We start from the raw sequence: 447929 nt of genomic DNA, 5'->3' as shown, positions 1-447929 counted from the left end.
CGTCTGCATGGCATCGCGGGCGGGCGCGTTGTTTCGTTAAAATTTACGATTTGGCAACGCTTCACGCTCTAATGATTAGTGTGGCCCGCCCTCTGCGCCGTTTTTCGACGACAGGTGGGTGGACCGTGTTCCTGCCACACTCGTGTAGGAAGAAGGCTCGATCCTTAAATCGTGCAGCGTCAGGGTTGATTCTTGCTCAGGCCTCTCATCGTTGTCAGCCTATTGTCAGGGGCGACCGCCGCGTTTGCGGAGCCGGTCCCCGTTGGCGGCGACGGTCTCAAGGCCCTTGCGGGTTCGCTTGTCGAAATCGACACGCCGCTGGGCACCAAGCTTCCCATTCTTTTCGGCGCTGACGGTCTCGTTTCGGCCGAAGCCGGCGATCTGGCGCCCATCCTCGGATCCAAGAAGGATCGCGGGCGCTGGTGGGTCGAAGGCGACCGCTTATGCTCAAAGTGGTTCCGCTGGTTCGATGCCGAAGTGCGCTGTCTCTCGGTTTCGCGCGACGGATCGCGCCTCTTCTGGAAGAAGGACGACGGCGAGACGGGTACGGCCACGCTCGTCGAGGCGCCGAAGTCTGATGCGCCGAGCCAGAAGCCTGCCGCACCGCAGCAGGTCGCCGTTTCGACTGAGGAGCCTGCGAAGCCTGCCAAGAAGACCACGCCCGCCGAGCGCGCGCCTGTCTCCGTTGCGTCCGCCGAAGCGGCCTCCGCCTCCGCCGACGAGGGCATTCCCGAGCCGGTGCGCAAGCCGCTTGTCGAGACCGTAGCCGTCACGGCGCCTACCCCGATTGCCGTTGCGGATGCGTCCGGTTCGGCCCCTGAATTTTCCACGGAGCCGATGATGCGTTTCGGCGGCTCGGGCCTGCTCGAAGCCTCAGGGCGCATCGGCCTCGAGAACGGCGCCGCCCCCGACTCCGCGCGGGAGCCGACGGCTGCCGCGAAGGCCGCATCCCGCACAGTTCCGGCCACGGCGGCCGCGGTGAAGGTTGCGACGGCTCCGCCTGCGATTGAAAAGCGCGCGCCTGTTCAACATCGATCCTTGGCTGCAGCCGAGAAGGTCGCAGCTCTGCCCCAGCCGAAGTCCAAGCCGGCCGCGCCGGCGCGGCAAGCGGCTCAGCAGGCGGCTCGTGACGTCATGCTCTACAGGGTGCGCGGCGTGAGCGACGACGACGTGCTCAATGTTCGTCGCGGGCCCTCCGAAGACCAGGCTTTGGTCGCGACCATTCCCCCCACTGGGCGTCGCCTCGAGGTGACGGGGCAGTGCCAGAAGGACTGGTGCCCTATTCGCTATGGTTCCTCGCGCGGCTGGGTTCACAAGTATTATCTTGCCGAAGAGAACCCGCGACAGGCGTCGTCCAGCAGCGTCTATCTCGCGAAGCCCTGATCTTCCAATCGGGTCTCGATTGCCTGTGGCGCGGGATTGCGCGCCCGTCTCCCCGCATCGCCGCGTACACCACCGCCGCACCGCCGTTGTCTTATCGACCGGCTCTCTGTTCGATTGCGCTCGTGCACGAACGCCCTTGCGGGAGGCTCAGTTGCCCGCCAATCTGCGCGGACAGAACGAGAGCCCTGAGGCGCTGGAACTTTGCCAGTGCCGGGAAGTTTTGTGGCAATGGCGGATTTCATGAAATATCTGGGAGGTGCGCTACACCGTGTCTATGACGCGGTCGTGCAGCGCCCGATGCCGTGGCGCATGATCGACAAGCTCAGCAGCCTCGAGGAAGCCGAAGAGGCGCAGCAGGAGCGGCGGAAGCAAAGCGGGGTCGATCCGTTGCGTGCTGCGGGGCATGTGGGTTCTGGAAATGTGATGAGCCCGGACCAGCATCCGCCTCAGCAGGAGCCGGGCGGCGAGGGCCGTTCGTAGGCCCCCGCGGCCGAGCTTCCCGCCACCAAGTTTGCCTCCCTTGATTTGCCTTCTATTCAGTGCTCGCTCGTCCACGCTCGGGGGGCTGCTCATTAAGGCCACATTTCCTTGGTCCTTGGGTCCCTTCCGCACGAACAAGAAGAAGGGGGAGCAATGCCAAAAGCGCGATTTCAGCTCGTGATGGCGTTTGCGATGGTGGGTACGGCGGGGGCCGTTCAAGCCGCAGGTTCGCTCGAGCGATCGCTCATGAAGCTCGAACCTGAGGAGCGCGCTCATCAGGTGTGCGTCGTGAGGGGGCTCGATGCGGTGCGCCGCGACAAGCGCCTCTCCAAGGCGGACCGGCTGATGCCGGACATTTTCAAGCGCTCGAAATTCGAAGGCAGCTCGGTCTCGGCCAAGGGGGCGGCGGTTCGCGCCGGCGGCCATTGGTATGCGCTTTCGTTCAACTGCACTGTTTCGCAGGATCAGCTCAAGGCGGTGGAATTCACCTTCGAGCTCGGCAAGGAGATTCCGCCGGACACTTGGGAAGAGGTGGGGCTTTGGCGCTAGGCGGCTAGAGCGCTGCTATCGGCGCACAACCGAGCTACGCTCTCGATGCGCAACCGAGCTACGCTCGGGGGGCGCGATCCAGCAGATCGCGGAGCATCTTGACGACGCGGGAGGCCGGACCCTGGCCTCCGCATTGGATGCTGATGCGGGCGCCTTCGAACAGCAGGAACACTTCGTCCGCGAGGGTTTCCGGATCCCGGTAGCGTGCGTCGCTGAACAGCCGCACGAGGTTTTCGCGCTTGCGCTGCTTGTAGTCCTCTATGACGGCGCGGGCGGGATGGCCCGGCTGAAGCTCGACGGCAGCGTTGGCCATCGCGCAGCCCCGCTCAAAGCGGTTGGTCAGAATCTCTTCGACGTGATCGACCCAGCCTTGGAGACGGCGGCAGGGATCATCGGGGTAGTTTGCCGCGAGTGTGATCCACAGCGCGTCGCCTTCGGCCGCAAGCTCCCGGGCGTAGGCCGCGACCAGGTCGTCCTTGGAACGGAAATGACGGTAGAGCGTCATTTTGTTGGTCTGGGCGGCTTCCGCGATCGTCTCGACCCCGACCGAATGCACGCCGTGGCGATAAAAAAGGTCACGGGCCGCGGCCAGGATGCGCTCCCGCGGAGGTGGCAAGGGACTGTCCGTCCCCTCAGTGGTGCGACCAAATTGAACCAATTGACTGCTCATCCGCTCTTGACTGGATTGTTACCGATCGGTACCTAGTGGGGTGTTACCGGTCAGTAACGTCCTAACACAAGTGATTCCACTTTGTCATCGGATCAAATTCGCTTTGCAAGGTTCGTAGTCTGATTCTCGGAATTCCGGCGCAGGCATCCCTTTTTTGCCCGCTCATTCTGCTTCAGGTCCGAGACGAGAATTGCTTCGCGCTGGAGGATTTATGTCGCCTCGTGCATCGCGTTTTTTTTATGTGATTCCGCTCGTTACCTCGCTCGCGCTGACGGCGTGCGGCGACGGTAAGCCGGCCGGCCAGGCCGGCGGGCCTCCTCCGGCGCCCAAGGTGACGGTGGCCAAGCCGATCAAGAAGCTCGTCGGCGACTACGACGAATACGTCGGCCGCTTCGTCGCGTTCGACTTCGTCGAGGTTCGCGCGCGCGTGTCCGGCTATCTGGACCAGATCGCGTTCAAGGACGGCCAGCTCGTCAAGGCGGGCGATCCGCTGTTCACCATCGACCGCCGGCCGTTCCTGGCCGCGCTCGATCAGGCGAAGGCCGCGCATGAGCAGGCCGAGGCCAATCTCGCGTTCGCCGAATCCGACCTCAGGCGCGGCGAAAGCCTCGTCCGCGGCACGACCATCACGCAACAGACTCTCGATCAGAGAACGCAGGCCAAGCGCGTGGCGGAAGCGTCCGTCACGGCGCAGAAGGCGGCCGTGCGGCAGGCGGAGCTCGATCTCCAGTTCACCGAACTCAAGTCTCCCATTTCGGGGCGCATCGGCGACCGGCGCGTTTCGATCGGCAACCTCGTGACGACGGATTCGACGCTGCTGGCCACGGTCGCGTCCATCGATCCCATCCGGTTCGAATTCACCATGGATGAGGCGTCCTATCTCCGGTACGTGGGCGCCGCCACCGCCGCGACCTCGCGCGATGCCAATCGCGGCATGTCGCTGCCGGTCAAGCTCAAGCTGATCGACGAGAAGGATTTCGTGCACGAGGGCAAGATCGACTTCGTGGACAACGCGATCGATCGCTCATCGGGCACGATCCGCGGCCGCGCCGAGTTCAACAACCCGGACGGAAAGCTTACGCCCGGCATGTTCGGGCGCATCCAGATCGCCATCGCCAAGCCGGCCGTGGCGCTGCTGGTTCCCGATAGCGCCATCGGCACCGAACAGGTGCGCAAGTTCGTCTATTCCGTTTCCAAGGACGACGTAGCAACGCCGAAGTACGTCACGCTTGGGCCTGTCGTCGACGGCATGCGCGTCATCACGGCAGGCCTGGACGCGAACGATCAGGTTGTCGTCAACGGCCTGATGCGCGTGCGGCCCGGCATCAAGGTGACGCCCGAACAGGCGACCGCCGAAAATCACTCGGGCGACGCGGTCGTCGGCACGAACTGATCCATTCTCGCCGCGGGCGTGGTTGCGTGACCGGTCCAGGCTTTCGAACTCGCTCACAGCGGCAGGCAGATCATGCGCCTTTCACACTTCTTCATCGACCGACCGATTTTCGCCAGCGTCATCTCGATCGTGTTCGTGATCGTCGGTGCGGTGGCGCTCGGCCGGCTGCCTGTCGCGCAATATCCCGAGATCGCGCCGCCCGTCGTCAATATCTCCGGCCAATATCCGGGTGCCAGCGCCGAGGTGGTGGCCTCGACCGTCGTCGCACCGCTCGAACAGCAGATCAACGGCGTCGAGCGGATGCTGTACATTTCGTCGAACTCGACGGGTGACGGACGCTTCACGATCTCGGTGACGTTCGACCTCGGCACCGATCTCGATACGGCGCAGGTTCAGGTGCAGAACCGCGTTGCGATCGCTCAGCCGCGCCTGCCGGCCGACGTGCGCAACATCGGCGTTACGGTGGCGAAGGCGTCGCCCGACATGCTGATGGTCGTGCATCTGTTCTCGCCCAACCAGTCGCGCGACACCCTGTTCATCTCGAATTTCGCAAGCGTCAACGTGGTCGACGTTTTGAGCCGCATCGAGGGCGTGGGCTCGATCACCGTGTTCGGCAGCCGCGATTATTCGATGCGGGTTTGGCTCGATCCGGACCGCTTGCAATCGCTGGCGATGACGGCCAACGACGTCACCACGGCGCTGCAGCGACAGAACGTGCAGGTGGCGGCGGGTGTTCTCAATCAGCCGCCCGTCGACCAGCCCGGCGCGTTCCAGGTGGCCGTGCAGACGCAGGGCCGCCTCGCCGATCCGGGCGAGTTTTCCGAAATCATCGTGAAGCAGGTCGGCTCGTCGGTGGTGCGGCTCAAGGATGTGGCGCGCGTCGAGCTTGCGGCGCTCGACTACGGCCTCAACTCGTATCTCGACAAGAATCCCGCCGTGGGCCTTGGCGTGTTCCAGCTGCCGGGATCGAACGCGCTCGACACCGCGGAGCGGATCAAGGCGACGATGGCGGACTTGTCCCACTCGTTTCCCGATGGCCTCAAGTATGACATCGTCTACAACCCGACCGAGTTCATCCAGCAGTCCGTCGACGCGGTGATCACGACCATCCTCGAGGCGGTTGTGCTCGTCGTGCTCGTGGTGATCCTGTTCCTGCAGACGTGGCGGGCGGCGATCATTCCGATCGTGGCCATTCCGGTTTCGCTGATTGGCACGTTCTTCCTGCTCGCGGCCTTCGGGTTTTCGCTCAACAATCTGTCGCTGTTCGGGCTTGTGTTGGCCATCGGCATCGTCGTCGACGATGCGATCGTCGTAGTCGAGAACGTCGAGCGAAACATGGCGCTGGGCATGGATCCGCGCGAGGCCTCGTATCGCACGATGGAGGAAGTGGGCGGAGCGCTGATCGCCATCGCGCTCGTGCTCTCGGCCGTGTTCGTGCCGTCCGCATTCATTACCGGCATTTCCGGGCAGTTCTATCGCCAGTTCGCGCTGACGATCGCGGGCGCGACCGTGATCTCGCTGATTGTGTCGCTGACGCTCTCTCCGGCGCTCTGCGCGATGCTGCTCAAGCCACATGCGGAAGGGCATCAGAAGCAGAATTGGCTGATGCTGCCGCTCAATGCCTTCTTCCGCATGTTCAACTGGAGCTTCGACAAGCTCGCGGGCGGATATTCGTGGCTGGTGGCGCGCATGGTCCGCTTCGCGGTCGTGATGCTGGTGCTCTATGCCGGTCTGCTCGCCTTCGGCATGAACGAATTCCGCAAGACGCCGATCGGGTTCATTCCGGCCGTCGACGGCGGCTATCTCATCACGGTGACCCAGCTTCCGCCCGCGGCGTCGCTCGCGCGCACCAACGAGGTCAACAAGCGCGCCGTGGAACTGGCGCTCGACGTGCCCGGCGTGGCGCATGCGGTGAACATCGTTGGCTTCTCCGGTGCGACGCGCACCAACGCCTCGAATTCAGGCGCGGTGTTCGTCACGCTGAAGCCGTTCGAAGAGCGCGCCGGCAAGCCGGAGCTTTCGGCGCAGGCGATCCAGAAGGCGCTGCTGGCCAAGTTCTCGACCATCCAGGACGCGATGGTGCTCGTCGTCGCGCCGCCGCCCGTGCGCGGCATCGGCAGCGCCGGCGGTTTTCGCATGATGATTCAGGATCGGGCCGGGGCCGGACCGGCGGCGCTGCAGCAGGCGGTCGGCGCGATGATGGCGAAGGCGGCGCAAACGCCCGGTCTCAGCCAGGTGTTCTCGATGTTCGAGACCTCCACGCCGCAGCTCTATCTCGACATTGACCGCGTCAAGGCGCAGATGCTCGGCGTCAATGTCACGGATGTGTTTACGGCGCTGCAGACGTATCTCGGCTCGGCGTATGTCAACGACTTCAACCTGCTCGGACGCACATTTCGCGTGACCGCGCAGGCGGACAGCGACTTCCGCAACAACAGCAAGGACGTGCTCAAAATCCGGGTGCGAAATTCGGCGGGCGATGCGGTGCCGCTCGGCACGTTCACGACGGTGCAGGATATCTCGGGCCCGTCGCGCGTTCCGCGCTACAACCTCTATCCGGCGGCCGAACTCGACGGCGCAGCCGCGCCCGGCTACTCGCAAGGTCAGGCCATCGACCTGATGCAGAAGCTCGCGGCTGAAACGCTGCCGCAGGGCTTCAGCTACGAGTGGACGGAATTCGCCTATCAGCAGATCCGGGCGGGCGACACGGCCGTGTTCGCGTTCGCGCTCGGCGTGGTGTTCGTGTTCCTGGTGCTGGCGGCGCAGTTCGAGAGCTTGACGTTGCCGCTCGCGGTCATCCTGATCGTGCCGATGAGCTTGATCGCGTCGATTACGGGCGTGATCATGCGCGGGCAGGACAACAACATTCTGACCCAGGTCGGGTTCATCGTCTTGATCGGCCTCGCGGCCAAGAACGCGATCCTCATCGTCGAGTTCGCAGCCCAGCTCGAAGCGCAGGGTAAGAGCCGGTTCGCCGCGGCGACGGAAGCGTCTCGCCTGCGCATGCGGCCGATCATCATGACGTCGCTGGCGTTCATTCTGGGCGTGGTTCCGCTCGTGTGGGCGACAGGCGCCGGCGCCGAGTTGCGTCAGGTGCTCGGTACGGCGGTGTTTGCGGGCATGATCGGCGTTACGGTGTTCGGCCTCATCTTCACGCCGGTTTTCTACGTGGTCTGCCGCTGGCTCGGCGGGGCGTTCTCCCGCAAGCCGAAACCAGTCGAAGCGACGGCTGCCCCTTCTCCTGCTGAATAGACAAAACCCGCCGGACATGTCCGGCGGGTTTTTTCATTGGTGCACGTCTGCTCGCCATCGCCGTTCTCGGGATGAGCCCAACACGTCTAGGGCGCGGCGATGCCAAGCACGGCGCGCACGCGATCGAGGGTGTCAGCGGCTGTCCCGTTCGAGCAGATGCGCGTCCACGTCATGGGGCCGACGTCGCGTTCGAACTGGGCGCGAACGACGGCCGCGTCAGAGTCAGAGGCGTCGTCGTGGCGAGCTTCGACGCGCGCGATCTGCGTATCGAGCGACGCTTCGAGCCAGAGGCCATGGAACGTGGCACCGGCTTCGCTCGCAATTTCGGCGATGCGCTCCCGCTCGGCGGGCTTGGACGAGACGCCGTCGAAGATAACTCCGTGGCCGGCGGCCAGCGCGCGAGCCGTCTTCGCATACATCACGGCGTAGACGTCGTCGGAAAGTTCTTCCGAGTAGTGGTCGGATGTCAGGCGTTGCGTTTCCGGAACCTCGAACATGCGCTTGCGCTCGATGTCCGTGCGCAAGCTGAGAGCTCCCGGCGCGGGGCCGATCTGCGGCGCGAGGCTGGCGGCGAGGGTCGACTTCCCCGTGCCCGAGAGGCCGCCTATGGCCACGAGCACGGGCGGACGCGGCTCAAGGTAGGCATTGGCGGCCGCGATGTAGGAGCGGGCGACGGCGATCAGGTGGGCATCGCGCCCTTCGGCCCGTTGCAGTGCGCCCTCCAGAGCCACGAGACCGCGCACGGCGGCGCGCGTTGCGAGAAACAGCGGCAGGGCCCGCAGTCCATCGATTTCGCCGCCTGTCGGCGCGGCTGCGACATAGGCATTGAGCACGACGTTGGCCGCGGGGCGATCGAGGCGCACGTCGAGGTCCATGAGCAGGAACGCCAAGTCGTAGAGCACATCTATCGTGGCGAGCCGCTCGTCGAATTCGAGGGCGTCGAAGGCGGTCGGATGGCCGCCGATCAGCACGATGTTGCCGAGATGGAGATCGCCATGGCAGCGCCGAACGAGGCCTGTCTCGCTGCGTTCGTCGAGCAGAGGCGCGAGGCGGGCGGTCTCGTCGCGGCTCATGTCTGAAAACCGTTCGACGACGCGGGCGATGGAGCGCGGAGCGGCCCCCGTCAGCGCGTCGGCGAGCTGATGGACGGTGTCGCGCATGACCTTTGCGCCGGAAAGATCGGGCACCGGCGCGATGCTGCGATGATAACGCGCCACCATATCGGCGAGCGCCTTGGCCAGCGGGGGCTGGAGGGGGGCGGTGTCGGCCCGATGCGCCAGGAGATCGTTCTGGTCGAAGCGGTTCATGACGAGCGCGTAGTCGATAATGCTTTCGCCGCCGAACGCGATCCGTCCGTCCGCATTGCGGCCGATGTGGATGAGGTGGCCGTAGATGTCGGGTGCGTGGGAGGCGTTCAAGTCCAGTTCGCGCTTCAGGGCCGCGTGGCGCAGTGCGAGCGTCGTGAAGTCGAGAAAGGGAAGGCGGATGCGCTTCTTGATCTTGATCGCTTTGCGGCCGGCCAGGAACACGCGGGCCGCATGCGTTTCGATCAGCGATACGTTGTCGACGCCTTCGGGATAGGAATACGGGTTGAACAGGAAGCCGATCAGCTCGGCCTCTTCGTTCGAAGTCTCGGCGAATTTATGGACCAGACGTTCCCGTGCCATGGCGTTCTTTCAAGTGAGGCGGGGTCGAGGAGCGGCCGGCGGCGTATCCCCGGCCCCCGGGCATCGTCCAGAACCGGACATATGACAAGAGGGATCTGGCAAGGGGCGATCTCTGCGGACAACGTCAGCGATCGGCCTCGCTTCCGTGAGCGGTGGGGGCTAGACTTCGGCACCAGACATTGCTCACAGATCTATTCGACCTCCCGATGGCAAAAAAAATCTCCTCCGCGACGGCGTCCCGCAAGCAACTCGCTCGGAAGGGGCCGCTGTCGCGCGCCACGCTCCGGCTTCGGATCGTGTTTTCTTCGGATCGGCAGATCGGGCCGGGCAAGGCGGACCTGCTGGATGCCATCGCGCGGTCGGGATCGATTTCATCGGCGGCGCGCGATCTCGGGATGAGCTACCGGCGCGCGTGGATCCTGGCGGACGAGCTGGGACGGCTGTTCAAGACGCCGATCCTGACGACGGCGGCGGGCGGCGCTCACGGCGGCGGGGCGCAGCTCACGGAATTCGGGCAGGCGCTGCTGGCTGCGTACAGACGCATCGAAGACCGCGCAGCCGCCGCGGCGTGCGCGGAGCTGGCGGCCTTCGAGCAAGATTTTCACGACGTCTGAGGCGCGCGGCGCCTTACTTGACGACGGTGAAGCCCTGTCCTTCGAAGATCTTCGTTGCTTCGGCAGACGAGAGATAGTCGAGGAAGGCCTTGGCGTCGGCGTTCGCCGACGAGGCCGTCAGCGCGGCGGGATATACGATCGGCGGATGGCTGTCGGCGGGGAAGGTGTCGAGCACCTTCACTCCGGGCTCGCTGTTGGCGTCGGTGCCGTAGACGATGCCGAGCGGAGTTTCGCCGCGGGCCACGTAAGTCAGGGCCACGCGCACGTTCTCGGCTCCGGCGACCTTTTCCGCGACCTTGTCCCAGACGCCGAGCGCCTCGAGCGCGGCCTTGCCATACGTACCGGCCGGAACCGATTTCGGATCGCCCATGGCAAGACGGCCGTCGCCCAGAGCTTCGGCAAGTGCGAACCCCTTCTCGATCTTGAGCGTCTTGGTGCTGTCCTTCGGTGCGATCAGCACGAGGGTGTTGGCGAGAAGGGTCTTGCGCGATCCCGCGTCGATCAGCTTGCGCTCGGCGAGCCAGTCCATCCATTTGAGGTCGGCGGAGATGAACAGGTCGGCCGGTGCGCCGGATTCGATCTGCTTGGCGATCGCGGACGAGGCGGCGAACGACAGCGTCACCTTCTTCGACGTGCTCGCCTCCCACGACTTGGCGATGCCGTCGAGCGCGTTCTTGAGGCTTGCGGCGGCGAAGACGACGACGGGCTTCGTCGCGGTGGCAGCTTCCGCGGCGGGGCGGGCGTCCTGGGCGCGCGCGAGTGGGGCGCCCACGAAAGCGAGGGCGAGCAGTGCGATCGTCAATCGAAGCGTCCGGCTCATGGAGCATGTCCTGTCTGGCTGTATCTGCGGCGATACAGCGATGGGCCGGGCGGCTTGTCAAGGATGTGCTCGCCTGAGGGCGCGCGCGCCGCCAAACGCGGGTTCAGGTGGCGAAGATATTGGAACGTGCGCGTGTCTTTGCAGAGGGCGCGGGCAAAAAAAGAAGCTCGCGGAGGCTGAGCCGCCCGCGAGCTTCCGTCAGAATGTCACGTGCGTGTCGATCAGTGCGTCGCGTAAGCCTTCTCGCCCTTCGTCAGAGCGAACTCTTCTTCCGGCGACAGGATCAGCTTGTGCCGGCCGATGAGCGCGAAGTAGAGCACGCCGATGGCGAACCAGGCGGCAACCCAGTAGACGCCGACGCGGTACACGGGATCCTGCAACTGCATGTAGATCGTCACCAAGGCGATGATCACCGTGGCGGCTGCGCCCGCAATGCCCACCGGGCTCTTGTAAGGACGCTCCAGGGTCGGGAAGTCGCGCTTCAGCTTGATGTAGGTCAGGCCTTGCATGACGTAGGAGAACATGGCGCCAAAGACGGCCATGTTGAGCAGCGTGCCGCCGATGAGCTGAGCACCCTTGTCGGCGCCTTCCGCGAACCACACGATCAGCATGACGGCCAGGCCCAAGATTGCGCCGGCAAACAATGCGATGTGTGGGGTCTTGCGCTCGCCGTGGGTGATGGACAGAGCGCGCGGGAAGTAGCCGGCGCGCGACAGCGAGTAGATCTGGCGGCCGTAGGCATAGATGATGGTGTGGAAGCTCGCGATTAGGCCGGTGAGGGCGACGATGGCGAGCAGGGTTGCGATTTCCGTGCCGTAGAGAGCGCGGAAGCCGTCAAGGAGCGGTTCGCCCGAAGCGCCGAGCTTGTGCGAGCCGACGCCGTTCACCGACGGATTGAGCGTCAGGATGAGGAACGCCGAGACCAGCAGCGTGAACATGCCGGCGAGAATGCCCTTCGGCATGTCGCGCTTCGGATCGACGGATTCCTCGGCGGCGAGCGGCAACTGCTCGATGGCAAGGAACAGCCAGACCGCAAACGGCAGGGCGGCAAGAACGCCGTAGCTGCCGAACGGCAGGAACGGACCGTTGCCTTCCGGCAGCTCGGTGCCATCGGGCGCGATGTTCAGGGCCCAGCGGCTGAAGTCGATGTGCCCAATCGCGCTCAAGTGAAACACGGCAAGGCAAAGCAGCGCCAGGATCGTGATGATCAACGAAAAGCGGAACGACAATTCCACTCCGACGTAATTCAGCGTCACGAAAATTATGTAAAACGCGATCCAAAACAGCGGTTGCGTTTCGGCCGGCGCGCCGAGAATGGCGGCGGCATAGCTGCCGATGAAGAACACGATGACGGCGGGAGTGATGACGTACTCGACGTTTTCCGCCAAGCCGGTCAGGAAGCCCCCCCAGGGACCGAAGGCGGTACGTGCGAACGAGTAGGCGCCGCCGGTGTGCGGCATGGCCGGGCTCATTTCAGCGAGGCTGAACGTGAGGCCGAGGTACATAGTGGCGATGACGATGGTGGCGATGAACATGCCACCCCAACCGCCTTGCGCGAGACCGAGATTCCAGCCCGAAAAGTGGCCCGAGATCACCGCGCCGACGCCGAGCGCCCACAACGACCACACGCCGGCATGACGCCGTAATCCACGCGCTTTGAAGTAGGCGTCGTCAACTTTCTCGTAGGTGACGCCTTGTGAATGTCCTTCCATCTTACGCTCCCCTTAAGGTTAGATCGCTCTGGGAGAGTAGGTCAGGCGCGGGACAATTTCATTCATTCGCTTCGCAAAGACGAACAATCGCTTTGTAAAAAAGATAATTGCGGCTTTGCAGCAATCATTTGTTGGAGTGCACAAAAAACGATCAAGCCGCCGAAATTCGCACCGGTTCAATCGTCGCAAAGTCGGCAACGATCACTTGATTGCGTCCGCTGGACTTCGCGAGCATCAGCGCTTTGTCAGCCTGCTTCAACGCGTTGCGAAGCGTCTCTCCGGCCGGCCATTCGGCGACGCCGAAACTGCACGTGATGTGGAAGGGGCCGTTCGATCCGATGAATTCGGTCTCTGAAATGGCGCGGCGGATGACATCGCACCAATGTGCAGCCTGCGGAGCATCTAGCACCGGAAACGCGAGTGCGAACTCTTCGCCGCCGAAACGCGCGACGATGGGAGCTTCTTCGCCGGCGATTCGCGCGACCGCCGAGATGACTTCGTCGCCGACGTCGTGGCCGTGCTGATCGTTGATGCTCTTGAAGCGATCGATGTCGAGGAGCGCGAGCGCGAGGTTGTCGCCCTCGTCCAGTTCGCTGCGCCGTTGCTCGACCGTTGCCATGTAGGCGCGGCGGTTGAGAGCGCCGGTGAGGTAGTCGGTGCTCGCCTGCTCAACGAGCTGGCGCTGCATGGTGATGATGCGGTTGGCGGCGCGCAGGCGTGCCGTCAGTTCCTCGTGGCGCACCGGCTTGACGGTGAAGTCGTCGGCGCCGCAATCGAGCGCCTCGGCGAGTGCGCGCTCGCTCGTGTTCGAGGACATGACGATGATGTGGAGGGGGCGTGCTGCGCCCACAAATGTTCTGAGGTTCCAGCAGAGCTCGAGGCCGGGGATCGGTTCGATTTCGAGGCTCGTCAGCACGACGTCGACGCTGCGCGTCGTCTCGATGTACTGGAGCGCAAGATCCGACGCCGAGAAGCAGTCGACGTAGCAGCCGGCTGCCTGAAGCTCGATGGCCAGCTTCTGTTGCACGACACGGCTCGGGTCGACGATCACGACATGCATGCTTTACTGCTTTTTCTGGATTGTCAGCAGTGGGAGTATGCGGGCAGTTCGTGAAAATGTGATTACCGGAGGCTTACGGCCGTCCGGCATACACGCACAACGGAGCCAACGGTTTGTGTTTTGGCCCGCGCGCAAGACATTGTAGAACTTAGGGAAAGCCCGGAGGGAGTGGTGCCGACAGCAGGATCGGGAGGGAGCTGTCTGCCGGCACCACGAAGCGAGACGCCACTCGTGCTCTAGGGTCGGGGAGGGGGTGCGAGTGGCGCCCGCAATCCAAAGCGGTTTGCGCTTCGGGCTCCAGGTGCCTGACGGCGAGCCTGGGAGCATGGGGTTAACGTGGGGCCTTGAGGGCGGTTCCATTGTCCGTGGGTGGCAAGATGGTCGCAGCCGTCTCGCCCATGCAACCGAACCCGGATCACTCGTCGATCACTCGTCCAACAGTCCCCCTGGAACTTTCTGGCCGGATATCCGTTTTGGCGGATCATGCTGGTGGGCGGGTACTACCCTGAATAGAGTGGATTTGATACGGCAAGACGGCGCCCGTGCGGGTCCGCCGATTGTCGGTGGGTATAGGAATTCCCGCGAATACAAAGCGCTAACACGTCCGGTGGGTCCGCCGGGCGCGTTCGGGAGGTGTGTGACGCTGACAGGTTCCGAGGGAATGAATGCCAATGACGACGTCTAAATCGGTCGGACCGGCTCAGAGTGCCACGGCCGAAGACCACGAAAGCACTGAAACCGCGGGCGTCGACGCCGCCATTCAGGGTGCTTTGGGTCGCAAACTGCGCGAGAGCTACGACCAAGTGGTCAAGGAGACCGTGCCCGATAAATTTCTGCAGCTTCTCGACCAGCTCAAGCAGTCGGAAGGCTCAGGAAAGACGGGCAAGAGCTAGATGGCAGGACCTGAATTCGAAGAAGCTCTCGTCGGCGCCATTTCGCATCTGCGCGCCTTCGCGCGATCGTTCGCCAACGATCCGCAGCGCGCCGACGACCTCGTGCAGGAAACGCTGGTCAAGGCGTGGAACAGCCGGGATTCGTTCACGCCCGGCACCAACTTCCGGGCCTGGCTCTTTACCATTCTTCGCAACGTCTACTTCTCGCAGCATCGCAAGCTTCGCCGCGAGGTCGACGACCCGGACGAGCAGTATCAGAATTCGCTCGCCGTGCAGCCGGAGCAGTACGGCCATCTCGACATGGCGGACTTCCGGTCCGCGCTGGGTACGCTCCCGCCGGATCAGCGTGAAGCGCTGGTGCTTGTCGGTGCCGAGGGCTTCTCCTATGAGGAGGCGGCCCAAATCTGCGGATGCGCGGTGGGCACGATCAAGAGCCGTGTCAACCGGGCGCGCAACCGCCTCGTGGAACTGCTCGGAGACGACGATCAGAAGGGTGGCGCGGCGCAGGCGCGCTCCGCTGTTGAGGCCGACCCGGAGGGCGCGACTACCGCAGAGGAGCCGGCCCACGAAAAAGGCACGGCGCGCGGCCGCTAGGTCGTCTATCCTGCGCCAGCGGAGTTTCACGCTCTTGTGGAACTTTTGCCGGCGCTTTGCGTTAAGCTGGGGGCCGCGGGCCTCGGCCAATCCAACACGTCTGCCATGTAGGGAGAGAACTTCCATGTCGCTTGCTGAGACCATCGCGCCGCAACTTCCGTATCTGCGGAGATTTGCCCGCGCGCTCACCGGCAGCCAGGAAAGCGGTGATGCCTACGTGGTGGCGGTGCTCGAGACGCTCGTCGCCGATCCCGCGAGCTTCCCGGAAGGGCACTTGAAGCGCGTCGGCCTCTACAAGTGCTTCCTCAAGGTATGGAACTCGGTCAGCCTCAATCGCGAGCCTGTCGAACCGAAGACCCAGGCCGACAAGAGCCTCGAGGCCATCACGCCGCTGCCGCGTCAGGCGTTTCTGCTCGCCTCCGTTGAGGGCTTCACGACGCAGCAGATCTCCGAAATTCTCGGCACCTCCGCCGATGAGGTTACGCGGCTGATCGAGGAAGCCGGCGAGCAGATCGCCGAGCAGACCGCGACGGACGTGCTGATCATCGAGGACGAGCCGCTCATTTCCATGGACCTCGAGGCGCTGGTGAAGGGGCTGGGGCATCGCGTGTCCGGCGTCGCCAGAACGCATCGCGAGGCGCTGGCGGAAGTGCGCAAGAAGAGGCCGGGTCTCGTTCTCGCCGACATCCATCTCGCCGACGGAAGCTCCGGACTTGATGCTGTCAACGAGATCCTGCTCGGGTTCACCGTGCCGGTGATCTTCATCACTGCGTTCCCTGAGCGGCTGTTGACGGGTGAACGCCCCGAGCCGACGTTCCTGATCACGAAGCCGTTCGAGCCCAATACGGTGCGGGCGCTCGTCAGCCAGGCGCTGTTCTTCGGCACGAGTGCGCATTTCCCGGATGCGACGGGGGACAGCGATAGCGGCGGGCGCTATGCGGCTGCCGGAGGGCGGGCGAGGACGTAGGTTCGTCGTCGCTCGTTCTGAACGCAGGGCAGAATGGTGGTTTCTTTCCAAATAGGTGGTATACTGCGCTTGTCAGCCTTGGGTACGGCAAGCGTATGCAATTTCATGCTTGGACAGATTGATCCTCCTAAGGTCGATTAAGTCTGGTTCTCGCTAAGTTGGTTGTTGCCAGCCGGGAAATTGCGTTCCCCGAATTCCAGCCGTTTCGCCTCCTAGCCTTTCGCCGCTAAGAATTGGAACCTGAATGGCGCGTGTTCTTGTTGTCGATGACGAGGCGCTCATCGCCATGATGCTCGGCGATCTTCTTTCTGAATATGGGCATGAGACCGTCGGTCCCGCCCACTCGGAAAGCCAGGCGCTGGAGCTTGTCGCGTCGACCGATATCGACGCGGCGATCTTGGATGTGACGCTCGGAGATCACGATTGCTTCACTGTCGCGCGCGCGCTGCAGGGGCAGGGGATTCCTTTTGCTTTCGCAACTGGCCACGGCTCGCACGCGGTGCCGGATGATTTCCGTGACCACGTGACGGTTTCTAAGCCGTTCGATTTCGAAGCCGTGCGGAAGCTGGTTACGGATCTGCTTCAGCCGGGGCAGTGACAGGGCTCTGCCTGCCTGATCGGCATCTCTCGATATCTTTGGAGGACATGGTCGCGCTGGCGCATTTTGTGCCATGTGCGTGCGATCGCGCAGAGCGTCTGCCGTCACGCGTCGAGGCGGCGCGGCGTCGTAAAGTGCTCGAGGTTTCCGGTCGACCCTGCGATGTCCGCCCAGGCGGCGGCCTGGAAATTCAGAACCGCGAGGGCGCCGGTCGGAAACTCCTGCGCGAGGGCTGAGAGCAGCTTGCGCTCTCCGTGGCCGACGAGCTCCAGCGCCAGTGCATGAAGCCCCGGGTTGTGTCCGACGACAAGAACGTGCGGTTCGCTGGTCGCTGACGCCGCGATGACGCCGCGGATCACGGAGGGCGGCGCCAGATATAGAGCGTCGTCGTAGATCACGCGCGGGGTGGGTGCGCCCAGCTCCGCCAATAGCAAGGAGAGCGTTGCGCGGGTGCGCATCGCGTCCGAGCACAGGATCAGATCGGGGCGGAGCTTTTCGTGCCGGATGAACTTGGCAACCAGCGGAATGGCCTTCGCGCCGCGCTTGGCCAGCGGGCGGTCATGGTCGTCGAGTTGGGGATCGGCCCAGCTCGATTTGGCGTGGCGAAGAAGGGAAAGCGTCAGCATTTGAACAGCATGGCGGTTCGCTGCGGTTCGTCAAGCTGATCTTTGGCGGGCGCAGGACAGTAATCCTGCGCCCGCCAGTTTGGGCCCGCGTCGTTTGGCGCGCGGGAGCGATTAGAGTTCGCCCTTGAGGCCCTTTTCAAAGTACTTGTGCACGATCTTGTCCTGGTTCTCGAGCAGCCAGTCGATGGACGGCTCGTTCGACATCGCCTTGTGGATGGCGCGCGACGTGGCCTCGCGATGAATGTCGAACAGGGCTTTGTGATCGAGCTTTTCGACGGTCACGATGGACGGGTTGAGCCACAGCGACACGATGATGCCGAGGTCGTTGGCCTTGTCCTTGGGGATGTCGCCGTTGCGCACGGCGTCGAGCACGCCCATGGCGGTGGCATACTGCACCGTGCCCATCAGGATGTTCGTGTAGCGCTCGCTGGTGACCGTGACCTTGCTCACGCAGAGCGTGGCCGGGCGGACCATGACGTCGGTGTTGAGCAGGGCCAGAACGCGGCTGTGGCCGACAACCTGGTTGCCGAGAAGGTTCGCGAAGGCGGTGCCGAGGGGCCCGTCCATTTCACCGATGGCAACTTCCGGCTCTGCGGCCGTGAACGGAGGGCCACCGGCCACAAGTGCTTCGCCCGTTCTAATTCCAATTCGTCCACTCATGTGCGGCTCCTGTGTGCTGACGCGGCCTGTTCGCCCGCGAAAGGGTTACGGTTCGAATGTGAAAAATCGTCCGGCCGATCGCGCGGGGCGCGATCGTGGTGCCGGCGGCGGTGGTTAGTCGCGTGCCGATACGAACTCGGCGGCGGCTTCTTCGATCCAATGGGCGAAGCTGTCGGCATAGCTGCGGAACAGCGCGACCTCATACGTGGGTGCGTTGTCGAGCTGCCAGAGAATAACGCCGATGTGGCTCGCGTGCGTGATGGCGACGTCACCTGGGCGGAACGCGCGCGGGTCGAGATCGATCGGCACGCCCTTGGCGAGTACGTCGCGGGCGCGGGGGCCCGATATGCGCATGACGACGCGGCCGTCGGAATGATCGACGATGGAGGCGAGGCCCGGCAGCGCGGCCTTGAGCTCGACTTCCAGGTCACGCGACGGCCCGCGTTCGGCTACGGCGAGCCATTGGCCGGGGCCGGCCCAGACGAAAGCAATGCCATTGCCTTCGACGCGGCCCGGCTTGTCGGGGAGCGCGACGCCGTAGGCGCTCTGGATCGCCGCCTTCAGCGCGTCCAGCTTGCCGGAGGTTGCGCCGATGCTCGCCATCGTCAGCGTTTCGCGCGCGGCGACGGTGAGGCTCTTGTGGTTGATCGGCGGCGAGTGCAGAAGCGCCGAGCTTGCGACGAGTGCTGGTTCAGCCACGGACGCGACCTCCTTCAGGATCAACAAAGACCGGAGAGACGACCTCGACCAGCGTGTCGCCATTGCGCACCGGGTCGTAGGCCCGCACGATTTCGCCCATGCGGTTGGCGCCATTCTTCAAGAAGCCGAGGCCGATCCAGTGTCCGTTGGACGGCGAGTAGGCGGTGGACGTCATGTGGCCTTCGCTGACAGTCGCGGAGGCCATTGCGTTGCGCGGGATGAAATGAGCTCCCGAGCGAAGGCGGTCTGAGCGGTCGACGGGGCGGAAGCCGACAAGCGCGGGGCGCTGCGGATCCACGAGGCCCGGGCGCTTGCCCAGCACGCTGCCGATGAAGTCCTTCTTCGACGACACCATGCCGCCGAGGCCGACGTCCCGTGGGGTGGTGGTGCCGTTCAGCTCCGGTCCGCTGATGTGGCCCTTCTCGATGCGCATGACGCCGAGTGCTTCAGTGCCGTAGGCGCAGACGCCGAGATCCTTGCCCGCTTCCATGAGGCGGCGCATGAGGGCGTCGCCGAAGCGCGCCGGGACGCCGAGTTCATAGGCCCGCTCACCCGAGAACGAGAGACGGAACAGGCGCGCCTTGATGCCGCCGCAGACCGTGATCGCTCCGACACCCATGTAGGGGAACCCGGCGTCGGAGACGTCGAACTCGGCATCGACAACGCGGCGGATGAGATCGCGCGACTTGGGTCCGGCGATGGCGTACTGCGCCCACTGCTCCGTCGCGGACGTGATCTGCACGTCCATCTCGGGCCACAGCCACTGGTGGCAGTATTCCATGTGCTGGACCACCTTGACGGCGTTGGCGGTGGTCGTGGTGATGAAGAAGTGGTTTTCGCCGAGACGGGCACACGTGCCGTCGTCGAGCAGCATGCCGTCTTCGCGCAGCATGCAGCCGTAGCGGGCCTTGCCGACGCCGAGTGTCTTGAAGCCGTTGCAGTAGAGCTTCTCGATGAACGCCAGCGCGTCGGTGCCTTGGACGTCGACCTTGCCGAGCGTGGACACGTCGCAGATACCGACGGCGTTGCGGACCGTGTTGACCTCGCGCTTGACGGTGTCGAGCCAGTCGCCCTCGCCGGGACGCGGGAAGCTGCTCGGACGCAACCAGAGACCGGTTTCGACGAAGACGGCGCCCTGCTCCTTGGCCCACTTGTAGGAGGGCGGCAGGCGCGTCGGTTTGAACGTCTTGCCGCGATGATGACCGGCGAGCGCGCCGACGGCCACGGGCGTGTACGGCGGGCGCGCCATCGTGATGCCGGTCTCCGGGATGGAGCGGCCGGTGATTTCCGCCATGATGGCGATGGCGTTGACGTTGGCCGTGCGGCCCTGGTCGGTCGCCATGCCGAGCGTGGTGTAGCGCTTCAGATGCTCGACGGCGCGGAAGCCTTCCCGCTCCGCCAGGACGATGTCGGAGGTGGCGACGTCGTTCTGCTGATCGACGAAGGCCTTGCCGCGCGGGTTATCCACGCGCCACAGCGGGGTGATGGCTTCGCTTTCGGCGCGCGCATCCGGAACGGAGACGGGCACGGTTGCGAACCCTGCTTCGGAGGCCGCGGCGGAACCTGCGGCCGCGCCCGAGGCGAGCGCCTTGTCGAGGCTGAGCGCGCCAGACGCGGCGCCTGCGCTCGACATGCCGTGAGGCAGCACGCCCGCCAGGAACGAATGGCAGGTCGTGTTCCAGACGGGCTTTGCGCCCTGGTGGGTCGCGAGCTGGATGTTCGGGTTCCAGCCGCCGGAGGCTGCGATCAGATCGCAGTCGAGTTTGACCTCGTCGCCGGAGTTGGTGCGGATCACGGCACCCGTGACGCCGTGACGGCCGAGCGCGCCAACGATCACGCCGCCGGAAATCAGGCGCGTCTGCGCTTCGCCGGCCAGGCGCTTGGTCATCTCGGAAGGCTGCGGCCGCGTGTCGACCAGGGCCACGACCTCGGCGCCTGCGCGCTTGAGGTCGGTGACGGTTGTTGCGCCGTAGTCGTTGTTCGTGAAGACGATGACGCGCTTGCCCGGCAGAACGCCGAAGCGATTGATGTAGGTGCGCACAGCGCCCGCCAGCATGACGCCGGGCCGGTCGTTGTTGCCGAACACGAGCGGGCGTTCGGTGGCGCCGGAGGCCAGCACGGTCTTCTTTGCGACGATCCTCCACACGCGCTGGCGGGGAACGCCCGCAGGCGCGGCGGCCAAGTGGTCGCTGACGCGCTCGATGGCGCCGAAGGTGCCGCCGTCGTAGCTGCCGAAAGCCGTGGTGCGGCGAAGGATGCGGACGTTCTCGAGGCCCGAAAGCTCGCGCTCGGCGGCGTCCACCCATTCCCGGGCGGGCTTGCCGTCGATCTCGGAAGCGTCGTCGACGGCGCGGCCGCCGAGGGATGCGTTCTCGTCGACGAGGACGACGCGAGCCTTGGAGCGCGCGGCCGCCAGGGCCGCGATCAGGCCGGCAGGACCGCCGCCAATGACGAGCACGTCGGCGAATGCGGTCGCCTTCTCGTAGATGTCGGGATCGTGCGTCTCTGCAGCGCGGCCGAGACCCGCGGCGCGGCGGATGGCCGGCTCATAGAGCTTTTCCCAAAGCGCCGACGGCCACATGAACGTCTTGTAGTAGAAGCCCGCAACGAAGACCGGCGACAGCAGCGAGTTGATCGACATGACGTCGAACGACAGCGACGGCCAGCGGTTCTGGCTGCGTGCCGAGAGGCCGCCGTAGAGCTCAGCCATCGTGGCCTTGGTGTTCGGCTCGCGACGCGCGCCCTCGCGCAGTTCGACCAGCGCGTTCGGCTCTTCGGAGCCGGCCGTCAGGATGCCGCGCGGGCGGTGATACTTGAACGAGCGGCCCGTCAGCATCACGCCGTTGGCGATGAGAGCGGAAGCGAGCGTATCGCCGGGATGGCCGGTGTACGTCTTGCCGTCGAACGTGAACGACAGCGTGCGCGTGCGGTCAACGAGGCCGCCCGAGGACAGCCGGTTGGGTTGGGTCGGATGCGCCATTATGCAGGGTCCTTGGCTGGAGCCGCAGGGTCGCTTGAGGTGCGAGACGCCGCGCGGGCGACATCGCGAGCCACTTCGACGGAAGCAATAGTGTGCGTGGCGACGCCGCGGGTCACGACCAGCCAGGCGTGGCAGCCGGCGGAGTGATACCAGAGCTCGCGGTGCATGCCGGGCGGGTTCGTGCGCTCGAAGCTGTAGCGGACGAAGTCCTCCATCGCCGTCGGACTGGCGGCGTCGGGACGCGTTACGGTTGCGTCGCCGGAGTAGACGAACTCATCGAGGCTGCGTTCACCGCAGTAGGGACAAGCGATTCTCATCGCAGATGCCTTCCTTGCCGATTTGCATCAGTGCAGGTTTGGTTGCGGGCCCATGCCCTTTTCGTCGATGGCGTGACCGGTTGCGAAGCGGTCGAGGCGATAGGCGCTGGCGACGGGATGCGGTTCTCCGCGTGCGATCAGGTGCGCGAAGCAGAAGCCGGATGCCGGGGTGGCTTTGAAGCCGCCGTAGCACCAGCCGGCGTTGAGGTAGAGGCCGTCCACCGGCGTCTTGTCGATGAACGGGCTGCCGTCCATCGACATGTCCATGATGCCGCCCCAGTGGCGCAGCAGGCGGACGCGGCCGATGCGCGGCATGATCGCCATGCCGCCTTCGCAGACGTCCTCGACGACGGGCAGGTTGCCGCGCTGGGCGTAGCTGTTGTAGCCGTCCAGGTCGCCGCCGAACACGAGGCCGCCCTTGTCCGACTGGCTAATGTAGAAGTGGCCTGCGCCGAACGTCACGACGCCGTCGATGAACGGCTTGATGGATTCGGTGACGAAGGCCTGCAGCACGTGGCTTTCGATCGGGAGGCGCAGGCCCGCCATGGCGGCGACGCGCGAGGAGCTGCCTGCAACCGCCACGCCGATCTTCTTGGCGCCGATGTCGCCGCGCGAGGTTTCGACGCCGACGATGCGGCCGCCCTCGCGCTTGAAGCCCTTGACCTCGCAGTTCTGGATGATGTCGACGCCGAGGCGGTCGGCAGCGCGAGCGTAGCCCCAGGCGACGGCGTCGTGGCGGACGGTGCCGCCGCGGCGCTGCAGAAGGCCGCCCTGGACGGGGAAGCGCCCGTTGTCGAAGTCGAGGAACGGCACCATTTTGCGGACCGCTTCCTTGTCGAGCAGCTCGGAATCGACGCCATGCAGGCGCATGGCGTTGCCGCGCCGGGCGAAGGCGTCGCGCTGGCCGTCGGAGTGATAGAGGTTGAGCACGCCGCGCTGGCTCACCATCGCGTTATAGTTGAGCTCGTGCTCCAGCCCTTCCCAGAGCTTCATGGACATCTCGTAGAACGGGATGTTGCCCGGGAGCAGGTAGTTCGAGCGCACGATGGTGGTGTTGCGGCCGACGTTGCCGCCGCCGATCCAGCCCTTTTCGAGCACTGCGATGCGCAGCGGCCCGTGGTTCTTGGCGAGGTAGAACGCGGTCGCGAGGCCGTGGCCGCCGCCGCCAACGATGATGACGTCATAGTCGCGCTGAGGATTGGGTTCGCGCCAAGCCGGGCGCCAGCCCGTGTGGCCGCGCAAAGACTCGCGCAGAACGGAAAAAATAGAATAGCGGTCGCTCATGGCCGGACTGCTCCCTGCCGCGAAGGCCATTGTCCGGCGTCACACCGGGGCTGCCTTGCGCTTTCGAATAGGGTGTTAGGGATACGGCCGAAAGGCATTGTAGGCCATATAAGGCATACTTATACTGAGCCGATGAGAGACACACAGCCCGCCCTTCCGTTCGATCTTAGATCGCTCGAAATCTTCCTGTCCGTCTGCGATACGGGGGCCATGTCGTCGGCTGCCCGGGCGCTCGGGCTGACGCAGCCGGCGGTCTCGCTTGCGGTCGGCGACCTCGAGCGCAAGCTCGGGTTTGCGCTCTTCGACCGCACGGTGCGGCCGCTCGCTGTGACGCCTGCTGGGAGCCTCTTGCGGCAGCGGGCCAGCGCGCTCGTGGCCGACGCGCGCGAGATCGGGCCGCTCTTGCGCGAGACCCAGCATGGGCGCGCGCCGCTGATCCGCGTCGGGCTCGTCGATTCACTGGCGCGCGTGCTCACGTATCCACTCGCCGCCTATCTTGCGACGGCCGCCGACGAGGTCGCCATCCTGTCGGGGCTGACGGCGGCGCACGCGAGCGATCTCCTGACGCGGCGGCTCGACCTGTTTCTCGGCGTCGACGATCTCGAAACGTGGGCGGGGCTCGAGCGCTGGCCGCTGGCCAAGGAGCCCTACGTGCTGCTGCTGCCGGCGGGCACGGAGGCGCCGCGGAGCATCGGTGCGCTGCGCAAGCTGGTCGAAAAGCTGCCGCTGATCCGCTTCAGCGCACGCTCCCAGACGGGTATCGATATCGAAGGCCATCTCCGGCGCGTCGGCCTCGACATTCCGGGCTCGTTCGAGTTCGACACGCCCTTCGGCGTTGCGTCGATGGTGGCGGCGGCGCGCGGGTTTGCCATCACGACGCCGCTCTGCATTAGGGAGGCGGGGCTTCCGGAAACGCAGTTCATCACCGCGCCGTTGCCGGGGGCGCAGTTCACGCGCAAGCTGACGCTGGTCGCCCGGCATCGCGAGCTCGGGCGGATTCCGCGCGAGCTGGCCGATGTGGCGCGGCGGGCCCTGCTGGAGCAGGGGGCGTTGCAGTAGCGCGGGGCGGGAAGTGGGCTTTCCGGGCCGCTCTTGTGGGGCGCATTACCCGGCCAAGCGGCCCTCGGCGAACTGGCGCTCGTGTCGCGCTGGGGTTGCGACAAATGGATGTGAAATTGTCGCCCGGCTCATGTATTGAGAACGGGCGGGGGCCCCGTAGCTCAGTGGATAGAGCATCAGATTCCTAATCTGAGGGTCGCAGGTTCAAATCCTGCCGGGGTCGCCAGCAAATCAAACTCGTGTCCGGTCGCGCCTACGCGCCAATGAGGATTCAGAGGCCTCTCGGGCATTCTCAAGCGTCTCAACGGGCGTGTCTTTGGTCCCGAACACACGACGGGTGGGCGGGCACGTGCGTGCGGGCGCAGGTGCAACTTCTATTCCGCGATGATCTTCTCCGTCACCGCCTGGTAGGCGTCGGCATGCGCGAGCGCTGGCTTGCCAGCCTTCGTGCCCGGCATGATTTCAAACCGTGGGTCGAAGTCCACCATGGTGGCGGCGAGTTTTCCCAGGATCGAGATGTCGCCCTCGAACGTCGCGTTGCCCTCCGCGATCTGCATCTCCAGCGTTTTGACGCCCATCATCGTCTGTTCGAGATCTGACCTGTTGATGGTCAACGTCAGATCGGGCTTTTCGGCCTGATAGCCCTTGATGTTGGTCAGGGTGGCGTTCTCCAGCTCGACGATGAACTTTTCGCCGTTGTCCGGCGTGATCAGGTTCATCGTGAACCGTAGGTCTTCGGCCTTGCGGCTGTCCATGCGGATGCCGAGGAAGTTCAAGAACAGTTCCGTCGACATGGCCCGTATCACGTCCGGGCTGGTCGTGTCCGCGATCTCGCCCTGCGGGATGCCGGAGCGCAATTCATAGGTCGCGGCGAGGAAGCTGTTTCTGAGCCCCACGTTCTCCTGCTGGTATCCGATCTGCTCGAAGATGTCGGCCAAGAGGTCCTTTGCATCGGTGTTTCCGGGCTCCGCCTGCACAAGCTTGTTCAGGATCTCGGACGCGAGCGGATATTGCCCGCTGTCATACAGCTCCCGCCCCTTGGCGATGATCTTGGCCGATCCGCCCATCATCTCGACATAGAGCGGGGCGGAGGCTTCCGGCGACAGCGGAATGAGGGTCGCGGGGTTGCAGTCCCAGTATCCGAGAAAGCGCTGGATCACGCCGCGCGCGTTGTTCTCCGCCGAACCGTGATATCCGCGGCAATACCATTGCTGCAGAAGGCTGTTCGGCAAGCGATAGACGTTGTGGATCTGGTTGATCGTCACGCCCTGATTGGCGAAGTGCAGCACCTGGTTGTTCATGTGCGCATAGAGGTCGCGTTGAGCGCGCAGCACCTGCTGGATCCGGCTGTTGCCCCACCGCGGCCAGTGGTGTGAGGCGAAAATCACCTCTGCCTCCTGGCCGAACAATTGCAGCGTTCGGGCGATGTACTTCGACCAGTTCAGGGGATCGCGAACCGGCGCGCCGCGCAGCGTGTAAATGTTGTGGAGCAAGGCCGTGACGTTCTCGGCCATCCAGAGCGCCTTCAGCGCGGGAATGTAGGTGTTCATTTCCCGCGGCGCTTCGGTGTTCGGCGTGTTCTGGAAGACCATCTTCACGCCGTCGACGTCGATCTCCTCGATTGCGTCAGAGACGTAGCGGTTCGGCGCGATCAGGCCCGTCGCGCCCGCCGACACGCCCTTGCCGAGCGCCATGTCCACGAACCCGTGCGGACTGGCCGGCAGCAGCAGGCCGTACTGGTAGAACAGCCGGCGGTTCATGGCGTTGCCGGCGTACACGTTCTCCGAAATCGTGTGGTCCATGAAGCCTTCGGGGGCGATGAGGAGCACCTTCCCCGAGCGCACATCCTCTTCCTTGACGATGCCGCGAACGCCACCCCAATGGTCGCCGTGCGTGTGCGAGTAGATCACCGCCGTGACCGGCAGCCCCTCTCCGACGTGCTTCTGGAAGAGCTGCCAGGCCGCGCGCGCCGGCTCCGCCGTGACGAGGGGATCGAACACGATCCAACCCGTCTTGCCGCGCACGAACGTGATGTTGGACAGATCGAAGCCGCGGACCTGATAAATGCCCGGCACAACTTCATAGAGACCATAGTTGTTGTTGAGCTTCGCTTGGCGCAGCAGCGAGGGGTGGATGCTGTCGAAGTCATCTTGCTTGTCGAGAAACTGAAAGCGCTTCATGTCCCAAGCGACATGGCCCGCATCGGCCTTGATTTCCATCTCCGTCATGGGGGCGATCAGCCCCTTTTTCTGCTCCTCCAGGTCTTTGGTATCGCTGAATGGAAGATCCGCTTTTGTTTTCTCAAGGATCTCGCGCGTGAACTTCGAGGGCCCTTTTCCTTTGGGATGGAAGTGGCCGGCGAGAGGGGCGGCGGTCTCGCCGTGCGCTGGGGGGGATTCGAGCAGGAAACTCGATCCAACTGCGAAAGCTGCGCTTGCTGCGGGAATAGCTTCAAGGAACTCGCGACGCGTCGTCATCAGGCACTCCTCGATCAGGAAACCCAAATCCTTCGCCCGTCAGCCATAAGCGCGGTTATTGACCTACGCCGGCGGCGAAGTCAGAAAATCCACATGGTGGTTGCGGCGTCATCGGCCCGCTGCATGCCGACGGCTGGAGCGCAGAGTTGGCTCCCTAAAAAATATGATGGAGTACACGTCCAATTATATCGAGCAGCATACGGTAGAATATCACGCAATGTGCTTTTGAGAAACTGCTATTCCGCAGTCGATAAGGTCGGGTTTGTTTTATGGTTGTTCGGTTGGGGTAAATTTGAAATGCCTGTGGGACGTGCCTGCGCCGCAACAACGCGAATGCCCGAAGTCGCGTAAGGTAGTTGGATTGCGGATGGCGAGGCTCGCGATATGAGACAACGCGCTTCAACCTTGATGGGGCTTATCGTTTTTCTGGGCTGCACTGCTCCGGCATCGGCGGGCGACAGTGTTGGCGGTGTTGCGCCGGTCGCATCCGCGAACCCATGGTCGTTCTCGTTCACGACCTATAGCTGGCTTCCTTGGATTTCAGGTGATCTCGTCGTCAAGGGCCGATCCTTCGACGTCGATGTCAGCGCAGGGCAGGTTCTCGACGCGCTGGACTGGTCTCAGTTGCCTGCATGGTTCAGCTATGCCGAGGCGAGGAACGGGCGCTTGTTCCTCTTCAACGACATCCTCTACTCCAAGCTCACCGGCTCGCAAGACTTCGCGAAAACGGGACCGGCGGGCGTCGTGACGCTGACCGGGAATCTCGGTGCCGACTATGAGCAGACGATCGTGGAGCTGGGTGGCGCCTACGAGGTCTGGTCGGCCGGTTCGTCTTCGGTCGATGTTCTGGCGGGCGGCCGGTACTGGCACCAGAGCGCGGTGGTTTCGGCCGATCTTTCTGCGACAATCAACTTCGATGGCCTGACCGTGGAAGGCAATCGCGTGTTCGCCAGGTCGGGATCGGTGGACTGGATCGATCCCTTTGTCGGAGCGCGGCTTCGCCAGCCGATTGCGCCGGGTCATAACCTCACGCTCCGCGGCGACGTCGGCGGCTTCGGTGCCGGAAGCGAGTTTACGTGGCAGGTGATCGCGACCTACGATTTCGAGATCTGCGCGTCGGATAGCTACACCATCGACGGCTATGTCGGCTACCGCGCCTTGTCCGTTGACTACGCGCAAGGCTCGGGCACGAACCGGTACGAGCTCGACGCGCTGATGCAAGGTCCCGTCATGGGCGCGACGCTTCGTTTCTAGTCCGGCGGAGATGATCTGCGCCTGGCGCGGCCGCGTTCAGCGCCTAAGCGGCCGTCGACGCGCTCCATGTCACGGGCCGGTGTGCTAACTCGCGCCGTTGACGATGGTGAGAAAACCCTGATCTTCAATGGGCCGGAGCGCGCCTGGAATTTGCGCACCGCGCATGGATTTGCGTTTCACAAAACAGAAGAAAAATCATGCTTCGCAGTCTTGGGTTTTCCGACGTCGTTGCCTTCGTCACGTTCCTGGTGTGCTGGCCCGTCTATCATATCGCGGCGGGGTATGTGGACACGCACCGCGCGAGCCTCGTGTCGCTCGTCAAGAAATTCCGGCTGCGCTGGTTCGAGCGGATGGCGGAGCGGGATAGCCATATCGCGGATGCGCAGCTTCTCGGCAATCTTCTGCGTGGCGCGCTGTTTTTCGCGTCGACCACCGTGTTCATTCTCGGCGCCCTGGTCGCGTTGCTCGGCACGGCGCCGAAGGTGGCTGAGCTGATCGGGCAGCTTCCGTTCGCGACGGCCGGCGACCCGAAGCTGGCGGAGCTGAAAGCGATCGCGCTCATTCTCGTGTTCGTCTACGCGTTCTTCAAGTTCACCTGGTCGGCCTGGCAGTACAACGTGCTCTCTATTCTCATCGGGGCGATGCCCGCGCGGGGAACGGATGACGGCGCCCGCGCGGCCTACGCGAGGTCGGCCGGTCACGTGGCGGCGCTGGCGGGTGAAAGCTACAACAACGGGGTGCGCGCCTATTACTTCTCCATTCCGCTGATCGCGTGGTTCGCAAGTGCGCACGCGTTCCTTGCGGCGACGCTGGTCATCACGATCGTGCTTTACCGGCGCGAGTTCTACTCGCCGATCATGGAAGCGCTGAAATCAATTCCCGACTGAGCGCGGGGTGCTCCGGGATCGCGGCGTCACACGGCCAGCGCGTGGCCCAGATCCCGCGCCAACCGCCAGCACCACAAGGGAGCAAGAAAGCTTCAAGGAGATCTGTTCTACTTCTTGGGCCGCATCGTCGGCGAATCGGGCAGGCCGAACTAGAGGATCACGATTTTGCGGCTTCATTTCCATCGCCCCATCATCGGCGTTCTTTTTCTTCTGGCCCATTCTGCGCCCGTGAGCGCCGCCGGAGGCGCTTATGCTGTCGATGACGCCGCCATCGGCGCTGTGGGAGACTGCCAAGTCGAAACATGGGTGTCGTCTGCGGACAACGGCAATCGCATCCTTGTCTCGCAACCTGCCTGCGTGGCGAACTTCGGCATTCCTGTTGAAATCACGGTGTCGCCGCAGGCCGTGCGCACGGATGGAGACTGGGCCGCAATCGGCGGCCTTCAGGCCAAATCCGTCTTGATCCCGGTCGAGCACCATCAGGTGGGGATGGCGCTGTCCGTTGGCACTCTGGTCGATTTCTCCTCCGGACAGGGTGTGCAGACCTATGTCAACGTGCCGGTCTCAGTGCACCTCGGCGCGCAACTCCGGATCAATCTAAACGGCGGCTGGTCCCTCGACGAATTGACGGATGTCCATCACGCGACGTGGGGTGGCGGCTTCGAATGGGACTTTGCGACGGCCTTGAGCCTGATCGGAGAGGTCTACGGACAAGTCGGCAACGATGGCGATCACGACCCGCGCGCACAGGTGGGCGTGCGCTATTCGCCATCCGATACCATCGACTGCGATGTCATCTATGGCGACAACGTCACCGGCGAACGTGCTCAATGGCTGACCGCGGGTCTTGCGCTCCGCTTTTAGACTGTGACCAGCCCTTTTAGGCCGTGGCAAGTCTTGGCCGCTGGCGCGCCCGGGGTGGCGCTCCGCACGTGGTTGCTTCTTTGCGACGGTTTCGCGATCGTTTGGCTCAACTGGCCAACGAATGCCCCAGATACCCCGCTGTAAGCACCAGGACGACAAAGACCGCGACGAGGAAAAGCCCGGCGGCCATGGGGAGATTGACGATCGTGCGGGGAAGCTGATCTGGCGCCACTTACGGTTCCTTGCCGGTGCTCGCACCGAACGGGATACCCGGCGCGTGCGGCGACCCTAGTCAGCGCAGCCTGTCTCGGGCTGACCAGTCCATCTCCCTTTCGCCGTCCAACTCCCGCGTGCCTCCCTCGTGCGGCCGTCAGTGGCCCGAAAGCACCAGCGTCTTGATAGGCAGCAGCAAGGCTTGTGCGCGCAGTATGATCGCGTGCACGACGCCAACCGCGTCCACGCCGTGCAGATAGATCCGGGTGAAGAAACCCAGGTCTTCCTTCTCCATGCGGTCGTGATTGTTGGAATAGGCATTGGCGATGCAGCTGCTGCCCGGCGTCACGCCATCGAGCCCGTCTTCATAGAGGGGCTCCAAAAACACCAGGAGCTTGCCGTTGCGGGCCGCCAGCGGGACATCGAGCAACTGCTCTCCGGCGCGGATCTGACCGGCGGCGATGAAGTCCTGCACCCCGGTCACCACCATCGGGATGATGGTGAGCGGTTTCGAAACGCAGGTCGCTTCGGCGGCCATGCCGACCTTCATCACCTGCGCCTCGATTTGTCCAAAACCGGCCTGGAGCTGGGTGCGCCCGGCTTCCCTCGGGATCAAGATCCCGGCGGGGCGCATGAACGGATTGACGATGTCGCCGACCCTGAGGATGAACTGCTCCACGTGTCCGGAGACGCCCGCGTAGACGACCGTTTTGTCGAGATCGACCTGAGCTTTCTGAAGCGCCGCGCTGGCGCTGGCCTTCTGGGCCGGCAGAAGCGTTGACATGCGCGTTACGGCGGCCTGCTTGGCGGCCTCGGCGGCGACGACTGCGCCCTTGCGGCCGTCGACAATGTTTCTCAGGCGCTCGATTTCGCGAACCGTCACCACATCGGCGTTGCGCAGCCGCAGTTCCTCTTTGGTGGCAAGCTCGTCCAAGGACTGCTGGTAGGCGCCCTTCGCCTGCTGGATCTGGCCTTCGGCGGCGGCAAGATCGGCTTCGCCCATCACCATCGCGGCGTCGACTTCCTCGATGCGTCGCTTGGCGACCTCGAGTTCGGCTTCCTGCTTGGCGCTATCGAGCTTGAAGATGCGCTGGCCCTTTTCAACTTCATCGCGCCACTTGACGAAGATCTCGCTCACCCGCCCGCCTTCTTCAGGCAGGATCGGGACGGTGCGGAAGAGGGGCGTCACGCTGGTCGATGACGGGTGATAGTAGAAGATGATGGTGATCAGCAGCACCGTCAGCATCAGACAGGTGGTGATGCCCCAGCGGAGCTCGAACCATACGGAGTAGAGCGTAATGTCCCGGCCGATCTGCTTATTCTGCGCATAGCGCCGATAGAGATAATCGGGAAGGATCGTGACGAGCGAGCAGAGCGCGATCTCCAGCATGACCTAGGCTCCCGGCTCAGGCTGCGGGGGCGCCGGCAGGGGGACCGGGGCGATCTCCGGCGGCGCCTTCTCCTCCGACAGCTTCTCCAGCGATGACGCCATGCGCTTCAGCGGGGTCTGGAAATCCGGCAGGTCGATGAGCGCCAGCAGCAGCCCTGCCACCCAGAATGCGTGCACGTGCGTAAAGAGCGAGAGCAAGCCAAGCACGGCTACGATTTCAAACTGGAGCTTCTTGTGGCCAAGGCGCTCGGGGAGCGAATGCAGACGAAAGAAGATGAGACCGAGGGCAAGGACCGCCGCAAACACGACGATGGCCGTGAATGCCATCAATGTGTCCGATTGGCCGGGCGCGGTGAGGAACCAGGGCAGGTGTTGTGTCGACGCCGAATGCTGCGCAGGTTCCACCAGTGCCTCCCCCGTCAGTCGGGCTGATGAGCAGATAACTGACGGTATGCCTGCTTTGGGGCATTGGCAATGTGGAAGGTGCAGCCGGCCGTCGGTAAGCGCGAAGCTTTGCGCGGCGCTGCCCGCGTCAGGCGGTTAGCCGCACTGGGCGCGATGGCGCAGCAGGTGATCGGCCAGCACGAGCGCCATCATGGCTTCGCCGACGGGGACGGCGCGAATGCCGACGCACGGGTCGTGGCGGCCCTTGGTGACGATCTCGGTCTCGTGGCCTTCGGCGTCGATGGTCTGGCGCGGGGTGAGGATCGAGGACGTCGGCTTGACCGCGAAACGGCAGACAATGGCCTGGCCCGTCGAGATGCCGCCCAGAATTCCGCCGGCGTGGTTGGAGAGGTAGCGCGGCTTGCCGTCGGTGCCCATGCGGATCTCGTCCGCGTTGGCTTCTCCGGTCAGCTCGGCGGCACCCATGCCGTCGCCGATCTCGACGCCCTTGACCGCGTTGATGCTCATCATGGCGGAGGCGAGGTCCTGGTCGAGCTTGCCATAGATCGGTGCGCCGAGGCCCGCGGGAACGTTTTCAGCCACGACCTCGATCACGGCGCCGACCGAGGAGCCGCTCTTGCGCACGCTGTCGAGGTAGGCCGTCCATTCGGGCACGATGCAGGGATCCGGCGCGAAGAAGGGATTGGTGTCGATGACGTCCCAGTCCCACCGCGAGCGGTCGACCTTGTGCGTGCCGACCTGGACGAGCGCGCCGCGGATGACGACGCCTTCGCCCAGTACCTTGCGGGCAATAGCGCCTGCGGCCACGCGCATCGCCGTTTCGCGCGCCGACGAGCGGCCGCCGCCGCGGAAATCGCGGATGCCGTACTTGGTCCAGTACGTGATGTCGGCGTGGCCAGGGCGGAACGCGTTTTTGATCTCGCCGTAGTCCTTGCTGCGCTGGTCGGTGTTGGCGATGTGGAGCGCGATCGGCGTGCCGGTCGTGACCTGGCGGCCCTGGGCATCGTTGAAGACGCCGGACAGGATCTCGACGGCGTCCGCCTCGCGGCGCTGGGTGGTGAAGCGGGACTGGCCGGGCTTGCGGCGGTCGAGGTGGACCTGGATCTCCTCGGCGGTCAGCGGGATGCCGGGCGGGCAGCCGTCGACCACGCAGCCGATGGCGGGCCCGTGGCTTTCGCCCCAGGTGGTCATGCGGAAGAGATGGCCGAAGGTATTGTGTGACATGCAATCCGATTTTTGCCGGGGGTTCGAATTGCCTGTTCGAGGCGCGAACCGAAACGTCTTGACCTGTCATAAGTGCCGCGCGCGCCTACAGCAAGGGCACAGCGCCCCGGTGCGGCCGCGGGGAGGCGGCTCTGCCCAAGGGGTCAGTACGAGCCAATGCGCGGCATGTACAAGTAGAAGAGCCTCCGCGCGGATTTGTTTTGCAGGAGCGCGCGACGCAGGTAAGCAGGCAGGTGCCCTGCGTGTTGTGCGCTCTTTGGAAGGAGGCAGCATGAGGCGTGCCGGGTGACCGCAACCCAATTGCGGCGCCTTGATGGGCTTATAGGTAGTAGACGCGTCTGCGTTTCAGCGGATCACTCTATCCGGTCTGAGCAACCGGCCCGAGCGATCTGCCCCATGTATCGTTTGCATCGAGGGAGCTGGAGCGCCGCTGCTCTGGCTCCCTTTGCTTTTTGGTGGTCTGGGGGGGAGCGACCCGGTTCGGCGGCTACACCCACCGCATGGTGCCGTTTTCGAGCACGAGCACGCGGTTCTGAGGGCTTTCCAGGCTCGGAATCAGGCCAGGGTCGAGGCCAAGGACGTCGGCGCGCAGGCAGCGGGACACGCCGCCGTGAGAGACGACCACGCAATCGCCCGTCTGCGCGCCCGCCCACCCCTTCACGCGCGCAAAGAGATCGGCATAGCTTTCGCCGCCGGACGGGCGCCAGCGAAACGGATCGACGCGACGGGCGGCGGTGCCGTCAGGATCCTGGGTTGCGACGTCGTCCTGCAACGTGCCTTCCCAGGCGCCATAGGACAGCTCGATGAGGCGCGGGTCGATGTCGTAGTCCGCCTCGGCGAGGCCGAGCTCGCGGCGCACGATCTCCATCGTCTCGCGCGTGCGCCCGAGCGGGCTCGCAACGAAACGGGTGCGCGAGGGATCGGGCAGGAGGGTGCGCAGAACATCGCCATTGCGGCGCGCCTGGGCGCGACCGGTCTCGTTCAGCGGGATGTCGCGCTGGCCCTGATAGCGCCGGTCACGGTTCCAGTCCGTCTCGCCGTGGCGGATGAAGTAGATCGTCGGGTGGTCACGCATGAGGCGATCGTCACCCGCGCGGCTCGAAACGCGCGGCCTGGCTCCCTGGTCAGTCGCCCTTGACGACGGAAATGTCCGGGGCGTCCTCGTTCTTCATGCCCTGGACGTGGTAGCCCGCGTCGACATGATGAACTTCGCCGGTCACGCCCCGCGACAGGTCCGACAAGAGGTAGATGCCCGCGCCGCCGACATCCTCGATGGTGACGGTGCGGCGGAGCGGAGAATTGTACTCGTTCCACTTCAGAATGTAGCGGAAGTCCGAGATGCCGGCCGCGGCGAGCGTCTTGATCGGACCGGCGGAGATGGCGTTGACACGGATGTTGTTCTTGCCGAGGTCGGAGGCGAGGTAGCGCACGGACGCCTCGAGCGCGGCCTTGGCGACGCCCATGACGTTGTAGTGCGGCATCACCTTCTCGGCGCCGTAGTAGGTGAGGGTGACGATCGAGCCGCCCGAGGTCATCAGCTTTTCGGCGCGCTGGGCGAGGGCCGTCAGCGAGAAGCACGAAATCAGCATGGTCTGCGTGAAGTTGGCTTCGGTCGTGTCGACGTAGCGGCCGTCGAGCTCGTTCTTGTCGGAGAAGGCGATGGCGTGCACGAGGAAGTCGAGACGGCCCCAGACGCGGCTGATCTCGGCAAACAGGGCATCAACCGAGGCGGCGTCGGAGACGTCGCAGGGCAGCACGACCTTGGATCCGAGTTCGGCGGCGAGCGGCTCGACGCGCTTTTTCAGGGCGTCACCCTGATAGGTCAGGGCCACTTCGGCGCCTTGCGCGGTCACGGCTTTGGCGATGCCCCAGGCAATCGAGCGATTGTTGGCCACCCCCATGATGAGGCCGCGCTTGCCGGCCATGAGCGTGCCGCCAAGTTGCTGTGCGCCTGGCGCCATTTCAGTCATCTTGCCGCAATCCCCATTCTTTTGAAATTTGGCCGCATCCTACACAAAAGGGCATTCGGGTCCAGATACCGATTGGACATGCTTCTGCTGTGCCGGCACAAGGCTATACCGAGTACCTGGGTGACGGCGCCGACATGACGAAAAAATTATTAACGCCAACGCCTTAGTGGCAGGACGGCCGGCCGGGCTTGCGTGGGGTCAGGCTCAGCCTTCGAGCACCCAGCGACGGTTCGCCGCCCGACAGGCAACCCCTTCGAGGGTACGCGTTTTGAAGCCGGTCGTCAGTAGAACGACGACGTGGCGGCAAATGTCGTGCTTGGCGTTGCGGAAGGAGACCGTCGGGCGGACGATGCCGGAGAGCTTCCCGTTGGACCGGCGCCAGACGAATGGTTCGCCGTCGTTCATGCTGGAGAGGCCCATCTGGATGCTCTCCAGGGCCGCGATCTCGTCGGCTTCGTCGAGGCGGCGGTCGGTGAGTTCGGCGAAACTCGGGCGGGTTTCTTTCCGCTGTTCGCTGGAGCACGAGCATTCGGGGCGGGCAGAGGGCGCTGCTTCGGCGCTAAAAGCCTGGTTGTCGAAGAGCAGGATCGTAGCGGCGAGGGCCACGCCCATGGCGGCCACGAGGACGTAGGTGTCCATCCAATCGACTTGACGCATGACGAACAACTCCAAACACATGACGCGCCAGGGCGACACACTGGCCCCAGCCTCGCTATTGTGGTCCGTCGTGGTTAAAAGGTGCTAAATCAGCGTCCCATTGATCGAAAACGCTGTATTGGAAACGCAAAATCGGCAGGCCTGCGTGACGGACGAACCTCATATTTCCGGGACCCCGGCTGCGGAAGACGGCTCGGACAATTTCACGTCGTCGGACGATCCGTTCGCGCTGTTCGAGGCCTGGCTGCAGGACGCGACGGCGTCCGAGATCAACGACCCGAACGGCATGGCGCTGGCGACCGTGGACGGATCCGGCCTTCCGAACGTGCGCATGGTGCTTCTCAAGGGGCTCGACGAGGCGGAGCATCCCGCGCGCGGGTTCGTGTTCTACACCAATCTCGAAAGCGCCAAGGGCCTTGAGCTCACGGGCTCGGGCCGCGCGGCGCTGCTGTTTCATTGGAAGAGCCTGCGCCGGCAGGTCCGGGTGCGCGGACTGGTGAGCCCGGTTTCGCCCGAGGAAGCGGATGCCTACTTCGCGACGCGGCCGCGCCTGTCACAAATCGGCGCCTGGGCGTCGGATCAGTCGCGTGCGGTCGAGAGCCGGCTCGCGTTTGAGAAGCGCATTGCTCTTTACACAGCAAAATATGCGCTCGGGACCGTTCCGCGTCCCCCTCATTGGTCGGGCTTCCGGCTGACGCCCGTCGAGATTGAACTCTGGCACGACCGTCCCTTCCGGCTGCATGACAGGATTGTGTTCCGGCGCGCCAACCTCTCGGAGTCATGGACGAAAGAGCGACTCTATCCGTAGCCGCGTCAACGCAGCCTCGCCGCGAGGTTGCGGCCTCATAAGCTCGCGTGCAGTGCGGCACGCGGCGAGGCGGCCGGCGCCATGCGGCGCATTTGTGTACCGCAGCAGTGAGAATATGTGGCCCCCCACTTGCGGAAAGGATGGCGGCCTGCAAGTGTGCCCCGGCAACCAGGGGGAGTCGCCTCGGCGGGCGCGCTCGACCGCGAATTCCACGGGGGAATCACTTGGCAAACGTTATCGCGTCCGGCGCCGTCGCGCCCGACACGGCGCAGCCTCAGAAGGCGCGCGACTGGATCGAAATCCTGCAACGCTACCGACATCCCGATCCGGCGCGGAGCTTCTTCGAAGTCGTCGTTTCACTTGTTCCTTATGTCGCCCTGTGGGCGGCTGCCTGGGCAGCACTGTATGTCGGCTATTGGCTGACGCTGCTCATCGCCATTCCGGCGGCGTTCTTCCTCGTCCGCCTGTTTCTCATCCAACATGACTGCGGCCATGGCGCACTGTTCAAGAAGCGCCTGACCAACGACTGGGTCGGACGCGCGATGGGCGTTCTGACGTTCACGCCCTACGACGCCTGGAAGCGCAGCCACGCCATCCATCACGCCACCCACGGCAACCTCGACGACCGCGGCACGGGCGACATCGATACGCTGACCGTGCGCGAGTATAAGGCGCTCTCGCCGTTCCGCCGCTTCATCTATCGCGTGTACCGCAACCCCATCGTTCTGTTCGGCATCGGGCCGACGCTGCTGTTCGTGGTGCAGCACCGTCTGCCGTTCAGCATGCTGCGTGGCGCGGACTGGCGGAGCTGGGCCAGCGTGATCGGCACCAACATCGGTCTGGTCGTGCTCGGGGGAGCGATGATCTGGCTCGTTGGCTGGAAGGCGTTCCTGGCCGTGCAGCTTCCGATCGTCGCCATCGGCTCGTCGATCGGCGTCTGGCTGTTCTACATCCAGCACCAGTTCGAAGACACGTTCTGGGCAGAGAATCCGCAGTGGAACGTGCACGAGGCCGCGCTGCACGGCAGCTCGCACTACGATCTCCCCGGCTTCCTGCCCTGGCTGACCGCCAACATCGGCGTGCACCACGTGCATCATCTCTACAGCCGCATCCCGTACTACCGGCTGCCGCACGTGCTGCGCGATTTCCCCGAACTCGCGGACGTGCATCGCATCACGCTGTGGGAGAGCTTCAAATGCGTGAAGCTCAGGCTGTGGGACGAGAACGAGCGGCGCATGGTGCCGCTGTCGGAAGTCCAGGCGTACGCCTGAGGCCACTCTCATCACCAAATGCAAAAACGGCCGCTGTCACCAGCGGCCGTTTTTTTATGTGTCGATCGTCGTTGTTCAAGAAGCAGCTCATTTTCCAGAAGTGACTCAGGCGCGCTCGATCGATTTGATCGGTGCGCGCGGGCGGCCGGACCGCTCGGCGATCTCGCGGTCCTGAGCTTCGATTGCCGCGCGTGCGGGCTCGTCGCCGTCGAAGCCGCCGAGAACATCGCTGGGCACCTTGCGGTTTGAGGTCTGCGAGCCGTCCTCATAGACGACGTTGAAGAACACGAATTCGGCCTTCGGGTTGGGTTTCTTCCGTGCCATCGGGAACTCCTCTCTCAATTGCCAACCCAACGACGACGCGAGCGGTGCCTGCGTCCGAGCGTCCTGCCGGGTTCGGGTCCTTGCGGGAGCGGCCGCACGTCTCGCGCGGCCGCTTGCGATCAGGTGGTTTGCTTACACCGCGTCGCGGCCGCGGCTTGCCGAGCCGGGGCGGGCGGGGCGTGCAAAGCCGCCCTGGTCGCGCCGGTCGCCATGTCCGCGCGAGGGGCCGCCGCGATGACCGTTCCCCTTCGCAGATGCCTCTCCGTCGCGCCGCGTGGGGCGGGCGAGGAAGCCGACATCGCGCAGGCTGCCCGTGCTCTCACCACCAGGGGCGCGATCCGATGCGTGGCTGGCACGGTGGGGACGGCGATCGCCGTGGTGATCGTTGCGCGATTGAGTTGCGCGCGGAGCGTGCCCGTGGTCGCGGCGTGCGGGGCCACCTTCGTGGCGCTCGGCGCGATTTTCGTGACGCTCAGGGCGGCTCTCGTGACGCTCGGAGCGGTTCTCGTGACGCGATGCGCCCGCGCTCTCAGGCCGTCCTTCGGGCCGTCCGTGTCCGCGGTCGCCGCGGGCCTGGTGCTGGCCGCCGCGGCGTGCGCCGCGCTCGTCGCGCCCTTCACCCCGGCCGCGTCCGTCGCCCCGGCCGTGCCCGTCACCGCGGCCACGGCGATGGCCCGAAGCGGGCTGGCCGTCGTTGCGATGGGCGGGAGTTTTGTCGGCGACGATCGACGGATCGTTGCGGCGGTCTTCGTGCGGGATCTGCTGGCGCGTCAGGCGCTCGATGGCGCGAAGCTGATCGCGCTCCTCGACGTCGCAGAGCGAGATGGCGATGCCCGATGCGCCGGCGCGCGCGGTGCGGCCGATGCGGTGGACGTAGGCTTCCGGAACTTCCGGCAGCTCGTAGTTGATGACGTGCGAGACGAGATCGATGTCGATGCCGCGCGCGGCGATGTCGGTGGCGACCAGAACGTTGATGCGCGACTGCTTGAAATCTTCGAGCGCGATTTCGCGCTGGCGCTGGCTCTTGTTGCCGTGGATCGCGGCGGCCTTCATGCCGGCGGTTTCGAGATGACGTGCCACGCGGTCGGCGCCGCGCTTGGTGCGCGTGAAGACGAGCGTGCGGGTCATTTCAGGGTTGGCCAGCAATTCGACCAGGATCGTGCGCTTTTTGCCGGCTTCGATGTGGATGACGCGCTGGCGGACGCGGTCGGCCGTGGCCGCGACGGGCGTCACGGATACCTTGACCGGGTTGTTCAGAAGCTCATCGGCGAGGCCCGAGATCTCGGTCGGCATGGTGGCCGAGAAGAACAGGTTCTGGCGGCGATGAGAGAGCGTCGAGACGATGCGGCGGATCGGCTTCACGAAACCGAGGTCGAGCATCTGGTCAGCTTCGTCGAGGACGAAGATCTCGGTGCCGGACAGCTCGCAGCAGCGCTGGTCCATCAGGTCGAGCAGGCGGCCGGGAGCGGCGACGAGCACGTCGACGCCACGCGAGAGGGCCTGGATCTGCGGGCGATGGGCGACGCCGCCGAACACGACGGCGACGGTGACGCCGAGGTGCCGGCCGTAGGCGCGGAAGCTCTCGGCAATCTGCGAGGCGAGCTCGCGGGTCGGCGAGAGGACAAGCACACGGCAGCCCTTGCGGGGAGCCGGACGGGGGTCGGCTGCCAGCCTGTTGAGGATCGGAAGGGCGAACGCGGCGGTCTTGCCGGTGCCCGTCTGCGCGATGCCGAGCAGGTCGCGGCCCTCCATGACAGGAGGAATGGCCTTGGCCTGGATCGGGGTCGGCGTCGTATAGCCTTCGTCCGCGAGGGCCTTGAGGATGGGCTCGGCAAGGCGAAGATCGTTAAAGGATGTCACTTGAGAATTCTTTCGGTTGGCCGCGCGTCAACGCGGCGGAGCGGCCGCGGGCCATCGCAATGGCGCTCACGGGCTCGTTGCATGTGACGCCCCGCGTGGCCTGGGCTGTCGGTTTTGGAAGATTCAGGGCGCTCAACAGGGGGACGAATTGGACCTCTATAAGGTCCCCTACATGTCCCTTCACGCGGCTGGAGCGCCGGAAGACGCTCGACCTTTTCGAGCGATGGCGGCTTTTCTCATGTTGCGGGTGCGAAGTCAAGGTGAAGCCGGGTGGCGCGGGGCGCTGCGGAGTCGCAGGCGGGACCAGTGTGGCTTCTGGGCGACCCGGTTGCTTCTCGGCGAGGTGTGGCGCCGAAGGCGTTGCGCGGGCGGCTGGCTTTGGGGAAAGTCTGCCCATGCATCCAGCCGCATCAGAAATCACCGGTCTCTACGAACGTCATGCCGAAGCCTGGTCTCGCGACCGCGGCAACGTGCTGTACGAGCAGAACTGGATCGATCGCTTCCTCGCCATTGCCACGCCCGCCGGTTCGCTGCTCGACATCGGCTGCGGATCGGGAGAGCCCATCGCGCGCTACCTGATCTCCGCGGGGCACGCCGTGACGGGCGTCGATTCCTCCCAGACAATGATCGAGACCTGCCGCGCCCGTTTTCCGGATCACACCTGGGCGGTTGCGGACATGCGCCGCCTTGCGCTCGGGCGTCGCTTCGATGGGCTGATCGCATGGGACAGCTTCTTCCATCTCTCGCACGACGACCAGCGGGCGATGTTTGCGATTTTCGCAGCTCACGCAGCGCCTCAGGCCGCGCTGATGTTCACGAGCGGACCAGCGCACGGCGAGGCAATCGGCAGCTTAAAGGGTGAGGCGCTCTATCACGCCAGCCTTGCACCGGACGAGTACAGGGCGCTCCTGTCGGAGCACGGCTTTGATGTGGTGGCGCATGTCGCGGAGGATAAAACCTGCGGCGGCCATACGGTGTGGCTCGCCGAGTCGCGCTAGCGACACGCCTATTGGGTGTCGCGAGCAAAAGAAAAAGCCGCCGGCTGTGGCCGGCGGCTTCGGTGCCCCATCGGGCCTGATTTTGCGGATCCGCCGCTAATTAAGCGACCTGGACCTGACCGGCCTGCTTGCCACGACCCTTGCGGTCATCTTCGAGCACGAACGAAAGCTTGTCGCCTTCGTAGACGCCGTTGATGCCAGCCCGCTCGAGAGCGGAAACGTGGATGAACACGTCCTTCGAGCCATCTTCAGGCTGGATGAATCCAAAGCCCTTGGCGGTGTTGAAGAACTTCACGGTTCCGGTGATGCGTTCCATTTGTAGTCTTCCTTCAATCAATTCGCGCGCAAAGATCAGCCAGTCCCGAACGGCGCGCCGTCATTCGAGGTCCCAGTCATCAGGAATAAGGCAAACGGCCGGTGGCACGCTATCTCATTCAACTTCTTGAGGGTACGATCCACCTCGGAGCGCACCGGCAGCGTGTATATGCGGGCAGTCTGTGGCGAAAGCAAGGATCATGTTCCGGTGTTTTTCCGGCACCAACTTGCACTCACTTCGTCGTTAAGTGTACTCCGCGGGTATTAATACCACCGCAGTAGTGCTAAGGGGGAATCCGCAAAAGACGAGCCAGCGGCAGCTCTATCTGCAACGCAAGCCAGTCCATACAACGCGCGGTGACCATCGTGTTTGCCGCCGAATTTGTTGATGGGGGACACATGGCTAACGGGACGTTGCGCGCGGTTTCACAGAGGTCTTCGAAGAGAACTTCGACTGTTCTGGGGGGCATCGCGGCGCTCAGCGTCTCGTTCACCGTGCCGGGTGCGCTCGCGCAGGAGCCGGCGCCACCTGCCGCAGAGACCGTCGAGCTGCCACCCGTTAACGTCGAAGCGCCCGCGATCAAGAAATCCACGGCCAAGAAGGCGGTGCCCGCCAAGCAAGCGCCCGTCGCAAGCCCCGTGGCGCAGGCGCCGTCCGCGACCGAGGCGCCGTCAGGTGAGGGGCAGGCGGAGACAGGAACGGGGCCGATCAAGAACGGCTACGTGGCGACCCAGACGACGACGGGTTCGAAATCCGATACGCCGCTGCGTGAAATTCCGCAGTCCGTTTCCGTGGTGGGCGCCGAGCAGATCCGCGATCAGGGTTCCAAGACCTGGCAGGAGACGCTGCGTTATGTGCCCGGCGTCATCGCTGATGGGTACGGCCTGGATAGCCGCGCCGACACGGCGTTCGTGCGCGGCACGGAGGCGTCGGAGTTCCTCGACGGCCTGAAGCGGACGTTCAACTATTACACCTACTCCTACAAGATCGACCCATACTTCATGGAGCGCATCGAGGTGCTGCGCGGCCCGCCTTCGGTTCTCTATGGCCAGGCGCCGGTTGGCGGCATCGTCAACTCCGTCTCGAAGCGGCCGCAAGAGGAGGAGTATCGCGAGGTCACCGTCGAGTACGGCACGTTCGACTACAAGCAGGTCAAGACAGACCTAACCGGAAAGCTGACGGACGACGGGAAGTGGAGCTACCGGCTCGTTGGCGCGCTGCGCGATGCGGACACGCAGGTCGATTACGTCCCTGACGACCACATGGCGCTGTCTCCGTCGATCACCTACAAGCCGGTCGCCGGCACGAGCATCACGCTGCTCGGGCACTTCCAGAACGATGACAGCGGTTCGACCCAACAGTTCCTGCCGCATGTCGGCACGCGGTATCCCGGCCCGAGCGGCTTCATTCCTTTCGATCGCTTTATCGGCGAGCCGGGGTACGACCGCTACGACACGGATGTGAAGAGCGGCTCGCTGTTCGTCGATCACAAGTTCGACGACACGTTCCGGCTGCGCAGCAACGTGCGCTATACCGACATTCACAACGTCTACGACACTTACTATCCCGCCTTCTTCTTCGGCTCTGAGCCCACGGACACCGGCTCGTACTCCGATCCTCAGCAGGAGACGATGCGGCGCGTCAAATCGGCAGGTTTTTCGAACACGCAGACCTGGAGCACGGATACCAACCTCGAAGCCAAGGTGCAGACGGGGCTGCTGAGCCACAAGATCATCGGCGGTATCGATTACAGCAACTTCCAATCGAACCAGAAGTCCGGCGAGGCGATCGCGCGCACTCCGTTTAATGTCTACCATCCGGTCTACGGTCAGCCGGACAATCTCGGCCTTCCGATCTATGATCCTGTGACGGGGGAGATCATTGGCTACGACCCGGTGTCTGAGATCCCGGTCACGTTCGACGACAGGCAGACCATCACGCAGACGGGGCTCTACGTGCAGGACCAGATGCGGCTCGGGAACTGGATTGCCGTACTCGGCGCGCGCCAGGACTGGCTGCAGCAGGACAGCATTACGAACCTCGATCCGACCAACCAGAAGAACGAGGCGACCACCTACCGCGCAGGGCTCATGTACGAGTTTGCGTTCGGTCTCACGCCCTACTTCAGCTATGCGGAATCCTTCGTTCCTGTCATTGGCCGCAAGCAAGGGGGCGGCGTGTTCGATCCTCAGCTCGGCACGATGTACGAGGTCGGCTTCAAGTATCAGCCGCCGGGCGCCAACTTCGTCATCAACAGCGCCGTCTACGATATTTCGGAGAGCAACCGGCTGGCCGAGGGACCTAACCCAAATTTCTCGGTTCAGACGGGCGAAGTGAGCATCCGCGGTTTTGAGATCGAGGCAATCGGCAACGTCACCAAAAACGTTAAAATTGTCGGCGCGTACTCGTTTACGGATGCCAAGTATGTCGGCGGCGATCAGGCCGGTTTCCGGATCGAATCCGTGCCCGAGCACCTGGCATCGCTCTGGGCCATGTACAGCTTCGACACTCCGATGCTCCAGGGCTGGTCTGTTGGCGCGGGCGTACGCTATATCGGGTCTTCGATGGACGGCTACGACACGATTAAGACGCCGCCGGTGGGCCTCGTCGATGCGACCTTGGCTTACGACGCTGGAGACTGGCGCTGGCAGTTGAGCGCCACTAACCTCGAAGACAAAGAGTATCTGACGACCTGTCTGTATCGCGGCGATTGCTTCAACGGCACCCGGCGCACGGTCACGACGGGGCTGACGTACAGGTTCTAACCTTGCAGACCGCCGCGACTGCCCCTCTGCGTTGGGGCACCCGGTGGATCGCCACTCACACCAAGGGGCACGATGCGCGCCGCATTTACAGTCATTCATCGATGGGCAGGGTTGTTCATCGCCGTGTTCCTCTTCATTGCGGGACTGACTGGCGCGGTGATCTCATGGGATCATGAGCTCGACGAGTGGCTCAATCCGCATCTCTTCGATGCGAAGACGACGGGCCCCACGCTGCCGCCCATGGAGCTGAAGCGCCGCGTCGAGGAAGCCGATCCCAAGATCCGCGTGTCGTTCTTCCCGCTGTCATTCGAGGAGGGGCACAACGCGGATCTGTTTGTCGAGCCGCGCGTGGATCCGAAGACGGGTGAGCTTTACTCCGTTCCCTACAACCAAGTGTTCATCGATCCCGTCAGCGGCGAGGTGGCGGGCCGGCGTTTCTGGGGGGCAATCTCGCTCAACAGCGAAGACATTCTGCCGTTCCTCTACAAACTCCACTACTCGATGCACATCCCGGACTTCTGGGGCATCGACCGGTGGGGCATGTGGTTCATGGGGCTCGTCGGCATCGTCTGGATGTTCGATTGTTTCGTCGGCTTCTATCTGACGCTTCCAAGGCGGACGAAGCGAGCCGCGGATGAGCCGGACGACGGCATGGGCGCGGCCAGCGCTGCATCGGTCGCGTCATCCGCGATCGCGCGCCGGACGTGGTGGCAGCGGTGGAAGCCCGCCTGGACAATCAAGCGCGGCGCGAGCGCCTATCGCCTCAACCTCGATCTGCATCGCGCGTTCGGGCTCTGGCTGTGGGTCATGCTGTTCATTCTCGCCTTCACGTCCATCTCGATGAACCTCAACAACGAGGTGGTGCGGCCGATCCTGAGCCGTCTCTCGACGTTGACGCCCGATGCGTTCGACGACCGCACGCCGGCGGCGCTGAACAAGCCGATCGAGCCGAAACTCACCTTTCCGCAGGCGATCGACATCGCGAGCGCCGAAGCCCGCAAGCGCGGATGGGAAGAGCCCGCGGGGACTGCGTTCTACGGCTCGTTGCACGGGCTTTACTCGATCAGCTTCTTTCATCCGGGCGACGATCATGGATCGGGCGGCATGGGCGTGAAGATGCTGTTCCTCGACGGAAATAGCGGTGCGCTGCAAGGCGGCCGCGTGCCGTGGGAAGGCACGGCGGCCGACATTTTCATGCAGCTTCAGTTCCCGCTGCATTCGGGCCGTATTGCGGGGCTACCCGGGCGGGTGTTCCTGTCCTTCATGGGGCTGGTCGTTGCGCTGCTGTCGGCGACGGGCATCGTCATCTGGTTCAAGAAGCGGGCCGGACGCATGGGGAGGAAGGCTGCTGAGGCGGGCCTCGGCGGTGCGCCTGTCCGAGGCTCAATGCGCTAGCGCGGCACGGAAAATTCCGTTTCGGGTGCGGATCAATTGTTGCCGCGCGTCTGCCGCGCGGAGGCTAGCTGCCGCAATGTGCGCTGCGCGTGTAACACCTCGGCTATGAAAGTGATGAATGCCGACGATGTCCACACGGAGCGCGGCTCAATCGGCTTGCGCGCCATTGTTGGTGTGCGGAGGGGCTGGTACCACTCCTTCCATCGACTGCGCTGAGGCGCGGCCACTGGGACGGAGAGCTGCAACATGCGGACGGTCTTACGCGGAGCGCGTTTGCGGGCCTTGCACGGTGTGCTGGTATTTGGCTTGCGCGGCGCGCGTGTGCTGGGGCTTTGCGGCGTGGCCGCGCTTGCCTCCGGTTGCGGCGAGACGATCTCGGGCATGGACACGGCCTCGATCAAGCCCTCAGCCGACAGCGTGACGAGCCAATTCGTGCCCGGCGTGCCGAAGGGCTATCAGTGTCCGCTGGTTCCGAACGGGTTCGATCCCGCAGGCTCGATCTACCGCCTCGAAAAAGACGGCACCTACTATCGCGTCAAGGATTTCACGACCGATCCCGCCATCCAGGCGCTGGGCGCTTTCAAGCGCGAGGTCGCGATCTCGAACTACGCGCTTTCCGATACGCAGAACGCGAGCGCGGGGCTGTCGTTCGATTTGCTCAAGAAGGTCATGCCCGGTCTCACGGCGTCGGGCTCGGCCGACTACAAGAAGGCCATGACGGTCGACATCACGGTCGAGGACATGGTGGGGGAGGTGATCGACGACAGCGTCGCCGACAAGATCGTCGATCTGTTCCAGGCGAACATGAAGCCGAAGCCCGGCAGCAAATACTTCCTCGTGCGTGAGACCGTGCGGGCGGGAGCGGTCAGATACAGGCTCAAGCAAGCGGATCTGGCGCGGCTCGGCGGCAAGGCCGAAGTGGAGAAGCTGGCTCAAGGGCAGGCCAACGTGACCGTGAAGGACGACGCGGGTCAGTTCGAAATCAAGCAGACGTTCAAGCCCGAGCGGATGGCGATCTGCATCAAGTCTGCGGAAATCCAGGTCGAAGCCGGGCGCGGGGCCGCCGCCGCAACGGTTGCGCTCAAAAGCGCGGACGAAACGCCGGTGCCGCAGATCAGGCGCGTGGGCGGCAACTGATCGTCGCCGCTTAGGAGCCGCCGGCGCCGCGCTCACGGCAATCGCATGCGGAAACCCATGATGTTGCAGCGCGAAATTGGCCTTGCCAATCTTGCCCGCCTTTCGATGCGGGTCTATCGTCATTGCACCTTCTCATTGAGGAAACGCAAAAAAACACGAGAGTGGCTATGGAAGATACGCTGACCCGCGATATCACTAAAGCCGACGTCGACCGGTTTCTCTTCGGCAAGCACCTGACGAGTTGTGCGGTGTGTGGGCGCTTCCGGTCGCAATGCGATCTCGACGTTCATACGTTGAGCTGTCAGCGCGGCGCGACGCAGGACTGCTCGTCAAGCTCGACGCTCAACGTGCTGATGATTGTGTGCCAAAACTGCGGAGCAATCGAATTCCACGACCGGACCATCATCGCCAAATGGCTCGACGGGCAGCGCGCTGTGCCGCTGAGGTGAGACGGTTGCCGCTTCGCATTTTCGCGTCGCGCCGTGCTTCGAGCATCGAGGGACGATGAGCGATCCGACTTCGCGCGACGCGTCGCCAGCCCATACGGCTGTGGCCAATGCGGCGCCCTATGCTTCTTATCTTACGCGCTGGAACCTCGAAGCGGACGGCGAGGAGATCGTCACGCGTGCCGCGCGGCTGCTGCCGGTGCGGCAGGCTGACGAACCGGCCATGCTGCGCATCGCGACCCACGCCGAGGCCAAAGACGGTGGCGTGCTGCTCGCGTGGTGGGACGGCGAGGGGGCAGCGCGCGTGCACGAAGCGGAGGGCGATGCGCTGCTGATCGAGCGCGCGGAGGGCGGCAGGTCGCTTGCGGCCATGGCGCGCTCGGGCCAGGACGACGAGGCGACACAGATCATCTGCGATGTCATTGCCGAGCTACATGCCCCGCGCAGGACGCCGCTGCCCGACCTCATTTCCCTGAACGATTGGTTCGCCGCGCTCTGGCCGGCGGCGGCGAAACACGGCGGCTTGCTCGCGCAGTCGGCTGATGCTGCGCAGAGGCTGCTCAGTGCGCAGTGTGAGATCGGCGCCCTGCACGGGGACATCCATCACGACAACATTCTCGATTTCGGCCCCGAACGCGGGTGGCTGGCGATCGATCCCAACCGGCTCTGCGGCGACCGGGCGTTCGACTACGCCAACCTGTTCTGCAATCCGGATATGGACGATCCCTCCCAGCCGGTAGCCGTCAACCCGGAGCGCTTCAGGCAGCGCCTCGACATTGTGGTCGCCAAAGCCGGGCTCGAGCGTCAGCGGCTGCTGAGCTGGATCCTGGCGTACAGCGGTCTTTCGGCGGCCTGGCTGATCGGCGACGGGGATGAAGCGAGCGTCGATTTCCAAATCGCCGCATTGGCTGCAGCCGAACTCGCGCGCTAGGACGATTCCCGGCACCCACGCGGCCCCGACACGGCGTTCAGGTTCAGTTCATCGACAATCGCCGATGGTGGCCTGATCGGGGACTCGTAGCCTCCGACGGCATTAACCTCACGAACCCCGGCGGCGCCCTTTTTCATTCCGAATCAAATGAAACAAGCGCTGTCCAGGTCACTTAGCCCTTCTGGGGTCCGCGTATCGACCCGGCACTTATGTCCTTTTGAAACCAATGGGCTTCAATCGGGTTTAGATGGCGGACCGCGGAAACCAGCGATCCTTTCAGCAGCTCCAGCAACCGGACCATTGCGCTGCCATGCGTGAGATCGTCAAAAAAGATCGTGATCTGCGGATCGATTTTTTCCGCGGGTTGGCGCTCATCTTCATTTTTGTCGATCATATCCCCGACAACAGCTGGGCCATGGTGACGCTCAAGAATTTCGGCTTCGCCGACGCGAGCGAGGTGTTCGTTCTGCTGGCCGGCTATTCAGCCGGTCTTGCCTACTGGTCGACCGCCGATAAGGGCGGGTTCGCCGCTACGTTCCAGCGCGCCAGCAAGCGGGCCGGTGAGATCTACGTCTGGCATCTCGGCGTGCTCGTGGTCTCGGCGCTGATGCTCTATTCGGCGGCGCGCCTGTTCAACAACGCGTCCTACATCAACAACATCGCCATTGCCGAGCTTGCGCTCGACCCGGTCCGCACGCTCGCGTCCTCGCTCGCGCTCTTCTACCAGCCCAACATGATGAACATCCTGCCGATGTACGTCGTGTTGATGCTCTGGCTGCCCGTCATCATCATGCTGCTTCGCCGCAGCGTGGCGCTCGCGCTCGGCATCTCGGTCGCGATCTGGTTCCTGTCGACGTCCACGGGGCTGAACTTCCCGACCCATCATCGCACCACGGGCTGGTTCTTCAATCCGTTCGCCTGGCAGCTTCTGTTCACGACCGGCGCGGCCGTCTCGGTGCTCGTGCGCCGCATGGAGGCACGCCCCCGCGCCGAGTTCCTGATCCCGGCCAGCGCCTATCTCGTGTTCGCCTTCATCGTCGCAGCGCCGTGGGTCATGGTGTCCTGGCTGCCGAACGACCGGATCATTCCGCGCGAGCTGCTGGGCTCCATCAGCAAGCACGACCTCTCTGCGTGGCGCTTCGTCCATGTTCTTGCCCTGGCCTACGTCGTTGCGGCCGTCGTGCCCAAGAATGCGGCGTGGCTCAAACACCAGTGGGCCGAGGTGATTCAGCTCTGCGGCCGTAAGTCCCTCGAAATCTTTGCATTAGGCACACTTCTGTCATTTTTTGGTTGGATATGCCTCACAGAATTGGGCTCCAATCAAATGACGATGTGGGCGGTGAATATCGCTGGCATCGCGATCATGGGTTTGACCGCATGGCAGATGGCACGACGCACGTCCTCTCGCGGGGCACATTGGCTGCGCCCGCAGAGCTCCGCTCTCGCAACTTCGTAGGGCTGCTGCTCTCGCTTTTCGCTGTCTGTGTTCTTGGTGCTCCGCCGGTCTCCGCCGGCGGTTGCACTGCGCCTGTGGAGCTCATCAAGCTTCAAGCGCCGCTTCCGAAGCTGCTCGCGGCCGTCCGCACCGATGCTCCGCTCACCATCGTCGCGCTCGGATCCTCAAGCACGTCGGGGGCGGGCGCATCCAGCTCCGCGCACAGCTATCCCGCCCGGCTCGAGAAGGAGCTGCGGACAGTCTGGCCGAAGAACTCGGTGCGCGTGATCAACGCCGGTGTCGGCGGCCAGCTTGCGCGCCATATGATCGTGCGGATCGACCGGGACGTGCTGTCGCGCAATCCGCAGCTCGTGATCTGGCAGACCGGCGTCAACGACGCCATCAAGGGCGTGCCGCTCGACAAGTTCAAGGAGCAGCTGCGCAACGGCATGGACCAGTTCCGCAAGGCGGGTGTGGATGTGGTGCTGATCGACCAGCAGTACTATCCGAGGTTCAAGAAGCTCAAGGACGGCCCGCTCTATATGGCCGCCATTCGCGATGTCGCCGCCCAGTATGGCGCGCCGGTCGTGCAGCGGTTCCGCATCATGCAGCACCTGATTGACAGCGCGCAGTTCACGACGGCGACGCTGCTATCGTCCGATCAGTTCCATCTCAACGACCGCTCCTACGATTGCCTCGGCCACCTGCTGGCCCAGTCGTTGCGCTCGGCTGAGACGTTTGTTGCGACGCCGGTTCCGGCACCTCCGGGTGCCGCCAACAAGCCCCAACCGGTGGTCGCGACGCCTCCGAAGGCGCTGCCGTCGGCCGAGATAGCAATCACCAAATCGCAGGCGAACATGTGAGAGACGCGGGGGCGCCGTCGGTCGACGCACCGCCGTCTACAGGTGTGTGTTAAGCTGACGCGGCCACTTTGCGCGTGCGTTCGGCTACTGGAACACTCCGCTCAGAACCCCGCCGATGACGTTGGGTACCATATTGCCCACTCCGCCGGTCGAGGCTTTCGCAGCATCTTGCGGGGTACATTTCGCCTGTCCGGCGAGCCCGGCGAGTGCGTCGATGACACCGCCGCACACCTTGTATTGCTCATCGACGTTCTGGCCAGACCAAGCCCCGCTGCAGCTCTTCACGAGTTCATCGTCGCCCGATGCCCTGCACCTTTGCATCAACAGATCGATCTCCTGGACGATTTGTGGATGTGCGGGGTGTTGGCCTGATCCCTTCATGCGCAGCAACGCGATCCTGTCTGGGAGCATTTTGTCGCCGTAGAATTTCTCGCCGACGGCGGCAGCCTCTTCAGCTTTGGCCCAGTTGCCTCGTATCCCGTGGGCGTCGATCAGGTTCTGGTAAAAGGTCAATGTGCCCGGCTGGCGCAGATCAGCCGATGCCAGAACGCGATATGAAATTTCTGCTGCATCGGGTGTGTTGAGCGTCCTGTACGCGAGCGCCATGACCATTCGCGTTTCGGGGTGGTTCGAGTCCGCCTGCTTCTCGATTTTGCGCATGATCGCGACCGCCTCCGGCGCTCGTCCCTTCTTGATCAAATCGTGGGCGGTGTTGACGTCGCGCCAAAGCTGCCGTTTGCGTTCGAAGGCTTTACTGCCGACGGCTTTTTTGTAGGGCTCTGTCGAAGGTGGGATCGGCGGTGCGTTGGCGAACGTCGTTTGCAGTGATGTTGCGACGTATTCGCTGCGATCCGCGGCACTCGGGTGTGTGCCGGTGATGCTGGCAGCCATTTCTCCGATGCCCTGCATGATCCCGGGCACGAGACCAGCATTTTGCATCAGTTCCTTTTTCTCGAGCCGCTTTGCCTCCTCGGCATCGTGCCACTTTTGGGTCAGGTTCAACATCGCGCGTGGTTCCCAACCGGCGCGTCCCGCCAGCGTCGAGCCGAAGACGTCGGCGGCGTATTCCTGCTCGCGGGAGTAAGCGGTCAGAATTATATCCTGGGTGAGCGTGACCATTGCCGTTTGGACGGCGAAAGCGCGAAGAGTGTCGTCTTGCACGGCGCCCGGCCTCGTCACGCGAAACTCGCGCGTGTTGCCGTACTTGGTCACCTCTCCGTTGTTTATGGCGCTTACCGCGAATGCGGCCATTACCGCGAATTCTCCGAGCTTCGCGAGTTCACGTGCCTGCTTCTCGTCCTCGTGATGTTTGAGCACGATGTGGCCAAGCTCGTGTCCGATGAGGGCGGCGAGCTGATCCTCGTTTTCGATGCCATCGAAAGCGCCGATCGGGATCAGGATGTCGCCGGACGGCGTGGCGAGGCCCCCGATGGTGGCGCCGGAGTCGAGGAATACGCCGACGCGTGTGGGCTTTTCGCCATGCCAGTGATCGAGAAGCCGCCCCACAATGCCCTGCATGTAGGCTTCCACCTTCGGATCGCGAACGATTGCGAACCCGTTGGCGGACTTCATGGTCGTGCCGTTGGCCGGATCGGGAGCCGCTGCGAAGACGCGGCCGCTTTTCTGGGGTTTGATGTGGTCGAGGTGGGGAACGATTGACCCGGTCGAGAAGCCCCCGCCGGAATTGAGGCCGCATGCACTGAGCACCAAGCTCAGCGTCACGACCGCCAGCACGCCTGACCCGCTACGAACTCCCCGCACCTTTGCCCCCTTACGCCCCCCGCTGAGGCGCGCTTTAGCCGTTCTTTTTCTTCTCCACGCAGCTCACGTCAGTAGCGCCCGCGCCGATCGGGCCCTGAGATGCCCGAACGTTGTGATCGGACAGCTCGCACGGCCTGGCCGATATGCGGCCAGAGTCGATGGTGATCCACCCCGCGCTTCCGTCGGCCAAGCGGATCTTCGCGTATGCGTCTTTGCTGTCGTAGATCGGCACGCCTTGTCTGCCATCGTCTGTGCGCATCGCCTCCCGCGGCAGCGACTTCTCGGGGATGCGTTTCTGGATGTGGCCGTAGGGCCGGTCGTACACGGCGACCTCGGGCGTGAAGAACGAAGTGAAATGCTGGATTGCTGGCGCCGGTGGGCTCATGGCGACCGGAGCCGCGCGCGCGGCAACCCTTTCTGGAGTAGGAGCGTCTGCGCCCTGCGATTTCGTAACGACGGGGGAAGCTGCCGCGGCTGGTCCATTTTCAGGAACAAAGGCGGTGTTTGAGGTGGGCTGTGCGGTGGCCGGCGCCGGAACGGAGCCGACGGTCTCGGGCATTGCGCCGTCGTTGCCGGCGCAGCCTCCCAGCATCGCCGCGACGGCAAGCGTGGACAAAGGCGAAAAGCGCCTACTGCATCTCTGGTTCCGAAACCCGGAAAATGGGCGATGGAAAACGCTCATAAAAAATGCACCCGCACATCAGCACACGTCAGATCATCATGCGGATTGTGAATTGTAAAGCGGGCAGCCTTCCAAACTTGTGAGAATGGTAGAGGTGGTGATTTAGAGGATCACGGCTCTGCCGGTAGCTGAGCCAGCAAAACGATGCTCGCTATGACGTTAGCGGGCGGGAAGTTCAGGAGCATCGTCATGACGATCGCCATCGGCACGACGATGACGGCGCCAACAGCCATGGCGGCGATGCGCCGGCCGGCGCGAAATCCGAACGCGCGCTTTTGATCGAGCCGGAACACGAAAGTGGTGGTCATCAGGTAGCAGTACGCAGCGATGCCGATGAGTGCGGCGACGGCTGTCAGGGTTGGTAGCCCGGCACTGTAAGCAAGTGCCAGGCTGACAGCCGCGGCGACACCGATGAGCGTCAGCATTCCGCAGATGATGCAGTTTGCGACGTAGCGACCCTTGCTGCCTCCTCCTCTCAGCCTGAAGATGAGAGTCACGAAGCCAGCGGCAGCGGCGAAGATCACGATCTCGAAAATCTTATCGTAGGCGATGACGCCACCCAGAGCGTCCGGCTGGCGATGGTAGCTCTTGCCGTAGTTCAAAAGCGTCTCTGCCGCCGCTGCATGGTATGCGGCACCAGGTATCAAACCGACGACAGGTGTCCGAACGAGGTCGTTGATGCCGGTTACGTCGATGCCGTAGAAAACCATCCGCCCTGAAAAGAACTTGGCAACGCGTTCGCGGCACGCGCTTTCGGAACCGCCGCAGTAGCCGGCCATCTCGTGTAGATCATTCAATGATATCGTATCGGCTGGAAGGCAGGGCTTTTGTTCGAATGCGCTGGTCTTGTCGAATATAAAAATGCTTTGCCAGAATTCGCGGGAGATCAGCTCGATTTTCTCCATCAGCCCGACGTCGCGGCGCATTTGCAGTTTGCATGTCGAGAACACCGAGCGGTCTGCGGTTTCGGTATCACCTGAAGCGTTTTCGCGGCGGTCATTCATGTACGTCGGCGTCTTGAAGAAAGACCAGACGGGGTAGAGCGTGTGACGTGGCTCGACCGTCTTGCTGACGAGGAGATCGCGCAAAGCTTCTTTATCGCGGCAGCCCGGCAGATCGGCGCGCGGCGTTCCCTTTGCTGCCTCACAGAATGCGAAGACCATTGCAAGAGCAGGGCTCGGTTCGAGTCCTGCAGATGCACTTGCGTCGTCTCTGTCTCGTACATTCACCAACTGGTAAGCGCCGTTTTCGAGGACACTGCCGACCGATATCGGGGTGCTGACGGTCGCCAACTGGTCTATGACGCGACCGATCCTGCATTCGTCTGCGAGCGTTTTGCCGTAAAGGGGATCGCAGTCGTCGGGTGGGTGCGATCGCGTGCGCGCCATGAAGACCTGAGGGGCGGTCGACGGGTGGAAGCGGCCGACGTCGGGCAGGCGGCAATATTCATCGTCGGCTGACGGGCGGATAGCGAGCGCCTTCAGCAACGGATCGATGGGTGTCTCTTGCTGACCTTCGGCGGGGTCGACTGATGCAGCCGACGGCTCTCCCCTCAATCCGCGGAACGTGATGTCGATGAAGAGGGCCGCAGGCCCGGTGCAAAGCGTGTGCTTGAGCGCCGTGGCATGCTGCGAGAACGTGATCGGATAGCCGTTTTCGCCGTTGATCTTGCGCGCCGAGGCGTCGTTGACCAGCAGGACAGAGATGTGCTCAGCAGCGTCGCGCTGCCAAAGCGACATTAGCCGGTAGACGAATTGTTCGGAGAGGTGGTTGGTCGAGGACTGGAGGCCGAATGGGTTGATGAATGTGAAGGCCGCATAGGTCGCCACGATGAGGCCGAGCTTCACCGGCCGGCTTTTTTGAGCGCGCGCGCACAGGTCCCGGAGCCTCGTGCGGAACTCGGATACCATGCAGTGCCCCCGTCATCCCCGAGCAATTCGGGCATGACACGACGGGGGCTGTCAATTGGTCTGATGAGCGACGCGGTTCATGTCCGGATCAGGACAGATGCGCCGGGTAGCTCAGGGCGGCTTCGGCGTAGCGGGCTTCGTGGCCGTCGGGGTGGTGCACGACAAGCGCCACCTTGTTGCGATGAGCCAGCGCCCGGCCAAAGGCTTCCGCGTGCTCGCGGATCCGGAAGCCGTAGGATTTCAACTCGCCAGAGCGCTGCTTCACGGTCCAGCCGGCGCCGTTCTGATGGATGACGTGTACGTCGTACAGGGCCATAGCGACCTCCAAACTGGGTTGGCGGAAGCGGCAGGGATACCGCTTCGCTCCGCGGTTCGTGGGAGCAATCGTATTCAGATGGCTTGCTTTTGGTGTTCGAAGACGTCGACGGAAGACGTTGGCATTCAATGGTGCGTGACGGCGTTCGCTTCGAAGTGGCCATGATAGCCAAGCGGCCGCACACATCAAGCATTCATCGCGTATTTGCTTATCAACCCTTTGATTGATGTGCCGAACGATGTTTTTTCTTGTGCGAGTATTTCGATTGCGGCTTGCCGCCGGGAGCGGACGCGGGACGCGGTTTGTGGCCGTTCTCCCGCGGGCTATGCGGCTTTGCTGAGTCCGCTTTGCGGAAGCCTTGGTTCGGCTTGTCGGCGCGATCGCGCCAGCGGGACTTGTCGCGCTCGCGCGGCGCGGCGTCTGGTGCGCGGTCGGAGTGGGTCCGATCTGAGTGGGTGCGGTCCGAGTGAGTGCGCTCGGACTTTGGGCGGTCCGAGTGAGAGCGCTCTGACTTTGCGCGATCCGAGGGGCCGCGATCAGAGTGAGCGCGTTCGGTGAACTTTGCGCGCGGCGGTGTCGCGCGCGGGGCGCGTGCAGGCGCGTCGGCCGGCGGTGCTTCGTCGCCTGCGCCCTGAGGAGCGCCAACGCGTGCGATGCGGCCTTCCTTCGGCCGATTGGCGCGCACCGTCTCGGCGTAGGTGTCGGCGATCTCGGCCACGACCTGGAAGCGCGTCTCATTGTCCTGGATGCGGATGGCGCCGATCTCGGACTTCGTCACGTTGCCTGCGCGGCAGATGATCGGCAACAGCCAGCGCGGATCCGCATTGCGTTCGCGGCCGATGCTGAGCGTGAACCAGACCATCTCGCGGCCATCATCGCGCAGGGGGCGGGGGCTGCGCGGCTCACGCGGGGCGGCGCTGTCGAAACCTTCGGCGGAGCGCGGGCGTGCGCGCCGGTCGTCGCGCTCGTGGCTCGGGCGGTCGTAGCTCGGGCGCTCGCGGCTTGCTGAGCGGTCGCGATCGGGGCGCTCGCCGGGACGAGAAAAGCGGTCGCGGCCAGACGGGGCGCGGTCGTCGCGACGCGGCGGTCCGCGATCTTCCGCGAGGTCTTCCGGTGCGGGCAGGCGCGAGCGGTGGATGCGCACGAGAGCCAATGCAATTTCGTCCGTGCTCCGTGCCGCCTTCAGGGCCTCGACGAGCGGTGTCTCGTCGGGCGTTACGGCATCGGTGAAGATGCTTTCGAGGAGAAAGCGCTCCTGGTCGCGTGCGCGGATTTCCTCGGCGGTGGGGGCGGCGCCCCAACTGACCTTAAGCTTTGCGCCCGCAAGCAGCGTGTCCGCCTTGCGGCGGCGGTTGAAGGGCACGATCAGCACGCACTGGCCCTTCTTGCCGGCGCGGCCAGTGCGGCCGGAGCGATGCAGCAGGGTTTCGGCGTCGTTCGGCAGGTCGGCATGGATCACCAGCGCGAGGGCCGGCAGATCGAGCCCGCGGGCGGCGACGTCGGTTGCGACGAGGACGCGGGCGCGGCCGTCGCGCACGGCCTGGAGCGCGTGGGTGCGTTCGTTCTGGGTCAGCTCGCCCGACAGCGCCACGGCGGCAAAGCCGCGCTCGACGAGGCGGGCGTGCATGCGCTTGACGGATTCACGGGTGGCGCAGAACACGATCGCGGCGGGGGCTTCATTGAAACGCAGCACGTTGACGACAGCGTTCTCGATGTCGAACGGCGCAACGCGGATGGCGCGATACTCGATGTCGACGTGCTGCTCGTGGCCACGCGTGGTGGCGATGCGGATGGCGTCGCGCTGGTAGCGGCGGGCGAGGTTTTCGATCTCGTGCGGCATGGTCGCGGAGAACAGCAGCGTCTGGCGCGTCGGCGGAGTCGCCTCGAGGATGAACTCCAGGTCCTCGCGGAAGCCGAGGTCGAGCATCTCGTCGGCTTCGTCGAGAACGATCGTCTTCAACGTCGCGAGGTCGAGGCGCTGGCGCTCGAGGTGGTCGCGCAGGCGGCCGGGCGTGCCGACGACGATGTGCGCGCCGGACGCGAGGTTGCGGGCCTCGGCGCGGGCATCCATGCCGCCGACGCACGTGACGACGCGGGCGCCCGTTTCACGGTAGAGCCAGATCAGCTCGCGCTGGACCTGCATGGCCAACTCGCGCGTCGGGGCGATGATCAGCGCCATGGGTGCGCCCGCCTGCGGAAGCCGCTCCTCCGACCCCAGCAGCGTGGGCGCGATCGCGAGCCCGAAGGCCACGGTCTTGCCGGAGCCGGTCTGAGCCGAAACGACCATGTCGCGGCCGGCCGCGTCCGCTTCCAGCACGGCCGTCTGCACCGCCGTTGCGGAGGTGTAGCCGCGCGCGGCGATGGCGCGTGCAAGCGCGGGGTGAGTGGGCGGGAATGTCATGGAGCAGGTTGCTTTTCAAATGGAACAGCGCGCCCCGCTCCCAGTATGGGGCGCGGGTGGAGAACGGCTGCAGGCGCTTGATGGGGCGTGCATATATGGTTTTGCGTGGCGCCGCCAGCGGGCAGCACCGCGCAGTCTTGCTTGTCGGTTAAGGCCGCGGGGCGCGCCCTTGCCTCAGACCAGACCTCAGGCGAGGCGCTGGAATCCGATGGCGCCGGCCATCGGCCGGTCCGTTCTCGGGCGCGCGGACTGGAAGGCGCGGCGGGCGTGGAACTCGCAGTAGGGACTGCCATCGCGCTGGCGCTTTCCGCAGAAATGGAAGTCGTGCTGCGTGGGATCGCCAAACGGCCAGCGGCAGTCGGTGGACAAGAGCGTAGCAACCGTCTTGCGCTCGTTCAGCGGAATGTGGAGATCGTCTTCTGGCCGAAGGGGCGTCGGCGCGCTTCTGATTTCGCTCATCTTCGCAACGTAGCACGAAACCGCTGCTGTTTACGTGCGGCTCTTAATCGCGCGATCGCAAAAGGATTTCGTCGGCATTTTTTGGGGTGCCGGCGCACGTCTGAGTGTGTGCAGATCAATTTATCTTAAGGCACTGCAATTCATAAGGGTTTGCTTCGTGCAAAGGTGCTGCGCTGTTAACTGAGGAAAGTGCTTCGGCTATACTTGGTGTCGAAGTTATTTCATAGAATTCGTACTTACGGCTTGGGTAACGCATTGAGAATCTGTAGAACTATCAGGGCATCAAGGAGGACAGACATGCGAGCGACAATATTTGCTGTCTTTGTGATCGCGTTCTCAGCCAACCATGCGTATGCCGTCAGTCACGCCGTGAAAATGGCGTGCCGCGACGACTATTTTGCTCACTGCAGCATGCACTCACCGGGTAGCCAAGAGGTGAGGCAATGCATGCGGGCGGTGGGACCCAGGCTCTCACAACGCTGCCTCGGCGCTCTTGCCGATGCTGGTGAAATCAAGAAGTCCAAAGTTGCTTCCAAGACGACGTTGCACGCTCAAAAGCGGTACGCAGCCAAGAAGGCCGTCGCGAAGAAAACCTTCGCCAAGGCCAACAACGGCAAGAAGAAATTTGCCAAGATGCAAGGCGGCAAGAAAAAGCTCGCAAAAGCTGTTTCTCCTAACGAGATCAAGGCCTCGCCCAGCAAGGGCATGGCCAAGAACCGTTACGCGAAGCAGAAGTTTGCGAAGAAGTATGTCGTCGCGCGGAGCTAAGGTTTCTCGTGCACCTGCGTGGGATCCTTACGCAGGTGCTCTTCTTGTTCAACTTGATGTTTTTCGATATTCTCGCAGTCTTCATTTTGCGAAGACTTTGACCGCTCGGGCCCGTATTTTGGGCTGATCTTCCCGGTGGTGGCGGCCGGTTCACGACATATCTCGGACTTTTTCGACTGCTCTAAGGGTTCCTTAGACGCCTTACCGTATCATGATCCGGTGGGCGCCTTGGCGCGGTGGCGCCCTTTTCGAGATGGCGACGGATCGGTCGTGATACGAAGAGAAGAACCCATTCCGGCCCTTTCGGCGGGCATGTCGTACGTGGTGATGACAGGTCTCCTGTTGTCGTTCGCGTTGCCGCCGCTTGCGCAGATGCCATCCCCCGGTGGATCGCCGGGCGCTCCGGCTCCTGGCCGCGAGGCGCTTGCGCGTCCTTCTCCGTCTGTTTCTCCTGCACCCGCGGCCCAGTCGCCCGCGGCCGCGTCGCCGTCGGCCGTGCCGGCGTCGGGCGGGGCGGGCGCCGTTGCGCCGTCGTCGCCGAGCGAGCCGTCCACGCCGGCTGAGGTCACGCCGATCAAGGAGGAGTGGCCCGCCGAGGATGTCGCGCGGGCGCGCGAGCAGTGCATGCACCTGCTGTCGAGCACGCCTGCGGACGTCGAATGGATGGAGCCGGTGAAGAAGGGCTCTTGCGGGCTGCCTGCGCCGATCCGGCTCAAGAGCGTTGGCTCGGATCCGAAGATCGTGTTCGATCCTCCCGTTCAGGTGAACTGCCGCATGGCCGCCGCGCTCGGCACGTGGGCGAAGTCCTCGCTTCAGCCCGAGGCCAAGCAGCGCTTCAGCAGCCAGGTGGTGCGCATCGTCGGCGCATCCGGCTACTCGTGCCGCAACATCTACAATCTCCCGAATGCGCGTCTCAGCCAGCATGCGCTCGCCAACGCGATCGATATCGGCGGTTTCGGCCTCGCGAATGGGCGCGTCGTCGGCGTGCTCAAGGGCTGGGGGCTGACGGAGCGCGACATCAAGGCGCAAGCCAAGGCGAAGGCGGTCGCGGCGGCGAAATCCAAGGCGGAGCGAGCCAAAGCCGGAGGCAAGGACGTGCAGACTGCCGTGCCGGAAGCAGCCGCGTCAAAGGAGGCTCGCGCGGCGAAGACGACCGTCGCTGCAAAAGCGGATCTGGCCGAAAAGGCTGGGAAAAACGTGACGCGCGCGTCGCTTTCGCCGCCGGCTGCGGGCACGTCGAAAGCGACCGCCTCGCCAGTCGCGGAGACCGCAAAAGAGGCTGCGCCGGCAAAGCCGACCAAGGAGGCGCTGTTCCTGCGCGCCATTCACAGCGGGGCGTGCGGTCCGTTCGGCACTGTGCTAGGTCCCGAGGCGAACGATCCCCATCGCAACCATTTTCATCTCGATCTGATCCCGCGTCGCAATCGCGGGTATTGCGAGTAGCCAGTCGCTCTTAAGCGGCACGGAACGGACACCGCCTTTCGCGCGTTCCTGATCCTGGCAAGGAGCCCGCTTGTGCACGTGCGTTTTACAAAGTTCGATCGCTGTATCGCGTATGTTGCGTTCGTCGCTGGGTTGGGCGGCGTTCTCGTGCAGCTTGCGGGGCTGATCGTGGCTCAGGCGGTCGCGGCGGCGTCGCCGCATCTGGTGCAGCTCGCCAGCTCGCCGCCATCGCGGGCCGAGCAACGGCAGGCCGAGATCGCAGCCATCGTCGAGCGCGAGCCCAAGGCGGAACGCGCGGCGACTTTCGTCCCCGACGCACCGCTTCTCCCGCTGCATGTGCTGGCGGCGCAGATGGATCTGGCTGAGGTGGCAGACCGGGGCGTGAAGCGTGGCCGCCGCGCGCGCCTGGCATCGGCGGCTTCGACGCGGGCGCAGGGCCGGTCGGCGGCCGATGTGTTCGGCCGCAACTTCGGCGTGCTGCTGGTGGCATCCCGCTAGGGCGCTAATTTCCCCGCTGGGCGCTATGACCCGCCGGGGCGCTTCAGACTTCCAACAGACGTGGATGGTGGCGCGAGCCCTGTCGTCCGCATGCCGGACGATCAGGGTCAGAACGGTCCGTGCGAGGCGAGCCGCGTGCGGCTCAGTTCGCGGCCTTCTTGTTGCGGTCGCGCTTGGCGATCTTGGCGACGCGCTTTTCGGCGTTGGCTGACTTGCGCTGCTTGGCCTGGATGCGCTTACGGCGCTGATCGGACATGGTCGGCATGGGTTTTCTCCTTGTTGAGGGGGCCTTGTAGACCGACTTGCGCAGAAATTCAAAGCGCTGCTGCCGGGACCTGCCGGGTGGCCGAAATCGCGTGCGCTCAGATCACTTAAACAGGGACGTCAGGGAGAACGAGGAGGCAACGATCACCGGGGGGGCTTCGGCGATCTGCGGGTGGGGCTCGTCGATGTAGACGGTCAGGCCGGTGGCCCGGCCGTCCTTGATCAGCGAGGCGACATAGGCCCAGCCCTTCGGCTCGAGCCCGATGCAGGCCTCCGACATCTCGCCCTTGAGGCGGACGTGGATCGCGATATTGCCGCGCTTCTTGATGGCGGCGATGTGCGCCGGGCTGAAGCGCTCCTTGTTCGAGAGCGTCTTGAGGTAGATCGCGGCCACTTGGCGCTTGGTCTTCGGCCCCCAGCTCACGCGGTGCTTCTTCTCGGCGGCGAAGGCGTACTCGCCCGGCGGGAGCGGGCCCACGGCGCGCGCGGCGAAGCAATCGGGATCCGGATTGTTGCGGCAGACGTCGCGCCCTGACAGACCCCAGGAGATGGTCTGCCCGTTGATGGCGGGATTGTCCGAGATGACGAACAGACGTCCGTTGGTGATGGAATAGCCGAGACGGAAGTTTCCGGCCGAGGCGGGGACTTCGCGCGCGACATCCTCGAAGGGATTGCAGATTTCTCCGCCCGTCAGCTTGCGCCGATAGCCGTTGAGCGTGATGGTGACGTAGTCGACGCCGTCGGCGCAGTCCCACTGCGCGGGGACCTGTTTGCCTGTCAGAGCAATGACGGGCGGGGGAAGCTCCGGCACGGGCACTTTCGGTGCGGCGGCGACGACTGGCTTCGGAGGCTTGGCGGCCGTGGGCGCCGGGGCTTCCGGCGGCCGTTCCTGCGCTTCGGTGGTGGTGGTCCAGTCGGCCGGCGGCGGGGGCGCACGGCGCATCTGCTCGCACTTTGCCGAGAGCTTCGGCGCCTGGATCTGGATGGCGGCGAGCCTGCGGGCGACGGCGCTCTCGGCGCCCTGGTCCATGTAGGCCAGAATGAGCGCGGCCTGGACGTTGATCTGCTCTTCGGAGAGATCGAAGATGCAATCCTCGTAGATCTGGTCGCCGAGCTTGGAGAAAATATCGGCGATGTCGTCGGCGGACGCAGGCGTGTCCGCGGCGCCGCTGCCTTCGGCGGGCGCATCTCCGGCATGCGGTTCGCTGGCGGGCGCGAGCGCTTCGACGGCGGGTGACTTCGGCGCTGCGTCGGCGGGTGCTGACGGCGCAGGCTCCTCTTCGGCGGGACGCGCGCGCGCGGTTTCAGCGCTGATGGCGGGATGAGAGAGCGCTGGGCGCGTCGCATCGAGCGCAGAGGGATCGGGTATGGCCGTGTCCTGCGCCGCTCCGACGTGCGCAAGCGCCAACGCCGCGGCCGCAAAAGCGGCCATCGCGGTCGCGCCTGTTCTCGTCAGGAGCGTCAGTTGGAGCACGCGTTGCCCTCGCCAGTTCCCTCGCCAGTTTCCAGGCCGGGTTGCGGCCAAGCTCGGGCCGAACCGGAATCAGGCCCAGCCACCGGCCACTGTTCCGTGGCCATGTGCCCATTCTATGACCCGACTCGGGGTGAGAGTGTGGCTTCGTTTGTGCGCTTAACCCGATTTGTGGGCGAGCACTTTGGCGCGGGGCCGGCCGAGGTAGTCGGAAAACGGGATGACACGGCCTTCGGTCGAACCGCTCTCGTCGCGCAACAGCGGGCGCACCGCGAACACCTTCTCGCCGGGCTCGGCATCCTCGCGGCTGCGCACTGCAGCGAGCGCCTGCTCGCGATCGGCGATGCGCACGTTGATGAAGACCGACGTGGTGAGGTCGGAATCGCAGAACTGGGGACGCACTTGAATGCGCCATCCGGTGATAGCACTCATGATCGATCTCGCGTCTGAGGGGTGGCTTTGACCTAACCCTCCCAGGTTCTGGACCGCCGCGCCAGCCCATCCGCTGCTAACCGTGAACGTGAGCGGGCGGCTGCAACCTTTTGGTTGGGTTGATCCTCGAAAAGCCGGGCCGTGGAGGTCCGAATGACGGGACTTTCCGGCGTTAAGGATGTTTGGTCCGCCCAAAAACCGTTCGTGCGGTGGGTCGTTTGGTCGCCGCAGGGTTAACCAAGGTGGGGCAGTCGTCCGACGGCTGATTGTGTGAATTTGCGTGGAACGCGCGGATGGGTGAAGCGTTCCCTCCAGCGACGGAACGCGTCGCTGGAGCCAATCAGGGAGATCGAACGATGACACTGAGATCCGCATTCGCGCCAATCATTGGAAGCCTCGCCATCGTGCTGGGAAGCGGCGCGGCACTCGCGGATGCCGACTGCCCGGCGGCACCGAAGGACACGTGGATGGCGGAAGCGCAGATGAAACAGAAGATTGCCGACATGGGCTACACGCACGACGTCTTCAAAGTTTCCGGCAACTGCTACGAGATCTACGGCAAGAACAAAGACGGCAAGGAGGTCGAGGTCTACTTCAATCCGGTGGACGGCTCGATCGTGAAGGAAGAGGTCGAAGACAAGCACTGACGCGGTCTCTCGACGACGTGGCGTATCTGAGTGGTGAATCGGACCCCCGGCTGCAGAGCCGGGGGTCTTTCGTTGGTGTTGGGCAAAGGTGTCACGCGAAGAACTGCGGAGCCGTGCGAGCGCCCCTAGAGTCCCGTGCGGTCCGCGGTCACGGTGACTGCCGGCGCTCAAGAGGACGACTGCGATGGGGTTTCAATTTGCAAGGCTGCTGGCCGGGCTCGCGGTGGGCCTGCTCACCGTGTTTCTGGTCGATCGCTTCCTGTTGCCCGGCACGCTGATGCACGGGATCGTCGGTGTCGTCGTGGCGATCGCCGTTCTTGCGGTCACGACACGCAGGACTTGACCGGAGAGACATGCGTTTCCGCGACGGTGAAACGCGCTCCGCGGCGGTGTGTGGCCGGTGTTTCCGTTCGGCGCGCGGCATTTGTTGGGCCAGAAGATCTGCAATTCGAAAGTTTCGCCAATCCCGGTTTGCTTAAAAAACTATAATGCGCCGTTTCAAAATCTGACTTCTACAATTTGATTGAAATGCCACCCGTTTTTTTAAGTCGTCGCGCGTATCTTTGGCAGCGTGCGGCGTGGGGGCGGCGATGGCAAAGGCGGTTTGGTCGAACGAAAAGATCGTGAAACAGCTCGATTCGGGCGTTCACTGGTCCGGCGGCTCGCTCACCTACAGCTTTCCGACCAGCGCCAGCGGTTTTCCCGGGGGCGAAGCTGCCGGGTTTTCGCAGTTGAATGCTGCTCAGCAGGCCGCCGCAACGCTGACCATGGAGCTGTGGGACAGCCTCATCGCGCCGAACTTCAACCTGGCTGCAGGCAATTCGGCCAACATCAAGTTCGCCAATACGACGACGAACATCCAGTACGCGCACGCCTATTTCCCCGGTCAGTCGACGACGGCGGGATCGGTCTGGTTCAATTCGAACTACGGCGCCAATTCGGGCCAGAATAACGTCGTCGATCCGAAAGTCGGCGAGTATGGATTTCAAACTTTCGTGCATGAGGCGGGGCATGCGCTGGGGCTCAATCATCCCGGCAACTACAACGGCGGGGCGCCGACTTACGAAAAGAACGCGCTCTTCCGGCAGGATTCCCATCAGTACACCGTGATGTCGTATTTCGGCGCGGACAAGACCGGCGCCGACTGGGTCGCGAGCGACGGCAAGCGCTACTTCGCGCAGACGCCGATGGTGCTCGACATCATGGCGCTGCAGAGCATGTACGGCGTGGACACCACGACGCGGACCGGCGACACGACATACGGATACAACTCGAACGCGGGGACTTCCGTGTTCGATTTCACGCTCAATCCGCACCCGATCGTGTGCCTCTTCGACAGCTCCGGCAACGATACGATCGATCTGTCCGGATCGAGCTATGCGTGCGTCATCGATCTCAATCCGGGTGCGTTCTCGAACTCGGACATGATGACGTCGAACATCTCGATTGCGTTCAGCGCCTGGATCGAGAACGCCGTCGGCACGGCACAGAACGACACATTGAGGGGCAATGCGCTCAACAACGTGCTTTCGGGCGGTGCGGGCAGCGATACGCTGATCGGCGGCGCGGGCGCGGATACGCTCTATGGTGGCGCCAACGATGACACGCTCGACGGCGGCACAGGCGCCGATCTCCTCGTTGGCGGATCCGGCAACGACACCTATACGGTGGACGACGCGGGGGACATCGTTACCGAAGCGGCGAACGGCGGGACGGACGCGGTTCGGACTTCGCTTTCCTCCTACACGCTCACCGGCAATGTCGAGACGCTGACCTATACCGGAAAAGGTGCCTTCACCGCCTACGGCAACGCCAGCGACAACTTCATCACGGGCGGCACGAGCAATCAACTTTTCGGCCTGGGTGGCGCCGATACGCTGATCGGCGGCAAGGGCAACGATCTGCTCGATGGCGGCAGCGGCGCGGACGTGATGCAGGGCGATTTGGGGAACGACACCTATGTCGTCGACAACGCGGCCGACGTCGTCAACGAGGGCGCCAAAGGCGGCACGGATACGATCCAGACGGACCTGTCCACGTTCCAGCTCGGGACCAATCTCGAGCATCTGACCTACACCGGTATCGGCGCCTTCGACGGCACCGGCAACGCGGTTGCGAATACGATGATCGGTGGCGCGCTGGGCGATATCCTGCGCGGGTTGGCGGGCAACGACGTGCTGCACGGTAATGCGGGCAACGATCTGCTCGATGGCGGCGCGGGAAGCGACAAGATGTTCGGCGGCGCGGGCGACGATACGTATGTCGTCGATGTGGCGGGCGACTCTGTCACGGAGTTGGCCAATGCGGGCATCGACACCGTGCAGACCTCTCTCAAGACCTACACGCTCGGAAGCAACGTCGAGAACGTGACGTACATTGGAGCGGCAGCCTTCAAGGGCACAGGCAACGCGCTCAACAACACGATTGTAGGTGGTGCCGGGAACGACGTTCTCGATGGCAAGGCCGGCAACGACGTGCTGGTGGGTGGCGACGGAAACGACATCCTGATCGGCGGCTTGGGTGCCGACGTGATCACGTGTGGCGCGGGCGCGGACATCGTTCGCTTTTCGGTGCTCAACGACAGCAACACGTTTTCGTACGACACCATCACGGATTTCGATGCGAGCGTCGATATCATCGATCTCAAGCTTCTGGATGCGAGCACCAAGCAGGCCGGCAACCAGGCTTTCAAATATCTCGGCGACACGAACTTCACGGGTGTCGCGGGCCAGTTGATTTTCTCGAACGGTTTTCTCAGCGCGGACGTCAACGGCGACGCGACTGCCGACTTCTGCGTCTATCTGCAGAACGTCGCGAGCCTTGCTTCGGCACAGTTTTATTTGTGATCTGAGCTGATTTCCGAGGGCGCAACCTCGGATTTTCCTAGGCCGGCGCAGAAATTAGCGCGGTGTATGGCCTTCCGCCGACGCTTAAGAGTTCTTTCGTGAACGCTGTGTATTTTCTTCGTGATCCAGTATTGGAGCGAGAAATATGTATCGCGTTCTCTCCTGCCTGGCGACGGAGCACGACTATTGGCTTGTTGCCCTGGCGGCGGTGGTTTGCGTTAGCACGGCGCTGACGACGTTCATGACTTACTCCGTGGCGACCACCAGCCGCGGGCTCCGCAGAACCAGTTGGTCGATCCTCACCGGGGTGTCCGCCGGAACGGGGATCTGGGCGACGCACTTCGTTGCCATGCTTGCCTACGACGGCGGATTTCCTACCGAATTCGACCTCAACCCGACCTTGGCGTCACTTCTGATTGCTGTCGCGCTCGCTGCGGCGGGGTTCATGTTGGCCGGGCGCGGGGGACAATGGTGGCCGCGCGCGGGCGGGGTCGTGATCGGCCTTGCCATCGGCACGATGCACTACGTCGGAATGACAGCGCTCAAGGCTCCCGGTACGCTCGAGTGGGATGCTTCGCTCGTCGTCGCCTCATGGATCTTCGGTATCGCGGTGGCGTGTGCGGCGCTGCATGTGTTCCATCGCAAGCAGGGTCTCGCGGCGATCGTTTCCGCGGCTGCCTTCCTGGCGCTCGCCATCTGCAGCATGCATTTTACATCGATGGGTGCGGTCAGCATCCTGCCGGATCCAACCGTGGATTTTCAGGCTTCGACTCTGGACCGCCCGCTGCTCGCGATGATGACGGCGGCCATTACGTTCGTCGTGCTGCTGTCCGCGGCCACGGCGGTCGTCATCCAGCGTGCGAACATTCGCTGTGAGACCGCGTTGCGCGAACAGAACAGCCGCTTCGATGCCGCTGTGCGCCATCTGCCCGTCGGCTTGTCCATGTTCGACGGGCAGCACCGCCTCATCATGTGCAACGATTTCTACCGGACCATGTATGGCCTGACGGAAGAGCTCACCCAGCCGGGTACGCCGTTTGGCGATATCATTCGCTACCACGCAGAAATGAGCTGCGATGCGGACGCCGGCCCGGTGACTGCCGAGGCGGACGAGTGGATCGAAGGGCTGAAGAAGCGATTGAGCGTCGGCAAGGCGTTCACTGGTCCTTTTCATCTCAAGGACGGGCGGACAATATTCGTGCGCGTCGGGCCAATGGCGGGCGGCGGCTGGGTCGACGTCCATGAAGACGTGACCGAACGCAGCCAGCAGGAAGCGAAGATCGCGCACATGGCGCGTCACGACATGCTGACCGGCTTGCCCAATCGCGCGTATCTGCACGAGCGGCTTCAGCAGTCGCTTCATGGCCAGAGTGCGACGGAGAAGACGGCTCTTCTGTTCCTCGATCTCGACCGCTTCAAGGACGTGAACGATACGCTCGGACATAGCGTCGGCGATGCTCTGCTCAAGGCGGTCGCGGAGCGGTTGCGCGAGTGCGTGCGGAAGTCGGACATCGTTGCGCGGGTCGGTGGCGACGAGTTCGTCGTGATGATTTGCACGACCGAGCCTGCCAGCGAGCCTGCAAGCCTTGCTGCGCGCATTATCGAAACCGTGCGCCAGCCCTATGACATCGAAGGGCATGAATGCTCGATCGGAACGAGTGTCGGCATCGCGTTCTCCAATGGAGACGTCGATGGGGAAGCGCTTGTCGCGCAAGCCGACCTGGCTTTGTACCGCTCGAAGAGCGATGGACGCGGCACGTACCGTTTCTTCGAAGAAGAGATGAATACAAACGCGCGACACCGCCGCAGGGTCGAGCACGACTTGCGGCTGGCGCTGGTCAATGGCGAGTTTGAGCTCGACTATCAGCCGCTGGTCAATCTTGAGCGCGATGAAATTTCCGGTTTCGAAGCGCTTCTGCGCTGGCGCCATCCGGAGCGCGGGACAGTCCCGCCGGCGGATTTCATCCCCGTTGCGGAGGAAAGCGGACTGATCATCCCCATCGGCGAATGGGTTCTCCGGCAGGCGTGCGCCGATGCGGCGAACTGGCCGGACCATATCAGGGTGGCGGTCAATCTTTCGCCCGTGCAGTTCAGGGGGCGGACACTCGTACAGTCGGTCTTCAACGCTGTTGCGGCGTCGGGAATTGCGCCCGGCCGGCTCGAGCTCGAAATCACGGAGTCCGCGCTGCTCAGCGACAGCGAAGAAACGCTGGAGATCCTGCGGAAGCTGAGCGATTTCGGCGTGCGGATCGCGATGGACGATTTCGGCACGGGGTATTCTTCGCTTCGCTATCTGCGCAGCTTCCCGTTCGACAAAATCAAGATCGACAGGAGCTTCATCTCGGGGCTTGCGGACGGCGATAGCAGTCTGGCCATCGTGCGCGCCATCAGCGGATTGGGCCGCGCGCTCGATCTCTCGATTACGGCTGAGGGTGTCGAAACTCAGGAACAGCTCGACATGATCCGCCACGAAGGCTGCACTGAGATGCAGGGCTTTCTCTACAGCAAGCCCAAGCCGGCCTCAGAGCTTCGTGCGTATTTTTCGGACCACGTAGAGCGTGCTGCGCCGGTCGAGCCGCCTGCGCCGGCGGCGCGCGCCCGGAAGCAATACGCTTAAGAAGAGGAGCGGGCGGGCGTGGCCGTTGCGGTGCTCGTCACCACAAGGGCGCGACGCCGAAGTGCACGGCGAGAATGCCTGCAATGAGGACGCCGTGGACAACGAGCGCCGTGACGGGATCCACCCTTGGCGGGGCGGCGTTCCGTTCGAGATCCTGCCTTCGCGGGTCATGGAGCATGGCCGCGCCTCCTGTTTTTTTGTTCGTGTGCGGCCCGCTATGAGGCGCGCGCCTGTTTTGCATTCGCCGCATCCGCTTTGGACGCCGCGTCGAGCGCGCTTTCCAGGTCTTCGATCAGGTCTCTTTCCGCTTCGAGGCCCACTGAAATCCGCAGGAGCCCATCGGTGATGCCAGCGGCGCGGCGCGCATCGGGGTCCATGCCGACATGCGTCATCGTGGCGGGATGCGCGACGAGGCTTTCCACCCCGCCGAGCGACTCGGCGAGCGTGAACACTTGGACCGCCTCCACGAAGCGGCGGACCGCGTCCGTGCCGCCGGTAAGCTCGAAGCTCAGCATTGCGCCGAAGCCGCTCTGCTGAGTCTTGGCGATCGCGTGGCCGGCATGGGAGGGCAGACCCGGGTAGTGGACCTTGGAGACCATCGGAGAGCCTTCGAGGTGCTTTGCGATGGCGAGCGCCGTCTGCTGCTGCTGGGCGACGCGCGGAAAAAGCGTCCGGATGCCGCGAAGTGTGAGATAGGAATCGAAGGCGGAGCCCGTGACGCCGACGATGTTGGCCCAGGCCGCCAGGGTATCAGCATCCGCCTTGTCCGCGCAGACGACCGCGCCTCCCACCACGTCCGAGTGTCCGTTGAGGTACTTGGTCGTCGAATGGATCACGTAGTGCGCGCCGAGTTCGAGGGGACGCTGCAGGGCGGGTGAGAGAAACGTGTTGTCCACCGCGACCTTTGCGCCGGCCTTCTTGGCGCGCTCGGTAATGGCGCGGATGTCGACGACGCGCATCAACGGATTGCTGGGTGTCTCGATCAGCACCATCGCCGGAGAGGCCGCGAAGGCCGCGTCCAATTGGCGGGGATCTCCCATGTCGACGAACATGACATCGAACTGCTTGAGGTCGCGGCGTGCCGACAGAAGGCGATGTGTTCCGCCGTAGCAATCGTGCGGCGCAATGAGGAGATTGTGGGATCTGAGCTGGCTGAACGTCAGGTCGACCGCCGCCATTCCAGACGACACGACGACGGCTCCCTGGCCGCCTTCCAGATCCGCCAGCGTTTCGGCGAGAAGCGCGCGCGTGGGGTTCGAGGTGCGCGAGTAATCGTGGGCGCGCGCGCGTTCAAAGCCTTCGAACGAATAGGTCGTGGAGAGGTAGATCGGCGGCACCACCGCGCCGAAGGCCGTATCGGATGCGATGCCGGTTCGCGCCGCCACCGTTTGTGGATCTTTTCGGTTTGTCATAAGTGTCGCGTCCCGCGTCAGCCGCAAATGAAGCCGCCGCCAGTGGCGAGCATCTGTGGGTTAGGATACTATATCGTATCACGATATATCAAGAGGGCATCATGCCGAGCGCCGCGCCGCCATCGAAGTTTGCCAAGACCAAATACGAAGCCCTGGCGGACTTTCGCTATGCGCTGCGGCGCTTCTTCGCGTTCAGCGAGCAGGCGGCCGATGCGGCAGGGCTCAGTCCGAGACAGTATCAGGCGCTGCTCGCCATCATGGGGGCGCGCGACCATCTCGGGATCGGGGACGTGGCCGAGCGGCTGATGATCCGGCATCATACCGCAGTCGAGCTCGTCAACCGGCTGGAGGCGAACGGCTTCGTCAGCCGGGTCAAGGATCGGGAGGATGCGCGGCGGGTTTGCGTTCTGCCGACCGCCAAGGCCGAACGGCTCATGGACGGGCTCGCATCGGCGCACCTTCTGGAGCTGAAAGGGATACGCCCCGTGCTGGAACAACTTCTCGATCAGTTTGATGCGCCGTTGGCTGCATCGGGCAGCCGGACGGGACGTGGCGGCCGTTCCGCGCAACGCGTGCGGAGGTCCCATGATTGAGACGCGTGCTCAGCCCAATCCCGAGCCGCGTCCGGCGCGTGCAGGTGCACACGCTTTGCGGTGCCTCATTCTCGGGGCTGGCGCGGTTGGCGGTTACATCGGGGCGAAGCTGCTGGCGGCGGGAGCGGATGTCGTGTTTCTCGCGCGCGGGCAACGGCTGGCCAGCTTGGCCTCGCGCGGGCTGATCGTCGAAAGTTCGCTCGGCAATTTCTCGACGCCCGCGCGCGCAACAAGCGCGCTGGATCCGGCTTTCGCGCCGGACGTCATTGTCATCGCGTGTAAGGCTCCGGCGCTGGACAGCGCTATCGAGGCGATCGCGCCGGCGGTCGGCCCTGCAACCCGTATTCTCTCGCTTCTGAACGGTGTCGTGCAGCTCGAAATTCTGGCGCGTAAGTTTCCGCACACGGTGGTGCTGGGCGGGGTCGTGCACGGCGCCCTCACGCTTCGCGACGACGGCGTGATCGCGCATCTCTCACCTTTTTTTTCGACGACCGTCGGGCCGGTGTCGGGACAGCCGGATCCGGTTGCGGAGGATTTCATCAGGCTGCTCGGCGAGGCGCGGGTCGATGCCGTGCTGAGCGCTGACGTCCAGCGGGATTTGTGGAGCAAGTTCGTGTTCCTCACCACGCTTGCGGGCGCGACCTGCCTGATGCGGGCCAGCATCGGCACGATCATGGCCTGCGCTGATGGGCGCGGCCTGATCCTTCAGCTTCTCGACGAATGCCTCGCGGTTGCGCGCGCGGAAGGCATCACGCCCGACAAGGCGGCGATGGTCGCTTACCGCAGAACGCTGACGGAGCGGGAATCGTCGCTCACGTCCTCGATGCTCCGCGATGTCCGGGGCGGCCGGCACACGGAGGCGGACCACATTCTGGGTGACATGGTGCGCCGGGCCGACCGCCATGGACTTGCGACTCCGCTGCTCAGGATCGCCAATACGCATCTTCAATGCTACGAAGCGGGTTTGGTGTAAGAGCGTCCGAAGCGCACGCACGAGACGTATCGTGGGGTCAGGGGGCCGCGAGCCTTAGGAACTCTTGGCGCGTCTGTGGGTCGTCGCGGAAGCGTCCCAGCAGTCTGCTCGTTACGAGTTCCGTTCCTGGCTTGTGTACACCGCGCGTCGTCATGCACTCGTGAGTCGCCCGTATCACGACACCTACGCCTTTCGGCTGCAGCGCTCCGTCGATCGCATTGGCGATCTGCGCCGTCATTTTTTCCTGGATCTGCAGGCGTTTTGAAAATGCATCGACGACCCGTGCAAGTTTGCTGATGCCGACAACGCGGCCATCCGGAATATAGCCGACCCACGCGCGTCCGATGATTGGCGCCAGGTGGTGCTCGCAGTGACTTTCAAAGGAAATGGCCCGCAAGATGACCATCTCGTCGTAGTTCTCGATCTCGTCGAACGTCTTGCGCAAGAGGGCCTCGGGATCGAGCGCGTATCCCGAGAAGTATTCCTCGAATGCCCGCGTGACGCGGGCCGGCGTTTCGAGCAAGCCAGGGCGTACGGGATCGTCGCCCGCCCATCGGATAAGCGTGCGCACGGCAGCTTCCGCCTCGTGCCGATTTGGCTTGGAGAGGTTTGCTGCGACTGGCGGGGACTTTACTGCTGCTTGTCTGCTATTTGGCGATGACATGAACCGTCCCCTTCATTCCCGGGTGGATGCGACAGTAGTAAGAGAACGTCCCTGCCCGCGTGAGCTTGAGCTCGGCCGATTTCTCGGCGGGAATGGGGACGTCCCATTCTTCAGATGTTTCCGTTGCCGTGTGATCGATGAAATCCTCGTTGACCCATTCGACCGTCTCGCCGGCCTGGACCGTTATTTCCGCAGGTAGGAAGGCGAGGTTCGTGATTTTCACACGAACGGGTTCGCCTCCCTGAGACGGGAAAGTCAGCGCCAGTTGAAATATCCCGGCGAATGTCGCGCCTGATATTTTTCGCATGTGACCCCCACTAATGATGCGTGTGCGCCAGCATCTCGGCGTGGTGGAGGTGTCCCTCGAAAATCTTCAGGCCGGTTTCCAAGAGGCTCTTGAGTTCCGCATTGCTGGACGATGGGATGAGTGTCGTCCTCAGCGCGTCGTTGACCATCTTGTGATAGGCGACCTCGTTGTCGACGTAGGCTTTCTCGAACGCTGAGCCCGAAAGCGATGCGAGTTCGGCCTGCTTTTTTTCGGCTTGCGCAATCAGGGCCTTGCTCGTTTCGTTGTCCACCGGAGTGACGCCGAGCTTCTTGACCAGGGTCAGCGCTTTGTCGTTCACGGCCTGATGGTCGCGCACCATGTCGTTGGCGAATGCGCGGACTGTCTCGTTTTTTGACTTTTCGAGTGCGAGCTTCGCGGCCTTGATATCGAGATCGCCGGCTGTATAGGCGATGTGGGCGATCTGCGGATCGGATGGCTTGTCGGCTGCGATGGCGATTGCCGTCGACAGAACAAGACCGGCAACCATGCCGATCATCGAGTTTCTCATCATGTTGGTCTCCGTGCGTGGGGCCTGCGGCCCTGTTGCAGTCACGGAGCATTGGATGGGCGTTTCGGCGGAAGGTTCCCGCCTAGAAGCCGAGGCGGCTGACAACCGCATCCGTAATTCGCTCGCAGCGCTTGCCGTCGAACGGGAAGACGTCGGCGAACTGCGGTCCAAGGTGTTCCGCGAGTGCGTCCTTGAGAAGCTTGCGTGCGCGGTGCAGGCGGGTCTTTACGGTTTCAGGCAAGAGATCGAAGGCCGCGGCCGTTTCCTCGACGCTCATCCCTTCGATCATTCGTGCCACGAGCACGGCGCGGAAGTCGCGCGGTAGCGCGTCGATGGCGCTTTCAACAATGCGGCAAAGCTCTGATTGCGCCATGGCGCGCTCCGGATCCAAAGCGGTGCGGGACGAAGCCGGAAACGGAATGATGTCCGCTACCTGCATAGGCCCGCTCTCGCGGCCAATGGCTGAAATCGGCACGTCTACGTGGTGCCTCAAGCGCTGGAATGCCTCGTTGAGTACGATACGGGTCAGCCACGTCGACAACGTCGACTCGGCGCGAAAGCTGCCGAGCGCCGCGAAGGCGCGCAGGTAAGCCTCCTGCAGCACGTCCTCGGCCTCGCCGTCGTCGCCCAAGATACTGCGCGCCACGCGATAGAGGCGCCTGTTGTACCGCTGGATGAGGGCCCGCACGGCCGCTTCGTCGCGCGCAAGCACGCGGGCGACAAGTTCCGTGTCGGGTGCCTCTTGAAGCGCATCGTGTTTTAGCTTGTGCATCGGGTGGGTTCCGGACGATTACTCTGGCCTTCATTGGATGCTGGCTGGCTGGAAAGGTTCCCGGGTAACGAACATCGCACGCTGGCGCTAAAAACGAGGCTCGCATGATCGTCCGACTGTCCAAGGTTCTGCTGGTCGCTTCGGTCGGCGCTTTTGCGCTGCTGGTCGGCATCGACAACCTTCTCGACTATGGCACCAATCTCCGGTTCGTCGAGCATGTGCTCTCGATGGACACGACGTTTCCCGATTCCGCGCTGCGCTGGCGGGCGATCACCGCGCCCTGGCTGCAGCATGTCGCTTACTGGCTGATCATCGCGGCGGAGCTTGCGTGCGGTGCGCTGTGCCTTGCCGGCGCGTGGCGGCTGTTCAGGCTGAGGGGTGCGTCGGCGGCGCGCTTCAACGCGGCCAAGGGGCTGGCGGTCGCGGGCCTCACGTTCGGTTTCCTGCTCTACTACGGCGGCTTCCTCGTCGTCGGCGGCGAGTGGTTCAAGATGTGGCAATCGCAGACGTGGAACGCGCAGGCGGCGGCCTTCCGCTTCGCCGCATGCTTTGCGCTGGTGCTGATCATTGTTTTGATGCGTGACGAGGAGCTGGAGTAGGCAGACTGCCTGTAGCTGGAGTGCAACGCGGTCGCTCCATCCGGTTGAATACCTACGTATTTTGTTGACGCCCAAAGTAGAGTTTGCAAGCTGAGCGCGATGCAACTCGGGTGTTCAAACGATGCGGCTGTCCAACAGAGCCTTCCGGTCTCGGCTTCTCCGAGGCTCTTTCTGCCTCGCGACGACGATTGTTGCTCATCCGGCCTTGGCGCAGACGGCAAGCGAACAGCCGCAGCCTTCATCGCAGCTTCCCCCGATTGAGGTGGAAGCGACTGCGACGAAGACGCCAGCCAAGAAAAAGGCCGCGCCTTCCAAGCCTAAGCAGCAAACATCGGTTCAGGCCGCGCCTGCGCCCGAGCCTGCTGCGCGCGCACAAGACCGCCCGGAAACCGCTGTGAGCCCCGTGCAGGGGTTCGTCGCCAAAGTCAGCGGCACGGCGACGAAGTCCGACACGCCCTTGATCGAGACACCGCAAGCCGTCTCGGTCGTCACGCGCGATCAGATGGACCAGCAAAGCGCCACCAGCGTGAAAGAGGCGCTTCAATACACGTCCGGCGTTGCCGCGGGCACGCGGTCGGCGTTCGGCGGCTATGACATCGTCTACTCAAGAGGCTTCGTTCTCGACCGCTACCTCGACGGTCTCAAGTATCTCGGTGGCGCCAACTACACGACACCGCAGATCGAACTCTACGGTCTCGAGCGGCTTGAGGTTCTGCATGGGCCGGCCTCGATGCTCTACGGCTCGGCATCGCCGGGCGGTATCGTCAACGCCATCAGCAAACGGCCAACCGACGAGCCCTTTCACGAGATCCAGCTTTCATTTGGAAACTTCGACCGCGTTCAGGCCGCATTCGATTTCAGCGGCCCCGTCGATTCCGACAAAAGGTGGTCCTATCGGTTGAGCGGGCTCGCGAGCGGCGTCGACTCGCAGGTCGACTTCAACGAGCAGGAACGCTACTGGATCGCGCCGGCACTCACCTGGCGTCCCGTGACCGGTACGACATTGACGTTCCTCGCCAACCTGCAGCACGATCCCGACGTCGGCCTTTACAATAACATTCCGTCTTACGGTTCGGTCACGCCAAGCCCGTTCGGCGAAATCCCGCGCCACCGGTTCCTTGGCGAGCCCTCCTACAACGTCAACAACCGCGACCAGCAGTCGGTCGGCTACGCTTTCGAGAGCCACCTCAACGACAGCTGGACGATGCGCCAGAACCTTCGCTACATGCACACCGACGGCGCCGTGCACCAGTTCCTGCCGTTTCCGGACGGCATGCTCGATCCCACTACGATGCTTCGCTTCGTCGTCGATCAAACGGCCGACATCGACGCGTTCTCCGTCGACACCAATGCAGAGGCGAAGTTCCGCACGGGGCCGCTCGCGCATACGTTGCTGTTCGGCGTGGACTATCAGCATCTCAACGAACGGTCGTTCGTCAATCTGTCGCTTGGCGCGCCCATCGACATCTTCAATCCCGTTTACGGCGACACCTCGATCCTGGTGCCGGGCGCACCTGAAATCACCGATCAGGTGCTCGATCAGACGGGCATCTATGTGCAGGATCAGGTGAAGTGGGACCGGGCGGTCTTCACTCTCGGTCTGCGCCAGGACTATGCCTCCACGAGCACCGACGATTTGCTGGGCGTGGCGCTCGACAACAGCCAGGATGACGAAGAGTTCACGCAACGGTACGGCATCACTTATCTGCTGGACGGTGGATTTGCGCCGTACGTCAGCTATTCGACGTCGTTCCAGCCGACGCTGGGCTCCTCAGGAGGGCGTGCTTTCGAGCCCACGACGGGCGAGCAGTACGAGGTCGGCATCAAATACGAGCCGACGGGATACAAGGCGCTCTTTACGCTCGCCGCTTATGACCTCACGCAGCAGAATGTTGTCACGGCTGATCCGGTCTTGCCGGCCACTCGCGTGCAGATTGGCGAGGTCCACTCGCGAGGGTTTGAGGCGGAAGGAAAGGTCAGCCTCACGGATCAGCTTGACCTGATCGGGTCCTATACGCTCGTCGATGCCGAGATTACCGAAAGCCTCAACCCGACAATCCTCGGCAAGCATCCCCTGAACATCCCAGATCAGCTCGCCGCACTTTGGGCGTTCTATCGCATCGAAGATGGGCCGCTGGCGGGGCTCGGGTTCGGCGGCGGCGTGCGCTACGTGGGCGAATCCGCGGGCAACGAGGACAACACTCTGGAGGTGCCGGACTTCACGCTTTTCGACGCGGCGGCGCAGTACGATTTCGGGGCGCTGTCACCGCGCATGGCCGGCACGAAGCTGCAGCTCAACGTCTCGAATATCTTCGACGAGAAGTATGTGTCGCAATGCACCAATCGTGAGACCTGCCTGTATGGCAACGGCCGCACAGTGATCACGTCGATCAAGTATCAGTGGTGAGGTTGCGTGCAGCCTGCGGGCTGCGGACGCTTCTCCTGGTGAAGTCCCGTCATTCGTAAGAGCGCCCGTTCGTCGAGGTAGAGTCCGTGCGCCGCTCGCGACGCGCGCACGCCTTCGGCATGCACGTTCACGCCGTCACTGAGCGGCGGGAATGGACTTGTGGCGAGTGTGCCACGCAGCATTGTGGATTCAGCCAGTTGCGGACGTTCCGATGGCTGTACACGCGGAGCGCGCAGGGGCATTGTGCTCGCCATTGCCATTTGTATGTAATGCGGGGAGTTGGTGGTGTGGCGGGGTTCTTAGAGGTCGGTCTCAATCTTCCTTACGTCAAAGAGTTTGTCGCGGCCATCGTCGGCGTCGGTGGGTTCGCATACACCTTTTACAAAATAGGGAGGCGCGCCGGTAACGGCGGTGATCTAGCTCAGATCGCGTCTCTCAAACAAGAATCTCAATCGCTTCGCGAACGGTTTCAAGATCTCGAACGCACTGTCAAAGATCCAAAGGATTTTTGGCTTCGCTCACCGTCCACCGTCGATTTGGTGGAGCACCAGAACGCGCAGGCTTCAAGCATTCCGGTGATATGCGTTGTGAACTTCAAAGGTGGGGTGGGAAAGACGACGATTTCCGCCAACCTCGCGGGTCATTTTGCTGCGCTTGGTAAGCGCGTTCTTCTCATCGACAGCGACTATCAGGGAAGCCTTTCTGAAACTGTCATGGCCCACGCGAACGTCGCGGACTATGTCGGCAGTTCCTACATGCTTATCGAAGGGGAACGCGATCCTGAAGCTGTGCGCGGCAAAGCTGAGCGCCTTCTTTCAATCAACAGTGGGATGTGGATTTACCCCGCGTTTTACGACTACAGCCGCTCCGAAGTGAAGATGATGTTCCGCTGGCTTGTGGGGCGCGACAATGAGGTTAGGTACAATCTCAGTCGCTACCTCCGATCAGCGCCGTTCAGCTTCGACAATCCTGATACTGGATTCGACCTCGTAATTATTGACGCGCCGCCCCGGTTGTTGACTGGCGTCGTCAATGCCCTCGTGGCGAGCACCCATGTGCTGGTCCCAACCATTTTGGATGGACAGTCGCAGAGAGCGACCGTCAACACCGTGATGGCGATCCAGCAATTCAGACAGAAGCTCAATCCGAGCCTTAAGTTTCTCGGTATTGTGCCTTCGATGGTGTCGACCGCGGCGGGATACAATGATCGGGAACTGGAAGCTATCGGCGATCTCGAGCGATCGCTTGGGGAGAGTGGTGAGCTTGTGCCGGTGTTGAAGAGCTGTCCGATCTGGCGGCGTGAAGAGTTGGCAAAAGCTGGCGGGAGCGAGATTGTCTATAGCCGGACTTCCAACAATGCGTCGACGAGGGAAGTGCGAGAGATGTTTGGGCATCTAGGTCAGCATGTCGAGCGGAACGTACGTTGGCGCACATCACGGTCTCTTGAAGAAATGTTTTCCGTTCCCGGTGCAAAAGTTAGGGTTTCCCAATGAACGTTAAGTCGTTGCGCGAAGGGCTCGGCGGCATTGGCTTGTCTTCTGACGAACTCGCTTCGCTTGACGCTGCTCTCCGCCCACTCGACGACATGACGATGGAGCAATTCTGTTCACAGCTTGCAAAAATCAAAGTTCCGAAACGGAAGTCTGTGCCGACGCCTGATGGTTCGCTGGTTTCTAAATACCTTGAGGAACTCAAAGGCTCTCGCGGTGAATTTGGGGCATTCACGGCCGTTCTTGATAGGGTGCGGGCGGATCGAACTGTGAAAGCCCGCGAGGCTATTCTTCTAGCCCAGGCGTTTCTCGGAGACCAACGCGAGTACAAGTCAAAACCGTTGGCGCTGAAAGCGATTGCTACACGCCAGTTTAATGACGAACGCCTCGCGTCGAGAAAGGGAAAGGTCTCTGGAATTTTCTAATACTACGCCCGCTGGGCGCTCGGTGGCAGCCGCGCGCCGATCCATCTAAGTCCGTGTCGCATTTATGACAATTCGGCGTCGGCGACGGGCGACGTGCGTGCTCGCGCGGGTCTCCGGCGATGGCGCGAAGGGGGTGGCGCGGCTGGGTGCGGCGTGTTTCGATGGTCGCGACGCCAACAGCCGACGGGTGCTCGATGGACGACGACAGGCCCGCTGCGCAGGAAACCCCCGCTGCGAAGGAAACCATCGTTCTCGTGCACGGCACCTTCGCGGGGCCTCGCGGTGAAGACGCGCGGTGGTGGAAGCCGGACGCCCTCAATCCCTTCATCAAGCGGCTACATGACAGGCTCGGTGAGGCCGCTCCGCGCTGCTGGGCGCATTGCGACGAAGTGGCCCCGTACTTTTTCTGGACGGGCGCCAACCATTGGGTCGATCGCTTCTGGGCCATCCAGCACCTGCGCGAGCACATCACCGAGCTTCATCGGAAGGGCTGGGCTTGTCATATCGTGGGCCATAGCCACGGCGGCAACGTCATCGCGGAGGCGATGTACCTGTTGCGCGGCACGCCGGCGGAAAAGTCGGTGCGCAGTGTCGTCACGCTCGGTACGCCATTCCTCGACGTTTATGGACCGATCCAGCGACGCAATTTCAAACGGCTTGGCTGGATTACGGCGGCCGGCTTGCTGCCCGCGTTGGCGCTGATCGGCCTCATGATCGAGGAACGCGTCCGCGCCGGACATTGGACGGATGCTGCCAGCGCCTACGCCATCGCGGCCGCTGCTATCGCCGTTGCGTTCTGCTTCGTGTGGATGATCGTGCTGCCGCGGATCATGCCGCATCTATTCCGCAAGAGCGCTGATCCAGTTCCCGCGTTGGGCATCAACAGCCGGTACGATGAGGCCTGGCAGCTTCTTCATCACGTCCGCAGCACGCCGAACCCGCTGGCCGTGAAAGAAAGTTTGCCGGCGTACGTGCTTGGCAGGCTGAAGGCCGCGGCCCTGCTCAGGTACGAGGCTGCGAAAACACTGGTGATCCGCCAGGCGCTCGACAGGTCGCCGTCGGGGCCCGCGATGACGTGGGTTTTCCGGTTTTTCTACGTGCTCATCCTCGCGTGCATTCTGGCCGTTCCGTATCATTTCGGGCTTTCGCCGCAGTCTCTTTTGCTGACCGTGTTCGTGGGGTGCCTCGCAATTATCGGCGCGGTGCTGCTGATCGCGCTCCTTTCGCTCGGGTCTGGCCGGCACGTCGCCAACTTCTCAAAGCCGATCGAGCTTACGTTCACCTCGCTGCTCGCCTTGCCCATCATTCCGAGCGAGTGCGTCACCTATCTCGTGCGCAAGCAGTCGTGGACGCTGCTGCAAAGGTGGGCGCTCGGTCTCGACGGCTACCGGTATCCGCTTCCGGAGGTCACGACCGTGCCGCAGCGCGCCGGGGGCACGCAGTTCACGTTCGAGGCGCTGCCTGCCGCAGTGGAGACGCGCGCCATGGCGGCCAGGTCGGGCTGGATCAATAGCCATCTTGGTTCGGCTGCGGACCTGTTTTCGAATCTTGTGCTCACCGCTTCGGATGTCGCTGACCTGCTGCAGCACATCGAACGCGACCAGAGCCTTGTGCACGCCGCCTACTACACCGACGACGACTGCGTTGAGCGTATTGCGCGCTGGATCGAGCAGCATTCAACGCGTCAGCAAGCGTAAATCTCGCTCGCTCCCAAGCCCGCTGTAATGCCCTCCACTTCGTCAGGAGTTGGCGCGTAAGCACGACCGTGCAACGCCGTATCCGATGGCACGGCGTGGCTCTGGGCTTCGCAAGTGATATCGCTGCTACCAGCGGCGCCAGTGACGGTGATGGAGGCGGAAGGGGCGATAGCCGTAAAAGCGGATATGCCGGCGCGGGTAGTAGTAGCGCGGGGCGTAATAGTAATCGTCGTAATAGCCGCCGCCGTAGGCATAAGCGGGATAGCGGTAGTAGCGGCGGTGATACCGGTGATGGTGGATGCCGCCGAGGATGACGGCTGCGGCGATGCCCCCGCCGATCCATCCCCATCCGCGCCGGGCTTCGGCGCGCTCGGCCGAGCTTGCGACAAGGAGCATTGCGAGTGCCAGGGACGCGAGGATCGCGGCAGGCGTTCGAACTGTCATTGTGACCTCCCGGGTTTGCTTGTCTCTCCATTTTGCGGTGCGTTCGAAAGCGAGCGCGAGCCGCCGAAAAGGTCAGGCCGGGCGTGTGCGGGGCGACTTCGAAATTGAGGGTCGCGGCGCGTGGGGTGGCCTGCGCGTGGGAACGTCGAGGCTTCTACGGGGGCAATGCTACGCCCGTGCGCGCGCTCGCAATCGGTCGCAGTATTGAGGTCACGCGCTCGTGTCCGCGCCTATCGAATTGCCCAGGGTGTGTGGAAGACAGGGTGGACGGGATGGCGTTCAATCGGTCGTGGACCCGGTTCCTGCGTTCCTTCGGGCAGGACGTCAGGGTCGTGCGGCCCGACGTTTCCGCCGCCAGTTCCAGCAAAGAACCAAAAACCAAAGTGGGGCTGCAATTCCTACGACGGCCATAAACGGCAGGAACAGGAGCAACGCGTAAACGTCCGTTCTGAGGTTGTGCTCGGCGACGGAGTTCGAGGGGTTGCGGGTGTCATAGTAGACGCCCGCTCGATCGCCAGGTTGGAGAGATGGCGGTTCGCGCACGTCGCCTCGCACGGTCGAGCCTGGATGCTCGACGCCATCGGACGCCGTGAATCGATAGTCGATGGTGAGCTCGTATTTGGGGTCGCCGCCCTTGAACCTTCCGACTTCCACGATCTTGACGTTCTGCACGACGCCGTCCGTCCTCGTTCCGAACCAGAGCAAGGCTCCTTCACGCGCCAGTCGGGGGCCCATGATCGTGATGGCGGCCGAGCACGCCAAGGCCATCATCAGCATCAAGGCGCCGATGCCGAAAAGGGTGCGCGATCTGGTGGCGTGCGCCCAGGCGTCGAAGCTGTCCTGGCTGATGAAGATCTTCGACGCCGAGCTCATGCGGTCTCTTGTTCCAATCCGTGAGACCCAGGCCGCCTAACTAGACCAAGCGGCTCTGCTCCACGGCTGCGTGGATGAAGCTCTTGAACAGCGGATGCGGGTCGAAGGGCCGGCTTTTCAGTTCGGGATGGAACTGCACGCCGATGAACCACGGGTGGTCCGCATATTCGACCGTCTCGGGCAGCAGGCCGTCCGGCGAGAGGCCGGCGAAGCGCAGGCCTGCCTTTTCGAGGCGCTCGCGGTAGGCGGTGTTGACCTCGTAGCGATGGCGGTGACGCTCGGAGATGTCGTTTGCGCCGTAGATATCGGCGATGCGCGTGCCCTTGCCGAGCGACGCCGCGAAGGCACCGAGCCGCATGGTGCCGCCGAGATCGCCACCCTGGCGGCGCTGTTCCAGCTCGTTGCCGCGCATCCATTCGGTCATGAGGCCGACGACGGGCTCCTCGCTGCCGCCGAACTCGGTCGAGCCCGCGTGCGTGATGCCGCACAGATTGCGCGCCGCCTCGATGGTTGCCATCTGCATGCCGAAGCAAATGCCGAAATAGGGCACTTTGCGTTCGCGCGCGAATTTGACGGCGAGGATCTTGCCTTCAGAGCCGCGCTCGCCGAAGCCGCCGGGCACGAGAATGCCGTGCACGCCTTCGAGATAGGGGGCGGGGTCCTCGCGCTCGAAGATCTCGCTCTCGATCCATTCGAGGCGGACCTTCACCCTGTTGGCGATGCCGCCGTGCACCAGCGCTTCGATGAGGGATTTGTAGGCGTCCTTGAGGCCGGTGTACTTGCCGACGATGGCGATGGTGACTTCGCCTTCCGGGGACGCGATGGCGCGCGAGATGGTTTCCCAGCGTGTGAGGTCGGGTGTGGGGGCGCCGTTGATGCCGAACGCTTCCAGCACCTGCTGGTCGAGGCCTTCGCGGTGGTAGGCGAGGGGCACGTCGTAGATGGAGGGTGCGTCGAGCGCCTGGATGACGGCGTCCTCGCGCACGTTGCAGAACAGCGCGATCTTCTTGCGCTCGGATTTCGGCACCTCGCGGTCGGCGCGGCACATCAGGATGTCGGGCTGGATGCCGATCGAGCGCAGCTCCTTCACGGAGTGCTGCGTGGGTTTGGTCTTGAGCTCGCCGGCGGATGGAATGTAGGGCACGAGCGTCAGGTGGACGAAGATGGACGCGCCGCGCGGAAGCTCGTTGCCGAGCTGGCGGATGGCTTCGAAGAACGGCAGGCCTTCGATGTCGCCGACCGTGCCGCCGATCTCGACCAGCACGAAGTCGATGCCCTCGTTGCCGGTGAGCACGAACTGCTTGATGGCGTCGGTGACGTGCGGGATCACCTGTACCGTGCCGCCCAGGTAGTCGCCGCGCCGCTCGCGGGCGAGGATGTCCTGGTAGATGCGGCCGGTGGTGATGTTGTCGGACTTCTTGGCCGGAACGCCGGTGAAGCGTTCGTAGTGGCCGAGGTCGAGGTCCGTTTCGGCGCCGTCGTCGGTGACGAACACCTCGCCGTGCTGATAGGGGCTCATCGTTCCGGGATCGACGTTGAGATACGGGTCGAGCTTGCGGAGACGTACGGAATACCCACGCGCTTGCAGAAGCGCGCCGAGTGCGGCTGACGTCAGGCCTTTTCCAAGGGAGGAGACCACGCCACCGGTGATGAAGATGTACCGTTGCATGGGCTTTAACAGTAGAGCGCTAGCGGCGTGATTCGAAGAGGATTTCTTGTCTCATCCACGACCGGTGTGGGAAGGGCCGGAGGAGCGAGGATTATCCGCACTGGGCTGTGGACGGATCAACGGGTGGGGATGAGGTCTGGTCCTGGTCCAGCTCGGCGCGATAGCGCTCGAAGGCGCCCCGGGTTTCGACAAAGGAGGGGTCGGCGGGCGCCGGGGCGAACGTGACGTCGGCGGTCAGGATGGTGTGCGCGCTGACCTTGGTCTTGCCGGCGCCCATGCTGCCCGGCTTGCCGCCGGTGACGTAGGATTTGCAGGAGTTCGAGACCTGCACGCCTTCGACCTTGAAGTATTTGTGCTTTGCGTCCTTGCCGATTTCGGCGGCGCGCGTAAGGGCGATTTTTTCCATGCGTTCACGCGGCGAACCGAGCGGGCCCTTGACCTCGATGCGGTAGCGGTCCTGGCCGATCAGGCTTTCGGAAAAGCCGACCGGCATGAAGGCGCTGGCGTGCTGATAGGGAACGGGACCCACCCCCGCGAACGCGCCAATGCCTGTGGCGCCGATGCCGGACTGGGAGCAGCCTGCCACGAGGAGCGCGCCGCCCATGCCGCTCAAGACTGCCAATGTTGCCGTCGCGCGTCTGCGCATCGCCTGTGCCCACCCTGTCGATCTCGAGGAGGACGCTAGCAACAGGAGGTGTCCGTGGCCAGTTGCGGGAGGGCCACATCACCAGGGAAGACGCGGCGCGAGGGAAAATGCGGGGCGAAGGAACCGGACGCGCCAAACGAAAAGGGGAGGGAGCCGCGTGCGGCTCGCCTCCCGATCGTCTCGCTACGAACCAGCGTTGCCAGTGCGCTACTTGATCTTGTCGAGGATGCCGCCGCGCGGAGCGTCCGCCGCCGGTGCCGCGCCGGGGGCAGCAGGCGCCGCAGGTGCGCCCGGATCGGCCGGGACCATCGTGGATGCGGGTGCGTCGAAGGCCGAACCCTTCGGAGCGGAGTGCTGCGAGATCAGCGTCAGGAGGATGCTGGTCAGGAAGAAGCAGGCGGCCAGGATGGCCGTGGTGCGGGTGAGCAGGTTCGCCGTGCCGCGGCCGGTCAGGAAGCCGCCGCCACCGCCGCCGCCGATGCCGAGGGCGCCGCCTTCGGACTTCTGCCAGAGCACCACCGCGACGAGAGCGGCTGCAACCATGATGTGAACTACGAGAAGAACCGTGGTCATCGAACGAAAGCTCCGGGCGCCCGATCCGGGACGCCAAAAAGGGGGGGATTTTGGCGGGCTTCTACACCACTTGCGGGCCTGCGGCTAGATGGCATTGCGCAGCAGGGTACCGAGATGTCGATGAGCCAGCCGACGATCTCATGGTGTGTGTGGTCCTATCTCATGCGGTGGCCTTAGAGGTCTCGCGATCCGTTCGCGACGGCGGGAGTGCTACGAGGGAGCGGCGGGCATCAGGTTTTCCACCGCTGAAACGCTCGCCGCCCGAACGCTAGGGGGTCTTCTTGGGCTTGCGCTTGGGGGCCGGGAGGTCGCCGAAGCCGAGACCGCTGAAGACTTCTTCAGCCGGCTTGTCACCCGCGGCGGCGGCCTTTTCCTCGGGGGGCTTGGGCGGCTCTTTTATTTGAGGGCTCGCGGTCACGAGCTGGCCGCAGCGGAAGCTGAGCTGCTCTTCGACGGAGATCAGGCGCTCGATCTTCTTGAGGCGATCTTCGGGGAGGTTTGCTTTTGCCCAGACCGGACCGCGGTCCATGTCGGCTTTGAGGCCGGCGCCGATCATCGCATCGTGCTCGGTGTTCAGGACCTTGCAGGCCTCAGGATCGAGCGGAGCCGCTGCCGCAGGAGCTGCGGACAGGACCAAAGCGAGAAGCGGTGCAAAGCTGCGATTCATGCGTCCACTCATTGCGGATCGTCCGTCCGCCTGCAACAGGGTGATGATACTTATGCGGCGCGGATGATGGCCAGGAAATCGTCGGCCTTGAGGCTCGCGCCGCCGACGAGCGCGCCATTGACGTGCGGCAGCGACAGGAGCTCGCGCGCGTTGTCCGGCTTGACCGAGCCGCCATAGAGAATTCGCACGCCGTGAGCCGTCTCGCCGAGCTGGCCGATGAGGCTCTTGCGAATGGTGTCGTGCACCTCGGCCACGTCGGCCGGTTTCGGCGTGAGGCCCGTGCCGATGGCCCAGACGGGCTCGTAAGCGACGACCAGGTTGGCGGCGGTGGATGCGGGCGGGATGGAGGCCCGGAGCTGCCGGCGGACGACATCCAGCGTAAGCCCTGCCAGGCGCTCGCCCTTGGTTTCGCCGATGCAGACGATCGCGGTCAGGCCCGCCCGGTGCGCGGCCGCGGCCTTGTCGCGGACGATGCGATCCAGCTCGCCGTGGTCGGCGCGGCGTTCCGAATGGCCGACGATGACGGCGCTGGCGCCCGTGTCCTTTACCATCTCGGCCGAAATGTCGCCGGTGTGGGCGCCCGAGGCCGCGGTGTGGCAATCCTGAGCACCGACGGCCAGGGTGGACCCGGCGGCGACGGCCGCGAGGGCGGTCAGCAGGGTTGCCGGAGGGCAGATCATGACGTCGGGGGCGCTCGCGCCAAGCCCCGGGAGGGCGTCGCGTACGGCCGCGGCAGCGTTCAAGGACGCCTCGAGGCCGTTCATTTTCCAGTTTCCGGCTACCAGGGAGCGGACCCTGATCGGTTCGTCGGTCATCGGCGTCGCGTCTCCCACGGGCTCATCAACGGCTGGTTCGAGGGCTGCCGCCAGCCAACTGCCCGTCTACGTCCGGAGATTCGCCGTCCAACGACGCCGAAAATCCGCCCCCAGCTCGGTCTTGCATTCAGCGGCGCGCTGGGCTTCATATCAGCCCGTGCTCCCGTCATGGACGGGATAGTCCTTTTCTGCAAGCGGTGGCGGCGAGCTCAAGGCATTTGGGCGCGCGCGGGCCGTATCTAACAGGAAGATCACTCGCGATGCTCGACGCCCTCCGACGCGGCGCCCAAGGCTGGCTGGCCAAGATTCTGTTCGCGATTCTGATCGTGAGCTTTGGTGTGTTCTGGAACGTTTCTGATGTGTTCCGGGGGGCGGGCCGCGGTTCGGTCGCGCACGTCGGCAGCGAGGAAATTTCCGTCACGGATTTCCAGCGCGCTTTCCAGAACCAGATTCAGTCGGTGCAGCTTGAAGGCGGCGGGCGGTTGTCCACCGAGCAGGCGCTGATGCTGCGCTTCGATCGCCAGACGCTGGATCAGTTGATCGCGCAGGCGGCGGTGAAATCGCATGCGGACCTGCTCGGGCTGTCGCTCTCAGATGAAGTGCTCGCGGAGGGCGTGCGCAAGGATCCCGATTTCGCGGGGCCCGACGGCAAGTTCTCGCGCATGGGTTTCGACGGCCTGCTGCGCCAGATGAACGTCACCGAGCACGGCTTCCTGGCTTTGCGCCGCGAGGACGAGGTGCGCCGGCAGATCTCGGATGCACTGGCCTCCTCCGTGGCCGTGCCGAAGACGATGATCGACGATCTCAACGCGTGGCGCGACGAGACGCGCACGATCGAGTTCGTGCAGATCGACCCGATGAAGGCCGTCGTGGCCGATCCGGATGACGCGAAGATCACCGAGACCTATGAAGCCAACAAGGCCGACTTCATGACGCCCGAGTATCGCAAGGTGGCGATGCTGGTGCTTTCGGCCGAAGCGCTCAAGTCGACGGTGACGCTCACCGACGACGAGCTCAAGACGTTCTATCAGGAAAACAAGGCGACCTACGACACGCCGGAACGCCGCCGCCTGCAGCAGATCGCCTTCAAGGACAAGGCTGCGGCGGAGGCCGCGCGGGCCGATATCGAAGCCGGCAAGAAGAACTTCCTCGACGTCGCCAAGGCCAACGGCGCGACCGAAAGCGACGTCAACCTCGGCCTGGTCGCAAAGGACGACCTGATCGACAAGAAAATCGCGGAGGCCGCGTTTGCGCTCCCGCGTGACAAGCTGTCCGAAGTCATCGACGGCCGCTTTGCGACCGTGCTCGTGCGCGCCATCGAAATTCAAGAAGGCAAGATCAGCACATTCGACGAGGTCCGCGAGAAGGTTCGCGACAAGCTCGCCGGGCAGCGTGCGGAAGGCCTGCTGCAGGAGCGCTTCGATCTCATCGAAGAAGGCCGCAATGCGGGCAAGACGCTGAAAGAGATCAGCGAGGAGCAGAAGGTCAAGTTCTTCGACATCGAGGCCGTCGATGCCAAGAACCTCACGCCGGACGGCAAGACGGCCATCGACATGCCGGATGCGGCCATCGCGCTGAAGCAGGTGTTCGCGACGGGCATCGGCACGCAGCCGGCCGCCGTCGAGCTGCCGAACTCGGCGTTCGCCTGGTTCGACGTTCTCGGCGTGACCGAACCCAAGCAGAAGCTGCTGGCCGACGTCAAAGCCGACGTGAAGGCCCTCTATCTCGACAAGGAGAAGACGCGCCTGTTGAACGAGCTTGCGGGCAAGCTCGCCGAGCGCCTCCGGTCGGGTGAGGCGTTCGCGGCCGTCGCTGCGGATGCAGGCGGAAAGGCCGAGGTCAGCGATCCGATCAAGCGGCAGATGTCGCCGCCGGGCCTGACGACCGAAGCCGTCAAGCAGGCCTTCGCGCTGCCCAAGGGCGGGGCGGGCTATGCCGCGACCAGCGATCGGGCGAGCCGCATCGTGTTCCAGGTCAAGGACGTCATCGCGGCGCCCGCAGTCACGAAGGAGCACGCGGCAACGCTCAACAAGGAGCTGTCCGATCAACTCGCCAACGAGGAGCTGATCGCCTACGTCACGGGGATCCGGAACAAGCTCAAGGTGTCGATCAACGAGGCGGAGCTGGCGCGCGCGACGGGCGCCAACGTCGAGACCGAGACCGGACAGTAAGGGAGCGCCAACACGTGAGCACGCTCTCGCAACGAGGGGCGACCATCGAGGCGCTGCCGACGCGCGACGCGTTCGCGAAGCGCTATCGCGCCGGCGATCCGCAAGTGGTGTGGACGCGGCTGGTCGCGGACCTCGAGACCCCCGTTTCGGTCTATCTGAAGCTCGCCTTCGGCAAGCCGTTCTCGTTCCTGCTCGAGTCCGTCGAGGGCGGCGCCTCGCGCGGGCGCTACTCCGTCATCGGGCTCGAACCGGATGCCGTGTGGCGTGCCAACGGCGAAGCGGCCGAGATCAACCGCGCGCCGATTGCCAAGCCGAAAAAGTTTACGGCCGAAGCAAAACCGACGCTGGCGTCGTTGCGGGAGTTTCTCGCTGAATCGCGTCTCGACCTGCCGGCCGATCTGCCGCCGATGGCCGCCGGCGTGTTCGGCTACATGGGCTACGATACCGTACGCCTGATCGAGAAGCTGCCCGAGGCCAATCCGGACGAGCTCGGCGTGCCCGATGCCGTCATGATGCGCCCGACCGTGATCGTGATCTTCGATTCCGTGAAGGACGAGATCAGTATCGTCACGCCGGTGCGGCCCGACGCCAAGGCGGATGCGGACAAGGCCTACAAGGCGGCGCTGAAGCGCATCAAGGGCGTGGTGGCGGCGCTCGACAATCAGTTGCCGCATGCGGGCGCGCTCACGTCCAAGAAGCTCGCGCAGCCGGAGCCGCGCTCCAACACGACGGCGCGCGAGTTCATGGGCATGGTCGACAAGGCCAAGGAGTTCATTCGCGCCGGCGACATCTTCCAGGTGGTGCTGTCGCAGCGCTTCACGGCGCCGTTCACTCTGCCGCCGTTCGCGCTCTACCGGGCGCTCAGGCGCACGAACCCGTCGCCGTTCCTGTTTCATCTCGATCTCGGGTCATTCGCGCTGGTGGGATCGAGCCCGGAAATTCTCGTGCGCCTGCGCGACGGCGAGGTGACGATCCGGCCGATCGCGGGCACGGCGCCGCGCGGGGCGACGGAGGCCGAGGACAAGGCGCTGGGCGAAGCGCTGCTGGCCGATCCCAAGGAGCGGTCCGAGCATCTCATGCTGCTCGACCTCGGGCGCAACGACGTGGGGCGCGTGGCGGAGGTGGGATCCGTCAACGTGACGGCGCGGTTCGTCATCGAGCGCTACAGCCACGTCATGCACATCGTCTCGAACGTGGTCGGCAAGCTCGCGGGCAAGAGCGATGCGATCGACGCGCTGATGGCGGGCTTTCCGGCCGGCACGGTTTCGGGTGCGCCCAAGGTGCGGGCGATGGAGATCATCGACGGGCTGGAGAAGGCCAAGCGCGGGCCGTACGCGGGCTGCGTCGGCTATTTCACGGCGGACGGCGAGATGGACACGTGCATCGTGCTGCGCACCGCGCTCGTCAAGGACGGCAAGCTCATCGTGCAGGCGGGCGCCGGCATCGTGTTCGACAGCGTGCCGGAAAAAGAGCAGCAGGAATGCATCAATAAGGCCAAGGCGATCGTGCGCGCAGCCGAGGAGGCCGTGCGGTTCGCCTCGCGCGGGAGCAAGGGCGGCGCTGGGAAGGGCCGTTGAGGCGACAGCGCGTCATTGCGCGCGAGGCGTGGTGTGGCTTCGGGCCTCCACTGTCGTCCTCGGGCTTGTCCCGAGGATCCAGTCTTCCATTCGGGAGAAGGGATGAAGGTTCCTGGAGGTCAGCTATTCCCTCGCTGTTCGTCCAGGCGGCGACATGGATCCTAGGCACAAGGCCTAGGATGACAGGAGCAAGTAGCGGCGCTCTTGTTGTTGGCGTGATTTTCTTGATCAGCGTTTGATGCACGTCCACGATGCTAGCGTGATCGCTCGCATCTCGAACGATCAGACTCTACAGCGCCAGCAGCGGCGTGAGCGCTTTGGTGATGTAGTTGTTGCCGGCGAGGACATTGCCGCGGGTCAACACGTCGTCGCCGCCCGTGACGTCGGTCACGAGGCCGCCCGCTTCACGCACCAGCACGATGCCGGCCGCGAGATCCCACGCCTTGAGATTGCGCTCCCAGTAGCCGTCGTAACGGCCGGCCGCGACGTAGGCCATGTCGAGCGCTGCCGAGCCCGAGCGGCGCAGGCCCGCCACTTCCATCATGACGGACTTCATCTCGTCCAGGAACTTCGGATGGCCGGGACGGCCGCGATGGGGAATGCCTGTGACCACGACGGCGTCGGCCAGCGTCTTGCGGCCCGCAACGCGCAGGCGGCGGCGATCGTTCAGAAACGCGCCTTTGCCCTTCTCGGCGGTGAATAGCTCGTCGGTCGCGGGATTGTAGACGACGCCCGCCACCATGACGCCCTCGCGTTCGAGGCCGATCGAGATCGCGAAATGCGGGATGCCGTGCAGGAAGTTGGTCGTGCCGTCGAGCGGATCGACGATCCAGCGGTGGGTCTCGTCGTCGCCCCTGAGCTCGCCGCGCTCTTCCATCAGGAAGCCGTAGCCGGGGCGCGCCTTGGCGAGCTCCTTGTAGATGATGTCCTCGGCCTTGTGGTCGGCGGCGCTGACGAAGTTGGCCGGGCCCTTGATGGACACCTGAAGCTGCTCGACCTCGCCGAAATCGCGCGCGAGGGAGCGGCCAGCCTTGCGGGCGGCCGAAATCATGACGTTCATCAATGCGGAGGCTGGCATGAGCGGCGGGATCTCAACGACAATCGGCTGCGGGGAACATCGCCAAGGCGGGATGGCGGCCAGGGTCGGGTGGCCATGCCGGGTTCAGGCGTGTCCGTCAACTCTTTTCAAGCTCTGCGTGGTTACTGCCGCAGGCGAGGGGGCCCCGGCCGAGGTATCACGGCCAAAGATCTACGGCATCACTTGCTTCTTCTCGCGCCACTCGAAGGCGGCTGCTTCGGCCTTGGTGCGGTCGGCGTCGGGGAGGGCCGCGACAAACACGTCGAGCTTGTCGTCGGTGACGCCCGCGGCCTTGGCGATCAAGCGCCATTTGGCGGCTTCGATGGGGCTCGCCTCGACGCCGACGCCTTCCATGTAAACGTGCGCCAGGCGGTTCTGGGCGCCCGCGACGCCCTTTTCGGCCGAGGAGCGCAAGTAGGGAATCGCCTTGTCCTTGTCGCTGGTCAGGCCGCGGCCGCGCAGCAGCATCACGGCATAGTCGTATTCGGCGGCGGGTAGCCCCTGGGCGGCAGCCTTGGAACTCCAGCGGGCGGCTTCGAGGGCGTCGTTGGGGACGCCGCGGCCGTCGAGATAGAGGGCTGCGAGATCGTACTGCGCGGCGGCGATGCCTTTTTCGGCTGCGTACCGGAGGTGCATGGCCGCGCGGTAAGGGTTCTCAGGTTTGCCGCTGCCGCGCAGGAACATGAGGCCGAGATTGTAATTGGCGAGCGGATCGCCGGTCGCGGCCGCCTTCTCGAACATCTCGGCAGCGAGGTTCATATCCTTTGCGACACCGCGGCCTTCGGCGAGCATGGTGCCGAGGGCCAGCATGCCCGGCATATCGCCAAGCTCGGCGGCGCGGGCGTACCAGCGCGCGGCCGTGGCGTCGTCCTTGGGCACGCCGAGGCCATCGGCGTAGATGCGTCCGATCAGAGTGTGGGCCTGGGGGTCGTTGCGTGCCGCGTCCTTCTCGGCCAGTTCGAGGGCCGTGAGATAGCGGCCCTGGTCGAAGGCGATGTAGGCCGTTTCGTCGGACTGCGGCAGATCCTTGGGCTCGCTCGCGAGCTCGGGGGACTTAGAGGGCGCAGGCTGCGACAGAAATTTCGGAAGATAAGGCGTCAGCATACCGGTGGCGGCCAGTCCGCCCGCCACGCCGAGCAGGAGCCCGACGCCGCCCAGAATGGCCAGATGAAGCTGCTTCACGCGGGCGCTCCTGCGGCGGAGACCGGAGCGGAAGAGATCGCGCTCAGGATTTCGGCGGCCCACTCCGAGACGGGCTTTGCGTCGCCGGGATGGGGCAGGCGGATGGCGATGAAGTCCGGCGCTTCGGCGGCCATGTCTGCGGCGTCCTCGGCGGTTTCAATGCCGACGGCGACGACGGGCACGACAAACAACTCGGACCACCAGCCAACGAGGGCTGCCTGCGAATCTTCTCCTTCGCTGTCCGTCGGCCCGAAGGCGACGTAGTCGGCGCCGGCTTCACCGAGCATCATTGCGTCGTGGCGCGAGGTGCCTCCATCGGCGCCGACGATGGATCCCTCATCGAGACCGGCGCGCGCGGCGCGGTAGGCTTCGTCGATGTTGGCGCGGGGCGTGAGGTGAACACCATCTGCGCCGACGGCACGCGCGGTGCGCCAGTCGTCCACGACGAGGGCGGCGACGTTCCTGCGCTGGGCCATCTGTACGAGGGGGCGTGCGGCATCCGCATCGACTGCGGCGCCGTCCACGCCGTCGAGAATGAGGGTTGCGGCGTGGGTGGCCTCGAGCGCGGCCTCGACGCGGGCCAGCCATTCAGGTCCGGCGTGGACTTCAGCCGCGAGGCACAGGCCTGGGGAGGTCGGATGTCTTGTCATGGTTCGATTTTTTCAATCTCTGGCGGTCGCGCGAGCGTATCGGTCCCAATTCGGGCGGAAAAGAGTTCCGGTGCCGCGGTCCACATTGCACGGGAGAGGATTGCCTACGAGGTCTTACGCCTATCCCGATAGGCGCATTCTAGGTATTGTCGTGGGCGAATCTAGAGTTAACGGGCGGCGGCGCAGATGCGCCGCGGCGATCCGTTGCTGTTTGCCGATGGGCGCCGCAGATGCGCCACCGGCTGAAAGGCGATCACACCTTCGGGGTTTGCCACGACGGAAGCGGGGCGGGATCCGGAGTATCGGTCGCGATAAGCTTATGACCGGGCATGAAATAGCCATGCTCTGTCTTCACGTGTTTCTTGAGTCGTCACGCGTCTGGCTGGTTTGACTTGCTCGATGTCCGAGACAGGGGTGCGCGTTTTGCTTTGACGGAGCCGATTTGATGCTCAGAATTGCCTTCCCGCATACGAGTAAGATTTCAGCGGCGTGTCTGATGTTGGCGCTGGGCGCGGCCCAGGCGGGCGCGGAAACACCGTCCGGTGCGGCTCCTTCCGGCACGACGCCAACGGAGCCTTCGGCGCAGTCTGCTGCGACGACGGCCGCTGCGACGACAGCCCCGACCACAACAACCGCGACGACAACGGGTACTCTGCCGCCGCAACAGACGAACGCGTCGCCATCCGCCTCTCCGAGCACGCCTGCCGCTGCCGCGCCTTCCTCTCAGGCGACACCGCCGAGCGCCGCGCCCGCGGTCGCAAACGCAGTGACGCCTACATCGCCCGCGACCGCAGCGCCTGCTGCGCCGAGCGCGACAACACCTCCGGCTGCGACGCCTCCGGCGGCGCAGGCCGCTCCCGCAGCGTCCGAGGCGCAGACCGCTCCGCCCGCCGCTGCAGCCACTCCTGCACCGGACGCTGCGACGCCTCCGGCGGCTGCAGCCTCTACGCCTCCTCCGGCGGCGGCAGCGACGACGCCGCCCGCGACGCCGCCGGCCGCCGCGCAAGCTGCTCCTGCCGCTCCCGCCGCCGCGGCGGCACCGGCTGCGCCGATTGTCGATCCCGTCGTTCTGGCAACGCGGACCTGGCTCGGAAGCAACGCGCAGGGCGTCAACAAGGATGACGTAGCGGCTGCCGTCGCGTTCTACACGGCGCGCACGGGAGGCCCGGTCTGGGTCGACAGCACCGGCTTCAACGCCCGCGCCAAGAGCGCCATGGACGAAGTGCGCCGGGCCGACGAGTGGGGCCTTTCAGCGGCCGCGTTCGATCTTCCCTCGGCCGGCGGTACGACGCCGGAAGCGCTCGCGGAAGCCGAAGGCAAGCTGACGCTGCAATTTTTGAAGTATGCGCGTTTCGCGCGCGGCGGGCGGGTCAATCCGCAGTCGCTGAGCCGCATTCTCGACATGACGCCGACGATCAAGGATCCGAACGTCGTGCTCACCGATCTCGCGGCGTCCTCGTCGCCGGATACCTATCTGCAGGGCCTGCATCCGCAGCACGCAGGGTTCAAGAACCTGCGTAAGGCGCTGCTGGCCGCGCGCGGACCGTCGAAGCCCGAAGTGGAAGTCGATCCGGCGCTGAAGATCAATCTTCCTTCCACCAAGGTGACGCTGAAGAAGGGCGTGGACGCGCCGGAAGTGGCGTTGCTGCGTCAGCGTCTCAAGGTGACGGCTGAAGCCGGAACGCCGGACACGATGTTCGACGAAAAGCTGGAGCTTGCGCTCAAGGCGTTCCAGGTCGAGCGCGGCATCAAGGCGACGGGCCAGCTTTCAGGCGCGACGCGCGTGTCGCTCAACCGCGAGGTGGATTCGCACAAGGCGCCCGATCCCGAGACCAACACCTTGCGCCTCGTGCTCAACATGGAGCGCTGGCGCTGGCTGCCCGAGGACATGGGCAAGGTCTACGTGCAGAACAACATTCCGGAGTTCATGACGCGCGTCTACAAGGGCAACGAAATCATCTTCAAGGAGCGCATCATCGTCGGCCTGCCTGCGTGGGCGACGCCGGTGTTCTCTGCGGACATGGAATTCGTCGGCTTCAATCCGTCGTGGGGCATGCCGGACGGAATCAAGATGCGCGAGCTGCAGCCGCGCCTTCGGGCGGCCGGTGGCGGCGACTTCTTCTCCTCGCTGTTCGGCGGCGGCGGCGGCGGTGGCGCGGCCATCCGCGCGCACGGTCTCGACGTCTACCGCGGCGGCAAGAAGATCGATCCGGACAGCGTCAACTGGTCTACCGCCGACGTGCGCAACTACAGCTTCGTGCAGCCGCCGGGCGGCAAGAACCCGCTGGGCATCGTGAAGTTCCGCTTCCCGAACAAGCACGACGTCTACATGCACGACACCATCGAGCGGCCGCTGTTCGCGCAGGCCAACCGCGCGCTGTCGCACGGCTGCATCCGCGTGCAGAACCCGAAAGGGTTTGCAGCGGTCATGCTCGCCGAGGGCAACGGCTACAACGACCAGCAGGTGGCCAACGCGATCGCGGGCGGGGGCGAGGTCCATCTCGACCACAAGATCCCGGTTCACATGACCTACTTCACGGCTGTTGCCGATGAGAGCGGGAAGGTTTCGTCGTATGCCGACATCTACGGCCATGACGGAAAGCTTTCGGCCGCGCTGACGGGGCGGACGCTGCGGCTCGATCCGGTCGTCGAGATGTCGTCGTCGACAGGGGCGGAGGAGTACACTCCGGTCGCTGAAAACGGCAAGCAGCAGCCGGCCTCCAACAAGCGCAAGAAGAAGGTCAATCAGGCGCCGGATACGCTCGCCGATGCCATCTCGGGCTTCTGGCTGAACTGATCGTCCGACAATCGTTCGACAGGGCGCGCGCGAGCATTTCGGTTCGCGCGCGCTTTCTTTTGCGCCGTGTGGAGCGAGGGCGTGCTCAAGCCGTCATGGCCAAGCGGGCATGCCTTCACGCAGTCAAGGCGCAACGAGGGGGGCTCGTCGCGCCTTGCCGCTCACCTTCGACCGCAGCGGGCCGAAGGCTAACCGATTGGATTTCCGAGATAACGGCGTCGGCTTGGGTTTGTTCCGTGTGGGGCGCTGAATTCGAAAGCGTCACGCCTCGCGTGTTGCTTTGCGCGCACAAAAAAGACGGCGGGCCTTGCGACCCGCCGTCCTCAATTCTCAGTGTGCGATGGCGGCGATCAGGCCGCCTTTTCCTGCTTCTGATCCCACTTGCCGAGCGCGGCGAGGCTGTTCATGCGGGCGCGGTGGGCGAAGGCGCGCTGGCCGGCGGCGACGTTCTCAGTCTTGCCGCTCCAGGCGCTGAGGGCTGCGGCCTGCAGCGCGCGGCCGTAGGAGAACGTAAGCGCCCACGGCAGAGGGCCTGAGGCGTTCATCAGGGACAGATGCTGGGTAGCCGCCTCGTCGGACTGGCCGCCGGAGAGGAAGGCGATGCCGGGCACCGACGCGGGGACGGTTGCCTTGAGGCAGCGCAGCGTCTTGTCGGCGACTTCCTCAGGCGACGCCTGGCGGGCGCTCTTCTGGCCGGCGATGACCATGTTCGGCTTCAGCACCATGCCTTCGAGGGAGACGCGGGCGTCATAGAGCTCGCGGAACACGGTGCGGAGCGTCCATTCCGTGACGCGGTAGCATTCGTCGATGTCGTGCGATGCGTGTGCGCCGTCCATCAGCACTTCGGGCTCGACGATGGGGACGATGCCGGCTTCCTGGCAGAGGCTGGCGTAGCGGGCGAGGGCGTGGGCGTTGGCCTTGACGCAGTTCCAGGTCGGCAGGCCATCGGCGATGGTGATGACGCCGCGCCATTTGGCGAAGCGCGCGCCGAGCTTGTAATACTCGGCCAGGCGCTCGCGCAGGCCGTCGAGACCCTCGGTGACGGTTTCGATCTTGGAGGTCGGGCCCGAGAGCGGCTTGGCGCCCGTGTCGACCTTGATGCCGGGGATGGAGCCGGCGGCGCGCATCACGTCCACGAGGCTCGTGCCGTCCTTGGCCTTCTGGCGGATCGTCTCGTCATAGAGGATGACGCCGGAGATGTAGTTCTTCATGGCGTCCGACGAGCGGAACAGCATCTCGCGATAGTCGCGGCGGGTGTCCTCGGTCGACGTCACCGAGATCGAGTCGAAGCGCTTCTTGATGGTGGCCGAGCTTTCGTCGGCGGCCAGGATGCCCTTGCCGGGTGCGACCATGGCTTGGGCGATGTCTTCGAGCTTCTCGGTCATGGGTCTCTCGCTTCGGTTACAGGGTTCAGGATCGGGCCGGGCAGCTCTGCCTCAGGCGGCCGTAAGTTTTTTCAGGACGTCTTCCGAGACCTCGAAGTTGGCGAACACGTTCTGGACGTCGTCGTCGTCTTCGAGGGCTGCGATCAGCTTCATGATGCTCTGGGCGTTGTCCTCGTCGACCTCAGTCGAAAGGTTGGGCTTCCAGATGGCGCGGACGCTCTCGGGCTCGCCGAGTTTTTCTTCCAGCACGGCGGCGATGGTGCCGAGGCTGTCGAAGGCGCACATGACGACGTGGCCCGTGGCATCGGAAGACGCGTCGTCGGCGCCTGCGTCGATGGCGGCTTCCAATACCGCGTCGGGTGTGCCGGCGGCGGCCTTGAAGCGGATCTCGCCGACGTGCTCGAACATGTGAGCAACGGCGCCGGTGGCAGCAAGGTTTCCGCCGTTTTTCGTGAAGGCCGCGCGTACGGCGCCGCCGGTGCGGTTGCGATTGTCGGTGAGGGCTTCGGCGATGACGGCGACGCCGCCCGGCGCATAGCCTTCGTAGCGGATCGCTTCATACGCTTCGCTGTCGCCGCCCTGGGCCTTCTTGATGGCGCGCTCGATGTTGTCCTTCGGCATGTTCTCGGCGCGCGCGCTCTGGATGGCGAGGCGGAGGCGCGGGTTCATGGAAGGATCGGGAGAGCCGGATTTGGCGGCAACGGTGATTTCGCGCGCGATCTTGGTGAACACCTTGGCGCGGGCCGCATCCTTGCGGCCCTTCTTGTGCATGATGTTCTTGAATGCTGAATGGCCAGCCATGTGCGGTCCCGGACTTAGGGCCCAGGGGTGCCCCGGGCGTGGTGCGTCCGACTTAATGATCGGCCGTCCGGCCCCGGTCAACCCCCCTGGAGCCGTTCTGGTTTTGCTGGACCCTGTGGAACGGCTCCAGACTTTTGATTGGTCGTGCTTCTTCTCGAAAAACCGGGTCCCACTTTTCCGGAAGCACTCCTGGGGCCGCAAACAGGCGTTATTTCGCGCCCGCTCTCGATGGACGGGGCAGAATCAACTAGCCTTGCGTCCGACGCCGCTTCTGCCCAATCGCGGTCCAGGGTGAGCAAGCTCACCGATGCACTGAGGGCGGGTCCCGCCCCTCCTCACGTGGTTGCCACAATCTCTCTCTCTCTCACTCGACCCAAAATAGCGGCTCGGTCGGCTCCAAAACGCCACCGAGCCGCAAACTTTTGACGCGCACGGCGAGGCCCGTGCGGTCGTCCGTTTCGACGGCGAGGCCGGAGACGGTGGCGGGACCGACGGCGGGCTCGAAGCGCTCGCGCGGCAGGCGGGTCAGGAAGCGGTTGATCGGCTCGTCGGTCTCCATGCCGAGCACGGAATTGTAATCGCCGCACATGCCGGCGTCCGACATGTAGGCCGTGCCGCCGTTCAGGATGCGCTCGTCGCTGGTGGGCGTGTGCGTGTGGGTGCCCACGACGACGCTCACGCGGCCGTCGACGAAGTGGCCGAGGGCCTGCTTCTCGCTCGTCGCTTCGGCGTGGAAGTCGACCAGGATGGCGTCGGCGCCGGATTTCAGCCCGCAGGCGGTGATTTCGCGGTCGATGGCGCGGAACGGGCAGTCGATCTCGGTCATGAACACGCGGCCCATGGCGTTGATGACGAGCACGTCGGCGCCGTTGCGCGCCTTGAGGAGGGCTGCGCCGCGGCCGGGCGTGCCGGGCGGGAAATTGATCGGGCGGATCAGGCGCTCCTGGCGCTGGATGTAGACCAGCGTGTCCTTCTGGTCGAAGGCGTGATTGCCGAGGGTGACGGCGTCGGCGCCCGCGTCGATCAGCTCAAGGTGGATGCTTTCGGTGATGCCGAAGCCGCCGGCGGCGTTCTCGCCGTTGATGACCAGGAAGTCGAGATTGTAGCGCTTGCGCAGGCGCGGGATCGCCTCAATGGCTGCCTTGCGGCCCGCGCGCCCCACGATGTCGCCCAGAAAAAGCAGGCGCATCAGATGGCCTCACTCTGAGGCGCTGAACGGCGGCCTTCGGTAACCCCTCCCCACAAGGGGGAGGGGAACGGCATACCGTTCGTGGGGGGGCGTTTTGCGACCTGAGAGATCATTCTTGCTTTCGTCATGCCGGGCACTTCATCGCGCCCGACGGCGTCAGGATCCAGTCGAGCGGTTCGTCATAATCCGCATGGGGGACGGCGTCGACCCTCTGCTCGTCGAAGGCGATGCCGATCGAGACGATGGGCTTGATGGCCCTGAGGCGCGCCAGCGTGCGGTCGTAGAAGCCGCCGCCATAGCCGAGCCGGTAGCCCGCGCCGTCGAACGCGAGCAGCGGGCCGAGCACGATGTCCGGGTCGAGCACCTCGGCCGAGGGGAGCGCTTCGCGGATGCTCCAGGTCGTCTCGGCCAGCGGATCGCCCGGCGACCACGCGCGGAAAACGAGTGATTTGCCTTTGCCTTCCATGACGGGGAGGCACAGGCGATAGCCTTCGTCGATCAACCGCTGCATCAGCGGTGTAGCGTCGATCTCGTCGCCGATGGAGAGGAAGCCCGAGACGATCAGCGGCGGGGGGCGGCCCGCGAAGGCGATGCCGTGGCCGGCGATCTCGCGGGAGGCGGCTGCTCCGCGTGTCTCGAACGCTGCGCGGCGCGCCGTTTTCGCTGCCCGGCGCATCTCTTTTTTGAGGTCGTCGATGACTGTCAACGGAACGGCTTCACTCGCGGGACATGCGTTTGCGGATCGTCAGATGAGAGATTGCGCCAACGGCTGTCGAGCGAGTTGGGCATGAAAGAAAGTGCCGCGGTGGCCGTTGGAACGGTTGATCTCGCCGGGTCCCTACAAATGTAAGGTGGGCGCCATATGTCCGGGACCACGGTCCCGGCCAGGGACAGCTCCCAGGCAGATCTTATAGGCCCTGGAGATTCAGTTGTTCCTGACGAACCCCGCAGCGCGGCTAACATAGGCGCTCGGGGGCGGAAAAGCGAGGGCTCAGCCCGGCTTATCGACCACGCCGTTGAGTGACTCGATGACCCAGTCGATGCGTTGGGCGACGACGTTGCGGCTTTCCTCGAGGGCGGCGATGCGCTGTTTGGCGGCGTCGAGCTCAGACTTGAGTGAGTCGCGCTCTTTTTCGACCGCCTTGAGCCGTGCGTCCGCCCGTTCCGGGAGGCCGGTTACCGAGGGCGACGGCTCTTTCACGCGTCCTGAGGGACGTTTCGCCTTCTCTCTCGTCCGCTGGGCCATCGGTTGAATTGCATCCTCCTTGCGGACGTGTCGTGGGGTATGAGCGCACAATATGTAATCTCATCTATCAGCGCAAGAAATCACCCGAGCGGAGCGAAATAAAACGAGGAATACCTGTGGGGTTATGGCCGTTCCTGCCTGAGCCTGCGGCAGGGTGTGGCCGGACGGAGGATTGACAGGCGATGGCGTGCTCAACTTAATGGCGCCGCTCCGCGGCTACGGCACTTTGTCTTTCCGGCCGCCGATCCAAAGAAAACCCCATCTTTTCCGTCTGGAGGACGTTTATGGCACTCAAGGTCGCGATCAACGGATTTGGCCGCATCGGCCGCAACGTGCTGCGCGCGATCTATGAGTCGGGCCGGACCGACATCGAGGTCGTGGCCATCAACGATCTCGGTCCTGTCGAAACGAACGCGCATCTGTTGCGCTTCGACAGCGTGCACGGTCGCTTTCCGGGCGATGTGATCGTCAAGGGCGACACCATCGATCTCGGACGCGGTCCGATCAAGGTGACGGCCGTCAAGAATCCGGCCGAGCTGCCGCACAAGGAACTCGGCGTCGAGATCGCGCTCGAGTGCACCGGCATCTTCACGAGCAAGGAGAAGGCCTCGGCGCATCTCACGGCGGGCGCCAAGCGCGTGCTCGTCTCGGCGCCGGCCGACAACGCCGACCTGACGGTGGTCTACGGCGTCAACCACGACAAGCTGACGAAGGATCATATCGTCGTCTCGAACGCCTCGTGCACGACCAACTGCCTCGCGCCGGTTGCCAAGGTGCTGCACGAGCTGGTCGGCATCGAAAAGGGCTTCATGACGACCATTCACAGCTACACCGGCGACCAGCCGACGCTCGACACGATGCACAAGGATCTTTATCGCGGGCGCGCCGCTGCGCTGTCGATGATCCCGACCTCGACGGGCGCGGCGAAGGCGGTCGGCCTCGTGCTGCCGGAGCTGAACGGCAAGCTCGACGGCTCGGCCATCCGCGTGCCGACGCCGAACGTTTCCGTTGTCGATCTCAAGTTCGTCGCCAAGCACGAGACGACGAAGGACGAGATCAACGCAGCGATCAAGGCTGCGTCCGAGCAGCAGCTCAAGGGCATTCTCGGCGTGACCGATCAGGCGAACGTGTCGATCGACTTCAACCACGATGCCCGCTCTTCGATCTTCCACCTCGATCAGACCAAGGTGATGGACGGCACGCTGGTGCGCGTTCTCTCCTGGTACGACAACGAGTGGGGTTTCTCGAACCGCATGGCCGACACGGCTGTTGCGATGGGCAAGCTGCTCTAAGCGACGCGGCCCAGGTTTCTCTGACGATCCGGCCCAGCCTTGCGACAAGGCTGGGCTTTTTCTTATCGACAGCGCGCTTGCTGCGGCGTGCCGGCGGCGGCGCATGAGACCGCTTTTGGCCCTGCGCCCAGTAACTTCATTTTAACGCGCTCGAATGATTGTTTTCCGAGGCTTGTTTGCGTCCACGCTCGCTTTTTTGCAGAGCATCCTTGGGGACCAACATGCGCAAAGCACTCGCCATCGCGTTCATGATCGCCGCATCTGCAGGCGACGTTCGTGGGTCTGACCTTCTCAAAGGAGGCATCTACGACTGGAACGGGGCGTACGTCGGCGCGCACGCAGGGTCGGCCTCGGGCGAGACCAAAAACTCGTGGCGCAACATTAATTTTCCCGAATGGCGGCGCGACGGCGATATCTCCTATGACAGCGCAGCGGGAGGTGTTTATGCCGGGTATCTGTGGCAGCGTGGGCCGCTCGCCTACGGCATCGAGGGCGATCTGACCTGGGCCTCGTTGTCGGGCAACGACAGCAAGTTTGCGGGCCTCGTCAACGAGCTTGAGATGGCCCACTTCGGCACCGTCAGGGCGCGGCTGGGCTATGCCTACGGGAGCGCGCTTCTGTTCGCGACTGCGGGTCTGGCCGTGGGTGAGATCGAGAAGAAGGATCTGACGCTGAAGTTGGCCAACTCGAACGCCCTCGTCGGATGGACGGTGGGCGGCGGCATCGAATACGCCGTCTTCGGGGATTGGCGGGCGCGCGCGGAATATCAGTTCATCGATTTCGGCAGCGTCGTCTCCAGCCTCGGTTACGATCACCGTGCTGACAACGTTGAGATTCACACGGTGCGCGGCGGTATCAGCTACGGATTCTGACCGCTCCACGAACGGTGCGCGTTGGCCGCGTCCGGCGCTGTAGCTCGCGCGTTCTCGCCGTTTTGGGCGTCCACTGATTGATTTCGGGCGGTGCCGTCCGGTGACGCCGGCGGCAAGGGCGGCCGCGCCGGGCTGGGCTAAAAATCTTCGGCGATGCCGGAATAATTCGATTTCCCCTCATCGAGTTGCGGGCCGACCTTTCGACACATTCTTCGACCTACTTTTCCGGCTGTATCTGCGTCGCGGAAGAGGTCCCGCTCATGAGCACGACACTTTCGATCCCCCGTCAGGCGGCCATCGAAGGGGCCATCACCTTTCCCGGCAGCGTTGTGGTGGACGGCACGATCGTCGGCGACGTGAGCTGCAAGGAGATCCTGATTTCCGAGCGTGGCGCGGTCGAAGGGACCGTCATCGCCGAGACCGTGACCGTGATGGGCGAAGCGTCGGGCGCCATCTATGCGGATCACGTGACGCTCAAGGCCGCATGCCTCGTTACAGCGGAAGTGTTCCATAGCGGCTTCAGCCTCGAGAACGGGTGCTTCTTCGAGGGCAAATCGCGGCGTGTGGCGAACCCGCGCGCGCTTGCAGATCGCGTGATGATGGAGGCGGTGGAAGCCGATCGGCTTATCCGATAGGGGAGGCGGACCATGGTTCATGGGCAAAGCCGCTGGGCGGAGACCGTGTATGACACGCGGCCCAGCGATTTCAGCTTGGATATCGGTCCGGATGAGAGGATCGGTGCGGGCGTGCCGCGCGCATCCGCGTCCCGGGTTGCGTTTCGCTTCGTGCTTGCGGTTGGCCTGAGTGCAGCGTGGGCCGCGGCCGTGACCACCGCGGATCTTAAGAGCGTTCTTTCCACGGCGGAGCCCGTCGTCACGGCGGTGATCGATAAGGCTCGAGACATCGCCGCCAACGTGCGCGCGGCGAGCCCGCAGCCGGAGGCGGTCGCTATGGGATCGTCGGACGGAAGCTCGGGAGTGGCCTCGGGGCCGCTGCCCGGCGAGGCGGCCAGCAATCTTCCGCCGATCCTTTCCGTCCTGCCGGTGCAGGAAGAGAAGGGCGGTGGCGCGGGCGCGCCGGAGGCCACTGCATCGGTGGCGGCCGGTACGGATTATACGGAGACCGCCGAAGCGGCCGAAGAGCCCGCAGACAAAAAGGAGCGGCGCACACAGGCAGCTTCCGCAGGTCTCAGCCCCGATCTTCCGAACGTGCTCCTCTCGCGGCTCAGCCAAGAGGATTTCAAGAACGCGGCCTATGCCATCAAGACGGCGATCGCCAAAACCGCGGACGACGGCAAATTCGCGTGGCCGCCGTCGCCCTCGCGCCAGCAAGCGAAATTCGAGGTCCACTTCGTGACGGGCGCGGAGGCCGGCTGCCGAAGGTACGTCGTGACGGTGACGAAGGACCGCTGGTCATCGACGTCGGCGGCGCTGGAACGATGCGGTGCCGCCACGGCGCGCGCGGGCTAGGGCAATTTCCGATCTGACGGCTTCGCGTTAGTCCGCTTAATGAGCATAGCTTGAAGCGTGGCTGGGCCCTGACCTTCGTCAGGGTGACGGATTTATTGGTCGCTACGGACCGCTCATTTCCAACGTCATCCTGGCGGAGGCCAGGATCCAGTCACCTAGCTCCTCTTGCCGATTCCGTCAGATCGGAAAATGTTCTAGCGGAGCGGTCAGCTAGCGCCAGTAGACGCCGAGCGCGATCAGCACGGCGCCCGCGAGCAGCATCAGCATTGCGATCAGGTTGAACACCTTGGCCGCGAAGTGCCCGATGACGGTGCCGGCCGTGCGCTTCGCCTTGCCGGTGAGGGAGGCTTCGCGCGCGATCTCGTTGTACTTTTCCTCGAGCGCCGTGGGCGTCTCGGCCGAGCGCTTGCCGCGGGCCACCTGCCAGGCGCTGTCGAAGGCGGCACCCGCCAGATCGTAACGCGAGACGCGCCACATGATGATGACGCCGAGAAGGGCCAGTCCCGCGCCCCAGATCATCATCCATTCGTTGGCGCCGAGCTCTGCTGGAAACGTCATGGCGTGCCCTCCGATGGCCTGGCGTCCCCCCTCATCGGGCGGCGCGATTTGCTGCTGCGAAACCGGATCCGTGAACCGGCCGGTAGGATTAACGGAACGTTGGTTACGGATTTTACGGAGGCCGCGCAACCGATGGTGTAGACTTGAGGGCGATCCATACCGTCCACATCATCGGGAGATCGACCATGCAAGCTTCGCCTCATGCCGCGCCTCCGGGCAGCGTTCGTATGCGCCCCATGCTCGACGATCTCGCCAGGAACTGGTGGCTCATCCTGCTGCGTGGTGTTCTCGCCATCATCTTTGGTGTGCTGACGTTCGTCTGGCCTGGGATTACTCTTTTCACGCTGGTGATCATGTACGGCGTGTTCGCGCTCATGGATGGCGTGCTGGCGATTGTCGCGGCGATCCGGGGAGGGCTGCCCGCGCCGCGCTGGTGGCTGGCGCTGGTCGGCATTTTCGGCATTGCGGCGGGCGTGCTGACGATCGGGTATCCGCAGATCACGGCGCTGGTGCTGCTGCTGTTCATCGCCGGCTGGGCCATTGCGACGGGCGTGATGCAGATCTACGGTGCGATCAAGATGCGCCACGAGATCGAAGGCGAGTGGCTGCTCATCGCGAGCGGCGCGCTGTCGGTGATCTTCGGCCTCATGCTCGCCGCTTGGCCGGGCGCGGGCGCGCTGGCCATGGTGCTGGTGATCGGCTCGTTCGCCATCCTGTACGGCATTCTCCTGATCGGGTTCAGCCTCAGGCTGCGCCGGCATGCCGAGGTGCGGATCTAGGCGGGCGTTAAACCCGCGACCGGTTCGCAGTCCTTGCCTGTCCCACGCTCCGCCTTCATCCCATGATCATGGGGAGAGGGCGCTGCCTGTTGGCGACGACGAATCATCTCCGCCCGTGATATGCGGTCGGGATGCGGGGAGAGAGCAAAGTTCGCATCATCGGCATCGATCCGGGGCTCAGGCGCACCGGATGGGGCGTCATCGAGACCGATGGCGTGCGGCTGAGCTACGTCTCGTCGGGCCTCATCACGTCGACAGCGGACGAGGATCTCGCCTACCGGCTGCGCGAGCTGTTCGAAGGGCTGATGTGCGTGATCGCAGCGTCCGAAGCGCGCGAGGCGGCCGTCGAAGAGACCTTCGTGAACGAGAACCCGCGCTCCACCCTCAAGCTCGGGCAGGCGCGCGGCATGGCGCTGCTGGCGCCGGCCATGCGGGGGCTTAGCGTGGCCGAGTATCAGCCGAACCTGATCAAGAAGTCGGTGGTCGGCGCGGGGCACGCCGAGAAGAAGCAGATCCAGGCGATGGTCGGTTTTCTGCTGCCGAAAGCGCGCTTCGAGAGCGCCGACGAGGCGGACGCGCTCGCCATTGCGATCTGTCATGCGAACCATCGCGGTGCGGCGGCGCTGGCGCGGCGGCTCGTCAAGGAAGAGGCAGTGAGATGATCGGGCAGCTCAAGGGCGTGGTGGATGCCATCGGGGAAGCGCACGCCATCATCGATGTCGGCGGCGTCGGCTATGAGGTGCAACTCTCGTCGCGGACGCTGCGCAATCTCAAGCATGGCGAGACGGTGGTTCTGACCATCGATACGCATGTTCGCGAGGACGCCATCCGGCTCTACGGGTTCCAGAGCGAGGTCGAGCGGAGCTGGTTCCGCACGCTGCAGGGCGTGCAGGGCGTCGGCTCCAAGGTGGCGCTGGGCGTGCTCGGCGTGCTGTCGACGCACGACCTCGCCAACGCCATCGCGCTCGGCAACTGGGCGGCGGTGGAGCAGGCGCAGGGCGTGGGCAAGAAGCTCGCGCAGCGCATCGTCACGGAGCTCAAGGACAAGGCGCCGGGGCTGTCGGTGGCGGGGCTCAATCCGGCGTCGGGCGAAGCTCCGGATGCGGGCGGCGCGAGCGTGCCGGCGGCAGGCATGGCGGCGGCGGAGGCCATCTCTGCCCTGACCAATCTCGGCTACAATCCGTCCCAGGCGGCGGCGGCGGTGGCTGCTGCCATGAAAGAGCTTGGTGCGGAGGCCGACACCGCTAAACTGATCCGGCGCGGGCTCAAGGAGCTGGCGCGGTAGGGCCGCCAAGCGCAGAGGGCAGGTCCGGCGCTTGCGATCCGATCAGGGGGGGGCACTCAACCCAAAGGCGCGATCCTCAATAGCGAATGGGCATTCTACCATTGTCGGGCGCAATCATGACTAAGCTTTGTGCCTTTGGTTGCTCAGTTAGAAGAGCGAAAGATATAACAAAAGAGCACTTCTGGGGGAAATGGCTTCGCCGAGCATTCCCGGACTTATCTCGAGGTAGTCATACACAACATACCGTAACGACTGATCTGCGGAACAAGCGAGGTGATCGTATCGGGATACGCCCGCGTGGGAAGGGTAGACTAGCGCGACCGGGCGCTCCGATTTCCCAAACGCTACGTGTCGTTTGCGAGAACTGCAACAACGGCTGGATGGGTGACCTTCAGAGAAACGCCAAGCCCCTCATAAGTGATATGGTGCACGGCAAATGGCCCATCCTTGACTGTGCGAGCCGACTGCACGTCGCCAGATGGGCCATCATGTTTACGATGGTTTATGAGTTTGCGGACCCTGAAACAATGGCGCTTACTCCGAATGAGCGGCTAGATTTCAAAAAATCGCTTATACCTAGAGACGGTTGGATAGTAGCCGCAGGCAATTACGTTGGTTGTAATCACGGCGCTGCTTGGCATCGAGGTGGTTCTTTTTTAGAGGTTCTCGATCCTAATCACGTAGCTGCGGAAAACAACAACGCGCAAACAACTATCTTTGCGATTGGGCGAGTTGTGTTTTTCACGCTTCGGTATCCACCGCGGCTCAGGATAGACTGCGCGGAATTCACTTCGAGTGTCGGATTGTTCCCCGTCTGGCCACTCAACGCGCACGCCTTGCCCGGCAGGACGTTCAAAGTCTCTGACGAGGATGTGCCGAACATTCAATATGCATTCTGGAACGCCTTCGACACGGCAGTAGGCAGTAGGCAGTAGGGCGAGAGGAACGGCGCAGATGTGCAAACTGTTTTCGTTTCCGGTGTGGCTGGTGCTGTCGCTGATCTGGACGGGGGCGGTGGCCTATTTCGGCTACGTCAACGCACCCTACGCGCCGCTCGATGTTTCGGCGACGGACCCGGCAACCGTCGAGGCGCTGCGGGCTGCAACCGGCCGCCACGCCCTGATGTACGGACTGCTGGCCGCGGGGCCGCCGGCGATCGCGCTGATTTTCGGTCGCATGATCTGCCGGCGCGGCTAGCTCAGTCGCGCTTGACGGCGCGCGCAAACACGGCCACGAACAAAACATGACCGACCGCCTCATTAGCGGAGCGAAACGCGAGGCGGACGCCTACGAAGCGTCCATCAGGCCGCGCTCGCTCGACGAATTCGTGGGCCAGGAGCAGGCCCGCGCGAATCTGCGCGTCTTCATCGAGGCGGCGCGGGCGCGCGGCGATGCGCTCGACCATGTGCTGTTCGCCGGCCCGCCGGGCCTCGGCAAGACGACGCTCGCGCAGATCATGGCGAAGGAGCTCGGCGTCGGGTTTCGCGCCACCTCGGGGCCGGTGATTTCGAAGGCGGGCGATCTCGCGGCGCTGCTCACCAATCTCGAAGAGCGCGACGTGCTGTTCATCGATGAAATCCATCGCCTCAATCCGGCAATCGAGGAAATCCTCTATCCGGCGATGGAGGACTTCCAGCTCGACCTCATCATCGGCGAGGGGCCGGCGGCGCGGTCGGTGCGGATTGATCTCGCGAAATTCACGCTGGTCGGCGCGACGACGCGGGCGGGTCTGCTGACGACGCCGCTGCGCGATCGCTTCGGCATTCCGATCCGCCTCAACTTCTACACGGTGGCCGAGCTTGAAAGCGTCGTGACGCGTGGGGCGCGGGTGCTCGGTGCGCCGATCGCGCCGGACGGGGCTGCGGAAATCGCGCGGCGCGCGCGGGGTACGCCGCGTATCGCGGGGCGCCTGTTGCGGCGGGTGCGGGATTTCGCAGCGGTGGCGGGTGCGCCCGTGATCGACGCGGGCGTGGCGGACGTGGCGCTGAGGGCGCTCGAAGTCGATCACGCGGGGCTGGATGCGCTCGACCATCGCTATCTCACCTGCATCGCGGGCACGTATGAAGGCGGACCTGTCGGCATCGAGACGATTGCGGCGGCGCTGTCGGAGCCGCGCGATGCGGTCGAGGAAATCGTCGAGCCTTATCTTCTGCAACAAGGGTTCATCGGGCGGACGCCGCGGGGGCGTGTGCTGACGATGAAGGCGTTCCGCCATCTCGGGCTTTCGGGGCCGCCGCGCGCTTCGACGCCGGAGCTGCCGATGTTCGAAGGCGGCGAGGACGACTAGGCTGCCGCCGGGCGGACGTCATGACGCAACCTTCCGGTCATGATTTGGTGCTTCGGTAGAGCGAACGGCGAGCCCGTTTAGGGACGTGAGACCGCTCCGGCGGGCGCCGGTCAGCCGTCGTTTCAGCCTTTTTTGCAGCCCCATTTGCATTCCACGAGGCCCATTTGATCACGCGCCGACAACTGCTCAAGGGCCTCGCGCTATCGGGTGTCGCTTCGATGTCGTTCGGCGGCTATGCGCTGGCCGAACCGTTCCGGCTCGGCGTGACGCGGTATGCGGTGTCGCCGCCGGACTGGCCGGCCGGGCTGACGCTGCGCATCGCCATTCTGACGGACCTGCACATCTGCGAGCCTTGGCTCGGCATGGATCGCCTGCGCAAGATCGTGGCGCGCACGAATGCGCTGATGCCCGATCTCGTGTTTCTGCTCGGCGATTTCGTGCCGGGCGGGAAGATGGCGACCTTCGGGCGTCTCATCCCGCATGCGGAGTGGGCTGGCGCGCTGGCCGGGCTCAGGGCGCCGCTCGGCGTGCATGCCGTGCTGGGCAATCACGACTGGTGGGAAGACATCGAAACGCAGCGGCGGCGCGGCGGTCCCATCAAGGCCGGGGAGGCGCTCACGGCGGCCGGAATTCCCGTCTACGAAAACGACGCGGTGCGCCTCGAGAAGGATGGCCTGCCGTTCTGGGTCGCGGGGCTGGGCGACCAATGGGCGTTCTGGCCGACGAAGCGGGACCGCTCCCAGAATCGCGGCGCTACCTACGAGGGCGTGGACGACCTCGACGGCACGCTCGCCAAGGTGACGGACGATGCGCCGGTCGTGCTGATGGTGCATGAGCCGGACATCTTCCCGAAGGTGCCCGATCGCGTGGCGCTGACGGTGGCCGGCCATACACATGGCGGGCAGGTGCGCGTGCTCGGCTATGCGCCAGTGGTTCCCTCCCGCTATGGTCAGCGTTATCTGTTCGGGCACATCATCGAGGATAACCGCAATCTCGTGGTTTCGGCCGGGATAGGGTGCTCCAGTCTGCCGATCCGGTTCGGCTCGCCGCCGGAGATCGTGCTCGTCACGGTGGGCTCGGGGCGCACGTTTGCCTGACGTCAGTTTTGCCGCGCTTCCGAAGCGCACCAGCATTCAACAGAGACCTCATGAGCGATACATCACATAGCGATTCCGCTGCGCTACTGGGCGATGCAGCAGCGGGCTGGCCGGATCTGGCCGGGCGCATCATCGACGACGCAAGCGGGCGGCGCCACGTGCTGCCGGTGCGCGTCTACTTCGAGGATACGGACGCGGGCGGCATCGCCTATCACGCCTCCTACATCCGCTGGTGCGAGCGGGGTCGGACGGATTTTCTGCGTCTGCTGGGCACGGATTCGCGCCGCCTCATCGACGGGTCGGCCAGCCGGGAGCCGGCTGCGTTCGTCGTGCGGCGCATGAATTGCGATTTCCTGCGGCCCTCGCGCATGGACGACGTGCTGATCGTCGAGACGCGCGTCAAGGAAATCGGGGGCGCGAGCGTGACGCTGCTGCAAGCCGTGCTCAACCAGGACCGTCGGGTATTCGAAGCCGAGGTGACAGTTGTGCTGGTGGCCGTGTCGGGCAAGCCGTTGCGCGTTTCGGCGGAAGTTCGTGACGCGTTCCGCGCGCACTCGGAGGGCGGTGCTGCCTAAAAGCAAGGCGCATAGACAAGTCGTGGATGTACGACGATGATGCGCCGCGCCGCAGGGGTGGCAATCCGGGGGAAACCATGACGACCGCGAAAGATGCCGAAGGCATCGACCTCGATATCAAGGATGCGATCGAGGGCTACGAGCGCTTCCGCATGGAGTTCGATCGCGACAAGGCGTTCTACAAGAGCCTCGCGACCAAGAAGCAGAAACCGCGGCTGCTCTGGATCGGCTGTTGCGACAGCCGCGTCGTGCCTTCGCAGATCACGTCCGCCGATCCGGGAGAGCTGTTCGAGGTGCGCAACATCGCCAACTGCGTGCCGCCTTCGTTTGCCGGTGACGAAGCCGTGGGTGCGGCGATCGAGTATGCGCTGGGGGCGCTCGGCGTCGACGATATCGTGGTGTGCGGACATACGGGCTGCGGCGGCATCCAGGCGCTTGCCGAGCCGCTGCCGCCGGAAACGGATGCTCACCTTGGCCGCTGGGTCGAATATACGCGGCCCGCGCACCAACTCGTGGCGGCCGCGCGCGTGCCCGAGGACGAGCGCAGTCTCGCGACCATCCGCGCGCATATTCAGTTCCAGCTCGACAATCTCATGACCTATGACATCGTTGCGCGCGGCGTTGCCGAAGGGCGCATCGGAATTCACGGCTGGCTCTACGACATGGAGGCGGGTGAAATCCGGGCCTACGATCCCAAGACGGGGGCGTGGCGGTGCCTGTTGGACGAGGGGGCCGGGGCATGACATCGTTCGCGATCTTCTCGGTAACGGCGCTGCTCGAAATTGCAGGGTGCTTTGCGGTCTGGGCCTGGGCGCGGCAGGGCGCCCCGGCGTATTGGCTCGTGCCGGGGATTGCCGCGCTCGTTGCGTTCGCGTGGCTGCTAACGCGGATCGACACTGAATTTGCGGGGCGCGCGTATGCCGCCTACGGCGGGATCTACATCGCCGCGTCGCTGATCTGGCTCTGGGCGTTCGAAGGCGCGCGGCCCGACCGCTGGGACGTGGTGGGCGGCGCCATTTGCGTCGCGGGCGCGCTCCTCATCCTGCACGGTCCCCGGCCGGTTTAGGGCGCGCGGCTTCGGCAGCGAACGTCGTGCGGTGCGATGGCGTTTCCAGGCCGCCTTTTTCCGTCGAATGCCGCCGTCGCCAATTTGCGTCCGCTCCACAACCGCCCTCATTTGGGCATATTGCGCGGCAACATGGGCCTTGATGCTCCGTGCGCGCCGGTGCACGTTCGATCCGCGGGGGCTGGGGAGCGGATTGTCGATTCGGCACACTCATTTCCTCATGGCGCCTCGGCCGCCCGCTCGAAGCCTCGAAAGACGGTTGACGCAATGAATCCGCAAGACGTGACGCAAACCGCCCTTGCGCCTGCCGCGCATGGCGTATCCTTCATCGAGCTGTTTCTCCAAGCCTCGCCAACCGTGCAGGTCGTCATGTCGGGCCTCGGGCTCGCATCGATCTGGTCGTGGGCGATCATCATCGAAAAGCTGATCGCGTTCCGGCGCGCGCGCATCGAGGCAGACCGCTTCGAGCAGACGTTCTGGTCCGGCCAGTCGCTCGACGAGCTCTACAACGGCCTCTCGCGCGGGCCGACGATCACCATGGCGGCGCTGTTCGTGGCGGCCATGCGGGAATGGAAACGCTCCGTCGAGGGCAACATCCGCGCGCTCGGCGGCATCCAGTTGCGCGTCGAGAAGGTGATGGACGTGACCATCAGCCGTGAGATGGAGCGGCTCGACCGGCGGCTCCTGTTTCTTGCCACCGTGGGCTCGACCGCGCCGTTTGTCGGCCTGTTCGGCACGGTCTGGGGCATCATGCAGAGCTTCCAGGCGATCGCGATCTCCAAGAACACGAGCCTCGCAGTCGTCGCGCCCGGCATCGCGGAAGCGCTGTTCGCGACGGCGCTCGGCCTGATGGCGGCCATTCCGGCGGTCGTGTTCTACAACAAGTTTTCAGCGGATTCGGCCCAGATCTCGCAGCGGCTCGAAGCCTTCGCGGATGAGTTTGCGGCAATTGTTTCGCGCCAGATCGACGTGAGGAGCTGACCATCGGACACGGGACACTAAGATGGGAATGAGCATCAACGCTGCGGGTGGCGGCGGCCGGCGCAGAAGCCGGCGCGGCCGGCGTGCGCCCATGAGCGAAATCAACGTCACGCCGATGGTCGACGTGATGCTCGTGCTGCTGATCATCTTCATGGTATCGGCGCCGCTGCTCACGGTCGGCGTGCCGATCGAGCTGCCGCAGTCGCAAGGAAAGCAGCTCGAAAGCAATCACGAGCCGCTCACCATCTCGGTTTCGACCAATGGCGATGTTTTCATCGGTGAGACGAAGGTGACGATCGACGAGGTGGCCGAGAAGCTCAAGGCCATCGCCAAGAACGGCGTCGACGAGCAGATCTTCGTGCGCGGTGACAAGGGTACGAACTACGGCCAGATCATGCGCGTCATGGGCCGGATCAGCGCCGGCGGCTTCAAGAAAGTTTCGCTGGTGACGGAAGTGGAGGACGGGGCAGCCGCCCCGCAGTGATCGAGTACGGAGGGCTGAGGGTCCTCCGCAGGGCTCGTGCGAGGACGATGGGATGATGCAGTTCAGGCGAGGGAGCGCGGCGCGGGATCGCGCCAGCCCGCCGACATCATACCGGCCGGAGCAAGGCTCCGCGCGCCGCGTCGTGCGCTTGGTGCGGAACCAGGACGTCTGCGTTGGAGTGGAAAGCCGTCGCGACCCGGCCGGATCACAAGACGCGCTCGCATTCTCAGCAGGGGGACTGCCGTGCCGTTCGGCTTGACCCTGTCGATCCTTTTGCATGGCGGCGCGCTGGCGTGGATGTATCTCGCCATGCTCTCGACGCCGCCGCTCAAGGCGCCGGAACCCGCGCCGATCGAGGTCGCGCTCATCACGCCGTCGGACCTGCTTGCGCTCAAAAAAGGCAGCACAACTGCGACGGAACTCGAGGCGAAAGCCAAGGACGAGCCGAAGCCCGACATGTCGAAGGTTGAGGCCGAAAAGCCGAAGCCCATTCTCGCGCCCGAGCTTCCCGTCGAACCAACGCCGCCCGAACCCGAGAAGAAGGTCGAAGAGGCGCCCGCGCCGCCGCCGGAGCCCGCCAAGACGGAGCCGCCGAAGCCAGATGCGATCGCCGAAAAGCTCGCCGCCATGCCGCCCGATCCGCCGCCGGGGCCGACGCCCGACGAGTTGAAAAAGGCGGAAGAGGAAAAGAAAGCGGAAGAACTCAAGCAGGCGGAAGAGAAACAAAAGGCCGAGGACGAGAAGAAAAAAGCCGAGGAAGAAAAAAAGAAGGCCGAGGAGAAGAAGAAGGCCGAGGAGCGCGAAAAGGCGCGCAAGAAGAAGCTCGCCGAGCAGAAGAAAAAGGAACAGGAAAAGAAGAAAAAGCAGGAGCAGGCCGACCGCCTTGCGGCCCTGCTCGACAAGGATCCGACCCGCAAGGGCGCGCCCAACTCAGCGACGCAGCCGGAGAACCCGACCGACTACACCGGGCCGACGGCAGGTGCGGCCGAGGGCGATGCGCCGCGCCTTTCCGTGCGCGAACAGGATTTGCTGCGCGCCCAGATCAGCCAGCAATTGCGGGCGTGCTGGAAACTTCCGGGCGGCGGCGGCGGCATCGAGACGATGGTCGTGACGGTGCGCTGGCGGTTGCGGCCGGACGGAACGCTGGAGGGGGAGCCCGCTGTCGAGGCTCCGCAGGCCGGCCCGGTGTTCCAGATCGCGGCCGAGGCGGCGGTGCGCGCGGTCAAGGCGTGCTCTCCGTTCACGCTGCCCGAGGACCGCTATTGGGCCTGGAAGTCGATCATCTGGGATTTTGATCCGCGCGAAATGCTGTAAGCGTTATGCCAACGACGCCGCGCTCACGCCCGATTTTTGGGGTTTTGGCCTTCATGAGCACGCTTGTTGCCACGATCATATCGAAGATGAGGACCATGACCGAACCAAGCCTCCGCCCCGCGCATGCGCTGCGCGCGCTGTCCAAGCACGTCGTCCGGGTCCTTGCCGTTCTCCTTGCCGCCGCTGCGATCGGCACACTGCCGGTCCCGCAAGCGCTGGCGCAGGTGGACGATGCCTATCGCCCGCCGGCAGGTGGCGGCGGGGGCGGAAGTTTCGGCGACCAGTTGCGCCAGCAGGGCTACGAGGTGCCGCCGCCCGCTCAGCAAGGCCCGCCGGGTCCGCCGACCAGCGGCGGGAGCGGCGACTCGCGCCCGGGTGCAGGCGTGGATGGGTTCTCGTCCGATGGCCTGCGCGGCACGCAGCGCCAGGGCACGGTGGCGCCCATCCCCATCGCGATCCCGGTGTTTACGGGCGACGATCCCAAGCTCGCGGCCGATGTGGCGCAGGTGCTGATGGCCGACCTCGAGCGTTCGGGCCTGTTCCAGCCTCTGGATCCGGCGTCATTTCTTGAAAACATTCGCGATGTCAACGCATTGCCCCGTTTCCCCGACTGGCGCCAGATCGGTGCCGAAGCGTTGGCCGTGGGTCGCGTGACGCGCGGGCCGGACGGCAAGCTGATGAGCGAATTCCGGCTCTGGGACGTGACCAGCGGCAAGCAGCTCGCGGGACAGCGGTTCACGACGGGGTCGCAGAACTGGCGGCGCGTCGGCCACCTCGTGGCGGACCAGGTTTACGAGCGCCTGACGGGCGAAAAGGGATACTTCGACACGCGGGTCGTGTTCGTCGACGAGACGGGATCGAAGGCGAAGCGGGTGAAGCGACTCGCGATCATGGATCAGGACGGGGCCAACGTGCGCCTGCTGACACAGGGCCAGGAGCTGGTGCTGACGCCGCGATTCAATCCGATCGCGAGCGAGATCGCCTACATGGCCTACACCAAGGATCAGCCGCACGTGTTCCTGATGAACCTCGAAACCGGCAAGCGCGAGGCTGTCGGCGAGTTTCCGGGCATGACGTTTGCCCCTAGATTCTCACCCGACGGGCAAAGCGTGATCATGAGCCTGCAGAACGGCGCCGACTCGAACATTTTCGAGATGAACCTGCGGACGCGCCAGACGCGCCAGCTCACCAGCTCGGGGGCGCTCGACACCAGCCCGTCCTACGCGCCGGACGGCCGCCAGATCGTGTTCGAATCCGACCGCGACGGCACCCAGCAGCTCTTCGTGATGGGTGGGGACGGGAGCAATGCGCGCCGCATCAGCATGGGGGAGGGGCGCTATTCGACGCCGGTCTGGTCGCCGCGCGGCGACTACATCGCCTTCACCAAGCAGCTCGCAGGCCGATTCCTGATTGGCGTCATGCGTCCTGACGGGTCGGGAGAGCGCGTTTTGACCGAGGGCTACCACAACGAGGGGCCGACCTGGGCCCCCAATGGGCGTGTTCTGATGTTCTTCCGCGAGAGCCAGGGGGAGACGGGCGGGTCGCGAATCTACTCCGTCGATCTGACCGGCTACAACGAACGAGTCGTCAACACGCCCTCGTTCGGGTCGGACCCTGCCTGGTCGCCCCTCCTGAACTGAGACAGCGATTAACGCGGTCTTAACCGCCAGCTCTCTATCTTGCATGTGCGCGTCATGCGCGCCGTGATGGAATTAGCGCCGGAAAATCAGCCACTTCCGGAGTGCCGGCTTTTCGTTGCGAGTTGTTTAGAGCGTGTGGATATCGAGTTGCATTTTCGCATCAACGAGGGGGGAAAACAGTGACTTGGCACCCTCAGTTCTTGATCAAATCATGCAGCGCCGGTACCCAGATATTCGGCTCGTTGCCGAACAAGCATCAGGAGATAAGACCATGCAGGGTGTGAAGGGGCTGATCATTCTCTCGGCTGCCGTCGTCGCTGTTGCTCTCGGCGCTTGCCGTCGTGAAGAGGCGGCGCCGTTGAAACTCGGCGCCGAGGTTCCGACTGCCACGGAAGTGGCTCGCTAACGTCCGAAAATTTTTTGGGACACAACAGGAGAACTACCATGAAGGGCGCTATCGTTCTTGCCGCTGCTATCGTTGCTGTCGCTCTCGGCGCTTGCCGTCGTGAAGAGGCTGCTCCTCTCAAGCTCGGCGCAGACGTTCCGGCTGTTGCCGACGTTCGCTAAGGCGAATTCAAAATCGGCTTGGATGTAAAGTCCAGGTAGATTTGAAAATTAGAGCTGTCGTAGCGAACGCTGCGGCAGCTCTGTTTTTTTGTAGCGTGCTTTCCCAATGCGCGTGACGAGGCCGGTGGGCCCATGGAGCCGGCTGGAGCCCGGCGAATCCGACGCCCTGACAACTCGTTCCTGCCGACGAATCCGAGGCTGCGGATCGTGGGAAAATTTCACCGCCTACCGGACCTCTGCGTCGGTGTGCGCCCTTCCAGCCTCTTTCCCCAGACGATTTAATCCGCGTCACATTCGCTGCTTGCTGCATCGGGTGATATCGCTCATTTTCGGCTTGCGTCTCTCAGACGGCCATTTTGGCGGCTTCGCGCCGCCACGCTCATGGAGCGTCAGGCTCGTCTTCAAAGCCCATCAGAGGCAAGGGAGGCGCTCGCGGGAAACGCCGATGGAACGACCCGGGTTTGGACGATGAGATCATTTTCGGGGGATCTCAGCTTGGCATGGGACGTGGCCACATTTTCGTACTTTGGCTCGGGTAATTGGGTCGGTTAGGGGACAGTTTTGGCTCCGGTGCGCGGGCGTGCCGCCGTTGAGCCCACGAAAGGAAGATTTATGGCGCCTGTTTTTCGGGCCTCGGGCTTTATGTGTGCGGTAATGCTCGCGCTGACGGCAGCGACCCTCGGCGGGTGCGCCAACAATCAAAACGATCCGAACTCGCAGCTCGGGCCGGACGGCAAAGGTCCGATCACGCCGGGCACGCAGCGCGACTTCAGCGTGAACGTCGGTGATCTCGTGTATTTCTCGTCCGACAGCACGGACCTCACGCCGGAAGCCCAGGCGATCCTGCAGAAGCAGTCGCAGTGGCTGAGGCAGTATCCGCAGTTCACGATCACGATCGAAGGACATGCCGACGAGCGCGGCACGCGCGAATACAACATCGCGCTTGGCGCGCGGCGCGCGACTTCGGTTCGCAATTATCTCGCCCAGAACGGTGTGGCGGCGAATCGCGTTCGCACCATCTCGTACGGCAAGGAGCGGCCGGTTGCGGTATGCAACGACATCTCCTGCTGGTCGCAGAACCGGCGCGCCCAGACGGTGCTGAACAACCGAGTCGCGTCGTAAGATCGGCGCGGGCCCACAATTCGGTTTCTCCGATCGGCGGCATTCGAAATCAAAGCGCATGAGCTTCTCGCTCGTGCGCTTTTTTCGTTTCCGGGACGACGACCCGGCTTTACGTGGCGCGGTGTGGCGGCCGAGTGTGGCTATTCCGTTTGCGGCGGGTTCCGGCTCAACCGCTTTGGTGTGAACCAGGGCGTAAGTGTTGCCATTCTGCCTTGTTTCCAGGCTCCGGCGGCAAAGTTTAGCCGTATTGGAAGCGCACACGTGAGCAGGTTCCGGTGGCGGGTTCCGGCTGGTATTCCGCGCGTTTCCAACGGCCGGTGAAGTGAGGGTGCCTCCATGCGCGCGCACGGTGCGGCCGCAGGTCAGAAATCGATCATCCGCGACGCTTGTCGCCCCGCCCGTCATTCGATGGGCCATCGCTTCGCCCATCGGGCTGGAGGCACTGCTCTCTCTGTCGTCTGCCTTGCGGCTCTTCTTGCGCTTCCGCTCGCCACATCGATCCCGGCGCGATCTCAAACGTCCGATACGTCGAGCGGCGAAGTCCCGCTCGGGACGTTCAACATCCGAAATCCACACAGCGGCTTTTCCGTCGTCGAGCCGCCCGCGGGCGTGCCCGAGGCGAAGAGCGAGCAGAGCGAAGACGGCAGCAACCGCTGGTTCTTCGAGAGCTGGCAGAAGACGGCGCCTGCCGATACGGCCGAGGAGCTCTACGGCCAGGCCATGGCCGCGCTTGAAGACGGCCGCGCGGACAAGGCGCAGCCGTTGTTCGAACGCCTGATCGCCGAAGCGCCGCGGAGTGTGCAGGCGACAGAGGCCCGCCGCCATCTCGGGCGAATCTACAGCACCACGACCGGATCGACGACGCCGGGACCCGCGACGCCCGGATCGACGATGCCGGCAAAGGATCCCACAGCGGCGGCGGCCCTCCCGGCTGCGCATGCTCCCGGGCGTGCGCCTACGGCGGCCGCGGTCGATGCGGCCTCGTCGTGGACGCAAACCGAAAAGCGTGTCGCGCTCGACGTCGACCGGCCGCTCAGCCGGAGCGCGCTCGTACAGGCGCGCGTGTCCGCCGATATCGACGGGCGTTTTCTTTCAGCGGCCGGTGATCGCGTCTTCTTCAGCGCCAACAGCGCAAGCCTCGGCACGCGCGCCCAGAGCGTCATTCAGGCGCAAGCGCGATTCCTCATCCAGAATCCGTGGCTGTCGGCGGCCGTGGAAGGTCATGCCGATGACGGCGCTCTTCCCGACACTCAAACATTGGAGCTCTCCGAGCAGCGGGCCGCAGTCGTTCGCGACCGGCTGATCGCGGAAGGCGTGCCGGCGGCGCGGCTGACGGCATACGGGCGCGGCCGCGAAGAACGGGTGTCGGACTGCCCTGAAGCGGCGTGCCAGGCCCAGAATCGGCGCACCATCACGATCCTGCTGCAAGGCCGGATCACGGATGGTGAGCGTGGGTCGGATTCGGCCGACATCACGCAGTCACCGGCGTCCCAGTAAGGTCCACCCCCGGGGGCCGACCCGGTTGACAAGCGCCGGGGAAGGACGGAGAGCAAGTGAAGCCATCAGTTCGTCGGCGAGAGCTTGTCCGTGCGCCCTGGCCCGCGTGCTCTAAGCCCTCGCATTCGTTTCGTGCCGCACGCTGCGTTCACACGAGGCCGCGCGCAGTGACGTTGACCGCTCAATAAAGGAGGGCTCGTTGCCCATGTATTCCACCTCGCCCGTTCTTCGACGGCCTTTCGGTTGGTCCGCCGCGGGCCTTGCGATGGCTCTCGTGATGGGGGCCGGGCTGATGGGTTCCGGGGCTGCGCTGGCGCAGAGTTTCGAAACCGAGCAGCTTCCTGCCGTCAAGGGCGCCGGGACGAAGGCGCCGTCGCAAAAAGGGGCGGCGGGTGGTGCGGGTGCGGCGCCTGCCGCAGGTGGCGGTGGTGGCGACAGCGCGGGCTTGCGCCAGCGCGTCGAGCAGCTCGAAGGCCAGCTCGTGGATCTGCAGGTGGTGATCGGTACGCTCGAATCGCTGGCGCGGACGGGTGGGACGCAATCGGCGCCGGTGCGCAGTGAGCAGGGCGGTGGCATGTCGGCCGGCGACAGCGTGCGGCTCGACAGCCTCGAAACGCAAATTCGCGCTCTTACGGCGCAGGTCGAACAGCTCTCGAACGAGATGAGAGCCCAGGGGGCCGCCGGTGGCCGCCGCTCGGATGCGTCCGGGCCGTCGGGCCAGGGTTTCGGCGATGACGGCACGCAAACCAGCCGGTTCGGCTCGACTGAAGTGACCTCCGACAGCGGCTTCGAACAGCGCTCGCCGGGGCCTGCTGCCGGTCCAGGCCCGAGCGCGGGTGGGTCCGCATTCCCGCCGGTCGATCCGCAGCAGCCGTCTGCGCCGTCGACGTACGGCACCGAATCCTTGCCGCCGCCGCCGGGCGGCGAGCAGCACGCGGCCGCCGATCCGATGGGTGGGGGAAGCGCCAAGGAAGTCTACGAGAACGCCTACGGCCACCTGCTGCAGCAGGACTACGGCGCGGCGCAGGCCGGCTTCCGCGACTTCCTGAAAACCTATCCGAAGGATCCGCTGGCCCCGAACGCGCTCTACTGGCTCGGCGAGTCGCACTACGTGCAACGCAACTTCGCGGATGCCGCCGAGGCCTTCGACCTCGTGATCCAGGCTTACGGCACGAGCGGCAAGGCGCCGGACGCGCAATTGAAGCGCGGTATGTCGCTGGCGCAGCTCGGCAAGCGGCAGGATGCGTGCGCGTCGCTGCGGGCCGTGTCGTCGAAGTATCCGAATGCGCCGCCGCTTCTCAAGTCGAAGGCCGACACCGAGCGGCAGCGGATTGGCTGCCCGTGACGCGCCGGCCGCAGGCTCGATACGTCTGCCTGTTAGGCGCATGACGCGGCACGGCGTGCGGGCTGCGACCGATCGAGCCTCTCGCGATCGAGACGCTCCATGACGGACCCGCACCCTTTCCAGGATCTCGCATCAGTCGATGCGTTGCTGAAGGACGCGCTGGGGCCCTACCGGCGCGTCGTGCTGGCTGTTTCCGGCGGCGTCGACAGCATGGCGCTGATGGCGCTCGTGGCGCGCTGGGTCAAAGCGGGCCTTGCTCCAAACGGTCTGATCATCGACGTGGCGACGGTTGATCATGGCCTGCGCGCTGAGGCCGCGCGCGAGGCGGACTGGGTTGCGGAGCAGGCGCGTGCGGCAGGGTTTGCGCACGCGACCCTTGTGTGGCGGGCGGAGAAGCCTCTAGCGAGTGTGCAGGAGCGGGCGCGTGAGGCGCGCTATGCCCTGCTCGTGGCGCATGCGCGCGCCGTGGGGGCGGGCGCTGTGGTCACCGCGCACACCTCCGACGACCAGGCCGAAACCTTTCTGATGCGGCTCGGGCGGGGCAGCGGCCTCGACGGACTTGCCGGCATGGCGTCCGTGCGTGCGCTGCTGCCGGATGGATCCGTCGAGCTGGTGCGGCCGCTGCTCGGTGTGCCGAAGGCTGCGGCTGCAGCGGTTCTCAGGGAGAGCGGCGGCACGTGGCTCGAGGACCCCAGCAACGACCGGAGTGAATTCGAGCGCGTGCGCCTGCGCCAGGCGGCTGCGCATCTCTCCGCGCTCGGCCTCTCGAATGACAAGCTCGCGCTCAGCGCGCGGCGTCTTGCGCGGGCCCGTGTCGCGCTCGACACGATGACCGAGGAGCGGATCGAGACGCTCGTTGCTCTCAACAGCGGAGTGTTCGCCTCGTTTTCGCGCGAGGCGTGGCGGGGCGAGCCTGCGGAAGTGCGCATCCGCATACTGGCGCGGCTGCTCGGTGCGTTCGGTGGCGCGGCGAAGCCCGCGCGCCTGTCGCAGGTGGAAGCACTCGAAGCGGCGATGACGCGCGACGACCGGCCGATGGCGCAGACGCTCGGCGGGTGCATCGTCTCGCAGGGGCGCACGACGCTGCGGCTCTATCGCGAGCCGCCGCCGGTCGCTGCGCCGCCCGTGCCGTTGGAGGTCGGGCAGGAGATCCTGTGGGATTGGCGCTTCCGTATTCGCTACGAGCCGGGAGTTGGGGAAGGCGACGGAGAAGGCGATGCGCCCGATGCGCCGGTCGTGGTGCGGGCGCTCGGGCTCGCCGCGTATGCAACCTTGCGGGACAAATTTCGCCTTAACGACCGCCCCCCGGCTCGCGCCGCGGCCGGATTGCCCGCGATCTGGTCGGCTGACCGCATCATCGCGGTGCCCCCTTTGGCCGACAGGCTGCCCAGCGACGCCCGCTTCAGCGCCGAATTCATTGGGCTCAAGCGCAAGGTGAGGTGATCGGAGGCAGACCTTTCACCAAAAGCGAACGATGCGGCGTCTTCGCCGGAAAAGGCGGGGGCATTCAACTTGGCAAACACCCCCCCGCCCCCTATCTTAGCCGGTAATTGGCGTGGATCGTGCCGGTGTCCGTCCTGGGCGCCGGTTGGCACGGGAAAACAGATGAATCCAAACTTTCAGAAGCTTGCGATCTGGGTGGCGGTTTTTGTGCTGCTCGCCGCGCTCTTCAATCTCTTCAACAGCCCGACGCAGGGCCGTCGCGGGTCCGAGATCAGCTACTCGGATTTCCTGAATGCGGTCGAATCCGGCTCGGTCCAGGAAGTGACGCTGGCGGGCAATCGCATCCACGGCACCATGCGTGAAAACGCGACGCCGTTCACGAGCTACGCGCCGTCCGACCCGGGACTGGTTGAACGCCTCAAGGCGAAGGACGTGAAGTTCAACGCGCGCCCCTCCGACGAGGACGTGCCGTCGATCCTGTCCGTCATTCTCAACTGGTTCCCGATGCTGCTGCTGATCGCGGTGTGGGTGTTCTTCATGCGCCAGATGCAGTCCGGTTCGGGACGCGCCATGGGCTTCGGCAAGAGCCGGGCGAAGCTGCTCACGGAGCGGCAGGGCCGGGTGACGTTCGAGGACGTGGCGGGCGTGGACGAAGCCAAGGCCGATCTCGAAGAGATCGTCGAGTTCCTTCGCGATCCGCAGAAGTTCCAGCGGCTCGGCGGGCGAATCCCACGCGGCGCGCTGCTCGTCGGCCCTCCCGGTACCGGCAAGACGCTGATCGCGCGTGCGGTCGCGGGTGAAGCGAACGTGCCGTTCTTCACGATCTCGGGCTCCGACTTCGTCGAGATGTTCGTCGGTGTCGGCGCGTCGCGCGTGCGCGACATGTTCGAGCAGGCGAAGAAGAACGCGCCGTGCATCATCTTCATCGACGAAATCGACGCCGTTGGCCGTCACCGCGGTGCGGGTCTCGGCGGCGGCAACGACGAGCGCGAGCAGACGCTCAACCAGTTGCTCGTCGAGATGGACGGCTTCGAGGCCAACGAGGGCATCATCATCATCGCGGCCACCAACCGGCCGGACGTTCTCGATCCCGCGTTGCTGCGTCCGGGCCGCTTCGATCGCCAGATCGTGGTGCCGAACCCCGACATCGCGGGCCGCGAGAAGATCCTCAAGGTCCACATGCGCAAGAGCCCGGTCGCTCCGGACGTCGACGCGAAGACGATCGCGCGCGGCACGCCGGGCTTCTCGGGCGCGGATCTCGCCAACCTCGTCAATGAGGCAGCGCTGCTGGCTGCGCGCCGCAACAAGCGGCTCGTGACGCAGAGCGAGTTCGAGGACGCCAAGGACAAGGTCATGATGGGCGCCGAGCGGCGGTCCATGGTGATGAGCGAGGAAGAGAAGCGCAACACGGCCTATCACGAGGCGGGTCACGCCATCGTCGGCCTCGTCGTGCCCTACGATCCGCTGCACAAGGTGACGATCATTCCGCGCGGTCGCGCCCTCGGCGTGACCATGAACCTGCCGGAAGGCGACCGCTACAGCCGCACGCGCCAGTGGTGCGAAGCGCGGCTTGCGGTGCTGTTCGGCGGCCGTGAAGCGGAGATCATCCTGGGCGGTCCGGACAACGTGACGAACGGTGCGACCGGCGACATCCAGATGGCGACGCAGCTCGCGCGCGCGATGGTCATGGAGTGGGGCATGTCCGATACGCTCGGCCGCGTGCGCTACAACGGTAACGAGCAGGAGGTGTTCCTCGGCCACTCGGTGACGCAGACCAAGTTCATCTCGGACGAGACGGCGAAGCTCATCGACGAGGAGATCCGCAGGCTCATCCACGATGGCGAGGCGAAGGCCAAGAAGATCCTGACCGAGAACCTCGACAAGCTGCATGCCGTGGCGAAGGCGTTGCTCGACTTGGAGACGATCTCGGGCGACGAGGTCAAGGCGATCATGGCGGGCGACAAGATCGTGCGCCGCGACGACGACGGCTCGAAGGGGAGTGCCGGTCCGGCCGTGCCGAACGCCGGGCGCACGCGCCCGCGCGAGGAGCCGGGTACGGGCGGCATGGAGCCCCAGCCGGGTTGATGCGTCCGGTCGGGGGAGAGGGTCCGCGCACCATCTTTCCTTGCTGAGCAAGTTTGGTTTCGTTTAAGTGCTGGAGCGGCCGCGAGATGATCGCGGCCGTTTCCGTTTGCCGATGACCGATCCAGCCCGCTTCGGGGTCCATCCGACGAAGCGGCCATGGTCCGAGGATTGCCATGCAGCGCTCCATCTATGTCCGCCCGCTCGGGATCTATCCGAGCCAGATCGGGGACGATCCGCAGGAAGTCTGGGGCGGGTTGCCGCTGGCCGGCGGGCCGCTCGCGTTCTCGGCGCTCGAAGTGCTCGAACGAAGCCCGCGCGGCACGCAGCGCCGGACCATCGGTCTCGGTGAGCTGTTCGAACGCGACTGGGGGCGGAGCACGCTCGATGCGGCCGATCTCGTTGAGGCGATCCGCAGCCCGCGCGCGCGCATTGCGGGGCTGTCGCTGGATCGCCCGCGCCTCATGGGGATCGTCAACGTGACGCCGGACAGCTTTTCGGACGGAGGGCGGCACAACTCGGTGGACGCAGCCATCGCGCATGCTCTCGCACTCGCCGAGGAAGGCGCCGACATTCTCGACGTGGGCGGCGAGTCGACCCGGCCGGGTTCGGATCTCGTCGCGGTGGAAGACGAGCTGCGGCGCGTGATCCCCGTGATCGAGGGACTGCGGGCGAAGACGGACAAGCTCATTTCCATCGATACGCGCAAGGCCGAGGTGATGCGGCGCGCGGCGCAGGCGGGCGCCGATATTCTCAACGATGTCTCGGCGCTGACATACGATCCGGATGCGCTCGAGGTTGCCGCCGAAAGCGGGCTGCCCGTCATGCTCATGCATGCGCAGGGCGACCCCAAGACCATGAACGACAACCCGCAGTACAGCGACGTGGTGCTCGACGTGTTCGATTTTCTCGAGCAGCGCATCCGGGCGTGCGTGAACGCGGGCATTCCGAAGTCGCGGCTGATAGCCGACCCGGGCATCGGCTTCGGCAAGCACCTGCATCACAACGTGGCGGTGCTGGGGGCGATGAGCCTTTATCACGGGCTCGGCGTGCCGGTGCTGCTCGGGGCCAGCCGCAAGAAGCTGATCGGCCAGATCTGCAATGTGGAGGATCCGGCCCGTCGCGTGCCGGGCTCGATCGCGGCGGCGCTGCATGGGCTCTCGCAGGGTGTGCAGATCGTCCGCGTGCACGACGTGGCTGACACGCGCCAGGCGGTGGCGGTCTGGGAGGCGGCGCAGGCGGGCTCGGAATCGCGTCTGGTCTAGGGCCCCCCGAGGGGGCGTTTGCCTGCACCCGTCCGGCGGCGGGGCGACAGGCGAAGGCGGCATGAGGGTTGCGCTTCGCCGGCTGGGCGGGTAAGTGCGCGTTAACGATGATCGTACGATCCGCCGACCAATCGACCTGCGAAGCCCGGATTCTACACGCGCATGTGATTCCGTAGGACTTTCGGCGCCCGCGCGCGGGCGCGGCGGCCCCAGCACCTTTTGGGCCCGATAGGGATCGGGCAAAATGGGTATATGCACTCTTGGCTGGCGGTCGCGAGGGACATAAGATTCGCCCGTGGGGCATCTGACCGGTGAGGGGAACTGATGACACGCCGCTATTTCGGAACCGACGGCATTCGCGGGCTCGCCAACAAGCACCCGATGACGTCCGAAATCGCCCTCAAGGTGGGCATGGCGGCCGGCAAGCTGTTTCAGAACGGCTCGCATCGCCACCGCGTCGTGATCGGCAAGGACACGCGCCTCTCCGGCTACATGCTCGAAGCGGCGCTGATGAGCGGCTTCACGGCGGTCGGCATGGACGTGTTCCTGCTCGGGCCGATGCCGACACCGGCCGTCGCGATGCTGACGCGCAGCCTGCGCGCCGATCTCGGCGTGATGATCTCAGCTTCGCACAACCGCTATGACGACAACGGCATCAAGCTGTTCGATCCCGACGGCTACAAGCTATCAGACGAGGTCGAGCTCGAGATTGAGCGTCTGATCGAAGGGCCGAGCGAGCCGCTGCTCGCATCCGCAGACAGCATCGGGCGGGCGACGCGCGTCGAGAGCGCGCAGGAACGTTACATCGAATTCGCCAAGCGGACGCTGCCCAAGAACCTGCGTCTCAACGGCCTGCGGATCGTGATCGATTGCGCCAACGGCGCGGCCTACAAGGTGGCGCCCGAAGCGCTCTGGGAGCTCGGCGCGGAAGTCATCAAGATCGGCGTCGATCCGAACGGTCGCAACATCAACTACAAGTGCGGCTCGACGGCGCCTGAGGCGCTCATCGACAAGGTGCGTGAAGTGCGCGCCGATATCGGCATCGCTCTCGACGGCGACGCGGACCGCGTGGTCATCGTCGACGAGAAGGGCGCGATCGTCGATGGCGATCAGCTCATGGCCGTGATTGCAGAGAGCTGGAACCGCAGGGGCAAGCTCAGCGCGGGCGGGATCGTGGCGACTGTCATGAGCAACCTCGGTCTTGAGCGTTATCTCAAGGGCCAGGGGCTGTCGCTGGCGCGCACGCCTGTGGGCGATCGCTATGTCGTCGAGCACATGCGCCGGCACGGCTACAACGTCGGCGGCGAGCAGTCTGGGCATATCGTTCTGTCCGACTTCACGACGACGGGTGACGGACTAGTTTCTTCGCTGCAGGTGCTGGCCTGCGTGGTGGCAACCGGAAAGCCCGTTTCGGAAGTGTGCGCGCGGTTCACGCCGTTGCCGCAGGTGCTGCAGAACGTGCGTTACGTCAACGGCAAGCCGCTGGAAGACAGCCGCGTGCAGCGCGCCATCGAGGGCGCAAAGCAGAAGCTCGGCGATGGGGGACGACTCGTCATTCGTCCTTCCGGCACAGAGCCCGTCATCCGCGTGATGGCGGAGGGCGACGACGAGGGTCTCGTCAACACTGTTGTCGGCGATATCGTCGAGGCGGTGAGGACTGCCGCCAAGGCCGCGTAGAACATCTTAACGAAACGTTTTCGTCGAAGCGCGCACGGTGATCGCGACTGCGATATCGCCTGCGTGCGCGATGCTGCGCGTGTGCCACGCGATGGGTCAAAGCGGGACGCCGCTTAAGTGTATATTAAACGTTCTCCGACAGTGTCCCCTAGAGATTAGTGCTGCGTCTGTTTTCAGAATTCGAAAGGGACAGTCGATGAGAACGTCACGCGTTTGCGTCCTGGCGGGCGCAGCCGTCAGCGCAGCTTTGCTTTTTGCCACCACGGCGCCGGTACAGGCAGCCGACCTCGGGTACGGCAGCATCAAGGACATTCCGCCTCCGGCGCCGTCGGGCCGCGCGTGGTACCTCAAGGGCACCATCGGCATGAAGAACCCGGAGCCGGGTGGGATTTTCGTCAACGAGCCTGAGTTCGTGAATCACACTGTCCATCATGAGGACATCAAGAGCACGGCGCTTTACGGCTTCGGCATCGGTATCGAGCACAGCCGCTGGCTGCGCTTCGACGTGACGGGTGAATATCGCGGCAAGCAGCTCTTCGTGGCGCAGGATTCGTACAGCTACGGTCCTTGCGGCGTTGCCGGAAACTGCGGCACCAACGAATACACGGCCGACCTCGAAAGCTGGCTCGGTCTGTTCAACGCCTACATCGATCTCGGTACGTTCCGCGGCATCACGCCTTACGTCGGCGCAGGTATCGGCATCGCCGGCATCGACGTGCAGGGCTTCAAGGACGTCAACGTTCCGAACAACAGCGTGTTCTACGGCGACAAGGACACCTACTCGACGAACTTCGCCTGGGCGCTCTACGCGGGCCTGAGCTACGACGTGACGCCGCAGCTCACTCTCGACTTTGCCTATCGCTACACGGATCTCGGCTCCGTCGAGACCGGTCGCGCAACGGCTTACGACGGATCGAGCTCCTACTCCGGCCTCGAAATCCAGGACATCACTTCGCATGACCTTCTGCTGAGCGCGCGCTATCGCCTCGACAGCCCGCAGCCGATGTATCCGGTCGCGATGAAGTAAGGAATTGAAGGCGCGGCCCGACGTATTTTGTCCCGGGCTGCGTCTTCGTGGGATTGGTAAATGAGCGGAGCTGCCTTCGGGCGGCTCCGTTTTTTTTTGCGTTCGGGCCAGCGCACGTCGCGGGTGCTGCCGGCCATAATTTCGTCGCGAAACGGCCGCACAGGTGCCATCACCGCTTCGCGAGTTCCTGCGAGGTGATTTCAGCGCGTCGCGCATGCCGATCCGCGCGTCTCTCGTAGTAACGTCTCAACTTCCGTGACTTCCCAACGCCATCCGAAAGGTGCCCTTCCCGTGAAGCAGATCGTTGTCGTGTCGCTTCTGTTTGCCGTGCTCGGCGTTCGCGCCGGCCACGCGGCCGAGGTTGAAGCCGTGTCTCGCATCGATGCCGTGACGGTGTATCCCATGGGTGCGGAGGTGATGCGCGTCGCCAAGGTGCAGCTCGAAAAGGGCGAGCACACCATTCTGTTTCAGGATCTCCCGGCGGGCGCCGTCGAGGGTTCGATCCGGGTCGAGGGCAGCGCGACGGGCAAGCTCGAGATCGGCTCCGTCGATACGCGCCGGATGTTCGTGCCGCGCGCGGATGCGCAGGCGGCGGCGACCGAGCAGCGTCAGGTCGAACTGGAAATCGAACAGTTGCGCGACGAGCGCTCCGTGCTGGAGGCGCAGGTGGCAGCCGCAGAAACGCAGAAGCAACTGATCACCAATCTCACGCAATTGCCGACGCGGCCCGCGCCGGCCGCCGGCGCCGACAAGGGTGAAGACTGGGCGGCCGTGCTGGCGCTGATCTCGGCGGGGTCGGCCGAGGCGCAGCGCTCGCTGCGGGATGCGCAATCCAAGATGCGCGACGTGGACCGCAAGATTGCCGATCTCGAAAACAAGCTCGGCTCGCTCGCGCCGGAACGGACGGAGCGCACGGAAGCCAAGGTTTTCGTCGTCACGCAGTCCGCACTCGAAGCAGACATCACCTTGCGCTATCAGGTGGTGAACGCCTCCTGGACGCCGCTCTATGACGTGCGCCTCGCCACCGGAGGCAAGACCGTTGCGCCCAAGATCGACATCAGCCGTCGCGCGGCCATCAACCAGAAGACTGGCGAGAGCTGGGACAACATCGCGCTCACGCTTTCTACGACGCGGCCGACGGCCGGCGCGGCGGCGCCGGAGCTTCGTCCGCTTATCGTCGATTTCGAGCCGGAGCCGCGTGCGCCGGTGCCGCCGCCGGCGACGGCGCCTGCCCCGATGGGTGGTGCGTTCTTGCCTGAGGACGGACTGTCGGCGGCCGCGCCGCAGGCGGAAATGGCCGAGGAAGCAGACGGCCGCGTGGAAATGCGGGCGCGCGTGAAGAAGGCCGTGATCGAAGAGCGTCCGGCAGACGTCGTGCAGGCGCCGTTCCATGCGCTCTATGCGGTGCCCGGGCGCCTGACGATCCCCGATACGGGTGAATCGAAGCGTGTGCAGCTCGGCTCCGACACGATGGAGCCGCAGCTCACCGTGCGCGCCGTGCCGAAGGTGGATGCGAAAGCCTTCCTCTATGCCAAGTTCAACGTGCCGAAGGGCACGCCGCTGCTGCCGGGTACGGCGTCGCTCTTTCGCGACGGCACGTTCGTCGGCACGGGGCGGCTGCCGATCCTCTCGCCAGGCGAAGAGCATGAGCTTGGCTTCGGCATCGACGATCTTGTGCGCGTCCGCTATGCGGTGGCCGCCGAGACGCGCGGCGAGACCGGCCTGATCTCGACGTCGCGCACCGACAACCGCAACTATCTGCTGTCGATCAAGAGCATGCATGAGCGCGCCATCGCGCTCGCGGTCTTCGACCAGATCCCAGTGTCGGCGAACCAGGACATCAAGGTCGATCTGACCGGCAACACGAGCCCGACGAAGCAGAACGTCGACGACAAGCGGGGCGTGCTGATGTGGGAGGGCAAGCTTGAGCCCGACCAGGAGCGGACGATCGAGTTCGGTTACCGAGTCTCGTGGCCGTCGGCGCGTTCGATCCAATACCGTCAGTAACCATGCCGTCGCGAGCGGGCTCCGTGCCCCTCGTGGCCTCTGAAAAGCTGGCAAAATTCGCCCGCGGCGGAAAAGCGCTTTCACTTTTCGGCTAGCGCTTTAAACCTAGCAGCGATGGTTCTGGCCCCGGCCCATCAGCCGGGGCCATTTCATGACATGTGGGCAATGCAACATGGCTAACGTGGTGGTCGTCGGCGCGCAGTGGGGCGACGAAGGTAAAGGCAAGATCGTCGACTGGCTGTCGGAACGCGCGGATGTCGTCGTGCGCTTCCAGGGCGGCCACAACGCGGGCCATACGCTCGTCATCGGCGAGAAGACCTACAAACTTTCGCTGCTGCCTTCGGGCGTCGTGCGTCCGGGCAAGCTCGGCGTGATCGGCAACGGCGTCGTCGTAGACCCGTGGGCGCTGATCGCAGAGATCGAGCGGCTGACGGCGCAGGGCGTCGCGATCAATCGCGACAATCTCCGCATCGCTGAGAATGCAACGCTGATCCTGCCGTTCCATCGTGAGCTCGACGTCGTGCGTGAAGACGCGGCGGGTGACGGCAAGATCGGCACGACCGGTCGCGGCATCGGCCCGGCCTATGAAGACAAGGTCGGGCGTCGTGCCATCCGGATTCAGGATCTGCGCAATCTCGATACGCTCGGGCCCAAGGTCGACCGCCTGCTGGCGCATCACAATGCGCTGCGCCGCGGCCTCGGACGCGAAGAGATCAGCAAAGCTTCGCTGATGGCCGAGCTTGCCGAGATCGCGCCCAAGGTGATCCCGTACGTCGATGTGACGTGGGACCTGCTGGACCAGGCGCGCAAGGCCGGCCGGCGCATTTTGTTCGAGGGCGCGCAGGGCGCGCTGCTCGACGTCGATCACGGCACGTATCCGTTCGTGACGTCGTCGAACACCGTGGCCGGGCAGGCCGCCAGCGGATCGGGCGTCGGGCCGGGAGCGCTGGGCTTCATTCTCGGCATCGCCAAGGCGTACACGACGCGCGTCGGCGCCGGGCCGTTCCCGACCGAGCTTACGGACGAGATCGGCGAGACGATCGGCCAGCGCGGTCACGAGTTTGGAACCGTCACCGGCCGTAAGCGCCGCTGCGGTTGGTTCGACGCGGTGCTGGTGCGGCAGGTGGCCAAGGTTTCCGGCATCAGCGGCATCGCGCTCACGAAGCTCGACGTGCTCGACGGGTTCTCGGAAATCAAGGTGTGCGTCGGCTACAAGCTCGACGGGGAGAAGCTCAACCGCTTGCCGGCGTGCGCGCATGCGCAGAGCCGCGTGGAGCCGATTTTCGAGACGTTCGAAGGCTGGTCGCAGTCGACGCGCGGGGCGCGCCGCTGGGCGGACCTGCCGGCGCAGGCTGTGAAGTACGTGCGCCACATCGAGGAACTGATCGAGTGCCCGGTGACGCTGCTGTCGACGAGCCCGGAGCGCGACGACACCATACTGATGCGCGATCCGTTCGAAGATTGACCCGTATCGACGGCTGCGGCGAGACGGAGAGCACTCCGCTTCAAGCGCCAGAGACGCAGCCGTGGAAGTCGTTCAATGCGCCCGGCTTGAGTTCGGCTGCGAGAATGCGCGCGATGTTGACCGGGCCCGGAAATGTGATGTGCCCCGGCTTCACCGGCTTGAAGCCGAAACGCCCGTAGTAGGGTTCGTCGCCGACGAGCACGATGAGGGGAATGCCGGCCGCGCGCGCCTCTTCCATCACGTCGCCGATCAGGGCGCGGCCGTAGCCCTGGTTGGTGTAGGCCGGATCGACGACGATGGGGCCGAGCAGCAGCGGGCCCTTGGCGCCGCCGATCGTCACCTCGGACATCCGAATTGCCGCGATCATGCGGCCGTCCTTCTCCGCGATGCGGCAGAAGCGGGAGATCTCGGCGCGGGGGCCCATCTGCTCGCGTACGCGATAGGCCGTGCGCGCGAACCGGCCGGGGCCGAAAACGCGGTTGTGAAGATCGGAGATGACAGGGATGTCTTCCGGCGTGACCGGCCGGTGGACGACGTTTTGGAGCATGGTCGGGATCCTGGACAGGTTCAGACAGACGTTGAGGCGCGCGCGTGGTGCGTGCGCTCTCGTCGCGTCGTCGGTCTCAAGCTGGCGGGCCGGTTGCTCATGGGCGGCGCTTTAGCATGACGCCCGGGGTGGGTCTAGGGCGACGCTTTGGCGGTCGTTCAGCAGGCTTTTTGGCGGGTGTTGTCGCAAATCCTTCATGTCGAAGGCGGGCGGGGGACGCTTTCGGAGCGTGCATTCGACCAGTTCTGGGAGCGCGGTTCGCCGGTCATGATCTCGAGCAGGCGACGGCGAACCGGGGCGGTCGTGCCGTCCGGCAGGGCATCCCACGGCACGAGGCGGTGCTCGGCGATTTCGGCATTCGGCTTGGGTACCACTTTCTGGATCCAGGACCGGACGACGAAGAGCGCGATGTGATCGCCCGGGAAGAGGTGATGGTTGGCATAGAGGCCGAACAGCTCGGGCAGGCCCGTGACCTCGACGCCCGCTTCCTCGTAAAGCTCGCGGTGCAGCGCATCCTCGACCGTCTCGCCCTTCTCGACGCCGCCGCCGGGGAAATGCCATCCTGGCCGATAGGTATGGCGGATCAGGAGCACCTTGTTGTCGGCGTCGAGCACGACGCCTTGCGCGCCCAACGTCAAACCGCGAGAGTACCGCCAGTAGCGCTGCAGGGTTTTGCTGATCAGCTTTTCAGGCAGCACGTGGCAGTCCTCGGCGAGGCCATGGAGCGCGCTCCGGCGCGGGGCATACGCGGGCTTCAGACACGATCACGGCTCGAGGGCAGATGACCCAGACATTCACGTTGATCCACATGTCGGACGTTCACCTCGGGCCGATCGAAGGATTTCACTGGCGTTACTGGAACATCAAACGGGGCGTCGGCTATCTCAACTGGCATCGCGGGCGGGTGCGTATTCACCGGCGTGAGGTCGCGAACCTGATCGCGGCCGATGCGCTCGCGCAGGGCGCCGATCATATCGCCGTCACCGGCGATTTGGCCAACATTGGTTTGCCGGGAGAGTACGGTGCGGCGACGGCGTGGCTCGCTTCGCTCGGCGAGCCGGACCGCGTGTCGGTCGTGCCGGGCAACCACGACATCTATACGGCGCGGCTGCATGGCGCGTCGTGCCTCGACACGTGGGCGCCGTACATGCGTTCGGGCGGGGATTGGAGCGCGAGCGAGCCGGTGCGGTTTCCGTTCGTGAAGATCCTAGGGCCGGTGGCGCTGATCGGGCTCAACTCCGCAATTCCAACGCCGTTGTTTTCCGCCATCGGCCGTCTCGGCGAGGCGCAGCTCGCGGATCTCGCGACGTGTCTCGGCCGGCTCAAGGCGCAGAACCTCATCCGCGTCGTTCTCATCCATCATCCGCCGCTGCCGGGGCAGGCGCCGCCGCGGCGGGCGCTGTCGGATGCGGCTGCGTTCGGAGATGTGCTCGACCGTTGCGGGGCCGAGCTCGTGCTGCACGGACACAATCATCGTGACACGCTGCTGTGGCGCAGCGGCGTGCCGGTGCTGGGCATATCGGCGGCCTCGGCGGGCCGGCCGCGTCACGACGAGCCGTTGGCGCGCTATCGCGTGCTGCGCCTCAGCCGCGACGAAGGGGGCACCCGGATCGTCAGCATCACGCGCGGATTGGCTGTGGAGGGAGGCGAGGTGGTGGCGCTCGACGAGCGCGAGCTTGTTGCGCCAAAGTCATGAACGCATGAAACAAATGCGTTTGTGCTCACTTTTAGGCAGGTGCAATTAAGTCATGCGGCCTATTGCGGGGCGGACGTAAGGCTCCATCGTGCTAGGGTTAACCAATCCGCGCGTGGGCCAGGAGCATTCCTTTTTGCTGCGCTTCAGAAGACATTTCCGGATCAATCTGGCTCTCCAAGGTGGCGGCGCGCACGGCGCTTTCACGTGGGGTGTGCTCGACCGGCTGCTCGAGGAAGACGCGCTGACGTTCGGCTGCGTGTCGGGCACCAGCGCGGGGGCGGTCAATGCGGTCGCGCTGGCATCGGGGCTCGCCACGGGCGGGCGGGCTGGTGCGCGTGCTAAGCTGCGCGAGGTGTGGGAGGGCGTGCACAAGGCGGGCGTGCCGGATCTCCTCAGGCTCAATCCGTTCCTGTTCGGGCTCACGCACTCCTCGACGTTCGCGCAGGTGGCGGGGCTGTTGTCGCCCTATGAGTTCAATCCGCTCGGGTTCGATCCCTTGCGCAACCTCTTGGCCGAGACGATCGATTTCGAGGCCATTCGCGAGAAGTCGCCGGTTGGATTGCTGATCGCGGCGACCGAGGTTGCCACGGGGCGGTCGCGGCTGTTTCGCCAGAAAGAGATGACGGTGGACGCGGTGCTGGCGTCGGCGTGCCTGCCGACGCTGCATCGCACGGTTGAAATCGATGGCGTCGGATACTGGGACGGCGGGTTTTCCAAGAACCCCGATCTCGTGACGCTGGCGAGCGACAGCCCGGTCGCGGATACGCTGATCGTGCAGATCAATCCGCTGCTGCGGCCGGTTCTGCCGAAGGGCGCGCGCGAGATCGCGAGCACGACGAACCGGCTGACGTTCAATGCGCCGCTGCTGCGGGATGTGGAGTTCATTCTGGCCGTGCGCGAAGCGATGCGCGGCCGCTTCGGCGCCGTGCGGCGTGGCCGGCAAGCAGCGCTCGCGGCGCATCGCTTCCATCTGATCGAGGCGGGGCGCTACACGGCGAGCCTCTCGGACGACAGCAAGATGAAGCCCGATCTCGGGCTGTTCACCTATCTTCACGGGGCGGGTCGCACGCAGGCCCACAAGTGGATCGGGCAGCACCTGAAATCGGTCGGACGGAGGGAGACGGTGGATCTCGCCTTGCGCTTCCAGGGCGATCTGTCGAACGTCGTCGAGGACGAGCCCGCAGCCGATGCCGAAGCGGGCGCCGAGCCGTTGCGCTCGCGGGCGTAAGGGACGGCGGCGTCGCTAGGGGCCGATGAGCTTGGCGTAGCCTTCCTCGACGGATGTCTCGAGCAGCGCCTTGTAGATCTTGTAGTCCGGCGTCTTGGGCAGGATCTCGCCGAGCGCCAGCGATTTGAATTCCTGCCGCTTCAAATAGACGATCGGCGCCGAGACGGGCACGTACGATGCGCGCTGCTTGTTGAGGGTGGTGATCAGGCCGCGCATCTCGCCGTTCTGGTCGATCTGCGAGATCAGCACCATGCGCATGGCGCCCTTGGTCAGCGACACCAGGTGGATGTACATGGACGACGCCGGCACGTAGAGGCGGCCGCGGTGGGAAAACGGCGCGTCCGGGCGCTCGCGTTCCTCGAACAGCAGGCTCGGCCACTCGGGATCCCAGACGATGTCGGTGCGGTAGGCGACGATTGCGTCGGGCTTGGCGAAGGCGGGGCGGATGGTGAGGTAGCTGCCGATGTAGTGGTCGACGGCGGCGTGAGTGTAGGCGCCCATGTAGACCGGGGCCACGACGCCGCCCTCGCCCTTGAGCTCCATGGGCTGGGCCGTGGACATGGAGCCGAACCAGGACTCCTTGAGGCGCTGATAGTCGAGACCCAGCACCATCGCGACGTCGAACAGGGTTTGCTCGCGCACAGGCTTGCCGTGCAGAAGGTTCTGGATGGTCTTCTCATGGCAGTCGGCGGCGTCGGCCAGCTCGGCCTGGGTGAGCTTCTTCTCGACCATCGCCGTCCGGACGGTCTGGACGGCGGCCGCGCGCTCCTTGCTGCTCGGTGATGCTTTCATCGTGCGGGAACGCTCACGCTGGGGATAGTAACTTTCCGTAATATACCGATAATTGCCGCCAGCCCAAGCCCAAATGGGCAGTGTGGTGAAGAGGGGCATCGCCAATAAAAAAGGCGAGCCGCGCGGGGCGGCTCGCCTTCGATGTCGTTCGTGCGTCCGAGCTTAGCCGCGGCCGACGACGGTGTACGAGACGCGGGCGAGGCCCTGGCCCGTCATGCCGATGGCGCTGGCGGCGCCGCGCGACAGGTCGATCACGCGACCCTTGATGAAGGGACCGCGGTCATTGATCGTGACCGTGACCGAGCGACCGTTCGAGTGGTTGGTCACGTGAACGCGCGTGCCGAAGGGCAGCGTGCGGTGAGCAGCCGTGAGGCCGTTCGGGTTGAAGCGTGCGCCCGAAGCGGTCTGCTGGCCCTGCCAGTAGTAGGAGGCAATGCCCGAGCCGCCGCCCGAGTGGGAAACAGCGCTGTACGACGAGCCGGAGGTCTTCTTGGCGACCCGCTTCTGGTGTGCAGCGGCGCGGCGAGCAGCGTGGCTGCCCTTCTTGTGCGCGACGGCGTGCTGCTTCTTGTAGCTGGCCTTCTTATAGCTGGCTTTCTTGTAGCTCGCCTTCTTGTAGCTGGCTTTCGATGCCGAACCGGCCGACTTGCAAGCGACTTCGGTGCCGACGCACTTCCGGGGGGCTGCGCTCGCGGTGCGAGCGTCAAACGTGCCAACCGTCAAAAGTGCGAGCGTCGCCAATGCAATATACCGCATAGTCATTCTCCATTCGTCCCTGTGGCAGTGCCGTGGTTCGAAAAGGCCCAACGCGGTCGAGGTCCCCTCCTGGGTGTCACTCGCCGTCCGCCTTGGCGGATCCAACTTCTTCAAGCCGTCGGGCCACCGGTGCGACGAGAGGATCTCGGTGCACCACCAGAATTTGTGTCCTGCCACTATGAAATGCGGGGTCGTGCATGACCCCCCGTTCTGGTGAGCGGCACCTGACCAGCCGAATTGGGCGGAAGCAATGCCCGTTACTGAACATTGTTTTTAACGATTGGATGCAGCGTTGATTCTGCATCGTTTTTTATTGTGCGCTGCAATAAGTGCGACGGCAGGTCGCAGAACAAAACGGGTTATCTAAGGCTTGCAAGGCTCTGGAAATGCGTCGTCTTTGTGGCGTCCGTTTGTGGGCTTTGTGATCGCGCCGCGTGGTCTGTCCGGGCTGTGGCCGATCGTTGCCGCACTATCGAGCGTCATGCAGAGCCGTTAATGAGAGAGCCCCGCCCAAGGACAGGTCATGCCCCAGCCCGCAATGCCTTCGACCTCGCAGCCGCCCTCATTCCGGGAGGCGTTGGGGGTGTGGACGCGGATCGGGCTGCTCTCGTTCGGCGGGCCGGCGGGGCAGATCGCGCTGCTGCACCAGGAGCTGGTCGAGAAGCGCGGCTGGCTCGATGAGAAGCGATTTCTGTCGGCGTTGAACTTCTGCATGCTGCTGCCCGGCCCTGAGGCGATGCAACTGGCGACCTATGCCGGCTGGCGGCTGCACGGGGTTGCGGGCGGGCTGGCGGCCGGATTGCTGTTCGTGCTGCCCGGCGCGGCGATCATGCTCGCGCTCGCGCTGCTCTACGCCGCGTTCGGGTCGCTGCCTGTGGTCGAAGCGCTGTTCGTCGGCGTCAAGGCGGCGGTGCTCGCGATTGTCGTCGAGGCGCTCGTGCGCGTTGCGCGCCGGGCCTTGAAGGGGCCGATGGACTGGCTGATTGCGGCGGCCGCCTTCGTGGCGCTGTTCGCGTTCCATGTGCCGTTTCCGCTCATCGTCGCGGCTGCGCTTGCTGTGGGCTACCTGTCGGCCAATGCGCATGAGGTGACGGAGGGGGCCGCGCCGTCGCCCGTTCGCACGAGCGCGACGCTCAAGACGATTGCGGTCTGGCTCGTGATCTGGATCGCGCCGCTGCTGCTCGTCGGCGCGCTCTTCGGGCCGTCGCATGTGCTCTCGCAACTGGCGGTGTTCTATTCGAAGCTCGCGGTCGTGACGTTCGGCGGTGCCTATGCCGTGCTGACCTACATGGCCCAGCAGGTCGTCGACGGCTTCGGCTGGCTTTCGCCCGGCGAGATGCTCGATGCGCTTGGTCTGGCCGAGACGACGCCCGGTCCGCTGATCCTGGTCACGGAGTTCGTGGGTGTGCTGGCGGCCTGGCGTCACGGCGGAGACTGGCCGCTGCTGATGGGCGTGCTCGGCGGGCTCGTAACGCTATGGGCCACGTTCGCGCCGTGCTTCCTCTGGATTTTCGCGGGCGCGCCTTACATCGACTGGCTGACGCGGGAGCCGCGCCTGTCGGGTGCGCTCAGGGCGGTGACGGCGGCGGTGGTCGGCGTGATCCTCAATCTCACGCTCTGGTTTGCGCTGCATGTGCTGTTTCGCGAGGTGGGGCCGGTGGCCTGGGGGCCGGTCAGTCCGACGCTGCCGGTGCTGTCGAGCTTCAATCCCGCGCTGGGGGCGCTCGCGGTTATGGCTCTCGTCATTGTGTTTGCCACGCGCAGCATCCTGGCCGCGCTCGCGATTTGCGCGGCGGCGAGTTTGATCGGATCGATGCTGCTCTGAGTGCTCCTGAACTCTTGTGTGGGGCAAAACAGCGAATGTTCTGGAATCCCCCCTCTTAACCTCCCCCACAAGGGGGAGGAATAAGTGGTGAGGTGTGCGCTAGAGCCACCCCTTGCGGCGGAAATAGAGGAAGGGGATGACGGCGGATATCACCATCAGGCCGAGCGCCATCGGATAGCCGTGCAGCCATTTGATCTCCGGCATGTGCTCGAAGTTCATGCCGTAGATCGAGGCGACGAGCGTCGGCGGCATCAGCATCACGGCCATCACCGAGAAGAGCTTGATGATCTGGTTCTGCTCATTCGAAATGAGGCCGAGGGTGGCATTGAGCAGGAAGCCGATGCGATCCGAAAGAAAGCGCATGTGCTCGGAGAGCGACTTGAGATCGCGGTCTGTGGTGCCGATGCGCTGGAAGATCTTGCCGTCGCAGTTGCGCTCCTGGGCGGTGTTGCGCAACACGTGCAGCACACGCTCGATGGAGGTTGCGCTTTCCGACAGGCGCGCGACCATGTCGCCCTGCTTGCCGATGCCCTTCAGAAGAACGTCCAGCTTGGTGTCGCGGGTGCGGCGCTTGTCGAGGCTGAAAATGCCCTGGGCGATTTTCTCGACGCGATCCTGGATGTTCACGATCAGATCGGCCTGCTGCTCGATGAGCGTTTCGATCAGGCCGACCATGATGCTCGCCCCCGTTCTGCACGTGGCGTCGCGGCGCTCGACGCGCGACAGGAACGTCGGGAACGCCTTGGTGTCGCTGTAGCGCACGGTGACGAGAGCATTGCCGGTGAGAATGAACGTGAGCGTTGACGACCCGAGCGTCTGCTCGTCGATGTTGTGGGCGATGAAGCCCGTCATGTAGCTCGCGCCGTTCTCATGATAGAAGCGGCTCGAGGCTTCGATCTCGCGCATTTCCGCCCGCGTCGGCACCGAGATCTTGAGCAGCGCTTCGACGTGGTTGTCCTCCTCCTTGGTGGGATTGAGGAGATCGTACCAGACGGTGTCGGGCGAGATGGGTGCGGTTTCGTTGTGGCGAACCAGACTTTCGCCGTTGGTGTCATAGATCGTCAGCATGTTTGTTCCTCGCCGCCTTGAACTCCCCGGGCGGATCCCCATACCTTAGTGCAAAGTGCACTTGCCCCGATATCGTCCGTGAACACTTGGCCCGTTTTGGGCTGTTCCGCGCGGTATAGCGGCCACGCCCCTCAAGTCCCTAAGACGCATTCCCGGCGCCCTGCCTCGCCCCCGGGCGGTGGTGCCTAAACCAATGGAGTATTTTATGATATCGACCAAGACCGCCGGCCTCGCTTCCGGCCAGCGCCTCACTGCCGCCGTGGGTGCTGTGACGCTCTCGTTCGTCGCCCTTGCGCTGGCTGGTCCGGCCGAAGCGCGCATTGCTTGCGTCAACGGAAACCAGATCGTCAACGGCGTGCCGCTGGCGACGCCCTATTGCCAGGATGAGCTGGTGGCGAAGGTCGCCCGCGAACGCGGCGTGAAGGTTTCGGCTAACGAGATCCGCAACAACCCGAACCTCAAGCGCAACGTGTGCCAGCATGTCGGCCGCGACAACCGCATCTACATGGCCTGCATCGACGCCAACAGCGCGGGCCGTCGTCCGTTCTAGGGCCGACGTCCGTTCTAGAATTGCGCGCAAACAAAAGCCCTCTGCCGTAAACGGCAGAGGGCTCTCTCTCCCCCCAAACGGAGAGGCGCGATGTGCTGCGCGCCGGCAGCGGCAACCGGTCAGCCTTGCGGCGGCTGGTTGCCAGCGTTCGGATACGAATTCACGTCGAGATTGGGCGTGATTTCCGTGAGGTCCTTGGCGCGGCGCACGCGGCCGTCGAACTGAGCGCCTTCGGAAATCGACAGAGACTGGTGGAAGATGTCGCCTTCGACCACGGAGGTCGGATGCAGCATCACGGTCTGCGCCTTGATCGCGCCGCGAACGCCGCCGCGTACTTCGATCTGCTCGGCGCAGACGGTGCCGATGACGGAGCCGTCCTCACCGATGACGATCTGCTTGCCGTTGATGTCGCCGCGCACGTCGCCGTCAATCTGCAGCTTGTTCTGCGAAATGATGGTGATCTTGTCGCCGAGGATGGTGAGATCGGTGCCGATGACGGACTGACCCATCGTGGAGGCGGCCCCGAACGGCGAAGCGCGGCCATTCGATTGAGCCGGGCTCGGCGGCACCGGTGCTGCGGTCGGCAGCATTGGTGGTTTCGGTGCACTTGAATCGGAATTTGAGCCGCGGTTGAACACGCATACCTCCCCTAGAACCCACGCGAACTGTGTCCACTATGGACGGAATTGAGGTCAGATGGAGGAAATTCGTCGTTAAAGAGTGAACACAGCCAATAAAATTCAACAACGGCTCCGCCGGCCATTCAACAACGGCTCCGCCCGTGATGGGGCGAAGCCGTGGCGCTGCTCAATCATGCGTTGATTGCGCTCAGTAGCGCGGCACCCAAAGCCTCACGAACGGGGCGCGAACATAGACGCCGCGCGGCCTGACGCGCACGGAGGCGAAGGGCGCATCGACCGTCACACGGCGGCGGCCGTAGTAGCGGTAGCCGTCGTCGTAGCGGTAGCGGCGGCCGGAGTCGTAGCCGTAGTAGCGGTCGCGATAATAGTGACGGCGATAGTAGCGGCGTGAGTAGAAGTCGTCGTAGTCGTCATAGTCGTGATCGACCTTGATGACGGCGCTTTGCGCATCCGGGGCGCGGGATGTGGACAACGGGGCGGCCTGAGCGGCCGGGACGGTGAAAAGGGCCAACACCATGAGTGCAAGTGCCGGGACAAGTGAAAGTCTCGGGGCCGTTTGGCGCGATGCGAGCATGGCCATGATCAATACTCCTTACAGGGATAACCCCATTGGCATGGCATGGCGGTCCCACCCCGGCAAGTGGTTGGATGGAGGGGCAATTAACGCCGTTCTTCTTTGGGGCCGCGACGCGGGGCGATGCGTCAGCCGGGGCCTGTGTGAGGGGAGACTGGGCGGAAGTCTCTACTATCGCCGGATTCCGTCCGTTCCCGCCCGATGGATGGACGTCCGGGCGGCGGCATGCGAGCAGATGACTGGGACTGCGGGGACGCGGGCCGATCGAGAGCCGGACAAGTCATGATCCACGGATTGAGAGTTTTACGAAGCGTCTGCGGGCGGGTGTTCGCAGCGGTTGCCGTCGCGGCGCTCGTCGCGGTCGCAGCCGTTTCGCCTGGTGCGGCAGGCGAGGGTGAGGTGCTTCATGTCGGCGAGACGACAACATTGCACCTCGACGGCCAGCCGTGGGTGCTCGATGGGGCGGCGAGCCGGCAGGCGCGCCTCGTGTCGGTGAAGAACCTCGGCGCGTCCGCGTCCAAGCAGCGGTTCCAGATCAAGGGCCTGAAGGCGGGGCAGGTGACGCTCGTGTTCCGCAACGGCGCGAAGACGTTCCAGGCGCACATCGACGTGCTGCAGTAAGGGACGTGCTGCAGTAAGGGACGGGTTCGTCGTCGGCGAAGCGCTGGGTGCGGCGCCTGTCTGGACCTGGCGCGGGGCTGCGTGCGATGCTCCGTTTGCTGTGGAAGTGTCTAAAGGTACTTTTGGGGCCGTTGTTTGGGCCAATCGGGGGATGGGATGATGAAAAGCCTGCTTGCTTCAGTCCGCGCGCTTGCCGCGATCGGCATCGGTTTCGCGGCCGCCGTTGCGATGACAGCGGCGAGCTTTGCGGCCAACGACGAGACGCTTCAGGTCTCAGTCGGTGCGTCGACGGCCATCGAGCTCGATGGCAATCCTTCGACCGGCTACTCGTGGGTCTACGACGCGGGCGCCAGCGCGAACGGCGAACTCGTGACGGTTGCTGATCAGGGCTATGGGGCTGCTGCGGCGGAGCCGGGCAAGCGCCCCGCGCTGGGCGCGCCGAAAAAGCAGAAGTTCGGCGTGACCGGCGTTGCGGCGGGCGAGGCCACGCTCGTGTTCAAGTATGTGAAGGCGGGCGATCAGGCTCCGGCCAAGACGGCGGAGTATGTCGTCGAGGTGGTTGGGACCGACGATCCCGAGTAAGGCCATTCCGGGCTCTTCACCGTCGTGATCGCAGACGCCAAAAAGCAAAGGGGCTGCCCGTAGGACAGCCCCCGTGAGATTTCGGCGGCGTAATCGGGCGATTGTTGCGCCCGGCCGCTTGTCGCTTGGCTTAAGCCACTACCAGAGGCAGATCCGGCCTGAAACCCAGCGACCGCGACATCGCCGTCCTCAAGATCCCACTCGACATCGGATCACCTCCTTCCAGTTGTTGAACGATGGTGTGAGCGTGCCATGCTTCGCGCGATCTGAAAAGTTACGTTTTGGATAGCTGGTGCAACCGGCTTGCCGTCTCTATGTGTACGCTGCAACCCATTGAAGTGAGAGGTTCGATGACGTTCAAAGCCGCGCTCGCTGCGCTGACCGGTCTTGCGGCTGTCGTGGGGGCGGGCCCCGCCGCGCTTGCCGACGACAAGGCAAAGACCGCCTGGGATTTCACGTTCACGTCCATCGACGGCAAGCCGATGCCGCTGTCGGACTACAAGGGGCGGGTACTGCTCGTCGTGAACACGGCGTCGTTCTGCGGGTTCACCAAGCAGTACGAGGCGCTGCAGGCACTCAATGCCAAGTATGAAGCGCAGGGCTTTACGGTGATCGGCGTGCCGTCGAACGACTTCGGCGGGCAGGAGCCGAAGGCGGCGGGCGAGATCAAGGAATTCTGCGAGGGCATGTTCGGCGTGACGTTTCCGCTGACGGACAAGAACGTCGTGACGGGCGATGGCGCGCATCCGTTCTACAAGTGGGCGCGCGAGGAACTCGGCTGGATCAACGCGCCGAAGTGGAACTTTCACAAGTATCTCGTCGGGCGCGATGGAAAGCTGGTGACGAACTTCTTCTCGGCGACGGCGCCGGATGCGGATCGTCTCGTCAAAGCCGTCGAGGCCGAGATTGCCAAGCCCAAGGTGGCGGCCGCGAACTAGCCGCGGCTAGGTGTCTCGAACTGTAATGTCGTAGGCGGGGCCTTGCGGGGTTTGCGTGAGGGTCGGGACAAGGATCTGGTCGTCGCGCACGCGGCCGAGGTCTTTCTCGCGGTCGGGCAGGATGGCGATGGCGTGGTCGCCGGTCCAGACGAGGACGAGGCCGTTCTCGCGCACCGCGTTCTTCGCCCATTGGCGGATCGTCGAAAGATAAGGCTCCTGGCGCCAGGCGCTCGCGCGCGCCGGATCGACGTGAATGACGATGCGGTTGTTGCGGCTCTCGTAGTTGACCAGAAACTTCGCCTTGGAGGGTTTCCAGCGCTCGTCGAGGTTCGGCACCTTTCGGTACCCGCAGAAGAAGATGCGGCACGGCTCGGGGCGCACTTCGTAGATCGTGCAGCCGCGTTTCTGGTCGCAGTGGGGACACCAGACGGCGCGCGGCTTTTCCAGTACGTCGATCTCCATGAGCTTGCAGCACATGGTGCAGCCGTCGCAGGATCTGCCGGGCACGAGATCGGCAGGTGGCGTCGTCGTTGCGGCGTGCGGGTCTGTCATCGTCGCCGAGGATGCCACGGCGGGCGCCGGCTGGCGATGCGGATGTTACGGGTGGGAGCTCGATGTCGGGCGAGGCCGTGGCCGTTCGTCCTTGGCTGGACACTGCACTTGCGAGCGCCCAAGTTGGGATCAGGCGCTGCAAGTCACGTGCGCGAAAGGAGGCCTTTCGATGTGCCGAAACATCAAGACGCTCTACAATTTCTCGCCGCCTGCGACCGAGGATGAAATTCGCGCCTCCGCGCTGCAGTTCGTGCGCAAGCTCTCCGGCTTCACGCATCCCTCGAAGGCGAATGAGGAAGTGTTCAATCGCGCCGTGGATCAGGTCGCGGCAGCAGCTCAGGACTTGATGGGCTCGCTCGTCACGCTCGCGCCGCCTCGGGACCGTGATGTCGAAGCGGCAAAAGCCAAGGCGCGCAACGCGGTGCGTTTCGGAGCCGGGTGACGTGGCCACGTGAGGAGCCGGGTGAGATGCAGAGAATAATCTAAGCAATTTTTCAGATTACGGATGTCTTGGCGCGGTAATGGACAGCCGATACTATTCCCGAAATTCGGATCGGGGGTGCGCCATGACGCTGGGAATACCGCTCTACGAATTCACGCTGCTGCACGTGGCGATCAGTCTGGTCGCGATCGTGTCGGGATTGCTCGTGGTGCCGCGCATGCTGCGTTCGGAAAGCCCGGGGTGGCTCACTCATCTGTTCCTCGTCACAACGGTGCTGACGAGCGTGACGGGCTTCATGTTTCCCGTGCCGGGGTTCACGCCGGCTAAGGCGTTCGGAGCGCTGTCTCTGCTGCTGCTCGCAGCCTCGCTCGCGGGACTCTATGTGTTTCGTCTCGCAGGGGCGTGGCGCTGGATCTACGCGTCGACGGCGGTCGCCGCGCTCTACCTCAACTGCTTCGTGCTGATCGTGCAGTCGTTCCAGAAGGTGCCCGGCATCGCCGAGCTTGCGCCGACGCAGACGGAGCCGCCGTTCCAGATCGCGCAAGGGCTGCTGCTGGTGCTCGCGGTCTACTTCGGATACCGCGCGGTGAAGAGCTTTCATCCGGCGCCGGTTTGACGCGCGGGCTCACGGCGCGCGACGGCTCACCGAACTAACTCGCCGAGTTTCGTTTGCGGGTTGAGTTCGCTTACTGGGTCGTTTCCCAGGGCAGCGTCTCGCCGCCGCTCGGAGGCGGCGCGGCGGGCGGCGGGGCTGCTGCCGGCGGCAATCCCTGCTGATCGGGTGGCGCTGGCGTCGCGCCCGTCGGCACCTCAGCGCTCCAGCCCTGGGCATTGCCGGCTGGAGTGTGGCTCACCTCGCCGGGGGCGGGCTGGTACTCGGTCATCTTGCACGAGCAGCCGTTGATGTATTCCTTGCGGTAGCGGAACGCCGTCTTGAGGCTCGTGTAGGGCTGGTTGGTGCGGGCGTCGACGGCCTGCTCCATGCCCGCGCCGGGGTTCTGGTGATAGAAGAGCTGGGCGGGGGCTGCGCACTTCGACTGGCAGACTTCCTCGTCGCGCTGGAAATGGTTCGGCAGCGTCGAGAAGCTGACCGGGAAGTAGTAGCCGTCGCACAGGCGCACGCAGACGGTGCGGTAGGTGGCGTAGGGGAGCGAGCCGAAGCCTGAGCCGCCGCCGCCGCGATAATCGCTGCTTTCGCCGTCTTCCCAGAAGTTCGAGACGCCGCCGCCGCTCTGGCGGCGCGCCTGCTGCTGGTAGCTCGCGCCGCAGTTGTTGCGCGCTAGCTCGCGGACGATTTCATCCTGGTAGGAGCGGCCCGGCGAGCCTTCGAGCTGGCGGACCTGGACTTCGAGATCCTCGATGCGCTGGCGCGCCGTATCCGCCTGATTGGCGAGATCGACGCAGCGGCGCGTGCGCCTCAGCGTTTTGGAGAACAGGAAGTATTCGTAGCAGTCGGCGCGATCGAGCTGCTTCTGGCTTTCGCGATAGGTCTGCTCGACCTGGCGCAGTTCGGTCTGCACCATCGGTAAGAGATTGCGGTTGTCGCTGCCGCGCTGGCCTTCCTGGACGAGCCGCTGCTCGAGCTCGAGACAGATCGGGCTGCCGCCTGCGGGACCGGCGCCAGGGGCGCCACGCGGCGGCACGGTGGCCGGGTCCTGGTACATCGGCTCGCTCGGCACGGGGGCCTGGCGGGGCTTGTTGGACGGCTCGTTGCCGCCGAACGGCCACCAGCTCTGGCCGAGCGCGGGCACGGCCACGGCTCCGCCCAGCACGAGCGCGGCGATCACGGCCGCTGCGGTCCTGCCTGCTGTCGCGCCGCCAAGCCGGCGCTTGAAGCCGCTGATGCGGAAATCTGCCATCGGCTCCATCACGGTGGGGGACGCGCCCCCGAAATTCCACGTCACTTCGATTTACTATGAGAGCCCCCGGATAGGGGGTCAATGCGGGAGAAATGCGGCGTCTCGCCCTGGCCCGCCGTTATCCTCGTTAAATCGCATCACATTAAAGCGCTGGCGGTGTTGAAGCGCAGGCCGGGGGCCACAGGTTCCGCGTCCGGTGCGTCCGCCGCTTGACGCAAACGGGGCGTGCCCGCATAACTCCGGCCATGAGAACCCGCCTGCGCCAGATCCGCCGCTCCATTTGCGGCATCATTACCATTTCGAGCTAGTCACGTCCGGCTGGCGCGCGGCCTCGTTCTTTGCCTCATCACAAGACAGAGAAACGCCACGTCCGGCCCGGGAACGGGTTCATAGTGCTTGGGTTCCACGAGGAGCCCCGCGGCGAACGATGAGGAGAGGACGCGTGGCGCTCACACTTTATAATACGCTGACGCGGCGCAAGGAGCCGTTCGAGCCCATCGATGCCGCCAATGTGCGGATGTATGTCTGCGGGCCGACGGTTTACGACTACGCGCACATCGGCAACGCGCGCCCCGTCATCGTGTTCGACATGGTGTTCCGGCTCTTGCGCCACGTCTATGGCGCGGACCACGTCACCTATGTGCGCAACATCACCGACGTCGACGACAAGATCAACGCGCGCGCCGCCAAGGATTTCCCGGATCTGCCGCTGAACGAGGCCATCCGCCGGGTCACGACCGCGACCGAGAAGCAGTTCCACGACGACATCGCCGCGCTCGGCGTGCTGCCGCCCACGGTCGAGCCGCGCGCGACGGAGCACATCGAGGGCATGACGGCGCTGTGCGATGCGCTGGTCCGGCGCGGGCACGCCTACGTGGCGGACGGGCATGTGCTGTTCGACGTGTCGTCGATGGCCGACTACGGCACGCTGTCCAATCGCTCCCTCGAGGAGATGGAGGCAGGCGCGCGCGTCGAGGTGGCGCCCTACAAGAAGGGGCCGATGGATTTCGTGCTCTGGAAGCCGTCGAAGCCGGGTGAGCCGGCGTGGACGTCGCCCTGCGGCATCGAAACTCCCGGGCGTCCCGGCTGGCACATCGAATGCTCGGCCATGTCGGAGAAGCACCTCGGGCCCGAGTTCGACATTCATGGCGGCGGCATCGATCTGGTGTTTCCCCACCACGAGAACGAGATCGCGCAATCGCGGTGCGCGCACGGCACGCCGGTGATGGCGCGGGTGTGGATGCACAACGGCTTCCTGCAGGTGGAAGGCGAGAAGATGTCGAAGTCGCTCGGCAACTTCATCACCATCAACGAACTGCTGGCGACAAAAAAGTTCGGCGCCAACCAGTGGCACGGGCGCGTGGCGCGGCTTGCCATGCTCGGCACGCATTACCGCCAGCCCATCGACTGGACGGCGGAGCGGCTGCTGCAGGCGCGCGCGACGCTGCTCGACTTCGCGGATCTGTTGGCGGGTGTCGAGGCGGCGGGGGAGCCCAACGCCGATGTGGTGGCTGCGCTTTCTGACGATCTCAACACCCCGAGTGCGCTCTCGATCATTCACGGGCTCGCCAAATCCGCCAAACGCAATCCGGAAGGCGCGGCGGAGCTTGCCGCGACGCTCGAGTTCATGGGGCTCTACGGCGGCGAAACTCGCGACGCGCTCAACGTCGGCGTCGAGGCGGCGAAAGTCGATGCCGATAAGGTGGACGCGCTGGTTGCGGCGCGACTTGCGGCCCGGCGGGCGAAGGACTTCAAGGAGAGCGACCGGCTGCGCGATGAGCTTGCCGCCATGGGCGTGGCGCTCAAGGACGCCAAGGATCCGCAGACCGGCGAGATCGTGACGAGCTGGGAGGTCGCCCGGTGACCGCGTCCTATCCGCTTCGCCCGTTCCTGCCGGCCGATACGATGGCTCTGCGCGAGCTGTTCGCGCAGAGCATCGAAGAGCTGACGGCCGAGGACTACGACGAGGACCAGCGCGCGGCCTGGGCCAGCACGGCGGTGGATGCGGAAGCGTTCGCCGAGCGGCTCGGGTCGATGGTGACGCTGGTCGTGCAGGTGGATGGCGAGTACGCCGGGTTCGCCTCTCTCAAGTCCAACAACATTTTCGATATGCTGTACGTCCATCCCTACCACGCGGGCCAAGGGGTCGGCGCGGCGCTTTCGGATGCGATTGAGCGGCTGGCCCGCGGGCGCGGCGCGAGCGAAATTACGGTCGAGGCCAGTGACACGGCCGTGCCGTTTTTCGAGGCGCGCGGCTATCAGGCCAAGCAACGGACCATGCTGCCGAGGGATGACCTCTGGCTCGCGAACACGACAATGACAAAGCAGCTCGGCGCCGCCAATGACGGCTGAGCGCACGAACAACGAACCGAAGCCGGGACGATGAGCAAGGAACGCCTCTACCTGTTCGACACCACGCTGCGCGACGGCGCGCAGACGACGGGCGTCGATTTTTCGCTCGAGGACAAGCGGCGCATCTCCGCGCTGCTCGACGACCTCGGGCTCGACTATGTCGAGGGCGGATACCCCGGCGCGAACGACACCGATACCGAGTTCTTCAAGTCGAAGCCGGCTTTCAAGACGGCGCGTTTCACCGCGTTCGGCATGATCAAGCGGGCGGGGCGGTCGGCGGCGAACGATCCTGGCCTCAATGCGCTTCTCGGCTCGGCGGCGGACAGTATCTGTCTCGTCGCTAAGTCGTGGGACTACCACGTGCGCGTGGCGCTCGGCATTTCGAACGAGGAAAACCTGGCCGGAATCGCGGAGAGCATTCGCGCCGTCGTCGCCTCGGGGCGCGAGGCGATGCTCGATTGCGAGCACTTCTTCGACGGCTACAAGGGCAATCGTGACTATGCGCTTGCCGTGGCCAAGACGGCGCTGGACGCGGGCGCGCGCTGGGTCGTGCTGTGCGATACCAACGGCGGAACGCTTCCTCACGAGGTGGAGCGCATCGTGGGCGAGGTCGTCGCGCATGTGCCGGGCGGGAACCTCGGTATCCATACGCACAACGACACCGACAACGCTGTGGCCAACACGCTGGCCGCCGTGCGCCAGGGCTGCCGGCAGATCCAGGGCACGCTGAACGGTCTCGGCGAGCGCTGCGGCAATGCCAACATGACGTCGATCATTCCGACGCTGCTGCTCAAGAAGGATTTTGCCGAGCGCTTTGAGACCGGCATCACGCCCGAGCGGCTGCGGACGCTGACGCACGCGAGCCGGGTGCTCGACGAACTGCTCAACGAAGCGCCCAACCGGCATGCGCCCTATGTGGGTGAAAGCGCGTTCGCGACCAAGGCGGGCATTCATGCGTCCGCGATCCTCAAGGATCCCGAGACCTACGAGCACGTGCCACCGGAAGCGGTCGGCAACCAGCGCCGCCTGCTGGTCTCGAAGCAGGCCGGCCGCTCGAACGTCATGGCCTCGCTGGAGACGCTCGGGATTACGGCCGACAAGGACGATCCGCGCGTCCAGGCTCTGCTCGACGAGGTGAAGGCGCGGGAATCGTCCGGGTATGCCTACGAGTCGGCCGAGGCGTCGTTCGAGCTCTTGGCGCGGCGCCATCTCGCGCGCGTGCCGCATTACTTCTCCGTCGACAGCTTCCGCGTCATGGTCGAGCGGCGTCACAACGCGTCCGGCGATCTCGTGACGGTGTCGGAAGCGACCGTGAAGGTCTACATCAACGGCGATCAGGATCCTCTGTGGTCTGTCGGTGAGGGCAACGGTCCGATCAACGCCCTCGATCGGGCGCTGCGCAAGGACCTCGGCCGGTACCAGAAGCACATCGAGAGCATCGAGCTCGTCGACTACAAGGTGCGTATCCTCACCGGGGGCACGGAGGCGGTCACGCGCGTTCTCGTGGAAACGCTGGATCATGCAACCGGCAAGCGGTGGCTCACAGTCGGCGTCTCGCCGAACATCATCGACGCAAGTTTCGAAGCGCTGATCGATTCGATCAATTATAAGCTCCTGAAGGACGGCGCTGCCGGCGAATGAACTCGCGCTGAGCTGGCGCGTTTGCGGAGGATGAGGATGCGAATTGCACTCGGGCTCGCGGCCGCCGTTCTTGCGCTCTCGCCTTCGCTTGCGTTCTGGCCTTCGCTGGTGGAGGCGGGCGAGCTGCCGAGCTACACGCAGCCGAATGCAACTGCCGACGCCGGCGACGAAACTCAGGCGGGGAAGCTTTCGGCGCGCGATGTGACGGCGCGGCTTTTCAAGGCGGCTCCGGGATCGCGCCCCGACCTCGCCAAGCTCAACCTTACGCGCCTCGATCTGGCGGAGCTCGATTTCAAGCATTCGAGACTGGATGGGTCCGACCTCTACGGCGCCGACCTGTCGCGTGCCAATCTGGCGAACTGTTCGCTCGTCGGCGCGCGGCTCGATAGGGCGACCATCACGGCCGCCGACTTCAGCGGCGCGGATCTGACGGATGCCCGCATTCTGCGGCCGACCATTTTCACGACGCTCGAAGTCGAAACCGCCGAGGCGCCGAAGTTCGTGGGCGCCAAGCTCGTGCGCATCCGCTCCGACGGTCTTCTCGACCGCGCCGATTTCAGCGGGGCGGATTTGTCGGGCGCCGTGTTCGGGGGCGGTGCGTCGCGCGAGGAGACGCTGTTTTCGCCGGCCAGCCTGACGAGCGCGAACTTCACGAAGGCGATCCTCAAGGAGACCAAGTTTCCTGGCGCGTCGCTCAAGTATGCTCGCTTCATTGATGCCGACGTGAGCGGCGCGAACTTCCGGGGCTCGAACCTGACGGGGGCGACGTTCCGCGGGGCAAATCTTGCCGGGGCGGACGTGACGGGGGCCAATCTCGACGAGACCGACCTGCGGGGTGCGCGCGGCCTCGATCAGGTGATTGGGCTCACGTCGGCCACCAACTTCCAGAGCGCCCGGCTCGATCCCATTCCCTAATCCAGGCCGCGCTCGTCGGCGATGCGGAGAACGACCATGCGAAGGGCTCTTGGTATTGCGGTCGGGCTGCTGGCGCTGTCATCTCTTGTCGCGGCGGCGGGCGGATTGCCGAGCTACACGCAGCCCAATGCGAAGGCGGACCCGGCGCAGGGCGTCACGCGCAAGCTCACGGCGCGGGACGTGACCGAGCGCCTCTTCAAGGCGACCGGTGAGACGCGGCCGGATCTCCATGGGCTCGAACTTTCGCAGCTCGATCTCGCGGAGCTCGACTTCAAGCGTGCGCTGCTCGATGGCTCCGATCTCTATGGGGCTGACATGTCGCGCGCGAACCTCAGCGGAAGCTCGCTCGTCGGCGCGCGCCTCGACCGGGCCACCATCACGGCGACCGACTTCAGCGGTGCGGACATGACGGATGCCCGCATCATCCGTCCGACCGTCTTCACGTCGCTCAGCGTCGCCACGGCGGAGGCGCCGAAGTTCGTCGGCGCCAAGCTCGTGCGTTTCCGGTCCGATGGATGGCTCGACCGGGCGGACTTCACGGATGCGGATCTCACGGGCGCGATCCTCGGCCGCTCGGCCACCCGCGAGCCCTCCGTCAATGCGCCCGCGAGCCTGTCGAGCGCCAACTTCACGCGCGCCATCCTGAGGGACGCGAAGCTCTCCGGCACGTCGCTCAAGCATGCGCGGTTCGTCGATGCGGATCTAACGGGTGCGAACCTGCGCGGGTCCGACCTGGTCAAGGCGGACTTCACGGGGGCGACAATCGCGGGGGCCGACTTCACGGGGGCGAACCTCGAGGAGGCCGACCTGCGCGGGGTGAAGGGGCTCGACCAGGCGATCGGGCTCACGACGGCTGCGAATTTCAACACGGCCCGGCGCGGCCCCATTCCGTAGAGCGAACGGTCCGGGGCGGCTCGCGCGGCGACCGGAATAGCGCTCTCCGGCGGAAGCCCGTGGACAATACGGGGTGCTGGACGCTATCTCGTGACCCGCATCCCTGTGTGGAACACGTAACCGATGTCCGACACCCTGAGCCTCGCGGCACTGGCCGACGGCACTATTCTCTCGCCGTTCACCCGGCTCCGCCACCTGCTTGACGGGGTCACACCGGGGCACGAGCGCACGATCGACCTGACGCTCGGCGAACCGCGCGAGACGATGCCCTCGTTTGTTACGGCAAAAATCGCGGAAGCTGAGGCGCTGTTCGCGAAGTATCCGCCGATCCGCGGTTCGGACGAGCTCAGGGGGGCGATCGGCGACTGGATTGGCCGGCGCTACAACCTGGCGGGCGTGGTGGATCCCGCCAGCGAGATCCTGCCGTGCAACGGTTCGCGCGAGGGGCTCTTCTATGCGGCGTTCGCGGCGGTCGGGCGCAAGGCCGGTGCCGGGCGGCCCGCTGTTTTGATGTGCAACCCGTTCTACCAGGCTTACCTCGGCGGGGCGCTCGCGTCGGGTGCGGAGCCGGTGTTCCTCGACGCCACGGAGGCCACGGGCCATCTGCCGGATCTCGATGCGCTCGAGGCGGATACGCAACTCCTGTCGCGGACGGCGGCGCTTTATCTGTGCTCGCCCGCCAATCCGCAGGGTGCGGTGGCAAGCCAAGCGTACATCGCGCGCGCGCTGGCGCTGGCGCGGGCCTACGATTTCCTGCTGTTCTTCGACGAATGCTATTCGGAGATCTACAGCGGCGCGCCGCCTGCGGGCGGGCTCGAGGTGGCGGCCAAGACGCTCGAGCGCTTCCGCAACATTGTCGTGTTCAACTCGCTCTCGAAGCGCTCGAACCTGCCCGGGCTGCGGTCCGGCTTCTGCGCGGGGGATGCGGGCTTCCTCCAGATGCTGTTCGAGGTGCGCAATCTCGTGGGGCCCCAGATGCCGGGGCCGACGCAGCATGCCTCGGCGGCGGTCTGGGCGGAGGAGCAGCACGTGACGGCCAACCGGCTGGCGTACGCTGCGAAGTACGACGTGGCGGACGCTGTGCTGGGGAGCCGGTTCGGCTACCGGCGGCCGGCCGGAGGGTTCTTTCTCTGGCTCGATACGAGCAGTATCGGGGACGGCGCTTACACGGCACTAACCTTATGGAAACGTTTCGGCGTCAAGGTGATACCAGGTTCTTACCTGGCTCAGACCGGGCGCGATGGGACTAATCCGGGCGCACACTTCGTGCGCGTGGCATTGGTGCATGACGTCCGGACGATCAGGGAAGCACTCGAACGGTTCGTTCATGTATCTGCGTAAGAGACGTTCACTGCCATGCCGTCCGCATCAGGGCTTCACCGTCAACGCCTTCTGCCGGCCGCACTCGAAGCTCACCTGATTGGTGCGTTCGGGCGCGCGAGCGGCCTATTGCTGCTCACGGTACTGGCCGCCGTCTGGGCGAGCATCGTGTCGTGGTCGGTATCGGACCCGAGCCTCACGCATGTCACGGGCGGGGCTGTGCGCAACGCCCTCGGCGCACCCGGCGCCATCGTCGCCGACCTCCTGATCCAGACTCTCGGTCTCGCCTCCGCCGTCGCGCTCTTCCCCATCATGATCTGGGGTGTCGAGCTCGTGGTGTCGCAGCAGGTCGCAAGCCTGCGTACGAAGGTGACCTATTACCCGCTCGCTCTGCTGGCGCTGGCCGGTGGTGTTTCAGCTCTGCCGATGGCCGGCTCCTGGCCGCTCGAGCATGGCTACGGCGGCATTCTCGGCGATGTGATTTTCGGCTTCTTCGCCTCGATCATGACTTTCATCAGCTCGGACACGGCGGCGATCGCGGCTGCGATCCTGCTGTTCGGCATCGGTCTGTCGTCGCTGGCGCAAGCGGCGGGATTGAAGCGCGAGCATATTCCTTTCGCTGGCCTGCGCCGCGATCGTACGATCCGTCATTCCACGCCTGAACTCAGCCGTCCGGCCGAGGCATCCTGGACGCCGCCGCGCGCGCGTTCGCAGAGCCTGATGTCGGCGCTGGGCACGCTGAGCGTCTGGGGTGCGCGCGATGTCGCGGCCGCTCCGCGCACGCTGGAGCCGATGCTACCCGGCTCGCCGGTTGCGGCCGAATACGCGCGCAGCTACTCGGCCGGAGACTATGGCGCGCCGCCGCAGCACGCCGAAGATCGCGCGGATTTTTCCGATGCCGCGCCGGACGACTTCGGCATGGACGACGCCGAGCCCGATACGACGCTCGATTATTCCAGCCGTGCGATGGCCGAACGCTTTGCGCCTGCGGGCGCGCGTCCCGCGCCGGTCGCCCCGCCCATGGACAATCAGGATCTGCCGCGCTTCATGCGCAATGCGGGTGGCGCGCGCGACGTGCCGCGCGAAGCCGCGCCCGCGCCGTCGCCTGTTCCCTCGGCGCCGGTTGCCCAGGCCTCGCAAGCCTCGATGCAGCCGGTTCGCCAGCAGCAGCCTGTCCGCCGCGGCGCGCCCGCCATTCTCAAGGCGATCGCGCGCAAGGTTGAGGTGACCTTCAAGCGCCCTGCCGCGAGCATGCTCAAGCGCACGCCGCCCTCGAAGTCGACGGCTGAATTCTCCCAGACGGTGCTGCGCGGGACGGCGCGGCTGCTCGAAGACGTGCTGGCGGATTTCGGCGTCAAAGGCGAAGTGCGCGACATCAAGCCGGGGCCGGTCGTCACGCTGTACGAACTGGAACCTGCCCGCGGCACGAAGGCCACGCGCATCATGGCGCTGGCCGACGACATCGCGCGCTCGATGAGCGCGACCAGCGCACGCGTGGCCGTCATTCCGGGACGCAACGTGATCGGCATCGAACTACCCAACAGCCGCCGCGACATGGTGGGCCTGCGTGAGCTGATCGAAAGCCCGACGTTTGCTTCGGCCGACGGCGTGCTGCCACTGACGCTCGGGCGCTCCATCGGCGGTGAGCCGGTGATTGCGGACCTTGCGCGCATGCCGCATCTGCTCGTGGCCGGTACGACCGGTTCGGGCAAGTCCGTCGGTGTCAATGCGATGATCCTGTCGATCCTGTTCCGCCATACGCCGGAGCAGTGCCGTTTCATCATGATCGACCCGAAGATGCTGGAGCTCAGCGTCTACAACGACATTCCCCATCTGCTGACGCCTGTTGTCACCGATCCGCAGAAGGCGGTGGCCGCGCTCAACTGGGTCGTGGGCGAGATGGAAGAGCGCTACAAGCGCATGGCGAAGCTTTCGGTGCGCAACATCGAAGCCTTCAACACACGCGTGAGCGGGGCGCAGGCGCGCGGCGAACAACTGACGCGCACGGTGCAGACCGGTTTCGATGCCGCGACCGGCAAGCCGATCTACGAGCGCGAGGATATGGATCTCGCGGCGATGGCCTATATCGTCGTCGTCGTGGACGAGTTTGCCGACCTGATGATCACCGCCGGCAAGGACATCGAGACCGCCGTGCAGCGCCTGGCGCAGAAGGCGCGCGCAGCCGGCATTCATCTCATCATGGCGACGCAGCGGCCGTCCGTGGACATCATCACGGGCACGATCAAGGCCAACTTCCCGACGCGTATCAGTTTCAAGGTGGCATCGAAGATCGACAGCCGCACGATCCTCAACGAGCAGGGCGCGGAGCAACTGCTCGGCCAGGGCGACATGCTCTACACCTCGGGCGCGGGGCAGATGCTGCGCGTGCACGGGCCGTTCGTTTCAGACGAAGAAGTGGAAGCCGTGGCGGCGTATCTCCGCACGCAGGGGGCGCCGCGCTATATCGAAAATATCGATGTGCCGCAGGACGAGCCGGATGACGCGTCCAACGGCGGCGGGGCGGGCGGCGAAGGCGGCGACAGTCTTTACGACCGTGCGGTAGCCGTGGTGCTGCGCGACCGCAAGGCGTCGACCAGCTACGTGCAGCGGCGCCTGTCGATCGGCTACAACCGGGCCGCCGACCTGATCGAGCGCATGGAGCGGGACGGTTTGATCAGCGCACCGAACCATACGGGGCGCCGCGAAATCCTGGCCGGCGAGGGGCCTGTTCGCTCGATTGCCTGATTGTCCTCACGTTTTTCGCCATCTCGCGTCCCTGGACGCGCTTGAACCGGCTGGTGCCGGGGCGGCGGAGGTGGATTGCGGGCGGGAAATCAAAATGCCGGTTGCCCGCAAGGGGCAAATCGCCAATTTGTGGTCGCATTGTCCGGTCAGACAGCTAGGGGCTCCCCGCCGGGGAGGCGGGGACGTGATGAGACGGAACATGAAGACTTTCGAACTGCTCGCCGCGGCCGGGCTGGCATTGGCGCTGACGGTCGGCGCTGCCGTGGCCCAAGACAGCGCGACTCCGCCCGCAGCGACGCCTCCGGCTGGTACGCCTCCGGCCGCAGCCGGCACAGCCGCTTCGCCTGTTCCTGCGCCGACCCCGGCTCAGCGTCCTGGCGCGCCCGCGACCGGCGCACCGGCTCCCGAGGCGAAAGCTGAAACGCCGCCGGATCCCGTAGGCCAAGGAACGGGATGGAACGCCGAGGTTGCGACGCCCGGCGGCGTGATCGTGCTCAACGATGCGCAGACCGCGCTGGTCAAGACGGTGAACGCCTATTTTAACGGCCTCGGCGACCTCAAGGGCGACTTCGTCCAGACGACGGCCGACAACAAGCCCATGCGCGGCAAGTTCATGGTGAAGCGTCCGGGACGCTTCCGCTTCGACTATTCGCGCCCGTCGCGCCAGATCATCATTTCGGACGGCGAGTATCTCGCTATCCAGGATCTCGACCTCAACAACGAGGATCGCGTGTCCCTCGATCAGACGCCGTTCCGGCTGCTGCTGCGCAAGGACGTCGACCTGATCCGCGACGCGCAGATCGTGGAACTTCAAGAGTCGGACGATCTGATCGTGCTCGCGCTGCGCGACAAGAGCCCGGACGCGCCGGGCAAGATCAAGCTGTTCCTCTCGACCAAGCCGCAGGTTGAGCTGAAGGAATGGGTGACGACGGATGCGCAGGGCCTGGATACGCGCGTCGAGCTGTCTTCGCTCACGAAGTCCGAGACGCTGGACGCCAAGCTGTTCAAGATCGAGGCCGTCAGCCTCAACAACTTCCACCCGTAGCGCCCCGGAATTCTGGACGCCCGGAAATCTGCGACATCTTGGCGCTCCCTTGCCGGGAAACGGGACCTCAGACGGGAAAAGCGCGGAATTCTGGCGCCCATCCTCGGCCGAATCGGGGTGAAGCTGTGGAAAACGGGCAAAAGTCAATCACGATTTCGTGATAATGCCCGTTGACCCCTATTGAAAGCTGGCGTGTTGCGCTTATGTCATCATCAGTCAGACGATGCCATATATATCGGTAGCTCCCCCCGTCTCACCGAGGCCATCGTCTGGAGCGCCGGCTTCCCTCCCGGCGCTGCGCGCGAGAGCGCTAATGCGCCCAGCCCCGCCCCCCGGGGTTGGGCGCTTCTCGTTTCAGGGGTACTTTTCCAATAATCAAGACCGTTCATCCGTGGGCTGCGTGTGCATCTCCCGGAGATGAACGCCACCTGAGCGGCGCATTCAGTACCGGTTCAAAGCGCGAGCGCTATCCATTTCGCCATCGGGCCCGGCCATCGCCGAAGCGCCCCTCGAAATGGAGAACGCATCATGAAGCGCATCGCAGCTATCGCATTGATCCTCTCGGCCGCCGCTCCGTCGCTGGCCTCCGCAGCCTCGTTCGACAACCGTCAGGCCATTCAGGGCGAGCGCATCGAGCGCGGCCGCAACAACGGCTCGATCACCTGGACGGAAGGCATCAAGCTTCGCGCTGAGCAGAACCGCATCGCGCGCACGAAGACGCAGATGGAGGCCAAGGGCTATCTGACCAAGAGCGATCGCAACACGCTTTCGGAGATGCAGCAGCAGGCTTCCCAGAACATTCGCTCTGAAAGCCGCGACGGCTGGCACCGCCTGTTCAATCTGCCGCGCGTCGGCAAGTAAGCGCGTCACGCGCCCGACTATCGGCTTTCACGATCGCGGACCAGCATTGCTGGTCCGCTTTTTTTATGGGGCGCGGGTGTTTGCACGAGGTGGCTGGAGGCTCAACGCCCGCGCAGTGGAGTGATCGTGCGAATTGGCCCGCGAACATGAACCGCAAATGAAGCAGGCATTCAGAGGCGGTTCAATGCGACCCAGGCAATGTGGTCTCAAGGCTCGGGGGACCGACACATCGTCGGCCGGGCCCTTAGCAAGGGAGACCAAACATGAAGACTTCTCTTTTCGCCACCATCGCCATCGCCGTTGCGGCGTCTGTGGTTTCGCTTTCGCCGGCACTGGCCGATCGCGGCCATCGCGGTCATGACCACAAGTTCGAGCGCAAGTACGATCGCGGTTACGGCTATTCCAAGCACAATCACTATCGCAAGCATCGTCACTTCGGCGCCCACAAGTACTGGGGCAAGCGCCGCTGGTACGGCTACGGCTACAACCCCTACAGCCGCTGGAACTAATCACGACCCCACTGCCTCCGCCCTTCCCGACTTGGCCGCCCGCTCCCCCGGGCGGCCATTTGTTCGTCCGGCGCGCCCTTTCGTGGGGTTGCGTTTCCGGCCTCGCGGCGTAGTGTCGGTCTGTTTCCAAGGGGCGCCGGGCAGAACCGGCTGAGATCGCGGTGGGTCCGCGAGCACCCTTTGAACCTGATCCGGCTGATACCGGCGAAGGGATGGGATGACATGACGAATGCAGAACTGATTGCCGGCTATGCCGGTCCAGTCATGATCGCCATTGCGGCGGCCATGCTGATCAACCGCGCCGCGCTCGTCGGCGTGATCAAAGAGATGGCGGATCGACCCGCGCTCATCTTTTTGGCCGGGCTTCTCACGCTGCTCGGTGGACTGGCCATCGTTCGCGCGCACAACGTCTGGTCGGCCGAGTGGACCGTGCTCGTCACGGTCATCGGATGGCTGGCCATCATCGGCGGCATCGTGCGGATCGTCTGGCCTGATCGCGTCGCCAGCATGGCCAATCGGATGCTCAGCAGCGAAAACGCGATCACGGCCTGGGCGCTCGTTGCGCTGCTGCTCGGCGCGTTTCTCACCGCCAAGGGCTACGCCCTCGTTTAGCGCGCGTATCGCGCGTTCGTCTGGCGCGTGGGCAAGCGTGCTGCGCGCCTCACAGCCTCAATCCATACAGATTTTCAAATTCGGAGCCTGCCATGAACAAGCCGACCCGTCCGGGCGACCTGACGCCTTTTCAAGTGACGACGGGCGCTCTGCCCGGATCGCGCAAGGTTTTCGCCTCGCCTGAGCTTGCGCCCGACCTGCGCGTGCCGCTGCGCGAGATCGTGCTTTCGGCCGAGAGCGGAGAAGCGCCGGTGCGGGTCTACGATCCCTCGGGGCCGTACACGGACGCGAACGTCGCCATCGACGTTAACAAGGGATTGTCGCGCGACCGCGAGGCGTGGGTGCGCGAGCGCGGCGGCGTGGAGAACTATGCGGGCCGCGCGGTGAAGCCCGAGGATAACGGCGGCGTCACGGGACGTCATGCGGCGCGCGAGTTTCCGGTGGTGTATGCGCCGTTGCGTGCTTCTTCTCCTCCCCCCTTGTGGGGGAGGTCGGGAGGGGGGGATGCACAAGCGTCTGCCGTTGGGCTTCCCCCCACCCCTACCCCCTCCCCACAAGGGGGAGGGGAATTGACCCAGCTCGAATACGCGCGGGCGGGGATCATCACGAAGGAGATGATCTACGTCGCGCACCGGGAGAACCTGGGGCGGACGGCGGCGCTGGCGCGCGCCAATGCGGCAATTGCCGACGGCGACAGCTTTGGGGCCGCGATCCCGGCCCACATCACGCCGGAATTCGTGCGCGACGAGATCGCGCGCGGGCGCGCCATCATTCCCGCCAACATCAATCACCCCGAACTCGAGCCGATGATCATCGGCCGCAACTTCCTCGTGAAGATCAACGCCAACATCGGCAACTCGGCCGTCACGTCGTCGGTTGAGGAGGAAGTCGAGAAGATGGTGTGGGCCATCCGCTGGGGCGCGGATACGGTCATGGACCTCTCGACGGGCCGCAACATCCACACGACGCGCGAGTGGATCATCCGCAACGCGCCCGTGCCGATCGGAACGGTGCCGATCTATCAGGCGCTCGAGAAGTGCGGCGGCGACCCGGTGAAGCTCACGTGGGAGCTTTATCGCGACACGCTCATCGAGCAATGCGAACAGGGCGTCGACTATTTCACCATCCATGCGGGCGTGCGTCTGCGCTATGTGCCGCTGACGGCCAATCGCGTCACGGGCATCGTCTCGCGCGGCGGGTCGATCATGGCCAAGTGGTGCCTGGCGCATCACAAGGAGAGCTTCCTTTACGAGCGGTTCGATGAGATCTGCGACATCATGCGGGCCTACGACGTGTCGTTCTCGCTCGGCGACGGGCTCCGGCCGGGCTCGATTGCCGACGCCAACGACCGGGCGCAGTTTGCCGAGCTTGAGACGCTGGGAGAACTTACGCAGGTGGCGTGGGCGAAGGGCTGCCAGGTGATGATCGAGGGCCCTGGCCACGTGCCGATGCACAAGATCAAGATCAACATGGAGAAGCAGCTCCGCGAATGCGGCGAGGCACCGTTCTACACGTTGGGACCGCTAACGACCGACATCGCGCCCGGCTACGATCACATCACGAGCGGCATCGGGGCGGCAATGATCGGCTGGTTCGGGACGAGCATGCTCTGCTACGTGACGCCGAAGGAGCATCTTGGATTGCCGAACCGCGACGACGTGAAGGTCGGCGTGATCACCTACAAGATCGCGGCGCATGCGGCCGATCTCGCCAAGGGGCATCCGGCGGCGCAGTTGCGCGACGATGCGCTGTCGCGGGCGCGGTTCGAGTTCCGCTGGCAGGACCAGTTCAATCTGTCGCTCGATCCCGATACGGCGCAGAGCTTCCACGATGAGACGCTGCCCAAGGAGGCGCACAAGGTGGCGCACTTCTGCTCCATGTGCGGGCCGAAGTTCTGCTCGATGGAGATCACGCGCGAGGTGCGCGACTACGCGGCGCGGCTGAACGAAGCGGCGGTGGAGATCGCGGAGGAAACGACGGTGGTGGATCCGGCCGCAGATCCAGAGGCGGGCATGCGTCAGATGAGCGAGAAGTTCAACGCGCTGGGCGGGCAGGTCTACATCGCGCAGGACAAGATCTGAGTGCCGCTCGGGAGCGAGGCTGTCGGTGAAAGTGTTTCAATTGAACAGCTTCCATGCCCCAAATATGAGCATCAGGATCCAGATATGTAGAACTCCTGTTTGCCAACTGCGATGGTTCAGCTCAGTGAGATAGGCTTCCATCTCGGGCGTGGGGGTTGCACCGTTTGGGGCGGTAAACCCGGCTTTCCACGTCGGAGTGGCGAAATACTTCCAGCCTGGCGGCGCACCGAAGCGTCGCTCAAACTCTTTGGCGACGCGTGCGTGTTGCCGAAGCGCCCAGATATTGGTCGCTATGAACCAGAGGCCGATTAGCGTTACTAATTTCATGCCTTCTTTTCACATCAGTTCGCGGCTCGGATTTTAGATCAGGCATTGCCCTAAGTCAGCCTCGCTACCCAGGGAGACGCACTTCTGCTCCATGTGCGGAACTGCGCGGTCCGGCTCAATGAACGGGAGGCGGGCCGCAATGAGATGAGCGCGAGATTTCGCGTGGCCGGGAGGTGTAAGCTCCTAAGCGCGCCGCTCAACGTACTGGGGAAGGTCGTGTTTGAAGAGCCAGAAATGGATCTACTCGAGGTGCTTTCCGGTTGCGAAAGCGCATATTGCTACTTCGAAAAGTTCGTCTTTCTTGACGATCGGCAGCGGGCACTCCGGAGCATGCAGGTCATGCGCGCTGAGGGCATGATCGAAATGACGTTTGACGGGCAGCCCGTGGAAACTTGGCGGCTTTCCGCTTGGCGCCGGGACGCCGGTAGTGCCGATACGAATGCTGATTTGCAGCGCGTTTCTCTCTACATCACGCGCAAGGGATCGTTCTTTTACTGGGGCCGATAACGACACGATGTCGCGACTTTTTACCCGCGCTTGCCCCGCAGGCGGGCTTCGGCGCGGGAGCGGCCGATGAGGGGCAGGAGGGTTTTCAGCTCGGGGCCGGCGTCGCGGCCGGTCAAGGTGAGGCGCAGCGGGTGGAACAGAGCGCGGCCCTTGGCACCGGTCTCTTTCGATACGGCCGCAGTGAGCGCGGACCACGTCGTCGCGTCCCACGGCTCGGCCGGGAGAAGGTCGGCCGCTTTCGCTGTCAGCTCCGCGTTCTCGATCACGGGATCGATGTCGCCCGCGATGACCGTCCACCAGTCGCGCGCGTCGGAGAGATAGGTGAGGTTGCCGCGGATGGCGTCCCACGCGGGCTGGCCGCCGCCAACCCCGAAGCTCGCGAGCCTCTCGGCAACCGCTTCGTAGGGCAGCTTGTGCAGCAGCTTGGCATTGAGGGCCGCCAGCTCGTGCACGTCGAAGCGGCCGGGCGCGGTCGAGATTTTGTCGAAATCGAAGAGGGCGGCGAGCTCGTCGAGATCGGCATGCGGCTCGATGGCGTCGGAGGTGCCGACGAGCGCGGCGTGGCTCAGGATCGCCATCGGCTCAAGTCCGTCGGCGCGGAAGGTCTCAATAGATAGAGTGCCGAGGCGCTTCGAAAGCGCGTGGCCGTCGGCGCGGATCAGCAGGCTGTGGTGGCCAAAGCGCGGCGGCTCCGAACCGAGTGCTTCGAAAATCGCGATCTGGACGCCCGAGTTCGTGACGTGGTCCTCGCCGCGCACGATGTGCGTGATGGCGAAGTCGATGTCGTCGACGACGCTCGTGAAGGTGTACAGGGGCGTGCCGTCCTCGCGGATCAGCACGGGATCGGACAGCGATCCGAGATCGACCGTCTGGTCGCCGCGGATCTGGTCGTTCCAGGACACGATGGTCGGGAGCGGCGTCAGGCCTTGCTCGGGGCTGGTGTTCGGCAGGCGGAAGCGCCAGTGGGGCTTGCGGCCTTCGGCGGCGAGTTTCGCCAAGTCGTCGTCCGTCAGTTTCAGGCCCGCGCGATCGTAGATCGGCGGCATGCCCCGGCCGAGCTGGCGCTTGCGCTTGCGGTCCAGCTCCTCTTCCGATTCGAAGCAGGGATAGAGCCTCCCGGCCGCTTTGAGCTGCTCGGCGACCTCGGCATAGCGCGCCATGCGGTCGGACTGGCGTTCTTCGCGCTGCCAGGCAAAGCCCAGCCAGCGCAGGTCTGTGCGGATGCCCTCCGCAAATTCATCCGTCGAGCGTTCCCGGTCGGTGTCGTCCAGGCGCAGGATGAAGTCGCCGCCCGATTTGCGGGCGAGCAGATAATTGAGAACGGCGGTCCGGATGTTGCCGATGTGGAGCCGGCCGGTGGGGCTCGGCGCGAAGCGGACGGTGGTTTTCATGGTTCCGGTGGAGTTTTGGGTGCCGGTGGGTGTTGTGGGGCGAGGCGCCGCAGGCGGGGCCGGGCCGGATGTGCAAGGTTCGGCGCCACCCTAATAGGCGTCGGGCAGAACTCAAGGCCGGAAAACCGAGGGGTGGGTGGCCAACCCGCAACGGGGCTCGCATCGGCGCGCCACACCCGGTACACAGGGGCATTCAAACCAGGGACCTCGCTCGGATTTGCTTGTGACCGGACCTCACCACGCCGTTTTCGGCCTCACCACTCCCAATCTCGGCGACGACCTGCAGGCGCTCACGGTGGCCATGCATGCGCCCTACGTGTCGACGCTGATCCATCGCGAGGCGATCGGGAGCCGGCAGACGGATGCGAAGCATCTCTTGGTCATGAACTACTGGTTCATGTCGAAGGGGTTTCGCTCAGCGCCGCATGCGAGCGTGGAGCCGCTGTTTCACGGCTTCTGCGTTGGCCGCGACGAGCTGCTGAAGTATCGCTGGCCGGACTATCTTAAAGCGCACGCGCCGATCGGCTGCCGCGACGAGCGGTCGGTGGCGCTGCTGACAGAACGCGGGATCGACGCCTTCTGGTCCGGCTGCATCACGCTTTTTCTTGGCCGCAAGGTCGCCACGGTGCCGATGAGCGAGCGTCGCGGCGTGCTGTTCGTCGATGTGGCGCCCGAGGCGGAGGCGCTCATTCCGGAGCACTTGAGGGCGCGGGCCGAGCGCATCAGCAACACGGTGCCGGAAGCGATCCGGCACGATCCGGTGGCGCGGTGGGCGCACATCGCGCGCATCTGTGACCGGCTGCGGACTGCCGAGATCGTCGTGACCCGGCGCCTGCACACGGCGCTGCCGGCGACCGGGTTCGGCACGCCTGCCGTGCTCGTCGTCCACAACAAGCCGCAGGACGTGCGCCGGTTCTCCGGCTACGAGCGCTTCATTCCTTTGCTGATCCACGATGACGGACGGCCGGTGAAATCCATCGACTGGGACAGCGTGGGCGTGCCGGAGATTCCGGCCGAACTCGTGGGCCGCTACGAAGGCATGTTGTCCAAGCTCGGCGCGGCGCTGGGGCCGCTGCCTGAAGAGCGTGCGCCGTCCCTTTCCAAAGTGTGCCGCTTCCGGTTGCGCAATCCCGGCCTTGGGGCCGTGCCGGGCGAAGTGGAAATCGATCTCGGCGTCGCCAAGATCAAGCGCGTGCCTGCGGCGTGGTCCGATCAGCATATCGATCTCGAGATCGATGCGTTCGCCGGGTTCGAGCGGTTCGATGCACCGGTTGCGGCGCGGGCGCCGGGTGCCTGGTCGTTCACGCCCATCGGTCGGCTTCGGGAGTTCTCGGTTTAAGCCGGGGCAGGGGACATTCGGATGGCACAAAAACTCACCAACACGGCGCCCAACCGGTATCCGGGCATTTTCCGGACCATGCGGGCGCGCCTTGCCGAGACTCGCGGGCCGGATCTGGGCGGCGGCGATCTCAGAATTCTCTCGTTCGGCTGCTCGGCCGGGTTCGAGATGCTGAGCCTCCGGTCTTATTTTCCGGACGCGAGCATTTTCGGGTGCGATCGCAGTGCGGACGCGCTCGACCGGGCCAAGCGCAACCTGCGCGAGGATGCGGGCATCGTCTTCTATTCCACACCCGAAGCCGTCGAGGCGTTCGGGCCCTATGACATGATCCTGGCCATGTCGGTGCTGTGCCAGTATCCGGCGAGCTCGAAGGTGGACCGGCTCGACGACTTGTTTCCGTTCTCGACCTTCGCAGGGCTCGCGGGCCAGCTCGTCTCGGTGCTGCGGCCGGGCGGACTGATCTCGATCTTCAACGGCAACTACCTGGTCTCGGCGCTGCCCGAGGCCGGACTGCTGACGCCGGTGCGTTCGCCTCTCATTCATACCAACGGCTTCATCGACAAGTTTGCGCCCGATGGGTCGCGGCTGACGAAAAGCTTCCGCGACAAGGCGACGATCGCACACAAGGCGGTCTCGAGCGCCATTACGGACGACGACCTGCGCGACTGCATCTATGAGAAGGGGACGCGGGGCGCCCCCATCGACATCGATTTCCTGCCGCGGACGGTCGCGGGCGAGGTGAGCTTCGGCGCGCCGCGGCTGGCGGGCGGTGTCGCGGTCGACGATGCGCTCCGCCGGGGCGTTGTCGCGTCGGGGCGCGTCGAGCGCTCCGGGCAGGCGGCCGACGGCCGGTATGTCGTCGAATCCGAATGGCGCAAGACGAAGCTCGACGGCTCGGTGACGGGGTTTGGGCCGTGGCAGGCCGTGGCTTCGGCCGAGCGGGCTGGGCAACTCACGGATGCTCAGCGTGCCGCGCTTGCCGTCACGTCCGACAAGACCAGCCGCAGGGACGTGCTGCTCGAACGCCTGAAGAGCCGCTTGCCGTTCTGATCCGCGCCGGCATTTGGGGCATAACTGCAACATGCGCCCGCCGTCTCTTCGCAGTGTTCAGAGCAGGGCAGGAATTAGCCGATTGGTAAGGATGCTCGCCTAGCTTCGGAGCCAGTGCAGTGCTCGGGGCGGGGATGTCGTATGCGCGTGGTCAAGGCTGTTCCAGTTGAGGATTTCGAGTTCCGCGGCAGCATCAAGGATAGCGATGTCGCCCGCCTGATGAGGGCTTTCGCCGAAGACCCGCATATTCACGAAACCGAAGCCGAAACGCTGCTCCGCCTCAACAAGACCTGTCCCGTCCAGGCGCCCTCGTGGAGCGGGTTCCTGGTCGACGCCATCGCCGACTACATTCTCAATCAGAGCGGCCACGAAGGCTACATCACCACCGAGAAGAGCCGGTGGCTGATCGGCAAGCTTTCGAGCGACGGCTGGATCGCCAATCGCGCCGAGCTCGATCTCATGGTCGCCGTGCTCGGGCGCGCGCGCTGGTTTCCGCTCAGTCTCGCAACGTTCGTGCTCGACCAGGTGGCGGGCGCTGTCATTCACGGGTTCGGTCCGCTCAGGGTCGGGCAGGGTCAGGCCGCGGTGCCGGGCACGATCAGCGAAGGCGAGATCGCGCTGATCCGGACCATTCTCAATGCGTTCGGCGGCGAAAGCTCCATTCCTGTCACGGAGCCTGAGGCTGAAGTTCTCAGGTCCATCAACAGGGCTGTCGGCGCGCGCACCGCTCCGCCCGCTGCCTGGGCCGATCTCTACGCAAAGGCCATGGCCAACATTCTCCTCTCGGAGCATGGCTATGCCGTGCCGCCGCGGGCGGTGGCGCTGCGTCCCTGGACACCGGACGTCGCTTGCGCTTCGGTTGAAGAGCATGTTTCGGAATGCCTCGGCAACCTGCGGACCACCTACCACCGGCAGACAGCAGAGGAGCGCGCGCTTGCGCGCCTCGAACGCCAGCGCATCGAGATCGTCACGGGCGAAGCGGTGGCGGGCATCGATTGCGGGTGGCTGACGGAGCATCTCGCCGACAGCCGCCGGCCGTCGCTCATCGATGCCGCCGTGGTCGACCATCTCCGGCTCGAATGCCTGATCGCGGACACGTGGGGGGACGACGTCGCCCAGGATCACCGGGTGGCCTCGGCGACCGCCGCCTGAGAACGCGGCTTGAATGACGTGAAATCCGGCCGGCGATCGGCCGTTTCGCCCGTACATGAGGCCCGTTGAGGGGGTGGGAGCGCCTAATTCGAGGCGTTCGGCCCGCTTTGAGGCCCTATGGGGCGCCAGGGATCAATTCCGGGGCGCCTTTCCCCTTTGATCGCAGTTTACGGGCTCGCGGGGTTTAGTCTATTAAGCCCTATCAAATCGACCTCCCCGACATTCAGACACCTCATTCGAGGTTAAACAGGGCGCCAAGGGATAATGTTCAAGAAGATCCTCATTGCCAACCGCGGCGAGATTGCCTGCCGCGTCATCAAGACCGCGCGCAAGATGGGCATCAAGACGGTCGCCGTCTACTCCGATGCCGACCGCGAGGCGCTGCACGTCGAGATGGCGGATGAAGCGGTGCATCTCGGGCCGCCGCCGGCCGCCCAGTCCTACCTGTTGATCGACAAGATCGTCGCCGCCTGCAAGGCCACCGGGGCCGAGGCTGTGCATCCGGGCTACGGCTTTCTGTCCGAGCGCGAGTCTTTCCCTGTCGCGCTGGAGAAGGCCGGCATCGTGTTCATCGGCCCCAACCCGGGCGCGATCGCGGCGATGGGCGACAAGATCGAAAGCAAGAAGGCGGCCGCAAAGGCCAAGGTCTCGACGGTGCCCGGCTACGTCGGCGAGATCGACGACGTCAAACACGCCATCAAGATCGCCGAGGAAATCGGCTACCCGGTCATGATGAAGGCCTCGGCCGGCGGCGGCGGCAAGGGCATGCGCATCGCCCACAATCGCCGTGAGGTGGAAGAGGGGTATCCGCTTGCTCAATCCGAGGCCAAGGCCTCGTTCGGCGACGACCGCATGTTCATCGAGAAGTTCATCGTCGATCCGCGCCACATCGAAATCCAGCTCATCGGCGACAAGCACGGCAACGTGATCTATCTCGGCGAGCGCGAGTGCTCCATTCAGCGCCGCAACCAGAAGGTCATCGAGGAGGCGCCGTCGCCGCTGCTCGACGAGAAGACGCGCCGCGCCATGGGCGAGCAGGCCGTCGCGCTCGCCAAGGCGGTCGGTTACGATTCGGCCGGTACGGTCGAATTCGTGGCGGGCCAGGACAAGAGCTTCTTCTTCCTTGAAATGAACACCCGCCTTCAGGTGGAGCATCCGGTGACGGAGCTGATCACCGGGGTCGACCTCGTCGAGCTGATGATCCGGTCTGCGGCGGGGGAAAAGCTCCCGATGAAGCAGTCGGACGTGAAGCTGACGGGCTGGGCGGTGGAAAGCCGCGTCTATGCCGAGGATCCGTTCCGCAACTTCCTGCCGTCCATCGGGCGCCTGGTGAAGTATCGCCCGCCGGCGGAGACCGTCAAAGACGGCATCACGGTGCGCAACGACACCGGCGTGTTCGAGGGTGGCGAGATCTCGATGTACTACGATCCGATGATCGCCAAGCTCGTGACGCACGGGCCGACGCGCATCGCCGCGATCGATGCCCAGGCCGACGCGCTCGATGCGTTCTACATCGACGGCATCCAGCACAACGTGCCGTTCGTTTCGGCGCTGATGCATCATCCGCGCTGGCGCGAGGGCGCGCTTTCGACGGGCTTCATCGTCGAAGAATACCCGGAAGGGTTCAGCAGCCGCGCACCCCAAGGTGACGAGCGGGCCGTGCTGGTGGCCGTCGCAGCCGCCATCGACCACCTCCACAATGCACGCCGCCGCCAGATCAGCGATCAGATGGCGAACGGTGACGTCCAGTTCGCCAAGCGCCGCGTGGTCGAGATCGCGGGCGAGCGCCAGACGATCGAAGTCGGCGGAACCGACGGCAAGTTGCTGCACGTCAGCGCGATCGGGCCGGACGGGGCGGTCTCGCAGTCGGTCGCCGTCAGCTCGAACTGGGCAGCGGGCGACCCGATCTGGCAGGGCCAGGTGGCGGGCAAGACCGTGTCCGTCCAGGTGCGTCCGATCCTCAACGGCGCGACGCTCTCGTATCGCGGCATCCAGACGCCGGTTTACGTCTACACGTCGCGCGAGGCGGAGCTTGCCGCGCTGATGCCGGTCAAGGCCGCAGCCGATATGTCGAAGTACCTGCTTTGCCCGATGCCGGGGCTGGTGAAGGCCATCCACACGAGCGAAGGGCAGGACGTGAAGGCGGGCGACGCGCTGGCCGTGGTCGAGGCCATGAAGATGGAAAACATCCTGCGCGCCGAGCGTGACGGCACGGTCAAGAAGGTGAACGCGAAGCCCGGCGACAGCCTGGCGGTCGACGCGGTGATCCTCGAGTTCGCATAAGGCTTCCGGCGGAGATCCTCCGCCGGTCGCAACCCTCCCGGCACCCGACTTTGGCATGAGGTGCATCCCGTCGCAGAGGCAGCGCGTCGGGAGGCTGATAGTCTTTGCCTCGGCTTCAACCGAGACAGGACGCACGGCATTGACCTCGACATCCACTTCGCCTTCGGCATCGACTTCGACCCGCACTGCCCATATTCGCATTCAAGGCCGCGTCCAGGGCGTTGGCTATCGCGTGTGGTCGCATCGGACCGCCGTCGAGCTGGGGCTCGCCGGTTGGGTGCGCAATCGCAGGGATGGCTCTGTCGAGGCCCTGTTCCAGGGCGCGCCCGAGGCTGTCGACAAGATGGTTGCGCGCTGCGCGGACGGTCCGTGGGGCGCTTCCGTCAGCCGCATCGAGGACCTACCTGACGATGGCGACCCCATCGAAGGCTTCGAGGTTCGCGAGACCACCTGACGGCCTCTTGGCCGTCGACGCGCTTCAACCCCTCGTATCCGTTGCACTCCCAAGCTCGCGCGGGCCCTGGCCGCTCACGCGGGCTTGTTCGCGTGGCCGATCCGGGGGGCGGATGTGCGCCGGCCGATCCCGGTACGCTCACTCATGGTGGCGTGGAAAGACCACCGGCCCGGCCGTGTGACGTCGATCGGCTAACCGATCCGGGCGGCGGCGCTGCGCAAGCCCTGGATGGTCTGCTCGTACGTCTCTTCGTCGCGCGTTTCCGGATAGACCATGTAGACCGGATAGACGAAGCGGCGGGCGCGTTTCGGCTGGCGCAGGCGGCCGCGGGCGACGTGATGCTTGACGATGCGGGCCGGGAAGTAGGCCGACGCCTCGTTCGCCAGCAGGTAGTCGATGCTGATCGAGCCGAGGTCGAGATGCAGGCCGGGGTTGGTTAATTCAGGGTAGGCGGCGGCGTGGTCCTGCTGGAAATCCGGACCCCAGTCGACGAACACATAGTCGCTCGTGGTGCGGCGGCTTGACGGCTTGGCGCTGGTGACGAGCACGAACTCTTCATCGAAGAGATGCTCGACGACGTGGCCCGGCGGCTGGATGGGCCGGTACATGACCGCGAGATCGAGAGTGCCTTCGATGAGGCGCTGGGTGAGGGTTGCGGAGGGCGCCGAGATGGCGGTGACGGCGATGTCCGGGCTCTGCGTGCGCAGCCGCGCGACCCATTTCAACAGGAAGCCTTGCCACAATCCCATCGTCGCGCCGACGGCGAGGTGATCGCGATGCTGGTCCGAGAGGCTGACTTCGAGCTGCGCGCGCTGCCAGACGCGCACCAGGGCGAGAGCGTGCTTGCGGAATTGCTCTCCGGCCGTGGTGAGGTCGGCGCCGGACTTGGATCGTTCGAAAACGGGACGGCCGAGCAGGTCTTCAAGGCCTTTGATGCGGGCCGAGACCGTCGATTGCGTGATGTTGAGCTTGGCGGCGGCTTCGATGAAGCTGCCTGTTTCCGCGACCATCAAGAAGGTTCGCGCGAGGTTGATGTCCATGGCTACTCGCAACGCGCTTCAAGCGCTGAAACCTATCTATCGAAATCTTCGATAGCAGTCACCGGAAAATTCCGTTTGAAGACGGCATTGATTCTCACCATGTTGAAATTCGGCCCGTCGTGAGTCGGGTCAGATTCGGCTCAGCTCTGCTGGGCGTTCAAAGGAAGGACTACGAAGATGGCTAAAGCTGCAAAGAAGCCTGCCGCGAAGAAGGCTGCTAAGAAGCCTGCTGCGAAGAAGAAGAAGTAAAGAGTTTCTGCCTCGAGCTCTCGGAGCTGGCCGTGAGAGTTGATCGCGTCATTCCGGGGTTCCTGATCGCACTTTGTCTCTTCGCCTCGGCCGCTCCGGCGGCCTCGATCACAAATCGAGACGACAAGGACCACACGGTCACGATCGTCGAGGGCAGTACCCAAAAAGACCACGTTCTCAAGCCGAACGCGGCACTTCGAGGGATCTGTGAGACAGGATGCTTGATCCGGCTCGGCGCCAGCCGAGATGACCCGTTCGAGCTTACAGGCTCGGAGAATACGTCGATTGAAGAAGGCGAGCTCTACGACGACGAGGTGGACGTGCCGTCAGATCCTGCGCAAGGCGCTGACGTCCGGCCTTCTCAGCCCACCTCCCGTTGGTAGATGAGGCTCGTAGTAGTGAATAGGAGCCCGGTCCCGCTAGTCGCGGGGCCGGGTTTTCCTTTTTGGAGACGTCAGGCGCTGGTGCCGGATTGGGCCGCAACGGCGATCTCGGCCGGGGCATCGGTCGGGATGCAGGGGCCGAACAAGGCCGTGAAGCTCCGTTCGAGAGCTCTATCCACAGCTTTCATCGATGTGGTTCGCCCGAGGTCGGCAAGGCTCGTGACGCCGTGCTCGGTGATTCCGCACGGCACGATGCCGCCATAATGCGTGAGATCGGGCGCGACGTTGAGGCTGATGCCGTGGAAGCTGACGCCGCGGCGAATGCGGATGCCGATGGCTGCGATCTTGCGTTCGGGCTCGCCGGGGTTTGATCCCACCACCCACACGCCGACGCGGCCGGGACGGACTTCGCCTGCGACGCCGAGCTCGCTCAGGGCGTCGATGATCCAGCGCTCGAGCGTGGCGACGAAGTTGCGCACGTCGGAGCCGAAGCGGCGCTGAACGTCCAGCATCACATAGGCGATGCGCTGGCCGGGGCCGTGGTAGGTGTATTGCCCGCCGCGGCCGGTGGCGAATACGGGCAGGCGTGTGGCGTCTTTCAGGTCCTCGGCGCGTGCGCTGGTGCCGGCCGTATAGAGGGGCGGGTGCTCCAGCAGCCAGACCAGTTCGGAGCGATGGCCGTCGCGAATTTCGGCGGCGCGGCGCTCCATGGCGGCGACCGCGACGGGGTAGGAAACGGGGCCGGAAGTGGTCGCCCAACCAATTGCGCTTCTATCGAAATCCATCATGGATAGAGACCTACCACCGATCTCCGCCTCTGTGGGATGCCTTGGCTCCCGGTATGCGCGTCCGGCGTCGGTTTGACGCTTGCCTTGCGCGCCGGGCTCTGTTAGTTCGGCGGGCTCTCAGGTGCCTCTTGTTCGCCCGTCTCGGGTTGGCTATATGGGGCGCTTCGAGCCATGATGCGGTCGTGGCGGAATTGGTAGACGCACTACCTTGAGGTGGTAGCGGGGCAACCCGTGGAAGTTCGAGTCTTCTCGACCGCACCATATTTTAGCGAGGCCCCTACCAAGGCCTTGCCCGGCTTTCGGCCCGCTCCAGGGGCGAGGCTCTTTAGCTATCGATGTGGACGCGCGCGATTTCCAGCGGCGCGGAGCGTCGATCGCCCCGGCGGCGTGTAGGGCCGCGCTGGCGCCTTATGCCGTGGCGCCCATAGCCGGTGAGCGGCTGCCCGATACCTAAAAATGATGTGAGCGGCCCGGATCGATCGGGTCGCAACGAACGCCCGGCTTTGGCCGGGCGCCCGTCGCAGCTCAATATCGCTATTGCTTGCGCATCGTCAGGCAGAAGTGGCTCTGGAGGCAATAGGAAGCCCAGGGGCTTGTCAGAAACAGCTCTCCAAAGGTTCCGCTCCGCCGATCGGGCGTCCAGCGGATGACTGGGTCGCGGAAGCCAGCTTCACCGAACAATTCGGCCCATAGTTCCGGCGTTTGATGGATACGCCACGTGATGGTCGGAGCGACGGGGTTTTTCACGCCGAGGTCGCCGAACAGGTTTCTGCGCGAGCAGTCGGTCAGGACGAGTTGACCGCCGGGTCTGCAAAGGGACGCGATGTGGGCAATCACCGGCCTGAATTTGTCTTTTGCCGCCGGGTCGAGATGCAGGCGAGCGCATGCTTCTTCGTCAATGTGATTGATCGAATTGTGGGAAAGGACGATGTCGAACTCGCCGGGCATATCGACATTTTCGATCGGGGTGGTTGTGAACTCCACCCGATCGCGTACGCCCATTTCATCGCCTATCGCGAGGGCTCGCTTGAGCATATCGCTGTGGCTGCCATGGGCTTCGGGTTCGACGCAAAGAACGCGTGAAGCGCCCGCCGCAGCGGCATAGTACGACGCACGGCCCACGCCGCCGCCAATGTCGATGACCGATTTTCCCGCGAATGTCGTGTTGCGATAGAGATACTCATTGTACCTGCGCCAGTGGCGCGGGTTGTCACCGAATTTGGCAATTGCCCGGCCCCAATTGTCGATGGTCGTCACCGCTAGCTCCCCAAGGTGGCAAGGTCCATCGGGACGTTGCGCCGAACCGCAGCATCTACAATGCTGTTCCTGGCCAGGAATATGCATAAAAAACCAATCCGGACAACGAAGCATCGCGGCGCAGGAGTGCTGGTGCCGTGCGTGTCGCGGGGGAGCCCAAGTCCCTAACCGTGTCCTATGAGCGCGCCTGCTGGCGATAAGCGTTCTTTAACCTTCCGGCGGTGAAGGCGGGGGCCGTCAACACTTCATAGAGCGTCACACCTCTATCCTGCGCAGCATCGAAGTCTGTGTCTGCGGCGGGTCCCTTGATGACCGGTGTTTCTCCATTTCAAAAGCGACCGAACGTGCTGGCGGGACTGTTCCGCCGGTTCGCGCGCGAAAACCGCGGCGTGACGACCATCGAGTTCGCGATGGTGGCAGGTCCGTTCCTTCTTCTCATGCTCTCGATCATGACCGTGGGCACGCAGTTCCTGGCGTTGCATGCGCTCGAGAACGGCGTGGCGGATGCGTCGCGCCAGATCAGAACGGGTGAAGCGCAGACGGCGAACATGAACCGCGGGGGGTTCCGGCAGCTCGTCTGCTCGTCCGCCGGGTCCTTCATCAGTTGCGACCAGCGCCTCGTCGTGCACGTCAACAGCGCGACGTCGTTTGCCGGTCTCGTGCCGCCCCCGTCCTGCATGACGAACGGCAATCTCACGCCGCCGACCGGTGCCCCGGGTGATGCGCTAAGCGTCGCGGCCGGCCAGGAGAACAGAAAAGTTCTGGTGCTCGCCTGTTACGATTGGGAGGCGGGTGTTGGGCTCTGGCAGAAGCTCTGGAACCTCATTTCGCCGACGCCCGTGCAACAGGGCAAGACTGTGCTGTCCGCCGCGGCCGTATTTCAAACCGAACCCTATAAGTAAGATGGAGCGCGCCATGATTGGCGAAGCGAGTGCCCCTCAATGCCTCACCGCGCGCTTCCCGCGATATCGCGTGGCGCTGGCGAGGCTCAAGGTTGGGTTGCGCGATTTCGGGCAGGATGTTCGCGGGATCGCGGCGGTCGAGTTCGGGTTCATCGCGCCGATCATGCTCGTGATGCTGCTCGGCACCGTGGAGCTGACGCGGGCGCTCTCCATCGATCGCAGGTTCAACCTCGTGACGACCACCGTTGCCGACCTCGTGACGCGCGAGGAGTCTCTGACGGCCACGGACGTGCGCGCGATCTATGAGGTGGCGGCGCAGATCATGCGGCCGTACGAAGTGAGCCCGCTCAAAATTTCGATCATTCCGGTGGCTGCGATCCGGACCGGCACCAACGTCGTCTATCCGGTCGCGACGAACCGGCCCGGCTACCAGGGCGGTGCGGTGCCGGCACGATGCCAGTCCTACGCGCTGACGAACGGTATGCTCGCTGAGAAAGAGAGCTTGATCGTCGTCGAAGGCGAATACACTTTCACACCGCTGTTTGCCGGCTTCCTCTCGGCTTTCGCCCATCTCAATTGGGCCAATACTCCCTGGAAGCACAAGGCCTACGCGCGCCCGCGCAAAAGCGCCTACGTGGACTTCGGCGACAAGTTCGGCACATGCAGCGCATGAGCCTGCCTGACCTTATTTCGTGTGTGCGTGGTGCACGCCCGTCGAGCCGGATTGAGCGGAAATCGCCAATCGCGGCCAGGCTGATTGCAGTTCAATCACATCTTCAGTATGCTGTCTCTCAGTTGAGCATGCGCTCGTAAGTCCAATCCCCTCTGGGGAACGCGCCGACCAACTTGTTTGGCGTTGAGACTTTACCGATGCGCTGCAATTGGCTCGGGCGCGGTTTCTTGAGCCCTGCGAGAGATTTTGGGCTGAGCAAAAAGCTCGCTGAACGGTGATCTTGAGGCTTGGCCTCAACGTACCGCCGATGACGGTTGAACGACGTTCGTCTTCATGGAAGGGGAGAACATGGGTCGCCGTTCCCTTCATGCCGCCGATGAGCTGCGGGAATTGATCATTGGTGCATCGACCGAGCTGATCCGCGATGCCGGTCTCGAGGGGCTGTCGGCGCGCGAGATCGCCCGGCGCATCGACTATTCACCCGGCACGATCTACAACTCCTTTGAAAATCTCGATGATCTGGTGCTGACCATTGAGGGCCGTCTCATCGACAGTCTGCTCGATGCGCTGGCCTCGTTGCCGCAGGAGCGCGAAGATCGGGCTCGGGTGCAGAAGATCGCGCGGCGGTATCTCGAGTTCGTCGCCGAAAACCCGAAGCTTTGGAATCTGCTTCTTGAGCATAACCTGCCGGCCTCGCGAGCGGTGCCGGACTGGTATCGCCAGAAGCTCGAGGCGCTCATGAAGACTTTGGAGCGCGCTCTGCTGCCGCTGGCAAAGGGCGGGATCAGCGATGACGACCTGTCTCGCTCGGCTCGCGTGCTGTGGGCGGGCGTGCATGGCATTGCCTCGCTCTCCACCGCCAACAAGCTCTCCATGGTCGCGAGCGACCATGCGGGCGTGATGATGGACGACTTCGTGCGCACCTTCCTGGCCGGCTTCGAACAGGGCCAATAGGCCCTTGCTGCCGGAAAGCGCGCTCTCGTCTCTTCCTCTGTTCGCGAAAGTTCGCCTATTGAGCCGCGGGCGCGACTGGCTGAGCGGCGGCCGGTTCCGGCAGCGTGCCGGTGATGATCGAGCCAGAGGTTGAGCCTGCGGGCGCGGGCGACGTGGCCACCGCGCTCGGAACCTTTACGAGCCTGAACCACGTTTCCTTGGGCAGCAGCTCGTCCTTCAGACCCGCCCACATGTCACGCGAGGAGAGACCGGTAACAAAGGCCGTCGGCGAGGGCGCGACCCAGATGGCGAGAGCGAGAGCGGCGGCCATGCCGGCCGACGCGTAGGGATAGCGGCGGTCGAACAGCTTCATGGCGGTGCCGAAGGACGCTTTGATGCGCGTGTCCATCACGTCGACCGAGTAGATCTCGTCGAGCGTCAGATGCACGAGATAGCCGATGAACATGAAGCCGCCCGCAAGCCAGGCGACGCCCGAGTGCCGGTCGAAGACATTGGCGAAGACGACGGTGGTGGCTACGGCGCAGAAAAGTGCGGCAAGAATGGAATGCCAGATGCCCCGGTGGTGGGCGAGTTTATGGAAGGCGTTGCGGACGCCGTAGCGCACGGCCAAGAGCGTGCCCAGCCAGAGGATCCAGAGCTCGGCTATGGAGAAGCGCCCGGCGGCCGAGAACAGCACCGTAAACGAGAAGAAGATCGCGAGGCCTGAGAAGAGGGCCCGGCTCGGCCGGCTGTCCTTGAGGTCGATATCTGGAAGAATGGATCCCAAGACGCCCGCAAGCGTAATGGGAATGAGGTTTTCCGTGGCGATGACATCGGCGGCGAGCGTCAGAGTGGCGAGCGTGCCTGCGACCACCGTGCCGACCGCGATATGGGTGGTGAAATTGGCCATGGCATCCGCTCCCGTTCAAAGTTCTGCGCCGGCTTCGGGCGCATGGGCTCTCAGGGCTCTCTTGGGACCTGATTCTTGAGGCGGCAGGGAGATCGAGGGGTTCAAACGGTGTGGATAAGGGGTGTCCCTGCCGTTTCGGCGGTGTGTCACTGGAACGCTGGGCTCGATGGGACGTAACGCTGGCGCAATCCGGCTATCTCTGGCAGGTCTCCTGCTCGTCGTTCAGCATCGTGTGCCGGCGCGGCCGCACCCTCTTGCCAGGTTGATCCATGACGACTGCATCCAATTCGGCGCATCCGGCGCGCACGCTTCACCTGATCGCGATGGGCAGCATCGTCGTGGCCCTCGTGGTGATGGGTCTGAAGTACGCCGCCTTCGTTCTGACGGGGAGCGTGGCGCTCTATTCGGACGCGCTGGAAAGCATCGTCAACCTGGTGACGGCGCTCGCGGCACTGGTCGCCATCAACGTCAGCACGCGCCCGGCCGACAAGAACCATCCGTTTGGCCATCACAAGGCCGAGTATCTCTCGGCCGTTCTCGAAGGCGTGCTGATTGTCGTCGCGGCCATCCTCATCCTCAAGGAGGCCTACATCGCGCTCGTGGCACCCCGCGTGATCGAGGACTTCGGCACGGGCGCGGCGGTCAGCGGTCTCGCGACGCTCATCAACGGCGGCTGGTCGGCGTATCTCATCCGGCGGGGCAGAGCCTTGCGGTCGCCGGCGCTGGTGGCGGATGGCTGGCATCTTCTCTCGGACGTGCTGACCTCCGTCGGCGTCATCGGTGGCCTGCTGCTCGCGGCCGCGACGGGGTTCTATATCCTCGATCCGCTGATGGCCGTTGCCGTTGCGATCTACATTCTCTGGAGTGGCTCGAAAATCGCGATGACGTCCATGAGCGGCCTGCTGGACGAGGCGGCCGACGCGGACATTCAAAAGCGTATCCGCGACGCGATCAGGCGCAGCGGCGATGGCGCTCTCCAGGCGCACGACGTGCGGACACGGCAGGCGGGGCGCGCCATTTTCATCGAGTTCCACCTCGTGGTGCCGGGTGAAATGACGGTCGATGCGGCCCATGAGATCTGCGACCGGCTCGAAGCCGCGTTGGAGGCCGAAATCGAAGGCTCGGAAGTGGTCATACACGTCGAGCCGGACCATAAGGCCGAAACGCGCTCGAGCGGGGCTATCCCGCTCTAGATTTCGGTTCTTTGCCGCAAACGGCTGTTGGTGTTCCGCAGGGGACAGCGCACTTTCGTGCGGGATGCTTTGGCTAGAGTTGGCGGGTCTGGTATGTTTGCCGGGTCGCCACTTTCGTCGCTGCCGTTCTGCCGCCCTCGCGCCTCAGTACGGCGATATCCGTGTTTCCGGCTTCGATTGCGGGAGATCGAAATCACGAGTGGGTGCGTCGTCATGAAAACCAGTGCGATCCTGCTGTCCGTTCCCTTGCTGGTGCTGCCGCTCGCCGAGGCGCGGGCGCAGAGGTTGCGAGACGTCGGTTCGACGGTGGCGGTCGTCAACATGGTGACTGCCGAGTTCAATCGCGATACGCGCACGCTGCAGAGCGGCGATCGCGTCCATCAGAACGAGACGATCGAGGTCAGCAACGATGCGTCGAGCGAGCTCAAGCTCAACGACGACACCAAGCTTGCGCTCGGCCCGGGCTCGCACCTGACGCTCGACAAGTTCGTCTACGATCCCGACAAGGCGAACGGCTCGATCGTGCTGGACCTCATCAAGGGGACGTTCCGGTTCATCACGGGCGTGGCCGAAAAGCCGACCTACGTCATCAAGACGCCCTCCGCCGCCATCACCGTGCGCGGGACGATTTTCGACGTGTTCGTGCAGCCCAGCGGTCCGACCTGGATCCTTCTGCACGAAGGCGCCGTGCAGGTGCGCAGCGCGAAGGGCACCTGCAAGGATCTGTACGAGCCCGGCAAGCTCATCCGCATCGACAACGACGGCGCTGTCGGGCCGCCGGTGCGCTGGGCGTCGCTGCCGGGCAACTCGGCCGTGCCCTTCAACGATGCGTTTCCGTTCGTGGCGAAGACGCCGAGCATCGATCCCGATCCCGTTCTGACGCGCGATGCGATCATGACCGGCACCCTTCCGGCCGGCAGCCCGAAGGGCGAGGCGTGCGACAGCGAGCCAGAGAAGATCATTCCGGTGCCGAACAAGTCGACGCCGAAGAAGGCGAAGCCGACCTACGAGGAGCCTGCGCCGAAGTACCAGAAGACCAAGAAGCGTGAAAAGTATCGCCCGGAGAAGAAACGCCAGGCGGACAATGACGACTTCAAGAAGGGCGTTGGCGCGGCCATCGGACTCGGGATCATTCTCGGCGGCAAGAAGGGCATGGGCGGCGGCGACTACGGCGGCGGCATGGGGCGCCCCGGCGGAATGGGCCGTCCCGGTGGTATGGGCGGAATGGGTGGCGGACACGGCACAGGCGGCAAGTACTAGGCTTGTTTCCGGCGCGGTGCGTCTTCCGCTCGACGTGTCTTCAGTCCGACTCTCTTCAGTTCGATGCGTCGGGCGCGGCTTCGAGGCGCGCCCGGTCGACATCCAGCAGCGTATCGATCGGCATCATAGCCGGATGTGAGGTTGCGAGCGTGCGCGCCAGTCCACGCGCCTCGTCTACTTTCTGAGCGGCAATGGCGCCGTCTCGCGCGGCCACGGCGGATTGGACGTCCGCGTAGGCCGTTGCCAGGCGTGCGAAACCAGGGTCTGCCGCGAGCGTCTCGTCGCCGACCAGCGCATAGAGCCGTTCCGGCTTGTCCTTGCCGCGCAGGCGCGCTGCTGTGTCGATTTCCAGAAATGCAAAACCGGCCGCCTCGCGCCGCGTGCGTTCGCCCGCGATGATGGGGGCGCCGTAGATCTTGGTCGCGCCTTCGATGCGGGAGGCGACGTTGACGGCGTCACCCAGCACGGAATAGTCGAAGCGCTGGGGCGAGCCGACATTGCCGACGCAGCACGGGCCGGTGTTGAGACCCACGCCGATGCGGATCGGTGCGAACGCTTCGCCGGCGGCGGCGCGGCGTGCGGCTTCCTCCCGATTGAGGCGGATCATGCGCGTCTGCATGGCGAGGGCGGCGCGGCAGGCCTGGGCTGCGTGCGCGGGATCGGCAACGGGCGCATTCCAGAACGCCATCACCGCATCGCCCATGAATTTGTCGATGGTGCCGCGATGATCGAGGATGATCTCGGACATCGGCGTGAACAGCCGGTTGACGAACAAAATCAGCGTTTCGGCATCCATGCCTTCCGACAGGCGCGAAAATCCGCGCACGTCGGCGAACAGCAGCGTGACGTCGCGTGTTTCGCCGCCGAGCTTCAGGCGCGATGGATCGGCGGCCAGCTCTTCGACCACTGGGGCGGCGACGTAATGACCGAAGGCGCGCTTGACGCGGGCGCGATCCGTCTCGGTCTTGATGAACGAGAGCAGCGAGCCCGCGAGGTAGACGGCGAGCAGGGCAATCGACGGGTAGACGGGATCGAACAGATAACCGGCGGTGCTGAAGGCCCACCATGATGCGGCTACGACGAGGCCGATCGCGGCGGCGCCGATGGCGGCCGCCAAGAGCGCGCCGGACCGGCGGATCAGCCAGGCGACGAGTGCGCTGGCCGCCACGAGAAACGTCAGCTCGGCTCCGGTCGCGAAGGGCGGGCGCACGAGATGAGCGCCGGACAGCATCTGCTCGACGGCCTGGGCGTGGATCTCGACGCCGGGCACCGATGAGGCGAGGGGCGTCGCGCGCAGGTCGAGCAGTCCGGTGGCGCTGGCGCCAATCAGGATGTGACGGCCTGCGACGTCGGCAGGTGCGAAGCTGCCGTCGAGAATGCTGTGGGCCGAGATGAAGCGGCGCGGGTCGTGGGGTGCGAAGTTCAGCCAGAGCTGGCCGTCGCTCGCTGTCGGCAGCACGGTCTGGCCGACGCGAACGGTTTCGATGCCGGCCTGTTGTCCGAACGCGCCGACGCTGCTGCCGCCGGACGCGCGCACGAAGACCGTCGTTTCTCCCATACCGACGCGCAGCGCCTCGAGGGCGAGCCCCGGGACGAGGACGCCGTTGAGGGCCGTGAGGAGCGGCACTTGGCGCACGATTTGGTCTTTCGCCGGAACCCAGTTCACGGCGCCCGCGCCGGTTTCCTTTTGAGCGAGGACCGGGAGCGCTTCTATGGCGCCGCTAAAACGAGGCACGAACAGGAGCGGATCGTCTCCGGCGGTGGCGAAGCGCGCCTTGGGCGTGCGCGGGGCGTGGCTCGTCGTCGTCTCGCCGGCAATGCCGAGCACGGCCGGGGCTTTCGCCAGGGCCTGGGCGAGCAGTTCGTCATTCGACGGGAGCTTGGCGAGTTCGGTGAGAACGGGGGCGAGGTCGCGTCTCGCTTCGAGTTGGCGGGCGAGAGCAACCGGCGAGAGGCGGTCCGGTTCGGAAAGGATGAGGTCGATGGCGATCGACTTGGCGCCGGCTTCCGTGAGGCGCTCGATGATGCGGGCGATTTCGGAGCGGGGCCACGGCCATTGGCCGATGGCCGCAAGAGAGGCTTCGTCGACGTCGACGATGCGCACTGGAAAGGCCCGGTCCGCCTCGCGCGGCTTGAGGTTCAGGTAGCTGTCGAAGATCGAGAAGCGCAGGCGCGCGACGGGATTGGGATCGAAGATGCGCAACGCGACGGCCGCCGCCAGGATGGCGGCGGTGAGGACGAGGTGGAGAGAGGGACGGCGCAAGCGTTCGATCATGCCGCTCTCCGCTTGCGCCGCGTGTCCGGTCTAGATCACGACGTTCTAGATCACGACGGTCGCCTTCTGGCCCATCGCGGCCTGCACCGCCTTCAGCGGCGTGGATGCCTTCCAGACGTTCTCGACGCGGAACTGCTCGTGGCCGCCGCCGAAGATCGAAAGCTTGGCGTCGATGTCGCTCGTGCCGAGACCGAGGAAGCCGAGGGCCAGGATCTTGTGGGCGATCAGATCGTCGCTGTAGCGGGCGAGGCGGATGTGCAGCACGGACCAGCTTTCCGGTGCGCGGCCGAGCGCGCTGCCGAACAGTTGAACGCGCTCCACCTGCGTGCCGCGGACGCGCAGGTAGCTCAGCCGGTCGACGATAAAGACAATGACGAACCAGACCAGGAACAGGACCGACGAGATCATCAGGTAGAAGGCCAGGTTCATGTGCAGAAGCAGGTTCGGCGGCGTGACCCAGAGGCCGGGCGTGTTCATGACGAGATAGGTCGCAACGCCTGCGCCGCCGAGGAGGGCAAGCAGCAGAAGCGCGTTGATGCCGCGCGCGCGGACCGAGGTGGCCACGATCACGAGCAGCAGCAGCAGCGTGAACGAGAGGCCGACCCAGGCGCTCGGGTGGACGAGGATCGGCTTCGGGCTGTCCGGCAGCGTGAGCGGCACGCCCTGGAAATAAGTGAGGGCGGCGCAGACGAAGCCGTAGGCCCAGATGGGCCACCAATAGATGATCGGTGAATGGCCGTAGATGCGAATTTCCGGGGCGTTCGACGGCGACGCAGCCCCACTCCCCTGATCCGGCGTTACCATCTCAGCGTGCTCCCCATTTTCGTGCGGGGACTGTCGCACCGGCCGCCGTGGACTGTCAACGCGAGGCGCGCTTTGGCAAGGATTTGTGACGGTTAATGCTCGTTACGAGCGCGCGACGACTGTCGCCCAGAGGTCATAATCATCTGCCTCGTCAACGTGCGCGCGCACGATGTCGCCGGGCTTCAGGCCGTCGCCTTCGGCCAGGAAGACAGTGCCGTCGATCTCGGGCGCGTCCCACTTCGAGCGGCCGACTGCGCCGTCCTCGTCAACGCTGTCGATGAGCACGTCGATGGTGTCGCCGACGCGGCCGGCCAGAATCTCGGACGAGATCTCCTGCTGGGCGGCCATGAAGCGATGCCAGCGCTCTTCCTTGACCTCTTCGGGGACTGCGCCCGGCAGGTCGTTGGCTTTGGCGCCCGCGACCGCTTCGTACTTGAAGCAGCCGACGCGGTTGAGCCTGGCTTCGCGGAGCCAATCGAGCAGCAGTGAGAAGTCTTCCTCCGTCTCGCCGGGAAAGCCGACGATGAACGTCGAGCGGACGGCGAGGTCCGGGCAGATGGAGCGCCAGTTGGCGATGCGCTTGGCCGTCTGCTCCTGGTGCGCGGGGCGGCGCATCGCCTTGAGCACGGCGGGCGAGGCATGCTGGAACGGAATGTCGAGATAGGGAAGGATCTTGCCTTCCGCCATCAGCGGAATGACCTCGTCGACATGCGGGTAGGGGTAGACGTAGTGCATGCGGACCCACGCGCCGAGATCGCCCAACGCGCGCGAGAGCTCGAGGAAGCGGGCCTTGAGGGGCGCGCCCTTCCACATGCTCTCGGCATATTTGATGTCGAGGCCGTAGGCGCTCGTGTCCTGGCTGATGACGAGCAGCTCCTTGACGCCCGCCTTCACGAGACGTTCGGCTTCCGTCATGACGTGATTGGCGGGGCGGCTCGCGAGGTCCCCGCGCAGGCTCGGGATGATGCAGAACGAGCAGCGGTGGTTGCAGCCTTCGGAAATCTTCAAATACGCGTAGTGGCGCGGCGTGAGGCGCAGGCCCTCGGGCGGCACGAGATCGATGTACGGGTCGTGCAGCGGCGGCACCGCGTCGTGCACGGCGGAGACGACCTGCTCGTACTGGTGCGGGCCGGTGACGGCGAGCACGCCGGGATGGACCTCGCGGATGCGGTCTTCCTCGACGCCCATGCAGCCGGTGACGATGACGCGGCCGTTCTCGGCCAGGGCCTCGCCGATGGCGTCCAGGCTTTCCTTCTTGGCGCTGTCGAGGAAGCCGCAGGTGTTGACGACGACCACGTCGGCGCCGGCGTAGTCGGGCGCGACCTGGTAGCCCTCGGAACGGAGCTTGGTGATGATCCGCTCGCTGTCGACCAGCGCCTTCGGGCAGCCGAGCGATACGAAGCCGACCTTCGGGGTGGCTTTCGGAGTGCGCGATGCGGGCGTCGGGCCGGAGGAGGCGCTGGCGGGTGAATCCGTGGTCATTGGCAGCCTTGATGGGCGGAAAGCGGGCTTTCTATCATAGGACGCGCGTCCGTGGGGCGCTGATGGCGCGCCCCGTGTGGATTTGGCGCGGCCGGGCGTCAGCAGGGGGCACTTGGGGGCGAAAAGGGCCATCGGGGCCGGTGCAACCGTGCCGCGTCCGCGCAGGGTTTGGGGACTTGCTGTTGTCGAGATCGGCCGGCTCGAGCGTCGCTCGCGTGGCCTCCGGAGCACGTGTCCCAAAGAGCACATCGAAATCGGACGTCCGCTAAGGCTACCTTAATTTAGCTACATGAAACTTGATTGGTGCCGTCCAGGACTGGCATCAATTTTGGGACCATCGGTTGTCGGATAGATCGACCATGAGGCGATTGGGTATTATGCGTTTCAGATTTCCTGCGTACGTCGCACTGGCGGTTTTCACCACTCTGACAGCTCCGAGCCAAGAGGCCGCTGCAAAGCAATCCGCCAGCTCTGTCGAAGAGGTTACGGCGCGCGATGCGGGCGAGCCGATCATGGCGATCGTGTCGATCAAGTCCCAGCAGGTCACCTTCTACGACGCCCACGACTGGATCCTGAAGGCGCCCGTTTCGACCGGCACCAAGGGCCGCGAAACGCCGGCCGGCGTCTTCGCCATTCTGCAGAAGAACGTCGATCACCGCTCGAACCTCTACGACGACGCGCACATGCCGAACATGCAGCGTCTGACCTGGAACGGCATCGCCATGCACGGTGGCCCGCTGCCGGGATACGCCGCGTCTCACGGCTGTATTCGCCTGCCCTACCGGTTTGCCGAGAAGCTGTTCGACATGACGCGAATGGGCATGCGCGTGATCATTTCTCCGAACGACGCGACCCCGATCCCGTTCTCACACCCTGCACTGTTGACGCCGAACGCTGAGGCTGTGGCCGCCGCGCCCGAGCGCGCCGACAAGCTGGCGCTCGAAGCGGACGAGGCAAGCAAGGCCGCCGACGTTTCCAAGAAGGCGGCCGCGAAGGCCGGGCGCGAGGCGTCCTCAGCCAGGGCGGCGCTCAAGAAGGCTGAAGGCGCCAAATCCGCAGCCGACAGTGCGCTCGCGCGCGCCGAAAAGGCGCTTGCCGCCGCCAAGACGGATCAGGCAAGGGCCCGCGCTGAGGAGCAGAAACTCAAGGCCGCGGCCAAGGTCGACGAGGCGGCAGCGAAGCTCGCAAGCGTCACGGCGGAAACGGCGCCCCAGCTCGACGCCGCTGCCCAGGCACAGACTGTCGCCAAAGAGGCCGCCGAGAAGAAGCCCGCGACCGCCAAAGCCGCGGCTGAGGCGAAGCTCGCGCTCGAGCCGGTCTCGATCTTCATCAGCCGCGCGACGCAGAAGATTTATGTGCGCCGGAACACGCGCAAGCCGTGGCCGGACGGGGGCGAGGTTTACGACGCCACCATCGAGGCACCCATCGAAATCCGCGATGTGGACGCTCCCATCGGCACGCATATCTTCACGGCGATGGCGTCCGAAGGCACGGGGCTGCGCTGGACCGGCGTCTCGATCGACAACGGCGATGAGGCGAAGAACGCGCTCGACCGCATCAATATCCCGCAAGACATCCTGGATCGCATCGCCCCGACCGCGCTGCCGCGCTCCTCGATCATCATCTCTGACGAGCCTCTGAGCAAGGAAACCAACTACCGCACGGAGTTCGTTGCGGTGTTGAGCAACCAGCCCCAGGGCGGATTCAAGACGCGCAAGCCCACGCCGCCGCGTCCGCCCGCGCCTTCGTTCGACGGTGGCGGCTTCTTCAGCTTCTTCGATCAGCCAGCCCCACCGCCGCCGGACAAGACCAACCGGCGCCGCACCAAGCAGGTGCAATCGGATTGGTTCTGGTAGGATCCCGCAAACACGCTGCCGAAAGGTGGCGTGTTTTCGTTTCTGGGACCCGGCGACGAGCGCGTCGGACAGCCGGTCCGTCTGCTACCTGGGACGTGCGGCGGCACCGCGCCGCCTTGCGGCATAGGGCAGTGCGAACATGTACAGCCCGGTGAACAGCAGCAGGAAAAGCGGGATCAGCGGGGCATAGACCACCCATTGGGGCGGCTCGCCCCAACCCATGGCGACGAAGTTGGCGACGACGGATGCCGTAAAGGCGATGGAGACCCAACGGTGGCCCTGCCGGACCCAAGCGTTCCAATTCAATAGAACCTCCCTTGACGATGCGTTGGCGTGAAACGGTTCGTTGTCAGTCCGGCCGCGCCAGGACCCCCTCCAGGTTTTCGAAGAACGTCCGCCATCCGGCCTGAGCGCCGCCGAAGGCCTGCTTCTGATCCGGCCGGAAGCCCACCTGCTCCATGCGGAGAAGCGTGCCGGTACGTGTCGGATTGAGCGTGAAGGTCACGACGCTCGCGAGCGCGTAGGCCGCATCGTCGTGCGCGAAATTCCAGGTGTAGGAGAGCGTCTTGTTCGGCTCGATGGCGAGAACCTCGCAGTCGAGCACGCCGCCCCAGTCGCCGCGGAGATTGAAGCGGTGGCCTACGACCGGCATGAAGTCGTTCTTCATGAGCCAATCGGCGATCAGGTGAGGTTGCGTGAGGGCGCGCCAGAGCTTCTCCGGCGGATGAGCGAACTCCCGTTCGACGATGACGGAGCGTGTTTCGGTCATTGATCCATCCTCTTCAAAACGTCTTCGAGGGCGTCGAACCGGCGCTCCCAGAAGTTGGTCATCTGGGTCGTCCAATCGATCAGTGGCGCGAGGGCATTGAGCTGCGGGCTGTAGTGGGTCTGGCGGCCGGCGTGGCGATCCCGGACGAGCCCGGCCTGTTTCAGAATGCCGAGATGCTTTGAGACGGCCGGCTGAGAGATCCCGGCCTGGGCCGTGAGCGCCCCGACCGTCTGTTCGCCGTCGCGGCACAGGCGCTCGAAAATGGCCCGCCGCGTCGGATCGGAGAGGGTCTTGAAGAGGGCGTCGTGGGTTTCCGGCATCTGCAATCCATAACCATATAGCTATGGATCAAACGTATAGCCGTTTGATTATGAGTGAGTCAACGGGCAACGCGTTTCGCTTGGCATCGCAGGGGTGACGCGGCAGCGCTCCACCCCGCTAAAACGGCTTCGGGCGCCCGCTGTGAGGCGGGCGCCCGATTGTTTGTGTCTGTCTTGAAGCGTTGGCGCTTACGCTGCGCGAACGGTGGCCAGGAAGGTCTCGACCTTGGCGTGCAGATTGCTGCTTTCGCTGGCGAGCTGCTTGGCGGAGCTGAGAACCTGGGACGATGCGGAGCCGGTGTTGGCGGCGCCCTTCGTCACGTCCGTGATGCTGCTTGCGACTTCCGAGGTGCCGCGTGCGGCTTCGGTGACGTTGCGGCTGATTTCCTTGGTCGTCGCATCCTGCTCCTCGACGGCGGCCGCGATGGTGCCGGTGATCTCGGAGATCATGTTGATCGTGCTCGTGATCTCCTTGATCGCGTCGACGGCTTCGCGGGTGGCGGACTGCATGCCCGAAACCTGCGAGGCGATCTCGTTGGTGGCCTTCGAGGTCTGAGCGGCGAGCGCCTTGACCTCCTGGGCGACGACCGCGAAGCCCTTGCCCGCATCGCCTGCACGCGCCGCCTCGATGGTGGCGTTGAGGGCGAGCAGGTTGGTCTGCCCCGCAATCGTGTTGATCAGGCTGATGATGTCGCCGATGCGGTCTGCGGACTGCGACAGGGCGGTGACCTGATCGTTGGTCTTGGCGGCCTGATGGACGGCCTGGGTGGCGATCGTGCTGCTCTCCTGAACCTGGCGGCTGATTTCAGTCACCGTCGAGGCGAGCTGCTCGGATGCAGCGGCGACGCCTTCAACGTTGGCCGAAGTCTGCTCGGATGCAGCGGCGGCGCCCGTGGAAAGCTGCTGCGTCGTCTCTGCCGTTTCGGTCAGGGACAGGGCAGCGCCTTCGAGCTGGCTTGCCGTGGACGAGACAGTCTCGACGATGCCGCCGACGGCCTGCTGGAACTCCTCGGCGAGGCGATGCATCTGGGCCTTGCGCGTCTTTGCCATCTCGGCTTCGCGTGCTGCCTTTTCGTCGGCCTCGCGGCGAGCCTTGTCCTGCAGGCTGTCGCGAAGACGGAGCACGGCCTTGCCGATGCTGCCGATTTCGTCGACGCGGTCGGCGCCGGGCACGTTGGTGTCGAGATCGCCGCCAGCCATGCGGTCGAAGGAGCTTGCGAGCGCCTCGAGCGGATTGCCGACGAACGAGCGGAGCGCGAGGTACAGAAGGCCTGCGACGATGACGATGCAGATGGCGGAGAGGCCGGCCATCGAGGTCTGCGTCTCGGTGATCGTTGCCTGAAGCGTCGCTTCCGGCACGGCGATGACGACGGCCCACGTGTCGGCGCTGCCACCGGCTGCGATCGGGGTGGCGAGGAAGCGCCAGCTTGCGCCATCGGCGCCGTTGCCGTTTTCGGACACGGCCTTGCCGGATTCAATCGCCTGCTTGGCGGCGCGAGCGGCCGGAGCGTCGAAGTCGGCGAGCGGCTTGCCGACGTTCGGCGTGTTCGGGTGCGTCACGGCGAGACCCGCCTTCGAGGCCAGCGTGACGTAGCCGGTTCCAAACGGCTTGATCTTCTGCATGCTCTCGTTGAGGTTCTCGAGATTGATGTCGATGCCGGCGACGCCGAGCGTCTTGCCGTCGACGACGATCGGGAGGCTGAACGTGGTGATCAGAACGTCCTTGCCGTCGATCGGGTAGAGGTAGGGTTCGATGGCCACGGCGCGCTTCTGCGTGAACGGCTGGATGTAGTAATCGCCGGCGCCGGGCTTGGTGTAGTCGAGGAGCACGTCGCGCACGAACTTGCCGCCGACGCGGTTCCAGTAGGGCATGAAGCGGCCGGTCGCGTCGTAGCCGGTCTGGCCTACGAATTCGCTGTCGCGGCCGTCGAGGGCGTTGGGTTCCCAGCCCGTCCAGGTGCCGAGAACGTCAGGGTTCTTCTCAAGAAGCGAGCGGAGCGTCGCGTCGAGGACGGCGCGGTCGACGACGCCGGTGGTTTTGAGGGCGCTGACGACGGCTGAGATGTTCTCTGCAACTCGTGCGGCGACGTCCAGTGTCTTGCTGGCATCCAGGGCCTGGCCCTGAGCGATGCTGTTCTGAATCTCAGTGTTCTGTTGATCGATCACGCTGCCGGCGTTCGACGCCAGGAAGTATGTGCCGATGCCGAAGACGGTCGCGATCGTTGCAGCCGCGACCAGCGCGATTTTGACGGGAAGGGAACGCATATGCATGGTTGTGATCCGAGAATCCAGATTAAGCCCTGCATACAAGTGACGGAAATAAATGGATAAATACTTAACCTTTCTTGGCAGGAAAAATTCACACGCGTTTTTCCTGCGGAGCGCGAGCCTGCTCGCCGCGACGTGCGCGCGGGCGCTGACACCTGTTTGTCAGCATCAGGGATGCGGTGCTTAGCGTGCGGCACGACGCAAGTCAGATGCGGGACGCAAGCGTGGTGAGACGCTTCGGATCTCGTGCGCGGATTGCATGACGCAAGCCACGACGGCGCGGCCGGCGGTGCGCAGGTGGCACACGGCTCGGGGCGTGTCGATTGCGATGCGGGTTGGAAGTCGCGGAGAGGCGGCGCGGTTCGCGCGCGCAGTTGTTGGCAGGGAAGCGGTGCGGCTTGTGTGCGCCGTCAGCTCTTCATTTTGACGTAGCTGCCGGGGGCGTCCTCGATGACGCCGAGGTGCTCGCCAGGCTCGCGCGGGATGGTCCAGTCGCCCGAGTACTTCGTCAGCCACTCGATCCAGTGAGGCCACCAGGATCCCGGGTGCATCTTGGCCATGCTGACCCACTCCTCGAGCGTGTCGGCGGCGGCCTTGTTGGCGGTCCAGTACTGATACTTCATCTTGTCGGGCGGATTGACGACGCCTGCGATATGGCCGGACCCGGCGAGCACGAACTCGACGGGACCGCCGAGCATCTTCGAGCCGATGAAGACGGATTTGGCGGGCGCGATGTGGTCTTCTTTGGTGGCGACCTCGAACACCGGCAGCTTGATCTTTTTCAGGTCGAGCTTGACGCCGGCGAGCGTCATCTCGCCCTTGGCCAGTTTGTTGGCGTTGTAGAACTCGCCCAGGTAGAAGCCGTGGTTGACGGCCGGCATGCGCGTCGAATCCTGGTTCCAGTAGAGCAGGTCGAACGGAAACGGCTTCTTGCCGAGCATGTAGTTGTTGACGATGTACGGCCAGATGAGGTCGCGCGGGCGCATCATGTTGAACACGTTCGCCATGCGCGAGCCGTCGAGGAAGCCGCGCTCGGCCATCATCTTGCGGAGCGAGGAGAGCTGGCTCTCGGTCGTGAACAGGAGCAGGTCGCCGGCCTTCGAGAAGTCGAGCTGGGTGGTCAGGAACGTGACGGCGCGGAAGGGTTCCTCGCCGCGCGCGGCCAGGTAGGCGAGCGTGGAGCCAAGCAGCGTACCGCCGACGCAGTAGCCGACGACGTTGATCTTTTCGATGCCGGTCTCGCGCGATACGGCGTCGGCAGCCGCCAGCACGCCTTCGAGCATGTAGTCCTCGAAGCTCTTGTGCGCGAGGCGCTCGTCCGGATTGACCCACGACACGACGAAGACCGTGAAGCCCTGGTCGACGGCGTACTTCAGGAGGCTCTTCGGCGGGGTGAGATCGAGGATGTAGTACTTGTTGATCCACGGCGGGATGACGAGCAGCGGCACCTCGCGCACCTTGTCGGTGGTGGGCAAGTACTGGATGAGCTGCAGGATGTCGTTCTGGAAGACGACCTTGCCGGGCGTCGTGGCGAGGTTGCGGCCGACTTCGAAGGCGGTCGTGTCGGTCTGGCTGATCTTCAGCAGGTCGCCCGACTTTTCCATGTCGTCGACCAGGTGCGCCATGCCGCGCACGAGGTTGTTGGCGTTCGTGGCGAAGGTCTCGCGCACGACCTCGGGGTTGGTCATCGGGAAGTTCGACGGCGAGAACGCGCTCGAAAGCTGGCGCAGGTAGAACTCCGCCTTCTGGCGGGCGGGGGCGTCGAGGCCCTCGGTCTGCTGCAGCACGTCCTCGGCCCAGTTCGTGGTGAGCAGGTAGGCCTGCTTCCAGAAGTCGAAATACGGGTTCGACGACCACTCCGGATCCTTGAAGCGATTGTCGGACGGCTCCGGTTCTGCGACGGGGGGCACCTTCTCGCCCAGGAGCTTGCGGAGGGCGCCGTTCCAGAGCTCGATGTAGGAGCTCAGCAGCACGCCCTGCGCTTCGGCGAGCTTGGCGGGGTCCGTCAGCCAGAGGCGTGCGATGTCGGTGAGCGTGCCAACCGCCTCGCTCGCCTCGCTGGCCGCGGAGAAGGGGCTGATCTTCGCGTCCGGCCGGTCCAGCAGGTCGCTCATCGCCCGGCCGCCTTCCTCGAAGAGGCGCAGCATGTTGCGCGCAAATTCTTCGGGATTTTCTATGCGATACGGTGTCGTAGGAATGTGCGGCTGCTCAGTCATGAGGCAAAGATAAGACTTCCAAGCTGGATCGACTAGTAGGATCAAAGGCGAAGCTTAAAGGAGATGTGAACATCAGTTGGGCGGTAATCGCGTGACACTAGACGGTGATGGGCGGCTTGGCTTAGATATCTGCCGAAACTGACCTCGCTTTTTTGACGCATCGCGCGTGCCTGGCCGCAATTGGCCGGCGGCCGGCCATCCCTTGGGCGTCAACGCATCCCTTGGGCGTCGACGCAAGGGCAGGTCCAACCGCCAAGAGACGCTCGTGATCGACGACGATTTCCACCGCATCAAGCGCTTGCCGCCTTATGTCTTCGCGGAAGTGAACCGCCTCAAGGCGGCGGCGCGGGCGCGCGGCGCGGACATCATCGACCTCGGCATGGGCAATCCCGACCTGCCGACGCCGCAGCACATCGTCGACAAGCTCGTCGAGACGGTCGCCAAGCCGCGCACGCATCGCTATTCCGCCTCGAAGGGCATTCCGGGTCTGCGCCGAGCGCAGGCCGCCTACTACGAGCGGCGCTTCGGCGTGAAGCTCGACCCCGACACGCAGGTGGTCGCGGCGCTCGGCTCCAAGGAAGGCTTCGCCAACATGGCGCAGGCGATCACGGCGCCCGGCGACGTGGTGATCGTGCCCAACCCGACTTATCCCATCCACGAGTTCGGCTTTCTGATTTCCGGCGCGTCGATGCGCCATGTGCAGGCCGGCAACGGCGAGGACTTCCTGCGGGCGGTTGAGCACGCGGTGCGCCACTCGATCCCGAAGCCGCTGGCGGTGGTGCTGTCCTATCCGTCGAACCCGACTGCGATGACGGCCGATCTCGACTTCTACAAAGACGCCGTGGCGCTGGCGAAGAAGCTCGACCTGATCATCCTCTCGGATCTCGCGTACTCCGAAATCTACTTCGAAGGCGATCCGCCGCCGTCCGTGCTGCAGGTGCCGGGCGCGATCGACATCACGGTCGAGTTCACGTCGCTTTCCAAGACCTACAACATGCCGGGCTGGCGGATGGGCTTCGCCGTCGGCAACGAGCGGCTGATCGGTGCGCTCGCGCGCGTCAAATCCTACCTCGACTACGGCGCGTTCACGCCGATCCAGGTGGCGGCGGCAGCAGCCCTCAACGGGCCGCAGGATTGCGTCGACGAGATCCGCAAGACCTACAAGAGCCGTCGCGACTGCCTGGTCGACAGCTTCGGCCGGGCCGGTTTTCCGGTGCCGCCGCCTCCGGCAACCATGTTTGCATGGTGCCCGATCCCGGAACCCTACCGCGCCATCGGATCGGTGGAGTTCGCAAAGCTCTTGATCGAGAAGGCAGACGTCGCCGTATCGCCGGGCGTTGGTTTCGGCGAGTATGGCGAAGGTTTCGTGCGTATTGCGCTGGTGGAGAACGAGCATCGCATCCGGCAGGCGGCTCGTTCGATCAAAAAGTTTCTCGCGCAGGCCCCGGAAACGCTGCATAACGTCATTCCCATCCCACAGAAAGTCAGCCGCTAGGCATTTCAAGCCATGTCAGAGCCTTTGACCCTCGGCGTCGCCGGACTTGGCACCGTCGGCACGGGTCTCATTCAACTGCTTGCCGCTCACGCTCCGCGCCTCGAAAGGATGCTCGGCCGCTCGATCGTCGTTACGGGCGTCTGTGCGCGCTCGCGCGACAAGGCGCGCGACGCCGATCTCGGGCAGGCCCGCTGGTTCGACGATCCGGTCGCGCTGGCAACGGACCCGTCGATTGCGGTGTTCGTCGAGGTCATGGGGGGCGACGAGGGGCCGGCCAAGGCGTCGGTCGAAGCCGCGCTGCGGGCGAAGAAACACGTCGTGACGGCGAACAAGGCGCTGCTGGCCAAGCACGGCATCGCCCTGGCCAAGCTCGCGGAAGACAACGGCGTCTCGCTCAACTTTGAAGCGGCGGTGGCGGGCGGCATTCCGATCATCAAGATGCTGCGCGAGGCGCTGGCCGCCAACGAAGTGCGGCGCGTCTACGGCATTCTCAACGGCACGTGCAACTTCATCCTGTCGAAGATGACCGACGAGAAGCGAGCCTTCGGGGATGCGCTCAAGGAAGCGCAGGAGCGCGGGTTCGCCGAGGCCGATCCGACGTTCGACATTGGCGGTTTCGACGCCGCGCATAAGCTTTCTCTGCTCGTCAGCCTGGCGTTCGGGACAACGATTGCGTTCGACCAGATCGAGATCGAGGGCATCGAGCGCATCACGACGGCCGATATCGAGGCCGCGACCGAGCTCGGATACTGCATCAAGCTGCTGGGTGTTGCCGTCTCTACTCCGGACGGCGTCGAAGCGCGTGTCACGCCGGTGCTGATCGATGAGGAATCGGCGCTGGCCGAGGTCTCGGGCGTGACCAACTGCGTCGGCATCGACGGCGACTACGTCGGCAATCTGCTGCTGGTCGGGCCGGGTGCGGGTTCGAAGCCCACGGCGTCGGCGGTCGCAAGCGACATCGTGGACATCGCGCGCGGGCTCGTGATGCCGCCGTTCATACGGCCGACGGCGGCGCTGGCAACGGCCAAGCGGCTCTCGGGGTCGGCGAACCTGGGTAACTATTACGTCCGGCTGTCGGTTTACGATCGGCCGGGCGCCATGGCATCCATCACACGCCGGATGAGCGACGAGAACGTGTCGCTCGAAAGCATCGTGCAGCGCCGGCACGGTCCGGTTCACCCGGGGCAGGCAGGGGAGCCCGCTCCTGGTCATCAGGATGCGGCCGCGAATGTCATACTGATCACGCACGACACGACCGAAGATGCGATGCGCAAAGCGCTCCGGGCGATCGAGGAGGACGGCAACGTCACCGAGCCCCCGCAGATGATCCGTATCGAAGACCTTTAGGATTGAGCAGGGACACGGCAATGGCGAAGGGTAACGGGAGCGTCGGGCTCGACCGCATGTTGGTGCTGGAGGTCGCGCGCGTGACCGAGGCGGCGGCTATCGCGGCGGCGCGGTTCAACGGACGTGGAAACGAGAAGGCCGCCGACAAGGCCGCTGTCGACGCCATGCGCTACGAACTCGGCCGCGTGTCGTTGCAGGGCACGGTGGTGATCGGCGAAGGCGAAATGGACGAAGCGCCGATGCTCTACATCGGCGAGACGGTCGGCAACGGCACGGGGCCTGAGGTCGACATCGCCGTCGATCCGCTCGAAGGCACGACGATCTGCGCGAAGCTGATGCCGAACGCGCTCGCGGTGCTGGCCATTTCGGAACGCGGCGGCCTGCTGCATGCACCCGACATGTACATGAACAAGATCGCCATCGGTCCCGGCTATCCGGACGGCGTCATCAGCCTCGATGCCTCGGTGGAAGACAACCTCACCGCGCTCGCAAAGGCCAAGGGCGTCAAGATCAATGAGATCACCGCGTGCCTGCTCGATCGTCCGCGCCACGCGGACATGATCCGGGCCGTGCGCAACGTCGGCGCGGCGGTCCAGCTCATTCCGGACGGCGACATTGCGGGCGTCATCTGGACGACCGATCCGGCGGAAACCGGCATCGACATCTATCTCGGATCGGGCGGCGCGCCCGAGGGCGTGTTGGCCGCGGCGGCGCTGCGCTGCATCGGCGGTCAGATCCAGGGGCGGCTCATGCCGTCGAACGACGACGAGCGCAAGCGCGCCGCGAAGATGGGCATCGAGGACATTGACCGGGTCTTCAAGCTGCAAGACCTGGCGTCGTCGGACGTGATCTTTGCCGCAACCGGCGTGACCAGCGGGTCGCTGCTCAAGGGCGTGCGGTTCCGCGGCGACACGGCCGAGACCGAAACGCTCATCATGCGCTCCAAGACCGGCACGGTGCGCCGGATCGCAAGCCGCTTCCGCGATGTCGGATCGAAGTTTGCCCTGAGCCGGGACTGAGGACGCCTGAAGCGCGCCCTATATTACCTTAGGTAGCGCTGCCGCTTCAGCTTGGAGTAGCGACGCTACTTCCGTTCAGAGCGGAGCTACTTTGCTTCCAGCTTGAAGCCGGGCACGTCGATGCGGACGTGCGTCTGCTGGCTCTCGTAGTAGAGATAGCCCAGCACCGCGACGCCGATGAGCAGCAGGGCTATGACCAGATTCTTGGGGTCGCTCATGATGAGGGCGCCTCGGTTTTTGTGTGTGGTCGTGTGTGTCCGTCCCACCTCTGCCATACGGCCCGTCTCCCGACAAGCACCCCTCCGTTGTTGATAACGTGAGTGCCGGCCTCGCCTGGGGTCTACAGTCCTGGGACGTTACGCTTTTCAGAGACGAATCGGTGCGGGGCAGCTCGGCATGACGGCAGTTCGCAAGATGCGCGTCGGACCTCAGGCGGAGGAGCCGGGCGGGGGAGCGTTTCTCGGCGTGTCGCGTTCGGCGCGGGGCAACCGCTGGCAGGAGATGCTGGAGCCGGCGCGCGCCAAGGACGCCATCGCGATCAGTCAGCAGCACGGATTGCCGGAGCTGCTGGGCCGTGTGCTGGCGGCGCGGGGCGTCGGGCTCGACGAGGTGCCCGTGTTTCTCGATCCGACCATTCGGGCGCTGATGCCGGATCCGTCGACTCTTGCGGACATGGACAAGGCGGCGCGGCGGCTTGCGGACGCGATCGAACGGCGTGAGGCGGTTGCAATCTTCGGCGACTACGACGTGGACGGGGCCTGTTCCTCGGCGCTCGTGGCGCGCTTTCTCGCTCATCACGACACGCCGTCGCGCATCTACATTCCGGATCGGCTCACCGAGGGCTACGGGCCGAACGCCGCCGCGCTCGAGCAGCTCATCTCGGAGGGCGCCAAGCTCATTGTGACCGTCGACTGCGGCACGACCAGCGTGGATGTGCTGGCGGGTCCGGGACGGCGCAACATCGATGTCGTCGTGATCGATCACCATCAGGCCGACGAGGTGCTGCCGGCCGTGCACGCGCTCGTCAATCCGAACCGGCGCGACGACATCTCGGGGCAGGGACATCTCTGCGCGGCCGGCGTCGTGTTCCTCGTGCTCGTCGCCACGCAGCGCGAGCTGAGGCGGCGCGGGCTCTACAATGGCGGCGCGGCTGAGCCGCCGCTCATTCGCGATCTCGATCTCGTGGCGCTAGCGACGGTTGCCGACGTCGTGCCGCTAAAGGGCCTCAACCGCGCCTATGTCACCAAGGGCCTCGCGGTAATGCGCGGGCGCGAAAACGTGGGCCTGCGCGCGCTGGCGGACGCCGCAAGCCTCAGCGAGGCGCCGACGGCCTATCATCTCGGCTTCATTCTCGGGCCCCGCATCAACGCGGGCGGGCGCATCGGAGATGCGGCGCTGGGGGCAAAGCTGCTCTCGACCGACGACGAGACGGAAGCGGCGCGCATCGCGGTGCTGCTCGACCGTCTCAACAAGGAGCGCAAGGAGATCGAGCAGGCGGCGCTCGAGGAAGCGCTCGCCATGGCCGACAGGCTGCTCGAAGAGACGCCCGATCTCGCCGTCGTGATGGTCGGTTCGCCGGATTGGCACCGCGGCGTTGTGGGGCTGATCGCAAGCCGTTTGACGGAACGCTTCAAGCGTCCGTCGTGCGTGATCGCGTGGGACAAGAGCCCGGTCGACGGCATCATCGCGGGCACGGGTTCGCTGCGGTCGGTCTCCGGCATCGACATCGGCGGCGTGGTGCGCGAGGCGGTGGCGGCCGGACATCTGCTCAAGGGCGGCGGCCACGCCATGGCGGCCGGGCTCACCGTCGATCGTTCGAAGTCGGATGCGCTGGCTGCGTTCTTTGCGGCCGCGCTCACGGGATCGGCTGCGCGGCTTGCAGCTCGGGCGTCGCTCGCCATCGACGGGGCGCTGACGCCATCTGCCGCCAACGAGGGGCTGATCGATCTGCTCGAACGCGCGGGGCCTTACGGTCAGGGCAATCCGCAGCCGCGATTTGCATTCCCCGCCCATCGCGTGAAGTTCGCCAAGCCGGTCGGCACTGCGCATATCCGCTGCGTGCTGGAGGCGGGCGACGGCTCGCGGCTCGACGCCGTGGCGTTCCGCGCGGCCGGGCAGCCGCTCGGAGAGATGCTCGTTGCGGCTTCGGGTGGCTTTCCGATCCATGTCGTGGGGCAGTTGCGCCGGGACACATGGGGCGGGCGCAACCGCATCGAACTGCAGATTGAGGATGCGGCCGATCCGCGGGAGCAATAGCGGCCAAGAACCAAGGACGATATGCGGCGCGGAACGTCACCGCGAGTGGCGCCGTAGCGCCAAGGCGTTGCTCCGTGCGGGGAATTTGGGCGTTGGCGGCCGGTATTTGGCTGGGTCGCGGGCCTCATTTCGCCGGCGCGACGCTCTCTTCCCGCTGGCGCGACATTGGCGCCGCAGGGGAAGCTGAGGCTCTGCTTGCGTCGCCCGGCAAACCTTTCTATATCAGGCCGCTGTCTCGGCGCTTGACGCCCTGGACGGTCCCTTCGTCTATCGGTTAGGACGCGAGATTTTCAATCTTGAAAGACGGGTTCGACTCCCGTAGGGACCGCCACTCTTTTTCGCTCACGCGCCTGTTCGCGCCCCCGCAGGGCGCGCTGGCGCCCCCGGGGGCGGCGCCCACCGGGCTGCTCGGCTTCGCCAAGACGCGTCGGGTCGCGTCCAAGCGAAGCTTGGCTTCGCCAAGACGCTCCCGAACTCCCTCCTGACTTAGGCTGATTCATCGGCGTCGCGGATTTCGTTCGCGAGCGCTTCGGTGCTGCCCGGAAACGCCGAAGCGGACGCCGGCGTAGCCCGCATCCGCTTCGGGTTCACTCAATCTTGAGCGCTGTTACTGCTGGCTCTTCGTGGCGGGGCCTGTGCGCGTGTCGGGGAAGCCCTGGACGCCGGTCGAGTCCTGGCTCGGCTGGGTCGCGTTGCTCCGGCTGTTGGCGCCGCTCGCGCCACTCTCGCCCGACGAGGCGCCGGAGCTCGAGTCGCCCGCTGCGGGTGCGCGCGTCGAAGGGCCGGTGCGCGTGTCGGCTGGACCCTGGACGCCCGGGCCAGAGTTCGCCCTCGTCTTGCCGATGGCGCTGTTGTCGGCGGCGGCCGGTGCGTCAGCGCCGCCCTCGGTTACGCCCGACTTCTGGTTCTGCATCTGCTGCTGATAGAGGTACTGCTGCTTCTGCTTGTCGGTGGCGTTGTCGGTTGCAAGCGCTGGGGACGCGAGGCATGCGGCTGCAGCAAATCCTGCGATCGCGATTTTGGGGAATGACATTATTTCCTCCTTTTGTGGACCGCCTGCTTTTGGCGGCGTCGAGGAAACAATGATCCGGGGCTTCGGGGGTTCCCCCATGCGGCGGGTTTGCCGCACACGGATGCGCAGCTCGGGGCCGTGTCGCCCGCGATGCGGCCGGCTAATGGGCGCGGAACCTATATGTTTTGAAATTGCTGGCCTGGAAGGGAAGGGCGGCGCCTGCCCCGCAACAGGCGCCGCCCAATTGGCCGCACCGAGCCCTCTCGGTGCGGCCAAAATCCATGCTGTTCAAGATATTCGCAGTTCAGCGAGGCTCGCGACCTTCGAAAGCTGATCGCTCGGCGAACCCGCATGCGGGTCGTCGAGCCCTGTCGTGAAGATGTGAGGAATGTCCAGTTCTGCGAGCGCTGCGCAGAAGGAGCGCGTTGCGTGCCCCTCGGAATACTCCAGCAATACCACGTCGACTTTCCTGCGATCCGCAATCATCAGGGCCGCACTCATGCTGCCGACGACGTGAACATAACAGCCCGCTTCGAGCAGGCATGTCCGTAGGAGAGATGCCGAAAGCGCGGCGCTACCGACAATTAGGACACTCAGTGCTTCGTGATTTGACATCAGTGGGTACCCGCGTGCGCAGAAACGGCTGCGCATTCCGCTAGGAGCGGGCGTTTGAGATCCCGCAGTCCCATTCGACAATCACAAGGACGCGGCGGCTTGTGATTGTCGTCTTCGCCGTGCCGCGTCGTGCTCAAGCTATCATTATCGTGCTGCGAAATTCCAGCGACGATTGCGCTCCGGCGATCAGATTTTCGGACGTGTTGTGCTGCGCTGCGAAAGGCGCCGTTACCGCCACCCTGCATGCGCTCGACTTTTCGTTCCAGGTCAAACGGCAACATGCGAGAGCCGCGTTCGCGATGAACGAAAAGCGCCTATGTGCCTCACGCGCGGCCGTGAGTTCGCGCCGAGGTGCGACACATTCATTGCGGCGAAGAAGCGTTGGATCCCTACGGGCTGACCCGCGTTCTGTTCGCCGAAGGAGATGTGCGATGACGCGAGTAAGGAACGACAATATGGAGCGGGAGATGGCTTTTCTGGTGAGGGGAATTGGTCAGCGCTTACAGCGCGATAATCCGGTATCCCAGCAAATGCCAGTGCAGATGGCGCTGCTGATCGAGCGTCTTCGCCAGGTAGAACGCCAAGGCGGAACGCAGGCGTGCGCGACACAGACGTCGAGGTGCAGTCGGCTAGCTGGATAAGTCGCGGGGCTAGCTGGACAGGACGCCGCCGCGCGCAAGGAACGAAATCGCCGCGACCGGCATTGTCGATCCAAGAGCGTTCGCTTTTCATTTTCGGTTGCGGCTGTGTGATGATCCTCGACAAGATTTCTACCGAAGATCTCAAGCTTATCAGTGCGGTGCTGCACGCTGCGGTCGAGGATGAGGTTTGCCGGGTCCACGATATGCCGCTCGCCATCATGGTCCGGCGCATTCACGACCGGATCCTCAAGGGTGAACGCGATCCGGCGGCTCTCAAGGCGGCCGCACTCGGTGCGCACGTCGTCGTTCCCTTCGTGCTTCGGATGTGTCCGGAGCAGGTCATCAAGCATCCGAAATCGTCTGCCTGAAAATCCGGCTATCCGCCGTTATGCACTTCGAACGAGCACCGCCTCCAGCATGGCGTCGGTATCTTCGCGCTTGGCGAAGCCGCGCCAGCGGTCGGCGACGGGATCCGGTGCTTCGCAAAGGCTGGCGAGGGCCGCGACCTTGTCCCACGAAACGGAATGAGGGCCGCCGGGTTCGGCGAGCAGCATGGTCGCGCTGATGAGGATGGCGTTACGGGTGGGCCGCCACGTGGAGCGGTCATCGACGGACTGCAACGGATCACGCGGATCGAAGCACAGGAACACAGCAGGCTTACACGTGGTCATGACTACGCAAATGTCCGAACGCTCACTTTGGTTGCGTAGGACATAGCTGGAGCATGCTGACATCAAACTGACAGCGGGACGGGAAAAACACCCGGTGACATTGCCTGGCCGCGGCGTCCATGGAACGGCGCGGCGCTGCATGGCTTCGCCGCCCTTGTGAGCGCTTTAGCGCTGGGCGAACGCCTTCTCGATGACGAAATCGCCGGGCGTGCCGCTGTTGCCTTCGTCGAAGCCGCTGTTTTGCAGCAGGCTCGTGAGGTCGGCCAGCATGCCGGGGTTGCCGCAGATCATGACGCGATCGGTCTCGCGATCGAGTGGGGCGATGTCGAGATCCCGGTAGAGCGTCCCGTCGGCCATGAGGCGCGGGATGCGGCCCTGGTGGCGAGACGGCTCCTGGGTCGTCGTTGCGTAGTAGCGGAGCTGCGGGGCCACGTACTCTCCGAGCAGCTCGTGCCCTCCTAGCGCTTCGACGACGCCGTTTGCGTAGGCGAGCTCGGCGACGGTGCGGCATCCTTCGACCGCGATCACGGTCTCGAAGCGCTCGTAGGTTTCCGGGTCCCGCAGGATGCTCGCAAACGGCGCGAAGCCGGTACCGGTGGCGAGCAGAAAGAGGCGGCGGCCGGGACGAAGGTTGCCGAGCAAGAGCGTGCCGGTGGGCTTGGGGCCGACGAGAAGGTCGTCGCCGACGCGGATGTGCTGAAGGCGCGACGTGAGCGGGCCGTCCGGCACCTTGATCGAGAGGAATTCGAGGTGATCGTCGTAGTAGGCGCTTGCGATGCTGTAAGCGCGCAGCAGGGGGCGCCCGTCGACTTCGAGGCCGATCATCGTGAACTGTCCGCTTTGGAAGCGGAGCGAGGGCGTGCGTGTGGTGCGGAGGCCGAACAGCTTGTCGGAGTAGTGCGTGACGTCGAGCACGCGCTCGGTGAGCAGGTTTCCGCTGCGCTTGGCGGGTGCGGCTGGTTTGACGTTGTCTAGAACATCCGACATCGCGTCGTCCTCTTAGGTCGTCGATTGGATCGGCGGCGCCGCTCTGCGGCCGCGATGCCTCTGCGTTTTCGATGTTGCGCCGATTGTCGCGCGCTGATCGTTTTGCCTCGCGCTGATCGCTCCGGCGCTCAGCCGCGTAACACAAAAACGCCCTCGCGGGCGTTATGTAGGGAACACCGGTACGCGATCAATGTCGCATTAGGCCGCGTCGGCCAACCGCTGCAGCAGCGTCATGTCGACAATGCGCAAGCCATCGGCGGTTTCTTTGACGGCGCCCTGCTTTTTGAGCGAGAGCAATGCCGCGCCGAGCTTATCGATCGACATGTCGAGCTTATCGGCGACGAAGCCGGCGGTGAAGTCATCGGCGATGAAAGCCGTGTCGCGGCCTTCCGGTCCGTTGGCGCTCGAAATGGCGATGAGAAAGTTCGCAACCTTTACGTCAGCCGGACGTGCGCCTTCCATCAGCGTCTTTTCGCGAAGGTAATCGAACTCGCGCTCGACGGCGGACGCCTGGCGGAACGACAGGCGGTCATCGGAGTCGAGTGCAGCTTCGAACTCGTCCTCCGACACAAGGCTCACGACCGTGTCGACCATAGCCTGCGCGGTGCTGACGTGATGGCGAAGATGACCCAGGCCGACGATGTCGCCGGGGAATGCGAATTCGATCACGTCATGCCGGCCATCGGCCCAAAGCATGTAATGGCAGATGGCGCCGCTCTCGATGCGATAGAGCGCGCGGTCTTCACCCGGATGAAAAAGGAATTCGCCGGTGTCCACATTCTGGACGACCATGCCGCCGCCAAGGGCAGCCGGATTCAGTTTGCCGAAATCCTGGCCGCAACCTTCAAAACTTTTCTCGTGGCAAATACTCGCCATAACACGCTTACTCCAACCAATAGACCTGATGTAGATCCAGGGGGTGCCTTAATCAAGTCGTATTTGGCAGCATTGCCAAACAGTAAGATCCCTTTTCGTCAGGTCAGAACTACTGCCGGGAGAGTCTGTTCCCGGGGAAACAACGCTTTTGTGGGGATGCGACCATTTATTCACGTCGCACCGTTTCCGGCCAAGCTAGTTCATTTATTTTGCTAAACATTTTCCAATTAAGGAACGTCGGCGGACAATATAATCCGACGTTCAGTTGCGATTGAATTCATGGAAATATCGTGGGTCGCAGGGGTGAAGTCCGGGGTTTCCGACGCTTCAAATCCAATTCCGATGGCGAAAGGCCGCACGGGGCCGGCGGCAAGCGTCCGGTCGAAATAGCCGCCGCCGTAGCCGAGCCGCCAGCAGCCGCAAAACCCCACCAGAGGCGCGATGACGACGTCGGGCGAGGCAGGGACCTGCTCGGCCGGGGCCGGGATATCCCAGAAACCGCGCGTCATCGGATCGCCTTTGCGCCAGACGCAGTAGTCGAGCGGGGCTTTCGGAGTGGTGACGACCGGAAGGGCGAGTGCGACCGGGCGCCGGGCGGCGACGGATGCGGCCCAGGCGAGAAGATCGATCTCGCGCTTGATCGGCCAATAGATGCCCAGAACCTTGACGTCGCGTGCTTCGACGATGCGGTCGAGATTGGCAATGACGAGATCGCTGAGGCTGCGCCGCTCGGCGCTGGGCATCAGACGGCGCTGTTCGAGGAGACGAGTCCGCTGCTCGCGGCGCCAGGTGCGTTGGGCGTCCGTGAGCGGGGCGATCATGAAGCGGGCTCGGGTTTCGGCTCGGTGATGGCGGGCGAGCGAAAGTCGGGAGGCGTGATGCCCGGGGGCTCTCCGCGATGCAGGCTGATGCCCAAGTGCAGAGACTCGGCGATCCGCTCGGCGCGTTCGATAAAGACCGCGGCGGCCTGCGGTGGGCAGATGTCACGGGCGCACGCGCGAAACAACGCCAGCCAGCGCTCGAAATGCGCTCGCGAAATTTCGGGGAGCCCGATATGGACCGCCATCGGCCGTCCTTTGTAGCGGCCGGTCATCAGTGTCACCGACGACCAGAACGCGACGAGCTTTTCGAGGTGTTCGTCCCAGTTTTCGATATGGCTTTCGAATATCGGGCCGATCAAAGGATCGCGGCGCACGTCCGCATAGAATGCGTGGACGAGCTTGTGGATCATCGGCTCGGTGATGGAGACCGAGAGGCCGGGAGACTTGGGGTGCGGATCGCGCGTCATGCTGTGTTCGCCATTTCAATCGATGAGAGTACAGGCAGGCTTTGCGCGGGCGTCAAGCGCCACGCCCCGCTTATTCGAGTGGGCCGCCATGCATCCTCGGAGGGGCCGCGACATGCCAGTGATCGCCATGGCTTTTCCTTCCTCGACTTCATTCTCGTTCCCTTTCTCATCCGGCCGGCGCACCGCATTGCTCATACGATACGCGTGGGCGCGCGCATTGATCTCGCGCATCCCATCATGCAGACGATGACGCGGCGTGACCCCGCACGGGGCTTCGATTTAAGGCCAAAGATCAATTCGATAACCGCGTGGCTGCTCTGTACGGAAACGGGCAGACGTGGCACCTTGGAGGTGCCATTTCATCTGAAGCGGGACCGTCGATATGAAACCGCGCGACAAGTATTTCACAGCGCTCCGAATTTCTGCTTGCGGTGTTCTTTTCGGATTGGCCGGATGCAGTGAGGCGGTCGTGCCGCCGCCGCCAGAGATCCGCCCCGTTCGCACGATCGTCGCGGAAGCCAAGCCCATCGAGGACGATCGTCAGGCGGTCGGCGAAATCCGGCCACGGCAGGAGAGCGACATCGGCTTCCAGGTCGGCGGCAAGCTCGTTTCGCGCGCGGTCGACATCGGCGTGTCGGTCAAGCGCGGGGATCTGCTGGCGCGGCTCGACGAGCAGGATTTCCAGAACCGCCTGCGGTCCGCACAGTCCGATGTCGCCTCGGCCGAGGCCGTGCTCGTGGAGGCGCAGGCGACCGAAGGACGGCAGGACGAACTGCTCGGCAAGGGTGTGACGACGCGGGCGAACTATGATTCCGCCATCAAGAACCGGCGCTCGGCCGAAGCCAAGCTCGAAGCGAGCCGGGCGGCGCTCGATCTGGCGAAAGATCAGCTCGCCTACACGGAGCTCAAAGCCGATTTCGACGGCATTATCACGGCGGTTGCGGCCGAGCCGGGACAAGTCGTGGCGGCGGGGCAGACGGTCGTGAAGCTCGCCAAGCCGGAACAGGTGGATGCGGTCTTCAACGTGGCCGAAGCCGCGTTCCGCGACCGGCAGCCGAACGAGAAGCCTGCCGTGCTGGTGACGCTCCTGAGCAGCCCGTCCATCTATGCCGATGGCGTGGTGCGCGAAGTCTCGCCGGTCGCCGATCCCGTAACGCGTACGTATCAAGTCAAGGTTTCGCTCGAAAATCCGCCGCCGGCCATGCGCTTTGGAGCCGGCGTGCTGGGGCGCTTGAAGGCCTCGACGGCGCCTGTGATCTCGCTGCCGGGAAGCGCGCTGTTCGACCAGGGCGGCAAACCCGCCGTATGGGTGTTCGACAGCGCGACCTCGACGGTCAAGCTGCGGCCGATCGAGGTGGCGCGCTTCGAGACCGACCGGGTGGTGGTGAGCGGAGGCCTGAAGCAGGGCGACGTGGTCGTGACCGCGGGCGTCAACCGGTTGCGTGAGGGCCAGGCCGTGCGTCTGCTGGAGCAAGCCGGATCATGAGCGGGGCATCGGGTGCGGCGGGCTTCAATCTTTCCGATTGGGCGCTCCGCCATAAGAGTCTTGTCGTCTATCTCATGATCGTGTCTGCGATCGCGGGCCTCTACTCGTACCAGAAGCTCGGGCGCGAGGAGGATCCGCCGTTCACCATCAAGGTGATGGTGGTGCGCGCCTTGTGGCCGGGCGCCACGACGGCCGACACGCTGAAGCAGGTGACAGACCGCATCGAGAAAAAGCTCGAGGAGCTGCCGTATCTCGACTACGTGCGGAGCTACACGAAGCCCGGCGATGCGCTCGTCTATGTGACGCTGCTCGACAGCACCCCCGCCGCGCTCGTGCCTGACCTCTGGTATCAGGTGCGCAAGAAGATCGGAGACATCCGAAGCCAGCTTCCCGAGGGCATCCAGGGGCCGTTCTTCAACGACGAATTCGGCGACACGTATAGTGTCATCTATGCATTTACGTCGGACGGGTTCGGTCCGCGCGAGGTGCGCGATCAGCTCGAACTGGTGCGCACGCAGCTCCTGCGCGTGAAGGATGTCGCCAAGGTCGACTTCATCGGCACGCAGGACGAGAAGATCTATCTCGAGTTTTCGACCCAGCAGATGGCCGCGCTCGGGATCGACGCGTCGAGCCTGATGGATAGCCTTCAGGCGCAGAACGCCATCGTGCCGAGCGGCGTGCTCGAGGAGGGACAGGAACGGATCTCGGTCCGCGTCTCCGGCAGCTTCGATTCCGAGGAAAGCCTCAAGTCGATCAACTTCCAGGCCGGGAACCGCTTCTATCGTCTCTCCGACATCGCAACGGTGAGGCGCGGCTACGTCGATCCGCCCCAGCCGATGTTCCGCTACAACGGTGAGCCGGCGACGGGGCTCGCGATCTCCATGTCCCAGGGTGGCGACGTGCTCGCGCTCGGCGACGCCATCGAGCGGGCGATGGAGGAGGTGACGCGCAACCTGCCGATCGGCATTGAGCCGCATCTGGTTTCCAATCAGCCGCACGTGGTGGAAGAGGCGGTCGGAGAGTTCACCAAGACGCTGTGGGAGGCCATCGCCATCGTGCTCGGCGTCAGCTTCCTGGCGCTCGGATGGCGGCCGGGCGTGGTGGTGGCCGTCGCCATCCCGCTGGTGCTCGCGGTGACGTTCGCGGCCATGCTCTATTTCGGCATCTCGCTGCAGCGCATCTCGCTCGGGGCGCTCATCATCGCGCTGGGCTTGCTGGTCGACGACGCGATGATCGCGGTCGAGATGATGATCTCGAAGCTGGAGGAGGGCGCCGACAAGATAACGGCCGCCACCTATGCCTATACGGTGACGGCGTTTCCGATGCTGACGGGGACGCTGGTCACCATCATCGGCTTCATTCCGGTGGGGTTCGCCAAGAGCAGTGCCGGCGAATACTGCTTTACGCTGTTCGCGGTGGTGGGGATTGCGCTGATCGTCTCGTGGGTGGTCGCTGTGCTGTTTACGCCGCTGACGGGCGTTTTCATCCTTCCCGACAAGATCACGGGCCATCACCACGCAGCACCCGGCACGTCGCTGTTCGGGCGCGTGCTCGATCGCGCGCTGCGGGCGAAATGGCTGGTGCTTGCGGGAACGGTCGCCGTTTTCGTGCTGTCGCTGGTGGGCATGCGCTTCGTGCAGCAGCAGTTCTTTCCGGCTTCCGACCGGCCGGAGCTGCTGATCAACGTGACGTTGCCGCAAACCGCCTCCATCCATGCGACGGAGCAGACGGTGGAACGCATCGAGGCCATCCTCAAGGCGGATCCGGACGTCGACTACTGGACGTTCTACGTCGGGCAGGGCGCGGTGCGGTTCTATCTGCCGCTCGATGCGCAGCTCGCCAACACCTTCTTTGCGCAGGCCGTGGTGGTGACGAAGGGGTTCAAGCAGCGGCCCGGTGTGCAGGCGCGCATCGAGGCGGCGGTGGCGACTGGTTTCGAAGATGCGATGATCCGCGTCAGCCCGCTTGAGCTCGGTCCGCCGGTGGGCTGGCCGCTCAAGTTCCGCGTCAGCGGCGACGATGCGGCCAGCGTGCGTGAGCGCGCGCTGGAGTTCGCAGGCGTGATGGGCGCAAATCCCAATGTGACCAACATCAACTTCGACTGGAGCGAGCTGTCCAAGGTGGTGAAGGTCGACATCGACCAAGACCGGGCGCGGGCCGTCGGGCTGACCTCGCGGCAGATCGCGAGCAACATCAACTCGGTGCTGTCGGGCACGACGATCACGCAGGTGCGCGATCACACCTATCTCGTCGATGTGGTGACGCGTGCCGTGGAAGGTGAGCGCGCCAAGCTCGATACGCTGCGCAGCTTGAGGCTCGCGACGCCGTCGGGCGGCAACGTGCCGTTGGCGCAGGTGGCGACGCTCTCTTACACGCTCGAGCCACCGCTGGTCTGGCGCCGCTCGCGCCTGCCGACCGTGACCGTGCAGGCGGATGTCGTGCCAGGCGTCGAGGCGATGACGGTCGTACGGCAGCTCGGTGCTGCGATCGACAAGTTCCGCACCACGCTGCCGCCGGGCTATTCGGTGACGGCGGGCGGTACGGTCGAGGACAGCGCGAAGGCGCAGGCGAGCATCTTCGCCGTGTTCCCGATCATGCTGCTGATGATGACGACGATTCTCATGATCCAGCTCAGGAGCTTCCAGAAGCTGGTTATGGTGCTGCTGACCGCGCCGCTGGCGCTGATCGGCGTGGTGGCGTCGCTGTTGCTGTTCCGCATTCCGATGGGCTTCGTCGCGATCCTCGGCGTGATCTCGCTGATCGGCATGGTGATCCGGAACTCGGTGATCCTGATCGAGCAGATCGACATGCACATCAACGACGGCGAGCCGCCGTGGGAGGCCGTGATCAGTGCGACGGAGCATCGCCTGCGGCCCATCCTGCTGACGGCGGCGGCGGCCATTCTGGGCATGGTGCCGATCGCGGGCACGGTGTTCTGGGGGCCGATGGCGTTCGCCGTCATCGGCGGATTGATGGTGGCGACGCTGCTGACGCTCGTGTTCCTGCCGGCGCTCTATGTGGCGTGGTTCCGCATCCCGCCGCCCGGCTCGCGACCGGAGGCGACGGCCCACGCTTCGGCGGCCCATGTATCGGCGGCGCCGTCGGCGGCGTGACTGCGGGGGCGAGTTAGCGACAGATCAGGACGGGCACTGTGCTGCCGGCCAGCACCTTGCTGGCCTGGCTTCCAAGCAGGACCTGCATCAAGCCGCGGCGGCCGTGCGAGGACATGACGATCAGATCGCACGCGTTCTGGGCGGCGGCGGCGATGATGCCCTCGGCCGGGAACTGGTCTTTCATGTGCTCGCCACTGCAGGCGACGCCGGCCGTCGCGGCCTCGGTGGCGACGCCATCGAGAATGCGCGCCGCGTTTGCAGAGATGCTGTCCTCGTACTCCTTGACGGGGAAGGCCATCGCGACCTCGCCGGGCGCCACGGCCACCCAGGGTTCGGTGACGTACAAGGCGGTGACGCGCGCGCCGAGCGCCTTGGCGAGCGCGAGGCCCTGGGTGACGGCCTTCTGGGCCAGGTCCGAGCCGTCGGTGGCGATCAGGATGTGCTTGAACATGGGGGCTTGCTCCTTGGGCGCGCCTAATTCTGTCGCTGCGACCGCGGCTCACGCAAATCAAATGATGGCTCGTTGCAGGCGGTGGTTCGTCGTTTGGCAAAGGCAGAATGAGCCGCCAGGGCGCGAAGTTCGAAGGGCGTGCGGCAATTTTCGCGGCGTTGGCGGGCCACGATCTCATTTTTCGGTGCAGGGCCGGTTGCTCTTGGCGTGCGGGTCGGTTAGATGATCGCAGCCGTGCGGCCCTCTGGTTTGCGCGGGAGGCGAAAGCCCGCAGCGCAAAGCGCTGACAATCAAGCATATTTTCTAGGTTGGCTGCCGTAGCTCAGTGGTAGAGCACTCCCTTGGTAAGGGAGAGGTCGCAAGTTCAATCCTCGCCGGCAGCACCAGAAAATATCAAGATCTCTCAAGACTTACCCCTATCCGTGGCGGCGAGCTTTCCCACGTTCCTGTTTGGAACGTGCGCGGAACGGCGCGAGACCGTATCCCTTTCGCCGGTAACAAAACCGGTGACTGCAGTGTGCCCCGTTTGGGACGTGCGCGGAACGGCGCGAGGCCGTATCCGCGCCGTTGCGCTCGCGCGGGGGATGGCGGTTTGCTCTCGAGAGAGGGGGCATGGAAAAGCCGGTGCGTGGAGAGCCGCACCGGCTTTTTTATTCGGAGTGTTAAGCCGTCGAATGGCTCGAGCTGCGGGCGGAGCCTCAGCAACTCGCCTTGATCCTTACTTGGTGGCGACCTTGCGCTCGACGGTCGACTTGGAGACTTCGCCGGCGGCTACGAGGGCGCTGATGCAGCCCTGCGAGAGGTTGCGGCCAACGGCGCGCATGCACTTGCGGACGCCGGGGGAGTCGGGGGCGTGCATGCTGCAGTGAGCGTGGTAGTCGGCGGCGCAGGCGAGCTTGACGCCGAGGCTGACGGCGCCGGCCTGGCTCGAAACCAGAAGAGCGCCGAGGGTGATGCTTGCTGCGAGGATGTTCTGGATCTTGGTCATTTGGCTCTCCGCTTTCTTGCCTGGCGCGTCTTCGACACGACTGCCAGTGTGTGTCCGATGAGGAGAGAATGCGCCCAACCAGCCTCGGCCGCTGTTCCCAGGGGAACGCGGCAGCAAACTCGCGGAAATTTTCTCAAAAAATTTGGGGCAGTCGGGCTTTTCGATGGGCGGCGGGTGGGTGCTCCTCGGTTAAATATCTGATATTTCATTCAAAAACAGACCGGAGCGTGGAAAGCCGCTCCGGCTGATGGGCTCAAACAAATGCGCCTTACTTGGCGGCGACCTTGCGCTGGACGGTCGACTTTGAGACTTCGCCGGCGGCTACGAGCGCGCTGATGCAGCCCTGCGAGAGGTTACGGCCCACGGCGCGCATGCACTTGCGGACGCCGGGGGAGTCGGGGGCATGCATGCTGCAGTGGGCGTGGTAATCGGCGGCGCAGGCGAGCTTGACGCCGAGGCTGACGGCACCGGCCTGGCTGGAGACGAGGAGAACGCTGAGGGTGACTGCGCCGGCTGCGAGGTTGCGGATCGTGGTCATCTGGGTTTCTCCACCGTGTCGCGCTGCTTCTGCGCTGGGCTGATGCGAGGACTATCGCGCCGACCGGCCGCGGCCGCTGTTCCGCCCGGAACCGGCTCAGAAAAAACGAAAAAAGCTGGAAAGAGCCTCTTCACCGCTCGCGGCCCGAAGGCGGCGCTTTTTTTACGAGGCCGGTCGGGATCGCATAGTCTCGTGCGTCCTTGGTTTACACACGCGTCAGGAGACCCGAATGAAATATGCAATTCTCTGTTATCACGCCGAAAATGTCGTCTGTGCCTGGAGCAAGGAGCACGACGACGCGGTGATGGCCAAGCTCGGCGCGGTGCAGGAGCGGCGCGCGAAAATGGGCCAGCTCGGCCCGGTCGCCCGCCTGATGCCGACCACGGCGGCCACGACCTTGCGCCGCGACAACGAGCCGGCCGTGGTGCTGGACGGGCCGTTCGCCGAGACCAAAGAGCAGTTGCTGGGCTTCTTCGTTGTCGATTGTCCGAACCTCGAGGAAGCGCTCGCGTTTACGCGGGAGCTTGCCGAGGCCAATCCGGGCGGGGCCTACGAAGTGCGCCCGATCGGCTACTTCCATGATTGGAGCGCCGCGACGTGACCGATCTCGCCTGGCTCGACGCTGCGGTGACAAGCGCGCGGCCCCAGGCCGTGGCGGCGCTGATGCGCTACTTCCGCGATCTCGACCGGGCGGAAGAGGCGTTCCAGGAGGCATCCCTCAGGGCGCTCAAGTCGTGGCCTGAGAACGGGCCGCCGCGCGATCCGGCCGCGTGGCTCATCATGGTCGGCCGGAACGTGGCAATCGATGCGCTGCGCCGTGAGAGCAAATCCGAAGCGCTGGACGATGAAGACGCGGTCTCGGATACCGACGATGCGGAGGGCGCGCTCGTCTCGCGGCTCGACGATGCGCATTACCGCGACGACATCCTGCGCTTGCTGTTCATCTGCTGTCATCCGGACCTGCCGAGCACGCAGCAGATCGCATTGGCGTTGCGCGTCGTGTCCGGGCTCACGGTCGGCGAAATCGCGCGCGCGTTTCTCGTCGGCGAAGCGGCCATGGAGCAGCGCATCACGCGGGCCAAGCGGCGTGTGGCGCAAGCGGGCGTCGCCTTTGAAACGCCAGGCGCTGTGGAGCGCAGCGAACGGCTCGGCACCGTTGCGGCGATGATCTACCTCCTGTTCAACGAAGGCTATTCGGCGAGCGGCGGTGAGGCGCATCTGCGCTTGCCGTTGTGCGAGGAGGCCATTCGGCTCGCCCGCCTGCTGCTGCGGCTTTTTCCATCCGAGCCTGAAATGCTGGGGCTCACGGCGCTGCTGCTGTTTCAGCATGCGCGGTCGCCGGCGCGACTCGACGCTGCGGGCGCCATCGTGCTGCTGGAGGATCAGGATCGCGCGACGTGGCGCAAGGATCTGATCGCGGAAGGTGAAGCGCTGCTCGACAAGGCGATGCGCCATCGCCGCCCCGGGGCGTACCAGATCCAGGCCGCGATCGCGGCGCTGCACGACACGGCGCCGAGCTTCGATGCGACGGACTGGGTGCAGATCGAAGGTCTTTATTCCGGGCTTGAACAGCTTCAGCCGTCGCCCGTCGTGACGCTCAACCGGGCCGTGGCCGCGAGCAAGGTGCGGGGTCCCGAGGCGGCGCTCGCGATGATCGAGCCGCTGGCCGGGAAGCTCTCCGGGTACTTTCATTTTTTCGGTCTCAAGGGCGCGCTGCTGCTCGATCTCGGCCGCGCCGAGGAGGCGCGGGATGCGTTCAACCATGCGATCTCGCTGGCGCGGACACCTCAGGAAGCCGCGCACATCCGCCTGCATCTCGACCGGATCGAAAAGGCAGACAGGGCGAAACGGAAGGCGTCGGGCCGCGCGGCAAAGCCGCAAAGCGTGGAAAAGTAGGAGGAGCGTGTCGGATCGCGGCGGGCGGGATCGTCCTAGATCCGTAACCGCACAAATGAAGGAAAAGAGCCGATGAAAGTCATGGTGGTGATGAAGGCGACCGCAGACACGGAAGCCGGAAAAATGCCAAGCACGCAACTTTTGGCGGACATGGGGAGGTACAACGAGGAGCTCGTCAAAGCCGGCATCATGCTTTCGGGCGAAGGGCTGCATCCAACGGCGAAGGGCGCGCGCGTTTCGTTTGACGGCGACAATACGGACGTGACGCGTGGGCCGTTCGATCTCAATGGGACCATCGCGGGTTTCTGGATGTGGACTGTCTCATCGATGGATGAAGCGATCGCCTGGGTGCGGCGCTGCCCGAACACCGATGGCGGACATAGTGAGATCGAAATCCGTCCGGTGTTTGAAGCCGCCGACTTTGGAGATGCGTTCACGCCGGAGCTGCGGGAGCAGGAAGAGCGCCTGCGCGAGACGCTCGAGAAGCGCACGACCGCGTAGCCAGGGAGACGAAACATGCTCGATACGATTGGATATATTGCAATCGGCCTTCTCGTGGCGGTGGCGCTTTTGGTCGCTTACGCTTCCACCCGGCCGGACCAGTTCCAGGCCTCGCGCCGTGTTGCGATCGCGGCGCCCCCCGAGGCGATTTTTCCGCTGATCAACGACCTCAGGGCGTTCACGACCTGGTCGCCTTTCGAAAAGAAGGACCCAAACATGACGCGGACCTTCAGCGGGCCTTCCGAGGGGCCCGGCCAGCGTTACGACTGGAAGGGCAATAGCCAGATCGGCGAGGGCTGGCTCGAGATCCTGAGCGCGACGCGGCCGTCGCAGGTCGACTTTGGGCTCAACATGGTGAAGCCCATGACGGCCAGCCACCGCGTGACGTTCACGCTTGTTCCGGATGGCGAAAACACGATCGTCACCTGGGCCATCGCCGGCCGGGTGCCGCTTCTCGCAAAGGTGCTGCATCTCTTTATCGACGTGGATCGCATGTGCGGCCAGGATTTCGAGGCCGGTCTCGCGAGCCTGAAGGCCGCGACCGAACGCGCCCCGGCAATGTCAGCAAAGGCCTGATCCCATGAGCAAGGTCCTCCTCCTCGTCGGAACGAAGAAGGGCGCTTTCCTTGTCGAGAGCAACGACGGGCGCCGAAGCTGGACCATCAAAGGTCCGTTCTGCGAAACGTGGCCCATCCAGCACATGATTGCCGATCCGGCCGAGCGAACGATCTATGCGGCGGGCGGCAATGCGTGGTTCGGTCCGGCGGTGTGGAAAACGACCGACCTCGGCGAGACATGGACGCATTCGAGTGCGGGGCTCGCCTACGAGGAGGGCGAGGAGCCGGTGGCGAATGCGTGGAGTCTCGCGGTCGGCCCCGACGGGCTCTATGCGGGCGTGGAGCCCGCGGGTCTCTTCAAAAGCTGCGACGGCGGCGAAACGTGGAGGCACGTCGCGGGACTGCGCGCGCATCCTTCGCGGACGCAGTGGCAGCCAGGTGGCGGCGGCCTGATCCTGCATCACATCGTGACGCGGGGGGACGACGCGGCGCAGCTCTGGGTCGGAATATCCTCGGCAGGTGTGTTCCATTCCGCCGATGGCGGGGCGACGTGGGAGCCGCGCAATCGCGGCACGCGGGCCGACTACATGCCGGAAGACCAGAGGTATCCGGAAGTCGGGCAGTGCGTGCACAGCCTCGTGATGGCGCCGGGAGGATCGGACCGGCTCTATCAGCAGAACCATTGCGGCATGTACCGCAGCGACGACGGCGGGCGCGTGTGGACCAGCATCGAAGATGGGCTGCCGTCGACGTTCGGCTTCCCGGCGGCGGCGCATCCGCGCGATCCCGATACGCTGTTCCTGCTGCCGCTCAACGGCGACATCAATGGACGCTACATGCCGGACGCGAAGGCGGCCGTCTGGCGCACACGCGACGCGGGTGCCACGTGGTCCGCCTTGCGTGACGGGCTGCCGCAACAGAACGCCTACTTCGGCGTGCTGCGCCAGGCGCTCAGCACGGATCGGCTGGAGCCTGCGGGCGTCTATTTCGGCACCGGCGGCGGGGCGTTGTTCGCCAGCGCGGACGAGGGCGAGAGCTGGTCGTGCCTGGCGGAGCATCTGCCCGCGATCTCGTCGGTCGAGACGCTGGTGATCGATTGATGGCACACGACGGCAGGCCGGGTGGAGATGACAACCTAGAGGCGGCGGCGCCTCGTCTCCCGAGCGTCTGTCTCGTGCTGCCGCGGGCGCTGCTGTCTCTGTTTCCCGATGCCTCGCGCGAGGTCGAGCTTTCGGCGGCGACCGTGGGTGAGGCCATAGCCGCGCTCGATCAGCGGTGGCCCGGCATGCGCGACCGCCTGTGCGATGCCACGCCGCGAATCCGCCGGCATATCAATGTCGTGGTCGATGGCCAGCGCGCCCGGATCGACACCGCCCTGAAGGATGGTGACCGCGTGCACGTGCTGACGGCCATCTCGGGTGGATGATACTCTCGGGAAATATCTTTCACTTGTGCGGGTGGTTGCGGGCAGCGTATGCCGTAAGGTGACCTAGGCCATGGCATTGCGGAGCCCGCGCATGAAACTGATCGTTCTGCAGCATCTTTCGGTTGAGCATCCGGGTGTGTTCCGGGACTTCCTCAAGGCGGACGGGATCACCTGGGAGACGGTCGAGATCGATGAGGGCGAGACCATTCCCGACCTCGCGCCGTTCGATGCAATGATGGTGATGGGCGGTCCGCAGGACGTGTGGCAGGAGGAGCAGTATCCCTGGCTCAAGCCGGAGAAAGCCGCCATTCGCCGCTTCGTGGTCGAGATGAACCGCCCGTTTCTCGGTATCTGCCTCGGGCACCAGTTGCTGGCGGAGGCTGTCGGCGGGCATGTTGCGCTCGGCAAGACGCCGGAAGTCGGCGCGCTCCAGATCATGAAGACCGAGGCGGGCCGCCGCGATCCGCTGTTTGCGGGCGTTCCCGATCCCATCAACGTGCTGCAATGGCATGGGGCCGAAGTCACCGCATTGCCGGAGGGCGCTGAGGTTCTTGCGCGCTCCGACGCGTGCGAGATCCAGGCGTTCCGCTTCGGAGACCGCGCCTATGGGCTGCAAAGCCACGTCGAGGTGACGGGCGGGACGGTGGCGGACTGGGCGGCGATCCCGGAATATGCGCGCGCGCTCGAAGTGGCGCTCGGCGCGGGCGCCGTCGATCGCGTGGCGGCGGATGTGGAGCGGAACCTCACGGGCTATACGGCCGTCGCGCGGACGCTCTATAACAACTTCAAATCTCTGATTTGAACGTGCGCCCCACCATGTGAGGGGCGCCGATCATCGTCCAGCCCAGCTCGAGATCGCCCAGATGGACAAGCTCGACGCGATGAACGTGCTCGTCAAGGTCGTGGCGACCGGCAGCTTTGCCGAGGCGGCGCGACGGCTTGGCGTGACGCGCTCCGCCATCAGCAAGGCGATCACGCAACTCGAGCAGGCGCTGGGTGCACGGTTGCTCGATCGCACCACACGGCGCGTGGTGCCGACGGAAGCCGGGCTCGCCTACTACGAGCGCTGCCTCGCCATTCTCGCGCAGGTGGACGAGACGGAAGCACAGATCTCGCGGCTGCACGAAGAACCGCGCGGCGTGCTGAAGGTGAACGGTCCGATGTCGTTCGGCACGCTCTACCTCGGTTCGGCGATTGCGGATTTCATGGCGCGGTATGTCGACCTCAAGGTCGAGCTGACGCTGACGGACCGGCTGGTCGATCCGCTGGAGGAAGGCGTCGACGTGACCGTTCGCATCGGGGCGATGGTCGATTCCAGCCTGATCGCCCGGAAGATTTCGACCGTGCGCGTGGTGCTGGTGGCTGCGCCCAAGTATGTCGCTGCGTTCGGTGCGCCGGAACAGCCGACCGATCTCGTCAGCCACCGCTGCCTTCACTACGGACACTCGACGACCGTGCCGCGCTGGCAGATCACCGACAACGGCGTGCCGATGTCAGTGCCGATCGCGGCCTGCCTCAGCTCCAACAACGGCGACGCGCTGCGCGAGGCGGCGCTCAAGGGCATCGGCATCGCGCGGCTGCCGAGCTTTCTGGTGGGGTGCGATATCGCAGACGGCAAGCTGGCCGTGGTGCTGCCCGACTACCCGCCGCAGGATGTCACCATTCATGCGCTCTACGCGCCGAACCGGTTTCTCGCCGCGAAGACGCGCGTGTTCATCGACTTTCTCGTTGAACGCTTCGGGCATCCCGAGTGGGAGAGGTTCGAAGCGTCCGGGCGCGCGCCTGCTGAGCGGACAACGTAGAGCATTTTCCGATCGCACGGCTTCGTGCTCGTTCGCTCAATGAGCATAGCTTGAAGCGTGACTGGACCCTGACCTTTGTCAGGGTGACGGATTGATTGGTCGCTACGGACGGCTCATTCCCAACGCGTCATCCTGGTGGAGGCCAGGATCCAGTCACCTAGGTCCTCTTGCCGATTCCATCAGACCGGAAACCGCCCAGACGTGACGCGAGCGCGGGCGGAACGCGCGATGCGTAACGTATCGCTGCTGGCCGGTGCTGATCGAGCGCTACGAAGCTTGGTCTTCCAGCAGGTCGTCGCGGGCTTTGAGCATCGTGTCGGACTTCGAAGGCAGGATGACGAACTCCCAGCCTGCGGCGCGCGCGGCAATGTCGGCTGCGGCCTGTTTCGCCTCGCCGTCGCCCTTGGCGTCGATCGTGACCCAGGTGTTGTCCTTGTCGCTGCGGACCTTGAGGGTGATCTTGAGGCCGGCGTCGGTCGTGAAGCTCACGGTGCCCGCGTCGGTGCCGCCCGGAGTGGCGGGCGCCTTGCGCACCTTTTCCAGATCGAGGAACGAGGCCGCCTCGATGATGTTGTCGATCATGTTCACGTACTTGATGCGCTTGCCGGCGGGGATGTCCGCCAGCGTGTGCGCGCCGTCCTCGCTCCGCTTGATGACGTATGCGGGCTGGCCCGGAAGCTCGACGGTGAGGGAGCCGATCGTTTCCGTCTTGGTTTCGAAAATGCGCGGCTCGGCCCAGCTTTTGAGATTGGCGTCGCCCGCGATGTCGCTGCTGGCGAGCCAGCTCTGATCCTCGCCGGGGCGGCGGACGTACGTCTCGGAGCCGGCGCCAGATCCTGAGCCTGCGGCGTGGCTCGCGGCTTTCGATTTACCGGCGATGACCTCGGCGAGAGGCGCGCCGGTCGCATCTTCCAGGCGGACGAGGCGGGCGCTCGAAAGCTTGCCGGCCGGGTCGTCGACTGCGAGGGCCGAATAGCGCGCGGGGAGCGCGGTCTTCGCCTCCAGCAGGCGCGCGTTCGACAGCGCGGCGATGAGCGCGCGCACCTTGTCGGTGCTGGCGGGATAGCCGTCCTGGCTCTTCATGACCCACCGCTCACCGGACTTTTCGTCGCCGGATTTTTCGAGGGTCAGCGTCGTGCCGCCTTGCGTGACGGAGACGCGCGCCACCTTGCCGGCGGCAAGGCTGGGGAACAGCGGAGTGGTACCGGAGGCGCCGGGGGCCGATGGCTGACGCGCAGCATGGACGGCGATCGCGACGATCAGGGAGAGGGCTGCCGCGGCGGCGAGGGATGCGAAGTGCTTCGGTGTCATGGTGTCAGCTCCCAACCTGTCTCGTCACGCCTTCGGTCCGGCGCGCCGCGCGCGCCAGACACTCCAGCCGATGCCGCCGGCCGCGATAAGGAGCGGGACGAGGGCGATGTTGGCGAACTTGAGCCATCCGTCGAGGCTGTTGATGCTCTGGCCGAGCGCCAGCTTGACCTGGCGAAGCTCGCGGCGTGTTTCGATCACCTGCGCCTTGAAGCCCTCGATGACCGCGTTCTCCTGCTCGGAGGCGATGACGCCGTTCGTGGCGGCGGCGGTCTGGTGCTTCTGCAGCTCGGCTTCGGCCGACTTGAGCTTGGCGGTCAACGCCTCCTCCTTCTCGCGGTACTGGCGCTCCGCGTCGCGACGGAGGTTTTCGACGAGGGTGAAGGTGCGATCCTTGATGCCACGGCCGCGCAGGGCCAGCATGGCGTCGCTGCCGGTCAGGTTTTCCAGCGCGCCGACGACGAAGGCGCCGTTGCTGGCCGAGGGGACGACGAACTGCTGGCCCAGCATGTCGCGGTTTTCCACCCAGAAGCGGTCGTTGAGGAAGTCGGTGTCGGCAACGACGATCGCGTTGATGTGGCCCGTTGCGACATGATTGGGGCCGGGGGTGGCGGAAGCTGCGGGCTTTGCGTCGTCGGTCTTCTTGGTGGCGTCTGCCGCGGGAGCGTCGTTCTTGTCCTCGGGCTTCTTGTCATCAGGTTTGTCGGAAGCCTTCGGCGCACCGGCCGGGAAGGCGCTCTTGGCGTCTCCCGAAATGCGTACGGCGAGATCGAGCGGCTTGCCGCCGGGCTTATAGTTGCGCAGCAGCGCCACCGGGTCGGCGCTCATGCCGACTTGCTCCGTCTTGACCTCCATGGCGTCGGGAGAGGTCGTCAGCAGCGGCGTGACGCGCGTCGTCGCGCCCGCGATGGGTGTCAGAATGCCGGCCGATGCAACATTGAGGATGTCGATGCCGCTCGACAGGACATCGCCCGGATCGACGTTCGATTTTTCGAGGCCGAGCCAGACGACATACTGCGTCACCGAGCCCTCTTCGCCACGTCCGAACTGCACGCGGCGGGCGTGGCGGAGGTCGGCTGCCACCTTCTTGGCGTCGAAGTCCACGCCCCACGACTTCAGAAGCGCTGCGACCTGCTCGTTGCCTTCGCCCTTTTTCTGCAGCAGTTCGAGCTGGGCGGCTTCGGCCATCGGATCGACGAGCACGAGCAGCTTGCCGCCCTTGAGTGCGTATTGGTCGATGGCGTAGGCCGCCTGGGCCGTGAGCTGCGTCGGCTTGGCGACCAGCAGCACATCGATGCGGGAGGGGATTTCGGTCACGCCCTGGTCGAGCGTCTCGACGTCGAAGAACTCGCGGATCTGGCTCATGATGACCCACGGCGGCGTGGGCTGCTTGGTCATCGGGTTCTCGCCGCCTTCGAGGGGCAGCGACGTGATGAGGCCGACGCGGGCCTTCTTCGAGTTGGACAGCGTGTGGATCAGCTTGGTGATGTCGTATTCGACGAAGCTCTCGCGATCCGGCGTGAGGCTCGGGATGACCTGCTGGTCGTCGGTCGCGTTGGTGGCGACGAGGCCGAAGTAGCCGGTCTCGCCTTCGGCATTGAGGCGCTGGCCCTGAAGTCCGGCGGCGACGGCCTGATCCTCGACGTCGGTGAAGGGAAGCGGATCGATCACCTCGAGCTGAAGCTTGCCGCGCGACAGGCGCTGGAATTCCTCGAGCATCGTGCGGATGCGGTTTGAGTAGCTGGCGAGGGAGGGCGCGCGCTCGCCGAGCTTCGAGGAGAAATAGAGCTGCACCTTGATGGGCTCTTCGATCGCGCTAAGGACGGTCGCGGAGCCGGGCGAGATCGTGAACAGGCGGTCTTGCGTGAGGTCAGCCTTCCAGCCGCCGAACAGTTCGGACGAGATCAGGTTGACCGAGAGCAGGATCACGGCTCCGAGCGCGAGCCCGCCCCAGGCGAGACGCGCGGGGCTGAGCCGTGAGGCGAACGCGACGAGCGCGGAGAAGGCGCTCGTGACGCCGTTGCGGACAGTGTCGATGAGAGGCGATGTCATGAGCGGGCCTCAGGCGGATTTCTTCTGGGTGACGGCGATGGCGTTCGCGAACAGGGCGAACGCGATGAGCGAGACGAAGAACACGATGGAGCCGAGGCTGACGACGCCGCGCGTGATCTCGTCGTAGTGGGAGAGCACGCTCATGCTGGAAATCGCATCCGAGACGATGCGGGGCGTCCACACGCGGAACGTGTTCTGGACGATGTCCATGCCGCTCGTGACCAGCAGGAAGCAGGCGGTCGCCGAGAGGATGAAGGCGATCACCTGGTTCTTCGTCAGGGCGGAAATGAAGGCGCCGACGGCCAGGAACGCGCCCGCCACCAGGAAGCTGCCGAGGTAGCTGGCCAGGATCACGCCGTTGTCCGGGCTGCCGAGTACGTTGACCGTGATCCACATCGGGAAGGTGAGCATGAGCGCTACGCCGACGAACGCCCAGGCGGCGGCGAACTTGCCGACAATGGCTTCTGCGGGCGAGATCGGCAGCGTCATGAGCAGCTCGATGGTGCCGGTCTTGCGCTCTTCGGCCCAGAGCCGCATGGCGACGGCCGGCACGAGAAACAGATAGAGCCAGGGGTGATAGATGAAGAAGCTTTCGAGGTTCGCCTGGCCGCGCTCGAAGAAGCCGCCGATGAAGAATGCGAACGCGCCCGTGGCGGCCACGAAGATCGTGATGAACACGGCGGCCAGCGGCGTCGAGAAGTAGGCGGCGAACTCGCGCCGGGCAATGATCGCGGAAGTCTTCAGGAAGTCTCGCATGGTCTGCGCCCGCTCAAGCTTGGACTGAGGTGGTGATGTCGCGAAACACGTCGTCGAGCTTGCCGCGTTCGACGTAGATCTCGGTGACTGAGATCTGTTCGCGGCGCACGAGCTCGGCGACCTGTTCGAGGGGTGCAGCGGTGCCCTTCGGGAGCGCGCGCAGGTGCACCGTGCCGTCGGCTCCGTCGGCCGTTTCAACGCGGATGACGCTGGAAAGAGCAGACATCGCCTTCATCAGCGCTTCGGCCTTGTCGCGGGCGACACGCACGGCGACGGCGCCATGGTTGGGCGCGCGGCGCAGAAGATCCTCCGCCGTGCCGTCGGCCACGATGCGGCCCTTGTCGATCACGACGGCGCGGGTGCAGACGGCTTCCACTTCTTCCAGGATGTGGGTGGAGACGATGATCGCCTTGTGGGCGGCCATTTCGCGGATCAGCTCGCGGATGTGGTGCTTCTGGTTGGGATCGAGGCCGTCGGTCGGCTCGTCCATGATGAGAACCTGGGGATCGTGCAGGATGGCCTGGGCGATGCCGACGCGGCGCTTGAAGCCCTTCGAAAGCGTCTCGATGCGCTGGTCGAGCACGCCGCCGAGACCGGCCTTGGCCACGGCCGCCGTGACGCGCGTGCGGCCGTCGTTGCCGTCGTAACCGCGGATCTCGGCGATGAAGGACAGGAAGCTCGCAGGCGTCATGTCGGCGTAGGCGGGTGCGCCTTCGGGGACGTAGCCGAGGCGCGATTTCGCGGCCTTCGGGTTGGTGAGCACGTCGAAGCCGCAAATTCTGGCGGTGCCCGCATCCGGCTCGAGGAAGCCGGTGATCATTTTCATGGTCGTGGATTTGCCGGCGCCGTTGGGGCCGAGAAAACCGAGCACCTCGCCTTTTTCGACGCTGAGCGAAATTCCATCCACAGCTCGAATTCGGCCGAAGGTTTTCTGCAGTCCCACGGTTTCAATGAGCGCTGCCATCGTTGTCCTCTCTCCACGCCGCCACTCATACGGCGGCGGTCTGCTCCGAGCCTTCTTCACGCTGCTCTTTCGTGCGGGCCGATACCTACGGGTGGCCGTCACGCTTTTGGACGCCATTGCAAAGGGTTGTGGTGTGCCGCGTGGAAGCGGCGGCGGCGAGTTTCAATAGGGGATGACGCGTGCTGTGCTCAACTTACGAATTTGTCATGGTGAGCGCGGGGACGCTGCGTGCGCGATTGCGCAACTGTTTGATTCGCTTCGGTGTTGCGGACGCGGCGCGGTCTGCCCAAAACGCCGCCACATGACCCCGTGGCGGCTTGTTCGGGCGACATAAATTTGTCATTGCTCGCCGAACATTGCGGGAGCGTACCGTTCGGCCTCGTATGGCCTGGGAGTGAAAGATGAGCGCGACCTCGCCGAAAGGCACCACGAGATTGTCCACGCCGCCTCCGCCGCTGGATGTCATTCCCGCCGCGCAGTGGGCGCCGCGTAGCGCGGACCTGTGGTGGTCGGCCTATCTTCCTCTCGCGATCCTGGCGGGTGTTCTCGTCACGCACACCTTCACCCGCGAATTCTACGTGGCGCATGTCCTGCCCGAGGGGTTCGGCTTTCTCGAGCTGACGCAGTTCTTCCTTGCGCTGGGGGCGGCTATTCTTTCGGCGCGCGCCTTGCGGTTCGGTGTCGTGAAGGGAAGCACGCTGCTCTGGATCGCGATCGTTTTCTTCGCGCTCGCTGCTTTCTACATCGCGGGCGAGGAGCACAGTTGGGGGCAGCACTTCTTCAACTGGAACACTCCGGCCTACTGGTCCGAAATCAACCGGCAGCAGGAAACGAACCTGCACAACACATCGCCCTGGTTCAATCAGCGGCCGAAGCTGCTTTTCGACAACGCGATGTTTGTCGGCGGGCTGCTGGTGCCGTTCATCCAGACCTGGACCGGGTACTTCCGCAGTCCGCTGCTCGCGCTGTTGACGCCGCCGCTGGCGATTGCGCCGGCCGCGCTGATCGCGCTCAGCTTCAAGGTGGTCGACGATCTCGGCAAGTCGGTGGTGGGGGAGCAGATCTTCACGCGCCCGAGCGAGGTGGTCGAGACGTTCCAGTATCTCTACATGCTCTATTATGTGGTGGTGCTCACGCGGCGGCTGAGGGCGCTCGATGCGGCGGGCGTGAAGTCCGTGACGCTCTAGGCGTTGCCGGACGCCCAACCACTGGGTGTGCGGGGCGGCCGGAAGCCCTCGCCCGCGCTATTTTTATGCTTTCGTGAGCTGATCGATGCTGGGACACCGTTTCCCGGCATCCCAGCTTTCTGGGCATTCCCGGTCCACCTGGCATCCTCGTCCTTCCGGAAATCCCCCATTCTTCATCGCTCTACCTCGGTATGAAGAATCTGCTTGCGCAGATGGTTTGCCGTCGGATTTAATGAACTGGCTGGGGACGGCGGGACATTTAAACTTGCATTAACTAGAATCGCCAGACTCTGCGAGCTGAAGAATTCTCGGCCACGTTCTGCGTGTCGTCAGTGTTGCTCCTGGAGTTTTGCCCATGCTTACCAGCCCATCGGACGCCCGCGACCCTGCCAACACGAGCGAAGATCGCTCGGCCAGCGTGGTCGCTCTCGGCGCAGCGAGCCGTTCTGAAATCAGCGTTCAGAGCGTGCGCGACCAGAAGATGGCGGCACCCGTTCATGTGGCCGGCTGGGGCACGGCGATGGCCGATGCCGACGAGATCAGCATCCGCCTGCGCACCATCGAAGATGGGTTCGAGCTGATGCGCGCCGCGCTGCCGCGCGAGAAGGCGGCGAACGAACGTTTTGATGCCATCGAAAAGCAGCTTCAGGGATTGCGGGCCGACGTCGATGCGGTCGGAAGCCGGACGCGGTTCGACTGGGAGCTGCTGAGCGCTGCCGTGCGGCGTGCTGAGGTTCTGAAGACGATGGAAGAGACGGCGCTCGACCGGATCGCCAGCCTGGAGAAGCGTCACGCCGAGCTCGACGGCTGGGTGAACACGCTGCTGGTCCGGGGGCAGACTTGGGGGGCTGTCTTCTTTCTGATGCTCGCCGCTGGCGTCGTTGCCGGAGCGCGGTGAGGCTGAAGAGGCGAGCCTAAAGAAAAGTGGTAGCGAGACCCAGACTTGAACTGGGGACCTACGGATTATGATTCCGCCGCTCTAACCAACTGAGCTATCCCGCCACGAACGGTGTCTATAGGAATCCCCGAGGCCGCCGTCAAGCGCTGCGGTGTGCAGCCTTGCCGTAAATCGGCCGCGGGTCCTGATAATCCGGCTTACTCGGCAGCGATGGGCTGCTGTCCCTGCTCCACCTTGCGGAAGCGCATCATCGTGAAAATTCCCCACGGACGAAGCGCGCGGCGCTCGGCCAGGGTGAGGTCGTCGCAGACCATGACGCGCGACTGGTCGAAGACCGGACGCCAGCCGATGATTTCAGCGAACGGAGCCATGCGGCGCTCGACCCAGCCGCGCACGCCTTCGGTCTGGCTGAAGTGATTGACGAGCAGCACTTCGCCGCCGGGCTTGGTGACGCGGGCGAGTTCGCGCATGACGCGCTCCGGCTCGGGCACCACGGTCATGACGAACATGGCGGTGACGATGTCGAATGAATTGTCGGGAAACTTGAGGTCGCCGGCGTCCATCTCGTGCAGGCCGGTGACGTGATCCAGGCCTTCGTTGGCGACGCGCTCGCGCGCCTTGTCGAGCATGTCGGGCGAGAGGTCGATGCCGATGATTTCGAGGTGGCGTCCGTAGTCGCCGAGGGCGAGGCCGGTGCCGACGCCCACTTCGAGAACGCGGCCGCGATCAGTGCTGGAGTTGATCACCTCGGCCGCGTGCTTGCGGCCCTCGGTCGAAACGCGGCCGAACGTGTGATCGTAGATCGGCGCCCAGCGGCGGTAAGCCGTCCGGACGACGTCCTCTTCGATGCGGCCGATGCCGACGATGCGGCCATTGGAACGCTCAAGGTCTTCGACACGCAAGCGAGGCTTCATTTGGGGCTTCATATTCTGCACGCGTTCATCTCCAACCGAAGCTTGTTCCCATGGGCCGAAGAGTTCCGGTCACGGCTTCGGAAAATTTTTTGTCCGACCGCTGTCATGCGGGCGATTCCAGAGCATCCATTGTATCGGCCTTCACGGCCTCTGCAATCCATCCGCCGCCCAGCACGCGGGCTTCCTGTGAGTCATCGGCATAAAGAACGCAGGCCTGACCTGCGGCCGCACCCTGCTCTCCGTACCGCAACGTGACGCGCACGATCCCGTCCTGATCCAACGAAACCGTGGCAGGCTGCGGCGCCTGCGAGGACCTGATGCGTGCGAAAACCTCTGCTCCCGATCCGCCGACAGCCTCTTCGAGCGAGCCGTCGCCAAGCCAGTTGACGTTTCTAAGAACAAGCGTGCGCGTGTGCAAGAAGGCACGTGGTCCCACCACCACCTCGTTGCGCTTGGCGTCGAGGCGCAGCACGAAGAGCGGATCGGCGGAGGCGATCTTGAGGCCGCGCCGCTGGCCGATGGTGTAATTGATGATGCCGTCGTGGCGGCCGAGGCGGCGGCCGTCGACGTGGACGATGTCGCCGGGCTGCAACGCGCCGGGCTTCAAGCGCTCGATGACGTCGCTGTAGCGGCCCTTGGGCACGAAGCAGATGTCCTGGCTGTCCGACTTCTCGGCAACGAGCAGACCAAGGTCGTGGGCCAGGGCGCGGACATCGCTCTTCGGCATGCCGCCGAGCGGGAACCACAGGCTCTCGAGCTGCTCGCGCGTCGTGGCGAACAGGAAGTAACTCTGGTCGCGCGCTGCATCCGCGCCGCGCAGAAGCGTCGCGCCGTCACGGCCCTGGCCGCGCTGCACGTAGTGGCCGGTGGCGAGCAAGTCGGCGCCGAGATCGCGTGCGGTGGCGAGCAGGTCCTGAAACTTGATCTTCTGATTGCAGGTGACGCACGGGATGGGCGTCTCGCCGGCGACATAGCTCTCGGCGAACGACTGCATCACCGCGTCGGAAAAGCGCTTCTCGTAGTCGAGCACGTAGTGGGGGATGGAGAGCGCCTGGGCGACGCGTCGCGCATCCTCGACGTCCTGGCCGGCGCAGCACGATCCCTTGCGGCCGACCGCTTCGCCGTGATCGTACAACTGCAACGTAATGCCGATTACTTCGTGGCCGGAGCGCGCGAGGATGCCGGCGACCACGGACGAATCCACGCCGCCCGACATGGCCACGACAACGCGCTTGCGCTTGCCGTCTCCGATTGGGGATTCGAGGGGGCGTGTAGACACGTGGTTGTTCCGTTTTTCTCGTGCAGCCGAATGCTGCCCTGTGCGGTCTATTCTATGCAGCCGCAGCAAGGTTTACCGCAGTGCGAAGCGCTGCGATACGCCGTCATCCGGGCATAGTAATGGCCAGTTTGCTGACTGTGCAAGCCGCCGTTGCTCAGGAAACACGGCCTCCCGGCGGCGAGGGGGCGCACGCGTCAACCATAACGGGGGCCGTCGCGTGACGCTGCACCCAGTTTTATGATACGTTTACTCAATGGCTTAGCTTATGTTTAATAGAATTAAGCTAAGGTCGTGGCTGGTCAATAGTTAGTATCGAGTATCATGACCGAACATCACATGAGAGCGCGCGTGCGCTATGTCATCGGCCCCGATGGGAGCCCGCTGACGGTTGCAGATCTCCCGCCACGGGATACGAAGCGTTGGGTCATTCGCCGCAAGGCGGAGGTCGTCGCGGCTGTGCGAGGCGGGCTGTTGAGCATCGAAGAAGCCTGCGAACGGTACAAGCTGACCGTGGACGAGTTCCTGTCCTGGCAGCGGTCGATCGACAAGCATGGCCTTCCCGGGCTTCGCGCCACGCGGATCCAAGACTACAGAAGCTGAGCGCCGTTTCCGCGGACGCTCGAGGCCGCCTGGCCCGCAGATTGACCTCTGCGCGCCGGCGTCACGGCTTTTTCTTGTGCTTCTTGTCGTTTTTCGCGGCTTGAACGGCAACTGCCGGTTCGGCGGCCCATCCGGCCGTAACCGGTGTTTCGCCGCATCCGCCGTCTTCGGCCGCGGCCCAGCGTTCGACGTCGAGTTTGAGCCGGTTCGCCAGGACTTCGGGAAGGCGGACGTTTTCGATCTCGACACGGGTTTTGTCCTGCGACGGCGAGATGGCGACCCGATAGGCGCGGAGGGCGCGGGGATCATCCGCGGCCATGTCGCGCGTCATGATCTTGATTTCCGAATTTCCCCCGCGTGAGGCCGGTTCGGCCGCCGCGTGATAGATGTATTGCGCTTTCAGGGGACCTTCAGCCCCGAACCAGCAGGTCAGGACGCCGCGCGCGATGCGGGTGTAGACCTCGGTCGGCGTACCGACCACGACATCCTTCGGTAAGAGAAGCTTCTGCAACGCGGACGGGGCGGAGGGATCGCTCACCTCGGCCGTGGCGGGTGCGGGCGCTGGTTCGCCAATGACGGGCGGCGTCAGGCCGCTGCCGGAGCAGCCCGAGAGAGCCGCCGTCAGCAGACCGATAATCGCGACCGTGTTTGCTTGCCTGCAACGCATGGTTTGGTGTGGCGCACTCGGACGTTTCGGACGGACGACATTTCGGACGGACATCCCGGCGGGTCTTGCGACAACCGATCGATGGCGGTCCGGTGGCCGGTTTCCGATCCGGGCCGGCGCGCGCGGGGGTGCGGCGCGCCTTACGCCTTGCGGAGTGGCATGGGAAAACGGCGAACGCAAGTCGGCACGCAGGGGGGCTCCCTCAAGCCCTCCTGCGTGCCGACCCTGTTGCGTTCCGCGACTTGGAAGCGGCTGGGGGATTTCGTTCCGGCTAGCGGAGCGAAAGTCCGCCGGTACGCTCGTGGCGGCGGCGCGGGCGGCTCAGCTCGCGCGGCTGGTCGGTGGTGAAGCGGGCGAGCTGCTGCTTGGCCGTGTCGAAATCCGACTGGGCCGCTTCAAGCTTGCCGCGAAGTCCGGCAATCGACGCGCGCAAGTTGTCGCGGCGAAGGGCGGCCGATTTGGCGAAAGTCGAATAAGAGAAATGCTTCGGGTCTTTAATCCCGGTGCGGTCTTCTTCGGCCTGGATCTGGCGATCCAAGTCGCCGGCGATCGTTTCGAATTCCCTGATCATCTGTTCGAGATCGCCAACCTTGCGGGCCCTCTCGTCCATTTCGAAGCGCTTCAGCTTCAAAGCTGTCTCGCGTGCCTTCATCGTCCGTTACCCCTACTCAAGAACACCTGAAGTCTCAGTCTCAAGAACCGTGCCAATCGGCCGTTTCCGAGCGGTCTTCAGGTGCTTCCATCCCGGCCAAATACTCTGGCGGGTACGCTGGTGAACCGGAGGTCCGATCCCCGGTTGTCTTTACCATGGCACGATCCCATTAAGTTGCGGTAAAGCAACGGCGTAAGCTCATTAGCTCATTTTTTACGTCGCCCTACCGTTGTAGTTGTTTTCGGGCCCTAGGGCTAGCGGGCGAATTCTGTTACCTCTTGATTCGTGTCGTTCGGCGTCCGGGTGTGCCGGCTCCCTCGCTTCGCAGCGTCGAGGCCGGTCCTGAAATGTTCTGAGCGGCCTTCGAGGGGGAAGGATCAGTCTCTATTTTCGCCATATTTGACGCGCCGAGCCTTCGGCGCGAGGGGGAGTATTTTGTCCCGCGTGGGTGAAATTGGACCAACACAGAGTTTTGTATGTTTCGAAACGGAAATTAGGATTTGTTAACCTGTGATTGTTACTTTTGTCGTTACGGTTTGGACAGGTTTGTCTGCGTAGCTGTAGCTTTCCATTAAGATTTCAGGCGGCGCGCCTTGTGATGGGGCAAGGAAGAGGGAATTAGCATGCGGGTCCTTCTGATCGAGGACGACAGCGCAACTGCGCAAAGCATCGAGCTGATGCTTCAGTCCGAGGGTTTCAACGTCTATACGACGGACCTCGGCGAAGAGGGCGTCGATCTCGGCAAGCTTTATGACTACGACATCATTCTTCTCGACATCAACCTGCCGGACATGAGCGGGTATGAAGTCCTGAAGATGCTTCGAGTGGCGAAGGTTCAGACGCCGATCCTCATTCTCTCTGGGCTTGCTCAGATCGAGGATAAGGTGCGTGGCCTGGGCTTCGGCGCCGACGACTACATGACGAAGCCCTTCCATAAGGATGAGCTCGTCGCACGCATTCACGCCATCGTGCGTCGCTCGAAAGGGCACGCACAGTCGGTCATCGAGACGGGCGACCTCCGGGTCAACCTCGATACCAAGACGGTCGAGGTCAACGGACAGCGCGTCCACCTCACCGGTAAAGAGTACCAGATGCTCGAGCTGCTCTCGCTGCGTAAGGGCACGACGCTCACCAAGGAGATGTTCCTCAATCATCTCTACGGCGGCATGGACGAGCCCGAGCTCAAGATCATCGACGTGTTCATCTGCAAGCTCCGCAAGAAGCTGCAGGTCGCGACCGGCGGTCATCACTACATCGAAACGGTCTGGGGCCGCGGTTACGTGCTGCGCAATCCGGGCGACGAGAGCATCGCCGCCGCCTAACGCCGCGCCGTATCCGCTCGCGCACTCATCGAAGGCGTCTTTCGATCCGATCGCTCGGACCGAAAGGCGCCTTTAATTTTTTTTGCGGCGCTTTCGAGACGCCCGGCGAAGAAATTGAATTGGCTCGTTTTGAGCACAGGCAAAAATTCTCCTGCAAAATGAGATCAAGCCGCAAGACGGACTCTTTTTAGAGCTAGGCGTGATGTTTTCGAGACATAGACAACGAGGTCGATTGTGCCTCTTGTTGGTTGCGTCGAACCACATTTCGCCAGGGGGCCGTGTGTGGGCGGGGGCTTGAAGACATGGATCATCGTACCGTGTTCCAGCGGGCCGTGTTCGCGCGGTTCGTGACGTTCCGGGGCATGCCGCGGCGCGGGTTTGCTGCGTGCGCGCGCCTTGTGTTGGCCGCGTGCCTCGCGGGCTTGGTGGTCTCGGCGTCGGGCCCTGAGGCCGTTGCCCACGACAAGAACAAAAACAATCAGAGCAGTGATTTCGAGCGCAAGCTACGCGAAATACAGGCCGAAATGGAGCGGCAGCGGCGCGAGCAGGAGCTCAATCAGCGCGCCATGCAGAAAGCTGCGGAAGAAGCGCAGAAGGCGGCCGAGCGCGAGGCGCGCAAGCGCCAGGAAGAAATGGAACGCGACATGCGCCGCGAGCAGGAACGCATGATGCGCGAGGCGGATAAGGCGCGCGAAGCGGCGATGCGCGAAGCCATGCGCGCCCAGGAGCAGGCTCAGCGCGAGGCGCAACGCGAGCAGGAAAAACGCATGCGCGAGGCCGAGCGCGACGCGCAGAAGGCCATGGACCAGGCGCGGCGGGCCGCCGAGGAGGAACAGCGCAAGCAGGCGCTGCGCGATCAGAAACGGCAGCAGGACGACGCCCGTCGCCGGGCGGAGAACCCGCAGAAGGACGACCGTGCCGATGCGCCGAACGTGAAAGATTTCGAACAGCGCACCAAAGATCTCGACGCCGACCGGAAACGCCAAGTCGATCAGTTGGCGCGCGACCAGGACAACCAGCGCCGGCTTGACGAGGACCGCGCGCGGCGCGACCGCGAACGGGATGCGCCTGCTCCCGTCGCCCTGCCAAATCCAACTCAGCCACCGCCCGCGAAGACGTGGGCGGACGGAAAGACACCGTGGGTCAAGGGCGCTCCGCCGCCTCCGCCGGTCGCCGATCGTGCCCCCAACAAGGCCGCTCTTCCGAGAGCGCCGCTGCCATCGCTGCCCCCGCCCGTTCCGGTGACCTATCCGGGCAAGGACAAGGGCGCGGAATTGCCGACCGACATGTTTGCCAAGGCGCGGCAGGGTGAGTTCGTCGTGCCGGCTCTTTCGCCGGCGGACGTCAAAAAGCTGCAAGATCGCGGTTTCGAGGTCTCGGATCCCGCGCCGACGGGTGGCAAGAGCGCGGTGCAGCGCGTGCGCGGGGCAACCTACGACGTCAACGAAGCCGAGCGCGAGCTGCACAAGGCGCTGCAGACCTCGGTCATGCAGAACTTCGCCTACAGCATCTTCCTCGGCTCGCTCGGTGAAACCGATCCGGGCGCGCCCGACAAACGCGCCATCACGCCGGCGACGGCGCAGCCCTGTCCCGACGCCGTGTGCTTCGGCCGGAAGTTCATCAACTGGAGCCGGGCTGCGGGCGCGTGCACGAAGTCGGCCAAGATCGGCATCATCGATACATCGTTCGACATCGGCCATCCCTCCTTTACGGGGCTGAAGGCCACGAGCCGCGCGTTCCTCGATCATGAGAAGCCGTCGCCTTACGACTGGCACGGCACGGCGGTGCTCTCGCTCCTGGCCGGCAATCCGGACACCAGCACGCCGGGTCTGGCCCCTGGTGCGCACTACTTCCTGGCGACGGCGTTCCGCAGCGACATCACGGGCAACGCCTCCACCGATACCGTGCGCCTGCTCGGCGCGCTCGCCTGGCTCGAGGAGAGCAAGGTCAACATCGTCAACATGAGCTTCTCGGGTCCGCAGGATCCCGCGATCGCGCGGGCGATCGCGCGGATGAGCAAGAAGGGCATCGTGTTCGTGGCTGCGGCCGGAAACATGGGTCCGAATGCGCCGCCGAGCTATCCGGCCGCCTACCCGCAGGTGATCGCGGTGACGGCCATCAACCGCAAGGGCAACACCTACACGAAGGCCAATCGCGGCACGCATATCGATCTTGCGGCGCCGGGCGTGGATGTCGTAACCGCGCTGCCGAAAGCCCAGCAGGGCTACAGGACCGGCACGTCGTTTGCGGCGCCTTTCGTGACGGCCATTCTTGCGACGCAGGGCGATCTTGCGTTCACGGGCCAGAAGGCGAAGCTGCTGCCGAAGCTGTCGGTGCGCGATCTCGGCCCGCCGGGGCGCGATCCGATGTACGGCGCGGGGCTTGCCATGGCGCCCACCGTGTGCGGCGACGGCACTGCCGTTGCGGCCGACGATACCGTGCCCGTGCTGCCGCGACCGGTCGAGGCAGCGAGCGATGCGTGGGGCGCAAAGACGACGCTCATGCGCGCAGGCGCTGGGCCATAGGGGGCACCGTCCATAGTGGTCCGGGCCTCCATGCGCCGCCGTGCGCGCGCGTCAATGCGGCTGCGAGCCTCTTGTTTTTCCGGCGCCTCTGGGTAACGGCCAGCCCTTACTGGCCGGCTGCCGTCGCCGGCTTCTGCGCGCCGCGCCAGGAATTCTTGATCCGCTCGGCTTCGTCCTCGTTGCCGAACGCGTTTCCGGAAATCAGCGTCGCGACCAGTTCGTCGATTTCGGCGATCGCTTGCCCGCCCGCTGTCTGATGCGGTGCATTCGGGTTTGCGGGCGGATTTTTCGGCGTGCCAACATGGAGCGCAACATTCCAGGCGCCTTGCGGCGTGCGGCAGGCGAGCCCCGCGTAGTCCGGACCGGCGTCGGTGCGCAGGATCCGATACTCGCGGCAGACGCCGTCCGCTTCGGTGGCAAACGACAGCACTGGAACGATGGTGGCGCGGTCGCCCGCATAGGCGCTTTCGCTGGGCGTTGCTTCCAGGGCGTTGGCGAGCGCGCCGGAGGCCACGAGGCCGCTGGCGGTCGCCGTGATCATCGGGAGCGGCGCGGAAGCGCGGCCCGCGAGCCAGCCGACCGTGCCTGCCGAGAGAACCGCGGCGGCAAGACCGGCGGCGAACGCCGGAGAGAACTGCGCGGGCGAGAGTGCGGCGGCGGCGCGATCCAGGCCTGCGCGCAGGCGCTCGGTCCAGCTCATCTGCCTGGGCATGCTCATGAAGCCGATGGGCGTGCCGCGGCTGGAGGGCGCGCCGCGCAGGACGGCGGCGATCAGGCGATCAGGTACCGGCTCAGTCAGCACCTCGTCGAAGACGGCGGCGAGGGGCGCGCGTGTGACGATGAAAACGTCGAGGCGGCGGCGCAGCTCTGCGTCGTGCAGCATGCGCTGCTCGATCGCGGAGGCTGCGGCAGGTGCTAGTTCGCCATCGGCAAATCGCATCAGGTCCTCGTCAGAAATCGCCATCATGTCAGCGCTCCCGGACCGATGCGCGAACGGCAGCCGGTTCTTGCGCCGGCAGCTCCGTGAGCGCTGCGTAGAGCGTCTGGCGCGCGCGCGACAAGCGGCTCATGACCGTGCCGATGGGAATGCCGAGAATAGCTGCTGCCTCCTTGTAGGGAATGCCTTCCACGCAGACCATCGCCACCAGAACCTGCTGATCGGCGGGCAGACGGGAAATGCTTTCCGTCACCGCGGCGAGGGTGAGGCGCATTTCGGTGAAGTGGCGGCCGTCGACACCTGGAAGCTCGGCCACTTCCTCGATCTGCTGTTGCTCCCCGTGGCTCTTGCGGCTGCGGTGGTGGTCAATCCAGATGTTTTGAGTGATGCGATACATCCAACTATCAAGACTCGTTCCGGGTTGCCATTGATCGAGGTGTGAGAGCGCGCGCTCGCACGTGTCCTGGACAAGGTCGTCAGCCTTGTCTTTGTCTCCTGTGAGCGCGAGCGCGAAACGGCGTAGGCGCGGTAGTAGCTCGATCATCCGCGACTGGATTTCATCCATCACGGTCCCCTCTCCGCGACTGTTGGATACAACGCACCCTCCCCGTGGGTTATTCCTAAGCGCGGTGTATTCGCGGCATCTGTGGCCGAATAACGACTCTGCTGGCGGATCATCCCAGCAGCCGGCCTTCGAGCTGGATCACGCAACTGTCGATATTGTGTAGGATTTCATCGGCTTGATCGAGATCGCGGCGGAAGCTTTCGGGATCGGGCAGGGCCTTACGTTTCTTGAAGACGCGTGAGACGCGCCGCAGGGTTGCGAACAGGCCCCGCTGGCGGGCTTCGCGCTGGTCCACTGCTTCGGCGCGCTCGACGAGCCGGCGGGCCGTCTGCTCCTGCTTGGCCAGGCGGCGCTTCAGAAGGGCCAGCTCCTTCTTCTTGTGCCTCAGCTCCTTGATCGCCGCGCGGGCCTCCTTTTCAGAGGTGACCTCGACGACCACTTCGGTGCCGTCGATGCGCGCGTATCGCATTTGTCTCAATTGCATGAACGATGTTCCCCGAAGCGAGCGCCGACTGCGGGCGTCGTGACACGGCGCGCTCGCGGCTTGAACCGGAGCCGATGCGGGCGCGGCACGCGGTCGTTTTCCCCAATACCCTGCGGAGCGGGACCCTACACGCTGGAAGTGGGAACGTCAGCAAGCGCGGGCTGGCAGGGCCTTGGAAAACCTACTATTCAGGGACGAGCAAATCGTGAGGGCTTTCGTTAGGACATGACAAAAACTTCGCCTGAAAACAATGGACTGAGGGCCGCCATCATTCCGGTGACGCCGTTCCAGCAGAATTGCACGCTGCTCTGGGACGATGCGACGAAAGTCGGCGCCGTTGTCGATCCGGGCGGAGATCTCGATCAGATCAAGGCGGCGATCGAAGAGGTCGGCATCAAGGTCGAGAAGATCGTCCTCACGCACGGACACATCGACCACGCGGGTGGCGCGGCCGAGCTCAAGGAGACGCTGGGCGTGCCGATCGAGGGGCCGCATGGCGCGGACCGCTTCCTGCTCGACAACCTGGCGAAGCAGGGGGCGTCGTATGGCATTCCGGCGCGGCCCGTCACGCCCGACCGCTGGCTGGACGAGGGCGAGACGGTAACGGTCGCGGGCCATGTGTTCGACGTGCTGCATTGCCCCGGGCACTCGCCGGGGTCGGTGGTGCTCGTCAACCACGAGAACAAGCTGATCATGATGGGAGACGTGCTGTTCCGCGGCTCGATCGGGCGCACGGACTTTCCCTACGGGGATCACGACGCGCTGATCACTGCGATCAAGACCAAGCTTCTGACGCTCGGGAACGATTACGCATTCATCTGCGGGCATGGGCCGACCAGCACGATCGGCAACGAGCGGCGCACGAACCCGTTTCTGACCTAGGGTTCGCTGGTCCGCCTAACCGGCCCTGAGCGCATCAGCGCGGGTAGCGCAGCTCGAGGCAGCCGAAGATGCCGCATTCGTTCTGCGCGGTGCCGTAGCCCGAGAGCGATCCGTTGTTCTCGAAGAAGTCGACGGTTTCGACGCGCAGGGTTTCGCTGCAGCTTGCGCGGCAGGCGATCCAGGTGCCGGTCGGCTTGCGGACCTCGTAGCCCAGGCGGGTCGAGCGAACGGGGCCGGACACGGTGCCGTTGCCAAACTTGCTGACGGCGACGGCGATGTCGCCTTCGGGGCCACCGCGCCAACGGCCGGCTTCCGCCTGCGGGGCGGCGAAGGCGGCCACGGCGAGCGCGAGGGCGAAAACGGTTGGAAGAGAACGTCGGGTCATGCTGATCTCCTGAGGCCAAACACGCGGCCGATCGCACAGAATTTCAAAACGGCCTCAGCCGCTCTCATTTCAGACGAGCGGGTTCAACCGCTCTTTGCAAACTGGAGCTTCACGCCCGTGAAGCCGGGCCCGCCCGTCAAAATCGAAACCGTCTGGTTGCCGCCGTTCATTTCAACATTCATGGAGCCCGAGATTGCGCCGGAGAACTTCAGGTTGAAGCCGCTGGCGGTCTGCTTTCCGGAGACGTCGCCGGCCTGGTTGAACTCGCGCTCTTCCCAGGTGCCGGAGATGGCGCCGCCGGCCGAGCGCAGATTGGCGCGCATGTTGATCTTGAAGGAGGCGTTGCCGCAGTTGATGGCCATGCCGAGCGTCGCGCCGCCCTTGGCATTGTAGTAGCCCTTGCATTTCAGGCGCTCGGACTTGCCGTTTTCGAGGCGGACGCTGCCGTTGCCGCTCCAGGCGCCATCGAGCGCTGCAAACGAACCGGGATCCGCCTTGGTAGGTGCCGTCACCGCCGCCATCATGAGGGCAGCAGCCGAAACGGCAGCGAAGCGAAGACGGGTCACAGGGGGCCTCCCAAACGAATTGCCAGAAACGCCAGCGATATCACCGCTCGGAAGCAAAACAAACCCTCGCCGTGCTGATTAGATTTGCGATGGTTCCCGGGCAACACTGAGGCGTTGCGGCTGGACCCGCGAGAGGCCCGGTTTACGGCGTCTTTTTCTCGACAAGGCCCGGCAGGGCCGTGCCCTCTGGGCCGATTTCGCGAAGCGCGGCCGCGCAGCTCCATTCGTACACCAGGCGGCAGGCGTTAGGGCCGCCCGCCTTTTTGCACGAGCTCGCTTCGCGCCAGGACGTCAGGATTTTCGCGGATTCGGCGTCGAACTGGGCCTTCGCCTCCCCCTGGTACTGGGTTGGAAGGCGGTCGACGGCGGGCGTGGTGCGCAGGCCGTAGCAAATCAGGGCGACACCGAGGGCCTGGCCGTGGCGTGCACCCGCCTCGCGGGGAGGGAGGGGGCTGGGCAGCGCGACCGCGGTTCCCCCTGGGGGGACCTCGGCTTGTGCCGTCGGGGAAAGCACGGAGAGCACGATGCCTGCCGCGATCGCCGCTGTCGCAATTCCAATCCGGATCATAGGCGTGACCTCTCTCGTCGCGCAGTCGCTACGTCTGGGGCGTACACTTGGATCGGTGAGGGTCGGCGAGGGATAGGAGCCCGCTAAGCCGCATGCGCGCGCGCAGCGCGTTCACGCCCTGCGTCGGGCCCGATGTCGGGCGGGCTCGCATCCTTTTTCTTGGCGTACTCGTTCAAGGCGCGCGAGATCTTGCCTGATGGCCCGCGCGGCAGCTCGGGCACGACCGCGATCTCGACCTCGATCAGGCGGTCGAGGTCCTCCGAGACAACCTGCTCCATGACGACGCTGCGGATGCGCTCGACATCGAGCTTTTGGCCCGCAACCGGCACGGCGCGGATGAGGAAATGGCGTGGGCCGGTCTGCACGATCTGATGCTCCGCCATTTCGAGCACGTGATGCAGGCCGGTCAGGATGAGATAGTACGGCAGCTCGCGGCGCTGGCCATCTTCCGTCTCGATGAACAGCTTGTCCTTGCTGCGCCCGCTGATCCGCTCGATATGCGGCAGGAAACTTCCGCAGGCGCAGGGCTTCGCGCTCATGGTGACGCGGTCGTCAATTTCGTAGCGGATGATCGGCTGTACGCGATTGTAGAGGTTGGTGAGCAGCACCTTGCTGCCTTCGGTACCGGGCGGCACGGGCTGGTCGTTCTCATCGACGACTTCGAGAATGGCGAGGTCTGAGTTGATGTGGGCGCCGCGTCCCATCGTGCAGCCCGACGAGAGCGCCATGCACTCGCCCATCGCGTATTCGTCCGTGACGTGCGCGCCGAACACCTGCTCGAGCCATGCCGCGCTCTTGTCTGAAAGCGGTTCGGCGACGTTGGTGATCTGCTTCAGGCAGCCGAGCTCTGTCAGGTTCATGCGGTTTTCCGCCTGCTCGCGGCCGAAGGCTTCAAGAGAGCTTGCATAGCCGGTGATGTAATCGGGGCGGAATTCTTCGAGCTGGCGGATGTTGGTGGGCATCGGATCCGACACCGTGAGATGCAGCACCTTGAACGCGGGTTTGAGAAACGCGGGCAGATAGGCGAAGGCCGAAGCGCTCGGGTAGAAGCCGGGCTGGACCGTGAGCACCGCCATGCGCGCCGGATTGATCAATCTGCCGAGATGGGGAAGGAACCGGCGCTTGAGCTTCGTGCCGCGGGCGAACTGAGCCGCGAAGACGAGATAGATCGCTTCGCGATCCTGCACGATCAGCGCCGGTTGGCCTTGGCTACCCGAGGTGTGACTGACGCTGTAGTCGCCCAGGTAATAGCGGCCGAGATTGTCTGGGTCATCGACGAAGGCGGCGAGGTCTGTCTTGCGCAGCCGGGGATCGGTGACGAGCTCGTCGTAGTGCTCCATCATCTCGGCCTTGGAGAGTGTCGGGAGATCGGAGAGGGCGCATCGCGCAACGTCGAGCCCGGCGAAGCGGCGGCGATAGTACGGAGAATTTTCGACAGCGTGCGCAAGCAGGCTGCGGAGCCGCTTCTCCTGGGTGGCCCGGATCTCCGCCGGATTGCGCCAGAAGGGGTAGAGCTTCTGCAACATGACGAGGAAGCGCAGCGCTCCGAACATGCAGGATCTCCGTTGTCTCGCGTTAGCCCCGGCGCATCCGGTCGGCCTTTGCAGCCCCGCGGTGCTTAGGACGCAACGCGCGGGGAGCGCGCTTGGTTGCAGTCCGACGGCCTGCGCGGCGGATGTTGCGGGCGCCATGAAACCGAGGCGTTGGCCAACCGTACGTATGGAGACGGCTGCATCCGGCCCGTTTCATCAGCGTCGGCCGATTTTCTCAACGCGAGGATTTCATGGAAAAAATCGTTCACTGGGCGATCGACATGCCGGAACGGCTGTCGTCGGTGTTTTCCTGGCTGCCCCCGTTGTTCGCGCGGATCGTGGTGGGCTGGGTGTTCCTGTGGACCGGCTGGGCCAAGCTCAACAACCTCCCGCAGATGATCCAGAACTTCACCGATTGGGGTATTCCGTTCCCTGAGTTTATGACGCCGTTCGTCTCGGGCGTGGAGTTTTTCGGCGGGCTGCTGCTGCTGCTCGGGCTGTTCACACGCCTCGCCGCAACGCCGCTCGTGATCGTCATGATCGTGGCGATCGTGTCGGCGAAGCTTGGGCAAATCGACTCGCTGGAAACGCTGCTCGGTTTCGAGGAGGTGGCTTACATGGCGCTGTTCGGATGGCTGGCTGTGGCGGGGCCTGGCGCGGTGTCGCTCGATGCGCTGTTGCAACGCCTCTATGGATCGGACGCGACCAAATAGGCCGTCGCTGGCCCCGGCATTGTTCTCGCCGTCTCGCGGACTACATATCGCGTAGGCCAAAGACGAGGATGAATTAAATGGCGGATGTTTCAGCAGAAAAATCGGGTCAGTTTGCGATCGGCGGCGACCTCAAGGTGCGGCGGCTCGGCTTTGGGGCTATGCGGATCACGGGCGATGGCGTCTGGGGCGAGCCCGCGGATCCGGCGGAAGCGCTGCGCACGCTCAAGCGCGTTCCCGAACTCGGTATCGACTTCATCGACACGGCTGACGCTTATGGCCCCGAGGTCAGCGAGCGGCTGATCCGGGAAGCGCTGCATCCGTACAACGGCGTGGTGATCGCCACCAAGGGCGGCCTCGTGCGCCCCGGTCCGAGCCAGTGGATCCCATGCGGGCGGCCCGAATACCTCCGCCAGCAGGTGGTGCTCAGCCTCCGCCGTCTCGGCGTGGAGCGGATCGATCTTTGGCAACTGCATCGCATCGACCCGACGGTGCCGCGCACCGAGCAGTTCGAGGCGATCGCGGCGATGCAAAAGGAAGGCTTGATCCGCCATGCCGGCCTGAGCCAGGTCAGCGTCGAAGAGATCAAGGCGGCGAGCGCGGTGTTCAAGGTCGCGACCGTGCAGAACCTCTACAATCTCTCCGACCGCAGCAGCGAGGATGTGCTTGACCACTGCGCGGAGCACGGCATCGGGTTCATTCCGTGGTTTCCGCTTGCGGCGGGATCTCTTGCGAAGCCGGGCTCGGTGCTCGACGGCATCGCGAAAAAGCACGGCGCGCAGCCGAGCCAGATCGCGCTCGCGTGGTTGCTGGCACGCAGCCCCGTCATGCTTCCCATTCCCGGCACCGGCAAGGTCAAGCATCTCGAAGAGAACGTCGCGGCCGTCAACATCCAGCTCAGCGCGGGCGACATCTCCGAGCTGAGCGCGCTGGTCAAACCGGCAGCGTAAGCCGCTAAGGCGCGCGCGCGGCTGAAGCGACTGCGATTGCGGTGTAAGACGCACCCGCGATCGCTTCGGCCGGCATGTTCGAGTAATCGATGCGGCGCGGGGAGGGTACCTCGCGCCGTGCGGCCGTGAACTCTCCGACAGTTGCGACGGCCACGGCGGCGTAGGACTGCCCGCTTCCGTTTGCGCGTGCGGGCGCTGCGTTGGCTGCCGGTGCTGCGGTTGGCGCGGGTGTAGACGATGCGGCCGGCGCCGCCGTTGCCGACAGTGGCGGCATGTTGCGTGCGGCGCGCGCTAAGTTCGCGACGGCGAGGGCCGCATAAGACGGCGCCGCGCCAGGCTCCGTTGCTTCGTTCGCATAGTCGATGCGGGCCCGGGTGCATGCGGGCGCGCTGGGGCGCAGGCCGCCGGCCGTGGCTGCAAGTTCCGTGTAGGAGGGCTGGCGCGGGGCGCTGACCGGTTGCGTTTGGGGGGCGGCCGGTGCTGCGGCAGGGCGCGCGGCGCTCATCGGCGGCATTTGCGTTACCGGCTGGGGGGCAGGTTGTGGCGCGGGCCGAGGCATGGCGGCGGCGGGCGCTGTCGCAGCGGCAGGCGGCGCGGGTTTGAATTCCACAACGGGCGCCACTGTCGAGGCAGCATGAGCGGGTGCTGCCCCGCGCAATTTGCGCACGATGGCCCATGCGCAAATCATCAGGGCCAATCCCACGAGCGCAAACGCCAGCAGGACTTCGGGTCCGAGTTGGTCCATCGTCGTTTCCCCAGGATCGCGCAGTCCGAGCCGCGCTGATTTTTTTTACTTTTGATTGGTCTCGGCCAGACGTTGCTGGCCCATTTATCATCAGACGACAACATCCAGGCCCGGGGTATTGAACTTTTGGCCAGGGACGCGGCGCGGCGGCAGGGGCGCGTGCGCGTCGTCGGCGGCTGCATCGCGGGGAACAGCGGGTCTCCCATGTCTCTGGCAAAAGCCCGAGCTACGGCCGGTGGCGCGATTTCCGCCGCGTCCGTGTCGCGCTATCAGAACTTGGAGACTTGCCTCATGCCAAAGAGACTTTTGACGGCGGCGCTCGTGCTCGCCGCTGCAAGCAGTGCGCTTTCTCACGCCCCTCTCGCAGCCATGGATGAGCCGGCACCGCGGCCCGCCATCGATTGCGCCGATCCGGCCAATGCCGACAAGCCGGCCTGCGCGCCCAAGAATGGCGCCATGACCGACGATCAGATTTACGAGAAGGCGTATTGGAGCGCGAAGAGCGGGGCCTATGCCGACGCGCTCGCTTTTGCCGCCCAGGCCCAGAATGCGGACGATCCGCGCATCCTGCGCGTCAAGGGCTTCGCCACCCGCAAGATGGGTGATGCGGAAGCGGCGATGCCATTCTATCTCAAGGCGCTTTCAATCGATCCGGCCGACACGCGCACACGCCAGTACATGGGCGAAGCGTATCTGTCTCAGGGCGATTTTCCGAGCGCGCGCGTTCAGTTGCGTGAAATCGAGAAGCGCTGCGGCGTGAGCTGCGAGGACTATCAGACGCTCGCCGATGCCATCGCCGAAATGCACGTGCGGCTGCCGCGCGGAGGCTGACCGGCTAACATCCAATCGCCAGCGCCGGGTTCCTCCGGTGCTGACGATTGACTTCGTGCGCGGGAGCGCCTGCTAGGCAGCCAGCTCGGCGCGGTCGTGCTTTCCTTCCTCGACCTCCTCGATGATCTTCGCCACGAAGGCGTCGAGGTCGCCGGGGTTGCGGCTCGTGACGATGCCCTGGTCCGTCACCACCGCTTCATCGCGCCAGTCGGCGCCTGCATTGACGAGATCCGTCTTGATCGACTTGTAGGACGTGGCCTTGCGGCCGCGGACGGCGTTGGCTTCGATCAGCAGCCAGGGTGCGTGGCAGATCGCGGCGACCGGCTTGCCGGAATTGACGAAGCTGCGGATCAGGGCCATCGCCTCGGGGGAGGCGCGCAGGCTGTCGGGGTTCATCTGGCCGCCCGGCAGAACGAGTGCGTCATAGAAGGCTTCCGATGCGTCGGCGAGTTCGCGGTCGACGGGTACGCCGGGGCCCCAGTCCTTGTCCTTCCAGCCGCGGATTTCCTTTTTATCGCGGCGCTCCTTGGGAGCTGCGACGTGCACCAGGGCGCCGGCTTCCTTGAGCTTGGTGCGCGGTACCTCTAGTTCCGACTGCTCGAAGCCATCGGTGGCGAGGATGAGGATTTTCGCTTTCGATATCTTGGGCATGTGAGGCCTCCTGCCGTTCTCTTGGGGTCAGGTCGGGAACGGGTTTCGGCGTGGCGGGTTCCGCCGGCGCAGGGTCGCGGGTGCGCGCCGGCTCCGCGTCACCTCCATTGTGGGAGCCGCACAAGCCGTTGATCCCTGTGACTTTAGTAGGGAAGTCCGTAGGCGTTAGAATCGGGTATTTTCTGTCCGATGCATAACCACCGGACTTCTCAAGATTTGCGGCTTGCGAGCGGCTCGGACGGGCCGAACTCGGCGCGTGCGTCGTCGGCCCGTGACAACGCGTCGAGTGATGACGCGTCGAACATGGTGCGCCGCTTTGCCGAAGAGGCGACCGGCGTCGGGCATCAGATCGTCGACATCGCCTGCAACGTGAAAGAGCTTGGCGCGCGCCTTCAGGGACAGAACGGCAGCCTGCAGGGCATCGGATCTGACATGCGCGCGCTGGGGGCGGAAAACCAGCGGATCGCGAGTGGGGCGCAGACGAGCCTCGACGTGGCGCAGCGCGCCAACGACGACATCGCGAATTCGGCGGCGGCCGTGCGTTCGTCGCTCGACAGCATTCAGCGCCTCGTTGCCACTGTTTCGGAACAGCGCGACCTGCTCCAGGTGTTCCAGGAGGCGCTGAGCAAGGTTTCGAAGGTGGCGGCGGGCATCGACGCTATTACGCGCCAGACTAATCTGTTGGCGCTCAACGCGACCATCGAGGCGGCGCGCGCGGGGGCGGCAGGGCGTGGGTTCGGCGTTGTCGCGTCCGAGGTGAAGGCGCTGGCGGGACAGACGGCGCTGGCGACGAACGAGATTTCGGCAACCGTCGGCGAGCTTACGGCGCGGGCCAATGTGCTGATCGAGAAGGGGCGGCACAGCGCGGAGCTGGCGCGGTCCGTCGATGCGAGCTCGTCCGTGATCTACAGCACGTTCGATTCAATTGAGCGCACGGTGGGCAATCTGGTTCACGAGTCGGCGGGCATTCAATCGGCCGCCGCGGCCGTCGATCAGCGCAGCCAGTCGCTTATCGCCGGGGTCGAGGATCTCGTCGAGGGGTTTCGTCTGTCGGCCGCGAACATCGGCCGTGTGGAGACGCGGATCGGAGAGCTGCAGCTCGCGGGCGAAGCGCTGATCACGATCAGCGTGGAGTCGGGCGCGAAGACGGAGGACGCGCCGTTCGTGTTCGAAGTCGTGCGGCGGGCCGAGATCGTCGCCGCGGCGCTCGAAGCGGCGGTCGACCAGGGGACGCTGAGCGTCGAGGCGCTGTTCGATCGCGCGTACAAGCCGATTGCAAATTCCAACCCGCAGCAGTTCACGGCCGCCTACGTCAGCGTGTTCGACCGCATCGTGACGCCGCTCATCGACGAAGCGTTGCAGTTTGCGCCCGAGGTGGTGTTTTGCGCGCCCGTCGACGTGAACGGCTATCTGCCGACGCACAACAGCAAGTTCTCGCGCCCTCCGGGGACGGATCCGGTGTGGAACGCCGCCAACTGCCGCAACCGGCGGATTTTCAACGATCGCGTTGGGCTCGGTGCTGGGCGCAACGAGAAGCCGTTTCTCGTGCAGACCTACATGCGCGACATGGGCGGCACGTTTGCACCGATGGTGGACGTGTCGGCGCCGATCGTGGTCAAGGGCCGCCACTGGGGCGGGCTTCGCCTCGCGTACACGGCTTAGGCCCGCAAGAGCTGTTGCTCTGAAACAAAGCTTTTTCGCAAGCAGCAATAGGGCGCGGTTGTCCGCGCCCTTTGCTTCGTTTCTTGGTTTTTACTGTCCGGCTCTCCCCCGAAAGCCGGGAGTGCCGTGATCTAGAGGCGGAAGCGGATCTGATCGATCCAGAACCGCTCGAGGCGGCCGAGAGCCTTATTGAGGCCCTTGAGCTCTTCGCCCGAAACCTGAGCCACCGTTTCCACCGAGCCGAGCTGGCGCTGGTAGAGACGATTGACGACGGCAGCGGCCTGGCGGCCCTTGGCCGACAGAGACACGCGCACGCTGCGCTTGTCGGTTTCGCTGCGCTCGTAATCGACGTAGCCCATTTCGACGAGCTTCTTCAGATTGTACGAGACGTTCGAGCCGAGGTAGTAGCCGCGCGATTTCAGCTCGCCGGCCGTCAGCTCGTTGTCGCCCATATTGTACAGAAGCAGCGCCTGCACGGCATTGAGGTCGGAGCTGCCGGTGCGGTCGAATTCGTCCTTGATCACGTCGAGCAGCAGGTGATGCAGCCGCTCGATCATGTGAAGGCTTTGGACATATTCGGAGCCTAGTGTCGGATCCTGATTTGCGGGCGCACGTGGGCGCTCCACCTTGATTGCGGTGTTCATGAATACCCTGCCTGACTCAACTACCTGTTTGACGCGACCGTTTTCCGGTTCTGAAGACAGGCTACGGGAAACCCATAAAAATTAGCTCAATCTGTTGGGTAAACCGCGGGTAAAAATGCGTTCCGCGACGGGGCGCGCGAGCGGGCATGCCGAAGACGGTTTCAGAGGCTCAAGCGCGCGCTTCCTGCATGTTCTCGCGCGTGGGCAGCACCAGCTCACCGTCGCCGAGCGTCACGAAATACCGGTCGAGCATCGCGTCCGTCACGTCTTCGAGGCGTGAGGGCTGCCACTTGGGCGCGCCGTCCTTGTCGACGATTGCCGCGCGCACGCCTTCGTAGAAGTCGCCGTTGGCTGCAAGGATGTGGGCTGCGATCCGGTAGTCCTGCTGAAGCGTCTGGCGCAGATCGAGGGCTGCCGCTTCGCGGATGTGGCGATGCGTGATCTTGAGGGCGAGCGGGGAACGCTTGGTGAGGTCCGCCACGACGCCCTGCGCCCACGCCTGCTGTTCGCCCGTGACCGCCGCGAGGCGCGCCACGATCTCCTCGACGCGGCCGGCGGAGAAGCAGCGCTCGATCAGCGCGCGGTAGGGCGCGAGGTTGCCGGGGCCGCAGTCGCGGTGTCGGTTGTCGAGTGCGGGGTCGACCGGCCAGGTGTCGGCGAGGTCGGCGATGATGGCGTCGAAGTGCTCGGAGTTGATGCAGTGCGTGACGAGGCCGAGAGCGTAGGCGTCGGCGCGGCCGATGCTGCGGCCGGTGAGGCCGAGATACTGGCCGACATGGCCGGGCAGGCGCGCGAGCACATGGGCAGCGCCGATGTCGGGGAAGAGGCCGATTGCCGTTTCAGGCATGGCGAAGCTGTAGTTCTCGCCCGCCACGCGGTGCGTGCCGTATTGCGAGATGCCGACGCCGCCGCCCATCACCATACCGTTGATGAGGGGCACGGTGGGTTTCGAGAAGCACTCGCATTGCCAGTTGAGCGCGTACTCGTCGGCAAAGGTCTTGCGTCCGGCCGCGAGATCGGTGCGCGCATGGCCGATCACTTCGCGGACGTCGGAGCCGGCAGAGAAGGCGCGCGGGCTCTCCGACAGCATGACGACGGCATAGACCTGCGGGTCGCGCGCGAAGGACCAAAGGTGGGCAGAGAGGCCTAAGCGCATATCCACCGTCAGAGCGTTGAGTGCTTTGGGGCGCGCCAGCGTCACGATGGCTGCCGAGCCGCGCATCTCGAGCTTCAGCGTTTCTGTCTCGAGGGTCGGCTCAGCCATCATTTCGTGCTCCGGATTGAAAAACGTCCTTGGTCCGCCAATGTGATAAGTGGGGATGGCCGCTTTGTTGAGCCACATTTCGCGGCTATACAAGTGTTCCCGGCACGATGACGGTCGGCGATTCGCGCGCGCGTTCGCGCATGCAGGCGAAGAACTGGCAAACGCTTTCGGCCAGCAGGGCAAGAAACCCGATGAGTCTCAACCCCGTGCGCATCTTTCAGGGCACAGTGCAGATCCGGGTCGCGCAGCTTTGCGCGGGCCTGCTCTGGGCGGGTGTTGCGGTTTCGTCCGTCGGAATTCCTGTGTCGTCCGCGCGCGCTGAGGAGGCGTCGTCCCTGTCCGAATCGGTGACGGGTGCGTTCGAGACGATTGTCATCGATGCCAAGACCGCGGCGTCGAAGGCGACGGCTGCCGCCCAGAAAGCGGCGGCTGCGGCGGGCGACGCGATAACGAATAAGGCCGCCAACAAGAAATCGAAGAAGTCCAAAAAGGACGCCGAGACGGCCAAGGGCGATGGGGCTAAGGGCGGTTCGGCGAAGGGTGGTGCGGCGAAGTCCGACGCCTACAAGGCCGACAGCGCAGCAGCTGGCGGCGACACGGGCAAGGCGACCGCCGCGCCCACAGCCGCAGCGGCCGACAAGGCGAAGCCGTCCGACGGCAAGCAGGACGCTCCAGAGGCGAAAGCTGCCGACGGCAAGGCCGGAGCGCCCGCCACTGTTGATCCCAAAGGGGCAGATCCCAAAGCGGCCGATGCAAAGGCTGTCGATCCCAAGGCGAAAGACGCCGGTCCGCCGACCGAATGGCCCGCTGTCGAAGTGGAGCTCGCGCGGGCGCGGTGCACGCAGCTTCTCAAGGGTGTCGATGCGGTCACTGTTCCCGAAGCGCCGTTCCGCAAGGGCGACTGCGGAACGATGGCGCCCGTGCGCCTGATCTCAATCGGCAAGTCACCCGAAATCACGTTTTCGCCGCAGCCGGTCGTCACGTGCGATCTCGTGTTGGGTCTCGTCAAATGGATGAAGAACGAGGTGCAGCCGGCCGCGCGCAAGCATCTCAAGGCCGAGGTCGTCCGGGTCGACTCGATGAGCGATTACTCGTGCCGCATGGCTTACGGCCGCGTGGGCAACAAGCTCTCGGAGCACGGCAAGGCCAACGCGCTCGATATTCGCAGCTTCGTCACTCGGAAGGGAGACGAGGCCGTAGTGCTCTCCGATTGGGGGCAGACCAAGCGCGACGTGCGCAAGCAGATCGCAGCCGCCAAAGCCGCCGCCGAAAAAGCCGAGGCGGTGAAGATCGCCGCCGAGAAGGCCGCCAAGGAGCGCGCGGAAGCGGCGGAGTTCGCGGCCAAGTCCGAGACCACGGGCACGCCGCTGCCGCGCAAGTCGCTGGTGGAAGGGCTGCCGCCGCGCAAGGACGATACGTCGCCGCTCGCGGTGCCGGCGTCGGTCAATCAGAACGGCCCACTCGCTGACGTTGCTGCGACGCGTCTCGGCGGACCCCTGGGCACTCACTTGCGTGGTACGGACGACGACAAGTCCTCCGGCAAGAAGAAGCGGAAAGACGCGAAGAAAAACGGGAAGGACGACGGCACGGTTGCGGCGCTGCCGGGCGGCCAGGCGCTGGACGACGTGGTCGCGCCTCCGCCATCGACGCCCGCGGCCCGCTTTCTGCACGACGTGCATGCCGCCGGCTGCCGAATTTTCGGGACCACGCTCGGCCCCGAGGCCAACGAGGCGCATCGTAACCACTTCCACGTCGATATGGCCGAGCGCAAAGTGCGCAAGATCTGCGACTGAGGGCGCCTGGGGCTCTTTTGCGCGCCGTTCACTCAACACCGCCGAAAGGCTTGCGCGCGGTCGCGGGAGGCGGGATGGTCGCGCCGCCTGGGCCGGGATGAGCCCGGGCGTTCAATTCCGAGGCTCCACCGCGTGACACGATCCAAAACACCTTCCTCGTCCGAAGCTCAGTCGGATGCGGCAAATCTCGCTCCGGGAGCCTTCCCGGCCGTACGTCTGCGCCGCAACCGGCGTGCGCCGTGGGCGCGTCGGCTCGTTTCGGAGACGTCGCTGTCAGCCGCCGATCTCGTGTGGCCGCTGTTCGTGATTGAAGGCAAGGGGAGGCGCGAGCCGGTCGCTTCGATGCCGGGGGTCGAACGGCTGTCGGTCGATCTCATTGTCGAGGCGGCGCGCGAGGCAGAGGCGCTGGGCATTCCGGCGATCGCGCTGTTTCCCAACACGGATGTCGCGCTCCGCACGGACGACGCGGGCGAGGCGATCAACCCCGACAACCTCGTCTGCCGTGCGACGCGGGCGGTGAAGGCGGCGGGGCTGGATGTCGGCGTCATTCTCGATGTGGCGCTCGATCCCTACACGAGCCACGGGCATGACGGCCTGCTGATCGCCAACGAGATCGCCAACGACGAGACGATCGAGATGCTTGTACGCCAGGCGCTCGTGCAGGTGGAGGCGGGGGCCGACATTCTCGCGCCGTCCGACATGATGGACGGGCGTATCGGCGCGATCCGCAGCGCGCTGGAAGCGGGCGGGCACAGGGACACGCAGATCATGTCCTACGCCGCCAAGTACGCGAGCGCGTTCTACGGGCCGTTCCGCGATGCGGTCGGCTCCGGCGGGCTCTTGAAGGGCGACAAGCGGACGTACCAGATGGACGCCGCCAACACCGACGAAGCGCTGCGTGAAGTGGCGCTCGATCTCGCGGAAGGCGCGGACATGGTGATGGTGAAGCCGGGGCTGCCGTATCTCGACATCGTGCGCCGCGTGTCGGAGACCTTCAAGGTGCCGACGCTCGCGTATCAGGTGTCGGGCGAGTACGCGATGATCAAGGCGGCGGCGGAGCGCGGCTGGCTGGACGAGGAGAAAACGATCCTCGAAAGCCTGCTGGCGTTCAAGCGGGCGGGCGCGACGGGTGTGTTCACCTATTTTGCGCCGCGCGTTGCCAAGCTGCTCGGCTGACCGGCGGGTTTTGCTGCCGGCGTTTTCCCCGCCCAGATGTCAGGCGTCGATGCTGCTGCCGAGGGCGCTGTTGGTGCGCCAGGAAAACGGGTGGCCGACAAGACGGCGATAGAGAAGCGGCGCGAGCGGCAATGCGGCCCAGCCCAGCAGATTGAGCGCGGTGGCGTGGCCTTGCAGCGGGCCGAGATCGATATCGAGGGCGGCAAACACGATCAGAACGAGGCTGAGGCTCGCCATGGCGGCGAGATAGCCGATGTAGAGGATCGTGAACGTCACATCGAAGGCGATGGAGCGGTTGTCGGTCATGGCGTTGCTCCGCTGTGCTCGGGAGATGCCGAGTCTGCGAGGAATTGAAACTAGCACTGTCAAGTGCTTCGCCCGGTTCCGCAAGAAACAGTTGTTGGTGATTGTGCCGTTCGGCGAGCCGTATGTCGTTCGGGCGACAGCGGCGGCGCGCGTTACGCGGATTGCGGCGCGGCGTCGTGCGGTTCGGTGCTGTCTGGTTCTGCACTGTGCGTCAGCACGGCGAGCGCGCGCGGACAGATCTCATAGCGGAGCGGCGTTTCGAATTTGCTGATCTCGCCGTCGTTGGCGAGCCGCTTCACGCGGCGCGGCGTGCGTATCACGAAGCTTTCGCCCGTGAACTTCGCCATTTCGGGGTCGCCCTTCCACCTGCCGAGCAGCGCGCGGCCGATTGCCATCGCCAGGCCCCAGCCGCTGCGATGCTTCGAGACGTACATCGTGAGCTTGCCGCCATCGAGCCGCGGGCGGCGAAGCCACGTCATGGTCTCGTCGTAGCCGTTGTTGGTGACGGCGACCGAGAGCGCGCGCAGGCGCATGCGGTCCTCGCCGTGGTCGACGGTGATCGAGATCTTGTCCTTACTCGACAGAATTTCGCGCAGGGTCGCGAAGTACGCCGGCAGGCGCTGCGTGGCCGGCTTGCCCCGAAGCCGCGCCCGCGCCAGGGAGTACCGCAGCGTGAGTCCCATCAGCGAATTGCACAGAAAGACGCGGTCGTTGACCTTCGCGACATCGATGCGGCTTGCCGTGGCCGTGGCGAGATAGCGGGCGGCGGAGGCGAGATCGAGCGGAATCTCGAGATCCTTGGCCAAGCGGTTCATGGTGCCGAGTGGCAGGATACCGAGGGTTTTGTCGGTGCCCATTAGATGGGTTGCTGCTGTGCGGATCGTGCCGTCGCCGCCGCCGACAACGAGCACGTCGATATCGCTCCTGGCGGCATCGGCGATTGCTTGATCGAGATTTTCAGGAGGCAGGATATCGACTTCGATACGGTGGCCCTCGGCCGCGAACGCCTGGGCGATGAGGTCGCGCATCGCCTCGGGGCAAAGCTCCATGGCGGTGCCGGCGCGCAGGTTGACGAGGGCGCGGACTTTCAGAGACGGACGACGCCCGGCTGCATATGTGCGGGTGGTGGCTTCGAGCGCATCGCTGGTCAAGACGTGGTTCTCGGGCATAATGCGGTACTGACAGATGCAACGGTCGAATGCGGAAATGGTTGCGCATTTGGTTGTTACCGAGGGGTGGGAGCCAGTTCGTGACGGGTCCATTGGACGATCAAAGCAGCGGGACGTCGAAGAAGGAGGACGGCAAGCGCGCGGGCTCCGGCATTTCGTCGGACGCGCGGCGCTTCGAATTGAAGCCGCTTCTCGTTGTGGCGGGGCTGGCGGGCGTGGTCCTCGCGTTTGCGGTTTTCGCAGACGCCGTGATGGACGGCGACACGCACCGGTTTGACACCTGGCTGCTGCAGGCCTTGCGGGAGAGCTCCGATCCGGCCAATCCGATCGGGCCGCGCTGGTTCGAGGAGTTGGTCCGCGATATCACGGCGCTGGGAAGCACCGTGGTGCTGACGTTCGCGGTTGCCGCCGTTGCGGGCTATCTCTGGATCAAGGACCGGCCGCAGAAGGCCGTGTTTCTGATTGCGTCCGTCGCGCTCGGGGCGCTCGTGAACCGGGTGCTCAAGTTCGGCTTCGCGCGGCCGCGGCCGGACGTGGTGGAGCATGGGGCCTACGTTTCGACGGAGAGCTTCCCCTCCGGCCATTCGGCCAATTCGGCCATCGTGTATCTGCTGCTCGGGATGATGCTGGCGCGGGTCGAGACGAGCTATCCGGCCAAGGTGTTCATTTTCGCGATGTGCGCGCTGATCACGCTGGCGGTGGGCCTGAGCCGGATCTATCTCGGCGTCCATTGGCCCACGGACGTTCTGGCGGGATGGGCCGTCGGATCGTGCTGGGTGCTGCTATGCTGGTACGTTCTGCTGAAATTGCAGCCGAGCGGGACGCGCGAATAGCCTATGCAACGCGCGGACATGGTCGCTCTGGGTCGCTCTCGTTGCAATGCGGCAACAGCGCGGGAGTTTGGAGGCTGCAGAACGGCAAATTGGGATTGTCGCCCTTTGATTGCCTCGATTCATGTACCATCTTCAAGGCACAGCCGAGCACTGGGGATGGATTGGCAATGAAATCGTTGATCGCGGCCGCCACTGTTGGCGCCATGGCCCTCGTTGGCGCGCAAGCAGCCCTGGCCTTCACGTACGAAAATCAGGGCACGTCGCAGCCGTCGGCCAATGCCCAGGATCCGAAGGCTGGCTTCGGCGCCATGGATCCGGCGTCTGTGCTGCCGCCGATCGGCAACTCGATCTCTGGCAACAAGTTCGATTTCGGACCGGGCGCGTTCAACAACGGCCTTGCGTCGCCGCCGACCCGCGCCGAGTCGGTGGGGCCGAGCTGGCTTTATCCGCGCTGATCTGATTTTTCGCGCGCGCGGTTTCCCGCGCCGCTCATGATTAAAACGCGCTTCCCCCGGGGAGCGCGTTTTTTTGTGTCCCGAGCCGGGCTTGAGGGGCCGGATCCGAGTTATGTCTACTTGTGGTTATGGCGCGCGCCGAACACCAGTATAGTGCCGTAAAACCACGGACCGAGAGACCTCCGGAGACACGATATGAGCGTTACACGAACCGCGCTTGTGACAGGCGCGAACCGGGGCATCGGATTCGAGATCGTCCGCCAGCTCGCGCGGCTCGGCATCGTGGCCGTGATCGGCGCGCGCGATCTCAATGAGGGCACGGCCGCCGCGGCGAAGCTTCAGTCGGAAGGTCTCGACGTTCCCGTGGTCGCGCTCGACGTCGACCGGGAGGACAGCGCGGCCGAGGCGGTGGCGGAGGTCCGGCGTCTCTATGGCCGTCTCGATGTGCTCGTGAACAACGCAGCAATTCTCATCGACGCGCCGGGCGGCTTCAAAGCCAGCCTCTTCGATCTGGAGTCGGAGACGCTACGGCGCACGATGGAAACCAATCTGCTGGGGCCGGTGCGGCTCATCAAGGCCGCGGTGCCGGAGATGCGCGAGCAGGGCTATGGGCGGATCGTCAACGTGTCGTCGGGCGCGGGGCAGCTTGCCGACATGGGCAGCGGCTATCCCGCCTATCGTATGTCGAAGACGGCGCTCAATGCGCTGACGCGGATCACGGCGGCGGAGCTCGGTAACGGGGCCATCAAGGTCAACGCGATGTGCCCGGGCTGGGTGCGGACCGACATGGGCGGGGCGAATGCGGACCGCTCGCCGGAAGAGGGCGCGGATACGGCTGTGTGGCTTGCCACGCTGCCGGACGACGGGCCCACGGGCGGCTTCTTCCGCGACCGCAAGCCGATCGCCTGGTAGCCGGCGGGGCGCTTTTGCTTAGAGGCCGCGAACGAGGTTGCCGACCATCAGCGTGAAATAGGCGGTGATGGCGAGCCAGAATTCCTGATGCGGCAGGTAGCGCGGCACGGGAATGAAGCCGAGCTTGGTGATGAGAGCCAAGGTCGCGAGCACGAACGAGATCAGAAAGATCACGATTGTCGGGGGATTGAGCCTCATACCGCGAACTCCCTCATGTTGACCGGTGCGTGCCGCACTGCTGGCCTTTTTTGCCGATGCGCGGGGGCACGCTCCGCCCCGTCGTCGCCGGCGCCATAATAGGCAGCGCGGACCGGGGCGCAACGGGGCGTTCCGTGTTCGGTGTCAGCTTGGCCGAGGGCTGGGTTCAGGACGCAACAAGGGGCGGGCGCAGGGCCCGGCGCGCGGGGCCGGATCGACCGGCCGCGGGCGCGAGGCGACAGGATTGCCGATTAAAGCGCGCGGGCGGTCTTCAGGCTGCCGAGCGACGAGCCGGCCGGGACCAGGAACGTCGTGAAGGCGCGATCCGGGGTGCTGAGATCCCGGCAGGTGACGGCGACGTGGCCATCCAGCTTCTGATGATCTGCCGTGGTGGCGACGTTGGCGATGGCGACGATCTCCAGCACGCGCTCGGCCTTGCCGCTGGAGATGGTGATGCGATCGCCGATCGAGAGACCTGTGACGGCGGGCGCCCAGGCGGCGGATTCAAGGGCCGCGCCGTTGGCGTCGACCCGGCCTTTCGGGGCCAGCCAGTAGGCTTCGCTGCCGGATACCGGAGCCGCGCCGACCGTTTCGTTGGCTGCGACTTCGACCTTGCGGGGGGCCTGTTCGAGAGCTGCCGTAAATCGTCCCGCGACCACGTCTTCCGTATTCGAGGCCGCCAGCCCGACGGCGCATGCGGCGAGCACCGCAAGACCCGCGAAGCTCCGGGCGGCTGCGGATAAGGCGACAGCAGAGGGACGGCGGGTCATGGTGCGAGCCCTTTGGTGATCAGGTGGTGACTTAATCCGGCGGAGTCTCTCAAGGTCACGGGTAACGCTTATAGCGCGGTCTGGTTTCAAGGGCGAGCCCGCGCACGGAGAAGTTACAGGGCCCACTTAACCTTTCACGCTCAACCTTCTACGCGAATCTCTTACGCGGACGGGCCCCGGCCGGATTGGTCGGAGGGGCGAGAAATTGCCTTGGCCCGGGCGCCGTGCACCCGGCACAAATGACGGAAAAAGGCGGTGTTGAAGACGGCCATGGCGGCCACAGCGCCGGCGAGGAGGACAGCGGAGGCGTTGCGGTCCATCTGGGCGGCCACCGAGCCGTCGGATGCGAGCGCGATGCCGACGTGCCAGCCGGTCAGGCCAACCATCAGCGTAAAAACAGCGATTCCAGCGACCAGGTCCGGCAAGTGCTTCCGGAATACAGGGGAAAGTCTGAGATGCTTCATGCGATCTGATCTCCTTTCCAGCGAGATTCGCCAACGTGATCCGAGGCCAATATCACCCGTGCGCTGTGGCCGGGGTTTGCTCCAAATGTGGCGACGGCGCGCTATTCCATAGTTCCTAAAATGTTACCGAAACGTGTGGTGCCGCTTCGACACGGTTGGCAGGGCCGCCCGCTTGCGCGGGCACGCCGCTTGCCACCCTCCCTAGCTCATCAGGGGCATGCCGTTAGTGCCGCACGGAACTTTGGGCATATTGACATCCGTAGCGTCAGCGGTAGCGTCCGCGCCGCGCGAATACTGCAATTTCAAACACATTCGAAAGATTGATCAGATGGGCTTTTTTGCCGACAGCCTGAACCGTATCCAACCGTCCGCGACCATCGCCGTTTCGATGAAGGCGCGGCAGCTCAAAGCGCAAGGCCGCGACATTATCTCTCTCTCGGCAGGGGAGCCGGATTTCGACACGCCGGAGAACATCAAGCTCGCGGCCATCAAGGCGCTCAAAGAGGGCCGGACGAAATACACCGACGTCGACGGTATTCCTGAGCTCAAGGCTGCGATCGTCGCGAAGTTCAAGCGTGACAACGGTCTCGACTACACCGCCGCTCAGGTGTCGGTCGGCACGGGCGGCAAGCAGGTGCTCTACAATGCGCTGCTGGCGACGCTCAACCCCGGCGACGAGGTCATCATCCCGGCGCCGTGCTGGGTGTCGTACGCCGATATCGTGCAGCTCGGCGGCGGCAAGCCCGTGTTCGTGCCGACGCGCATCGAGGACGGTTTCCGGCTCAAGGCCGAGGCGCTGGACGCGGCCATCACGCCGCAAACGAAGTGGCTGATCCTCAACTCGCCGTCGAACCCGACGGGCGCGGCCTACTCGCATGCCGATCTCAAGGCGCTGACGGACGTTCTGATGCGGCCGAAGAACCAGCATGTGTGGGTTCTGACCGACGATATGTACGAGCACTTGCTCTACGACGGCCTCAAGTTCGCAACGCCGGCGCAGGTCGAGCCCGGGATCTACGATCGCACGCTGACCATGAACGGCCTTTCCAAGGCCTACTGCATGACGGGCTGGCGGCTCGGCTATGCGGCGGGACCGGTCAAGCTGATCGATGCGATGCGCAAGCTCCAGTCGCAGTCGACGTCGAACCCGACCTCGATCACGCAGTGGGCGGGCGTCGAAGCGCTCAACGGGCCGCAGGATTTCATCGCCCGCAACAACGCCGTGTTCGTGCAGCGGCGCGACCTCGTCGTCGGCATGCTCAACCAGGCGAAGGGGCTGATGTGCCCGAAGCCCGAAGGCGCGTTCTACGTTTATCCGAGCTGCGCGGGCGCGATCGGCAAGACGACGCCGAAGGGGTTCGCGATCAAGACCGACGAGGACTTCGTCACGGCGCTGCTCGAGGATGAGGGCGTGGCCGTGGTGCATGGCGCGGCGTTCGAAGGCTCGCCTGCGTTCCGCATCTCGTATGCGACGTCCACCGAAGCGCTGACGGAAGCGTGCACGCGCATCCAGCGCTTCTGCGGAAACCTGCGCTAGGAGTAAGGGCCTCTCCCCAGTCGAAGATGCTGGGGAGAGGGTTTCCAAACGTGAGGCTGCCGCCGTCTTAAAGTTTGAGGCTGCCGCCTACGGCAAGAATGCCGCCGAGCACGATGGCGGCCGCGGCGGCGAGGCAGGCTAGGGCGCGAAGACCTGCGCCTCGCGGGATCTCGGCGCGCGAGGCATCGGCGTAGGTTCCGGCGGGTTTTGTGCCGCGGATCATCGCCTGAATGAGCGGCTCCTTCTTCACGATCGTGTAGAGCGCGTTGGCTGCGATATGAAGCGCGGCCAGCGGCAACAGCACGACGTGGAAGATCTGGTCGTGGAGCCGCGCCGCGCGGGCGTTGCCGGCTTCGCCAACGAGGCGGTAGAGCGGCCCGCCGACGAGATCGTTGTCGTCGGTCGCGAACAGGCCGAGCGTGCCCATCGCGAGGAGCGTCGCCAGCAGCGCGATCACCATGAGAGCGCCGAGCGGATTGTGGCCGAGGAACGGGGTGGCGCCGCCACTGACGAGCCCGCGCGCATAGGAAAGCACGCGGGCCGGGCCGCTGACGAAGCTCGCGAAGCGCGCCGTGGACGAGCCGACGATGCCCCACAGAACGCGCCAGACCAGGAGGGTCAGGATCGCAAGGCCGTTGGCGCGATGAACCACGAGCGTTTCGTCACCGAGCGCCTCGGCGAACTCGAAGCTCGCCCAGGCCACGACAATGAGGATCAGCAGCGTCCAGTGAAAGAGACGCGTCGGCAGATCCCAGGCAGCGACGCGGGCCGGTTCGCTCGCGGGGGGCGCGCTCACTGGTCCGGGCATCAGGATTTCGGCTTGCGGAACTTCTTGTGGCAGCCGCTGCAGTTGCCCATCACCTGCTTCCAGGTGTCGGGGAAGGTATCTTCGTCGGTGATGCTGGCCTCGGCCGCCTTTGCCGCTTCAGCGAGTTTTTTGAAGCGGTCTTCGAAGTCGGCCTTCTCGTCCCAGATGACGGGAAGCGCTTCGGTTTCGTTGCCGGTCTTGGAGTCGTCGGGGAACAGGGGCGGGAGACGGGGTGCTGTTTCCTGGATGGCCTTCAGGGCTGCCTTGACCTGGGCGAGATCGAATTCCGCTTCGCCTTTGAACATGGCGCCGACGGGCTTGGTGGCCTTGCCCATGTCCTTGAGCAGCTTCTTGCGCTCGTCGATGACGGCGACATTCTGGGCTCCAACCGCGGTTGCTCCGATTGCGGCGGCAACAAAAGCCAAGACGATGCGGCGCATGAACTTCCTCCCTCTCTGCGTCCTGACGGGCTGATGCGATGCTTCCGTCGCCCACGACTATAGGCGCGGACAGCGTCCCATCAGACACAAAAAAGGCGGGCCACTTGGAGCCCGCCTCGAATTCTCAGAGATATCCGATGCCGCCGCTCAGCGGCTCGGAAGCAGCGCGCGAGGTGCGTGCGCGCGAATGTCGGAGAGCGACAGCATGTGCGCGACCCAGTGCTCGAAACGGGCAAACGGGAGCGACATGCGGCGTGCGGCGCTTGCTGCTGCGGCGTGGCCATTGCGAAGCGCAAATTCCGGTTGGCAGCGGTTCAGCTCGGCGAGATCCTCTTCGGAAGCCGTCATGGCGTAACCGGCGGCGTCGGCCGCTTTAACAAGTGACTTGGTCAGCAAATCTCTACTCATCTGAGGCGTCCTCCTGCAGCTTAAGCGAACTTTCGAGGCATTGGTTCCTGGCCAACCACTCGAAATTTAACCGCCTAGCACTGCCTCCCGGCACGTTTGTTGTTCAGACTCACGTCTGCGTCCATCACCTGAAGCACTTACACCCCAAAGCTGACACTTTCATGATGCGGCCGAGACGCTATTTCTTCAAGTAATTTTTCGAAACAATTTTCACGAAACAGTCTTCCGCAGATGCGAATACTTGCTGCATCGCAATAGATTGCATCGCGACTCACGCATCGAGTGTGAGCCGCAATGATTAGCGCGCGATTAAGCGGAAGCCCCTTGCGTCTTGGACGGCGCGGCGCGACGATCATCGACGTCGCGCTCCTTCGTGAGGCGCGGGAATGCGCGACGCGTGCATTTCCTTGCGCCTCGTAGCGCTCAACCCGGACCCTCGATCCGGGAAGCGGGAAGGAGGACACCATGGGGCAATCCACTCGCCCAAGGGGCACCACAGTCGCGGGTGCCGGCACAGGGACTTCCGGCCGCAGCACCCGCTGCATCGCACTGATCGGACCATTTCTGTCCGGAAAAACCACTCTGCTCGAAGCCATACTGGCGCGCACCGGAGGGATCGTCCGGGCCGGCACGACGGCGGAAAAGACCACGGTGGGTGACGCTTCCCCCGAAGCACGCGCCCACGCCATGAGCGTGCAACTCAACATCGCCGATGTCGAATTCATGGGCGACACGTTCACCTTCATCGACTGTCCGGGATCGATTGAATTCCAGTATGAGGGCGCGGAAGCGCTGACGGCGTGCGATGCGGCGATCGTCGTTTCCGAACCCGATCCCAAACGCGTGCCGTCGCTTCAGCTCACGTTGAAGCAACTCGAGGATCGCGGCATCCCCCACCTTCTCTTCCTGAACAAGATCGACGCCTGCCAGACCCCCATCCGCGAAATCGTGCCGGCGCTGCAACCGGCGTCCACCAAGCCGCTCGTGCTGCGCCAGATCCCGATCTGGGAGAACGGGGCGGCGACGGGGTTTATCGACCTCGCGCTCGAGCGCGCGTTCCTGTTCCGCAAGAACGAGCCTTCGGAAATGGTGGAGATGAGGACCACCGATTTCGAGCGTGAAAAGGAAGCGCGCTTCCACATGCTCGAGCAGCTCGCGGACTACGACGACGACCTGATGGAAAAGCTGCTGTCGGACCTGCCGCCGGACAAGGAACTCGTGTTCGGCGATCTCTCGCGCGAATTCGGAGACGGGCTCATCTGCCCGGTGCTGCTCGGCAGCGCGCAGAACGGCAACGGCATCCTGCGGCTGTTGAAGGCGTTGCGCCATGAAGCCCCGTTTGTCGATGTCACGGCGCGCCGCCTCAAGGTCGAGAACGCCAAGAGTGCGGCCTACGTGTTCAAGTCGCTGCATACGGGGCATGGCGGCAAGCTCTCGCTCGCGCGGGTTTTGACGGGAACCATCGGCGACGGCACGACTGTCACGGGTGGCGAGGCGAACGAAGAGCGCGTGGCCGGCGTCTTCGCGATGAAAGGCGAGGAGACGATCAAGCGCGGGGCGGCATCGGCCGGCGATACGGTGGCGCTGGGCCGGCTCGACACTGTGCGGACCGGCACGACGATCACCGCCGAGAAATCGGGCATCGTGCAGATCAGCGGTCCCGACACACCGGAACCGGTGCTTGCATCGGGCATCGGCCTCAACGATCGCAAGGACGAAGTGAAGCTGTCGTCCGCGCTCGCCAAGCTGATCGAAGAGGATCCCTCTCTGGTCGTGGAGCACAATGGCGAAACGCATCAGGTGCTGCTCAAGGGTCAGGGAGAGATGCACCTGCGCGTGTCGTTCGAGCGCCTGCAGCGCAAGTACGGCGTGGCGGTGGAGCGGCACAAGCGGCAGGTGCCCTACAAGGAGACGATACGCAAGGCGACCGAGATCCGCGGCCGCCACAAGAAGCAGTCCGGCGGACACGGGCAGTTCGGCGACGTGGTGCTGTCCATCGAGCCGCAACCGCGCGGGGCGGGTTTTTCCTTCGGAGAGACCATCACCGGCGGCGTCGTGCCGAAGCAGTTCATTCCGTCCGTTGAAATCGGCGTCAGCGACTACATGAAGCACGGGCCGCTGGGCTTTCCGGTGGTCGACATCGCCGTGACGCTGCGCGACGGCTCCTATCATACGGTGGACAGCTCCGACATGGCCTTCCGCCAGGCGGGGCGGCTCGCGATGAGCGAGGGGATGCCGAAATGCCAGCCGGTGCTGCTCGAGCCCGTGATGGCCGTCGACATTTCCGTGCCCTCCGATGCGACGGCGCGCGTCAACGGCATGATTCCGCAGCGGCGCGGGCAGATCCTGGGTTTCGACAGCCGCCCCGGATGGCCCGGTTGGGATGTGGTGACGGCGCACATCCCGGCGGCGGAGATCGATGACCTGATCGTGGAGCTGCGGTCGGCGACGTCGGGTGTCGGCACCTATACGGCCAAGTTCGATCATCTCGCCGAACTGACGGGACGGCTTGCCGACCAGGTGCTGTCGGCGAGCGGCGAGGCGGCCGAGTAGGCGCGCGGATCGCCACACGGCTTTACGAAAATAAGAAACGCGGCATCCCGGATGCCGCGTTTCGTTCATTTCTGGGGGTGTCGCACGGACTAGCCGTCGTCAGTGCCGTCCGTCGCCGCGACGATCGCCGCGGTTGTCACCGCGATCGGGGCCGGGGCCACGATCATTGCCGCGGAAATCGTTCTGGCCAGGGCCCCGTCCACGGTCCGGTCCGCGATCCGGGCGCTTCCAGTCGCGCACAGGCGCCGCCTTCATGCCCGCGGGCTGGCGGTAATCCTTGCGCCACCAGCCAGCTTCGCGCTTGCCGGACGGCGGGCGATGCCAGCCCGGACGCGGCCGAACCTGATGTCCGATCCAACGGGCGCGCTCCTTGTACCAGGGGCGCCCGACGTAATAGCGGTCCCAGTAGTCGGCGGCGGCAAAGCGCACGACGGGGATGGAGAACGCGGCGAGGCCCACGTCCGGCAGCGAGACGTAGCGTCCGCGCTGCTCGAACGCGAGATACTCGCTGTAGACCCAGCCGCGCTGGCCGGACCAGATCACGTCGCACCAGGACTCGTCGTCGAGGCAGCCGCGAATGTCGACGGGGTCGCCTTCGGGGATCACGTTGACAGCCGGGAAGTCGGTATCAGGTCCGGTTCTGAAGTTGACGTTGGCGGTGGAAAAGCCCGGGGCCGCGCCGGCCGCCCCGACGCCCATCGCCGTGAAGACGGCCAAGGCGCCCATCCATGTCAGTCTGCTCATTCGCACCTCTTGATCACCATTCGCTCGTTGCTCGATCGCGCGATCTCACGTTCTGCAAAGCCAGGGGCCAATTGCAGGACGCGAAACGCGACCGGGAGCTAACGCTGTACGAGGGATGAATCCGGCGCGGGGGCAGTTCGTTCCATTACTTTTTCGTCGTGTTGGTCGTGTGCCTTTGCGTCGCGCCCCGCTTCGGGGCTCCGGGCGCGATTGCGGCGGGGCTCTCGCGCAATGGCGCGCTGGCCTGCACACTTTCACGAAATGGCACGGCGTGCGCCAACGTGATCTCCTGCGGCGTGACCATGCAGGAGAGAGCAAGGGCTTCGACACCGGCTGCGCGCGCGGCTGCGAAGGCGGCGGCGTAGCGCGGATCGACGTCGGCGGCGAAGTCGAACATCTCTGCGTCGGCGCGCTGGATGAGATAGATCATGACGGCGCGATGGCCGGCCGCGACCATGGCGCTCAACTCGACGAGATGCTTGACGCCGCGCTCCGTCACCGAATCCGGAAACTCAGCAAGACCAGGTGTGCGCGAGAGATGCACGTTCTTGATCTCGACGTAGGCCAGGCCGCGGGCGGGGTCTTCGAGCAGGATGTCGATGCGGCTCGACAGCCCGTACTTCACCTCGCGCCGCAGGCTCGCGTAACCGGCCAGTTCCGGTATGCGCTGCTCGGCGATGGCGTCGGCGACGATGCGGTTCGGGTGGCCGGTGTTGATGCCGACGAGGACCGGGCCCTGCCCGAGATCCTGCTCCACCAACTCCCAGGTGTGCGCGTATTTGCGCGTGGGGCTTGCACTGACTGACAGCCACACAGGCGCGCCCGGGGTTGCGAGCCCCATCATCGAGCCGGTGTTGGCGCAGGTGGCGGTGACGGCTTCGCCGGTGTCGAGGATGACGTCGGCGAGGAACCGCTTGTAGCGCTTGACCAGGCGGCCGCGCACGAGGGGAGAGGGGAACATCATGGCTGGCGAGGAATAGGAGGGGGCGGGCACAATCGCAACCGGCAATCCCGTTGGCCGTTAGAGCCGTGGTAGGGTGGCGCGACCAATCGAGGACTTGGGCCCATGACGACATCCGACACGCCTGAAACATCCGATGCGACCGTGACCGCAGGCTTGCTCGTGATCGGCGACGAGATCCTTTCCGGACGCACGAAGGACCGCAACATCGGCACCATCGCGGAGCATCTGACGGGCATCGGCATTGCGCTTTCGGAGGTGCGTGTCGTGGGTGACAGCGAGCAGGACATCGCAGCCGCCGTCAACGCGCTGAGGTCTCGCTATACATATGTGTTCACGACTGGCGGCATCGGGCCGACGCACGACGACATCACCGCCGACAGCATCGGCGCGGCCTTCGGGGTGGCGGTCGATGTCGATCCGCGCGCGGTCGCGATGATGGAGCCGGTTTACGCGGCGCGCGGCATTCCGCTTACGCCTGCGCGTCTTCGGATGGCGCGTGTTCCGGCTGGGGCAGAGCTGATCGCCAACCGCGTCTCGGCGGCGCCCGGCTTCCGAATTGGCAATGTGTTCGTGCTGGCCGGCGTGCCCGACATCATGAAATCGATGCTCGACGCTGCGACAGAACAACTCAGGACCGGCCCCAAAATGCACAGCGTTTCGATTGTGCTGTCGAAACCGGAAGGCGAGATCGCAGAGCTGTTTGCGGCCCATCAGTCCGCCTACCCCGATATCGCGATGGGCAGCTATCCTTCCTTTGAGAACGGGCGATACCGCACCGAGCTCGTGCTGCGCGGCGTCGATCCGGCCCGTCTCGAAGACGCCCGATCCGGCCTTGCAAATACACTCGCTGAGCGCGAGCTTCTTTAGAACTCCTCTCAACTGATTGTCCGGCCTTCCCCTCCGTGCGGCAACGTTGCCGGTCGCCCGCCCACGTTGTGGCTGCTCTTTTGCGCCACGACAGAGTTAACGGACGGGGGGATGCCGTCCGGCACACGACAATCGGAAAAACAGAAATGGAGCTGATCGATGCGAACACATTCGAGCGGGCGTGCCCCGCGAGGTGCCCGTAAGATCGCAGGACACGTCGTTTTCGCCCTGACGCCGGCACTCGGAGCCCTCTTCTTCGCGGGCGCCGCCGTCGAGGCGAAGACCCCCGGCAAAAGCTACTGCTTCTACGGCAAGTGCCATCGCGTGAAGACGCTTGCCGAGACGCGCGCGCTGATCGGCAAGGACGAGACGATCCAGGCTTCGCACTACGACTCCTGTAAGCGCGACCGCTACAACCCGTGTGGACTGACGTCCTCCGGTGAGCCGTTCCGTCACGATGCGCCCGACAACGCCGCAAGCCCTGTCTATCCGGACGGCACGACTGTTCTCGCCTGGGCGCCGGCGACCGGCGCGTCCGTCGTGCTGCGCATCAACAACGCGGGCCCCTATTGGGGCAACCGCACGCTCGATGTGTCGATCAAAGCGGCCGAGGTGCTCGGCTTCAAGGGGCAGGGCGTTGCCACGCTCAAAGTGCGCGTGATCGATGCGCCGAGCCAGGAAGAGGCGACGTACAAGCGCAATCGCTCGTATCCGAAGGTGCCGGGTTACATCGGGACGTTCGCGAGTCTCGACGAGGCTCAATCTGGCGCGGCCACGGCCTACATGGTGGCCGGTCTCGATTCGCCTATCCCGCTTCTCGGCGCAGGCAATCCGACGCAGCTCGCCGGCGCCATCGGCACGCAGAGCGGCTTAGCACCGATGGTGCCGACCGTGCTCGCAGCCGTCGCACCCAAGCCTGCTGACGATGCGGTGAAGGTCGCGCCGGCCGCCGTTGCGGCCAGCCCTGTCGTTCTTGCAAGTCTTGCTGTTGCCCAGGCCCCGGCGGCGGCCGTGCTCAAGCCGGTCGACGCCCAGCCGCGCAAGTCGCGCGCCGAGCGTACGGCGCAACGCAACTCGCGGGCCTACCGCGTTGCGCAGCGCAAGCAGAACCGCCAGCAGCCGGTTCGCGCAGAGCAGCCCGTTGTCGTGGCCGAAGCTCCGCCGCAAGGCCGTCGTATCGTGACGCAGGACGGCACGAACGACATGTCGGTCTTCACGCGGCATCCCTTTGCCGGCATCGACCGCATTGCGCCCGAGGAATCGCGCCGTCGTCAGGCGAGCTACGCCAGCTACAACAACGGCAACGACGGCTGATCGTTTGATTGGTTAGATGACAGCATTGGTCGCGGCGGCGTCGGGGGAACCTGCTCCGCGCCGCTGCGGCTGATCATAAAGCTCGTAGTGCGTCTCGAGCGTATCGAGGAACATCGCGACGAGATCGAGCAGCGGCCCGAGCGCCATGCGCCCGGCGACGCGATACTGCTCGGTGATGGGAAGGGCGGTCGCGTCGAGCGGTGCGGCCGCATCCTCGTCGATCAACCCGCGCGAGCGCAGATATCCCGTCATGCCGTCGCCCGCGTCGAAGGCCTCGGCCTGCTCGTCCGCCAGCTCGCTTGCCGCGTCGGCGATGATTTCCGTGCCGCTCGTGTAGAGCCGCGAGACAAGCTTGAAGTAGCTGTCGGCCTTGGCGAGATCTTGCGCGCATTCGCGCGATTTCAGTACGCGCGCCAGCAGAACCATTTCGAGACCGCGTGCGGCTTCGATGGCCGCGCGCTCTTCGCGGCGCTGTTCGTTCAGGCCGTCGGCGAGGCGCGCGTCGCCTGCGTTCCAGCTCAGATTCGATTTCAGGAGATCCTCGCCCGCGGCCAGTGCGGAGTCGAGATGATCGGCCAGGAGATAGACGACGGCAGGGGCCGCGAGGCCGGCGGGCGACATGGGTAACTCCGTTTCAAGTGGCCGGGTGCGGCGGCGCTTGATCTGCGCGCCCGGTCTCAGAAGGCGAACGAATTCCGTGTCCGCCCCAATCATGAACCGATTCGGGCGGGGTTTAGGCATCGGGCGCGGGCAGCATCGAGAGCAGAGTGACCAAGGCGCGTTGAACGTCCTGGCTGCTGTTGGCGATGTACTGTCCGAGTGTCGAGGATGCCGCAGCCCGCCAGCGTTCCTCGTTCGAGGGATAGCTTGCGATGGCCGCGAGGCTCGCGAGCAGCGCCGCGTCCGAAAACGGGTGGCCGATGGCGAGACGCTGACGGATCACGGGCGCGATGCGCGCGAGTTTTCTCATGCTGCCGGACCTCAGCGTTCCGTCGCCTTGCGGGGCGGAGCGCTTTCCAGTCGACCCGATGCCGGATGCAATCCGGGCAAGCCGTGGAATGAAGGCGGCCATGGTCACCCTCGTGCGAAGGGAGCCGTTCCGTGCCTCGATACTCTTACCTGATGGACGCTTTACCTGGTGGACGCTTGTCCGCTCACGCGCGTTTTGGGACGCGCTACGCTTGCGGGGACGCAACTGGAGAGACGTGCTCAGCCTTTCCGGTGAGAAGGGCTTGAGGCGGGCTCTACGCTACGGGAAGCCTCGCCTTTGGGGCGCTGCGGCAAGCGTTTCCACTCCCTCGCCGCGCCTTACGTTCTCTTTGTTCATATTGCGCTTTTGGGGCCCGCCCGTCTTTGCTTTCCCGGCCACCGTCCACAGATGTGGACAAGTACGGCGCTGATTTTCTTGCGGATGTGGCGCTGCGCGGATGGGGCCGCCCGTCACAGGTCATTCCCCGCGCGCGATCCTTCGCTGATCGAACGCGATGTGTCCTGGCTTGTCATCCTAGGCCTTGTGCCTAGGATCCATTGATCGGCGAAATTCGGAGCGAGGTTGTGCGCGCCTACTTCGTCTACATCGTTGCGAGCAAACCCTACGGCACGCTCTACATCGGCGTGACCAATGACATCGTGCGACGGGCAGTTGAGCATCGCGACGGGCTCGTTCCAGGTTTTACAAAGAAGTACGCCGTGAAGGTCCTCGTTCATCTTGAGGCGTTTGCGGATGTCTCCGTTGCGATTCAAAGGGAGAAATCTCTCAAGCGCTGGCCGCGAGAATGGAAGACGAACCTCATCGAGAGGACCAACCCGCATTGGGAGGATTTGTTGCCGGGATTGATGAACGGGTGAGGGGGATGGTCACATTGCCACTGCTTTCCCGATTTGAGGAATGGATCCTAGGCAGAAGGCCTAGGATGACAGTGGTGGTTGGGGCGGCGGGTTGCGTCAATCGTCGCGTGGCGTCGCGTTGAGCCGTGCTGATTTAGCAGTTTTGGTGAAGTCCGGCTCACCTTGTCATCCTCGGGCTTGTCCCGAGGATCCATTGGGCGGCTTGGAGAGACGTGAGTTTCTTGAAGCGGCGCGCGCTGCGGTTACCGCTTTCCCAAGCGGTGGGATAGGTCCTAGGCACAAGGCCTAGGATGACAGTGGGAGGATGGGCGGCGGATTGTGCTTTCCCGCACGTTGCGGCGGGATATCACCCTCGCAGCCAAGCGGACCACACGTCGCGGGCGGGGACGGCGCGTTGGATGGCGAGTTCGGCGGCGTCACGCGTGGGGAAGATGCCGACCGGGTCGGCTGGGGGCTGAGTGGGCGCCGGGTCCGCGCGCGTTTCGAGGAGCGCGAACGAGCCCGCCACCAATGTGCTTGCAGCAGATGCAATGCGCGCCACGCACCAGCGGCCGTCGGGGAGTTCGAGGAGTTCAAAGGGCGTCGAGGTCATTCGGCGTGCTCTCTCGTCTCGATCGTTTCGCCGTTTCCTTCCCGTCGGTCGTGCTGTTTCTTCTTGTTCAAACGAAAAAGGGCGGGACTTGCGGTCCCGCCCTTGAACTTTCTTAGCTGCAGCCGCTCGTCGAGCCGCAGGTGTCGCATTTGAGGCAGGTGCCGTTTCGCACCATCGTGAAGTTCTGGCACTCCGAGCACGAGACGCCCTCGTAGCCGCGCAGGCGGGCTTCGGCGACGCGGTCGTTCGATGACCGCTTGGTCGCCACGACCTGCGTTTCCGAGACCGTCGTGCGCCGGTACATGACCTCGGTTTCAGCCTTCAGCGCGTTTGCGCCGTCGGTGTAGAGCGCGGTCGCGCCTTCGCTGATCGGGTAAGTCTCCGTCATGTCGTGCTGCAACGATACGGCGTGGCCCGCGTCGTGGTGCTGGCCGCGGCCGCCGGATGCGAGGCGGAGATTGCCGCGCATGAAGCCCTTCGACACGACTTTGGTGACGCTCTCCGGCAGGTTGAGGTCAAGCTGCTCGTCCGTCTCGGCATCCGAGGAGCCGAGGCCGGTTTCGCCCACGATCTCGCGCGGATCGACGTGCGCGAGGTCGTTGCGGCCGAGGTAGGACACGGCCAGCTCGCGGAAGATGTAGTCGAGGATCGAGGTCGCGTTCTTGATCGTCTCGTTGCCCTGCACGAGGCCGGCCGGCTCGAAGCGTGTGAACGTGAAGGCCTCGACGTACTCTTCCAGCGGCACGCCGTACTGCAGGCCGAGCGAGATGGCGATGGCGAAGTTGTTCATCAACGAGCGGAAGGCGGCGCCTTCCTTGTGCATGTCGATGAAGATCTCGCCCAGGGCGCCGTCGTCGTACTCGCCGGTGCGGAGATACACCTTGTGGCCGCCAACCGAGGCCTTCTGCGTGTAGCCCTTGCGGCGGCCCGGCATCTTGGAGCGCTCGCGCACGTCGGCGCGGGCGTCAGCCTTCTTCAGCTCGGCCTCAAGCTCGGTCACGCGCTTGGCGAGCTTTTCAGCGGCCGCCATGATGCGCTGGACCTGCGGCTTGTCGGCGGTCATCTGCTCGACGGCTTCGTCCTGCTCGTCGATGTCGTCGCCGAGCACCTGGGCGTTCAGAGGCTGCGAGAGCTTGGAGCCGTCGCGGTAGAGGGCGTTGGCCTTGAGGGCCAGGCGCCAGGAGAGCTTGTAGCTTTCCTTGCAGTCGTCGACGGTCGCCTCGTTCGGCATGTTGATGGTCTTCGAGATCGCGCCCGAGATGAACGGCTGAGACGCGGCCATCATGTAGATGTGGCTGTCGACCGACAGATAGCGCTTGCCTTTGCGGCCGCAGGGCGAGGCGCAATCGAACACCGGCAGATGCTCGGCCTTGATGTGCGGGGCGCCTTCCAGCGTCATGGCCCCGCAGACGTGCTCATTCGCGGCCTCGATCTCCTTCTTCGAGAAGCCGAGGTGGGCGAGCAGATCGAACGCGGGATCATCGAGCTTGGAGGACGCGATGGCGAGCTTGCCGGTCAGGAACTCATCGCCCAGCGTCCAGCGGTTGAAGACGAACTTGATGTCGAACGCGGTGCCGAGGCCGGCTTCGATCTTGGCCAGGATCTCAGGCGTGAAGCCGCGTGCGATCAGCGAGCTGTGATTGATGCCGGGAGCCTGGGCGAGCGTGCCGTGGCCGACAGCGTAGGCTTCGATCTCGGCGATCTCGCTTTCGCGGTAGCCGAGGGTGCGAAGTGCTTCCGGCACGGCGCGGTTGATGATCTTGAAGTAGCCGCCGCCGGCGAGCTTCTTGAACTTCACGAGCGCGAAGTCGGGCTCGATGCCGGTGGTGTCGCAATCCATGACGAGGCCGATCGTGCCGGTCGGCGCAATGACGGTCGACTGGGCGTTGCGGAAGCCCCACTTCTGGCCGCGATCGAGAGCGACGTCCCAGGCAGCCTGAGCGGCGGTGACGATGTTCTGGTCTGGGCAGTTTGCGGTGTCGAGCGGCACGGGCGAAATCGACAGCGCCTCGTAGCCTTCCGCGTTGCCGTAAGCCGCGCGGCGATGGTTGCGGATCACGCGCATCATGTCATTGCGGTTCGGCTCATAGCCGGGGAACGGCCCGAGCTCGCCGGCCATTTCAGCGGACGTGGCGTAGCTGACGCCGGTCATGAGCGCCGAGATGGCGCCGCAGATGGCGCGGCCCTTGTCGGAGTCGTAGGGAATGCCGGATGCCATCAGCAGGCCGCCGATGTTGGCGAAGCCGAGGCCGAGCGTGCGGTAGCGGTAGCTGAGCTCGGCGATCTGCTTCGACGGGAACTGCGCCATCAGCACAGAAATCTCGAGCACCACGGTCCACAGGCGGCAGGCGTGCTCGAAGTCGTCCGTGTTGAAGCGCTTATCGCCTTCGTTGCGGAAAGTGAGCAGGTTCATCGAGGCGAGGTTGCAGGCCGTGTCGTCGAGGAACATGTATTCCGAGCACGGGTTCGAGGCGCGGATCGGCCCCGACTGCGGGCAGGTGTGCCAGTCGTTGATGGTGGTGTGGAACTGGATGCCCGGGTCTGCGGAGGCCCATGCGGCGTGGCCGATCTGCTCCCAGAGATCGCGAGCCTGCACAGTCTTGACGGTCTTGCCGGACGTGCGCGAGGTCAGCGCCCAGACTTTGTCTTCCTCGACAGCGCGCAGGAACTCGTCCGTGACGCGCACGGAGTTGTTCGAGTTCTGGCCCGAGACGGTGAGGTAGGCTTCGCTGTCCCAGTCGGTGTCGTAGGTCGAGAAATCGATGTCCTTGTAGCCCTGGCGCGCGAACTGGATGACGCGGTGGACGTAGCTCGTCGGCACCTCGTCGCGGCGCGCTTCCTTGATGGCGCGCTTGAGGGCGGGGTTCTTCGCGGGATCGAAGCAGGCGTCCGAGTCACCCTCGCAGTTGACGCAGGCCTTCATCACGGCCTTGAGCCGCTTCTGGCAGATGCGCGAGCCGGTGACGAGGGCGGCGACCTTCTGCTCCTCCTTCACCTTCCAGCCGATGTATTCCTCGATATCCGGATGATCGACGTCGACGACAACCATCTTGGCGGCGCGGCGCGTGGTGCCGCCGGACTTGATGGCGCCCGCGGCGCGGTCACCGATCTTGAGGAAGCTCATGAGGCCGGACGAACGGCCGCCACCCGAGAGGCGCTCGTTGGCGCCGCGCAGGCTGGAGAAGTTCGAGCCCGTGCCGGAGCCGTACTTGAAGAGACGCGCTTCACGCACCCAGAGGTCCATGATGCCGTTCTCGTTGACGAGATCGTCGTTGACGGACTGGATGAAGCAGGCGTGCGGCTGGGGATGCTCGTACGACGAGGCGGAGACGGTCAGCTCGCCCGTCTCGTGATCGACGTAGAAGTGACCCTGGCTCGGGCCGTCGATGCCATAGGCCCAGTGCAGGCCGGTGTTGAACCACTGCGGCGAGTTCGGCGCGGCCATTTGCTTGGCGAGCATGAAGCGGTGCTCGTCGTAGAAGGCGCGGGCGTCATCCTCGGTGGTGAAGTAGCCGCCCTTCCAGCCCCAGTAGGTCCAGGTGCCGGCGAGACGATCGAAGACCTGGCGGGCGTCGCCTTCGCCGCCGAAGCGCTCGGCTTCGGGGAGCGCTGCCAGCGCGCGGTCGTCGGCGACCGAGCGCCAGAGCCACGAGGGAACCTGCGTCTCTTCGAACTTCTTCAGGCGGCGCGGCACGCCGGCCTTGCGGAAATACTTCTGCGCGAGAATGTCGGCGGCGACCTGGCTCCAGGCCTCGGGTACTTCGAAGCCTTCGAGGCGGAAGACGACCGAGCCGTCGGGATTTTTGATTTCAGATGTCGCGCGGCGGAATTGGATGGTCTCGTAGGGAGATTTGCCAGCAGTCGTAAAGCGCCGCGTGATCTTCATAATTCCCTCGTGCAAGGTAACGTTTTTTCGGACGAGCGGCGCAACGAGGTACGGGATGGCGCAGCTATTTGAGTACGCGGAACGCGATGATTTTTAGACACACCTCTCCCGTGGTCCGCCGCAGCGCGACGTTCCAAGGCCAGCATTCAAAGGGAGGCTGACGCGGGGCGATGACAGAGCAATTGGTGGAGCACACAAATGGCGCCGGACTCGACTTGTCTCACTCGGCCGGCGACGTGATCAAAGTAGTGCGATTCGATTAAGGGCGAAACTCGGGCGAGCTATATTTTGTGGGTCGCAGGGGCAACCGTAACAACATCTAGCGGGTGTTGGTAAGCTGGGGATTGACACCGCAGAGGGCCGGAAAATGGGCCCCAGACGCGGAATGCCGCAAAATTGGGCATGTGGAGAACACCGCAAACCGGGCAATGCCGAACGCTGATTGAAGACTACGCCGATTCCCATTCTGTCGGGTATCGGCAAGGGTGTTGCAAATCCGTCTCAATCGCTGTGTCGGCAACTCCGCGGTTTTGCGATCGGTCCGACACAGTGCGGCACGCTCTCGTACGAGAGAAGAAGTGTGCCGGCGGCGGGCGAGTGGCCGCCGCCGACAAGGCTTCGTGCGCAGGCTTACTCGGCGGGTTGAGGATGAAGCGGCGCGGTGCTCGCGCGGCGCTTCTCGACGAGATCGAACAGCTCATCGACGCGTTTGCGTTCCGCCTCCGTCTCAGGGAAGCCGTAGGCGAAGGCCACGTAGATCGCCAGGTTGACGGCCAGTGCGACGGCGCCTGAGGTCAGACCGTAGGCCCAGGGCAGGTAGCCCGGGAAAACCAGTTCCAGCGCGACGGCGATGGCGAAGCCCACCATCATGCCGGCAATGGCGCCGTAGGCGTTGCCGCGACGCCAGAAGATGCCGAGGAACTGCGGAACGGCGAGCTGGATAATGCCCTGGTAAGCCAGCACGCCGAGCGAGAACAGGGCTGGCAGCTCAAGGCAGGCGAGCCAGGATGCGAGCACCGTCAGTCCCAGCATGCCGATCTTGGCCAGCAGGATGAGCTGACGTTCCTCAAGCTTCCAGTAGTTGCCGATCAGGTCGTTGGCGATCTGGGCGCCGGTCGCCTGGATGTTGCCGTCGGTGTGGCCCATCGAGGCGGCGAGCACGACGACGCCCGCGAGGCCCAGCAACCAAAGCCCGCCCGCTTCCTGGCTGACGATGAACCAGACGTCGTTCGGGTGCTCGGCCACGCCCGGGATCTTTGAGGCGAACATGCCGAAGATGAGGAGTGCCGTGCAGAAGACAAGAGAGAGCGGCACGGCGAGGGCGGCCGACTTCTTCAGGCTCTCGACGCCATCGGCCGTGAAAAGGCGGACGAAGATGTAAGGCCAGCACCAGCCGCCGATGGCGCCGGTAAAGATCAGGCTGAAGACGTACAGCGGGCCTTCGGTGGAGCCGTGCGAGGGAATCGCGAACATGCGCGGTTCGAGAGAGGCGAACGTGATGTCTTTCGCCACGACCATCCAGACGATCAGGCCGACGAGCATGGCCGTGCCGACGATGTAGGCGAAAATGCCCTGGACCATGTCGGAAATGACGACGCCGCGCATGCCCATGCGGACGGTCCAGATCTGGCGCAGCGCGATGACCGCGACGCCGGTGATGACCGCCTGCGAGAAGCTGAGCGTGCCGAGGGACATGTACTGGAAGAGCGTTCCGAGCGCCTGCATGCCGAGCACCAGCCACGGAATGCCCGATACGATGCCGACGACCGCGGCGATGGTTTTGATGTGGCGGGAACCGAAGCGCAGCGACAGGAGATCCGGCTGGGTTCGCAGATCGAAGGTTTTGCCCCAGACCCAGACGGGGCGCGCCATCAGGTACATGAGGACGACGGTGAGCAGGCTGTACGTCAGCACGTAGAATGAGATGACGCCGGAACTCGCGGCCATGGCGCCGAAGGCGGTGAACATCGACCCCGGATACCACGTGTTGAGGAACGACATCGCCTGGTAGCGCGCGTCGAAGGCGCGGCCGCCGACGGCGTATTCGGAAAAGTTGCGGTCGCGGATGCCGCTGGCCTGAAGGACAATAATCACGATGGCGAAAAATGCCGCGAGGGCGCCGAATGTGATGAGCATCAGCCGGTCTCCCCGGTGCGCGCATCGACGGCATAGGCCGCGACGATGCTTGCGGCGATGAAGACCGCCACGGCCACGAAATAGAAGACGGCCGCGGGCAGACCCAGGATCGGCGTCGTCTTGCCGTCGGCCGCCCAATAGATCGGCGGCGCCAGGGCCACGATCGCGTCAGCGACAAACCACGCGTTGATCCACGCCGCGCGCTTGCTGCGCGGCGCCTTGTCGGCTCGTGTCATTCCCTGCTCCTCCCCTGACGTTCAGGTCTTGTTTTTGTCGTTGGCGGCTGCACTGACGGCGCCGTCCTGTTTGGTAAGGCAACTCGGCTCGTCGCCGGTGCGCGTCATGTGTTTCGCTCGCCGGTGTCGCGGTCTTCGACCCCCGCCGTGAGTGCGTCGAACCGCTCGTCCCGGAGCGCCTCGTAGTCGTCGATCCAGGTTCGCGCGGCGGCGAGAGGGGCGGCGTTCAGCGCGCAGAGGTGCGTGCGCCATTGCACATTCTTTTGCAGGAGGCCGGATTGCTCGAGCACCTTGATGTGCTTCGAGGCGGCGGCCAGCGACATCGGCAGCGGTTCGGCCAATTGGCCGACGGTGCGCGGCCCCGTCGAGAGCTGGCGCAGGATGGCGCGGCGGGTCGGATCGGAGAGTGCGTGAAACACTCTGTCGAGATTGGCGGATTCTCGTTCAACCATGTCGTTAAGCTAGGTGGGCGCGATTGTACGGTCAAGGCCGGGATTGCGCTGAAAGGCATCTGGCATTTGACGGCGGAGCGCGGTAGGTCAGAAGCAACGTCACGGCAAAGGCAGAGAGCATGGGAATTTTCAGCGAAATCTTCAGTTGGTGGGGCGGCAACACCTGGGGAACGCGGCTGACGATCGCGCGCCAGGGCCGCTATGTCGGCGGCGACTCGTTCGGCAACCGCTACTACGAGCAGATCAAGGGTGTCGGCGCCGAGGGCTGTCACGGGCTGCCGCGCCGCTGGGTCACCTATGCGGGCATCGCCGAGCCGTCCAAAGTGCCGCCCGAATGGCACGGATGGCTGCATCACACCTTCGACACGCCGCCGACTGAGGAGCGCTATGTGCCGCGCGCCTGGGAGAAGCCGCATCGCCCGAACATGACGGGCACGCCGGACGCCTATCGGCCGAGCGGTTCGATTCTGGCGAGCGGGCAGAGGCCCAAGGCGACAGGCGACTACAAGCCCTGGCGGCCAGAGTAAGCGACGTCGAAGCTCGGTTGCAGTCGATGCGGTTGGCGGGAATGCCCGCCATGGCTGCGCCATCGTTGAGCTGCATGGGATTGGGCAAGCGCGGCGGGCGGTGCCGTTGCCGTAAGGACGCGGGCTTTATGATCTGCCTCATGACGGGCGTGAAACAGACGATGGGCTCGAATCGGCGCCCGGGCAGGGTGCTTGCCGCGCTGGGCTTGATCCTGGCCGTGCTTGGCCCGGCGTCTGCCGACACGGGCGCGCGCTACGACAATCGCGTGGCCGTCTTTTCGGCCCTCGACAAAGTGACCGCCACCATCAAGACGCTCGAAGTGGGCATCGGCGAAACGGTGCAGTTCGGTGCGCTGAAGGTCACGCCGCGCGTCTGCTATTCGCGGCCCCCCACCGAGCAGCCGAAGACGACGTCGTTCGTCGAGGTCGACGAAATCCAGCTCGACGGCGCGGAGAAGCGCATCTTCACGGGCTGGATGTTCGCGCAGAGCCCGGGGCTCAATGCCGTCGAGCATCCCGTGTTCGACGTGTGGCTGACCGATTGCCAGAAGCCGCGCAATTCGATCGCCCAGCAGCAACAGCCGGGACCGCCGCCTGTGGAAGGCGCGGCGCCGGCCGAACCCGAGGCGTGGGGCCCGGCCGAGGAAAATCCCTCCGACACGCAGCGGCGGCGCGTCCGGCGCTAGGCACCGTCTCGCTCTAGAGTTGGTCGCTCGATTGCTAGGGCAATCTCCGATCTAACGGAACCGCAAGAAGATCTAGGTGACTGGACCCTGACCTTCGTCAGGGTGACGGATATATTTGTCGCTACGGACCGCTCATTCCCAACGTCATCCTGGCGGAGGCCAGGATCCAGTCACGCCTCACGCTATGCTCATCGAGCGGACGAGCGCGAAGCCGTGTGATCGGAAAATGCTCTAGCGGCCGCGGCTCGACCCGTCGCCATCGGGGCAATAGTCGCGCGCGGCCAAGCTGCCGCTCAAAAACCGGCAAATCTCATACTTGCGCGCTGGGTTCGCCCGCATCTCGGCATCGGAGACGCGCACGCCGTTCTTGCGCGCGACGCGCGCGAGCTCGGCGTCGTTGCAGTACGGGGTCGAGATCCAGCCGTTGCTCGATTTCTGAAAACCGTCCTTGCAGACGATGGCGGCCTGTGCGGCGGGCACGGCCGTCAGGAGCGCAAGCGTGCCTGCAACCGAAAGGGCCAAGGCGCGAAGTGTCATCATGGCATGTCTCCGGGTTTGCTGCTCTGCCGGGCTTGCTGTGCAGGCAGGGCGATGCCTCTTTCAGGTGGTTCGTCGACCTCTTCCGCGCAAGGGCGTGACGGGTACTGGCGCGATATCGCGCCCGGCCGAAACGAAAAAAGGACCCGCACGATGGCGGGTCCAGGAGGGGAGGGGAAAGGAAAGGGGAAGTGAACGCGCAAGAGTAAGGACTAGGCTTTCTTGTCGGTCTTCTCGGCCTTCTGGTGGGTAGCCGCAGGCTGCATCGGCTTGTGGCTCGCCGGCTTGCTGTAGGCGGTCTTGTGCGACGCGGCCTTGCGCAGGCAGTCGTGGCGGAAGGCCACGCGCGCCTTGCCGTGCAGGTTCTTGGCATTGGCGTCGGCCGAGCACTGCAGCGAAGCCTGGCTGCGCGGATGGGCAACGGCGGCCTTCTTGGCATCGGCGGCGGATGCGACACCGGCAAAGCCCGTAGCCAGCATCATGGCGGCAGTCACGAACGCGATCGTCTTAGACATGGTAGACCTCATCAAGGTTGAACTCGGCGCCGGCTCCGGCGGTGTCGCCCGGCGTGTCGCCGCTGCGGTCCCTCCTTTGAACCACGCCAATCTCACGCCCTCTTTGCCGGAGCCGTACAGATTGGTAAGGCGGGATGAGAACGGGCCGCGAACTTCCCCTTTTCTCCCGCCCCGCCGCACGCCATATTCCGCAGCATGGCCACACCCCCCAAGACTCCAGGCTCCTCGAAGCCCCCCCGTTCATCGCGGGCGCGGTCAGGCAAACCGTCGCCGCCGCCCGGTGAAACGGCGGCCGGAACGCCCGAAACGCGCGGCTCGGCGCGGGTGCAGGCCAAGGCAGCCGGACACAAGCTGACGGGGCAAGGGTTTGCAGAGGCGCCGCAGGCGCCCTTCACAGGCGCGCCGATCGAGACTTTGGCTGACGTGTTCGCGGCTCAGGAACGCGGGGATTTCGCGGAACGTCCCGAGGCTTCGCGCCCGACGCTTCCGGCGTTGCGCCAGCAGGGGCCGCTGCCGCCACGGGCCGCTGCCGGCGAAAGCCTGGGCGACAGCCTCGCCGCGATCCTGGCGCGCCCGGACGAGCGTACCGACAAGGCCAAGGACATTCTCGCGCGGCAGCCGACGATTGCGTCGCATCCGCTGGTGTCGGGCTCGATGCCGATGTTCATGCCGCATCGGCCGGAGCGGCCGGAGAAGAGCGAAGGCGGACGCGCGTTCGAAATCGTGTCCGAGTACGAGCCGAAGGGCGACCAGCCGACCGCCATCGCGGAACTCGTGGGCGGGGTCACAGGCCACGAGAAGACGCAGGTGCTGCTCGGTGTCACCGGGTCGGGCAAGACGTTCACGATGGCGCAGGTGATCGCGGCGACGCAACGGCCGGCGCTGATCCTGGCGCCCAACAAGACCCTTGCAGCGCAGCTCTACGGCGAGATGAAGAGCTTTTTTCCGGAGAACGCGGTCGAGTACTTCGTGTCGTACTACGACTACTACCAGCCGGAAGCCTATGTGCCGCGCACCGACACCTACATCGAGAAGGAAGCCGACATCAACGAGCAGATCGACCGCATGCGCCACGCCGCGACGCGCGCTCTGCTCGAACGCGACGACGTGATCATCGTGGCGTCGGTGTCGTGCATCTACGGTATCGGCTCGGTCGAGACCTATACGGCCATGACGTTCGCGGTGAAGGTGGGCGAGCGGCTGTCTCGCGACCAGCTCCTGGCCGATCTCGTGGCGCTGCATTACCGCCGCAACGAGGCCGCCTTCGTGCGCGGCAATTTCCGCGTGCGCGGCGATACGGTCGAAGTGTTTCCGGCGCACTACGAGGACCGCGCGTGGCGCATCTCGCTGTTCGGCGACGAGGTCGAGAGCATCGCGGAGTTCGATCCGCTGACCGGGCAGAAGACCGACGATCTGGCGCTCGTGAAGATCTACGCCAACTCGCACTACGTGACGCCGAAGCCGACGCTGCAGCAGGCCATCAAGAGCATCAAGGCCGAGCTGAAACAGCGGCTCAACGAGCTTTACGACACCGGCAAGCTGCTCGAAGCGCAGCGCCTGGAACAGCGCACCGTGTTCGACATGGAGATGATGGAAGCGACGGGATCGTGCGCCGGCATCGAAAACTATTCGCGCTACCTGACCGGGCGCAATCCCGGCGATCCGCCGCCGACGCTATTCGAGTACCTGCCCGACAACGCGCTCGTGTTCGTCGATGAGAGCCATGTGACCGTGCCGCAGATCGGCGGCATGTTCCGCGGCGACTACCGGCGCAAGGCGACGCTGGCGGAGTACGGCTTCCGCCTGCCGTCGTGCATGGACAATCGTCCGCTGCGGTTCGAGGAGTGGGACGCGATGCGCCCGCAGACGGTCGCGGTTTCGGCAACGCCGGGCGGCTGGGAAATGGACGAGACGGGCGGCACGTTCGCGGAGCAGGTCATCCGGCCGACCGGCCTGATCGATCCGCCGGTGGAGATCCGCTCGGCCAAGACGCAGGTTGACGATCTGCTCGACGAGGTGCGTCAGGTCGCCAAACGCGGCTATCGCTCGCTCGTCACCACGCTCACCAAGCGCATGGCCGAGGATCTGACCGAGTATATGCACGAAGCGGGCATCCGCGTGCGCTACATGCATTCCGACATCGATACGCTGGAGCGGATCGAGATCATTCGAGATCTGAGACTTGGCGCGTTCGACGTGCTGATCGGCATCAACCTTCTGCGCGAGGGCCTCGACATTCCCGAGTGCGCGCTGGTGGCTATTCTCGACGCCGACAAGGAAGGCTTCCTGCGCTCGGAGACCTCGCTGGTGCAGACCATCGGCCGTGCGGCGCGCAACGTCGACGGGCGCGTGATCCTCTATGCGGATCAGATCACGGGCTCGATGGAGCGCGCGATGGCGGAAACCGACCGGCGTCGCGAAAAGCAGGTGGCCTACAACAAGGAGCACGGCATCACGCCGGAGAGCATCAAGCGCAACATCCAAGATGTGCTGAGCTCCGTCTACGAGCAGGATCACGTGACCGTGGATTCGGGGATGGCCGACAGCCCGACCGTGGGCCACAACCTGGCGGCCGTCATCGCCGACATGGAGCGGCGCATGCGGGAGGCGGCGGCGGATCTCGAATTCGAAACGGCGGCGCGGTTGCGCGACGAGCTCAAGCGGCTGCGCGAGACGGAGCTGGCAATCGCCGACGATCCGCTTGCGCGCCAGTCGACGGTCGAGGAGAAGGCCGGGCGCTTCGAGGGGGATCGCAAATTCGCTGGCAACGCGAACGTGCTGGCCGAGAAGAAGTCGAAGGGGCGCGCGGGAACCGGCGAAACTGGGTCCCGCATCGCCACCGAGTACGAGCCCGTGCAGCCGACGTATGCCCAGTCGGCGTCACGGCCGGCGGGCGGCTCGCGCATCCAGAAGCCGACGCTGGACAATATGGGGCCGGGCACGGACCGGCCGATCCCGGCGCGCGATCCGCGCGTCGATCCACGCACGAAGGCAGGTGCGTTCGGCGAAGATGTGCGCGGCCCGCACAAGCCGACGCTCGACGAGATGGGGCCGCATGCCTCGCTGCCGGTGAAGTCGGGCGGGCCGCTGCCGAAGAAGCCGGATCTCGTGCCGCCGCCGAAGCCGTCGCGCACGCTCGAGTTCGACGATCCGGCGCAGACCAAGGCGCGCAAGGGCCGTCCGCGCAAAACGGGGCGTCCGGGGAAGTAGCCCTTTGCTCCTTGCTCCGAAACATGCGCCAAAAAACTGTGGAACAACTGCCTGTCTTGGAGCTGAATGACGCGGATCCGGTACCATCCCATCGATGAACTCAGATAGCTCGTCCTCGCTACCCAACACTCCGCTGGGTCAACGCTTTTCTCATGTTTATCTGACGCGGGGTGCCCCGATTTCCGATAGCCCCAGGATGCGCCGACGGCTGTCTGCGCTTGTGGCTAGTTTCGGCGATGTCATTGGCGGGTTGGGAGATGAGGTGAAGCGCGAACTCGGCGTGGAGGTCCCGTTTACTGGTTTTTACAATTGGGACAGGTTCTTAGAGCGGGCCGAACTCCGGGATGTGCTAGATTTTATTACTGTCTGCGCTCGTTTTTTTAAGAACTACTCATTTCCTCCCGGTCGTGGAGAATTGTTTAGGACGCGTTGGCTCACAGAGGTCGCTCGGATTTTTCGGGAGGAAGAGGTCCAATATTCCGTGGACGATCGCGGCGGGGTCCACTTTTTAATCGACTCCGAATTTGAGAGGTCGAGAGCTTCAACAATTGCTGCCCTGTCGAATGCCAGATACGCAAACGTGAATGCGGAGTATTCGCGGGTCGAAAGCGCGCTCGGGATGGTGCCGCCCAATGGCAAAGACGCTATTCGGAGTACCTTTACCGCCGCCGAGGGCTTGTTTCGGCTTATTTTTCCCCAGGCACCAAGACTCACGGGATCTGAAGTCAGTAAACATTTGCAGCCTATGGTCCAACGCGTTTATGCGAACGATCGAACTGCATTGGGCTCCGCATCAAAAATATTGAGTTCATTTCAGGCGTGGGTTGATGCTGCGCATTTTTATCGCCACGAAGCCGGTACGGAAGATGTGGCGCAGCCGCCGATTGGACTTGCAATTCTATTAGTGAGCCAGGGTGCGGCGGCTATTCGGTGGCTCGCTGAACTCGATTGTTTGGAGAGCTGAGATTTGCTTTTAGGGACGTCCGCGCAAAACGGGCCGGCCGGGGAAGTAGGTCGCGCGATCGATTGTGCGATCAGGCGTCTGCGGGCGTGCGGCGGCTGGTGAGCCAGACCAGCGGCATCAGCACCGCAAGTCCGGCCGCGATCCACATCGACACGAGGATGAACAGCAGCGGAGCCATCGGCTCGACGCTGGTCACGACCAATCCGAACGTCGCCGCAAACAGGATGAGCGCGAGAGTCTGGCCGGTGGCCATGAGCCAGTGCGCGGCGTTCGTGCGAGCGAGGCGCAATCCGGTCCAGGCGGATGCGACCGGCAGCAGCACGATGCCCAGCATGACGTAGGCTTCCTTGGCGGAGATGGCGGTCAGGTCGGCGTGGTTGTTGATGCGCAGCGCGTAGTAGACCGCTGCGGCCGCCAGGGCCGCGTGCACGGCGGATGCGAGCTTGGTGATGCGAGCCGGGTGCATGACATGCCTCTCGTGGCCACGCCGCGAGCCGGCGTCTGGTCACGTTAGCATTGTTCGCCGCAACCGGGAGGCAGATGCGAAGACTGGCCATTTGAAGTCTCTCCGTTACAATCCATACGGTGGCCTTATGCTGGGCGAACCAGCCGGACTTTCGCGCCGAAAGCGTGGCGATCGTGGCAAATGCGGGGGCGGGTATGCAATTGCAGGCTCGCGTGTCCGCCGCGGCGTCGCGAGGCTGGCCGGGTGATGCGCAATCCGGCTATCAGTGCGTTCCTGCTCGACAAGGATCGTCGACAAAGGCTCGGCTCACCTAAAGACTTGGCTCAACGAGGAAACGATATGTCCGAACCCGTCATCGACCGCGCGGCCATGGGGCGGCTCGCCAAGGCGCTGGGCTTCATCCTGAGCGTGGATCACCCGACGACCGTCGCCCTGCGCAAGGCATCCGAGACGGGAACGGAGAAGGACATCAAGGCGGCCCGCACGCTGTTCCTGCGATTGAAGTCCGGCGACCGGCAGGCGGCGTTGTCCATGCTGGGCAGCGAATGAGCGTTGCGCCCGCAGCGCCGGAGCCGGACGTCTCGCCGTGCACGTCGTGCGGCGCGTGCTGCGCTTACTCATCGGACTGGCCGCGCTTTACGCTCGAAAGCGACGAGGAGATCGATCTCATTCCGCCGCAGTTCGTCAACGAGCGGCAGTCGGGCATGCGCTTCGAGGGCGAGCGATGCTCGGCTCTCACCGGGACAATCGGGTGCAGCACCGCGTGCTCGGTCTATGCTGTCCGGCCCCAGGTGTGCCGTGACTGCCAGCCGGGTGACGACGCGTGCACGATGGCGCGCGCGGCGCGCGGCATGGCGCCGATACCTGAGCGGCCCGAGGTGTGGGGCGGGTGACGCCAGCCGCAGGCGGTGGTGGCGCGGGGAGCGCCTGTCGTGACGAATGCAGTTGACGGCGTCTCGTCTTGCACGGACGTTGCGGGCACGACTGCCGGGCAAAGCACGACGGGGTGCTCGGCGGACAACGGGCTGGGACTGGGCTCAGGACTTTTTGGGGGCATGGCATGAGAAGACTGGCGCGGATTTTCCTGGCGGGGCTCCTGGCGGCGCTGCCGCTCATGCTCACGCTGTTCGTGACGGCGTGGCTGCTCTCGTTCCTCAACCAGTATCTCGGGCCGAACAGCGGGTTCGGCAGCTTGCTGAGGTCGCTCGGCCTCGGAGCCGACGCGTCCGAGTATGCGCCTTACTTCATCGGGCTCGGGGGAATCGTCGGCGGCATCTTCATGCTCGGACTGATGGTGCAGTCGCGGATCGGCTCCTGGATTGCGGGACTGTTCGAAAGCGTCATCCGGCGCGTGCCGGTGATTTCCAATCTCTACGATCTGTCGAGCCGGTTCGTGTCGATCGTCGATTCCGGCGATGGCGACGGGATCAAGAACATGACGCCGGCGTGGTGCTTTTTCGGCGGCAAGCCGGGCGCGGCCGTGCTGGCGCTGCTGCCCTCCAAAACACCCATCAGGCTCGGGGCCGAGGAGTACTACAGCGTGCTCATTCCCTCGGCGCCGGTTCCGTTCGGCGGCGCGCTGATTTACGTGCCGGCCGCGTGGATCGAGATGACCGACAGCGGGATCGACGATCTCATGACCGTCTACGTGTCGATGGGCATCACAGCGCCTAAAAGCGCTGTCAAGGTCGCGCCCTTGGCTTGAGAGGCGTGCCTGAGCGGGTGAGTAAGCCCTAGCGCTCAACTGTCTTTTCCGTCGCTCGCACGAAGTCTGCGAACTCTTGGGTTTGTCAGGCTCATTTCAGGATGCGGGATCAGACTGGCGCCTTGAGTAAGCGCTCGCGTCGCGGCGAGCGCATCGGTGGAGTGATCGCATGTTGCTTCTCGCGTTCCTGGACGCGCTTGCCTCGACGGATACGATTGAGACCGACATCGTGCGGTATCTGTTCTCCGACGGGAGTGGATATCGCGTCGGGATCGCCTTCAACGGGATCCTTGCCATTTTCCTCGGCATTGCGGGCGTCTGATCCGCGCCGCCTTAATTTCGAAATCGGATCGTCCTTGATCGGACGGCCGTGTCGCGGCACGCTGGAGACCTCATCAGCGTGAAGCGAGGCAGGCCATGATACCCGGGATCGATCCTCTGCTGGCGGCCGGCGTGGTGATCGCCACGGCCGCGACGGATGCCGTCTACGTGCTGTTTACGTCGGCGGTAATTGCGCGGCGGCGCATCTGGGCGGCGAACTGGAGCAGCCTCTGGTACGTGCTCTCGTCGTTCGCGGTGATCTCGTACACCAACAACTGGATCTACATCGTTTTCGCGGCGGTCGGCTCTTGGGCCGGCGCGTTCCTGACCATGACCTACCTGCACAAGCCGCCCGGAAATCCGTCCGGTCCGCTGTCGCCGGCGCTCGATCAGGCGCGCCGCGACTAGATGTGCGGCACCGCTTTGCGCGCGGGCTCTGCGGCCACCGTCAGTATAAGGCCGATACCCTTGGAAAACCGGATTCCGGGCGGCCGCGCGAACTGTTTGTGAACGAGTTTCATGCTATGCGGCCGGAATGACAGTTCTTGTGACAGGCGGCGCCGGGTACATCGGCAGCCATATGGTGCTGGCGCTTCTCGACGCCGGTGAGCGCGTGGTCGTGCTCGACAATCTTTCGACCGGCTTCCGAGCGGCGGTTCCGCCCGCGGCCACGCTGGTGGAGGGCAACGTCGGCGATGCGGCGCTCGTCGGCCGCGTGATCGGCGAGCACGGCGTGCGGGCGATCATCCATTTCGCCGGATCGATCGTGGTGCCGGATTCGGTGGCCGATCCGCTCGGCTACTATCACAACAACACCTCCAATTCGCGCACGCTGATCGAGGCGGCCGTAAAAGGGGGCGTCAAGCGCTTCATTTTCTCCTCGACGGCGGCCGTCTACGGCAATCCGCAGGAAATCCCGGTCAAGGAAGACGCGCCGCTCAAGCCCGTTTCGCCGTACGGCACGTCCAAGCTGATGACGGAGTGGATGCTGGCCGATACGGCGTTCGCGCATGATTTCAACTATGTCGCGCTGCGTTACTTCAACGTCGCCGGTGCGGACCCGCAAGGGCGCACGGGACAGTCGACGCCGCGCGCGACGCATCTGATCAAGGTCGCCTGCGAAACGGCGCTCGGCAAGCGGCCGTCGATGGACGTGTTCGGCACCGACTACCCCACGGCCGACGGCACGTGCGTCCGCGATTACATCCACGTTACGGATCTCGTCGCCGCGCACATGGTGGCGCTGCGCCATCTCGACGGCGGCGGGGCGTCCGACGTGTTCAACTGCGGATATTCGTCCGGCTATTCCGTGTTCGAGGTGATCGACGCCGTCAAGCGCGCGTCGGGCGGGCCGTTCCCGGTCAATCTCGCGCCGCGCCGTCCGGGCGATGCCGAGGCCATCGTGGCGGACTCCTCGAAGATCCGCAGCAAGCTGGGCTGGTCGCCGATGCTCGACAATCTCGATCTCATCGTCACGCATGCGCTGGCGTGGGAAAAGTCGCTCAAGCCGGGCACCAAGGCGGGCTGAGCGCGTTCACGCGTTGCGCCGTAGAGGAGGTGCGCTTGTGAGTGCCGTCCTCCTCTCGGCCAATAGAGCCACGCCCTACCACCCGAACATCGTCGCACCGATCGCCAAGGGAGGCGGCGGCACATCGTGCCGCCGACGCTGTTTGTCAGCGCGCTGCTGCGCCGTCACGCGGCCTTGTGGCGGAAGCCCTCGGCCAGATTGCGCAATTGAACGGCCTTTGCGGCGATATCGGAAGCGGATACGGCGACTTCCTCGGCGGCCTGTCGCGTGAGTTTCGCAGAGCTTGTGAGGCCGGTGGTGTTGGATGCGACGTCCACGGTTCCCTGAGCGGCTTCCTGCACGTTGCGGGCGATGTCGGTCGTCGCCGCGCCTTGCTCCTCGATTGCGGCTGCGATCGTTGTCGACGTGTCGTTGATGCGTGAAATCAGATCCGAAATCGCCGTGATGGCCGATACGGCATCGTGTGTTGCGGACTGGACGGCGGTGATTTGCGCGCCGATTTCGGCGGTGGCCTTGCCGGTCTGTGAGGCGAGCGATTTCACTTCCTGTGCGACCACCGCGAAGCCCTTTCCGGCCTCTCCCGCGCGGGCCGCTTCGATCGTGGCGTTGAGGGCGAGCAGGTTCGTCTGGCTTGCGATGTTGCTGATCAGCTCGACCACGGTGCCGATCTGGCCTGCGGCCTGGGAGAGATTGCGGACGCGGTTCGAGACGTCGGCGACGGTTTTGACGGCGCTGTGGGCAATTTGCGTCGAGGTCGCGACCTGTCTGCCGATTTCCTGCACGGACGCTGAGAGTTCATCGGCTGCTGCGGCCACGGCGCGGACGTTGCAGGAGGCTTCCTCTGCTGCCGCCGCGACGGCGTTCGTCTGGTCAGTCGATGAGACGGCCGTTTTGGAGAGCTGCGCTGCCGCGCCATTCAGCTTGTTGGTGGTTTCGGACACCGTGGAGGCCATTTCGAACACGGAGTTCGCCAGCGCGGCGAGATCGCGGCGCCCGGCGTCCAGGTACACGGAAATCGCAAGGTCCATGTCCAGGAGCGCGGCCCGCGTCACCGCGACCTGCAGGGGCAATGCCGTCTCGGTCGGCGGCCGGCCCTTGATCATGCCCGAGGACTTGCCCGGAAGCTTCTGGGAGATCACGGTCAGCAGTCCGGTGATCAGAGCGTTGTAGGCCCCGATATACCAGCGCGGCTCGAGCCCGATGCGGTGGTGCGTCTCGCCGATCCTGCGGATCGACGCTTCGTAGGCGGCATCGAAGTTGCCATCGAGAATGACCGACCAATGGCGCACCTGCGCGGACCTGGCCGCGTCCATCAGATTCTGCGTCTTGAAGAAGGCGCGTGTCTCGCTGAACTTGCCGAGGTGGTCATAGAACGTGGCGAGCACGGCCGGCAGCTCGGCCATGACGAAATCCTTGTGCGCGCGCAGGGTCGCGACGACGTCCGGCGACAACTGGTTGAAGCGCAACCGATCGGTGAGGGCATTGTCGTGCATGGGATGTGGTCCTGACAGGCGTGAGTTGTTGTTGCGGGCATGCCGAGTGCCTGCGTGCTGGGATCCACTAGGCGGCCGTTTCGCCGCACCTGGTATTGCGTCTGATCAAATGGCCGGGAAAAAATCGCCGGAGCGGTCGGCGCGCCACAGCGCGTGCTGCTGCCCGCCGCGGAGCCCCCTGCTGCGGCTTGCCGCAGGGCTTGGCATGGGCGGCCTCTCGGGCGCATGGGCTGTCTTTCTCAGCCAAACGTTTTGCCGGGCGGCGAGCGGCATGAAGGCCCTTTTTCCCAGGGCGAGAGTTGGCTACAAGGGGCGACGCTTCGTGCCGCCTTAGCTCAGTTGGTAGAGCACCTGATTTGTAATCAGGGGGTCGGGAGTTCAAGTCTCTCAGGCGGCACCACACCTTTGACGGCGCGCGCCGCATAAAAGCCTGATTGAAGCAAAAGGTAGCTGTCGGCCGCAGGGGTCGATGCGTATTCCGATGCCCTGCCGACCCGTTCGCCCCAACCGATGCGCCTATCCCGGCACCCATGAGGCTATTCCGGCACCCATGATGAGAGTCTCCCGTTCGATCGTTGCATGCTGCGCTGTGCTGCTGGCGCTGGTGAATTCTCCGGCCGAGACGGTCGCTCAGGCGCCTCAGCAACCTGGACAGGCCGCACCATCGAAACAGGCAGCACCCGCCAAGCAGGCTCCGGCGCCGGCCGCGCAAGCTGCTCCTGCACCCGCACCCGTCGCAGCTCCCGCTCCTGCCCCCGCGACAGCTCCGGCTGCGCCGCCGGCAGCCGGCGCCCAGGCTCCGGCCCCCGTTCCCGCAGCGCCGGCCGCGCCCGCCGCTGCGGATGGTGCTTCGCCCGCACCGAATGGCGCTGCCGCGCCCGCTCCCAACGGCGCTGCCGCGCCTCCCGCCAATGGCGCTGCCGCGCCGGCCGATCCTGCTGCGGCTGCTCCGCCGGAGGCCAAGGACGAGGCCACGGTTTCGGCCGAACGTGCGATCGAGCGCGCGAAGGCGCGCATTGCGGAACTCGAGGCGCGGACGGACGTCGCGCCCGCCATTCGCGATCAGGCGCTTTCTCTGCTGCGTGCAGCGCTCGGTCATCTCGAAGCAGCGGCGGCGAGTGCCGCCTCTGCAACTCGTTTCCAGGAATCGGCACAGCGCGGGCCGCAACGCGTCGCCGAGGCGAAGCAGCAGCTCGAAGCGCTCCAGGCGGATGTCTCCGAAGACGAGTTCGCCAAGCGCATCAAGGCGCTCCCGCTGCCGGAAGCGCAACAGGCGCTGGACGCGGCCAATAGCGAGGCGGCGACGCTCAAAACCGACCTCGGCCAGATCGAGGCGCGGCTGCGCGACATGAGCTCGCGCTCAACCTCGGCGCGCGAGGAACAGTCCGCAGAAAAGCAGGCTATAGACGCCCTTGATTCGCCGGATGCCGCACAGGCGGGCGATGGTGACGCGGTGGTCGCGGAAGCGCGGCGCCAAGCACTCTCGGCGGAGCGGCGCGCGCGCGCGGCCAAGCTGAACATGCTCGACCAGGAGCTGATCAGCCTGCCGTCGCGGCAGGCTGCCGCGACTGCGCGCCGGGACCTCGCGTCGGCGAAGCTCGAGAAGCTCGGGCGGCGCATTCCCGTGATCGAGTCACGCGCGAACGAATTGAAGCAGGTCGAGGCGGATAAGCGCCAGGAGGAGGCCGATCGCGAAGCGCGCAAGCTCTCCGCGCGTCACCCCGTGCTCGAAGCCTATGTCAAAGATACCGAGGCTCTGAGGCAGCGCCAGGCGAGCACCGTCGCCCTTCTCGATGACGGCAAGTCTGCGCTCGGAGACGTTCAAGGCGACCTCGCGCGCCTGCGCGACAGCAAGGCGGCCGCCCAGCAGGTGCTCGAAATCGGCAGCGCGGGCGGTGAGTTCAGCGAATTCCTGCGCACCATGCGGGCGCAGCTTCCCTCCGAGGCGCGGCTCAAGCGGCGCATCTGGGATCGCGAGCAGGCCATCGTGGATGCGCGCCTCAAGCGGCTGCAGGCGGAAGAGGCGCGGCGGGCGCTCTCGGACGTCAGCGGCATGGCCGACCGCGTGCTCGCGAGTTCGGCGCGCCAGGGCGAGGTGCAGCCGCCGGCAAGCGTGCGGCCCGATCTCGAAAAACTCATATCGATCCGGCGCGATGTCTACGTGCAGCTCCACGACGCGCTCGCCGCGCGCATCAGCCAGCTTGCCGAGCTGAACGGTGCGGAGCGCGACCTGCTCAACCAGACCACGCAACTCGGCGCGTTGCTCAACAGCCGTCTGCTCTGGCTGCCGAGCTCGGGTCCGATCAGCTCGGCGTGGCTGGGGCAGGTTGTCTCGAACTTCGATTGGATCGCCAACCCCGACGCCTGGAAGGATGTCGGGCGGACGCTGGTCGACCGGGCTGCCGATCATCCCGTGCCGACGATTGTCGCCGTGCTGCTGTTTGGGCTGCTGGCCCTGTTCTCGCGGCGATTGCAGGGCCGACTGAGTGAAATCGCGTCGGCACTGGGCCGCTATTCGACCGACAATTACTGGCGCACGCCGGAGGCGCTGGTCATCACGGTGCTGCTGGCGCTCAAGACGCCGATCCTGTTCGGTCTCGCGGGCTGGCTGCTGACACAGCTTCCGCAGGCGTCCGAATTCGCGACCGCCGTGGGTACGGGATTGCTGAGCGCGGCCTCGATCGTCACGTTCCTGCGGTTTGCACAATATGTCTGCGTTGAAAACGGGCTGTTCTCGTCGCACTTCGGCTGGTCGGACCGCGCGCGCCAGGTGCTCTGGCAGAACATCCAGTGGCTCAAGTTCATCGTCACGCCCGTCGCGTTCGTTCTGGGCGCCATCGGCGTGAGCAATGCGCAATCGCTGCGTGACGGGCTCGGCCGGTTCGCGTTCCTGATCGGGGCCATCGCGGTGTCGCTGTTCATGGCCCGGATCGGATCGCCGCGCTGGGGCATCTTCGCCGAACGCCTCACGCCGGGGCATCCGATGTGGGTAACGCGCGCGCTGTGGCATACGCTGCTCTGGGCAACGCCGCTGGCCATCGCGGGGTTGGCGCTCTCGGGCTATTACGATGGCGCGGCGCAGATCCAGAACGGTGTCGTTCTCTCGGTGGCCATCACGGTCGGCGCGTTCCTGCTCTACAACATGGCCATGCGCCAGGTTCTCGTGGCCCGGCGTCGGCTTGAAATCCGCCGCGCCAAGGAGCGCCGCGAAAAGGCGAGGGCGCAGGCGGCCGCGCAGCAGGCCAGCGAGACCGCGGGCGAGCCCGTGCTCATGAGCCTGCAGGAAGAGCCGGAAGTCGATATCGCGGCCATCAGCGAACAGACGCGTCAACTGGTGCGCCTGTTCGCGTTCCTCGCACTGGCGGCGTGCCTGTGGATGTTCTGGCGGGAAGCGCTGCCGTCGCTGGCGCTGCTCGACGTCGCGCTCTGGCAGCAGACCCTGACGGTGGACGGGGCGACGCGCTCCGTTCCGGTCACGGTCTCCAATGTGCTCGTGTCGCTGGTGATCCTCATCATCACGTTCATCGCGGCGCGAAACCTGCCGGGGCTTTTGGAAATCACGGCGCTGCACCGCCTGCACGTCGAGGCGGGAACTCGCTATGCCGTGAGCGCGGTCAGCCGCTACCTGATTGCGATCGCGGGTATCGTGTTCGCGTTCCGGAGCGTCGGCTTCGACTGGGATCAGGTGCAGTGGATCGTCGCCGCGCTCGGCGTCGGTGTCGGTTTCGGCCTGCAGGAAATCGTCGCCAACTTCATTTCCGGCCTGATCATCCTGTTCGAACGGCCGGTGCGCGTTGGCGACACCGTGACGATTGGCAACCTGACCGGCACGGTGTCGCGCATTCATATCCGCGCCACCAGCATGACCGACGGCGAGCACCGCGAGATCATCATTCCGAACAAGTCGCTGATCACGGAAAAGGTGATCAACTGGACGCTGGCGGACAGCATCACGCGCGTGACCGTGAAGGTCTCCATCGCCTACGGCACGGATACGCTGGCGGCGCAGATGGCGATCCTGGAAGCAGTGAAGGGCACGCCGCAGGTGCTCGACTCGCCTGAGCCGAGTGTGTTCTTCATCGGGTTCGGGGCGTCGGCGCTCGAGTTCGAAGTGCGCGCCTTCATCCTCAAGCTTGCGCATCGCGCAACCGTCATTAACGATCTGCACGTCGCCATCGAGCGGGCGTTGCGCGAAAAAGAGATCTCGATGTCGTAAGGCGGCGGTGGGCCGCCCCCGCCTTGCAGTTTCGCCAACGGCCGTGCAAGGATCGGCTCGTGGGACACAGCCATGGGCCGCGGGATGTCGTCGGGACTTCGCCGAATTCTGATCGCTTGCTGTTTTCTGGCAGGCCATTTCGTGACGGCGGTCGCCTCCGACGACGTTTCGCCTGTCGAGCTGGCGCAGGCGAAACCTGGAACCATCTTTCGCATCTGGCCGCTGCAAGGCGGCGTGAAGCACGGCTACAAGGGCTTCCGCGTTCTCTATCGCTCGGTGGGGCTCGCGGGCGAGCCGATTGCCGTATCCGGTGCGATCATGTTTCCGGACGACGCGCGCGGTGAGGATCGCCCGGTCGTCGCGTGGGCGCATCCCACGACAGGTGTCGTCACGAAGTGCGCGCCGACGCTGATGCCGAACCTGTCGACCGCCGTGCAGGGGCTCGATTACTTCACCAACGCCGGATACGTGATCGTGGCGACCGACTACATGGGGCTCGGCGGACCTGGGGTGCATCCCTATCTGTTCGGGCAGAACGCCGCGCGGACGCTCATCGATTCCGTCAGAGCCGCGCGAACGCTCTCGAATGTGCGGGCGGGCAATCGCTTCATCGTGTGGGGCCATTCGCAGGGCGGGCACACGGCGCTGTTTACGGGGCGCGAGGCGGCCAGATACGCGCCGGAGCTCAAGCTGCTGGGGGTCGCGGCGGCTGCGCCGGCCACGCAGCTCGTCCAGCTCTTCGATGCGGACCGCAACACGAGCAGTGGACGCAGTCTCACGGCAATGGCGCTCTATTCGTGGTCGCGCACGCTTGGCTTTGCGCTCTCCGAATATGTGGTGCCCGAAGCCAGGTCGTCGTTCGTGCGGTTGGCCAACGATTGCATCCAAGACCTGCAGGACGTGTTCAAAGAGGGCGACGACGAGCGCGCTCTGATCCGGAAGTTTCTGAAAACGGACCCGACGAAGAATCCTCGGCTGCGCTCGATCATGCAGCAGAACTCGGCGGGCACGCTTCCGGCCGGCATGCCCGTTTTTCTCGCCCAGGGGACGTCCGACGATCTGGTGCGTCCCCCCATCACGCGCGCCTACGCCAAGCGGCTTTGCCAGGCCGGGGTGCGGGTGAAAATGCACCTCATGGGCGGTGTCGGGCATATGTGGGCCGCGCGCGACAGCGCGTATGCGGCCTCACAGTGGATGGACACGCTGTTCAAGGGCCGCGTTCCCGCGAGCGATTGCAATTGAGCGTCAGGGCTCGGCGATGCGCGCGGACAACCCCGCCGGCGACCGCCTCGTCCACGCTCTTCGCTACGTCCCCTAAGTATCCGGGTAGGTCCGAATCGGGGCCTCGGGAGCTTCGGTAGACCCCGACGAGGATGCCCCCGCCTGCGTTTGTGGCTTGGCGGCACCACTTCCACTGTCCGTGGGGGGTGGGACTATTTTTTGCGTCGCGGAGTATGCGAATGTGCGGCCACTTCACAGCGTAGCGTGCGGAGTCGGTCGGTCGCGACCGACGGCTATGGGAGGGCCCTGCCGAGCAGGGCATGGGGGCATGACGGCAATGTCCATGACGACAATGTCCAGACGTGTGTCGGGCCGCAGTGGCAATCGTTACATTCTCGCATTGGCGGCGTCGCTTCCCGCACTCGGGCTTGCGCTGTCGGCGGGCGGTGCGCATGCGCTGGATGAAAACTGGGCGCTGCAGTTCGGTCCGGTCGGCGGCGGTGGCGCCAGCGACCCGGCGACGGAACGGCAGGCGCTGAAGGAGCTGGAGCGCAATCCGCCGGCTGGTCTTCCGACCCTCGCGCAGGGCAATGTGGCGGCCACCAAGACGGCGATCGATCGGTATACGGCCATCGTCGAGGCGGGCGGCTGGAAGGCGGTGCCGGACGCGACCGTGAAGCCCGGCGAGGATCATTTCGCCATCGTCGAGCTGCGTGACCGGCTGATCGTGTCCGGCGAGCTTAGCGCGGACCAGGCGGGCAGCGAAAAACTCGACGGCACGCTGGTCGAGGCGCTCAAAGTCTATCAGACGAACAACGGGCTGACGCCGAACGGTCGTCTCGACAAGCCGACGGTTGCGGCTCTCAATGTGACGGCCGAGGACCGGCTGACGCAGCTCAAGACCAATCTCAAGCGCCTGACGGAGCTCACCGGAGTGGTGAAGCCGCAGCGCAAGTATGTCGTCGTGAACATCCCGGCCGCGCAGGTCGAGGCCGTGGCGCTGAACAAGGTGATCACGCGCCATACGGGCGTGGTGGGCAAGGTGGACCGGCCAACGCCGCTGCTGCGCTCGACCATCACGGAGCTCAACTTCAATCCGACCTGGCGCCTGCCTCCGACCGTGATCACCAAGGACCTCATTCCCCAGGGACGGGAGATGCAGGCCAAGGGCGAGAACGTGCTCGTGAAGACGGGGATCGAAGCCTACAGCAACGGCAAGAAGGTCGATCCCGAGACGATCGACTGGAGCTCTTCGGCGCCGAAGTCGTATTCGTACCGGCAGCCGCCGGGGAAGGATAACCCGCTGGGGTTCGTGAAGATCAACTTCGCCTCGGGCGAGTCGGTCTATATGCACGATAGTCCGTCGTCGGGCTTGTTCGGCAGCAACTTCCGGGCGGCCAGCTCGGGCTGCATCCGCGTCCACAACATCGAGCGCCTCGCATACTGGCTCGTCGCCCAGAACGACGGCTGGGAGCAGGATCGGGTCGAGGACATGAAGAAGACGGGCGAGCGCAAGGACGTGCGGCTCGCCACCCCCGTGCCGCTGCACTTCGTGTACATCACGGCCTGGGCGACGGAGGACGGCGCGATCCAGTTCCGCCGCGACCTCTACAATCGGGACGGCGTGGCCGAAATCGCGACCTCCTACTGAGGCCGGACCGCCGCGCGCCTTTGACTTTGGTCAATGCGCTTGCCCGTTGTGCGTTGCACAGTCCTCGCAGTGGTTCCGCGCTGCGTTGCAGCAGGCGATAAAAAAATCCGAGCGACAGCAATGGCTCGCCCCAAAAGGGCGCACGCGTCCAATTGTGTTTTCGGAATTTCGCTTGTATCCAAAGGGATTGCCGCGACATTAGAGCGGTTGCAAACTAGATTGCGACGAAACATGCTGTCGTTAACGGAGCCGAGCCGCTAAGAACGGCCGCGCCAAGAACACGAAGCCTAGGGAAACGTTTCGATGGTCGATTACGCGAGGCACTTGAAGGCATCTCTCGATGCGATCCGCAAGGAGGGCCGCTACCGGGTGTTCGCAGACCTCAAGCGGCATAGGGGCGCCTTTCCGGCAGCCGACCATGTCACTCCGGGCGGCGCAAAGCCCATCGTCGTGTGGTGCTCAAACGACTATCTCAGCATGGGCCAGCATCCGAGCGTGGTCGCGGCTATGCACGAGGCCATCGACTCGGTCGGCGCGGGATCGGGCGGCACGCGCAACATCTCCGGCACGACGCACTATCACGTCGAACTCGAAAACGAACTCGCCGATCTCCACCAGAAAGAACAGGCGCTGCTGTTCACGTCGGCTTACGTGGCCAACGAGGCGGCGCTCTCGACGCTCGCAAAGCTGCTGCCGGGCTGCGTGATTTTCTCGGATGAGAAGAACCACGCCTCGATGATCGAAGGCATTCGTCACGGCAACTGCGAGAAGCGCATTTTCCGTCACAACGATCCGGCCGATCTCGAAGCCAAGCTGAAGCAGGTTCCGATCGATACGCCGAAGATCATCGCCTTCGAGAGCGTGTACTCGATGGACGGGCACATCGCGCCGATCGCCGCGATCTGCGATCTCGCCGATAAGTACGGCGCGCTCACCTATCTCGATGAAGTTCATGCCGTCGGCATGTACGGCCCGCGCGGCGGCGGCATCGCCGAGCGCGACGGCGTGCTCGACCGCGTCGACATCGTCAACGGGACGCTGGCCAAGGGCTTTGGTGTCATGGGCGGCTACATCGCCGGCACCCGCGACCTGATCGATGCGATCCGCTCGTTTGCGCCGGGCTTCATCTTCACGACGTCGCTTGCGCCCGCCATCGCGGCCGGTGCGCTGGCGTCGATCCGCCACCTCAAGAACAGCAGCCTCGAGCGGGCCCGCCACCAGGAGCGCGTGCGCGCGCTCAAGTCGCGCCTCACGTCGGCAGGCCTGCCGGTGTTCCAGAACCAGAGCCACATCGTGCCGGTTCTGATCGGCGATCCCGTCCACTGCAAGGAAGTGACGGACCGCTTGCTCGATGCCCACGGCATCTATGTGCAACCGATCAACTACCCGACCGTGCCTCGCGGCACGGAGCGCATCCGCCTGACGCCCGGGCCTCATCACACCGACGCGCAGATGGACACGCTTACGGAAGCGCTGCGCGGCCTTTGGGCCGCTTGTCCGGCCGCAGTCGGCCGCACCGGCAAGCTCGCCGCGGAATAATCCCTGTCTGTCAATGCCGTCCGGCGGAACAGCCGGGCGGGGGGTGGCCTCGCGGATCGCACAGTATTTTGGGTGCGACCGCGACTTCACTGTTGCGGGCCGTTGACGCATGATAAGGCCATGCGAAAGTCGGGCCCGGAATGTCACACCCAAGGTCGCCAGACTTGGGGAGATGCCGGGTTTTCATATTTCGAATGTTCAGCGCGGCCCTGCGCTCCCCCCGCGATTACAAAGCCTACCCAACGAGGAAACGTCCATGTCCAATCCCACGACCGCCCGGTTTTTCAAATCTCCCCTGACCGAGACCGATCCCGAGGTGGCGTCGGCCATCGACAAGGAGCTCGGCCGTCAGCAGTACGAAATCGAGCTCATCGCCTCTGAGAACATCGTGTCGCGCGCCGTGCTGGATGCAGCCGGCAGCGTTCTGACCAACAAGTATGCCGAAGGCTATCCGGGCAAGCGCTACTACGGCGGCTGCCAGTACGTCGACATCGTCGAGAACCTTGCCATCGACCGCGCCAAGAAGATCTTCGGCTGCGCCTTCGCAAACGTTCAGCCGAACTCGGGCTCGCAGGCAAACCAGGGCGTTTTCAACGCGCTCGCCAAGCCGGGTGACACGATCCTCGGTCTCAACCTCGCTCACGGCGGCCATCTCACGCACGGTGCGACGGTCAACCAGTCGGGCAAGTGGTTCCGCGCCGTGCACTATCAGGTCGAGCCCGATACCCATCGCATCGACATGAACAAGGTGCGCGAGATCGCCAAGGCCGAGAACCCGCGCATCATCATCGCCGGTGGCTCTGCCTATCCGCGCCAGTTCGACTTCGCCGCCTTCCGCGCGATCGCCGATGAAGTCGGCGCGATCCTGATGGTCGACATGGCTCACTTCGCGGGTCTCGTGGCCGCCGGTGAGCATCCCTCGCCGTTCCCGCACGCCCACGTCGTCACCACGACGACGCACAAGACGCTGCGCGGCCCGCGCGGCGGCATGATCCTCACGAATGACGAGGATATCTCCAAGAAGGTCAACTCGGCCATCTTCCCGGGCATCCAGGGCGGCCCGCTGATGCATGTCATCGCCGGCAAGGCCGTGGCATTCGGCGAGATCCTGACGCCTGAGTTCAAGGCCTACGCCAAGCAGGTGATCGTCAACGCCAAGGCCATGGGCGAAGTGCTGGTGGACGCCGGCTTCGCGCTCGTCTCGGGCGGCACCGATACGCACCTCATCCTGCTCGACCTGCGGCCGAAGAAGCTCACCGGCAACATCTCCGAGAAGTCGATGGGCCGCGCGCACATCACCTGCAACAAGAACGGCGTTCCGTTCGACCCCGAGAAGCCGATGGTGACCTCGGGCGTTCGCCTCGGCGCACCGGCCGGCACGACGCGCGGCTTCGGCGAAGCCGAGTTCCGCGACATCGGCCGCATGATCGCGGAAGTGCTCGAGGGCCTCGCCAAGAACGGCGAAGCCAACAACGGCGCGGTGGAAGAGAAGATCAAGGCCGAAGCCACCGAGCTCTGCAAGCGTTTCCCGATCTACTCGTAATTTCCGGGTACGCGCGGCCGCCGTCGTTTCGCGCGGCTGCAACATGAACTAAAACAGGGCGCCGGGGCGTGAGCTTCGGCGCCTTTTCGATGGAGACATGCATGCGCTGCCCGTACTGCTCCTGCGAGGAAACGCAGGTGAAGGACAGCCGCCCGACGGAGGAGAACGCGGCCATTCGCCGTCGCCGCGTCTGCCCGGATTGCGGGGGACGCTTCACGACGTTCGAGCGCGTGCAACTGCGGGAGCTGACCGTGCTCAAGCGCAGCGGGCGCAAGGTGCCGTTCGACCGCGACAAGCTTCTGAAGTCGGTGGCGGTGGCGCTGCGCAAGCGGCCGATCGAGACCGAGCGGATCGACCGCATGGTCTCGGGAATCGTGCGCCAGCTCGAAAGCTCGGGCGAGACGGAGATCCCATCATCCACCATCGGCACCTTCGTGATGGAAGGCCTGCGCGCGCTCGATCCGGTTGCGTACGTGCGGTTTGCATCCGTCTACCGGGATTTCCGGGAGGCGGCGGATTTCCAGGAAGTGCTGGGCGAGATCGCGCGCGACGACGGCACGGTGGCCGAGCACCCGATTACGAAGAAGCATTAGGTGGGCAGTAGGCGGCAGGGTAGTGGCGTTGGGAGTTTACTGCTCGTGCCTACGGGTGCGGTCAACGGATCAGAGGTCATGAGTTTCACGCCGTTCGATCAGCACATGATGGGCATTGCCTTGATGCTTGCTCGGCGTGGGCTCGGCACCACCGCGCCCAATCCGTCAGTCGGGGCGGTGATTGCCGACGAGGCCACCGGCGAGGTGATTGCGCGCGGCGTGACGCAGCCCGGCGGGCGGCCGCATGCCGAGACGCAGGCGCTGCAGCGCGCGGGAGCACGTGCGCGCGGCGCGACGCTCTACGTGACGCTCGAGCCTTGCGCCCACCACGGCAAGACGCCGCCGTGCGCGGACGCCGTCATTGCGGCGGGCATCCGGCGTGTGGTCATCGGCGCGGGCGATCCCGATCCGCGCGTGGCGGGTGAAGGAAGCGCGCGGCTTCGCGCGGCGGGGATCGTTGTCGACATCGGTCTGATGGCGGACGAGGCCAACTGGGTGACGCGCGGCCACATCCTGCGCGTGACCGCCAACAGGCCGTTCGTGCAGCTCAAGATGGCGCTTTCGGCGCAGGGGCACGTCCCGCGCGGCAACGGCGGGGCGCCGACGTTCGTCACGGGGCCTGAGGCGCGTGCGGCCGGTCATCTGATGCGCGCCGAGGCGGATGCCATTCTGGTCGGCTCGGGCACGGTGCGTGACGACGATCCGGATCTCAGGTGCCGGCTGCCCGGCCTCGAGGCGCGTTCGCCGGTGCGGGTGGTCGTGGCGCGGTCTCTCGACCTGCCGATGCCGGCCAAGCTGTTCCAGACCGCGCGTGACGTGCCGGTCTGGCTCTTTACGGGGTTCGGTGCGGACGCGGGCGAAATTCAAGCCTACGAGGCGGCCGGTGCGCATATCTTCAGCGGACCGGCGACCGGGGAGGGGCTCTCGCTGGCGCATGTGCTGGAGGGTTTGGCGGAGGCTGGAATTACGCGCCTTCTCGTGGAAGGGGGCCCCGCGATGTGGCGCGGATTTGCGTCCGAGGGCCTTGTCGACGAAGTGGTCATTTTCCGGCAGGGGGGCGAAACCCCTCCGTTGGTCGCGCCGGATGAGCTTGCCGCCCGTTATGCTCCGGGGCTAGATCTCACGCTTGCGTCGGAACGGCGGATCGGAGCGGACCGGGTCTCGGTCTTTCGCGCGCGGCCGATGGGCTGATCTAGGATTTGGAAGGCAGAGGCCGGTGTTCACAGGCATCATCACGGATGTGGGCGAGTTGATCGGCCGCGAAGGCGGGCGGTTTGCCATTCGCTCGGGCTACGCGCCGGAGGGCATCGCCATCGGCGCGTCGATCGCGTGCAACGGGACGTGCCTTTCGGTGGTGACGGTGCGCGCGGACGGCCGCAACGGCTCGGCGTTCACGGTCGACGTTTCGAACGAGACGCTTTCGAAGACCACGCTTGACGGGTGGCAGGTGGGCGAGCGCATCAACCTCGAACGCGCCCTCAAGGCCGGCGACGAACTGGGCGGACACATCGTTTCGGGCCATGTGGACGGGGTAGCGCGCATCATCGACCTCAAGGGCGACGATGACAGCCTCCGCGTAACGCTCGAGCTGCCGGTGCATCTTGCGCCTTATGCCGCACCCAAGGGGTCGATTGCCCTCGACGGCACCTCCCTCACCGTTAACGAGGTGTCGGGAAACCGCTTCGGCGTCAATCTCATACCGGTGACCTTGACCCAGACCACGTGGGGGCGCAAAAAGCGCGGCGACGAGGTCAACGTCGAGATCGACCTTTTCGCGCGCTATGTCGCGCGCATCATGGAGTTTCGGGCTTGAGCACCGGTCTTTCAAAAATCGCCTACTCGGAGGGCGGCGGCTTCCTGTCGTCGACCGAGGAGATCGTCGACGACATGCTCAACGGCCGCATGGTCGTGCTCGTCGATGCGGAGCACCGCGAGAACGAGGGCGATCTTGTCATTCCGGCGCAAATGGCGACGCCCGACGCGATCAACTTCATGGCCAAGCATGGCCGCGGATTGATCTGCCTGACGCTCTTGCAGACGCGCGCGGGCGAGCTCGGTCTCGAATACATGGTGCGGACGCAGGCGGCGCGTGAGCGGACCGCTTTCACGCAGTCGATCGAAGCGCGCGAAGGCGTCACGACGGGCATCTCGGCACACGACAGGGCGCGCACGATCGCGACCGCCATCGATGCGACCAAGGGCGCGGGCGACATCGTCTCGCCCGGCCACGTGTTTCCGCTCGTCGCGCGCGAGGGCGGCGTTTTGATCCGCGCCGGGCACACGGAAGCCTCCGTCGATCTGGCGCGGCTGGCCGGTCTCTATCCGGCGGCGGTCATCTGCGAGATCATGAACGAAGACGGCACGATGGCGCGCATGCCGGACCTCGTTCCGTTCGCGCAGCGCCACGGCCTCAAGATCGGCACCATCGAAGACTTGATCGCCTACCGGCTGAAGCATGACCGCCTCGTGAAGCGGGTTGCGCAGTCGCGCGTGCAGAGTGCGTTCGGCGGCGATTTCGATCTTCACGTTTTCACGACCACCGTCGAGCCGGTCGAGCATCTGGCGCTCGTCAAGGGCGACCTCTCGGCGCCGGGCCCGGTTCTGGTCCGCGTGCATGCGGTCAACGTGCCGGGCGATCTGCTCGGCATCGGCGGCGGGCAGAACGCGGTGGCGAGCGCGATGCGTGCGCTCGACCGCGAGGGGCGCGGTGTGATCGTGCTGATCCGCGACCTGGGGCCGAAGAGCGTTTCCGAATGGACGTCACGGCAAGCCAATGCGTCGGCCGACAACAAGGGTGCGCGCGGCAGGCGTCAGGTGGACATCGGCGTCGGTTCGCAGATCCTGCGCGAGCTCGGCGTGGGCGACATGACGCTGCTCACCAACGCACCCGATGACGTGTACGTCGGCCTCGAAGCCTACGGGCTCCGGATCGTCGGCACGCGAGCGATCGAGTAGCCGGGCGATGGTCAGCACAGGACAACGCCAATCTGTCGAGATGGAGCTTCACACCGGTGGGCCGGGACGCGTGCTCATCATCGAGGCGCCTTATTACCTGGAGATCACGGAAGCGTTGATCGCCGGGGCGAAGGAGGTGCTCGATGGTGCGGAGGTCGCGTTCGACCGCGTGGCGGTGCCCGGCGCCCTCGAAATTCCCCAGGCGTTCGTGCAGGCCTTTGCGGCCGGGCGGTTCGATCCCGCAGGAGACTATACCGGAGTGATCGTCGCCGGCTGCGTAATCCGGGGCGAGACGTCGCATTATGATATCGTCTGCAATATGACCAACCACTGGCTCATGGACACCGCCATCAAACACCGCATACCTCTCGGCAATGCCGTCCTCACCGTGGATACGGAAGCCCAAGCGCTCGCGCGTGCGCGGGGCGGTGCGGCGGGCAAGGGCGGCGATGCCGCCCGCGCCTGCCTCAGGCTGATCCGCACGGCTCGCGATTTCGGCGTTGGCCGTCCATGATTCTTCCGCGCAAAAAGAAGACCGGTGGAGATACGCCGAAGCCGCGCACCGTCTCGCGCATGGCGGGCGTGCAGGCGCTCTATCAGATGGATCTGGCCGGCACCGACGTCACCGATGTGATCGCGCAGTTCATGCGCGACGATGCCCCACCGGCTGAAACCGACGGCGATGCTCCGGAGGTGCAAGAAGCGCTGGTCAATCTCGGCGGCGCGGACGCGACGTTCTTTGCCGAAATCGTCAAGGGCGTGGTGCGGCGGCAGCGCGAGATCGATCCGCTCGTCGACCAGCAACTGCGCACCGGTTGGCGGCTCGTGCGCGTCGATTCCATTCTGCGCGCTATTCTGCGCGCGGGCGTGTTCGAGCTGCTGGAGCGCCGCGACGTGCCCGCACGCGTGACGATCAACGAATACATCAACATCGCGAAGGCGTTCTTCGAAGCGGACGAGCCGAAGGTCGTCAACGGCGTTCTCGACCGCATCGCGCACAAGGTGCGGGCCAAGGAGTTCGAAGCGCCGGGTGGCGAAGGCGGCTGAGGCGGAGGCTCGCCCGTGGGGCGGGCGCTGCAATCGACGCGGCTTGCCATAGAACACTCGCTGTCGGATCACTCGCCATCGGAAAAGAGGCAAGCCGGCTGTGGGCGAAGACGATCTCATCCAACGCACGTTCGCCCCGCTTGCGGCGGGCTTTCCGGGCGCGTTCGGGCTCAGGGACGATTGCGCCGTGCTGGCTCCGCCCGCGGGCCACGATCTCGTCGTGACAACAGACGCGGTGGCGGAAGGCGTCCATTTCTTTTCCGACGATGCGGCGCGCGACATCGCGTGGAAGGCGCTGGCCGTCAACGTATCGGATCTGATCGCGAAGGGCGCCACGCCGATCGCGTATCTGCTGTCGCTTTCGTTTCCGGAGGAGCCCGCGCGCGCGTGGCTCGACGAGTTTGCGGCCGGGCTGGCCGAAGCGCAGGCCGCGTTCGGCCTCTCGCTTGCGGGGGGTGATACGGATTGCAGGCCGTGGCCTGCGTCGGCGACGGTTGCCGCCTTCGGCAGCGTGCTTGCCGGCCGCATGGTGCGCCGGGCGGGCGCGCGGGCCGGCGACCGGTTGTTCGTTTCCGGCACGATCGGGGACAGCGCGCTGGGCCTCAAGCTGCGGTTCGATCCAGGGCTTGCGGGCGCGCTGGGGCTCGATGCGACCCATGTCGCGCCCTTGTTGGCGCGCTACCTGCGGCCCCGGCCGCCGCTCGCGCTCGCGCCGCTTCTCCTGGAGTTCGCGTCGGCGGCGATGGATGTCTCGGACGGGTTGCTCAGGGATTGCGGCCGCCTCGCGGGCGTCTCGGGCGTGGCGGCGCATATCGAAGGGGTCCGAGTGCCGCTTTCGGCTGCGGCGCGCGCGGTTGTGTCGGCCGATCCGGGCTCCTTCCGGACGGTGCTCACGGGCGGCGACGATTATCAGGTGCTGGCGGCGATTGCGCCCGATCGCGCGGAGGCGTTTCAGGCGGCCGCGCGGGCCAGCGGCGTGGACGTAACGGAGATCGGCGCGCTGGGCGGGGGAACGGGGCTCTCCGTCACCGCGTTAGACGGACACCCCCTGGCGTTCGAGGGGGGTGGCTGGGACCATTTCCCGGCTCCAGGCGCGGCGCGGCCACACGACAAACCAAAGTAGCGCAAGCGTGACAATTCAATCGGTTGCGTCATCGGAGCGGTTGCCTGGGGTCTTTGTTTGGCCATATGAATCCCGTTAAACGGCCTCAACCCGTATGTGTGTGCGGTGGGCCATCATGCGCCGTCGAAATTGCGCGAGCGCAGCGAACTTTTTGCAACAGGATCGGACTTCCGGTGGGTTCATTGAACACGTTCGGCCGCAGCGGCCTTCGCGCCAGTTTCGCGGTCCTGTTAATCGCCGTCGCAGTCGGCCTGTCCGGACCTGCGGTGGCGCAGGACGGCAACTGGTACGAAGGGATCACGAGTTTCGGTTCTCCGGACTATACCGGCAAGCGCGCTTCGCTCGAGCGCACGCCGCCGCGCCAGGAGGTTCTGAACGATCTTCGCGCGAATGAAGTGCCTTATCGCAGCGACGAAATGCTCGTCGCCATGGAAAACGCGATCGAACTCTATCAGCGCATCGCGAGCAACGGCGGCTGGCCGCAGATCCCGGGCGACCGCATGCTGCGTGCCGGCGATAGCGACGAACGCGTGCCCTATCTTCGCCGCCGCCTGATGGTGACGGGCGAGCTGCCGAAATCGTCGAGCTACAGCGACTACACCTTCGACACCGGTCTCGAGGCCGCGGTCGTGAGCTATCAGGAGCGCAACGGGCTGCGCGCCACGGGGCGCGTGGACAAGCCCACGCTGGCGGCCCTCAACATCACCGCCGACCAGCGCGTGGCGCAGCTCAAGCTCAATCACGGACGCTTGCTCGAACTCGTGCGCAGCCCGCCCGAAGAGCGCTATGTGCTCGTCAACGTGCCGGCATTCCAGCTCGAAGCCGTCGACCGCTATCGCACGGTGCTGCGCCATCGCGTCATCGTTGGGCGGCCGGGCCGCGATACGCCGTCGCTCAAGGCGACGATTCGCGCCGTCAACTTCTTCCCTTACTGGCGCGTGCCCGACAGTGTCGCGCAGCTCGACGTGTTTCCGCGCCTCGTGAAGGAGCCCGACTACCTCCAGAAGGAGCGCATCCGCGTCATTTCCGGCGACTTCAACGGGCCCGAGCTCGATCCGTCGTCCATCGACTGGTCGCAGGCGAGGGCGTCGGTCGTGAAGCTCAAGCAGGATCCGGGGCCGCAGAACGCGCTCGGCCTCGTTCGCATCGACATGCAGAACGAGCATGGCGTCTACATGCATGATACGCCGATGAAGCCCCTGTTCCAGCAGCGCGCGCGGGCGTTCAGCGCCGGTTGTGTGCGCGTGCAGGACGTGTTCCAGCTCGTCGAATGGCTCGCGAGCCTGGAGCCCGGCTGGGGGCAGCCCGGCCAGGTTCAGTCCGTGCTCGATCAGGGCCAGGCGCTTGACATCCAGCTCACGCGGCCGGTGCCGGTCTACTTCGCCTACATCACCGCCTGGGCCGAGCCCGACGGGCGCGTCGAATTCCGCCCCGACATCTACGGCCGCGACGGAAACACGGCCATGGCGGAAGTTCTGGATCCGGATGCACCGCCGCCGCCGTCGCAGGGCCTTGCGCCCTAACGCGGGGCGTTTGCGGCACGTGGCCCGCGCGCTAGCCCCACCCGCTCCGGCGAAAAGTGCGCGTCTCGGCTTGTTTTGGCCGCCGCCGGGTGGAATTCTCCGCCCGTCATGATCTCGCGACTCGCCATAGCCACGCAGAACACCGTCTCCGACCTGCTTGCCAGGTGGCGGCTTTTGCTCGTGCTGGCGGTGGTGGGGGGCTGGACGGCCTTCGCTTTCTGGCTGTCGGACGTGCAGGGGCGGATGGATCTGCCGCGCGCCTACTCGGTGCGTATGACGTGCGAGGACGATCCCGAGGCTGCGCTGTGGCATGGCGGCTGCGAGCGCATTGGGTCCGACATCGCCGTCACGGGCCGCCCCGGGTTTATCGATCTCTATCGTGCGTTTGTCACCGTCCATCATGATCCGGCGCCGCGGGAGGCGACGGCGGCGGTGTTTGCGAACGTGCCGGCCGACGCGTCCTTCGATGTCGCCGCGGCGCTGGCCGGTCAGCGCTATGGGCTCGCGCTCGTCACGCCCGAGTTCGAAGGCGTCAAGAGCCGCGCGCATCTCGATGCGGTGAAAGACGCCATCGACGTGCGCGACCGCGCGCTGCTGGTCGTCGGCCGGGCGGGCCTCGGGGTCGATGCTCTGATCGCGGGCGCGCTCGCCAATCTCGCCCACCCGGGCAACATGGTCGAGGGCGCGATGCAGCTCGCGCGCATCCAGGCAGGCACGGCCAAGACGAGCGATATCGGCGTGCGCTAACGGCGCGTGGCCTAGGGCTTCAGCCGGTAGCCGGTCTTGAAGATCCACCAGATCACGACGAGACAGACCGACAGGAAGCAGAGCGTCATGCCGAGGCTCACGGCGACGTTGACGTCCGAGATCTCGTAGAAGCTCCAGCGGAAGCCGTTGATCAGGTAGACGATCGGGTTGAAGAGCGCGATCGTCTGCCAGAATGGCGGGAGCATCTTGATCGAGTAGAACGTGCCGCCGAGGAACGTGAGCGGCATCAGGAAGAGCATCGGTACGATCTGCAGCTTCTCGAACCCGTCGGCCCAGACGCCGATGATGAAGCCGAACAGGCTGAACGTCACGGCGGTCAGCACCAGAAAGGCCAGCATCCAGAACGGATGGGCGATGTGGATCGGCACGAACAGGCTCGCGGTTGCGAGAATGATGAGCCCCAGGATGACCGATTTCGTGGCCGCGGCGCCGACATAGCCGAGGGTGATCTCGAACGCGGAAACGGGTGCCGACAGCAACTCGTAGATCGTGCCCGTGAAGCGGCGGAAATAGATGCCAAAGGCGGAGTTCGTCGTGCTTTCGGTTAGCAGCATCATCATGATGAGGCCCGGCACGATGAAGGCGCCATAGGCAATGCCGTCGACCTCGGCGATGCGCGAGCCGATGGCCGTGCCGAAGACGACGAAGTAGAGCGAGGTGGACAGGACCGGCGAGACGACGCTTTGCGTCAGCGTGCGGCCCCACCGCGCCATCTCGAATCCGTAGATGGCGCGCACGGCTTGGAAGTTCATCGCGATTGCCTCACCAGGTCGACGAATATGTCTTCGAGCGAGCTTTGGCTCGTCGCGAGATCCTTGAAGCCGATGCCGGCTTCGCGCATGTCGGCGAGGAGGGCGGTGATGCCCGTGCGCTCCGCCTGCGTGTCATAGGTGAACGTGAGGGAGGTGCCTGTGGGCGCCAGCTCGAGCGCGTGCTTCTGGAGCGCGGCCGGGATGGCATCGAGCGGCTTCTGCAACTCCAGCACCAGCTGCTTCTTGCCGAGCTTGCGCATCAGCTCGTGCTTCTCCTGCACGACGATCAGCTCGCCCTTGGTGATGACGCCGATGCGGTCCGCCATCTCCTCGGCTTCTTCGATGTAGTGGGTCGTCAGAATGACGGTGACGCCGTCGTCGCGGAGGCGGCGGATGACGTTCCACATGTCCTTGCGGAGCTCGACGTCCACGCCGGCGGTCGGCTCGTCGAGAAACAGGATGCGCGGCTCGTGCACGAGGGCCTTGGCAATCAACACGCGCCGCTTCATGCCCCCCGAAAGAGCCATGATGCGGCTGTCCTTCTTGTCCCAAAGCGACAGGTCGCGGAGCACCTTCTCGACAAACGCGGAGTTCTTCGGCTTGCCGAACAGACCGCGCGTGTAGGCCGTCGTCGCAAAGACGGTTTCGAACATCTCGGTCGAGAGTTCTTGCGGCACCAGGCCGATCATGGAGCGGACGGTGCGGTAGTTGCGCACGATGTCGTGGCCGGCGACGGTAATGTGGCCGCTGCTCGGATTGATGAGCCCGCAGATGATGCCGATCAGCGTCGTCTTGCCGGCGCCGTTCGGGCCGAGCAACGCGAAAATTTCCCCCTCGCGAATGTCGAGGTTGATCGTTCGCAGGGCGACGTGGCCGGTCGCGTACGTTTTGCTGACGTCGCTCACGGAGATGATGGGCTGCATGCGCTATCGCCGGTTCACGCGCGGCCAGGGTGCCGGGCTGCTTCCACATAGGGGCAAGGGTGCGAACCCGCAAGCGGCCGGGATGCAACGCTGTCACACTGCGTGATTTCTGCCGATCACTTCGAGAGCGGCACGCGCCGGATCCAGCAGCCCGTCAGGCCCGCGGCCTTGAGCTTGGCGCAGAGGTCTTTGGCTTCGGCGTGCGATTGCGGGGGAATCAGGGACAGCCGGTGCCAGGTTTTCTGGTCCTGGCCCTGTACGCGGTCGACGCGCGCTTTGCGTCCGCCGAGCAACTCCGGGTACGCCGTATTGAAGCCCTGGAAATCCTTCTGCAGCTCTTCCGTGCTCGCGCGCGTGGCCAGCACGACGAGATACGGCTGCTCCATGCTGTTGGGATCGGGGGCGACGGACGCGAACTGCTGCGCGGGCGTGCGGTGCACGGAAGGCGCGGCGATGTCCGTATCGAGGCGCCCGTCGAGCTTCTGGCCCGGCGCGACGTCGCGCTGCTTGTCGGCCTGCGGGCCGGGAAGGAGGGTGTAGGCGCCGATCAGGGCGCTGGTCACGACGACCAGCGTCGCGGCGGCGGCGGCGAATTTCGGCTCCGACATGCGCGCGCCGAGGGCGGCGAAATCGGGCATGCTGAATGCGGCCTTGGCGGCGCGGGGCGCTGGCGCTGCGCCGGGCGGACGCTGACGAGGCGCCGGTTGGGGCTGCGCCTGTCGCGGCTGCTGCGCGCCGCGCGGCACCGGTTCACGCGGGGGCTGGGATGGCGGGGGCCCGGAGTAGTACGGCGCGGGCCCAGGCTGGGCCGGTGCGCCGTTGTACTGGCCGTTGGGGTGCATGCCGGGCGCCTGCTGGGGCGCATATCGCGGCGCTTCGGGCGCGGGCGGGCGCGGGGCGGCGCGAGACGCGGCGTAAGGATCGGGGGCGGCGTAGGGCTGCGGGGCCGAAAAGCGCAGGGCGTCGGCAAAGGTCTGCGCATCTGCATAGCTCTGCGGCTGGCCGAAGTTCTGCTGGCCGAAATCCTGCGCGGGGGCGAAGGGCTGCGGCTGAGCGAAGGTTTGCGGCTGGGCGAAGGTGTCCGTCGTGGGAAAGGCGGGGTGCGCCGGGTACGTTTGCGAGGCCGTTGGTAATGCCTGCGGCGCTGGCAGCAGCGCCTGTGGCGCGGACGGGAGAGGCGTTGCGGCGCCGTAGCCCTGCGTCCGCTTCTCGAGCTGTTCGAGCAGCCCGACGGCATACTGCTGGCTGCCGAGGATGTGGGTCAGAACGGACATGTCGAGCGCCGCGCCGAACGGCTGCATGGCCATCACCTGCTCGACGTCGTGCTGGACGTCGGAAATGACACGGGCGGTCGCATCGATTTCGGCGGCGAGCGCGGGTGGCGCGCTGCGGCCGATCTCAAGCACTCTCAGCAGTCGGCGCGCGACGTTGAGCGCGATCTCGTGGATCTGCTGGCGCTCGACATTGCCATCGCGGTCGTAGTCAGACATCAGGCCAGGACCTCGTCCCACGTCATGAAATGGCGTCCGTCAACCGGCGCGGCACTCGGGAAACATGCTGCGCAGAACGTCCGCCGAGCACCCCGGCGAACCTTCGATGCACTGGTAGTTGATCACGGGGGGAGCGCTTTCGCTCGCAATGGAGATCTGGCTGCGGATCTTCTTCGTGAAGCACCGCGCCTGGTCGTCGCCTGTCGCCAGCTCGATCGAGGTCAGGATGCTTTGATCGGCGCAGGCCGTGTTGGAAATCATGTACGTGGTTTCGGACGATTGGGTGATGGTGAGGCACTCGGGATCGGTTGGGGGGGCCGCCGCTGCCGGGGCAGGGTCGGTGGGCGATACTTTGATGACCTGGGCCAGCTCGATGGTCGAACCGGCACGGGGTATTTTGCCTTCGGCGTAGCCGGTGGCCGCGCAGGCGGCGGTTGCGAGCCAGGCTGCGATCGCCATGCCGGCTCGAAGCGCGCTCGTCCTGGCGCTGTGAGCGATGTCGGCGGATCTCACTGGGTCATTCTCTGCAGATTTTCAAACGGTTTAGCCTGGCCGTCGCGGATCTGAAATAGCGGTTCAGCATGGCTGATCTGTGGTTTGGCGTGCGGGGCGCGCCTGCGGCTTCCGGCCACAGATGACAACATTCGGACCGGATGAGGGCAAACGCTCCGTTTCCCACCGGGCCGATTTCCCGGGCCGCTCACGGCCATGCGAAGGGCGCTTCGACAACCCCCGTCCGCCCGAAAATGGCGTGCGATGGGCCTACGTCTGACGAAGGGGCGCCTCTAGCGCGTTTCCTCTTTCGCGCGGTGGTAGATGTCGTCGCTGCGAATAATGTCGTCCTCGCCGAGGTAGGTGCCGATCTGCACCTCGATCAGCTCGAGCGGCACCTTGCCGGGGTTCTCCAGGCGGTGCCATTGGGTGGCGACGATGTAGACGCTCTCATTTTCGCCGACGAGCTTCTCGCGCCCGTCGATGGTGACGCGCGCGGTTCCCTGCACGACGACCCAGTGCTCTGAGCGGTGGTGGTGCATTTGCATGGAAAGCGTGCCGCCCGGCTTGACGTGCAGGAGCTTCACCTGGAAGCGCGGGCCGATGTTCAGCGTTTCGAAGAAGCCCCACGGCCGATGGTTGCGGACGTGCTGCTCGTGCTCCTTGCGGTTTGCCGCCTTGAGGCGCGCCACCAGCATGCTGACATCCTGAGAGCGCGACTTGTCGGCTACGAGCACGGTATCCGGGGTCTCGACGATCACCAGATCCTTGACGCCGATGGTGGCGATGAGGGCTCGTTCGCTGCGGATGTAGCAATCCGACGTGTCTTCGATCACGGACTGGCCCTGGACGAAGTTTCCGTTGCCGTCGTGCTCGGCCGCATCCCACAGCGATCGCCACGAGCCGAGATCGCTCCATCCGATGGCGAGCGGCAGCACTGCGGCCTTGTTCGTCTTTTCCAGCACCGCATAGTCGACCGAAATGCTTGGCGACTGGGCGAAGCCGCGTGCGTCGAGGCGCAGGAATCCCAGATCGTGCGTGGCACCGGCCAGAGCCTGGCGGGCCGCGTTCAGCACGCCGGGATCGAGGCGGGCAAGCTCGTCGAGGAACGTGTCGGCGCGGAACACGAAGATGCCGCTGTTCCAGCTATAGCCGCCATCGGCGAGATAGCCGCGGGCGGTGTCGATATCGGGTTTCTCGAAGAAGCGGTCGACATCGAAGCCGTCGCCTTCGTCGAGCTCGGCGCCTTTGCGGATGTAGCCGTATCCGGTGTGCGGCTCGGTCGGCGTGATGCCGAAGAGCACGATCCGTCCGCGCTCTGCAATCGCACCGGCGCGCTTGATGGCCTCGCTGAAGCCGGGCGCATCGGTGATGACGTGATCGGAGGGCATGACTGCGAGAATGGTCGCGGGATCGCGCTCAGCGGCGATCAGCGCGGCGACCGCGATGGCGGGGGCGGTGTTGCGCGCTTCGGGCTCGAGGACGATCGCCTGCGGGAGAATGCCGACACCGGCAGCCTGCTCGCGGACGAGGAAACGGTGGGCGTTGTTGCAGACCACGATCGGGGCTGCAAAGCCGCTGTCCGGATGCAGGCGCGTGAGCGTAGCCGCGAGGAGGCTCGACGGCGAACCGTTCAGTCCGGAGATGAACTGCTTCGGGTACATCGACCGCGACAGCGGCCAAAGGCGCGTGCCTGAGCCGCCAGACAGAACAACCGGGACGATGCGACGAGGGGACATTCTGTTGCCAGCCATTTCACACTTGCGACGTGAGCAGTTCGAGCACGTTCAGCCGTCCGACGCTCAGGCCCGCACCCGCCGGGTGAGAGCCTCAAGAGCCGTGCGCGGGGTAGGGGAGGCCGACCGTCCTGTGTGCTGCTCGAAGCACCCGATCGGTCCGAAACATCGGGGTCCGGAACCAGGGATCGTGAGCACGCTTGACCGAGACACGCCGCTCCCTGAACTCAATGATGATCAAAACACGGATTTCAACGAAGTGAAGTCATTCGAATCGTTAGTGTGAACGCGCCGCCGCGGACGCCCGGAATTGGGCGCTTCGCGTTGCAAAAGCTTGCACTTTTTTCCCATTTTTTCCGAAGGGCGGCAAGGTGGATGCCGGGGCAGGACTTGGCTCTGGGCAGGGCATTCCGGCCGGTGGGGCGGCCCGGATCATCGGGGCTTGTGGCGAGCCCGCGTACCGCCCGAGGGGCGGCCAAAAAATCCGGCAAGTGTCTGAAAAAATTGGCTCCGTGGGTAGGATTCGAACCTACGACCGTCCGATTAACAGTCGGATGCTCTACCACTGAGCTACCACGGAACAGGGCGCAACGGCGCCGAGAGCCGGGCTCATAGCAGATGGTTGCCGGGGTGGCCAGTGCCTTGGCAAAAAAACTGCGTAAATCGAGACGGACGCGCCAGTTGGCCGCTATGAGGGGGGCGGAGAACCGCGGTCCCCTGGCGTGGGCGGCGGCGCTGGGACATCGACGATGCAATCCGCCTTGGGGATCACCCTTCTTCTTGTCGCAATGGCCGTGGGGATCGGCGGGTTCATCTATGGGGCCCACCGGCTGACGGCGCCTGCCGCCCGGCGGGCGCGGCTGGCGGCCCAGGGCGCCTACGTGGCCGGCATGGCGGTGCGCGGGCGGGCGGTCGCGTTGCCGCGGACCTGGCGCAGCGAGGGGCTCGATGGGCACGACCGGCGGATGGCGTCGGACAGCCGGCTGATCCTGACGCGTGCGCTGCCTCTGGTGGCGGGCGTGTACGTCGTCGCTGCGCTCGCGGGAGATCAGAAGGCCGGCGATCTCGTCTGGCAGTTTCTGATCGCGGTGGGTGTTTTCGTCGTGATGCTGATCGGGGTCAGGGTCTACCTGCGGCGGCGTCTGCTGCGCACGCTGCGCGAGGCGGCCATGGTACCGCGCACCGCATTCAACATCGTCGCGAACGAGCACGGGCTGTTTCTGCCGGTCGTGGATGGGCGGACGCTGTCGGGCGCGTGGGGCGACTGGATCATTACGGATGTCGGCGTGATTGACGGCAAGTACGGGATCGATGGGTGCGAGCGCGTGGTGGTGGCGCAACGCAGCGCGCCGGAGGTTACGATCCCGCTGATGACGTCCACGATCGCGGACGGGCAATCGCTGATGGAGACGCTCGTGGCGCGTCTCGAACGGGTTTCGCCCGCGTCCGCGTGATCACCCCTTGCGCTAGTGCGCGCTCGCGGCACCTGCTCCGATGCCGGTTTCGGATCTGACGAACTGGGCTGCGAAGGCGGCCCGCTCGGCGTCGGCCGAAGCGCTGCGGTCGAGCTTTGAGACCACGTAGATGCCGAGGAACGCCAGCGTCATCGAGAACAGCGCGGGGCTGTCGTAGGGGAACAGCGCCTGCGGGAAGCCGAACGTCTTCACCCACACGGCCGGGCTCAGCACGACCATGCCGATTGCGGAGGCGAGGCCGAGGAAGCCGCCGACGACGGCGCCGCGCGTGGTGGTGCCCGACCAGAAGATGCTCATCGCGAGCACGGGGAAATTGCAGCTCGCCGCAACGGCGAACGCGAGCCCCACCATGAAGGCGACGTTCTGGTTTTCGAACACATAGCCGAGCAGGATCGCCACGACGCCGATGACGAGGGCGCTGACTTTCGAAATGCGGATCTCGGTCTGCTCGGATGCGCGGCCTTTCGCGAACACGCTGGCGTAGAGGTCATGGCTCACGGCCGAGGCGCCGGCCAGCGTCAGCCCGGCCACGACCGCCAGGATGGTGGCGAAGGCGACGGCCGAGATGAAGCCTAGGAACAGGGATCCTCCAACGGCCTTCGACAGATGGATCGCGGCCATGTTCGTGCCGCCGATCATGCCGCCGATCTTGTCATAGAGGCCGCCGTCCGCAGCCTTGAAGTAGGCGGGATCGTTCATCAGCAGCGTGATGGCGCCGAAGCCGATGATGAAGGTCAGGATGTAAAAGTAGCCGATGAAGCCCGTTGCGTAGAACACGGACTTGCGCGCGGCCTTGGCGTCCTTGACGGTGAAGAAGCGCATCAGGATATGCGGCAGGCCGGCGGTGCCGAACATCAGCGCAAGGCCGAGCGAGATGGCGGAAATGGGATCCGTCACGAGCTTGCCCGGGCCCATGATCGAGATGCCATCCGGGTGGGCTTCTGTTGCCGAGCGGAACATGGCTTCGAAGGAGAAGCCGAAGTGCATGAGGACGGCGAGAGCCATGAACGATGCGCCGCCGAGCAGCAGGCACGCCTTGATGATCTGCACCCATGTCGTCGCCACCATGCCGCCGGTGGCGACGTAGGTGACCATCAGGACGCCGACGACGATCTCCGCGTAGAGGTAAGGCAGGCCGAACAGGAGCTCGATGAGCTTTCCGGCTCCCACCATCTGGGCGATGAGATAGAGCGCGACGACGGCCAGCGTGCCGACTGCGGAGAGCGTGCGGATGGGCGTTGCCTGGAGGCGGAAGGCAGCCACGTCGGCGAACGTGAAGCGGCCGAGATTGCGCAGGCGCTCGGCGATCAGGAAGAGAACGATCGGCCAGCCCACAAGCCAGCCGACGGAGTAGATGAGCCCGTCGAAACCCGAGGCGAATACCAGGCCCGAAATGCCGAGGAACGATGCGGCGGACATGAAATCGCCCGCGATGGCGAGGCCGTTCTGGAAGCCGGTGATGCCGCCGCCTGCCGCGTAGAAATCTGATGCTGTGCGGGTGCGCTGGGCGGCCCACCGTGTGATGACGAGCGTCGTCGCCACGAACAGCAGGAACATTGCGATGGCTTCGACGTTCACTTGAGCCTCTCAATGATGCGTTCGGTGGTTGCGTCGAAGTCGGTGTTGGCGCGGCGCACATAGAGGCCGGTGAGGACGAACGCCGTCAGGATCACGCCGATGCCGAGGGGAATGCCGAGCGTCGTGACGCCGCCTTCGACCAGGGGGCGGGCCAGGATGGCGGGGGCGAAGGCTACGGTGAGTACGAAGCCGAAGTAGATGACGACCATGATCAATGTCAGGGTCCAGGCGAAACGTGAGCGCCGCCGTTCAAGATCGCGGAACTCGGGATCGCGGCTGACCCTCTCGATCAGCGCGCCGGTGTCGGCTGCCATGGTCGTTTCCCCCGGTGCGTAGCCGTCCGGCTTGGGCCGGCGGCACTGTTCTTTGGGCGGGAGCTTAAACGATTGCGCGACGATCGGAAGCGGTTCATGCGGTATGTCTACCTGTGTTTAAGTCGTGTGCCGGACACACCCCTTCAGTAGGCGTCCGGCGAAGATATGATGTCCGTTGCCGCAAAGGGCCCTACCGTTCCCCATGCAGGATCTTTCGACCGAAACCCCTCCGACGCCGCAGCGTCAGTTGCTTGCGACGTTCGCCGCGCTCGTGCTCGTGCTGCTGCTGGCCTCGCTCGACCAGACCATCGTCGCGACCGCGCTTCCGACCATCGTCAGCGAGATCGGGGGGCTCTCGCATCTGTCGTGGATCGTGACGGCGTACCTGCTGTCGAGCACGGTGGTCGTGCCGCTCTACGGTAAGCTCGGCGATCTCTACGGCCGGCGGATCGTGCTGCAGGCGGCCGTGTGCGTGTTTCTCGTGGGTTCGCTGCTCTGCGGCGTCGCGCAGAATCTGCCCGAGCTGATCGCCTTCCGCTTCCTGCAGGGGCTCGGCGGCGGCGGGCTGATCGTGACGTCGATTGCGGTCGTCGGCGATATCGTTCCGCCCCGAGACCGGGGACGCTATCAGGGCTTCTTCGGCGGCGTGTTCGGACTTTCAACGGTGCTCGGGCCGCTGCTCGGCGGGTTCATCGTCGATCAGTTCTCGTGGCGCTGGATCTTTCTTATCAATCTTCCGCTCGGGCTGCTGGCGCTCGTGGTCATCAGCCGCACGTTCCGGTCGCCCGCGCGCCGCAGCAACGTCAGCATCGACTATCCGGGCGCGGCGCTGCTGGCGCTGGCTCTCACGTCGATCGTGCTGATCACAAGCCTCGGGGCCACTCTTGCGCAGGAGGCGCCGGTCAGCCTGGTCGCCATCGCGGGGCTTGCGGTGGCGTCGCTCGCGGGCTTCGTGCTCGTCGAGCAGCGCGCGGCCGATCCGCTGTTGCCGCTGTCGCTGTTCCGCAACCGCGCGTTCGTGATCGGAACTTCGGTGGGCTTCATCGTCGGCATGGCGCTGTTCGGGTCTATCACGCTGCTGCCGGTTTACTTCCAGGTGGTGAAGGGCCTCGATCCGACGCGGGCGGGACTGTTCATGACGCCGATGATGATGGGCGTGTTCGCGAGCTCGATCGTGAGCGGCCAGATCATCAGCCGCTGGGGGCGCTACAAGATTTTCCCGGTCTGCGGGACGGCGATCATGACGATCGCGCTCGTCCTGTTGTCGACGATCGATGTGGAGACCTCTGCCGAAACGACAGCCGCCTACCTGCTGATGCTCGGATCCGGTCTCGGGATGGTCATGCAGATCCTGGTCATGGCCGTGCAAAACGCGGTGCCGTACGAGCGGCTGGGTGTTGCGACCTCGGGCACGACGCTGTTCCGCTCCATCGGCGGATCGGTCGGAGCCGCACTCTTCGGGGCCATCTTTGCCTATTCGCTGGACAGCAGTTTGCGGCTGACGTTGCCGGAGGCGGGCGGGATGATCGATCCGGCCACGATCGCGAAGCTCGGGGAGCCGTTGCGAACCGCTTACTTCACGGAGTTCGTGGCGGCGCTGCATCCGGTATTCCATACGGCGGCGGCGCTGGCGGCGGTGAGTTTCCTGATCACGCTCGCCATCCGGGAGGTTCCGCTCAAGACGACGATCTCGCCGGAAGCGGCGGGCGAGGCGTTTCCGATGCCGCGCGATGCGACGTCGCTCGATGAGCTGAAGCGGATCGTTGCGCGTATCACGGCGCGCGAAAATCGGTGGCGCGTGTATCAGCGCGCGGCCCGGCAGATTTCGCTCGCGGTCGAGCCTGACGAACTTTGGCTGCTGGCGCGGATCGGCGAGAACAGCGGACATGGAACAGAGAGAGAGCTTTCCGCGCGTCTCAACGTCGGAAGGGAGCAGATCTCGCGACTTCTCGGCCGGCTCGTCAGCGGGGGCTTTGCGTCGAAGGGCGAAAGCGGCCTCTCCGATGGGACGGCCGAAGGCCACTCTGATGTCACGGCCGAAGGCCGATATGAGCTGACGGCCGAAGGCCGGGCCGGCTTCGAGCGGCTCCTGGCGCGGCGCGAGCGCGATCTCGAAGACATGCTCGCCGACTGGGATCGCAATGAGCATCCGGACGTGCGCGCGATGATGCGGGAGCTTGCGAAGTCTTTCGCGAGCACGCCGCCCGTTCGGGGCTGATCGCGCGTGCGAGGCGCGCCTCTACGGATTTTCAGTGCGCTGTGCGTTTTGTGGTTCGGCTCGAGCGCTTCATGATATCGTGGGGCATCTCCACAGGTCAGGCCAGGATCAGACATGACGCCGCCAGACTTCACGCCCGATCGGTGGTTTCCGCGCGACTACGCGACGGCGCGCAGCGGTTTTCTCAAGGCCGTCGCGGACGCAGGGGGAACGGTCGAGGCCTATGTGCACCCGGCGCGCGGGCCCGCCGGGGAGGAGTTGGCAACAGACGTCGCGCTGCTCGGCAGTCCCGATGCCCGCAATGTGCTCGTTCTTGTGTCGGGGACGCACGGCGTTGAGGGGCTGGCGGGGTCCGGGTTGCAGGTTGCGCAATTGCAATCTGGCCTGCGTCCGCCGCCCGGCTCCGATCTCGCTATCCTTCTCGTGCACGTGCTCAACCCGTACGGCGCGGCGTTCAAGCGTCGGGTGAACGAGGACAGCATCGACCTCAATCGCAACTTCGCGCCGTTTCCCGCCACTCAGCCCAACGCGGATTACGACGCGCTGCATCCTCTGCTGACGATGCAGCCGGGCGGGCTGGCGCGTGTGCGCCGGGCGCTCGCATTCGGGTCGTTCGTTGCGAAGAGGGGAATCCGGGCGCTTCAGGGCGCCGTGACCAAGGGCCAGTACACGCATCCGACCGGGCTCTTTTTCGGCGGGTCGGCGCCCTCCTGGTCGCGCGGCACGTGGGATCGAATCCTCGCGGGCCTCGCCGGAAAGGCCAAGGTCGTGGTCGTGGATTATCATACAGGGCTTGGGCCGCGCGGCAGCGGTCAGCTTATCAGCCAATGGGGAGCGCCGTTTGGCTCGGGTGTCAGCGGGGCGCGTTCGGCCGTGCTTGCGGATTGTTTCGGGCGCGATGTCGTGGTCGATCCGGACGCCAACTCGGTGTCGGCGCATTTGTCCGGCGACCTCCTGACCTATACGGCGAAAAGCGGCGAGCATCTCCTGCCCGTCGGGCTCGAGTTCGGAACGTATCCGATGCTCAAGGTTCTCAATGCGATGATCGACGAGAACTGGGCCCATCATGCGAAAGACCCCGGCATCGAGGTCTATCGCAAGCGGCTGGTCGAAGTGTTCTCGCCGGATGATGCTGCGTGGAAGCGGGCGGTTTTCGATCGCGCCAACGCGGTCAGCCAGGCCGCCATGCGCGGGTTGCTGCGCTGAGCGGGGCCGCCTTCGCAAACTCCAATCTGACGGCTCCGCGCTTGTCTGCTCGGTCACATAGCTTGAGGCGTGACTGGGCCCTGACCTTCGTCAGGGTGACGGATTTATTGGTCGCTGCGGACTGCCCATTGTCCACGTCATCCTGGCGGAGGCCAGGATCCAGCCACCTCGGTCCTCTTGCCGATTCCGTGTGATCGGACAATGCGCTAGCGCAGCACGAAGCCGGTGAGGCGGTTGATGCGCGGTGCGTAACGCTCGACGTCGAGCATCAGCGGGATAGACCGGCCGTTCTCGCGATGCAGAAATGCCGGTGCGCTCTGGCGAAATCCCATCGACATGTAGAACGGCAGCAAGCTCGGGATGCAGTCGATGAAGCTTTCCTTCACCTTGCTGCGCATGCCGACGTCCATCGAGGTGGCCATCATCTTGAACGAGGCCTGGCTGTAGCGGTGCGCCTTCCTGACGATAAACTTCGTGCATACGGACGTGGCCGCGGGGTGGTGCTGCGATTTCTGCATGCCGTAAAGCTCGACGAGGGGGCCGAGCGGGCCTTCTGCGGCCCGGTTCAGTCGCATCGTGCCGACGGGCTCGTCGTCCTGCAGCGCGATGAGCACGTGGGCGAAGCTATCGAGTTCGTCGGCGATGATCCTGTTTTCCACGTCCGCGTAGGGCGAGGTGCGGCCCAGCTCCTCGCAGTAGACTTCGTAGCGGATGCGCTGGGCCTGGCGCAGCATCTCAGCGTTGCGGCAGAGGCGAACCTCGACGCTGCCTTCCGGCGGCTTGCCGGAGGCGTCCGCGTGAAACAAGAGATTGTAGCTCTGCCGTCCGTCCGAGACTTCGGCGAGCTGGCGGTAGAGGTCGGCGGCGAGTTCCGGATGGTCGCGTTCGAGCATGGCCCAGGCGGGATCGTCGATGACCAGCGCCTTGGTCGGCGTGCGGGCCGTGACGGTCGCCGTGGCGGCGCGTCCCGTCAGAAAGCTGATTTCGCCGATGGGTGAGCCGCGCTGGCGGGTCAGGATCGTGGGATCCGATCCCTTCTTTTCGAGCGCGATGTCCACCTCGCCGTCGGTCAGAAGGTACATGCTTTTGTAGTGCAGGCCTTTGCGGCGAAGACTCTCGCCCGGCGCAAAGGAGACTTCCTTGCAGAGGCCCCCGATCGCTTCCGGATCGATGTAGGTTTCCGAGAGCGGCGGTGGCACGCTTTCCATCGGGAACTCCAGACGTGTCACGCCAAGGCGGCGCTGGGCCGAAGCTATGGCCCGGCTTGGGCCGGAGCAAGACCTATCGGCGCTCTCAAGGATCCCCGCCCGAAATGGCGGTGGTATGTTCGCGAACCTTACGGATTTTCCGGGCGGAACCGGCCGGCGGGTGGGCCGTTTTCCATGCGCCGCGCCTGAGGCGCGGAGTTCAGGAGGAAGCACATGAAGACCATTGCAATGGGCGTGGTGCTTGCCGCGCTGTTAAGTTTGACCCCTGCCGTCGCCAAGGACAAGCGCGCAGAGATGGGCGCCTCGGGCGATAAGCACGCCAATGCCGATGCGGGCCGGGGTGGGCTCAAGGAATGGCCGGTCTCGAAAACCGAAGCGGATTGGAGCGGTGCCGCCGCTTCCAGCTCGACGGGCGCATCGAGCGGGACTTCCGGCTCAGATGACGGAAAGGCCGACCAAAAGTAAACGGCGCCCTCGCGCTTTCGGGAGACCCTGGCGCTTTCCGGGAGCCCGCGACCGATCCTGCTTCGGTGGCGGGCTTTTCCATCTAGAATGACAGCCTCTTTCGTCCGTTGAACCGGCGCCCAAACTCCAGCCCACGCGTGCATCATGATCTGCGAACATCTGACGGGGCTCGAACAGGAGCTGTTGCGGGCGGATATCAAGGAACTCTATCGCGGGCAGCCCTGGAGCAAGAACTGCCGGGAGTGGGTCTATTTCGATTGCTGCCTCGATCTCGCGGGCCTCAGGGCGCGCCTCGATCTTGCGCCGAGTGTGATCGATCATGTCCACCGCGGGACGCACGATGGGGCGGAGGCGGGCTTCGTCTGCACCTGCTCGTGGGATGCCGTCATGGGCGCCCATCCGGACGTGGCGGCCCGCCCCAGGAGGTTTGGCTGAGGCTCCCGCCCGGCGGCCCAGGGGGCTTGGCGGGGGGCGGCACGGCTGGCGTCTCAGGGGCCTGGTGGGCCCGGATTGGCCTCCGAGGCCCCGATAATCCTGGGCTGGCCGCCGAGTTGAACTCGCAATGGCTAATTCATTGGGGCGGCTTGCATTTTCCGCGAGTCGGCGACATCATCCCCGTTCCGGCGGCCGTAGCCACCCTTTGGAGCAGCATGACCATACGTACGTCGCGCCTCGAGCAACTGCCGGATAGCGAGCTGCTGCAGCTCAGGTTTTGCGACCTGCCGCTCCGCCTGAAGGGCTCCGTGATCGAGCAGCGGGCGAACTCCGTATTCGACGATCTGGCGGCGCGCGGCATCCGCTTCCGCCCCGCGCTCTGGATCTCGGAACAATGGTACAATCCCGACGAGGTGGTGGGCTTCGCCGTTCCGTTCTATCTGCTGCACCCGCGCTTGATGCGCCTCGAGCGCAAGATGATGCTGGAGGCCGAAGGCGCGTCGCTGAATGAAGCTCTCAGCATCATCAGGCATGAAACCGGCCACGCCGTCGACGAGGCGTTTCAACTGCGCAAAATGAGCGAGTATCGCAAGGTGTTCGGTTCGCCCAAACGCGCGTATCCGACGAACTACATTGCGGATTCGGACAGCCGCGATTTCGTCCAGCATCTCAACGCGTGGTATGCGCAATCGCATCCGGTCGAGGATTTCGCGGAAACGTTCGCGGTGTGGCTTGGCTCCAAGAGCGGCTGGCGGCGGAAGTATCGCGACTGGCCGGCCTACGACAAGCTCTGCGCGGTGGATGCGTGGATGCAGGACCTGCGCAACGTGGAGCCTCAGATCAAGCCGCGCCGGGTTGCCAACGAGCTCAAGGACTCGACGCGGACGCTCGCCGAGCACTACGAAGAAAAGCGCGACTTCTATGCCATCGATGCCGAAGACGAGTTTGACGGCGCGTTGCAGCGCATCTTCGAGGTGAACGGAAACGGGACTGGGTCTCGCGCGCGTAAGCACATGTCGGCGGCTGCGCTGCTCGCGGAATACAGGACGCGCCTCAGGCGGCGCACGGCCAAGCCGCTCGGTGTGCCGGCCTACGTTGTCGATCAGGTGCTGCGTCAGCTCGCGCATCGCTCGCGCATTTTGAAACTCAAGCAAGCGCGCTCGAAGGCGGAAACGTTCACGAAGGTTTCGCGCCTCGTTTCGCGCGCGACTGTCGCCATCATCCGGAACAGCCCGAGGCTGCCGCTATGACCGCGATCAAGAAATCGAAGAAGAAGCTCACGGTCGTCCTGCTGGCGGACGAACGCTTGCTGCCGAACGGAGACCTGGCGGAGCTGAGCGGCAAAGAGCGCAACCTGCGCAAGACCGAGTATGACGTCAAAAACGCCATCGAAGCGCTCGGTCATACGCTCGTTCCGGTCGGCATCTCGAACGAGCTTTCCGTCATCACCGACGCGCTCCAGGCCCACAAGCCGGACATCGTTTTCAATCTCGCCGAGGAGTTCAACCACGTCGGGCATTTCGACCAGCACGTCGTGAGCTTCCTGGAGATGCTTCGCCAGCCCTACACGGGATGCAATCCGCGCGGCCTCACGATCGCCCGCGACAAGGCGCTGACCAAGAAGATCCTCGCTTACGACGGCATGAAGGTGCCGGAGTTCGCGATCTTCCCCATGAAGCGTACGACCAAGCGTCCCAGCACCTTGGACTTTCCGCTGTTCGTCAAGTCGCTGACGGAGGAGGGCTCGATCGGGATCTCGGGCGCGTCGATCGTGCGCGACGACGTCAAGCTGATGGAGCGTGTGGAGTTCATCCATCGTACCGCGACGTCGGCGGCGCTGGCCGAGGAGTACATCGAAGGCCGGGAAATCTACGTCAGCATGATGGGCAACGAGCGCGTGACCGTGCTGCCGCCGTGGGAGTTCTTCGTTGAAAACCGGCCCGCGGGATCGCCGCTGATCGCGACGGGGCGCGGCAAATGGGATCCGGACTACCAGGATCAGGCGGGCATCATGACCGGCCCGGCCGAGATCAGCGAAAAGCTCTCGGCGAAACTGCAGAAGCTTTCGCGCGATATCTACCGACTGCTCGGCCTCAGCGGGTATGCGCGGCTCGACTTCCGCGTCACGGACGCCGAGGATGCGTTCCTGCTCGAAGCCAATCCCAATCCGCAGATCGCCTCCGACGAGGATTTCGCCAGCGCGGCGGAAGCGGCGGGCATCGAGTATCCGGAGCTGATCGAACGGCTGATCCGGTTCGGAATGAGCTACGATCCCGAGCGCATGATCATCTGAGGTCTGCGTGACAACCGCCTTGGCCCACGCCGGAAGTGTTGCCCGGCTGTCTCTCCCTTATGCTCATCGACGCGGCTTTTGTGAAATGCCGTTGACAGCCTGACGCATCCAGAGTGCTGTGAGAGCGTGACGGTGTCTTCATGCGCATCCGCGTGTGGAGATGAAAATGGGAATACGGTGAGACGCATTGCGTCGAACCCGTAGCTGCGCCCGCAACTGTGAACGGCAAGCTTTCGCCGCTATGCCACTGGCCGCATCTAATTGCGACCGGGAAGGCCGACGAAAGCGTCCGAGCCGTGAGCCAGGAGACCTGCCGACACATGTCGCCCATCCTTCGTGCGGGCCGCGCGATGGAACGGTTACCCCGTAGTGGCGACTGATGTGCAACCTTCGGGATGCATCGTCAGGTCACAGCGAGGTAGATGAACCAGGCACTCCAAAGACTCTAACAGAAGACATCCGTCAGAGGCCGGCAAGCTGCCGGTATCGATCTTCGGTCCGTGCCTGGACTGCATCAATTCGTAGATCTGCGTGCATCCCGTCGCCAAACTCGACGGGGATTTTCTGCTGTGACAGCGCCGACAAGAATTCGATACGCCACGCTCCTTCTGACCGTTTCCGCAGCCGCATCTTCGGCGCTCTCGGGAGGCGTTGCGGCGCAGTCCTCGCAAGGCTCAGGCGAGCTCCCGGCCGTTGTCGTCGAAGGCGCGCAGCCGAAAAAGAAGGTGAAGAAGAAGGCCGCGCCGGTCGAATCTCCCGCGGTCGTTCCGGCGCCTGAACCCACGCCAACCGCCAAACTTCCGGCTGAGAGCGGAGGGCCGAACGAAAGCTCGCCGGGGCTCAATCTTTCCGACAAGGCTTCGAGCGGCAGCCGCCTCGGGCTCACGCCTCTCGAAACTCCGGCAAGCGTCGATGTCATCTCAGGCGAGACGGCGCGCGAGCGCGGTCAGCACTCGATCGTGGATGCCGTGACGCAGAACGCGCCGGGCTTCAGCAGTGCGACGATCCCGGTGCTCGGCAGTGCGTTCTCCGCGCGCGGCTTTGTTGGCAACAATTCGATCAGCCGTCTTTATGACGGCACGAGGCTGTATCCGGGCACGGGCGGCACGACGAGTTTTCCGTCGAACACTTGGGCGGTGGAGCGCATCGAGGTGCTGCACGGTCCGGCCTCTGTGCTCTACGGCGACGGCGCCATCGGCGGCATCATCAACGTCATTCCGAAGAAGCCCATCACGGAAGGCATGTTCAACGAGGCGCAGATCTTCTTCGACAGCAACATGACACGCCGCGCGTCGCTGGACAGCGGCGGGGCGCTCTCTAAGGATGTGTCGTATCGGTTCAACATCGGCGCGGATGCGTCCGACGGGTGGGTGGACGACGGCGATTCCAAGAACCTCGGCGTGTCCGGCGCCCTGCGGTGGCAGGCGTCTCCCGATCTCGTGTTCTCCCTGTCTCACGACTACAGCAACCAGGAGCCGATCAAGTACTTCGGCGTTCCCTTCCGAGACGGCGTGTTCGACAAGCGCACGAAGGAGAACAACTACAACGTCGGAAACGCCTTTAACGAGTTTCAGGATAGCTGGACCCAGTTCAAGACCGAGTGGCGCGCGAGCGACGCACTCTCGTTCCGCAGCGTCACCTACTACCTCGACAGCCGGCGTGAGTTCCTGAACTCGGAAGATTACATCTGGAACACGGGCGTCAATCCCGAGGTCGTCGATCGCTTCGGGCTGCACATTCTGCAGGATCAAGACCAGATCGGAAATCGCACCGACATGACGCTCAAGACGCGCTTCGGCAGCGTCGGCAATGAGACGGTCGTCGGTTTCGATATCAATCGTGCGAACTATGCGCGGTCTGCTTCCGGTTACTTTGCAGCGCCCTCAGTGGATCCCATCAATCCGGTGCCTGGCGTCCTTTCGGCACCGCTCATTCCGCGGCATCAGTCCGAGTTGGATCAGAGATCGCTCTTCGTCGAGGACAGGCTGGTGCTGAACGAGTACCTCTCGCTTGTGGGCGGGGTGCGCTGGGATACATCGAACGTCAAAAAAACGGATCTCCAATCTGCTGCCGGGAGCTTCGAGGACGAGTTCAACTCGTTCAACTGGCGTGTGGGCGCGGTCGTTACGCCCGTGCGAGGCCTGGCGTTCTTTGGCCAGTATGCCGTCGCGACGGACCCTCTCGACCGCCCGTTGCTCGACTATCTCAAGACGACGGCCGACTTCGATCTGACGCGCGGGCGGCAGATCGAAGTCGGCGTCAAGCAGACGCTCTGGAACGGAGCGTTCGAGTGGTCGCTCTCCGGCTACGACATCGTGAAGAAAGACCTCACGGTGCTGACGCCGTTCTTCGAAACCGTGCAGATCGGTCAGCAATCCTCTCGCGGCCTGGAGGCGTCGGTTGGCATGGAGCTTGGGGGCGGCTGGCGCGTGGATGCCAATGGCGCGATCCTGAAAGCCGAGTACGACGAGTTCTCGTATGTCGACTTCAGCACCTTCTCGATCGTGGATTACGCGGGCAAGACGCCGTACCTCGTTCCGGAAAAGCTCGCCAATGTCTGGCTGACGTGGGCGTTCGCGCCGCGCTGGCAGGCAAGCGCGGGTGCGCAGTATGTCGGCTCGGCGTTCGAGAACTTCGCCAACACGGTCGAGCGGCCGGCCTATACGATCGCGAACGTGGGCTTGCATTGGAAGCCGACGGATTCGGCGACCCTCGACTTCCGGGTGAAGAACGTGTTCGACCGGACGTACGCCGCGTACTACCGAGCCGACCCGCTTTCCGCCGACGACAGCGTGATCCAGGGCTGGATTGCTCCTCCCCGCACGTTCGAGGCGGCGTTGAGCGTGAAGTTCTAGTTCGCGCCGTGGCTGCGATTGCATGACATCCTGATGATCGGGCCAAGCTCTGACATTGCGCCGTCCGGGACGCCTTCGGGCCTCGGGCGGCGTCTTATGAGGCGGGGCAGCCGGCTGCTCTACTGGGTGCACCGGTGGCTCGGCATCGTGACGTGCCTGTTCTGCGTCATGTGGTTTCTGTCCGGGCTCGTGATGGTTTACGTGCCGTTTCCCTCCTGGACCGATCAGGAGCGGCGAGAGGCACTGCCGCCTGTGGCCACGGAGCGGATCACCCAGACGCCGGACGACGCGTTAGCCGCGGCCGGCGTTCGAACCTATCCGATGCTCTTTCGCCTCGAGATGCTGGCGGGCGAGCCGGTCTATCGCATCGTTGCAAGCGGCAAGCCGGCGACAGTCTCGGCTGTGTCCGGGCAGGTTGTCGCCGATGTCGATGCCGATCGCGCGAGGCGTCATGTGGCCTCGGCGTTTCCGAATGCGCAGCCCCGGCACGCGGACACGATCGACTACGATCAGTGGACCGTGACGCGGCGGTTCGATCCCTATCGCCCTCTTTACAAATTTGCGCTGGACGATGCGGCGGGCACGATCGTCTACGTCTCATCGAAGACGGGCGAGATCGTGCAGAACGCGACGCGCAGCGAACGCTTCTGGAACTGGCTCGGGGCCGTCCCGCACTGGATCTATTTCTCGCCCATCCGCCGCGACGGAGAGGTGTGGCGACAGGCCGTGATGTGGCTCTCGGGGCCGCTCATCATCGGGGCGATTGCCGGATTGTGGGTCGGCATCCTGCGGCTGCGCGTCGTGCGGCGCTATGCGGGCGCGCGCATGTCGCCCTATCGTGGCTGGATGAAGTGGCACCACGTGGGAGGGCTTGTGGGCGGCCTCTTTCTCACGACGTGGATCGCGAGCGGGTGGTTGTCCGTCAGTCCCTTCTCGCTGTTCGCGGGATCTTTCTTTTCCGAGACGCAGCGGGTCGCCTACGCGGGCTGGAGCGAGGGCAAGCCGTATGGGGTCACGCTGGCGGCAATTGCCCACGCCGGGCATGAGGGCGCGCGCGAGATCTCGTTTGCCTGGATCGGCGGGGAGGTGAAGCTGCTGGCGTCCGGCACGGCCGGCACCGCGATGGCGGATCCTCAGTCCGGGACGGGCGCGCCGATTGCGGACGCTGCCTTGGCCGACGCGGGCAAGCGCGCCTTTCCGGCGGCCACGCTCTTGGGTTCGGAGCGGCTGCGCGATGAAGATCTCTATTGGTACAGCCTTCACTCCAAGCGCCCGCTTCCCGTGCTGAGGCTCACGTTCGACGATGCGAATGCGACGTGGCTGTTTCTCGACCCGGCAACGGGCGCGATAGCCGCCATCAGCGACCGGGATGGGCGGGCCTATCGATGGCTCTTCAATTTCCCGCACACCTTCGATTTGCCGGTTCTGTTGCGCAATCCGCCGCTGCGCGATGCCGTCGTGTGGCTGCTCTCCATTGCGGGGTTGATCGTGTCGGTGTCCGGCGTGGTTGTCGGCTTTCGCGTGCTGACGCGGCGCGCGGGTTGAGCGGTCGACGCGATCAGGTGGTGCGCGCAAGCGCGAGGATGCGGTCGCAATCGACATGGGCCTCGAGGTGGATTGCCAGCGCATCGAGGATGTCGTCGACCTCGTTCTCATAGCGGAGCGCGGAGGCTTGCGCGCCGAGCCGGCCCAGGAGGCTGGCGCGAAAGGGATCGCTCGCAAACAGGCCGTGGACGTAGCAGCCGGAAACGTGCCCGGATGCGCTCACGGCGCCGTCGTCGCGGTTGCCGGAGAAGCGCAGCATGGGGGAGGCGCACCCTGGTCCGGTCGTGCGCCCGACGTGCATTTCGTAGCCCCGGATCGGCGTCGCGTCGCGATCTTCGCCCTCGACCTCGACGAGGATCTTGGCACCGGCCAGCACCGTCTCCACGTCGAGCAGGCCGAGGCCCGGCATCGATCCCGGCGGTCCTTCGAGGCCGTCGGGATCCGCCACCGTGCGGCCGAGCATCTGGTAGCCGCCGCAAATGCCGAGCACGTGGCCGCCGCGGCGCACATGGGCCTGAATGTCGATGTCCCAGCCCGTTTCGCGCAACGCTTTGAGATCGGCCATCGTGGCTTTCGAGCCCGGCAGGATGACGAGCGATGCCGTGCCGGGGATGGGATCGCCCGGGGACAGGAAGACGAAGTCGATGCCGGGCTCGAGCCGCAGCGGATCGAAATCATCGAAGTTGGACAGTCGCGGATAAGCGAGCACGACGACGAGCGGGCGCTTCGAATGCCCATCGGATCGCGCCAGGGAGAGCGACTGCGAATCTTCCGCAGGCAGGTGGTCTGCGCGCGCGAAATGGGGGATCAACCCCAGAGCGTTCCAGCCGGTGTGCTGTGCGATGGATGCCATGCCGTCGGCGAAGATCGCCGGATCGCCGCGGAATTTGTTGACGAGGAAGCCCGCGATCCTGCCGGCATCGTCGGCGCTCAGGACCGCCTTGGTTCCAACCAGGCTCGCGATGACGCCGCCGCGCTCGATGTCGCCGATCAGCACGACGGGAACGCCCGCCGCTTCGGCGAAGCCCATGTTGGCGATGTCATTGCGGCGCAGATTGACCTCGGACGCGGAGCCCGCGCCCTCCACCAGCACGAGGTCGGCTTCACGGCCCAAGTGCCGGTAGCTTTCAAGAACGGCGGGCAGCAGGTTGGGCTTCATGCCCTGATAGTCGCGGGCGCGCGCGTTGCCCACGACGCGGCCCTGCACCACGACCTGCGCTCCGATTTCGCTCTGCGGCTTCAACAGCACCGGGTTCATGTGCACGGACGTCGGCACGCGCGCAGCACGGGCCTGGAGGGCCTGCGCGCGTCCGATCTCGCCGCCGTCGGCCGTGACGGCGGCGTTGTTCGACATGTTCTGCGGCTTGAAGGGCCGCACGCTGAGGCCGCGATTTGTGAAGGCGCGGGCGAGACCGGCAACGATCAGCGATTTGCCGACGTCAGAGCCGGTGCCCTGAAACATGATCGCTTTCATGCGGTCAGAATTCGATGCCTTCCTGCGCCTTCACGCCGGCCGCGAAGTGATGCTTCACAGGCGTCATGTCGGTGACGAGGTCGGCGGCTTCGACGAGCTCGGGCTTGGCGTTGCGGCCGGTGACGACGACATGAAGGCCGGGACGGCGGTTCCGCAATACTGCGACGACGTCGGCGAGGGGAAGGTGCTCGTAGCGCAAGGCGATGTTGAGCTCATCGAGGATGATGAGCTGAAACGAGGGATCGGCCATCAGGGCGGCGGCGGTTTGCCAGGCCTTTTCGGCGGCGGCGACGTCGCGCGCGTGATCCTGAGTTTCCCACGTGAAGCCTTCGCCCAGTGTGTGCCAGACGACCTGATCGCCGAACTTCTCGATGGCCTTGCGTTCACCGGTCTCCCAAGCGCCTTTGCCGAACTGCACGACGCCGACACGGAAGCCGCGTCCGAGCGCGCGCAGCAGCAATCCCCACGCGGCGGTGGACTTGCCTTTGCCCTTGCCGGTGTGGACGATGAGGAGCCCCTTCTCGACCGTCTTGGCCGAGACCTCCGCGTCCTGAGCGGCCTTGCGCTTCTGCATTTTTTCTTTGTGACGGGAATCGTCTTGGGCGACGGTTTGCATCGCGAGCTCCTGACCTAGTGATACCGGGCAAAAGCCCGATTTCCGTTGACGCAACGCTGTAGCAGCCTTTATCAAGCCGGTGACGGTTCCCCGCAAGGGGTGACTGGGAATGCGGTGTCGCCGAAAGGTCAATCCGCAGCTGCCCCCGCAACTGTAATCGGCGAGCATTTGATCGAAGGCCACTGGGTAACCGGGAAGGCGATCGGATGCAGGGACCCGAAAGCCAGGAGACCGACCGTCGCACAGCAAGCCCCACTCATATGACCCCGGAGGGGTGGTCAAGGAGAAGCCTCGTGAACGCGCAGACTCAATCCGCATCGTTGACAGTCGCAGCAGGTCAGAGGGCTGAAAGCCTCAAGGCCGCGGCCCTTGCCCTTTTCGTGGGCGTGGCTCTCGTCTTCACGACGGGATTTTCGCACTCGTCGACGCTGCACAACGCGGGGCACGATACGCGCCACGCGCTCAGCTTTCCTTGCCACTGAGCGAGGATTGACATGATCACCCGCGTTCTCGCGACCGCCCTTGCGGCGGGGTTTGCTGCTGGCGTTTTGGTCGCCGTGCTGCAGCACTTCACAACGACACCGTTGATCCTTGCGGCTGAGGTCTACGAGACCCAGGCTGGGCATGCGTCGCTGCATGAGACGGGTGACGCGCGCCTCGTGCTCGCGCACATGGGCCATGACGAGGCGGCGGGCGAGGCCGAATGGTCGCCGAGCGACGGTCTCGAGCGGACGCTCTTCACCAGCACCGTGACGGTTGCGACCGCGGTCGGCTTTGCGTTTCTGCTGCTCGCTGGATTCCTCTTTGCGGGCGATGCCATCGATGTGCGCCGCGCCCTCGGCTGGTCTGCCGCCGGGTTTGTCGTGACCGGTCTTGCGCCTGCGCTCGGCCTTCCGCCTGAGCTGCCGGGTATGGTTGCGGCCGATCTCGTCCCGCGCCAAGCCTGGTGGATCGCGACCGCGGCTGCGACGGCCGCCGCTCTGTGGCTCATCCTGCGCGGCAACAGCCTGGCGATGGCGGCGCTCGGCGTCGTGCTGCTGATCGCCCCGCATGTCGTCGGTGCTCCGCATCCGGCGACGGCAGAGGCAAGCCGCGTTCCTGCCGAGCTTGCGGCCCGGTTCGCGTCCGCATCTCTCGTCGTCCATGCCGTGCTCTGGGCCATCACGGGTGCGCTCGTCGGGCTGTTCTGGCAGAGGACGGGCCAGGCCGGAGCTGAGGCCTAGGTGGCGACCATGTCCGATGACGCCGTCACTCTCTTCGTGTGTGTAAGCTGCCGGCGCGCTTTGCCCGAGGGCCAGGGTGAGGGCTTCGATCTTCCCGGCGTTCAGCTCGCGGAAGCCCTGCAGCAGCGGCTTGCGGAAGACGCTTCGATCACGGTGACGCCCGTGCAGTGCCTTGCCGTCTGCAATCGGCCGAGCACGCTTGCGCTCGTCAGCCGGGACCGGTGGACGTATCTCATCGGCAACCTCAATGCCGATCTGCATCTCGACGACATCGTCGAATCCGCGCGGGCCTTCGGGCGCTCGACCGACGGCATCATTCCCTGGAAGGAGCGCCCTGAGTGCTTCCGCAAGGGTGTCGTAGCCCGCGTTCCGCCCCAGGGCTTTTCTCATCCGGAGTAAGTGTTCTCATGACCGCCCTCGCCAAAGTGCCGTGCAGCATCGTGACCGGATTTCTCGGCGCGGGTAAAACCACGCTCGTGCGCAACATCCTGCAGAACGGCGCCGGCCGCCGTCTCGCCGTCATCGTCAACGAGTTCGGCGACGTCGGCATCGATGGCGAGATCCTGAAGAGCTGCGGCGTCGAAAACTGCAGCGAAGATCGGATCGTCGAGCTGTCGAACGGCTGCATCTGCTGCACGGTGGCCGACGACTTCGTGCCGGCGCTCGAAAGCCTTTTGTCTCTGCCGGAGCCGCCTGAGCACATCCTGATCGAGACGTCGGGACTGGCGCTGCCGAAGCCCCTGGTGCAGGCGTTCAACTGGCCCGCGATCGCCTCGCGTGTGACCGTGGATGGCGTGATCGCCGTGGTGGACGGCGCGGCCGTCGCTGCGGGCCGCTTCGCCGACGATCCGGAGGCGCTGGCCGCGCAACGAGCGGAAGACGCTTCCGTCGATCACGACAATCCGCTCGAAGAGGTGTTCGAAGACCAGCTTCTGTGTGCGGACCTGATCGTACTCAACAAGGCCGATCTTATGACGGACGCGGAACGGGAAGCCGTGGCGCGGGACATCAAGGCGGTCGTGCCGCGGGCGGTTAAGGTGGTCGAGACGACGGGCGGCCAGCTCGATCCCAAGGTGCTGCTCGGGCTCGGTGCGGCGGCCGAGGCGGATCTCGCGGCGCGCCCCTCCCATCATGACGGTGAGGACGATCACGATCACGACGATTTCGACACCTTCATCGTCGACATCCCCGCGCTCGATGCTCCCGAAAAGCTGCTCGAGCGTATCGCGCGCGCGGCGGACGCCCATGACATTCTCCGCATCAAGGGGTTTGCCGATATCAAGGGTAAGCCGATGCGCCTCCTGATCCAGGGCGTGGGCTCGCGCCTGCAGCATCAGTTCGATCGTGCCTGGCGCCCCGGGGAGGCCCGCCAGGGCCGCCTCGTCGTGATCGGGCAGAAGGGGCTGGACCGAATTGCGATCTCCGAGGCCATCGGGAGTGTGTAAGATTGCCGGATGCATCTGCTAGCTGTCGAAACGGGTTCGCTGGATGAAATCGACGGTGCGGTCGATCTAGGTCAGACGCCCGCCGATGTTGTGGTTCTGTCGTTCAGCGACAGCGACCTTTCCGCGCTCGCGGCGATTTGGAGCGAAAGCCATCTAAACGACGCCGGGGCGCGATTTCCGAGCCTGCGGCTCGCGAGCCTGAAGCGGCTTCGCCATCCCATGTCGGTTGATCTTTACATCGAGCGCGTGATCGCGGGCGCGCGCGTCGTGATCGTGCGGGGTCTCGGCGGCCTCGACTACTGGCGCTACGGGTTCGAGCAGATTGCGGATGTGGCGCGGCGAAAGCAGATTCTGTTTGTCGCCATGCCGGGCGACGATCGGAGCGATGCCCGTCTCGATGCGATCTCAACCGCCTCGCGCGACACTCTCGAAATTTTTGAGCGATACTTCCGCGCTGGCGGGCCAGCCAACGCGCGCAACATTCTGCTCTATGCGGCGAAGCTGCTCGGCGCCGATGTTGCGCCGGAACCGCCTGTCGAACTCGATGCGGCCCTGGCGCTCGACGGGCGCGGTGAGCCCGTGCCGTTGGAACGGCTCGAACCGGGTACAGGGGCTCAGGCTTTCGTCGTGTTCTATCGGGCCAGTCTTCTGGCGGGGGACTACAAGCCCGTTCTCGCCCTTGTCGACCAGCTCACGCAGCGCGGGCTCAATGCGATTGCCATTGCGGTCACAAGCCTGAAGGATCCGGAGGCGGCCCGTCCGCTCGCGGCCCTGATCGCGCGGGCGCGGCCCGACATCATCCTCAACGCGACGGCGTTTTCGGCGTTGCGTGCCGACGACACGACCGTGCTCGACGCGGCAGACTGCCCGGTGCTTCAGGTCGCGCTCGCGGGGCATCCCCGCGAGGCGTGGGAGACGGCATCGCGGGGGCTATCGCCGAGCGATCTGGCGATGAACGTTGTGCTGCCGGAACTCGACGGCCGCATCTTCACGCGCGCGGTATCGTTCAAGGCGGACCTTCCGGCAGAGGACGGGCTCGAATACGCGCGCGTCGTGCACGAGCCGGATGCCGGGCGGGTCGCGTTCGTGGCGGATCTCGCGGCTGCATGGGCTCGCCTGCGCCGCACGCCGCGGGCCGAACGCAAGCTCGCGGTGCTGCTTTCGGACTATCCCAATCGCGCGGGGCGGACGGGCTACGCGTGCGGCCTCGATACGCCGGAGAGTGTGGCGGAAGTGCTCGCCCTGATGGGTGCTGCCGGTTATGCGATCGGTGACGATCCCGTCGATGCGCGTTCTCTCATTGATCAGCTTGCGGGCCTCGCTCCTTCGGACACGATCGAGATCCCGCTTGCCTGGTATGCGCGCCACCTGTCGGGCCTGCCGCAGAGCGTTCAAGATGCCTTGGTAGACGCATGGGGCGCGCCGGACACAGACCCCGCTTGCGACGGCACGCACCTTCGGTATCCATGCGTGCGCCAGGGACATGTGGTCGTCGCCCTTCAACCCGACCGCGGTGCGCTGGGAGACCGCAAGGCGGGCTATCACGATCTCCAGCTTTCCCCGCGGCATTCCTATGTGGCGCTCTATGCGTGGCTGAGGCGCGAAGTCGGCATCGATGCGCTCGTGCACATGGGGACGCACGGAACGCTCGAATGGTTGCCGGGCAAGGCGCTGGCTCTGGCGGACACGTGCTTTCCGGAAGTGGTGCTCGGGCCCGTGCCCGTGATCTATCCCTTCATCGTCAATAATCCGGGCGAGGCGGTGCAGGCCAAGCGGCGCATCGCGGCGGTCACGATCGGCCACCTGACGCCGCCGCTTTGCGAGGCGGGGCTCTCGGGTCCGCTCGGAGAGCTCGAGGGCTTGATCGAAGAGTATGCGGAGGCCGATGGCGTCGACCGGCGCCGGATTGCGATCCTCGAACGCGAGATCCTGGAGCGCGCGTGGCGTTCAGGGCTGGCGGAGGACTGCGGCCTGAAGACGAGCGATGCGCCGCGTGAGGCGGTCGCGAAGCTCGATGCGCAACTTTGCGACATCAAGGATCTGGCCATCCGCGATCATCTGCATGTTTTCGGCCGCGCGCCGGGCCCGGAGTCCGCCGGCGCATTGGCGTCCGCGATTGTGCGCGCTATGCCGACAGCCAATTTCGACGCGACGACTGCCTCCATCGCCGCCTGCGCAAGCCATGAGCGGGCCGCGCTCATTGCCGCGCTCGACGGGCGCCGCGTCGCGCCCGGCCCTTCCGGCGCGCCGACCCGTGGGCGTCAGGATGTCCTGCCGACGGGACGCAATCTCACGACCGTCGATCCGCGCGCCGTGCCGACCCGCACCGCTGCCATCGTGGGTCAGCGCGCCGCCGACGAGGTGGTGCGGCGCTATCTGCAGGATCACGGCGAATATCCGCGCGCGCTGATGCTGGATCTGTGGGCTTCGGCTTCCTTGCGAACGGGCGGCGACGATCTTGCCCAGGCGCTCGCTTTTCTTGGGGCGCGGCCGAAGTGGGATGACGGCTCCAATCGCGTTGTCGGCATCGAGGTGCTGCCGATCGCCAAGCTGGACCGGCCGCGGATCGATGTGACGCTTAGGATCTCGGGATCGTTCCGCGACATCTTCCCGGCGCAGATCGCGCTGTTCGATCTCGCCGTTCGGCTCGTGTCGGAACGTGATGAGCCGGAGGAGTGGAATCCTCTCGCCACGGCGCGGCGCGCGGGTGCCAGCCTCGCGCGCGTATTCGGCGGCGGGCCCGGCACTTACGGGGCCGGTGCCGCATCCGCAGCGCTCGACGGCGCATGGGGTACGCGCGCGGATCTCGCCCAAGCCTACATGGACGCCTCCTCGCATGCCTACGGGGCGGTGAGCGGGGAGCGCGCCGCGCCCCTCGAATTCGCGGATCGCGTAGCGGCGGCGGATGCGCTGGTGCACGTGCAGGACGACCGGGAGCGTGATCTTCTCGACGGCGACGGCGTTGCCGACTTCGCTGGAGGGTTTGCGGCGGCGGCCGAGCGTGCGGGGCGCGCGCCCTCTCTCTATCATCTCGACACCAGCCGGCCCGATGAGCCCCGCGCGCGAACGATCGAAGAAGAGATCGTGCGCATCGTGCGCGGCAGGTTGACGAACCCGCGCTGGCTGGACGGCATGACCGGGCACGGACATCGCGGCGTGGCCGAGATCGCGCAAGGCGTCGATGCGCTCTATGCCTTTGCGGCCACTGCCGACGTCGTGAAAGATCATCTGTTCGATGCCGTGCACGATGCGATCGTGGCCGATGACGCCCGGATCCGGTTGCTGCTGGATCTGAATGCGCCTGCGACGGAAGCCATTGTTGCGCGGCTCAAGGATGCGATTGACCGGCGCCTCTGGACGCCGCGCCGCAATGCCGTGCACGGCGAGCTTGCATCCGTGCTCGATGGGCGACGCGCGCTGGCTTCTGTTGCGGAGGGCGTGAAGCCATGAGCGTCGATGCCGCCATGGCTGAGCCGGCAAAGATCAAGGGATGGTGCCCTGGCGCGCTGCGTCCGATGCAGACGGGCGACGGGCTGATCGTGCGCGTGCGGCCCCGCTGCGGCGCGCTTTCGATTTCGCAGGCGTTGGCGTTGAGCGAGATCGCGCGCCGCTTTGGGAACGGCCACATCGATCTCACGCGCCGTGCGAACCTGCAAATTCGCGGCGTGCAGGCGGATGCGCTGCCCGGCCTGTGGGCGGAGCTTTCCGATTGCGGACTCGTCGATGACAACGCGGAAGCCGAAGCGGTGCGCAATGTGATGCTCGCGCCCTTGGCGGGAGTTGACCCGACGGAGATGTGCGATGTCCGCCCCGTTGCGGCCGCGCTGGAGCAGGAGCTTCTGACATCTGAGGCGCTGTGGGCGCTGCCGGGCAAGTTCGGGTTTTCTGTCGATGGCGGGGGCATTGCGTCGCTCGACGATGAGCGGGCGGATGTTCGGCTGAAAGCTATGCGCGCACCCGGCGGCGTTCGGATCGCTGTCGGCATCGATACCGTCACGGATGTTGCGTGGATGGGGGCGGTCGAGCTGCAGTCGGCGCACGTCGTTGCTGTCGCGGTGGCGATGGAGTTCCTGGCGGTGTCCGAGGGCGCGCGCCGGGTTCGTATGCGCGATCTCGCACCGGGGGATGTCGATCGCATTCGCCGCGTGGTGGCATCTCACGGGGCGGATCCGTTCAATGCTGAGGCACCGGTTGCTTCTACGTCCGCGCCGTATCTGGCCGCTGACCTCGCCGGTCTGATGGTGGTTCGCGGCGCCGTGGTCGCGGCGGGCATCGGTGCGCCGTTTGGCCGATTGGAGGCGTCCGCTCTGAGCGATCTTGGTGTCGCGTCGCGCGATCTCGGTTTTGCCGAGTTGCGTCTCTCGCCGTGGCGGATGATGTTTGCGCCCGTTCCGAATAGGCGCTGCGGCGAGGCGATACTTGAAGCCGCTGCCGCTTGCGGCCTTATCACGACCCCGCGTCATCCGTTGATGTCGATCGATGCGTGCCCCGGTGCGCCCGCGTGCCGTAGCGGCCTGATCGAGACGCGCGCGATTGCGGCGCGGCTGGCCGGGATGATGCCGCTCGCAGGAATTTCTTCCGTTCATGTCTCAGGGTGTGCGAAAGGCTGCTCTCGCTCGGCATCCGCGGACCTCGTGCTCGTGGGCACGCCCACGGGCGTCGGCATCATCAGAAGCGGTACGGCGGCCAGCAATCCGTGCGCGGTCGTTCCGCCGGGCGATCTCGCGAGACTTCCATCCTTGCTTCAGAGCGGTTCCTGACCCATGCAACCTGATCGTTCCTACCTGCGCGATGGGCCGGAAATCTATCGCAACTCGTTCTCGATCATTCGCCGCGAAGCAGATCTTGCGCGCTTCGAGGGGCATGCCGAGAAGGTGGCCGTGCGGGTCATTCACGCGTGCGGCATGGTGGAGCTGGCATCGGATATCGTCATGTCCGACGACTTCGCAACGGCCGGGCGCAACGCGCTGCTCGCTGGCGCCCCTATTCTGTGCGACGCCAACATGGTCGCCTACGGTGTGACGCGCAGCCGGCTACCCGCCAACAACGAGGTGATCTGCACGCTCGCCGATCCGGCGGTGGCGGAGCTTGCTCGCGAGATGGCAACGACGCGCTCGGCAGCAGCCTTGGAGCTTTGGCGGCCCAAGCTCGCGGGATCGGTCGTGGCCATCGGAAACGCGCCGACGGCGTTGTTCCGCCTGCTCGAGATGCTGGAAGAGGGCGCGCCGCGGCCGGCCGCCATCATCGGCATTCCGGTCGGGTTCGTGGGGGCCGCCGAGTCCAAGGACGCTTTGCGCGCCGCAGCTCCGTGTCCGTATCTCATCGTTGCCGGTCGCAAGGGCGGCAGTGCCATGGCGGCTGCCGCGATCAATGCTCTCGCGAGTGAAACCGAATGACGGATCTCGAAGACATCGCCGGGGCCGCGAAAGCTGGCGTTCTCTATGGCATCGGTTGCGGCCCGGGGGACGTGCGGTATCTGACGTTGCGTGCGGCGGGACTGATCCGCTCCGTGGACGTGATCGCCTTCTTCGCGAAAAAGGATCGCGAGGGGAACGCGCGCAAGATTGTGTCCGCGCTTGTTGCTCCGGGCAGGCGGGAGCTGCGGTTGGTCTACCCCGTGACGGATGAAATTCCCTCCAGCGATCCGAGGTATCGCGACCAGATCTCCGGCTTCTATCGCGACGCGGCGTCTGCAATCGAGGCCGAACTGAAAGACGGACGCTCGGTGGGGCTGCTGGCCGAGGGAGACCCGTTCTTCTACGGCTCCTTCATGCACATGTGGCGCCGGCTCGATGCGATCGTTCCGGTCGAGGTCGTGCCGGGCGTGACGGGCATGTCGGGCTGCTGGACGCGCGCCAACGCGCCGATCACGTGGGGCGACGATGTGCTTTCGGTCGTTCCCGGCACGCTCGACGAGGAGAGCCTGACGCGCAGGCTCGCGTCCTCGGATGCGGCGGTGATCATGAAGATCGGACGCAACTTCGAAAAAATTCGCCGCGCCGTGACGGCGGCGGGCCTCATTGAGCGCGCGATCTATGTCGAACGCGGCACGATGGCGGACGAGCGGATTCTGCCGCTCAAGGATTGCGCCGACGTGCGCGGCACCTACTTCGCGATGGTGATCATTCCGGGCCAGGGGCGGCGCCTATGAGCGGCAAGATCACAGTGGTTGGGCTTGGTCCAGGCGGCGCCGACCTGACGACGCCGGCTGTCGCCAGCGCGCTTGCGGAGGCGACCGACCTCGTGGGCTACGTGACGTATCTCGACCGGGTTCCGGCCGGGCCCGCTGGCCAGCGGCGCCATGGCTCGGACAATCGTGTCGAGGTGGAGCGCGCGCGTCATGCGCTCTCGCTTGCGGCCGAAGGGCGGACTGTCGTTGTTGTGTCTGGGGGAGATCCGGGCGTGTTCGCGATGGCCTCAGCGGTGTTCGAGGCGGTCGAAACCGGCGATCCGGCGTGGCGGCTACTCGACATCCGCGTCGAGCCCGGCGTGACTGCGATGCTCGCCGCGGCAGCGCATGCGGGTGCACCGCTCGGTGGCGACTTTTGCGCCATTTCGCTGTCCGACAACCTGAAGTCCTGGGCGACGATCGAAAAGCGGCTCGAGGCGGCGGCGCGCGGTGATTTCGTCATCGCGCTCTACAATCCGGCTTCCAAGGCGCGACCCGAGCAGATTGGGCGCGCGTTTGCGCTGCTGCAAACCTTGAAGGCGCCCGACACAATCGTGATGTTCGTTCGCGCGGCTGGGACACCGGATGTGCAGCTCTCCATCCAGCAGCTTGGCTCTGTCGACGCGTCGGCGGTCGATATGCGCACGCTCGTGCTGATCGGGTCCAGTGCGACGCGGACGATTGCGCGCGAAGGTGCTGCGCCCTGGGTCTACACGCCGCGCTCGGAGCGCGCGTTCTCATGAAGCGTATCGAGCCAGAGACGCGCGTCTGCGGCGGTGGGCACGGTGTGGCGCCCGGCCTTTATCGGCCGCTCGATCACCACGACCGGGATCTGGAGTTGGCGGGCGGCCGCGATTTTGGCGTAGGTCGCCTTGCCGCCGGCGTTCTTCGTGACCACGACATCGATGCGGTGACGCGCCAGAAGGTCGAGTTCGTCTTCGATTGCGAAAGGCCCGCGCGATTCGATCACAGTCGCGTCGGGCGGCAAGTCCGCGTGCTCCGGCGGATCGATCGTACGAATGACGTAGGCGTGGCTCGGCGCGCTTTGGAACGCGCCGATGTTCTGCCGGCCTACGCTCAGAAACACCCGTCGCGGGGTATCTCCCAATGCAGCCGCTGCGTCTTCGATGGTGCGGACGGCGTCCCAGCGGTCGCCGGGCATCGCGCTCCAGGGCGGACGCACGATCGTGCACAGCGGAAGGCCGAGCGTGGCGGTCGCGGCCGTCGCATTGGCGGAGATCTGAGCCGCGAAGGGATGCGTTGCGTCGATGACGGCGTCGATCTGATTGTCCGCGAGCCAGCGGGCGAGACCCTCCGGTCCGCCGAAGCCGCCGCTGCGCGTCGTCACGCCGTTCGCAAGCACGGGCTTGGCCGTTCGCCCCGCGAGCGACAGGGTGACTTCGAATGGCGAACCGGTGGCGAGGCCGCTCGCGATTGCCGAGGCTTCCGTCGTGCCTCCGAGGATCAGGACGCGCATCAGGGGCACTTTCATGTCTGAGCAGGCGGCGGAGCTTCCGGGCCGGCGCTGGCTGGCGCTCATCGGAATCGGTGAGGACGGCGTTGTCGGTCTCTCCGATGCCGCGAAAGCTCTCATCGCAGGCGCTGAATTCGTCGTTGGCGGCCAGCGACACCTCATGTTGGCGCGAGAGCTGATCCGGGGCAAGGCGCTTGCCTGGCCGAGCCCCATTGCAGGTGCCTTTCCGGAGATTGTGTCGCGGCGCGGACGTCCCATCGTGGTGCTCGCAAGCGGCGATCCGTTCTTCTACGGCGTCGGCAAGCAGTTGGCCGAGCTGGTGTCGCCGTCCGAGATTTTGTGCGTGCCACAGCCGTCTGCGTTCAGTCTGGCGGCGGCGCGGCTCGGTTGGGCGTTGCAGGACACCGCGCTGGTGTCGCTGCATGGTCGGCCGCTCGAAACCATCATTCGTCACCTGCATCGGAGCGCGCGGATCCTCGCGCTTTCATGGGATGGCGAGACGCCGGGCCGGCTGGCCCGGTTGCTGTCGGATCGCGGCATCGGGGAAGCGTCCCTCACGGTGCTCGAGGCGTTGGGCGGGTCGCGCGAGCGAGTGCGCATGGCAACGGCTGCCAACTTTGCGCTCGCGGATATCGACGGGCTCAACACGCTTGCCATCGCGCTGCCCTCTGAGGTGACGGGTGGTGCATCGAGCCTTGCGACGGGGCTCGACGACAGCGCGTTCGAGAGCGACGGTCAATTGACGAAGCGCGAAATCCGCGCGGTGACGTTGTCTTCGCTCGCGCCTCAGCCGGGCGAACTGCTGTGGGATGTCGGGCTCGGTGCTGGCTCGGTCGCCATCGAGTGGCTGCTGCGCCATGCCTCCATGCGCGCCATCGGTTTCGAGCAGCGGGCCGACCGGGCGGAACGCGCGGGACGCAATGCGCTCGCGCTCGGCGCGCCAGAGCTGCGCATCGTCGTCGGCCGCGCGCCCGAAGCGTTTGCGGGACAGGTGTCGCCGGATGCGATTTTCGTCGGTGGCGGCATGGGGGAAGCGGGCGTGTTCGAGGCCGCTTGGGCGGCGCTCAAGCCCGGCGGGCGTCTCGTAGCCAATGCCGTGTCTCTGAAAACCGAGCAGGTCCTGCTCGGCCTCCATCACGCGCACGGCGGGGATCTGATCCGTCTCGAAGTCGCGCGGGCCGCGCCGATCGGCCGCGAGATGGGATGGCACCCGGCAAAGCCGGTGACGCACTGGTGTGTGAGGAAGCCATGGTAGCGTGCGGCATCGGATGCCGGAAAGGCGCGCCGGTTGAGGATATCGAAGCCGCGATCCGTGCGGCGCGAAAGGCCGCCGCGTGCGAGGACGCCATCTCCGTCGTGGGGACGGAAGCGGGCAAACTCGACGAGCCGGGCCTGCGCGAAGTAGTGCGCCGTCTGGGCGTGGCGCTCGTCGGCTATGACGTGGAAACGCTCAACGGCGTGTCGAAGGCCATTCTGACGGTGTCGCCGGCCGCGCAGCGCCACAAGGGCGTTTTCTCGGTCGCGGAGGCCGCGGCGCTGCTCGCGGCGGGAGACAATGCGGTGCTCCTCGGCCCGCGAGAGGCCGTTCAGACTGCGACCTGCGCATTGGCGGTCGGCATTGGGAGAGAGACATGACCGTCCATTTCATCGGCGCCGGTCCCGGTGCTGCCGACTTGATCACGGTGCGCGGGCGCGACCTGATCGCGGCGTCGCCGGTCTGTCTCTATGCCGGTTCTCTCATTCCGAAGGCGCTGCTGGAGCATTGTCCGGAAGGCGCGCGGATCATCGACACCGCTCCGCTGTCGCTCGACGAGATCGTGGCCGAGTTCGAGGCGGCGCATGCCGCGGGGCACGATGTGGCGCGGCTTCATTCCGGCGATCTTTCGATCTGGAGCGCCACGGCCGAGCAGATCCGCCGCCTGCGCGCGTTGTCCATTCCCTATTCGATGACGCCGGGGGTGCCGTCTTTCGCCGCCGCCGCCGCCGCGCTGGGCCAGGAGCTGACGCTTCCGGAAGTCGCGCAATCCCTGGTGCTGACGCGGACATCGGGGCGCGCGTCCGCCATGCCGGAGACCGAAACGCTGGCGACGTTCGCGGCCTCCAAGACGACGCTCGCCATCCACCTGTCGATCCAGAGCATCGACCGCGTGGTGGCGGAGCTCGTGCCATTCTATGGCGCGGATTGCGCGGCCGTGGTTGTGGCGCGGGCGAGCTGGCCGGATGAAGAGATCGTGCGGGGAACGCTTGCCACGATCGCTGAGGTGGTTGCGCAGGCCGGGATCGACCGGACGGCGTTGATCCTCGTCGGCCCTGCGCTCGGGGCGTCCGATTTTCGCGAGAGCGCGCTCTACAGCGTCGACTATCAGCGTCGTTACCGGGGGCGGTGATGATCTCGCAGCCCTCAGCGCCGCGAGGTCTCGTGATCGCGGCGCCGCGCTCCGGCTCGGGCAAGACGACGGTCACGCTCGGGCTGCTTGCGGCGCTTCGGCGGCGGGGCGTTGCCGTCCAGCCGTTCAAGACCGGTCCCGATTATCTCGATACCGGGCACCACGAGCGTGCGGCGGGACGGGCGAGCTACAACCTCGACACCTGGGCCATGCCGCAAGATCTGATCGCGGGCCTCGTTGCGGAGGCTGCCGCGGACGCCGAGCTTTGCGTGGTCGAAGGCGTGATGGGCCTGTTCGATGGCGCCGCAGGCCAGGGACTTTCCGGGAACGGCTCGACGGCGGATCTGGCGGCGCTGCTCGGCTGGCCCGTTGTTCTCGTGCTCGACGTCGCGGGGCAGACGGAGACCGCGGCGGCGGTCGCGCTCGGATGCGCACGCTATCGCTCTGACCTGCGCATTGCCAGCGTGATTTTGAACCAGGTGGCGAGCGACCGGCATCTGGATCTGATCCGCACTGGCTTAGAACGTGTCGGCCTGCCGTTGCTTGGCGCGCTGAGGCGCAATGCTGGCATACGCCTGCCGGAGCGCCATCTCGGCCTCGTGCAAGCGAATGAACATGCCGACTACGGCGCGCGGATGGACGCGCTGGCCGAGACGATTGAGGCGTCCATCGATCTCGATGCGCTCGTCGCGGCGGCAGAGCCGTGTGGGCAAGCGCTGCCGTCCGCTGGTGCATTCAAGGGCGCATTGCGTCCGCCGGGCCAGCGTATCGCGCTGGCGCGCGATGACGCGTTCTCGTTCACATACGCGCACGTTCTTGCCTGTTGGCGCGCGTCGGGGGCTGAAATTTTTCCGTTCTCGCCGCTCAATGACGAGGAGGCGCGCGCGGATGCCGATGCCGTCTGGCTGCCGGGCGGATATCCCGAGCTTCACGCCGGGCAGATCGCCAACGCTGCGCGGTTCATGAGCAGCCTTCGGTGCCATGCGGGCGCAGGCGTTCCGATCCACGGCGAGTGCGGCGGCTTCATGGTTCTTGGCGAAGGGCTCGAGGACGCCGAGGGCAACCGCCATGCGATGGTGGGGCTTCTCAAGGCAGAAACGTCATTCCGGAGCCGCAAGCTGCATCTCGGCTATCGGCGAGGTGTGCTCCGCTCCGATTGCGCGCTGGGCCGCAAGGGGACCGCGCTTTATGGGCACGAGTTCCACTATGCCACGCTGGTGTCCGACACCGGCGAGCCGCTGCTCGATGGCGTCGATGCAACGGGTGCCGCTCACGTGATGGGATCGCGGGCCGGCAGCGTCAGCGGATCGTTTTTTCACGTTCTGTCTGCGGCGTCCGGCTCACTCAAATCAGGCTGTCATTCCTGATCAGGTGGAGCGCCGCAGGACGTAGGTGTCCATGATCCAGCCGTGGCGCTGCTTTTCGCGGGCGCGGATTTCCTCGATTTTGCCGATGACATCGCGCGTTTTGCCCGAGACGAGGATCTCGTCGGGCGTTCCCAGATACGCGCCCCAATGGATGTCGGCGTCCATCAGCGCGGCGGCCTTCAACCCGTCGCCGCGATCGAGCATGACGACTACGGTCTCGGCTGCAGCCGGGAAACCGTTCTGCGCGAGATCGCGGCCCGTGGTGATCGACACGGATCCTCCGATGGTGTTGAGGACGATCTGGTGGCTCGCGGCCAGCGCCTGAATGGCGCTGATGCCGGGGATGACTTCGCTCTTGAAGGCAAGGTTGCCTTCGGTGCGCAAGAGTTCGAGCAGGCGCAGCGTGCTGTCGTAGAAGCTCGGATCGCCCCAGACGAGGAATGCGCCGCAGCCGTTTTCGTCGAGCGCGTCTTCGATCTGGGCCGCAAGCACGCGCGCGCGTTCGCGGTGCCACGTCTCGACGCCGCGCGTGTATCCATGAGGCTCGGGATCGCGAATGGGGTCTTCGATCGAGACGAAGCGATAGGGCCGGCCATCGATGACCTGCTCGCAGATGGCTTTGCGAAGCTGGATCAGATCCTGCGCCCGTTCGCCCTTGTCGAAGACGAAGACCACATCGGCCCGATTGAGCGCCTTGACGGCCTGGACAGTCAGGAAATCAGGATTTCCGGCCCCGATGCCGATGGCCAGTAGCGTTCTCATGGAAGTCCTTGTGCGAGGAAGGCCTGGTGCTTGTGGCGCAAGACTGCGCGCCATTCAACTGCGACAGGCAACTTCCCCGCGTTTCAGGACGACGTCAATGCGACGCTCGTTAAGTAAGGGCGGCGAGGTGCTTCAGGCCGGAGCTGGGAAGCTGCGGCGGGCGGGGCCGACATAGAGCTGGCGCGGGCGGCCGATGCGCTGCTCGGGATCCTCGATCATTTCCTTCCACTGAGCGATCCAGCCAACCGTGCGCGCGACGGCAAACAGCACCGTTAACATCGAGACAGGGAAGCCCATCGCCCGCAGCGTGATGCCCGAATAGAAATCGATGTTGGGGTAGAGCTTCTTCTCGATGAAGTACTCGTCCTGCAGCGCGATGCGTTCCAGCTCCATGGCGATCGCGAGCAGGGGATCGTTGCGCTTGTCCAGCTCGTCGAGCACCTGGTGGCAGGTCTTCTGCATCACCTTCGCGCGCGGATCGTAGTTCTTGTAGACGCGATGGCCGAAGCCCATGAGGCGGAAGCCGGACGACTTGTCCTTCGCCTTCTTGATGTACTCGGGGATGCGCTCGACCGAGCCGATTTCCTGCAGCATGTTGAGGGCTGCCTCGTTGGCGCCGCCGTGGGCCGGTCCCCACAAACAAGCGATTCCGGCCGCGATGCAGGCAAACGGATTGGCGCCCGAGGAGCCCGCGAGACGCACGGTCGAGGTGGACGCGTTCTGTTCGTGATCGGCGTGCAGAATGAAGATGCGATCGAGTGCGCGCGCCACGACGGGGTTCACGACGTATGGCTCGCACGGAACCGAGAAGCACATCTGCAAAAAGTTTGATGTGTAGTCGAGATCGTTGCGCGGATAGATGAACGGCTGGCCCGTGGAGTACTTGTACGCCATCGCGGCAATCGTCGGCATCTTGGCGATCATGCGATAGGACGCGCGCTCGCGCTGCTTGGGATCGTTGATGTCGGTGCTGTCGTGGTAGAAAGCGGACAGCGCGCCGACGACAGCCACCATGATCGACATCGGATGGGCGTCGCGGCGGAAGCCCGTGAAGAAGCGGGTCATCTGCTCGTGCACCATGGTGTGGCGCGTGATGGTCTGCCGGAAGGCCTTGAACTCGTCGTTGGTGGGCAGCTCTCCGTGCAGCAGCAGGAAGCAGGTGGCGAGGAAGTTCGAGTTTTCGGCCAGCTCGTCGATGGAGTAGCCGCGATACAGGAGCTCGCCCTTGTCGCCATCGATGAATGTGATCGCAGAGGAGCAGTTGGCGGTCGAGGTGAAGCCCGGATCATACGTGAAGCGGCCGGTGGTCCCGTACAGCTTGGCGATGTCCAAGACGTCGGGGCCGTGGGTGCCGCGGCGGACTTCGAGCGGCACGGACTTGCCGTCGATCCGCAGCTCGGGCGCGCTGGCGTCGTGCCTGGGGATCGAGGTGTCATAGATGTTCATGCCGGTTCTCCATGTCGTTCGAGCGGCGCTGCGTTGCGTTCGCCTGTCGTTCGGCGGCGGGTTCGCTGACGCGCTTCTTACCTAAGAAGATCACGCCGCAATGACGGCGCGCGCACACGCCGCAGGGCCAAGTATCCCGTATGGGTGCGGCCCGGCGGAAGCGCTGAAAGCGTGAACTTTTGCGAAGCGGGGCGTGCAAATCTGCGAAGGCCGCAAAACATGGTGAAGGCCGTGTCTGGGCTTGGCTCGTGGCGCTTCGTCAGCCAGTGGCCTGCGGCCGATTCTCGACGCGGGGCTGCGCGCTCATTCGCATCATTGTCTGCTTTGCAAGCCGGGCTTCGCATTAATTTACTTTTTCAGGAATGTACGCCGACGGGGGCTTGCGGATAGCGTCCGGCGAAAGATGCCGATCAATCGTTCGACGCTATCAACCCATGGAGAGCCGATGCGTTCCGCAGATATTCTGGCGCTGCCCGAGCCGTTCAATGGGCCTCGCAAATCCGATCCGGATATGCTGATCCGAAGAGTGGCGGACACGGTGCATCGGCTCAATCAGCAGATCACGAATGCTGTCTCTGCCGGGGTCACGGTGGAGCTGATGCGGGCCTCGCGCCATCACAACGGGTGCGGGCAATGGGGGGACCAGATGGTGCCGATGGTCAAGGTTGCGGAACGGGCTGTCGAGGAGTCGTGAGCTGCTCGGCGTGAGGAATTTTGCGCGTGAAGGAAATGAAGCGCGGCAGCGATCATCGCTGCCGCGCTTTTTGTTGTCGCTTAGCTCACTGCGTCGCGTAGTTGCTTTGCCGCGGCCACCATGTTGGTCAGAGCGGGGCGAACGTCTTCCCATTTGCGGGTCTTCAATCCGCAGTCCGGGTTCACCCAGATCAAGTCGGGTGAAATGCGCTCCTTGGCCTTCTCCAGCAGGGTGACCATTTCCTCGATCGGGGGAATTCTGAGCGAGTGGATGTCGTAGACGCCCGGGCCGATCTCGTTCGGATACTTGTAGGTCTTGAAGGCGTCGAGAAGCTCCATTTTCGACCGCGAGGTCTCGATGGAGATGACGTCGGCATCCATGGCGCCAATGGCGTCGATGATGTCGTTGAACTCCGAGTAGCACATGTGCGTGTGGATCTGGGTGGTGTCGGTTACGCTGCTCGAGCAGAGCCGGAAGCTCTCGACGGCCCAATCCAGGTAGGCTTTCCACTCGGCGCGGCGGAGCGGCAGGCCTTCGCGCAGGGCTGCCTCGTCGATCTGGATCATGGCGGCGCCTGCCTTCTCGAGGTCGGCGACTTCATCGCGGATCGCGAGCGCGATCTGGCGGCACGGCGTGCTGCGCGGGACGTCATCGCGGACGAACGACCAGTTCAGGATCGTGACCGGTCCGGTGAGCATGCCCTTGACGGGCTTCTTGGTCAGTGACTGGGCGTACGTCCACCATTCGACCGTCATCGGCTTCGGGCGCGACACGTCGCCGAACAGGATCGGCGGGCGCACGTAGCGCGACCCGTAGCTTTGCACCCAGGCGTGCTTCGTGAAGGCGAAGCCGGCGAGCTGCTCGCCGAAGTACTGCACCATGTCGTTGCGTTCGAACTCGCCATGCACGAGCACGTCGATGCCGATGTCTTCCTGCCAGCGGATCGCCGCTTCGGTTTCCTTCCGCAGGAAGGCCGTGTAGTCCGCGTCGTTGACGGTTCCTTTTGCGTGGCCGGAACGCGCTTTCCGAACGGTGTCCGTCTGCGGGAACGAGCCGATCGTGGTCGTCGGGAAGCGGGGAAGCTGCAGGTGCTTCTGTTGAAGCGCGCGGCGCGCGGCGAATGGAGATGCGCGTTTGGACATCGCATCCGTCACCGCGGCAAGGCGCGTCTGCACCGCGTTGCTGTGGATTTTTGGGGACGTGCGGCGGGATTGAGCGGCGGCCGCCGATGCCGCCAGCTCATCCTTCACGCTGCTGCGGCCTTCATTGAGGGCGCGGCCGAGCACGGAAAGCTCGTCAAGCTTCTGGACCGCGAACGCGAGCCATGTCTTGAGGTCCGGATCGAGGCTCGTTTCCAGCTCAAGGTCGATGGGCGTGTGGAGGAGCGAGCACGAGGGCGCGACGAACAACTTGTTGGCGCGACGGGACGCGACCACCGGCTCCAGCCGATCGAGGATGGCCGGGAGGTTTGCGCGCCAGATGTTGCGGCCGTCGATGACGCCGAGCGAGAGCACGAGATTTGCGGGCGCCTTCGCGAGCACCGCTTCCATCTGATGGGGCGCGCGCACCAGATCCAGATGAAGACCGGCAATCGGCAAAGCGAGCGCCGTTTCGAGATTGGACCCGTAGGGGCCGAAGTAGCTGGCAACCAGCACGCGCAGCCGCGGTACGGCTTTCGCGATCTGCTCGTAGGCAGACTGCAAGGCGAACTGAACCCCATCCTCGATGTCGAGGGCGAGGACCGGCTCGTCGAGCTGCACCCAGTCGGCGCCGCTTTCCGCGAGGCGGCGCAGCACGTCGACGTAAACCGGGATCAGGCCGGGAAGAAGCGAGAGCGGGTCGAAGCCCTGATCTTTCGACTTGGCGAGTTTGAGATAGCTGACCGGTCCCAGCAGCACGGGGCGCGTGTGGATGCCTTGCGCCTTCGCCTCGTTGAACTCGACGATGGCCTTGTCGGAGCCCAGAGAGAACGACTGTCCTTTGAGCAGCTCGGGCACCATGTAGTGGTAGTTGGTGTCGAACCACTTCGTCATTTCGAGCGCAGGCACGCCGGTCTTCGCGGCATGGGTGCCGCCGCAGCACGCGTCGGGCAGCGATTTGAAAGTCTGGCTGCCGCGCGCCATCGCAAAGTAGGTGTCGAGCGGGACGGGGCCGTTCTGCCAGCCGTAGATCTGCGGCACCGCGCCCACCATGACGCTGGTGTCGAGCACATGGTCGTAGAGAGAGAAGTCGTTGCTCGGAATGTGATGGATTCCGGCTGCCCTCTGGCGCTCCCAGTTCGACGTGCGAATGCTGGCCGCTACCTTTTGCAGGGCGTCGGCGTCGGTCTTACCGGACCAGTAGTTTTCGAGTGCGATCTTGAGCTCGCGCTTGGAGCCGATGCGCGGGAAACCCAAGTTTGAAACGGTGACTGACATAATACGGTTCTCCTCGCGGTCACGCCGTGCGTGCCGCGTCTGAAGTTTCAGTTGAATGCGTGGGGATCAGGCGTGCGGACGCTATCCGTCGGCAGCGCTCAAGAGGCGCCTAGCAAGGAATGCATCGAGTTTTGAGAATGACATCGGCAGTCTCCATCGAGATGGAGGCAAAGGCCGAGAGGACGCGTGCGGGCACCGACGGGTTTGCCGCCGGTTGCATGCGACTCACCGGGACACCCCGCCAGTGGACGTTATGGTGTCGGGGCAGGTCTCCTGGCTCGTGGGTCGTCGCTTCCATCCACCTTCCCGGAACGCGAGTTCCAGTGGCTCTTTCGGATGTCGGCTAACCACATACAGTTGCGGGGGCAGCTTCGGATTACCTCCTGGAGGAGGTCACCGAATTCCCTCTTAGCTCTGGCGCCCGAGTATGGGCCCAGAGACCTCGACAAGCTTGAACGTGCCCGAAAACCCTAGCGTCGTCAAGTGATATAAAGACATCTTTATCTCGCTATGCGGCAGCGAGATTGCGCAGGACGTACTGCAGGATGCCGCCGTTTCGGAAATACTCGACCTCGTCGAGCGTATCGATTCGGCAGATGAGCGGAACGGTGGCTGCGGTGCCGTCGAACCGCTCGAAACGGGCTTCGACGATCTGGCGCGGCTTGACGTCCGCGAGCCCGCGAAGCGTGATTTTCTCGCTGCCGTCGAGCCCGAGCGACTGCCAGCTCGTTCCCGTCTCGAACACGAACGGCACGATGCCCATGCCGACCAGGTTCGAGCGATGGATGCGCTCGAACGACTGGGCGATGACCGCTTTTACTCCGAGCAGGTTGGTGCCCTTCGCGGCCCAATCGCGCGACGAGCCGTTGCCGTATTCGACGCCTGCGAAAACGACGAGGGGCACGCCTTCATCGGCGTAGCGCTGCGCGGCGTCGTAGATGGCGAGGCGTTCGCGCGAGGGATGGTGGATCGTGTAGCCGCCTTCGACGACGTTGCCGGCCGCATCGCGCACCATGTGGTTCTTGATGCGGATGTTGGCGAACGTGCCGCGCATCATCACCTCATGGTTGCCGCGCCGCGTGCCGTACTGGTTGAAGTCTTCGGGCTGCACGCCTTCGTCGAGAAGGTATTTGCCAGCGGGGGACGCCGCCTTGATGGAGCCTGCGGGCGAGATGTGGTCGGTGGTGATCTTGTCGCCGAAGAGCGCCAGGATGCGCGCGCCTTCGATATCCACGATCGGGCGCGCCTTCTGGGTGATGCCGCGGAAGTAGGGCGGGTTCTGGACGTAGGTCGAGGCTTGGTCCCAACCGTAGGTCAGGCCGGAGCCGGTTTCGATCGTGCGCCAGTTGTCGTCGCCACGGAACACATCGGCGTATCTGGATCGGAACAGGTCGCGCGTGACGTTGTCGGCGATGAACTGCTGCACTTCCTTGTTCGACGGCCAGATGTCTTTCAAATAGACGGGATTGCCGTCGCGGCTGATGCCGAGAGGTTCGGTTGCGAAATCGCGCACGACGGTGCCGGCGAGCGCGTAGGCGACGACCAGCGGGGGCGATGCCAGATAGTTCGCCTGCACGTCCGGGCTGACGCGGCCTTCGAAGTTGCGATTTCCGGAGAGCACGGCCGCGGCAACGAGGCCGTTTTCGTTGATCGTCTTCGAGATCTCCGCTGGGAGAGGCCCGGAATTTCCGATGCAGGTGGTGCAGCCGAAGCCGACGAGGTTGAAGCCGACCTTGTCGAGATCCTTCTGCAGGCCCGACTTCTCGAGGTAGGCGGCAACAACCTGGCTTCCCGGCGCGAGCGAGGTCTTGACCCAGGATTTCGCGGTCAGGCCCTTGGCGGCCGCATTGCGCGCAAGAAGGCCGGCCGCGATCAGCACCGATGGGTTCGACGTATTCGTGCAGCTCGTGATGGCGGCGATGACGACGTCGCCGTGGCCGATTGCGAAGTCGCGGCCATCGACCGGCGCGCGTTTCGTCTCCTCGTTGGGCTTGCGGTATTCGCCATCGAGGGCGGCGAGGAAGCCGGTCTTGACGTCGGCCAACGCGATGCGGCCTTCCGGGCGCTTCGGGCCCGCCATGGAGGGACCGACCGTCGCGAGATCGAGTGCGAGCGTATCGGTGAAGACGGGATCGCTCGCGCCGCGGTTGCGGAACAGGCCCTGGGCTTTCGCATACGCTTCGACGAGGGCCACGCGCGCGGGCTCGCGGCCCGAGATGTTGAGGTAGTTGAGCGTCTCGTCGTCTATAGGGAAGAAGCCGCAGGTCGCGCCATACTCGGGCGCCATGTTGGCGATGGTGGCGCGGTCGGCGAGCGTCAGGTTATCGAGGCCGGACCCGAAGAACTCGATGAATTTGTTCACCACGCCCTTCACGCGCAGCATCTGCGTGACCGTCAGCACGAGGTCGGTGGCGGTGACGCCTTCCTGGAGCGCGCCCGTCAGGCGGAAGCCGATCACCTCGGGAAGAAGCATCGATTGCGGCTGGCCCAGCATGGCGGCTTCCGCCTCGATGCCGCCCACGCCCCAGCCGAGCACGGCGAGCCCGTTGACCATCGTCGTGTGGCTGTCGGTGCCGACGAGGGTGTCGGGATAGGCGAGCGTTTCGCCGGACGCATCGGTGGCGGTCCATACGGTCTGCGCCAGATATTCGAGGTTCACCTGATGGCAGATGCCGGTGCCGGGCGGCACGACGCGGAAGTTGGCGAATGCGCCTTGTCCCCATTTCAGGAACACATAGCGCTCGCCGTTGCGGCTGTACTCGAGCTCGACGTTTTTGCCCAACGCGTCGGGGCTTCCGAAGGCGTCGACGATGACCGAATGGTCGATGACGAGATCGACGGGGACAAGCGGGTTGATCTTGTTGGCATCACCGCCGAGCGTCAGCATGCCGTCGCGCATGGCGGCGAGATCAACGACGGCGGGGACGCCGGTGAAGTCCTGCATCAGTACGCGCGCGGGGCGGAAGCCGATCTCCTTCTCGGCTTTGCCCGTGTTCTGCAGCCACTCCGACATGGCGACGATGTCGGCCTTGGTGACGGAGCGCCCGTCCTCATGGCGCAAGAGGTTCTCGAGCAGCACCTTCATCGAAAACGGAAGGTTCGAAATGCCGGTCAGACCGTTCTTCTCCGCTTCGGGGAGAGAGTAGTAGACATACTTGGCGCCTTCGACGTCCAGGGTTCGGCGCGCGTTGAAGCTGTCCAGTGAAACGGTCGTTCCGGAAGTCACGGTGATCCCCTCGTTACGATAAAACTCTGCTCCCGCGTTGTGCGCGGGATGGCTGTTGTTGCTGTTGGTGCGGCTGCTGGCTGTTCAGTTTGGAGAGGCGCGCGCTCCACTCACTCGAGAGCGGACGGCTCCGCACGCCGTTCGCCGCGTATCATCGGCACGATCTGATCGCCCCAGTTGCCCTGTCCGTCGTGATGGCGGGAGACGCGGATCAGCTCGACGGTGAGGTTCTCCTTCACGGCGCGCTGAACCGCCTCGTTCAGGCGGTGGGCCGCATCGGCCACGCGACGAAGCGCGCGTTCCTGCGGCTCGTCGTTGGATAGGTCTACCCGACGGAATTCGTCCTCAGCCATTCGCCGCTCTCCGATCCCTGTTCGTGACGTCTTTTACGATCTCGGCCGCGCCGAAACTTGCCGGGCCGGGCCGCGCGTGAGCGGCCCAGCCCGTATGACGCGTTATTCCGCCGCGAACTGGTTCATGGTGTTGTGAGCGCCGCCCGCCTTCAGCGCACGCTCGCCCGACACCATTTCCTTGAACGTGTCGCCGAGATCCGAGCCCACCTCATGCTGATGGCGAACCGCGCTGATACCGCGACGAATTTCTTCGCGCTGCACGGTCGCCACGTAAGCCAGCATCTTGTCGTCGCCGAAGTAGCCGCGCGACAGCTCGTCGGTGCTCTTCGCCGTCAGATGGAAGGTTGGCAGCGTGATCAGGTTGTGGAACACGCCGGCGCGGGCGGAGATGTCGGTCTGGAAGCGGCGCAGGCGCACGTCGGCTTCGCGGCCGAGGTCGCTGGCGTCGAAGTCCGCCGACATGAGCGCGTTGTCGTTCGGATAGTCCTTTTCGGAAATCTTGCCGTCGGCGATCCACTGCGCGCGGACCTGCTTGCGAAGGTTCAGCGTCCAGTTGAATGACGGCGAGTTGTTATAGACAAGCTTGGCGTTCGGGACTTCCTTGCGGATGTCGCTCACCATGCTGGCGATCTCGTCGACGTTCGGCGTGTCGGTCTCGATCCAGATCATGTCGGCATCGCCGTCCCGGAGCGAGGCGACGCAATCCTCGATCACGCGCGCGCGGCCCGATCCCTCGCGGAATGAGAAGAGGCCGTTCGGCATGCGGGCGGGGCGCACCAGCGCGCCGTTCTGCCAGATCGCCATCTCGCCCTCGCGCAGAGGATTGTCGCCCGTGACGGGTTCGGTCTTGAGCCACTTGGTGTAGCTCGATGCCATGTCGCCGGGGCGCTGGCTGACAGGGATCTTCTGCGTGAGGCTCGCGCCCAGGCTGTCCGTGCGCGCGACGATGACGCCGTCGTTCACACCCAGCTCCTCGAACGCGAGGCGGCAGGCGCGTAGCTTTTCAATGAAGTCTTCGCGCGGAACCGTAACCTTGCCGTCCTGGTGGCCGCACTGCTTGGCGTCGGATACCTGGTTCTCGATCTGCAGGCAGCATGCGCCCGCCTTGATCATTTCCTTCGCCAGGAGATAGGTGGCGTGCTCGTTGCCGAAGCCGGCGTCGATGTCGGCGATGATCGGGACGACGTGGCTTTCGAAGCCGTCGATGCGCGCGATGATCTCGTTCACGACCTTGGCCGGCGCGCCTTTCGCCCTGGCTGCCTTGAGCTCGTTGAAGAGGTCATTGAGGGCGACCTCGTCGGCCTGGCGCAGCGAAACGTAGATTTCCTCGATGAGATCGACGACCGAGGTCTTCTCGTGCATCGACTGATCCGGAAGATGACCCCAGCGGTTGCGAAGGCCGGCGACCATCCAGCCCGAAAGGTAGACGTATGCGCCCTTCGTGGTTCCGCGCAGCCGCTTGACGGCCTTGATCATCTGCTGGGCGTGGAAGCCGGACCAGCAGCCGAGCGACTGGGTGAACTTGCCGACGTCCGTGTCGTACTCCGCCATGTCGCGGCGCATGGCGGTCGCCATTGCGCGCGCCACGTCGAGATGGGTTTCGTAGGGCGTCTGAAGGCGAAGCTGGACGATGTCGTCAATGCCGACGCCGCCACGGGTTGCGCCAGTGGGATAGCGGGAGAGCAGCTCGGCACGCAGCTCGCTATAGGACTTCTTGTGCGTCATGCACCTTTTCCTTCCAACAGCTAGATTTAGAATCTCGTCTCGCGGCCACTCCGGGTCGCAGCCAAAGGGCGCAGCAGAGAGCCTCGGTCCTTCCAAGTTGTCGGGCTCGCCGTTCTCGGGCGTGCCTTGGCGGAGGGAGGGGCAGGGAGGTTCCACAAGTCTGAGGTTCGCCCGCGTGCGCATCTCTGTGATCTCTATCGAGGACGCGTTCGCTGTAGCCGCTCACGACGCTTTGCGCAGACGTAAATGTGCGAGGATTTGCGATGCGGAAGCCGCAAATTTGCAAAGGCGGCGAATGCGACCGGATGCGCTCTCGGCTCGTTCAATTCGGGGGCAGGCGTGCGCCGAATGCTAAGCGGAGCCGCATGCGGGGACGCGTGATGCCGTCTATCGTTCGCGTGAAGGATCGGTCGAGGGAGGTGGCTGAGGGGCGCTTGGCGCCAAGTCCCGCCTCACTGTGTCATGATGCGCGTGACCCGGAGCGCGATGCTTCCGACTGGCGTGGCCGCGGCGCGCGAACGTGATGCGCGGCACAAGACCCGCGTCTTGTGCTCTAAGTTTCGATAAGGGAGAGAGACAAAGGAATGGAGGCCACGCCCGGAATTGAACCGGGGTACGCGGATTTGCAGTCCGCTGCGTCACCACTCCGCCACGTGGCCTCAAAATGTATGCAGGCAGGGGACGGACGCGGGTTCCTGGAACCCGTCCGGGCGCTGTATTTCCCCTGCGCCAGCAGGCATCTATCATATACTGAAACGGATGCACAAGCGCGCGCTCGCGCTGCCGTCATCATTTCATATTGGAGCGAAGGCGTGGCCTGTTCCTGCGGGGCGATCTTTCGGGACTGGGGCCGGCGGCTCGAGGATCTGGCCCGTTGCGCCAAGCGGGACGGCATCGCGCTCTACCTGGCTGTACGTCATCCGGGCGTCTCCCTTTGGGTGAAGGGGGTTGCCGTTCTGGTCGCGGCTTACGTGCTGTCGCCCATCGATCTCATTCCCGATTTCATCCCCGTCATTGGGTTCTTGGACGAGCTTATTCTTCTGCCGCTGGTGGTCGGGCTGCTGGTGCGCTGGGTCGATCCCGGCGTCATGGCGGAACTCCGGGACGAGGCGAGCCGTCTCGCGGAGCGTCCGCGCAGTGTTCTCGGGGCTGCGATCGTCGTTGCCGTGTGGATCGGGCTCGCGTTGCTGATCTTGTATTGGGTGTGGCCCATATCCTAAGAGACGCAGCCGAAGAGACGTGTCCTAAGAGACGCGCCCGCGGCGACACATGCGCGCCTTTGCACTTTGGTCGTGACGAGGGGTGTGGCCGGTGCGCGCGACTTTGAGTAAGGTCACGCCGGACACGCGGAGCCATGACATGCGGCTCCCCAGGGAGAATGCCGTGGATTTTGCCATTCAGCGCGCGAACATGGTCGAATCGCAGGTGCGTCCGAGCGACGTGACGGACCGGCGCATCATTCGCGCGATGCGGGATGTGCCGCGGGAGAAGTTCGTGCCCGAGCGGGTTCGGGGCCTCGCCTACATGGATGGGTCCGTGCCGCTTTCGCCGCCGCAGGGCGCGGGAAAGCGCTCGCTGCTGGCGGCGCGCGTGTTCGCCAAGCTCGTCCAGGCGGCCGAGATCGATGCCACGGGGGTTGTGCTCGATATCGGTGCCGGCTCCGGCTACTCGTCGGCGGTTCTCGCGCAATTAGCGGGTCGCGTGGTGGCGCTGGAAAGCGACAGCGCGCTGGCGGCTTCGGCGCGTGAGCTGCTTCCGTCAGTCGGCTGCTCGACTGTCAGCGTGGTCGAGGGCGATCTCGCTCAGGGCTGGGCCGTCGAAGGCCCCTATGACGCTATCGTCGTGGAAGGCGCCATCGAGGTCGTGCCCGAGGCGCTGTTCGATCAGCTCAAGGATGGCGGCCGGCTGGTCGCGATTTCGGGGCGCGGCGCCGGGCGGGCCACCGTCTGGCAGCGCGAGGGCCGGTCGTTCGGGGCGGCGGAAGTGTTCGATGCCAGCGGCGACGTTCTGCCCGGGTTCGAGAAACCGGCAGCTTTCACCTTTTAACAGGTTGTCCCCTTGCAGTTCGGGTTTCGTCACCTAGTGCCGAGACAACACGGCAACTGAGTCTCCGTGTCCACGCATATTTTTTCTGACGAGATAATATGGGTTTAGGCCGTCATCTCCGGATGAGTCGCCGCTTTTCGCCGTCAGCACAAAAGTCATGCGTGTGGGAAAGCTGCAACGCGGGGCGGACCATGTTCCGATTCTGGTTCCAGACAGCTTCTTCGAATCGCACCGCTGTTCTAAGAGGTTAACATGTTAAGCGCGATTCGGCGGGGGTATGCCGGATCGACAGCGGACGAGGGGCTGCCTTGGTCTTGGGTCATATCGCGCGCGGGCCGTACGTTCGGTTGCCGTTGAACTCCGTCATCGCTCTTGCGGTGGCTGGGCTGGTATTTGGGTCTGCTACAGCGCGGGCCGAAACCCTGAATCAGGCGCTCGCCTCGGCCTACGAATACAACCCGCAACTCGATGCAGAACGTGCGCGCCTCAGGGCGACCGACGAAGAAGTGACGCGCGCCCGGTCCGGATTCCGGCCCGTCATCACCGGCAACGCGGACATCAACTACCAATACAACCGGCAGCGCTCGACCATTCCCGCGATCGGGACGAACGAGCAGGAAATCAAGCCGAAGGGTTACTCGATCGACGCCGTGCAGCCGATTTTCTCCGGCTTCCGCGTCATCAATGCCGTGAATGAGCAGGAAGCCAACGTGCGCGCCGGGCGCGAGACGCTGCGCGCCGTCGAGCAGGACGTGCTGCTGCAGGCCGTGACTGCGTTCATGGACGTCGTGCGCGATCAGGCGATCGTGCGTCTGCGCGAGAACAACGTGAACGTGCTGTCGCGCGAGCTCAAGGCCACCGAAGACCGCTTCGCGGTCGGTGAGGTGACGCGTACGGACGTGGCGCAGGCGCAGGCTCGCCGCGCAGGCTCCGTCTCGGCCCTCGATCTGGCGCGCGCCAACCTCAAGACCAGCCGCGCCGTTTACGAGCGCGTCATCGGTCATGCGCCGGGCAATCTGGTCGAGCCTGATGGCTTCCAGCGCTGGATGCCGAATTCGCTTCAGGAAGCCACCAACATCGGCACGCATGAAAATCCAGCCGTGGTGGGTGCGCTCTATCTGGAGCAGGCTGCGCGTTACGGCGTCGACCGCATCCGCGGCGAGCTGCTGCCGAGCGTTCAACTCGAAGCGTCCTACTCGGATCGCTTCGATACGAGCGTGACGACCGCGGAGTCGGAGCAGGCGACCGTGACCGGCCGTCTGACGGTGCCGATCTACGAGGGCGGCGAAGTGTACGCCCGCGTGCGCCAGCAGAAGCATATCCATGTCAGCCGTCTGCAGGAAATTGAGCAGGCGCGCAGTGAATCCGAGTCGCTCGTGGTGGCCGCCTGGTCTCAGGTGCTTGCCGCGCAGGCCCAGGTTCAGTCGGATCAGGCGCAGGTGAATGCGAACACCACGGCTTTGACCGGTGTGCGCGAAGAAGAGCGCGTCGGACAGCGCACGCTGCTCGACGTTCTTAACGCTGAAGTCGAACTTTTGAACTCCCAAGTGCAGCTCGTTTCGACCCGGCGCAACGTCGTCGTGTCGAGCTACACACTGCTCTCGGCCATCGGCCGGCTCGATGCGATCAATCTTGGATTTACGGCCATCGCATACGACGCTGAGGCGCATTATCAGGAAGTGCGCCGTAAGCCTTGGGGAACCTCGATAACCCATTCCGACGGGCGTATCGAAGAGCTGCCGCAGGGCGAATCCGTCAAATAAAATCCTTGAGCGCGGCACTTTGCCTTGCTAGCTGACAACTGATCGCTTGGCGATTTCAGTTGTTCTGTGGCTTTGCCACATCGTTGCCCTTTATGCTTCTTAGCTTGGGGTACGGTGGGAGTCCCACACACAACTTTGCACTACGAGTGCCACGTCTGCCGACGCAAGGGGAATGGCAGATCACGGCATCAAGGACCTCTGTGCGGGCGCGCACACGAGGAGACGTGTCCGTTGTGACGGGCGCGCTTTACGGGGCGGTGCCAATGCGGGTCGGTGCCGGTAGTTCGTGTCGTGGTATGCGTAGGGAGTGGCGTAATGAACATGACAGAGAAGAACGGCCAGCCAAGCATGGAAGAAATCCTGGCATCGATCCGCAGGATCATTGCCGAGGAACCTGGCGAACAGCACAACGGTGAGCTTGGCGGCACGCCGATCCTACTCAAGGGCGATGGCGTTCTCGATGACGCCGGTGATTTCGACCTACCTGCAATTTTTCGCGCGTCTCCGCCGCAAACGGACCGCCACACGCCGTTGCTGGGCCGTCTGACGGACGCCATCCGCAACGCGACAGCCGCGCAGCCTGAGACGGCGCCGGCCTATGCCGAGGCCGATGCGCACGCTTCCGACGCCATGAACGGCCACCATGCGGCCTTGAGCTCGCTGACCGTGCGCTCCGGCGAGTACGCCAACGGATCGCACCTCAACGGCACGGGCTATTCGAACGGGGCGGCGCATGCGCACGAGCCCGCGCCCGCAATGCAAGAGCCGGCCGTTTCCTCGCCCGCGATGTCGGCCAGCCCGCCCTCGGAAGAGCCGAAGCGCGTGATGGCGGCGTTCAAGGATACGCATTTCATGCGCATGTCGGGGCCGCCCGCGGCAGCCGCGGCTCCCGCTCCTGCTCCGGCACCTCCCGTCGAAGTGGCCCCGCCTGTCTACGTGGCGCCCCCGGTGTACGTCGCGCCGCCGGTGCAGGTGGAAGCGCCTGTCGTGGCTGCACCCGTCGTGGCTCCGGTCATGATGGCGCCTGTCGAGGCACCGCCCGTTGCCGTTGAACCGGCTGCCCTTGAAACGGCTCCGCCGCCGCTGCCTGCCTCGGCCGCTCCTGCTGTCGTGGCTCCTGCGGCCTCCGGCGGAATGGAAGACACAACAGCCGATCTGCTGCGGCCGATGCTGCGTCAGTGGCTCGCCGACAACATGCCCCGCATGGTCGAGAAGGCGCTGCATATCGAAATCGCCGAGAGCGTGAAGTCGCCGAAGAAGCCCTGAAGCCGCCTTCGACAGCCTTTGCGCCCGGCCTTGCTGAGCGGTCTCGCTAAAAAAGGGACGGCCTGCCTCAAAAAGGTCCGGAGCAAAGCTGAGCATAAGCGTTTCGGATTGCGGACAGGGATGCCGGCAGCATTGAACGCTCGCCGGCACCAGGGTACGTCTTTCCGGAGGCCGTTATCGTGCCGCTCTGGCGATTTGCGCCGGGGGCACGGCGAGCGGTGCGGATGAGGCGGGTAGGTATTGGGCATGACGACAGCGGACAAGGGCACCGAGCCGAGCATGGAGGAGATCCTTGCTACGGTTCGTCAAATCATCGCCGACGAGCCGGAAGGCGCCGCCGCTTCGGTTTTTCCCGCCCTTGAGCCGAACCCTCTCGTGCCGCGCTCTTTCAATGGCGGCGCAAGCGCGTCCAAGAGTTCGTCACCGGATGTCGTGCCGCCGCGTGCGCCCGATCGCCTGATGGGCGTGCTGGCGAGCGGATCGCTGCCTGCGACCAGCCCTCTCGGCTCCAAGCGGCCGATGTCGTTCGATCAAGATCTGGCCGACATGCTGGACGACGGCGACGTTTCTGACAGCGCATCGTCCGCAGCGCCCAAGCCGGCGGCCCGGAGTGACGCAGGTTTTATGTCGTCGAAGAGTGTCGAGGCCGCGCCCAAGCCGCCGGTCACGGCGTCTGCCGCCGAGGTTTCGGCGCCTGCGCCGGCCGACGCCGCGCTGCCGCCTCTTGCCGCCTCGATACCGCCGCCGCCGTTCGGTGGAGCCAGCGCGCCCTCGCCAGCGTCTCCCGCTGCGTCTCCCATTGCGTCTCCGGCGCCGCCGACGCGCACGTTCGGGTTCCCGCCGCTTCGCAAGCAGAGTTTCTATCCGCCGCAAGCCCCCGTGACGCCGACGCTGTCGCCTCTGCCGACGGCCGAGCGCGATGCGGTTGCGGCGCCGGCCGATAAAGCCGATGCCAAGCCGGCTGCCGATACGGGTGGCCTCGATGAAGCGCTGAAGCGTCTGACGGGGCTCGGCGCAGTGGTGCCGGGCGAGCCGGTAAATCCGACGGCACCTTCGGGTTCGACGCCTTCGTTTGGATCGCCGTTCTTCAATGCGAGTGCATTGAATGGGTCGCATCGGGCGCCGGACGTGACACCGCCTGCGCCGGAGTCGCCCGTCAAGGCGCCGGAGCCATCTTTCAAAGCGCCGGAGGCGACCTTCAAAGCGCCGGAGGCATCTTTCAAGGCGCCGGAGGCGACATTTTCCGCCTCGCCGCGGCCGAGCGACGCTGCACCGGCCGCTCCCGCAATCGATGCGGCGAAGGAGCATGCGTCTCCGTTCAACGGCAAGCAGCCCTACGACAGCGCTGGGCACTTTGGCATGAACGGGTCGGGCCTGAACGGCTCGGCGCTGAACGGCGCCTCGAAGCCCGCGTTTGCCGAGCCTGCGAAGCCCGACTTCTCCAACGTGCAGCCTGAGCCTTCGGCGGTTGCGGCGCAGGCGCTCGATGCGCTGGCGCAGGGGCTGGCGGCGTCCGCTGCTTCGGCGGCGCTGACGGCGATCCCGCTGACGCCGGTGCTTGAGCCGGGGCCTGCGCCCGGTGCGCGCTCGCCGCAGCTTCCCATGCCCGACCTCGGCAACCTGCCGGTGGCGGCTCCCCAGGGGGCGCCCGTCCGGACGCTCGAGGATGCGGTCGCCGACATGCTGCGGCCCATGCTGCAAAAGTGGGTGGCCGACAACATGCCGCGCATCATGGAGCGCGCCCTGCGCGTCGATGTCGGCAACGTGAACCCGACCGGAAAGCCGCCGTCCGGCCACTGACCGGCGCATTTCCCCGTCCCGCCCGGAGCCCCGTCCTTCGACGGAGCGCTCTGTCGCGCGGCGATCCGGGCGTACACTGCCATCCGGTGCCGATTGACAGGCGGCAAGTGGGTTCGTAGGACGCCTGCTTGCCGTTTTTCATTCCGCAAAGGCCCGCGCCCCATGCTCGAGAAGACGTATCAGCCCGCCGATATCGAGCCGCGCATCAATGAGACCTGGAACAAGGCGGACGCATTCCGCGCCGGTCGCCCGGATCGCGCGCAGGCCGAGCCCTATTCGATCGTCATTCCGCCTCCGAACGTGACCGGCTCGCTCCACATGGGGCATGCGCTCAACAACACCCTGCAGGACGTGCTCGTGCGCTTCGAGCGCATGCGCGGGCGCGACGTGCTGTGGCAGCCGGGGACGGATCACGCCGGCATCGCGACGCAGATGGTCGTCGAGCGCCAGCTCATGGAACGCCAGCAGCCGGGGCGGCGCGAGCTCGGGCGCGAGGAGTTCGTGCGCCGCATCTGGGCGTGGAAGGAAGAAAGCGGCTCGACGATCTTCAACCAGCTCCGCCGGCTCGGCGCCTCGTGCGACTGGAGCCGCGAGCGCTTCACGATGGGCGCGAACGGCGCGGCCGACGACCAGATGGTGCGTGCCGTCACCAAGGTGTTCGTCGACCTTTACAACAAGGGCCTCATTTACAAGGACAAGCGGCTCGTCAACTGGGACCCGAAGTTCCAGACGGCGATTTCCGATCTCGAGGTCGTGCAGGTCGAGAAGAAGGGTTCGTTCAGTTGGGCCCTGCCGGAGGCGGGCAAACAAGATGACGGGGACCCGGAGAAGCCGTTTGATGCGGATGCGCTGGCGAAGGTTCTGAAGAAGGACCCGTCGGGGCACATGTATCACTTCCGCTATCCGCTGGCGGGTGGCGCGACGTATCAGCATCCGATTGCGTTCGACGACGAGGGCAAGCCGACGGCGTTCGAGACGCGCGGCTACATTGTCGTGGCGACGACGCGGCCGGAGACGATGCTCGGCGACAGTGGTGTGGCCGTGCATCCGAAGGACGAGCGCTATGCGGCGCTGGTCAAGGCGGGTGCGAAGGTGGTTCTGCCGCTGGTCGGCCGCGAGATTCCGATCGTGGCCGACGAGTATTCCGATCCCGAGAAGGGCACGGGCGCGGTCAAGATCACGCCGGCGCACGACTTCAACGACTTTGAGGTCGGTAAGCGGCACGATCTGGCGAAGATCAACGTGCTCGATGCGTTCGGGTGCATGACCGACGACGTGCCGGAAGCCTATCGCGGTCTCGATCGCTTCGTCGCCCGGCTTCGCATTGTCAGCGACATGGCCGCGCTGGGGCTGCTCGCCAAGATCGAGCCGACGGCGCATACGGTGCCGCACGGCGACCGCTCGAACGACATCATCGAGCCGTGGCTGACGGACCAGTGGTACGTGAACGCGGCCGAGCTCGCCAAGCCTGCCATCGCGGCCGTCGAGACCGGCAAGACGAAGTTCGTGCCGCAGAACTGGGAAAAGACCTACTTCGAATGGATGCGCAACATCCAGCCGTGGTGCATCTCGCGCCAGCTCTGGTGGGGCCATCAGATTCCCGCGTGGTATGGCCCGGATGGGCGCGTGTTCGTCGCGGCGAGCGAGGCGGAAGCCCGCGCGCAGGCCGACAAGCACTACGCAGGCGCGAACGCGCCGATCGCGCTCACGCGCGACGAGGACGTGCTCGACACGTGGTTCTCGTCGGCGCTGTGGCCGTTCTCGACCATGGGATGGCCGGATCAGACGGCCGAGCTCAAGCGCTTCTATCCGACGAGCGTGCTTGTCACCGGCTTCGACATCATCTTCTTCTGGGTCGCCCGCATGATGATGATGGGCATCGAGTTCATGGGTGAGGTGCCGTTCGGAGACGTCTACATCCACGCCCTGGTCCGCGACGAGAAGGGCCAGAAGATGAGCAAATCGAAGGGGAACGTGATCGATCCCCTGGCGCTCATCGACAAGTACGGCGCGGATGCGCTGCGCTTCACGCTGGCGGCGATGGCGGCGCAGGGGCGTGACGTCAAGCTGGCGCCTGCGCGCGTGGAAGGCTATCGCAACTTCGCGACCAAGCTCTGGAACGCAGCGCGCTTCGGCGAGATGAACGAGTGCGTGCGCCAGTTCGATTTCGATCCCAAGGCCGTCAAGCACACGCTGAACCGCTGGATCGTGGGGGAGACGGAGCGGGCTGCTACCGCCGTGACGGCCGGCCTCGAAGCCTACAAGTTCAACGAGGCGGCGAACGGCATCTACGAGTTCGTCTGGGGCATCTACTGCGACTGGTATCTCGAGCTGATCAAGCCGATCCTGGCCGGCGATGACGAGGCTGCGAAGGCCGAGACGCGTGCGTGCGCCGCGTGGGTGCTCGATCAGTGCCTCAAGCTGCTGCATCCGTTCATGCCCTTCATCACCGAAGAGCTTTGGGCGCACATGGTCGAGTACGGCGAGCGGCGCCAGTCGCTGCTGTGCCTCTCCGAGTGGCCGCGCCACAAGGGGCTTGCCAGTGCCGATGCGGACGCGGAAATCGGCTGGGTCGTGCGGCTGGTGTCGGACGTGCGCTCGGTCCGGCAGGAAATGAACATCCCGGCGGGGGCCAAGATCCCGCTCGTGATCTCAGGCGCGAGCGCCGATACGGTGAAGCGTGCTCAGCGCCACGATGAGACAATCCGGCGCCTCGCGCGGCTCGATGCGATCAGTTTTGCCGAGACGGCGCCCAAGGGCGCGGCGCTGATCGTGGTGGGCGAAGCGACAGTGGCGCTGCCGCTCGAAGGCGTGATTGACATGGATGCCGAGCGCAAACGCCTTTCGAAGGAAATCGACAAGGCGGCGAGCGACCTCAAGAAGGCGGAAGCCTGGCTCGGCAATGACGCGAATGTCGCGAAGTCGCCGGAGCATGTCGTCGAGCTCAACCGCGAGCGCGTGACGGAGTTCACGGATCGCATCCAGCGGCTGTCTGCTGCGCTTAAGCGGATCGAGGTTTAGCGCGGCGCGTTTGGGCCCTTATGCGGGGTTCGTGGGAGGCGTGCGCAGGCGCAGCTCCGTGACCTTCCAGGCAAGGCCGCGCAGCTTCAGCAGCCCGATGTAGTGGCGCGTGGGATCGTTGCGGTCGGCGATCTCGACCTCGAACTCGGTCGGCGAATGGAACTCCGCGCGCTTGATGCGGGTCCAGAAGCCGCGGGCGCGCTCGTGCCAGGGCAGGGACGCGGTGTCGGCGGCGCTGGCGGATATGTTCTCGCGGTAGAACTGGCGCATGCCGAAGAGCTGCGGCAGGCCTTCGGGCGTAACGTAGCGGTCGACGAGGTTATCGACCGCGCGGCGGCTCAGGCCGTTTTTGACCCGCTGCCAGAAGCCGGGCTGGGCGGCGGCTTGTCCCGGCATGGCGGCCGGTGTCGGGCCGATGGCGTACTCGGTCATCGACTCGCGCAGCGAGGTGCGAATGGTTGGCCATTCGAGCGTTGCGTCCAGATACGCCGAATCTCCGCTGCGGATGGCCTCTCGCACGCTCCAGACCGTCACGAACGGCGCGGCGATGTAGAGGACGCCGAGTGTCGCGAGCGTCACGGTGGCGATCAGAAGCTTCTTCATCGTCGATCCTGGCGCGGAACGTCACCGCGAGCCTTGTTTACACGCGATGATTTGGGCTGCGTTCGGGCGATGTTCGGTCATTTTGAAGCTTAGAGAGATAATTCCAGGGTTTCATGCAAGAGGCGGTCCTGGATGAAGGTCGTGTGCGATTTGAATTGCGGCAGCATTGTCGAAACGTTGGCAAACGATCCGTAATCGGTCGCCAAGCGGCCCAAGTGGCGTCAACGATCGGCCGGGATTGCTTGGTACCTCTCCCTCAATAGCCGAGGGAGGCCGTTAACTGTGATCTCAAGGACACGCCGCTTCGAATGTCAGGAAATACGGCCTCCAAAACAGGGGTTGTTGCCTGAGGGCCACGACAACCGTGACCACGTGCCTCGTTTGGGCCACAAATACGCGCAACGACAGTTCTGAGAGAACAGGAGCTTGCGGGGGCTTCGGGTTCGGATCCTGGGCGGACGTTCCTTTTTCGGACGTAACGCGCCCCAGAAGCCACCTTTCGAAGCCAACCGCCGCTCCGTTCCTGATTGGCCGCTGCACTCGTGCTGCGGCCGGTTGGTTTGTCATTGAGCGATTGGACACGAGAGTTATGGACGCGAAGACGTTCGATAAGAGCAAGCTGCCGAGCAGGCACGTGACGGAAGGGCCGGCGCGCGCGCCGCATCGTTCCTATTACTACGCGATGGGGCTGACTGAGGAAGAGATCAACCGGCCGTTCGTCGGCGTCGTGTCCTGCTGGAACGAAGCGGCTCCCTGCAACATCGCGCTCATGCGTCAAGCGCAATCCGCTAAGGCGGGCGTCAAGGAAGCAGGCGGCACGCCGCGCGAATTCTGCACCATCACCGTCACCGACGGCATTGCCATGGGCCACCAGGGCATGAAGTCGTCGCTCGTCTCGCGCGAGGTCATCGCGGACTCGATCGAACTCACCATGCGCGGCCACAGCTACGACGCGCTCGTCGGCATCGCCGGCTGCGACAAGAGCCTGCCCGGCACCATGATGGCCATGCTGCGCCTCAACGTGCCGTCGGTGTTCATGTACGGCGGCTCGATCCTGCCCGGCAAGTTCAAGGGCCGCACCGTCACCGTGCAAGACGTGTTCGAAGGCGTCGGCAAGCATTCGGTCGGCGAAATGACCGACGATGAGCTGCACGAGCTCGAGTGCGTCGCCTGCCCGAGCGCGGGCGCGTGCGGGGCGCAGTTCACCGCCAACACCATGGCTTGCGTTTCCGAAGCGATCGGACTTGCGCTGCCGGGATCGGCCGGAACGCCCGCTCCTTACGAAAGCCGCGACGCCTATGCGCGCGCCAGCGGCGAAGCCATCATGAAGCTGATTGCGCTTGGCATCCGCCCGCGCGACATCTGCACGCGCAAGGCCTTCGAGAACGCGGCCATCGTCGTTGCCGCCACGGGCGGCTCGACCAACGGCGCGCTGCACCTGCCGGCCATGGCCAACGAGTGCGGCATCGATTTCGATCTCTTCGACGTCGCCGAGATCTTCAAGAAGACGCCGTACATCGCCGACCTCAAGCCGGGCGGAAAGTACGTCGCGTCGGACGTGCATGAGATCGGCGGCGTGCCGCAGATCCTCAAGGCGCTGCTCGATGGCGGCATCCTGCATGGCGACTGCCTGACGGTCACCGGCAAGACGATGGCCGAGAACCTCGCGTCAGTGACGTTCAACACGGAGCAGAAGGTCGTCTATCCGGTCTCGAACCCGATCAGCCCGACGGGTGGCGTCGTGGGCCTCAAGGGCTCGCTCGCTCCGGACGGCGCGATCGTGAAGGTCGCTGGCCTCAAGAACCTCAAGTTCCGCGGTCCTGCGCGCTGCTTCGATTGCGAAGAGGATGCGTTCGCCGCGGTTGAAGCGCGCTCGTATCGCGAAGGTGAAGTGCTGGTGATCCGCTACGAGGGGCCAAAGGGCGGCCCCGGCATGCGCGAGATGCTTGCGACGACGGCGGCGCTCTACGGCCAGGGCGCGGGCGATAGCGTCGCGCTGATCACCGACGGACGTTTCTCGGGTGCGACGCGTGGTTTCTGCGTCGGACACGTCGGACCGGAAGCCGCCGTGGGCGGGCCCATCGGGCTCATCCAGGACGGCGATATCATTGCGATGGATGCCGAGACCGGAACGCTCGACCTCGAGGTCGATGCGGCCGAGCTCGAACGCCGTCGCAAAACCTGGAAGGCGCCGCCCAATGTGTATCAGAGCGGAGCGATCAGAAAATTTGCCGATCAAGTGGGCCCGGCCCGTTATGGCGCCGTTACCCACGCAGGCGGGAAGGCGGAAATTGTTTGCTATGCGGACATTTAGGCTCGTTCTCGGATTGATGATGGCTGCGCTGTTGCCCGCCGTGGCGATGGCGCAGACGACACCGTTTACCTCGCCGCGTGAAGCGCTGCGACAGGGCGTTAGCGCGTACCAGGGCGGTTACTATGAGATCGCCATGTCCGCGCTCACGTTCGCGTCCAAGGGCGGTGAGTTCATGGCGAACTACTATCTTGCCAAGATCTATCAGGACAACACGGGCGCCTACACGGACCACGCCAAGGCTTACGCGCTGTTCGAGAAAATCGCGGACGATCATCTCGATGCCGATCCGGACGATCCGCGGGCGCGGTTCGTCGGCAAGGCGCTGACGGCGCTGGCCGGATACCTGTTGCGTGGCCTGCCGGAGATCGGCCTGCAGCCGGATCCGGAACGCGCGGTGTTCTATCTCAAGAACGCCTCGAGCACCTTCAACGACGAAGACGCCCAGTTCGAGCTTGCCAAGCTGCAGCTCAAGGGCGAGGGCGTCGAAACGAACGTGGCGCTGGGCCGTCATTGGCTTTCGGTGCTGAGCCGCAACGGGCACGCTGGCGCGCAGGCATTCTTCGCCGACCTGCTCTGGCGCGGCAAGCATGTCGAGGCCGATCCGGCGCGTGCGCTGGCGCTGATCGCGGTCGCGGTCGACAACGCGTCGCCGCAGGATTCGATGTGGATCGAGGAAATCTACCAGAACATCTTCTGCGGCTCGGCCGATGGCACGCGCAAGCAGGCCACGGGCATCGTCGCGCAGTGGGGCAACCGCTATGGACGCCCGCCGGCTTCCGAGCAGCGCGATCGCAGCGGGCTTTCGCAGCTTGCGTCGGGCCCGGTGCGCACCTGTAAGAACGGTGAGGTCGTGAACACGCTCGGGCAGCGTTCGGACTCGATCGTAACGGAGCCGGCCACGACGCGGCTGCCTGTCGCCGATCCGCGTCCGTCGTTCAGCTATGGCTCCGCGACGGGGGCGCCCACGCTGCGGGACGTCAACGTGCCCGGTGCGGCCGTGCCGAGCACGCCCTGAGCGGCGACACTCACGGACTCAAAAAAGGCGGGCCGCTCGGTCCGCCTTTTTTGTTTGGATTAGCGCGATAACCACCGTTGGGATTCCCCCCACCCTAGCCCTCCCCGCAAAAGGGGGAGGGAACAGGTCGGGATCGATGAGAACGGGAAGCGCTCTAGCGATCAGGCCAGCTCGGTCCAGACCGGCACATGGTCGGACGGCTTTTCCCAACTGCGCGTGAAGCGATCGATGCCGGAGGCCACCCAGCGATCGGCGGCTTGCGGAGAGAGCATTTGGAAGTCGATGCGGATGCCGTCGTCCTTCTGCCAGGCGCCGGCCTGATAGTCCCAGAACGTGTAGAGGCCCGGCTCGGGATGGGCGGTGCGAACCGCTTCGACATAGCCGAGGTTGCCGAGGGCGCGAAACGCCGACCGGCTTTCCGGCTGGAACAGGGCGTCGTTCACCCACGCAGCCGGGCGCTTGGCGTCCTGCGGCTCGGGGATGACGTTGAAGTCGCCGCCGAGGACGACGGGCATCTCGGAGCCGAGGAGTTGGCGCGCGTGGGCTTCGAGCCGCTTCATCCAGGCGAGCTTGTAGGGGAACTTCGGCGTGTCGATCGGATTGCCGTTGGGCAGGTAGATCGAGGCGACGCGCACCGAGAGATCGCCATGCGTGACGGTGGCCTCGATGTAGCGCGATTGCACATCGGTGTCGTCACCGGGCAGGCCGCGCACGACGTCCTCGAGCGGGTGGAGCGAGAGGAGGGCAACGCCGTTGAAGCCCTTCTGGCCGTGCGTCGCGACCGAATAGCCGAGGTCCGTGAAAGCCTCCGTCGGGAAGCCTTCGTCCTGGCACTTGATCTCCTGGAAGCACAGCACGTCTGGCTTGGCTTCGCGCACGTAGGCGACCGCGCCTTCGATGCGGGCGCGGACACCGTTGATGTTCCAGGTGGTGATTTTCATGAGGTCGGAAGCCGGCGGGAGGCAGCGGGCAGAAGGATCATAGCGAGAAGCTGGTGCCGCAGCCGCAGGAGGCGGTGGCGTTCGGGTTCTGGATCTTGAACGAGGCGCCGATCAGGTCGTCGACAAAGTCGATCTCGGAGCCCGCAAGATATTCGAGCGAGACCGGGTCGATCAGGACCTTCGCGGCGCTGTTCTCTATCACAAAGTCGTCGCCGCTTTTCTGGTCCACGAGATCGAAGCGATACTGGAAGCCCGAGCAGCCGCCGCCTTCGACGGAGACGCGCAGCATCGTGTTTTCGGCTTCGCCGGCCACGATCTCCTCGATGCGGCGGGCGGCGCGGTCGGTCAGGGTGACTTTGCCGCCCATCGACTGCGGGGCGGTGAGGGTCTCGGTTGCGGTTTGGGCCATGGGGCTCCTCGGAGGCGCGCGTCGCGGCTGTTCCGCGCCGGCGGCTCGTGTATTGAGACGGATGACAGGAAGATAGTAAGCGAGCGCTGTAAGTCAAATCGCTTAAGGATAAAGGCTGCGCCGGGGCGTTGGATGAGCAAGGCAACACAAGACGATAGCGCGCGCGACCCCGACACTGGCCCCGACTACGGCCAGCACCTGACGCCGGGCGCGCGCTTGCCCGCCCCTTATGCCGCGAGCGCCATTCCCTCGCGCGGGCGCCAGCACGCCGAGGCCGAGTGCACGACGCGCAGTCCCTTCCAGCGCGACCGCGACCGCATCCTGCATTCCACGGCCTTCCGGCGGCTGATCCACAAGACGCAGGTCTTCGTCTATCACGAAGGCGACCATTACCGCACACGGCTGACGCACAGCCTCGAAGTGGCGCAGATCGCACGCACGATGTCGCGGCAACTCAGGCTCGATGAAGACCTGGCGGAGGCGCTGGCGCTTGCGCACGATCTCGGCCATCCGCCGTTCGGACATGCGGGCGAGCGGGCGCTCGACCAGCTGATGCACGGATTCGGAGGGTTCGATCACAACGCGCAGAGCCTGCGGGTCGTGATGGGGCTCGAACGCAAATATCTCGCCTTCGACGGTCTGAATTTAACATGGGAGAGCCTCGAAGGCCTCGCCAAGCACAACGGTCCGATCGTGGGCGAGGCGCATGCGGCCGTGCGCAAGGTCATCGAGCGGCTCGATAGCTGGCAAAGCCTGGAGCCTGAGCGCTGGGCTTCGGGCGAAGCGCAGGCGGCGGCGCTGGCCGACGACATCGCCTACGTGAGCCATGACATCGATGACGGGTTGCGGGCTGGGCTGCTGACGCTCGACGACCTCGAAGGCGTGGCTCTCGCGGGAGGCATCGTGGCTGGTCTGCCCAAGGCGACGCGGAGCGGCGAGCGCAGCCGGCTCACCTACGAAGTGACGCGGCGCATGATCACCGTGCTAATCCAGGACGTGGTGCTGGAAAGCCGCCGCCGTCTCGCGGCGCTGGCGCCGGACTCACCCTCGGACATCCGCGCGGCGGGCTGCGCGGTGGTCTCGTTTTCGGCGGGCATGGATGCGGACCTGAAGGCGCTCAAGGCGTTTCTGATGCGGCGCGTCTACCGAAGCCGGCGCGTGATGGACGTTATGGATGAGGCCCAGGCGGTCGTGGGGCGGCTGTTCGGGCGCTATCTGAGCGATGCATCGGCGCTGCCCGATGCGTGGCGGGCTGCGCAAGCGGGGCTCTCGGACCGGCGGCGCGCGCGGCTGGTGGCGGATTTCGTCGCGGGGATGACAGACCGCTACGCGCTGGCCGAGCATGGGCGTTTGTTTGACGGCACGCCGGATTTGCGATAGCCGGGCCGATGCATTTCGCTCGCACGGGGCGCAGCCGCACGACCTTGAGGTGGTAGCGGGGCAAGGTCAGGGTCAAGGACGTCATCATGAACGTGTTCGCTGAAGTCGAGAAACGGGTTCTCGCCGCTCTCGAGGGTCTGGCGCAGCGCGGCGTGCTGCCGGAAGGGCTGGATTTCAGCGCGGTCGCGGTGGAGCAGCCGCGCGATCCCTCGCACGGCGATCTCGCGTGCAACGCCGCGATGGTTCTGGCCAAGGCCGCCAAGATGAAGCCGCGTGACATCGCGGAGGCGCTTGCCGCGGTTCTCAAGGCGGACCCGGACGTGGTGTCGGCCGAGGTCGCGGGGCCGGGCTTCCTCAACCTGCGTATGCGGGATGCATTCTGGCACGCGGTCGTGCGGGACATTTTCACGAGCGGCGCGCAGTACGGTGCGACGAACATCGGCGCGGGCGCCAAGACCAACGTCGAGTATGTGTCGGCCAACCCGACGGGACCGATGCATGTCGGCCATTGCCGCGGCGCGGTGTTCGGCGATGCGCTCGCCAACCTGCTGGCGTTCTCGGGGTTCGACGTCACGCGCGAATACTACATCAACGACGCGGGCGGGCAGGTGGACGTGCTCGCGCGCTCGGTGTTCCTGCGCTACCGCGAGGCGCTCGGCGAGGACATCGGCGAAATTCCGCAGGGGCTCTATCCGGGCGACTATCTGAAGCCCGTGGGCGAAGCGCTGAAGGCCGCGCACGGGGCCGCTCTGCGCGATCAGCCCGAAGAGGCGTGGCTTTCGCTCGTGCGCCGTTTCGCAATCGAACAGATCATGCCGATGATCAAGGACGATCTCGCCGCGCTCAACATTCGCCACGACGTGTTCTTCTCGGAGGCTTCGCTGACGCAGGCGGGCACCGACAAGGTGAAGGCCGCCATCGACGACCTGCGCCGCACGGGCCTCATTTTCGAGGGCCGTCTCGAAAAGCCAAAAGGGCACGACGACGAAGAGTGGGAGGATCGCGAGCAGACGCTGTTCCGTTCCAGCGAGTTCGGCGATGAGGCCGATCGTGCGCTCATGAAGTCCGACGGCACGTATACGTATTTCGCGGGCGACGTGGCCTATCACTACGACAAGCTGCAGCGTGGCTTCCGCCATCTCGTCAACGTGTTCGGCGCCGACCACATCGGCTACATCCCGCGCATGCTGGCGACGATTGCGGCGTTCACGGGCGGCACTGTCGAGCGCGACGCGAAGGGCAAGCTCAAGTACTGGCACACAAGCGGCGGGTCGGCTGACCTCGACATCAAGGTCGTGAACCTCGTGAAGCTGTTCAAGAACGGCGAGCCGTTCAAGATGAGCAAGCGCGCGGGCACGTTCGTCACGTTGCGCGATGTGGTGGACGAGGTGGGACGCGATCCCGTCCGCTTCATGATGCTTTACCGGAAAGAGCTTGAACCGCTCGACTTCGACTTTGCCAAAGTGACCGAGCAGTCGAAGGACAATCCGGTATTCTACGTCCAGTACGCGCACGCGCGTGCGGCCTCCGTGCTGCGCAATGCGCGCGAAGCGTTCTCCGGTCTCGAGTGGGCTGGCGACGGACGCGTGGCCGCGGACCTCTCGCTACTGACCGACCGCGGAGAGTTGGATCTCGTGAAGAAATGCGCCTTCTTCCCGAGCCTGATCGAGGGTGCCGCGCGCGCTCATGAGCCGCACCGTGTGGCGTTCTATCTCTATGATTTGGCTTCAGCTTTCCACGCGCATTGGACGCGAGGCAATGATTTGCCACAATTGCGCGTTATCCAGGCCGATGATCGAGCGCTGACGGCTGCTCGGTGCGCGCTCGTGGCAGCGCTGCAGCAGGTGTTATCCTCAGGCCTGAGGGTGCTCGGGGTCGGAGCACCTGAGGCGATGCGCTAGAGTCCTGATTCGCAGACTCTATCCAAGCGCGCCGGCTGTCGAAGGCTGCTTGGCGGCAAGGCGGGGTAGACGTGTGCAAAGGCAGGAAATTCCGTTGGCGGAGCGCGTTCGCCGCCGGTAAAGTTCCGCCGTCAGACTCCGATCCGGGATTGCCTCATGCGGCGTGCCGGAGTTTGTGCGACGAGGGGTTCGAGAGATGACACGGTTTAACAATCCTCTGGCGCCATCGCAGGTCCCCAACACGCAGGGCCGGCCGGCCGGCTCGCCTCAGCATCAGCAGCCCCAGCAGTACGCTCAGCCCCAGCAAGGCCAGCCGCAGCCGTCGCAGCACGGCGATATCTTCGACCATCTGTTCGGTGGCGCGCAGGGGGCCAGCCGTGGCGAGCGCCCGGCGGCTCCGGGCTATTCCGCCGAGACGGGCTATGGCGATCCGCGTCAGGTCCAGCCTCACCGCGACGCGTATGCCGCGCTTCGTCCTGATGGGTATGGCTATGCGCAGCCGGCACAGCCGCAGCAGCAGCCCGTAGCAGACCCGTACGGTCTTGCTGGCTACACCGCGCCTCAGGCAGCGCCAAGTTTCGGCACGCGCGCGCCGCAGGCCCAGCCGCAAGCGCCGGCGCATGCCGCTCCGGCCCAGCAGCCGGGCTATGATGGTTATGCGGGCGATCCCTTCGCGGGCAGCTTCGGCGCGGCCGGCCAGCCGGGCGGCGGGTACGGCCATGCGGCCCAGCCGACACATCAGCCGTCTTTGGCTCCGCAAACGCAGGGCTATGGCGCAGGCTATCAGCCCGCTCCGGCACAGGCGCAGGGCCACAACCAGTGGGGCGCGCAGCAAGGCTTCAACCTCGATCCGCACGACTACAACCGCGGCTATGCGGAGCAGGGCCTCGACGCGCAGGGCCAGTGGAACGGTCAGCAGGGTTACGGCGACGGCTACGGCGAGCCTTCGCTCGGCGGCAACGGCGGTTACGCCCCCGCGCAACAGGGCCACCAGGGTCACCAAGGCTCGTTCGACCAGAGCTATGCCGAGGACGACGCCCAATACGACGACGCGCCGCGCGGGCGGAGCTGGAAGAAAATGGCAGCTGTGATGGCGTGCACCGTGTTCGTCGGTGTGGGCATCGCGAGCGCCTACGGCAGCCTATTTGGGCCGAGCTCGGACGAGCCGACGCCGGTCGTGAAGGGCGCGGCCAACCCGACGAAGGTGAAGCCTTCGGAGCCGGGCGGAAAGCAGTTCGCGCATACGGACAGCAAGATCATGGGTCGTCTCAGCGAGGGTGAAACCTCGTCTACCGATCCGGCCGGCGTAAAGAAGGTTCCGATCGTGACGGTCGGGCGCGATGGGCAGATCCAGGCGCCGAGCGCCAGCGAAGAGACGCGCGCGGTCGTCGCCGTTCCAGGCTTGACGGTCATCGACGGCCTCGGCGGCGGGAACAGCGGGCCGACGCCGAACCGTCCGGTCTCGCCGACGCAGCAGGCGGCGCCGGCGGAACTGGTGAAGGCGGCGGAGGACAAGGCGAACGCTGCGGCGGCCAAGAAGGCGCAGGCGAGCCCGGTTCTGAACGCCAAGGCGGACGCCAACGATGGGCCCGCTGCGCTGCCGACCAAGCAGGCGACCGTGCTCAACACGCCGACGGCGACGCCCAAGGCCGAGCCGAAAGCGGAGCCGAAGAAGCAGCGCGTGGCGGCGCTGACGGACGATGCGCCCGCAGCAGCAGCAGCACCTGCCGGTCCCAAGCCAACGGGCGCGGGCTATGTCGCGGTGCTGGCTTCCGTGCCGGCCTCCGGCAGCAGCCGCATGGATGCTCTGACGCAGTTTGCCGACATGCAGCAGAAGTACGGCGGCATCCTGAAGGACAAGACGCCCGACATCCGAGAAGCCGACCTTGGCGCCAAGGGCACCTATCACCGGCTGATGGTTGGTCCGCCGGGCTCGCGGGATTCGGCCACGTCGGTCTGCACGCAGCTCAAGGCCGAAGGCTACAGCGGCTGCTGGGTTACGGCCTACTGATCCAACGAGTATCGAACCCGGCGCATGGCCTCCATCAGAGCTTTTTTGACCGGCGTCTCGGGCGCGACGCTGACGGCTGACGAGGCCGCGTTTCTGCGGGCCTCATCGCCCGCGGGCCTGATCCTCTTTGCGCGCAACTGCATCGGTCACGATCAGATCCGCCGTCTCGTGGGAGACGCGCGCGACGCCGTGGGACACGACGATTTCCTGGTGCTCATCGATCAGGAGGGCGGGCGCGTGCAGCGGTTGCGGCCTCCGCTCGGGCGTGCGCTGCCAGCCGCCGACGCCTACGCGCAGCTCTATCAGCGCGATCCGGCGGCAGCCTGCGAGGCGGCCTATCTCACCGCGCGCATGCTGGCGGACGACCTACTCGATCTCGGCATCAACACCGATTGTGCGCCGGTCGCGGATGTTCCCGTTGCGGGCTCTCATGATGTCATTGGAGATCGCGCCTATGGCCGCGAGGCGGCGCAGGTGGCGGCGCTGGCGCGGGCGGTGGCGGAAGGGTTCATGGCGGGCGGCGTGCTGCCGGTCGTGAAGCACATTCCCGGCCACGGCCGCGCGATGGCCGACAGCCATCTGGAACTGCCGGTCGTGCACGAGGCGCATGCCGTGCTCTCGGCGACGGACTTCGCGGTGTTCCGCGCGCTCTCCGACATGCCTTCGGCGATGACGGCGCATGTGGTGTTCTCGGCGCTCGATGCGGCCGCGCCCGCCTCGACCTCGCACCGCGTCACGCAGGAGATCATTCGCGGCGAGATCGGCTTCGATGGCCTTCTCATGAGCGACGATCTCAGCATGAAGGCGCTGACGGGCGCGTTCGGCGATCGCTGCCGGGCCGTGCTGGCGGCGGGCTCGGACCTGGCGCTTCATTGCAACGGGGTGCTCGCCGAAATGGAGCAGGTCGCGGAGGCCGCGCCGTCGCTCTCCGGAGACGCGTTGCGGCGATTCAACAATGCGCTTCAAGTCCTTAAGCGTCGCGAAGACTACGACACGGCGGCGGCCGAGCGGCATCTGTCGCTGGCTCTGGGAACCGCAGGACGGGGCACTGAATCAGTGTAGTCTGCGCCAGACGAGGATGGTGCGAGGCTTGCCGCGCAGCCGGCTAACCGTTCGAAGGGCTCATGACGGACGACACGGCACATACGGACATCGGAGGGGGTTGGGAGGCGCCGGACCGCGATCTCGCTCCCGCGGCGTCCGAAGCGCTGATCGTGGACGTGGACGGCTTCGAAGGTCCGCTCGACCTGCTGCTGGCGCTGGCGCGCACGCACAAGGTGGACATCGCCAAGATTTCGATCGTCGCGCTCGTCGATCAGTACATCGCCTACATCGGGGAAGCGCAGCGGCTCAAGATCGAGATCGCGGCCGACTATCTCGTGATGGCGGCGTGGCTGACGTTCCTCAAGTCGCGCCTGATCCTGCCGCGTGAGAAGGATGCTCCCGACGAGGTCTCGCCCGACGAAATGGCGCGGCGGCTCACGTTCCGGCTGTTGCGCCTCGAAGCGATGCGCAAGGCGATGGCGGAGCTGATGACGCGGCACCGTCTCGGCCGCGACGTGTTTCAGCGCGGCATGCCCGAGCAGGCCCAGACGGTCAGCGAAGTGCGCTACACGGCGGAGATCTTCGACCTGCTGAAGGCGTATTCTGAACTGCGGCGGCGGACCGTGAAGGTGACGCACGTCGTGAAGGCGCGCCGGGTCTGGTCGATCAAGCAGGCGCGCCAGCAGCTCGAACTGTTCGTCGGTGTGAAGCTCGGCGAATGGGTGGACCTGGACGACTGCCTGAAGAAGTATCTGCCGACCGAGGCCGACGACAAGACGGTGGTGGCGAGCTCTTTCGGCGCCACGCTCGAAATGGCGCGCGAAGGTGTCGTGGAACTCAAGCAGGACGAGCCGTTCGCGCCGCTCTACATACGCAAGCGCGAGGCTGGCGCGGAGTGGCAGCGCGTGGACATCATTGAAGCGGGAGGTGCGTGATGCCGGTCGTCGCGGATGTGCGGCCGGGTTTGCGCGTTTCCAAGTGAGGAAGGCGATATGGTTCCGCCGAAACTTAGATTGGTGAGCCGCGACAGTCTCGATGATGAGACCGAGCGCGATGCTCCCGAAGCGCAGGAGGCGCTGGAGCTGGCGCGTGCGCTGTCGGAAGCCGACGCCGTGGAGCAGGGCCGCGCGCCGCGCGCCGAGGAGCGCCTCGAGGATCTGCGCATCGTCGAAGCGCTGCTGTTCGCGTCGTCCGCTCCGCTCGATGAGGCGTGGCTGCAGGCGCAGGTTCGCAACGGCAGCGACATTCGAGGCCTGCTCGACGATATCGCGGCCGTCTATGCGCAGCGCGGCGTGAACCTGGTGCGAGTTGCCGGCAAGTGGGTGTTCCGCACCGCGGACGACCTCGGCTATCTGCTCGAGCGCCATGCGGTCGAGGAGCGGCGCCTGTCGCGCGCGGCGCTCGAGACGCTCGCCATCATCGCCTACCATCAGCCGGTGACGCGTGCCGAGATCGAAGACATCCGCGGTGTCACGACCTCGGCCGGTACACTCGACATCCTGATGGAAGCCGGTTGGATCCGTCCGCGCGGGCGGCGGCGTGCGCCTGGCAAGCCGCTGACCTATGGCACGACGGACAGCTTCCTCGCGCACTTCGGCCTCGATACCGTGAAGGACCTGCCGGGCCTTGCCGATCTCAGGGCGCAGGGGCTTCTGGACGGCCATCTGCCGCCTGATTTCACCGTGCCGGACCCGTCCGTCGCCGCCTCGCTCATGCCGGACGAATTGCCGCTCGAAGAAGAACCCGAAGATGCGGGCGAGGACCAGGCGGAGTTCGAACTCGACGGCGATACCGAGGGCGATGCCGACGGGGATCGCGAGGGTGCCGCCGATGGCGGCTTGCCCGAAGACGATCCCGCAGATAAGCCTGACTGAAATTGTCGACTTTAGCGGCGCCTCCCGGGAGCTGTCTCAAGGCGGCCGGGCATAGGCATGGCGCAGGGCGCCGCACGGTTCAGGCTTCGCGTGGCGAATTGGATCTTCAACTCATGGCGGACGTCGGCTGCCGAAACGGCCGCTGAAAGTGAGCCGGCGCGTGCGGGCACGTCGTTTGCCGCGCGGCTGACGTTCGAAGCCGTTCGCAAGCAGTACGGCGACCGCGCCGCGCTTTCCGGGCTGTCACTCGACATCGCGCCCGGCGAAATCGTGTGTCTGCTCGGGCCCTCCGGCTGCGGCAAGACAACGTTGCTCAGGATCGCGGCCGGCATCGAGCGGCCGACGGGCGGGCGCGTGTTGATCTCCGATCGCGAAGTCGCGAGCGATACGCAGTTCGTGCCGCCGGAGAAGCGCGGCGTCGGGCTGATGTTCCAGGACTTCGCGCTGTTTCCCCATCTCACCATCCTGGACAACGTGGCGTTCGGCTTGAAGGCTCTGCCGCGCGAGGACGCGCGGCGCGAGGCGATGCGCATGCTCTCGCGCGTCGGGCTGGCGCGCTATGGCGAGCAGTATCCGCACATCCTTTCGGGCGGCCAGCAGCAGCGTGTTGCCCTGGCGCGGGCAATCGTGCCGCGTCCGGCGGTGATGCTGATGGACGAGCCGTTCTCGGGCCTCGACGTGCAGCTTCGCGATTCCATGCAGGAGGAAACGCTGCGGCTGATGCGCGAGACGCGCGCCACGTCGATGATCGTGACGCATCATCCGGAAGAGGCGATGCGGCTCGGCGACCGTATCGCCGTCATGCGCGAGGGGGCGCTCGTGCAGACGGGGAGCGCGCAGGATCTCTACCGGCAACCGGTCGACCTGTTCGTGGCGCGGCTCTTTTCTGAAATCAACGAAGTGCCGGTGCGGGTCGCGGGCGGGCGCATCGCCTCGCCTTTCGGGTCGCTTGCGGCTCCGGGCCTTGCGGACGGGTCGGAGGCGATCCTCTGCATCCGCCAGCGCGGGGTGGGGCTGACGGCGCTGGACGATGGCAAAGCGGACCAGCCGGCCCTTCGCGGCGTCGTGCGGTCGGCCAAGTTTCTCGGCGATGCCGTGCGCTATGAGGTCGCGGTGGAGGGGTTCGACCGCCCGCTCAACGTGCGAGCCGCGCCGGGAGCCGGCCGGGAGCCGGGGCGCGAGGTGCGGCTCGTCATCGATCCGGACGACGTGCTGGTTTTCCCGCCGAACGATAATAAATTGACTTGAATTTCAAGTTTCTAAACCCCATTTCGCAGGCCTTGGGTGCGCTTGCGGCGGGAATCCGTATCTGCGATAGTGCCCCGCAATTCGCCGGCCGGGCTCAGCGCCTGCCGGCTCACAGGAGGCCCGTCCATGGGGTTAAGTGCAACCCATCTGCTGCTGCTGCTCGTCGTGGTCGTGCTGCTGTTCGGCCGCAACAAGATCTCTGACCTGATGGGCGACGTGGCGCGCGGGATCAAGAGTTTCAAGAAGGGCTTGGCCGAGGACGACACGCCGACGGCCGATCCGAAGATTATCGAACCCTCCGCTTCGCGCGAAAGTGTCGACCGGGACAAGTCGAAGGCGGGCTGATCCGGTGGGTCGCTCGGCTTGCGATTTCGGTGAAGCGTGTTCGATATGGCGGCGCGATGCGCGGCGCGCGTGCGGCTGGATGACGGGGCCGGCATGACCTCCGCGCGGCCAACTTCTCGAAACTGGACGTAGTGATGTTCGACGTTAGCTGGAGCGAGCTGCTTATTCTCGGCGTCGTCACGCTGATCTTCGTCGGGCCGAAGGAGCTGCCGCGCTTTCTCAACACGCTTGGGCGCTATCTCGGCGCCGTGCGCCGGCAGGCCAACGAATTCCGATCCGTGTTCGAGCAGGCGATGCGCGAAGCGGAGATGGACGAAATCAAGAAGGAAGTGCAGGCGTTGAACGAGGGGGTGAGAACCTCGCTCAATGATGCGACGCGCTCGGTGGAAAGTGTCCGGCAGGCCGCGCGCGTAGATGAGCCCAAGGCTGCGGCCTCTTCCGAGCAGGCCAAGGCTGTTGCGCCTGCTGAGCCGCCGAAGGCGGTCACGAGCACAGAGACAAACCCTGAGGTCTCCGCAGCGCAACCTGCGCCCGTTACGTCGCCCCCCGTTGCCTCCCCGCCCGTCATGGCCAGTGAGGCCGTGACCGACGAGGTGTCGGCCGACGAGCCCACGCCGTCGATCCTGCCGCCCGGCAAGACACCCGACACCAAGACGCCCGACAAAGTGGATGGGGCAGCCTGATGCAGGAAAGCCTGCCACGTCCGGGCCAGGACGATATCGATGCCTCGAAGGCGCCGCTGCTCGATCACCTGATCGAGCTGCGCACGCGGCTGATCTACGCGGCCGTCGCGTTCTTCGTCATGTTCATCCTGTGCTTCACCATCGCGCGTCATATCTACGACCTGCTGGTGTGGCCGTACGTGTGGGCCTCCGGCAGTCATCACGTGCGCCTGATCGCGACGCACTTCCTCGAACAGATTTTCACGCACCTGAAGCTCGCCATGTTCGGCGCGGCGTTCCTGTCGTTTCCGGTGATTGCGGCGCAGGTCTACAAGTTCGTGGCGCCGGGTCTCTACAAGAACGAGCGGCGCGCCTTTCTGCCGTACCTGATCGCGACGCCCGTGTTCTTCGTGCTCGGCGCGGCGGTCGTCTACTTCGTGGCGATGCCGATCCTGATCAAGTTCTCGATGGGGCTCGCGCAATCGGCGAGCGAGTCGGGTCCGGCGACGATCGAGCTGATGCCGAAGGTGTCCGAGTATCTCTCGCTGATCATGACGCTGATTTTCGGGTTCGGACTGTGCTTCCAGCTTCCCGTCGTGCTGACGCTGCTGGCGCGGGCGGGCATCATCACGGCGCAGACGCTGCGCAGCGGGCGGCGCTTTGCGATCGTTGGCATTTTCGCCATCGCGGCGATCCTGACGCCGCCGGACGCGCTGAGCATGGTCATCATGGCGCTGCCGACGGTGCTGCTCTACGAGCTGTCGATCGTGGCCGTCAGCTGGGTCGAGAAGCAGCAGGCCGCGGCCGACGCCGCGCGGGATGCGGCAGAGACTTAGGCCGATTGGCGTCTGGACCCGTTCAATCCGGCGTCCTATACACCGACGCATAAGATTTGGGCCCATTTCCAACGTCATGGCCGCGTTCGTGGCCATCCATGTGTCTCTCCGCATCGGCGAGGAGGCGTGTCGTGGGTCCCGGCCTTCGCCGGGATGACGGTACGGTGGGTGATCCGCGCGCACAAAAGGAACGAGCCGCCCGTGTTCGACATCAAATGGATCCGAGACAATCGCGAAGCTTTCGATGCGGGGCTGAAGAGCCGCGGTCTCGAGCCGCTGGCTGACAAGCTGCTCGCGCTCGACGATGCGCGCCGCCAGCACGTCACCAAGCTGCAGGATGCGCAGAGCCGCCGCAACGCGGCCTCGAAGGAGATCGGCAAGGCGAAGGGCGCGAAGGACGAGGCGCTGGCCGCCAAGCTGATGGCCGAGGTTTCGGACCTCAAAGAGGTCATCCAGTCGGGCGAGGAGGAGGAGCGGCAGCTCACGAAGGCGGTCGATGACGCGCTGGCCGTGATTCCGAACCTGCCGCGTGAGGACGTGCCGGCGGGTCGCGACGAGAAGGACAATGTCGAGGTTCGCCGTGTGGGCGAGCCGCGCAAGCTCGACTTCGCACCGAAGCAGCATTTCGAGCTCGGCGAGGCGCTGGGCCTCATGGATTTCGAAACGGCGGGCAAGGTGTCGGGCGCGCGGTTCGTGTTCCTGAAGGGCGCGCTCGCGCGTCTCGATCGCGCGATCGGCTCGTTCATGCTCGATCTTCATACGGGCGCGGCCACCGAAAATCTCGGCGGCTACACGGAGACCAATCCGCCGCTGCTCGTGCGCGACGATGCGGCGTACGGCACGGGGAACCTGCCGAAGTTCTCCGAGGATCTGTTTCAAACCACCAACGGCTACTGGCTGATTCCGACGGCGGAAGTCTCGCTCACCAACGTCGTGCGCGATCGCATCGTGGACGAGGCCGAGCTGCCGATGCGCATGACGGCGTGGACGCCGTGCTTCCGGTCGGAAGCTGGCGCGGCCGGGCGCGATACGCGCGGCATGATCCGCCAGCATCAGTTTTCCAAGGTCGAGCTCGTCTCGATCACGACGCCGGAAGCGAGCAGCGCCGAGCACGAGCGCATGACGAACTGCGCTGAAGAGGTGTTGAAGCGGCTCGGCCTGCCGTTCCGCACAATGCTGCTTTGCACGGGCGACATGGGTTTTGCGTCGCGCAAGACGTACGATATCGAAGTGTGGCTGCCGGGACAGGACGCCTATCGCGAGATCTCGTCGTGCTCGGTGTGCGGCGATTTCCAGGCGCGTCGCATGGGTGCGCGCTTCCGCGGGGCCGACGGAAAAACGCAGTTCGTGCACACGCTCAACGGCTCGGGGCTTGCGGTCGGACGCACGCTTGTCGCGGTGCTGGAGAACTATCAACAGGCGGACGGCTCCGTCATAATCCCGGAGGCGTTGCAGCCTTACATGGGTGGCCTGACGAAGATCGAAAAGGCATAGCCTTATCTCTCCCGAACGGGGAGGGAGAAACGAGGACAGCGATGCGTATTCTGGTGACGAACGATGACGGGGCGGGGGCGCACGGGCTCTCCGTAATGCATCAGATCGCCAGGGCGCTGTCCGACGACGTGTGGATCGTCGCGCCGGAAATGAACCAGAGCGGCGCTTCGCATGCGCTGACGCTGCAGGTGCCGCTGCGCTACCGGGAAATCGGAGAGCGGGCCTTCGCTGTGCGCGGAACTCCGGCTGACTGCGTGATCATGGGCGTGAAGCACGTGCTCAAGGACAATCCGCCCGATCTCGTGCTGTCGGGTGTCAATCACGGCGCGAACCTCGCCGAAGACGTCACCTACTCGGGCACCATCGCGGGTGCGATGGAAGGGACCATGCTCGGGTTCCGGTCGATCGCGATGAGCCTGACCATCGGTTTCGATCCCGATGGCAACCAGCACTGGAAAACGCCGATCGAGTATGGACCGCGCATCGTCGAGCAGTTGCTGGCGACCGAATGGCCCGCGATGACGCTCATGAACGTCAACTTTCCCGATCTCGCGCCGGAAGCGGTCGGCGGCATCGCGGCGACGCGTCAGGGGCGGCGGGATCAGGGCGGGCTGCATATCCAGGAACGCAGCGACACGTGGGGCGATCCCTATTTCTGGGTCGGCTTCGAGCGGCGCCGCTCCGATCCGCCGGCGGGCACGGACCTGCGCGCAATCGCCGACGGGCTGATCTCGGTGACGCCGCTGCATCTCAATCTCACGCACGATGCGGCGCAGCAGCAACTCGGCTCGGTGCTGTCTCTTGGAGAGCGAAAGGCGCGTCTCAAGGACGCTGGCTGAGGCGGATTGCGCGCCCTGCATTCGGACTTTTGGCGGCGCGCATTAGCCGCCAAGTCGCCGACATTTCTCCGTCATCGCAGCACAATCGCAGCGTAGAGATCGATCCTGCGCGGACGATGTCCGTAACTGCGACGATCCAAAAAGTTTCGCCGGCACCCGCGCGCGATTGACCTTTCCGACCCGCCGTTAAGGTTCTCTTAACTGGTTAAGGGTTACCTGGAGAGGGTACTCAGGGTGTGTGGCATGTTAAGTTCCGTGCGTAAATGTCATCAATTCGCGTGCGTCGAGCGAACCGGGATCGGGATGATCCTGGCGTCCGCTACGCTATTGGCGGGTTGCAGCGCCGATATCACCAGGTTCGACCTGGGCAATTCCGAGAGCGCGCGCGCCCATTCCGAAAATTCCTACGGGACGACCGGGCGCACGGCGTCCAACGAGTTCGGCTCGTCCGCGTCCTATGATGGATCACGCGGCGGCAGCGACGTGTCGCGCTCCGATCTTCCTCCGCCGCAGGGCTCGCTCACCACGAGCGCCATTTCCCAGGATCAGCGCCCGGGCTACGGCCAGGGCTATGGCCAGCCTCCGCGGCAGCCGTCCTACGATCAGCGTCCGAGCAGCGCACCGGCCTATAACGGCAGCGCCTCGCGTGCGCCGTCGTCCGGCGCTGGTGGTTACGGCAACTCTCAGAACGGTGCGTCGGGCTACCAGAACGCTCCCGCCTCCGGCTATTCCAATGCGCCCGCCTCCGGCAGGGTTCCTCCGCTTGCGTCGCAAGATGCGGGCGCGAAGGGCGAGATGATCGAAGTGCGCCAGGGCGATACGCTTTACGCGCTGTCGCGCCGCCACAAGGTTTCGCTCAACGAGCTGATGTCGCTCAACGGTCTTTCGTCGCCGAGCCTCAAGCCTGGCCAGAAGCTCTATCTGCCCGCGGGCTCCGCAGGCGGCATGGCGGTCGGGTCTGCATCGCAGACGGCGCGTCCAGATCGCGAGATCGACGCAACCCAGCATGCGGCTGCGGCTCCCGCGCGCGAGGCGGTCGATGCGCCTGCCGATTGGACGACGAGCTACACCGTGCGCCAGGGCGACAGCCTCTATGCCATCGCACGCCAGAACGGCGTCAAGCTCGCCGATCTCGAGCGCCATAACGGCATCTCGGATTCGCGCAAGGTGAAGCCGGGTACGGTGCTCAAGCTTCCGGGCAAGGGCGGGGCTGCGCCGGCCGCCGCAGAAACAACGGCGCCTGTCGCTGACGCCACGCCTGCAGCGCGCGCGCCTGCCGCTTCCACGCCGACGCCCGGCGCGGTTCAGCTCGGCGAAGTCACCAACAGCCCGCCGCAGACGTCGTCGTCGCAGCAGCCGACGCTGCTCAACGGCAGCGGTGGAGATCGTGTCGCGAAGGCTGAGACGCCGGGTTCGGCGAACGATGCGGTTTCGCCTGCGAAGACGCAGAATTCGGGTTCCGTGGCCGATACGGGTCGCCTGCGCTGGCCGGTTGCCGGCAAGGTGATCAGCAGCTTCGGCCCGCGCCCCGATGGCACGCACAACGACGGCGTCAATCTCGCCGCGCCCATGGGAACGGACGTACACGCGGCCGAAACCGGCGTCGTTGCGTACGCCGGCGACGAACTCAAGGGCTACGGCAACCTGGTTCTCGTGCGGCACGACAACGGCTGGGTGACGGCCTACGCGCATGCCGACGAGATTCTCGTCAAGCGCGGTGACCGCATCAAGCGCGGGCAGGTGATCGCCAAGGCTGGCCGCACCGGACAGGTGGATCAGCCGCAGGTTCACTTCGAGCTGCGCCAGGGTCAGAAGCCGGTCGATCCGACACCGTTCATGGAACGGCTGTAGTTAGGGCAACGGGCAGCAGGCAGCCGGCAGCGGTCGGTATACGGTGCGCCTGCTGCCTGTCGTCCGCCGCCGTTATATGGCAACCCTGCTGCCTGCTGCCTAGCTCAGCGTTTTGCCAAGCCGTCCCGCCAGATCCTGAGTGAACTGCCAGGCGACGCGGCCCGAACGGCCGCCGCGCGTGATGCTCCATTCGAGAGCGTCGCGGATCAGCTCGTCGCGCGGGATCGCCAGCCCGTAGTGGGCCGCGTAGCTTTCCACCATCGCCAGATAGTCGTCCTGGCTGCAGTTGTGTAAGCCGAGCCAGAGACCGAAACGATCCGATAGCGACACCTTCTCTTCCACCGCCTCGGAGGGATTGATGGCGGTCGAGCGCTCGTTGTCGACCATGTCGCGCGGCATGAGATGGCGGCGGTTCGAGGTGGCGTAGAAGAGGACGTTCTCGGGGCGGCCTTCGATGCCGCCGTCGAGCACGGCCTTCAGCGATTTGTAGCTCGTGTCGTCGCGATCGAACGAGAGGTCGTCGCAGAAGACGATGAAGCGATGCGGAGACGCGCGCAGCATCGCAAGGCACGCTGGCAGGGTGGCGATGTCTTCGCGATGGATCTCGACGAGCTTGAGCCCGGCCGTGCCCGTGCGTTCGCCGGCGATCTCGGCGTGAACCGCTTTGACGAGGCTGGACTTGCCCATGCCGCGCGCGCCCCAAAGCAGCGCGTTGTTGGCCGGCAGGCCGTTGGCGAAGCGGCGCGTGTTGTCGAGCAACTGGCGTGCCGGGCCGTCGACGCCGCGCAGAAGCGCGCGGGGGACCCGGTTGACCTGGGGCACTGGCTGGAAACCGAGGGTGGCCGCGTTCCAGACGAACGCGCCGGCGGTGTCGAAATCGGGCTGTGCGGGCGGCGGGGGTGCCAGGCGTTCCAATGCGGCCGCAATTCGTTCCAGAAGGGCGGCGTGGCGCGTGTCGTCAGTCATGGGGTGCATTGCCTTGGATTTTGGGCCTTGAAATTCGGGGTGTTGGCCGGGTTTTGGGCCGGTGAGCGTCATTTAGTTATGGCGCCGGTGAGGTGCCAGTGTTTCCCGTAGCCCGGGGCTCCCGGGGGGCTCCGCGAGGGTTGCAAACCGGGCGCTGGCCTCTATAGTCGCGGCCGATCTTGGGCGGCGGGCTTGCGGAGGGTATCCTTCGACAAGAACGGCCGCATTTCGTTTCATCACATCACTCAAGACGATCCGACGAGGACCAGTCAACCATGTTCATTACTCCAGCTTTCGCGCAAACCGGCGGCTCGATGGGAGATCCGTTCACGGGTCTTCTCGTTCCGATGCTGTTGATGGTTCTGATCTTCTATTTTCTCGTCATTCGTCCGCAGAGCCAGCGCGCCAAGCAGCACCGTGAAATGATCGAGCGTGTGCGCCGTGGCGACACGGTCGTAACGTCCGGCGGGTTCATCGGCAAAGTCTCGCGCGTGCCGGACACGTCCGACGAGATCGAGATCGACCTCAACGACACCCTCAAGGTTCGCGTTCTGAAGAGCACGCTTCTCGATGTGCGCTCCAAGAGCGAGCCGGTGAAGGATCAGACGGTCACCAAGTAGCCGGTAGCCGCGCCATCCGGCGCGACGGCCCTTAGAAGAACCAAACGCACCGCAAAGGTACGCACTCTCATGCTGCACTTCGAGCGCTGGAAGATCTTCGCGATCTTGGGAACCATCTTCGTCGGCATCCTGTTCGGTCTTCCGAACTTCGTTTCCAAGGAAACGCTCGCGACATGGCCGAACTTCCTTCCGAAGCGGCAGATGCCGCTCGGGCTCGACCTGCAGGGCGGCGCGCATCTGCTGCTGGCGCTCGACAGCAAGGAGCTCGAGAAGGACTGGCTGTCCAACCTGCGCGAAGACGCACGCAAGACTTTGCGCGACGGCAAGATCGGCTTCTCCGCGGTCGGCGCCACGGCCGACGCGGTGCAGGTTCGTCTCGTCAAGCCCGAGGATACCGATCGGGCGCTCAAGGACCTGAAGAAGCTCGTGCAGCCGATCGGCAATACGATCCTCGGTACGAGCGGCAACGACATCGAGGTCTCGAAGGGCACAGAGCCCGGCCTGATCATCCTGAAGCCGACGGCCTATGGCCTGCAAGAGCGCATCTCGCATGCGACGGCCGCTTCGATCGAGACGATCAACCGGCGCGTCAACGCACTGGGCACGTCTGAATCGACAGTCGTGCGCCAGGGTAGCAACCGCATTCTCGTTCAGTATCCCGGCCTCACCGATACCGCCCAGCTCAAGGAGCTGATCGGCAAGACGGCTAAGCTCTCGTTCCACGCCGTGCACCCGACGGTGACGGCGGAGGAAGCCAAGCTGACGCGCCCGCCGATGGGCTATCGCGTCTACCCGGCCGATGAGAAAGAAGCGGCCGAGGGCTTCCCGGCCTCTTACGTGCTCGCGGAGACGGCCGTCGTGCAGGGTGACGACCTCGTCGACTCGCAGCCCGGCTTCGATCACCAGACCAACGCGCCGATCATCAGCTTCCGCTTCAACCAGTCGGGCGCGCGCAAGTTCGGCACGTTCTCCAAGCAGCACGTTGGCGAGCCGTTCGCCATCGTCCTCGACGACAAGGTGATCTCGGCGCCGGTGATCCGCGAGGCGATCCTCGGCGGCTCGGGCCAGATCTCGGGCAACTTCACGGTCGAAAGCGCAAACAACCTCGCGATCCAGCTGCGCTCAGGCGCGCTGCCGGCGAAGCTCACCATCGTGGAAGAGCGCACGGTCGGTCCGTCGCTCGGCGCCGACAGCATCGAGGCGGGCAAGCTTGCGGGCTACGTGGGCATGGCGGCCACCGTGGTGCTGACGGTGCTCGCCTACGGCACGTTCGGCGTTTACGCGGTGCTCGGCCTGCTCGTGCACGCGATCATGATTCTCGCGCTGATGTCGGTGATCGGCACGACGCTGACGTTGCCCGGCATCGCGGGCTTCGTGCTGACGATCGCCATGGCCGTCGACGCGAACGTGCTCATTTACGAACGCATGCGAGAGGAACTCCGTGCCGGGCGAACGCCGATCTCGGCGATCGAGGCCGGCTTCCAGAAGGCATTCATCACCATTCTCGACAGCCAGCTCACGACGCTGGCGGCTGCCGTGATCATGTTCTGGCTCGGCTCGGGTCCGATCCGCGGCTTCGCCGTCACGCTGACGCTCGGCATTTTGACGTCCGTGTTCGCGGCCGTCACGGTGACGCGCCTCTTGGTCGCGATGTGGGTCAAGAATGCCAAGACCAAAGGCACGCGCAGTCTCAGCGTTCCGATCTAGCGCTAGTCTCTCGCGCGCCGGTCGCTAGCGTCCGTCGCGCCGTGCCGAAACTGCTTGTCTAATCCGGATCCGTTCCGGACTTCGAATTGAGAAGGTGACCCGATGTTCCTCGTGCCTGACTTCAAGGGAATCGACTTTTTCCCTCACGGCACCCAGTTGCCGTTCATGAAGTTCAAATCCCTGTGCGTCGGGCTTTCGCTGGTGGCGATGGCGTTGTCGCTCGCGATCATCATGGTCAAGGGGTTCAACTACGGCGTCGACTTCAAGGGTGGCTCGCTCATCGAAGTGCGCGCGAAGTCGGGACACGCCGACATCGGCAAAATGCGCGACACGTTGGGCGCGCTCGGGCTCGGCGACGTGCAGATCCAGAGCTTCGGCACGGATGCCGACGCGCTGATCCGCATCGAGCAGCAGCCGGGCGGCGACGATGCCCAGCAGGTGGCGGCTACGAAGGTGCTGGAAGCGCTGGGCGGCGATTTCGATCAGCGCCGTATCGAGGTCGTGGGACCGGCCGTTTCGAGCGAGCTGCGCATGACGGGCCTGATCGCGGTGCTGGCCTCGATCGCGGCGATCGTGATGTACGTGTGGTTCCGGTTCGAGTGGCAGTTTTCGGTGGGCGTCGTGCTCGGCCTCTTCCACGACGTCCTGGTGACGGCCGGCATCTTCTCGTTCTTCCAGCTCGGATTCGATCTCTCCATCGTGGCGGCGCTGCTCACCATTCTCGGCTATTCGGTCAACGACTCCGTCGTGGTGGCGGACCGCATCCGTGAGAATCTGCGCAAGTACAAGAAAATGCCGCTGACCGAGCTTCTCAACCTTTCGATCAACGAGACGCTCTCGCGCACCATCCTGACCGGCGTGACGACCATCGCCGTGCTGCTGGCGCTGTTCTTCCTCGGCGGCGAGGTGATCCAGAACTTCACGTTCGCCATGCTGTTCGGCGTCTTGATCGGCACCTACTCGTCGATCTTCATCGCCGCGCCGGTGATCGATTTCCTCGGCATCAAGCGCGACTGGAGCGAAACGCCGGCTGCTGCCAAGACGGGTGGCGGCGGAGCGACAGCCGCTCGCCCCTAGTGTAGAGAGGCCGGGCCATGGAGGCGCGGGCCCATCTTCCGATCCAGGTTCCGATCGAAGCCTACGGCAACGGCGGCTTCCGCTTCGGCGGCATGAGCCATCGCGGATCGGTACTGTGCCTGCCGAGCGGGATCTGGGACTGGCCCGTCGGCGCGATGTCCGAGCTTGAGCCCGAAGCGCTCGCCGACGTGTTCGCGGCGGGAAGCGCCGTTTCACTCCTTCTTCTCGGGACTGGACCGACGCTGGTTGGCGCGCCGCGCGCGCTTCGCGCTGCGTGCGAGGCCGCGCATGTCTGGATCGATCCGATGGATACGGGTGCTGCCGCGCGCACCTACAATGTGCTGCTTGCGGAGGGGCGTCCGGTGGCGGCAGCCTTGATTGCCGTCGCATGACGCCCGCTCGCGCGCGCGCTTTACGTTGGCGCTGAGATCGAACTGAGATCGACGTCCGGATGACCGAACCCATCGCAGATGCGCGCCCCACCGACCGCGAGGTTATTGACGCGGCGCGCTCGTTCGATCGTGACCGCTATCTCTCCGCGCTGCTGGCGCCGGCAGATGCGCGCGCCGATCTGCTCGTGCTTGCCGCGTATCTTGGTGAGATCAAGCGGGTTCCGCTCCTCGCGCGGGACGCGGCCATCGGCGAGATCCGGCTTCAGTGGTGGCGCGATGCGCTTTCGTCGGACGCGGCCAGCGGTCATCCGGTTGCGGACGCCATGCGTGACGTGGCGCGGCGGAGGCGGCTCGATCCAGACCTGCTGGGGCAGCCCATCGAAGGCTACGGGCGGGAGCTTTACGAGGATGGCGTCGAGGATGCTCATGCGCTTGCCCACTATGTCGAGGAGACGGAAGGCGCTGCCTTTCAACTTGGGGTGGCCATCCTGAAGGGCAGCGCGGCGCAGTCCGTGGCGAGATGCGGCGAAAACGCGGCAAGGGCGCTCGCCCTGACGCGGCTCGCCCTCACACTGCCACAGCATCTTGTGCATGGTCGGTTGCCGGTTCCGGGCGATCTCGTGCGCCGGGCGCGCGATCCTCGCGGATGCGGCCTGGAGGACGCGCGCAGCGCGGTGCGGACGCTCACGGACGAGCTGGCGCGCGATGCCCGCTCGGCGCTGTCTCGGTTGCGTGCCGAACGTCCGGGTATCGACGCAAACGTGTTGCCCGCTGTGTTGCCGGTTGCCCTGGTCGAGCCGTATCTGGCGGCGACGCTGAAGCCGGGGCGGGACGTGTTGGCCGGTGTCGCGGACATTTCGCCGCTTTCACGTGTCATGAGGCTATGGTTCGCTCATTGGCGGAGGCGCGTGTAAGCCGCGCCCGCGGGCGAGCGTCCGATGGGAGCCATGAATGCTGCGATCCCTTGCGCCACTTTTTCTGGCTGCCGTGCTGGCCGGCGGTTGCGGCGCCGTGCTCGCTCAGGGCAACGATGTGCCGGTCGACGGCTTCGAGCAGCGGTCTCCGGATGCGCCGTCCGATGCGCCCGATCTTGGAGAGACGCTTCCGGGAGTGCCTGCTGGCGATGAGCCGGCCTTCGAGGAACCTGTGCTCGAAGAGCCGGCGCTGATCGATCCGCCGGCGGTGTCTCCGCAAGCGGCTGACCCGTCAGCGCCTAGTGCGTCCACACAGGGTTCGCCCACTCCTGATCCTTCCACGTCCAGTCCGCCCGCCGCCGAACATCCGCCGGCTGCGACGCCGGGCACCGAGCGCCCGTCGTTTGCGGAGCCGCAGCCGGGTGCACCCGCGGCCGCACCCGATGGCCGGGTGACAGGGCCTCAGTTCCCCGGTGCGCCGCTGGACGCGCACGCGCCTCCCGGCTCCGCGCCGCTCGGAATGGACGATCTCGTCACCATGGCGTCCGCCGAGATCGAATGGCGCGTCGAGAATCCCTTCCGCCTGTTCGTCGATCCGAAAGACACCGAGGTCCATCGCGCGACCTACCTCGAGCTTTCGCCTGAGCAACGGCGGTCCGCGCCGGTGCTCGCGGCCGAGCACGCGCTCTCGCGCCGCCATGAGGCAGGCTGGGCGGAGACCATGTACAGCAAGACGTGCTGGGTGAACTCGCGCAACCGCTACGTCTGCCCGAATGGCGACGACTACATCAATCCGAAGCAGCACCGCGTCGTTCTCAGCCTCAAGGGCGTTCCCGAACGGGATGTGGACTGCCGCTGGATCACGGCGTCGCTGCGCGAAGGCGATGGCGGCGAAAGCCTGCTGACGCGCCCTTGCGGCGAGCCGGTGCTGTTCACGGCGCCCTATCCGTCGGGGCTCTCGGTGCGCGTCGAGATCGGTGGCATCACCGTCGCCTCGACCGAGGTGAAAGTGCGCGACATCTTCGTGGTCGGCCTTGGCGACAGCTTCGGATCGGGCGAGGGCAACCCGGATGTGCCGGTGCGGTTCTCGCCGGAGCGGACGATCGAGTACGGCAAGGGCGGCGGATCGGGCTCGTTGAGCGGCTATCCGGCTCGCGTCGGTCCCTGGAAGCAGGTGGGCGACGATGCGTTCGTGAAAGAGAATGCGCGCTGGCTGGATCAGGCGTGCCATCGCTCGCTCTACTCGTACCAAACGCGCGCGGCACTCGAACTCGCGCTCGAGGATCCGCATCGCGCGGTGACGTTCGCGGGCTTCGCGTGCTCGGGCGCCGAGGTCACGTGGGGCATGTTCCTGCGCTATAAGGGCAACGAGTGGGTGCCCAATCCGCCGGATCTTTCGCAGATCTCGGCGGCGGCGGATGCGCAGTGCGGGCGGCGTGAGGCGCCGACGCAGGACATGCCCGAAGCCTATCACATGCACGGCGTCATTCCGGAGCTGCAGGGCGGGCTCGTGCTCTCGAAATGTCCGGCCGATACGGCGCGCAAAATCGATCTGCTGCTGATGTCGGTCGGCGGCAACGACATCGGTTTCGCGCGCCTTGTCGCGAATGCCGTGCTTTCGGATCAGTCGCTCGTGCGCAGCCTCGGCGGCTGGTTCGGACAGGTGCACGGCAACAAGGAGAGCCAGGAGCTTCTGACGCGGCTCGATCAGCGCTACAAGGCCATGAACCGCGCGCTGCACGGCATCCTGCACATCCCCTGGGAAGAAAGCGACCGCGTGATCCTGACCGGATATCCGCCGTTCGCGCTGCTCGACGACCGGGGCGCGATGTGCGCCGACGGGTCGGCGGGCATGGACGTGTTCGACGAATTCTCGATTACGCAGAAGGCGGCGCTTTCGAGCGGGTGGCTGGCCGACAAGCTCGATCAGATCATGAAGTCCAGCGCGGCGCTGCACGGCTGGACCTTCGCCTCCGAGCACCAGAAAACGTTCGTCGGCCGGGGTATCTGCGCGGGGCATACGAACGGGCTCGGGCCAATGGTGGACGATCTGCGTCTGCCGCGCCGCCAGGGCAATGTGTGGGAGCCCTACAATCCGGCGCTCTTCCAGCCCTATGCGGCGCGGCGGCGCTGGTTCCGCACGCCGAACGACGCCTTCCTAACCGGCAACTTCCATGTGGCCGGCTCGGTGATGCAGAAGGTTCTCAAGCTGCAGAGCTTCTCGTGGTTCCAGGTGCTGCTGGCCGCAACCTACTCGGGTGCGTTCCATCCCTCGGCCGAGGGGCACGCGGCGATTGCGGATGCTGTCGTGGAACGGGCGCGCGGCGTGCTCGCGCGGCATGGGCAGACATCGGCCGCGGCGGCTGCGGCAAACGACACGCCCTAAGCTGAGCCGCCCGGGCTTCTTACTCCGCTGCTTCGAGCTACTCGGCTGCTTCGCTGCCGAACTGCAGTTCGGAGAGACGCGCGTAAAGGCCGTTGCGCTGGGCCAGCTCGCGGTGCGTGCCGCTTTCGACGATGCGGCCCTTGTCGATCACCAGGATGCGGTCGGCGGTCTGCACAGTGGAGAGGCGATGGGCGACGACGATCGTCGTGCGTCCCTTCGTCAGCGTGTCGAGGGCGCGCTGCACGGCGACTTCGTTCTCGGTGTCGAGTGCGCTGGTGGCCTCGTCGAGGAGCAGGACGGGAGCGTTCTTCAGGATGGCGCGGGCAATCGCGATGCGCTGGCGCTGGCCGCCTGAGAGCGATACGCCGCGCTCGCCGAGCCGCGTGTCATAGCCGTTCGGGAGTGCGCGAATGAAGCCGTCGGCCTGGGCCGCGACGGCGGCGCGGACAACGTCGGTTTCGGATGCGTTCGGCGTGCCGTAGCGGATGTTCTCGGCGACGGTGTCGGCAAACAACGCGACATCCTGGGGCACGAGCGCGGTTGCGGCGCGCAGCTTGTCGAGAGCGACAGTGCGGATGTCGATTCCGTCGAGGCGGATCGTGCCGGAGGTCGGATCGTAAAAGCGCAGGATGAGATTGAGGATGGTCGACTTGCCCGCGCCCGAGGGGCCAACCAGCGCCACGCGTTCGCCGGGTGCGACGCGAAACGATACGCCCTCAATGGCGGGCGCGCCGGGGCGGCCGGTGTAGGCGAAGCGCACGGCGTCGAATTCGATGTCGCCCTTGACCGGAACGGGAAGTGGAACCGGGTTGGCGGGCGATTTGATTTCAGGCTCGATGGTGAGGAATTCGGTGATGCGTTCGGCGGCGCCTGCGGCTTGCGTGGTTTCGCCCCAGACCTCGGAAAGTTCGCCAAGGGCGCCCGCCGCGAACAGAGCGTAGATCACGAACTGGCCGAGGCGGCCGGCCGTGATTTCACCGCTCAGAACCGAGGCCGAGCCGTACCACAGCACGCCGACGATGCTCGAGACGACGAGCAGAATGACAAGGCCCGTGAGACCGGCGCGGGCGCGCATGCGGTCGCGGGCGGCGGAGAACGAACGCTCGACGGAGGAGGCGAAGCGCGCGGCGACCGCGTCCTCGTGGCCGAAGGCCTGCATGGTGCGCACGGCGGAGAGGTTTTCCGCGGCATAGGCGGAGGCTTCTGCCAGCGTATCCTGGGCGCGGCGAGAGAGGCGCCGGACCATGCGTCCGTAACCGATCAGCGGCAGCACGATGACGGGAATGGCGATGAGGACCAGGAGCGACAGGCTCGCGCTGGTGACGATCATCATGGCGAGCGCGCCAATGAGCATGATCACGTTGCGCAGCGCCTGGGAGATGGCTGTGCCGGCCGCGGCTTTCACCTGCGTCGTGTCGGCCGTGAGGCGGCTCATGACCTCGCCGGAATGCGTGCGCTCGTAGAAGTCGGGACCGAGGCGGGCGAGATGGGCGAAGACGTCGGCGCGCAGGTCCGCCACAACGCGCTCGCCGATCCAGTTGACGAGGTAGAAGCGCGACGCGCTGGCGATCGCCAGCACCACGCCGATGGCGATCAGCATCATGAAATACTGATCGATCATGGCGCCGTCTTTGTCGCCGAAGCCGTGGTCGATCATGCGCCGGACGGCGGTCGGCACGGCGAGCATGGCCATGGCGGAAATGACGAGGGCGATACCGGCGCCGGCCAGACGTGCGGGGTGGCGGGCCAGGTAGGGGCGCAGCGCCATCAGCGGGCGCAGGGAACGGCGGCTCGCGGCAGTCGCGTCGGCTTCCGACGCGGAACGGTCTGCCTGGTCGGGCTTGGCGGCCGCAGGGCTCTCACTCGGACTCAAAGTCTCAATCTCTCGAATTAGGCGTTTCCCGGCCGCAGCTTAAGGTGTCTGCTGTTATTTTGACCATGCTCGACATTCGGCCCCGGCGTCAACGATTTGCCGCCCGGGTGCGCGCATTGCCACGGGGGCGCAAAAGGCGGCGCGGGGGACGCTGAGGCGGCTACCGGCCGCCATTAAGTGGTTCGCTTTGCCTCGTTTTTCGATGCTTGTGCACACCAGGCATCTCGACTATAGAAGCGCATCCAGAAATTCGGGGCCGTGCCGGTGTCGGGCATACCGCCACCAATTCGGGGGCGTTTGCGCACTTGTCGCGCCGCTAGTCCGATAGGCCCCATTTGAGCGAGCACGGTTATGAAAAAAGACGGCGATCTGCATCCGGACTACCATCAGATCACGGTGAAGCTGACGGATGGTTCGCAATTCGTCACGTATTCCACCTACGGCAAGGAAGGCGACGAGCTGACGCTCGACATCGATCCCAGCTCGCATCCGGCATGGACGGGCGGCGATCAGCGCCTGATGGACCGCGGCGGCCGTCTGTCGCGCTTCAAGAAGAAGTTCGAAGGCTTCCTCAAGGAGTAGTCGCCTTCGGTGCGGTCGATGCGCGCGCCCTTTGGGCCTGCGCGCATCATCGCCATCCGGCGGTCTTCTTGGACGGAACAGAAAAAAGGCCCGGCATTGCCGGGCCTTTTTGCATTTCGGATGCGTTGAGCGTCGATCGCTCAGCGCTCAGCTCGCGGCGGCGCGGCGCGGGCTCGCGGCGAACGCGCGCTCGAGGTTGCTGATCTGGGTGGCGACCGCATTGACCTGTGGGACGTCTTCGACGCCGGGTTGGGCGGGCAGCATCGCGCGGTCGAGCTGGACGATGCGATCGTGCAGCATGAAGCTCGCGTCGATGAGATCCCTCAGTCCCTGCGGGAGCTCCGCAAATCCCTTGGTGTGTGCTGGGCGGCCGAGCGTCTGAAGCTTCACGCGTGCGCGCTTGGCCTCGGCCTGCTCGGCGGTGATTTCGCCTTCCTTGAGGGCCCGCCGGATGAGAAGCCACGACGCGAGTTCGAGAAGCCGCGTCGTCAGACGCATGCTCTCGGTGGCGTACAGAACCGTAACCTGGCTGGGGAGGCCCTTGGATTCGCGGCGCCCGTCGCCGTCGAGGTAGGCGGCTGCGCGCTCAACGAGCGCCATGCCTTCCGTAAACACTCGATCGAACTGTTCGGATGCCTGGAAACGCTCTCCGAAGGAGACCGTTTCGCCCTTGGACGAAAAGAGATTTTCTACGCGGGAACCGTTGCTCATGACACGCTTCGATACAAACGCCTACACATTGGACACCTTAGCATCGGCAGATCCTAAGAGACCATAGTTAAGAAAGTTGGCCAAAAACGAGACGAAACGATGCGTTGGCGCCGTTCGTCCCCCGATGCCTGAACCTATGCAAGAGACGCGCCGAAAAAAATGAGCCGCCTCACGGCGGCTCAGAAGTCAACAGGGAGGCGTCAAACAGGGTGGCTAGGCACCACCCCAGGATCCAGTGATCTGGATGACGGGAAGCATACGCTCCGTTCCCTAACGAATGCTTAAGTGTTGTCGCTTTCGAATCGATGCCGCGTTCACGATGAGGCACGCGGCGCGGTAAACGCGCTGCTCCAACTTGGCACACGTCCAGAGGTCCGCGCGAGACCCGGCGCGCCCGTTTACATATGCGGTGTCAGGAAAGGACGTCGGGGCGCGACACGAGCAGCTTGTCGATGCGCCGGCCGTCGAGATCGACGACCTCGAAGCGCCATCCGTCCTGCTCGATGGCTTCGCCCGTCTTCGGAATGTGCTGCAAGTGGGCGAGCACGAGGCCGGCGGCCGTCGCATAGCCGCGCTTCTCCGGCAGGACCAATCCGAACTGAGCGGCCAGCTCGTCCACCGGCATGGATCCGGACACGAGCCACGAGCCATTGGCGCGCTGGACGGCGTTGGGCTCTTCGCCCTCGGACTTGAACGCGCCGACGATGGCTTCGAGCACGTCGGCCGGTGTGACAAGGCCTTCGAAGTGGCCGTACTCGTCATGGATGAGCGCGATCGGAACGTCGGCCTCGCGCAGAATGCCGAGCGCATCGAGGGCATCCATCGTTTCGGGGATGATCGGCACCTTGCGGATGTAGGAGCGGATTTCGAGGGGGCGTCCGGCGAGGATGGCGGCCAGAAGCTCGCGGGCGCGCACGACGCCGATCAGGGTATCGATCGTGCCTTCGCCGACCGGAATGAGCGAGTGGGGTGTTTCGATGAGCTGCTGCTTGATGTCGTCTTCCGTGGTGGCGACGTCGATCCAGTCCACGTCGGTGCGCGGCGTCATCAGGCCGATGACTGTGCGGTCGGCGAGCCGCATGACGCCGGAGATCATCTCGCGCTCGTGGCTTTCGAGCACGCCGGCTGCTTCGGCCTCCATGATGACCATGGAGACTTCTTCGTTCGAGACCTGCGACTGGTGCTGCTCGGCCTGGCCGAAGATGCGGAACACGAGGCGGGTGGACGCGTCGAGCAGCCAGACGGCGGGACGTGCGATGCGCGAGAACGCGATCATCGCCGGCGCGACGGCGCAGGCGATGACTTCGGAATTCCGGAGCGCCAGGTTTTTCGGCACAAGCTCGCCGACGATCACCGAGAGATACGTGATGACGGCGATCACGAAGCTGTAGCCCAGCGGCACGGCGATGGCTTCTGACAGTCCGGCATTCTGCAGCGCGGCGCTGGCGTACTCGCCGAACGTTTCGCCGGAGTATGCGCCGTTGATGATGCCGATGAGGGTGATGCCGATCTGAACGGCGGAGAGAAAGCGGCCCGGATCCGACGAGAGCGCGAGTGCGCTTTTCGCGCCATTTTTGCCCTGGGCGGCCATCGCTTTCAGGCGAGGCTGGCGGGCGGAGACGACGGACAATTCGGAGAGCGCAAAGAGGCCGTTCAGAAGAATGAGGCCCAAGACGATGAGAAGGTCGGTCACGGTGTTTGCGGCCGACCGGGGTCGAGGCCACTCCAATGTTGCGAAGCCGGCGGATGCTATCGGCACATTACCTAGAGGTCAATGTGCCGGGACTTTGCCGCATCGCGCAAAACAGTTGGTCTTCGCAGAGTCCGTTGCTGAGACGTTGGTGCATGTTGTTGGCGGATGCGAGATTTCGCGCGCGCCGATCAAGTATATGAGGTCGCGCGACGCGCCCGAGATCTTGTCTGCGGGGCGGATTCCCTATGGTGGGCGACCTAAGTTTTTTGAATAGTGCCGCGGCGGCCGTTTCATGGGCGCGCTTTTTTCCAAGCTCGGCGGTCACGCGTTCGATCTCGGCGGTGAAGGCGGCAATGCGATGCTCGAGCTCGGCCACGGACAGCGTTTCGAGGTTTTCGCCCACGGCGATGGATTTCGCCGCTGCGGGCCGAACGTCATCCCAGTCCATGGCTTCCTCCGCGTCTCTGTGGTGTTCGCGTCTTTGGTGATCGCGCGCCTCCCGCGGGGACATGTCCCGCGCCCCGGAAGGTGTCATGTCCGGCGCCTTGTCTCAAGTCGCTCGCTCGGGCAGGAATGGGCGCTCAATTCCGCCAGGAGACCACGCTGATGTCCGCAACACCGCAAACCATGACTGCCATCGCCATTCAGGGAAAGGGCGGTCCTGACGTTCTCGTGGCGGAAACCCTGCCGGTGCCGGCGCCGGGCGCGGGGCAAGTTCTGATCAAGGTTGCGGCTGCGGGTGTGAACCGTCCAGATGTTCTACAGCGCAAAGGGCTCTACCCGGCGCCGAAGGGACATTCGGAGCTGCCGGGGCTCGAGGTGTCGGGCGTCGTCGCCGCGCTCGGTTCGGGTGTGAGCCGGTGCAGGATTGGCGCTCGCGTCATGGCGCTGCTCAACGGCGGGGGCTATGCGGAGTACGCCGTCGCCGACGAGGTGGCGACGATGCCTGTTCCCGAAGGACTGTCGATGGTGGAAGCCGCGGCCATCCCGGAAACATTCATGACGGTCTGGCACAACGTGTTCGAGCGCGGCGGCCTCGTCAAAGGCGACTGGTTTCTCGTCCATGGCGGCACGAGCGGTATCGGTGTGACGGCGATCCAGCTTGCGGTGGCGTCAGGTGCGCGGGTGATCGCGACGGCGGGATCGGCAAAGAAGTGCGAGGCGTGCCTCGCGCTGGGAGCGGATCGTGCGGTCGACTACACGGCCGAGGATTTCGTCGAGGTCGTGAAAACCGCAACCGAAGGCCGGGGCGTGAACGTGATCCTCGACATGGTCGGCGGCGATTACGTGGACCGCAACATCCGCTCGCTCGCCGACGACGGGCGGCTCGTCAACATTGGCTATCAGTCGGGCTCGAAAGTCACCGTCGACATGATGCGCGTGATGCTGAAGCGCCTGACGCTGACCGGCTCGACGTTGCGCATTCGCCCGACGGAAGTGAAGGGCGCGATTGCGCGCGCCGTCGAGGAGCGGGCGCTGCCGTGGGTCGCGAAGGGGCTCGTCAAGATCCCGATTGACAGCACGTTTCCGCTCGCGAACGCCGGAGACGCGCATGCGCGCATGGAGAGCAGCCAGCACATCGGCAAGATCGTGCTGACGGTCGAATAGAGGCGAGCGCGGCATCTTTCACCAGGCGAGTACGCTCGTCTTTCACCAGGCGAGTACGCCCATAGCGGCGATGGGGCGGATGTCGCCCGGGAACAGTTTCGCGAGCCCCGCATCCGTCAGGCCGCCGCCTTCGACGTGCACGCCGCTGGCAATGAAGACGCTGTCGATGCCGGCGCGGGCGGCGCCTGCGATGTCGGTGCGGATGCCGTCACCGATGGCGAGGACGCGCTCGCGCGATACCGGTTTCGATTTCAGCGCTTCGATGTGGGCGAGCGCCATGTCGTAGATCGGAACGTGGGGCTTTCCGGCGTAGGTTACGGTGCCGCCCAGGGCTTCGTAAGCGGCTGCCAAGGCGCCCGCGCAGTAGACGATCTTGTCGCCGCGCTCGACGGTGAGGTCCGGGTTGGCGCAGACCATCGGCAGGTTGCGGGCGGCGAACCCGGTCAGCATTCCGGCGTAGTCGTCCGGGGTCTCGATCTCATCGTCGAACAGGCCCGTGCACGAGACGGCGACGGCGTCTTCGGCGCTGCCCAGGGTCATGTCGAGCCCGTCATAGAGCGGCAGGTCGCGTTCGGGGCCGAGTGGAAAAACGGGCTTGCCCGCATAGACGCTGAGCAGCGTGCGCGCCGCGTCGCCGGAGGTGACGATGCTGTCCCAGGCGAAGCGGGGGACGCCGATGCGGTCGAGCTGGGCGGCGACGCTGGCGGCCGGGCGCGGAGCATTCGACAGCAGCAGCACGGTGCCGCCCGCCAGGCGAAACCGGGTGCAGGCATCGCATGCCGAGGCGAACGGCGCGACGCCGTTGTGCATCACGCCCCAGATGTCCGTGAGCCAGACGTCGCGGCCCTCGGCGAGGGCGGCGATGGAGTCGATGATCGGGATCGGAGTGGTGCGTGAGGCTTGCGTTTCCATGCCGCATCGGTAGCCGGTGCGGTAGGCTTCGGCAAGCGCACGCTTGAGGCGCGCGCTTGCCGGGGAGAGCGTGGGGCCGGTTTAGGCCGTGGCAGTTCTTTAGGCTGCGACGGTTCTGGCGCGGCTGGTGTTTACCACGTCGGCGCGCACGGGGCGGGCGCCGCCGAACAACTGGCCCTGTCCCAGGAGCACGCCGAAGCCGAACACGCGGGCGAGCTGGTCGTCGTTCTCAATGCGCTCCACGACCAGCGCGAGGCCGTGGCTCGCGAGGTGACGGCACACGTCGTTCGACGGCAGGTGTCCGCTCGGCGCGGGCAAGCCGCTCAGGAACACGGAGGCGTCGAGCTTCACGAAGGCGAAGCCCTGTTCCGAAAGCGCCTCGAAGTCCATGTCGAGATCGGTCAGATGGGACATCGCGAACCGGAAGCCGAGGGCGCGCATGTCGGCCAGCGAGTCCCACTCGGGCGTCGAGAAGGCGCGAACGTCGCTCTGCGTGAACGACAGCACGAGCTGCGTCGCGAGGTTGCTGCGCTGATGCAGCGTCTCGGCCAGCTCGCCGAGGAAGTGCTCGTCGGCAACCGACTCGCCGCTGAACGTCGAGAACACCGAGCCTGTCTTGCCGCGCTCTTCGAGGCGGCGGGCCATCAGCGCCGTGCGGGTGATGCGGACGCCGTCGAACAGCGGCAACAGACCCGTGCCGCGCAGCTCGCCGCCGTCGGAGGCGACCTCGATCGGCCGGCCTTCGGCATCACGCAGGCGCACGCTGACTTCATAGTGGCGCGTCTGCTGGTCCTGGAGACCAAGGATCGGCTCGAGCGCGACGTCGATGCGGCCGGCTGAAATCGCGTCGGCCATCAGGCGGGCGCGCGTGTCGGCGGAGCGGGCCTTGGCCTGGGGCTGGCGCACGAAAGGCGGCAGCGGCGGGGGCTGCGGGACCGTGGCGCGCGGAGCGGCCGGCGGGGCGGCGTGACGCGCCTTGGCGTCGCTGTCGGCGGCCCGCATGCTTCCGGCCGTCATCCGCAGGGCGTCGATCGACTGGTCGACGGACCGGTCGACAGACTTCGGAGTGCCCGCGCGGCCTTGCGCCTGCGGTGCAGCGCCGTGGCCGGTGCGCGTTTCGTGCTCGCTGGCGTTGACTTCTTCGAGGAGCCGCTTGATGGCGTCCTGGATGACCTCGACATCCGCCTCGCGCGGGGAGGCGGCGTGCGCTTCGCGTTGTGCGGCAGCGTGGGCGGCCGGCTCATTGCGTGCGGGAGCCGGGCGAGCCGGCGCGGCGCGCTCAGGCTGCGCCGAGAGCGTCGGCTCTGCGGGACGGGCCGAGGCGCGGCCGGTAACGAACGGCGGAAGCTCCTCGCGAGCAGGCGCCGGACGGAAGGACCAGTAGTCGTCCAGGTCTTCCGGTGCGGTGGGCTGCTGCGGCTGCTGATTGGCCGCCTTGGGAGCTGCCGGAGGAGAGGCCAGCGCGGCGCCCGGAATGGCGGGCGGCATCGAAGCCGGAATCGGGGGAGGCGTGGCGCGAGGCTGATCGGCAAAGCGCGGTGCGGACGGCGGCGCAGCAGCCTGAGACAGGTGGCCAGCCGGAGGCTGTGGGCCGACGGCCGGAGCCGACGGATAGGCGGCGCGGCCGAATGGCTCCTGACGCGCGAGGTCGTCGGCGAATTGCTCGTCGGCATGCAGCTCGGAAGGCTGGCCCGGGAGCGCTTGTCCAGGAAGTGCTTGTCCGGCGCGGGGCGCCCGGATGGCCTGCGTGGGAAGAGCAGGCGGCATGCCCGGCGCGCCGTCCTTCAAGCGGCGCACTTCCTGCTCGCGGCGGTCACGGCCGGTCGTGCGTGCGGCGGTGTCCGATGCCTTGCGGGCGCTGGCGCGCCAGGCGAACACATGCGCCGAAAGCAGTACGAGATAGGCCGATAGCGCAGCGGTTGCGGCCACAGGGGCGGGTAGCGCTGCGTGCCGATAAAGAGCAACCGCAACAGCTACAGCCACAAGGCCCATCGCCACGGCGATAACAGTTTGAGACCCCGTTCGAATTCCCGTCATGATCTGCTTTTCCCCACCCACTTGAGACGCTGCACCTCAGTGCGCGCACGAATCACATTCCATCAGGGTCGGGTGGTTGGGCCTTCAAAGCAATGCGAGCCCCCCTGGCTATCACCAGCCTTTTCCGAGGCCGAGGGAAGACTTAGGGCGGGCGTGGCGCGGATGCACCGCGCGGACCGCCCGAACCCCCGACCATCGAACGGTGGAGAGCCGCAAATGCGCCTTGGGCCAGCCTAGAGACAACCCGAATCGAGGCGCCGTTTAGATGTCGTTAGGCGAATCGGCGTGGTATCGTTCTTGTCGGGCCGCCTCTCTGTCCGGCGTAATAGGAGACCTGCCCTAATGTTGATGAGTGTTATAGCGCGCCAGTGCGAGTCGGTTGATTATTCTGAACTTTCCGGTGCTCGCGTGCTCATTACCGGACTCACGTCCGAGACAGGTTTCGATCTCGCGCGCGGCTTTGCCGATCACGGTGCGCGCCTCATCATTCAGTCGCCTGAAGACAGCCCGGAAATGACCGAGCTGGCGGCGGTGCTGGCCGAGAATTCGGCGGCCATGAAGCTCTTCAACGATCCCCTCGCAAGCGACGATCAAGCTCTCAAGCTCGTGCAGACTGCGGTGCAGGAATTCGGCGGGCTCGACATCGTCATCAACCTCGTTTCGGTGCCGGCCGCGGACGTCGCGCGTCTCGAGACGATGGAGGATGTCGAGGGGCTGGTATCGGACGCGCTGCGCATCCCGCTGCGCCTGACCGAAAGCGCCGCCAACCGCATGCGGCTCGTCTGGGTCGAGGGATCCATTCTCAATATCGTCCGGATGCCGGATGCCGGCGGTGGCCGCGCCGCGATGCTGGCCGACGTTCTGCGGGCGGCGCTTCAGGATCTGACGCGCGCGATGGCGACCACTTGGTCCGAGCAGGGCATTCGCATCAATGCGGTCGCGCCGCCGTCGTCGGTCGGTGCGCTCAGCGGGCAGCGGGCCGCGTCGGATGCAGATCTTTCCGCCTTCGCTCTGCAGCTCGCGAGCCGCAAGTCGCGCAGCGTCTCCGGATACGTGCTCGATGCCGAAGGCGCCGCGCAGCGCTGGGGATGAGCGTGGGCAGCCGGCAGCGGTTTAGGCAATAGGCAGTCGGCAGGGCCTACTCGGCAGGGGTGGGGACGGCGTTGGCGCTGGCAGAAGTCTCTGCGTGGTGCGAAGCGCCGATGTAGCTCAGGACCGTCGGCACGACGAAGAGCGTCAGCACCGTGCCGAGGCTCATGCCGCCGACAATGACCCAGCCGATCTGCTCGCGATTCTCAGCGCCCGCGCCAGTCGCCATCGCAAGCGGCACGGCGCCGAGCACCATGGCGCCGGTCGTCATCAGAATCGGGCGCAGGCGCAGGCTCGCGGCTTCGACGATGGCGTCGATGCGCCGCTTTCCTTCCAGCTCGAGCTGATTTGCGAATTCCACGATCAGAATGCCGTGCTTGGTGATGAGGCCGACGAGCGTCACGAGGCCGATCTGCGAGTAGACGTTCAACGACCCGCCGACGAGATAGAGCGTGCCGAGCGCGCCGCACATGGAGAGCGGCACCGTGATCAGGATGATCAACGGATCGCGGAAGCTCTCGAACTGGGCCGCAAGCACCAGATAGATGAAGGCAAGGGCCAGCACGAACACCATCGCGAGGCTCTGGCTCGATGACTTGTAGTCCCGGCTCTGGCCGTTGACGTCGGTCTGCACCGAGCGCGGGAGAACCTTGAGCGCGGTCGCCTCCAGATGGTCGAGCACCTCGCCGAGCGCATAGCCGGGCGCGATGTTGGCCGACAGAGTGACTGAACGAAGCTGGTTGAAGCGCTTCAGCTCCTTGGGCGCGACCGTTTCGATCACCTTGACGATGTTGGAGAGCTGGATCATGTCGCCCTGCGGCGAGCGCAGGAAGATCGTGTCGAGCGCCGCGGGCGAGGAGCGGTCCGGAATGTCGAGCTGCACCATCACGTCGTACTGCTCGCCGTTCATCTCGAAGCGCGTGACCTGACGCCCGCCCAGCAGCGTTTCGAGGGTGCGGCCGACGACGTTCACGTCGAGGCGGAGGTCCGAGACCTTGGCGCGGTCCATCTCGATGCGGAACTCGGGCGTGTTGAGCTTGAGGTCCGTCTCGGCGCTTTCGAGGCCGTTGTAGTCCTTGAGGGCATCGAGCAGCTTGTCCGATAGCGCCTGCAACTCCTCATAGGTGCCCGACGACTGCACGACGAACTCGACGGGGCGCACGTTGCCGCGCTGACCGAAAGCACCCGGGTTCTGCACCGCCGTCTGCGTGCCGGCGATGCGGCGCAGCTTGGGTGTCAGCTCGCGCGTGAGCTGCTGCTGGGTTCGCTCGCGCTCGCTCCAGTCCTTGAGCGGCGCATAGACCAGGAAGCGGGACACCTCGGGGTTGCCGTTGATAACAAGACGCGACTTGACCTCGGGCATGTCGGCGAGAAACTTGTCCGCTTCCGCGCTGTAGCGGCTGATGAACGCCAGCGTTGCGCCCTCGGGGCCGGTGCCGCGAATGCGGAGCACGCCGCGGTCCTCGACGGGGGCGAGCTCCGACTTGAGATTGACGAAGAAGAAGTAACTCGCGCCCGCTGTGAAGGCTGCGAGCAGCAGAACGACGGGCCTATGGGAGAGCGCCAATCCGAGCAGGCGCCGGTAGCCGTTTTCGAGGCCCGTCAGGAGGCGTTCGACGAACAGGAAGAGACGCCCGGGATTGGGATTGTGGCGCAGCAGGCGCGAGCACATCATCGGCGTCAGCGTCAGCGCGACGAAACCGGAGATGATCACGGCGCCGGCGAGGGTCAGCGCGAATTCCAGGAACAGGCGGCCGGTTTTGCCCGGCGCGAAGGCGATCGGCGCATAGACCGCCGCCAACGTGAGCGTCATGGCGATGACGGCGAAGCCGATTTCGCGCGTGCCCTTGATGGCCGCCTCGACCGGTTTCATGCCGTGCTCGATGTGGCGGTAAATGTTCTCGAGCACGACGATGGCGTCGTCGACGACGAGGCCGATGGCCAGCACCATGGCGAGAAGCGTCAGCGTGTTCACGCTGAAGCCGAAGACGAACATCAGCGTGAAGGTTGCGATCAGCGAGATCGGGATCGTGACGATCGGGATCAGGGACGCGCGCACCGAGCGCAGGAAAAACACGATGACCAGCACCACGAGCGCGATGGCTTCGAGGATGGTGTGGTAGACGGCCTCGATCGAGCGCTCGATGAAGATCGAGTCGTCGTTGGCCACGTCGGCCTTCATGCCGTTCGGCATCGACTGGTTGATCTTCGGCAACAGCTCGCGCACGCCCTTCGACACGTCGAGCGGGTTGGCCACCGCCTGCTTGATGACGCCCACGGCGATGGCAGCCTTGCCCTCGTAGCGGCTTTCGCGGCGCTCGTCGAAGGCGCCGAGCTCGACGCGGGCCACCTCGCCGAGTTTGACCTGGTGGCCGTCGGACAGCTTGATGACGATGTTGCGGAACTCTTCCGGCGTCACGAGGCCGGTGCGTGACAGCACGCTGAACTCGCGATTGGTGCTCTCGATGCGCCCGGAGGGAAGCTCGACGTTCTGCGCGCGTAGGGCATTTTCGATGTCCTGGACGGTCAGCGAGAAGGCGGCGAGGCGCTCGCGGTCGATCCAGATGCGCATCGAATAGCGCCGTTCGCCGTAGATCGTGACGTCGGCCACGCCGTTGAGGTTCTTGAGCTGGTCGACGACGAAGCGGTCGATGTAGTCGGTGATTTCGAGCGGCGAGAGCACCGGGCTCGTGAACACCAGCAGCATGACGGCCTGAGCGTCGGCCTCGACCTTGGCGATGACGGGCTCGTCGATCTCATCGGGCAGGCGGCCGCGCACGCGCGAGACGCGGTCGCGCACGTCGCTGGCGGCGACGTCCTGGTCGATCTCGGGGCGGAAACGGACGGTAATGCGGCTGTCCTCGGACCGGCTCGAGGATTCGAGCACGTCGATGCCGGAGATGCCGGCGATCGAGCCCTCCAGGATCTGCGTCACCTGGCTTTCGATGATCTTGGCGGAGGCGCCGGGATAGCGGGTCTGAACCGAGACGACGGGCTCGTCCACATTCGGGTATTCGCGCACCGTCAGGCGCATGTAGGAGACGACACCCAGCAGCACGATGACCAGGCTGAGCACGGTCGCGAAGACCGGCCGCCGGATGCAGAGTTCAGAAAACCCCATCAGGTGCCTTTCGCGGCTGGATTGGCGCCGGCGACGACCTCGACGCGGCTGCCGTTCTTGAGCATCTGCTGGCCTGCCGTCACGACCGTGGTGTCGGCCGCCAATCCGTCGAGGATTTCAACGAGCCCGTTGCTGCGGCTGCCCACCCTCACCTTGGCTTCCATGGCCTGGCCGTTCTCGATGCGGAAGACGATCTTCTCCTGGCCGCGCGGCACGATGGCGGCCTCGGGGATGACGAGCACGTTGCGGCTGATCTGGCCCTTCACGCGGATGCGCGCAAATAGGCCGGGGCGCAGGACCAGATCGGGATTGTCGAGCTTGGCGCGGATGCTGAGGGCGCGGCCGTTGACGTCGAGGTGGGGATCGATGGCGTAGATCGAGCCCGGGAACGTGCGCCCCGGCAGGGCATCGACGGAGATTTCGATCGATTGCCCGGTCTTGACCTGTTCAAGGAAGATCTCGGGCAGCTTGAAGTCGATCTTCAGGGTGTCGATCTTTTCGAGGTTCACGATGGGCTGGCCGGCGGTGATGTAGGCGCCGGGCGAAACCTTGCGAATGCCGGCGATGCCGCCGAACGGCGCGCCGATGGTGTGCTTCGACAGGCGGACCTTGGCGAGCTCGAGGGCTGCGCGCGTGGTTTCCGCGTTGGAGGTCGCTTCGTCGCGGGCGCGTTCAGTCACGTTGCCGGAGCGCGCGAGGGAGTTGGCGCGCTGCAGGTTGCCTTCGGCGAGATTGAAGCGGGATTGCGCGTCGTCCACCTCGGCGACGGCGAGCGCGGTATCGAGCTTGACCATCGCGGCGCCGGCAGCGACGGGGGCGCCCTCCGAAAGTGCGATTTCCGTGATGCGGCCGGCGATCTCGGATGTGATCTGGACGGATTCATCGGACTGCAGCGTGCCGATGGCGCGAATGTCCTCCGTGGAGGTGGTGGCGACGGCGTTCGCGGTCTCGACGGCGACTCCCCGGGCCGCGCCGCGGTTCGCGGCCGGTTCGGCCCGCGCGCCCTCTTTGCCGGTGGCAGGCCCATCGGACTTAGCGGCGGGGGCCGAGTGCAGCCCCGCCATTTCGGACAGGCCACAAAGCTTGCCCTCCGTGGTGTGGAATGCGGCTGCGGCCGCTGCCGTGAGCAGCACGAGCGCGATCAAGACTTTCCACATAAACCACCTGATCCAGTTGCGGCGGAGCGAGACGTCGGGTCTTGCGTCGTCGGGTCGTTCTTCGGTGCAAGCCGTGCTTCAATCGAGAAGCCGCGGGCCAGGGCTAAACGCATCAGCGCGCGAAATCCGTCGCACCGATGACCAAGCCTGTCCTACTGCCGCGAAGCTTACGCCTCAAATATGGCAGGGGCTATACGTCCCGGTCTCCTCAGGAAGCCCCTAAGGCTTTTTCGAGGCCTGCTGGCTGGCATCCGCATCCGGAATGCGGGAGCGAGCGGGCGGGGCGATGTCCGTCTGGGCCGGGGCGAGGCCGTCCACGGTGACGGCCGGGGGGATCTGCCCATAGAAGGGGACCAGGGCTGCTGCCGGTGCCTTGGCAAGGAGGGGCTGCAATTCCGCATCGAGCGTCGCCAACGGCACGATGTCGGTCTTGGCGCGCATGTGCACGACCTTGAAGCCCTTCGCCTTCAACCCGGCCAGGATCGCAGGCAGAGCCTTGGCCGTCGGGCGTTTGAGATCGTGGAACAGCAGGATGCCGCCGCGCCGCGCGGTCACTTGCTTCAGGGTCCGGTCGGCGATGCTCTGGGGGCTGCCGATGAAGCTGTCGTTGGAGATGACGTCGACGGTGAAGCTCGCGATGCCGCGGGACTGCAGGTAGGCTAGCAGCTCGTCGCTGTCGTTCAGGCCCGGGAAGCGGAAGAACGGGGCGATGCCGGTCCCTGCGCCAAGCGTAACGGCGGCGAAGCCTCGCTCGATCTGGTCTTTCGCCTTGTCGAAGGTCAGGCGCTTGAGGTTGTTCGGATGCGACCAGGTGTGCGTGCCGACGGTGTGGCCGCGGGCGATCACGTCCTTCATGGCGGCGGGATGCGAGATCGCCATTTCGCCGACCGCAAAGAAGGTGGCCTTGGTGCAGTACTGATCGAGCGTGTCGAGGATCGGGGTCGTCACCCACGGCACGGGACCGTCGTCGAAGGTCAGCACGACCTCGTTCTCGGCGAGCAGGTCGTGCTCCTTCTCGCGCTTGGTGGCCGAGCCGAAAATCGGCCCGCCCGATGTGTCGATCTCAATGACGCGCGAGACGCCGAGCGCCGTTTCCGGGTGCGCGCATGAAGCGGCCAGCGCGGGACCGGCGCCGGCCAGCGCGAGAAGCGCCAGCGAAAGGGTGACTATCCGAACGTTCACGCCGTGCTCCCGATCCGCATCAAAAGTGCGGCGGAGTCTCGGTGATTTCCCCGGTCCCGATCAAGCCCGCGACGGCGGTTTTCGCGCCGCGCGCGGCATTTGGGGCGCTATTGGGTGCCGAAGGACTTGAGCTGCCAGGGATCGTTGCTCGGGTTCGCCCAATCGAACGGCTTGGTTGCGGGGCTGGCCGGGCGGACCGGCGCCGGTTTCCGGGCGCTTTCGGCCGGGGGCGGTGGCGCGTCGGCTGCGGCTGGGGTGGCGGCGTCGTTGACAGGCCATGTCGCGGCGCGGGTGGCGAGCGCGTTGGCTGCGGCAGCGGTCTTGGCCTTCAGCATCTTGGCGGCGATGGCGTCGAACTCGGGCAGGGTGGTGGCAGGCTGCTTCGGTACGATGTGCACGAACTTGTAGCCGCGCGTTTTCAGCTCCGCGATCAGGCTGCTGATGGCGCCGGCCGTCGAGGGCTGGATATCGTGGAACAGCAGGATGCCCTTCTTCTCGCGGTTGAGCTCCGCCAGGACGTTACGAAGGACGACGCCGGGGCTCTTGGTGCGGAAATCGCGCGAGTCGACGTGAATGCCGAAAATGCCCACGCCGCGGCCGCGGATGTAGGCGAGGCTGGACTTGCCGTGAGCCAGATAGGGAAAGCGAAAGAACGGCGCGATGGGAACGCCGGCGCTGGCGGCCACCGCCGACAGGCCAAGCTCGAACTCGCGCTTCATGGGAGCTGCACCGAGTGCGCTCATCTTCTGGTGCGACCAGGTGTGGACGCCAACGGTATGGCCGCGGCGGATCACTTCCTGCAACGTCGTCGGATCGGCGATGGCCATGCGGCCGACGGAAAAGAACGTCGCCTTGAGGCAGTACTCGTCGAGCGCATCGAGGATCGGGATGGTGTAGCGGCGCATGGGGCCGTCGTCGAACGTCAGCACGACTTCGCCCGGCTCGAGGAACTTCGTTTCGCTGGCGTGGTACTGGCTGCCGAACTCAGGTCCCGTCGACGTGTCGATCTCGACCACCCGGCTGATGCCCATGGTGGTGCTTCCGTTGGCGCAGACGCCCACCGGCTCGGTGCCCGGCAGCGTCGGCTTCAACAGCGGGGCGCTGTCGACGTCCGGGGTTTCGCCGGCAAACGGCGTCCCGACAGGCGCGAGCGGCGGCGGCGTCTCGGCGTGTGCGCCGGGCGCGGTCGCGATCACGGCCATGCCAACGCAGGCCGCGAGGGCCGCCAGCGTGTTGCACCGGATCGTGCGCATCAACTTTCTCCCCGCTCAGGCGCTGATATGGCCCCGCCAAGCCGCGGATCTCGCGGCGCTTCGGCATTGAACCACGGTTCGTAGTTGAGTTTGTAGCCAAAATGCAACCCCGCTTTGCGGGTGCAATTTTTTGGCGCATGAGAGTGTCGCGCGTGTGACGGCTATGGTACGGGCTGCCTCGCAAACGGACGCTCCCGGGCGATGTACCGGGGACACGCCGCTGTGGTCAAAGTGCCGCTAAAACGGCCGCTCGGTGCGGCATCTTGGAGCTTCGATGTCGGCATCGGAAAAACGGGCGTCCGCAGAGGCGGAGGACATCAGCGTCGCGGATCTCGTGCGGGACGTGGCGCTGGCGTTGCATGATGGCGACAGTGCGCGCGCGGCTGGGCTGGTCAGCGACCTGCATCCGCGCGACCTCGCAGACGTCATCGAACTCCTCAGTCCCGAGCATCGCGTGGCTCTCATCCAGGCGCTGGGGCCGGCGTTCGACTACGAGGTGCTGTCGGAAATCGACGAGTCCGTTCGCGACCAGCTCTCCGAAGCGCTGCCGAACGAGCTGCTCGCGAAAGCCGTTACCGAGCTCGATACCGACGACGCCGCCTACCTGATCGAGAACCTGGAGGACGCGGACCGCGAGGAAATTCTCGCGCAACTGCCGAAGGGTGAGCGCGCGGTTCTCGAGCGGCAGCTCGACTATCCGGAGGAATCCGCCGGCCGCCTGATGCAGAGCGATTTCGTGGCGGTGGCGCCGTACTGGACAATCGGGCAGGTGATCGCGCACGCCCGCGAGTCGGACGACCTGCCGGACGACTTCAACGAAATTTTTGTCGTCGATCCCGCATTCCGGGTGCTCGGCAGCGTCGAGCTGTCGCGCCTGCTGCGCACCAAGCGCGACGTGCCGATTTCCGAGATCATGGAGACCGATCTCGACATCGTGCTCGCGACCGCGGACCAGGAAGAGGTGGCGCGCGACTTCGAGCGCTACAATCTGCTGTCGGCGCCGGTGGTCGACGAGAACAACAAGCTCGTCGGTGTCATCACCATCGACGACATCGTCGAGGTTCTCCAGGAGGAAGCCGACGAGGACATGAGGGCGCTCGGCGGCGTCGGCGACGAGAGCCTGGGCGGCAGCGTCGCGGCGACGTCGCGCAGCCGCGTGCCGTGGCTCATGGTCAATCTCCTGACGGCATTTCTGGGATCGCTCGTGATCAAGGCCTTCGACGCGACCATCGAGCAGATGGTGGCGCTGGCCGTGCTGATGCCGATCGTGGCGTCGATGGGCGGTAACGCCGGCACGCAGACCATGACGGTGACGGTGCGCGCGCTCGCGACCAACAAGCTCGGCGCGGCCAACGCGCGGCGCATCATCTCGCGCGAGGCGCTCGTTGGCCTGATCAACGGGTTGGTGCTGTCGTCGATCATGGGGGCGATCGTGTTCTTCTGGTTCGGCTCCAGCGCGCTCGGCGCCGTGATTGCGGCCGCCATGGTGGTTAATCTTCTTGCCGCCGCGCTCGCCGGCATCCTCATTCCGCTGGCGCTCGACAGGCTGAAACTCGACCCGGCGCCCGCGTCGGGAGTGTTCGTCTCGATGGTGACGGACGTCGTCGGGTTCTTCGCCTTTCTCGGGCTTGCCTCGATCTATCTGCTGTAGAAATCCGCGCTGGATGACAGTTCGATAACGGTCAGAGAAATTATGCGTCTTGCGGGGCGCGGGCGGCGCGGCGCATGAATGTGCGGATTTGATCCGACGCCCACTCCATGCAGGTGACCATGGCCCAAGAAAAACGCGTCAAGCATTTGCGGCAAACGCTTCTTTGGCCGGTTTATCTCCTGCCGCTCGACGAGAACGCGCCCGTCCAGGACCATTGGGAGCACCTGGCGACGCCCGGTCCAGGTAACCCCTGGAGCGAGGTCGACGACGAGTTCGGCGATCCGGCCGAGTTCCAGGCGCGCCATTACAACGAGTTTGTGACCTTCCTGCCGCCGGTGCAGCGGTTCCTTTACGGCCAGGGCCTCGGGCGGGCGGTGAGCAAGGTCTACGGCGAGAGCCCGATCCGCGTCATGCGCCGCCGCGACGTGCAGCGCGCGCGGGTGGTGCTGGCCGAAGGCGACGAGCCGATCGATCTCGGCGTCGTGCATGTGGATCTCTATTTCTTCTTCGATATCGACATCGCGCTCCTGGCTCTCGAAGTGTGCGCAGAAGACCTCCCGCTCGATACGGCGCAGAACCTGCTGTTTCGCTTCGGGCGCGCCTATCCGGCGTACTGGGAAAAGGACACCGGCCGCGCCGGCCATTGCCCGTGGAAGGTGGAATGGCTCGACGCCGACGGGCAGGTCCTCGCGACCTCCGACTATGGAAATCGCGAGAAGTACCTGTCGTTCGTCTGCCGCCATCGCGCGCCGACAACCGCATCCCATTGGGAATTCCTGATGTCGCCGCTGGTGCTGCACCACGCCGATCAGAAGGGCCTCGTGCGGTATCGCCAGCTCGAATACTACCGCATGCCGTACATGGCGTATCTGGCGCTCGACAGAGCGGACACGCTCGCGCGCTCGGATGCGATCCGGCTCGCGCTCGGCAACGAAGCCGGTGGAGACACCGCGAGCTTGCCCTACTCGGATTCCTATCTCGCCGATTTCGAGCAGCGCTATTGCTACGACCGGAACTTCAGTTCCACCGCGGGGCAGAAGGCGGCCAGCGTCCGCTTCCTGGCGTCGGGAGACACGCTCATCGTGACGGGCGATGCCTCGGATGAATTCTATGCGTGCTCGCAAACGGGCATTCTGGCCCGCTTCCGCCATCAGCATTTTCTAATGTTCCTGATCGCGCATTTCCAGAAGGCGGCGCTGCATATGTTCTCTGACCGGCTGGTGGGCGCGGTCAGCCGGCTCGACATCACCAACCCGAAGGCGAACCGGATCTTCCGCCGCGACATCCGCAATGCGCACGAGAACTTCCTGCGCTTTGCGCACCGTTACTGGTTCCACGACATCTCGCACCAGGCGCAGGTGCACGAGTTGTTCGAGAAGACGCGCGGCCATCTGCATCTCGACGCGCTCTATGCGGAGGTGCGCGAGGAGCTGCAGGACATGGGCAGCTTCCTCGACGTGGAGGCTATGCGCAAACAGAACGAGACCGTGGTGCGGCTGACGGTGGTGACGACGTTCGGCCTCGTCGGCACGGTCACGACCGGCTTTATCGGCATGAACCTATTCGACTGGACGCAGCAGCCGACGTGGTGGCGCATGCTGGCGTTCGCCGCCGTGTTCGTGCCGACGTTCTTCCTGACGCTCTATACGGTCGTCAAATCGCGGCGGCTGTCCGACTTCCTGGATTCGCTCTCGGACGAAAGCGTGACCTGGGGACGGCGGTGGCGCGCGCTGATGCGCGTGTGGTTCGGCGCACCGGGGCCCTGAGCCGCGGGCCTAATCACCGCTCGGAGAGATGCGAAACTCGAGCAGATCTGTGCGGGTGCGTAGTTCGCCGACCAGCGTCGCGATGGCTGTCTTGCGCGCCGTGCGGATCATCATGCGGTACTCGAAGAAGCCGCCCGTGCGGTCGAGGCGGTAGCTCATGTTGGCGATGGAAAAGCCCTGCTTTCCGATCAGATCGCGCACTGTCTGCTCGGCCAGGATCTGGCCGGTGTCGAAGCGCAGGACGAGTTGGGCAAAGGAATGGCTCGGGATCCAGCCCTCGACACGCCGGAAAATGGCGAGCGTGCCGAGCGTGGCCAGTGTCGCGAGCACGGCGGGGTAGAAGAAACCGACGCCGAACAGGATGCCGATGGCGGACGTGATCCAGATTGAGGCGGCCGTCGTCAGGCCGCGCACGGTCAGGCCTTCCTTGAAGATCACGCCTGCGCCGAGAAAACCGATGCCCGTCATGATGCCCTGGGCGATGCGCGTAGGATCGGTGCGGATCGTATCGAGCGGGACATCGGCGCCGAGCCAATCCCATTGGTAGTGGGTCAGCACCATCAGCAGCGCGGCTGCGAGACAGACGAGGGCGTGCGTCCTGAACCCGGCGGGCCGGCCATGAAGGCTGCGCTCAAGCCCAATCAGGCTGCCGGCCGCCCATGCGGCTCCAATGTGCAGGGAGATGTCGAGGTGGTGCTGCTGCATGTCCGGTCCGTGCCGCGGGCCGGCAGCCCGCAGCGTTGCGGGTCGAGGCTAGCGCTCGGCTGTCGCGGAGCTAACGATTATGTGCAGATAAGAAAATCAACGCGGCTGCGAAGGCGCACGCCCGGCACATCAGGGTATCCGAAGACGGGGCGTTCCATTGTGGGCGCGTGGCGTCTCCGCGACTTGCTCAGCTCGTCGGGGCGTCGAGCTTGCGGGTGAGGTTTTCGAACTCGCGCCGCAGCTCCTCGTTCTTGAAAATCTGCTCGAATGTTGGCGCCTCCAGCTTTTGGATCGCCTCAAACGAGGTCGAGCTGTCGCGCATCAGGTTGCGCAGCTCAAGGCTTGCTTCCACTGTGTCGAACGTGTTGTCGGCGATGCGCAAATCGTGCGTCGCGCGCGTGCGGGCGGCGGCGATTTGCTCGCGCTGCTGGGCAAGATAGCGGCGGTAGCCCTTGGCGGCTTCCTCGGCGAGCTTCTGGCTTTCGCGGTTGGCGTCGAGCGCGCGTTTCTGGTCGGGGCGGTTTTCGGCGCGCATCAGCTCCTGGGTCTTGGCCTTGGCCGCCGCCAGATCCTTCAGGATCGCGTCGAGCTTCGGCAGGTACTGCGTGTCGATCTTCTTGATCGTCGAGTCCTGGGCGTGCACGAGAAGGGCGAACAGGGCCGCGTGCATTGCGAAGTACTTGCGCGCAGCGCCCGGGTTTTCCGACGTGGCGGTCATGAGCTTGGCGAGCTGGCCGTCGATGATCTTGGCAGCGTGGAAGGTCGCGACCATGCGCACGAGGTCGCCCGAGAGCACGCCGTCGAGCAGGAGATCGAGCTGGTCGGGCGCGAGGTCGACACCGGATTTCGTCAGCGCATCGCGGATCTCGGCTTTCGCCGCAACAATCGCCGCTTCGTTTTCGGCGATGCGCGTCTTCTGCTCCGCGATCTTGCCCGTGAGGCTGTCGACCGTGTCGGTGAGCACGCCGGGCAGCATGGCATCCTTGGGCGCGGTGATCTGCTTTTCGCGCAGCGTGACGATGCCCGCTTCGAGATCGCGGATATTGCGGCGGTGGGTCTCGATGCGCTTCTGCACTTCTACGACGGGCGCATCGGTGACGATGGCGAGCGTGGAGTCCAGCAACTGGCGGATGCGCGCCTCGCGATCCTCACGCGTTTCCGTCCACAGCGGCGTGACGAGGAACTCGTCCTTGCCGGGCAATTTCTTGGCTTCCGACCGCTGCTCTGCGACATCGGCCAGAATGCCGTCGATGGCGGACATGAGGGCGCGGGCCTGCTCATAGCCGAGCTCGCCCTCGCGCGGGTCGGCGGGGGCTTTCGGCTCGACGGGCGCGAGCGGCTGCTCGGCGCGCAAGAGATCGTCGATGCGGTCGGTGTGCTTGGCCGGTGCGGCAGAGGTCTGCGCGCTCGCGACCGTCGTCGAAGCGGTCGTCGATACCGCCGTCGCGAGCATCGCAAACGCGGCGAGGGGGAGCGTGACGCGGCTGGCGCTACGAATGAAGTGGGTCAAATGAGCCTCCGGACCTGAACGTCATCAGGCGCACCAAAATCGGGCAAATCGATGTTGTGCGGAAGGGCCGGTCGTTGAAGACGGTTTCTAAGTGCCTGTGGAGGCTTGGACAATCGCGGCAATGAGAGCGGGCGTGATCTGGCGGGCATCGGTCAGCACGGCCATGTGGGTCACGACGGGGGCTGCCCGCAGGGACAGGCGGGCGGGTTCGAGCGCGACGCCGGGCGGGGGACTGCCCAGCGTCAGCCCGAGCTTCAGATCCTTGGCCGTCACGGCGAGCACGGCGAACTCGCGCCCGCCGGTGCCGAATGCGATGCCGCCGTCGAGCAGGCGCTGGGTGACCTGCGGCGCAGCCTTGCCGACCTCCGCGATCACGTAGACGGCGAGAGGACGATACGCCTTGGCGCGAGCGAGCAGGGCGTCCATGGAGAGGGGAGCGGACGCGGCATCCGATGCGCGGGGCGTTGCGGGGGCCGTTGGCGGGGCGGCAGGCGCCGGAGAGGCAGGCATCAAGGAGACTGGCGCCGGTTGCACGAGCGCGGGTTGGATGGGCGCAGTTTGGACCGGAGCGGGTGCGACGGGCTTCGGCGCTTCCGATTGGTTCTCGTTCGCCGCGTGCACAACTGGCTCGACGTCACGGCGCGGCGGCAGAGGAGGGCGGGCGGTCGCGCGTGCGCGCCGCGTTCCGGCGTCGGCATAGATCGCCTTGCCGCCGTTATTGTAGATGCGCTCAATCCAGGACGCCTTGGAGAACATGATAAAGCCCTGGCGACGCAACCAGTCGATGATTTCGTTGCGTTCGCGCAGGCCCTCTTCGGCGATGGCGCTCATCCACTCGTCCAGCGAGCGGCCGGTGTCGGCTTTCAGCGTTTCGAGGAACTGGCGTTCTTTCTCGCCGTAGTCGGTGCTCACGGCCCGCCTCTCTGGTTCAGGTCTTGCGGCTTCGGATGGCGTGGCATCAGATCAGGCGGCGCGTGCGCTGTTTGTAGTCGCGGTAGGCGTCGCCGAAGCGCGCCTCCAGATGCCTCTCTTCGGGCAGGATGGCGAGCCAGGTTATCAGCGCCAGCAGTGGGACGGTTACGATCGCAAACCAGACGTTCTCCGTCAGTTCGGCCGCGCCAAGCAGGATCAGCGCGTCGGCGATATAGATCGGGTTGCGGCGAAAGCGGAACGGGCCGTCGGTCACGAGCACGGTCGCAGGCTGGTCCGGCAGCACTGTGGTGCCGTGGCGGCGCAGCGTGATCACGCTCCAGATCAGCAGCGCGAGGCCGGCAGCGCCGATGCCGTGGCCGACGAGGCGGGCAATCAGATCGCGTTCGCCGGGCCAGGCGAGCGGCCACGCCGCGCCGAGCCAGATGGCCACCACAACGGCGGCCGCGATCAGGATCGGCGGCCAGGGCACGCGCGAGGGGCGATCGGCGGCGGATGCCGGCTGGTGTTCTGGGGTGGGCGCCGGATCGGTGGTCTCGGTGGTCATCGTGTTTTCGGTCGTCCAATTTATGGTGGCCGGATAAAGCGATGTGGAGCCTAGGGTTAATTCCGTCTCGACCGACGTGCAATCGGCTGCCCCGTCTCGACGGCCACACTTTTATCCGTAATCGGCATTACGAGCCCATCCGGTTCGCCCGGTTCAAGTCCGGTTCATGTCCGCGGCGGTATTCGGCGCGGGTGTTTCAAGGTCCAACGTAGGAATAAGACCCCATGTCCTCGAAAGCCACATTCGTTTATGCCGCGTCCGCCCTCGCTCTCTTCGCAGCGCTCCCGGCCCCCGCCCAGGCTGCTTCCAAGTACGGCTGCTTCAAGGTGACGGTGCCGAGCCTCAATCTGCGTGCGCGCCCTTACAGCTCGGCTGAAGTGGTCGGCGTTGCGCATCGCGGCGAGATCCTCGAGAAGCGCAAGATGTTCTGCACGCCGCGCGGCTTCTGGTGCGCGATCCGCAAGGGTTCGCTCGAGGGCTATGCGGACAAGTCGAACATGGTCAAGATCGACTGCCCCTAAGCCCCAGGCTGATAGAGCAGGTGAGCCGCAGGCTGAAAAGCAGGCGGGCTGGCGGGAGCATTCATGCCTTTCACGATCTCCAAACTGCTCGGCCTGCTCGCCGCGCCCTCGACGCTGCTGATCCTCGGCGTCGTGTGGGGGCTCTGGCGCATCCGGCGCGGCAAAGGCTCGGGGCTCGCCTGGGCGAGCGCCGCCGGCTTTCTGATCGCCGGATTTTCGCCGATCGGGAACGTGTTCATCCTGCCGCTCGAACAGCGGTTTGCGACCGTTGCGCCGCCATCGGCAACGGATCGCGTCGACGGCATCATTCTGCTCGGCGGTTTCGAGGATGGATGGGTGTCGGCGGGTCGCGGTGGTCTCGGACTCAATGAATCCGCCGAGCGCGTCACGGAGGGCCTGCGTCTCGCGCTGCGCCATCCGAACGCGAAGGTGGTGTTCACGGGCGGCGCAGGCGGCTTCATCACCGGGCGCTCGGAAGCGTCCGGGCCGGTGGCGGACTTCCTTGTCGAAGCCGGCATCGCGCGCGAGCGGCTGGTGCTCGAAAACCAATCCCGCAACACCTACGAGAACGCCGTGCTCACGCGCGAGATCGTGAAGCCGCAGCCCGGCGAGCGCTGGTATCTCGTCACCAGCGCGTTTCACATTCCGCGCTCGATGGGTCTGTTCCGGAAGGCCGGGTTCGATGTGATCGCCTACCCGGTCGACTACCGCACGCGTGGACCGCAGGATGTGACGCGCGTGTTCGAGCGCATCTCGCAGGGGCTGATGCGCGTGGATGCGGCGATCAACGAATGGATCGGTCTTGCGGCCTATCGTGCGCTGGGGCGCATCGACGAGTTTTTTCCCGCGCCTTAGGCGCCGCGTTTTCTATGTGGCAGTTGTTCGCCTTCGCGCGCACGCGCGCGTTTGAGCCTAGGGCTTCTTGACGGGGCGCGTGCGCGGCGGCTCCGTCGCGCTCGGCGACAGCTCTTTTTCGAGATCGAAGTCGGGGCACTTCTTTTCCGCCAGCCGTTGGTTGTAGGCGTGCAGAATGGCGACGTCGCGCGCGTAGCGTCCGTCCGGATCGGAGCCCTCGCCTGAGCCGCCCCACATCGGCTTGGTCGCGGTCTGCAGTGAGCGCGCGAGCTGCGAGGTTTGGGAGCGCGTCTGGAAATCGCGGATCTGCACGATGCGGACCGCCATGCGGCCGGTGAGTTTCTTGCAGCTCAGCTCCTGCTCGTCCTTCGTCAGTTGATAAGACGACGGAGAGGGCAGCCGAGACACGGTTTCGGCTGCGTGGGCCGACGTCGAGGCGGTTTCAACGACAGGTGCCATCGCGGGCGCGACGGGAGGCGCAATAGGGCCGCCCGCGAAATCGGCGCTCTGGGAGGCGCACGCCGTCAATCCGAGCGTGGCAAGCGCCACGAACCTCGGCAGCACGAACCTTGGCAATTTGGCCGTCGAAATCATTCCGCACCGATGATGGCGTTGAGGCCCAGGAAACCCCGTTCGAAGCCTCGCCGCAGCGACTCGCATAATTTCCTCCAAAATCGCGGCGTGAGGAAGGCTTTACGGCACGGTTGACCCCAGTCCGCTGGCCGGGCTACGCCTCGTTCCCACAGGGCCATCGAGCCCTTCAAAGTTCGGACGTTATGAGGTTTGGTCGAATGATCGGTATTGTGCGTGGGCTGGGTCTTGCGGGTGCAATTGTGGCTCTGGCGGGCGCATTTGCCGCGGGCGCGAACGCTGAGGAGGGGCTGCCCAAGAGCCTCGCCTGCTCTTTTACCTCCGGCACGTCGTGGAGCTACGAAGCGGGCGATTTCAAATCCAAGACGCCGACTGCGCTCTCATTCACGATCGACAAGATCGATCTCGAAGGGCAGGCCGCGGTTCTCAATGCGAACGCGGAAGGGACGGGAGCCAAGCTCAGCGTCGTGCGGGCCATCAACGCCAACCACTTTCTCGAAGCGGTCAACGAAGGCTTCCTGAACCTCACGACCGTCTATGACAAGGACGCATCCAACGGCAAATATCCGGCCGTCCACTCGCGCCATTTCGGCCTGCTCGGCCAACCCGTGTTCAGCCAGTACACGGGGTTCTGCACAGCTCAGTGAGGCGCGCCCGTGCGCTTCGGCGCCCGGCACGCTAGACATCCGGCTAGTCCTGCTGCCCCTTGCGGAAGCCACATCCATGAGCCTCAGCATCGTCAAGCTTTGCGTCGGCGTCGCCACCATCGAAGAGCTGGCGGCGTGGCAGGACGATTTCGCCAAGATGCAAAAGACGCGCGGGGAGCCGCCTCGCATTTTCCACGCGACGCTGCAGACGCCGAAGCGGCAGGCGGAGCTGCTCGAGGGCGGCTCGCTCTATTGGGTCATCAAGGGCGTCATCCAGGTGCGCCAGCGCCTCGTCGCCTTCGAGGATGGCCTTAAGGACGATGGCTCGCCGTGCTGCCACATCGTGCTCGATCGCACGCTGGTGCCGGTGCGTCCGGTGCCGCGCCGCGCATTCCAGGGCTGGCGCTATCTCTCCGGCGACGACGTGCCGGCTGACCTCGGTGTTGGCGCGCGCGGCGATGGAGCGGCGTCGATCCCGCCCGAGATGCGCCGCGCCCTCATCGAGCTTGGTTTGATCTGACGGGCTTGGTTTGATTTGACGATCTTGGGGATTGCATGAAACGTCCGCCTCTGACGCGCATCGTTCGGGACCTGCCCAGGCTCGTGCCGTTTGTCGGGCCGGAAGCGCAGGAGCGCGCGCGCGGCAAGCCGTTCAAGCTGCGGCTCGGTGCCAACGAAAGCGTGTTCGGGCCGAGCCCGCGTGCCTTGCGCGCGATGGCGGATGCGGCTTCGGAAAACTGGAAATACTCGGATCCGGAAAGCCATGACCTGCGCGCTGCGATCGCGCGTCATCACGGTGTCGCGCTCGACAACGTGGTGGTCGGCGAAGGCATCGACGGGCTGCTCGGGCTCGCCATCAAGATCGCCTCCGAGCCGGGGTCGGTGGTGGTCACGTCAAACGGGGCCTATCCGACTTTCAACTTTCATGTGGCGGCGCAGGGGGCGGAGCTCGTCAAGGTGCCGTTCCGTGATGACCGGGAGGATCTCGAAGAGCTGCTGGCGGCGGTCATCTCGCGGCGCGCGGGCGTGCTCTACGTGTCCAACCCCGACAACCCCATGGGCTCGTGGTGGGACGCGGCCGCGCTCGACCGGCTGATCGAGGCGCTGCCGGACGGGGTGCTGTTGCTGCTCGATGAGGCCTATTGCGATACCGCGCCGGCCGGGGCCGTGCCCGCCATCGATGTGGGCAACGCGCAAGTGCTGCGGCTCAGGACGTTCTCGAAAGCGTACGGCCTCGCTGGTGCGCGGATCGGCTATGCGCTGGGGCACGCGGACCTGATCCAACACTTCGAAAAAGTGAGAAATCATTACGGCATCAATCGCGTGGGACAGGTTGGCGCGCTTGAAGCGCTGCTGGATCAAGCCTATCTGCGGGAGGCTGTCGGCCGGATCGCGGCATCGCGCGAGACCATCGCGCGGATCGCTTCGGACGCCGGTTTGCGGCCGCTGCCGTCGGCTGCGAATTTCGTGACGATCGACTGCGGCGCGGACGGTGCGTTTGCCGCGGCTGTGCTGAATGAGCTGCTGGCGCGCGATGTGTTTGCACGCAAACCGGCCGTTACTCCGCTCGACCGCTGCATTCGGATTTCGTGCGGTTGCGAAGAGGATATGACCGTCCTCGCGGACGTGCTGCCGCGCGTCGTTCAAGATGTCCGGGCGCGTGGATTGCAAAAAAATATTTGAACCAAATCACGTCGAACCGACTCATTTCCGGGGTATTATCGAGAAAATGGCCGGCGCGAGGCGACCACTCGAATTCCGGTAGCAACCGAAAGGGGAGATTGATGCAGAAAGCCGCATGGTGCACTTGCCTCGCTCTGGGACTGGCCGTCGCGACGACGTCCGTGCCTGCTGCTAGCGCCGATCTCGCGGGATCGTGGAAGGGCGGCGGCACGGTGAAGTTCAGCTCCGGCGCGACCGAGCAGGCCCATTGCCGGGCCACGTTCAGCCCGAGCGGAAAGACGGCCTATGACGTGAGCGCAACGTGCGCGACGTCGTCGGGCACCGTATCGCAGACCGCGCATGTGCGCGGATCCGGCAGCAGCTATCGCGGCACGTTCTACAATCCCGAGTTCGACGCAACCGGGAAGATCACGATCGCCGTCAGCGGGCGCAGCCAGGTCGTGCGCTTGAACAGCACCAAGGGTTCGGCTGTCATTCGTCTGTCGCGCTGATCGGGCCAGCGCTCACGGCCAGCGGCGGAGCTGCGTGCTCTTGAACACCCATTCCGGTGTTACGAATTGCTCGCCAGTCGGCACCGCGTACCAGGGCGAGCCATCGTTTGAATTCGGATTCTTGAGAACGTGCATGTCCTGCGCGGGCATGTAGCTCTGCAGCAGCAGGAAGCGCTTTTCACCGGTCGTCTTGTTTTCCGCCATGTCGGCTACGAGCACCGCGTGGCCGGGGAAGCCGCCCTTGATGAACACGTCGCCGATGGCGACGTCTTTCGGGGCGACCGGCTTCAGCTCGCGTTCGAGCGAGTACGTGCCGGCATACGCGAACACGAGATCCATGTATTTGCGGAAGCTGGCGTGGTCGCGGCCTTTGGTGGCGGAGAAGCGGCGGCGTTTGCCGTCCGTGTCGTTGAAGGCGATCTCCTTGTCGCGGCTCTGGCTGTAGAGCCATTCGGCGCGCAGCCGCATGACGGCGTCGGCGCATTGCTGCAGGTCGCGTTTGCCCACGTCGATGTCGACGACCGCCACGTGCACGTCCTGGCGCCATTTGGGCTTGCCCGTGAAGGTCAGGACGGGAGCGTTTTCGGCCCGCATCGGAAGGCCGCGCAGCCAGGCGGCAAAGCTTTCCTCAGGCGCATCGACGCGTTCGAAGCCTGCCGGCGGGGCGATGCGCGAGGACAGCGTGGCCGCGGTTTGCGGGGCGTCTGGCAGCCAGCCGTAGGGCACGCGCGCGTGCGCCGTGTCGGCGAGGAGCAGAGTTGCAATCATAAGGGGGAGAGCGAGGCGCATGACGCCTCGGTCGCATGGAATCGTGGCGGAGCGAGGACGAGGCACCGCCTTTGCGGCGCCTCGCCGTTTCACTGCAACGCGAGTTCACCGCGATACGAGTTCACCGGTCACTTCGCGCACTGAGATTTGACGTAGGCGAGCAGGTTGGCGCGGTCGGTCTCGTCCTTGACGCCGGCGGGGAAGATCATCTTCGTGCCGGGCACCAATTTCTTGTTGTTCTCGACCCAGCTCAGAAAGTGTTCGTCGTCCCAGGTATCGAAGCCGGCGTGCTTAAGCCCTTCCGAGTAGTTGAACCCATCGACGGAGGCGACCTTGCGGCCGATCACGCAGGTCAGCTCGGGGCCGAGCGCGTTCTTGGCTGTAGGGCCAACCTGATGACAGGCCGCGCATTTCTTGAAAACCGAGGCGCCCGCTTCGACGTCCTGGGCCGCCGCCGCATAGGGCAGCGCGACCGTGAGTGCCGCCGCCATCGTCCATTTCCACATTTCGAGAGCTCCGCTGTTCGTTGTTTCGCCGACCAAGTCACTACCTAGGTATAATCCGGTCAGTATTCTGAATCCAGGAAACAGCAGGTATCGCGGGGCTTGCTCACAGCCCGCGAGGGATTTGTCATAGTTAACCGCACGCTAACGGAGCATCTGTAGCATCGGGAGATTCCGTCGGCCCGGTCGCTCGGTCCGGCGCGGTTCAGCGGGCGCCCAGACGCGCCCAAGCGCAGCCAGGCGTTGCGAGGCGCACATGCGGTCGGCGATCGGATTTCTGTCTTTTCTGGCGTTCGGGTTTCTGGCTGCCGGTGTGCTGACCGTGATTGGATCCGGGCAGGGGCCGGACCTCTCGCTCGACGCCGTGCTCAGCCGCGAAATGATCGGCGAAAGCTCGGGCATTCACCTCGGCTCGCTGATGATCGGCCTCGTGCTCGGGCTCGTGCTCTCCGCGCTCGCACGCGTGTCGTGGTCGGAGCTGCCGCGCCGCTTCGTCGACTGGCTGTTTCGCTACGAGCGCAGTTTCTACCGGGTGGCGCTGGCGGGCATCCTGGTCGGCATTCTGGTCTTCTACTAGAGCGCGTTTTTCGGCGCGGCCCGAGGCACAAAGAAAGAAGGCCCGGCATTGCTGCCGGGCCTCTTTGTTTGGACCGTTGATCCGGGATCAGGGTCCGGTAGTCCCCCAGGCGAATTCCGACGCTCGGGACCCTGAGGCCCCGAGCATTTGAGGTCTTAGACCGAGTAGTACATGTCGTACTCGACCGGATGCGGGGTCATCTCGTAGCGCATGTTTTCGCCCATGCGCAGCTCGATGTAGGCATCGATCATGTCGTCGTTCATCACGCCGCCTGCCTTGAGGAAGGCGCGATCCTTGTCGAGAGCGGCCAGCGCTTCGCGCAGGCTGCCGGCGACGGTCGGGATCTTCGACAGCTCTGCCGGCGGCAGGTCGTAGAGGTTCTTGTCCATCGGGTCGCCCGGATGGATCTTGTTCTGGATGCCGTCGAGGCCGGCCATGAGCATGGCAGCGAAGGCGAGGTAGGGGTTCGCGCCGGGATCCGGGAAGCGGATCTCGATGCGCTTGGCCTTCGGGCTGGTGACGACGGGGATGCGGCACGACGCCGAGCGGTTGCGCGCCGAGTAGGCGAGCAGCACAGGGGCTTCGTAGCCGGGCACCAGGCGCTTGTAGGAGTTCGTCAGCGGGTTCGTGAAGGCGTTGATGGCCTTCGCGTGCTTCAGGATGCCGCCGATGTAGAACAGGCACATATCCGACAGGTCGGCGTACTTGTTGCCCGCGAACATAGGCTCGCTGCCCTTCCAGATCGACTGGTGGACGTGCATGCCCGATCCGTTGTCGCCGAACACCGGCTTCGGCATGAAGGTCGCCGTCTTGCCGTAGGCCTGCGAGACCTGGTGGACCACATACTTATAGATCTGCATGTGGTCGGCCATCGTGATCATGGGGCCGAACTTCACGCCGAGCTCGTGCTGGGCGGAGGCGACCTCGTGATGGTGCTTTTCGACGGAGACGCCCATCTCGGTGAGCACCGACAGCATCTCGGAGCGGATGTCCTGGCAGCTGTCGATCGGGGGAACCGGGAAGTAGCCGCCCTTGGTGCGCGGACGGTGGGCGAGGTTGCCCATCTCGTACTCGGTGGCCGAGTTGGTGGGCAGCTCCGAGCTGTCGACCTTGAAGCCGACGTTGTAGGAATCGGTCGAGAACTTGACGTCGTCGAAGATGAAGAACTCGGCTTCGGGGCCGAAGTAGATTTTGTCGCCGATGCCGAGCGACATCATGTAAGCCTCGGCCTTCTTGGCGATGCTGCGCGGATCGCGCTCGTAGGGCTGGCCGGTCAGCGGCTCGATGACGTCGCAGAAAATCGCGACCGTCGTCTGCGCGAAGAACGGATCGACGTGGGCCGAAGCCGGATCGGGCTTCAGGAACATGTCGGAAGATTCGATGCCCTTCCAGCCGGCGATGGACGAGCCGTCGAAGGCGTAGCCTTCGAACATGGCCTCGTCGACGCAGCTCACGTCTGCGGTGACGTGCTGCATCTTGCCTTTGGTGTCCGTGAAGCGAAGATCGACGAACTTCACGTCCTTGTCCTTGATCAACTTCAGGACGTCACTGACCGTTTTCATAAACACTCCCCATTGATGTTCTGATGCGTGAGACGAGACGCGATCAGATCGCTTCCGCTCCGGTTTCGCCCGTGCGAATGCGGATCGCTTCCTCGATAGTGGAAATAAAAATCTTGCCGTCGCCGATACGACCCGTCTTGGCGGCCTTTTGAATGGCCTCGACGGCTTTTTCAAGCATCTCGTCGCCCAGAACCACCTCGATTTTCACCTTCGGCAGAAAGTCGACGACATACTCGGCGCCGCGATACAGCTCCGTGTGGCCCTTTTGGCGTCCGAAACCCTTCGCCTCGATCACAGTGATGCCCTGGAGCCCGATTTCCTGCAGGGCTTCCTTCACCTCGTCGAGCTTGAAGGGCTTAATAATGGCCTCGATTTTCTTCATGCGCCCTTGTCCTCCGATCGTCCCGCGCAAAACCAGATGCGCCGGACCGGCGATCGGGTAGCACGGGATATGCCAACTCGTGGGCCATTCATTAACACGTTAGGCGTCAGTGCGTTAGGCCGCTCCTGCCTTTCTGATAGGCAGATCCAGTCGCCAATCGAGCCTAATTTGCGAGCAATCTGCTCTAAAAATGAGCAGATTGGGCTTGCGGGCCCGGAGCCTCCGCGAGGCGTGGTCTTCGGGATGCATCGCCTCTACGCTTGCGGCAGAAAAAGACATGGGTTGGAAAGTCGGGAGCGGACACTTGGGGATCGAGACGAACGCATGGCGGGGCGGGCCTGAGCTGCTGACGCCGCGCGAGATGGGGCGGGCCGACCAGCTCGCCGTTGCGGCCGGCATGACGAGCCTCAACCTGATGGAGCAGGCGGGGATTGCGGTCGCGGATGCGGCGCGCCGTCTCGTGCCGCCGGGCGCGCGTGTGGCGGTGCTGTGCGGGCCCGGCAACAACGGCGGCGACGGCTTCGTTGCCGCGCGCCATCTCAAGCGTGCCAGCTACGATGTGCGTCTCTATCTGCTCGGCGACCGGGCGGCGCTGATGGGCGATGCGCGCGAGATGGCGCGGCGCTTCGACGGGCCGGTGCGGTCGCTCGATCCATTCCAGCTCGACAGCCTGCATCTTGTGATCGACGCGCTGTTCGGGGCGGGCCTGTCGCGCCCGCTCGAGGGTGTAGCGGCCGAGGTCATCGCGGCGGTCGCGGACCATGGCACGCCGGTGCTGGCAGTCGATGTGCCGAGCGGTCTCGACGGCGAGACCGGACTTCCCAATGGCCCCGTGCTGCGGGCGACGGAGACCGTGACGTTCTTCCGGCTCAAGCCGGGGCATGTGTTGCTGCCCGGCCGTGAGCTGTGCGGGGCCCTTCGGGTGGCCGATATCGGCATTCCGTCGAGCGTGCTCCGTGAGATCGGCGTCAAGACGTTCTCGAATGGACCGGCGTTCTGGGGCGCTTCGTTTCCGCGGCCCGCGAGCGAGGGGCACAAGTATTCGCGCGGGCATGCTGTGGCCGTCTCGGGGCCGGCGCATGCGACGGGCGCAGCACGGCTGGGCGCACGCGCGGCGCTACGGGCGGGCGCGGGGCTCGTCACCGTCGCCAGTCCGCTCGATGCGGTGGCCGTCAATGCGCATCATCTGACGTGCATCATGCTGCGCCCCTTCGAGGCGCCCGAAGGATTGAGCGAGCTGCTCTCGGACGAGCGCAAGAATGCGGTGCTGCTCGGGCCGGGGCTCGGGGTCGGCGAGGCGACGTGCCGGCTCGTGGAAGCCGCACTGAAATCGCGCGCGGGCGTCGTGCTCGATGCGGATGCGATCACATCGTTCGCGGGCGACCTGCCGCGGCTCAAGGCGGGCATTGCCGCGCGGCATCATCCCGTCGTGCTCACGCCGCACGATGGCGAATATGCGCGCCTGTTTGGCGACGTTACGGGCACGCGCCTGGTGCGGGCGCGGCGCGCTGCTGCCGAAAGCGGGGCCGTGGTCGTGCTCAAGGGCGCGGACACCGTCGTGGCCGAGCCGGGCGGGCGAGCCTCCATCAATGCGAATGCTCCGCCGTGGCTGGCGACGGCCGGATCGGGCGACGTGCTGGCGGGCATCATCGCGGGGTTGATCGCGCAAGGCATGAAGCCGTTCGAAGCGGCTTCGGCGGCGGTGTGGCTGCATGGGGCGGCGGCGGCCGATTTCGGGCCGGGACTGATCGCGGAAGATCTGCCGGAGCGTCTCCCGGCGGTGCTCGCGCATCTGATCGGACAGCTTCCGGGATGAGGCTGCGTTACGTCTCGTCATCCAGACGGAGCGTGCGGCCCGTGTCGCGCATGGCGCGGTCGGCAGCGAGGAAGGCTTCGACCTCCGCCGTCGGAGCCGGACTTGCCTGCGCGACGCCGATGGTGTCCATCAGATCCGCGACCGGGACGTAGCGGCGCGCCGAGCGATCGTAGATCGCGCCCTTGAAGATCGCGCGCGCCGCGATCTGGCCGTCGCGCTCGCCGCCCGCGAACACGAACGTCTGCTCGATGATGACCGCGTTCTCGAACCAGGCCAGCGTGCGCGTTTCCAGCCGGTAGCGCTCGAACACGCGCAGCTCGCGCCGGAAGCGGACGATGGCGGCGTTGGCGACCGGCGTCCACTTGTTGCGCCAGACGGCGCGGCCGATGCCGCTGCGAATCAGAAGGTCGATGCGGCCGAGATCCATGATCGCCAGATAGCGGCCGTTGTTCATGTGCAGGCTGGGATCGAGATCGTTGGGAAGAACGCGAAAGGTGAGGACGGACGTCTGATCGGGGAGGACCAGCGCAGGGCGGAACGGCGCCGTGATCAAGAGCCAGAAAAGACGCAGCCAGAGGTTCATCGGCAGTCTCCGTCGTTCCGGTCCGGGCGGGGCTAAGAGGCATGAGTATCGTGCCCCAGCCACAATCGGCGATTATTGACCGATAAGCCGGATTCGGGACAAGATTCACGCGTGCTGCCAGTCTACCATGGCCCGGATTTCGGGAATCACCCCAGAGGATCGATGATCCGCCCTAAGCCCCTCGTTCGTGCCTTGCTGTCCGTGGCGCTCATTGCCGCGGCGGCGCAGCCGTTGTGCGCGGCGCCTGAAGGGGCCGCGCGCCCGGCCGAGACGGCGGCGAGTGCGCTCGTGCGCGGTGAGGTCGAGCAGGCGGCGCTGAACTATACCGAAGCGCTCAAAGATACGTCGCTGCCCAACGACCGGCGGGCGGCGATCCTCAACGATCGCGGCGTGGCCAACATCAAGCTCGGCCACACGCGCCAGGCATTCGAGGATTTCAATCTTTCGGCGCAGCTCTTTCCCGAATTCGCCGCCGTCTACAACAATCGCGGCAATCTGCTGCTCTCGCTCGGTCTGGCCAAGGAAGCGGTGAAGGATTTCGATCGCTCGATCGTGCTCGCGCCTGGTTATGCGGCGGCCTACAACAACAGGGCTGGGGCCTATGTGCGCCTCGCGCAGATCGACGACGCTATTGCCGACTACACGAAGGCCATCCAGCTCATGCCGTCGAGCCCGGCGCCGCTGAGCGGTCGCGGTCTTGCGCACCTCACTCTGCATCGCCCGCACGCTGCGATCCGCGACTTCACGCGGGCGGTGAAAGCGGACGCGCGGTTTGCGGCCGGATATCGCAACCGGGCCGAAGCGAAACTCGACGTCGAGCATTATGACGAGGCCATCGAGGACCTCTCGCGCGCCATCGCGTTCGACGTCAATCAGGCGGACAGCTACGTTCTGCGCGGCAAGGCTTACCTAGCGACGCGCAAGACCGAGTCCGCCATCAAGGACTTCACCAAGGCGACCGAGGTCGATCCGAAGAGCGCGCTGGCGTTCGCGGAGCGCGGGTTCGCATACGCCGTAGTGGCTGCCTATGATCAGGCGTTCGGCGATCTCAACAAGGCCATCGATCTCGAGCCGCGCTCCGGGCTTGCGTTCGCCTATCGCGCCTATGCCTACAAGCAGAGCGACCAGATCGATGTGGCGTTGCGCGACATCGAGGTGGCGCAGAAACTCAATCCCACCTCGGCCGAAGTGTATTGGGTCAAGGCCGAAATCGAGGAAGCGCAAGGGCAGCGCGAGCCCGCTCTCGCCGATCTCAGGAAGGCGCTCGAACTCAGGCCGGGCTATCGCGATGCTGCGGATTCGCTGCAGCGCCTCGGCGGCGTCGCCGCGCACGCACAGGACGTGGTGCTGGCGGGCGCGGGTGTCGATGCCTGGCAAGTGGTCGAAAAGGGCGATCGTTACGTTGCGCTCAACGACCAGTATCCACGCGTGACCATTCCGCTCGAAATGCTCGGCAAGGGCCAGCCCAAGCTGCTCGCGTGGGAGCTCAAGGAGATGCCGTATCGCGGCATCGGGCTGTTGCGGTTCCAAGCCGGCACGCTCACGACGAAGCGCGGAGACGAAGACCTCGAGCTGGTCGCCGTCGTTGATGTGGATATGGGAGTCGTGATTGCCATCGAGCCGCATCGGCAGGGCGAGAAGGTCGCGACGTGGACGTGGGACGCCAACAAGGTGACGGTCGCCACCGCCGACGGCGTGACGGACGAGTTCGAGCTTCGCGTCGGGCGGCCGGATGTCGCCGGAACCGGCATGGGCGAGCGGCGCTACACCAGCACGTCGCAGGCGGGCGAGGCATGGGCGCCATGGGATTCGCCGTTCGGCGGATCCTTCGAGCAGGGACCGAAGCAGAAGGTCCAGGTCAAGAAGAAGAAGTCGAAGACGATCTTCGACCTGCTGTTCAACTAGCGGCTTTCCTCGCTCGACGGGATTCCATGGTGATGCCCCGGGCCGCGGTGATCCGGACGCCGTCGCGCAGCGTTTCTGTTCGGTAAGCCCCAAGATTGCCGCGAGCCAAGACGTGTCCGACACTGCCATTTCCGACGCTCCCATCATCGTCTGGTTCCGCCGCGATCTCAGACTTTCCGATCATCCGGCGCTGAGCGCGGCTGTCGCGAACGGGTCGGCGGTCGTGCCGTGCTTCATTTTTGATGAAGCAGCGGCCGGGGCGTGGCGCGCGGGCGGGGCGTCGCGGTGGTGGCTGCACGGAAGCCTCGATGCGCTGGGCCGCGCCATCGCGGAGAAGGGCGGACATCTGATCCTGCGTCGCGGCGACACGGCCAAGGAGCTGATTGCGTTGGCCGCCAAGACAGGCGCGAAGGCCGTGTATGCATCGCGCGCGTTCGAGCCGTGGGCGTCGCGGCAGGAACACGACGTGCGCAACGCGCTCTCCGAGGAAGGGATCGAATTCAAGCGCTTCGGCGGCACGCTGCTGCATGATCCCGATCAGCTCAAAACGCAGGCGGACACTCCCTTCAAAGTCTACACGCCGTTCTGGCGCGCGCTGTCGCAGCGGGTGACGGTCGGCCGTGTGCGGGCTGCGCCTGCGAAGCTCGTGATGCCCGCCAAAGCGCCGAAGTCGGTGCCGCTCGCGTCGTGGGGGCTGCTGCCGGCGAAGCCCGATTGGGCGGCGGGGTTTCGCGACGCGTGGGTGCCGGGCGAAGAGGGCGCGCAGGATCGCCTGACGGAGTTTCTCGACGAGGCGCTTGCCGGCTATAAAGACATGCGCAACCGCCCTGACCGGATCGGCACGTCGCGGCTTTCTCCGCATCTCGCGTTCGGCGAAATCAGCCCGCGGCAATGCTGGAGCGCGGCGGAGGCCGCAAGCGCGCATCAGGGACGGTCCTCCGATGAGGGGCGCGAGACCTTTCTCAAGGAGCTCGCCTGGCGGGAGTTCTCAGCGCACCTGCTGCATCATTTTCCGACGCTGCCCGACGAGCCGTTTCGCGAGGAGTTCGCGGCGTTCCCCTGGAAGCGCGATGCGGCGGGCCTCAAGGCCTGGCAGAAGGGGCTGACGGGCTATCCGATCGTGGACGCGGGCATGCGGGAGCTTTGGGCGACCGGGTGGATGCACAATCGCGTGCGTATGATCGTGGCGTCGTTCCTGATCAAGGATCTGCTGGTGCCGTGGGCCGAGGGCGAGGCGTGGTTCTGGGACACGCTGGTCGATGCGGATCTCGCGAACAATTCGGCGAGCTGGCAATGGGTCGCCGGATCGGGTGCGGACGCGGCACCCTATTTTCGCATCTTCAATCCCGTGACGCAGGGCAAGACGTTCGATCCCGAAGGCGTGTATGTGCGGCGCTGGGTGCCGGAGATCGCCGCGCTCGGAGACGACGCGATCCATGCGCCGTGGGAGGCCCCGGCCGGCATTCTGAAAGCCGCCGGCGTGCAGCTCGGCACGACGTATCCCTTGCCGATCGTCGACCACGGCGAGGCGCGCCGGGCGGCGCTTGCGGCGCTGGAGCGCGTGAAGGCGTGCCGGTAAGGCGGCCGTCTGAGTGTCCCCCGGGCGTTCACCATATCCGCAGCATTTGGGCCCCTAAGGAGTCTTAACGCTCGTTAGGGCAACGATATTCTAACAGAATTGCGCTTAGCTGGCGGTCGGCGCCGCCTGCGGCCCCTCTTTGTTTGTTCGGAGTAAGAAGAGACATGCGCCCCCTATGGCTCGCGATTGCGCTCGCAATCGCGTCGATGCTCGCGCCCGCCGCCGCCTCGGCCAACGTTCAAGCCCGCATCAGCAAAAGCACGCAGACGATGGATGTGTATGTCCACGGCGCGCACTATGCGAGCTGGCCCGTTTCGACGGGCCGTGGAAAGTACGCCACGCCGTCCGGCACGTTCCGTCCGCGCCGCCTCGAGCGCCGCTGGTACTCGACGAAGTACAGCGGTGCGCCGATGCACTACGCCGTGTTCTACAGCGGCGGCTACGCCATCCATTCCACCGCCGAGGTGAGCCGGCTCGGCCGTCCCGCCTCCCACGGCTGCGTGCGCCTCGCGCCGAGCCATGCGGCACAGTTCTTCTCGCTCGTGAAATCGCATGGCGCGGGCCGCACGGTGATTTCGATCGGCCGTTGAGGCCCATTCGCGGGCTGGCTCGCGAATGCGCACGATCTGTTTTGCACTAGGGGCCCAGAGCATTTCGAGAGCGTTCTGAGAGCGTTCGGAAAGCGCTCGTACTGGGCTCGCGTCGTTGAGTTGCGTTGGAGAGTTGTGATGAGGATTTTCGGGGTCGTGGGCGCTCTCGTGCTGGCGGGCGTTCCGTTGGTGCCGTCGCTGGCGCAGACAGCGGGCGATGCCGCGCCGCCGACCGTGACGATCATCAACAAGGCCGCGCAGGCCGCGCCCGAAAGCGCGCTGCCGGAGCTCAAGATTTCGCCGGTGGCTGAACCGGCACCCAGTGCGCCGCCCTTCGCTGCCGACAACACAAAGGCTGCGACGCCCGCAAGCAACGCCGCTCCTGCGGCACCCGTTGCTGCGAACGCAGCAGACGGCGCGATGCCGCCATCCGCCCAGCCCGCGGCTGAGCCTTCCGCCGCGGCGGCCGAGCCTCCGCCCGAGCCGACGCTCACGATCAACATTGATCTCGCAAGCCAGTCGATGACCGTGTCCGAGTACGGCGAGCAGCTTTATTCGTGGGTCGTTTCGACGGCCGCCTACGGCTATCGGACGCCGACCGGAACGTTCAAGCCGACCTGGATGTCCAAGATGTGGTACTCGCGCCAGTACGACAACGCGCCCATGCCGCATGCGGTCTTCTTCCATCAGGGCGTGGCGATCCACGCGACGTATGCCACGCGCTCGCTCGGCCGGCCGGCGTCGCACGGTTGCGTGCGGCTCGCGCCCAAGAACGCGGCCACGCTCTACAAGCTCGTCAGCAGCCACGGCAAGGAGCGGACGCAGATCGTCGTGCACGGGCGGCCCGATCATTCATCCGAGAGGATTGCGTCGAACGATCGCTACGGGCGGATCCGGCGCGGGACCGTACAGCGCTACCTGCCGCCGAGCGCCTACGTGCAGCGCGGCTACAACGCCTACCCGGTCTATGCGAATGGCGGACGCCAGCGGGGCTACTATCAGCAGCAGCCGCGCCGCTATCCGCCGCGCGGCTTGTACAACAGCTATTCCTACGGATACGGGTTCTAGGCGTCGCTTCGCCTAGAACGGGTTCCACGTCGGCTTGGGCGAAAAGCGCACGTAGCCGATGCTGGCTCCGAGACGCAGGCCGATGCCGGAGCGGATGGGCGCCATCGTCACGGGTCCGCCCTTGAGCAGCGTCATGCCGACGCCGCCGACGAGATACGCCGAGCCGTCGACGCCCGTGTAGCGGCGGAACAGGTTGGCCGGATCGTCGAGGCCGTAGATCAGGAACAGCGTGCGCGAGCCTTCGGCGCCCAAGTCGTAGCCGATCGAAGGGCCGTGCCAGTAGACCTTCTGGCTGCCGCCCGAGCGCACGTAGAGTGTGCCTTCGCCGTAGCGCAAGCCGGCCAGGAAGGCGCCGCCGCCCTCATTACCGAGCACATACGCCGTCGGGCGTCCGCCCTTCTGGAACGCGTGCTCGATGACGCTCGCGAGCGAGGTCGAAACGGTGCCGAAGAAGCCACGCGTGGCTTCGCGAATTTCGTCGATGGTGTAGCCGCCGCCTTCGGCGTCGAAGGTCGGGCCGTCCGGCGGGAGCGCGCCTTCTTCGCCGGCGGGAGGGGGCAGCGAATAGGGGGCGCCCGGCGGCGGCACGTCGTAGTTCGGCGGGGCGCTCGGAGGCGCATGATGCGGCATCGGCGGAGGCGGGATGACGGCCTGGGCGGTGGTGGTGCTCCAGCTCGACGTATCCTCGCGCGCGTCGTCTTTTGTTTTAGGCGCGGGGGCCGTGTGCTCGTGCGGCGGCGGGGTCTCGGCTGCGCGGGCAGGCGGGGTCGGGGTCGCGTCAGGTTTTGATGCCGGAGGCGCTTCTGATTTCGGCGCCGGAGCGGCGTCTGTCTTTTGCGCTGGAGGCGCGTCGGCCTTCGGTGCCGGAGCGGCAGGCGCAGATGCGTTAGGTGCGGGCGTCTCAGCCTTCTTCGGCGGATCCGTTTTCTTCTGCGGATCGGCCCGGCGCAGGGGCGACAGCGCGTCCTCGTTGGGTGGCACCATCGTCTCGCCAGGAGGCGACGTGTACGAGCGCGGCAGGGGCGGTTCGGCAGGCGTCGTCGTTTCGACCTTCGCGACGTCGGTCCGTTTCAGGGTCGGCGTCGAGGCGATCTCGCTGTCGATCCTGGAAATGAGATAGGCCGACTTCGCCCGCATCACTGACATCAGCTCGCTCGAGGCGGCTTTCAGCTCCGAAAGATTGGCGCAGCTCAGGTTGGCGCTGGGATCGGCCGGCTCAGGGCTGCCGAGGGTGTCGATCTTGCTCAGGAGCTCGCCCGCCTGAGCATCGAAGGCATCGAGCTTCTTGTCGTGCACGAGGGCGAGGCCCTGGGCTTCGAAATCGGGGTCCTGCCACTGCTTGTGGTCGCGCAGGGCCTGCAGCTTCTGCTTGAGCAGGGGCTGGGTGTCGGCGCTGAACTTGCGCAGCTCCGCGGCCGAAACGTCGACAGCGTCTCCGAAGCTTTCCGCGGTGCAGGTTTCGGCAATGGCGGCCGCCGGCGCCAGGGCAAGGGCCAGCGCGAGGCCCACGCCGATGCGGCCTAGTGTTTTTCTCATGCTCATCAAAACTCTCTCGCGCCAAGATTAGGCGTTTTTAGGGAGCTTACCGACGAAGCCGAGCAGGCGGGACCCCTTTTTTCGGGGGCACCCGCCCAAAGGCGCAAAACCGGAAGAATCAGGCTCTGCGAGCCGCTACGGCGACGGTACTGTCCGTACAACGCTCGAAAGCGGGCGTTCGCTCCCTGCGCTCGGCAGGCCCTTCACGTCCTTTTCGATCATGGCGTCATACTCGGCCAGGGTCTTGAGCTCGTCCTTGGCCTTCATGTGGACGACCTTGTAGCCGCCGGTTTTGAGGGCCGCCAGGAGCGCGGGCATGGCGGCTGCCGTGTGGGGCTGGATGTCGTGCATCAGGAGCACGCCCTTGCCCTTCTTGTCGAGCCGCGCCATCGTCGATTTCACGAGCTGATCGGCGGTCTGGCGCTTGAAGTCGAAGCTGTCGACGTCGGTCGAGAACATGGCGATGTTGCGGCTCTGCAGATAGGCGAGCGTGGTCGCGGAATCCCGCAGGTAGGGATAGCGGAAGAACGGCGAGATCGGCCCGCCGACAGCGCGGCGAACGCCGCTGACGCCCTTCTCGATCTCGTCCTTGGCTTCCTGATCGGACTTCTTGCGCATGTCCTGATGCGACCAGGTGTGGGTGCCGACGGTGTGGCCGCGGTGGGCGACGTCGCGGATGATCTCGGGCAGGCCGAGCGCCATCTTGCCGAGGCTGAAGAAAATTGCCTTCGTGCACTGCGCGTCGAGCGCGTCGAGGATGGCCTTGGTGGTTCTCACCTGCGGGCCGTCGTCGAACGTCAGGACGACTTCCTTCTCCTGCAGAAAATCATAGGCCTTGTAGTGCTCGAAGCCGAAGCCCGGGCCGCCCTTGGTGTCGATCTCGACCGTGCGCGCGACGCCGAGGGCATCGGGATTGGAGCAGGTCGACTTGGGCGGCGTGGGAAGAGCCGAGGTCTCGGTGGCGGCAGCGGCTGCGGCCGGTTTTGCGGGCGGCGGGGCAGCCTTCGGTGTGTCGGCCGCGTGAGCGGTGGCGCTGGCAAACATCACGAGCAGGGCAGACAGCGTTTGACGCATTCGTTTTCCTCCCGATTCCTCGCACGCTTTTAGCAATTAAATCCGGCGCGGGGGAGGCCCCGAGCCTTTATCAGGGGATATTCCACATGGGGCGGCCGGCTGTGTTCAGCCGGGGCGCCTGCTCGCGAGCCTCGCTTCGAAGCGGGCCACGTCGACGATGAGCCGTGTGTGGAGCGCTTCGCCGATTGGACCAGCCGTATCGCGCGCCGCAATCGAGAAGGTCAGCTTGCGCCCGTCGACGGCCGTCAGGGTCGCTTCGGCGGTGACGTCGAGACCGGGCGGGGTTGCGGCCGTGTGCTTGACGTCGAGGTGGACGCCGACGGTTGCTTCTCCGGGCTTCAGATGGCGTTCGGCGCAATCGACGGCCGCCTGCTCCATCAGCGCGACCATGGCGGGCGTCGCGTAGACGGCAATGGATCCGCTGCCGAGCACGGGCGCCGTCAGCGCCTCGCTCACGTTTGTCGCGGCGCGGCCCACGAGACCAGGACGGAGCGTCCCCTCGGTAGAGTTGTCGGGCGGGGTCATCGTCTCTCCTGTCGGTGCGTGATGTCTTTTTTCGTGAGTTGCCGCCGCGTGTCACCCCCGGAACAGCGAGGCATCGCGCGGCCGCTTAAGTTTGGCGCATCAGATCACATGAAGGCCCATTCGAGGGCCATTCCAATGGAGGCACTCATGACCCGCTCGATCCTGCGCACGACTGCCTACGCTGCTCTCGTGGCCTCGGCTGCTCTCGCGACCGCTTCCGGCGCGTTCGCTGGCGGCGGCGGCAAGGAATACTTCCAGGAAACCTATCGCTTCGACAAGCCGATGAACGGCTACCAGGGATTTTCCGGCGCCTATCACTGCTCCTACGTGAAGACGCCGAAGAACGTCTGCGATGCCGCTGGCCGCTGCAAGCGCGTCTGGGAGCTGCTCCAGACCTGCCAGTAAGCCGCTTCTAACGTCCCCGTTCCTCCTCCCCCCAACTAAAGACTTCGGCCCCGGCGCGCTTACGCCCCGGGGCCGTTTTTTGTGTTCGAGCTTCGGAGTGCCGCGACTGCTGCGTCAGCGCGCGACGCGCAGTTCCACCCGGCGATCGAGCTGGTAGAGCGCTTCACCCGAAAAGCGCTCGCGGTCCACGCCCGTGAAGGGCTCGGACTTGCCTTTCGGCGTCAGTTTCAGCTCGCCCGAGTAGCCGCCGTTCTTCAACAGGTCGGAGACGGCCGCAAGGCGATCGCGCGAGAGATCCATGTTGTATTCCGTCGTGCCGCGCTCGTCGGCGTGGCCGGTGAGCTCGACAGCCGAAAGACGCTTCAGCGTCAGATACTCGAGCAGCAGGTTGGCGGCGTGCTTGCCGTCCGGCGTCAACGTCGCCTCGTTGTAGACGAACATGATCGGCACCGGGATTGCTTCCGTCTTGCCGGGTTCTGAGCCAGGTGCGGGGGAGGCCTGCGCCGTGGTGTTTGCCGCCGTGTCGCTCTCGCGGGTGTTCGAGGTTGCGGACGCGGATGACCCCGCTGAGGTTCCGGCGTTGGCGGTTGCGCGCTCGGTCGAGCTGCTCGAGCTTTCAGCGCCTTGGGCCGGCGCGGCCGCCTGCTGCTGCGGGTTCGTTTGCGTTGCGGCGTCGGGCGTGGTCGCGCTCTCGGCCTTCGCGGTTTCTTCCGGCTTTGCCTGTTGGTCGTGCTCGGGTTTGGCCTGTTGCTCGCTCTTGGCCTCTTCGCGGGCCTTGGCGACGAGGTCTTCGAACTTCTTCATGACGTCGTTGGCGACGACGGCGGCGGAGCGCTGGGCAGGCTCGGCGGCTTTTTCCGCAACCTTCGGTGCTTCGGCTGCAGGCGGCGGGGCGGGTGGCGTGGCGGATGCTTCGAAGGTGAGCTTTGGATCGGCGCTTGCAAAACGATGCTCGGTCGACAGGCTCCACTCGCCGTTTTCGTCCGCTTTGACGGTGCCGGCAGGTTTGCCGTCTTCGAGAACGGTCACGTAGGCGTCAGGCTCGGTGCGTCCCGCGAACACGGACGGGCCGTCCGGGGAAATGCGGGAAATGTCGAGGGCGACGCTGCCTTGCTTCGGGGCGTCGGCTTCCTGGGCGGGGCTCAGCGCGGCCGTCGTTTCCTCGATGGCGCTCGCGGCCTTCTTCGTGTCCGCCGATTTGCCGGTCTCAGTTGTGGATTGCGATGTAGAGGTGCCGGCCGCGGGCGTCTCTTGCTTGCCCGGCTGAGCGCCCGGCGCAGGCGGCGCTTCTGCCGTCTGCTGCTGCCAAGGCCACGTAATGCCGAGGGTGTCGGCCGCCAAAATGGCCGCGATCCCAAGCCATGCGATCAGAAACAGGATCAACCCGCCGCGCCGGAGCATGTCTACCTCGAATGTGTCCGGAAACCTGAGCCATTACGATGGTCCAAGACGGGCGACATATCAAGGCAGGTCACGGCCGGGAATTTGATGCAGCGCGGCGAAAGAAGGCGCAGAGCGAGGCTCGCTCTGCGCCTTTGCACCGAACTTCGGGGGGCAAAATCCGGTGACGTCTCCGGCCGTGGCCCCGGGGGGAGGGGGAGCCAGGCCGGAGGAGGTGTGAGAGACGGGGGCGGGTGAACCAGCCACTCCCGGCTCAGGCTCAGCCCTTGTCCGAGGGGGCGGGGCTCGCCTCGCCGGGCTGGTTGTCGCCACGGTCAGGGCCGCCGCGATCGTCGCCGTCATGCGGGCCGCGGTCGCGCTTCCAGTGCCGCTTACCGCCGCCGCGACGCTCGGTGAGCTTGGCCTTCTGCTCGTCCGAAAGGGACGCGTAGAACTTCTCGGCGGCGGGGCGATAGGTTTTCAGAGCTTCGAGAGACGCTTCGAGGCCGACCTGGGTTTGTGCGAGGCGGTCGAGCGGCGACACCTTGGGAGCTGCGGCCTTGTCGCCATCGGTCGCGGCCGCCGTGTCCGGCTTTTTGGGGCAGCCTTCGCGCAGCTTTTCGGCAGCGGCGCGGGTTGCGGTCTTGAATTCCTCGAAGCCCGCCTTCTGCGCGTCGGTGATGTCGACGCGGTGCTCGAGGCGAACGAGCATGATGTCGGTCACTTCCGCCGACTTGCCGCGGCAGATCTTGCCCGACGGTCCGCCGAAGCCGAGACCGAGGATGCCGGCGCCGTATCCGCCGCCATGGTGGCGACCCTTGTATCCATCCCAATGGCCGCGCTGGGCCATCGCGCCAGCGGCGACGAGGCCGACGCAGGCTGCCGCGACGCCACCGAAAATGTACTTACCTTTACGTGTCATCTGTCAGTCTCCCTTGCTCGATCAGCGCGGGCCCGAAGGCCGTTCCGTGGGGGGTGCGGTGCGCTATCGTGATGGGAGAAACGGCAGGCGACGGGATTTCCGTCGCAACGTTTTGTTTGCTGGCGGCGCGACGTTCAAAGAGGCGCCGCGCCGGTGAGGCGCCCCGCTACTTGCAGCGGAGCAGATCGTTCGAGCCGGTCTCGTCGCCCAACGTCAGCGTGTCGCCGGACACCGTGAGGGTGAAATCATACGGCGCATCGCTGCCATCGACGGTGCAATCGGCCTTGACCTTCCATTGGTTGTCGGCGCCGTCGGCGGATTTGAACCGGCAATGGGTCTCGTGCTGGTCGTAGCCCTTTTCGGTCATGACGAGTGGGGCTTCCTGGCGGTCCTGCTCGACCTTGCATTGGGCGAGGTCAGAGGCCCAGGTTCCGACATAGGCGGGCTCTGCGGCATGCGCGGGCGAAGCCAGGGCAAGGGCGATCAACGCAGCGGGGACGAGCGACGGGGACATGCGCATGAGCAGTTCTTTCCAATTTTTCGGGCCAATCTTTCGAGTTTAGCTCGGGCAGGCCATTTTTCTGAGCGAGAGGCAGTCTAGATGCGTTCGGTGAAGGCAAGCGTTGCCGCGCTCTCCTGTCAAGGCTTTGACGCGTGTCAAAGCGTTGATGTGGGGAGAGGCGGTGGCGCGTTCCAGCCGTGAGTGATATGCCGTCGGCCGCGCACGATCGTGTTGCGGGGCGCCAGTACGCAACTGTGCAAAGCGCGTGTGAGCAAACGCGGGCGCAATCAAGGAGCTTCGAAAATGCTGAAACGTATCCTGCTTGCCCTCGTGGCCATCGTGGCCGTGTTCTGCGCCTACGTGGCGATGCAGCCGTCCACCACGCGCATTGAGCGCAGCGCGATTTTCGTGGCGCCGCCGTCCGCCGCGTTTGCGGAGGTTTCCGATTTCCGCAACTGGCAGGCGTGGTCGCCCTGGGCCAAGCTCGATCCCAACGCGAAGGCCACCTTCGAAGGGCCGGCGTCGGGCCAAGGCGCCGTGTTCCGGTGGGACGGCAACGACGAGGTCGGCAAAGGCAGCATGACGATTACGGAGAGCCGGCCGGACGAGCACATCGGCATGCGCGTCGATTTCGAAAAGCCGTGGGCGGCCACCAGCAAAACCGAGTTTACGTTCAAGCCGGACGGCCCGCGTACGATCGTGACCTGGGCGATGACCGGCGAGGCGCCGAGCTTTTTCGCCAAGGCGATCTGCCTGCTCATGAACTCCGACAGGATGGTCGGCGAGCAGTTCGAAAAGGGCCTGGCTGCGATGAAGACGATCGTCGAAGGCAAGTCGGCGAGCTAGGTCTTCGGGCGAGCTCGCGACGCTCCCCTCTCGTCGCGGCTCTGCGATTACGTCTTCCGTTTGGCCGTCTTCACGGCAGCCTTGGCCGGTTTCGCGACGCCGGTTGCGGCTGTCGGTGTGGGTGTTCCGAGCGCCTCAGCGAGGGCCTGTGCGGCGGCGGGCGCGCGGATTTTTCCGCCGCTGATGAAATAGACGAAAACGTCGCGCGGCTTGGCTTTGACCGCCTTGGAAGGCGGAGCCACGACGTCGGCGGCGGTCTTTTCCGGCGCGCCGCCCTCAGCCCACGTCGCCGCGGCCTTGGCCCAGGCTGCGATGTCCTTCGGCGCGTAGCCGGTCGGAATGTCGTCCTCGCCTTTCTGGAGACGCGCGTAGACGAAATCGCCGGTGACGTCGGCGATGGCCGGATACTCGGGGTGGTCGGCATAGACGACCGGGATCTCGAACTCGCGGAGCAGGGCAACAAACTCTGGGCATTGGAAGGTCGGGTGGCGCACCTCGACAACGTGGCGCAGCTTTCGGCCGTCGAAGGTTTTCGGCAGCAGCGCGAGGAAGGCGCCGAAATCCGCGGCGTCGAACTTTTTCGTCGGCGCGAACTGCCAGAGCATGGGGCCGAGGTGGTCGCCCAGCATCGTGGGGCCTGAATCGAGGAAGCGCGAAATGGACTCGCCAGCTTCCGCCAGGATCCGCCGGTTGGTGGCAAAGCGCGGGCCCTTCAGTGAAAAAACAAAACCGTCCGGCACGGCCTCGGCCCACTTGGCGTAGGTCGCAGGGGTTTGTGAGCGGTAGTACGTGCCGTTGATCTCGATCGTGCGAAGGGCGCGGCTTGCGAACTCGAGCTCTTTCGCCTGGGGGAGCTTGTCCGGATAGAACGTTCCGCGCCACGGCTCGAAGGTCCAGCCGCCGATGCCGGTTCGAACATTTGCCGCTGACATGACTGGTCCTTTGTGCGTAATGTTGATCTGTGGTCTGTGCGTATTTGACGTTCAATTCATCGGGCGGGTCGAGCAAGTTGTCATCTGTCCTGGCGGCATACCACCTTGAACTGATTGTTTCTGCAACCCTTTCGCTTTTGGCGGTGGTGGCCGTCCGGTTCAGGGAAGCGACCCCCGAGAGTATCGCGCACGCCCCGCCGATGCTTCGTACCGCGATCGTGTCGTTCTTCGCCGTGCTCGGCAGCATCCTGGCGCTGCGGGATCTCGATGAGGTCGCGGGCGGGCTGGCGGTGACTGTGCTTGCGGCGCTCGCGCTCGCCAACTTTGTCGTCGCGCGCCGGCCGTTAATCTCGGCGGCCTTTGTTTCGGCCTTCTTGAAGGCGTTTCTAGGGTGTCTGCTGATCTGGTGGGTGGTGGCCGTCGCGATCTATTTTTGCGGGGATACGCACCTCCAGGTGCACGGCTCTGCTCTCTGTTTGGATGAAGTTTGTGATGCGATGCGGTATGTGCCGTAGAGTGGCTCAGCCGTATTGTCCGGGCGCATTCACGATCCCATGGCAGGATGGACGCAACCGACGACACCGTAGGGCTCACGGAGCGCCTCGTTCCGCCGCTCGATACCGGGCAGCGGGCTTTCAGGTCTGCGCTCATCGTGGCCATCCTTCTTCACGCTGCCTTTCTGATCCAGATCGGCCGCGCGGTTCCGCGCGCCGTCGGCAATCCCGCCGGACAGCCCGATGCGATCGCGGTCGATCTCGTCAGTGCGGCCGATCTCAAGAGCCGCGAAGCTTTTGCGCTGCCGCCACCGGGCGCCTCGCCCGTCGCGCCATCGCCGCCGCCGCAACCCCAAACGCCGCCGCCTGAGCCGGTCGCAGAACCTGCGCCGCCGGAGCCTACGCCGCCCGTAGCGGAGCCGAAGCCGGTTCCGCCCGAACCTGCGCCGCCGCCTGAAACGCCGAAGCCGCCGGAGCCGAAACCTCCCGAGCCCAAACCTCCGGAGCCCAAGGCCGAGGTGCCGAAGCCCGAGACGCCACCGCCTGAGGTCGCCAAACCGGAGTCGAAATCGACCGAGGCGGCAAAGCCCACGCTCCAGGATTTCGAGTCCGAGCTGCCGGACCTCGCGACGGTGCCGATGCCGAGCGACAAGGCGGAAGAAGCACCGCCTCCGAAACCTGCGCCGGACGCCACGCAGGAGGCCAAGCCTAAACAGGAGCCTAAGCCCAAGGAGGAGGCCAAGCCCAAGGACGAGAAGCGACCAGAGCCTGCCAAGAAAAAGACGGCGGCGCTCGATGTGCGGCCTCCGTCGGAGAAGGAACTCGCGAACGCCCCGCCCGGGCGCTCTGCCGCGGCGACGCGCCCGCCCGGCATTACGCGGTCAGGTGAAAACGATGAATTCGGCCGCGCGGTGGTTCTCGCGCTGCGCGGAACCATGCCGCCTCCGCGCGGCGTGTTCGGCAGCGTCGTGGTGCGCCTCATCCTGAACGAGAATGGCGACCTTCAGAACGTGACCGTGTTGCAGCCGTCCGGGCGCGGGACGCTCGACGAGAGCGTCGTGTTCGCAACGAAGCAGACGTACTTTCCGTTGCCGCCCTACAAGTCGACACTCGCCGACCGCACGTTCACGATCCGCTACGTCTATCGCTGAGGCGCGCGGGTCAAAGAAGCGCAGGCGACTGATCTCAGGCGCTTCCCCAGTGGGCGCGATGCCGCTCCTTTCCTTAATGGACCGGATGTGCCATTCCGGCGTCGCGCGACGATGCGCGGCCGGAGACCTCGATGCACGGAAGTGAAAACGCCGGCCAAAACGGCCTCCCAGGTTCGACAGATGCGAAGGCGACGCGGCGGGACTGGATCGGTCTCGCGGTGCTGGCGCTGCCGTGCATTCTCTATTCGATGGATCTCACGGTGCTGCACCTCGCGGTGCCGCAGATTGCCTCGGCGCTGAAGCCGAGCTCGTCGGCGCTGCTGTGGATCGTCGACATCTACGGGTTCATGGTGGCCGGCACGCTCATCACGATGGGCACGCTCGGAGACCGTATCGGACGGCGCCGGCTGCTTCTGATCGGCGCGGCTGCGTTCGGGCTGACGTCGCTCTTGGCGGCGTTCTCGACGAGTTCGGAAATGCTGATCGTGGCGCGCGCGCTGCAGGGTCTGGCAGCCGCGACGCTGGCGCCTTCGACGCTGTCGCTGATCCGGAACATGTTTCACGATCCCGGGGAGCGCGCCTTTGCAATCGGTGTGTGGGTGGCGTGCTTTTCGGCAGGTGCTGCGGTTGGTCCGCTGGTCGGCGGCGCGATCCTGGCCCACTACTGGTGGGGCGCCGTGTTCATCATCAACGTGCCGATCATGCTGCTGCTGCTTGCAGTCGGTCCGCTGTTGCTGCCCGAGTTTCGCGATCCGAACGCCGCGCCGATGGATTTGCTGAGCGCGGCTCAATCGCTCGTGGCCGTGCTCGCCATCATCTTCGGCATGAAATGGACGGCGGAGGCGGGCTGGGGCGTCGTTCCGGCCAGCGCGATCGGCATTGGCCTCGTCGTCGGCGTGCTGTTTTTCCGGCGGCAGGTCAAGCTGGTTCATCCGCTTATCGACGTGGGCCTCTTCAAGGTGCGCGGTTTCAATGCGGCGCTGCTCACCAACATCCTTTCGCTGTTCGTGATCTTCGGCACGTTTCTCTTCATCGCCCAGTATCTCCAGCTCGTGCTCGGCATGGGACCGCTGGAGGCGGGCATCTGGACCGCGCCGTCCGGCGTGGTGTTCGCGGTAGGCTCGATGGCTGCGCCCTGGCTCGCGCAGCGGTTTCCGCCGCATCGCGTGATCGCATCAGGCTTCCTGATCTCGGCGGTGGGTTTTCTGCTCATCACGCAGCTTCACGGCGTGACCGGCGCGTGGCCGATGTTTGCCGGCATGATCATTTTCTGCCTCGGACTCTCTCCGATCGGCGCCATCACGACCGATATGGTCATGGCGGAAGCGCCGCCCGAGCGGGCGGGCGAGGCGTCGTCGATTTCGGAGACGAGTTTCGAGTTCGGCGGCGCGCTCGGCATCGCGGTGCTCGGCAGCGTCGTGACCGCCGTCTATCGGAGCGTCATGGCAGAGGGGATGCCGTCGGGATTGGCGCCGGAGCATATGGACGCTGCGCAGGATACGCTGGGCGGGGCCATCGAGGTTGCGGGCCAGATCGGCGGCGAGGCGGGTGCGCGCCTGATGGAAACGTCGCGCGAGGCGTTCGTGAAGGCGTTCGAAATCGCGGCGGGTGTTTCGGCGGTTACGGCATTGTTTGCGGCGATCGTCGCGGCGACCATTCTCAAAAGCGTGAAGAGGTGACGGTGGGGTAAGCAGCCCACCGTCACCTGCCGTTCGTCAGTCGCGGCAAGGGACCGAAATGACACGACCGACGTAAGGGATCTTGTACTTGCACTTGCGCTCAGGCTCGAAGCTCTCCTCGGTGCGTTCGACAGCGGCTTCTTCCTTCGCCGGGGCTGCGGTCTTTTCCGCCTTCGGGGCAGGCGCGGTTTCTTCGACGACGGCGGGCTTTGCGGGCTCGACGGCTTCCGGGGCGGCTGCGACTTCGACTTCTTGCTGACGGCGCTTGGGAGCAGCCATCAGCGCCATCGATGCGCTCGTTGCGTTACCTTGGCCGAGGGCGCGCGTCTTGGAGGGCTTCTCCGCGGCGACCTTCTCGCGCTGTTCTACGGCGGCGGGTTCTGGGGCGACTTCAGCCTTCTTGACTTCGGCCGGCTTTGACGGTGCCGCGGCCGAGGTTTCGCCGCAGCGCGCGACATCATCGGGCGCTCGCTTCCAGGTGTAGGTTTTGCTGAAGAATGATCCGGCGTTGCCGATGACCTGCAACTTATCGTCAGACAGGCGGGTCAGCTCGACGCTGTATTTCTTGCCGCGATCGGGGCTGTAAATCCAACCACCGCCGCTCTCCGTGACGTTGCCAAGGATCTGCATGCCGCAGCGCTTGGTGTTCTTTGCGTCGGTGACGTGAACGACATAGCCGCAGAGGCCATTGCCGCTGCCGCAGGGGGCGATTTCGACGGCGCCGCGGCCGTTGTGGTCGAACCAGAGGCCGGTGGCGTCGGAGGCGGCGTTCGCGGATGCGGACCAGAGCGATGCTCCGGCGACGACGGCGAGCGACAGTGCGCGGGTGTTCAGCATGGCGGTGGATCCCTTTTAAAAAAACAGATGCAGGCTTCCTTGAGGGGGACTTTGCCGTCCGCCGGCTGAGCCAGCTATTCCGCACGGAACACCCCTCTGTCCTCGTTTCCGGAGGGGGTGGGCGGGCGGCGCGCACGGCGGCCTTGATGCCGGGGCGCAAATGCGTACATGCTCGCGTGAGGATGGAGACCTGACGATGAAACGGACCGGATTACTGGCGTTTGGCCTGGCCGCATGGGGCTCGTTCGGGGCGGCTCTCGCCTTGTTTGGGGCGGCGCCCGCCTTAGCGGATTCCTATTGGGAGCTCGAGGCGGCGCGGGCGAATGCGCGCGCGGGCGGGCCGGTCAGCGAGCGTGACGCCGAATTGCTCGAGCGCTACGGCTGCCTCAGCGGCACGAATAGCGACTTCTGCCGTAAGCTCAGCGCGCGGGACAATCGTGCTTATCGCTACAAGAAAAAGCGCCCGTCGAAAGATTGACCGGCGCGCTGCCTAGAACGTGTTGCCATCGTTCGGGATGTCGAGCGCGTGGCCGCAGGCCTTGCAGTGCACGGCGTCCAGATCGTGTTTCAGAAGCGCGCATTGAGGGCAGCGAAATCGAACCTTCGACGGCTGCAGCAGCGTGCGGACAAGGTTCAAGAACAGCGTCACGCCGAGGATCATGATCACGACCGAGATCAGGCGGCCGGTGGTGCCCGGCAGCGTGATGTCGCCGAAGCCGGTGGTCGTCAGCGCCGTCACGGTGAAGTACAGCGCGTCGGCATAGTTGGCGATCTGCGGGTTCGTGAGGCGCTGGGTCTCGTAGACGATCGCGGACATGCAGAACAGGAACACGCCGAGATGGACGGTGGCGAGGATCACCTCCTCGTGCCGGCGGAACCATGGGCTGTCGGCGCGCAGGCGCGCGAGAAGCTGATAGGTGTGCAGCAGGCGCACCGTGCGGAGGATGCGGAGAAATCCACCGGCGCCGCCGAGCAGCGGGGCCAGAAACGAAATGATGGCGGCTGTATCGGCCCAGGTGGCGGGATGGGCGAGCTCGCGCCAGCGATTGCGCGCAATCGACAGGCGGGCGGTGAGATCGGCCAGCAGCAGCAGGCCGAGAACGTAATCGATTGCCACGATTGTCGATGTGCGCGGCAGAAACGACGTCGCGACGATGAACGCCACCGTCAAGAGATCGAATGCGAGCAAGGCGTAGCGGAAGCGGTGGCCTTCAGGCGTGCCGGATTCATAGTAGTGGCGCAGCGTGGCGAGTAACCCTGTTTCGCGTGACGCCGCTGTTGCCATGTTCCTTGAAACCCGATTCTGCATCTCGTTGCAATTCGGCCCGGCCCCGTGAAGGGCCGGGCCGCGTGGGCGACATCACCATGGTGCGTCGTCGCTTTGCCGGGTCGCGTTGCTTCGGGCGTTACTTTACGCCCAACAGCTCCACGTCGAAAATCAGCGTTGCGTTCGGCGGAATGACGCCGCCGGCGCCGCGCGCGCCGTAGCCGAGGGAAGCCGGGATGACGAGCGTGCGCTTGCCGCCGACCTTCATCGTGGCGACGCCTTCATCCCATCCCTTGATGACCTGGCCGGTGCCGATGCTGAATTCGAATGGCTGGCCGCGATCGACGGAGCTGTCGAACTTCTGGCCCTTGGCGCCGTCTTCGTACAGCCAGCCGGTGTAGTGCATGACACACGTCTGGCCGGTCTTCGGCGTTGCGCCGGTGCCGACGACGGTATCGGTGATTTTTAGTCCTGAGTCTGCCACGGGGGCTCCTTGATCCTGTGCGGCCGCCGGCGTGGTCGGGGTCACTGCTACTGACACAACGAGAGAGAGCGCCGCAACGGCTGCAGCGCGGGAGATGTTTGCGAGTGAGATCATGCTTATCCTTGGGATGTCGCTTTACTGGGCGGCTTTACGTTTTGCGTCCATTTCCTTGATGTAGGCGTCGACGTCGGCTTCCGTCACCTCTTTATTGTCGACGAGGGCCTGCAGGCATCCCTGCGACAGCTCAGTCGCCTTCGATTTCATGCAGGCGCGCAGCTCTGGGCTGCCGACCTCGAGATTTTCGCAGTGCTTGTGATAGTCCGCGCGGCATGCGTTGCGGACCGCGTCGTTGACTTCTGCATGCGCACTGGTGGCAACGAGGCCGACTGCAAGCGGCGCAATCATGAGCAAGCGGTTCATGGCAATTCCCTCTCGAAGATGACGCGGATGGCGTGTGCGAGTGGATAGCACATCTCCGCTGGCGGGTGGAGATCTGAGACAGGAGCGGGGAGATAATGATGCGTGCGGGTGACAGCCGCAAACAGGCGCGTTGCTGGCATCGCTGCCCATGCATTTGGATCTTGACGGGTGCGCTGACAGGCTCGGACCGCTTCAAATCAAAGCGAATGGGCGCGTAGCGTCGCCGCGTGATTCGCGCTGATCAGACCACGATTTGGCCTTGGTCCGCACCTGCCCAATATCTGATCTTCTCGGCATGGACTTTCAGCATGACAACGCCGGGCGTGTCGATGCCCTGATCAAACCAGATGTCGAGGTCGGGCGACCAATGCGCTTCAAATCGGGCCTTGTCGCGGATCACCTCCGCCTCGCCTTCTACGCAGATATAGAGTCCTGCTCCGGTCAAAAGTCCCGGGGCGGTCGAAAAGGCGAGGGAGACTTTCGGGTCGCTCTGAATTTCATGCACGACGCGCGAGGTGGCGCGTGTGAAATAGAACGAGTCGCCGTCGTATTCGGCGTCGCCGTTGTTGCTCATCGGCCGGCTGGTAATCTGGCCGTCATCGGTCCGCGTAGCGAGCATGCAAATGTCGATGCCGCGCAGGTCGTCGGCCAGATCCTTGAGGGTTTTCGTCATAGCGGCACTCCGATTGCGATCACTCGTGACACAACGGAATGCAGGCGCGCGCGGTTCCCGCGGCGACCACCACTGTGCCCGCCACCGGTCCCCGCACTGCCGCTTGCGCCTAGAAGTTGATGTTCTGGATCACCCAGCTGCCGGCGGCCGCGATCAGGCCCGCTATCAGGATGAACGGCAAAATCGTCACCAGTACGCTGAGAAGGCCGATGAATGCCTTGAGGATCTGCTCAGCCGCCTTCCAGAGCTGGATGATGGCCTTGTAGAGCACGTACACGATGGCGATGACGACGACCGCAAGGACGGCGATTTTCCAAATCGGGAGCGACTGCCAATCCGATTGAAAAATCGCAAACATCTGGCCGAACGACCAATTCCAGATCAGCTCGAAGAAGCTGAAAATGGCCGTGATGCCCTGCTTCAGAAAGCTCACGATCTGATCGATAATTGCATTCATTGGTATCGACTCCCCTGTCCCTGGGCGAATGCTAGCACCGCTCCACGACAATTCGAATGATTTGTGCGGATGGCGCGGCCCTGGCGGCGCCCGGAGAGGCCGCCCAGCGGCCTGCTTGTCACTGTTCCGGCCCAATGTGCTGGTACTCGACGTTCAGCATACCGAGCTGATGCAGGCCGCACCCCCCAAGGCCGGGCCCGGATGCCGCCGGGAAATTCCAGGAGCACGACATGCCAAGTAAATTCGTCTTCGCCCTCGCAGCAGCGCTCGCCTGTCTCGTTCCGCTTGCTTCGGCCGAGGCGCAACGCGGCCGCGACGATTGGCGGCCCGACAATCGCAACGAGTGGGAGCTGCTCGGATCGGCTCAGATCGGAACGCGCCTCGAGCGCGACATCATCGAAGTCGGACGGCGCGAAGGCCGCTTTCAGACCATCGCCTTCACCGTGGCCGGCGGCGATGTGCAGATCGAAGAGCTGAAGGTGATCTATTCCAACGGCGAGGCCGATCAGATCCGTGTGCGCGATGTGCTGAAGGCCGGGATGCGGTCGCGTCCGATCGATCTGCCCGGCCGCGGACAATTCATTCAGCGCATCGAGGTCGCCTACCGGGCGGCTGGTCCGGTGAAAATCGATTTCTTTGGAGAGCGGGGCCGTCGCGGACCGCCTGAGCCTGCCGCCTGGGCCGAGCTCGGCTGCCAGCGCGTCGGCTTCCTCGATTCGAAGGACACGATCAGGGTCGGGCGGCGCGAAGGCGCGTTCCGGGCCGTGAAGCTGCAGGTTTCCGAATCGAAGCTGCGGCTGCAGAAAATGCGCGTGGTCTTCGGTGATGGCTCGACGCAGGTGCTCGATGTGCGCTCCGTCATTCCGGCAGGTGCCGAAACCCGTCCCATCGATCTCGACGGCCGGCGCCGTGTCATCGAGCGCATCGATCTTGAATATCTGCCCTCCATCAGCCTGAAGCGCGGCTCGCGCGTGTGCGTGCTGGCGCTGGAAAGCGGTGGTCCCGGTGGTCCTGGTGGCCCCGGTCCTGGCGGCGGCCGTCCGCGGTGGTAAGCGCGGAGCTGTCCCGAACCTGTTGATGGGCCCTATGGCCTCACTCGAAAGCTAATTCAGAAGGACATTCGTTCATGACGACCCCAACGAAAACAGCGTTCGCCGTCGCGGCGGTTCTCGCCGTATCGTTCTTGCCCGCAGCGGCCGCGCCGCCCGCCGATCAGGATGCGTGCAACAAGACGGCCTTTGAACTCGCCGAGCTGGCTGCGAGCAAGAAGCTGGCCGAGGCCGACGCAGTGAAGGTCGACGAGCTGGTCAGCAAGCTCGAAGGCCAGTGCGCCGACGGCAAGCTTACGGACGCGGATGCGACCGCGAAGGAAATCGAGGCGGCGCTCGGCAAGTAGCCGGGTGAGGCCTACGCCCGTGTCTCTGATCCGGCGGGAACAGACTTCTCATTGCCGGCATTGCATCGTCGCTTCCTTGCGCCGGTGCGATGCCGGCATTTTTGCAGGAGGAGACCGTGAGCAACATTTTCGATGGGCTTTACGTCGATCAACTCTTTCACAAAGGCGAGCGCGGCGAGACGATTTTCTACCCGTTCGGTCTGATGGGGCGCGGCTATCTGTTGCCTGCTGAGCGAGAGGCCAGCATGCGCCGGTCGATGCGCTGGCTCATGATCGGCTCGCTCGTGTTCGGCGGCTCGTTCGGTGCCGTTGCGTTGCGCTTGCTGACGCCGTTGCAGGGCACCCCACTGCTGGCATGGCTGATTGCCGGTAGCGCATTCGCGGCGGGGCTCGGCGTGATCGTCACACTCCAATCGCGCATGTCGCGCGGTCTGGAGCCGATGCCGGGACCTGGGCCGAGTGTCGGAGACTGGTTCCGCGGCGGGCGTGCTGTGCGGGCCCCTTGGACGCATCGCGTTTGTCTCGGGCTCGGCCTCTTCTCGCTGCTTCTGGCGGCGGGTGGCTTTGCATTCGGCATCGCAGAAGGTGACTGGTCCGGCTTTGCGTCGGGCTTTTTCATGCTGTTCGTCGGGGCTGTTCTCACGTGGGACGGCGCTCTCGGCCTGAAGGCGCGGGGCGCCCAGGCGCAGTAGCCGACAGGCTTCATGGGGGCGGGCCCTATACATGGGCCTCCTCCCCGTGAACGCTGTTGGCGTCATCGAGCCGGAAATGCCGGTTTTATTGATCCAAAGGGCCCTTGATCTTCATTGCGCGGAGGGCGCGCAAATGAGACAATCGCTTCGTCGGGAGAACGATGTTCGACACCACGAGCAGACCCACGTTTCATCGTCGGAGGCCCGCGTGACCCGATCCGCCCTTGCCATCGCCATCGCTGTGATTTCCGGCGCGACATTGCTCGCGTCGGCGGCTGAAGCCTGCATTTCCTGCAACTACGTGCCCGAGGTGGTCAACACACCGGTTCCGGGGGCGCAGAAGGCGAAGCCGAACCGGGTGGCCAAGCCGAAGCGGGTGCCCTCCCAGGAGTACGGGGCGCGGCCGTCGCAGAAGCGAGTCGCCAAGCGGCCGCCAGCGGCCAAAGACGCGCCAGAGGCCAAGGCGCCCGACGCAGGCAACGAGACGGCCACCGCGACCCAGCCGGAAACGGATACGGGCAAGACAACGCCGGTTGAGCGGCAGACGGACACCGAGTCCGCGACCGATACCTCGACGGCCGCGTTGGCCGATCAGGATCCGCCGGCCCGTGCGCCGAAGGCCGGGGAGCCGGGCGGCTGCAAGAAGTTCTCCGCCACGGCCGGGGCCACGGTGACGGTGCCCTGCGATTAGGCACGAGGCCTAGCGCTCCTGTCCAATCTGCGTGTTTCGAGTGGATCCGGGCTCGGGTGCCGGGATGCGCCCTCGTTCGGGCTGTGAGCCCTGCGGGTGCCCCCGCCACGGGGTATGGCGCTACCGGGGACTGGGCCTGCCGCGAATTCGCGGCCCCATCCGCTTGCGTTTGGATCTGTACGGTTCGTCGTGATCGTGGTCTACGATGCGCATAAGAAACCACACGAAACGGAGTTCCACGGCATGACGGACAAGACCGACGAGATCAGCCAGCTCAAGCGTGAGGTGGCCGAGCTTTCCGGGCTGGCGCTGGCGACCGGGGTCATTCTCACCCAGCTCCTGCAGGCCAACCTGAAGCGCGAGCTCAACCCCTGGAATTCCGCGACCAAGCTGCTGGCCGAAGCCCGGACCGCGATCGAGAACTTTCCGGCCGAGACGGACGGCGAGCGCGACCCGGCCATGAAGCAGCGCGCGCTCGAAGCGCTGAAGCAGTACGAGACGCAGATCCGCTCGGTGCTGCCGGCATAATCGCGCGGGGTGCTACGGCGGGTGCCGTTCGCATTCCGCGCCCCGAGGCTTTTCGGGAAGCGCTTAGTTCTTTCGGGAAGAGCTCACTTCTTCTCGAGAAGGATTTGGCTTTTCGATTTGATGCCGTCCTGGATCATCTCGCCAAAACGCTGCAGCAGCCAGGGCAGCGTGACCTCAATGCGCACGTCGTTCTCGGCGACGGCTACGTTGCCGAACGCCTCTTGTCCCATCGCCTTCAGCCGGAAGCTCATCGTGTCGCCGGTCCAGACTTCCTCGTCGAGCGAGAACATCGGCAGCGAGGCCGTGGCCTTCGCGAGGCCGGATTTGAGACGGCGCGTTGCCTCTTCCTTGCCGAGGGTGTGGGAGACGGAGACGACGAGTGGTTTCGACATTCTGGCCTCGAAGCGGC

Annotated in this window: 424 protein-coding genes, 8 tRNA genes, 1 other RNA gene and 4 riboswitches; of the genes, 247 read left to right on the top strand and 186 right to left on the bottom strand. The window is 65.0% G+C overall.

Annotation, left to right across the window (positions count from 1 at the left end; translation table 11 throughout):
* Positions 1–192 precede the first annotated feature (192 nt).
* The 3 genes from K2Y42_RS09245 to K2Y42_RS09235 all read left to right on the top strand — a co-directional run bounded on the left by K2Y42_RS09245 (position 193) and on the right by K2Y42_RS09235 (position 2412).
* Positions 193–1383 (top strand): SH3 domain-containing protein, encoded by a 1191-nt coding sequence (locus tag K2Y42_RS09245; RefSeq protein ID WP_291151405.1) that lies wholly within the window; start codon positions 193–195, stop codon positions 1381–1383.
* A gap of 228 nt (positions 1384–1611) precedes the next feature.
* On the top strand, positions 1612–1863 hold the full coding sequence (locus tag K2Y42_RS09240) for a hypothetical protein (protein WP_291151402.1): 252 nt from the start codon (positions 1612–1614) through the stop codon (positions 1861–1863).
* A 153-nt stretch (positions 1864–2016) separates the two neighbouring features.
* Positions 2017–2412: a DUF930 domain-containing protein gene (locus K2Y42_RS09235; protein WP_291151400.1), complete on the top strand. Its 396-nt coding sequence runs from the start codon at positions 2017–2019 to the stop codon at positions 2410–2412.
* 58 nt (positions 2413–2470) lie between these two features.
* Here the strand turns inward: K2Y42_RS09235 and K2Y42_RS09230 are convergent, their stop codons facing one another.
* Positions 2471–3028 (bottom strand): TetR/AcrR family transcriptional regulator, encoded by a 558-nt coding sequence (locus K2Y42_RS09230; protein WP_291151397.1) that lies wholly within the window; start codon positions 3026–3028, stop codon positions 2471–2473.
* Between the two features lie 265 nt (positions 3029–3293).
* Here K2Y42_RS09230 and K2Y42_RS09225 point away from each other — a divergent pair, with 265 nt between their 5' ends.
* Together K2Y42_RS09225 and K2Y42_RS09220 are read left to right on the top strand one after the other, a co-directional pair.
* Positions 3294–4475, top strand: a complete 1182-nt coding sequence (locus K2Y42_RS09225; RefSeq protein ID WP_291151394.1) for an efflux RND transporter periplasmic adaptor subunit — start codon at positions 3294–3296, stop codon at positions 4473–4475.
* Between the two features lie 72 nt (positions 4476–4547).
* Positions 4548–7727 carry a multidrug efflux RND transporter permease subunit gene (locus K2Y42_RS09220; protein WP_291151391.1) on the top strand — a complete coding sequence of 1060 codons (3180 nt, stop codon included), beginning with the start codon at positions 4548–4550 and terminating at the stop codon, positions 7725–7727.
* 86 nt (positions 7728–7813) lie between these two features.
* Here the strand turns inward: K2Y42_RS09220 and K2Y42_RS09215 are convergent, their stop codons facing one another.
* On the bottom strand, positions 7814–9394 hold the full coding sequence (locus tag K2Y42_RS09215) for a bifunctional aminoglycoside phosphotransferase/ATP-binding protein (RefSeq protein ID WP_291151388.1): 1581 nt from the start codon (positions 9392–9394) through the stop codon (positions 7814–7816).
* Positions 9395–9600: 206 nt separating this feature from the next.
* On the opposite strand from K2Y42_RS09215, the gene K2Y42_RS09210 reads away from it, so the two are divergent.
* Positions 9601–10008, top strand: a complete 408-nt coding sequence (locus tag K2Y42_RS09210) for a LysR family transcriptional regulator (RefSeq protein ID WP_291151385.1) — start codon at positions 9601–9603, stop codon at positions 10006–10008.
* Between the two features lie 13 nt (positions 10009–10021).
* Here K2Y42_RS09210 and modA read toward each other — a convergent pair whose 3' ends face one another.
* The 3 genes from modA to K2Y42_RS09195 all read right to left on the bottom strand — a co-directional run bounded on the left by modA (position 10022) and on the right by K2Y42_RS09195 (position 13600).
* Complete coding sequence (gene modA, locus K2Y42_RS09205; protein ID WP_291151382.1) at positions 10022–10828, bottom strand: molybdate ABC transporter substrate-binding protein; 807 nt, start codon at positions 10826–10828, stop codon at positions 10022–10024.
* A gap of 221 nt (positions 10829–11049) precedes the next feature.
* Positions 11050–12540 carry an ethanolamine permease gene (gene eat / locus K2Y42_RS09200; protein ID WP_291151379.1) on the bottom strand — a complete coding sequence of 497 codons (1491 nt, stop codon included), beginning with the start codon at positions 12538–12540 and terminating at the stop codon, positions 11050–11052.
* Positions 12541–12691: 151 nt separating this feature from the next.
* Positions 12692–13600, bottom strand: a complete 909-nt coding sequence (locus tag K2Y42_RS09195) for a diguanylate cyclase (protein ID WP_291151376.1) — start codon at positions 13598–13600, stop codon at positions 12692–12694.
* A gap of 671 nt (positions 13601–14271) precedes the next feature.
* On the opposite strand from K2Y42_RS09195, the gene K2Y42_RS09190 reads away from it, so the two are divergent.
* The 4 genes from K2Y42_RS09190 to K2Y42_RS09175 all read left to right on the top strand — a co-directional run bounded on the left by K2Y42_RS09190 (position 14272) and on the right by K2Y42_RS09175 (position 16652).
* On the top strand, positions 14272–14493 hold the full coding sequence (locus tag K2Y42_RS09190) for a NepR family anti-sigma factor (protein ID WP_291151374.1): 222 nt from the start codon (positions 14272–14274) through the stop codon (positions 14491–14493).
* Positions 14494–15087, top strand: a complete 594-nt coding sequence (locus K2Y42_RS09185; protein ID WP_291151371.1) for a sigma-70 family RNA polymerase sigma factor — start codon at positions 14494–14496, stop codon at positions 15085–15087.
* Positions 15088–15211: 124 nt separating this feature from the next.
* Entirely contained in the window at positions 15212–16054 is an 843-nt protein-coding gene (locus tag K2Y42_RS09180) for a response regulator (RefSeq protein WP_291151368.1), read from the top strand.
* A 244-nt stretch (positions 16055–16298) separates the two neighbouring features.
* The gene (locus K2Y42_RS09175; protein ID WP_291151365.1) at positions 16299–16652 is read left to right on the top strand and encodes a response regulator; all 354 of its coding nucleotides are present in this window, start codon (positions 16299–16301) and stop codon (positions 16650–16652) included.
* A gap of 104 nt (positions 16653–16756) precedes the next feature.
* On the opposite strand, the gene K2Y42_RS09170 is transcribed toward K2Y42_RS09175, so the two are convergent.
* The 6 genes from K2Y42_RS09170 to K2Y42_RS09145 form a co-directional block, all read right to left on the bottom strand.
* A complete protein-coding gene (locus K2Y42_RS09170; protein WP_291151362.1) occupies positions 16757–17278 on the bottom strand; it encodes a histidine phosphatase family protein in 522 nt (173 codons plus the stop codon).
* A 111-nt stretch (positions 17279–17389) separates the two neighbouring features.
* On the bottom strand, positions 17390–17938 hold the full coding sequence (gene fae / locus K2Y42_RS09165; protein ID WP_291151359.1) for a formaldehyde-activating enzyme: 549 nt from the start codon (positions 17936–17938) through the stop codon (positions 17390–17392).
* A 114-nt stretch (positions 17939–18052) separates the two neighbouring features.
* Positions 18053–18637: a sarcosine oxidase subunit gamma family protein gene (locus K2Y42_RS09160; RefSeq protein WP_291151357.1), complete on the bottom strand. Its 585-nt coding sequence runs from the start codon at positions 18635–18637 to the stop codon at positions 18053–18055.
* The gene (locus tag K2Y42_RS09155) at positions 18630–21617 is read right to left on the bottom strand and encodes a sarcosine oxidase subunit alpha family protein (protein WP_291151354.1); all 2988 of its coding nucleotides are present in this window, start codon (positions 21615–21617) and stop codon (positions 18630–18632) included. Before K2Y42_RS09155 ends, K2Y42_RS09160 begins: the two co-directional genes overlap by 8 nt.
* Entirely contained in the window at positions 21617–21934 is a 318-nt protein-coding gene (locus K2Y42_RS09150; protein ID WP_291151351.1) for a sarcosine oxidase subunit delta, read from the bottom strand. The genes K2Y42_RS09155 and K2Y42_RS09150 overlap by 1 nt, the downstream gene beginning before the upstream one ends.
* 27 nt (positions 21935–21961) lie before the next feature.
* Positions 21962–23218 (bottom strand): sarcosine oxidase subunit beta family protein, encoded by a 1257-nt coding sequence (locus K2Y42_RS09145; RefSeq protein ID WP_291151349.1) that lies wholly within the window; start codon positions 23216–23218, stop codon positions 21962–21964.
* Between the two features lie 132 nt (positions 23219–23350).
* On the opposite strand from K2Y42_RS09145, the gene K2Y42_RS09140 reads away from it, so the two are divergent.
* Both K2Y42_RS09140 and K2Y42_RS09135 read left to right on the top strand, forming a co-directional pair.
* A complete protein-coding gene (locus K2Y42_RS09140; protein WP_291151346.1) occupies positions 23351–24277 on the top strand; it encodes a LysR family transcriptional regulator in 927 nt (308 codons plus the stop codon).
* A 150-nt stretch (positions 24278–24427) separates the two neighbouring features.
* Positions 24428–24503, top strand: a tRNA-Arg gene (locus K2Y42_RS09135).
* 148 nt (positions 24504–24651) lie between these two features.
* On the opposite strand, the gene K2Y42_RS09130 is transcribed toward K2Y42_RS09135, so the two are convergent.
* Positions 24652–26754: an alkyl sulfatase dimerization domain-containing protein gene (locus tag K2Y42_RS09130; RefSeq protein WP_291151343.1), complete on the bottom strand. Its 2103-nt coding sequence runs from the start codon at positions 26752–26754 to the stop codon at positions 24652–24654.
* 408 nt (positions 26755–27162) lie between these two features.
* On the opposite strand from K2Y42_RS09130, the gene K2Y42_RS09125 reads away from it, so the two are divergent.
* From K2Y42_RS09125 to K2Y42_RS09115, 3 genes are all read left to right on the top strand, one after another.
* Positions 27163–28008 carry a hypothetical protein gene (locus tag K2Y42_RS09125; RefSeq protein ID WP_291151340.1) on the top strand — a complete coding sequence of 282 codons (846 nt, stop codon included), beginning with the start codon at positions 27163–27165 and terminating at the stop codon, positions 28006–28008.
* A gap of 197 nt (positions 28009–28205) precedes the next feature.
* Positions 28206–28895 carry a DUF599 domain-containing protein gene (locus K2Y42_RS09120; RefSeq protein ID WP_291151338.1) on the top strand — a complete coding sequence of 230 codons (690 nt, stop codon included), beginning with the start codon at positions 28206–28208 and terminating at the stop codon, positions 28893–28895.
* Positions 28896–29060: 165 nt separating this feature from the next.
* On the top strand, positions 29061–29759 hold the full coding sequence (locus K2Y42_RS09115; protein WP_291151335.1) for a hypothetical protein: 699 nt from the start codon (positions 29061–29063) through the stop codon (positions 29757–29759).
* 370 nt (positions 29760–30129) lie between these two features.
* Here the strand turns inward: K2Y42_RS09115 and K2Y42_RS09110 are convergent, their stop codons facing one another.
* From K2Y42_RS09110 to K2Y42_RS09085, 6 genes are all read right to left on the bottom strand, one after another.
* The gene (locus K2Y42_RS09110) at positions 30130–31362 is read right to left on the bottom strand and encodes a biotin/lipoyl-binding protein (RefSeq protein ID WP_291151332.1); all 1233 of its coding nucleotides are present in this window, start codon (positions 31360–31362) and stop codon (positions 30130–30132) included.
* Between the two features lie 3 nt (positions 31363–31365).
* Positions 31366–31689 (bottom strand): hypothetical protein, encoded by a 324-nt coding sequence (locus K2Y42_RS09105; protein WP_291151329.1) that lies wholly within the window; start codon positions 31687–31689, stop codon positions 31366–31368.
* Between the two features lie 213 nt (positions 31690–31902).
* Positions 31903–32991, bottom strand: coding sequence for a chorismate synthase (aroC, locus tag K2Y42_RS09100; protein WP_291151326.1), 1089 nt, complete (start codon positions 32989–32991; stop codon positions 31903–31905).
* Positions 32992–33478: 487 nt separating this feature from the next.
* Positions 33479–34066 (bottom strand): histidine phosphatase family protein, encoded by a 588-nt coding sequence (locus K2Y42_RS09095; protein ID WP_291151323.1) that lies wholly within the window; start codon positions 34064–34066, stop codon positions 33479–33481.
* Between the two features lie 49 nt (positions 34067–34115).
* Positions 34116–34961 (bottom strand): enoyl-ACP reductase FabI, encoded by an 846-nt coding sequence (gene fabI, locus K2Y42_RS09090; RefSeq protein ID WP_291151319.1) that lies wholly within the window; start codon positions 34959–34961, stop codon positions 34116–34118.
* 204 nt (positions 34962–35165) lie between these two features.
* On the bottom strand, positions 35166–35618 hold the full coding sequence (locus K2Y42_RS09085; protein WP_291151316.1) for a hypothetical protein: 453 nt from the start codon (positions 35616–35618) through the stop codon (positions 35166–35168).
* Between the two features lie 163 nt (positions 35619–35781).
* On the opposite strand from K2Y42_RS09085, the gene pdxH reads away from it, so the two are divergent.
* A complete protein-coding gene (pdxH, locus tag K2Y42_RS09080) occupies positions 35782–36426 on the top strand; it encodes a pyridoxamine 5'-phosphate oxidase (protein WP_291151445.1) in 645 nt (214 codons plus the stop codon).
* A gap of 224 nt (positions 36427–36650) precedes the next feature.
* Positions 36651–37697 carry a fatty acid desaturase gene (locus K2Y42_RS09075; protein ID WP_291151313.1) on the top strand — a complete coding sequence of 349 codons (1047 nt, stop codon included), beginning with the start codon at positions 36651–36653 and terminating at the stop codon, positions 37695–37697.
* Between the two features lie 105 nt (positions 37698–37802).
* Here the strand turns inward: K2Y42_RS09075 and K2Y42_RS09070 are convergent, their stop codons facing one another.
* Complete coding sequence (locus K2Y42_RS09070; RefSeq protein WP_291151311.1) at positions 37803–38021, bottom strand: hypothetical protein; 219 nt, start codon at positions 38019–38021, stop codon at positions 37803–37805.
* Positions 38022–38153: 132 nt separating this feature from the next.
* The gene (locus K2Y42_RS09065; RefSeq protein WP_291151309.1) at positions 38154–39881 is read right to left on the bottom strand and encodes a DEAD/DEAH box helicase; all 1728 of its coding nucleotides are present in this window, start codon (positions 39879–39881) and stop codon (positions 38154–38156) included.
* Positions 39882–40276: 395 nt separating this feature from the next.
* Here K2Y42_RS09065 and K2Y42_RS09060 point away from each other — a divergent pair, with 395 nt between their 5' ends.
* A complete protein-coding gene (locus K2Y42_RS09060; protein WP_291151306.1) occupies positions 40277–40879 on the top strand; it encodes a class I SAM-dependent methyltransferase in 603 nt (200 codons plus the stop codon).
* 100 nt (positions 40880–40979) lie between these two features.
* Here the strand turns inward: K2Y42_RS09060 and K2Y42_RS09055 are convergent, their stop codons facing one another.
* Positions 40980–41195, bottom strand: coding sequence for a cold-shock protein (locus tag K2Y42_RS09055; RefSeq protein ID WP_291151304.1), 216 nt, complete (start codon positions 41193–41195; stop codon positions 40980–40982).
* A 398-nt stretch (positions 41196–41593) separates the two neighbouring features.
* Between K2Y42_RS09055 and K2Y42_RS09050 the strand changes: the two genes are divergently transcribed.
* The 7 genes from K2Y42_RS09050 to K2Y42_RS09020 all read left to right on the top strand — a co-directional run bounded on the left by K2Y42_RS09050 (position 41594) and on the right by K2Y42_RS09020 (position 50167).
* Positions 41594–43960: a TonB-dependent siderophore receptor gene (locus K2Y42_RS09050; protein WP_291151301.1), complete on the top strand. Its 2367-nt coding sequence runs from the start codon at positions 41594–41596 to the stop codon at positions 43958–43960.
* A 72-nt stretch (positions 43961–44032) separates the two neighbouring features.
* Entirely contained in the window at positions 44033–45355 is a 1323-nt protein-coding gene (locus K2Y42_RS09045; protein WP_291151298.1) for a PepSY-associated TM helix domain-containing protein, read from the top strand.
* Between the two features lie 246 nt (positions 45356–45601).
* A complete protein-coding gene (locus K2Y42_RS09040) occupies positions 45602–46492 on the top strand; it encodes a hypothetical protein (RefSeq protein WP_291151295.1) in 891 nt (296 codons plus the stop codon).
* A gap of 167 nt (positions 46493–46659) precedes the next feature.
* On the top strand, positions 46660–46941 hold the full coding sequence (locus tag K2Y42_RS09035; protein WP_291151292.1) for a hypothetical protein: 282 nt from the start codon (positions 46660–46662) through the stop codon (positions 46939–46941).
* A gap of 100 nt (positions 46942–47041) precedes the next feature.
* A complete protein-coding gene (locus tag K2Y42_RS09030; protein WP_291151289.1) occupies positions 47042–47869 on the top strand; it encodes an aminoglycoside phosphotransferase family protein in 828 nt (275 codons plus the stop codon).
* 310 nt (positions 47870–48179) lie between these two features.
* The gene (locus K2Y42_RS09025) at positions 48180–49325 is read left to right on the top strand and encodes an OpgC domain-containing protein (RefSeq protein WP_291151287.1); all 1146 of its coding nucleotides are present in this window, start codon (positions 48180–48182) and stop codon (positions 49323–49325) included.
* Between the two features lie 74 nt (positions 49326–49399).
* On the top strand, positions 49400–50167 hold the full coding sequence (locus tag K2Y42_RS09020) for a GDSL-type esterase/lipase family protein (RefSeq protein WP_291151284.1): 768 nt from the start codon (positions 49400–49402) through the stop codon (positions 50165–50167).
* Positions 50168–50251: 84 nt separating this feature from the next.
* On the opposite strand, the gene K2Y42_RS09015 is transcribed toward K2Y42_RS09020, so the two are convergent.
* From K2Y42_RS09015 to K2Y42_RS08990, 6 genes are all read right to left on the bottom strand, one after another.
* On the bottom strand, positions 50252–51685 hold the full coding sequence (locus K2Y42_RS09015; RefSeq protein ID WP_291151281.1) for a M48 family metalloprotease: 1434 nt from the start codon (positions 51683–51685) through the stop codon (positions 50252–50254).
* A 277-nt stretch (positions 51686–51962) separates the two neighbouring features.
* Positions 51963–52313 carry a hypothetical protein gene (locus tag K2Y42_RS09010; RefSeq protein ID WP_291151279.1) on the bottom strand — a complete coding sequence of 117 codons (351 nt, stop codon included), beginning with the start codon at positions 52311–52313 and terminating at the stop codon, positions 51963–51965.
* Between the two features lie 407 nt (positions 52314–52720).
* Positions 52721–54457, bottom strand: coding sequence for a CHASE2 domain-containing protein (locus K2Y42_RS09005; protein WP_291151277.1), 1737 nt, complete (start codon positions 54455–54457; stop codon positions 52721–52723).
* Between the two features lie 151 nt (positions 54458–54608).
* A complete protein-coding gene (locus K2Y42_RS09000; protein WP_291151274.1) occupies positions 54609–54836 on the bottom strand; it encodes a DUF2188 domain-containing protein in 228 nt (75 codons plus the stop codon).
* 211 nt (positions 54837–55047) lie between these two features.
* On the bottom strand, positions 55048–57237 hold the full coding sequence (locus K2Y42_RS08995) for a DEAD/DEAH box helicase (RefSeq protein ID WP_291151271.1): 2190 nt from the start codon (positions 57235–57237) through the stop codon (positions 55048–55050).
* Positions 57238–57423: 186 nt separating this feature from the next.
* Positions 57424–57696, bottom strand: a complete 273-nt coding sequence (locus tag K2Y42_RS08990; RefSeq protein WP_291151268.1) for a GcrA family cell cycle regulator — start codon at positions 57694–57696, stop codon at positions 57424–57426.
* A gap of 297 nt (positions 57697–57993) precedes the next feature.
* Here K2Y42_RS08990 and K2Y42_RS08985 point away from each other — a divergent pair, with 297 nt between their 5' ends.
* The 3 genes from K2Y42_RS08985 (at position 57994) to K2Y42_RS08975 (ending at position 60405) form a co-directional block, all read left to right on the top strand.
* Positions 57994–58464: a hypothetical protein gene (locus K2Y42_RS08985; RefSeq protein ID WP_291151265.1), complete on the top strand. Its 471-nt coding sequence runs from the start codon at positions 57994–57996 to the stop codon at positions 58462–58464.
* A gap of 270 nt (positions 58465–58734) precedes the next feature.
* Positions 58735–59907, top strand: coding sequence for an extensin family protein (locus K2Y42_RS08980; protein WP_291151263.1), 1173 nt, complete (start codon positions 58735–58737; stop codon positions 59905–59907).
* A gap of 78 nt (positions 59908–59985) precedes the next feature.
* A complete protein-coding gene (locus tag K2Y42_RS08975) occupies positions 59986–60405 on the top strand; it encodes a hypothetical protein (RefSeq protein ID WP_291151261.1) in 420 nt (139 codons plus the stop codon).
* A 142-nt stretch (positions 60406–60547) separates the two neighbouring features.
* Here K2Y42_RS08975 and K2Y42_RS08970 read toward each other — a convergent pair whose 3' ends face one another.
* The 3 genes from K2Y42_RS08970 to K2Y42_RS08960 all read right to left on the bottom strand — a co-directional run bounded on the left by K2Y42_RS08970 (position 60548) and on the right by K2Y42_RS08960 (position 62572).
* Complete coding sequence (locus tag K2Y42_RS08970) at positions 60548–60670, bottom strand: hypothetical protein (protein WP_291151258.1); 123 nt, start codon at positions 60668–60670, stop codon at positions 60548–60550.
* 102 nt (positions 60671–60772) lie between these two features.
* Positions 60773–62143 carry a DUF2778 domain-containing protein gene (locus tag K2Y42_RS08965; protein ID WP_291151255.1) on the bottom strand — a complete coding sequence of 457 codons (1371 nt, stop codon included), beginning with the start codon at positions 62141–62143 and terminating at the stop codon, positions 60773–60775.
* Between the two features lie 156 nt (positions 62144–62299).
* Positions 62300–62572 (bottom strand): hypothetical protein, encoded by a 273-nt coding sequence (locus K2Y42_RS08960; RefSeq protein ID WP_291151253.1) that lies wholly within the window; start codon positions 62570–62572, stop codon positions 62300–62302.
* Between the two features lie 356 nt (positions 62573–62928).
* Between K2Y42_RS08960 and K2Y42_RS08955 the strand changes: the two genes are divergently transcribed.
* From K2Y42_RS08955 to K2Y42_RS08940, 4 genes are all read left to right on the top strand, one after another.
* Positions 62929–63219, top strand: a complete 291-nt coding sequence (locus K2Y42_RS08955; RefSeq protein ID WP_291151250.1) for a PepSY domain-containing protein — start codon at positions 62929–62931, stop codon at positions 63217–63219.
* A gap of 184 nt (positions 63220–63403) precedes the next feature.
* Positions 63404–63562, top strand: coding sequence for a hypothetical protein (locus K2Y42_RS08950; RefSeq protein WP_291151249.1), 159 nt, complete (start codon positions 63404–63406; stop codon positions 63560–63562).
* A gap of 247 nt (positions 63563–63809) precedes the next feature.
* Positions 63810–66065, top strand: coding sequence for a M10 family metallopeptidase (locus tag K2Y42_RS08945; RefSeq protein ID WP_291151247.1), 2256 nt, complete (start codon positions 63810–63812; stop codon positions 66063–66065).
* 145 nt (positions 66066–66210) lie between these two features.
* Positions 66211–68682: an EAL domain-containing protein gene (locus K2Y42_RS08940; protein WP_291151245.1), complete on the top strand. Its 2472-nt coding sequence runs from the start codon at positions 66211–66213 to the stop codon at positions 68680–68682.
* Between the two features lie 37 nt (positions 68683–68719).
* On the opposite strand, the gene K2Y42_RS08935 is transcribed toward K2Y42_RS08940, so the two are convergent.
* Both K2Y42_RS08935 and metB read right to left on the bottom strand, forming a co-directional pair.
* On the bottom strand, positions 68720–68860 hold the full coding sequence (locus K2Y42_RS08935) for a hypothetical protein (RefSeq protein ID WP_291151242.1): 141 nt from the start codon (positions 68858–68860) through the stop codon (positions 68720–68722).
* 37 nt (positions 68861–68897) lie between these two features.
* Positions 68898–70094, bottom strand: coding sequence for a cystathionine gamma-synthase (gene metB, locus K2Y42_RS08930; protein ID WP_291151239.1), 1197 nt, complete (start codon positions 70092–70094; stop codon positions 68898–68900).
* A gap of 101 nt (positions 70095–70195) precedes the next feature.
* On the opposite strand from metB, the gene K2Y42_RS08925 reads away from it, so the two are divergent.
* Together K2Y42_RS08925 and K2Y42_RS08920 are read left to right on the top strand one after the other, a co-directional pair.
* Positions 70196–70687: a MarR family winged helix-turn-helix transcriptional regulator gene (locus K2Y42_RS08925; protein ID WP_291151237.1), complete on the top strand. Its 492-nt coding sequence runs from the start codon at positions 70196–70198 to the stop codon at positions 70685–70687.
* Positions 70680–71660: a ketopantoate reductase family protein gene (locus K2Y42_RS08920; RefSeq protein ID WP_291151235.1), complete on the top strand. Its 981-nt coding sequence runs from the start codon at positions 70680–70682 to the stop codon at positions 71658–71660. The genes K2Y42_RS08925 and K2Y42_RS08920 overlap by 8 nt, the downstream gene beginning before the upstream one ends.
* A 37-nt stretch (positions 71661–71697) precedes the next feature.
* Here the strand turns inward: K2Y42_RS08920 and folE are convergent, their stop codons facing one another.
* The 4 genes from folE to K2Y42_RS08900 all read right to left on the bottom strand — a co-directional run bounded on the left by folE (position 71698) and on the right by K2Y42_RS08900 (position 73932).
* On the bottom strand, positions 71698–72324 hold the full coding sequence (folE, locus tag K2Y42_RS08915; RefSeq protein ID WP_291151232.1) for a GTP cyclohydrolase I FolE: 627 nt from the start codon (positions 72322–72324) through the stop codon (positions 71698–71700).
* Positions 72308–72631, bottom strand: a complete 324-nt coding sequence (locus tag K2Y42_RS08910) for a plastocyanin/azurin family copper-binding protein (RefSeq protein ID WP_291151230.1) — start codon at positions 72629–72631, stop codon at positions 72308–72310. Before K2Y42_RS08910 ends, folE begins: the two co-directional genes overlap by 17 nt.
* A 10-nt stretch (positions 72632–72641) precedes the next feature.
* Positions 72642–73160, bottom strand: coding sequence for a DUF4142 domain-containing protein (locus tag K2Y42_RS08905; RefSeq protein WP_291151442.1), 519 nt, complete (start codon positions 73158–73160; stop codon positions 72642–72644).
* 82 nt (positions 73161–73242) lie between these two features.
* Positions 73243–73932, bottom strand: a complete 690-nt coding sequence (locus K2Y42_RS08900; RefSeq protein WP_291151227.1) for an RNA polymerase sigma factor — start codon at positions 73930–73932, stop codon at positions 73243–73245.
* A gap of 104 nt (positions 73933–74036) precedes the next feature.
* On the opposite strand from K2Y42_RS08900, the gene K2Y42_RS08895 reads away from it, so the two are divergent.
* The 5 genes from K2Y42_RS08895 (at position 74037) to K2Y42_RS08875 (ending at position 80550) form a co-directional block, all read left to right on the top strand.
* The gene (locus K2Y42_RS08895; protein ID WP_291151225.1) at positions 74037–74531 is read left to right on the top strand and encodes a DUF2165 domain-containing protein; all 495 of its coding nucleotides are present in this window, start codon (positions 74037–74039) and stop codon (positions 74529–74531) included.
* A gap of 394 nt (positions 74532–74925) precedes the next feature.
* On the top strand, positions 74926–76938 hold the full coding sequence (locus tag K2Y42_RS08890; protein WP_291151222.1) for a TonB-dependent siderophore receptor: 2013 nt from the start codon (positions 74926–74928) through the stop codon (positions 76936–76938).
* 287 nt (positions 76939–77225) lie between these two features.
* Positions 77226–78431: a ParA family protein gene (locus K2Y42_RS08885; RefSeq protein WP_291151220.1), complete on the top strand. Its 1206-nt coding sequence runs from the start codon at positions 77226–77228 to the stop codon at positions 78429–78431.
* A complete protein-coding gene (locus K2Y42_RS08880; RefSeq protein WP_291151217.1) occupies positions 78428–78853 on the top strand; it encodes a hypothetical protein in 426 nt (141 codons plus the stop codon). Before K2Y42_RS08885 ends, K2Y42_RS08880 begins: the two co-directional genes overlap by 4 nt.
* A gap of 194 nt (positions 78854–79047) precedes the next feature.
* On the top strand, positions 79048–80550 hold the full coding sequence (locus K2Y42_RS08875; protein ID WP_291151214.1) for a hypothetical protein: 1503 nt from the start codon (positions 79048–79050) through the stop codon (positions 80548–80550).
* Between the two features lie 126 nt (positions 80551–80676).
* Here K2Y42_RS08875 and K2Y42_RS08870 read toward each other — a convergent pair whose 3' ends face one another.
* The 7 genes from K2Y42_RS08870 to tpiA all read right to left on the bottom strand — a co-directional run bounded on the left by K2Y42_RS08870 (position 80677) and on the right by tpiA (position 86237).
* A complete protein-coding gene (locus K2Y42_RS08870) occupies positions 80677–80994 on the bottom strand; it encodes a hypothetical protein (protein WP_291151212.1) in 318 nt (105 codons plus the stop codon).
* Positions 80995–81318: 324 nt separating this feature from the next.
* Positions 81319–81867, bottom strand: coding sequence for a DUF3592 domain-containing protein (locus tag K2Y42_RS08865; RefSeq protein WP_291151209.1), 549 nt, complete (start codon positions 81865–81867; stop codon positions 81319–81321).
* A gap of 40 nt (positions 81868–81907) precedes the next feature.
* Complete coding sequence (locus K2Y42_RS08860) at positions 81908–83536, bottom strand: CTP synthase (protein WP_291151207.1); 1629 nt, start codon at positions 83534–83536, stop codon at positions 81908–81910.
* A gap of 91 nt (positions 83537–83627) precedes the next feature.
* Positions 83628–84158, bottom strand: coding sequence for a hypothetical protein (locus K2Y42_RS08855; RefSeq protein WP_291151206.1), 531 nt, complete (start codon positions 84156–84158; stop codon positions 83628–83630).
* Between the two features lie 231 nt (positions 84159–84389).
* Complete coding sequence (secG, locus tag K2Y42_RS08850; RefSeq protein ID WP_291151203.1) at positions 84390–84755, bottom strand: preprotein translocase subunit SecG; 366 nt, start codon at positions 84753–84755, stop codon at positions 84390–84392.
* A gap of 268 nt (positions 84756–85023) precedes the next feature.
* Positions 85024–85422 (bottom strand): hypothetical protein, encoded by a 399-nt coding sequence (locus K2Y42_RS08845; RefSeq protein ID WP_291151200.1) that lies wholly within the window; start codon positions 85420–85422, stop codon positions 85024–85026.
* A 50-nt stretch (positions 85423–85472) separates the two neighbouring features.
* Positions 85473–86237 (bottom strand): triose-phosphate isomerase, encoded by a 765-nt coding sequence (gene tpiA / locus K2Y42_RS08840; protein WP_291151197.1) that lies wholly within the window; start codon positions 86235–86237, stop codon positions 85473–85475.
* Positions 86238–86497: 260 nt separating this feature from the next.
* Here tpiA and K2Y42_RS08835 point away from each other — a divergent pair, with 260 nt between their 5' ends.
* The gene (locus tag K2Y42_RS08835; RefSeq protein WP_291151195.1) at positions 86498–88408 is read left to right on the top strand and encodes a peptidylprolyl isomerase; all 1911 of its coding nucleotides are present in this window, start codon (positions 86498–86500) and stop codon (positions 88406–88408) included.
* A gap of 14 nt (positions 88409–88422) precedes the next feature.
* Complete coding sequence (trpE, locus tag K2Y42_RS08830) at positions 88423–89985, top strand: anthranilate synthase component I (RefSeq protein ID WP_291151192.1); 1563 nt, start codon at positions 88423–88425, stop codon at positions 89983–89985.
* A 289-nt stretch (positions 89986–90274) separates the two neighbouring features.
* Here trpE and K2Y42_RS08825 read toward each other — a convergent pair whose 3' ends face one another.
* From K2Y42_RS08825 to K2Y42_RS08815, 3 genes are all read right to left on the bottom strand, one after another.
* Positions 90275–91063: an inositol monophosphatase family protein gene (locus K2Y42_RS08825; protein WP_291151190.1), complete on the bottom strand. Its 789-nt coding sequence runs from the start codon at positions 91061–91063 to the stop codon at positions 90275–90277.
* A 171-nt stretch (positions 91064–91234) separates the two neighbouring features.
* Positions 91235–92245, bottom strand: coding sequence for a tetratricopeptide repeat protein (locus K2Y42_RS08820; RefSeq protein ID WP_291151187.1), 1011 nt, complete (start codon positions 92243–92245; stop codon positions 91235–91237).
* Positions 92242–92895 (bottom strand): thiamine phosphate synthase, encoded by a 654-nt coding sequence (locus K2Y42_RS08815; RefSeq protein ID WP_291151184.1) that lies wholly within the window; start codon positions 92893–92895, stop codon positions 92242–92244. Before K2Y42_RS08815 ends, K2Y42_RS08820 begins: the two co-directional genes overlap by 4 nt.
* 445 nt (positions 92896–93340) lie before the next feature.
* On the opposite strand from K2Y42_RS08815, the gene K2Y42_RS08810 reads away from it, so the two are divergent.
* Positions 93341–95692: a L,D-transpeptidase family protein gene (locus K2Y42_RS08810; RefSeq protein WP_291151181.1), complete on the top strand. Its 2352-nt coding sequence runs from the start codon at positions 93341–93343 to the stop codon at positions 95690–95692.
* A 350-nt stretch (positions 95693–96042) separates the two neighbouring features.
* Here K2Y42_RS08810 and K2Y42_RS08805 read toward each other — a convergent pair whose 3' ends face one another.
* From K2Y42_RS08805 to K2Y42_RS08780, 6 genes are all read right to left on the bottom strand, one after another.
* On the bottom strand, positions 96043–97077 hold the full coding sequence (locus K2Y42_RS08805) for a class I fructose-bisphosphate aldolase (protein WP_291151179.1): 1035 nt from the start codon (positions 97075–97077) through the stop codon (positions 96043–96045).
* A gap of 51 nt (positions 97078–97128) precedes the next feature.
* Positions 97129–97878 carry a YebC/PmpR family DNA-binding transcriptional regulator gene (locus K2Y42_RS08800; RefSeq protein WP_291151177.1) on the bottom strand — a complete coding sequence of 250 codons (750 nt, stop codon included), beginning with the start codon at positions 97876–97878 and terminating at the stop codon, positions 97129–97131.
* Between the two features lie 364 nt (positions 97879–98242).
* Entirely contained in the window at positions 98243–99067 is an 825-nt protein-coding gene (locus K2Y42_RS08795; RefSeq protein WP_291151175.1) for a TIGR00282 family metallophosphoesterase, read from the bottom strand.
* 124 nt (positions 99068–99191) lie between these two features.
* Positions 99192–99773, bottom strand: a complete 582-nt coding sequence (locus tag K2Y42_RS08790) for a 5-formyltetrahydrofolate cyclo-ligase (RefSeq protein WP_291151173.1) — start codon at positions 99771–99773, stop codon at positions 99192–99194.
* Between the two features lie 87 nt (positions 99774–99860).
* Positions 99861–100024, bottom strand: a non-coding RNA gene (gene ssrS, locus K2Y42_RS08785) — 6S RNA.
* Positions 100025–100058: 34 nt separating this feature from the next.
* On the bottom strand, positions 100059–100313 hold the full coding sequence (locus K2Y42_RS08780; protein WP_291151170.1) for a DUF4164 family protein: 255 nt from the start codon (positions 100311–100313) through the stop codon (positions 100059–100061).
* A gap of 284 nt (positions 100314–100597) precedes the next feature.
* On the opposite strand from K2Y42_RS08780, the gene gap reads away from it, so the two are divergent.
* The 4 genes from gap to K2Y42_RS08760 all read left to right on the top strand — a co-directional run bounded on the left by gap (position 100598) and on the right by K2Y42_RS08760 (position 103946).
* Positions 100598–101605, top strand: coding sequence for a type I glyceraldehyde-3-phosphate dehydrogenase (gene gap, locus K2Y42_RS08775; RefSeq protein ID WP_291151167.1), 1008 nt, complete (start codon positions 100598–100600; stop codon positions 101603–101605).
* Positions 101606–101826: 221 nt separating this feature from the next.
* Positions 101827–102477 (top strand): outer membrane beta-barrel protein, encoded by a 651-nt coding sequence (locus tag K2Y42_RS08770; protein WP_291151163.1) that lies wholly within the window; start codon positions 101827–101829, stop codon positions 102475–102477.
* 260 nt (positions 102478–102737) lie between these two features.
* Positions 102738–103112, top strand: a complete 375-nt coding sequence (locus K2Y42_RS08765) for a polymer-forming cytoskeletal protein (protein ID WP_291151161.1) — start codon at positions 102738–102740, stop codon at positions 103110–103112.
* 12 nt (positions 103113–103124) lie between these two features.
* On the top strand, positions 103125–103946 hold the full coding sequence (locus K2Y42_RS08760; RefSeq protein ID WP_291151159.1) for a hypothetical protein: 822 nt from the start codon (positions 103125–103127) through the stop codon (positions 103944–103946).
* A 210-nt stretch (positions 103947–104156) separates the two neighbouring features.
* Here K2Y42_RS08760 and K2Y42_RS08755 read toward each other — a convergent pair whose 3' ends face one another.
* Positions 104157–104504: a hypothetical protein gene (locus K2Y42_RS08755; RefSeq protein ID WP_291151156.1), complete on the bottom strand. Its 348-nt coding sequence runs from the start codon at positions 104502–104504 to the stop codon at positions 104157–104159.
* 185 nt (positions 104505–104689) lie between these two features.
* Between K2Y42_RS08755 and K2Y42_RS08750 the strand changes: the two genes are divergently transcribed.
* The 26 genes from K2Y42_RS08750 (at position 104690) to K2Y42_RS08625 (ending at position 131509) form a co-directional block, all read left to right on the top strand.
* A complete protein-coding gene (locus K2Y42_RS08750) occupies positions 104690–105283 on the top strand; it encodes an HdeD family acid-resistance protein (protein ID WP_291151154.1) in 594 nt (197 codons plus the stop codon).
* Positions 105284–105414: 131 nt separating this feature from the next.
* The gene (gene ruvC, locus K2Y42_RS08745) at positions 105415–105945 is read left to right on the top strand and encodes a crossover junction endodeoxyribonuclease RuvC (RefSeq protein WP_291151151.1); all 531 of its coding nucleotides are present in this window, start codon (positions 105415–105417) and stop codon (positions 105943–105945) included.
* Positions 105942–106568, top strand: a complete 627-nt coding sequence (gene ruvA / locus K2Y42_RS08740) for a Holliday junction branch migration protein RuvA (protein WP_291151148.1) — start codon at positions 105942–105944, stop codon at positions 106566–106568. Before ruvC ends, ruvA begins: the two co-directional genes overlap by 4 nt.
* 488 nt (positions 106569–107056) lie before the next feature.
* On the top strand, positions 107057–107503 hold the full coding sequence (locus K2Y42_RS08735; protein WP_291151146.1) for a hypothetical protein: 447 nt from the start codon (positions 107057–107059) through the stop codon (positions 107501–107503).
* A 19-nt stretch (positions 107504–107522) separates the two neighbouring features.
* Positions 107523–107765 (top strand): hypothetical protein, encoded by a 243-nt coding sequence (locus K2Y42_RS08730; RefSeq protein ID WP_291151144.1) that lies wholly within the window; start codon positions 107523–107525, stop codon positions 107763–107765.
* A gap of 46 nt (positions 107766–107811) precedes the next feature.
* Positions 107812–108855 (top strand): Holliday junction branch migration DNA helicase RuvB, encoded by a 1044-nt coding sequence (ruvB, locus tag K2Y42_RS08725; protein WP_291151142.1) that lies wholly within the window; start codon positions 107812–107814, stop codon positions 108853–108855.
* Positions 108856–109019: 164 nt separating this feature from the next.
* The gene (locus K2Y42_RS08720; protein WP_291151140.1) at positions 109020–109952 is read left to right on the top strand and encodes a metallophosphoesterase; all 933 of its coding nucleotides are present in this window, start codon (positions 109020–109022) and stop codon (positions 109950–109952) included.
* Positions 109953–110002: 50 nt separating this feature from the next.
* Complete coding sequence (locus K2Y42_RS08715; RefSeq protein WP_291151138.1) at positions 110003–110527, top strand: YbgC/FadM family acyl-CoA thioesterase; 525 nt, start codon at positions 110003–110005, stop codon at positions 110525–110527.
* Positions 110528–110604: 77 nt separating this feature from the next.
* Positions 110605–111270, top strand: a complete 666-nt coding sequence (locus tag K2Y42_RS08710; RefSeq protein ID WP_291151136.1) for a carbonic anhydrase — start codon at positions 110605–110607, stop codon at positions 111268–111270.
* On the top strand, positions 111267–111593 hold the full coding sequence (locus K2Y42_RS08705; protein WP_291151131.1) for a YnfA family protein: 327 nt from the start codon (positions 111267–111269) through the stop codon (positions 111591–111593). The genes K2Y42_RS08710 and K2Y42_RS08705 overlap by 4 nt, the downstream gene beginning before the upstream one ends.
* A gap of 267 nt (positions 111594–111860) precedes the next feature.
* Positions 111861–112574, top strand: a complete 714-nt coding sequence (gene tolQ / locus K2Y42_RS08700) for a protein TolQ (protein ID WP_291151130.1) — start codon at positions 111861–111863, stop codon at positions 112572–112574.
* Between the two features lie 22 nt (positions 112575–112596).
* Entirely contained in the window at positions 112597–113058 is a 462-nt protein-coding gene (gene tolR / locus K2Y42_RS08695) for a protein TolR (protein ID WP_291151129.1), read from the top strand.
* Between the two features lie 243 nt (positions 113059–113301).
* Positions 113302–114372, top strand: a complete 1071-nt coding sequence (gene tolA / locus K2Y42_RS08690) for a cell envelope integrity protein TolA (RefSeq protein WP_291151128.1) — start codon at positions 113302–113304, stop codon at positions 114370–114372.
* A gap of 95 nt (positions 114373–114467) precedes the next feature.
* Positions 114468–116012, top strand: coding sequence for a Tol-Pal system beta propeller repeat protein TolB (gene tolB / locus K2Y42_RS08685; protein ID WP_291151127.1), 1545 nt, complete (start codon positions 114468–114470; stop codon positions 116010–116012).
* A 271-nt stretch (positions 116013–116283) separates the two neighbouring features.
* Complete coding sequence (locus K2Y42_RS08680; RefSeq protein WP_291151120.1) at positions 116284–116418, top strand: hypothetical protein; 135 nt, start codon at positions 116284–116286, stop codon at positions 116416–116418.
* 38 nt (positions 116419–116456) lie between these two features.
* Positions 116457–116579, top strand: coding sequence for a hypothetical protein (locus tag K2Y42_RS08675; protein ID WP_291151118.1), 123 nt, complete (start codon positions 116457–116459; stop codon positions 116577–116579).
* Positions 116580–117233: 654 nt separating this feature from the next.
* Entirely contained in the window at positions 117234–117701 is a 468-nt protein-coding gene (gene pal, locus K2Y42_RS08670) for a peptidoglycan-associated lipoprotein Pal (RefSeq protein WP_291151115.1), read from the top strand.
* Between the two features lie 336 nt (positions 117702–118037).
* Positions 118038–119198, top strand: a complete 1161-nt coding sequence (locus tag K2Y42_RS08665; protein ID WP_291151112.1) for an OmpA family protein — start codon at positions 118038–118040, stop codon at positions 119196–119198.
* Between the two features lie 292 nt (positions 119199–119490).
* The gene (gene ybgF / locus K2Y42_RS08660; protein WP_291151109.1) at positions 119491–120543 is read left to right on the top strand and encodes a tol-pal system protein YbgF; all 1053 of its coding nucleotides are present in this window, start codon (positions 119491–119493) and stop codon (positions 120541–120543) included.
* A 99-nt stretch (positions 120544–120642) separates the two neighbouring features.
* Positions 120643–121986: a tRNA lysidine(34) synthetase TilS gene (gene tilS, locus K2Y42_RS08655; protein WP_291151106.1), complete on the top strand. Its 1344-nt coding sequence runs from the start codon at positions 120643–120645 to the stop codon at positions 121984–121986.
* Positions 121987–122148: 162 nt separating this feature from the next.
* Positions 122149–124071: an ATP-dependent zinc metalloprotease FtsH gene (gene ftsH, locus K2Y42_RS08650; RefSeq protein ID WP_291151103.1), complete on the top strand. Its 1923-nt coding sequence runs from the start codon at positions 122149–122151 to the stop codon at positions 124069–124071.
* A gap of 173 nt (positions 124072–124244) precedes the next feature.
* The gene (gene folP, locus K2Y42_RS08645; protein ID WP_291151100.1) at positions 124245–125333 is read left to right on the top strand and encodes a dihydropteroate synthase; all 1089 of its coding nucleotides are present in this window, start codon (positions 124245–124247) and stop codon (positions 125331–125333) included.
* A 324-nt stretch (positions 125334–125657) separates the two neighbouring features.
* Positions 125658–127010, top strand: a complete 1353-nt coding sequence (gene glmM, locus K2Y42_RS08640; protein ID WP_291151097.1) for a phosphoglucosamine mutase — start codon at positions 125658–125660, stop codon at positions 127008–127010.
* A gap of 196 nt (positions 127011–127206) precedes the next feature.
* The gene (locus K2Y42_RS08635) at positions 127207–128037 is read left to right on the top strand and encodes an outer membrane beta-barrel protein (protein WP_291151094.1); all 831 of its coding nucleotides are present in this window, start codon (positions 127207–127209) and stop codon (positions 128035–128037) included.
* Between the two features lie 291 nt (positions 128038–128328).
* Positions 128329–130044 carry a mucoidy inhibitor MuiA family protein gene (locus K2Y42_RS08630; RefSeq protein WP_291151091.1) on the top strand — a complete coding sequence of 572 codons (1716 nt, stop codon included), beginning with the start codon at positions 128329–128331 and terminating at the stop codon, positions 130042–130044.
* A 172-nt stretch (positions 130045–130216) separates the two neighbouring features.
* Positions 130217–131509, top strand: a complete 1293-nt coding sequence (locus K2Y42_RS08625; protein WP_291151088.1) for an adenylosuccinate synthase — start codon at positions 130217–130219, stop codon at positions 131507–131509.
* Positions 131510–131549: 40 nt separating this feature from the next.
* Here the strand turns inward: K2Y42_RS08625 and K2Y42_RS08620 are convergent, their stop codons facing one another.
* Positions 131550–132056, bottom strand: coding sequence for an N-acetyltransferase (locus tag K2Y42_RS08620; RefSeq protein WP_291151085.1), 507 nt, complete (start codon positions 132054–132056; stop codon positions 131550–131552).
* Positions 132057–132250: 194 nt separating this feature from the next.
* Positions 132251–132754, bottom strand: a complete 504-nt coding sequence (locus tag K2Y42_RS08615; RefSeq protein WP_291151082.1) for an NUDIX domain-containing protein — start codon at positions 132752–132754, stop codon at positions 132251–132253.
* Between the two features lie 83 nt (positions 132755–132837).
* Here K2Y42_RS08615 and K2Y42_RS08610 point away from each other — a divergent pair, with 83 nt between their 5' ends.
* Positions 132838–133752 carry a metallophosphoesterase gene (locus K2Y42_RS08610; protein ID WP_291151079.1) on the top strand — a complete coding sequence of 305 codons (915 nt, stop codon included), beginning with the start codon at positions 132838–132840 and terminating at the stop codon, positions 133750–133752.
* Between the two features lie 133 nt (positions 133753–133885).
* On the top strand, positions 133886–134980 hold the full coding sequence (locus tag K2Y42_RS08605; protein ID WP_291151077.1) for a patatin-like phospholipase family protein: 1095 nt from the start codon (positions 133886–133888) through the stop codon (positions 134978–134980).
* 15 nt (positions 134981–134995) lie between these two features.
* Here K2Y42_RS08605 and K2Y42_RS08600 read toward each other — a convergent pair whose 3' ends face one another.
* Positions 134996–135772 carry a helix-turn-helix transcriptional regulator gene (locus K2Y42_RS08600; RefSeq protein WP_291151075.1) on the bottom strand — a complete coding sequence of 259 codons (777 nt, stop codon included), beginning with the start codon at positions 135770–135772 and terminating at the stop codon, positions 134996–134998.
* A gap of 162 nt (positions 135773–135934) precedes the next feature.
* The gene (locus K2Y42_RS08595; RefSeq protein ID WP_291151073.1) at positions 135935–136528 is read right to left on the bottom strand and encodes a septal ring lytic transglycosylase RlpA family protein; all 594 of its coding nucleotides are present in this window, start codon (positions 136526–136528) and stop codon (positions 135935–135937) included.
* Positions 136529–137051: 523 nt separating this feature from the next.
* On the opposite strand from K2Y42_RS08595, the gene chrA reads away from it, so the two are divergent.
* Positions 137052–138353, top strand: a complete 1302-nt coding sequence (chrA, locus tag K2Y42_RS08590; protein WP_291151071.1) for a chromate efflux transporter — start codon at positions 137052–137054, stop codon at positions 138351–138353.
* A 99-nt stretch (positions 138354–138452) separates the two neighbouring features.
* Here the strand turns inward: chrA and K2Y42_RS08585 are convergent, their stop codons facing one another.
* Positions 138453–139421 (bottom strand): magnesium transporter CorA family protein, encoded by a 969-nt coding sequence (locus K2Y42_RS08585; RefSeq protein ID WP_291151068.1) that lies wholly within the window; start codon positions 139419–139421, stop codon positions 138453–138455.
* Positions 139422–139626: 205 nt separating this feature from the next.
* Between K2Y42_RS08585 and K2Y42_RS08580 the strand changes: the two genes are divergently transcribed.
* Positions 139627–139971: a hypothetical protein gene (locus K2Y42_RS08580; protein ID WP_291151065.1), complete on the top strand. Its 345-nt coding sequence runs from the start codon at positions 139627–139629 to the stop codon at positions 139969–139971.
* A gap of 119 nt (positions 139972–140090) precedes the next feature.
* Here K2Y42_RS08580 and K2Y42_RS08575 read toward each other — a convergent pair whose 3' ends face one another.
* Together K2Y42_RS08575 and K2Y42_RS08570 are read right to left on the bottom strand one after the other, a co-directional pair.
* Positions 140091–140561, bottom strand: coding sequence for a polymer-forming cytoskeletal protein (locus K2Y42_RS08575; protein ID WP_291151062.1), 471 nt, complete (start codon positions 140559–140561; stop codon positions 140091–140093).
* Between the two features lie 238 nt (positions 140562–140799).
* Positions 140800–141192 carry a hypothetical protein gene (locus K2Y42_RS08570; RefSeq protein WP_291151059.1) on the bottom strand — a complete coding sequence of 131 codons (393 nt, stop codon included), beginning with the start codon at positions 141190–141192 and terminating at the stop codon, positions 140800–140802.
* A gap of 276 nt (positions 141193–141468) precedes the next feature.
* Here K2Y42_RS08570 and K2Y42_RS08565 point away from each other — a divergent pair, with 276 nt between their 5' ends.
* The 3 genes from K2Y42_RS08565 to K2Y42_RS08555 all read left to right on the top strand — a co-directional run bounded on the left by K2Y42_RS08565 (position 141469) and on the right by K2Y42_RS08555 (position 143327).
* Complete coding sequence (locus K2Y42_RS08565; RefSeq protein ID WP_291151056.1) at positions 141469–141807, top strand: hypothetical protein; 339 nt, start codon at positions 141469–141471, stop codon at positions 141805–141807.
* A gap of 156 nt (positions 141808–141963) precedes the next feature.
* The gene (locus tag K2Y42_RS08560) at positions 141964–142389 is read left to right on the top strand and encodes a protease inhibitor I42 family protein (RefSeq protein WP_291151055.1); all 426 of its coding nucleotides are present in this window, start codon (positions 141964–141966) and stop codon (positions 142387–142389) included.
* Positions 142390–142739: 350 nt separating this feature from the next.
* The gene (locus K2Y42_RS08555; RefSeq protein WP_291151053.1) at positions 142740–143327 is read left to right on the top strand and encodes a glutathione peroxidase; all 588 of its coding nucleotides are present in this window, start codon (positions 142740–142742) and stop codon (positions 143325–143327) included.
* Positions 143328–143333: 6 nt separating this feature from the next.
* Here K2Y42_RS08555 and K2Y42_RS08550 read toward each other — a convergent pair whose 3' ends face one another.
* Entirely contained in the window at positions 143334–143879 is a 546-nt protein-coding gene (locus tag K2Y42_RS08550) for a YkgJ family cysteine cluster protein (protein WP_291151050.1), read from the bottom strand.
* A 169-nt stretch (positions 143880–144048) separates the two neighbouring features.
* On the opposite strand from K2Y42_RS08550, the gene K2Y42_RS08545 reads away from it, so the two are divergent.
* Together K2Y42_RS08545 and K2Y42_RS08540 are read left to right on the top strand one after the other, a co-directional pair.
* Positions 144049–144321 carry a DUF2277 domain-containing protein gene (locus K2Y42_RS08545; RefSeq protein ID WP_291151047.1) on the top strand — a complete coding sequence of 91 codons (273 nt, stop codon included), beginning with the start codon at positions 144049–144051 and terminating at the stop codon, positions 144319–144321.
* 124 nt (positions 144322–144445) lie between these two features.
* Positions 144446–144937: a hypothetical protein gene (locus K2Y42_RS08540; RefSeq protein ID WP_291151045.1), complete on the top strand. Its 492-nt coding sequence runs from the start codon at positions 144446–144448 to the stop codon at positions 144935–144937.
* A gap of 70 nt (positions 144938–145007) precedes the next feature.
* On the opposite strand, the gene K2Y42_RS08535 is transcribed toward K2Y42_RS08540, so the two are convergent.
* A complete protein-coding gene (locus K2Y42_RS08535; protein ID WP_291151042.1) occupies positions 145008–146180 on the bottom strand; it encodes a DUF2865 domain-containing protein in 1173 nt (390 codons plus the stop codon).
* A 442-nt stretch (positions 146181–146622) separates the two neighbouring features.
* Between K2Y42_RS08535 and cysS the strand changes: the two genes are divergently transcribed.
* From cysS to thiC, 12 genes are all read left to right on the top strand, one after another.
* On the top strand, positions 146623–148044 hold the full coding sequence (gene cysS / locus K2Y42_RS08530; RefSeq protein WP_291151039.1) for a cysteine--tRNA ligase: 1422 nt from the start codon (positions 146623–146625) through the stop codon (positions 148042–148044).
* Positions 148041–148532 (top strand): GNAT family N-acetyltransferase, encoded by a 492-nt coding sequence (locus K2Y42_RS08525; RefSeq protein ID WP_291151036.1) that lies wholly within the window; start codon positions 148041–148043, stop codon positions 148530–148532. The genes cysS and K2Y42_RS08525 overlap by 4 nt, the downstream gene beginning before the upstream one ends.
* 30 nt (positions 148533–148562) lie before the next feature.
* Complete coding sequence (gene cimA / locus K2Y42_RS08520; protein WP_291151033.1) at positions 148563–150173, top strand: citramalate synthase; 1611 nt, start codon at positions 148563–148565, stop codon at positions 150171–150173.
* Positions 150174–150209: 36 nt separating this feature from the next.
* Positions 150210–151088: a pentapeptide repeat-containing protein gene (locus tag K2Y42_RS08515; RefSeq protein ID WP_291151030.1), complete on the top strand. Its 879-nt coding sequence runs from the start codon at positions 150210–150212 to the stop codon at positions 151086–151088.
* A gap of 36 nt (positions 151089–151124) precedes the next feature.
* The gene (locus tag K2Y42_RS08510; protein WP_291151027.1) at positions 151125–151982 is read left to right on the top strand and encodes a pentapeptide repeat-containing protein; all 858 of its coding nucleotides are present in this window, start codon (positions 151125–151127) and stop codon (positions 151980–151982) included.
* 123 nt (positions 151983–152105) lie between these two features.
* Positions 152106–153323: an aminotransferase class I/II-fold pyridoxal phosphate-dependent enzyme gene (locus tag K2Y42_RS08505; RefSeq protein ID WP_291151024.1), complete on the top strand. Its 1218-nt coding sequence runs from the start codon at positions 152106–152108 to the stop codon at positions 153321–153323.
* A gap of 15 nt (positions 153324–153338) precedes the next feature.
* Complete coding sequence (locus K2Y42_RS08500; RefSeq protein ID WP_291151021.1) at positions 153339–156047, top strand: DNA translocase FtsK 4TM domain-containing protein; 2709 nt, start codon at positions 153339–153341, stop codon at positions 156045–156047.
* 199 nt (positions 156048–156246) lie between these two features.
* Complete coding sequence (locus K2Y42_RS08495; RefSeq protein WP_291151018.1) at positions 156247–157092, top strand: outer membrane lipoprotein carrier protein LolA; 846 nt, start codon at positions 156247–156249, stop codon at positions 157090–157092.
* A 528-nt stretch (positions 157093–157620) separates the two neighbouring features.
* Positions 157621–157953, top strand: a complete 333-nt coding sequence (locus K2Y42_RS08490) for a hypothetical protein (RefSeq protein WP_291151016.1) — start codon at positions 157621–157623, stop codon at positions 157951–157953.
* 263 nt (positions 157954–158216) lie between these two features.
* Entirely contained in the window at positions 158217–158462 is a 246-nt protein-coding gene (locus K2Y42_RS08485; RefSeq protein WP_291151014.1) for a hypothetical protein, read from the top strand.
* 119 nt (positions 158463–158581) lie between these two features.
* Positions 158582–158692: riboswitch (TPP riboswitch) on the top strand.
* Complete coding sequence (locus K2Y42_RS08480) at positions 158685–159074, top strand: hypothetical protein (protein WP_291151012.1); 390 nt, start codon at positions 158685–158687, stop codon at positions 159072–159074. It overlaps the preceding riboswitch by 8 nt.
* 92 nt (positions 159075–159166) lie before the next feature.
* On the top strand, positions 159167–161155 hold the full coding sequence (gene thiC / locus K2Y42_RS08475) for a phosphomethylpyrimidine synthase ThiC (RefSeq protein ID WP_291151009.1): 1989 nt from the start codon (positions 159167–159169) through the stop codon (positions 161153–161155).
* 36 nt (positions 161156–161191) lie between these two features.
* On the opposite strand, the gene K2Y42_RS08470 is transcribed toward thiC, so the two are convergent.
* Positions 161192–161482, bottom strand: a complete 291-nt coding sequence (locus K2Y42_RS08470; protein ID WP_291151007.1) for a hypothetical protein — start codon at positions 161480–161482, stop codon at positions 161192–161194.
* A 234-nt stretch (positions 161483–161716) separates the two neighbouring features.
* On the opposite strand from K2Y42_RS08470, the gene K2Y42_RS08465 reads away from it, so the two are divergent.
* The gene (locus K2Y42_RS08465; RefSeq protein WP_291151005.1) at positions 161717–161989 is read left to right on the top strand and encodes a hypothetical protein; all 273 of its coding nucleotides are present in this window, start codon (positions 161717–161719) and stop codon (positions 161987–161989) included.
* 20 nt (positions 161990–162009) lie between these two features.
* Here the strand turns inward: K2Y42_RS08465 and gltX are convergent, their stop codons facing one another.
* Positions 162010–163380, bottom strand: a complete 1371-nt coding sequence (gltX, locus tag K2Y42_RS08460) for a glutamate--tRNA ligase (protein WP_291151002.1) — start codon at positions 163378–163380, stop codon at positions 162010–162012.
* A 223-nt stretch (positions 163381–163603) separates the two neighbouring features.
* On the opposite strand from gltX, the gene K2Y42_RS08455 reads away from it, so the two are divergent.
* From K2Y42_RS08455 to K2Y42_RS08435, 5 genes are all read left to right on the top strand, one after another.
* The gene (locus K2Y42_RS08455) at positions 163604–164719 is read left to right on the top strand and encodes a polysaccharide pyruvyl transferase family protein (RefSeq protein WP_291150999.1); all 1116 of its coding nucleotides are present in this window, start codon (positions 163604–163606) and stop codon (positions 164717–164719) included.
* 21 nt (positions 164720–164740) lie between these two features.
* The gene (locus K2Y42_RS08450) at positions 164741–165769 is read left to right on the top strand and encodes a class I SAM-dependent methyltransferase (protein ID WP_291150996.1); all 1029 of its coding nucleotides are present in this window, start codon (positions 164741–164743) and stop codon (positions 165767–165769) included.
* 141 nt (positions 165770–165910) lie between these two features.
* On the top strand, positions 165911–166921 hold the full coding sequence (locus tag K2Y42_RS08445; protein WP_291150993.1) for a hypothetical protein: 1011 nt from the start codon (positions 165911–165913) through the stop codon (positions 166919–166921).
* Between the two features lie 264 nt (positions 166922–167185).
* Entirely contained in the window at positions 167186–169204 is a 2019-nt protein-coding gene (locus tag K2Y42_RS08440) for an acetyl/propionyl/methylcrotonyl-CoA carboxylase subunit alpha (protein WP_291150990.1), read from the top strand.
* 139 nt (positions 169205–169343) lie between these two features.
* The gene (locus K2Y42_RS08435) at positions 169344–169658 is read left to right on the top strand and encodes an acylphosphatase (protein ID WP_291150987.1); all 315 of its coding nucleotides are present in this window, start codon (positions 169344–169346) and stop codon (positions 169656–169658) included.
* Positions 169659–169849: 191 nt separating this feature from the next.
* Here the strand turns inward: K2Y42_RS08435 and K2Y42_RS08430 are convergent, their stop codons facing one another.
* Positions 169850–170698: a LysR family transcriptional regulator gene (locus tag K2Y42_RS08430; RefSeq protein WP_291150984.1), complete on the bottom strand. Its 849-nt coding sequence runs from the start codon at positions 170696–170698 to the stop codon at positions 169850–169852.
* Positions 170699–170979: 281 nt separating this feature from the next.
* Here K2Y42_RS08430 and K2Y42_RS08425 point away from each other — a divergent pair, with 281 nt between their 5' ends.
* A complete protein-coding gene (locus tag K2Y42_RS08425; RefSeq protein WP_291150981.1) occupies positions 170980–171330 on the top strand; it encodes a hypothetical protein in 351 nt (116 codons plus the stop codon).
* A gap of 71 nt (positions 171331–171401) precedes the next feature.
* Here K2Y42_RS08425 and lipB read toward each other — a convergent pair whose 3' ends face one another.
* Entirely contained in the window at positions 171402–172118 is a 717-nt protein-coding gene (gene lipB, locus K2Y42_RS08420; RefSeq protein ID WP_291150978.1) for a lipoyl(octanoyl) transferase LipB, read from the bottom strand.
* A 176-nt stretch (positions 172119–172294) separates the two neighbouring features.
* On the opposite strand from lipB, the gene K2Y42_RS08415 reads away from it, so the two are divergent.
* A tRNA-Leu gene (locus K2Y42_RS08415) sits at positions 172295–172379 on the top strand.
* 273 nt (positions 172380–172652) lie between these two features.
* Here the strand turns inward: K2Y42_RS08415 and K2Y42_RS08410 are convergent.
* The gene (locus tag K2Y42_RS08410; protein WP_291150975.1) at positions 172653–173375 is read right to left on the bottom strand and encodes a class I SAM-dependent methyltransferase; all 723 of its coding nucleotides are present in this window, start codon (positions 173373–173375) and stop codon (positions 172653–172655) included.
* 308 nt (positions 173376–173683) lie between these two features.
* Here K2Y42_RS08410 and K2Y42_RS08405 point away from each other — a divergent pair, with 308 nt between their 5' ends.
* From K2Y42_RS08405 to K2Y42_RS08395, 3 genes are all read left to right on the top strand, one after another.
* Entirely contained in the window at positions 173684–174277 is a 594-nt protein-coding gene (locus K2Y42_RS08405) for a TadE/TadG family type IV pilus assembly protein (protein ID WP_291150973.1), read from the top strand.
* 13 nt (positions 174278–174290) lie between these two features.
* Entirely contained in the window at positions 174291–174950 is a 660-nt protein-coding gene (locus K2Y42_RS08400) for a TadE/TadG family type IV pilus assembly protein (RefSeq protein ID WP_291150970.1), read from the top strand.
* Positions 174951–175298: 348 nt separating this feature from the next.
* Positions 175299–175904, top strand: coding sequence for a TetR/AcrR family transcriptional regulator (locus K2Y42_RS08395; RefSeq protein WP_291150967.1), 606 nt, complete (start codon positions 175299–175301; stop codon positions 175902–175904).
* A 55-nt stretch (positions 175905–175959) separates the two neighbouring features.
* Here the strand turns inward: K2Y42_RS08395 and K2Y42_RS08390 are convergent, their stop codons facing one another.
* Positions 175960–176793: a metal-dependent hydrolase gene (locus tag K2Y42_RS08390; protein WP_291150964.1), complete on the bottom strand. Its 834-nt coding sequence runs from the start codon at positions 176791–176793 to the stop codon at positions 175960–175962.
* Positions 176794–177062: 269 nt separating this feature from the next.
* On the opposite strand from K2Y42_RS08390, the gene K2Y42_RS08385 reads away from it, so the two are divergent.
* Positions 177063–177986 (top strand): cation diffusion facilitator family transporter, encoded by a 924-nt coding sequence (locus K2Y42_RS08385; protein ID WP_291150963.1) that lies wholly within the window; start codon positions 177063–177065, stop codon positions 177984–177986.
* Between the two features lie 213 nt (positions 177987–178199).
* The gene (locus K2Y42_RS08380; protein ID WP_291150961.1) at positions 178200–179246 is read left to right on the top strand and encodes a FecR domain-containing protein; all 1047 of its coding nucleotides are present in this window, start codon (positions 178200–178202) and stop codon (positions 179244–179246) included.
* Positions 179247–179301: 55 nt separating this feature from the next.
* Here the strand turns inward: K2Y42_RS08380 and K2Y42_RS08375 are convergent, their stop codons facing one another.
* From K2Y42_RS08375 to rimO, 3 genes are all read right to left on the bottom strand, one after another.
* The gene (locus K2Y42_RS08375; protein ID WP_291150957.1) at positions 179302–181521 is read right to left on the bottom strand and encodes an adenylate/guanylate cyclase domain-containing protein; all 2220 of its coding nucleotides are present in this window, start codon (positions 181519–181521) and stop codon (positions 179302–179304) included.
* Positions 181522–181566: 45 nt separating this feature from the next.
* Positions 181567–182325: a hypothetical protein gene (locus K2Y42_RS08370; RefSeq protein WP_291150954.1), complete on the bottom strand. Its 759-nt coding sequence runs from the start codon at positions 182323–182325 to the stop codon at positions 181567–181569.
* Between the two features lie 102 nt (positions 182326–182427).
* On the bottom strand, positions 182428–183807 hold the full coding sequence (gene rimO / locus K2Y42_RS08365) for a 30S ribosomal protein S12 methylthiotransferase RimO (protein ID WP_291150951.1): 1380 nt from the start codon (positions 183805–183807) through the stop codon (positions 182428–182430).
* Positions 183808–184184: 377 nt separating this feature from the next.
* On the opposite strand from rimO, the gene K2Y42_RS08360 reads away from it, so the two are divergent.
* Positions 184185–185663 (top strand): L,D-transpeptidase family protein, encoded by a 1479-nt coding sequence (locus K2Y42_RS08360; protein WP_291150949.1) that lies wholly within the window; start codon positions 184185–184187, stop codon positions 185661–185663.
* An 84-nt stretch (positions 185664–185747) separates the two neighbouring features.
* On the opposite strand, the gene K2Y42_RS08355 is transcribed toward K2Y42_RS08360, so the two are convergent.
* The 5 genes from K2Y42_RS08355 to phaC form a co-directional block, all read right to left on the bottom strand.
* Positions 185748–185969: a hypothetical protein gene (locus K2Y42_RS08355; protein WP_291150946.1), complete on the bottom strand. Its 222-nt coding sequence runs from the start codon at positions 185967–185969 to the stop codon at positions 185748–185750.
* Between the two features lie 43 nt (positions 185970–186012).
* Entirely contained in the window at positions 186013–186432 is a 420-nt protein-coding gene (locus K2Y42_RS08350) for an SRPBCC domain-containing protein (RefSeq protein WP_291150943.1), read from the bottom strand.
* Positions 186429–186752: a metalloregulator ArsR/SmtB family transcription factor gene (locus K2Y42_RS08345; RefSeq protein WP_291150941.1), complete on the bottom strand. Its 324-nt coding sequence runs from the start codon at positions 186750–186752 to the stop codon at positions 186429–186431. Before K2Y42_RS08345 ends, K2Y42_RS08350 begins: the two co-directional genes overlap by 4 nt.
* A gap of 189 nt (positions 186753–186941) precedes the next feature.
* Complete coding sequence (locus K2Y42_RS08340) at positions 186942–189023, bottom strand: methyl-accepting chemotaxis protein (protein WP_291150939.1); 2082 nt, start codon at positions 189021–189023, stop codon at positions 186942–186944.
* 407 nt (positions 189024–189430) lie between these two features.
* Positions 189431–191236, bottom strand: a complete 1806-nt coding sequence (phaC, locus tag K2Y42_RS08335) for a class I poly(R)-hydroxyalkanoic acid synthase (RefSeq protein ID WP_291150937.1) — start codon at positions 191234–191236, stop codon at positions 189431–189433.
* 268 nt (positions 191237–191504) lie between these two features.
* Here phaC and K2Y42_RS08330 point away from each other — a divergent pair, with 268 nt between their 5' ends.
* From K2Y42_RS08330 to glpX, 3 genes are read left to right on the top strand one after another with little or no spacing between them, the layout of a single operon-like run.
* Complete coding sequence (locus K2Y42_RS08330; RefSeq protein ID WP_291151440.1) at positions 191505–192731, top strand: LL-diaminopimelate aminotransferase; 1227 nt, start codon at positions 191505–191507, stop codon at positions 192729–192731.
* A gap of 12 nt (positions 192732–192743) precedes the next feature.
* Entirely contained in the window at positions 192744–194078 is a 1335-nt protein-coding gene (locus K2Y42_RS08325) for a homoserine dehydrogenase (RefSeq protein WP_291150935.1), read from the top strand.
* A gap of 20 nt (positions 194079–194098) precedes the next feature.
* A complete protein-coding gene (gene glpX, locus K2Y42_RS08320) occupies positions 194099–195097 on the top strand; it encodes a class II fructose-bisphosphatase (protein WP_291150934.1) in 999 nt (332 codons plus the stop codon).
* A gap of 86 nt (positions 195098–195183) precedes the next feature.
* Here the strand turns inward: glpX and K2Y42_RS08315 are convergent, their stop codons facing one another.
* Entirely contained in the window at positions 195184–195315 is a 132-nt protein-coding gene (locus K2Y42_RS08315) for a hypothetical protein (RefSeq protein WP_291150931.1), read from the bottom strand.
* 178 nt (positions 195316–195493) lie between these two features.
* Here K2Y42_RS08315 and recJ point away from each other — a divergent pair, with 178 nt between their 5' ends.
* On the top strand, positions 195494–197353 hold the full coding sequence (recJ, locus tag K2Y42_RS08310) for a single-stranded-DNA-specific exonuclease RecJ (RefSeq protein ID WP_291150929.1): 1860 nt from the start codon (positions 195494–195496) through the stop codon (positions 197351–197353).
* A gap of 256 nt (positions 197354–197609) precedes the next feature.
* A tRNA-Glu gene (locus tag K2Y42_RS08305) sits at positions 197610–197684 on the top strand.
* Between the two features lie 276 nt (positions 197685–197960).
* Here K2Y42_RS08305 and K2Y42_RS08300 read toward each other — a convergent pair.
* The gene (locus K2Y42_RS08300) at positions 197961–198386 is read right to left on the bottom strand and encodes a hypothetical protein (RefSeq protein WP_291150926.1); all 426 of its coding nucleotides are present in this window, start codon (positions 198384–198386) and stop codon (positions 197961–197963) included.
* A 267-nt stretch (positions 198387–198653) separates the two neighbouring features.
* Complete coding sequence (locus K2Y42_RS08295) at positions 198654–198980, bottom strand: hypothetical protein (protein WP_291150923.1); 327 nt, start codon at positions 198978–198980, stop codon at positions 198654–198656.
* Between the two features lie 751 nt (positions 198981–199731).
* Here K2Y42_RS08295 and K2Y42_RS08290 point away from each other — a divergent pair.
* Positions 199732–199989 (top strand): hypothetical protein, encoded by a 258-nt coding sequence (locus K2Y42_RS08290; RefSeq protein ID WP_291150920.1) that lies wholly within the window; start codon positions 199732–199734, stop codon positions 199987–199989.
* Between the two features lie 18 nt (positions 199990–200007).
* Here the strand turns inward: K2Y42_RS08290 and K2Y42_RS08285 are convergent, their stop codons facing one another.
* The 6 genes from K2Y42_RS08285 to K2Y42_RS08260 all read right to left on the bottom strand — a co-directional run bounded on the left by K2Y42_RS08285 (position 200008) and on the right by K2Y42_RS08260 (position 203674).
* A complete protein-coding gene (locus K2Y42_RS08285) occupies positions 200008–200292 on the bottom strand; it encodes a hypothetical protein (RefSeq protein ID WP_291150917.1) in 285 nt (94 codons plus the stop codon).
* A gap of 165 nt (positions 200293–200457) precedes the next feature.
* Positions 200458–201279, bottom strand: a complete 822-nt coding sequence (locus K2Y42_RS08280) for a ferredoxin--NADP reductase (protein ID WP_291150914.1) — start codon at positions 201277–201279, stop codon at positions 200458–200460.
* A gap of 198 nt (positions 201280–201477) precedes the next feature.
* Positions 201478–202155 (bottom strand): Crp/Fnr family transcriptional regulator, encoded by a 678-nt coding sequence (locus K2Y42_RS08275; RefSeq protein WP_291150911.1) that lies wholly within the window; start codon positions 202153–202155, stop codon positions 201478–201480.
* A 227-nt stretch (positions 202156–202382) separates the two neighbouring features.
* Positions 202383–202976 carry a 5-formyltetrahydrofolate cyclo-ligase gene (locus K2Y42_RS08270; RefSeq protein WP_291150908.1) on the bottom strand — a complete coding sequence of 198 codons (594 nt, stop codon included), beginning with the start codon at positions 202974–202976 and terminating at the stop codon, positions 202383–202385.
* A complete protein-coding gene (locus tag K2Y42_RS08265; protein ID WP_291150906.1) occupies positions 202973–203443 on the bottom strand; it encodes a group III truncated hemoglobin in 471 nt (156 codons plus the stop codon). Before K2Y42_RS08265 ends, K2Y42_RS08270 begins: the two co-directional genes overlap by 4 nt.
* 15 nt (positions 203444–203458) lie before the next feature.
* On the bottom strand, positions 203459–203674 hold the full coding sequence (locus K2Y42_RS08260; RefSeq protein WP_291150903.1) for a hypothetical protein: 216 nt from the start codon (positions 203672–203674) through the stop codon (positions 203459–203461).
* Positions 203675–203825: 151 nt separating this feature from the next.
* On the opposite strand from K2Y42_RS08260, the gene K2Y42_RS08255 reads away from it, so the two are divergent.
* Together K2Y42_RS08255 and K2Y42_RS08250 are read left to right on the top strand one after the other, a co-directional pair.
* Positions 203826–204929: an efflux RND transporter periplasmic adaptor subunit gene (locus tag K2Y42_RS08255; protein WP_291150901.1), complete on the top strand. Its 1104-nt coding sequence runs from the start codon at positions 203826–203828 to the stop codon at positions 204927–204929.
* Complete coding sequence (locus tag K2Y42_RS08250) at positions 204926–208042, top strand: efflux RND transporter permease subunit (RefSeq protein ID WP_291150898.1); 3117 nt, start codon at positions 204926–204928, stop codon at positions 208040–208042. Before K2Y42_RS08255 ends, K2Y42_RS08250 begins: the two co-directional genes overlap by 4 nt.
* Positions 208043–208055: 13 nt before the next feature.
* Here the strand turns inward: K2Y42_RS08250 and K2Y42_RS08245 are convergent, their stop codons facing one another.
* The gene (locus tag K2Y42_RS08245) at positions 208056–208493 is read right to left on the bottom strand and encodes a universal stress protein (RefSeq protein ID WP_291150895.1); all 438 of its coding nucleotides are present in this window, start codon (positions 208491–208493) and stop codon (positions 208056–208058) included.
* A gap of 311 nt (positions 208494–208804) precedes the next feature.
* On the opposite strand from K2Y42_RS08245, the gene K2Y42_RS08240 reads away from it, so the two are divergent.
* A tRNA-Thr gene (locus tag K2Y42_RS08240) sits at positions 208805–208879 on the top strand.
* Positions 208880–209211: 332 nt separating this feature from the next.
* Here the strand turns inward: K2Y42_RS08240 and K2Y42_RS08235 are convergent.
* Both K2Y42_RS08235 and K2Y42_RS08230 read right to left on the bottom strand, forming a co-directional pair.
* On the bottom strand, positions 209212–209481 hold the full coding sequence (locus tag K2Y42_RS08235; RefSeq protein WP_291150892.1) for a hypothetical protein: 270 nt from the start codon (positions 209479–209481) through the stop codon (positions 209212–209214).
* A gap of 268 nt (positions 209482–209749) precedes the next feature.
* Positions 209750–210019, bottom strand: a complete 270-nt coding sequence (locus tag K2Y42_RS08230) for a hypothetical protein (RefSeq protein WP_291150889.1) — start codon at positions 210017–210019, stop codon at positions 209750–209752.
* 229 nt (positions 210020–210248) lie between these two features.
* Here K2Y42_RS08230 and K2Y42_RS08225 point away from each other — a divergent pair, with 229 nt between their 5' ends.
* The 8 genes from K2Y42_RS08225 (at position 210249) to K2Y42_RS08190 (ending at position 216201) form a co-directional block, all read left to right on the top strand.
* Positions 210249–210620: a YciI family protein gene (locus tag K2Y42_RS08225; RefSeq protein ID WP_291150886.1), complete on the top strand. Its 372-nt coding sequence runs from the start codon at positions 210249–210251 to the stop codon at positions 210618–210620.
* Entirely contained in the window at positions 210617–211915 is a 1299-nt protein-coding gene (locus K2Y42_RS08220) for an RNA polymerase sigma factor (RefSeq protein WP_291150883.1), read from the top strand. Before K2Y42_RS08225 ends, K2Y42_RS08220 begins: the two co-directional genes overlap by 4 nt.
* A 72-nt stretch (positions 211916–211987) precedes the next feature.
* A complete protein-coding gene (locus K2Y42_RS08215) occupies positions 211988–212416 on the top strand; it encodes a YciI family protein (RefSeq protein WP_291150880.1) in 429 nt (142 codons plus the stop codon).
* Between the two features lie 15 nt (positions 212417–212431).
* Positions 212432–212992, top strand: coding sequence for an SRPBCC family protein (locus K2Y42_RS08210; RefSeq protein WP_291150878.1), 561 nt, complete (start codon positions 212432–212434; stop codon positions 212990–212992).
* 4 nt (positions 212993–212996) lie between these two features.
* On the top strand, positions 212997–214073 hold the full coding sequence (locus tag K2Y42_RS08205; RefSeq protein WP_291150875.1) for a sialidase family protein: 1077 nt from the start codon (positions 212997–212999) through the stop codon (positions 214071–214073).
* On the top strand, positions 214073–214399 hold the full coding sequence (locus tag K2Y42_RS08200) for a MoaD/ThiS family protein (RefSeq protein WP_291150872.1): 327 nt from the start codon (positions 214073–214075) through the stop codon (positions 214397–214399). The genes K2Y42_RS08205 and K2Y42_RS08200 overlap by 1 nt, the downstream gene beginning before the upstream one ends.
* A gap of 91 nt (positions 214400–214490) precedes the next feature.
* On the top strand, positions 214491–215201 hold the full coding sequence (locus K2Y42_RS08195) for a type 1 glutamine amidotransferase (protein WP_291150869.1): 711 nt from the start codon (positions 214491–214493) through the stop codon (positions 215199–215201).
* Between the two features lie 61 nt (positions 215202–215262).
* The gene (locus tag K2Y42_RS08190; RefSeq protein ID WP_291150866.1) at positions 215263–216201 is read left to right on the top strand and encodes a LysR family transcriptional regulator; all 939 of its coding nucleotides are present in this window, start codon (positions 215263–215265) and stop codon (positions 216199–216201) included.
* Positions 216202–216468: 267 nt separating this feature from the next.
* Here the strand turns inward: K2Y42_RS08190 and K2Y42_RS08185 are convergent, their stop codons facing one another.
* The 4 genes from K2Y42_RS08185 to K2Y42_RS08170 are packed head-to-tail and all read right to left on the bottom strand — an operon-like array spanning position 216469 to position 221281.
* Entirely contained in the window at positions 216469–217512 is a 1044-nt protein-coding gene (locus K2Y42_RS08185; RefSeq protein WP_291150863.1) for a DUF4340 domain-containing protein, read from the bottom strand.
* A gap of 24 nt (positions 217513–217536) precedes the next feature.
* A complete protein-coding gene (locus K2Y42_RS08180) occupies positions 217537–219561 on the bottom strand; it encodes a Gldg family protein (RefSeq protein WP_291150862.1) in 2025 nt (674 codons plus the stop codon).
* Between the two features lie 9 nt (positions 219562–219570).
* A complete protein-coding gene (locus K2Y42_RS08175; RefSeq protein WP_291150859.1) occupies positions 219571–220317 on the bottom strand; it encodes an ABC transporter permease in 747 nt (248 codons plus the stop codon).
* A 13-nt stretch (positions 220318–220330) separates the two neighbouring features.
* On the bottom strand, positions 220331–221281 hold the full coding sequence (locus K2Y42_RS08170; RefSeq protein ID WP_291150856.1) for an ABC transporter ATP-binding protein: 951 nt from the start codon (positions 221279–221281) through the stop codon (positions 220331–220333).
* A 401-nt stretch (positions 221282–221682) separates the two neighbouring features.
* On the opposite strand from K2Y42_RS08170, the gene K2Y42_RS08165 reads away from it, so the two are divergent.
* Both K2Y42_RS08165 and K2Y42_RS08160 read left to right on the top strand, forming a co-directional pair.
* Entirely contained in the window at positions 221683–222468 is a 786-nt protein-coding gene (locus tag K2Y42_RS08165) for a hypothetical protein (RefSeq protein WP_291150853.1), read from the top strand.
* Between the two features lie 355 nt (positions 222469–222823).
* Positions 222824–223366, top strand: coding sequence for a hypothetical protein (locus K2Y42_RS08160; protein WP_291150851.1), 543 nt, complete (start codon positions 222824–222826; stop codon positions 223364–223366).
* A gap of 27 nt (positions 223367–223393) precedes the next feature.
* Here K2Y42_RS08160 and K2Y42_RS08155 read toward each other — a convergent pair.
* From K2Y42_RS08155 to mnmA, 3 genes are all read right to left on the bottom strand, one after another.
* Positions 223394–223470: transfer RNA gene (locus K2Y42_RS08155), tRNA-Met, on the bottom strand.
* A gap of 93 nt (positions 223471–223563) precedes the next feature.
* Positions 223564–224280 (bottom strand): class I SAM-dependent methyltransferase, encoded by a 717-nt coding sequence (locus K2Y42_RS08150; protein WP_291150849.1) that lies wholly within the window; start codon positions 224278–224280, stop codon positions 223564–223566.
* A gap of 103 nt (positions 224281–224383) precedes the next feature.
* Complete coding sequence (mnmA, locus tag K2Y42_RS08145; protein WP_291150847.1) at positions 224384–225559, bottom strand: tRNA 2-thiouridine(34) synthase MnmA; 1176 nt, start codon at positions 225557–225559, stop codon at positions 224384–224386.
* 321 nt (positions 225560–225880) lie between these two features.
* Here mnmA and K2Y42_RS08140 point away from each other — a divergent pair, with 321 nt between their 5' ends.
* On the top strand, positions 225881–226159 hold the full coding sequence (locus K2Y42_RS08140) for a DUF1153 domain-containing protein (RefSeq protein ID WP_291150845.1): 279 nt from the start codon (positions 225881–225883) through the stop codon (positions 226157–226159).
* Positions 226160–226220: 61 nt separating this feature from the next.
* On the opposite strand, the gene K2Y42_RS08135 is transcribed toward K2Y42_RS08140, so the two are convergent.
* Both K2Y42_RS08135 and K2Y42_RS08130 read right to left on the bottom strand, forming a co-directional pair.
* Complete coding sequence (locus K2Y42_RS08135; protein WP_291150843.1) at positions 226221–226826, bottom strand: hypothetical protein; 606 nt, start codon at positions 226824–226826, stop codon at positions 226221–226223.
* A gap of 271 nt (positions 226827–227097) precedes the next feature.
* Positions 227098–227478 (bottom strand): flagellar export protein FliJ, encoded by a 381-nt coding sequence (locus tag K2Y42_RS08130; RefSeq protein WP_291150841.1) that lies wholly within the window; start codon positions 227476–227478, stop codon positions 227098–227100.
* Positions 227479–228101: 623 nt separating this feature from the next.
* Between K2Y42_RS08130 and ctrA the strand changes: the two genes are divergently transcribed.
* Positions 228102–228800: a response regulator transcription factor CtrA gene (ctrA, locus tag K2Y42_RS08125; protein ID WP_291150839.1), complete on the top strand. Its 699-nt coding sequence runs from the start codon at positions 228102–228104 to the stop codon at positions 228798–228800.
* A 302-nt stretch (positions 228801–229102) separates the two neighbouring features.
* A complete protein-coding gene (locus tag K2Y42_RS08120; protein ID WP_291150838.1) occupies positions 229103–231325 on the top strand; it encodes a S8 family serine peptidase in 2223 nt (740 codons plus the stop codon).
* Positions 231326–231431: 106 nt separating this feature from the next.
* Here the strand turns inward: K2Y42_RS08120 and K2Y42_RS08115 are convergent, their stop codons facing one another.
* The 3 genes from K2Y42_RS08115 to K2Y42_RS08105 all read right to left on the bottom strand — a co-directional run bounded on the left by K2Y42_RS08115 (position 231432) and on the right by K2Y42_RS08105 (position 233311).
* Positions 231432–232292 carry a hypothetical protein gene (locus K2Y42_RS08115; RefSeq protein ID WP_291150837.1) on the bottom strand — a complete coding sequence of 287 codons (861 nt, stop codon included), beginning with the start codon at positions 232290–232292 and terminating at the stop codon, positions 231432–231434.
* 1 nt (position 232293) lies between these two features.
* Entirely contained in the window at positions 232294–232827 is a 534-nt protein-coding gene (locus K2Y42_RS08110) for an RNA polymerase sigma factor (RefSeq protein WP_291151438.1), read from the bottom strand.
* Between the two features lie 109 nt (positions 232828–232936).
* Entirely contained in the window at positions 232937–233311 is a 375-nt protein-coding gene (locus K2Y42_RS08105; protein WP_291150836.1) for a hypothetical protein, read from the bottom strand.
* A gap of 225 nt (positions 233312–233536) precedes the next feature.
* Here K2Y42_RS08105 and K2Y42_RS08100 point away from each other — a divergent pair, with 225 nt between their 5' ends.
* On the top strand, positions 233537–234193 hold the full coding sequence (locus K2Y42_RS08100; protein ID WP_291150835.1) for an MBL fold metallo-hydrolase: 657 nt from the start codon (positions 233537–233539) through the stop codon (positions 234191–234193).
* A gap of 34 nt (positions 234194–234227) precedes the next feature.
* Here K2Y42_RS08100 and K2Y42_RS08095 read toward each other — a convergent pair whose 3' ends face one another.
* The 4 genes from K2Y42_RS08095 to K2Y42_RS08080 form a co-directional block, all read right to left on the bottom strand.
* Positions 234228–234578 carry a hypothetical protein gene (locus tag K2Y42_RS08095; RefSeq protein WP_291150833.1) on the bottom strand — a complete coding sequence of 117 codons (351 nt, stop codon included), beginning with the start codon at positions 234576–234578 and terminating at the stop codon, positions 234228–234230.
* 83 nt (positions 234579–234661) lie between these two features.
* Positions 234662–235144 (bottom strand): hypothetical protein, encoded by a 483-nt coding sequence (locus K2Y42_RS08090; RefSeq protein ID WP_291150831.1) that lies wholly within the window; start codon positions 235142–235144, stop codon positions 234662–234664.
* A 142-nt stretch (positions 235145–235286) separates the two neighbouring features.
* Entirely contained in the window at positions 235287–235712 is a 426-nt protein-coding gene (locus tag K2Y42_RS08085) for a hypothetical protein (RefSeq protein WP_291150829.1), read from the bottom strand.
* 83 nt (positions 235713–235795) lie between these two features.
* Positions 235796–237265 carry a phenylacetate--CoA ligase family protein gene (locus K2Y42_RS08080; protein WP_291150826.1) on the bottom strand — a complete coding sequence of 490 codons (1470 nt, stop codon included), beginning with the start codon at positions 237263–237265 and terminating at the stop codon, positions 235796–235798.
* 230 nt (positions 237266–237495) lie between these two features.
* Here K2Y42_RS08080 and K2Y42_RS08075 point away from each other — a divergent pair, with 230 nt between their 5' ends.
* Both K2Y42_RS08075 and K2Y42_RS08070 read left to right on the top strand, forming a co-directional pair.
* Positions 237496–237957, top strand: a complete 462-nt coding sequence (locus tag K2Y42_RS08075) for a DoxX family protein (RefSeq protein WP_291150824.1) — start codon at positions 237496–237498, stop codon at positions 237955–237957.
* Positions 237958–238034: 77 nt separating this feature from the next.
* Positions 238035–238904 carry an aldo/keto reductase gene (locus K2Y42_RS08070; protein ID WP_291150822.1) on the top strand — a complete coding sequence of 290 codons (870 nt, stop codon included), beginning with the start codon at positions 238035–238037 and terminating at the stop codon, positions 238902–238904.
* Positions 238905–238908: 4 nt separating this feature from the next.
* Here the strand turns inward: K2Y42_RS08070 and K2Y42_RS08065 are convergent, their stop codons facing one another.
* Positions 238909–239649: a hypothetical protein gene (locus tag K2Y42_RS08065; protein ID WP_291150820.1), complete on the bottom strand. Its 741-nt coding sequence runs from the start codon at positions 239647–239649 to the stop codon at positions 238909–238911.
* A gap of 291 nt (positions 239650–239940) precedes the next feature.
* Here K2Y42_RS08065 and K2Y42_RS08060 point away from each other — a divergent pair, with 291 nt between their 5' ends.
* Complete coding sequence (locus K2Y42_RS08060) at positions 239941–240480, top strand: tetratricopeptide repeat protein (protein WP_291150818.1); 540 nt, start codon at positions 239941–239943, stop codon at positions 240478–240480.
* A gap of 72 nt (positions 240481–240552) precedes the next feature.
* On the opposite strand, the gene K2Y42_RS08055 is transcribed toward K2Y42_RS08060, so the two are convergent.
* On the bottom strand, positions 240553–241131 hold the full coding sequence (locus tag K2Y42_RS08055; protein ID WP_291150815.1) for a type 1 glutamine amidotransferase domain-containing protein: 579 nt from the start codon (positions 241129–241131) through the stop codon (positions 240553–240555).
* Between the two features lie 216 nt (positions 241132–241347).
* Here K2Y42_RS08055 and K2Y42_RS08050 point away from each other — a divergent pair, with 216 nt between their 5' ends.
* Positions 241348–242793, top strand: coding sequence for a methyl-accepting chemotaxis protein (locus K2Y42_RS08050; protein WP_291150814.1), 1446 nt, complete (start codon positions 241348–241350; stop codon positions 242791–242793).
* Positions 242794–242924: 131 nt separating this feature from the next.
* On the opposite strand, the gene K2Y42_RS08045 is transcribed toward K2Y42_RS08050, so the two are convergent.
* Complete coding sequence (locus K2Y42_RS08045) at positions 242925–243437, bottom strand: winged helix DNA-binding protein (protein ID WP_291150812.1); 513 nt, start codon at positions 243435–243437, stop codon at positions 242925–242927.
* A 169-nt stretch (positions 243438–243606) separates the two neighbouring features.
* On the bottom strand, positions 243607–244701 hold the full coding sequence (locus K2Y42_RS08040) for an enoyl-CoA hydratase/isomerase family protein (RefSeq protein WP_291150809.1): 1095 nt from the start codon (positions 244699–244701) through the stop codon (positions 243607–243609).
* Positions 244702–244892: 191 nt separating this feature from the next.
* Between K2Y42_RS08040 and K2Y42_RS08035 the strand changes: the two genes are divergently transcribed.
* Positions 244893–246494, top strand: a complete 1602-nt coding sequence (locus tag K2Y42_RS08035) for an extensin family protein (RefSeq protein WP_291150807.1) — start codon at positions 244893–244895, stop codon at positions 246492–246494.
* A gap of 132 nt (positions 246495–246626) precedes the next feature.
* The gene (hemB, locus tag K2Y42_RS08030; RefSeq protein ID WP_291150805.1) at positions 246627–247670 is read left to right on the top strand and encodes a porphobilinogen synthase; all 1044 of its coding nucleotides are present in this window, start codon (positions 246627–246629) and stop codon (positions 247668–247670) included.
* Between the two features lie 39 nt (positions 247671–247709).
* On the opposite strand, the gene K2Y42_RS08025 is transcribed toward hemB, so the two are convergent.
* Complete coding sequence (locus K2Y42_RS08025; protein WP_291150803.1) at positions 247710–247976, bottom strand: hypothetical protein; 267 nt, start codon at positions 247974–247976, stop codon at positions 247710–247712.
* A 152-nt stretch (positions 247977–248128) separates the two neighbouring features.
* The gene (locus K2Y42_RS08020) at positions 248129–249127 is read right to left on the bottom strand and encodes a diacylglycerol kinase family protein (RefSeq protein WP_291150801.1); all 999 of its coding nucleotides are present in this window, start codon (positions 249125–249127) and stop codon (positions 248129–248131) included.
* A 98-nt stretch (positions 249128–249225) separates the two neighbouring features.
* Here K2Y42_RS08020 and K2Y42_RS08015 point away from each other — a divergent pair, with 98 nt between their 5' ends.
* The 3 genes from K2Y42_RS08015 to K2Y42_RS08005 all read left to right on the top strand — a co-directional run bounded on the left by K2Y42_RS08015 (position 249226) and on the right by K2Y42_RS08005 (position 251345).
* Entirely contained in the window at positions 249226–249978 is a 753-nt protein-coding gene (locus tag K2Y42_RS08015) for a phosphatase PAP2 family protein (RefSeq protein WP_291150799.1), read from the top strand.
* 167 nt (positions 249979–250145) lie between these two features.
* Positions 250146–250433 carry a hypothetical protein gene (locus K2Y42_RS08010; RefSeq protein ID WP_291150796.1) on the top strand — a complete coding sequence of 96 codons (288 nt, stop codon included), beginning with the start codon at positions 250146–250148 and terminating at the stop codon, positions 250431–250433.
* A 195-nt stretch (positions 250434–250628) separates the two neighbouring features.
* Positions 250629–251345, top strand: coding sequence for an SDR family oxidoreductase (locus K2Y42_RS08005; RefSeq protein WP_291150793.1), 717 nt, complete (start codon positions 250629–250631; stop codon positions 251343–251345).
* Between the two features lie 18 nt (positions 251346–251363).
* On the opposite strand, the gene K2Y42_RS08000 is transcribed toward K2Y42_RS08005, so the two are convergent.
* The 3 genes from K2Y42_RS08000 to K2Y42_RS07990 form a co-directional block, all read right to left on the bottom strand.
* Positions 251364–251543, bottom strand: coding sequence for a hypothetical protein (locus K2Y42_RS08000; protein WP_291150791.1), 180 nt, complete (start codon positions 251541–251543; stop codon positions 251364–251366).
* A gap of 251 nt (positions 251544–251794) precedes the next feature.
* Entirely contained in the window at positions 251795–252313 is a 519-nt protein-coding gene (locus K2Y42_RS07995) for a hypothetical protein (protein WP_291150789.1), read from the bottom strand.
* 161 nt (positions 252314–252474) lie between these two features.
* Positions 252475–252777, bottom strand: a complete 303-nt coding sequence (locus tag K2Y42_RS07990) for a hypothetical protein (RefSeq protein WP_291150787.1) — start codon at positions 252775–252777, stop codon at positions 252475–252477.
* A gap of 328 nt (positions 252778–253105) precedes the next feature.
* Here K2Y42_RS07990 and K2Y42_RS07985 point away from each other — a divergent pair, with 328 nt between their 5' ends.
* Positions 253106–254314 carry a pyridoxal phosphate-dependent aminotransferase gene (locus K2Y42_RS07985; RefSeq protein WP_291150784.1) on the top strand — a complete coding sequence of 403 codons (1209 nt, stop codon included), beginning with the start codon at positions 253106–253108 and terminating at the stop codon, positions 254312–254314.
* Positions 254315–254381: 67 nt separating this feature from the next.
* Here K2Y42_RS07985 and K2Y42_RS07980 read toward each other — a convergent pair whose 3' ends face one another.
* The 3 genes from K2Y42_RS07980 to K2Y42_RS07970 form a co-directional block, all read right to left on the bottom strand.
* Positions 254382–255122, bottom strand: a complete 741-nt coding sequence (locus tag K2Y42_RS07980; protein WP_291150782.1) for a cytochrome b/b6 domain-containing protein — start codon at positions 255120–255122, stop codon at positions 254382–254384.
* The gene (locus K2Y42_RS07975; protein ID WP_291150779.1) at positions 255122–255562 is read right to left on the bottom strand and encodes a cytochrome c; all 441 of its coding nucleotides are present in this window, start codon (positions 255560–255562) and stop codon (positions 255122–255124) included. Before K2Y42_RS07975 ends, K2Y42_RS07980 begins: the two co-directional genes overlap by 1 nt.
* Before the next feature lie 147 nt (positions 255563–255709).
* On the bottom strand, positions 255710–255970 hold the full coding sequence (locus tag K2Y42_RS07970) for a hypothetical protein (RefSeq protein ID WP_291150777.1): 261 nt from the start codon (positions 255968–255970) through the stop codon (positions 255710–255712).
* Positions 255971–256435: 465 nt separating this feature from the next.
* On the opposite strand from K2Y42_RS07970, the gene K2Y42_RS07965 reads away from it, so the two are divergent.
* A complete protein-coding gene (locus K2Y42_RS07965; protein WP_291150774.1) occupies positions 256436–258523 on the top strand; it encodes an elongation factor G in 2088 nt (695 codons plus the stop codon).
* Positions 258524–258622: 99 nt separating this feature from the next.
* Here the strand turns inward: K2Y42_RS07965 and K2Y42_RS07960 are convergent, their stop codons facing one another.
* The gene (locus K2Y42_RS07960; protein ID WP_291150771.1) at positions 258623–259267 is read right to left on the bottom strand and encodes an SH3 domain-containing protein; all 645 of its coding nucleotides are present in this window, start codon (positions 259265–259267) and stop codon (positions 258623–258625) included.
* A gap of 145 nt (positions 259268–259412) precedes the next feature.
* Positions 259413–260231 (bottom strand): DNA/RNA nuclease SfsA, encoded by an 819-nt coding sequence (sfsA, locus tag K2Y42_RS07955; protein WP_366512371.1) that lies wholly within the window; start codon positions 260229–260231, stop codon positions 259413–259415.
* Positions 260232–260333: 102 nt separating this feature from the next.
* On the opposite strand from sfsA, the gene K2Y42_RS07950 reads away from it, so the two are divergent.
* Together K2Y42_RS07950 and K2Y42_RS07945 are read left to right on the top strand one after the other, a co-directional pair.
* The gene (locus K2Y42_RS07950) at positions 260334–261098 is read left to right on the top strand and encodes a molybdopterin-binding protein (RefSeq protein ID WP_291150769.1); all 765 of its coding nucleotides are present in this window, start codon (positions 260334–260336) and stop codon (positions 261096–261098) included.
* A 159-nt stretch (positions 261099–261257) separates the two neighbouring features.
* Positions 261258–262412 carry an RlpA-like double-psi beta-barrel domain-containing protein gene (locus K2Y42_RS07945; protein WP_291150767.1) on the top strand — a complete coding sequence of 385 codons (1155 nt, stop codon included), beginning with the start codon at positions 261258–261260 and terminating at the stop codon, positions 262410–262412.
* A 12-nt stretch (positions 262413–262424) separates the two neighbouring features.
* Here the strand turns inward: K2Y42_RS07945 and K2Y42_RS07940 are convergent, their stop codons facing one another.
* Both K2Y42_RS07940 and K2Y42_RS07935 read right to left on the bottom strand, forming a co-directional pair.
* Positions 262425–263033: a hypothetical protein gene (locus K2Y42_RS07940; protein ID WP_291150765.1), complete on the bottom strand. Its 609-nt coding sequence runs from the start codon at positions 263031–263033 to the stop codon at positions 262425–262427.
* A gap of 112 nt (positions 263034–263145) precedes the next feature.
* Positions 263146–263484 carry a hypothetical protein gene (locus K2Y42_RS07935; protein ID WP_291150763.1) on the bottom strand — a complete coding sequence of 113 codons (339 nt, stop codon included), beginning with the start codon at positions 263482–263484 and terminating at the stop codon, positions 263146–263148.
* Positions 263485–263966: 482 nt separating this feature from the next.
* Here K2Y42_RS07935 and K2Y42_RS07930 point away from each other — a divergent pair, with 482 nt between their 5' ends.
* On the top strand, positions 263967–264260 hold the full coding sequence (locus K2Y42_RS07930; protein ID WP_291150761.1) for a GIY-YIG nuclease family protein: 294 nt from the start codon (positions 263967–263969) through the stop codon (positions 264258–264260).
* Between the two features lie 346 nt (positions 264261–264606).
* On the opposite strand, the gene K2Y42_RS07925 is transcribed toward K2Y42_RS07930, so the two are convergent.
* From K2Y42_RS07925 to K2Y42_RS07905, 5 genes are all read right to left on the bottom strand, one after another.
* Positions 264607–264852 carry a hypothetical protein gene (locus tag K2Y42_RS07925; RefSeq protein ID WP_291150758.1) on the bottom strand — a complete coding sequence of 82 codons (246 nt, stop codon included), beginning with the start codon at positions 264850–264852 and terminating at the stop codon, positions 264607–264609.
* 112 nt (positions 264853–264964) lie between these two features.
* On the bottom strand, positions 264965–268738 hold the full coding sequence (locus tag K2Y42_RS07920) for a vitamin B12-dependent ribonucleotide reductase (protein WP_291150756.1): 3774 nt from the start codon (positions 268736–268738) through the stop codon (positions 264965–264967).
* 630 nt (positions 268739–269368) lie between these two features.
* The gene (locus tag K2Y42_RS07915) at positions 269369–270874 is read right to left on the bottom strand and encodes a sodium:solute symporter family protein (protein WP_291150754.1); all 1506 of its coding nucleotides are present in this window, start codon (positions 270872–270874) and stop codon (positions 269369–269371) included.
* Positions 270874–271110, bottom strand: a complete 237-nt coding sequence (locus K2Y42_RS07910; protein WP_291150753.1) for a hypothetical protein — start codon at positions 271108–271110, stop codon at positions 270874–270876. Before K2Y42_RS07910 ends, K2Y42_RS07915 begins: the two co-directional genes overlap by 1 nt.
* A 104-nt stretch (positions 271111–271214) precedes the next feature.
* Positions 271215–271562, bottom strand: coding sequence for a metalloregulator ArsR/SmtB family transcription factor (locus K2Y42_RS07905; protein ID WP_291150752.1), 348 nt, complete (start codon positions 271560–271562; stop codon positions 271215–271217).
* Between the two features lie 119 nt (positions 271563–271681).
* On the opposite strand from K2Y42_RS07905, the gene K2Y42_RS07900 reads away from it, so the two are divergent.
* Positions 271682–272089, top strand: a complete 408-nt coding sequence (locus tag K2Y42_RS07900) for an NADH:ubiquinone oxidoreductase subunit NDUFA12 (RefSeq protein WP_291150750.1) — start codon at positions 271682–271684, stop codon at positions 272087–272089.
* Positions 272090–272250: 161 nt separating this feature from the next.
* Positions 272251–272775, top strand: coding sequence for a DUF2155 domain-containing protein (locus K2Y42_RS07895; protein ID WP_291151435.1), 525 nt, complete (start codon positions 272251–272253; stop codon positions 272773–272775).
* A gap of 231 nt (positions 272776–273006) precedes the next feature.
* Here the strand turns inward: K2Y42_RS07895 and K2Y42_RS07890 are convergent, their stop codons facing one another.
* On the bottom strand, positions 273007–273315 hold the full coding sequence (locus K2Y42_RS07890; RefSeq protein WP_291150749.1) for a hypothetical protein: 309 nt from the start codon (positions 273313–273315) through the stop codon (positions 273007–273009).
* A 209-nt stretch (positions 273316–273524) separates the two neighbouring features.
* Positions 273525–273827, bottom strand: a complete 303-nt coding sequence (locus K2Y42_RS07885; protein ID WP_291150748.1) for a PsiF family protein — start codon at positions 273825–273827, stop codon at positions 273525–273527.
* 195 nt (positions 273828–274022) lie between these two features.
* On the opposite strand from K2Y42_RS07885, the gene uvrB reads away from it, so the two are divergent.
* Complete coding sequence (gene uvrB, locus K2Y42_RS07880) at positions 274023–277037, top strand: excinuclease ABC subunit UvrB (RefSeq protein WP_291150747.1); 3015 nt, start codon at positions 274023–274025, stop codon at positions 277035–277037.
* A gap of 262 nt (positions 277038–277299) precedes the next feature.
* Positions 277300–278001, top strand: a complete 702-nt coding sequence (locus K2Y42_RS07875) for a hypothetical protein (RefSeq protein ID WP_291150746.1) — start codon at positions 277300–277302, stop codon at positions 277999–278001.
* 70 nt (positions 278002–278071) lie between these two features.
* Here K2Y42_RS07875 and K2Y42_RS07870 read toward each other — a convergent pair whose 3' ends face one another.
* Complete coding sequence (locus K2Y42_RS07870; protein ID WP_291150745.1) at positions 278072–278467, bottom strand: hypothetical protein; 396 nt, start codon at positions 278465–278467, stop codon at positions 278072–278074.
* Between the two features lie 339 nt (positions 278468–278806).
* On the opposite strand from K2Y42_RS07870, the gene K2Y42_RS07865 reads away from it, so the two are divergent.
* The 6 genes from K2Y42_RS07865 (at position 278807) to galE (ending at position 282021) form a co-directional block, all read left to right on the top strand.
* Positions 278807–279016, top strand: coding sequence for a hypothetical protein (locus K2Y42_RS07865; RefSeq protein WP_291150744.1), 210 nt, complete (start codon positions 278807–278809; stop codon positions 279014–279016).
* Entirely contained in the window at positions 279013–279360 is a 348-nt protein-coding gene (locus tag K2Y42_RS07860; RefSeq protein WP_291150742.1) for a YkgJ family cysteine cluster protein, read from the top strand. Before K2Y42_RS07865 ends, K2Y42_RS07860 begins: the two co-directional genes overlap by 4 nt.
* Before the next feature lie 167 nt (positions 279361–279527).
* Complete coding sequence (locus tag K2Y42_RS07855; RefSeq protein ID WP_291150741.1) at positions 279528–280172, top strand: DUF502 domain-containing protein; 645 nt, start codon at positions 279528–279530, stop codon at positions 280170–280172.
* A gap of 169 nt (positions 280173–280341) precedes the next feature.
* The gene (locus tag K2Y42_RS07850; RefSeq protein ID WP_291150739.1) at positions 280342–280494 is read left to right on the top strand and encodes a hypothetical protein; all 153 of its coding nucleotides are present in this window, start codon (positions 280342–280344) and stop codon (positions 280492–280494) included.
* 98 nt (positions 280495–280592) lie between these two features.
* Entirely contained in the window at positions 280593–280901 is a 309-nt protein-coding gene (locus tag K2Y42_RS07845) for a hypothetical protein (protein ID WP_291151432.1), read from the top strand.
* Between the two features lie 127 nt (positions 280902–281028).
* Entirely contained in the window at positions 281029–282021 is a 993-nt protein-coding gene (gene galE, locus K2Y42_RS07840) for a UDP-glucose 4-epimerase GalE (protein WP_291150737.1), read from the top strand.
* A gap of 164 nt (positions 282022–282185) precedes the next feature.
* Here the strand turns inward: galE and K2Y42_RS07835 are convergent, their stop codons facing one another.
* Entirely contained in the window at positions 282186–283514 is a 1329-nt protein-coding gene (locus K2Y42_RS07835; RefSeq protein WP_291150734.1) for a globin-coupled sensor protein, read from the bottom strand.
* Between the two features lie 324 nt (positions 283515–283838).
* Here K2Y42_RS07835 and K2Y42_RS07830 point away from each other — a divergent pair.
* From K2Y42_RS07830 to K2Y42_RS07760, 15 genes are all read left to right on the top strand, one after another.
* Positions 283839–283914, top strand: a tRNA-Thr gene (locus tag K2Y42_RS07830).
* Positions 283915–284064: 150 nt separating this feature from the next.
* A complete protein-coding gene (locus K2Y42_RS07825; RefSeq protein WP_291150732.1) occupies positions 284065–287730 on the top strand; it encodes a mechanosensitive ion channel domain-containing protein in 3666 nt (1221 codons plus the stop codon).
* A gap of 72 nt (positions 287731–287802) precedes the next feature.
* Entirely contained in the window at positions 287803–288972 is a 1170-nt protein-coding gene (locus K2Y42_RS07820) for an alpha/beta fold hydrolase (RefSeq protein ID WP_291150730.1), read from the top strand.
* A 307-nt stretch (positions 288973–289279) separates the two neighbouring features.
* On the top strand, positions 289280–290602 hold the full coding sequence (locus K2Y42_RS07815; protein WP_291150729.1) for a L,D-transpeptidase family protein: 1323 nt from the start codon (positions 289280–289282) through the stop codon (positions 290600–290602).
* 303 nt (positions 290603–290905) lie between these two features.
* A complete protein-coding gene (gene hemA, locus K2Y42_RS07810) occupies positions 290906–292141 on the top strand; it encodes a 5-aminolevulinate synthase (protein WP_291150727.1) in 1236 nt (411 codons plus the stop codon).
* Between the two features lie 256 nt (positions 292142–292397).
* Positions 292398–293684, top strand: a complete 1287-nt coding sequence (glyA, locus tag K2Y42_RS07805; protein WP_291150725.1) for a serine hydroxymethyltransferase — start codon at positions 292398–292400, stop codon at positions 293682–293684.
* Between the two features lie 101 nt (positions 293685–293785).
* On the top strand, positions 293786–294277 hold the full coding sequence (gene nrdR / locus K2Y42_RS07800) for a transcriptional regulator NrdR (RefSeq protein ID WP_291150722.1): 492 nt from the start codon (positions 293786–293788) through the stop codon (positions 294275–294277).
* Positions 294278–294355: 78 nt separating this feature from the next.
* Positions 294356–295468 carry a bifunctional diaminohydroxyphosphoribosylaminopyrimidine deaminase/5-amino-6-(5-phosphoribosylamino)uracil reductase RibD gene (gene ribD / locus K2Y42_RS07795; protein WP_291150720.1) on the top strand — a complete coding sequence of 371 codons (1113 nt, stop codon included), beginning with the start codon at positions 294356–294358 and terminating at the stop codon, positions 295466–295468.
* Between the two features lie 25 nt (positions 295469–295493).
* Positions 295494–296090, top strand: a complete 597-nt coding sequence (locus K2Y42_RS07790) for a riboflavin synthase (protein WP_291150718.1) — start codon at positions 295494–295496, stop codon at positions 296088–296090.
* Positions 296087–297232, top strand: a complete 1146-nt coding sequence (gene ribB / locus K2Y42_RS07785) for a 3,4-dihydroxy-2-butanone-4-phosphate synthase (RefSeq protein ID WP_291150715.1) — start codon at positions 296087–296089, stop codon at positions 297230–297232. Before K2Y42_RS07790 ends, ribB begins: the two co-directional genes overlap by 4 nt.
* Before the next feature lie 40 nt (positions 297233–297272).
* Positions 297273–297746: a 6,7-dimethyl-8-ribityllumazine synthase gene (gene ribH, locus K2Y42_RS07780; RefSeq protein ID WP_291150713.1), complete on the top strand. Its 474-nt coding sequence runs from the start codon at positions 297273–297275 to the stop codon at positions 297744–297746.
* Positions 297743–298279, top strand: a complete 537-nt coding sequence (nusB, locus tag K2Y42_RS07775; protein WP_291150712.1) for a transcription antitermination factor NusB — start codon at positions 297743–297745, stop codon at positions 298277–298279. Before ribH ends, nusB begins: the two co-directional genes overlap by 4 nt.
* Positions 298280–298379: 100 nt before the next feature.
* Positions 298380–299402 carry a thiamine-phosphate kinase gene (gene thiL, locus K2Y42_RS07770; protein ID WP_291150710.1) on the top strand — a complete coding sequence of 341 codons (1023 nt, stop codon included), beginning with the start codon at positions 298380–298382 and terminating at the stop codon, positions 299400–299402.
* A gap of 173 nt (positions 299403–299575) precedes the next feature.
* Positions 299576–300925 (top strand): L,D-transpeptidase family protein, encoded by a 1350-nt coding sequence (locus K2Y42_RS07765; RefSeq protein WP_291150708.1) that lies wholly within the window; start codon positions 299576–299578, stop codon positions 300923–300925.
* 108 nt (positions 300926–301033) lie between these two features.
* A complete protein-coding gene (locus K2Y42_RS07760; RefSeq protein ID WP_291150706.1) occupies positions 301034–301672 on the top strand; it encodes a hypothetical protein in 639 nt (212 codons plus the stop codon).
* A gap of 11 nt (positions 301673–301683) precedes the next feature.
* Here the strand turns inward: K2Y42_RS07760 and K2Y42_RS07755 are convergent, their stop codons facing one another.
* From K2Y42_RS07755 to K2Y42_RS07730, 6 genes are all read right to left on the bottom strand, one after another.
* Positions 301684–302445, bottom strand: a complete 762-nt coding sequence (locus tag K2Y42_RS07755) for an ABC transporter permease (RefSeq protein WP_291150704.1) — start codon at positions 302443–302445, stop codon at positions 301684–301686.
* A complete protein-coding gene (locus K2Y42_RS07750) occupies positions 302442–303368 on the bottom strand; it encodes an ABC transporter ATP-binding protein (protein WP_291150701.1) in 927 nt (308 codons plus the stop codon). Before K2Y42_RS07750 ends, K2Y42_RS07755 begins: the two co-directional genes overlap by 4 nt.
* Before the next feature lie 116 nt (positions 303369–303484).
* Positions 303485–304858 carry a hypothetical protein gene (locus tag K2Y42_RS07745; protein WP_291150699.1) on the bottom strand — a complete coding sequence of 458 codons (1374 nt, stop codon included), beginning with the start codon at positions 304856–304858 and terminating at the stop codon, positions 303485–303487.
* A 39-nt stretch (positions 304859–304897) separates the two neighbouring features.
* Positions 304898–305317 (bottom strand): hypothetical protein, encoded by a 420-nt coding sequence (locus K2Y42_RS07740; RefSeq protein ID WP_291150696.1) that lies wholly within the window; start codon positions 305315–305317, stop codon positions 304898–304900.
* A gap of 326 nt (positions 305318–305643) precedes the next feature.
* Positions 305644–307089 carry a mannose-1-phosphate guanylyltransferase/mannose-6-phosphate isomerase gene (locus K2Y42_RS07735; RefSeq protein WP_291150695.1) on the bottom strand — a complete coding sequence of 482 codons (1446 nt, stop codon included), beginning with the start codon at positions 307087–307089 and terminating at the stop codon, positions 305644–305646.
* A gap of 502 nt (positions 307090–307591) precedes the next feature.
* Positions 307592–307666, bottom strand: a tRNA-Asn gene (locus tag K2Y42_RS07730).
* Between the two features lie 169 nt (positions 307667–307835).
* Here K2Y42_RS07730 and K2Y42_RS07725 point away from each other — a divergent pair.
* Positions 307836–308540, top strand: a complete 705-nt coding sequence (locus K2Y42_RS07725; protein WP_291150693.1) for a hypothetical protein — start codon at positions 307836–307838, stop codon at positions 308538–308540.
* Between the two features lie 12 nt (positions 308541–308552).
* Here K2Y42_RS07725 and K2Y42_RS07720 read toward each other — a convergent pair whose 3' ends face one another.
* Both K2Y42_RS07720 and K2Y42_RS07715 read right to left on the bottom strand, forming a co-directional pair.
* Positions 308553–310118 (bottom strand): cation acetate symporter, encoded by a 1566-nt coding sequence (locus K2Y42_RS07720; RefSeq protein ID WP_291151429.1) that lies wholly within the window; start codon positions 310116–310118, stop codon positions 308553–308555.
* 17 nt (positions 310119–310135) lie between these two features.
* The gene (locus K2Y42_RS07715) at positions 310136–310453 is read right to left on the bottom strand and encodes a DUF485 domain-containing protein (protein WP_291150691.1); all 318 of its coding nucleotides are present in this window, start codon (positions 310451–310453) and stop codon (positions 310136–310138) included.
* A gap of 202 nt (positions 310454–310655) precedes the next feature.
* Between K2Y42_RS07715 and K2Y42_RS07710 the strand changes: the two genes are divergently transcribed.
* Both K2Y42_RS07710 and K2Y42_RS07705 read left to right on the top strand, forming a co-directional pair.
* Positions 310656–312671 carry an MFS transporter gene (locus tag K2Y42_RS07710; protein ID WP_291150689.1) on the top strand — a complete coding sequence of 672 codons (2016 nt, stop codon included), beginning with the start codon at positions 310656–310658 and terminating at the stop codon, positions 312669–312671.
* 114 nt (positions 312672–312785) lie between these two features.
* Positions 312786–313877, top strand: a complete 1092-nt coding sequence (locus K2Y42_RS07705) for a DUF2817 domain-containing protein (protein ID WP_291150688.1) — start codon at positions 312786–312788, stop codon at positions 313875–313877.
* A 206-nt stretch (positions 313878–314083) separates the two neighbouring features.
* Here the strand turns inward: K2Y42_RS07705 and K2Y42_RS07700 are convergent, their stop codons facing one another.
* Positions 314084–315085, bottom strand: coding sequence for a cyclic nucleotide-binding domain-containing protein (locus tag K2Y42_RS07700; protein ID WP_291150687.1), 1002 nt, complete (start codon positions 315083–315085; stop codon positions 314084–314086).
* 213 nt (positions 315086–315298) lie between these two features.
* Between K2Y42_RS07700 and K2Y42_RS07695 the strand changes: the two genes are divergently transcribed.
* The 6 genes from K2Y42_RS07695 (at position 315299) to K2Y42_RS07670 (ending at position 322678) form a co-directional block, all read left to right on the top strand.
* Positions 315299–315550, top strand: a complete 252-nt coding sequence (locus K2Y42_RS07695) for a hypothetical protein (protein WP_291150686.1) — start codon at positions 315299–315301, stop codon at positions 315548–315550.
* Positions 315551–315694: 144 nt separating this feature from the next.
* Positions 315695–315985 carry a hypothetical protein gene (locus tag K2Y42_RS07690; RefSeq protein WP_291150685.1) on the top strand — a complete coding sequence of 97 codons (291 nt, stop codon included), beginning with the start codon at positions 315695–315697 and terminating at the stop codon, positions 315983–315985.
* 215 nt (positions 315986–316200) lie between these two features.
* Positions 316201–317235, top strand: coding sequence for a putative zinc-binding metallopeptidase (locus tag K2Y42_RS07685; RefSeq protein ID WP_291150684.1), 1035 nt, complete (start codon positions 316201–316203; stop codon positions 317233–317235).
* Positions 317232–318278, top strand: a complete 1047-nt coding sequence (locus tag K2Y42_RS07680) for an ATP-grasp domain-containing protein (RefSeq protein ID WP_291150683.1) — start codon at positions 317232–317234, stop codon at positions 318276–318278. Before K2Y42_RS07685 ends, K2Y42_RS07680 begins: the two co-directional genes overlap by 4 nt.
* 113 nt (positions 318279–318391) lie before the next feature.
* Positions 318392–318611, top strand: a riboswitch (cobalamin riboswitch).
* A 236-nt stretch (positions 318612–318847) separates the two neighbouring features.
* Positions 318848–321133, top strand: coding sequence for a TonB-dependent receptor (locus tag K2Y42_RS07675; protein WP_291150682.1), 2286 nt, complete (start codon positions 318848–318850; stop codon positions 321131–321133).
* A 96-nt stretch (positions 321134–321229) separates the two neighbouring features.
* Entirely contained in the window at positions 321230–322678 is a 1449-nt protein-coding gene (locus tag K2Y42_RS07670) for a PepSY domain-containing protein (RefSeq protein ID WP_291150680.1), read from the top strand.
* Positions 322679–322691: 13 nt separating this feature from the next.
* Here the strand turns inward: K2Y42_RS07670 and K2Y42_RS07665 are convergent, their stop codons facing one another.
* Both K2Y42_RS07665 and cobO read right to left on the bottom strand, forming a co-directional pair.
* A complete protein-coding gene (locus K2Y42_RS07665; protein WP_291150678.1) occupies positions 322692–324152 on the bottom strand; it encodes a cobyric acid synthase in 1461 nt (486 codons plus the stop codon).
* 4 nt (positions 324153–324156) lie between these two features.
* The gene (gene cobO / locus K2Y42_RS07660) at positions 324157–324768 is read right to left on the bottom strand and encodes a cob(I)yrinic acid a,c-diamide adenosyltransferase (protein ID WP_291150676.1); all 612 of its coding nucleotides are present in this window, start codon (positions 324766–324768) and stop codon (positions 324157–324159) included.
* Between the two features lie 66 nt (positions 324769–324834).
* A riboswitch (cobalamin riboswitch) is annotated at positions 324835–325023 on the top strand.
* 38 nt (positions 325024–325061) lie between these two features.
* Here cobO and K2Y42_RS07655 point away from each other — a divergent pair.
* The 9 genes from K2Y42_RS07655 to cobJ are packed head-to-tail and all read left to right on the top strand — an operon-like array spanning position 325062 to position 334348.
* Positions 325062–325250, top strand: a complete 189-nt coding sequence (locus K2Y42_RS07655; RefSeq protein ID WP_291150674.1) for a CbtB-domain containing protein — start codon at positions 325062–325064, stop codon at positions 325248–325250.
* A 12-nt stretch (positions 325251–325262) separates the two neighbouring features.
* A complete protein-coding gene (locus K2Y42_RS07650) occupies positions 325263–325991 on the top strand; it encodes a CbtA family protein (RefSeq protein WP_291150672.1) in 729 nt (242 codons plus the stop codon).
* 9 nt (positions 325992–326000) lie between these two features.
* Positions 326001–326390 carry a DUF1636 domain-containing protein gene (locus K2Y42_RS07645; RefSeq protein ID WP_291150670.1) on the top strand — a complete coding sequence of 130 codons (390 nt, stop codon included), beginning with the start codon at positions 326001–326003 and terminating at the stop codon, positions 326388–326390.
* A gap of 8 nt (positions 326391–326398) precedes the next feature.
* Positions 326399–327436, top strand: coding sequence for a cobalamin biosynthesis protein CobW (gene cobW, locus K2Y42_RS07640; RefSeq protein ID WP_291150669.1), 1038 nt, complete (start codon positions 326399–326401; stop codon positions 327434–327436).
* 9 nt (positions 327437–327445) lie between these two features.
* Positions 327446–330886 carry a cobaltochelatase subunit CobN gene (cobN, locus tag K2Y42_RS07635; RefSeq protein WP_291150668.1) on the top strand — a complete coding sequence of 1147 codons (3441 nt, stop codon included), beginning with the start codon at positions 327446–327448 and terminating at the stop codon, positions 330884–330886.
* On the top strand, positions 330883–332196 hold the full coding sequence (gene cobG, locus K2Y42_RS07630; protein ID WP_291150667.1) for a precorrin-3B synthase: 1314 nt from the start codon (positions 330883–330885) through the stop codon (positions 332194–332196). Before cobN ends, cobG begins: the two co-directional genes overlap by 4 nt.
* Before the next feature lie 3 nt (positions 332197–332199).
* Positions 332200–332832 (top strand): precorrin-8X methylmutase, encoded by a 633-nt coding sequence (locus K2Y42_RS07625; protein WP_291150665.1) that lies wholly within the window; start codon positions 332200–332202, stop codon positions 332830–332832.
* On the top strand, positions 332829–333587 hold the full coding sequence (locus K2Y42_RS07620) for a precorrin-2 C(20)-methyltransferase (protein WP_291150664.1): 759 nt from the start codon (positions 332829–332831) through the stop codon (positions 333585–333587). Before K2Y42_RS07625 ends, K2Y42_RS07620 begins: the two co-directional genes overlap by 4 nt.
* Positions 333584–334348: a precorrin-3B C(17)-methyltransferase gene (gene cobJ, locus K2Y42_RS07615; RefSeq protein ID WP_291150663.1), complete on the top strand. Its 765-nt coding sequence runs from the start codon at positions 333584–333586 to the stop codon at positions 334346–334348. Before K2Y42_RS07620 ends, cobJ begins: the two co-directional genes overlap by 4 nt.
* Here the strand turns inward: cobJ and K2Y42_RS07610 are convergent.
* The gene (locus K2Y42_RS07610) at positions 334315–335082 is read right to left on the bottom strand and encodes a cobalt-precorrin-6A reductase (protein ID WP_291150661.1); all 768 of its coding nucleotides are present in this window, start codon (positions 335080–335082) and stop codon (positions 334315–334317) included. The genes cobJ and K2Y42_RS07610 overlap by 34 nt on opposite strands.
* A 13-nt stretch (positions 335083–335095) precedes the next feature.
* On the opposite strand from K2Y42_RS07610, the gene cbiE reads away from it, so the two are divergent.
* The 4 genes from cbiE to K2Y42_RS07590 are packed head-to-tail and all read left to right on the top strand — an operon-like array spanning position 335096 to position 338833.
* A complete protein-coding gene (gene cbiE, locus K2Y42_RS07605; RefSeq protein ID WP_291150659.1) occupies positions 335096–336334 on the top strand; it encodes a precorrin-6y C5,15-methyltransferase (decarboxylating) subunit CbiE in 1239 nt (412 codons plus the stop codon).
* Positions 336328–336714, top strand: a complete 387-nt coding sequence (locus tag K2Y42_RS07600; protein WP_291150658.1) for a cobalamin biosynthesis protein — start codon at positions 336328–336330, stop codon at positions 336712–336714. The genes cbiE and K2Y42_RS07600 overlap by 7 nt, the downstream gene beginning before the upstream one ends.
* On the top strand, positions 336711–337466 hold the full coding sequence (gene cobM, locus K2Y42_RS07595) for a precorrin-4 C(11)-methyltransferase (protein WP_291150656.1): 756 nt from the start codon (positions 336711–336713) through the stop codon (positions 337464–337466). Before K2Y42_RS07600 ends, cobM begins: the two co-directional genes overlap by 4 nt.
* Positions 337466–338833: a cobyrinate a,c-diamide synthase gene (locus K2Y42_RS07590; protein WP_291150654.1), complete on the top strand. Its 1368-nt coding sequence runs from the start codon at positions 337466–337468 to the stop codon at positions 338831–338833. Before cobM ends, K2Y42_RS07590 begins: the two co-directional genes overlap by 1 nt.
* Here K2Y42_RS07590 and cobF read toward each other — a convergent pair whose 3' ends face one another.
* Together cobF and gltA are read right to left on the bottom strand one after the other, a co-directional pair.
* The gene (gene cobF / locus K2Y42_RS07585) at positions 338834–339595 is read right to left on the bottom strand and encodes a precorrin-6A synthase (deacetylating) (RefSeq protein WP_291150653.1); all 762 of its coding nucleotides are present in this window, start codon (positions 339593–339595) and stop codon (positions 338834–338836) included.
* Between the two features lie 132 nt (positions 339596–339727).
* Positions 339728–341041, bottom strand: a complete 1314-nt coding sequence (gltA, locus tag K2Y42_RS07580; protein ID WP_291150652.1) for a citrate synthase — start codon at positions 341039–341041, stop codon at positions 339728–339730.
* A gap of 445 nt (positions 341042–341486) precedes the next feature.
* Between gltA and K2Y42_RS07575 the strand changes: the two genes are divergently transcribed.
* Positions 341487–341735, top strand: a complete 249-nt coding sequence (locus tag K2Y42_RS07575) for a hypothetical protein (RefSeq protein WP_291150650.1) — start codon at positions 341487–341489, stop codon at positions 341733–341735.
* Between the two features lie 80 nt (positions 341736–341815).
* Here K2Y42_RS07575 and metE read toward each other — a convergent pair whose 3' ends face one another.
* The 5 genes from metE to K2Y42_RS07550 form a co-directional block, all read right to left on the bottom strand.
* Positions 341816–344152 carry a 5-methyltetrahydropteroyltriglutamate--homocysteine S-methyltransferase gene (metE, locus tag K2Y42_RS07570; RefSeq protein WP_291150649.1) on the bottom strand — a complete coding sequence of 779 codons (2337 nt, stop codon included), beginning with the start codon at positions 344150–344152 and terminating at the stop codon, positions 341816–341818.
* A gap of 245 nt (positions 344153–344397) precedes the next feature.
* Positions 344398–344612: riboswitch (cobalamin riboswitch) on the bottom strand.
* A gap of 48 nt (positions 344613–344660) precedes the next feature.
* Positions 344661–347378, bottom strand: a complete 2718-nt coding sequence (acnA, locus tag K2Y42_RS07565) for an aconitate hydratase AcnA (protein WP_291150647.1) — start codon at positions 347376–347378, stop codon at positions 344661–344663.
* 110 nt (positions 347379–347488) lie between these two features.
* On the bottom strand, positions 347489–347731 hold the full coding sequence (locus K2Y42_RS07560; protein WP_291150644.1) for a hypothetical protein: 243 nt from the start codon (positions 347729–347731) through the stop codon (positions 347489–347491).
* Between the two features lie 102 nt (positions 347732–347833).
* On the bottom strand, positions 347834–349456 hold the full coding sequence (locus K2Y42_RS07555) for an isocitrate lyase (protein WP_291150641.1): 1623 nt from the start codon (positions 349454–349456) through the stop codon (positions 347834–347836).
* A gap of 585 nt (positions 349457–350041) precedes the next feature.
* A tRNA-Cys gene (locus tag K2Y42_RS07550) sits at positions 350042–350115 on the bottom strand.
* Between the two features lie 153 nt (positions 350116–350268).
* Between K2Y42_RS07550 and K2Y42_RS07545 the strand changes: the two genes are divergently transcribed.
* The 6 genes from K2Y42_RS07545 (at position 350269) to K2Y42_RS07520 (ending at position 359352) form a co-directional block, all read left to right on the top strand.
* Positions 350269–350676, top strand: coding sequence for a DUF1232 domain-containing protein (locus tag K2Y42_RS07545; protein ID WP_291150639.1), 408 nt, complete (start codon positions 350269–350271; stop codon positions 350674–350676).
* A gap of 163 nt (positions 350677–350839) precedes the next feature.
* A complete protein-coding gene (locus tag K2Y42_RS07540; RefSeq protein WP_291150637.1) occupies positions 350840–351502 on the top strand; it encodes a protein-L-isoaspartate O-methyltransferase in 663 nt (220 codons plus the stop codon).
* Positions 351503–351810: 308 nt separating this feature from the next.
* Positions 351811–353265 carry a TolC family outer membrane protein gene (locus K2Y42_RS07535; protein ID WP_291150635.1) on the top strand — a complete coding sequence of 485 codons (1455 nt, stop codon included), beginning with the start codon at positions 351811–351813 and terminating at the stop codon, positions 353263–353265.
* Between the two features lie 315 nt (positions 353266–353580).
* Positions 353581–354531, top strand: coding sequence for a DUF2497 domain-containing protein (locus K2Y42_RS07530; RefSeq protein ID WP_291150632.1), 951 nt, complete (start codon positions 353581–353583; stop codon positions 354529–354531).
* 246 nt (positions 354532–354777) lie between these two features.
* A complete protein-coding gene (locus K2Y42_RS07525) occupies positions 354778–356331 on the top strand; it encodes a DUF2497 domain-containing protein (protein ID WP_291150629.1) in 1554 nt (517 codons plus the stop codon).
* 162 nt (positions 356332–356493) lie between these two features.
* A complete protein-coding gene (locus tag K2Y42_RS07520; RefSeq protein WP_291150627.1) occupies positions 356494–359352 on the top strand; it encodes a valine--tRNA ligase in 2859 nt (952 codons plus the stop codon).
* Between the two features lie 18 nt (positions 359353–359370).
* Here the strand turns inward: K2Y42_RS07520 and K2Y42_RS07515 are convergent, their stop codons facing one another.
* Positions 359371–359955 carry a DUF2939 domain-containing protein gene (locus tag K2Y42_RS07515; RefSeq protein WP_291150625.1) on the bottom strand — a complete coding sequence of 195 codons (585 nt, stop codon included), beginning with the start codon at positions 359953–359955 and terminating at the stop codon, positions 359371–359373.
* 589 nt (positions 359956–360544) lie between these two features.
* On the opposite strand from K2Y42_RS07515, the gene ilvD reads away from it, so the two are divergent.
* The gene (ilvD, locus tag K2Y42_RS07510; RefSeq protein ID WP_291150623.1) at positions 360545–362269 is read left to right on the top strand and encodes a dihydroxy-acid dehydratase; all 1725 of its coding nucleotides are present in this window, start codon (positions 360545–360547) and stop codon (positions 362267–362269) included.
* Positions 362256–363284: a tetratricopeptide repeat protein gene (locus tag K2Y42_RS07505; RefSeq protein WP_291150620.1), complete on the top strand. Its 1029-nt coding sequence runs from the start codon at positions 362256–362258 to the stop codon at positions 363282–363284. Before ilvD ends, K2Y42_RS07505 begins: the two co-directional genes overlap by 14 nt.
* Before the next feature lie 161 nt (positions 363285–363445).
* Here K2Y42_RS07505 and xth read toward each other — a convergent pair whose 3' ends face one another.
* Both xth and erpA read right to left on the bottom strand, forming a co-directional pair.
* Positions 363446–364225: an exodeoxyribonuclease III gene (gene xth, locus K2Y42_RS07500; protein ID WP_291150617.1), complete on the bottom strand. Its 780-nt coding sequence runs from the start codon at positions 364223–364225 to the stop codon at positions 363446–363448.
* Positions 364226–364262: 37 nt separating this feature from the next.
* Positions 364263–364634 carry an iron-sulfur cluster insertion protein ErpA gene (gene erpA / locus K2Y42_RS07495; protein WP_291150614.1) on the bottom strand — a complete coding sequence of 124 codons (372 nt, stop codon included), beginning with the start codon at positions 364632–364634 and terminating at the stop codon, positions 364263–364265.
* Positions 364635–364766: 132 nt separating this feature from the next.
* Between erpA and K2Y42_RS07490 the strand changes: the two genes are divergently transcribed.
* The 13 genes from K2Y42_RS07490 to K2Y42_RS07430 all read left to right on the top strand — a co-directional run bounded on the left by K2Y42_RS07490 (position 364767) and on the right by K2Y42_RS07430 (position 380119).
* Positions 364767–366014 (top strand): deoxyguanosinetriphosphate triphosphohydrolase, encoded by a 1248-nt coding sequence (locus K2Y42_RS07490; RefSeq protein ID WP_291150611.1) that lies wholly within the window; start codon positions 364767–364769, stop codon positions 366012–366014.
* A gap of 86 nt (positions 366015–366100) precedes the next feature.
* Positions 366101–367915: an arginine--tRNA ligase gene (gene argS, locus K2Y42_RS07485; RefSeq protein ID WP_291150608.1), complete on the top strand. Its 1815-nt coding sequence runs from the start codon at positions 366101–366103 to the stop codon at positions 367913–367915.
* A gap of 196 nt (positions 367916–368111) precedes the next feature.
* Positions 368112–369926, top strand: a complete 1815-nt coding sequence (locus K2Y42_RS07480; RefSeq protein ID WP_291150605.1) for an SPOR domain-containing protein — start codon at positions 368112–368114, stop codon at positions 369924–369926.
* Between the two features lie 24 nt (positions 369927–369950).
* Positions 369951–370988, top strand: a complete 1038-nt coding sequence (gene nagZ / locus K2Y42_RS07475) for a beta-N-acetylhexosaminidase (RefSeq protein ID WP_291150603.1) — start codon at positions 369951–369953, stop codon at positions 370986–370988.
* A 62-nt stretch (positions 370989–371050) separates the two neighbouring features.
* Complete coding sequence (locus K2Y42_RS07470; protein ID WP_291150600.1) at positions 371051–371905, top strand: ScpA family protein; 855 nt, start codon at positions 371051–371053, stop codon at positions 371903–371905.
* Between the two features lie 57 nt (positions 371906–371962).
* Positions 371963–372844 carry an SMC-Scp complex subunit ScpB gene (gene scpB / locus K2Y42_RS07465; protein WP_291150597.1) on the top strand — a complete coding sequence of 294 codons (882 nt, stop codon included), beginning with the start codon at positions 371963–371965 and terminating at the stop codon, positions 372842–372844.
* 90 nt (positions 372845–372934) lie between these two features.
* The gene (locus K2Y42_RS07460; RefSeq protein ID WP_291150595.1) at positions 372935–374092 is read left to right on the top strand and encodes an ABC transporter ATP-binding protein; all 1158 of its coding nucleotides are present in this window, start codon (positions 372935–372937) and stop codon (positions 374090–374092) included.
* 126 nt (positions 374093–374218) lie between these two features.
* The gene (gene tatA / locus K2Y42_RS07455) at positions 374219–374437 is read left to right on the top strand and encodes a twin-arginine translocase TatA/TatE family subunit (protein WP_291150592.1); all 219 of its coding nucleotides are present in this window, start codon (positions 374219–374221) and stop codon (positions 374435–374437) included.
* 134 nt (positions 374438–374571) lie between these two features.
* Positions 374572–375120, top strand: coding sequence for a Sec-independent protein translocase protein TatB (gene tatB, locus K2Y42_RS07450; RefSeq protein WP_291150589.1), 549 nt, complete (start codon positions 374572–374574; stop codon positions 375118–375120).
* Positions 375120–375935: a twin-arginine translocase subunit TatC gene (tatC, locus tag K2Y42_RS07445; RefSeq protein ID WP_291150587.1), complete on the top strand. Its 816-nt coding sequence runs from the start codon at positions 375120–375122 to the stop codon at positions 375933–375935. The genes tatB and tatC overlap by 1 nt, the downstream gene beginning before the upstream one ends.
* 201 nt (positions 375936–376136) lie before the next feature.
* Complete coding sequence (gene serS, locus K2Y42_RS07440) at positions 376137–377429, top strand: serine--tRNA ligase (protein WP_291150585.1); 1293 nt, start codon at positions 376137–376139, stop codon at positions 377427–377429.
* A 41-nt stretch (positions 377430–377470) separates the two neighbouring features.
* Entirely contained in the window at positions 377471–378268 is a 798-nt protein-coding gene (gene surE / locus K2Y42_RS07435) for a 5'/3'-nucleotidase SurE (RefSeq protein ID WP_291150583.1), read from the top strand.
* 303 nt (positions 378269–378571) lie between these two features.
* Entirely contained in the window at positions 378572–380119 is a 1548-nt protein-coding gene (locus tag K2Y42_RS07430; protein ID WP_291150582.1) for a peptidoglycan DD-metalloendopeptidase family protein, read from the top strand.
* Between the two features lie 99 nt (positions 380120–380218).
* On the opposite strand, the gene K2Y42_RS07425 is transcribed toward K2Y42_RS07430, so the two are convergent.
* Positions 380219–381085, bottom strand: a complete 867-nt coding sequence (locus K2Y42_RS07425; protein WP_291150580.1) for an ATP-binding protein — start codon at positions 381083–381085, stop codon at positions 380219–380221.
* A gap of 275 nt (positions 381086–381360) precedes the next feature.
* Here K2Y42_RS07425 and yajC point away from each other — a divergent pair, with 275 nt between their 5' ends.
* The 6 genes from yajC to K2Y42_RS07395 all read left to right on the top strand — a co-directional run bounded on the left by yajC (position 381361) and on the right by K2Y42_RS07395 (position 388181).
* A complete protein-coding gene (gene yajC / locus K2Y42_RS07420) occupies positions 381361–381705 on the top strand; it encodes a preprotein translocase subunit YajC (protein ID WP_291150577.1) in 345 nt (114 codons plus the stop codon).
* Positions 381706–381774: 69 nt separating this feature from the next.
* Positions 381775–383412 (top strand): protein translocase subunit SecD, encoded by a 1638-nt coding sequence (gene secD, locus K2Y42_RS07415; RefSeq protein ID WP_291150575.1) that lies wholly within the window; start codon positions 381775–381777, stop codon positions 383410–383412.
* Between the two features lie 102 nt (positions 383413–383514).
* On the top strand, positions 383515–384489 hold the full coding sequence (secF, locus tag K2Y42_RS07410) for a protein translocase subunit SecF (protein WP_291150573.1): 975 nt from the start codon (positions 383515–383517) through the stop codon (positions 384487–384489).
* 17 nt (positions 384490–384506) lie between these two features.
* Entirely contained in the window at positions 384507–384881 is a 375-nt protein-coding gene (locus tag K2Y42_RS07405; protein ID WP_291150570.1) for an MTH938/NDUFAF3 family protein, read from the top strand.
* 59 nt (positions 384882–384940) lie between these two features.
* On the top strand, positions 384941–385795 hold the full coding sequence (locus tag K2Y42_RS07400) for a squalene/phytoene synthase family protein (RefSeq protein ID WP_291150569.1): 855 nt from the start codon (positions 384941–384943) through the stop codon (positions 385793–385795).
* 37 nt (positions 385796–385832) lie between these two features.
* On the top strand, positions 385833–388181 hold the full coding sequence (locus K2Y42_RS07395) for a hypothetical protein (RefSeq protein WP_291150567.1): 2349 nt from the start codon (positions 385833–385835) through the stop codon (positions 388179–388181).
* Positions 388182–388218: 37 nt separating this feature from the next.
* Here K2Y42_RS07395 and K2Y42_RS07390 read toward each other — a convergent pair whose 3' ends face one another.
* Positions 388219–389961 (bottom strand): ABC transporter transmembrane domain-containing protein, encoded by a 1743-nt coding sequence (locus K2Y42_RS07390; protein ID WP_291151427.1) that lies wholly within the window; start codon positions 389959–389961, stop codon positions 388219–388221.
* A gap of 444 nt (positions 389962–390405) precedes the next feature.
* On the opposite strand from K2Y42_RS07390, the gene rpmE reads away from it, so the two are divergent.
* Entirely contained in the window at positions 390406–390636 is a 231-nt protein-coding gene (gene rpmE / locus K2Y42_RS07385) for a 50S ribosomal protein L31 (protein ID WP_291150565.1), read from the top strand.
* Between the two features lie 147 nt (positions 390637–390783).
* Here rpmE and K2Y42_RS07380 read toward each other — a convergent pair whose 3' ends face one another.
* The 3 genes from K2Y42_RS07380 to K2Y42_RS07370 form a co-directional block, all read right to left on the bottom strand.
* Entirely contained in the window at positions 390784–391347 is a 564-nt protein-coding gene (locus tag K2Y42_RS07380; protein ID WP_291150563.1) for a DUF1465 family protein, read from the bottom strand.
* 412 nt (positions 391348–391759) lie between these two features.
* Entirely contained in the window at positions 391760–393040 is a 1281-nt protein-coding gene (locus tag K2Y42_RS07375) for a hemolysin family protein (protein ID WP_291150561.1), read from the bottom strand.
* A 67-nt stretch (positions 393041–393107) separates the two neighbouring features.
* Positions 393108–393488: a DUF1192 domain-containing protein gene (locus K2Y42_RS07370; RefSeq protein WP_291150560.1), complete on the bottom strand. Its 381-nt coding sequence runs from the start codon at positions 393486–393488 to the stop codon at positions 393108–393110.
* Positions 393489–393646: 158 nt separating this feature from the next.
* On the opposite strand from K2Y42_RS07370, the gene K2Y42_RS07365 reads away from it, so the two are divergent.
* Entirely contained in the window at positions 393647–394648 is a 1002-nt protein-coding gene (locus tag K2Y42_RS07365) for an NAD(P)H-quinone oxidoreductase (RefSeq protein WP_291150558.1), read from the top strand.
* 42 nt (positions 394649–394690) lie between these two features.
* Here K2Y42_RS07365 and K2Y42_RS07360 read toward each other — a convergent pair whose 3' ends face one another.
* Together K2Y42_RS07360 and K2Y42_RS07355 are read right to left on the bottom strand one after the other, a co-directional pair.
* Positions 394691–395560, bottom strand: coding sequence for a TIGR01459 family HAD-type hydrolase (locus tag K2Y42_RS07360; protein ID WP_291150556.1), 870 nt, complete (start codon positions 395558–395560; stop codon positions 394691–394693).
* 99 nt (positions 395561–395659) lie between these two features.
* Positions 395660–397597: an EAL domain-containing protein gene (locus tag K2Y42_RS07355; RefSeq protein WP_291150554.1), complete on the bottom strand. Its 1938-nt coding sequence runs from the start codon at positions 397595–397597 to the stop codon at positions 395660–395662.
* 408 nt (positions 397598–398005) lie between these two features.
* Between K2Y42_RS07355 and K2Y42_RS07350 the strand changes: the two genes are divergently transcribed.
* A complete protein-coding gene (locus K2Y42_RS07350; RefSeq protein ID WP_291150552.1) occupies positions 398006–398689 on the top strand; it encodes an SDR family oxidoreductase in 684 nt (227 codons plus the stop codon).
* Between the two features lie 46 nt (positions 398690–398735).
* Here the strand turns inward: K2Y42_RS07350 and K2Y42_RS07345 are convergent, their stop codons facing one another.
* The 4 genes from K2Y42_RS07345 to K2Y42_RS07330 all read right to left on the bottom strand — a co-directional run bounded on the left by K2Y42_RS07345 (position 398736) and on the right by K2Y42_RS07330 (position 405399).
* The gene (locus K2Y42_RS07345) at positions 398736–401807 is read right to left on the bottom strand and encodes an efflux RND transporter permease subunit (protein WP_291150549.1); all 3072 of its coding nucleotides are present in this window, start codon (positions 401805–401807) and stop codon (positions 398736–398738) included.
* Positions 401807–402964, bottom strand: a complete 1158-nt coding sequence (locus tag K2Y42_RS07340) for an efflux RND transporter periplasmic adaptor subunit (RefSeq protein ID WP_291150546.1) — start codon at positions 402962–402964, stop codon at positions 401807–401809. The genes K2Y42_RS07345 and K2Y42_RS07340 overlap by 1 nt, the downstream gene beginning before the upstream one ends.
* Positions 402965–403183: 219 nt before the next feature.
* Positions 403184–404146 carry a polysaccharide deacetylase family protein gene (locus K2Y42_RS07335; RefSeq protein ID WP_291150543.1) on the bottom strand — a complete coding sequence of 321 codons (963 nt, stop codon included), beginning with the start codon at positions 404144–404146 and terminating at the stop codon, positions 403184–403186.
* A gap of 107 nt (positions 404147–404253) precedes the next feature.
* Positions 404254–405399 carry a polysaccharide deacetylase family protein gene (locus K2Y42_RS07330; RefSeq protein ID WP_291150541.1) on the bottom strand — a complete coding sequence of 382 codons (1146 nt, stop codon included), beginning with the start codon at positions 405397–405399 and terminating at the stop codon, positions 404254–404256.
* 274 nt (positions 405400–405673) lie between these two features.
* Between K2Y42_RS07330 and mgtE the strand changes: the two genes are divergently transcribed.
* Together mgtE and K2Y42_RS07320 are read left to right on the top strand one after the other, a co-directional pair.
* The gene (gene mgtE / locus K2Y42_RS07325; RefSeq protein WP_291150539.1) at positions 405674–407050 is read left to right on the top strand and encodes a magnesium transporter; all 1377 of its coding nucleotides are present in this window, start codon (positions 405674–405676) and stop codon (positions 407048–407050) included.
* 119 nt (positions 407051–407169) lie between these two features.
* Positions 407170–408816, top strand: a complete 1647-nt coding sequence (locus K2Y42_RS07320) for a hypothetical protein (RefSeq protein WP_291150537.1) — start codon at positions 407170–407172, stop codon at positions 408814–408816.
* A 9-nt stretch (positions 408817–408825) separates the two neighbouring features.
* Here the strand turns inward: K2Y42_RS07320 and K2Y42_RS07315 are convergent, their stop codons facing one another.
* The 4 genes from K2Y42_RS07315 to K2Y42_RS07300 form a co-directional block, all read right to left on the bottom strand.
* Positions 408826–409521 (bottom strand): MgtC/SapB family protein, encoded by a 696-nt coding sequence (locus K2Y42_RS07315; RefSeq protein ID WP_291150534.1) that lies wholly within the window; start codon positions 409519–409521, stop codon positions 408826–408828.
* A gap of 187 nt (positions 409522–409708) precedes the next feature.
* The gene (locus K2Y42_RS07310) at positions 409709–411031 is read right to left on the bottom strand and encodes a hypothetical protein (protein WP_291150531.1); all 1323 of its coding nucleotides are present in this window, start codon (positions 411029–411031) and stop codon (positions 409709–409711) included.
* A gap of 87 nt (positions 411032–411118) precedes the next feature.
* Entirely contained in the window at positions 411119–411943 is an 825-nt protein-coding gene (locus K2Y42_RS07305) for a hypothetical protein (protein WP_291150528.1), read from the bottom strand.
* 46 nt (positions 411944–411989) lie between these two features.
* Positions 411990–412508 carry an isoprenylcysteine carboxylmethyltransferase family protein gene (locus K2Y42_RS07300; RefSeq protein ID WP_291150526.1) on the bottom strand — a complete coding sequence of 173 codons (519 nt, stop codon included), beginning with the start codon at positions 412506–412508 and terminating at the stop codon, positions 411990–411992.
* A 224-nt stretch (positions 412509–412732) separates the two neighbouring features.
* On the opposite strand from K2Y42_RS07300, the gene K2Y42_RS07295 reads away from it, so the two are divergent.
* Positions 412733–413029, top strand: a complete 297-nt coding sequence (locus K2Y42_RS07295; protein WP_291150524.1) for a hypothetical protein — start codon at positions 412733–412735, stop codon at positions 413027–413029.
* A gap of 63 nt (positions 413030–413092) precedes the next feature.
* Positions 413093–413884, top strand: coding sequence for a YdcF family protein (locus K2Y42_RS07290; protein ID WP_291150522.1), 792 nt, complete (start codon positions 413093–413095; stop codon positions 413882–413884).
* Positions 413885–413941: 57 nt separating this feature from the next.
* Here the strand turns inward: K2Y42_RS07290 and K2Y42_RS07285 are convergent, their stop codons facing one another.
* Complete coding sequence (locus K2Y42_RS07285) at positions 413942–414478, bottom strand: hypothetical protein (RefSeq protein WP_291150519.1); 537 nt, start codon at positions 414476–414478, stop codon at positions 413942–413944.
* Between the two features lie 197 nt (positions 414479–414675).
* Between K2Y42_RS07285 and K2Y42_RS07280 the strand changes: the two genes are divergently transcribed.
* From K2Y42_RS07280 to K2Y42_RS07265, 4 genes are all read left to right on the top strand, one after another.
* Positions 414676–415122: a hypothetical protein gene (locus K2Y42_RS07280; RefSeq protein WP_291150516.1), complete on the top strand. Its 447-nt coding sequence runs from the start codon at positions 414676–414678 to the stop codon at positions 415120–415122.
* Positions 415123–415198: 76 nt separating this feature from the next.
* Positions 415199–415642 carry a DUF1489 domain-containing protein gene (locus K2Y42_RS07275; RefSeq protein ID WP_291150514.1) on the top strand — a complete coding sequence of 148 codons (444 nt, stop codon included), beginning with the start codon at positions 415199–415201 and terminating at the stop codon, positions 415640–415642.
* A 35-nt stretch (positions 415643–415677) separates the two neighbouring features.
* Positions 415678–416805 carry a pyridoxal phosphate-dependent aminotransferase gene (locus tag K2Y42_RS07270; RefSeq protein WP_291150512.1) on the top strand — a complete coding sequence of 376 codons (1128 nt, stop codon included), beginning with the start codon at positions 415678–415680 and terminating at the stop codon, positions 416803–416805.
* Between the two features lie 101 nt (positions 416806–416906).
* Positions 416907–417296 carry a hypothetical protein gene (locus K2Y42_RS07265; protein ID WP_291150509.1) on the top strand — a complete coding sequence of 130 codons (390 nt, stop codon included), beginning with the start codon at positions 416907–416909 and terminating at the stop codon, positions 417294–417296.
* Positions 417297–417308: 12 nt separating this feature from the next.
* Here K2Y42_RS07265 and K2Y42_RS07260 read toward each other — a convergent pair whose 3' ends face one another.
* Positions 417309–418085 carry a DUF4846 domain-containing protein gene (locus tag K2Y42_RS07260; protein WP_291150507.1) on the bottom strand — a complete coding sequence of 259 codons (777 nt, stop codon included), beginning with the start codon at positions 418083–418085 and terminating at the stop codon, positions 417309–417311.
* A 107-nt stretch (positions 418086–418192) separates the two neighbouring features.
* The gene (locus tag K2Y42_RS07255) at positions 418193–418555 is read right to left on the bottom strand and encodes a cytochrome c family protein (protein ID WP_366512360.1); all 363 of its coding nucleotides are present in this window, start codon (positions 418553–418555) and stop codon (positions 418193–418195) included.
* A 268-nt stretch (positions 418556–418823) separates the two neighbouring features.
* On the opposite strand from K2Y42_RS07255, the gene K2Y42_RS07250 reads away from it, so the two are divergent.
* Complete coding sequence (locus K2Y42_RS07250) at positions 418824–419144, top strand: hypothetical protein (RefSeq protein WP_291150502.1); 321 nt, start codon at positions 418824–418826, stop codon at positions 419142–419144.
* A 155-nt stretch (positions 419145–419299) separates the two neighbouring features.
* On the opposite strand, the gene glnA is transcribed toward K2Y42_RS07250, so the two are convergent.
* A complete protein-coding gene (gene glnA, locus K2Y42_RS07245; RefSeq protein ID WP_291150499.1) occupies positions 419300–420706 on the bottom strand; it encodes a type I glutamate--ammonia ligase in 1407 nt (468 codons plus the stop codon).
* A 43-nt stretch (positions 420707–420749) separates the two neighbouring features.
* Positions 420750–421088, bottom strand: a complete 339-nt coding sequence (locus tag K2Y42_RS07240) for a P-II family nitrogen regulator (protein WP_291150496.1) — start codon at positions 421086–421088, stop codon at positions 420750–420752.
* Between the two features lie 304 nt (positions 421089–421392).
* On the opposite strand from K2Y42_RS07240, the gene K2Y42_RS07235 reads away from it, so the two are divergent.
* The gene (locus K2Y42_RS07235; RefSeq protein ID WP_291150493.1) at positions 421393–422904 is read left to right on the top strand and encodes an NAD(P)H-hydrate dehydratase; all 1512 of its coding nucleotides are present in this window, start codon (positions 421393–421395) and stop codon (positions 422902–422904) included.
* A gap of 7 nt (positions 422905–422911) precedes the next feature.
* Here the strand turns inward: K2Y42_RS07235 and K2Y42_RS07230 are convergent, their stop codons facing one another.
* Positions 422912–423487, bottom strand: coding sequence for a thioesterase family protein (locus K2Y42_RS07230; RefSeq protein WP_291150491.1), 576 nt, complete (start codon positions 423485–423487; stop codon positions 422912–422914).
* Between the two features lie 162 nt (positions 423488–423649).
* Between K2Y42_RS07230 and K2Y42_RS07225 the strand changes: the two genes are divergently transcribed.
* The 4 genes from K2Y42_RS07225 to K2Y42_RS07210 all read left to right on the top strand — a co-directional run bounded on the left by K2Y42_RS07225 (position 423650) and on the right by K2Y42_RS07210 (position 428629).
* Entirely contained in the window at positions 423650–425392 is a 1743-nt protein-coding gene (locus K2Y42_RS07225; RefSeq protein WP_291150487.1) for a tetratricopeptide repeat protein, read from the top strand.
* Positions 425393–425504: 112 nt separating this feature from the next.
* Positions 425505–426971 carry a deoxyribodipyrimidine photo-lyase gene (locus tag K2Y42_RS07220; RefSeq protein ID WP_291150484.1) on the top strand — a complete coding sequence of 489 codons (1467 nt, stop codon included), beginning with the start codon at positions 425505–425507 and terminating at the stop codon, positions 426969–426971.
* 164 nt (positions 426972–427135) lie between these two features.
* Positions 427136–427561, top strand: a complete 426-nt coding sequence (locus K2Y42_RS07215) for a L,D-transpeptidase (RefSeq protein WP_291150482.1) — start codon at positions 427136–427138, stop codon at positions 427559–427561.
* A 138-nt stretch (positions 427562–427699) separates the two neighbouring features.
* On the top strand, positions 427700–428629 hold the full coding sequence (locus K2Y42_RS07210; RefSeq protein ID WP_291150480.1) for a L,D-transpeptidase: 930 nt from the start codon (positions 427700–427702) through the stop codon (positions 428627–428629).
* Between the two features lie 12 nt (positions 428630–428641).
* On the opposite strand, the gene K2Y42_RS07205 is transcribed toward K2Y42_RS07210, so the two are convergent.
* From K2Y42_RS07205 to K2Y42_RS07195, 3 genes are all read right to left on the bottom strand, one after another.
* Positions 428642–430165: an EipA family protein gene (locus tag K2Y42_RS07205; protein WP_291150478.1), complete on the bottom strand. Its 1524-nt coding sequence runs from the start codon at positions 430163–430165 to the stop codon at positions 428642–428644.
* A 135-nt stretch (positions 430166–430300) separates the two neighbouring features.
* The gene (locus tag K2Y42_RS07200) at positions 430301–431239 is read right to left on the bottom strand and encodes a polysaccharide deacetylase family protein (RefSeq protein ID WP_291150476.1); all 939 of its coding nucleotides are present in this window, start codon (positions 431237–431239) and stop codon (positions 430301–430303) included.
* 105 nt (positions 431240–431344) lie between these two features.
* Positions 431345–431764, bottom strand: a complete 420-nt coding sequence (locus K2Y42_RS07195; protein ID WP_291150474.1) for a thioesterase family protein — start codon at positions 431762–431764, stop codon at positions 431345–431347.
* A gap of 147 nt (positions 431765–431911) precedes the next feature.
* Between K2Y42_RS07195 and K2Y42_RS07190 the strand changes: the two genes are divergently transcribed.
* Complete coding sequence (locus K2Y42_RS07190) at positions 431912–432169, top strand: hypothetical protein (RefSeq protein WP_291150472.1); 258 nt, start codon at positions 431912–431914, stop codon at positions 432167–432169.
* A gap of 114 nt (positions 432170–432283) precedes the next feature.
* Here the strand turns inward: K2Y42_RS07190 and K2Y42_RS07185 are convergent, their stop codons facing one another.
* The 3 genes from K2Y42_RS07185 to K2Y42_RS07175 all read right to left on the bottom strand — a co-directional run bounded on the left by K2Y42_RS07185 (position 432284) and on the right by K2Y42_RS07175 (position 434991).
* Positions 432284–433570, bottom strand: coding sequence for an OmpA family protein (locus tag K2Y42_RS07185; RefSeq protein WP_291150471.1), 1287 nt, complete (start codon positions 433568–433570; stop codon positions 432284–432286).
* Positions 433571–433829: 259 nt separating this feature from the next.
* The gene (locus K2Y42_RS07180; RefSeq protein ID WP_291150469.1) at positions 433830–434471 is read right to left on the bottom strand and encodes a Spy/CpxP family protein refolding chaperone; all 642 of its coding nucleotides are present in this window, start codon (positions 434469–434471) and stop codon (positions 433830–433832) included.
* Positions 434472–434637: 166 nt separating this feature from the next.
* The gene (locus K2Y42_RS07175; RefSeq protein WP_291150467.1) at positions 434638–434991 is read right to left on the bottom strand and encodes a hypothetical protein; all 354 of its coding nucleotides are present in this window, start codon (positions 434989–434991) and stop codon (positions 434638–434640) included.
* A gap of 285 nt (positions 434992–435276) precedes the next feature.
* On the opposite strand from K2Y42_RS07175, the gene K2Y42_RS07170 reads away from it, so the two are divergent.
* Complete coding sequence (locus K2Y42_RS07170) at positions 435277–435819, top strand: SRPBCC family protein (protein WP_291150464.1); 543 nt, start codon at positions 435277–435279, stop codon at positions 435817–435819.
* A 47-nt stretch (positions 435820–435866) separates the two neighbouring features.
* Here the strand turns inward: K2Y42_RS07170 and K2Y42_RS07165 are convergent, their stop codons facing one another.
* The gene (locus K2Y42_RS07165) at positions 435867–436751 is read right to left on the bottom strand and encodes a DUF72 domain-containing protein (protein ID WP_291150461.1); all 885 of its coding nucleotides are present in this window, start codon (positions 436749–436751) and stop codon (positions 435867–435869) included.
* A gap of 44 nt (positions 436752–436795) precedes the next feature.
* On the opposite strand from K2Y42_RS07165, the gene K2Y42_RS07160 reads away from it, so the two are divergent.
* The 3 genes from K2Y42_RS07160 to K2Y42_RS07150 all read left to right on the top strand — a co-directional run bounded on the left by K2Y42_RS07160 (position 436796) and on the right by K2Y42_RS07150 (position 440075).
* Positions 436796–437266, top strand: a complete 471-nt coding sequence (locus K2Y42_RS07160) for a hypothetical protein (protein ID WP_291150460.1) — start codon at positions 436796–436798, stop codon at positions 437264–437266.
* Between the two features lie 47 nt (positions 437267–437313).
* Positions 437314–438396, top strand: a complete 1083-nt coding sequence (locus K2Y42_RS07155; protein ID WP_291150458.1) for a TonB family protein — start codon at positions 437314–437316, stop codon at positions 438394–438396.
* Positions 438397–438527: 131 nt separating this feature from the next.
* Positions 438528–440075: an MFS transporter gene (locus K2Y42_RS07150; protein WP_291150457.1), complete on the top strand. Its 1548-nt coding sequence runs from the start codon at positions 438528–438530 to the stop codon at positions 440073–440075.
* Between the two features lie 36 nt (positions 440076–440111).
* On the opposite strand, the gene K2Y42_RS07145 is transcribed toward K2Y42_RS07150, so the two are convergent.
* Positions 440112–440912 (bottom strand): DUF2147 domain-containing protein, encoded by an 801-nt coding sequence (locus K2Y42_RS07145; RefSeq protein WP_291150454.1) that lies wholly within the window; start codon positions 440910–440912, stop codon positions 440112–440114.
* Between the two features lie 196 nt (positions 440913–441108).
* Between K2Y42_RS07145 and K2Y42_RS07140 the strand changes: the two genes are divergently transcribed.
* Positions 441109–441390 carry a hypothetical protein gene (locus K2Y42_RS07140; RefSeq protein WP_291150451.1) on the top strand — a complete coding sequence of 94 codons (282 nt, stop codon included), beginning with the start codon at positions 441109–441111 and terminating at the stop codon, positions 441388–441390.
* Between the two features lie 12 nt (positions 441391–441402).
* On the opposite strand, the gene K2Y42_RS07135 is transcribed toward K2Y42_RS07140, so the two are convergent.
* The 5 genes from K2Y42_RS07135 to K2Y42_RS07115 form a co-directional block, all read right to left on the bottom strand.
* Positions 441403–442197 (bottom strand): potassium channel family protein, encoded by a 795-nt coding sequence (locus tag K2Y42_RS07135; RefSeq protein WP_291150449.1) that lies wholly within the window; start codon positions 442195–442197, stop codon positions 441403–441405.
* A gap of 121 nt (positions 442198–442318) precedes the next feature.
* On the bottom strand, positions 442319–442777 hold the full coding sequence (locus K2Y42_RS07130) for an FKBP-type peptidyl-prolyl cis-trans isomerase (protein ID WP_291150447.1): 459 nt from the start codon (positions 442775–442777) through the stop codon (positions 442319–442321).
* A 21-nt stretch (positions 442778–442798) separates the two neighbouring features.
* Entirely contained in the window at positions 442799–443083 is a 285-nt protein-coding gene (locus tag K2Y42_RS07125; protein WP_291150445.1) for a hypothetical protein, read from the bottom strand.
* 241 nt (positions 443084–443324) lie between these two features.
* Positions 443325–443756, bottom strand: coding sequence for a pyridoxamine 5'-phosphate oxidase family protein (locus K2Y42_RS07120; RefSeq protein WP_291150442.1), 432 nt, complete (start codon positions 443754–443756; stop codon positions 443325–443327).
* Positions 443757–443865: 109 nt separating this feature from the next.
* Positions 443866–444213, bottom strand: coding sequence for a hypothetical protein (locus K2Y42_RS07115; RefSeq protein ID WP_291150439.1), 348 nt, complete (start codon positions 444211–444213; stop codon positions 443866–443868).
* A gap of 230 nt (positions 444214–444443) precedes the next feature.
* Between K2Y42_RS07115 and K2Y42_RS07110 the strand changes: the two genes are divergently transcribed.
* The 5 genes from K2Y42_RS07110 (at position 444444) to K2Y42_RS07090 (ending at position 447520) form a co-directional block, all read left to right on the top strand.
* On the top strand, positions 444444–445265 hold the full coding sequence (locus K2Y42_RS07110) for a hypothetical protein (protein WP_291150436.1): 822 nt from the start codon (positions 444444–444446) through the stop codon (positions 445263–445265).
* A gap of 74 nt (positions 445266–445339) precedes the next feature.
* Entirely contained in the window at positions 445340–445609 is a 270-nt protein-coding gene (locus tag K2Y42_RS07105) for a hypothetical protein (RefSeq protein WP_291150433.1), read from the top strand.
* Positions 445610–445725: 116 nt separating this feature from the next.
* On the top strand, positions 445726–446301 hold the full coding sequence (locus K2Y42_RS07100) for a hypothetical protein (protein WP_291150431.1): 576 nt from the start codon (positions 445726–445728) through the stop codon (positions 446299–446301).
* A 208-nt stretch (positions 446302–446509) separates the two neighbouring features.
* The gene (locus tag K2Y42_RS07095) at positions 446510–446992 is read left to right on the top strand and encodes a hypothetical protein (RefSeq protein ID WP_291150428.1); all 483 of its coding nucleotides are present in this window, start codon (positions 446510–446512) and stop codon (positions 446990–446992) included.
* Between the two features lie 243 nt (positions 446993–447235).
* A complete protein-coding gene (locus K2Y42_RS07090; RefSeq protein WP_291150425.1) occupies positions 447236–447520 on the top strand; it encodes a hypothetical protein in 285 nt (94 codons plus the stop codon).
* Positions 447521–447603: 83 nt separating this feature from the next.
* Here the strand turns inward: K2Y42_RS07090 and K2Y42_RS07085 are convergent, their stop codons facing one another.
* Positions 447604–447912, bottom strand: coding sequence for a polyhydroxyalkanoic acid system family protein (locus K2Y42_RS07085; RefSeq protein WP_291150422.1), 309 nt, complete (start codon positions 447910–447912; stop codon positions 447604–447606).
* Positions 447913–447929 lie beyond the last annotated feature (17 nt).

It is taken from the genome of Hyphomicrobium sp. (genome assembly GCF_019744875.1).
Lineage (GTDB): Bacteria > Pseudomonadota > Alphaproteobacteria > Rhizobiales > Hyphomicrobiaceae > Hyphomicrobium_C.
The sequence above is the reverse complement of the archived record's forward strand: the minus strand, read 5'-3'. Positions and strand labels throughout refer to the sequence as shown.

What these genes read in the sequence shown, in the direction of transcription:
- gltX (WP_291151002.1), bottom strand. Translation starts at nt 163,380, where the DNA reads ATGAAAACCACCGTCCGCTTCGCGCCGAGCCCCACCGGCCGGCTCCAC.
- K2Y42_RS08585 (WP_291151068.1), bottom strand. Translation starts at nt 139,421, where the DNA reads ATGCTGACGATCTATGACACCAACGGCGAAAGTCTGGTTCGCCACAAC.
- K2Y42_RS08940 (WP_291151245.1), top strand. Translation starts at nt 66,211, where the DNA reads ATGTATCGCGTTCTCTCCTGCCTGGCGACGGAGCACGACTATTGGCTT.
- K2Y42_RS09140 (WP_291151346.1), top strand. Translation starts at nt 23,351, where the DNA reads ATGAGAGACACACAGCCCGCCCTTCCGTTCGATCTTAGATCGCTCGAA.
- K2Y42_RS07110 (WP_291150436.1), top strand. Translation starts at nt 444,444, where the DNA reads ATGCCAAGTAAATTCGTCTTCGCCCTCGCAGCAGCGCTCGCCTGTCTC.
- glpX (WP_291150934.1), top strand. Translation starts at nt 194,099, where the DNA reads ATGGCGAAGGGTAACGGGAGCGTCGGGCTCGACCGCATGTTGGTGCTG.
- K2Y42_RS08550 (WP_291151050.1), bottom strand. Translation starts at nt 143,879, where the DNA reads ATGACAGACCCGCACGCCGCAACGACGACGCCACCTGCCGATCTCGTG.
- K2Y42_RS08490 (WP_291151016.1), top strand. Translation starts at nt 157,621, where the DNA reads ATGAAGCGCATCGCAGCTATCGCATTGATCCTCTCGGCCGCCGCTCCG.
- K2Y42_RS08715 (WP_291151138.1), top strand. Translation starts at nt 110,003, where the DNA reads ATGAGCGATACATCACATAGCGATTCCGCTGCGCTACTGGGCGATGCA.
- K2Y42_RS07225 (WP_291150487.1), top strand. Translation starts at nt 423,650, where the DNA reads ATGATCCGCCCTAAGCCCCTCGTTCGTGCCTTGCTGTCCGTGGCGCTC.
- K2Y42_RS07870 (WP_291150745.1), bottom strand. Translation starts at nt 278,467, where the DNA reads ATGCACCCGGCTCGCATCACCAAGCTCGCATCCGCCGTGCACGCGGCC.
- K2Y42_RS08845 (WP_291151200.1), bottom strand. Translation starts at nt 85,422, where the DNA reads ATGAATCGCAGCTTTGCACCGCTTCTCGCTTTGGTCCTGTCCGCAGCT.
- K2Y42_RS08565 (WP_291151056.1), top strand. Translation starts at nt 141,469, where the DNA reads ATGATCCACGGATTGAGAGTTTTACGAAGCGTCTGCGGGCGGGTGTTC.
- K2Y42_RS09185 (WP_291151371.1), top strand. Translation starts at nt 14,494, where the DNA reads ATGGCAGGACCTGAATTCGAAGAAGCTCTCGTCGGCGCCATTTCGCAT.
- K2Y42_RS08170 (WP_291150856.1), bottom strand. Translation starts at nt 221,281, where the DNA reads ATGGCAGCGCTCATTGAAACCGTGGGACTGCAGAAAACCTTCGGCCGA.
- K2Y42_RS07985 (WP_291150784.1), top strand. Translation starts at nt 253,106, where the DNA reads ATGGGCTTTTTTGCCGACAGCCTGAACCGTATCCAACCGTCCGCGACC.
- K2Y42_RS08215 (WP_291150880.1), top strand. Translation starts at nt 211,988, where the DNA reads ATGAAAGTCATGGTGGTGATGAAGGCGACCGCAGACACGGAAGCCGGA.
- K2Y42_RS08450 (WP_291150996.1), top strand. Translation starts at nt 164,741, where the DNA reads ATGGCACAAAAACTCACCAACACGGCGCCCAACCGGTATCCGGGCATT.
- K2Y42_RS08925 (WP_291151237.1), top strand. Translation starts at nt 70,196, where the DNA reads ATGCCGAGCGCCGCGCCGCCATCGAAGTTTGCCAAGACCAAATACGAA.
- K2Y42_RS07215 (WP_291150482.1), top strand. Translation starts at nt 427,136, where the DNA reads ATGCGCCCCCTATGGCTCGCGATTGCGCTCGCAATCGCGTCGATGCTC.
- K2Y42_RS07625 (WP_291150665.1), top strand. Translation starts at nt 332,200, where the DNA reads ATGCAACCTGATCGTTCCTACCTGCGCGATGGGCCGGAAATCTATCGC.
- nusB (WP_291150712.1), top strand. Translation starts at nt 297,743, where the DNA reads ATGATTCTTCCGCGCAAAAAGAAGACCGGTGGAGATACGCCGAAGCCG.
- K2Y42_RS07135 (WP_291150449.1), bottom strand. Translation starts at nt 442,197, where the DNA reads ATGGCAACAGCGGCGTCACGCGAAACAGGGTTACTCGCCACGCTGCGC.
- K2Y42_RS08750 (WP_291151154.1), top strand. Translation starts at nt 104,690, where the DNA reads ATGCAAGCTTCGCCTCATGCCGCGCCTCCGGGCAGCGTTCGTATGCGC.
- K2Y42_RS08380 (WP_291150961.1), top strand. Translation starts at nt 178,200, where the DNA reads ATGAAAACCAGTGCGATCCTGCTGTCCGTTCCCTTGCTGGTGCTGCCG.
- K2Y42_RS09130 (WP_291151343.1), bottom strand. Translation starts at nt 26,754, where the DNA reads ATGACGACGCGTCGCGAGTTCCTTGAAGCTATTCCCGCAGCAAGCGCA.
- K2Y42_RS07125 (WP_291150445.1), bottom strand. Translation starts at nt 443,083, where the DNA reads ATGAACCGCTTGCTCATGATTGCGCCGCTTGCAGTCGGCCTCGTTGCC.
- K2Y42_RS08815 (WP_291151184.1), bottom strand. Translation starts at nt 92,895, where the DNA reads ATGACAAGACATCCGACCTCCCCAGGCCTGTGCCTCGCGGCTGAAGTC.
- K2Y42_RS07695 (WP_291150686.1), top strand. Translation starts at nt 315,299, where the DNA reads ATGAAGACCATTGCAATGGGCGTGGTGCTTGCCGCGCTGTTAAGTTTG.
- K2Y42_RS09225 (WP_291151394.1), top strand. Translation starts at nt 3,294, where the DNA reads ATGTCGCCTCGTGCATCGCGTTTTTTTTATGTGATTCCGCTCGTTACC.
- cobM (WP_291150656.1), top strand. Translation starts at nt 336,711, where the DNA reads ATGACCGTCCATTTCATCGGCGCCGGTCCCGGTGCTGCCGACTTGATC.
- K2Y42_RS07645 (WP_291150670.1), top strand. Translation starts at nt 326,001, where the DNA reads ATGTCCGATGACGCCGTCACTCTCTTCGTGTGTGTAAGCTGCCGGCGC.
- K2Y42_RS08295 (WP_291150923.1), bottom strand. Translation starts at nt 198,980, where the DNA reads ATGTCAAATCACGAAGCACTGAGTGTCCTAATTGTCGGTAGCGCCGCG.
- K2Y42_RS08540 (WP_291151045.1), top strand. Translation starts at nt 144,446, where the DNA reads ATGACGCTGGGAATACCGCTCTACGAATTCACGCTGCTGCACGTGGCG.
- K2Y42_RS09150 (WP_291151351.1), bottom strand. Translation starts at nt 21,934, where the DNA reads ATGAGAATCGCTTGTCCCTACTGCGGTGAACGCAGCCTCGATGAGTTC.
- K2Y42_RS08810 (WP_291151181.1), top strand. Translation starts at nt 93,341, where the DNA reads ATGCTCAGAATTGCCTTCCCGCATACGAGTAAGATTTCAGCGGCGTGT.
- K2Y42_RS09190 (WP_291151374.1), top strand. Translation starts at nt 14,272, where the DNA reads ATGACGACGTCTAAATCGGTCGGACCGGCTCAGAGTGCCACGGCCGAA.
- K2Y42_RS08180 (WP_291150862.1), bottom strand. Translation starts at nt 219,561, where the DNA reads ATGACATCGCCTCTCATCGACACTGTCCGCAACGGCGTCACGAGCGCC.
- K2Y42_RS08135 (WP_291150843.1), bottom strand. Translation starts at nt 226,826, where the DNA reads ATGCGTTGCAGGCAAGCAAACACGGTCGCGATTATCGGTCTGCTGACG.
- K2Y42_RS08275 (WP_291150911.1), bottom strand. Translation starts at nt 202,155, where the DNA reads ATGGCGAGTATTTGCCACGAGAAAAGTTTTGAAGGTTGCGGCCAGGAT.
- K2Y42_RS07865 (WP_291150744.1), top strand. Translation starts at nt 278,807, where the DNA reads ATGTCCGAACCCGTCATCGACCGCGCGGCCATGGGGCGGCTCGCCAAG.
- K2Y42_RS08955 (WP_291151250.1), top strand. Translation starts at nt 62,929, where the DNA reads ATGACACTGAGATCCGCATTCGCGCCAATCATTGGAAGCCTCGCCATC.
- K2Y42_RS07990 (WP_291150787.1), bottom strand. Translation starts at nt 252,777, where the DNA reads ATGAAGCATCTCAGACTTTCCCCTGTATTCCGGAAGCACTTGCCGGAC.
- K2Y42_RS08250 (WP_291150898.1), top strand. Translation starts at nt 204,926, where the DNA reads ATGAGCGGGGCATCGGGTGCGGCGGGCTTCAATCTTTCCGATTGGGCG.
- K2Y42_RS08045 (WP_291150812.1), bottom strand. Translation starts at nt 243,437, where the DNA reads ATGAACACCGCAATCAAGGTGGAGCGCCCACGTGCGCCCGCAAATCAG.
- K2Y42_RS09060 (WP_291151306.1), top strand. Translation starts at nt 40,277, where the DNA reads ATGCATCCAGCCGCATCAGAAATCACCGGTCTCTACGAACGTCATGCC.
- K2Y42_RS07345 (WP_291150549.1), bottom strand. Translation starts at nt 401,807, where the DNA reads ATGGGGTTTTCTGAACTCTGCATCCGGCGGCCGGTCTTCGCGACCGTG.
- K2Y42_RS07320 (WP_291150537.1), top strand. Translation starts at nt 407,170, where the DNA reads ATGGCCCAAGAAAAACGCGTCAAGCATTTGCGGCAAACGCTTCTTTGG.
- cimA (WP_291151033.1), top strand. Translation starts at nt 148,563, where the DNA reads ATGAGCAAGGAACGCCTCTACCTGTTCGACACCACGCTGCGCGACGGC.
- pal (WP_291151115.1), top strand. Translation starts at nt 117,234, where the DNA reads ATGCTCGCGCTGACGGCAGCGACCCTCGGCGGGTGCGCCAACAATCAA.
- K2Y42_RS07090 (WP_291150425.1), top strand. Translation starts at nt 447,236, where the DNA reads ATGACGGACAAGACCGACGAGATCAGCCAGCTCAAGCGTGAGGTGGCC.
- metE (WP_291150649.1), bottom strand. Translation starts at nt 344,152, where the DNA reads ATGTCAGTCACCGTTTCAAACTTGGGTTTCCCGCGCATCGGCTCCAAG.
- rimO (WP_291150951.1), bottom strand. Translation starts at nt 183,807, where the DNA reads ATGACCACGGATTCACCCGCCAGCGCCTCCTCCGGCCCGACGCCCGCA.
- K2Y42_RS07855 (WP_291150741.1), top strand. Translation starts at nt 279,528, where the DNA reads ATGAGAAGACTGGCGCGGATTTTCCTGGCGGGGCTCCTGGCGGCGCTG.
- K2Y42_RS07925 (WP_291150758.1), bottom strand. Translation starts at nt 264,852, where the DNA reads ATGACCTCGACGCCCTTTGAACTCCTCGAACTCCCCGACGGCCGCTGG.
- K2Y42_RS09040 (WP_291151295.1), top strand. Translation starts at nt 45,602, where the DNA reads ATGCGGACGGTCTTACGCGGAGCGCGTTTGCGGGCCTTGCACGGTGTG.
- ilvD (WP_291150623.1), top strand. Translation starts at nt 360,545, where the DNA reads ATGGACGCGAAGACGTTCGATAAGAGCAAGCTGCCGAGCAGGCACGTG.
- K2Y42_RS07190 (WP_291150472.1), top strand. Translation starts at nt 431,912, where the DNA reads ATGACCCGCTCGATCCTGCGCACGACTGCCTACGCTGCTCTCGTGGCC.
- K2Y42_RS09155 (WP_291151354.1), bottom strand. Translation starts at nt 21,617, where the DNA reads ATGGCGCATCCGACCCAACCCAACCGGCTGTCCTCGGGCGGCCTCGTT.
- rpmE (WP_291150565.1), top strand. Translation starts at nt 390,406, where the DNA reads ATGAAAAAAGACGGCGATCTGCATCCGGACTACCATCAGATCACGGTG.
- K2Y42_RS07750 (WP_291150701.1), bottom strand. Translation starts at nt 303,368, where the DNA reads ATGCAGCCCATCATCTCCGTGAGCGACGTCAGCAAAACGTACGCGACC.
- K2Y42_RS07115 (WP_291150439.1), bottom strand. Translation starts at nt 444,213, where the DNA reads ATGAATGCAATTATCGATCAGATCGTGAGCTTTCTGAAGCAGGGCATC.
- modA (WP_291151382.1), bottom strand. Translation starts at nt 10,828, where the DNA reads ATGAGCCGGACGCTTCGATTGACGATCGCACTGCTCGCCCTCGCTTTC.
- K2Y42_RS07255 (WP_366512360.1), bottom strand. Translation starts at nt 418,555, where the DNA reads ATGGCGGCGGCACTCACGGTCGCGCTGCCCTATGCGGCGGCGGCCCAG.
- tolR (WP_291151129.1), top strand. Translation starts at nt 112,597, where the DNA reads ATGGGAATGAGCATCAACGCTGCGGGTGGCGGCGGCCGGCGCAGAAGC.
- nagZ (WP_291150603.1), top strand. Translation starts at nt 369,951, where the DNA reads ATGGCCTCCATCAGAGCTTTTTTGACCGGCGTCTCGGGCGCGACGCTG.
- thiC (WP_291151009.1), top strand. Translation starts at nt 159,167, where the DNA reads ATGAACAAGCCGACCCGTCCGGGCGACCTGACGCCTTTTCAAGTGACG.
- secF (WP_291150573.1), top strand. Translation starts at nt 383,515, where the DNA reads ATGTTCCTCGTGCCTGACTTCAAGGGAATCGACTTTTTCCCTCACGGC.
- K2Y42_RS07705 (WP_291150688.1), top strand. Translation starts at nt 312,786, where the DNA reads ATGACGCCGCCAGACTTCACGCCCGATCGGTGGTTTCCGCGCGACTAC.
- ruvB (WP_291151142.1), top strand. Translation starts at nt 107,812, where the DNA reads ATGACCGACCGCCTCATTAGCGGAGCGAAACGCGAGGCGGACGCCTAC.
- K2Y42_RS08005 (WP_291150793.1), top strand. Translation starts at nt 250,629, where the DNA reads ATGAGCGTTACACGAACCGCGCTTGTGACAGGCGCGAACCGGGGCATC.
- K2Y42_RS07935 (WP_291150763.1), bottom strand. Translation starts at nt 263,484, where the DNA reads ATGGCCGCCTTCATTCCACGGCTTGCCCGGATTGCATCCGGCATCGGG.
- tpiA (WP_291151197.1), bottom strand. Translation starts at nt 86,237, where the DNA reads ATGACCGACGAACCGATCAGGGTCCGCTCCCTGGTAGCCGGAAACTGG.
- K2Y42_RS07260 (WP_291150507.1), bottom strand. Translation starts at nt 418,085, where the DNA reads ATGCGCCTCGCTCTCCCCCTTATGATTGCAACTCTGCTCCTCGCCGAC.
- K2Y42_RS08735 (WP_291151146.1), top strand. Translation starts at nt 107,057, where the DNA reads ATGTTTACGATGGTTTATGAGTTTGCGGACCCTGAAACAATGGCGCTT.
- K2Y42_RS08600 (WP_291151075.1), bottom strand. Translation starts at nt 135,772, where the DNA reads ATGAAAGCATCACCGAGCAGCAAGGAGCGCGCGGCCGCCGTCCAGACC.
- K2Y42_RS07505 (WP_291150620.1), top strand. Translation starts at nt 362,256, where the DNA reads ATGCGGACATTTAGGCTCGTTCTCGGATTGATGATGGCTGCGCTGTTG.
- phaC (WP_291150937.1), bottom strand. Translation starts at nt 191,236, where the DNA reads ATGACTGAGCAGCCGCACATTCCTACGACACCGTATCGCATAGAAAAT.
- K2Y42_RS09095 (WP_291151323.1), bottom strand. Translation starts at nt 34,066, where the DNA reads ATGCGTGACCACCCGACGATCTACTTCATCCGCCACGGCGAGACGGAC.
- K2Y42_RS08040 (WP_291150809.1), bottom strand. Translation starts at nt 244,701, where the DNA reads ATGGCTGAGCCGACCCTCGAGACAGAAACGCTGAAGCTCGAGATGCGC.
- K2Y42_RS07895 (WP_291151435.1), top strand. Translation starts at nt 272,251, where the DNA reads ATGGGCTCGAATCGGCGCCCGGGCAGGGTGCTTGCCGCGCTGGGCTTG.
- K2Y42_RS08555 (WP_291151053.1), top strand. Translation starts at nt 142,740, where the DNA reads ATGACGTTCAAAGCCGCGCTCGCTGCGCTGACCGGTCTTGCGGCTGTC.
- glyA (WP_291150725.1), top strand. Translation starts at nt 292,398, where the DNA reads ATGTCCAATCCCACGACCGCCCGGTTTTTCAAATCTCCCCTGACCGAG.
- K2Y42_RS08105 (WP_291150836.1), bottom strand. Translation starts at nt 233,311, where the DNA reads ATGCAATTGAGACAAATGCGATACGCGCGCATCGACGGCACCGAAGTG.
- metB (WP_291151239.1), bottom strand. Translation starts at nt 70,094, where the DNA reads ATGACAAACCGAAAAGATCCACAAACGGTGGCGGCGCGAACCGGCATC.
- ruvA (WP_291151148.1), top strand. Translation starts at nt 105,942, where the DNA reads ATGATCGGGCAGCTCAAGGGCGTGGTGGATGCCATCGGGGAAGCGCAC.
- K2Y42_RS08860 (WP_291151207.1), bottom strand. Translation starts at nt 83,536, where the DNA reads ATGCAACGGTACATCTTCATCACCGGTGGCGTGGTCTCCTCCCTTGGA.
- K2Y42_RS08920 (WP_291151235.1), top strand. Translation starts at nt 70,680, where the DNA reads ATGATTGAGACGCGTGCTCAGCCCAATCCCGAGCCGCGTCCGGCGCGT.
- K2Y42_RS08400 (WP_291150970.1), top strand. Translation starts at nt 174,291, where the DNA reads ATGATTGGCGAAGCGAGTGCCCCTCAATGCCTCACCGCGCGCTTCCCG.
- K2Y42_RS08245 (WP_291150895.1), bottom strand. Translation starts at nt 208,493, where the DNA reads ATGTTCAAGCACATCCTGATCGCCACCGACGGCTCGGACCTGGCCCAG.
- K2Y42_RS07920 (WP_291150756.1), bottom strand. Translation starts at nt 268,738, where the DNA reads ATGAAGATCACGCGGCGCTTTACGACTGCTGGCAAATCTCCCTACGAG.
- glnA (WP_291150499.1), bottom strand. Translation starts at nt 420,706, where the DNA reads ATGAAAACGGTCAGTGACGTCCTGAAGTTGATCAAGGACAAGGACGTG.
- K2Y42_RS07360 (WP_291150556.1), bottom strand. Translation starts at nt 395,560, where the DNA reads ATGGAAACGCAAGCCTCACGCACCACTCCGATCCCGATCATCGACTCC.
- K2Y42_RS08870 (WP_291151212.1), bottom strand. Translation starts at nt 80,994, where the DNA reads ATGACAGTTCGAACGCCTGCCGCGATCCTCGCGTCCCTGGCACTCGCA.
- K2Y42_RS09070 (WP_291151311.1), bottom strand. Translation starts at nt 38,021, where the DNA reads ATGGCACGGAAGAAACCCAACCCGAAGGCCGAATTCGTGTTCTTCAAC.
- K2Y42_RS07340 (WP_291150546.1), bottom strand. Translation starts at nt 402,964, where the DNA reads ATGTGGAAAGTCTTGATCGCGCTCGTGCTGCTCACGGCAGCGGCCGCA.
- glmM (WP_291151097.1), top strand. Translation starts at nt 125,658, where the DNA reads ATGACACGCCGCTATTTCGGAACCGACGGCATTCGCGGGCTCGCCAAC.
- K2Y42_RS08385 (WP_291150963.1), top strand. Translation starts at nt 177,063, where the DNA reads ATGACGACTGCATCCAATTCGGCGCATCCGGCGCGCACGCTTCACCTG.
- K2Y42_RS08880 (WP_291151217.1), top strand. Translation starts at nt 78,428, where the DNA reads ATGAACGTTAAGTCGTTGCGCGAAGGGCTCGGCGGCATTGGCTTGTCT.
- K2Y42_RS07265 (WP_291150509.1), top strand. Translation starts at nt 416,907, where the DNA reads ATGCAGAAAGCCGCATGGTGCACTTGCCTCGCTCTGGGACTGGCCGTC.
- K2Y42_RS07425 (WP_291150580.1), bottom strand. Translation starts at nt 381,085, where the DNA reads ATGACTGACGACACGCGCCACGCCGCCCTTCTGGAACGAATTGCGGCC.
- K2Y42_RS08900 (WP_291151227.1), bottom strand. Translation starts at nt 73,932, where the DNA reads ATGCACAAGCTAAAACACGATGCGCTTCAAGAGGCACCCGACACGGAA.
- K2Y42_RS07700 (WP_291150687.1), bottom strand. Translation starts at nt 315,085, where the DNA reads ATGGAAAGCGTGCCACCGCCGCTCTCGGAAACCTACATCGATCCGGAA.
- K2Y42_RS08140 (WP_291150845.1), top strand. Translation starts at nt 225,881, where the DNA reads ATGACCGAACATCACATGAGAGCGCGCGTGCGCTATGTCATCGGCCCC.
- folP (WP_291151100.1), top strand. Translation starts at nt 124,245, where the DNA reads ATGCAGCGCTCCATCTATGTCCGCCCGCTCGGGATCTATCCGAGCCAG.
- K2Y42_RS08200 (WP_291150872.1), top strand. Translation starts at nt 214,073, where the DNA reads ATGGCACACGACGGCAGGCCGGGTGGAGATGACAACCTAGAGGCGGCG.
- K2Y42_RS07285 (WP_291150519.1), bottom strand. Translation starts at nt 414,478, where the DNA reads ATGATTTCGACGGCCAAATTGCCAAGGTTCGTGCTGCCGAGGTTCGTG.
- K2Y42_RS07395 (WP_291150567.1), top strand. Translation starts at nt 385,833, where the DNA reads ATGCTGCGATCCCTTGCGCCACTTTTTCTGGCTGCCGTGCTGGCCGGC.
- fabI (WP_291151319.1), bottom strand. Translation starts at nt 34,961, where the DNA reads ATGACTGAAATGGCGCCAGGCGCACAGCAACTTGGCGGCACGCTCATG.
- aroC (WP_291151326.1), bottom strand. Translation starts at nt 32,991, where the DNA reads ATGTCACACAATACCTTCGGCCATCTCTTCCGCATGACCACCTGGGGC.
- K2Y42_RS08010 (WP_291150796.1), top strand. Translation starts at nt 250,146, where the DNA reads ATGAAATCGTTGATCGCGGCCGCCACTGTTGGCGCCATGGCCCTCGTT.
- K2Y42_RS08560 (WP_291151055.1), top strand. Translation starts at nt 141,964, where the DNA reads ATGATGAAAAGCCTGCTTGCTTCAGTCCGCGCGCTTGCCGCGATCGGC.
- cobN (WP_291150668.1), top strand. Translation starts at nt 327,446, where the DNA reads ATGCATCTGCTAGCTGTCGAAACGGGTTCGCTGGATGAAATCGACGGT.
- K2Y42_RS08095 (WP_291150833.1), bottom strand. Translation starts at nt 234,578, where the DNA reads ATGACCCGACGTTCTCTTCCAACCGTTTTCGCCCTCGCGCTCGCCGTG.
- K2Y42_RS07685 (WP_291150684.1), top strand. Translation starts at nt 316,201, where the DNA reads ATGACCATACGTACGTCGCGCCTCGAGCAACTGCCGGATAGCGAGCTG.
- lipB (WP_291150978.1), bottom strand. Translation starts at nt 172,118, where the DNA reads ATGATGGATTTCGATAGAAGCGCAATTGGTTGGGCGACCACTTCCGGC.
- K2Y42_RS09240 (WP_291151402.1), top strand. Translation starts at nt 1,612, where the DNA reads ATGGCGGATTTCATGAAATATCTGGGAGGTGCGCTACACCGTGTCTAT.
- K2Y42_RS08835 (WP_291151195.1), top strand. Translation starts at nt 86,498, where the DNA reads ATGCTCGACGCCCTCCGACGCGGCGCCCAAGGCTGGCTGGCCAAGATT.
- galE (WP_291150737.1), top strand. Translation starts at nt 281,029, where the DNA reads ATGACAGTTCTTGTGACAGGCGGCGCCGGGTACATCGGCAGCCATATG.
- K2Y42_RS07165 (WP_291150461.1), bottom strand. Translation starts at nt 436,751, where the DNA reads ATGTCAGCGGCAAATGTTCGAACCGGCATCGGCGGCTGGACCTTCGAG.
- K2Y42_RS08480 (WP_291151012.1), top strand. Translation starts at nt 158,685, where the DNA reads ATGACGAATGCAGAACTGATTGCCGGCTATGCCGGTCCAGTCATGATC.
- cbiE (WP_291150659.1), top strand. Translation starts at nt 335,096, where the DNA reads ATGTCTGAGCAGGCGGCGGAGCTTCCGGGCCGGCGCTGGCTGGCGCTC.
- K2Y42_RS08235 (WP_291150892.1), bottom strand. Translation starts at nt 209,481, where the DNA reads ATGACCAAGATCCAGAACATCCTCGCAGCAAGCATCACCCTCGGCGCT.
- K2Y42_RS07515 (WP_291150625.1), bottom strand. Translation starts at nt 359,955, where the DNA reads ATGAAGAAGCTTCTGATCGCCACCGTGACGCTCGCGACACTCGGCGTC.
- K2Y42_RS09025 (WP_291151287.1), top strand. Translation starts at nt 48,180, where the DNA reads ATGCGTGAGATCGTCAAAAAAGATCGTGATCTGCGGATCGATTTTTTC.
- K2Y42_RS08130 (WP_291150841.1), bottom strand. Translation starts at nt 227,478, where the DNA reads ATGAAGGCACGCGAGACAGCTTTGAAGCTGAAGCGCTTCGAAATGGAC.
- hemA (WP_291150727.1), top strand. Translation starts at nt 290,906, where the DNA reads ATGGTCGATTACGCGAGGCACTTGAAGGCATCTCTCGATGCGATCCGC.
- ribD (WP_291150720.1), top strand. Translation starts at nt 294,356, where the DNA reads ATGAGTTTCACGCCGTTCGATCAGCACATGATGGGCATTGCCTTGATG.
- K2Y42_RS08000 (WP_291150791.1), bottom strand. Translation starts at nt 251,543, where the DNA reads ATGAGGCTCAATCCCCCGACAATCGTGATCTTTCTGATCTCGTTCGTG.
- cobO (WP_291150676.1), bottom strand. Translation starts at nt 324,768, where the DNA reads ATGCAAACCGTCGCCCAAGACGATTCCCGTCACAAAGAAAAAATGCAG.
- K2Y42_RS08395 (WP_291150967.1), top strand. Translation starts at nt 175,299, where the DNA reads ATGGGTCGCCGTTCCCTTCATGCCGCCGATGAGCTGCGGGAATTGATC.
- K2Y42_RS07915 (WP_291150754.1), bottom strand. Translation starts at nt 270,874, where the DNA reads ATGCTCATCACATTCGGCGCCCTCGCGGCATTTTTCGCCATCGTGATT.
- K2Y42_RS08675 (WP_291151118.1), top strand. Translation starts at nt 116,457, where the DNA reads ATGAAGGGCGCTATCGTTCTTGCCGCTGCTATCGTTGCTGTCGCTCTC.
- K2Y42_RS07200 (WP_291150476.1), bottom strand. Translation starts at nt 431,239, where the DNA reads ATGCGTCAAACGCTGTCTGCCCTGCTCGTGATGTTTGCCAGCGCCACC.
- K2Y42_RS07175 (WP_291150467.1), bottom strand. Translation starts at nt 434,991, where the DNA reads ATGCGCATGTCCCCGTCGCTCGTCCCCGCTGCGTTGATCGCCCTTGCC.
- K2Y42_RS08990 (WP_291151268.1), bottom strand. Translation starts at nt 57,696, where the DNA reads ATGAGCGAAATCAGAAGCGCGCCGACGCCCCTTCGGCCAGAAGACGAT.
- K2Y42_RS07300 (WP_291150526.1), bottom strand. Translation starts at nt 412,508, where the DNA reads ATGACCACCGAGACCACCGATCCGGCGCCCACCCCAGAACACCAGCCG.
- K2Y42_RS07620 (WP_291150664.1), top strand. Translation starts at nt 332,829, where the DNA reads ATGACGGATCTCGAAGACATCGCCGGGGCCGCGAAAGCTGGCGTTCTC.
- K2Y42_RS07205 (WP_291150478.1), bottom strand. Translation starts at nt 430,165, where the DNA reads ATGAGAAAAACACTAGGCCGCATCGGCGTGGGCCTCGCGCTGGCCCTT.
- K2Y42_RS07665 (WP_291150678.1), bottom strand. Translation starts at nt 324,152, where the DNA reads ATGAAAGCGATCATGTTTCAGGGCACCGGCTCTGACGTCGGCAAATCG.
- K2Y42_RS07975 (WP_291150779.1), bottom strand. Translation starts at nt 255,562, where the DNA reads ATGCGCCGCATCGTCTTGGCTTTTGTTGCCGCCGCAATCGGAGCAACC.
- K2Y42_RS08535 (WP_291151042.1), bottom strand. Translation starts at nt 146,180, where the DNA reads ATGGCAGATTTCCGCATCAGCGGCTTCAAGCGCCGGCTTGGCGGCGCG.
- K2Y42_RS07270 (WP_291150512.1), top strand. Translation starts at nt 415,678, where the DNA reads ATGAAACGTCCGCCTCTGACGCGCATCGTTCGGGACCTGCCCAGGCTC.
- K2Y42_RS09220 (WP_291151391.1), top strand. Translation starts at nt 4,548, where the DNA reads ATGCGCCTTTCACACTTCTTCATCGACCGACCGATTTTCGCCAGCGTC.
- K2Y42_RS07610 (WP_291150661.1), bottom strand. Translation starts at nt 335,082, where the DNA reads ATGCGCGTCCTGATCCTCGGAGGCACGACGGAAGCCTCGGCAATCGCG.
- K2Y42_RS08025 (WP_291150803.1), bottom strand. Translation starts at nt 247,976, where the DNA reads ATGACCGACAACCGCTCCATCGCCTTCGATGTGACGTTCACGATCCTC.
- tatB (WP_291150589.1), top strand. Translation starts at nt 374,572, where the DNA reads ATGTTCGACGTTAGCTGGAGCGAGCTGCTTATTCTCGGCGTCGTCACG.
- K2Y42_RS08445 (WP_291150993.1), top strand. Translation starts at nt 165,911, where the DNA reads ATGCGCGTGGTCAAGGCTGTTCCAGTTGAGGATTTCGAGTTCCGCGGC.
- K2Y42_RS07995 (WP_291150789.1), bottom strand. Translation starts at nt 252,313, where the DNA reads ATGACCCGCCGTCCCTCTGCTGTCGCCTTATCCGCAGCCGCCCGGAGC.
- fae (WP_291151359.1), bottom strand. Translation starts at nt 17,938, where the DNA reads ATGAGTGGACGAATTGGAATTAGAACGGGCGAAGCACTTGTGGCCGGT.
- sfsA (WP_366512371.1), bottom strand. Translation starts at nt 260,231, where the DNA reads ATGATGTTCCCCTCTCCCCTCGTGCGCGGCCGCCTGGTCAAGCGCTAC.
- K2Y42_RS08510 (WP_291151027.1), top strand. Translation starts at nt 151,125, where the DNA reads ATGCGAAGGGCTCTTGGTATTGCGGTCGGGCTGCTGGCGCTGTCATCT.
- K2Y42_RS09125 (WP_291151340.1), top strand. Translation starts at nt 27,163, where the DNA reads ATGGGGCTTATCGTTTTTCTGGGCTGCACTGCTCCGGCATCGGCGGGC.
- K2Y42_RS07490 (WP_291150611.1), top strand. Translation starts at nt 364,767, where the DNA reads ATGAGCAAGGCAACACAAGACGATAGCGCGCGCGACCCCGACACTGGC.
- K2Y42_RS08705 (WP_291151131.1), top strand. Translation starts at nt 111,267, where the DNA reads ATGACATCGTTCGCGATCTTCTCGGTAACGGCGCTGCTCGAAATTGCA.
- surE (WP_291150583.1), top strand. Translation starts at nt 377,471, where the DNA reads ATGCGTATTCTGGTGACGAACGATGACGGGGCGGGGGCGCACGGGCTC.
- K2Y42_RS07735 (WP_291150695.1), bottom strand. Translation starts at nt 307,089, where the DNA reads ATGTCCCCTCGTCGCATCGTCCCGGTTGTTCTGTCTGGCGGCTCAGGC.
- K2Y42_RS07140 (WP_291150451.1), top strand. Translation starts at nt 441,109, where the DNA reads ATGAAACGGACCGGATTACTGGCGTTTGGCCTGGCCGCATGGGGCTCG.
- K2Y42_RS07950 (WP_291150769.1), top strand. Translation starts at nt 260,334, where the DNA reads ATGACGACATCCGACACGCCTGAAACATCCGATGCGACCGTGACCGCA.
- tolB (WP_291151127.1), top strand. Translation starts at nt 114,468, where the DNA reads ATGACCGAACCAAGCCTCCGCCCCGCGCATGCGCTGCGCGCGCTGTCC.
- K2Y42_RS08710 (WP_291151136.1), top strand. Translation starts at nt 110,605, where the DNA reads ATGACGACCGCGAAAGATGCCGAAGGCATCGACCTCGATATCAAGGAT.
- K2Y42_RS07825 (WP_291150732.1), top strand. Translation starts at nt 284,065, where the DNA reads ATGATGAGAGTCTCCCGTTCGATCGTTGCATGCTGCGCTGTGCTGCTG.
- K2Y42_RS07910 (WP_291150753.1), bottom strand. Translation starts at nt 271,110, where the DNA reads ATGACACGAGCCGACAAGGCGCCGCGCAGCAAGCGCGCGGCGTGGATC.
- K2Y42_RS08085 (WP_291150829.1), bottom strand. Translation starts at nt 235,712, where the DNA reads ATGATCCGGATTGGAATTGCGACAGCGGCGATCGCGGCAGGCATCGTG.
- K2Y42_RS07480 (WP_291150605.1), top strand. Translation starts at nt 368,112, where the DNA reads ATGACACGGTTTAACAATCCTCTGGCGCCATCGCAGGTCCCCAACACG.
- K2Y42_RS08865 (WP_291151209.1), bottom strand. Translation starts at nt 81,867, where the DNA reads ATGAGCTCGGCGTCGAAGATCTTCATCAGCCAGGACAGCTTCGACGCC.
- chrA (WP_291151071.1), top strand. Translation starts at nt 137,052, where the DNA reads ATGCCCCAGCCCGCAATGCCTTCGACCTCGCAGCCGCCCTCATTCCGG.
- K2Y42_RS07945 (WP_291150767.1), top strand. Translation starts at nt 261,258, where the DNA reads ATGCGAACACATTCGAGCGGGCGTGCCCCGCGAGGTGCCCGTAAGATC.
- K2Y42_RS08055 (WP_291150815.1), bottom strand. Translation starts at nt 241,131, where the DNA reads ATGCCCAAGATATCGAAAGCGAAAATCCTCATCCTCGCCACCGATGGC.
- K2Y42_RS07365 (WP_291150558.1), top strand. Translation starts at nt 393,647, where the DNA reads ATGTCCGCAACACCGCAAACCATGACTGCCATCGCCATTCAGGGAAAG.
- K2Y42_RS08805 (WP_291151179.1), bottom strand. Translation starts at nt 97,077, where the DNA reads ATGACCGAGAAGCTCGAAGACATCGCCCAAGCCATGGTCGCACCCGGC.
- K2Y42_RS09170 (WP_291151362.1), bottom strand. Translation starts at nt 17,278, where the DNA reads ATGCTGACGCTTTCCCTTCTTCGCCACGCCAAATCGAGCTGGGCCGAT.
- K2Y42_RS07430 (WP_291150582.1), top strand. Translation starts at nt 378,572, where the DNA reads ATGATCCTGGCGTCCGCTACGCTATTGGCGGGTTGCAGCGCCGATATC.
- K2Y42_RS08770 (WP_291151163.1), top strand. Translation starts at nt 101,827, where the DNA reads ATGCGCAAAGCACTCGCCATCGCGTTCATGATCGCCGCATCTGCAGGC.
- cobW (WP_291150669.1), top strand. Translation starts at nt 326,399, where the DNA reads ATGACCGCCCTCGCCAAAGTGCCGTGCAGCATCGTGACCGGATTTCTC.
- K2Y42_RS08080 (WP_291150826.1), bottom strand. Translation starts at nt 237,265, where the DNA reads ATGTTCGGAGCGCTGCGCTTCCTCGTCATGTTGCAGAAGCTCTACCCC.
- ctrA (WP_291150839.1), top strand. Translation starts at nt 228,102, where the DNA reads ATGCGGGTCCTTCTGATCGAGGACGACAGCGCAACTGCGCAAAGCATC.
- K2Y42_RS07330 (WP_291150541.1), bottom strand. Translation starts at nt 405,399, where the DNA reads ATGCGCACGATCCGGTGCAACACGCTGGCGGCCCTCGCGGCCTGCGTT.
- K2Y42_RS07670 (WP_291150680.1), top strand. Translation starts at nt 321,230, where the DNA reads ATGAGGCGGGGCAGCCGGCTGCTCTACTGGGTGCACCGGTGGCTCGGC.
- K2Y42_RS07120 (WP_291150442.1), bottom strand. Translation starts at nt 443,756, where the DNA reads ATGACGAAAACCCTCAAGGATCTGGCCGACGACCTGCGCGGCATCGAC.
- K2Y42_RS07650 (WP_291150672.1), top strand. Translation starts at nt 325,263, where the DNA reads ATGATCACCCGCGTTCTCGCGACCGCCCTTGCGGCGGGGTTTGCTGCT.
- tolQ (WP_291151130.1), top strand. Translation starts at nt 111,861, where the DNA reads ATGAATCCGCAAGACGTGACGCAAACCGCCCTTGCGCCTGCCGCGCAT.
- K2Y42_RS07690 (WP_291150685.1), top strand. Translation starts at nt 315,695, where the DNA reads ATGATCTGCGAACATCTGACGGGGCTCGAACAGGAGCTGTTGCGGGCG.
- K2Y42_RS08545 (WP_291151047.1), top strand. Translation starts at nt 144,049, where the DNA reads ATGTGCCGAAACATCAAGACGCTCTACAATTTCTCGCCGCCTGCGACC.
- K2Y42_RS07380 (WP_291150563.1), bottom strand. Translation starts at nt 391,347, where the DNA reads ATGAGCAACGGTTCCCGCGTAGAAAATCTCTTTTCGTCCAAGGGCGAA.
- K2Y42_RS08470 (WP_291151007.1), bottom strand. Translation starts at nt 161,482, where the DNA reads ATGAAATTAGTAACGCTAATCGGCCTCTGGTTCATAGCGACCAATATC.
- K2Y42_RS09210 (WP_291151385.1), top strand. Translation starts at nt 9,601, where the DNA reads ATGGCAAAAAAAATCTCCTCCGCGACGGCGTCCCGCAAGCAACTCGCT.
- K2Y42_RS08350 (WP_291150943.1), bottom strand. Translation starts at nt 186,432, where the DNA reads ATGACCGAAACACGCTCCGTCATCGTCGAACGGGAGTTCGCTCATCCG.
- K2Y42_RS08905 (WP_291151442.1), bottom strand. Translation starts at nt 73,160, where the DNA reads ATGAGAAACTCGATGATCGGCATGGTTGCCGGTCTTGTTCTGTCGACG.
- K2Y42_RS07820 (WP_291150730.1), top strand. Translation starts at nt 287,803, where the DNA reads ATGGGCCGCGGGATGTCGTCGGGACTTCGCCGAATTCTGATCGCTTGC.
- tilS (WP_291151106.1), top strand. Translation starts at nt 120,643, where the DNA reads ATGACGGACCCGCACCCTTTCCAGGATCTCGCATCAGTCGATGCGTTG.
- K2Y42_RS07740 (WP_291150696.1), bottom strand. Translation starts at nt 305,317, where the DNA reads ATGGCGATCGCAGCCTGGCTCGCAACCGCCGCCTGCGCGGCCACCGGC.
- ribH (WP_291150713.1), top strand. Translation starts at nt 297,273, where the DNA reads ATGGAGCTTCACACCGGTGGGCCGGGACGCGTGCTCATCATCGAGGCG.
- K2Y42_RS08315 (WP_291150931.1), bottom strand. Translation starts at nt 195,315, where the DNA reads ATGAGCGACCCCAAGAATCTGGTCATAGCCCTGCTGCTCATCGGCGTC.
- K2Y42_RS09215 (WP_291151388.1), bottom strand. Translation starts at nt 9,394, where the DNA reads ATGGCACGGGAACGTCTGGTCCATAAATTCGCCGAGACTTCGAACGAA.
- K2Y42_RS08070 (WP_291150822.1), top strand. Translation starts at nt 238,035, where the DNA reads ATGGCGGATGTTTCAGCAGAAAAATCGGGTCAGTTTGCGATCGGCGGC.
- K2Y42_RS08945 (WP_291151247.1), top strand. Translation starts at nt 63,810, where the DNA reads ATGGCAAAGGCGGTTTGGTCGAACGAAAAGATCGTGAAACAGCTCGAT.
- K2Y42_RS08285 (WP_291150917.1), bottom strand. Translation starts at nt 200,292, where the DNA reads ATGACCACGTGTAAGCCTGCTGTGTTCCTGTGCTTCGATCCGCGTGAT.
- K2Y42_RS08465 (WP_291151005.1), top strand. Translation starts at nt 161,717, where the DNA reads ATGGATCTACTCGAGGTGCTTTCCGGTTGCGAAAGCGCATATTGCTAC.
- K2Y42_RS07085 (WP_291150422.1), bottom strand. Translation starts at nt 447,912, where the DNA reads ATGTCGAAACCACTCGTCGTCTCCGTCTCCCACACCCTCGGCAAGGAA.
- K2Y42_RS08405 (WP_291150973.1), top strand. Translation starts at nt 173,684, where the DNA reads ATGACCGGTGTTTCTCCATTTCAAAAGCGACCGAACGTGCTGGCGGGA.
- K2Y42_RS07680 (WP_291150683.1), top strand. Translation starts at nt 317,232, where the DNA reads ATGACCGCGATCAAGAAATCGAAGAAGAAGCTCACGGTCGTCCTGCTG.
- K2Y42_RS07755 (WP_291150704.1), bottom strand. Translation starts at nt 302,445, where the DNA reads ATGAACTTCCAAGCCGTGCGCGCCATCTACGGATTCGAGATGGCGCGG.
- K2Y42_RS08195 (WP_291150869.1), top strand. Translation starts at nt 214,491, where the DNA reads ATGAAACTGATCGTTCTGCAGCATCTTTCGGTTGAGCATCCGGGTGTG.
- K2Y42_RS07940 (WP_291150765.1), bottom strand. Translation starts at nt 263,033, where the DNA reads ATGTCGCCCGCCGGCCTCGCGGCCCCTGCCGTCGTCTATCTCCTGGCC.
- xth (WP_291150617.1), bottom strand. Translation starts at nt 364,225, where the DNA reads ATGAAAATCACCACCTGGAACATCAACGGTGTCCGCGCCCGCATCGAA.
- K2Y42_RS07555 (WP_291150641.1), bottom strand. Translation starts at nt 349,456, where the DNA reads ATGACGCACAAGAAGTCCTATAGCGAGCTGCGTGCCGAGCTGCTCTCC.
- K2Y42_RS07405 (WP_291150570.1), top strand. Translation starts at nt 384,507, where the DNA reads ATGGAGGCGCGGGCCCATCTTCCGATCCAGGTTCCGATCGAAGCCTAC.
- K2Y42_RS08610 (WP_291151079.1), top strand. Translation starts at nt 132,838, where the DNA reads ATGACCCAGACATTCACGTTGATCCACATGTCGGACGTTCACCTCGGG.
- K2Y42_RS08580 (WP_291151065.1), top strand. Translation starts at nt 139,627, where the DNA reads ATGATATCGACCAAGACCGCCGGCCTCGCTTCCGGCCAGCGCCTCACT.
- K2Y42_RS07980 (WP_291150782.1), bottom strand. Translation starts at nt 255,122, where the DNA reads ATGCCCGGACCAGTGAGCGCGCCCCCCGCGAGCGAACCGGCCCGCGTC.
- K2Y42_RS09195 (WP_291151376.1), bottom strand. Translation starts at nt 13,600, where the DNA reads ATGCATGTCGTGATCGTCGACCCGAGCCGTGTCGTGCAACAGAAGCTG.
- cobF (WP_291150653.1), bottom strand. Translation starts at nt 339,595, where the DNA reads ATGAGAACGCTACTGGCCATCGGCATCGGGGCCGGAAATCCTGATTTC.
- K2Y42_RS08185 (WP_291150863.1), bottom strand. Translation starts at nt 217,512, where the DNA reads ATGACACCGAAGCACTTCGCATCCCTCGCCGCCGCGGCAGCCCTCTCC.
- K2Y42_RS08325 (WP_291150935.1), top strand. Translation starts at nt 192,744, where the DNA reads ATGTCAGAGCCTTTGACCCTCGGCGTCGCCGGACTTGGCACCGTCGGC.
- K2Y42_RS08825 (WP_291151190.1), bottom strand. Translation starts at nt 91,063, where the DNA reads ATGCCAGCCTCCGCATTGATGAACGTCATGATTTCGGCCGCCCGCAAG.
- yajC (WP_291150577.1), top strand. Translation starts at nt 381,361, where the DNA reads ATGTTCATTACTCCAGCTTTCGCGCAAACCGGCGGCTCGATGGGAGAT.
- K2Y42_RS08800 (WP_291151177.1), bottom strand. Translation starts at nt 97,878, where the DNA reads ATGGCTGGCCATTCAGCATTCAAGAACATCATGCACAAGAAGGGCCGC.
- K2Y42_RS08515 (WP_291151030.1), top strand. Translation starts at nt 150,210, where the DNA reads ATGCGAATTGCACTCGGGCTCGCGGCCGCCGTTCTTGCGCTCTCGCCT.
- K2Y42_RS07525 (WP_291150629.1), top strand. Translation starts at nt 354,778, where the DNA reads ATGACGACAGCGGACAAGGGCACCGAGCCGAGCATGGAGGAGATCCTT.
- K2Y42_RS08440 (WP_291150990.1), top strand. Translation starts at nt 167,186, where the DNA reads ATGTTCAAGAAGATCCTCATTGCCAACCGCGGCGAGATTGCCTGCCGC.
- K2Y42_RS09045 (WP_291151298.1), top strand. Translation starts at nt 44,033, where the DNA reads ATGCGCGCCGCATTTACAGTCATTCATCGATGGGCAGGGTTGTTCATC.
- uvrB (WP_291150747.1), top strand. Translation starts at nt 274,023, where the DNA reads ATGGCCACACCCCCCAAGACTCCAGGCTCCTCGAAGCCCCCCCGTTCA.
- K2Y42_RS09105 (WP_291151329.1), bottom strand. Translation starts at nt 31,689, where the DNA reads ATGGCATTCACGGCCATCGTCGTGTTTGCGGCGGTCCTTGCCCTCGGT.
- K2Y42_RS09085 (WP_291151316.1), bottom strand. Translation starts at nt 35,618, where the DNA reads ATGCGTCAAGTCGATTGGATGGACACCTACGTCCTCGTGGCCGCCATG.
- K2Y42_RS08165 (WP_291150853.1), top strand. Translation starts at nt 221,683, where the DNA reads ATGAGCGCGACCTCGCCGAAAGGCACCACGAGATTGTCCACGCCGCCT.
- K2Y42_RS08225 (WP_291150886.1), top strand. Translation starts at nt 210,249, where the DNA reads ATGAAATATGCAATTCTCTGTTATCACGCCGAAAATGTCGTCTGTGCC.
- K2Y42_RS09235 (WP_291151400.1), top strand. Translation starts at nt 2,017, where the DNA reads ATGCCAAAAGCGCGATTTCAGCTCGTGATGGCGTTTGCGATGGTGGGT.
- K2Y42_RS08060 (WP_291150818.1), top strand. Translation starts at nt 239,941, where the DNA reads ATGCCAAAGAGACTTTTGACGGCGGCGCTCGTGCTCGCCGCTGCAAGC.
- K2Y42_RS07575 (WP_291150650.1), top strand. Translation starts at nt 341,487, where the DNA reads ATGCGTTCCGCAGATATTCTGGCGCTGCCCGAGCCGTTCAATGGGCCT.
- K2Y42_RS07720 (WP_291151429.1), bottom strand. Translation starts at nt 310,118, where the DNA reads ATGTTCCTGCTGTTCGTGGCGACGACGCTCGTCATCACACGGTGGGCC.
- K2Y42_RS08290 (WP_291150920.1), top strand. Translation starts at nt 199,732, where the DNA reads ATGATCCTCGACAAGATTTCTACCGAAGATCTCAAGCTTATCAGTGCG.
- K2Y42_RS09050 (WP_291151301.1), top strand. Translation starts at nt 41,594, where the DNA reads ATGGCTAACGGGACGTTGCGCGCGGTTTCACAGAGGTCTTCGAAGAGA.
- K2Y42_RS09180 (WP_291151368.1), top strand. Translation starts at nt 15,212, where the DNA reads ATGTCGCTTGCTGAGACCATCGCGCCGCAACTTCCGTATCTGCGGAGA.
- K2Y42_RS08375 (WP_291150957.1), bottom strand. Translation starts at nt 181,521, where the DNA reads ATGATCGAACGCTTGCGCCGTCCCTCTCTCCACCTCGTCCTCACCGCC.
- K2Y42_RS08120 (WP_291150838.1), top strand. Translation starts at nt 229,103, where the DNA reads ATGGATCATCGTACCGTGTTCCAGCGGGCCGTGTTCGCGCGGTTCGTG.
- K2Y42_RS07195 (WP_291150474.1), bottom strand. Translation starts at nt 431,764, where the DNA reads ATGACCCCGCCCGACAACTCTACCGAGGGGACGCTCCGTCCTGGTCTC.
- K2Y42_RS08570 (WP_291151059.1), bottom strand. Translation starts at nt 141,192, where the DNA reads ATGGCCATGCTCGCATCGCGCCAAACGGCCCCGAGACTTTCACTTGTC.
- K2Y42_RS08210 (WP_291150878.1), top strand. Translation starts at nt 212,432, where the DNA reads ATGCTCGATACGATTGGATATATTGCAATCGGCCTTCTCGTGGCGGTG.
- secG (WP_291151203.1), bottom strand. Translation starts at nt 84,755, where the DNA reads ATGACCACGGTTCTTCTCGTAGTTCACATCATGGTTGCAGCCGCTCTC.
- K2Y42_RS08205 (WP_291150875.1), top strand. Translation starts at nt 212,997, where the DNA reads ATGAGCAAGGTCCTCCTCCTCGTCGGAACGAAGAAGGGCGCTTTCCTT.
- K2Y42_RS08035 (WP_291150807.1), top strand. Translation starts at nt 244,893, where the DNA reads ATGAGTCTCAACCCCGTGCGCATCTTTCAGGGCACAGTGCAGATCCGG.
- K2Y42_RS09120 (WP_291151338.1), top strand. Translation starts at nt 28,206, where the DNA reads ATGCTTCGCAGTCTTGGGTTTTCCGACGTCGTTGCCTTCGTCACGTTC.
- K2Y42_RS08360 (WP_291150949.1), top strand. Translation starts at nt 184,185, where the DNA reads ATGCGTTTCAGATTTCCTGCGTACGTCGCACTGGCGGTTTTCACCACT.
- K2Y42_RS09010 (WP_291151279.1), bottom strand. Translation starts at nt 52,313, where the DNA reads ATGAGCCCACCGGCGCCAGCAATCCAGCATTTCACTTCGTTCTTCACG.
- K2Y42_RS07850 (WP_291150739.1), top strand. Translation starts at nt 280,342, where the DNA reads ATGTTGCTTCTCGCGTTCCTGGACGCGCTTGCCTCGACGGATACGATT.
- K2Y42_RS07315 (WP_291150534.1), bottom strand. Translation starts at nt 409,521, where the DNA reads ATGCAGCAGCACCACCTCGACATCTCCCTGCACATTGGAGCCGCATGG.
- K2Y42_RS08075 (WP_291150824.1), top strand. Translation starts at nt 237,496, where the DNA reads ATGGAAAAAATCGTTCACTGGGCGATCGACATGCCGGAACGGCTGTCG.
- K2Y42_RS07900 (WP_291150750.1), top strand. Translation starts at nt 271,682, where the DNA reads ATGGGAATTTTCAGCGAAATCTTCAGTTGGTGGGGCGGCAACACCTGG.
- gap (WP_291151167.1), top strand. Translation starts at nt 100,598, where the DNA reads ATGGCACTCAAGGTCGCGATCAACGGATTTGGCCGCATCGGCCGCAAC.
- K2Y42_RS07890 (WP_291150749.1), bottom strand. Translation starts at nt 273,315, where the DNA reads ATGATGACACTTCGCGCCTTGGCCCTTTCGGTTGCAGGCACGCTTGCG.
- tatC (WP_291150587.1), top strand. Translation starts at nt 375,120, where the DNA reads ATGCAGGAAAGCCTGCCACGTCCGGGCCAGGACGATATCGATGCCTCG.
- K2Y42_RS08390 (WP_291150964.1), bottom strand. Translation starts at nt 176,793, where the DNA reads ATGGCCAATTTCACCACCCATATCGCGGTCGGCACGGTGGTCGCAGGC.
- erpA (WP_291150614.1), bottom strand. Translation starts at nt 364,634, where the DNA reads ATGGCCCAAACCGCAACCGAGACCCTCACCGCCCCGCAGTCGATGGGC.
- K2Y42_RS07905 (WP_291150752.1), bottom strand. Translation starts at nt 271,562, where the DNA reads ATGGTTGAACGAGAATCCGCCAATCTCGACAGAGTGTTTCACGCACTC.
- nrdR (WP_291150722.1), top strand. Translation starts at nt 293,786, where the DNA reads ATGCGCTGCCCGTACTGCTCCTGCGAGGAAACGCAGGTGAAGGACAGC.
- K2Y42_RS08190 (WP_291150866.1), top strand. Translation starts at nt 215,263, where the DNA reads ATGGACAAGCTCGACGCGATGAACGTGCTCGTCAAGGTCGTGGCGACC.
- K2Y42_RS08505 (WP_291151024.1), top strand. Translation starts at nt 152,106, where the DNA reads ATGTCCGACACCCTGAGCCTCGCGGCACTGGCCGACGGCACTATTCTC.
- cobJ (WP_291150663.1), top strand. Translation starts at nt 333,584, where the DNA reads ATGAGCGGCAAGATCACAGTGGTTGGGCTTGGTCCAGGCGGCGCCGAC.
- K2Y42_RS08960 (WP_291151253.1), bottom strand. Translation starts at nt 62,572, where the DNA reads ATGAGTGCTATCACCGGATGGCGCATTCAAGTGCGTCCCCAGTTCTGC.
- K2Y42_RS08065 (WP_291150820.1), bottom strand. Translation starts at nt 239,649, where the DNA reads ATGGACCAACTCGGACCCGAAGTCCTGCTGGCGTTTGCGCTCGTGGGA.
- K2Y42_RS08280 (WP_291150914.1), bottom strand. Translation starts at nt 201,279, where the DNA reads ATGTCGGATGTTCTAGACAACGTCAAACCAGCCGCACCCGCCAAGCGC.
- secD (WP_291150575.1), top strand. Translation starts at nt 381,775, where the DNA reads ATGCTGCACTTCGAGCGCTGGAAGATCTTCGCGATCTTGGGAACCATC.
- K2Y42_RS07520 (WP_291150627.1), top strand. Translation starts at nt 356,494, where the DNA reads ATGCTCGAGAAGACGTATCAGCCCGCCGATATCGAGCCGCGCATCAAT.
- K2Y42_RS07105 (WP_291150433.1), top strand. Translation starts at nt 445,340, where the DNA reads ATGACGACCCCAACGAAAACAGCGTTCGCCGTCGCGGCGGTTCTCGCC.
- K2Y42_RS09035 (WP_291151292.1), top strand. Translation starts at nt 46,660, where the DNA reads ATGGAAGATACGCTGACCCGCGATATCACTAAAGCCGACGTCGACCGG.
- K2Y42_RS08430 (WP_291150984.1), bottom strand. Translation starts at nt 170,698, where the DNA reads ATGGACATCAACCTCGCGCGAACCTTCTTGATGGTCGCGGAAACAGGC.
- K2Y42_RS07560 (WP_291150644.1), bottom strand. Translation starts at nt 347,731, where the DNA reads ATGGCTGAGGACGAATTCCGTCGGGTAGACCTATCCAACGACGAGCCG.
- K2Y42_RS08300 (WP_291150926.1), bottom strand. Translation starts at nt 198,386, where the DNA reads ATGTCATTCCCCAAAATCGCGATCGCAGGATTTGCTGCAGCCGCATGC.
- K2Y42_RS07815 (WP_291150729.1), top strand. Translation starts at nt 289,280, where the DNA reads ATGACGGCAATGTCCATGACGACAATGTCCAGACGTGTGTCGGGCCGC.
- K2Y42_RS07470 (WP_291150600.1), top strand. Translation starts at nt 371,051, where the DNA reads ATGACGGACGACACGGCACATACGGACATCGGAGGGGGTTGGGAGGCG.
- K2Y42_RS08575 (WP_291151062.1), bottom strand. Translation starts at nt 140,561, where the DNA reads ATGCTGCCGACCGCAGCACCGGTGCCGCCGAGCCCGGCTCAATCGAAT.
- K2Y42_RS08255 (WP_291150901.1), top strand. Translation starts at nt 203,826, where the DNA reads ATGAAACCGCGCGACAAGTATTTCACAGCGCTCCGAATTTCTGCTTGC.
- K2Y42_RS07715 (WP_291150691.1), bottom strand. Translation starts at nt 310,453, where the DNA reads ATGGCAGCCGACACCGGCGCGCTGATCGAGAGGGTCAGCCGCGATCCC.
- K2Y42_RS07960 (WP_291150771.1), bottom strand. Translation starts at nt 259,267, where the DNA reads ATGAGCAGACTGACATGGATGGGCGCCTTGGCCGTCTTCACGGCGATG.
- K2Y42_RS07230 (WP_291150491.1), bottom strand. Translation starts at nt 423,487, where the DNA reads ATGAACCTCTGGCTGCGTCTTTTCTGGCTCTTGATCACGGCGCCGTTC.
- K2Y42_RS07295 (WP_291150524.1), top strand. Translation starts at nt 412,733, where the DNA reads ATGTCCTCGAAAGCCACATTCGTTTATGCCGCGTCCGCCCTCGCTCTC.
- tatA (WP_291150592.1), top strand. Translation starts at nt 374,219, where the DNA reads ATGGGGTTAAGTGCAACCCATCTGCTGCTGCTGCTCGTCGTGGTCGTG.
- folE (WP_291151232.1), bottom strand. Translation starts at nt 72,324, where the DNA reads ATGTCATCGCCAAATAGCAGACAAGCAGCAGTAAAGTCCCCGCCAGTC.
- K2Y42_RS08635 (WP_291151094.1), top strand. Translation starts at nt 127,207, where the DNA reads ATGAGAACGTCACGCGTTTGCGTCCTGGCGGGCGCAGCCGTCAGCGCA.
- K2Y42_RS07600 (WP_291150658.1), top strand. Translation starts at nt 336,328, where the DNA reads ATGGTAGCGTGCGGCATCGGATGCCGGAAAGGCGCGCCGGTTGAGGAT.
- K2Y42_RS07240 (WP_291150496.1), bottom strand. Translation starts at nt 421,088, where the DNA reads ATGAAGAAAATCGAGGCCATTATTAAGCCCTTCAAGCTCGACGAGGTG.
- K2Y42_RS07530 (WP_291150632.1), top strand. Translation starts at nt 353,581, where the DNA reads ATGAACATGACAGAGAAGAACGGCCAGCCAAGCATGGAAGAAATCCTG.
- K2Y42_RS08160 (WP_291150851.1), top strand. Translation starts at nt 222,824, where the DNA reads ATGCTTACCAGCCCATCGGACGCCCGCGACCCTGCCAACACGAGCGAA.
- K2Y42_RS09000 (WP_291151274.1), bottom strand. Translation starts at nt 54,836, where the DNA reads ATGGCCCTGTACGACGTACACGTCATCCATCAGAACGGCGCCGGCTGG.
- ruvC (WP_291151151.1), top strand. Translation starts at nt 105,415, where the DNA reads ATGCGGGGAGAGAGCAAAGTTCGCATCATCGGCATCGATCCGGGGCTC.
- K2Y42_RS08730 (WP_291151144.1), top strand. Translation starts at nt 107,523, where the DNA reads ATGTGCAAACTGTTTTCGTTTCCGGTGTGGCTGGTGCTGTCGCTGATC.
- K2Y42_RS09110 (WP_291151332.1), bottom strand. Translation starts at nt 31,362, where the DNA reads ATGCTGGAGATCGCGCTCTGCTCGCTCGTCACGATCCTTCCCGATTAT.
- K2Y42_RS07150 (WP_291150457.1), top strand. Translation starts at nt 438,528, where the DNA reads ATGCACGGAAGTGAAAACGCCGGCCAAAACGGCCTCCCAGGTTCGACA.
- mgtE (WP_291150539.1), top strand. Translation starts at nt 405,674, where the DNA reads ATGTCGGCATCGGAAAAACGGGCGTCCGCAGAGGCGGAGGACATCAGC.
- K2Y42_RS07210 (WP_291150480.1), top strand. Translation starts at nt 427,700, where the DNA reads ATGAGGATTTTCGGGGTCGTGGGCGCTCTCGTGCTGGCGGGCGTTCCG.
- K2Y42_RS08500 (WP_291151021.1), top strand. Translation starts at nt 153,339, where the DNA reads ATGCCGTCCGCATCAGGGCTTCACCGTCAACGCCTTCTGCCGGCCGCA.
- gltA (WP_291150652.1), bottom strand. Translation starts at nt 341,041, where the DNA reads ATGAACATCTATGACACCTCGATCCCCAGGCACGACGCCAGCGCGCCC.
- scpB (WP_291150597.1), top strand. Translation starts at nt 371,963, where the DNA reads ATGGTTCCGCCGAAACTTAGATTGGTGAGCCGCGACAGTCTCGATGAT.
- ybgF (WP_291151109.1), top strand. Translation starts at nt 119,491, where the DNA reads ATGGGTTCCGGGGCTGCGCTGGCGCAGAGTTTCGAAACCGAGCAGCTT.
- K2Y42_RS08625 (WP_291151088.1), top strand. Translation starts at nt 130,217, where the DNA reads ATGGCTAACGTGGTGGTCGTCGGCGCGCAGTGGGGCGACGAAGGTAAA.
- K2Y42_RS08875 (WP_291151214.1), top strand. Translation starts at nt 79,048, where the DNA reads ATGGACGACGACAGGCCCGCTGCGCAGGAAACCCCCGCTGCGAAGGAA.
- K2Y42_RS07590 (WP_291150654.1), top strand. Translation starts at nt 337,466, where the DNA reads ATGATCTCGCAGCCCTCAGCGCCGCGAGGTCTCGTGATCGCGGCGCCG.
- K2Y42_RS07965 (WP_291150774.1), top strand. Translation starts at nt 256,436, where the DNA reads ATGGGGCAATCCACTCGCCCAAGGGGCACCACAGTCGCGGGTGCCGGC.
- K2Y42_RS08495 (WP_291151018.1), top strand. Translation starts at nt 156,247, where the DNA reads ATGAAGACTTTCGAACTGCTCGCCGCGGCCGGGCTGGCATTGGCGCTG.
- recJ (WP_291150929.1), top strand. Translation starts at nt 195,494, where the DNA reads ATGACGGCAGTTCGCAAGATGCGCGTCGGACCTCAGGCGGAGGAGCCG.
- K2Y42_RS07745 (WP_291150699.1), bottom strand. Translation starts at nt 304,858, where the DNA reads ATGTCTGACTACGACCGCGATGGCAATGTCGAGCGCCAGCAGATCCAC.
- K2Y42_RS08665 (WP_291151112.1), top strand. Translation starts at nt 118,038, where the DNA reads ATGCGCGCGCACGGTGCGGCCGCAGGTCAGAAATCGATCATCCGCGAC.
- K2Y42_RS08115 (WP_291150837.1), bottom strand. Translation starts at nt 232,292, where the DNA reads ATGATGGCGATTTCTGACGAGGACCTGATGCGATTTGCCGATGGCGAA.
- K2Y42_RS08970 (WP_291151258.1), bottom strand. Translation starts at nt 60,670, where the DNA reads ATGCCGACCATGTCCGATCAGCGCCGTAAGCGCATCCAGGCCAAGCAG.
- K2Y42_RS08340 (WP_291150939.1), bottom strand. Translation starts at nt 189,023, where the DNA reads ATGCATATGCGTTCCCTTCCCGTCAAAATCGCGCTGGTCGCGGCTGCA.
- K2Y42_RS09175 (WP_291151365.1), top strand. Translation starts at nt 16,299, where the DNA reads ATGGCGCGTGTTCTTGTTGTCGATGACGAGGCGCTCATCGCCATGATG.
- K2Y42_RS07885 (WP_291150748.1), bottom strand. Translation starts at nt 273,827, where the DNA reads ATGTCTAAGACGATCGCGTTCGTGACTGCCGCCATGATGCTGGCTACG.
- K2Y42_RS08175 (WP_291150859.1), bottom strand. Translation starts at nt 220,317, where the DNA reads ATGCGAGACTTCCTGAAGACTTCCGCGATCATTGCCCGGCGCGAGTTC.
- K2Y42_RS07170 (WP_291150464.1), top strand. Translation starts at nt 435,277, where the DNA reads ATGCTGAAACGTATCCTGCTTGCCCTCGTGGCCATCGTGGCCGTGTTC.
- K2Y42_RS07130 (WP_291150447.1), bottom strand. Translation starts at nt 442,777, where the DNA reads ATGATCTCACTCGCAAACATCTCCCGCGCTGCAGCCGTTGCGGCGCTC.
- K2Y42_RS07155 (WP_291150458.1), top strand. Translation starts at nt 437,314, where the DNA reads ATGGACGCAACCGACGACACCGTAGGGCTCACGGAGCGCCTCGTTCCG.
- K2Y42_RS08150 (WP_291150849.1), bottom strand. Translation starts at nt 224,280, where the DNA reads ATGAAGCCTCGCTTGCGTGTCGAAGACCTTGAGCGTTCCAATGGCCGC.
- K2Y42_RS08935 (WP_291151242.1), bottom strand. Translation starts at nt 68,860, where the DNA reads ATGCTCCATGACCCGCGAAGGCAGGATCTCGAACGGAACGCCGCCCCG.
- K2Y42_RS07280 (WP_291150516.1), top strand. Translation starts at nt 414,676, where the DNA reads ATGATCGGTATTGTGCGTGGGCTGGGTCTTGCGGGTGCAATTGTGGCT.
- K2Y42_RS07145 (WP_291150454.1), bottom strand. Translation starts at nt 440,912, where the DNA reads ATGCTGAACACCCGCGCACTGTCGCTCGCCGTCGTCGCCGGAGCATCG.
- K2Y42_RS08595 (WP_291151073.1), bottom strand. Translation starts at nt 136,528, where the DNA reads ATGCGGTATATTGCATTGGCGACGCTCGCACTTTTGACGGTTGGCACG.
- K2Y42_RS08680 (WP_291151120.1), top strand. Translation starts at nt 116,284, where the DNA reads ATGCAGGGTGTGAAGGGGCTGATCATTCTCTCGGCTGCCGTCGTCGCT.
- K2Y42_RS08370 (WP_291150954.1), bottom strand. Translation starts at nt 182,325, where the DNA reads ATGGTAACGCCGGATCAGGGGAGTGGGGCTGCGTCGCCGTCGAACGCC.
- K2Y42_RS08995 (WP_291151271.1), bottom strand. Translation starts at nt 57,237, where the DNA reads ATGACATTCCCGCCCACTCACCCCGCGCTTGCACGCGCCATCGCCGCG.
- eat (WP_291151379.1), bottom strand. Translation starts at nt 12,540, where the DNA reads ATGGAAGGACATTCACAAGGCGTCACCTACGAGAAAGTTGACGACGCC.
- K2Y42_RS07970 (WP_291150777.1), bottom strand. Translation starts at nt 255,970, where the DNA reads ATGAGTAGAGATTTGCTGACCAAGTCACTTGTTAAAGCGGCCGACGCC.
- K2Y42_RS09015 (WP_291151281.1), bottom strand. Translation starts at nt 51,685, where the DNA reads ATGCAGGGCATTGTGGGGCGGCTTCTCGATCACTGGCATGGCGAAAAG.
- K2Y42_RS07250 (WP_291150502.1), top strand. Translation starts at nt 418,824, where the DNA reads ATGCGGTCGGCGATCGGATTTCTGTCTTTTCTGGCGTTCGGGTTTCTG.
- K2Y42_RS08270 (WP_291150908.1), bottom strand. Translation starts at nt 202,976, where the DNA reads ATGATCGCCCCGCTCACGGACGCCCAACGCACCTGGCGCCGCGAGCAG.
- K2Y42_RS08260 (WP_291150903.1), bottom strand. Translation starts at nt 203,674, where the DNA reads ATGCGCGAGATCAATGCGCGCGCCCACGCGTATCGTATGAGCAATGCG.
- K2Y42_RS08895 (WP_291151225.1), top strand. Translation starts at nt 74,037, where the DNA reads ATGATCGTCCGACTGTCCAAGGTTCTGCTGGTCGCTTCGGTCGGCGCT.
- K2Y42_RS08910 (WP_291151230.1), bottom strand. Translation starts at nt 72,631, where the DNA reads ATGCGAAAAATATCAGGCGCGACATTCGCCGGGATATTTCAACTGGCG.
- K2Y42_RS07710 (WP_291150689.1), top strand. Translation starts at nt 310,656, where the DNA reads ATGCAGGATCTTTCGACCGAAACCCCTCCGACGCCGCAGCGTCAGTTG.
- K2Y42_RS08100 (WP_291150835.1), top strand. Translation starts at nt 233,537, where the DNA reads ATGACAAAAACTTCGCCTGAAAACAATGGACTGAGGGCCGCCATCATT.
- K2Y42_RS08780 (WP_291151170.1), bottom strand. Translation starts at nt 100,313, where the DNA reads ATGGCCCAGCGGACGAGAGAGAAGGCGAAACGTCCCTCAGGACGCGTG.
- K2Y42_RS08755 (WP_291151156.1), bottom strand. Translation starts at nt 104,504, where the DNA reads ATGACGTTTCCAGCAGAGCTCGGCGCCAACGAATGGATGATGATCTGG.
- K2Y42_RS08985 (WP_291151265.1), top strand. Translation starts at nt 57,994, where the DNA reads ATGCGAGCGACAATATTTGCTGTCTTTGTGATCGCGTTCTCAGCCAAC.
- K2Y42_RS08485 (WP_291151014.1), top strand. Translation starts at nt 158,217, where the DNA reads ATGAAGACTTCTCTTTTCGCCACCATCGCCATCGCCGTTGCGGCGTCT.
- K2Y42_RS08620 (WP_291151085.1), bottom strand. Translation starts at nt 132,056, where the DNA reads ATGCTCCAAAACGTCGTCCACCGGCCGGTCACGCCGGAAGACATCCCT.
- K2Y42_RS08110 (WP_291151438.1), bottom strand. Translation starts at nt 232,827, where the DNA reads ATGGATGAAATCCAGTCGCGGATGATCGAGCTACTACCGCGCCTACGC.
- K2Y42_RS07355 (WP_291150554.1), bottom strand. Translation starts at nt 397,597, where the DNA reads ATGACGGGAATTCGAACGGGGTCTCAAACTGTTATCGCCGTGGCGATG.
- K2Y42_RS07860 (WP_291150742.1), top strand. Translation starts at nt 279,013, where the DNA reads ATGAGCGTTGCGCCCGCAGCGCCGGAGCCGGACGTCTCGCCGTGCACG.
- K2Y42_RS07185 (WP_291150471.1), bottom strand. Translation starts at nt 433,570, where the DNA reads ATGCTCCGGCGCGGCGGGTTGATCCTGTTTCTGATCGCATGGCTTGGG.
- K2Y42_RS08760 (WP_291151159.1), top strand. Translation starts at nt 103,125, where the DNA reads ATGGTTCATGGGCAAAGCCGCTGGGCGGAGACCGTGTATGACACGCGG.
- K2Y42_RS07275 (WP_291150514.1), top strand. Translation starts at nt 415,199, where the DNA reads ATGAGCCTCAGCATCGTCAAGCTTTGCGTCGGCGTCGCCACCATCGAA.
- K2Y42_RS07760 (WP_291150706.1), top strand. Translation starts at nt 301,034, where the DNA reads ATGATCTCGCGACTCGCCATAGCCACGCAGAACACCGTCTCCGACCTG.
- K2Y42_RS07290 (WP_291150522.1), top strand. Translation starts at nt 413,093, where the DNA reads ATGCCTTTCACGATCTCCAAACTGCTCGGCCTGCTCGCCGCGCCCTCG.
- K2Y42_RS08795 (WP_291151175.1), bottom strand. Translation starts at nt 99,067, where the DNA reads ATGCGCCTGCTTTTTCTGGGCGACATCGTGGGGCGCGCGGGCCGCAAG.
- K2Y42_RS09145 (WP_291151349.1), bottom strand. Translation starts at nt 23,218, where the DNA reads ATGAGCGACCGCTATTCTATTTTTTCCGTTCTGCGCGAGTCTTTGCGC.
- K2Y42_RS07400 (WP_291150569.1), top strand. Translation starts at nt 384,941, where the DNA reads ATGACCGAACCCATCGCAGATGCGCGCCCCACCGACCGCGAGGTTATT.
- K2Y42_RS09055 (WP_291151304.1), bottom strand. Translation starts at nt 41,195, where the DNA reads ATGGAACGCATCACCGGAACCGTGAAGTTCTTCAACACCGCCAAGGGC.
- K2Y42_RS07180 (WP_291150469.1), bottom strand. Translation starts at nt 434,471, where the DNA reads ATGACACGTAAAGGTAAGTACATTTTCGGTGGCGTCGCGGCAGCCTGC.
- K2Y42_RS08230 (WP_291150889.1), bottom strand. Translation starts at nt 210,019, where the DNA reads ATGACCACGATCCGCAACCTCGCAGCCGGCGCAGTCACCCTCAGCGTT.
- K2Y42_RS07370 (WP_291150560.1), bottom strand. Translation starts at nt 393,488, where the DNA reads ATGGACTGGGATGACGTTCGGCCCGCAGCGGCGAAATCCATCGCCGTG.
- cobG (WP_291150667.1), top strand. Translation starts at nt 330,883, where the DNA reads ATGAGCGTCGATGCCGCCATGGCTGAGCCGGCAAAGATCAAGGGATGG.
- K2Y42_RS08765 (WP_291151161.1), top strand. Translation starts at nt 102,738, where the DNA reads ATGAGCACGACACTTTCGATCCCCCGTCAGGCGGCCATCGAAGGGGCC.
- K2Y42_RS08265 (WP_291150906.1), bottom strand. Translation starts at nt 203,443, where the DNA reads ATGACGCGCGATCCGCACCCCAAGTCTCCCGGCCTCTCGGTCTCCATC.
- argS (WP_291150608.1), top strand. Translation starts at nt 366,101, where the DNA reads ATGAACGTGTTCGCTGAAGTCGAGAAACGGGTTCTCGCCGCTCTCGAG.
- K2Y42_RS08950 (WP_291151249.1), top strand. Translation starts at nt 63,404, where the DNA reads ATGGGGTTTCAATTTGCAAGGCTGCTGGCCGGGCTCGCGGTGGGCCTG.
- K2Y42_RS07835 (WP_291150734.1), bottom strand. Translation starts at nt 283,514, where the DNA reads ATGCACGACAATGCCCTCACCGATCGGTTGCGCTTCAACCAGTTGTCG.
- K2Y42_RS08345 (WP_291150941.1), bottom strand. Translation starts at nt 186,752, where the DNA reads ATGCCGGAAACCCACGACGCCCTCTTCAAGACCCTCTCCGATCCGACG.
- ftsH (WP_291151103.1), top strand. Translation starts at nt 122,149, where the DNA reads ATGAATCCAAACTTTCAGAAGCTTGCGATCTGGGTGGCGGTTTTTGTG.
- K2Y42_RS07725 (WP_291150693.1), top strand. Translation starts at nt 307,836, where the DNA reads ATGCAATCCGCCTTGGGGATCACCCTTCTTCTTGTCGCAATGGCCGTG.